The sequence below is a fragment of the Microbispora sp. NBRC 16548 genome, assembly GCF_030268985.1.
In the GTDB taxonomy this organism is placed as follows: Bacteria; Actinomycetota; Actinomycetes; order Streptosporangiales; family Streptosporangiaceae; genus Microbispora; species Microbispora catharanthi.
The window spans coordinates 227,353-684,944 of record NZ_BSSF01000001.1 but is presented as its reverse complement, the minus strand read 5'-3'; the positions used below and the strand labels follow the sequence as shown (position 1 = coordinate 684,944).

The window sequence follows — 457,592 nt, the reverse complement described above, 5'->3', positions numbered from 1 at the left end:
GAATCGGATCGCAGGACGCCTCAGGTCTCCGGGCCTCGCCTGCCGTCGTAGCCGAGCAGCCGCATCGCGACCTCGGGGTCCATGGCCGCCGCGAGCAACTGCGCCCGTTCGGCCGCCCGGTCTCTGGCCTCCTCGGCCCGCCGCCGCCCCTTCTGATGGGACCGGACCAGCAGGGCCGCGACCGCGATTCCGCCGATCACCGCGACCAGCGCGACGGCCAGCAGCACGGCCGTGCCGGCGGGCACGCCCCCGACGACGGCGGCGGCGGCGGCCCCGGCGCCGGCCGCGCCCCGCGGCGAGGCGAAGAGCAGCACCCCCAGCAGCGTGAGCAGCACCACCGCCACGACGACGCCGACAACCGCCCACAACGCGCCGTACGACGTGCGGGACGGCGCGCCGGGCGACCCCCCGAGCAGCGGGGCCGGGGAGACCGGTGGCTGCGTGCCGTTCCAGGGCACGAAGTCCGGCTGCGCCACGCCGGGCTGCACCGCCGGGGCGTGCCCGTTGCCGCCCGCCAGGCCGTTCGGCGGCGGGGCGACCAGCACAGGCGCGGCGCCGCCCGAGGACGCCGCCACGACCGACGCCTCGATCACCCGCGTCCGGGGCAGCGGAAGCTCGACGGGGACCTCGCTGTGCGCCTTGTGGGCCGCCGCCGCGGCCGTGTGGTATGCCTCGATCTCCTCGTAGAACTCGTCGGAGGTGTAGGCGCTGCCGTCGATCAGCGGGCCCATCCTGCCCTCGATGACCGCGACCACGTCGTCGCCGTTGAGCGTCTTGTGCTGTTCCAGCGCGTGCGCGACCGACAGCACCTCGCGGCGGTTCTCACGCAGCAGCTCGGCCGTCTTCTCCAGCAGCCGGCTGAGGTTGAACTCGATGCGCTCGGGGAGCATGTCGGGCACCATCTCGTCGCGCCCGCCCGCCGGAGTGCCGGTGAAGCCGGTGCCGCCGCCCCCGGGCTGCGGCTGGGCCGCCTTGCCCTCGCGCAGGCCGAGCTCCTGCAGCGCCGGCAGCGAGGCCACCCCGATGCCCATGCCCCAGTGGGCCTCCATCAGCCCGGTGATCGCGGTCGCGCTCTGCAGGTCGCCGGAGACGCCCGAGGAGTTGTCCTCGCCGAAGAACATCCGCTCCCCCGCCAGCGAGGCGAGGGACACCATGATGTCGGCCTCGTACTCCGACTTCCACCGAGTGAACTGGTCCTCCGGCTTGATGCTGGCCACCATGCCGAGGTAGTCGGCGCCCTTCTCGATCGTCGCCAGGTCGATCTCCAGGTGGTGACGGGTGCGGTAGGCGGCGACCGCGTGGCACGCCTCGTGCACCGCGACCGCGTGCCGCTCACGCTCGATGTACTCGACGTCCTCGGGCGGCCCGAGCTGCTTGAGCCGCTTGGCCCGCATGACGTCCGACCAGGTGATGGTCTCGCGGCCGTCCCGGATCGCGGTGATCAGCGACTCGTTGACCAGGTCCTTGATCGTCGCACCGGTGGCGTACGGAGTGATCGTGGCCAGCTTGTCGATCTGCTCGTCGGTGAGCTGGTGGCTGACCTTGTCGAAGTAGCCCTTGTACGTGCGGATCCGGCCCGCCTTCGAGGGATAGCCGACCTTGTAGATGCGGTCGATGCGGCCGGGCCGCAGCAGCGCATCGTCGAGGGCCTCGGGCAGGTTGGTGGCCATCATGATGAGGATGCGGTACTTCGGCGGCGGCTTGGGCCGCATGCCGAGCAGCCTGCGCACGTAGCGGTTGACGAAGCCGCGCGGCTTCTTCAGGCCGGAGATCTCGGTGAGCAGCGCCTCCAGTGTCCCCATGCCGCCACCGCCGCCGCCCATGCCCGCGCCGTACACCACGCGGTTGACGAAGGCGCCGGTGCGCGGCATCCGCGGGCGCGCGGCCTCGGCGGCCGGACCGGCGGCGTGACGGCCGAGCACGGTGCGGGTGTGCGGGTCGAGGTAGGCGAAGCCGTTGCAACCGGAGTCCTCGAACGGCGCCGGCACCGACCTGCCCCAGCCGCCGGGTCCGCCCTGCGCGAGGGCGCCGCGGCTGCCGAGCGAGTCGGCCTCGTCGAAGAAGACGATGACGCCGCCGTACCGCAGGGCCAGCTTGCGCAGCTTGCGGAACAGCGACTTGACCTTCAGGACGCCGACGCCGAAGAACATGTTGATGAACGCGCCCGGGTCGACGAACACGTACGGCTTGCCGGTGGAGCCCGCGACGGCCTCGGCCATCAGCGTTTTGCCGGTGCCGGGCGGGCCCCACAGCAGGATGCCGCTGGGCACGTAACCGCCCCTGGCCTCGATCTCGTCCGGCTTCTCCAGGAAGACGATGTTCTCCTTGACCCGCTCGACCACGTGGTCCTGGCCCCAGACGTCGGAGAAGCGCGTCTTGATGTCGTCGGGGTAGTAGACGTCGACGCCGCCCCGCGACAGGAACCAGAAGATCGCCACGAACTGCCCGACCGCGACCACCATGATCAGCACGAGCTGCAGGACCATGGGGAGGAAGCCCCACACGGTGGCCGGCACGCTGTACAGCGCTTCGAGCGGCGAGACCTGCTGCACCTTGCCCAGCACCAGCGCGATGACCGCGATCCAGACGACCCACTTGACGGCCCGCGCGATGCGGTAGCGGTTCCAGTCGTTGAACCTGCGGTGGGTCCAGCGGTTCCAGCCGCCGAAGACCTTCTGCGTCCAGAACCGGTGGTAGCCGGCCGAGCGCTCGCTGATGAGGAAGTGGATCTGCCGGACCACCTCGATGCCCGCAAGCCAGAGCACCCAGGACGCGTCCCGGACGGTCATCACCAAGGCGTCGTGGAGGGAGATGATGCCCTCGTACGTCGCGATCTGGTTCCAGAGCAGCACGCCGAACGCGACGGCGAGCAGGATCAGGAACTTGGTCCGGTCCCACAGCGGCAGGCGTTTCCTGGTGCGGGGGTCGCGGTCCACCGGACCCGACCCCGGCTCGCGAAGCCCCTCGTGGTGCTTCGGTGGGAGGGCCGTGCTCATATGAGGGGCTCCTTCACGGGTTGATGAGGTGCTTGACCTTGAAGGACTTGACGACGGCGGCGATCTCCGTGGCCCGCTTCCTGTAGCACGCGGGCGAGCAGCGGATCAGGAGGGTGGAGACCGTCGTCCCGTCGGCCGACAGATAGGCCGTCTTGTCGAACGTCTGCACCGGCCCGTTTCCCACCCGGTAGTTGTAGACGCTGTGGACGCCCCGGACGCCGTCCGTGACGGGCAGCACCTCGTCGGCCAGCAACTCGAAGCCCGAAAAGCCGCTCGCCTCGATCGCCTGCTGCTGCTCTTTCGTCACCGGCACCGGAATCGGTTGAGACAGGCGCAGAGCGTCGAGCGACACCGCGTTCTGGTCGTCCTCGCTGAGCTTCTGCACCTTCGCGAACACAAACGGCTTGTCCTCGGCGCCGGCCGAACCCTGAACCAGGTGCATGAGGGATGGCTCGTCATAAGCGTCGAACGCCGCCGTCCACAGCGCCTGCTTCGCGAGCTGGGCGCTGGCCGACTCCGTGTCGTCGCCGAAGACCTCCTTGTCGAGTGTCTTCTGGTCGATCTGCCGCCACGACGCGGGGACCTTGAAGTAGGTGCCGCCCGAATCGTCGCGTACGTAGGTGTATTCGGCGCCGGCACAGCCGGACAGCACAGAGGCGGCCACCGCCGCCCCCACGACCGTTCCCACCACCCCGGTCCTTACCCGCGGTCTTTCCACCAGGGCCCAACCTCCGCTTTGCGGGTCTACGAGGTAGTAGTGCCCGTTTTCCAACTATCTCTCAACGGTAAATCTGCGATGGGCCGGAAAACTAGACCAAATCTTTCTCGGATCTTGGTTGTTCCTGTTATACGGAGGCTGCTCGCAATGCCCGGCCGGCACCGGCATCCGCCCCCCGTGGCCCTCTGATGGCGATACCCAATGGACGACCGGCGAAAGCAGGGGAAGACCCGCGCGGTGAGATCGGCCGGTGTCGGATGAGCAGATCATGTAACGCCTGACTGCCTCGAACACGACAACTTGATGCATGCCGTCAGGAATCACCGTGGGAGGGCTGGCGTACATGAAGCAGGTCTACGAAGAAGACGGCACCGGCGAGGGGCCGGACGGCTTCTTCGGGGTGACGGCGGAGCGCATGTTCTCCGAGGTGTGGTCCCGGCAGGTCCTCACGGTCAGGGAACGGCGGTTGCTGCTGCTCGGCCTGCTCGTCGGCCAGGACATGGACGACATGCTTGAACTGCACCTCGACACCGCCCTGCGCTCGGGCGAGCTGACCCCGGCCGAACTGCGCGAGACGGTCGTGTTCCTCACCCTGTACGCCGGGTGGCCCCGTGCCGCCCGGCTCAGCGCGAAGGTGGAGGAGCTGATCAGCCGCGCCGCAGGGATGTGACCGCCGCTACGGGCCGGACGGGTGGACCCGTGCGGTGGGTACGCTGCCGTCATGCCCACCGCACTCATCACCGGCGCGACCGCCGGGATCGGCGCCGCCTTCGCGCGCCGCCTGGCCGCCGACGGATTCTCCCTGGTCCTGGTGGCCCGCGACGAGGAGCGGCTCGCCGCCTCCGCCGAGGCCCTGCACAAGCGGTACGGCGTGCGGGTCGAGCCGCTGCACGCCGACCTGACCACCGAGGAGGGGTTGGCGGCGGCCGAGGAGCGGCTGCGCTCCGGCATCGACCTGCTGGTCAACAACGCCGGATTCGGGCACCCCGGGGGCTTCCTCGACACCCCCGTGGAGGACGAGGTCCGGATGCTGCGGCTGCACTGCGAGGCGGTGCTGCGGCTGACCCGGGCGGCCCTGCCGTACATGATCTCCAAGAGGCGGGGCGGGGTGATCAACGTGGCCTCGGTCGCGGCGTTCCTCCCCGGCGGCACCTACAGCGCCACGAAGTCGTGGGTGGTGAACTACAGCGCCTCGGCGGCCAACATGGTCAACCGGCACGGCGTGCGGGTGATGGCGCTGTGCCCGGGGTTCGTGCGGACCGAGTTCCACGACCGGGCCAAGCTCGACATGTCGGGCCTGCCGCGCTTCGCGTGGCTGTCGGCCGACCGCGTCGCCGCCGACGCGATGCGCGACCTGGCCCGCGGGGCCTGGGTGAGCGTCCCGTCGGCCCGTTACAAGGCGGTCGCGGCGCTCGCCAGGCTCCTGCCGCTCAACCTGGTCGGCCGCATGGCGAGGCTGCGCTACCGCTGACTCACAGGCGCTCGACGTTCGGGCCGCGGCAGCGGCCCCGGGTGTCGAAGACGAACCGGCTCGCCCGCTGGACCAGGTCGTAGTCGTAACAGTCCTGCCCGCCGAGCACGACGACCGCGTCGGCCCTGGCCATCTCCGCGGCGTCCGGCTCGACCACCTCGACCCCGGCCGGCACGACGAAATCGTCGGCATGCGGATCCGCGGCCCGCACCCGGGCGCCGAGCCGGCACAGCGTCTTGGCGACCTCGACAGGCGACAGCCCGAGCAGCAGGATCCTGCTGCCCCTGATCGAGCGGCACCTCCGGTTCAGCGCGAGGCCGAGCCGGTCGACCACTTGGGCGGGCATGTGCGCGTTGACGTCGTTGGCCGCCTCGACCAGCCGGAATCCCCGCCCGACGCCGCGCCGGATCCCCCACGGCAGGTACGCCACGTCGAGCGGCAGGCAGGAGTCCTCGAGCCCGGGGCAGGGCGCCACGGCGGCGTGCCCGAAGGGCGTGGAGGCGGCGGCCTCGACCGCCTCCCACACGTCGACGCCGAGGTGCGCGGCGAAGATCGACAGCTCGTTCGCCAGGGCCGCGCCGACGTGTGCGCGGGCGCTTTCCAGCAGCGCGCACAGCTCCGACACCCGGGGCGAGGAGACCGGTACGGTCTCCCGCACCAGCCTGCCGTAGAAGTCCGTCACCGCCCGCAGCGAGGCCGCGTCGACGCCCGAGACGACCTTGGGCGTGTTGCCGAGCCGCCAGCGCGGATTGCCCGGCTCGGCCCGGTGCGGGCTGTGGCCGAGGTGGAAGTCGTCCCCCGCGCGCAGGCCCGACCCCTGTTCGAGCAGCGGCCGTACGAACTCCTCCGTGGTGCCGGGATAGGCGGTGCCCTCCAGCACCACGGTCGCCCCCGGCCGCAGGAACGGAGCGATCCGTCCGGCGGCCGAGCCGAGCGGGCCGAGGTCGGGCGCGCCGTTCCGCATTCGCACGGGCGAGGTGAGCACGCAGACGTCGAACCCGGAGGCGTCGGCCGCGTCGGCGCTCGCCGCGTACCGGCCGGAGGCGTGCGCGGCGGCCAGCGCGGCGGCGCCGACGCCCTCGGCGCACGGCTCCCCCGCGTTCAGCCGCTTGACCCGCCACTCGTCCTCGTCGAGGCCGACGACGCGGAATCCCGCCTCCACGGCGCGCATCGCCAGGGGCAGCCCGGCCGGGCCCTGGCCCACGACCACCAGCTTCTCCGCCACGCTACGAACTGTAGGAGCGACCCCGCCGCCGCCCCCGGGATTGGCGGACGGGACGGCTGTAAGGCTTGGGTACGGATAGGGAAAAGTCTCTTCCGGCGGCGTCCGGGCACCCCGTCGGCGGTGGGACCGCGGACTAGCTTCTCCGACATGATCAGGGAGGAGCCAGCATGAAACCGGACGACCGGATTCGTGTCATGGAGATAATCGCCCGGATGAACGTGAGCGGTCCCGCCACCCAGGTCACCGGGTTGTGCGAGCGGCTCAGCCCGGAGGAGTTCGACCACCGCCTGTACACCGGATACGTCGACGGCGGCGAGGGCGACCACCTGCAGCTTCGCGACGTGACGATCCCGGTCCACCGGGTGCCGGGCCTCGGCCGTGCGATCAAGCCGGCCGACGACTACCGGGCCCTGTTCCGGCTGACGAACGCGATGCGCGAGTTCAGGCCGCACATCGTGCACACCAGGACCACCAAGGCGGGCGCGCTCGGCCGCCTCGCGGTGCGGCTGTCGGGCGTCGGGGCGGCCCGGGTGCACAGCTACCACGGCCACCTCCTCGACGGACAGCTCTCCCGCCTGCGGCGGGCCGTCTACGTCCGCACCGAGCGCCGGCTGGCGAGGATGACCGACCGCCTCGTCACGGTCGGCGCCCGACTGCGCGACGACCTCCTCGCGGCCGGGATCGGCCGGCCCGAGCAGTACGTCGTCATCCCGCCCGGCGCCGGGCTCGCCCCGCTGCCCGAGCGTGCCCGGGCCCGCGCGGCGCTGGGCGTCCCACTGGACGCGCCGGTCGTGGCGTACGTCGGCCGGCTGAAGAAGGCCAAACGGCCCGACCGGCTCGCGGAGGTCGCGAGGGCGGTCCTGGCCCGGCTGCCCGGTGCCCGGTTCCTCGTCTGCGGCAGCGGCGAGCTGAAGGAGGAGGTGGAGCGGGCCGTCATGCCGATGTGGGAATCCTTCCGGCTGCTCGGCTGGCGGCGCGACGTCGAGACCGTGTACGCCGCGGCCGACGTCGTGCTGCTCACCTCCGACAGCGAGGGCACGCCGCTGGCGCTCGTGGAGGCCGGCATGGCGGGCCTGCCGGTGGTGGCCACGCGCGTCGGCAGCGTTCCCGAGGTCGTCATGGACCGCCGCACGGGGTTCCTGACCGAGCCGGACCCGGACGAGATGGCCGACCACGTCGTACGGCTGCTGGTGGACCCCGGCCTGGCGCGGCGGATGGGCGAGTCGGCCCGCGCGTGGACCGGGCGGGCGTTCTGCGTGGACCGGCTGGTGGCCGACACCGAGGCCCTCTACCGGGCGCTGCGCGGCGCGACGCGGTCGGAGGTGGGCAGCCGATGACGCCCCTCCCGGCGCTGGCGCCCGCGCTCGCGGGAGCGGTCGCCTGCCTGCTCGCCGCCGCGGGCCTGCGGCCGGTGCGGCGTGCGGTCCCCTATCTGGGCGGGGTGACGCTGGCGGCGGCCACGGCGGGCGCCGCGGTGACGGGCACGATGACGGCCGTGGGCCCGCTCGACCGGCGGGTGAGCGCGGTCCTGCTGGCCGCCGCCGCGGTGGCGCTGCTCGGGCTCATCGCGGACGTGGGCGCGCTGCCGCTCGTCACGCGGCTCATCGTGGAGTCGGTGGCGGCGGGCGGGGTCGTGCTGTGCGGCGTGCAGGTGACGCTGACGGGCGACTGGCTGGACGGCCCGGTCAGCGTGATGTGGATCGTCGCGATGACCAACGCGTACGGGCTGCTCGACCGGCTCGGCGGCGCGCTGGCCGCGGTCGCCGCCGTCACCGGTGCGTTCCTCGCCGGGACGGCGCTCGTGCTGGGCGACCCGTCCCTCGCGGCGCTCGCGGCGGCCCTGGCGGGGGCGTGCCTCGGCGCCCTCCCGTACGGCAGGGCGCGGGGCAGGGTCAGGCTCGGGCCGTCCGCCTCGCTGTTCACCGGCTTCGTCCTGACCTGCACGGCCGCCGGGCTGACGGCCGGACGCGGCACTGCCGTGGTCGCGGCCGGGCTGCTGCTGCCGGCGCTGGCCGCGATCGTGGGGGCCGGGGCGTACGCCGTCCGCCGTCCGCGGCGGACGGGCGGGCCGGCGGGACCGGCGCGGAAGGCGGCGCCCGCGCTGTGCGGTGTTTCGGCCGGCACCGGGACGGCCGGGCTCGCGGTCGCGCTCGGCTGGGTGCCCGCGAGCGCCGCGGCAACGGTCACCGCCGCGACCGCCACCGCGCTGCTCTGCTGTGCGCGCCTCCGGCACGACTTCATCTACGCGCGCCCGCGGCGGGCGTGGACGTCCTTGTGGATGCCGGCCGGTGACGACCGGCAGCGCGGGCGCGTGCCGCGCCCGCGCTCCGCCGGAAACCCCCCGCCGCCCGTAGTACGGCGGGGGTGACCCGGGTCAGCGGCCGATGTTGGCCTCGTGGCCGATGGACAGGCCCGAGTCGACGTCGAAGAAGTGCAGGTTGTGCGTGTCGACGACCAGCTCGATCTCCTGGCCGGGACGGACGTGGCTGCGGGCGTTGACACGCGCGGTCCACAGCGACTTGTCGCCGGTCAGCGGGAGCGTCGTCTCCTCGTCGTCGCCGTCGTGGGCGGCGGCCACGGTGTCCTTGTGCTCGACCGGCGGGGCGTCGATCGTGAACAGGACGTTGATCTCCGAGCCCAGCTCCTCGGTGACGTTGGCGCGGACCGGGATGCGCACCCACCCGGCGCCGTTGCCGCTGGCCGAACCGGCGTCCTCGAAGTCGGAGGGCCGGATGCCGAGGATGATCTTACGGCCGATGTAGCGGTCGAGGCCCGGCTTCTCGGCGAAGGTCGAGTCGGGGACGGGGAGGCGGTAGCCGGCGAAGGCCACGGCCGCGCCGCCGTTGTCGCGGATCAGCTCGGCGTAGGTGAAGTTCATGGCCGGGGAGCCCATGAAGCCGGCGACGAACAGGTTGACCGGGTTGTCGAACAGGTTCTGCGGGGTGTCCACCTGCTGGAGGACGCCGTCGCGCAGGACGCAGACACGGTCGCCGAGGGTCATGGCCTCGACCTGGTCGTGGGTGACGTACACGGTCGTGACGCCGAGGCGCTCGTGGAGCTGGTTCAGCGAGGCGCGCATGGAGACACGGAGCTTGGCGTCCAGGTTGGACAGCGGCTCGTCCATGAGGAAGGCCTGGGGCTCGCGGACGATGGCGCGGCCCATGGCGACACGCTGGCGCTGACCACCGGACAGGGCGGCCGGCTTGCGCTTGAGGTACTGCTCCAGGCCGAGCATGCGCGCGGCGTCGTTGACCCGCTTCTGGATCTCGGTCTTCGACATCTTGCGCAGCTTGAGGCCGAAGGCGAGGTTCTCCTCGACCGTCATGTGCGGGTACAGCGCGTAGTTCTGGAAGACCATGGCGATGTCGCGGTCCTTCGGAGGAAGGTGGTTCACGACACGGTCGCCGATGACGATCTCGCCGCCGCTGATGTCCTCCAGGCCGGCGATCATCCGCAGGGCGGTGGACTTGCCACAGCCCGACGGGCCGACCAGCACCATGAACTCGCCGTCCTTGATCTCCAGGTTGAGGCCGTTCACGGCCTTCACACCACCCGCGTAGATCTTGTCGACGTTGTTCAGAACGATAGAAGCCATGCCAGTCCTTCGCGCTTCCGAGACAACAAGAAGAAGTGGATACGTTTTCAAGACTGTCCCCTGAAATACCGCCTATTGTCAAGATTTCGGTGACACAAGCCATGGAATCATGATGGAATCGTTTCCATGAGCGGTCCAGTGCAGCGGCGGATAACGATCAAGGAAGTGGCGGAGGCGGCCGGGGTCGGGGTGGCCACCGTGTCCCGGGTCCTGTCGGGCGGCTCGGCGAGCGCCGGGACCCGCGAGAAGGTGCTCGCCGCGGCGGCGCGGCTCGACTACCGGCCGAGCGCGCTGGGACGCAACCTGAGGCGCCAGCGGACGGGCGGCATCGGCCTGCTGGTCCCCGACATCACCGACAGCTTCTACGCGCGGCTGACCGACGGCGTGCTGTCGTGCGCGCGCTCGTACGGCGAGCCCGTCACGGTGGGGGTCACCGGCGACGACCCCGAGCGGGAGGCCGAGCTGATCGGCACGCTCATCGAGCAGAGCATGGACCGGCTGATCGCGGTGCCGTCCGGGGACGGCGAGATGTGGGCTCCCGCGCTGCGCGCGGGGCTGAACGTGGTGTTCGCCGACCGGCGGGTGCGCGCGGACGTGCCCAGTGTGGTGCCCGACGACCGGGCGGGGGTGCTGACGGCCGTCGAGTACCTGGCCGGGCTGGGCCACCGCAAGATCGCCTATCTCGGCCGGCACGGACAGTCGCAGCGGGTCGCCGCGTTCGGCGCCGCGATCGCCTCGCTGGGCCTGCCCGCCGACCGGGATCTGGTCGTGCACGCCCGGTCGAGCCGCGACTCCGCCTACGCCGCGGCCGCGGGCCTGCTGCAGCACCGGCCGGACGTCACCGCGGTGATCGCGGGCGGCAACGTGCTCGGCGAGGCGGCCGTGCTGGCCGCCCGCGAGCTGGACGTGCGCATCCCCAGGGACGTGTCGCTCATCATGTTCGACGACGTGCCCTGGGCCGAGCTGTGCTCCCCGCCGCTGACCGTGATCGCCCAGCCGGCCCAGGACATCGGCTACCGCGCCGCCGAGCTGGTGCTGCGGCAGGGCAGGCGTCCTCCGACCGTCACGCTGCCCACCCAGCTCGTCGTACGGGCGAGCTGCGGGCCCAAGGTCTCGGTCCCTAGGCGATGACCTTCTCGATCGCCTCGGCGATCTCCGGGGCCTCGGGGACGACGCGGGGGCGGAACCGGGCGACCACCTGGCCGTCGGCGGCGACCAGGAACTTCTCGAAGTTCCACTGGATGTCGCCCGCCTCGCCCTCCGCGTCGGGGGTCTCGGTCAGCCCGGCATAGAGAGGATGCCGCCCCGGGCCGTTGACCTCAATCTTCTCCAGCAACGGGAAGTCCACGCCGTAGGTCGTGGAGCAGAACTCCTTGATCTCCTCCGCCGAGCCGGGCTCCTGGCCCATGAACTGGTTGCAGGGCACGCCGACGACGGTGAACCCCCGGCCGGCGTACGCCCGCTGGAGCGCGACCAGGCCCTCGTACTGCGGGGTCAGCCCGCACCTGGACGCCACGTTGACCACCAGGGCGGCCCCGCCGCCGAGCAGGTCGCCGAGGGTCGTGCCCTCGCCGTCGATCGTGGTCACCGGAATATCGAGAACGCTCATGTCCGCACCCTAAACGAGCGTCCCGTCCGTTCTCGCCGCAGGGCGCGCCGTGCACGGTAAGCCGCGCCTCCGGGAACGGTCGGCGTTGGGGGGCGGATCGGCAAAGAACCGTCCGCGACGTGCCGCGGATGCCGCCGGGGAGGCGGGCGGCCGTATTTCAATCCGCGTGAGGACCCGTCGCGGTGCCCGCCGGAAGCTCTTGGTGATCCGGTGCGGGCCGAGCGGACGGCGGCGCCCACGCCATGGGCGCGCGGCCGCGCGGCGGGCGCCACGCGCGCCCGCCTTCCGCACGCGACCCGACGACAAGGACCGATTTGGACAGCAGAAGCGTTCTACGCAACACAGTCGCCGCCGTCATCGCGGCCACCGTCACCGGTGGCGGAAGCGGAGTGGCGTGGGCCGACGAGTGGGCCGCCGCGGAGCGGACCGGGGAGAGCGTGCGGCCCGTCACCCACGTCGGAGTGTGGACGACGCGGGTGGCGGCGCAGCCGCCCCGGTACCGCCAGGCGCCGGCGAAGATCCGCAGCAAGGCGTACGCCTTCCGGCTCGTCACCCGCCACACCTGGTCGGGCGAGCAGTTCCAGTGCCTGGACAGCCTGTGGACCAGGGAGAGCAACTGGGACCACCGGGCCTACAACCAGGGCTCGGGCGCCTACGGCATCCCGCAGGCGCTGCCCGGGCGGAAGATGGGCTACGTCGCCAGCGACTGGCGGTTCAACCCGCAGACCCAGATCAGGTGGGGGCTGCGGTACATCAAGGGCCGCTACGGTTCGCCGTGCGGCGCCTGGGGCCACTTCCGGTCCCACAACTGGTACTGACCCGGGCGGAGGCGCCCGGCGGCCTACTGCCGGGCGCCTCCATGACCGGCCCGCTCGCCGCCCGCCGCGCCGGCCCCGCGGCCGGCCTGTGCGTCCGCCCGTGCGGCGGCTCGTACGGCCATCGCCTGGACCAGCAGTTCCAGGCCGAACTCGAACTCCTCGTCGTGGTCGCAGGAGTCCAGATGCGGCCGCAACTCGCTCACCACGGGGAACAGCGCGGGGTCCACCTCGGCGATGACCCCGTCGGCCCGTACGGGGGCGAACGTGGGGGTCACCCCCACCTCCCGCAGCAGCGAGCCGACGACGTACGCGATGAACATGCGCAGCATCCGGACGGCCTCCCGGCCGTCGAAGCCCGCCTCGCGCAGGGTCGCCAGGGCGCGCTCCACCGGGAGGAGGCCCGCGGTCGAGCTCAGCTGCCTGCTCACCACGACCATCGTGGAACGGGGATAGTGGTGGGCGATGCGCCGGAAGGCCCGCGCCTGGATGCGCACCCGCTCGGTCCAGTGGGCGGACGGGTCGTCGGTGAAGCCGATCCGCGACAGCACGTCCTCGGCGACGGCGTCGAGCAGCGCGGCCTTGCTGGGCACGTGGTTGTACAGCGACATGACGCCGACGCCGAGTTCCGCGGCGATCCTGCGCATCGAGACGGCGTCGGCGCCCTCTCTCTCGATGAGCTCCACGGCGGCGGTCACGATGCGGTTGCGGTTGAGCATGGCCGAATCCTCTCTCGCCGCGCACCGTCATTGACGTACGTACAGCGTACGTGACACTCTCGCAGGGATACGTACGGTGTACGTCAAGGGAGGTCCCCCGTGTCGACCCACGAGCTCTACACCATCCCCGCCGAGCTGTCCACGTGGGACGTGGAGATGACCGGAGCGGCCCGGTTCACCTGGGAGTACGACGACGGCCGGGATCGCATGCTCGCCCTCTACCAGAAGGGCAAGGACAAGCAGTGGGACTCCGTCAAGCGGATCGACTGGGACCTCGAGGTCGACCCCTACGACGTGCTCGGCATCCCCGACACCACCCTCGCCATCTACGGCTCTCCCCTGTGGGACCGCATGGACCGCCGGCAGCGCGACGAGGTGCGCAGGCACAACGCCTCCTGGCAGTTCTCCCAGTTCCTGCACGGCGAGCAGGGCGCGATGATCTGCTCGGCCCGGATCGTCGAGTCGGTGCCCGACCTCGACTCCAAGTTCTACGCCGCCACCCAGACGATGGACGAGGCGCGGCACGCCGAGACGTACGCGCGGTTCCTGCAGGAGAAGGTCGGGCTCGCCTACCCCATCAACGAGCACCTCAAGGCACTGCTGGACAGCACGCTGAACGACTCCCGGTGGGACATGCCCTACCTCGGCATGCAGGTGCTGATCGAGGGCCTGGCCCTGGCCGCGTTCGGGGTGATGCGCGACATCACCACAAAGCCGCTGCCCAAGCAGATCCTCGCGTACGTGATGCAGGACGAGGCCAGGCACGTGGCGTTCGGCCGGATGGCGCTGCGCGACTACTACCGGAACCTGTCCGACGCCGAGTTGCGCGAGCGCGAGGACTTCGTGATCGAGGGGTGCTACCTCATGCGCGACCGACTGCGCGGCGAGGAGATCTGGGAGACCGTCGGCCTGTCGCGGCAGGAATCCGCCGAGGCCATGGAGTGCGTGGACCGGTCGGAGTACCTGCGGCTGTTCCGTTCGCTGCTGTTCAGCCGGATCGTCCCCTGCGTGAAGGACATCGGCCTGTGGAGCCCCCGCCTGCAGAAGGCGTACGCCGACATGGGCGTGCTCGACATGGCCGGGCAGAGCCTCGACGCGCTGATGCGGCAGGACGAGGAGATCGCCGAGCGGCTCGACGCCGAGCGCTTCGCCCGCGAGGAGGAGGAACGGGCGGAGGAGGTCGCCGGGACCATCGCCGCCGCGGGCGACTGACCGCGGCTCACATCGTGACCGTCACGACCGTGGACGCCGGCCAATCAATCGGCGAGATTCGCGATCCTTGTCCCCATATATGGGGGATCCTTGCCATACTCCGTCTTCGTGACTGTGGAGTTGACGCGGAGTGGCCGCGGGTCTCGCCGGATCACGGTCGTGGCGATCGCCGCGGTCGTCTTCCTGCTCGCCGGCGTCGGCGCTTACGCCGTCGCCTCCGACGTTCGCAGGCAGGACACGAAATACTGCGGCCACGACTGCGTTCCCGGCCTCGAGATCGGCACCGTGGTGGAGGCGCTGCAGGGCCGGGGACACACCTGCGCCGACAAGAGGCAGTTCTGGTCCTGTGAGCTGAGAATCGGCAAGGTCCGGTTCGAAGCGGACCTCTTCCGCGCCGTCAACGTGGCGGACTTCTACGAATACATCAGCAAGGTCGAGGCCAGGATCATCAACCCGGACAGCACTACGGCGGCGGCCGGGTTGGACTACATGTCGTGGTTCGCGATGCTGCCCCACCGTGACGATCCCTCGACGGTCAAGAAGGTCGACGGCTGGCTGGCCGAGCAGATCGCGGGCGACGGGGATATGACCTTCATTCTCGACTGGGAGTACGCGCTGGAGCGGAACGCGAACACCCGATCCATCGAACTCACGATGAAGAGGAGACATTGATGGCGGCTCCACCCGGCTGGCCGTACTCTCCCGACGGCAGGTTCTGGTGGGACGGCGCCGCCTGGCAGCCGGTGCGGACGCCGCCGCCTCCCGGAACACCCGCCCAGCAGGGCCTCACCGTGCCGCCGCCTCCCTGGCCTGCGACCGGTCACCCGCCCGCGGCCTCGCCCGGGCCGCAGACACCCGGGCCGCAGGCGGCTCAGCCGTACGCCGTCCAGCAGACGCTCCCGTACGCGCCCCCCGGAACCGGGGTTCCCAATCCGGCCCCTTCCGACGCCGGCCCTCGGCCCCGCCGGGCGGGAACAGCGATGTTCGTGCTGGTCACGGCGGGTACGTTGATCGCGGCGCTGGCATTGGGCGGGGTCGCCGGCGGCGCCGTCGGCCTGGCGACCACCGAACCGGTGACGGATGCCCCCGCGCCTTCCTTCCCCGGGAGGTTCCCCACGGGAAAGCAGCGGTACCTGCCCAAGGTGACGCTCACCATGGTCGCGGTGAACTGGCTGCAGGCGGCCAACTCGTGGAGATGCGCGAGGTCCGCGGCGTCCGACCCGCTGACCGGCGCCAAGATGGGGATGATCTGCCGGCCCGGCGACGCCGCAAGGCTCCATATGTCCGTCTATATCTGGTACGACGGGCCGGACAAGGTGCTGTCCGTGAAAGCCCGCTGCGATCTCGGCGTCAGATCGAAGGCGTGCACGAGCCTCTTCTCGATGATGGCGGACACTCTGCTTTCTCCCGATCGGACCCAGCGCGGGCAGGCGGAGACGTGGGCGGGGAAGAACGCGGACAAGGCGGCGGTGACGGCCATCGGCGGCGTCCGGCTGGAGATCAGCCCGCGCCCGCACAGCATGGAAGCCGTGCCGGCGATCTGAAAGATCCTGCCGGCCACGATTCCCCTCGGTGACCCGCCATTTCGCGTGACGGCACGGAGGGGCGAGCGAGCCGCGCGGGAGCGACGTCCCTTCCGGCTCCGCCGGACCGGTGGGTTCACGCGGCCAGTACGAGCACCGCGACCAGCGCCGCGGCGACGACGGCCAGCGCGCCCGCCCAGGCGATGCGGGCGTCCAGCCGGTGGTCGAGCGGACGCCCGTGCCGGAGCGTCCGCTCCAGGGCGCGGTGCCGCCTCCCGGTGCGCAACAGCAGGACCGCCCCGGCCAGCGCGGCCGCCGCGAAGGGGACGGCGAGGCCGGGCAGGTCGTGACGGACCATGATCCCCGCCGCTCCGACGGCCGAGCCCGACATGGTCACGGCCGTGCGGACCCAGGCCATCCGGGTCCGCTCGCTGTGCAGGCCCGGCCTCGGCTCGCCGCTCACGCGCCGCTCACCGTGCCAGGAGGATGAGGAGCAGGGCCAGGACGGCCACCCCGGCCACGCCGTACCCGAACATGGGTGCCAGGGCGGGCGGCGGGAGCGCGCGGTCCTGCCGGAGCGCCCGGTCGATGTGCCGCCAGCGGGGATAGGCCGAGCCGGCCGCCACGGCGGACAGCAGCACGAGCACGACGGCGAGCAGCGTGCGCACCCACGGCACGAAGACGTCCTCGGGAACGACCGCGATGGCGATGCCGCCCGCGCTCAGCGCGAGGGAGGTGCTGATCCAGGTGAGGAACGTGCGCTCGTTGGCGAGGACGAAGCGAGGGTCGGGTTCGTTCTCTTCCATGCGAGAACGCTATTTCCGCCCCTTTTCCCCTAGATTTGCCGGGTTGCTACTTTCGCTCGCGGTCACGGGCGGGCGCCGGGATGGCGCCGGCGATCGCGTCCAGCACCTCGGCCGAGACGTTCCTGCCGTTGCCCTGCGCGCCTGAGCGGAGGGGGCGGTGCCGGGGGCCGGGTCAGAGGCAGGCCCGGCTGACCTCGCGCAGGTAGCTCGCGCCGTCGGTGGCGACCTTCTGCGCCGCGTCCACCGCCGCGTTGGCGTCGTCGACATCGAGCTTCTTGAGGCTGTCGGCGAGTCCCTGGAGGGCGTCCCTGAGCGTGGTGTCGGCGGCCTTGTTCGCCATGTCCTCCAGGTCGGCGGCGCCGTCCTCGATCTTCTTGCGCATGGCGGCGGGGTCGTCCACGACCTTGCCGATTTCGCTGATGGTCTGGGTGATCAGTCGCGTCGACTCGGCGCACGTCTGCGCCTTGTCCGCGCTCGCGCAGCCGGAGGCGAGCAGGACGGCGGCCGCGCAGGCGGCGGCGAACGGGAGGAGTCGCATGCCGATCACCCTACCCAACGGCGGCCCGCCCGCCGCGGAACCGAAGCCGGGGCGGCCTTCGGGCCCCTCCGCACTCACCCCGTCATCACCGCGTCATCACCGCGTCATCACCGCGTCATCACCTCGGTGACGACGCCGCGGAAATACCCCGCGACCTCGCGGGCGAAGGCGGTCCTGGACACTCCGGCCCGGCGCAGGGCGTCGCCGTGATCAAGGGAGACCACGGCCAGCACGCCCGCCAGCAGCGACCACCACAGGGCCGAGGCGATCGCCCGCGACAGCCGGGAGGACCTCCGGAAGGATCGCCGCAGCCGGTCACGGTGGAAGGGCACATGGCGCAGCTCGTCGGCGAGGATCCGGCCCGCGACCTCCGCGGCGAGCAGGTCCCGGACGCCGTCGCGCACCGCCCGGTAGTAGCCGAGCGCGACCACCTCGGCGAGCATCAGGACCATCAGCTCCGTACGCAGTCCGAGGAGCCGCCGCAGCCGGACGAAGGCGGCGTCGGTCCAGTGTCCGGAGATCGTCGCCGCGCCCGCCGCCTCCAGGAGCCGGCCCAGCAGGCGGGCGTGCTCGCACTCCTCGGCCACGAACAGGCGGACCGCCTCCGCGTAAACGGGGTCGCCCGCCTGACGGGCCTTGTCCATCAGGCGGCCGCCGTCGCCGTCCTCCCCCACCTGGAACCGCTGGAGGCTCCGTACGAGGGCGGGCTCCAGCCGTGCTCCCGCGCTCCAGTCGGGGTCGCCCCAGGTGCGCCGCAGCAGCGCCGCGCCCTCGAAGTCGCGTAACCAGGCGGTGAAGTCGCCCGTGTCGACCGTCGTCGTCATGGCCCACGAACCTACGGAAGCGATGTGCAGATCCCGAGGGGGAGTTTGTAGAGGTTCGGCGTACACGGCTCACGGGCGCGGGGGCGCGACGGGCACCCGATCGCGGGCCGTAGCATCTGCGGCATGGGGAATTGCGAACACCTGCTCGTGGCGGCCGACCCTGAGCCGCTCACGCCCGAAGGCTGCCAGGAGTGCCTGGAGCGCGGCATGCGATGGGTCCACCTGCGCAAGTGCCTGGAGTGCGGCCACATCGGCTGCTGCGACTCCTCTCCTGGCAAGCACGCCACCGCCCACTACAAGGAGACCGGCCACCCGGTGATCCGCTCGTTCGAGCCGGGAGAGAACTGGCGCTGGTGCTTCGTGGACCAGCGCCTGAGCCAATAGACCGCGCCCTGAGTTCACTCAGCCGCGTTCGAGCGTCGCCTCCTCGAAGTCGAGCTCCTGCATGACGCGGTGGAGTACCTCGTCGTCGATGCGCCGCTCGTCGCGCAGCCGCACGAACACCTCGCGTTCCGCGGCGAGCATCTCGCGGCGCAGCCGCCGGTAGAGCGAGGCGGGCGTCTCCTCGCCCTCGGGGCCGGTGCCGCCGCCGAGCCGCTCCCAGGCGTGCAGGGCCCGGCGCTCGGAGCGGGTGCGCAACTGGTCGACGACCTCTTCGTGGACGTCCAGCACGCCGTCGGAGGTGAGCTCCTCCAGCCGCGCCAGGGCCGCGGCCGCGGCGGCCTGCTGAGCGCCCGCCTCCGCGAGGTCGTCGCCGTACCGCTCCCGGGCCGTGGAGACGCCCAGCCGCCTGATCAGCCAGGGGAACGAGAGCCCGTGGACGATCAGCGTGCCCACGACGATCGCGAACGTCAGGAACAGCAGCAGGTTGCGCTGGGGGAAGTGCTCGGGCAGGGCGAAGGCCGCGGCCAGCGACACCACCCCGCGCATGCCCGCCCAGCTCGTCAGCATCACGTTCTGCCAGGACGGCGTCTTGGGCTCCCTGGCGCGCACCCGCTTCGACAGCATCCGCGGCAGGTAGGTGCTGGGCGGCACCCACGCGATCCGCACGAGCACGACCACCAGGAACAGCACGATCGCGTACGTCGCCAGCTCTCCCGGCCGCTCGCCGTTCAGCCCGGCGATGATCGGGCGCAGTTGCAGGCCGATCAGGGCGAACACGATCGACTCCAGCACCAGGTCGGCGACCTTCCACACCGCGCCCGACAGCAGCCGGGTGCCGTACGTCGTCCGGCTGAGCTCGTGGCCCAGGTAGATGCCGACGATCACGACGGCGATCACCCCGGAGGCGTGCACCGCCTCGGCCGCGAGATAGGCGGCGTACGGCACGAGCAGCGAGACGCCGTTGGCGATCAGCGCGTCGTCGAGCCGCCGCAGCACGAACCCGGCGAGGTAGGCGATGGCGAGGCCGATCGCCACGCCGAGGCCGGCGGCCAGGAGGAACTGCCCGCCGATGTCGAGCAGGTCGGCGGCGGCGCCGGTCACCGCGCCGACCGCGACCCGGTAGGCGGTCAGCGCCGTGGCGTCGTTGAACAGGCTCTCGCCCACGAGGATGGTCAGCGCGCGTCGCGGCAGGCCGAGCCTGCGTCCGATGGCGACCGCCGACACGGCGTCGGGAGGGGCGACGATCGCGCCGAGCGCGAAGGCCGCCGCGAGCGGGAGCTGGGGGACGATCGCGTGCGCGACGAAGCCGACCACCAGGGTGGTCGCCAGGACGAGCCCGACGGCCAGGAGGCCGACGGGCCTGGCGGCGTCGCGCAGCCGCAGGTATGAGCTGTCCAGCGCCGCCGAGTAGAGCATCGGCGGCAGGAAGACCACCAGGACGATATGGGGGTCGAGGCTGTAGTCGGGGATCCCGGGCACGTAGGAGGCGGCCAGGCCGGCCACCACCAGGAGCAGTGGGGCCGACCAGTTGCGCCATCTGGCCAGGGCGGCGACGCCGAGGGCGCCGGCCGGGAGCAGGAGGAACTGCAGTGCCGTTGATGTGTCCATCAAACGACGAGGTTACTTACAGCTGGAACTCCCGCGGACCGGGGCCCTCACCACCCCCGCGAGGTGTCCCAGCCCTCCCCGTCCTCGTCCGACCACGGGATCGGGGAGTCCGCGGGGGGCTGCCCGCCGCGCCGCCCCCCGCGGCGCTCGTGCTCGGCGTGCTGGTCCGGGGCCTGACCGGCCGGCCACTGGTCCGGCCGCAGGCGCTCGCCCGTGGTGTAGAGCGGCGGTTCGCTCGCGTAGTGCTCGTTCGCGTACGGCTCGTTGACGTAGGGCCGGACCGCGCCGAGGCCGAGGGGGTCGCTCGGGTCGACCGCCCCGGGCTGCTGCCCCGCGGGCTGCGGGACGTGAGGTTGCGGAGCCTGGGGGTAGGCCGGCTGCGGCCCGGTCTGGGCCGAGGACGCGACGAGGCGGTCCTGGGTGGGCGTGCCCCGGGCGACGAGCACGTCGTTGGGGCCGAGCGCGGCGGGCGCCGGGTAGGCCTCGGGGGCCGGGGCGGGCGGCGGCACCGGCGGACGGGCGTACTGCCCCGTCCCCGGATAATCGGGGCCGGGATAGTCCGGGTAGTTGTAGTCGGACGGGGCGGGCTGCTCGGGGAACCCGGCGTCGTGCGACCCGCGGCGGTCCCGGGCAACGTATCCGTTCTCGCCCTGGGCGTAGCCGTCGCGGGCCCTGCCGTACCCGTCCGGGGCCTGGCCGTAGCCGTCGGGCGCGGTGGCGTGGCCCTCGTCGGCGGCGTACCCGTCCCGGACCTGGCCGTACGGGATCTGGGACGCGTTGTGCGGCGCGTTCTGGGGCGCGCCGTAGGGGTCCTGCGCCGCGTATCCGTCACCGGGCTGCCCCGCGTACGCGTCGGGCACGGCGTAGGCGTCCTGGGCCCGCGTCGCGTACGCGTCCGGGGATTCGGCCGCGTACGGGTCGTGGACCTGCGTGGCGTACGGGTCGTGGACCTGGGTCGCGTAGGCGTCCTGCCCCTGGTCCTGCGGGTGCGCGGGGTACCCCTCCTGGGGGGCGTAGCCGTCCTGGCCCGCCGTTCCCTGCCGCGGGAACGGTCCCGTCCCGGCGTCCTGCTCCTCGCCACCCGCCTCGGCGAAACCCTCGTCGAGAGTGTCGATCAGCCGTCCCACGTCGTTCATGGGCATGCGGAAACTGGCCGTGCACATCTCGCCCCGCCACAGGCTCAGCACCAACGTGCCGTCGTGCCACGTGACCCGGAGCACACGGTCCTGGCCTCGTGCGTCGAAGAACACCTCGCCGAACGATGGCAGTGGGACAACTTCCGACATGGCAGACATAGTGCCTTTACCTGCCCTTTTCCGTCCACTCGATCTCGGGAACCCTCGCGAAACTTCCGTTTCGTCCCTTTTCGACCTCACTGGGTAGATCGCCGTTGACCTTGAGAGCACTGACATCTCAGTGTGCCACGCGTGCCGGGAGGGAGTTCCTGGAACGCCAGGATGTGGTGGGGCGGACACGCACAGGATGTCGGTGGCACCGGGTAGCGTTCTTCCGTGCCCAAGGACCGTCCCGAGCTCCCGCCCGTCGAAGAACTCCTCACCGCCGCGGTGACCGCACTGGGCGGCGTCGAGCGCCCGGGGCAGGTCAAGATGGCACAGGCGGTGCGCGACGCCGTCGAGAGCGAGGAGCACCTCGCGGTGCAGGCCGGCACCGGCACCGGCAAGTCGCTGGCCTACCTCGTGCCCGCGATCAGGCACGCGGCCGAGAAGGGCGAGGCCGTGGTGGTGTCCACCGCCACGATCGCGCTGCAACGCCAGCTGGTCGACCGCGACCTGCCCCGGCTGGCCGACGCGCTGGAGAGCCTGCTGCCGCACCGGCCCGAGTTCGCGATTCTGAAGGGCCGCCGCAACTACCTGTGCCGCCACAAGATGGCCGACGGGATGCCCGAGGACGAGGACGACCAGCTCTTCGACCCGCGTGAGGTCAGCGCCACCGGCCGGATGGTGCAGCGCATCCAGGAGTGGGCCAACGAGACCGAGACCGGCGACCGCGACGAGATCGTGCCCGGCGTGAGCGACCAGGCCTGGCGGCAGTTCTCCGTGACGGCCCGGGAGTGCCTGGGGGCCCAGCGGTGCCCCAGCGGCGCCGACTGCTTCGCCGAGCTCGCGCGGGAGCGCGCGGGCGAGGCCGACGTCGTGGTGACCAACCACGCGCTGCTGGCGATCGACGCCATGGAGGACTTCGCGGTCCTGCCCGAGCACGACGTGGTCGTGGTGGACGAGGCGCACGAGCTGGTCGACCGGGTGACGTCGGTGGTCACCGGAGAGCTGTCGGAGAGCACGGTGAGCCTCGCCGTGCGCCGGGCCGGACGGCTCATCGAGCAGGGGGTGGCCGACCGGCTCCAGGAGGCGGGTGAGGACCTGCGCTCCCTGCTGGCCGTCGCCCCGCCCGGCCGCGTCGACACGCTGCCGGGGTCACTCGGAATAACGCTCGCGCTGGTGCGCGACGCCGCCTTCGCCTGCATCACGGCCCTCGGACCGCGTAACAAGGACAAGGACGACCCGGAGAACGCCGGGCTGCGCAAGGCCGCCTTCACGGCGCTGGACGAGGTGCACGACACCGCCCAGCGGATGCTCGACGCCTTCGGCCCGGCGGCCGGCCGCGACGAGGCCGGAGACGACGCGGAGGACACGGGGGACTCACGGGACTCAGGAGGCTCACGGGATTCGGAGCGCGGCGCGAACGGCGGCCCAGGTGACGCGCGGTCCGAGGAGGTCCACCGGGCGGAGGTCGTCTGGCTGGAGGAGGGGCGCGGGCGCGTTCCTCCCACCCTGCGGGTGGCGCCGCTGTCGGTCGGCGGCATGCTGCGCGACAAGCTGTTCGGCGACCGCACCGTCGTCCTCACGAGCGCGACGCTCGCACTCGGCGGCTCGTTCGACAGCCTGTCCCGCCAGTGGGGCCTGCGAACCGGGGAGTGGACCGGCCTCGACGTCGGCTCGCCGTTCGATCACCCGCGCCGGGGCATCCTCTACGTCGCCACGCATCTCCCTCAACCCGGCCGCGACGGCCTGCCCGAGGCGTACGTCGACGAGATCGCCGAGCTCATCGAGGCGGCCGGCGGCCGGACGCTCGGCCTGTTCTCCTCCATGCGGGCCGCGAAGGCCGCCACGGAGGCGCTGCGCGAGCGGCTCGACGTGCCGCTGCTCTGCCAGGGCGACGACTCGACCTCGCAGCTCGTCAAGCAGTTCGCGGGCGACCCCGCCACCTGCCTGTTCGGCACGCTGTCCCTGTGGCAGGGCGTCGACGTGCCGGGCCCGTCGCTGACCCTGGTGATCATCGACAGGATCCCGTTCCCGCGTCCCGACGACCCGCTCGCCTCGGCCCGGCAGCGGCACGTGGCGGCCACGGGGGGCAACGGTTTCATGGCGGTGGCGGCCACCCACGCCGCGTTGCTGCTGGCGCAGGGCGCGGGCCGGCTGCTGCGGTCGATGGACGACCGGGGCGTCGTCGCCGTTCTCGATCCGAGGCTCGCCACCGCCCGTTACAGCGGGTTCCTGCTCAACTCGCTGCCGCCCTTCTGGCGCACCACCGATCCCGCGAAGGTCCGCGACGCCCTGCGCCGCCTCACCGCCGGCTCCTGAGCCGGGCCTCCGCGTGCGGGAGACCCGGCCGCTCCGGCTCCGGTCACATCTTCGTGGCCGCGCCGAACGTCTCCCCCGCGTTCAGGCGCCGGACGAGGTCGAGCACGGCGTGCGGCCCGCCGTTCGCGGTGACCCATCGGCTCACCCGGCACGCCGCCTTCGCGTAGGTGCGCCGGTCGGCGCCGGCCGCCCGCAGCCAGGCGTCCAGCGTCACCGGCAGCGCGGCGTCCGTGCTCACCAGGCAGCGGTCGGCCGCCGTCTCCGGCGCGAGATACCGCGGGTCGCCGGCGACCAGGACGGCAAGGCCCTCGTCGAACCACTGGGGCACCTCCGCACCACCGGAGTCGAGCCGGGCATGCAGTTCGACGTGCGACATCTCGTGTGAGGCGATGACCGGATCCACGCCCTCGGGCGACAGCATCACCGCGCGGTTCAGCACCGCGACGCCCCGCTCCCCTCCGCCGCCGATCCGGCGGTAACAGCGGCCGCTGAGGCAGGCGAGGATCCGCGGAGAGGCCTGCCTGCCGCCGTAGAAGTCGCGGACGCGCCGCTCCGCCTCCTCCACGGTGGAGACCACCTGCCGCCTCCGGTCCGGCGGCAGTCCCGATTCCGCGTAGACATCCGGGGCCAGCCGCTCCAGCCCGTAACAGCCGGGGCAGGTCGTGGCGGCGACCGACGGGAAGGCCACCGCCACGACGGCGGCCGCCGCGATCGGCAGGGCCGCGAGCACGACGAGCAGCCACACCCGTCCCCGCCGGGGCACGCGCCGTCGTTTCCACGCCATCGTCACTCCCCTTGCTCGACTCCGGCATCGGCGTCCCCTGCGCCGGTGGTCGTGAAGCAGGATCTTCGCGCGTTGTCCGCCCGTCGCACATCGGACCGTGGTAGGACCTCTTCCGGTCTGAGGCGGCGTTCGCGCCGGCCGGGCTGCGGGTGGCGCCGGTGCGGGGGCCGGACGGCGCCATCCGCGCCTCGGGCAGGGCGTGAGGCCCGCAACCGCGCGTAGAGTGCGGGGGCATGAGCGCTGACACCCCTGTCACGTCGGTGGGCCTCACCCGGGGCGGCCGACCGGCCTTCGTCGTGAACGTCGAGGTCTTCCTGGAGCGAGACGGCCGGTGGCTGCTCATCCGGCGCGGCAGGCGGGAGGCTCACGCACCCGGCACGCTCGCCGGCGTGGGCGGCAAGGTCGAGGTCGACGGCGCGGGACTCGACGTGCTCGAGGAGACGGCACGGCGTGAGGTCGCCGAGGAGATCGGAGTCGACATCACGGGAGCCGGGCTCTCCTATGTGGAGAGCGGGTTCTTCGTCACCGACGACGGCGACCCCGTCGTCAACGTGGTCTTCCGCGCGACGATGCCGCCCCACGCCCAGCCCGTGGCCGCCTCGCCGGAGGAGGTGGAGGAATTCCTCTGGCTCACCGCCGCGGAGGCCGAAGGCGATCCGGAGTGCCCACCCTGGACGTCACGGAGCCTGCGCCGCGCGACGGCGCGGGCCGGCACGCCGGCGTAGTCGTCTGCGGGGACGCGCCGGCACCGCGGCGCGGGCCACCGGGTCAGGGAGAGGGAGCAGGGGCAGGGAGCAGGGTTAGGTAGCAGGGGGCAGCGGACCGAGCTCGGGCCGCTTGGGGGCGAGGCCGTCGCCGGAGGACGTGCCGCGAAGGCGCCGCCCGATCCACGGGCCGAAGTGCTCCCTGAGCCACTGCACGTCCTCGCGGCGCTTGGCCCTCGGGTCCACCGTCTCCCGGGGCGGCCAGGTCTTGCGCCAGTCGTCCTCGCCGGGCACGCCCAGCACGTGCAGCACCCGGGCCGCGACCAGGCGGTGGCCCTCGGCGTTCATGTGCAGCCGGTCGCCGCTCCAGGCCCGCCAGTCCCGCAGCCCCTGCATCGACCACATGTCCACCAGGTGGCAGCCGTACAGGTCGGCGATCGAGCGCACGTGCATGAAGAAGATCGCGAACTTGCCGCGCAGCTGCCGCATGATCGGGGTGTCCCGAGGATCGGTCCCGGTGAACAGCACGACGTCGGCGCCGGTGGCCCGCAGGTCGCGTACGGCGCCGGCCAGCTTCTTGGCCATCTGGTCGGGGTCGGCGCCGGGGCGGATGAGGTCGTTGCCGCCCGCGCAGAAGCTGATGAGGTCGGGCCTCAACCCGACGGCCACGGGCACCTGGTCGGCGACGATCTGGTCGATCAGCTTGCCCCGCACCGCGAGGTTGGCGTAGCGGAAGTCCGGTTCGAGTAAGGCGAGCCGTTCGGCGACCCGGTCGGCCCAGCCCCGGTAACGGACCACCTCACCCGGCGCCGGAGGGGGCGCGTCCGGGAGGGGGTCGTTGAGTCCCTCGGTGAAGCTGTCTCCGACCGCCACGTACGACCGGTAGCCCATGATCCCTTCTTTCGTCACTCGCCCATGTCCGCGATCGCGCGCAGCGCGAGCTCGTACGACCGCATGCCGAACCCCGCGATCGTCCCGGTGGCCACCGCCGCCACGACCGAGGTGTGACGGAACTCCTCCCGCGCGTTCGGGTTGGAGATGTGCACCTCGACCAGCGGAGCCGTACGCTGCGCGATCGCGTCGCGCAGCGCGTACGAATAGTGGGTGAAGGCGGCGGGGTTGAGGACCACGGGGGTCCTGCTGTCGGCCGCCTCGTGGATCCAGCTCACCAGTTCGGCCTCGTCGTCGGTCTGCCTGACCTCCACCGACAGGCCCAGCTCGCGGCCGGTCTCGCGGCACAGGGCCGCCAGGTCGTCGAAGGTCTGCGCGCCGTAGACGTCGGGCTCCCGGCTGCCGAGACGGCCCAGGTTGGGCCCGTTAAGGACGAGCACCTGCCTCATCGGGCGACCTCCCGGTAGGCGGCTTCGAGCAGTTCCTCCGAGGGGTTCTCCAGGCGGGCGGGCCTGCCGATGTCGTCGAGCACGACGAACCGCAGCACCGCTCCCCTGGCCTTCTTGTCCACGCGCATGTGCTCGCGCAGCCGCGGCCAGGCGTCGGCGCGGTAGGAGGTGGGCAGCCCGACCGACTCGAGGATCGAGCGTGTGCGGTCCACGACGTCGCGGCCGACGCGACCGTCGAGCCGGGACAGCTCGGCGGCGTAGACCAGCCCGATGGCCACGGCCTCGCCGTGCCTGATGCGGTAGTCCTCGACCCGCTCGATCGCGTGGGCGAGGGTGTGGCCGTAGTTGAGGATCTCCCGGATGCCGCTTTCGCGCAGGTCCGCCCCGACGACGTCGGCCTTCACCCGGATCTTGCGCTCGACCAGCTCGCGGGTGTGCTCGCCCTCGGGGGTGCGGGCGGCGGCGGGGTCGTCCTCGATCAGCATGAGGATCGTGGGGTCGGCGATGAACCCGCCCTTGATGATCTCGGCGAGGCCGGCGACGTAGTCCTCGCGCGGCACGCTCGCCAGCGTGGCCAGGTCGCACAGCACGCCCTTCGGCGGGTGGAAGGACCCGACCAGGTTCTTGCCCTCGGGGGTGTTGATCCCGGTCTTGCCGCCGACGGCCGCGTCCACCATGGCCAGCAGCGTGGTCGGCACCTGCACGACCTGGACGCCGCGCAGCCACGTCGCGGCCACGAATCCGGCCAGGTCGGTGGTCGCCCCGCCGCCGACGCCGACGACCGCGTCGGAACGCGTGATGCCGTACCGGCCGAACGCCGACCACAGCTCGGCCGCGACGTGGACGGACTTGGCCTCCTCGCCGTCCGGCACGGGCAGGGCGACGACCTCGTGTCCGGCGCCCTCCAGAGTCTCGCGCACGGGCCTGGCGATCTCGGGCAGCCCGGCGGGGTGGATCACGGCGACCGTGCGCACCTTCGCGTCCAGCAGGCCCGGCAGCTCCGGCAGCACATCGGTGCCGACGACGACGTCGTACGGGCTCTCGCCGCGCACGGTGATGCGCGTCGCGGTCACAGCGCCCCCTCGATCTCGGTCACCACGTCCTCGGGCTCGCGGCCGTCGGTGGCGACGGTGATCGCGGCGAGGCCCTCGTAGAGAGGACGGCGCTGCTCCATCAGCTGCCTCAGCCGGCTGCGCGGGTTCAGCACCAGCAGCGGGCGGGCCGAGGCGAGGCCGACCCGCTTGACCGCCTGGTCGAGCCCGACCTGGAGGTACACGACCCGGTGGCCGGACAGCAGCTTCTGAGTGTGCTCGTGCAGGATCGCGCCGCCGCCGAGCGCGAGCACGCCCGGGTGCGTCTCCAGCGCGTCGCGCACGGCCTGCGCCTCCAGCTCGCGGAACCTCTCCTCGCCGTCCTCCACGAACACGTCGCTGACGGTCTTGCCCGCGACGGCCTCGACGTCGGCGTCGGTGTCGCGGAACGGCAGGCCGAGGCGGTCCGCGAGGAGCCGCCCGACCGTGGACTTGCCCGAGCCGGGCGGGCCGATGAGGACCGCGGCGGGGCCTTGGGACGCCGATTGCATGATCACAAACCCTATTACTTGATGACCAGGGACGACAGGTAACCCGACAGGTTGCGCGCGACCTCTTCGACGGAGTCGCCGCCGAACTTCTCGACGGCCGCGTCCGCGAGCACCAGCGCCACCATCGCCTCGGCGACGATCGCGGCGGCCGGGACCGCGCAGACGTCCGAGCGCTCGTGGTGCGCCTTGGCCGGTTCGCCGGTCAGCACGTCGACCGTGGCGAGCGCGCGGGGCACGGTGGAGATCGGCTTCATCGCGGCGCTCACCCGCAGCGGCTCGCCGTTGGTCATGCCGCCCTCGACGCCGCCGGCCCGGTTGGTCATCCGGCGCACGCCCTCGGGGGTGTTCTCGATCTCGTCGTGGGCCCGCGAGCCGGGGCGGCGGGCGGTCTCGAAGCCGTCCCCGACCGCGACCCCCTTGATCGCCTGGATGCCCATGAGCGCCCCGGCGAGGCGGGAGTCGAGACGGCGGTCCCAGTGGGTGTAGCTGCCGAGGCCCGGCGGCAGGCCGTAGGCGACGACCTCGACCACGCCGCCGAGGGTGTCGCCGTCCTTGTGCGCCTTGTCGATCTCGGCGACCATCGCCGCGCTCGCGGCCGGGTCGACGCAGCGCACCGGGTCGGCGTCCACCGCCTCCATGTCGCCGGGGCCGGGAAGCACCTCGCGGGGCGCGACGGCCTCGCCGATCGAGGTCACGTGGCTGACGATGTCGACGCCCAGGGCCTGCTTGAGGAAGGCGCGGGCGACCTGGCCGAGCGCCACCCGGGCGGCGGTCTCCCGGGCGCTGGCCCGGTCGAGCACCGGCCGCGCGTCGTCGAAGCCGTACTTCTGCATGCCGGCGAGGTCCGCGTGGCCGGGGCGGGGCCGCGACCGCGGCGCGTTGCGCGCCTGGCCCTCCAGCAGCGCCGGGTCCACCGGATCGGCGGCCATCACGGTCTCCCACTTCGGCCACTCGGTGTTGCCGATGCGGATCGCGACGGGCGAGCCGAGCGTGCGGCCGTGCCGTACGCCGCCGGAGATCGTCACCTCGTCCTGTTCGAACTTCATCCGCGCCCCGCGGCCGTATCCGAGACGGCGGCGGCGCAGCGCCTCGGCGAGGTCGGCGGTGGTCACCTCCACCCCGGCGGGCAGGCCTTCCAGGATCGCGAGAAGCTCGGGGCCGTGTGACTCCCCGGCGGTCAACCAGCGCAGCATGGTGACAAGTCTTCCATGTGCGCCCGACTGCGGCGTCCCCCTGACACCCCCATGACCGTACGCGGATGCCCCCTGACCCGGAAACCGCACGTGCTACCCGCCGGGGAAAGCCCCTGGGAAAGCCCCGGGAAAGGCCACTGCGACGAGCGCCCCCGCGAGCATGAACGGGCCGAACGGGAACTCGGTCGTGCGGGTGGCTCTGCGGGCCAGGAGCAGCCCCACGGCGTACAGCGCGCCGAGGACCTGGCCCGCCATCCCGGCGACGACCGTGGCCTGCACGCCGAGCGCGCCGGTGAGCAGGCCGATCAGCCCGGCCAGCTTGACGTCGCCGAGCCCGAGGCCCGTGGGGCGGGCGAACCACAGCACGGCGTAGACGGCGCCGAGCGCGCAACCCGACGCCACCGCGGGCAGCAGACGGCCGGACGGCGCGAGCAGGGCCAGCAGGATCGGGTACGACGGCAGCGTGATCGCGTCGGGCAGCCGCCAGGTCCTCCGGTCGATCTCCGCGAGCGCGGCCCCCGCCACCACGGCGTACAGCCACGCGGCGAGCACCCAGCCGTCGTGGACGCGCCAGGCCACCAGCGCCGCGGCCAGCGCGGTCGCGCCCTCGACCGCGTACGGCGGGCGGGGCAGCGGCACGGTGCGGGCCGCCGCCGCGAAAGCCTTCCGCGCCTCTCCGCGTCGGCTCTCGCGCCGGTCGTCCGGCTCCGCGCCGAATCCGCCGGAGGCCGCCCGCGCGTACGCGCCAGCGATCAGGCCGAGTACGGCGGCGGCGAGGACGACGAGGGGCACGCGGCCGACACTAACGCCCGCGCGCCGCCAAGGGCCGGGGTGCGGGCTCCCCTGTGGACGACCGCGTTCCTGTGGACGACGCGGCCGTGGCCGGCCGCGCGGCCCGTCTCGGCCCGCAGCGGGTCGAGCGTCACAGGAGGTCGGCCGGCGTCGGGCGGATGTTCGCGGGCTACGGCGGCGCAGGCGTGTCAGGCAGGAGGAGCCGGGCGGCGGTCGAGGCCGCTCAGGCGCGGCGGCGGCTCCACCAGCGGCCGCGGCGCTTGTCCTCCGCGGTCCCCAGACGGGCCACCGTGGCGCCCGGCACCTCGCGGGCGAGGCGGTCCACGGCGGAGGCGTCCCGCTTGGCCTCCTCCACCGTGGCGAGGGCCTGCAGCATGCCGCCCTCGATCACGAACGGGACCGGCCCGGCCACGTCCACCACCACGGCGGCGGCGCTCTCGTGCCGCGCCGCCTGGCAGACCTGCGGGGCCGTGGCCTGCACCGGCCGGGCGTCCGGGCGCCACCTGCGCATCGGCTCTGTCCCGGTGAAGGCGAGCACGGCCTCACGACCGTCCTTGCCGACCAGTTTCGGGAGGGCCATCTCGCTCTCCTTCTCCTGGCGCAGGCCGTGCTCCCCCACTTCCGACTCGGTGAGCAGCGCGACCACGGGCACCAGCAGCCTCGTCCCGGCGAGCGCCGCCAGGACGTCGGCCGCCGTCGCCGTGCCGGCCTGGAACGCCGACAGCGCCGACGCGACGGACGCGTCGGTGCCGCCGTCGTCGTCGGGGCGCAGGGGCTGCGGAATCGATGGCACGTCTCCCGACCCTACCCAAGGACCGCGCCGGAGGCGTCAGCCCAGGTCGGCGATGGCGATCACGGGGCCTCCGCCGGACGGGCCCTGATGGACCGCCGCCACGGAGACGAACACGGCCGGGTCGCCGCTCACGCTCGCCGCCACCCCGCCGACGGTCGCCTTGATCTGGCGATGCCAGTGGACGTCGGAGTCGTCGAGCATGATGTTGCGCCGCCCGCGTACGCGGCCCGACGGGTCGGCCTCGCACTTGATGAACAGGTTCACCAGCCGGTCGCCGAGGTCGTCCGGGTGCGGGCGCTCCGGCAGGTCGACGCCCGCGCCGCGGATGGCCTCCCAGATCCCGTCGGCGTCCAGGGCGTCCTTCATGACCGAGTGACCGGCGCGGTAGCGCCCGCCGATCCCGCGTACGTTGCCCACCACGACGATCTGGGCCCGGTCGAGCTCGACGCCGCTGGAGCAGGAGGCGACCGACGAGTAGAGCGACAGGTCCTTGTGGATCTGCTCCGCCGAAGGCGTCTCGATCTCCCCGAGCGCGACGGCGATGCCGAGCGCCGTGGTGGAGTTGGAGATGTCCATCGACTTCAGCGTGTCCTCGGTGACGACCGTCCGGCCGCGCTCCTTGGCGTCGGTGATCGTGGACAGCGTGAGCAGCGGCGTCTTGGTCTGCACGTAGTGGACGTCGGCCGGGTCGTCGATGCCAGCGATCTTCATCGCCTCGCGCACCCCGGCGGCCACCTTCTCGACCATGGCGGGCCTGCCGATGTCCTCGGGGAGGATCACCTCGCTCATCGCCACGCCGACGCTCACCCGCGGCTCGTCGGTCCGTACGGCCGTGGCCGGATCGACGGTCGCAAAGATCGTCGCGTGCGGGCTGAGCACGCCGTCGGTGCCGCCGGACCACACCAGGGGCACCTGCGCGACCTCCTCGGCCGTACGCGTGCCCTTGGTCACGAGCACCTCGCGGAAGGCCCGGTCGGCCAGGATCCGCGTGTAGTCGTTCACGCCGCCGTTGCCCTCGGTCTTGCCGATCACGGCCAGCACGCGGTCGGCCTCGATCACGCCGTCGTCGATCAGCCTCGCCAGCCCGGAGGCGTCGGTGACGCTCTCGATGGGGACCTTCCGTACCTCGATCGGATCCGGCACTATCTCTCCACCCCTCTGTACACCCTCGTACCGATATTTCCTGACAGCGCGGCACCGATGTGGTGCAGCGAGGTGATCACGGCCCGCCCCCCGGTCTCCTCGGCGAAGCACAGGGCGGCCTCGACCTTGGGTCCCATGCTGCCTCCGGCGAAGTGACCGGCCGCCTGCAACTCGCGCAGGGCGGCCACGTCGATCTCCCCGATCGGGCGGGCGCGGGGCGTGCCGAAGTCGACGGCGGCGTACGGCACGTCGGTCGCGATCACCAGGTCGGTGGCGCCGACGGCGACCGCCAGCGCGGCGGCGGCGAGATCCTTGTCGATCACGGCCTCGATTCCGGTCAGCGTGCCGTCCTCCCCGCGCACGACCGGCACTCCCCCGCCTCCCGCGGCGACGACGGTGAACCCGGCGTCGATGAGCGCGACGGCTGCGGGGGCGTCCAGGATCTCCACGGGCCGCGGCGAGGCGACCACCCGGCGCCATCCGCGGTCGAAGCGCCGCCACACCTGGCCGTGCCCCTCGAATCGGCGCGCCTCGTCCTCCCCGAAGTACCGCCCGATCGGCTTGACGGGGTCCTGGAACGCCGGGTCGGCCGGGTCCACGAGCGTGCGGGTGACGATCGCCGCCACCCGGGCGTGCCCCGCCTCGCGCTGCAGGGCGTTCATGATGAGCGTGCCGATCGTGCCCTGCGTCTGGGCTACACACCAGTCGAGCGGCACCGGCGGCACGACGTGGGCGGCGAGCTGGTTCTTCAGCAGGAGATTGCCGACCTGGGGGCCGTTGCCGTGGGTGAGCACCACCTCGTGCCCGGCCCTGCTCAGCGCCGCCACGTGGGCCATCGCCTCGCCGATCGCCCGCTGCTGGTCGGCCGGGGACGCGCTCCCGTCGGGAGCCGTCATGGCGTTGCCACCCAGTGCGATCAGTACGCGTCCGCCCACACCCGGAAACTATCCAGCCCCATCCGGGCCTTCATTGGCGAGTCTCGCCCACCCCTGTCGCATTCATGGGCAGATTTCACCAAGCTCGGCAAACACGCTCGGCACCGAGCGGCGAGGCCGTCTCCACCGGGGTCCGGGCGCATGGCCGTCCCGTCGCCGGCCGGCTCCGGTCCGAGGCGACTTCTGCCAGAATGCTCGCCACTGCCCCCCTTTCATGGAGATCCGCATGGCCACGCCTCAGGTGCGTCCCGGGCTCACGCACGAACGTGTCGGCGTCTTCGCCGACGCGATCTTCGCGATCGCCATCACGCTGCTCGCCCTGGAACTCCCCCGCCCTGAGGGCGAGGACTTCCAGCGGCTGGGCGCCTTCTTCGGCGACCACTTCGGCTCCTTCATGGCCTTCGCCATCGCCTTTCTCATGCTCTGGTTCGCCTGGCGGGCCCATCACACGCTGTTCGACCAGATCGAGCGGGTGTCCCAGTCGATGCTCCTGCTGCACATCCCGCTGCTGTTCTTCGTGGCCGTCCTGCCGTACACGACGTCGATCTTCGGCGAGACCAACGCCAGTCACCTGCCGGCCGAGGCGGACGGCAGGGCCCTGGCGACCGGCCTGTTCGCCGGCAACGAGGCCATCCTGCTGCTCGCCCAGGGCGCGCTGTTCACCCTGGTGCTGGCGCAGCGCGTGCACCGGCCGGACGCCGACCTGCGACGGCTGCGCGGCAACGCCTGCATCTACTGGGCCATCGGGATCTACTGGCTGCTGACCGCCGCGGCGAGCGCGTGGGCGGTCACCGCGGTGCCCTTCCTGTGGCTGGCGACCCCGCTCGTCGCCGCCGGCACGGTCCGTGTGCTCAGGATGAGACGGTGAAGCCGCGCAACACGTCTGCGATCTCGTCGACCTCGGTGAGCTTCCCCGACGCGACCGCGATCACGAAGTCGTAGGCGACGTCGTCGTCCCGCGGTTCGATCTCCACTCCGTTCTTCGCACAGAAGACATACGTCGTGAGCCATGCCGCTCGCTTGTTACCGTCCACGAACGGGTGGTTGGAGACGATCGAGTGCAGGATGGCCGCGGCCTTGGTCAGCAGGTCCGGGTAGGCGTCCCGCCCGAACAACGACGTCCGCGGACGCAGCAGCGCTGCCTCGAGAAGCCCGATGTCACGAACCTCGACCGTCGCTCCCGTCGCATGCCGGGCGATGCGCAGCGCCTGCTCAAGGCTGATGTAGCGGGTCACTCTCCCAGCCTGCGCAGGAGGTCCGCGAAACGCTGGGCCCCCTTCTCGGCCAACATGTCGGTGTACTCGTCGTCGGCGACGCGAGCAAGGTAGTCGTCGATCGCGCGCAGGGCGATCTGCTGCATGCTCCGGCCTTCCTTCTCGGCACGCCGCCGGAGGGCCTCGGTCTGCTCGTCGGTCAGGCGAAGCGTCATGGCCATGCCTCCATCCTACGGCGCGGTATCACGCTGATACCATCAACCGATAGCATAGGAGTGGTAACGCTTGGTAATCAAACCTGATCGCCGCCGAGGCGGCGCAGGCGGGCCACCGCCTCGTCGATGACCTCGTCCCGCTTGCAGAAGGCGAACCGCAGGAAGTGACGACCCCGTGCGGGGTGGTCGTAGAAGACCTGGGTCGGGATGGCCACCACCCCCGCCAGCTCGGGCAGCCGCCGGGCCAGCTCCAGACCGTCGTCGAAGCCGAGCGGCCGTATGTCGGTCTGCACGAAATAGGTGCCGGCCGGCCGGAGCACGTCGAAGCCGGCCTTCGCCAGGCCCGTCACGAGGCGGTCCCGCTTGGCCTGCAGGGCCGCCCGCTGGGCCGCGACCCACTCCATCTCCTCCCGCAGGGCGTACGCGACCGCGGCCTGCCAGGGGGCGTTCGCGGTGAAGGTGAGGAACTGCTTGACCGCCTGCACGGCGCCCGCGAGCGGCGCCGGAGCGCACACCCAGCCGGTCTTCCAGCCGGTCACGCTGAAGGTCTTGCCCGCTGAGGAGATCATGACCGTGCGCTCGCGCATGCCGGGCAGCGTGGCGAGCGGAACGTGCTCGACGCCGTCGAAGGCGAGGTGCTCGTACACCTCGTCGGTCACCGCGATCAGGTCGTGCTCCAGGCAGACCCGGGCGACGCACTCCAGCTCCTCGCGGGTGAACACGGTCCCGGTCGGGTTGTGCGGCGAGTTCACCAGGATCGCCCGGGTGCGGGGCGTGATCGCCGCCTCCAGCTCGGCCGGATCGAAGGTGAACCGCCCCGCGTCGACACGCAGCGTGACCGCCCTGCGCACGGCTCCCGCGAGCGCGACGGCCGCGGCGTAGGAGTCGTAGTAGGGCTCGAAGACGACCACCTCGTCGCCCGGTTCGCAGAGCGCGAGGATCGCCGCGGCGATGGCCTCGGTGGCGCCGACGGTGACGAGGACCTCCCCGTCTGGGTCGTAGGCGAGGCCGTACCACTGCTTGCGGTGCTCGGCGACCGCCTGCCTCAGCTCGGGGAGGCCCGGCCCGGGCGGGTACTGGTTGAGACCGCTCCGCACGGCCTCGACCGCCCGCTCCAGCATGCGCTCCGGCCCATCGGTGTCCGGGAAGCCCTGGCCCAGGTTGATCGAGCCCGTCTCCACGGCCAGCTTCGTCATCGTGGCGAACACGGTCGTGCCGAACTCCCGCATCCGCCGCACCAGCGGCTCGCTCACGGCCCTCACCCTATCCGGGGCCACGGAGGGCGCGGGGCTCGCCGAGGCCGCCGCCCGCCTTCCCCTGCCCGGAATTCCCGGCGGAAGTGACGCGCTGCCGGGTCTCCGTCCGTCCGCCCTGGGCCAGAGGCGCTGGAACCGCGATCGAACGACTTGCCATGATGGGGCACGAGCGGGCGCTGCGGGGCGTGGCCGCCGACGGGTGGACCCGCGCCTCGACGCGCGCTGACGAAGGGACTGGCGGGTGAGCGTGGCGGCAGGCAGGATCCGGCGGGTCGACGCGCTGCGTGGGTTCGCCGTGTGCGGGATCATGCTGGTCAACGCCTGGCAGCAGAGGGTGCAGCAGGGGCCGACCTCGCTGGACTGGGTGATGGAGAACCTGTTCCAGAGCCGCTTCTACCCGATGTTCGCGTTCCTGTTCGGTTTGTCCTTCGCGCTGTTCCTGCGCTCCGCACGGCTGCGCACGCGGCGCCCGCGCGTCGTCATGCTGCGGCGCCTGGCCGTGCTCGCGGCGCTGGGCGCGGCGCACATCCTGATCGACCCCGGCGAGGTGCTGTTGCCGTACGCGCTGCTGGGGGTGGTCGTCCTGCTGCCGGCGAGCTTCCTTCCCCGGGCGGCCGTGCTGCTGGTGGGCTGCGGCGTCCTGGTCGCCGCCGTGCTCGACCCCCATCCGTACGTGCTGATCACCGCGCTGTTCCTGCTCGGCCTGGCCGCCGCCCCGGAGGCGGAGCCGAGGAGGGGGGCCGGGCGCCTTGGAGGGGCTGACGGATTGGGCGGCGGGCCCTTCCTGGGCGTCGTGTGCGGGGCGGCGGCCCTGCTCGCGGCCGGGCTGGCCTGGTGGTGGAACCACGCGCCGCCCGGCGGCGGGGTCTACCAGGCGGCGGCGCTGTGCGCCGCGGTGGCGTACGCGACGGCGTTCCTGCTGCTCGCCCGTCATACGGCGGTGTTCGAGGCGCTGGGCCGGATGACGCTGACCAACTACGTGACGGGCACGACGGTGATCGTGGTGGCGATGCCGCTTCTGAAGGCCGACGGCACGGGAGCCGCCGTCGTGGTGCTCGCCGTCGTCACCGTCGCCGCGCAGGCGGTCTTCTGCAGGTGGTGGCTCGCCCGGCACCGGTACGGCCCGCTGGAGTGGGTGTGGCGCACGCTTACCTGGTGGGGCACCTCGCGGGGCACCTGGTGGGGTGTGGCGGCGACCGGGCAGACTGTGATCCGTGACCCGCGTAGCGCTGTGCCAGATCCCCGTCGACCACGACCCGGAGACCAACCTCTCGACCGTGCGTGACGCCCTCGCACGGGCGCGGGGGGCGGACCTCGCCGTGTTCCCCGAGGCGACGCTCGCCCGGTTCGGCCCGGGGATCCTCGAGACCGCCCAGCCGCTGGACGGCCCGTTCGTCACCGGCCTGGCCGAGGCCGCGCGCGAGCACGGTACGGCCGTCATCGCCGGCGTCTTCGAGCCCGCCGCGGACGGCAGGGTCTGGAACACGGCCGTCGCCCTGCGGGAGGACGGCTCGCTCGCCGCGGCCTACCGGAAGATCCACCTGTTCGACTCCTTCGGCGCGAAGGAATCGAAGCTGGTCGCGCCGGGGGACGCGCCGGCGGTCGTGGAGCTGGCCGGGCTCAGGATCGGCCTGATCACCTGCTACGACGTCCGCTTCCCCGAACTGGCCCGCGCGCTGGTCGACCAGGGCGCGGACACGTTCGCGGTGATCGCCGCCTGGGGCTCGGGGCCGCTGAAGGAGGACCACTGGACGACCCTCGTCAGGGCCAGGGCGATCGAGAACACCACCTTGACCATCGCGGTCGGTCAAGCGCCCAATCCCGCCATACCGGACGGGTTCGGTGTGGGCCGCAGCATGCTCGTCGATCCGATGGGCGTCGCCCGGCATGACCTGGGCACCGGCCCCGGCGTGCTGATCGCGGAGATCGACGCGGCGTGGACGGAGACCGCGCGCGCCACCCTCCCCTCGCTCGAACACCGCCGGCTCGGAGTCCACAGATCGTAAACTTGGCCCCATGAGCGAGCCGGGACGCAGGACGCGGATGCAGAAGGTGGTTCCGCCGCGGCTGCTCGTGCCGTACCTGTCGGGCCGTCGCACGATCATCTCCGGCTACGTGTACCGCGTGCAGGACTGCGACCGCCTCACCACCCCCGCCGCGCTCGTCGAGGCCCTCGACCTGTGCTTCGACGGATCGGAGCTGACGCCGGACGTGCCCGAGCTGTACATCATGCGCTGGGACGCGCGGGACATCGACACCTACGTCGTCCCGTACGGCCCGCACATGGGCGGTGATTGGAGCGATGCACCGCCCTTCACCGGGAACGGCTTCACCGCCTCGCGCGAGCAGGTGGTGCCGCAGTTCCACACGATGCCCATGCCGATCCCCGCGGGCGCGGAGATCGTCCACCTCACCGCGGCCGGTGAGCGTCCCTACGCCGGGTACGACGGCCTGACCTGGCGGCCGGCGCGATGAGCGAGATCGAGCCGGTCGGCCTGGGATTCGTCGCCCGCTACCGCGACCGGGACTACGCCGCCGCGGTCGGGCCCGGCGGCGACGACGTCGTGCTGTTCAGCGAGACGCCGCAGGAGGGGTTCACCTCCGCGGGCGGCTACTGGCGGCTGCGGGTGAGCCGCGGCGCGCTGGAGCGGCTGACCCTGCTGCGCACGGTCGGGGCGTTCGGCGGTGAGCCGTGCCTCGTGCTTGACGAGGACGACGGCGGCGACGGCGGGGAGGGCGGCCTGCACATCGCCTACACCGGCCACAACGGACTGAAGGCCGAGGCGCTCGGCTACTGGCTGGTGGACCATGGCGCCTACGAGGTGGTCGTGCCCCGCGACGAGGTCCACGCGATCCGGGTGGAGCGCGTGCCCGTGCCGCTCACTCCTGACCGGGCGGACGGTCACGAGAGTCCTTGAGGACCCGGATTCTCGGGAGCCCGGCGACCGGCGTCGGGGCCGGTGGGCGGGTGTGACGAGGCGGCCGGTTCAGGAGCCGAGCGACCGGTAGCGGGCGAAGCGGGCCGCCGTCCGCTCCCCCGCGGGGCGGTCCAGCAGGCCCGCGATCTCGTGTTCGAGCGTGCGGCCGACCCTGCGGCAGAACTCCTCCGGCTCGTACGCCGCGTCCGGCCGTTCCGGCACGATCCTGTCCACGATGCCGTCCCGCCGCAGGTCGGCGGCGCGTACGCCCTGTGCGGCGGCGATCTCCGGGGCGAAGTCGACGGTCCGGTACAGCAACGCCGACGCGCCCTCCGGCGGGAGCGGCGACAGCCAGGCGTGCTGCGCGCAGACGACCCGGTCGGCCGGGAGCAGGGCCAGCGCGGCGCCGCCCGCGCCCTCCCCCAGCAGCAGGCACACGGTCGGCGCGTCGAGCATGACGAGGTCGGCCAGGCAGCGGGCGATCTCGGCGGCCAGGCCGCCCTCCTCTGCCGCCTTCGACAGCTCCGCCCCGCCGGTGTCGACGACCGTCACCAGCGGCAGGCGCAGTTCGCCGGCCAGGCGCATGCCGCGCCTGGCCACCCGCAGCCCGGCCGGGCCGAGCGTGCTGCCCGCCCGCTGCCGCCGCCGGTCCTGGCCGAGGACGACGGCGGGCGCGGCGCCGAATCTGGCCAGCGCCAGCAGGAGGCCGGGGTCGCGCTCCCCCGTGCCGGTGCCGTGCAGCGGGGTCACGTCCCGCGCGCCGTATCTGAGCAGGTCGCGCACGCCGGGGCGGTCGTCGCGGCGCGAGCGGGTGATGGCCTCCCACGCCGGTGCCGGTTCGGCCGCCTCCTCGGGTTCCTGGCCGGGGTTCAGGCCCGCGCGCGGGGCGCAGAGCACGGCCAGCGCCCGGATGGCGATCTCCCGCGCGTCCTCGGCCGAGACCACGGCGTCGACCAGCCCATGGGCGTAGAGGTTCTCCGCGACCTGGACTCCCTGAGGGAACGGGTAGCCGTGCAGCGACTCGAACACCCGAGGCCCGAGGAAGCCGATGAGCGCGCCCGGCTCAGCGGCCGTCACATGCCCGAGCGAGCCCCACGAAGCGAACACCCCGCCCGTCGTGGGATGGCGCAGATAGACGACGTACGGCAGGCCGGCGGCGCGGTGGGCGGCGACCGCCGCGGTGATCTTCACCATCTGGGTGAAGGCCAGCGCGCCCTCCTGCATGCGGGTGCCGCCGCTGGCGGGGGCGGCGAGCAGCGGCAGGCGCTCGGCGGTGGCCCGTTCGACGGCCCGGACGAGCCGCTCGGCCGCCGCCACCCCGATCGAGCCGGCCAGGAAGGAGAACTCGCAGGCGACGACGACCACCCGGCGTCCGTCGAGCGTGCCCTCACCGGTGACGACCGACTCGTCGTACCCCGTCCCGGCCCGGACGCGGGCGAGTTCGGCGGCGTACTCCGACCCGGGCGCGGCCCGGTCCCGCGGAGGCTCGTCCCACGACTTCCACGAGTGCGCGTCGAGCACTCGCGCGATCAGCGTCCGCGCGTCCGGCCTGCCCACGTCGCCTTCGCTCATGGCGAGCGCCGCTCCCGTTCGGCCAGCCAGTCGAGCACGGCGTCGTTGTCCTGGCCCAGGCCCGGAGGCGCGGCATGCCCGTCATCCGAGGCTCGGCCGTCGAACCGCAGCGGCGGGCCGGGCAGCTCGATCGGGCCGAGCACGGGATGGTCGACGGTGACGAGCAGGCCCTGTGACCGCACCTGGTCCCAGGCGTACACCTCGTCGATCGACCGGATCGCGCCCGCGGGCACGCCGATCTCCCCCAGCGCCGCGAGCCAGTGCTCGCGGTCGTGCGCCGCCAGCGCCTTCTCCATCTCGGCGATCAGCTCTTCCCGATGGGCGAACCTATCCCTGTTCGTCGCATATTTCGGCATTTCGGGATCGATGTCCAGTAGCTGGGCGACCTTGCGCCACTGCCCGTCGTTGGCCACCGCGATCTGGATCATGCCGTCGGCGCAGCGGAAGGCGCCGTACGGGGCGATGGAGGCGTGGTGGTTGCCGCCCGCCTTCGGCACCGCGCCACCGACGGTCCAGGCGGTGCCGTGGTAGGAGTGCACACCCACGACCGACGCCAGCAGGGACGTCCTGACGACCGTCCCGCGACCGGTGCGCTCGCGCTCGTACAGTGCCGCGACCACGCCGTAAGCGCCGTGGATGCCCGCGAGCAGGTCGGCGATCGAGGCTCCGACCCGGTACGGCTCGTCCGGCGAAGGACCGGTCAGCGACATCAGCCCGGCCTCCCCCTGGGCGATCTGGTCGTAGCCCGGCCGGCCGCCCTCGGGACCGTCGTGGCCGAATCCGGTGATGGACAGGATCACCAGCCGGGGATTGAGCACGTGCAGGCGCTCGGCGGAGAACCCGAGGCGGTCGAGCACGCCGGTGCGGAAGTTCTCCACCAGCACGTCGCTCTGCCGTACGAGCCGCTCGATCAGGTCGCGGCCCTCCTCGGACTTCATGTCCACCGTGAGCGACCGCTTGTTGCGGTTGGCCGCGAGAAAGTACGTGGATATGTCGTGATCCGGGCCTACGAAGGGCGGGCCCCATCCGCGCGACTCGTCCCCCGACGGGTGCTCCACCTTGATCACGTCGGCGCCCAGGTCGCCGAGCATCTGCGCACAGTGCGGCCCGGCGAGGGCCCGGGACAGATCGAGGACGACGATGCCGCTGAGAGGTCCCTGCACGGCCAGCCTCCACGGGGGTCGCTAAGGAGAACGTCCTTCGGTCTCCACCGGAAAGCCTGCCAGGTCACCCCGCAGACGCGACAGCCCGGTCTGTGCTCCCGGCCGCCCGTACGGCCCGGCGCCCCCGGGCCGCCCCCCACCCCGGGCTGCGTCAGCGATGCGTGCGATGGCCGCGCCACTGGTCCATCAGCCGGCGCAGCCGCTGCTGGTTCTGCGGATCACGCGCCGCGGTCTTGGCCTTCTCGACGTTCTCCCGGCCCTTGGGGCTCTGCAGGTAGTCCCTGATGCGCTGGACGATAGATGCCATTTATAACTCACCATCCCGTTTGTGCCGTTACTGGACGGCTACCCACGGACACCGCCGCCAATCACCGGTGCCGGGGGCGCGCGGGACGGTACGGTGAAGACCGGGGACGACGTGCGGTGTCGGTACGCGACCTGGGGGCGAGACGTGGGATCGGATGCACCGGGCACGGGGCCGTTGTCTCCGGACTTCAGCGGCATATCCCCAGGGCCCATGGATCGTTTCGTCAAGGAACTGGAGCACGCCCGCGGGGTAATCGGGGAACGCGCCGAGGCCGTCCGGCGGGTGTTCGCCGCGAGGGGACTGCCCGCCGCGTCCCTGAGCCCCATCGGCGAGGTCGAACGGTGGATCGACGAACGGCTGCCCGACCTGCGCCGCCGCCACCGGATGGCCGTGAGCCTCTCCCACGCGCCCAGCTGGTCGCCGGGCTCGCTGGTGCCGTACGACGAGAAGAACCTCCTCGGGTCGGCCGAGGCCCGGCGGCTGGGCGGCGCACTCGCCGCGGCGTACAAGGACGTCGATCCGGACGCCCCGTTCGACTTCCACCTCGTGGACAAGTACCGCAAGCTCGTCGAGGACCTGGCCGCGCACGCCGACGACTCCGAGTTCGCCGCCGCCTTCTTCGCCGGCATCGGCGTACGCCGGACCGTCGAACTGCCCCGGCGGCTGCGCCAGGTGCTGCAGGAAAACGTGGACGAGGCCGTGCGGACCGCGAGCCGGGCGTTCGGCTCGGCGGTGAGCGGAAGGTCCGCGGTCCCCGGCTTCGCGGCCGTCGCCGCCGCCGTGCGCACCAGGGCGGACGACGAGGAGGACCGAAGGGACATCGGCGACCTGCTGTCGGCGGGGCGACTGCCCACCGAGTGGCTGGCCGAGGTGGTGGCCACACAGGTGTTCCTCCCCGGGGAGACGACACGCGGCGAGACGCTGACGCCGTACCTCGAGGCGCTGGCCGCCGATCCCGCGGCGGCGCGGCTCGCGATCGCGCTGGCGACCAGGAACAGTCCGCTGCCGAGGGACGCCGCCGCCCGCCTGCTCACGCGCCCGGGTCTCGGCTCGCGTGACCGGCGGCCCGACCTGGTGACGTTCCTGCGGGATCTGAACGAGCGCGCGGCCGTGGACGCCACGTCCGCCGACGCGTTCGGGCGGATGCTCGCCGCCGCGTCCGGCGCGTACGACGAGAAGGACGGAGCCCACAGTGACGTCGCGGCGCGGTTCGCCTTCGCCGTCGTCACCGGGACCTCGGGGTTCCGCTTCGCCCCGCCCACGCGCGTCCACCTCGCCGAGATCGCGGGCGCGTACGCCACCGAGATGACCGAGGGCGCGAACCTCGGCGACTCCAACCAGCTGCTGCCCAGCGCGTTCGGCCCGGTCGAGTCGCGCGTGCCGGGACTGTCACCGGCGTTCCGGCTGAGCCCGGAGGACACCTACCGGTTCCTGCTCACCTTCGCCGGCAGCGAGTCCGACCGCAGGCCCTTCGATCAGGGCATGGGGGATCTCGCCAAGCGCCTCGTCGGCGTGAACGTGCCGCCGATGCTCAAGGCGGCAGACCCCTCTCGCCTGGACGACCTCTTCGCCGCGCTGGGCAACGTCCGCGGCTTCGAACTCGCCGCCGCGGAAAAACACCTCAAGGCTCTCGACGACGTCGCGGAACGGAACGACATCGCGGACGACATGGCCTGGGACGTCAGCCAGCTGGTGCTCGGCAAGGCCCTGCCGCAGGGGGAACTGTTGTGGCTGATGCTCGACCAGAGCCGTGGCCTGCTGAACAACATCAGCCCCAGTGAGGAGACGAACGTCGAGCGACTGCGCGACAGCGACGACGCCGAAACCCTGGGCCGACAGCACACCGTGGCCGGGCTTCTCCTCGGCGCCGGGTTCCCCGCGGCCGTATCGCCCAAGGACTACCAGGCCACCTGCCCGCCCGGTGTCGCCATCGCGGACGGCGAGGGCAACCTCCGCCCCTTCGCCGCCATAGCTCAGTCAGGCAACCAGGGCCTGCGAGCCCTCGACCAATGGTTCATCGCCAACGGCCTCGGCGGCAGAGACGATCTTTCACTGGGCGAAGAGTCGAAGAAGTTGAGCGATATCTTCGAGGGACGAAAGAACAACGGCAGATCTCGCGCGGCAACACTTGGCTGATCTCACGCGGCAGGAAGACACCTGGTCTCTCCACTGACTGCGTAAATGCCATTGCCAGGCGCGTCAAGCACCAGTTGGGTTCGCGTCGAGTCATTCACGACATGAACCGGTTTGGACAGAGAACCGGCGTCAACCACCTTGTAGGTGGCTACTCGTTCCACAGCGCCGAGCAGCGCGGCTCGGATGTTCTCGGGGCTCGTTCTGGGTGCGATATCTTCCCCTGTCGCCGCGAAGGTTTGCTTGGCTTTGCCGTCGCCGCAGGGGATGTTCTTGCCGCCGGGGTCGGTGATGGTCACGTTCTGGGCGTTACGCTCCTTCAGTAGTTGAAGGACGTGCTTTTTTAGGGTTTGGCCTGCTTGCGCTGCTGTGGGGGAATCTTCTGATGTGCAGGCGGTTGAGGTGAGAAGCGCCAGCAGGAGCGCGGCAGCGATGGGGCGTAGCCGTACGGAAAAGGGCGCGCCGGGCATCGAGTCCGCCTCCGTGTCTCGCCGGAACCATATCCGGCCACATAATCTCAGGGAGTAGCACGCTACGACCACCTGTCTTTTCTGCCGCTGTAAACGGGAGCCCGAAACGTGCCCACGGACGACGACCTGGTGCCGAATCCGAAGTACGACGACCTGCGGGCCGCGCTCGAGACGGTTCGGGAGCACGTTCACGTCCTGGAGACGGCCCTGGACCGGGCCTGCGCCCAGTTCGGCGGTGAACCGGTATGGGTGGGCCCGGCGGCTCGCGCCTTCGCCGAAGAACTCAACGGCCGCCGGGCGCGGATGAGGAGCGCCGTTCAGCACGTGATCGCCGAGCTCGAGGCGGAGCTGCGCGCCACACCCGCCAGGGTCTCCCGTTCCGCCGCGATGAGCGGCTGAGGCCGGCGGCACGTCAGACGGTGTCCACCTCCGCGTGCGGAAGGCCGCCGGAGAGTTCGGGGTACCCCGGGCCGCGGTCGAAGAAGGCGGCGGGACGCGTCTCGCGCAGCCGCTCCCGCAGGCGCTCGGTCGCCTCCGCGTCCACGACGACCTCGTCGACGGCTCCGGCCTCGTGTAACACGGACAGCACGACGCCGTAGTCCTCGCGCGCGCCCTCGGGCGACACCTTCCCGTCGCGGACGTCGGCGGCCACCCTCTCCGCCGGCCGGTCGTAGGGCGAGCCCCAGCCGCCTCCGCCGGTCGTGCGGATGCGGATGACCTGCCCGGCGCGTACGGGGAAGTCGTCGACCAGGCCCTCCATCTCCACGCCGTCCACTGTGACCTGGAAGGGACGGCCCGCACGGCCGCCGTTGACCCCCCAGCACGACAGGATCGAGCGGTCGGCGATCGACATGAAGGAGGCGTCCCGCAGCATGCGGATGTGCTTGTCGTAGCCGAGGCCGCCGCGGAACTCCCCCGGCCCGCCGCTGTCCACGGCCAGGCCCAGCCGCTCGACCCGGAACGGCCAGCGTGCCTCGGCGAACTCCACCGGGATGTTGCGGCTGTCGGGCACCACGTGGATGGTGTCCTCCCCGTCGGCGTACCAGCGCCCGCCCGAGCCGCCGCCGAGCACCTCGCGCATGAGGTAGGGCCCGTCGTCCGACTCGCCGTACACGCCGGTGTAGCGGATGGTCTCCTGGTCGGCGGGCATGCGGCCGCCGGTCGCCTTGGCGAGCACGCCCGCCAGCACGCCGAGCAGGCGCAGGATCACGAACGTACGGGCGTTGGTGGGCGCGGGGAAGATCGGCGTCAGCAGGGTGCCCTTCTCCGGGAAGACCATCCTGATCAGCGGCACGACGCCCTCGTTGACGTCGAGCTCGGCCATCCGCTCAGGCGTGTCGGCGAGGTTGCGCAGGATCGGCGCCAGCCACTTCTTCAGGAAGACGCCGTCGGCGTAGTCGCCGGCGTGGTTGATCGGTCCCTTGGCCTGAGGCGAGGTGCCGGTGAAGTCGATGGTCAGCGGGGTGTCCGCCGCGTGGTCGACGGTGAGAGTGATCCGCTGGATGTGCAGGCGCGGCTCGTCCACGCCGTCGTGCTCGGCGTAGTCCTCCCAGATGTGCACACCCTCGGGGATCTTCGCGAGCAGCTCGCGGCGGAACGTCTCGGTCGTCTTGTCGATGATCGCGTCGAAGCACGCCTCGATCGCCTCCCGGCCGTACCGGTCGAACAGCTCGCCGAGCCGCCGGGCGCCCATGAGGCAGGCCGAGCACTCCGCGTCGAGGTCCCCCGCCAGCGAATCGGGCATCCGGGAGTTGCGCGTCATGATGGTGAGCGCGGCGCGGTTGGGCACGCCCTGGTCCCAGAGCTTGATGGGCGGGACCATCAGGCCCTCCTCGAACGCGCTGCGCGCGTGCGACGGCATCGATCCCGGCACCGCGCCGCCGATGTCGTCGTGGTGGCCGAACGCCTGGACGAACGCGACGACGTCGCCCCCGTGGAAGACCGGCACCGTCACGCACAGGTCGGGCAGGTGGCCGATGCCGCCCTCCGAGAGGTAGACGTCGTTGTGGAAGAAGACGTCGCCGGGCCGCATGGTGCCGATGGGGAAGTCGCGGACGATCGGCTGCACCAGCGCCGAATAGGAGCGGCCGGTCAGCTTGCGCAGCCGCGCGTCGTGGATGCCCGCGCGGAAGTCGTGGGCGTCGCGGATCATCGGCGAGCGGGCGGTGCGGGCGATCGCGGTCTCCACCTCCATCTCCACGGAGGCGAGCGTGCCCTCCACGATCTCCACGAGCACGGGGTCGACGTTCCTATCGGTCATCGCTCACCACCACGAGGTTGCCGTAGTCGTCCATGGTCGCCGTGAAGCCGGGGTGCACCGGCAGGGTCGAGCCGTACTCCTCGATCACGGCCGGGCCGCGCACGGCGGCTCCCGCGCCGAGGTCGGCCCGGCGGTAGATCACGGTCCGGCCCCACTGGTCGTAGTACACGTCGCGGGTCGCGACCGGGCTCGGCTCGTCCTCCTGATGGGGCCTGCGCGCGATCTTCGGCCGGTTGATCGGGCCGATGCCGGACACCCGGAGGTTGACCCACTCGACGGCGTGGCGGGGGTCGTCGCGGTAGCCGTACCCGTAGAGCCTCTCGTGCTCGGCGTGGAAGCGCTCGGCGATCACGGCGAGCCACGCCTCGTCCACCGGGCCGTCGGGGGCCGGCACCCGCACCTCGTACGCCTGGCCGTAGTAACGCAGGTCGGCGCTGCGCGCGTACACGTGCTGGGCGAATCCCTCGCGGTCGAGCGCGGCCGCCGCCTGGGCCTCCAGGTCGGCGAGGATCTCGCCGAGCGCATCCGGGGAGGGGTCGCGGGCGACGTGCGTGCGCACGTAGTCGTTCTTCACGTCGACCGTGAGCAGGCCGAACGCGGACACGTTCCCGGGGTCGGGCGGGACGATCGCGGCCCGCAGCCCGAGGATGTCGATGAGGCGGCAGGCCAGCAGCGGCCCGGAGCCGCCGAAGGCGACCATCGGGAAGTCCCGCACGTCGAGGCCGCGCTGGACCGTGATCTGCCTGATCGCGTTCGACTGGTTGAACGCGCTGATCTCCAGGATCCCGGTGGCGCAGCGTTCCGGGGTCAGCCCCAGACGGCCCGCCAGCGCCTCGACGCCCGCCCGCGCGGCGGCGACGTCGAGGGGGATCTCGCCGCCGAGCAGATGCGGGGGCACCCGCCCGAGGAAGACGTGCGCGTCGGTCACCGTCACCTCGGTGCCGCCCCTGCCGTAGCAGATCGGCCCGGGGTCCGCGCCCGCCGACCTCGGGCCGACCTTCAGCGTCCCCTCGGGGGAGATCCAGGCGATGGATCCGCCGCCCGCCCCGACCGTGACGATGTCGATCATCGGGATCTTGCACGGGTAGCGGCCGATGCTGCCCTCGGTCGTCAGCGACGGCTCTCCGTCCACCACGACGGCCACGTCGGTCGAGGTGCCGCCGCCGTCGAGGGTGATGGCGCTCGGGTGCCCGGCGGTCCCCGCGATCAGCGCCGCGCCGAGCGCCCCCGCAGCCGGGCCGGACAGCACGGTCGTGATCGGCTGGTGCACCACCTCGGCCGCCGACAGCACGCCGCCGTTGCTCTTCATGACGGAAAACGGCCGGCCGAGCCGCTCCGACAGGTTCTCGATGTACCGCCGCATGATCGGCTTGACCGCCGCGTCCACCAGGGTGGTCACCGACCGCTCGTACTCCCGGTACTCCCGCAGCACGTCGCTCGACAGCGACACGACCGCCTCGGGGTGCTCGCGCTCCAGCACCTCGCGCATCCGCCGTTCGTGCCCGGGGTCGGCGTAGGAGTGCAGGAAGCACACCCCGATCGCGGTGACGCCCCGCTCCCTGAACCACCGCGCGACGTCCGCGGCCTGCTCCTCGTCGAACGGCCGGACCTCACGGCCGAGGTGGTCGAGCCGTCCCCCGACGGTCCGCACCCGGTGGACGGGCACGATCCGCGGCGGCTTGACCCAGAAGTAGGAGTTGCCGTACCCGTCCGGCACGCTCTGCCGGGCGATCTCCAGGACGGACTCGAAGCCCTCCGTGGTGACGAAGCCCAGATGAGAGGTGCCGTCCGGGCGGTCCTCCAGCAACTGGTTGGTGGCGACGGTGGTGCCGTGGACGAGGGCGGACACGGCATCGAGGGCGCGGGACCCCGCGTGGGCCTCGAGCACCTTGTGAACGCCTGCCATGAACCCGTCGGCCGGGTTGGCAGGAGTCGAGGGAGTCTTGGTCGTGACGATCTGGCCGGACTCCTCGTCGACGAGCACGACGTCGGTGAAGGTGCCGCCTGTGTCGACCCCGATGCGGACGCTGGACATGCTCCGTGTCTACCGATCGCCGCCGATCGGAAGAACCGGCGCACTCTGCCGAAGAATCGCCGTCCTGTCGTCAGACCCTGCCCGGACGGGTGACTTACACCGCGCAGGTGCCGTCGTCGCAGTCCTCGCCGGCCGGCACGCGTACGGCCCTCTCCTCGGCCGTACGCGCCTCGACCTCCCGCAGGGCGGCCACGAGCGTCTCGACGGGCTGCGCGCCCGAGACGGCGAACTTCTCCTCGAACAGGAACAGCGGGACGGCGCGGACGCCGAGCGCACGGGCGCGGGCCAGCTCAGCGCGCACCTCGTCCGCCCCCTCGCCCGTGTCCTCGACTCCCGCCTCGGCGGCCAGGGCGGCCAGCGTGGCGGGGTCGCCGACGTCGAGGCCGTCGGTGAAGTGCGCCCGGAAGAGCCGGTCGGCCATGTCCGCGTCGCGCCCCGCGCGGCCGGCCAGCCGGATCAGCCGGTGCGCCTCGAACGTGTTGGCGGCGACCGCCCGGTCGAAATGGAGCTCCAGCCCGTCCTGCGCCGCCACGCCCGTGACGTGGCCGGTCATCTGCGCCACCCGGGCGGCACCGCCGAACTTGCGCTCCAGCGCGCGCAGCAGCGGCTCACCCCCGGAGACCCCGTCCGGGTCGAGCTGGAACGGACGGTGGGCGACCTCGACGTCCCCCTCGTAGAGGCGCACGGCCTCCCGGAGACGGTGGTGACCGATGTAGCACCAGGGACACACGACATCGGAGAAGATCTCGACTTTCACGACATGTCCCAACCAGCGCCTCCGGCGGCCGATTCCCCGCCGGCGGCGTTTACCGGGACTGGCAGGGGCGGCCACAGCCTCACGTCAACCGGCTGGGCGCGGCATTTCCCGGCCCGCACCAGGACCGGGAGCAGGCCCGCGCCGGCCGGTTGCGGCGGGGCCGGTGCGTCTAGTTCGCTGTGGCGCATGTCACCCCGCGGGAAACTCGTTGTCGCTCTGCTCTCGGCCGTCCTGGTCGCGTCGTGCGCCGGACCCGGAGAGGGGCGCCGTACGGTGCACGCGTCGTCGGACACCCCTCGGCCGCAGTCGCCGGCCCGGCGTACGCCCACGCCCGGACAGCCGGCCGCCCGGCCGGCGTCCCCGCTCCTGCCCGCCCCCACCATGGCGGGACCGTGGCGGCCGGTGCGCGTCCTGCCGGCGGCGGAACCTCGGACGTTCAGCGGCGTGGCGATGCGAGCGGACGGGAGCGCCTGGGCCGTCGGCGCGGGCGTCGACAACGAGGCCTGGGTGGGACGGTTCACCGTACGCGGCTGGAAGCGGGTGCCCCTGACCGGTGTGGAGGGCGCTGGGCGCGCCGTGGTGGTGGACCAGGAGGATCACCTGTGGGTCTTCACCGGCGCCCCCGATTACGCGCCGGACATGTCCCGATCCTCCGCCGCGCGGTGGGACGGCCGATCCTGGCGGATCACCGATCTCGGCGGCGGCCTCGGCATCACCCGGGCACGGGCGATCGGCCCGGAGGTGTGGTTCCTGGCGCGGAAGGCCGACGTGGGCCAGACTGACGCCACCGTCGTCGAGCGCCGGCGGCCCGATGGCCGCTGGACGGACACGCACATGCCGATCCGGGCCGAGTCGATCGACGGGCGCACCCCCTCGGACGTGTGGGCGGTGGGCCGGGACACGGCCACCCGTCAGCCCGCCGCGGCGAGGTGGAACGGCCGCGCCTGGACCAGGGTGGCCCTTCCCCACCTGCCGTTGGTGGAGGGGTTGAGCGCCCTCTTCTGGGACGTCCTCGCACGCGACACGAGGGACGTGTGGGCGGTCGGGGGCGTCTTCAACGACACCGGCGAGGAGCAGCCCGCACAATGGCTGATCGGCCACTGGGACGGCCGCGAGTGGTCCATGGACGTCATCCGCGACGACGAGCTCGACGGGACCGGTCTCACCGAGATCGTGGACGACGGGAGGCACGGCGCGTGGATCGAGGCGCAGTGGGGCACCCGGCTCCTCCACATGGACCGGCACGGCCGCATCACCCTTCGCCAGCGCCTGGAGGACGGCAAGTGCGAGGGGGGTGACGTCACGGCCCTGGTCTCCCGGCCCGGGACGCCGGGGCTGCGGGCGGTCGGGACCCGTTCCTCCTGCAAGGCCGGCGGGGTTCACAGAGCGACCGTCTACCGCGCCGCCGCCTGATCCGCGCGGCCCGCCCGCGGCGTACGCCGGGCCCCGGTCTTGCGGCCACGAACTCGCAGCCGTATATTCGTAGACGAATAAGCGAGCAGGAGGGTGATCGTCGATGGCGAAGCGGCGCAAGGTGGCGAACCTGCTGGCGTTGGCGGTGCTCTCCGCGCTCGCGCATCGGCCGATGCACCCCTACGAGATGGCGGCGGCCCTGCGCGGCTGGAACAAAGAGCACGACATGGGGATCAAGTGGGGGTCTCTCTACACGGTCGTCGGCAACCTGGCCAAGCATGGGCTGATCCAGGAACTGGAGAGCGGTCGCCAGGGGCGCCGCCCGGAGCGGACCGTCTACCGGATCACCGAGGCGGGCCGGGAGGAGCTGGTCGACTGGACCCGGGAGCTGCTCCGCGTCCCCCACACGGAGTTCCCGTGGTTTCGCGCCGGCCTGTCGGTCATGGCGGTGCTCCCCCCGGACGACGTGGCCGGGCTGCTCACCGATCGGCTCGCGGCGATCAGGAAGGGGATCGCCGGGCTGGAGGAGCTCTATGAACGTGACAGCGCGCAGGTGCCGCGTCTTTTCCTCATCGAGACGGAGTACGACCTGGCGATACTCAAGGCGGAAGAGGGCTGGATCGGCGCCCTGCTCGACGAGCTGACCGCGGGCACCTTCCCCGGCCTGCCGGAGTGGCGGGCCTTCCACGAGGCCGGCGGACTGCCGGCCGAGATGAAGGAACTCGCGGAAAAGAACATCACCGACATTTAGCCCTGGTGGCGGTGCTGCAACACCGCCACCAGGAGAACCTTCGAACCGGCATGTGGTGGCCCGAAGATGCAACGAATCGAGAATAACGGGTCTCCTCCCATGACGGTTCGGCGAGCACGTCAATCGACAGGAGGAGAAATGAAGAACGTCGCGATAATCGGCGGCGGCATCGCCGGCCCGGTCACCGCGCTGGCGCTGCGCAGGGCGGGCATCGACGCCACCATCTACGAGGCGTACCCGACCAGCGCCGACGGCGTCGGCGGATCGCTCGTCCTCGCCCCCAACGGCATGGCGGCGCTGGAAATCGTCGGTGCGGCCGACGCGGTGCGGGCGGCCGGGCAGCCCGGCACCCGCTCGGTGATGACGCTCGGCAGCCGCACACGCCTGGAGCTGCCCAGGCTGTCCCAGGTCGGACCGCTGCACATGGTCCGGCGCGCCGACCTCTACCGGGCGCTGCACGACGAGGCCGTGAAGCAGGGCGTCAACGTCGAGTACGGCAGACGGCTCACCGGGGTCGAGGGCACCACGGCGGTCTTCGACGACGGCAGCCGGGCCCGGTTCGACGTCCTGGTCGGCGCCGACGGCGTCCACTCCACCGTTCGCCGGCTCATCGATCCGGACGCGCCCGGCCCGAAGTGGACCGGGATGCTCGGCCTGGAAGGCGTGTCCTCCTACGAGGTGCCCGAAGACCCGGAGACGACGGTCTTCGCCTTCGGCAGGCGCGGCTACTACCTCTACTGGCTCAACGCGGCAGGCGGCAGCACCTGGGGCGTCAACCTGCCCTACCACCGCCCCCTGTCCCTCACCCAGGCCCGCGAGGTGCCGCGCGAGGAGTGGATGCGCATCCTGTGTGAGAAGTACGGCGAGGACGTGCCCGGCGGTGATCTGCTCCGTCACACCCCGGTGACATCGATGCAGGTGACGGGGGCCCTCTACATCATGCCCAGCGTCCCGCACTGGTATCGGGATCGGATGGTCCTGGTCGGCGACGCCGTCCACGCGCCGTCGAACAGCTCGGGGCAGGGCGCGTCGCTCTCCATCGAGAGCGCCGTCGAGCTCGCCCGCTGCCTGCGGGACATCGAGGACGTACCGCGGGCGTTCGCCACGTACGAGCGGCTCCGCCGCACCCGGGTGGAGAAGGTGGCGGCACGCACCTACAAGATCAACAGCGCTAAGACGCCGGGTCCGGTCATGCAGAAGCTGATGCCGCTTCTCATGCCGCTGATGTTGAAGACGTTCCTGAATCCGGACAAGACCGTGGGCCCGGAGCAGCGCTACCGCATCGACTGGGACACACCCGTCGGCGCCCTCTCCTAGAACCCGCAGCCGGAAGCCGGACCACGGACGGGCCGGTTCCGCCGCGGCGGAACCGGCCTGTCCGTGGAGTCACGGGACGTCGGTGGTCGCGACGCCTGCCGTACCCGCGGCGGCGCGTGTCCCACCTGCGCGGGCGTGTCCTGCCTGGGGCGGCGCGCGTCCTACCTGCGGCGGCCTTGGCGGCCGAGGAGCCAGCCGATGACGGCGCTGCCGAGCGCCACCCCGGCGCCGGCGCCGAACGCCGCGAGCATCGTCCAGGCCGGCACACCCTGGCGGGGCGCGGCCGGGACCTCTCGCGTGAACACCCGCGGCGCGGCCTCCCCGGTCACGGCCGCCGCCACCGCCGCACGCCCGTCGCCGGCCGCCGCCACCGGCACGACCTCGGCGACGGCGGGTTCCACGGATCCGGCGGGGACGGACAGCAGGTGCCGCTCGACGGCGGAGAAGAACTCCCCCGCGGTCTTCTTGGCGACCGAGGCGAGCATCCGCTGCCCCACGCCGCCGATCATGCCGCCGACGACGGCCTCGGCGTCGTAGTCGATCCGGGTGCCGCCTCCGGCGTCGCTGAGCCGTACGGCCACGGTCGCCTCGACCGTGCCGGGGGCGCCCTGGCCGCGTGCGCCGAGCGTGAACCGGTCCGGCTCCTCCTGGTCGCGCAGCGCCACCTCGCCCTGGTAGACGCCCTTGATCGAGGCGACCCCCGCGGTCACCGTCATCGCGTACACGTTCTCGCCGATCGTCTCCAGGCGCTCGCAGCCGGGGATCGTCCGAACCAGGACGCCGGGGTCCTGGAGGGCGTCCCAGACCCGCTTGCGCTCCGCCGCGACCAGCGCGCTGCCTGAGACCTTCATGGGCCACCTCCGATGCCGAGCACCCTAGAGAATCACCCGTACGGCGAGAACGGCAAGATCTGCCCCGGCACGGCGCCGCGGTCGTGCAGAGTTCACATGCCCCGGAGGCACGGCCGGCTACCGGAGCCGTGACGACAGCGCCTCGCCGGGCCGCCGCGCTCCAGCCCTCACCGATGCCCGCCGCTTGCAAATTGGTCGGCCAAGTTGTATCACTGGGACATTGGCCGACCAATTTTGCTGACCAAGTTGGCGGGCCATCCGTTGAGGAAAGGACACGACCATGCCGTTCACGCCCTTCGAGCTGGGTTCCCTCCGGCTGCCGAACCGTCTCGTCATGGCGCCCATGACGCGGTCACGCGCGTACCTGGCCGGAGTCCCCTCTCCGCTGACCGCGCTCTACTACGCCCAGCGCGCCTCGGCGGGCCTGATCGTCACCGAGGGCGTGCAGCCCAGCCCCGCGGGACAGGGCTACATGAACACGCCGGGGCTGCACACGGATGAACAGGTGGCGGGGTGGCGTGAGGTGACCGGCGCCGTCCACGCGGCGGGCGGCAGGATCGTTGCACAGATCATGCACGCGGGAGGGGTCGGCCATCCCGGCAACACCGGCAGGCCGCCGGTCGCCCCCTCCGCCGTACGGGTCGGCGAGCAGATCTTCACGCCGGCGGGCCTCCAGGACACGCCGGTCGCCGTGGAGCTGTCCACCGCTGAGGTGGAGGCCACGGTCCGCGACTTCGCCACCGCCGGGCGCCGCGCCATGGAGGCCGGGTTCGACGGGGTCGAGCTGCACGGGGCGAACGGCTACCTCATCCACCAGTTCCTGTCCCAGAACGCCAACCTGCGCGACGACCGGTACGGCGGGTCGGCGGCCAACCGGATCCGGTTCGCCGTGGAGACCGCCAGAGCCGTCGCGGAGGAGATCGGCCCCGACCGGGTGGGCATCCGGCTGTCCCCTCTGAACGGCGCCCAGGGACTGGTCGAGGAGGACGCGCACGAGCTCTATCCCGCGCTTGTGTCCGCGCTCGCCGAGCTCGACCTGGTCTACCTGCACCTCGTGGCGACCGGTGGCGACGAGCTCAACGCGCGGATCCGCGGCCTGTGGCCGAACGCCCTGATCGTCAACGATCCCGAGACGATCGACCCCGCGTCCGCCACGGAGAGACTGCTGGACTGGGGCGCCGACCTGGTCGCGCTGGGCAGGGCCTTCCTGGCCAACCCCGACCTGCCCCTGCGCCTGCGCGTCGGCGCGCCGCTGAACGAGGCCGACATGAGCACCGCGTTCGGCGGCGACCACCGCGGCTACACCGACTACCCCACGCTGGCACTCCACCCGGCCGCCGCGTAGGTGTGCCTCAGGCGCGGACGCGGGCGAACAGCCGGCCCCCGAGGTCGACCCCCACGACCGCGCCGCTGTCGTCCCTGGTGAAGAAGCCGCACCGGCCGCGCAGACCGCCCTGAGCGGCTCGGCGTCCCGGCCGGTCACCTGTGCGCCCAGCAAAGCCGGTCGGTCACCGAGGACGCGATTCCTCCCTCGGGGTTGTCGCCCCGCGAGCGCCGCCACAGTCGCGCGACGGCCGGCCTTCCGTCCTCGCCGGGGCTGTGCCCCACGGCGAACCGGCGGGGCATGAAGTCGTCGCGCGCGAAGAACGTGTGCGACAGTCCCAGCGGCTCGTGATCAGTCCCCAGCCCGGCCCCGCGGTGTGGTTGAGCAGGTCCATCACGGTGACCTCGGCCGCGGCGCGCTCGTCGGCGAGCCGGAGCTCGGGGACGTACCCGCGCACCGGCGCGTCCAGCTCGACCCGCCCCTCCTCCGCCAGGCGCACCAGCGCGCTCGCCGTGTAGGTCTTGGTGACCGAGCCCAGCGGTGCAAGCAGGCCTTCGGCTCCCATCCACCCGATCGGGAGCCCCGTACACCCATCCGCCGACCCGGCCTTCGCGCCGTCAACCGCGCGGCGTACGGGTGAATCAGCCGCGCGGCGGACGCGGCACTTGTCATCGTTCGTCCATTCTTGATCCCGTGCCTCCCCAGGAGGCGCTCCCGGCGGGACGGGACCCCTGTCCCTGGTGACCGGGACGGTCCGACCGCAATCGTCGGTACTGCAAGCAACGGGGATCCGGCACCGCGAACCGGGGTCCGGGCGGCGCGCCGCCCGGCTGTGACGAAGATCGCACCTCGCGGAGCCCTAATGCTCTACAGCTTGTAGTACTACTGGTTATAGAACTACGAGCTGTAGAGCTCCGGCGTGAGGGAGACATGGACGCGCTTGACCTGGCACGGTGGCAGTTCGGGGTGACCACCGTGTACCACTTTCTCTTCGTACCCCTGACGATCGGGCTGGGCGTCTACGTCGCCGGGCTCCAGACCGCCTGGCACCTGACGGGCAAGGAGCACTACCTCAGGCTCACGAAGTTCTTCGGCAAGCTCTTTCTGATCAACTTCGCGATGGGCGTGGTCACCGGCATCGTCCAGGAGTTCCAGTTCGGGATGAACTGGAGCGAGTACTCGACCTTCGTCGGCGACGTGTTCGGCGCGCCGCTGGCGCTGGAGGCGCTGCTCGCGTTCTTCCTGGAGTCGACGTTCCTCGGCCTGTGGATCTTCGGCTGGGACCGGCTGCCCAAGCGGATCCATCTCGCCTGTCTGTGGGCGGCCGTCATCGGCTCCAACCTGTCGGCGTACTTCATCCTCGCGGCCAACGCGTGGATGAAGCACCCGGTCGGCTACGAGGTCGTGGACGGCAGGGCCAGGATGACCGACCTGTGGGCGGTGCTGACCAACTCGACGGCCCTCGCCCAGGTGCCGCACGTCGTCGCCGCCTCGTTCGTCGTGGCGGGCGGGTTCGTCATCGCCGTCGCAGGCTACCGCATCCTGCGTGAGCGCGGGCTCGGCCTGCGGCCCGAGTGGTCTCGGAAGAACGGCCGCCCGGCCCGTACGGCCGCCGGGGACGCCACCACGCCGATGCGCCGCCTCCCGGACATGTGGCGGACCAGCCTGCGCGCCGCGCTCGTCATGACGGCGATCGCTGGGGCCGTCGTCGCCGGCAGCGGCGACCTGTCCGGCCAGTTGCTGCGCGAGCAGCAGCCGATGAAGCTCGCCGCGGCGGAAGGCCTGCGCCACGACACCGCCGGAGCGCCGTTCTCGATCGTGCCCGGCGTCGAGGTGCCCGGCCTGCTCAGCCTGCTCGCCGCGCACGACCCCGGCGCGACGGTCCAGGGCGTCGACGACATCCAGGCGCGGTACGAGAAGACCTTCGGACCGGCCGACTACACCCCGAACCTGCCGGTCGTCTTCTGGTCGTTCCGCGTGATGATCGGCTTCGGCATGGCCACGGTCGGCCTGTCCGCGCTCGGCCTGTGGCTGACCCGGCGGCCCCGGCGGCGGCACGGCGGCACGGCGAAGCCGGTGCCCGGCTGGTTCGCCCGCCTGTGCGTGCTGGCGCTCCCGCTGCCCGCCGTCGCGATCATCTCGGGGTGGCTGCTCAGCGAGATCGGCCGCCAGCCGTGGACCGTCCAGGGCGAGCTCATGACGGCCGCCAGCGTGTCGCCCGGCGTCTCGCTCGGCGAGGTCGCGATCACCCTGGCGATCTTCACGGTCCTGTACGGCGTGCTGGCGGTGGCCGAGGGCGTGCTGCTGGTGCGGCACGTCAAGGCGGGCCCGGAGCTGCCGCCGGTCGAGAACGTGCCCGCCGGCGCCGTTCCCGCCCGCCCCGACGAGGCGCGGCTCACGCCGACGCTCATGTACTGAGGAGCCACGAGATGACGACCTTCTGGTTCATCGTGATCGCGTTCCTCTGGACGGGTTACTTCGTCCTGGAGGGATTCGACTTCGGCGTGGGCGCGCTGCTGCCGCTGCTGTCGCGCTCGGAGGCCGACCGCAGGCAGGTGCTGGCCACCATCGGGCCGGTCTGGGACGGCAACGAGGTGTGGCTGATCACCGCGATCGGAGCTATGTTCGCCGCCTTCCCTGCCTGGTACTCCGGCCTGCTCAGCGGCTTCTACCTGGCGGTCTTCCTCGTCATCGCCGGCCTGGTCGTACGCGGCGTGGGCCTGGAGTGGCGGGGCAAGGTCCACTCCCGGCGCGAGGTCGCGCTGTGCGACGCCGGGATCGTCACCGGCAGCGTGCTCCCGGCGTTCCTGTGGGGCGCGATCTTCGGCAACCTGCTGTTCGGCACGGCGCTGGCGACCGTGCTCGGCGGGGCCCTGTCGCTGTCGGTGGCCGTGCTGCACGGCGCGGTGTTCGTGGCGCTCAAGACGACCGGCGGGGTCCGGGCCCGCGCCCGCCGCGCCGCGCTTCTCGCGGCCGTCGGGGCGGTGCCGGTGGCGATCGCCACGCTGCCGTCCGTGCCCGGCAAGGGGCCGATGTGGACGCTGGGCACGGCCCTGCTCGCCGCCGCGGCGCTGGCGGCCGGGGTGACGCTGGTGTGGGGCCGCCGGGAGGGCTGGGCCTTCACCGCGACCGCGACCGCGATCGCCGCGACGACCGCCACCGTCTTCGGCGTGCTGTGGAACGCTCCCCTGCCCGGGCTCACGCTGGCCGAGGCGGCCTCGGCGCCGTACACGCTGACCGTCCTCACCTGGATCGGCCTGATCGCCCTGCCCGGCGTCATCGCCTACCAGGCCTGGACCTACTGGGTCTTCCGCAAGCGCCTCACCGCCGAGGTGTCCTGACTCAGGAACGGGACGTGTACTCCGGCGCTCTGACGGTGGTCACCGTTCCAGGCGCAGGTGGTGGAGGTCGGAGGGGGAGACGGGCATCCGGGCGATCGTGATGCCCTCGGCGTCCTCGACCGCGGAGGCGATGACGGCCGAGACGGGGATGACCCCGGCCTCCCCCGCGCCCTTGATCCCCAGCGGGTTCAGCGGTGAGGGCGTCTCCAGGTGGGCCGTCTCGATGCGCGGCACCTCCGTGGCGTACGGCATCAGGAAGTCCATGAACGAGGCGTTCAGCAACTGGCCGTGCTCGTCGTAGACCATCTTCTCGTACAGCGCCCCGCCGACGCCCTGGGCGACCCCGCCGTGGATCTGCCCTTCGACGATCATCGGATTGATCAGCTTGCCGCAGTCGTGGACGACGGCGTAACGCAGGATCCTGATCTCCGCGGTGTCGGGGTCGGTCTCCACGATCGCAGCGTGCATGCCGGCGGCGAAGGTGGACCTGACCGGCGAGTAGTAGTCCCGGCCCTCCAGACCCGGCTCCTCCCCCTCCGCCACCGGCGGCCGGTCGTCGGAGGCGGGCCCGGCGAACTGGGTGGCCCGTTTGGCCTCCTCGTCGAAGGCGTACCGCAGCGGGTTGGACAGCACGGCGACGGTCGCCAGCGGGATCGACGCCGACGGCACGCCGGCGACGTGGACCATCCCGTCGGTGATCTCCAGGTCGCGCGGGTCGGCCTCCAGCGCCTCCGCCGCGATCCGCAGCGCCTTCTCCCTGACCTTCCGGCAGGCGAGCGCGATCGCGTTGCCGCTCATCACGGCCGCCCGTGAGGCGAAGGTGCCCACGGCGTACCCGAAGCGCCGGGTGTCGCCGGTGACGACCGACACCTTCTCGATCGGCACGCCGAGCTCGGTGGCCGCGATCTGGGCGAACACGGTCTCGTGCCCCTGCCCCTGGGAGGTCAGGCCGGTCGAGACGTGCACCCGGCCGTCGGAGGTGACCTGCACGTGCCCGCCCTCGTAGGGGCCGACGCCGGTGCCCTCGACGTAGCAGCCGACGCCGATGCCGATCCTGCGTCCCTCGGCCGCCGCGCGGGCCTTCGCCTCCGGGAAGGAGTCCCAGCCGATCAGCTCCTTGAGCATGCGCAGCGCCTCGGGGTAGTCGCCGCTGTCGTAGATCAGCGGACGCCCGTCCTGGAACGTCATGCCCTGGTCGTAGGGGAACTCGTGCGGCTGGATGAAGTTGGCCGCGCGGACCTCCGTACGGTCCCTGCCGAGATGGGCGGCGATGCGGTCCATCGTCCGCTCCATGCAGAACACGCCCTGCGGGCGGCCCGCGCCCCGGTAGGGCGTGACCTGCACCGTGTTGGTGTAGATCGAGGAGAACTCGACCCGGTAGGCCCCCACCTTGTACGGCCCGAGCAGCTGCGTCGAGGTGATGATCGGCACGATGATCCCGTACGGCGTGTAGGCGCCGTGGTCGTGCAGGATCTCGACCTCGAGGCCGAGCACGCGCCCGTCGTCGTCGAACCCGACCCGCACGTGCTGGACCTGGCCGCGCTCGTGTGACGACGAGACGAAGTGCTCGCGCCGGTCCTCGGTCCACTTCACCTCGCGGTTCAGCAGCCGGGCCGCCCACGGGACGAGGACCTCCTCGGGCCACGGATGCACGATCTTGACGCCGAACCCGCCGCCGACGTCGGGCGCGATGACCTCCACCTTGGGCAGCGGCAGCCCGAGCTTGGCCGCGATCGCCATCCGCACGCTCGTGGACGTCTGCGTGGAGGAGTAGACGCGCAGCGACCCGTCGTCGGCGTCCCAGCGGGCGTACACGCCCTTCCCCTCCAGGGGCGTGCACGCGCTGCGCTCGACGTCGAGGCGGAACTCCAGCGTGTGCGGAGCGGCGTCGATCGCCTCCCGCGCGGTCACGCCGCCCGGTCCCGGCACCTCCTGGACGAGGTGCGCGCCGACGTTGCCCGGCACGTCCTCGTGCACGAGATGAACGCCGCGCACGGCCTCCTCGATGCCCACGACGGGCTTGAGGATCTCGTAGTCGACCCGGATCAGGGCGCAGGCGTCCTCAGCGAGGTAGCGGTCGCGGGCGACGACCATCACGACCGGCTCGCCGACGTGCCGGACGATCTCCCTGGCCAGCGGGTACGCCGTGCGGCCGTGGGTGAGCGCGGGGTGCGGGATCAGCAGCGGCAGCGGCTCGGCCGGCGCGCCCGGCAGGTCCTCCCACGTGTAGATCGCGACGAGGCCCTCGACGTCGAGGGCGGCCGACACGTCGATGTCGAGGATCCGCGCGTGGGCGTGCGGCGACCTGACGAAGGCGGCGGCCAGCGCGCCTCCGCCCAGGTCGTCGAGGTAGCGCCCCTGACCGGTGATCAGCCGGGCATCCTCGCGCCGCCGGACCGGCTCGCCGAACAACTTGGTCGTCACCGGTCCTCCTCCGCCTGGATCTCCGCTGCTCGGTGGACCGCCTTGAGGATGTTCTGGTAGCCGGTGCACCGGCACAGGTTGCCCGCCACGGCCTCCAGCGCCTCCTCCTCGGTCGGTGCGGGGTTGTCCCGCAGGAACGCGGTGACCGTGCACAGGAACCCCGGCGTGCAGAACCCGCACTGCAGGGCGTGGCACTCGGTGAAGGCCCGCTGGACCGGCGACAGCTCGCCGTCGCGCGCCAGCCCCTCCACCGTCGTGATCTCGTGGCCGTCCACCGTGACGGCGAACGTCAGGCACGACCGCACCGGCTCGCCGTCCAGCAGCACCGTGCAGGCGCCGCAGACGCCGTGCTCGCAGCCCACGTGGGTGCCGGTGAGGCCGAGGTCGTGGCGCAGGCAGTCCGACAGCAGCCGCCGTCCGGGCACCGTCGCCTCCCGCACGACCCCGTTGACCGTCAGCCTCACGTGATGGCGTGTCTCGTTCACGATTCCTCCCCGCGGGCCGCGGAGGCGGCGTCCCGCAGCGCCCGTGCGGCGAGCACCCCGGTGAGGTGCCGCCGGTAGTCCGCCGTCGCGTGGATGTCGCCCTCCGGATCGATCCGGTCCCGTACGGCTTCCGCCACGGCCTCCCAGCCGGCCGAGGCGGCCGGGCGCGGGCCGCACGCCGCGGTCACGTCCACCACCACCGGGACCGGTCCCACGCTCACACAGGCGACGCGGGCGGCGGCGATCCGGAGGTCCTCGTCCAGCGTGACAGCGGCGGCCACCCCGGCCACCGCGTAGTCGCCGTGCCGCCGGGCCACCTCGTGGAAGGCCGTGCCCGACCGCCGGGGCAGCGCGGGGAAGAACGCCGACACGGCCAGTTCGCCGGGCCGCAGCGCCGACTCCATCGGGCCGGTGAAGAACTCCGCGGCCGGCACCTCCCGCTCCCCGCCCCGGCTCGCCAGCCGTACGGACCCGCCGAGCAGGGCGAGCACGGCGGGCATCTCGGCGGCGGGGTCGGCGTGCACGAGGCTGCCCACCACGGTGCCGCGGTTGCGGATCACGGGGTGGGCGACCAGCCGCAGCGCCTGCCGCAGCAGCGGCTGCGCGGCGGCGGCCTCCGGCGAGCGCTCCACGGCGGCGTGGCGGGCCAGGGCCCCGACGTGTACGCCGGACGGCCCGGCCTCGATCCCGTCCAGGCCGGGCACGCGGTTCACGTCGACGATGTGGGCGGGCGCGGCCAGCCGCATGTTGAGCAGCGGGATCAGGCTCTGGCCGCCCGCCAGCACCTTCCCGTCAGGCCCGGCCTCGGCGAGGACGTCGAGCGCCTCGCCGAGGGTGGCCGGGCCGTGGTAGCCGAACGGAGGCGGCTTCATCGCGTTCGCACCCGCGGCGCGGGCCGTTCAGACGGCCGGGTCGCGTTCGAGCCCGATCTCCCCACGCGTGACCTCCTTCGCTCGTCTGCCCGCGATGGCGCGGAGCAGGTGATAGCCGGCGAGCACCACGATCGTGCCGAGCGCGATCCCGGCGAGCGAGAAGTCGCCGGTGATCTGGTGGGTGACCGGCCCGATCGCGAGGATGATCCCCGCGCCGATCGGCACCATGTTGACCGGGTCGGCGAAGTCCACCCGGTTCTCCACCCAGATCTTGGCGCCGAGCAACCCGATCATGCCGTACAGGATGACCGTGACGCCGCCGAGCACGCCGCCGGGCGTGGCGGCGACCAGCGCACCGAACTTGGGGCACAGGCCGAACAGGATCGCGATGACCGCGGCGATGTAGTAGGCGGCCGTCGAGTAGACCCGCGTGGCCGCCATGACGCCGATGTTCTCGGCGTACGTCGTGGTGGGCGAGCCGCCGACGGCGGTGGCGACCACGGTGCCGACGCCGTCGGCGGTGATCGCCTTGCCCATCTGGGGGTCGACGTCGGCGCCGGTCATCTGGCCCACGGCCTTGACGTGGCCGACGTTCTCCGCGATCAGGGCGATCACCGCGGGCAGTACCACCAGCACGGCCGACGCCTGGAACGACGGGGCGTGGAAGTGCGGCAGCCCGATCCAGTCGGCGTCGGCGACCGCCTGGAAGCTCACCCGGGGGTGGGTGTCGACCTTCCCGGTGCCCGCGTTGTAGGCGGTGATGTTCCCGAAGACCTTGTCGGCGAGCCAGGACAGGACGAACCCGAAGACCAGCCCGAGCAGCACGCCGATCCGGCCGAGGAAGCCGCGGAACAGCACGATGAACACGAACGTCGCGGTCATCGTGATCAGCGCGATCCACGGGTCCTGCGGCCAGTACACGTCGGCCACGACGTACGCCAGGCCGAAGCCGATCAGCATGACCACCGCGCCGGTCACGACCGGGGGGAAGACGCGGTGGATGATCTGCACGCCGAGCACGTGGATCGCCACGCCGCACAGGGCGAGCACCAGGCCGGCGACGAGGATCGCGCCGGTCACGACCTGGTCGGCCGCCGGGGTGTCGCCGCCGAACGCCGCCCGCACCGCCACGACGCCGCCGACGAACGACGCCGACGTGCCCAGGTAGCTGGGGATCCGCCCCTGGGTGAAGAGCAGGAACAGGATCGTCGCGACGCCCGACATCATCACGGCCGTGTTCGGGTCCAGCCCCATGACGAGGGGGAACACGAAGGTCGCGCCGAACATGGCGATCACGTGCTGGGCGCCGATACCGACCATGCGCGGCCAGCTCAGCCTCTCGTTAGGTTTGACGACCTCCCCGGGGGCCAGCCCTCTCCCGTCGCCGTGCACTGTCCATCTGAAAGCCATTTACGCCCCTCTTGGTACTGGGCCGTGGGCCGGTCGGCCACCCCGCAGGCGTCCCTCCGCGGCGTTCTAGACCGTTTGGGGCACTTTAGGACTGGCGTGCGCGACAGACATGGGCATGATCTGCCAAACCGGCGAGCTCCGGAGCGTCACACCACGCGGATCGTGTACCCCTCGCCGGTGACGACCTGGCCTGCCCGGATTTTGCAGGCCTTGCGCAACTCCACGCGTCCGTCGACGCGCACCCGGCCCTCCGCGACGAGGTGCTTGGCCGCGCCGCCGCTGTCGGTGATCTGGCAGAACTTGAGGAGATCGCAGAGCGGGATGTAGTCGCCGTCCAGCTCGAAGGTGATCGCTGGGGCCTTCGCGTCGTTCACGCCGCCAGCTTAGATAGTCAGGGAGTGTCCCGCAGATCTCGCCGTAGCGAGGATCGGCCAGGTGGATGCATCGCAAGGCGGAGGAGGAGCCCATAGCGGAGGGCGCCGCCTGGGCGATCGGAGTAGGCAAGAGATCTAAGGGGCACGACCTAGATACCCCGCATGCGCAGGACGTGGAGGGCGAGGGTGAGGTTGAGCCGCAGGTGCGCGTCCTCGGTGAAGTTGCCCAGCATGCGCTCCAGCTTGCCGATCCGGTAGCGCAGGGTGTTGTAGTGGAAGTGCAGCCGGCGCGCGGTCTCGGCGACGTTGAGGTTGGTCTCCAGCAGCGCCTGCAGGGTGCGGCGCAGGTCGGCGTTCTCCGCGTCGGCGTCCCCCGCGAGCGGGCCCAGGGTCTCGCGGACGAAGGCGTGCAGCTCGTCGGTGTCGTTCACCAGCGACAGCAGCCGATAGACGCCCAGCTCGTCGAAGTGGGCGACCGCGCCCGCCCCGTGGAGCTGCCGGCCCACCCTGGCGGCCTTCAGCGCCTGGCCGTACGCGCCGGGCAGGGCGTCCACGCCGGAGGCGACCCGGCTGAGGCCGGTGGAGAACGTGCCGTCCGAGACGGCGGCGAGCGCGTCCCTGGCCACCTTCGCCGGATCGGCCGCCGCCCCGACGATCGCCACGACCTCGTGGGAGAAGCCGGCGACCGCGCCGCGCGGGTCGTGCTTGCGCACCGACGCCTGCCACGCCGCCAGCATGCGGTCCTGGACCGGCCGTTCCTCGGCGTCGGGGTCGATCTCGGCGACCAGCACGCTCACCGGGCGCTCCAGGTCCCAGCCGAACGCCTGGGCGCGCTCGGCCACCCGCAGCCCGCCCCTGCCGGTGAGCACATCGCGCAGGAAGTCGGCGCGGTACTTGCTCTCGACGGCGGTGACCGCCTCCTGCTTCGTGATCACCAGCGCCGCGACGGTCGCGGCGCGCTCCAGGATGCCGATGTCGCTTGAGGTCAGCGTGCCGTGGGCGCTGTAGGCCGCGATCCTCCCGTGGTGGTGCCCGCCCGCGACGACGGGCACCGCCGCGTAGTGCCCGTCGCCGCCCGCGGGCGGCGCCGCCGGCGTCCGCGCGAGGGCCGCGTTGATCTCCCGCAGCCGCGCCACCTGCGCGGACTCCCCGGCGGCTGCGAGGAGATGACCGGCGGCGTCGGTCGCCCCCACGGCCACCTGAAGCAGCCCGGCCACCTCCGCCGTGACCTCCCGCATCCCGCCCCCGGCCAGCACGATCTGCACGAGCGCCCGGTGCGCCTCCTCCGTACGGGCGAGGATCGCCGCCTGGCGGTTCAGGATGTCGGTGAGCACCTGGTTGAGGATGTCGTCGAAGCCCACGTCGTTGGGCAGCAGGATCAGCGGGAAGCCCAGCCGGTCGGCCTGCTCGACCATCTCCCCGGGGAGCTCGTCCAGGTAGCGGCCCAGCTTGATCGCCAGGGCGGCGAGGCCCCGCTCGTCCAGGTCGGCCACGAGCCGGTCGAGCGACTGCGGCGTGTTGCGCAGCGGGTAGCCCGTGGTGAGCAGCAGCTCGTGCGGCTTCACCCAGGCGAGGATGTCGGGCACCTCCATCACGTTGAGGCGCTGCACGATGCGGTCGAGGCCGGCCCGCCCGGCGATCAGGCGGGCGTCCGCCAGCGTCGAGACCCCGAGCACCTCGCCCACCGACACGCCGTGGAGGATCGTTCCAGTGCTCGCCAGGCGCATGGCGGGCGGGGCCGGGTCGTTCTGCAATGCCGTCTCCGAGAATGCCGTCACCGGGGGTCGCGACGTCCTCTGGTCATCGGTCGCTCACCCTCCTCGTTCGCTACGCGGGCCGCTCGTACCTCGCGGACCACTCCGCTCACTGCGTCGGGCTCGCTCCGGGACGTCTCAGGCCGATTGTGCCCGACCTCGGTCCTGTCAGGAAGAGCCAAGCATTCGGCCGACTGTTGGCATCTTTCTCCGTACGGAGGGGGGAGATCGGGCCTTAGCGTCGGCAACGACTGGCTTCGGGAGGTCCGGTGAGTGTTGGCACGCGCCCGAAAGGGCGGCGGGCGACGACGCCCGCGTCCCGCCCCCCGGCGCCCTCGGCCTACGTGAGCGGCGCCGCGAGCGTGGCCGTACGGCCCGCGATCGAGGCGCCCCGCCGCCCGGCCAGGGTGCTCGCGGCCTTTCCCCTCGCGCTCTACCTGGAGATCAGGAGCGAGGCCGAGCCGCACGTCGTCGCCGTGGTGACGGGCGAGGCCGTCCGCCTGCCCAACGCCGTGGTGCTCGCGGAGCGCCTCGACGGGGTGTCTGCGGGCGACGACGCCTGGGTCGGCGAGGGCTCCGTCGAGGTCGGCGGCGTGTCGATCTGCGTGCGCCGCTGGTGGGACCCCGCTCCCCCGCTCGGCCCCGCCGACCCCGCACGGCTCGCACCCGCCCTCGGCCTGCTCGGCCGTGCCCGCGCGGCCTCGCCCCGGCGACCGGGGCTGGACCCGGACGGCGCCCCGGCGCTGCTCGAGCGCGGCTGCCGGGCCGGTTCGCTGGTGGAGAGCATCACCGCGGCCGAGCGGCTGATCGGTCTCGGCCCGGGGCTGACGCCGAGCGGCGACGACATGCTCGCCGGCCTGCTGGTCGCGCTGCGGCACCTCGGCGCGGCGGCGGGAGTGCCGCGCGCCGTCTGGCTGGCCGACTGGCTCGCCGCGGCAGTCACCTACGACGCCCGCACCCGGACCACGCCCATCTCGGCCACTCTGTTGCACTGCGCCGCCAGGGGCGAGGCGAGCCCGGAGGTCACCGGGGTGCTGCGCGGCGTGGCCGGGCACCAGCCGCTGGAGCCGGCCGTGCACCGCCTGCTCCGCCTCGGCCACACCTCGGGCGCCGACCTGGCGTGGGGCGTGCAGATCGGCCTGTCCGCCGTCCTCGCCCATCGGGAGGGCCAGTGAACGACCTGGTCGAGGTGCGCCCCGGGGTCTACCGCGACTCCGTGACGCTGATGCGGGTGAGCCGGGCGCTCACCGGAATGCCCGGAGTGGCCGTCGCCGTCGTCGCGATGGCGACCGAGCTCAACCTGGGCCTCGCCCGCGATCTCGGCTTCGCGGTGCCGCCCGCGACGCCCGGCGACCTGCTGGTGGCGGTCCGGGCGGACTCGCCCGCGGAGCTGGAGGACGCCGCCGCCGAACTGGAGCGACAGCTCGCCGCACGGGCGCCGGCGAGCGAGACGCGGGGCGAGGCGCCGCCGCGTACGACCCGGTCGGCGGCGCGGGCCTTCGAGGCGAGCCTGGCGCTGGTGAGCGTGCCGGGCGAGCACGCCTTCGCCGAGGCGCTCGACGCCGTGGAGGCCGGGCTCTCGGTGATGATCTTCAGTGACAACATGCCGGTGGAGCAGGAGATCCTGCTCAAGGACCGGGCACGGGCCAGGGGCGTGCTCGTGATGGGGCCCGACTGCGGCACCGCGGTCGTGGGCGGGGCCGGCCTGGGCTTCGCCAACGTCCTGCGCCCCGGGCCCGTCGGCGTCGTGGCCGCCTCGGGGACCGGCGCCCAGCAGGTGACGAGCCTGCTCGACCTCGCCGGCGTCGGCGTGTCCCACGTGCTCGGCGTGGGCGGCAGGGACCTGTCCGCGGAGGTGGGCGGGCGCTCGGCCGTGCAGGCGCTGCGCGCGCTCGACGAGGACCCGGCGACCGAGCTGATCGTGCTGGTCTCCAAGCCCCCCGCCCCCGAGGTGGCCCGTGCCGTACGGGACCTCGACCTGGCGACGCCGGTCGTCGCCGCGCTGCTCGGGCCGGGGCAGGACGACCTGACCACCGCCGCGGAGAAGGTGCTGCGGGCCCTCGGCCGCGACGTCCCCGAGTGGCCCTCCTGGCCCGCGCCGCCGACCTCGGCCGGGCGCCGGGACGCGGCGGTCCTGCGGGGGCTCTACGCCGGCGGCACGCTGTGCGCGGAGGCGGCGCTCGTCGCGGGCACAGGCGAGTTCACCGACTTCGGCGACGACGCCTACACGCGGGGCCGGGCCCATCCCATGATCGACCCGGCACTGCGCCTGGAGGCGCTTCGCGGCGTCGCCTCCGGCGTCGTGCTGATGGACGTCGTGCTCGGGCACGGCGCCGACCCCGACCCGTCCTCCTGGCTGGCGCCCGCGATCCGCGACGCGGTGGCCGGGGGCGTGGACGTGGTCGTGGCCGTCGTCGGCACCGACGGCGACCCTCAGGGGCTGCGTGCCCAGGCCGCCCGGCTGAGCGAGGCCGGGGCGGCGGTCTTCACCTCCAACGCCGCGGCCGCCCGGCACGCCCGCCTCCTCGCGGGCGGGTGACGGGCGTGGCCGCGCCGACCCCGATCGGAGCTTGATGACCCTCTCCATGCTGTACGGCGAGCCGCGCGTCATCACGGTGGGCGCGCAGGTGCTGGGCGAGGCGCTGGACCGGCAGGCCGTGCCGCGGTGGGAGGTCGACTGGCGGCCGCCGCTGCGGGGCGCCTCCGCGGCCCTCGCACGGGTGCTGGCCGACCCCCGGCGCGAGAGCGCCAACGCCACCGCCGTCGGGCGGATGCTGTCGGCGCGCCCCATGCTGACCGGCGTACGCCCGGCGCGTGAGGTTCTCGGCCTGGGGGCCGGGGAGTTCTTCCACGCCGGTCCGCCGATCACCTGGGAACGGGCCTCCGGCCCGATGCGGGGGGCGCTCGCCGGGGCGATGCTGTTCGAGGGCCTGGCGGCCACCCCGGAGGAGGCGGAGGACCGCCTGGCCTCCGGCGCGGGGATCACCCTCGACTCCTGCCACCACCACCGCACGGTCGGGCCGATGGCGGGGGTGGTCAGCCCGTCCATGTGGATGCTGGAGGTCGCCGACGCCGAGCACGGCGGCACGGCCTACTGCTCCCTGAACGAGGGGCTGGGCAAGGTCCTGCGCTACGGCGCGTACGGGCCCGAGGTGATCGAGCGGCTGCGCTGGATGGGCGAGGTGCTCGGGCCGGTGCTCGCGGCGGCGCTGGAGCGGTGCGGCCCTCTCGACCTGCGCACGCTCATCGCGCAGGCGCTGCAGATGGGCGACGAGCTGCACAACCGGAACCGCGCGGCGACGTCCCTGCTGGTGCGCGAGATCGCGCCCGCGGTCGTGGAGGCGGCCCCGGACCACGCGGTCGAGGTGCTGCGATTCATCAATGGAAATGATCATTTCTTCCTGAACGCGGGAATGGCGGCGGCGAAAGTCAGCGCCGACGCAGCGCGCGGCGTGCCCGGGTCGAGCCTGGTCGTGGCGATGGCGCGCAATGGAACCGATTTCGGAATACAGGTGTCGGGCCTCGGCGACCGGTGGTTCACCGGCCCGGCCGGCGTGCCCGACGGCCTGTACCTCGGCGGCTACGGCCCGGACGACGCCAACCCCGACATCGGCGACTCCACCATCACCGAGACGGCGGGCCTGGGCGGCTTCGCCATGGCGGCGGCCCCCGCGATCGTCCGGTTCGTCGGCGGCGAGGTGTCCGACGCCGTGGCGGCCACGACCTCGATGTACGAGATCACCATGGCCGAGCACCCGGCGTACCAGATCCCGGGGCTGGGCTTCCGCGGCACGCCGGCCGGCATCGACGTCGCGCTCGTGGCCAGGACCGGTCTGCTGCCCGTCGTGAACACCGGCATCGCGGGCAGGATCGCCGGAACCGGGCAGGTGGGAGCGGGTCTGGTCAGCCCGCCGGCCGAGGCCTTCACGGCCGCCCTCGACGCGCTGGGCGAGGCATGAATTCCCTTTGACCGTCATCAGACCGTAATATCGTCGTCAACCTCAGATATCCGATGCAATTCGCACGGTCCGTTCGGGGGATCTTGCGGATCGAGCGTGAATTGGGGACCTTATCTATGACGACAGATCGCCTGCTCGGTATGGTCCCCCCTATGCCAGAGGGTCAGGGACCTGTGGGCCGCGTCCCCGCGGGGGGCGCCCCCGAAGGGCAGGGCCGTCTCGTCGGCCGGCGCTACCGGCTGCTGTCCCCGGTGGGCCGCGGCGGCATGGGGATGGTGTGGCACGCCCACGACGTGCTGCTGGACCGGGACGTCGCGGTCAAGGAACTGCTCCTGCCGTTCGGGCTCGACAACGCCGGCGCGCAGACCGCCCACCGGCGCATGCTGCGCGAGGCGCGCTCGGCCGCCCGGCTCAGCCATCCCGGCATCGTCACCGTCCACGACGTCGTCGAGGAGGACGGGCGGCCGTGGATCGTCATGGAGCTCGTCCGCGCCTGGTCCCTCGAGCAGGCCGTGCGGCAGAGCGGCCCGCTGCCGGTCGTGCAGGCCGCCGAGATCGGCATCCGGGTGCTCGACGCGCTGCGCCACGCCCACGCCGCCGGCATCCTCCACCGGGACGTGAAGCCCGGCAACGTGCTGCTCACCGCCGACCGCGTGGTGCTCACCGACTTCGGCATCGCCGCCATCGAGGGCGACGTCACGATCACCCAGACCGGGCTGCTCATGGGCTCGCCCGCCTACATCCCGCCGGAGCGCCTCCAGGGCCGCCCGATCACCCACGCCGCCGACCTGTGGTCCTTCGGCGCGACGCTGTACGCCGCCGTGGAGGGCCGCCCGCCGTACGAGGGGCCGGACGCGGTCGCCGTGCTCGGCGCGGTGCTCACGCAGGAGCCCAACCGGCCGCGCCGGGCGGGCGCGCTGCTGCCGGTCATCGAGGGCCTGCTCCGCAAGAACCCGGCCGACCGCCTTCCGGCCGCGCAGGTCGCGGAGATGCTGGAGCGGGTGCTGCACAGCCACGGCGCCGGGCTGCCGGGCCGCGCCGGCACGCCGACGTCGGTGCCCACCCCGCAGGACTCCACGCCCGCGGGGTTGCTGCCGCCGCTCGACATCCCCTCGGGGCCGCTGCCCTCGCGCATCATCGAGACGCCCTCGGGTCCGGTCCGCGTGCCGCTCACGGCGGAGAACCTGGCGCCGGGCGCGGCCACCCCGCCCGGCGCCGCGCCCCGTCCCATGGAGCCCCATGCCGGGGAGCCCCGGCCGGCCGACCCCGCGTACGAGCCTCCTGGCGCGTTCGGGCCCGTGAACGCCTTCGGGCAGACCCCCTCCTTCGACCCTGCCTTCGACACGGGCTTCGACACCGGCTTCGACCCGCTGTCGTCCCCCTCGGGGTCGACGCACGCGCCGGAGCGGGCGAAGGAGGCCATGTGGCCGACGCCCACGCCGGGCGACATGCCCGGCGACCTGGGCGGCACGCCGCGGGCGCCGCACCGGCCCGGGCAGCACGCGGCGCCCCAGCAGACGGGACCGCAGCACATGGCGCCGCAACACATGGCGCCGCAACACGCGGCACCGCAACAGGCCGCCGCGCAGGCCGTCTCGGCGCAGGCCGGCGACTCCGGGCCGGTCGCGGACGCCGCGGGCCCGCACGGGCCCCGGGTGGGACGCAGGCGCAAGGAGCGGGCCGACGAGGTCGCCGGCGGCGAGGGCCGGTCGAAGCTGCTGCTCGTCGTCGCCGCCGCGGCCGTGGTCGCGGTGATCGTCGCGATCGTGTTCGTGCTGCTGCCGAGCGGCCCGGACGAGGCCGTGGTCTCGCAGCAGGACGGCAGGTCGGGCGCCACCCTCGCGCCCACCGACGCCGCCACGCCGACCGCTCGCCCGCTGTCGGCCGTACGCGTGCCCGAGGGCTACCACCTGGTGACCGAGGGCGGGGTGGCGCTGGCGGTGCCGAAGGAGTGGACCTCCACGGTCGACGACGACGTCGTCAGGCTCACGGGCCCGAAGGACAGCGGGCAGAGCGTCACGATCAAGAGGATCCCCGACGGCAGCCTGGCGGCGCTGCGGTCCGCCGAGCAGAACCTGGACATCAAGGACTTCACCGACTACACGCAGGTCCAGCTGCGCCAGGTGGACTACCGCTACCCCGCGGCCGAATGGGAGTACACCTACACCAACGCCAGCGAGGTCACCGTCCACGCGGTCATCCGCTATCTGGAGGCGGGCGAACGCGCCTACGCCATCATGTTCGCCTCGCCCGACTTCGACTGGAACGAGTCCGCCGCACCGGTTCGGCAGGCCCTCTGGAGCACCTTCCGCCCCGCCTGACGCCCGGCCGGCGTCGGCGACGCAGCGGCGCGCGCCTCACCCCGGCGCCGTCGCGCGGCGACCTGTTCCCGCGCTCTTTGGAGAGAATGTCCTGATCGATCACGCGTGAATCCCGGATTCCAAGGAGTGCCGGTGCGGACCTTCGAGGCGCTGCGGGAGGACGATCCCCGGCAGGTGGGCCCCTTCCGGATCGAGGCACGCCTCGGCGAGGGCGGGATGGGCCGCGTGTATCTCGGGCGTTCCCGGAGCGGGCGGGCCGTCGCGGTGAAGGTGGTGCGGCCCGAGTTGGCCGGCGACGCCGATTTCCGCCTCAGGTTCGACCGCGAGGTCGCCACGGCCCGCAAGGTCAACGGCTTCTTCACCGCCGGAGTGGTCGACGCCGACCCACAGGGGTCTCCGCCGTGGCTCGCGACGGCGTACGTGCCCGGCGTGTCGTTGGAAGACGCCGTGGACGAGCACGGGCCGTGGCCGGAGGAGTCCGTCCTGGCCCTGGCCGCCGGGCTGGCCGAGGCGCTGGAATCGATCCACGCGGCCGGGGTCGTCCACCGGGACCTCAAGCCGTCGAACGTGCTGCTGGCCGGGGACGGCCCCCGCGTCATCGACTTCGGCATCTCCCTGGCCGCCGAGGGCGGCTCGCTGACGAAGACCGGCATCACCATGGGCACCCCAGGGTTCATGTCCCCGGAGCAGCTCAAGGGCACCCGGGTCGGACCGGCGAGCGACGTGTTCTGCCTGGGGCTCGTGCTGGCGTTCGCCGCGACGGGCACCGGGCCGTTCGGACAGGGGTCGTGGCAGGGGCTGTGGTATCGCATCGTCCACGAGGAGCCCGCCCTCGACGCGCTGCCGCCCACCGTGCGGACGCTGGTCGCGCGGTGCCTGGCCAAGGAACCCGAAGCACGGCCGGCCCTGTCGGCCGTGCTGAACGAACTGGCCGGCGGCGGCCGTGACTTCGCCTCGCCCACCCAGCAGGGCAGGTGGCTTCCCCCGACCGTGGCGCAGGCGGTGCGTACGCGCGTCGCCCCGACCCGCGCCTCAACCGCGTCTCCGGAGCCGCCGGGGGCGCCGTATCCGTACATGTCCGGTGCGCCGGGGCGCCCCCGGGCGGGCGGCGGACCAGGCCCGCAGGTGATCACACCCGGTCCGCGGCCGGCCTTCCCCGCGCCGAACCCTCCGTACGTTCCTCCCGCTCCCTACTCGGCGGGGCCCGCGCACCTCCTTGCGAGGCCGTACGCGCCGCCGGTGCGTCCCACGGCCGGGCGACGGCCCAGGCGGTACCCCGCCTGGCTGCGGCGGACCACGCGCGCCTGGGCGGTCCTCTGCGGGCTCCTCACGGCCGTCGCAGCCGTGTGCGAGGTCGGCATGGGCATCTCCGCCACGCCGAGGAGCGTTTCCCGCGACGGTTCTCCGTTGACCGTGGCGCTGAACCCCGCGCTGAAGCCGGCGATCTACGTCTCCGGCGCGTCACCCGATCCGCGCTGCAAGATCGAGACCGGCCGTGGGCGGAACGCCAGGCTCGCCCGGCCGGCGGCGAACTACCGGCCGTTCGCCATGGGCGACGCCAAGTGGCGGCTGCTCTACGAGATCCGCGCGCCGAAGACGGACACCTACAAGGTGACGTGCTCCGGCGACGACACCGTGTTCGGCGTCGGAGCGGCGCCCTCGGCCGACGTACGGAGCGTGGCCGGCGCCGCCGTGGCGCTCCTGGTGCTCCTTGCCGCCTTCGGAGTGCCGGCCCTGCTGCTGGCCGCCCTCGTCACCCGGAAGTCACGCCCGGCCCCCTGAGCCGGAGGTGTGCCCGCGGTCACTTGGCGTCGGCGTAGCAGGTGACGGCCACCGCCTCCATCGGGAAGCGGACCGTGGTGTCGCCGAACAGCAGCCGGGTCGCCTCGTGCGCCGCGCGGCCGACGGCCTCGCGGACCTCGCCCGCCACGTCGAGCGGGCAGTGCACCATCACCTCGTCGTGCTGGAAGAACACCAGCCGTGCCGGGTCCGGCAGCAGTCCGCGCAGCACGGCGAGCAGCGTCAGCGCCCACTCGGCCGCCGTGGCCTGCACGACGAAGTTGCGGGTGAACCTCCCCCTGTCCCTGGCCGCCCTGGCGCCCTCAGGACCGGCCACCAGGCGCCGCCACCGGTCCGACGGGGGCGGGCAGGTGCGGCCCAGCCACGAGCGGACCAGCCGCCCCTCCTCCCCCGCGCGTGCCGCGTCCTCCACGAACGCGTACGCCTTCGGAAACCGCTGCCGCATGACGGCCAGCAGCTTGGATGCGTCGCCGCTGGTCCCGCCGTACATCGCGGACAGCATGGCGATCTTGGCCGACTCGCGGACCCCGCCGAACGCCTGGGCCAGCGCGGCGTACAGGTCGATCTCCCCGGCCGCCCGCGCGAGCCCGCGGTCTCCGGACAGCGCGGCCAGCACCCGGGGTTCGAGCTGCGCGGCGTCTGCGACCACGAGCGTCCAGCCGTCGTCGGCCACCACGACCCTGCGCATGACCTTGGGGATCTGCAGCGCGCCGCCGCCGCTGGTGGCCCACCGGCCGCTCACCACCCCGCCCACGACGTACTCGGGCCTGAAGCGGTCGCCGCCGACCCATTGGTCGGCCCAGGTCCAGCCGTGGAAGCTGTACAGACGGGCCAGCTCCTTGTACGCCAGCAGCGGCTCGACGGCGGGGTGGTCGATCGTCTTCAGCACGCGGGAGCGGGTGGACGGGATCTCGATCCCCGCGGTCTTGAACGCCCGGACGATCTGCTGCGGGGAGTCGGGGTTGATCAGGTGGCCGAAGGCGGCCGACACCTCGTCGGCCAGGGCCTGGAGCTTCGCGGGCCGCATGCCGTGGGCGGGGCGGGGCCCGAGCAGGTCGGTCAGCAGCGCGTCGTGGACGTCCTCGCGCCAGGGCATGCCGTCGTGGCCCATCTCCGCCGCGATGAGCGCACCGGCCGACTCGGCGGCGACGAGCAGGCGGAACCGCCCGGGATCGGGCGTGCGCGCGACGCGGCGGCGCTGATCCTCGAACACCTCCGCGACCATGTCGGCCTCGGGCACGCCGTGCCCCGGCGGCGCCGGGTCGAACAGGCTCGCCTGCGTGCCGCCCGCCTGATGCGCGTCAGACGCCTCGTGCGGGTCGTCGGGCACCGGGAGGCCGCGCAGGCGCGCGTAGGCCGCCTGGGCCTGTCTGGGCTCTCCGTAGCGCCCGTCTGCCGCCAGCAGGAGGTTCTCGGTCAGCGCGACGTCGTGGCAGCGCGACAGCCGTACGCCGGCGGACAGGAGCGCCGGGTAGACGCGGCGCGCGTCGGCCCACACCCAGCGGGGCCGCTCGGCGGCCTCCAGCGAGCGCACGGCCGCCGCGAGATCGGAGACCCGGCTCGCCGGCCCGCCGAGGGGCTTCACGGTGCCGCCCCCCTCGGCGTCGGCCGCCACCACAACGTGCACCCCACCAGCCTGCCAGGCGGCGCCGACATTTCCCCGGCCGCGCCCGGCCGGTCAGAGCGGGATCTCGACCTCGTCCTCCAGCGGCGGCTCCTCCTCCTGCGGCAGGCAGCCCGTCGCCGCGAAGCAGCGCAGCCGGAGCGTGTCCCCCGTGACCGACATGTGGAGGAAGCTCTTGAAGAAGGGCGGGGTGTCCCAGTCGGACAGTTCGGAGATGTACCGGTGGAAAACCCGCCCCACCGGCAGGCGGAACGGCATCGGCCAGCCGCCGAGCAGCCGGGCCGCCCACTTCACCCGCGCGCCGATCGGCGCCCCCGGCGTCGGCCGGGGCGGGGTGTTGCCGATCTGCCGGGACATCAGGCCCAGCCCCTCCTCCGGCGTGATGTAGAGCCCGCGCAGCCGCAGCCTCCTGCTGTAGAGCAGGCTGTAGAAGGACAGCGAGTCGCCGCGCAGCGGATAGCACTTGAAGTCGTCCTCGTGGACGCCGCCCGCGTCCACCCGGGGAATCGTGTGGGTGGCGTGCATGAACGCCCCGCCGCCCCCGGACACGACGTACTGGATGAGCCGCCCCTCCGCCCGCACCGGGTAGCGCTGGTAGTTGTGCACGTCGCCGCCGATGGCCGCGACGTAGTTGTGCGCCGGGTCGCGGACCACGTCGTCCACCGTGCCGCCGCCCTCGATCTCGCAGGGGTGGTAGGCGTTGTTGACGTAGATCGGCTTGCCGGTGATCAGGATCTTGGGCCGGGGGTCGGCGGAGACCCGGCGCAGCCACTCGCCCTGCTCGCGGTCGAGGGTGCCCTTGATCCCGGTGTCGATGCCGACGAGCAGCAGGCGGCCGGTGTCGATCACCCAGTAGGGCCCCGGCAGCGCCGGGCCGGGGTTGGGCCGCATCTTCCTGGCCTCGGCGAGGGCGTCCTCGTCGATCGTCTCCGGCTTCTTCCACAGCAGTCCGCGCAGCCCGTCGGGCGACAGCCGGAACCCTCTCTGCTCGGCGGACAGGGGGTGGGCGTCGCAGAAGACCCGCATGAAGCCGCCGAGCCCGTCGTACCAGTCGTGGTTGCCGGGCACGGCGAAGATCGGGGCCGGGTAGTCCTTGTAGGGCCGGAAGAACTTGTCGCAGTACTCGTTGCCCGAGCCGGTCGGGTAGATCACGTCGCTGGCGACGACGGCGAACGCGGTGTCCGCGCCGAGCTTGAGCAGCCCGGGCACCACCGCGTACTGCGAGGCGTCGCCCTCGCCGGTGTCGCCGAGCACCAGGAACGAGAACTCCTCCCCCAGGTCGAGCCTGATACGGAAGTCCTCGTCCACGCCGCGGTCGTGCTGGGCCGCCACCCAGCGGCGGCGCACCTGCGGCGAGGGGTCGCCGAACAGCTGGGCGAGGATCTCGTTGCGGGACCGCCACAGGGTCGCGGGGTTCAGCCAGGTGAACGAGTTCCGGTTGGGCCGCAGCGCGTCGAACGTGCCGATCTGCGAGCAGTCCCAGCCCGCTCCGGCCTGCGACACCCGTGACGAGACCTGTTTCCCCCGCGCGGCGGCCGCGCCAACATCGACCATGGGAACAATCTTGGCAATTTCACGGGATCAGCACACCCGGGTTGAGGATCCCGGCGGGATCGAGCCGTTCTTTGATCCCCCTCAGGATCTCGCCGCCCAGGTCGCCGATCTCCGCGGCGTACGCCTCGCGGTGGTCGCGGCCGACGCCGTGGTGGTGCGAGATCGTGCCGCCCGCCTGCACGATCGCCTCGTTCGCCGCGCGCTTGGCGGCCGCCCACTGCCCGAGCGGGTCGCCGGTCTGCGCGGTCACCACGGTGAAGTACAGCGAGGCCCCCGTGGCGTAGACGTGGGAGATGTGGCACATGACCAGCGGGGAACCGAGCGCGCCGAGCAGGGCCAGCCGTACGGCGTCGTACAGGCGTGGCAGGTTCGACCAGAAGCAGGCGGTCTCCAGCGTCTCCACCGTCGCCCCCGCGGCCAGCAGGGAGTCGCGCAGGTAGGGGGCGGAGAACCGGCCCTGCGCCCACTTGTCCCCCGGCTCAGGCCCGAGGTGCACCCCGCCCGCCTCGACCAGCACGGCGGAGGCGCTGTCCCGCCGGTGGGCCACGTCGCCCGGGGAGCCCTCGAAGCCCGCCACCAGCAGGCAGCCGGAGTCGCGCCCGGCCGCGCCGAGGTCGGTGGGCTTCGCCAGCCCGACCATGGTCTCGGTCTCGTCCGACAGCCTCAGCACCGTGGGCGGCGGGCCCTCCTGCTGCGCGAGCCGCCGCATGGCGGCCGCGCCCTCGGCGAAGGTGGCGAAGCGCCAGCCCTCGTACGTCCTGACGTCCGGGGCCCGGCGGACGCGCAGCCGAAGCGAGGTGATCACCCCGAAGGCGCCCTCGGAGCCCAGGAACACCTGGCGCAGGTCCGGCCCGGCGGCCGACCTGGGCGCTCTGCCGATCTCCAGCGTGCCCCGGGGCGTCGCGACGGTCATGCCGGCGACCATGTCGTCGAACCTGCCGTACCCGGCCGAGGCCTGCCCGCTGGACCTGGCCGCCGCGAACCCGCCCAGCGTCGCGTACTCGTACGACTGGGGGAAGTGCCCGAGCGTCAGCCCGTGCGCGGCGAGGAGCTGCTCGGCCTGCGGCGCGCGCAGGCCCGGCTCCAGCTCGGCGATCATGGAGACGGGGTCGACGGAGACGAGCCGGTTGAGCCGGGTCAGGTCGAGCGCGACCACGCCCGTGAAGCCCCCCTCGGAGCCACACCGCGCCGCCACGAGGCCCCCGACCACCGAGGTGCCCCCGCCGAACGGCACCACGGCCACCCGCTGCTCCGCGCACAGGCGCAGCACGGCGGCCACCTCGTCGTGCGAGCCGGGAAGCACGACGGCGTCGGGCGCGTCCGAGGCGTCCCCCGCGCGCATGAGCAGCAGGTCGGGGGTGGACTTGCCCCGGGTGTGCCGGATGCGGGCGTCGTCGTCGGCCCGCACGTGCTCGTCCCCCACGATCGCGGCCAGCGCGGCCAGGACGGGCGGCGGCAGCGCCACCGGCGGCAGCCGCACCTCGCCGAACGTCGCCGCCGGTGTGGCGGGCGCCCGGACGCCGAGGAGTTCCGCCAGCAGGTCGCGCACCGGCGCGGGCAGCTCGGCGGCCTTGGCGGGATCGCCCCAGCCCGACCAGAGCATGGGTTCCGCCGCGGTGAGAGGGGTTTCCATAGCCGTCGCGCCTCCAGGTAGGTTACTAAAGAGTAATGCGGAAGTAGTGGAGGGGATATGAACTCCTCACTGAACGCGGCCAGGCGCCGGTGGGAGCTCGACGAGGCGGGCACGGACGTCGTGGACGTGCTCGTGGTCGGCCTGGGGGCGACGGGGGCGGGAGCCGCGCTCGACGCCGCCTCCCGCGGGCTGTCGGTGGCCGCCGTGGACGCCCACGACCTGGCGTTCGGCACCTCTCGGTGGAGCTCCAAGCTGATCCACGGCGGGCTGCGCTACCTCGCGAGCGGGCAGGTCGGCGTGGCGTGGGAGAGCGCGGTGGAGCGCGACGCCCTGCTGCGCTTCACGGCGCCCCATCTGGTCGCCGCCCACCCGTACCTGCTGCCGCTGACGCCGGCGGTCCCCCGTGCCCAGGCCGCGGCCCTCATGGCCGGCTACCGCCTGGGCGACGCGCTGCGGGCCGCCGCGGGCACGCCGCGGCGGCTGCTGCCCGGCCCCTCACGGCTCGCGTCCGGCCGGGCGCTCGCGCTCGCCCCGTCGCTGCGCGCGGACGGCCTGCGCGGGGCGCTGCTGTCCTGGGACGGCCGGGTGGTGGACGACGCCCGCCTGGTCGTCGCGCTGGCGCGTACGGCCGCCGCCCACGGCGCGCGGATCCTCACCCGGTGCCGGGCGCTGGCGCTCGCCGGGGACGGCGCCCGGGTGCGCGACGAGCTGACCGGCGACGAGTTCGACATCCGGGCCCGTGCGGTGATCAACGCGACCGGCGTGTGGGCCGGAGAGCTGACGCCGTCGGTGGCGCTGCGTCCCTCGCGGGGCACGCACCTCGTCCTGCGCCCCGGGGCCCTCGGCGCGCTGCGCGCGGGGCTGCACGTGCCGATCCCCGGCGAGCGCGCCCGCTTCGCGCTGGTGCTCCCCCAGGCCGACGGGCGGGTCTACGCCGGGCTGACCGACGAGCCGCTCGACGGCCCGGTCCCGGACGTCCCCGAGGCTCCCGAGAGCGACGTCGCGTTCCTGCTGGAGGTCATCGGGACAGCGCTGGACCGGCCGCTGTCCCGCGCGGACGTCGCCGGCGCATTCGCCGGGCTGCGGCCCCTGGTCGACGCGGCAGACACCGCGGGCGCACCGGACTCCGCCGACGGCCGGACGGCCGACCTGTCCCGCCGCCACGCCGTGCTGCGCTCGCCGGACGGCGTCGTGACGGTCGTGGGCGGGAAGCTCACGACGTATCGGCGGATGGCCGAGGACGCCGTCGACGCCGCCTGCCCCCACGCCCGCGCGAGCCGTACGGCGCGGCTGCCCCTCGTCGGGGCCGGGCCGGTGCGTCCTGGCGCGCCCGGGCGGCTGGCCCGCAGGTACGGCTCGGAGGCCTGGGCGGTGCGCGACCTGATGCGCGGGGACCCGGCCCTGGCCGAGCCGGTGGCACTGGGGATCACCCGGGCCGAACTGGTGTGGGCCGTGCGCCACGAGGGCGCCCTGGACGCCGGCGACCTGCTGGACCGGCGGACCAGGATCGGGCTGGTGCCCGAGGACCGCGCGGCGGCCCTCCCCGCCGCCGAGGCCGCCCTGGCCTACTCCTGATCGACGCCCACCCCCCTCGGCGCCGCCCCTACCTGTTCTCGATCGCCACCGTACGCACCGGCAGTATCCGGATATTTGTGGATTTAACGTGGATTTACGACCCCGCGCCCGCAACCCCTGACGCCGTTGGTTAAGGTTAGTCTTACCTAAGAAACACGAGTGAAGGACGGGACCGGATGGCCAACGGGTGCGAGCACCCCGCCGCCTGCCACACGGGGGAGGCGCCGATCCTCGCGAGCGCGACCAAGAAGGGCCGGTTCTGGCTGCTCATCGAGCATGCGGGGCCCTGGGCCGCGGAGTTGGAGGAGTGCCGGCTGCCGGATGACGTCCACCGGCTGATCTCCCGCGCCAGGGCTCTTGACATCCGGCCGCAACTGATCCGCCGGCCCGGCCGCCGCGAGGCCCTCACGGGCCCCCTGCACGTCTACGTCGCCGCGTCCGCGGTGGACGATCCGTGGCTCGCCGAGGGCTTCGTGGAGCACCCCGACGATCTTGACCTGGGCGCTCTCGTGCACGGAGTGGTTCCGGAGTCCTGCATACTGGTGAACGAGCCGATGTACCTGGTCTGCACGCACGGCAGGCACAACGCGTGCTGTGCGCGTCTGGGACTCCCGCTGGCGCGGTTCCTCGACGAGAACCTGCCCGGCGAAGTGTGGGAAACCACACATGTCGGCGGCGATCGATACGCCGCCAACCTCGTATGCTTGCCACACGGGCTTTACTACGGCAGCATGTCTCAGGCTGCTGCGATCGCGGCGGCAAACGCGTACCGGCACGGCGAGGTCGTCCTCGACCGTTTCCGGGGACGCGCGGGTATCCCTGAGCCACTGCAGGCCGCCGAGCACTTCGTCCGGGCGCATACCGGCGAGATCTCGGTCGGCGGGGTGGCCGTGGAATCCTCCCGGTCGGTTGACGACACCACGATCTGCGTCGTGCGGCGCACGACGGAGCGTGGGACGTCGCGATTCCGGGTCGTGGTCGAGCCCACGGTGTTCACCGCACCGTGCGGGTTGAACTGCGCCGACGGAATCCCGACCTACAGGTTGGCCGAACTGAGCGAGCTCACGCCGGTATTGACCTGAGGGCTCCGCCCCGGAGCCGGGAACACCACGGCCTATCCCGGCGTTGGCACAAGGGACGCCACAAGCGTCCAATGCGGCACAAACACTGAAATACCTCTCACCAAAGGTGGTTTCTCATGTCTCAGGTACGTCGGCAGCTCGCCCGCCCGCGCCCCAGCTGGGGTTGGCAGGATGATGCCGCGTGCCGGGGAGAGGACCTGGTGCTGTTCTTCGGTCCTGACGGCGAGCGTCAGCCCGAGCGCGACATCCGGGAGCGCAAGGCCAAGGCCATCTGCGCTCAGTGTCCTGTGCGAGCGGAGTGCCTCGACTACGCGCTCTCCCGTCCGGAGAAGTACGGCACCTGGGGCGGCCTCAACGAGGACGAGCGCGCGTCCGAGCGTCGCCGTCGTATGCGTCGCGCCGCCAGCGCCGGAATCAGCGCCGTCGCCTGAGCGTTTCCCCCTTCCCCGACACGCGTCACCGCTGGGCGCTTCGCGTCCCGTCCCCCGATGTGGGCGACGGCGCACGCGAGGCGCCCTTCAGGTCTCATCCGTCCCTCCGCTTCCCGCCGAGGCGAGCAGGCCCAGCACGTCGTCATCGGTGAGCTGGTCGAACCGCCGGTACCACTGGCCCACCGCGCGGAAGTTCTCCGGCGTGGCCGGCACGACGACCTCGTCGGCCTCGCTCCGCATCGCCTCCACCGTCTCCGGAGCGGCGACCGGCACCGCCAGCGTCACCCGGCCCCGCCCCGCCTGGATCGCCCGTACGGCCCGCAGCGCCGCGCGCGCCGTGCCTCCGGTCGCCAGGCCGTCGTCCACCACGATCACGTCACGGCCGCGCAGTTCCGGCAGCGGCCGGTCTCCCCGGTAGACCCGCACCCGCCTGGCGAGCTCACGCCGTTCCCGTCCGGCCACCTCCGCCACGTCCTCCGGTTCCAGGCCGAGCCGGTCGAGCATCTCGGAGTCGAACACGGGCCGCCCGCCCTCCGCGATCGCGCCGACCCCGAGCTCGGGCCGGGCCGGATGCCCGATCTTCCGGGTCACCAGCACGTCGAGCGGGGCGCGTAGCCGCTCCGCGATCGGCGCGGCCACCGCCACGCCGCCGCGCGGCAGGGCGAGCACCACCGGATCCCGTGGGTTCACGTTCCACAGGATCTCGGCGAGCAGCGCACCCGCCTCGGCGCGGTCGGCGTACGGCAGCCGCACCCGCATCGTCCTCACGCCCCGGTCATACCCGCCCAGAACGGGAGGCATCCGAGCCTACGGGCGGCTCATGCCCCGCATCTGCTTGTGGATGGTCTTCCACTTGCGGGTCTCCTCGGCGCGCAGCCGGGCGTCGGTGCGGCGGGCCATCCAGGCGGCCTCGCGCTGGAGCCTGTTCCAGCTCTCCAACCGCCGCTCGGGCAGCTCGCCCGACTCGACCGCCGCCAGCACCGCGCAGCCCGGTTCCTCCCGATGCCGGCAGTCGGAGAACCGGCAGCCCTCGGCCAGCTCCTCGATGTCGGAGAAGACCAGGTCGACGCCCTCGCTCATCTCGTACAGCCCGACGCGGCGGATGCCGGGGGTGTCGATGACGAGCCCGCCGCCGGGCAGCGGGATGAGCTGCCGGTGGACGGTGGTGTGCCTGCCCCGCCCGTCGGCGGCCCTGACCTGCTGGGTCTCCATGACCTCCGCGCCGGCGAGGGCGTTGACGAGAGTGGACTTGCCCGCGCCCGACGGGCCGAGGATCACCGCGGTCCCCGAGGGGCCGAGGTGGGCGCGCACCAGGTCCACGCCGTCGCCGGTGAGCGAGCAGACCGGGTGGACGTCGACGCCCGGCGCCGCCGCCTCGACGTCGGCGAGGAGATCGTCCAGCCCCTGATCGAAGAGGTCGGCCTTGGTGACGAGCACGACCGGCCGGGCGCCGCTCTCCCAGGCGAGCGCCACGAGGCGCTCGATCCTGCCGAGATCCGCGAAGTCCGTGGCGTGCATGGACGGCTCGGCCACGAAGACCACGTCGACGTTGGCGGCCAGGACCTGGCCCTGGCCGTCGCCCGACAGCCCTCCGCGCGAGTCGCGGCTCACGCCGCCCCGGACGAAGGCCGTACGGCGGGGCAGCACCTCGGCCAGTTCGTAGCGGCCCTCATCGAGCCGGGCGAGCGCGACCCAGTCCCCCACGCACGGGAGCTCGAGCGGATCGGCCGCCGCGGCCCTGCGTACGCGGGCGCCGAACCGCGCCTGATGGTTTCCGTCGGCGGCGATGACCTCGGCCGCGCCCCGGTCGACCCGCGCCACACGCGCGGGAACGGCGCCGCCGGGCAGGTCGGGCAGCTGCTCCGCGAGCCCGTCGTGCCAGCCGAGAAGAGAAAGATCGTTGAACACTGCTGGTGAACACCCTTCGGAAACCGGGTGTCCCAGCGAGAAGAGACTAGGCGGACACCCGGGAGTTGACGGACGGCATGGTCGTCAGAAAGACCCGCATAGTCCTCACCTCCCTGGTCCTGGCCGCTCGACGGCGGCGACGGGGGAACACTAGCAGCACCCGGACGGCCCCGCGCAACCGATTAAATCCACTCAGGGGCGATGCCGACGGGCGGCACGAGAACGGCTCCCCGCGACCTCGCCAGGTCGCGGGGAGCCGTTGCTCGTCGATCTGGGGTGATCAGGACAGGCCGGGCGCGGGGAACCGGCTCGTCAGCTCGGTGACCTCGCCGTGCACCCGTGCGATCACGTCCTCCGCGTCGCCCTTGGCCACGGCGGTGACGACCTCGTCCATCCACGCGCCGATCTGGCGCATCTCGGCCTCGCCCATCCCACGCGAGGTGACCGACGGCGTGCCGATGCGGATGCCGGACGGGTCGAACGGCTTGCGCGGGTCGAAGGGCACGGTGTTGTAGTTCGTCTCCAGGCCCGCCCGGTCGAGAGCCTGCGCGGCCGGCTTGCCCCCGACGCCCTTGGACGTGAGGTCCATCAGGATCAGGTGGTTGTCGGTGCCGCCGGAGACCAGGTCGAACCCGCGGGCGAGCAGCTCGTCGGCGAGCGCCTGGGCGTTCTTCACAATCTGCGCGGCGTACGCCTTGAAGTCCGGCTGGGCGGCCTCGTGCAGGGCGACGGCGATGGCGGCGGTGGTGTGGTTGTGCGGGCCGCCCTGCAGGCCGGGGAACACGGCCTTGTCGAGCGCCTTGGCGACCTCGTCGGTGTTCGCCATGAGCATCGCGCCGCGCGGGCCGCGCAGGGTCTTGTGGGTGGTCGTGGAGATCACGTCCGCGTGCCCGACCGGCGAGGGGTGGGCGCCGCCGGCGACGAGGCCCGCGATGTGGGCGATGTCGGCCGCGAGCACCGCGCCGACCTCCTTGGCGATCTCGGCGAAGGCCGGGAAGTCGATCGTGCGCGGGATCGCGGTGCCGCCGCAGAAGATCAGCTTGGGCCGGTGCTCGAGCGCCAGCGCGCGCACCTCGTCCATGTCGATCCGGCCGGTGTCGCGGCGCACGCCGTACTTGACCGAGTTGAACCACTTGCCGGTGGCGGACACCGACCAGCCGTGGGTGAGGTGGCCGCCGAACGGCAGGCCCATGCCGAGCACGGTGTCGCCCGGGTTCAGGAACGCCAGGTAGACGGCGAGGTTGGCGGGCGAGCCCGAGTAGGGCTGGACGTTGGCGTGGCTCACGCCGAAGACCGACTTGGCCCGCTCGATCGCCAGCGTCTCGATCTTGTCGATGACCTGCTGGCCCTCGTAGTAACGCTTGCCCGGGTAGCCCTCGGAGTACTTGTTGGTGAGAACGGTCCCGGTCGCCTCCAGGACGGCCCTGGACACGTAGTTCTCGGACGCGATCAGCTTGACGGTGTCGGCCTGCCGCCGCTCCTCCGCCCTGATCAGTTCGGCGATCTCGGGATCGACGACGTTCAGCGAGTTCCCAGCCATGGCGCCTTCCTTCTCCACGTCGACTCTTCGGCGGCGACCCAGGCGCACGGCCTCCGCGAATTCGCTCCCCGGTGGTGCCCCACCTAGCGACGCGCCACAGCAGCACGTCAGCGCCAGTCGCGATGCCTCCAACCCTATCCGAGCGCGCCTCGCCGGAGAGCCGAGTGCGGCTCAGCCGTCGGAAATCGCCACATCCCGGAAAACGCCCACACGGGGGATGTCGACGTCCACCGACTCCGCCTCCTCGGACACGGACGTGTAGACCCCGTAGAACCGCTCCTCCTCACCGGAGCCCACCCCTGTGACCCCGGAGCTGCACATGCACGTGCCGTCCTTCCAGACGGGATAGACGGGCTCCTTGGCCCCCGGCGTCGTCAGGCCGACCCGGGACACCGAGTAGTCGAGCGCGCCCCTGCCGAAGTCGTCCATGAAGATCCAGGCGTTCGGTCCCCGGTTCGTGAGCGCCCAGCTCAGCCGGACGTCGCCGTCGCGCAGCCGGACCACTTCGGTGATCTGGACCCGCATCGGGTTCTTATCGATCTCCACGTCACGGGTGGTCGCGGGCGTTCCGGGAAGGTTGCCCTTCGGCGCCCACGGCCGGACGATCACCAGCGCCGTCGCCGCGGCGGCCAGGGCGAGCACCGCCGCCGCGAGGTACGGCCACCGGCGCCGCCGGCGCGGGGTGGGCGGAACGGGAGCCTCGGGCGTGGCGGCCGGGGCGACGACCGGGGTCCAGGTGTCCCCGACCACCCGGGTGGCCGTCTCGATCCCGGCGCTCTCCCGGCCGAGCAGCGCGTCGAGGAGCCCCTGGGCTGTGGGGCGGCGGGCCGGGTCCTTGTCCAGCGCCCGCTCCACCAGCGGCCGCAGGCGCTCGTCGAGGCCGTCGAGCCGCGGCGGCCGGGACACCACGCGGTAGAGCACCTCCGCGGGAGTGCCGCCGCCGAAGGGCGGGCCGCCGGTGCCGGCGTAGGCGATCACGCACCCCCAGGCGAAGACGTCGGCCGCCGCGGTGATCGGTTCGCCGTTCGCCTGCTCCGGGGCCATGTACGCGGGGGTGCCCACGACGGAACCCGTCCGGGTGGCGTCGGCGTCGGCCAGCCGGGCGATGCCGAAATCGATCACTTTGGGCCCGAGCACGCCGAGCAGGATGTTCGACGGCTTCAGATCCCGGTGCACGACGCCGGCCCCGTGGATGGCGACCAGGGCGGCGGCCGTCGCGACGGCCAGGGCCTGCAGGCTTCCGCCGGCGAGCGGGCCCTGATCCCTGATCAGCGAGCCGAGGTCGGGCCCTTCGACGTACTCGGTGACCAGATATGCCTGGTCACCGTCCAGTCCGGAGTCGAGCACGGCCGCGGTGCAGAACGGGGCGACCCGTTGGGCGGCCTGCGCCTCCTGGGCGAACCTGCGCCGGAACTCCGGCCCGGCCGCCAGCTCCGGGCGCATGATCTTGACGGCCACCGGCCGGCCCGACGGATCACGCGCGAGGTGGACGATCCCCATCCCGCCCTCCCCGAGCCGCCGCAGCAGTGTGTAACCCCCGATCGAGGGCCGAGGCGGCGCCGGGGACGTCGACGCATCGTCAGTGGGAGGAATCGGCGTCGTCACCCGCCCCATGGTGGCGGATAGATCAGTCTTTCGCGACGGATTCCCGGACTGTACCGAAGACGTGGTCCGGTCAGCCGTCATAGACGGGAACGTCGGCGAAAAGCCCGAACCCGGGGACGTCGACCCCGATCGTCTCCAGGTCCTGCGGTACGCCGGTGTACGTGGCGTAGAGAGGGAGCACGTCACCCGGATGAAGCCACTGGGTCGGAAGGGCGCTGCACACGCAGCGGTCGTCCTTGCGCGCGGGCAGGAACTTCGACCCGCTGGGCGGGTCCACGAGGCCCGCGCCGGACAGTTCGTCGCCGAACAGGTCCCTCGGCCACCACGATCCTTCGCTGCCGGTCATCGTGATCGTCCACTGGACGGTCACCGAGGTCCCGCGCCGCTTCACGGCGTCCACCGTGACGTGGAGCGGATGCCCGTTGACCTTGATGTCCCTGGACGCCAGCGGGCCCTTCGGCGGCGTCGTCCCGCCACCGAAAGGATGGAGTGCGAAGATCAGGATCGCGGCGGCCACCGCGAGCGCCCCGCCGGCCACCGCGACCGGCACCCAGCGGCGGCCGCGCCGCCTGCCCACGCCGGCCGCCCCCGCGTCGCTCCGTTCTGTGCCGCCCAGTCCCGTCCTGTCGGGCCCGTCCGCGCCGTCCGGCGCCGCGCCCGCGCGGCGGGTCGTCTCGGCGGGGGCGGCCCAGATGTCGCTGACGATCCTCGTGGCGGCCTCGACCGCCACCTCCTCCCGGCCGAGCAGCCGGTCGAGAAGCCGCTGGGCGCTCGGCCGCCGGGCCGGGTCCTTGTCCAGCGCCTGCTCGACCAGGTTCCGCAGGCGCTCGTCCATCCCCGTCAGGTAGGGGACGTGGTGCGCGACCCGGTAGAGCACCTCCGGCATGGGGCCCGAGCCGAACGGCGGCCTGCCGGTGGCGGCGTACGCGACCACGCAGCCCCAGGCGAAGACGTCGGCCGCGGAGGTCACCGGCTCCCCCCGCGCCTGCTCGGGTGACATGTAACTGGGCGTCCCGATCACGGTGCCGGTCCGCTCGGCCAGCGTGTCGGCGAGGTGGGCGACACCGAAGTCGATCACCCGGGGGCCGAGGGGCGAGAGCAGGATGTTGGACGGCTTGAGGTCGCGGTGCACGATCCCCGCCCCGTGGATGGCGGCGAGGGCCGTCGCGACGCCGACGGCGAGCGCGTCGAGGTTCGAGCCGGACAACGGCCCCTGCGCGTCGATCACCGACGACAGGTCGGGACCGTCGACGTACTCGGTGACGAGATAGTGCCGGTCGCCGTCCCGCCCGGCGTCGAGGAGCGGCGCGGTGCAGAACCTGGCGACCCGCTTGGCGGCCTCCGCCTCCTTGCGGAACCGGACGCGGAACTCCTCCTGGGCGGCCAGCTCCGGCCGCATGACCTTGAGCGCCACCTGGCGGCCCCCCGGGTCGCGGGCGAGATAGACGATGCCCATGCCGCCCTCCCCCAGGCGGCGTACGGGGACGTAGGGGCCGATCGTGCGCCGGTGGGTGGCGGTGGGGTCACCGGTGGAAGGCTGTGCGTCCATCGACGCCATCCTTCCACCGCTACCGGGCTAGATCAGCCTTTATCGGACTTGCGGTGATGGTGCTCGTGTCTGGTGGCGCCGCCCAACGGCCACAACCGGTCCACCTCCGCGTTCAGCGTCGCCCCGATGAGCACGGCGAGCGCGGTGATGTAGAGCCACAGCAGCACGGCGATCGGCGCCGCGAGCGAACCGTAGATCGACAGCGGGGTGAACCAGGCCGCCAGCACCTCGCGGAGGAACGCGGCGCACACGATCCAGATCACCAGCGCCAGCACGGCCCCCGGGGTCTCGCGCCACCAGCGCGTCCGGTGCGGCACGCTCACGTGGTAGAGCAGCGTGAGCATCAGCACCGAGCCGATCACGACCACGGGCCAGTAGAGAACGGTCACGAGCGCGGCGTACCTGGGCAGGGCGGTGGACATCAGGGTGGGCCCGATGACCAGGACCGGCATGACGACCAGCCCGATCAGCAGCGCGGCGAGATACAGGACGAACGACAGGACCCGGGTGCGGATGATCCCCCGGGTCTCCCCCAGGCCGTACGCGATGGATATCAGGTCCACATAGACGAACAGGGCCCGCGAGCCCGACCACAGCGACAGCAGGAAGCCGACGGAGATCAGCGAGACCTGACCGCCGCTCAGCACGTCGGCGAGCAGCGGCTTGACGACCCGCTGGACGGTGTTGTCGGTGAACAGCAGCTCGGACTGGTCCACGACCCAGCGTCTGATCTCGGCGATGGCGGCCGGGCCGAGCAGCCCGCTCAGGTGGCCCATGACGCCGAGCAGCCCGAGCACGAACGGCGGCAGCGACAGCAGCGCGAAGAACGCCGCCTCGCCCGCGAGGCCGGTCACCCGGTAATTGACGCCCGCCATCGTGGTCGCCTTCACCAGGGCCCAGATGTTCCTCTCGCGCAGCCAGGTGAGACGCGCCCGGGCGAGCGCCATGCCCTTGCGCGTGATGTGCCGCGGCCTGCGCGACGGCGCGTCCGTGGAGGTCATGGCACCCAACCGGTCATGAGATATGGGCTCTACCCGCTGCCGCGGCGGTTAGTACGTGACCTGCGGGCGGATTGTCGCCGCCAAGAATAGGGGCCTGCGCCCCCTGCTCGCGAGAACCGTGTTCCCCACTTCACCATCGGGGCGGTCATATCCGCCGGTCGTGCCTTCGGAGCGCCTCTCCGGTTCGCTAGGTTCGCAGCATGGCGTTCACAATGGAGACATGATCTGCCAAGCGTGCAGGGAGCACCGGCACGAGGAGTGCCGCGGCGGGTCCTGGTGCGACTGCCAGCATCAGGAGCCGTCCGAGAGTCAGCACGAGGCCGAGCCGCCGGAGAACTGGGTCCGCAAGGGCTGACGCGCGTCACATTGCCGTCACAATCCCGCATCCTGGACACGAACTTGGACATCGAGGATCTCAGAGGTATCGTTTGGGACATGCCAGCGGACCCGTTGCTCGTCGTGCGACGCCACGTCGATCTCCTGCGTGTCCGTAGCGCGATCTGTATCGACGCCGGCTGACCGTCGCCCTCCGCTGATCCATCCCGGGCGCTCGGCCAGGCGTCGTTTTCGTATGCCCTCACACTCGACGGCGAGGTGAGAGGCCGCCTGCGCCGGTGTCCGCCGAAACCCGATCTCAGACCGAGCCTCGGAGAAGGACGTGTGCCCATGAGCACCCCGGCCCGCCCGGCGAACCGCCACCACAAGCGCCCGCGCGGCGAAGGTCAGTGGGCTCTCGGTTACCGTGAGCCGCTGAACAAGAACGAGGAGAACAAGAAGGCCGATGACGGGCTGAACGTCCGCCAGCGGATCATCGACATCTACTCCAAGCGCGGCTTCGACTCCATCGACCCCGCCGACCTGCGCGGCCGCTTCCGCTGGTACGGCCTGTACACGCAGCGCAAGCCGGGCATCGACGGCGGCAAGACGGCCGTCCTGGAGCCCGAGGAGCTCGACGACCGCTACTTCATGATCCGCATCCGGACCGACGGCGGCCAGCTCAGCCTCGAGCAGCTCCGGGTGATCGCCGACGTCTCCAACGACTACGCCAGGGGCACCGCCGACGTCACCGACCGGCAGAACATCCAGCTCCACTGGGTGGAGATCGAGTCGGTGCCGGACATGTGGACCCGACTGGAGGCCGTGGGCCTGTCCACCACCGAGGCGTGCGGTGACACGCCGCGTGGCATGCTCGGTTGCCCTCTGGCCGGGATCGACGCCGACGAGGTGATCGACGGACGGCCGCAGCTCCAGGAGATCCGCGAGCGGTACATCGGCGACCCGGCGTTCTCGAACCTGCCGCGCAAGTTCAAGACCGCGATCAGCGGCTGCGCCGCCCACTGCACGGTCCACGAGATCAACGACATCGCGTTCGTCGGCGTGGTGAACGAGCAGGGCGAGGCCGGCTTCGACCTGTGGGTGGGCGGCGGCCTGTCGACCAACCCGATGTTCGCCAAGCGGCTCGGCGTGTTCGTCCGGCCCGAGCAGGCCCACGAGGTGTGGGCCGGGGTCACCGGCATCTTCCGCGACTACGGCTACCGGCGGCTGCGCGGCAGGGCGCGGCTGAAGTTCCTGGTCAGCGACTGGGGCGCGGAGAAGTTCCGCGACGTGCTGCAGACCGAGTACCTCAAGTACGAGCTGCCCGACGGCCCGGCCCCCGCGGCGCCGCGAGGGGACCGGCGCGACCATGTCGGCGTCCACCTCCAGCGGGACGGCAACTACTACGTGGGCTTCGCGCCCCGCGTGGGCCGTCTCAGCGGCGACCTGCTGCACCGGATCGCCGACATCGCCGAGCGCCACGGGTCCACCCGGGTGGCGACCACGATCGAGCAGAAGATGGTCATCCTCGACGTCGCCCCCGACCAGGTGGAGTCGATCGTGGCCGAGCTGGAGGCGGCCGACCTGCGGGTCAACCCGTCCACCTTCCGCCGCCAGACGATGGCCTGCACCGGCATCGAGTACTGCAAGCTCGCGATCGTCGAGACCAAGAACGCCGCGTCGGAGCTGATCGACGAGCTGGAGCGGCGCCTGCCCGACTTCAACGAGCCGCTGACGATCAACCTCAACGGCTGCCCGAACTCCTGCGCCCGTATCCAGACGGCGGACATCGGGCTGAAGGGCCAGCTCGTCGTCAACGACAAGGGTGAGCAGGTCGGGGGCTACCAGGTCCACCTGGGCGGCTCGTTCGGGCTGAACCCGAGCTTCGGCCGGAAGGTCCGCGGCCTCAAGACCACTGCCGAGGACCTGCCCGACTACGTCGAGCGGGTCGTGCGCAACTACGAGAAGCAGAAGAACGACGGCGAGACCTTCGCCGAATGGGTCCAGCGCGCCGACGAGGCCGACCTCAAGTGAGGCCGGCGAGCGGAGCGAGCAGATGAGCACCGAGAGGGCCGCGCCGTTCTACTGCCCGTACTGCGGCGAGGAGGACCTGGAGCCCTACGTGACCGAGGAGGAGAGCCACGGATGGTACTGCAGGTCCTGCGCCCGTGCCTTCCGGGTGAAATTCCTCGGCCTCGGCGTGCGTTCGTGATCCCGAGGGCTTTCATCCAATCATCCGATGAACCAATGAACGACGTGTGAGGAGTAGCGATGTCGGTGGCGGAGATAGAGGCAGGGCTAGAGCGGCAGCGTGTGACGCTGGACCTCCAGGGCATCGTGGAGTCCGCGGCGCGCTTCCTTGAGGACGCGCCCGCCCGGGAGATCATCCGGTGGGCCGCGGCCACCTTCGGCGACCGCCTCTGTCTCACCTCGTCGATGAGCGACGCCCTGCTGATCGACCTGGTCAGCAGGGTCAAGCCCGGCGTCGACGTGCTGTTCATCGACACCGGCTACCACTTCGCCGAGACCATCGGCACGCGGGACGCGGTCGAGGCGGTCTACCAGGTCAACGTGATCAACGTGAAGCCGTCCAGGACCGTCGAGGAGCAGGACCGCGACCTGGGGCCGCGCCTGTACGGGCGCAACCCCGACCTGTGCTGCTACCTGCGCAAGGTCGAGCCGCTCAACCGGGCACTGGAGCCCTACCTCGCCTGGGTGTCGGGCATCCGCCGCGACGAGTCGCCCACCAGGGCGAACACCAAGGTCGTGGAGTGGGACGCCAAGCGGCAGATGGTGAAGGTCAACCCCATCGCCCGGTGGACGCAGGAGGACGTGGACAACTACATCGCCGACAACGGCGTCCTGATCAACCCGCTGCACTACGACGACTACCCCTCGATCGGCTGCGCCCCCTGCACCCGCCGGGTGGCGCCGGGCGAGGACCCGCGCAGTGGCCGCTGGGCCGGCCTCGGCAAGATCGAGTGCGGCATCCATCTGTGACGACCGTCCCGCACTCAGGCGCGCCGCTGATCGCGGTGGCGCACGGGTCCCGCGACCCGCGCGCCACCGCGACCGTGGAGGCGCTGCTCGACGGCGTACGGCGGGCGCGGCCCGGCCTGGACGTCCGCGCCGCCTATCTCGACCACGCCCCGCCGTCGCTGCCGCAGGCGCTGTCGGGGCTGGACGAGGCCGTCGTGCTCCCCCTGCTGCTCACCGCCGCCTACCACAGCCGGGTGGACATCCCGGCGGCGCTGCGGGAGGCGGCCGGCCGCACGCCGCGGCTGCGGGCCGTCTGCGGCCCCACGCTCGGACCGCACCCGCTGCTCGTCCGGGCCCTCGAACGCCGCCTCGCCGAGGCCGGTGTGGAGATCGGCGACCCGGACACCGCCGTTGTGCTCGTCTCGGCCGGCTCCAGCGACCGCCGGGCCAACGCCACGATCGCCGCCGTCGCCCGCGAATGGGCGCGCACCCGGCCCTGGTGGTCGGTCACCGCCGCCTACGCCTCGGCCGCCGCGCCCACACCCCGGGACGAGGTCGTACGGCTGACGCGCGCGGGCGCCCCGAAGGTCGTGGTGGCGCCCTATCTGCTGGCCCCCGGCTACTTCGCCGACGTGGTGGAGCGCGACACCCTGGAGGCCGGGGCGCACGCCGTGGCGGGCGTCCTCGGCCCCGCCCCCGAACTGGTCGCGCTCCTGCTCGAACGCCACGCCCAGGCCGTACGCGAGGCCCGCGAAGCGGCTTAGTGGTCGCGTCCGTGAACCCTTCGGGGGTTACGCGGCGACGTCGAGTGCGGCAGCCGGTGCTCGCAGTGGTCGTGCCGCATCACTCGGCCGCGGTCGTCCGCCGGGCGGTCCTGAGTGTCGTGAAGGCGGCCAGGCCGCCCAGCGCCGAGAGCACACTGAGGATCATCAGCGACAGGCCGTACCCGGCCGCGAGCGCCTCGGACCTGTCCACTGGGACCGGGCGGGCGAGCAGGGCCCCGGTGTGCGCGGCCGCCACGGACAGGAACACGGCGACGCCGAGGGCGACGCCGAGCTGGTAGGCGGTCTGCCGCAGGGCGGCGGCCATGCCCTGTTCGTCCGGCGCGACACCGGACGAGACCGCGACGGTGGTGGCGACCGCGGCGCCGGTGAAGGACGCGCCGACCACGACGAGCCAGGGGAGCAGGAACAGGTAGCCTCCCCCGCCGGGGAACGTGCTCAGGAAGGCGATCGCCACTGCGGACAACAGCGACGTCCCGGTGAGCACGGCTCGCACTCCCAGGCGAGTGATCAGCGGTCCTGCCACCTTCACGCCGATGAGCAGGCCGGCGAGGCCGGTGGGGACGAAGGCGAACCCCGCCTGCAGCGGGCTGTAGTGGCGCGTCTGCTGCAGAAACAGGGTGCACAGCAGGACGACGGCGCCGTTGAGCGCGCCGGTGACCATGGTCGCGACACCGGTGCCGGCGAACCACCGGGACCGCAGCATCGACAACCGGATCAGCGGATCACGGCGCCGGGTCTCGACGACGACGAACACACCGAGCAGGACGAGCGCCGCCACCACCGCGGCCGGGACGCCCACCGACGTCCAGCCATGCTCGGACCCGTAGGCGGGCGCCCAGACCGCCAGGGCGACGGCGGCGGTGACGAGGACCGCCCCGGTGACGTCCGGCACCCGGCGCTCGCCCTTCGGCGTGGTCGCGGCGATCACCCGCGCCGCCAGCACCGCGGCCAGCGCGGAGACCGGTACGTTGATGATGAAGATGCTGCGCCACCCGATGGTGTCGGCCAGCACGCCGCCGAGAATCTGCCCCGAGACGAACCCCAGGGAGGTGGCCGCGCCGAAGATCCCCAGCGCGCGGTTGCGTTCGGCGCCCTCGGTGAACGTGGTGGTCAGCAGCGCCAGCGCGGCCGGGGCGAGGACCGCCGCGCTGAGGCCCTGCGCGACCCGGGCGGCGACGAGCACCACGGGCGCGTTCGCCAGCCCGCAGGCCAGCGAGGTCAGCGCGAACGCGAGCAGGCCGGCGACGAAGATCCGGCGATATCCGAGCAGATCGGCCAGCCGGCCGCCGAGGACGAGCACGCCCCCGAAGGCCGTCGCGTAGGCGGTGATCACTCCCTCGACGCCGACCGGGGAGAACCGGAGCGCGTGCTGGATGGTCGGCAGGGCGACGTTGACGATGGACGAGTCCAGGATGACCATGAACTGGGCCGTCACCATCAGCGCCAGAACGAGCCCCCGGCGCCTCGGACTGCCGCCGTCGCCGCGGCTTGGGCCCGCGGCTTGGGGCCGGTGTCGCGTCGGTAGATCCTCGGGCATCTTCACCTTTGTGCCTCGTCCTCGCCGGGCACCTCGCCCCCTGTGGACCCCGTGCCGTAGGGACCCCCGCTCGCCACGGACCCTCGCCGTGGCGTATCGCGGGGATACTTCATGCTGCTGCCGAAGATCGCGTGGATCAACAGTGATCCACGCAACGATCGATCAGTCTGGCTGATCGAAGGAAGGCCCCGACATGGAACTCAGGGAGATCGAGACGTTCCTGGTCCTCGCCGACGAACTGCACTTCGGCCGTACGGCGCGACGGCTGAACCTCTCGCAGTCCAGGGTGAGCCAGCTCATTCGTGCCTTAGAGCGCCGGATCGGCGCCTCGCTGTTCGACCGGACGAGCCGCACAGTGACGCTGACCCCGATCGGCGCCCGGCTGCGCGACGGGCTCGGCCCTACGTACGCCCAGCTCAACGCCGTCGTCGAGGACGCCCGCCGGGAGGCGGAGCGGCGCACCCGGTTGCTGCGCATCGGCTGCGCCGGGGCGGCCGGGGGCGACTGGCTCACCGACGCCATCGAGTCCTTCCGGGCCGGCCGTCCCGGGTGCCGGGTGGTGCTGGCGGAAAACCCGCTGGTCGACCCGTACGGTCCGCTTCTGCGGGGTGAGGCCGACCTGCTGGTCGCCCGGCTGCCGGTCGAGGAGCGGCCGGAGCTGACCGTTGGTCCGGCCATCGCCCGGGAGGAGAGGCTGCTCGCGGTGCCCGCCGGTCATCCACTGGCCGAACGGGGCTCAGCGAGCGTGGAGGACCTGGCCGACCTGGGTGTGTTCGCGCTCAGATCGTCGCCAGAAGGTCTGTCCTGCCCGTTCGTCCCGCTCTACACGCCGGGCGGCAGGCTGATCCCGCGCCGCGGCGCGTTCTCCAGCTACTCCGAGATGCTCGAACTGGTCGCGCGACGCGAGGGCGTGCATCCACTGGCCGTCTCGCTGCTGAAGTTCCACCGGCACCCCGGCGTCGTCTTCGTGCCGATTCCCGACCTGCCCCCGGTCGAGGTCGCGCTGGTCTGGCCCACCGACGACCGGAACACGGATGTACGGGCGTTCACGGCCATCGTGAACGGAGCCCGCGCCGCCTGAGGACGAAGGCGGCAGTCCTCTCGTCCTCACCGATCCGATGGCTGAGGTGGGCACGGAGGAGAGCAGCCGTGCGGCGGTGAACAAGGCCGGCTTCGTCCACGAACGGGCCGTGCCGGATGTGATCGCGCTCCCGCCCAGAAGCGCGGCGGACCTGTGGCGGGGCCATGTGGTGAACCCGAACTACTTCGAAGTCGCGTCGCTCTCCTCGGAGGAAACGGCCGCCTTCGAGGCGCGCTACCTTGCTCGGGTCGCCGAGTTGCTGAACGAGCCGGACGCCTTCGATCTGCCGGTCATGTACGTCTACGCCCGTAAGCCCGGTTAGGCGGGCCGCCGGGAACCACGGCAGCTGGTCCAGGGTCGCCGCAGCCCGGGCGGAGCGGTCGCCGGCGAGCCACGCCTCGGGGGTTGAGCAGCAACCGAACGGCCGGTCACAGGATTTACGGACGCGATCACCTAGTCCACGGGCAGCGGGAAGCCGGTGGGCCGGTCGCAGGCCGAGGACAGGATCTCCTGCCCGTTCGGCTTGCGGATCACGATGTCCCTGTCACAGTTGATCGGCGTCGGCGCCGAGCGCAGCAGCCACGCCTCCCGGATCGTCACCCTGGCGCCGGTGCGGTACTCACCGGTCTCCGCGATGACGCGCTCGGCCTCCTGCTCGCCGAGCGCGGGAATCGGCGCCTCGGGTTCGCCGTCCGCCGCCACCCGCTGGACCGGCACCAGCGCCACAGCCACCTCGTTGCGTCCGGCGAGATCCCTGCCGGACTCGTCGATCCACGAGATCGGGTGGTCGACATGGTCGCTCTGGACGCCGCAGACGCCCTGGGCCTCCAGCCGGCCGTTCAGCCAGACGAACCCGTACGACGGCTCACGGCAGTCGACCCGCACGTTCACCGACTCGCTGATGCCCGTGTAGGGGAACCGCAGGACGCGTCCGCCCGTCTCGGTCTCCTTTTCGAGGAACACCCGTTGCCCCGCGAGGTACGACACCCCCGGAGTCAGCGAAGGGCCGGGCATGGCGGCGGCAGCGGCGGCCGGGCGGTCGCCGGGCGCGATCGTGACCGCACGCGGCGCCGTCGTCACCAGCACCGCGACGGCCAGGCCGGCGGCCAGCACCGCCCCGGCGGCGCCGCGACGGCGCCGGATACGCCGCACCCGCCGGTCGACGTCGGCCAGGGTGACGCCCGCGCCCTTCACGACGGAGGCGTCCCGGGCGAGCAGGTCACGCAGATCGTTGTCGGTCATCGTCATGTCAGCCCTCCAGGCTCATCGCGGAGCGGGCGGCGGAATCGACGCGCAGCCTGGCCAGGGCCCTGCTCGCCTGGCTCCGCACGGTGGCGACCGAGCAGCCGAGGATCTCCGCGATCTGGGCGTCAGCCAGGTCGGCGAAGTAACGCAGCACGATCACGGCACGCTGTTTCGGCGGCAGGCAGGTGAGGGCCTGCCGTACGGCCTCGCGGGAGCCGAGCAGGTCGGCGGAGTCGCCGACGCGCGGTTCCGGCAGCACGTCGGTCGGCTGCTCGCCCCGCCAGCGCCTGCGCCACCAGGAGGCGTGGGTGTTGGCCAGGATGCGGTAGACGTACGGGTCGGGGTTCTCGCCGACCCTGCGCCAGGCGAGCCACGCCTTGGCCAGCGCCGTCTGGAGCAGGTCCTCGGCGGTGGCCCAGTCGCGGCAGAGCAGGTAGGCCGTCCGCAGCAGTCGGTCCGAGCGCTGCTGCACGTAGCGCTCGAAGTCGGCCCGGTCGCGCATGTGCGGCCCCCAGGTTCTCGGTGATCCCTTGAACGGTCACCGATGACTACGCCCTGGGAGCGTCCCGCCGTTGCCTCGTACGGCCATCCGGCCGGCGGCGGATCAGTGCGGCCCGGATCAGGGCGGCACAGATCAGTGCAGGCCGTGGTGGCGGCGGTCGGGGATCTCGTATCCCCCGTGGCCCGGGCGCTGACGGCGCTCCTGCCACCATTCGCTCCAGGCGAACCAGCCGCGCTTGATCGGCTCGGCCCGGGAGTCGCCGATGATCTTCACGTCGCCCATCAGCACGTACGCCGTGACCTTGACGACGGGGGCGGACTGGCCGCGGGGCGCCTCGACCACCTGGACCTTCTTGTCCCCCATGATCGTGACGCCGGAGAGCTCGACGTCGACGCCGTCCGGCACGATGATCTTCACGTCGCCCATCACGCACGTGGCGACGATGTCCACCTCACGCCCGCGCACCTCGGCCTGGCGCAGGTCGAGGACCACGTCGCCCATCACGCAGACCGCGCCGATGCCGTTGTCGATCCGCCAGGTGCCGGTCCTCTTGGCGTCGCCCATCACCGCCACGATCCACTTGCGCATCCTGCCCTGCGGGGTGGCCGGTACGGCAGGCGCGGGAGCGGGAGCCGGAGCCCCGCCCGGCAGGTCGGCGGTGATCTGCGCGAGCTCGCCGTGGGTCTGCGCCAGATAGGCGGCCTCGGTCCGCTCGGTCAGCTCCGCGAGGGTCAGCCGCCCCTCCGCGGACGCCACGCGCAGTTGTTCCACCACGGACTCGCGTTCGGCGTCGGACGCCCGCATGCCACCCGGATCGTTCACGCCCTTCACCGTATCCCGCCCGGTCCCGCTCTCCCTCCTCCCTGGGAACGATCCTGCGAGCGATCCGCGGAGACGATCCCTGCGGACGAGGCCCGGAAGGGACTGTGTGAGCATGGAATCGTGACCCGCAGCAGGTTGCTGGAGGCGATAGCGGGAGGGGACGTCGCGCGGGTGGCGGCGATGCTGCACCCGGACACCGCCGTGAACCCCGCTCAGGGGACGACGCCGCTCTATCGGGCGGCCGTGGGCGGTCACCACGACATCGTCAGGCTGCTCCTGGAGTACGGCGCTGACCCGGACCAGCCGAGCGGGGGGCACGAGGAGGGCCTTCCGCTCTGTGCGGCGGCGTGCTGGGACCACGCCGAGACCGTGCAGGCGCTGCTCGACGGCGGCGCCGACCCCGACGCGGCGGAGGAGGGCGGCTGGACGGCCCTGCTGTGGGCCGCGGCCAACGGCAACCTGGAGTCGGCCGACATCCTGCTCGATGCCGGGGCCGATCCCGGCCGGGCCGACGACGACGGCGACACCCCGCTGACGCTGGCCGCGATCTTCGGGGCGTACGGGATCGTCTGGTCCCTGCTGGAGCACGGCGCCGACCCGTCCGCGCCCGGCTGGGACGGCGCGACCCCGCTGGAGATCGCCGCGCGGCTGGCGGCGGTGGATCTCGAAGCCGTGTTGCGCGAGGAGGTCTCCGCGAGGGTGGAGGGCGACTACACGGTGCTGGTGGCCCACGCCTCCGCTCCGGACGGCACCCGGCGGGTCACGGTCGAGGCGCGCGGCGCCGACGGCGGCTACGCGATCACCCGCCAGCACGGGCACGCCGCCGTCGCGACGGTCCTGGAGGCGGCTCTCGGCCTGCGGCCGCGCGCGGACGTGCTGCTCGGTCGCGCGCTGCCCTACCGCGACCTGGACGAGGACGACGAGACGTGGTGGGCGGCCGTCCACGCGCTCCAGTCCCGCCACGACGAGGAGACGTTCCTGGCGCTGGCCCGGCTGTGCGAGAGCGACGACCCGGTGGAGCGGGAGTTCGGCGTCGACGTGCTCGCCGAATTCGGCCAGGAGTCAGGCTTCGGCAAGCAGACGGGGCTCGGCGAGCCGGGGCTCGGCCGCGGCGCGGGGCACGACCCCTACCGGGACCGCACCCTGGAGATCCTGCGCGAACTGGCCCGGCAGGAGACCGAGCCCGCGGTCGTCGAGGCGCTGCTCCACGCGTTCGGCCACCAGGCCGACGAACGGGCGCTCCCCGAGGTGCTGGAGATCGTCAACAGCCCGGGCCGGGAGCCCACGGTCCACGACCCCATCGCGCTCGCCGCGGTCCTGCCTCCGGACGACGAGGACGGGCTGACCACGCTGATCCGGCTGAGCCGGTGCGCCGACGACGAGGTGCGCGACTGGGCCACGATGGGCATCGCGGGGCTGCCCGCCGACACCGCCTCCATCAGGGACGCCCTCGTCACCCGGCTGGCCGACCGCGATCTGACGACGGTGGCCGAGGCCGCGCGGGGCCTGGCCGGGCGTGGGGACCGGCGCGCGATCGAGGGCGTCCACCGGGTGCTGTGCGAGGCGGGCGCCGACCAGGACTACGCCCGCGACCTCGCCCTGGAGGCGGCCCAGGAGCTCGGCCTGGAGATTTCGGGGGCCTGACCGTTTGCCGCCCGGTGTTTGTCCCGGCCCTTCGAGATGTTGAGATGGAGTCCCGGCATGTTGGACGTCCCGGTATGGACGATTCCCGGCATCGACCACAGGAGGACCCAGTGACCCACGACGTGACCAACCAGGTGCCCCCGCTGACCGGCCACGACGTCTCGGCCGACCCGGCGCTGCTGGAGGGGCTCGCCAGGGAGGGGGCGGACTGGGCGACCGGGGAACTGCGCCAGCTCGGCCTGCTGGCCGGTTCTGCGAAGGCGCAGGAGTGGGGGCGGCTGGCCAACGAGCACCCGCCCGTGCTGCGCACCCACGACCGGTACGGCAACAGGATCGACGAAGTCGAGTTCCACCCGGCCTGGCACGAGCTCATGACGGTCGCGGTCGAGAGCGGCGCGCACGCCGCGCCCTGGACGTCGGCCCGGCCGGGTGCGCACGTCGCCAGGGCCGCCAAGTTCTTCACCTGGTCGCAGGTCGAGGCCGGGCACGGCTGCCCGATCTCCATGACGTACGCCGCCGTGGCCGCGCTGCGGCACTCGCCGTCGCTGCGGGCGGAGTGGGAACCGCTGCTGGCCTCCCGTACGTACGACTTCGGGCTGCGCCCGCCGCGGGACAAGCGCGGCGTGCTGGCCGGGATGGCCATGACCGAGAAGCAGGGCGGCTCCGACGTGCGGGCCAACAGCACCAGGGCCGAGCCGCTGGGCGACGGGAGCTTCGCGCTGACCGGCCACAAGTGGTTCAACTCCGCCCCGATGTGCGATGTGTTCCTGGTGCTCGCCCAGGCCCCGGGCGGGCTGTCGTGCTTCCTGCTCCCCCGCGTGCTGCCCGACGGCACCCGCAACGCGATACGCCTGATGCGGCTGAAGGACAAGCTCGGCAACCGGTCGAACGCCTCGGCCGAGGTCGAGTACGAGGGCGCCGTGGCCTACCTGGTCGGCGAGGAGGGCCGGGGCGTCCGGACGATCATCGAGATGGTGAACATGACCAGGCTCGACTGCGTGATCGGCTCGGCCTCCGGCATGCGGTACGGCCTGACGCAGGCGCTCCACCACACCCGCCACCGCAGGGCGTTCGGCCGGGCGCTCGCCGAGCAGCCGCTGATGCGCTCGGTGCTCGCCGACCTGGCGCTGGAGTCGGAGGCGGCGACCACGCTCATGACGCGCCTGGCCGGGGCGACCGACCGGGCGATCGGGGGTGACGCGGCCGAGGGCCTGTTCCGCCGGGCCGCCCTCGCCGCCGGCAAATACTGGGTGTGCAAGCGGGCGCCGGTCCACGCGGCCGAGGCGCTGGAGTGCCTCGGCGGCAACGGGTACGTCGAGGAGTCGCAGATGCCCCGGCTGTTCCGGGAGTCGCCGCTGAACGGCATCTGGGAGGGCTCGGGCAACGTGGCCGCCCTCGACCTGATGCGCGTGATGGCCAGGGAGCCGGAGGCGGTCGAGGCGTTCTTCGCCGAGGTGGCGCTGGCCCAGGACAGGAGGGTCGCCGACGCGGCCGAGCGGGTGCTGAAGAGGCTCGCCTCGGCGGGAGAGGCCGACGCGCGCCGGGTGGCCGAGGAGATGACGCTGGTCCTGCAGGCGTCCCTGCTCGTGCGGTACGCCCCCGCCGCGGTGGCCGACGCGTTCTGCGCGTCGCGCCTGTCCGGCGACTGGGGGCGCGCCTTCGGCACGCTGCCCTCCGGCCTCGACCTGGAGGCGATCCTCGACCGCGCGGCGCCGGCGTGAGCCGACCGGCCATGCCGGTGAGCCCATCGCGTCGGCGACGGCGTTAAGGTCGCTGCTGACGGATTAAGACTCGCTAAGTGAAGGGAAGTCGCCATGGCGACCACTCGTACCGCGACGACGCAGTGGAAGGGCGCGCTGCTCGACGGTTCGGGCACCGTTTCGCTCGACTCCTCCGGGGTCGGCACCTTCGACGTCTCCTGGCCCTCGCGGGCGGAGGAGGCCAACGGCAAGACGAGCCCGGAGGAGCTGATCGCCGCCGCCCACTCCTCGTGCTTCTCGATGGCCCTGTCCAACGGCCTGGCCAAGGCGGGCACGCCGCCGCAGTCGCTGGAGACCCGGGCGGATGTGACCTTCCAGCCGGGTGAGGGCATCACCGGCATCGTGATCTCCGTCCGCGGGCAGGTGCCCGGCATCTCGGCCGAGGACTTCCAGCAGGCCGCCGAGACGGCCAAGGCGAACTGCCCGGTGAGCAAGGCGCTCGCCGGCACGACGATCACCCTGAACGCCGAACTCGTCGGCTGAGCACCAGCGGGAGCCCCCGCCGGACTCGATCCGGTGGGGGCTCCCGCGTTCCCGGGCGAGAGCAGGGGTCGTCGCGGGTGCACGATTCGCCCCGGCAGTGGAGAATGAGGTTACATGCGCGAGGTTTGGCCTGGAGAGCCCTACCCGCTCGGCGCCACCTGGGATGGTGTGGGCACCAACTTCTCGGTGTTCTCGGAGGCGGCCGAGCGGGTCGAGCTGTGCCTGTACGACGACAGAGGCGGAGAGACCCGCGTCGACCTGCCCGAGGTCGACGGGTTCGTCTGGCATGGCTACGTGCCGGGGATCATGCCCGGCCAGCGGTACGGCTTCCGCGTGCACGGGCCCTACCGGCCCGACCACGGGCACCGGTGCAATCCGTCCAAGCTGCTGCTCGACCCCTACGCCAAGGCGATCGAGGGCTCGGTGCGGTGGAACGAGTCGCTGTTCTCCTACCACTTCGCCGACCCCGCGCGGCTCAACACCGAGGACTCCGCGCCGTACATGCCGAAGAACGTGGTCGTGAACCCGTTCTTCGAGTGGGGCAACGACCGGTCGCCCCGCACGCCCTATCACGAGACGGTGATCTACGAGGCGCACGTGCGCGGCCTGACCATGCGCCATCCCGCCGTCCCCGAGCGGCAGCGGGGCACCTACGCGGGGCTCTCGCACCCGGCGGTGCTCGACCACCTCCAGTCGATCGGCGTGACGGCGGTCGAGCTCATGCCCGTCCACCAGTTCGTGCCGGAGCACTTCCTGGTCGCCCGAGGGCTGACCAACTACTGGGGCTACAACACGATCGCCTACATGGCGCCGCACAACACGTACGCCAGCTCAGGGCAGCGCGGCGAGCAGGTCCAGGAGTTCAAGGCGATGGTGCGCGCCCTGCACGAGGCGGGCATCGAGGTGATCCTCGACGTCGTCTACAACCACACCGCCGAGGGTGACCACATGGGCCCCACGCTGGGCTTCCGGGGCATCGACAACGTCGCCTACTACCGCCTGCACGAGGAGGACCGCCGCTACTACCTCGACTACACCGGGTGCGGCAACTCGCTGAACGTCCGCTCGCCCCACGCGCTTCAGCTGATCATGGACTCGCTGCGCTACTGGGTGCTCGACATGCACGTGGACGGCTTCCGCTTCGACCTCGCCGCCGCGCTGGCCCGGGAGCTCCACGACGTCGACCGGCTGAGCGCGTTCTTCGACCTCATCCAGCAGGACCCGGTGATCTCGCAGGTCAAGCTGATCGCCGAACCGTGGGACGTCGGCCCCGGCGGCTACCAGGTCGGGAACTTCCCGCCGCTGTGGACCGAATGGAACGGAAAGTACCGCGACTCCGTGCGGGACTTCTGGCGCGGGGCCTCCCAGGCGCTGCCCGAGTTCGCCTCGCGCCTGGCCGGGTCGAGCGACCTGTACGCCAGCAGCGGCCGCCGCCCGGTCGCCTCGATCAACTTCGTGACCGCCCACGACGGGTTCACCCTCACCGATCTCGTGTCGTACGACCACAAGCACAACGAGGCCAACGGCGAGGGCAACCGCGACGGCACGGACGACAACCGCTCCTGGAACTGCGGCGCCGAGGGCCCGGTGGAGGATCCCGGCATCGTACGGCTGCGCCGCCGGCAGCGGCGCAACCTCCTCACCACGCTGTTCGTGTCCCAGGGCGTGCCGATGCTGCTGGCGGGCGACGAGTTCGGCCGCACCCAGCACGGCAACAACAACGCCTACTGCCAGGACAACGACACCTCCTGGATCGACTGGTCGCTGATCCGGCAGGAGGGCGACCTGCTCGACTTCGTCCGCCGCCTGGCCGCGTTACGGCGGGCGCATCCCGTCTTCCGGCGGCGCCGGTTCTTCCAGGGCCGCGCGGTCGGTGACGGCAGCAGGGACGTCATCTGGCTCACGCCGTCCGGCGCGGAGATGACCGACGGCGACTGGCACACGGGCTACGCGAAGTCGCTGGCGGTGTACGTCAACGGCGACGCGATCAGCGAGCCCGGCCCGCGCGGCGAGCGGATCAGCGACGAGACCTTCCTGCTGCTGATCAACGCGCACCACGAGAACCTGACGTTCGCCCTCCCCGGCCCGGAGTTGGGGGCCGCCTGGCGTCCCGTCCTCGACACCGCCGACGAGGACGTCCGCGACGACCCGTACGCCGAGGAGACCCTGCCCGCCGGGGCCAAGGTCTGCCTCGCCGACCGGTCCATGCGGGTCCTGGTCTGCGCCGGCGGCTGAGCCGTCCCCGCCGCCGCCCCGGGCCCGCCGGGAGGCCGGGTCGCGGCCGGGCACGACCCCGGCGGGCCTGCGTGCCGTAGGGGTCGGTGTCGCAAACTCGGCCGCTTACCCCCATAGGGGACATTCCTGCACACTTCGTTACTCTCGGGCGGGTGACCACGACACCAGTGCAGGCCGGCCTGCCGCCGAAGCCCCGGGCGGCGGTCGTGCGGGACGCTCTCGGGGTCGGCACGGCCGTGGGCCTGTCGGGCTTCGCGTTCGGCGTCACCTCGGCGGGTGCGGGGATGACCGTCGTCCAGACCTGCGTGCTGTCGCTGTTCGTGTTCACCGGAGCGTCCCAGTTCGCGCTGGTGGGCACGCTCGGCACCGGCGGGAACCCGCTCGCCGCCGCGGCCGGGGCGCTGCTGCTCGGCGCCCGGAACGCCTTCTACGGGCTGCGGCTGTCGCAGTTGCTCGGGCTCCCCAAATCGGTCCGCCCGCTCGCCGCGCAGTGGGTGATCGACGAGACCTCCGCCGTGGCCCTGGCCCAGCCCGGCCGGCGCCTCGCCCGGCTCGGGTTCACGATCACCGGGGTCAGCCTGTACGCCGGATGGAACATCACCACGTTCCTGGGCGCGCTGGGCGCCTCCGCGCTCGGCGATCCGGCGGCCTGGGGGCTCGACGCCGCCGGCCCGGCCGTCTTCCTCGCCCTGCTCCTCCCCATGCTCCGGGCCCGTTCCTCCTCCGCGCCCGCCACCGCTCCCCCTGCCGCTCCTGCGACTTCTCCGGAACCGGCCGATGACGCGGCCCGCCCGCAGGCGGCGCCGCCCGGCACACCGCCGGCCCGGGCCCCGCTCGTCCGGACGCTCGTCCGGGCGCTCGTCCGGCGCGAGGAGGCGGCGGTGGCGGTGCTGGCCGTCGTGCTCGCCCTCGCCTGCGTGCCGCTCGTGCCCGCGGGCGTGCCGGTGCTGGTGGCCGTGCTCGCCGCGCCCGCGGTGCTGGCCGCGTCACGGCTGCTCGCCCGCCGCTCGCCCCGAGGAGGACGCCGATGATCTGGGTCGCGATCGTCGTCACGGCGGCCGGATGCTACGCCGTGAAGCTGCTCGGTCTTTCGGTGCCGGCGGCGGTGCTGGAGCGGCCGCTCGTCCGCAAGCTGGCCGCCCTGGTGCCGATCGCGGCGCTGGCCGCGCTGATCGCCCTGCAGACCTTCGCCGACGGCCGCACGCTCGTCGTCGACGCCAGGGCCGCCGGGCTCGCCGCGGCGGCCGTCGCGTTGCTGCTGCGCGCGCCGTTCCTGGTGATCGTCGCGGTCGCCGTCGTCGTCACCGCCGCCGTCCGCGCGCTGGCCGGCTGACGGTCAGGCAGGCTGGCGGCCCGGCCGGTCAGCGGGCGAGGATCTTGTCGAGGTCGTAGCTCACCGGACGTTCGAGCTGTTCGTAGGTGCAGGACGCCGGGGTCCGGTCCGGGCGCCAGCGGCGGAACTGGGCCGTGTGACGGAACCGGTCGCCCTCCATGTGGTCGTAGGCCACCTCGACCACCTGCTCCGGCCGCAGCGGGATGAACGACAGATCCTTCTTGGCGTTCCACCGCGACACGGCGCCGGGCAGGCGCTGGCCCTCGGCGCCGCCCGCCGCGACCTCGGCCCAGTGTCCCCACGGATGCTCGCTCAGGTCCTCCACCCGGTAGGGCGCGAGCTCCTCGACGAGTTCCTCACGCCGCTTCATCGGGAACGACGCGGCGACGCCCACGTGGTGCAGGCGGCCGTCCGGCGAGTAGAGCCCGAGCAGCAGAGAGCCGACGACCGGCCCCGACTTGTGCTCGCGGTAGCCCGCCACCACGCAGTCGGCCGTCCGCTCGTGCTTGACCTTGAACATCACCCGCTTGTCCGGCGTGTACGGCTGGTCGCCCGGCTTGACGACGATGCCGTCCAGACCGGCGCCCTCGAACGCGTCGAACCACTCGGCGGCCCGGCTCTCGTCCTGCGTGACCGGCGTGAGCCGTACGGACCGGCCCGCGCCCGCCAGCACCTCCTCCAGCCGGGCCCTCCGCTCCGAGAACGGCGCCTCCATGAGGTCCTCCGTCCCGGTGGCGAGCAGGTCGAAGGCGACGAAGGACGCGGGCGTGTTCTCGGCCAGCAGCCGCACCCGGGACTGCGCGGGATGGATGCGCTGCTGCAACGCGTCGAAGTCGAGCGACTGTCCCCTGATCAGCACGATCTCGCCGTCCACGACGCACTTGGGCGGCAGCTCCCGCCTGACGGCCTCGACCAGCTCGGGGAAGTAGCGCGTGAAGGGCCGCTCGTTCCTGCTGCCCAGGAAGACCTCGTCGCCGTCGCGGAAGACGATGCAGCGGAAGCCGTCCCACTTCGGCTCGTAGTAGAGCGAGCCGTCCTGCTTCGGCAGCCCCTTGACGGCCTTGGCGAGCATCGGCGCGACCGGCGGCACGACCGGCAGGTCCAGGTCGGGGATCTGCGGCTCAACCGGAAGCTTCATCCTGCGCCTCCCTGATGTATCGGCAGAAGAGGAAGCCGTCCTCTTCGAGCACCTGGGCGAGGGTCAGCGGCGTGCGCGATGCGACGCCGTCCAGTATGCGCGCCGCGTCGCCGCCGGCCAGCAGCGGGCTCACGGTCAGCGCCAGCTCGTCGACGAGGCCGGCGGCGGCCAGCTGCGCGTTCACCCGGGGGCCGCCCTCGCACAGGACGCGGCCGAGGCCCCGGTCGCGCAGCTCGCTCACGGCCGTCGCGAGATCGACCCGCTCATCGCCCGCGACGATCAGATCGGCCCTCGCGGCCGCCTCCTCGCGGCGGTCCTTCGGCGCCGACTCCGTCGTGATCACGATCGTCCGGGCGTACGGCTCCGCCTCGGTGAACAGCGAGCTGCCGAGGTCGAGGTCGAGGCGGCGGGTGACGACGGCGATGGGCGGCGCCGGGGGCCTGCCCTCCCGCAGGGCCCGCCACGACTCGCGCGGGCGGGCCGGGCGGTATCCCTCGGTGCGGACGGTGGCGGCCCCGGCCAGCACCACGTCGGCCAGGCCGCGCAGCAGTCCGAAGATCCGCTTGTCGGCCGGGCCGGACAGGCCCTCCGAGTGGCCCTCGACCCAGGCCGCGCCGTCGGCGCTGGCCACCATGTTGAGGCGCAACCAGTGGTTTCGCGGGTAGGCGTAGGCGGCGGGGATGTCCGGCTCGTCCTCGGCGTAGGGGTGGATGCGGCGCACGCTTCCTACAGTGGCACACCGCACCGACAACACCGCCGCGACGCCCCCGCGACGCCCCCGTGCCGCCTTCTCCGCCGCGACGCCGCCCGCCTCGCCCGCCGCCGCGGCCCCACCACCGCACCGTTCCCTGCCGTCACCGTTCTCTGCCGCCACCGTTCTCTGCCGTCACCGTTCCCTGCCGCCACGGCCACGGCCGGCCCGTCTCATGGCCGACACGGCGCCAAATCCAGCACTCCGGCGGCTTCGCCGTTCTAATCTTTCCGCCGATCGGAACAGGCCACGGAATCCGGTGATATTCGGGGGGCGGATATATGGGCGGGCCGAGCAGGCGGGAGCTGCTGGCATCGGCGGTGTGGGGCACGGCGGCGATCGCGTTCGGGGTGCGCGGGACGGCGGCGCACGCGGACCCGGCCCTGCCACCGGCCCGCAGGCGGGTCCGCGACATGACCAAGGAGCAGTGGGAGGCGTTCGTCCGGGCGGTGCGCGCGCTGAAGGCGCGGGGGACCTACGACGCGCTGGTCAAGACCTACGCGGACGGCTTCGCGGCCACCCACGCCAACGGCTTCTTCCTGCCGTGGCAGCGCAGATATCTCCTGCACTTCGAGCGGGAGCTCCAGCGCATCGATCCGGCCGTGTCCGTGCCGTACTGGGACTGGCCCCGCGACGGCCGGGCGCCGGAGCGCTCGGCGGTGCTGTCGAAGGCGTATTTCGGGGGAAACGGCAGCACGAAGCACGATCAGGCCGTGCTCGACGGCGCGTTCGCCGGGTGGACCGCCAAAGTCCCGCGGGTTCATCCGCTCCGGCGTTCGTACGCCGACGGCGGGAAGATTCCCCCATGGGCCTCGCCCGATCTCATCGCGAACATGCTGAAAAATCCGGACTTCCAGGTGTTCAACATGCAGCTGGAGATCCACATCGGCGCGGTGCAGATGGGCATCGGAGGGGACCTGGCCCAGTCCGCCGCCCCGAACGACCCCCTGTACTGGGTCGTCGCCTGCTTCGGCGACCTGCTGTGGCACATGTGGCGCTCACGTCATCCCGAGGCTCCGGTCCGGTCGGCGTACGGAGACGTCACCGAGGAGAGCCGCCTGCCCCGATACGGCGACCCGGTCGCGAACGTCCTGGACGTCGAGAAGCTGGGCTACCGCTACGACGGCGTGTGGCCGCGTACGCGCTGACACCGGGCCCGTGGCCTACGGGCCGGGGATGAGGGTCCAGTACTCGTCGGGCAGCTGGACGGTCACATCGAAGAACTCCTTGGTCGTGACGGCCTCGCGCAGCGTGGCGAACACGGCGGCGGCGTGCTCCCTCGCCCGGTCGACGGGGACGCCCTCACGCTCCGCCACCCGGCGCAGGAACTCCTCCAGCGGCATCCGCTTGGCCGTACCGGTACGGTCGGCCGTACCCCGCCTCAGTGGCGGGTGCAGCCGGACCGGCAGTTCGCGGATGAGGTCTCGCACCTCGCCTGCGGCGATGCGCTCCGCCAGCGTCTCCAGCACGGCCGCGGTGGCGCGTTCGGCGCCCCCGGCGTCGAGCCCGGTCCGCCGCGCGACCCTGGTCAGGAACTCCGAAGCCGGCATGACCCGCACCTGCCGCCGCTGCGCCTCCGCCACCAGAGGATCGAAGTCCTCCGGCAGGTCGGCCGCGAGGTTTGCCACCTCCTTGGCGTCCAGGGCGGCGCCCAGGGCCCAGAAGACGGCTCGTGCGTGCCGTTCCGCCTCCTCGATGTCCTCCACCTGTTCCCGCTCGGCCACGTGCCGAAGGAACTCGTCGACGTCGAAGGCCTCGGAGCCCGCCTCCGTGTAGATCCACGGCTTCAGCTCAGCGGGCAACTGCCGGAGGAGATCCCGGCTCTCGCCCTTCGACAACCGTCGAGCGAGCGTCTCCAGCGTCGCCCGGATGGCGCGCTGGGCGCCCTCGGCGTCCAGGCCCGTCTGCCGGCTCACGATTTCGAGGAACTCTTCGTATTCCACGGGCGCGCCCTCGCGTCGACACCGCATGCTTTCGCCTCTCGTGGTCAGCTACCCGTCAACCGGGCCAGCCATCCGTCGCCGGCGGCGGCTCCTGGCCCTGCGCAGCGGGCGCCCGGCCAACCACCGACAGGGGGTTTTCCCAAAAATGGGCCTTCCGTAGCCGTGGACTGCTCCGCGGGGGTAGGAACCGCAGTCGGCCGAGCCGGTTGCGGGAGGACCTCATGACCATGCACGCACGCAGAGCATCGGTGCCGCGGCACATACCTGCCGGGGCCTCCACGAGCGGAGACGGCATCGTCGTGGGCGCGGGCCCGGTGACGATCGACGTCTACGTCGATTTCCTGTGCCCGTTCTGCCGGCGGTTCGAGGAGACCGCGGGACCGACGCTGCACGCCATGGTGGACGACGGGCTCGCCACCGTCGTCTACCATCCGATGGCCTTCCTCGACGAACTGTCGGCCAACGCCTACTCCTCGCGCGCGTCCGCTTCGTCCGGCTGCGCCTCGGACGGAGGGGCGTTCGTGGAGTACGCCGAGGCGTTGTTCGCCAACCAGCCGCCGGAGGGCGGGCCGGGCTTGACGGACGACGAGCTCGCCGAGATCGGCCGGCTGGTGGGGCTCGACGGCCCCGCCTTCGGCAGGTGCGTGCACGCCCACACCTACCTCGACTGGGCCGCGTACGTCACGGCAATGGCGATGGAGCGGGGGGTCAGCGGCACGCCGACCGTCCTCGTCGAGGACGTCCCGGTGCCGGCGAACCTCCGGACCATCACCTCCGCCGTGGCCGCCGCGGCGCGCTGACCTCGTCCGGGCGGCTGGGCGGAACCAGCCGGTCGGCCGGCTGTGCGCGTGAACGCCGATCACACGGCCGAGCGCGGCGTCGAGGAGATCCAAGGGATCGGGGCCGAGGTCCCCGCGCAGCACGCTCAATCCTCTGCACGCCGTCTCCCGGCCCGGGTGCGTAGGCCGGCTGGTAGTCGACCTGGGAGGTCGCCGTGCGTACAACCAAGCTTCCGTCCGGCGAGGAGGTCCCGGTCCTCGGCCAGGGAAACCTGGCGGATGCGCGGCCCACCTGCACGGGATGCTGGACGAGCTGATGTGACGGCCGCCGAGTCGCCCGGGGTTGACGCCCTCGGACGCGCCGAGGTGCGGCGTCTGCACGCTCGAACTGGTCGGCGGCGTTCCCGTCAAGGACGCGATCCTGCCTGGCGTTCATCCGAGAGTTCCGTCCGCCGGGTCATGGGTAGACAGGACATATGTGCCGCTGGCTGGCCTATACCGGTTCTCCGATCGCCATGGAGAAGCTGATCTACGAGCCGGAGCACTCACTGATCGACCAGAGCCTCCACGCCAGGTACGGCGCTGAGACGGTGAACGGCGACGGGTTCGGCGTCGGCTACTACGGTGACGACGGCGTGTTGCCCGCGGTGTTCAAGGACACCAAGCCCGCCTGGGGCGACCGCAACCTTCGCGAACTCGCCCGCCATGTCCGGTCACCGCTGTTCATGGCGCATGTGCGCGCGTCTTCTGGGACGGCGATACAGCAGACGAACTGCCACCCGTTCCGCTACGGCGCCTGGATGTGGATGCATAACGGCGTGATCTCCGAGTTCAGCCGCCTCAAACGGGACCTCGTCATGGCCATCGCCCCGGAGCTGTACCCGTCGATCGAGGGGTCCACCGACTCGGAGGTGATGTTCTTCCTGGCGCTCACGCTGGGGCTGCAGGAGGACCCGCCGGGAGCGGTGGAGCGGATGGCGGGTCTCGTGGAGCGGACGGGCTGGAGACACGATGTGGAACACCCGGTCCAGATGTCCCTGGCGTCATCCAACGGCGACCGGCTGTGGTCCTTCCGATACTCCACCGAGCGCCACTCGCGGTCGCTCTTTCACAGCACCAACACGCAGAGCCTCCGGAAGCTGCATCCGGAGGTGTTCGAACCCCTCGAGATCTCCGACGAGGCACGGGTCGTCGTGTCCGAACCCTTGCGCGACCTGCCCGGACTGTGGGTGGAGGTGCCGGAGTCGACGTACACCGTCGTCAAACCCGGCATGTTCGAAATGCACCCTTTCACCCCAAAGCCGCCTAAATAACAGAAGTGCCCATACTGCGTCTTTAGTCGCCTTCTGCCCGGCCTGTAGCCGCCGCCTGCCAGACTCACTCAGAGGACCGGCCGGAGGGGAGTATGGACGGGGTGACGTCACAGGAGAACAGGCGGGCCAGGCAACGGCCCGTATGGGTCAATCCGCTGTTCGGGGTGACCGACCCCGCCTCCGGAATCACGGCGGTGCCGCCGCGGCACCGGCTTCCCGAGGGGCCCATAGCGCCCTCCGCCGTGTCACGGCTCATCCGTGACGAGCTGATGCTGGACGGGAACCCGCGGCTGAACCTGGCCACCTTCGTCAGCACCTGGATGGAGCCGGAGGCGCACGCGCTGATGGGCGACACCGCCGACAGGAACCTCGTCGACAGGGACGAGTATCCCGCGACGGCCGAGCTGGAGCAGCGCTGCATCCCGATGCTCCGCCACCTGTGGAACGCCCCCGACCCCGACGCGTCACTCGGGACCTCCACCGTCGGATCCAGCGAGGCGTGCATGCTCGGCGGGATGGCGCTCAAACGCCGCTGGGTGCACCGCAACGCCGACCGCTACGCATCCGGGGCGCGTCCCAACCTGGTGATGGGCGTCAACATCCAGGTGTGCTGGAAGAAGTTCTGCAATTACTGGGAAGTGGAGCCCCGCCTGGTCCCGATGGAGGGCGACCGGTTCCACCTGGGTGCAGAAGAGGCCGCTGGGCACTGCGACGAGAACACCATCGGCGTCGTCACCGTCCTGGGCTCCACGATGGACGGAAGCTACGAGCCGGTCGCCGACATCTGCGCGGCACTCGACGCTCTCGAGGAACGTACGGGATGGTCCGTGCCCGTGCACGTGGACGCCGCGTCGGGAGGGATGATCGCCCCCTTCCTCGAGCCGGACCTGGTGTGGGACTTCCGCCTTCCAAGGGTCGCCTCCATCAACGTCTCGGGTCACAAGTACGGGATGGTCTACCCGGGACTCGGATGGGTCCTCTGGCGGGACCGGGAGGCGCTCCCCGAGGATCTGGTGGAGCACGTGAACTATCTCGGCGGTGACGTGGCGACGTTCACGCTCAACTTCTCCCGGCCCGGATCGCAGGTCGTCGCCCAGTACTACAACTTCCTGCGGCTCGGTCACGAGGGCTTCCGCCAGGTGCAGGGCGCCCTGCGGGAGGTGGCGACGCACCTCGCCCGGCAGATCGAGGGGCTCGGCTGCTTCCGGCTCCTCACATGTGGCGACCAGCTGCCGGTGTTCGCCTTCACCACCACCGACGACGTCACCCGGTTCAACGTCTACGACGTCTCGCGACGGCTCCGGGAGTGGGGCTGGCTGGTGCCGGCCTACACCTTCCCGCCCAACCGGCAGGATCTGCAGGTGCTGCGGGTGGTGTGCCGCAACGGGTTCTCGCTGGACCTGGCCGACCGGCTGGTCGACGACCTCCGGGACCTGTTGCCGTGGCTGCGCAAGCAGCCAGGGCCCATGTTCGGCCCAGAGGAGGGGACGAGCTTCCACCATTGACGCACCAGCCCCGGCCGTACGGCTTACTCCGCGGCCTGCTGGAACTCGGCGGGCAGCTGCGATATGGCATGGTCGAAGGTCTCGTCCGGAACAGCGTCCCGCAGCGTCAGCAGGACGGCCCGGATCCCTGCCCTCGTCTCCTCCGCGGTCAGCCCTGTGCGTTTGCTGATCCGCGAGACGAACTCGCGGAAACCGAACCGCTGGATCGGATCACCGACGTGGATCGACTCCCGGAGAGGCTCCGGAAGTTCGAGCGCGAGATGCTGAGCCTCCGTGGCGCTGAGCCGGTCTCCCAGGATCTCCAGTGTCGCGCGGCTCAGATCCGCCGCCTCCTCACGCGACAGGCCGCTGCGCTCGGCCACCCTGCCGAAGAAGTCCCTGTGCTCCACACTGGCTCCATTCCCCCTCGGCGTCCGCCCGACACGGAGCCGGCGGACACCCAGAAGCTTGGAGCGATGCACACCGAGGTTCCGGCACCCCTGGCTTTTGAGCGGGAATGACACCGAGGTCGGCCGTTCACAAGGGCGACGCGGGGAGGGACAGATGGCACACGAGGCACTCTCGCTGGCTGACGCGATAGACGTGATCCGAGGTGAGATCGGCAAGGCGCGCATCAGGGCTGAGGTCCTGGGCGAGGAGATGCGGTTCAGCGTCGGCACGGTCGAGGTGGAGATCCTGGTTCAGATCACCCGTAACAGCGAGGACGGCGAACCGGTGCTCGAAGTGGTCGAGGCAGGCGGTTCGAAGGGCGGTGACACCCACCGCATCACCTTCCCGATGACCCCCGTCTTCGAGCCTCACGGCTGAGAGCCCGGCCGGCGGGGATAGAGAAGCGCCAGGCCGGTGCGGCGACATCCATCCCTGCGACGGACGCTTCACCAGGCGACCGCGCGCCTTCCCGCAAGTGCGGTCCCACCCTCCAGAAAAGAGGGCGGGACCGCCGCAGGACGCACATTACGCCCTGGTAGTCGTGGTGCGGCTCCGGCCCGTCGCCGTACCGACGGTCTCCCTCTCCCGCTCCTGCCTCTCCTGCTGGCGAGCGGACCTGGAGAGGTCCTCCAGCTCGTGCGCGGTCTCCTCGAACTCCTGCGCGGCCTCCCGGCTCATCCTGCTCACGATCCTGCGGCCGCGGACGGCCATGTCCTCGTACACCTCGCCGGCCTTGGCGAGGGCGTACGGGCCGACGCCCGCGAGGGCGCAGAACGGCTTGGACATCGTGATCCTCTTGACCGGTGTCGTCACTTGGTCACTCTCCATACATATCGGTCTAGCGGCGGCTTCCAGCTGTTCCAGCCAGGGGAGAACGGCGCGGCGTCAGGAAGGCGGCGTGCCGAGGGCTTCCATCCCGGACCTGATGTTGTCGGCGGCCTGCGCCGGGCTGATGTCCGCAGCCCTGGAGGCCTTCCGCAGATCCGTCCAGGTGATGTGGTCGGGATTCCCGTGGTCGTCGTCAGGCTCGCCGCAGCCGCAGCTCAGGCACATCCGGATGTCTCCCCCCGCTCGGTCTTGTGCACAACGGCCCCGCCCTCTGCAGCGGTATGAGGGCGAGGCTCTTCGGGTGTTCCAGGTTCGTCCGTGCGCGGTCTTGCCCGGGGACGAGCGCCCGCTCCCCCGTCGGCGAGCGCTCGCCAGGACCATCCCCGCACCCGTCTCCAGGGACACCGGGCGGGAATGCAAGAGCCGATCAAGAGCAGAGACAGGCGGACAAAATCGTCACCCGGCCAGTCACGATCAGCTGGACGGCCTCGCCTTGCTGGGCTGGACGCGCCTCGGCTCGCCGGGCATCTTCGGGTAGTTCGGCGGGTACGGCATGTCGCCCCGGTCGTCGGCGTCGTACCACTCCAGCAGCGTGCCGATGTCGTGGGCCCGGTCGTCGATCGCCCGCTGCACGTCGCCCAGCCTGGCGAACCGCTCCGGCATCGTCGTGATGTCGAAGTCGCGCGGGTCGCAGCCGGCCAGTTCCTCCCAGGTCACGGGAGCGGAGACCCGGGCGTCCGGCCGGGCGCGGACCGAGTAGGCGGCCACCACCGTGCGGTCGCGGGCGTTCTGGTTGTAGTCGATGAAGACCTTCTCCCCCCGCTCCTCCTTCCACCAGGCGCTCGTCGCGAGGTCCGAGCGCCGCTCGACCTCGCGGGCGAGAGCGATCGCGGCGTACCGCACCTCGGTGAAGGTCCAGCGGGGCTCGATGCGCACGTTCACGTGGATGCCGCGACTGCCCGAGGTCTTGGGGAAGCCCGTCATGCCCAGCTCGTCGAGGATCTCCTTGACCGTGAAGGCCACCGTACGGGCCTGCTCGAACGAGGTGCCGGGCTGCGGGTCGATGTCGATGCGCAGTTCGTCGGGGTGGTCGAGGTCGGCGCGGCGGGCGTGCCACGGGTGGAAGTCGATCGTGCCGAGGTTGGCGCACCAGGCGATGGCCGCCACCTCGGTCGGGCAGAACGCGTCGGCCGTGCGCCCGCTCGGGAAGCGCACGGTGACGGTCTCGATCCAGTCGGGATGCCGGGGCATCCGCTTCTGGTAGATCGCCTCGGTGCCGACGCCGTCGGGGTGCCGCTTGAGGTAGGTCGGCCGCTCCCGCAGAGCGCGCAGCACGCCGTCCCCCACGGTCACGTAGTACTCCACCAGGTCGCGCTTGGTGGCGCCGATCTCCGGGAAGTAGACCTTGTCAGGATTGGTGACCTTGACCGTGCGGTCACCCACCTCTATCTCGATGTACGGCGAAGCCATGGAGGTGACCCTACCCGGATGAGGGGGTCCGTCCCGGGCTGCCGACGGCGGCCGGACCGGGCGCTCCCACGGCCGCGCCCTCCCGGCGCAGGCTCGTGGTCGCGTACGGCGCGCTCGCGTTCGGACGGCGCCGCACGCGACGGGACGGACCACGGCGGCCGCCCGCGGGCGGCCTCCTCTCACCGTCCGGCGGCGTCCAGCACGGGTCGGGTGCTTCGCCGCCCTGACGGCGGTGCGGGTGACCGCCCCCGCGCGGGTGACGGCGATCAACCCCCTCGTCTGTGAAGACGCCGGAAGACCCGGGAAAGGATGCCTCGACCCGCGAACACGTGCGGGGAAGATCCCGGGCCTCTCCGGAGTTCCTCAGTTCGTAATCCCCGCGAGGGGCCGCCGAAGGCAGGGTGGTGAGCATGGAGAAGGTCATCAAGAGCGACGCCGAGTGGCGCGCGCAGCTTTCCCCCGAGGAGTACCGGGTCCTCCGGCAGGCAGGGACCGAGCGCCCGTTCAGCGGCGAGTACGTCGACACCAAGACCGTCGGCGTCTACTCCTGCCGCGCCTGCGGGGCGGAGCTGTTCCGGTCGGAGGCCAAGTTCGAGTCGCACTGCGGCTGGCCGTCGTTCTACGAGCCGTCCGAGTCGGACACCGTGACCCTGCGCGAGGACGACTCGCTCGGCATGCGCCGGGTGGAGGTCCGCTGCGCCCGCTGCGACTCGCACCTCGGGCACGTGTTCCACGGCGAGGGCTACCCCACGCCGACCGACGACCGGTACTGCATCAACTCCGTCTGCCTGACCCTGCAGCCGGGCGGGTGAGGCCTACTTCGGCTTGGGGTAGGTGACCCGGCAGTCGTCGTCGCTCGGGCCGAGGACGTTGGCGAGGACGGGGTTGCCGTTCTCGCCGAACCTGGACTGGACGAACACCACGGGGTTCGCCTCCCCCCGCTCGGCCAGGTACTCCAGGCCGCGCTTGCACAGGGTGATCGCGGCCTTGGAGTTGTCGGCGTTCTCCGGGAGGTTCGTGTAGATGCGCAGGTAGCCGCCCTCGGTGCGGATGTCCTTGACCCGCTTGGCGGTCTTGTCCTTCCACCTGCTGCGGAAGTAGGCCTCCGCCTTGGTGTCGGTGTACCTCGACGGTCCCGACGCCTTCTCCTCGGCCGCCTTCTTGTCCCGCTTGGTGGTCGCCTTCTTCCCGGTGTCGACGCTGGCGACGGTCAGCTCGCCGGCCGGGGAGGCCTGCGGCGTGGGCGCGGCGACCACATGCCCGGGCGCCGCGTCGGAACGCGACAGCGGCCAGGCGATCGCGACGGCTCCGACGGCGAAGGCGGCCACCCCCAGGGACACCTCGACGACGTGCGAACGGGCCCGCCTCTTGCGACGGCGCCCCCTGGAACGTGCCAGCCCGCTTGCCACTCTGCCTCACATGGACGTCGATTCTTCGTCACAGTATGGCAAAGACTTCGAGCCGCCAAGACCGTTTCCGACGCTTCGCGCAAGATCCGCCACAATGTCCTTTCTGAACGGGTCCTGTTTCCCCGCCGTTCACAGGGAGGGTGCGTGCCGGCCGTCATGTCCTGGCTCGTGTTCGGGCTGGCCTGCGTCCTGGTCGCGGCCGGCGGTGCGCTGGGCGGCGCCGACCCGGTGGACGCGGCGGTCGCGCTCGGTTTCACCCCGCTCGGCGCCTATCTGGTGGCCCATCGCAGGGGCGGTGCCGTCGGTCCCTGCTGCCTCGTGACCGTCCTCGGCGCGGTCGCCTACTTCGCCGACTCCTACTCCCTCCGGCCCGGCCTTCCCGGCGCCCGGTGGGCCGCCTGGGCAGGCACGTGGACCTGGGCCCCCGCGCTGCTGACCGTGTGCGGCGTCCTGCTGCCGCTCGTGCCGGACGGCCGCCTGCCCGGGCGGGCCTGGCGGCCGGTGGCGGCGGCAGGAGTGGCCGCCACCGCGGCGTTCACGGTCGTGGCCGCACTGGTGCCGGAGGGCGCTGACCGGCCGTTCGCGGTCGAGGCCCTGGCTCCCGTGCGGGACGCGCTGCCGGTGGTCGTCGTCATCCTCGCCGCGACCTCGCTCGCCTGCGCGGCCGGGCTCGTCGTCCGCACGGCCAGGGCGCAGGGCGAGCAGCGCACCCAGCTGCTGTGGATCTGCCTCGGCGCTACCGCGTTCGTGGCGGGGGTCTTCCTGCCGGCCGTCACCCGGCTGCCCGCCGCCGGCGTGCCGTTCATCCTGGCCCTGCCGGCCTGTGTCGGCGTGGCGATGCTCCGCCACGACCTGTACGGGACCGGGCCGTGGCTGCGCCGCGTGCTGACCCTGGGGCTGCTGACCGGGGCGCTGGCCCTGCTGTACTTCACGGTGACCGGGCTCACCGGGGCGCACGTCGCCGCCGCGGCGGCCGTGGCGGTCGTCGTCGAGCCGCTGCACCGCTGGCTGCGCAGGGCCTCCGGCCGCATCATGTACGGCGGCGGGGCAGACCCCGAGGCCGTGCACGCCCGGCTGGGTGCCCGCCTGGCCGCGACCTCGGAGCCCGGGGAGATCCTCGCCGCCGTCGCCGACGCCGTGGCCGAGGCGACCCGGGCCCCCTACGTGCGGGCCGAGCTGGGCGCGCCCGGCGAGCCGCTGAAGGTCGTCGAGCGGGGAACGCCCGCCCCGCTCGGCGTGTCGGTGCCGCTGCGCTTCCAGGACGAGGTCCTCGGCACTCTCGGATCGTCGGGAGGCGACGCACGGGTGCTCGCCCCGCTCGCGTCGCACGCCGGTGCCGCGCTCGCCGCCGCCCACCGCGCCGCGGCGCTGCAACGCTCGCGGACGCTGCTGGTCACGGCCAGGGAGGAGGAGCGGCGGCGGATCAGCAGGGACCTGCACGACGGGCTGGGCGCCTTCCTCGCGGGCATCGGCTTCACGGTGGACGCCGCGGGCAACGCGGTGAAGGCCGACCCGGAGCGGGCGCGCGGCCTGCTGACCCAGATCAGGACCCAGGTGGCCGAGGCGGGGGCGGGGGTACGCCGCCTGGTGCGGGGGCTGCGGCCGCCCGAGCTGGCCCAGCTCGGCCTGGCCGGGGCCGTCGAGCACACCGCCGCCACGCTGGGCGACGGCGGGGTGGAGATCGAGATAACGGCCGCGGATGCGAGCGGCCTGCCTGCCGCCGTGGAGGTCACGGCCTATCTGGTGGCCCGCGAGGCGCTGACCAACGCGGTGCGCCACGGCGGGCCCCGCCGCTGCGCCGTACGGCTGGGCCGGGTCGCGGACGGGTTCGAGCTGAGCGTGAGCGACGACGGGCGGGGACTCGGGCCGGAGGCCGTCCCGGGAGTCGGGCTGACCTCGATGCGGGAGCGGGTGGAGGAACTGGACGGAAGGCTGACGATCGAAGCCGCCCGCGGCGGCGGAACGGTGGTGACCGCGTGGATTCCCCTGTGATCAGGCTGCTCGTCGTCGACGATCACCCGGTGGTCCGCGACGGGCTCGGGGCGCTGATGTCGACCGTGGAGGGCATCGAGGTCGTCGCGGTGGCCGAGGACGGCCTGCGGGCGCTCGCGGCCGTCCGCGAGCACTCCCCCGACGTCGTGCTGATGGACATCGCGATGCCGAACATGGACGGCATCGAGGCGACCCGGCGGCTGGCGGCGGGGCCACGGCCGCCGAGCGTGGTCATGCTCACGATGTCGGACGACGACCTGTCGCTGCTGGCGGCCGTCCGCGCGGGGGCCAGGGGCTACCTGCTCAAGAACGCCGCCCAGGAGGACGTGGTCGCCGCGGTGCGCGCGGCGGCCCGGGGCCAGGCCGTCTTCGGGACCGGCGCGGCCGAGTCCGTGATCAAGCTGCTGCACGCGCCGCCCCGCGTCTCCCCCCGGCCGTTCCCCGCGCTCACCGACCGGGAGTACGAGATCCTCGGACTCGTCGCGTCGGGCCTGGGCAACCAGGCGATCGCGGCGCGCCTGGGCCTCAGCGCGAAGACCGTGGCCAACACCGTCTCCGGCGTCCTGGTCAAGCTCGGCGTACGCGACCGGGCGGAGGCGGTCGCCGCCGCCCGCGCCGCGGGACTCGCCACGGGCTGAGCGCGTCCGGGCGTCCCGTGGGTGCGGGAGGCGTTCCCGGGCAGGCGGGAACATCGGCTCCTCCGGCCGGGATCGTCGCGGCACGAATCTGGACGGGCAACGACAGCACCCTCCGGAGGAGAAACTCATGGACGCCACCGCGTCGCCCGGCGCTCCCGCCGGCCACACCACCCCTGACGATCGGGCCGGGGGCACGGACGACCCGGCCGGCACGCGCGCCCCGGGTCGCCGGAATCCCGTCACCGCCGCGCCGGCCGTCGCCGCGGCGGCGGCGCTGACGCTCGGCGTGACGCAGATCCTGCACATGCAGACGGTGCCGTTCGCCTCGGTGGGCGACTACGTCTGCGAGGGCGCCTACGCCCTCTATCTGACGGCGGCGGTCGCGGCCGTCCTGGCCCTGCGCCGCGTCCACGGCCGGGCGCGGGGCTGGGGGCGGATCGGCGACGCCGGGGCCCTGCTGTACGGCCTCGGCCATGCGGTCGTCGCGATCCCGGTGACCGCCACCTTCGTCCTCGCCACGAACCCGCCGGACCCGCTCGGCGCGCTGTACGCCCCGGGGATCGTGCTGTGGCTGGCCGGCCTGGTCCCGCTGGCGGTCGCGGCCTTCCGCTCCGCGCTGGTTCCCCGCGCCGTCGCCGTCGCCCTCCCGGCGACGCTGCCGCTGACGATGGCGCTCGGCCAGGCCGGTCCCCTGGTCGAGGCCCTGACCTGGGCCGTCCTGGGCTGGTCGATGGCTAGGGCAGCGCGGCGACGAGCTCGCTGACCGGCTTGCGGGTGCCCGTGTAGAAGGGGATCTCGATCCTGGTGTGCCGCCTCGCCTCGGCTCCGCGCAGGTGGCGCATCAGGTCGACGATGCGGTGCAGCTCGTCGGCTTCGAAGGCCAGCATCCACTCGTAGTCGTTCAGCGCGAAGCAGGCGACCGTGTTGGACCGCACGTCGGGGTACTCGCGCGCCATCATGCCGTGCTCGGCGAGCATCCTGCGCCGCTCGGAGTCCTCCAGCAGGTACCACTCCAGGGACCGGACGAAGGGATAGACGCAGACGAAGCCCCTGGGCTCCTCCTCGGCGAGGAAGGCCGGGATGTGGGACTTGTTGAACTCGGCGGGACGGTGCAGGGCCATGGCCGACCAGACCGGCTCGCTCGCGCGTCCGAGGGCGGTGCGGCGGAAGCGGGTGTAGGTCTCCTGCAGGTCCTCGGGCGAGGAGGCGTGCCACCAGAACATGAAGTCGGCGTCGGCGCGGAACCCGGCCACGTCGTAGCAGCCTCGGGTCGTCACGTCCTTGCCCGCCGCCTGCGCGAGCAGTTCCTCGACCTCGTCGGCCACGCCCTCGCGGGCGGCGGGAAGCTGGTCGCGCAGCCGGAAGACCGACCACATCGTGTAGCGGATGACCAGGTTGAGATCGCGCGCCTTGGGCCGCGGGGCAGGCTCCGTCATGCCTCCCATTCTGCCGGTAGGGGGTGGTGGTCCGGCCGCCGGGTGCCGCCGATCAGGCGCGTCGGCGGCCGGCGCCCACGCGGCCGGTCAGGCTTCGGATGACGGTGCGCCGTGGGCGTCCCGCAGATGCTCGAGGACGAGCTTGGCGGCGGTGCGGGCGGTCGCGACGCAGGCCGGGATGCCGACTCCCTCGTACGCGGCGCCGCAGACGGCGAGGCCGGGCTGCCCGGCGATCGCGGCGCGCACGCGGGCGATCCGGTCGAGGTGGCCCACCTCGTACTGCGGGAGCGCGCCGCCCCAGCGGGTCACCCGGGTGTCCAGCGGCAGGCCCCGCACGCCCATGACCTCGGCCATCTCGTTCATCGCCAGGGCCGTCAGTTCGGCGTCGTCGCGCTGGAGCACGAGTTCCTCGCCCAAGCGGCCGACCGAGCATCGTACGATCATGACGTTGCGGTCGGCCTCGGCCAGATGGGGCCATTTGACGCTGCTGAACGTCGCGGCCTTGACCGGCCTGCCCTCGACCGGCGGCACGAGGTAGCCGCTGCCCTCCGGCGGCTCGGGGAAGGCCGTCCTGGGATAGGCGAGGGTGACGATCGCCATGCTGGCGTACTCGATCGCGGCCAGTTCCGCCGCCGCCTTCGGCACCTCGCGCCCGAGCAGGCGGGAGGCGGGCCGCGCGGGGACCGCCAGGACGACGGCGTCGGCGTCGATCACCTCCTCGTCCCTGGTGGGACCGGTGACCAGCCGCCAGCCGTCCGGCGTGCGGATCAGGTCGCGCACGGTGACGCCGGTGCGGATCTGCGCGCCCGACTCCTTGGCCACCGCGGCGGGCAGCGCGCCCAGGCCGTTCCTGAGCGTGGTGAAGACCGGCCCGGCGTCCGCGGGGGCCTCCGCGGTGATGCTCCTGGCCGCCTGCAGCAGCGACCGCTCGGTGCGGGCGACGGCGGCGATCCGCGGCATGGTCGCGTCCAGCGACAGCATGTCGGCCCGGCCCGCGTAGACGCCGCCGAGCAGCGGCTCGACCAGCCGGTCGACGACCTCGCTCCCCATCCGGGCCCGGATGTACGCCGCCACGGAGACGTCTCCGGTCACGAGCGTGGGCGGCAGGAACTGGTCGAGGGGCACCCGGGCGAGTCCGGCCGGCGACAGGACGCCCGAGCGCGCGAGGGCGACCACGTCCGAGGGGACGCCCATCACCTGCTGCCGGGGCAGCGGGCGCAGCGACCCGCGCGACAGGACGGAGGCCCGGGTCGTGCCGGGGTCCACCAGGTCGTCGCCGAGGCCGGCCAGCCGGGCCAGTTCCTTGCCCTCGGGCCGCCGCGCCAGCATCGACTCGGCGCCCGCGTCGACCTCCACCCCCGCCACCTGCGAGGCGTGCAGCTTGCCGCCGACTCTCGGCGCCGCCTCCAGCACCGTGACCCGCAGGCCGGCGTCGGCCCGGTTCAGGTGCAGCGCCGCGGCCAGACCCGCGACGCCCCCGCCGACGACGACCACATGACGACCCGCAATCCCGTCCATGGGGCAAAGCTACCGGCCCGTACGCCCGGGTCCCGCACCGGCGCGGGGCGTGTCCGCCGCGAGCCGGGGAACCTCGCTGCCACCGAGAGAGCACGGATAGTCACATATCGGAACTCCGACCGATAAAGCCGACAGGAACGCAAGATTCTCAGAAACTTTTCACCCGAAGGGTAAAAAGTAAGGCTTCGCTGTAATAAAGTTGTTGTAGTCAGAGCAGAAGTGCAGTCACTTCTGGCACGCACCCGATTCCCGACCCGAAGAGCGGCGTGAAGCGAATGACGGCTCGCCCCGAGAACCCGCACCAGGCGCGGATCCTGCGCCTCCTGCGTCAGGACGGCGCGCGTTCACGCGCCGAACTCGGCGAGGTGGCCCGTCTGTCACCGTCGAAGCTCGCACTCGAACTCGACCGGCTGACCAAGCTGAACCTCCTCGAATCCGGCGGGCTCGCGGCCTCGCGGGGCGGCCGGCGGTCGGGCATCGTACGGATCGCCTCGCACCTGCGTTTCGTCGGCATCGACATCGGCGCCACGTCCATCGACGTCGGGGTGACCAACGGCGAACTGGAGGTGCTCGGCCATCTGTCGAAGCCCGCGGACGTGCGGGACGGCCCCGAGGCCGTGCTGGAGCAGGCCCTCGAGCTCGTCGGCAAGCTGCGGACCGGCGAGACGACCGCGATCCACGGCGTCGGGATCGGCGTCCCCGGCCCGGTGAGCTTCCTCGACAGGACACCGGTCTCGCCCCCGATCATGCCGGGCTGGGACCGCTTCCCCGTGCGGGAGACGCTGAGCCGCGAGTTCGGCTGCCCGGTGCTCGTGGACAACGACGTGAACATCATGGCACTCGGCGAGCTGCACGCGGGCCTCGCCAGGGCCGTCGGCGACTTCCTGCTCGTGAAGATCGGCACCGGCGTCGGCTGCGGCATCGTCGTCGACGGCGAGATCTACCGCGGGGTCACCGGCAGCGCCGGTGACATCGGCCACATCCGGGTGTCCGACGACGGCCCGCTGTGCACGTGCGGCAACACGGGCTGCCTTGAGGCGTACTTCGGCGGCGCGGCGCTGGCCCGCGACGCCCAGGCCGCCGCGGAGGCGGGCGAGTCCCCCTTTCTCGCGGAACGGCTCGCACACGAGGAAACGCTGACGGCGGAGGACGTCGCCGCGGCGGCGGCCTCGGGTGACGCCGCCGCCGTACGGATGATCCGCGAGGGCGGCCGGCACGTGGGCATGGTGCTGGCCTCGCTCGTGAGCTTCTTCAACCCCGGCCTGGTGATCATCGGAGGCGGGGTGGCCGGCCTGGGCCACGCGCTGCTCGCGGAGATCCGCAGCGTCGTCTACCAGCGCTCGCTGCCGCTGGCGACCGGCAACCTGCCCATCGTCTTGTCCGAGCTCGGCGACACGGCCGGGATCATCGGCGCGACGCGGCTGATCAGCGACCACGTCTTCTCCGTCGAGTGAGCCCGCGGCCTCCGGACGCGGAACGGCCGCCGCCCCCCGGGGGGACGGCGGCCGTCTTCACAGGCTCAGCCCTTCAGTAGCTGCGTGAGCAGGCCCTTGACCTCGGTCGCGGCGTAGGCGTCCCTGTCGAAGGGGCCGAGCAGCACCGGCCCGTCCGCCGCCGCGTCGGGCAGGCGGCCGTGGCTGCCGCGCACCGGCTCCGGGTCGAGCGGCACCACCGACATCATGTAGCGCATGCCCAGCTTCTTGCGGGCCAGCGCCGTGCCGGCGCGCAGTTTCACGAGCGGGTCGTTCGGGTCCATGAACAGCTCCGCCGGGTCGTATCCGGGCTTGCGGTGGATCTCCACGAGCTTCGCGAAGTCGGGCGCCCGGTCGTCGGACAGCCAGTAGTAGTAGGTGAACCACGCGTCAGGCTCCGCCACGGCGACGAGGTCGCCGGCCCGCTCGTGGTCGAGGCCGTACTTCGCCTTGCCCTCCTGGCCCAGCACCTCGTCCACGCCCGGCAGCTCGGCCACGATGTCCCGTACGCGGGGCAGGTCGGCGGCGTCGTTCACGTAGACGTGGGCGACCTGGTGGTCGGCGACCGCGAAGGCCCGCGAGGCCCAGGGGTCGAGATACTCCATGCCGTCCTGGGTGTAGACCTCCAGCAGCCCGGCCCGGCGCAGCGCGCGGTTGACGTCGACGGGGCGGGACGCGTTGGTGATGCCGTACTCGGACAGCACGACCACGGTGGCGTCCTCCCGCAGCAGCGGCGCGAGCGCGGCGTCGACCTCCCGGGCCGCCGCGACGGCCTGGGGCGCGTCGGGCCCGAAGCGCTGCAGGTCGTAGTCGAGGTGCGGGATGTAGACCATGAGCAGGTCGGGCCGCTCCTTCGCGAGGATCCGGCGGGCTGCCGCGATGATCCACTTGGACGAGGTGATGCTCGCCGTCGGCCCCCAGTAGGTGAACAGCGGGAACTCGCCCAGCTCGCCGACCAGGTCGTCGTGCAGCGACGGCGGCCTGGTGTAGCAGTCGGGCTCCTTGCGCCCGTCGGCGTAGTAGATCGGGCGCGGAGTGACGATGAAGTCGCTGGAGCCGCCCATGGCGTACCACCAGCAGACGTTGGCGGTCCGGATCCCGGGCACCGCGTCCCACAGCTGCTCGCCCTGGATCAGCCGGTTGTGCTGCCGCCACAGGAAGATCTCGCCCAGGTCCCGGAAGTACCAGCCGTTGCCGACGATGCCGTGGTCACGCGGCATCGATCCGGTCAGCAGCGTGGCCTGGACGGAACAGGTCACGGCGGGCAGCACGGGCCGCAGCGACGCGGCGGTGCCGACCTTGGACACGTTCGGCATGTGCGCCAGCAGGCGCGGGGTCAGGCCGACGACGTTCACGACGACGACGGGCGCCATCAGATCTCCTTAAGTCCGAGGGCGGCGAGCCGCCGCCGGGTCCAGTCCAGCTCGGCCGCGATGCCCTCGGCGACGTCCACCGGGCCGGGCAGCACGCTCCAGGTGTAGGTCTCGACCTCGAGGTGCCGGGTGAGGGGCGCGGCGAGGTCCCCGTGCGGGGTCATGAGCCGCCCGAGCAGGTCCTCCAGGTACGGAGTGGTCGTGGTGAGCGGGGGCGGGGGCGCGGCGTGCAGCGGCATGTGGAAGTGCGTGCGCCACGGCAGGTCGGCCGGGAGCCCGCCGGCCAGCGCCTCCGGCAGGTCGTCGGCGTATCCGGCCGCGCAGCGCGTCTGGTGAAGATACCGCTCCTCCTCGTACGCCGCCAGGGCCCGCTGGCCGCCCGGCGGCGCCTCGACGGCGGACGAGACCTGGAGCTTGACGATCGGCAGCCCCAGGCCGGCCGCGTCGGCGGCCTCCTCGAAGCCGACGGCGAGGTGGCAGGCGTCCAGGCAGACGCCGAGGTGCGCGGGATCCGTGCCTGCGAGCAGCTCGACCGCCTGGGGGGTGGTCTCCACGATGCAGCCCGGCTCGGGCTCGAACCCGACGCGGATCGTCTTGCCGGTGCGCTCCGCCAGCGCCCGCAGGCCCCGGGTGAGCGCGTCCAGGTTGGCGGCGACGGCCGCGGCCTTGTCCGGCGTCCAGCCGGTGCGCCAGGCGAGGGGCAGGGTCGAGATCGAGCCCTCGCTCACGTCGTCCGGCAGCAGCGCGGTGAGGATCTCGGCCAGGTCGAGGGTGTAGGCGAGCCGCTCCGGCTCCGCCCAGTCGGGCCGGTACACCCGGAGTTTCACGACCTGGTCGTGGAAGCCCTGATAGGGGAAGCCGTTGAGGGTGACGACCTCCAGCCCCAGCTCGTCCAGCCGGGCGCGCAGCCGCGCCAGTTCGCCGGGGTCGGCCCGCAGCGCCCGCGCCGCGGCGGACGACAGCCACAGCCCGAGGCCGAGCACCGGCGCGCCGGTCAGCGCCCGCACCCGGGCGGCGACGCCGGACAGCTGCCCGTGGATCCCGGCGAGGTCCTCGGCGGGGTGGACGTTGGTGCAGTAGGCCAGGTGGACGACGGAGCCGGAGGGATGGAGCAGGCGCATGGTCAGCGCGTCCCGCGCAGGATCGTGTTGCCCTCGTAGTCGCCGCCCGACTCGACGTCGTCCAGCGACAGGCGGCCGCTCCGGCCGTAGAACGCGACGGGGTTGCGCCACAGCACCCGGTCGACGTCGTCGTCGGTGAACCCGGCGGCCAGCATGGCCTCGCCGACCTCGCGGGTCTTGAGCACGTCGCTGCGTCCCCAGTCGGCGGCGGAGTTCACGATCATCCGCTCCGTGCCGTACTCCTTGAGGATCGCCACCATCCGCTGGGGGTCCATCTTCGTGTCCGGGTAGATCGAGAAGCCCATCCAGCAGCCGGCCTCGTGGACCATGCCGACGGTCAGCTCGTTGAGGTGGTCGACCAGCACCGCGCCGGGGTCCATGCCCTTGACCACGTCGAGCGTGCGCCGGGTGCCGGCCGCCTTGTCGCGGTGCGGCGTGTGCACGAGCACCGGCAGGCCGTGCTCCTCGGCGAGCGCGAGCTGGGCCTCGAAGACGCGGTCCTCCTCCGGCGTCATCGAGTCGTAGCCCACCTCGCCGACCGCGACCACCGAGTCCTTCAGCAGGTAGCGGGGCAGCTCGTCCAGCACGCCCGCGCAGCGCGGGTCGTTGGCCTCCTTCGGGTTGAGCGCGAGCGTGCAGTGGTGGCGGATGCCGTACTGCGCGGCGCGGTAGGGCTCCCAGCCCAGCAGCGCGTCGAAGTAGTCGAGGAAGCTGCCGACGTTCGTGCGCGGCTGGCCGAGCCAGAAGGCGGGCTCCACGACGGCACGGACCCCGGCGGCGTACATGCGCTCGTAGTCGTCCGTCGTGCGGGACGTCATGTGGACGTGGGGATCGAAGATCCTCATCGGAATCAGAGCCTCTCGAGAACGTCGGGGGGAACGGGACGCCCGGCAGCGCGGCGCTCGGCGGCGAAGTCGGCGAGCATGCGCCGCAGCTCCTCGTCGAACCGGCGGCCGAGGCCCTCGACCGACGCGAGCGGGACGGACATGAAGACGCACTTGAGCACGCCCTGCCGGAAGGCGTGGTCGTCCAGCCAGGCCGAGCCGTACGGGCCGAGCGCGGCGGCGACCAGCCGGGTGTCGTTGGTCCGCAGGGCGTCGTGGACGAGCGGGAGAGCGGCCGGACCGAGGTCGAGCTGCGGAAGCGACTCCAGGATCTCCAGCCGCTCCCCCGCGTCGCCCTGCCAGTAGAGCTTCATGACGGCCGCCGCCGGGTCGGGCAGGGCCTTCGCCAGCGCGCCGAGCAGCTCGGCACGGGCGCCGGGGCCGCCCTCCCGCGCGGCCCGCGGGAACAGCGCGTAGACGGTCTCCGGGTCGCGCTCAACGTCGGCTACGGCCCGCGCCAGCCAGGTCATGTGCCCTCCTCAGGAATTCGATCGACCTTCTCGCCACCTCGGGCGCCGCGTGGCTGTGCCTGGCCAGTTCGACGGCGACCAGCCCGCCGAAGCCGTCGAGGGCGGCGAGTGCGGGCGGGAAGTCGATCTCGCCCTCGCCGAACTCGAGATGCTCGTGGACGCCCCGCCGCATGTCCTCGATCTGCACGTGCACCAGGTGCGACAGCGCCCGCTCGACGCACTCGGGCACGTCGTACGGCTCCAGGCAGCGGCAGTGCCCGATGTCGAGGGTGAGGCCGAACCTCGGGTGCCCGCCGAGCAGGTCGCGCAGCCGTTCGTATCCGGCGAGGTCCGCCACGAGCATGCCCGGCTCGGGCTCGAACCCGAGCGTGACGCCCGCCTCGTCCGCTTCGGAGAGCAGGCGCTCGCAGTGCCGTACGAGCCGGTCCCACGCCTCGGCCTCGGGCACCTCGGGCGGGCGGATGCCGCTCCACAGGTGCACCACGGGGGCGCCGAGGTCGGCCGCGATCCGCATGGCCCGGCACAGGAAGCGCACCCGCGCCTCGGCCTCGTCGTGCAGCAGCGTCGGGAAGTGCTTGCGCCGGGGGTCGAGCGTGTACCTGCCGCCCGTCTCCACGGCGAGGGCCAGGCCGAGCCGCCCGGCGAGCGCCGCGATGCGCCCGACCTCCGCCGGGGACGCGCCGGGCATGAGGTGCCCGTGGTCGAGCGTGACCGCGGCGCCGGTGTAGCCGAGGTCGGCGAGCACCTCCAGCGTCTGGTCGAGCGGATGGTCGCGGAAGCCGTTGGTGCAGTAGGCCCAGTTCATAGGCACGCTCACGACGTGGCCACCTTCGCCGACAGCCACCGGCCGGCCGGCAGCGCGGCCAGCAGCGCCGCCGCCTGGGCGAGCCTGCCCCGCCCGGCCACCGCGGCCGCCTGCAGCGGGATCAGGCCGAGGATGCTCATCCGCACCGCCTGCCGCACCTGCTCGGGGTCGGGGTCGGCGCGCAGCGCCGCCTGGGCCCTTCCGGCGGTGGCGAGGTAGCCGGCGATCATCACTGCGGCACCCAGCCGCCCCGTGGTCTCGCCGCCGCGGCAGGCGACGGCGGCCAGCGCCGCGGACGCGCCGGTCGCGGCCAGCGCCTGGGTGACGGTCGCGGGGGTGGCGCCGTCCACCTCGGCGCGGCCGAGCAGGGTGATCCCGTAGGTGTGGGCGCCGACGGCCAGCGCCATGGGGGCGGCCGCCCGCGTGTGCGGGCCCGCCCCGAGCAGGACGTCGAGCGCGCGGCAGGCCGCCATCGCGGCCGGGCCCGCGGCCGTGTGCTTGAGGCGCAGGTCGTAGGCCCAGGCGGCGCCGGCGAGCAGGCCCGCGAGCGCGAGCCCGCGCCGTCCGCCGAAGACCGCGGCGGTGGCCACCCCGGCGCCGGTCAGCGCGGCGGCGAGGCCGAGCGCCCCTTCCGGGCTGATCCGGCCGGAGGGGATGGGCCGTTCCGGCCGCTCCTTCGCGTCGATCTCCCGGTCGGACCAGTCGTTGAGCGCCATTCCGGCCCAGTAGAGCAGCACCGACGCGGCGGCGAGGCCGGGCCGGACCGATCGCCCGGCCGCCGCCGCGCCGGCGAGCGTGTCCCCGGGAACCGACAGCGCGGCGGGCGCGCGGACCAGCTCCAGCCAGGCCCTCACGACCGCCCCTCCGACAGGGCCTGCGCGAACGCCACCAGGCGGGCGTACTGGGTGGGCAGGTCGTGCCCCGCGCCGCCCAGCGGGTCCTTGAAGAAGTAGCCGAGCTCGGGGAGCACGCCGCTGTGCCCGGCCTCGTGGGCCCGCGCGACGAGCCGGACGAGGTCGAGGACGAGCGGGGCGGCGAGCGCCGAGTCGCAGCCCTGCCAGGTGAACTGCATGGTCATCCGGACGCCGAGGAATCCTTCGAACGTGATGTGGTCCCAGGCGGTCTTCCACTCGCCGAGGTCGGCCACGTAGTCGATGTGCGTCAGGCCCTCGACGTCCTCGCCCACGATCGCGGGGACGGCCCGCGCCTTGCTCGCCGACTTGCTCTCCCGGGCCGCCGGGTCGGCCAGTGTGGCACCGTCGCCGCCGCCGAGGAGGTTGAGCCCCGACCACGAGCGGACCCGCAGCGCGCGGCCGGCGAACATCGGCGCGAGCGCGCTCTTGACCAGCGTCTCCCCGGTCTTGCCGTCACGTCCCGCGTACGGCAGGCCGCCCCGCCGGGCCAGTTCGTCCAGCGCGGGCGGCGTCGGGCCCGCTGAGGGGGTGAACGCGACGTAGCCGCATCCGGCCGTGAAGGCCGCGTAGGCGTACAGGGAGCTGGCGGGCAGCGCGTCCCGGCCGGACGCGAGCGCCTCCTCCAGGTCGGCGAGCGTGGCGTACGGCACCTCGGCGGGGGGCTCGGTCGACGACACGTCCACCACGACGACGCGGGACAGGCCGTGCCGCTCCCGGAAGTCCGCGATGTCGCCGGCCAGTCGCCGCGCGGCCTCCGCCTGGCTCTCCTCGCCGGGGACGTAGCCGTGCCTGATCTCGGCCTCGGCGGCGTCGAGGTCGGCGGCGAGCAGGGTCGCCAGGACGGGAGGGAGCACGCCCGCCTGGGTGAGCAGCTCGGCCCTCTTGCGCAGCGGTGTGGCGACCACGTCGTGACCGCCGAACACCAGGTCGCCCAGGGGGGTGAAGTCCCCGGGGAAGTCCGCGGCCTCGATGACACAGCCGGTGGGCGGGGCCGCTCCCGCGCGAACCGCTGCCGCCCCGACCACCGCCGTGGTCGCGACGGACCCCCGGGCGCCGACCAGCCAGACACCGATGGGCACTGTAACTCTCCCGTCAACTCGGGTATGAAGGATGACCCCGGAACATTCGGATAGTAAGAGGGATCTTTCGTCACTGACAAGCAAAAGTTTCTCGCGGGGGTACAGAAAGTTCACCCACCAGCGCGACGAGACCCCGGGCGCCGACCCTCACGGCCGCGCCGCGGCGGGGACCGCGGCGGCAGCCGACGTGTGAGCCCTCACCGAACCTCGGACTTTGTCCTTTGGGAAGAGAAAGTTCAAAAGATCATGGAAAAACTTCTTCCCCGTTAAGTAAAAGTCGCGTAACTTGCTCGCCAAGTGCTCCGCACAGTCACAAGGGGCCGGAGTGAGGCGAAGGAGCGGAGTCACCCGCGGCACGCCCGCGTCATCGGGGGATCAAGGTTCTTCACGCAGATGGAGTTGGCAAGACGATGAGCGCGTACGAAGAAGAGATGGAGACGGCCGGCAACCTCGGACGCAGGCTGGGGCTGAACCGCCGCCAGTTCCTCGCGGCCACGACCGGCATGGCGGCGGCCGCCGCCGTGGCCGCGGCCGGCCCGATGAAGTCGGCCGCGCGTGCGGCGACCGCGGGCAACGGCGTGCTCGTGCCGCCCGGCAAGCGGGGAATCATCCTGTACACCGTCCGCGACGCCATCTCGCGTGACCCGGGGTCGACCACCCTCCCGTCCGGCTTCCGCGCTGTGCTGCAGGAGCTCAGCCGGATCGGCTACAAGCAGGTGGAGTTCGCCGGCTACGGCCAGCACGCCAACGCCGAGGGCGGCGCCAGCCTGGAGAGCGTCGAGGGCGCCCGCCTGCTGCGCACCTGGCTGGACGACAACGGTCTGGAGGCCGAGGGCAACCACGGCTTCATCCCCGGCTCCTGGCCGCTGAGCCAGGCCGACCTCGACCGCTTCAAGCTCCACCTGGAGATCGCCAACATCCTCGGCATGGGCCAGGTGGGCACCGGCAGCGACCCGACCGGCAGCGCCTACAAGGCCGACTGGGACGTGGCCGCCGAGAAGTGGAACGCGCTCGGCGAGATCGCCACCGCGGCCGGCCTCAAGCTGTACACCCACAACCACGACGTGGCCTACAGCTTCCTGCTCGACAGCGGCCCGCTCGACGACCGGGGCCGGCCCACCCGTTCCTCCGGCATCCGGCGCCTCGAGTACTTCCTGCAGCAGACCGACCCCGGCAAGGTCTGGCTGGAGATGGACATCTTCTGGGCGCACGTGGCCCAGTACAAGTACAAGACCTACACCGCGGCCGACGGCTCCACCCAGACGCAGGTCTTCAACCCGCTCGGCGTCGTGCAGGCCCAGACGATGCGGTTCCCGCTGTTCCACGCCAAGGACGGCAAGATCAACACCGGTACCTCCAACGGCTACGACATGGTTCCGTTCGGCACCGGCGACATCGACTACAAGAGCTTCTTCTCCGAGATGGGCGCCAAGGGCTACCACAACCCGATGTACGAGCAGGACAACGCCCCCGGCGGCACCGCCAACCCGGCGCAGTCGCTGCAGTACGCGGAGCTGAGCTACAACAACATCGCCAAGCTCCGCGGCTGAGGCCCGCCCGAGCAGTTCGGCTGGTCACCTGAGTATGGCGGACCGCCACGCGTTCGACCCGTTCCACCGGCACGCGGCGGCCCGCCTTTTCCTGCCACCCCCCTGAAAGAAGAGGCGCAGCAGACTTGAAGCGTACTCGCATACTGGTCGGCGGTCTCGCCGCCGCGTTGACGCTCCCGTTCGCGGCGACGCTCACCGCCGCTCCGGCCCAGGCGCACGAAGACGCGCTGCACTGGGAGAACTACGAGAAGGTCACCCTCACCAAGGACGTCGGCGAGCCGATCGACATGGCGATCCTGCCGGACAGCCGGGTGCTGCACACCGCCCGCAACGGCGACATCCGGATGACCGACCCCGCCACCGGCGTCACCAAGGTCGTCAACACGATCGACGTCTACAACAACTCCGAAGACGGCCTGCAGACGATCGGCCTCGACCCCGACTTCGCGAACAACAAGTGGGTCTACGTCTACTACGCCCCCAGGAAGATGACCGGGCCGTACCCGGAGACGACTCCGACCGGCTCCGCGCCCAACTCCCTGCCCGCGGGCGCCGACGAGTCGTACTGGGACCAGTGGAAGGGCTACAACCAGCTCTCCCGGTTCAAGTGGGACGGCGACAAGCTCGACCTGTCCACCGAGCAGGTCATCATCAAGGTCGGGACCAACCGCGGGCAGTGCTGCCACGTCGCGGGTGACTTCGACTGGGACGATGACGGCAACCTCTACCTGGCCACCGGTGACAACACCCCGGCCAGCACCCCCGGCGCCAACGGCATGGCACCCAACAACGACGCCCCCGGCATGAACCCCGGCTTCGACGACCGCCGCGGCGCGGGCAACACCAACGACCTGCGCGGCAAGATCCTGCGGATCAAGGTGGGCGCGGACGGCTCCTACACCGTCCCGGACGGCAACCTGTTCCCGAAGGGCACCGCCAAGACCAGGCCCGAGATCTTCGTGATGGGCGTGCGGAACCCGTTCCGCATGGACGTCGACGGGAAGACCGGCACGCTGTCGTGGGGCGACTACGGACCGGACGCCGGCGCCGCCGACCCCAACCGCGGCCCGATGGGGTACGTCGAGTGGAACGTCACCCCGCTGAACAAGCCGATGAACGGCGGCTGGCCGTACTGCACCGGCGACAACTTCAACTACAACCACTGGGACTACGCGAACTCCAAGCCGCGTGAGTTCTTCGACTGCGCGGGCGGTCCGACCAACAACTCCGTGTGGAACACCGGCCTGGAGAAGCTGCCCCCGGCGACCCCGGCCGACCTGTACTACGGCGACCGCGCGAGCGACCAGCCGGCCGAGTGGTCCGGGCTGACCGAGTTCGACCCGGTGCAGAACGGCCAGGCCCCGATGGGCGGCCCGGTCTACCACTACGACGCGGACAACCCCTCGACGACGAAGTTCCCCGCGTACTGGGACAACAAGTTCTTCTTCGGGGAGTTCTCCCAGGACTACCTGGCAGCGTTCACCGTGTCCGGCCCGGACGGCCCGGTGTCGAAGATCGAGCAGGTCCTGCCGAACGCCGAGCTGACCAAGATGGCGATGCCCATCACGGACAACCCGATGGACCTCGAGTTCGGCCCCGACGGGGCGCTGTACGTGCTCGAGTACGGCGACGGCTTCTTCCGCGCCAACCCCGACTCGGGCCTCTACCGCATCGACTACTCGCCCGGCAACAAGGCGCCGCAGGCGAAGATCACCGTCGACAAGACGTCGGGCAGCCAGGCGCCGCTCACCGTCCAGTTCAGCGGCGCCAAGTCCACCGACTCCGAGGCGGGCGACCTCACCTACGAGTGGGACTTCGACGGCAACGGCACCTTCGACGCCAAGGGCGTGACCGCGAGCCACACCTACGACAAGCTCGGGCAGTACACCGCCCGGCTCCGCGTCACCGACGCGGGCGGCAGGTTCGGCCTCGCCACGACCGAGATCACCGTCGGCAACACCGCGCCCACGGTCAGCATCGAGACCCCCGGCGACGGCGGCTTCATCGACTGGGGCAACGCGGTTCCGTTCAAGGTCAAGGTGACCGACCAGGAGGACGGCGACAACCCGACCTGCAGCAGGGTCGCGTGGACCTTCGGCCTCGGCCACGACACGCACGCCCACCCGATCACCACGGGCACCGGCTGCACCGTCACCTGGGCGACCCCGGCCGACGCGCCCGAGCACGGCGAGACCGAGAACATCTTCGGCGTCGTCGTGGTCAGCTACCGCGACAACGGCGCCAACGGCATCCCCGGCGCGAGCAGCGACGCGACGCTGATCCTCAACCCGAAGCTCATGCAGGCCGAGCACGGGGACGACAGCAAGGGCGTCACCAAGACCCAGGACGAGACGGCGTCCGGCCTCAACAAGGTCACCTCGTTCGACGCCGGCGACTACATCGGCTACGACCCGGTGAACTTCTCCGGCATCACCTCGGTGAAGACCGTTGCCACCGGAGCGGGCACCCTGTCGCTGCGCTGGAACTCGCCGACCGCGGCCCCGTTCGCGACCGTCGCAATCCCGGCCGGCGCCGGCTGGCAGACGGTGACGACCGACCTGAAGAACGCCCCCACGGGCAGCGGCAAGCTGTACGTCACCTCGACCGGCGGCGTGGACGTGGACGCGTTCACCTTCGCGGGCGACGGCGTCGCCGACAAGACCCCGCCGACCGTGACGGCCACGCTCAACCCGGCCCAGCCGAACGGTGAGAACGGCTGGTACACCGGCAACGTGACGATGACGGTCACCGCGACCGACAACGGCACGGTGTCGAGCCGGCAGTACTCGATCAACGGCGGCACCACCTGGTCGAACGCCAACAACCCGGTGACGTTCAGCACCGAGGGCGCCACGGAGGTCCGCTACCGCGCGACCGACAGCGGCGGCAACGTCTCGCAGATCGGCACCGTCACGGTGAAGATCGACAAGACCGCGCCCGCGCTGACCGTGAGCGGCGTCGAGTCCGGCGACCACGGCGACTCCACCTCCATCACGCCCGTCTTCTCCGCCACGGACGCGGCGTCCGGGGTGGCGAGCGTGACGGCGGCCGTCGGCGACCTGCAGGTCGAGTCGGGCGAGGCGCTGCCCCTGTGGAAGCTGCCGCTCGGCGAGAACGAGCTGGTCGTGACCGCCAAGGACAAGGCCGGGCAGACCACGAAGAAGTCCGTGACCTTCACCGTCACGACCTCCTTCGAGGACGTGAAGGCCCTCCTCACCGCCTTCCGGAGCGCCGGCACGCTGACCGAGGACGGCGACGTCCTGATCGCGCAGCTCGACCAGGCGGCCGGCCAGGCCGGCATGGGCAAGAAGGACAACGCGATCAAGGCCCTGGAGCGGTTCACCGGCTTCGCCGGCGACCCCAAGAGGGTGACCGACAAGGCCGCGAGCGACGCGCTCATCCGCGACGCGAAGGCGCTCATCGAGCGGCTGCGCGGCTAGCCAGACGTCCCGTGGGTCCGGCCCGGCCCGGCCGGACCCACGGGGCCCTACACCCCCCACAGCCTTCTCACCCCCCGAAAACAGAGGCGCCGGCGACCACGGCGGCATCGTGATGCCATCGTGATCGCCGGCGTCGAACTGTCCACATCGGCGAACCGATGTAAAGGACATGAGGCGAATCCGGTACGGCGCGGCGGCCCTGGCGGCCGTCGCCTTTCTGTTGACGGGGTGCGGCGGCTCGGGCGAATCCAGCAGCGACACGGCCGGCAGCGCCGCCGCTCCCATGGCGCCGGCCGGGGAGGCCGCCACGGCCGGGGCCACGGACCAGAGCGGGGGACGGGCGCCCGCCACGGGTGACGCGAGCGGCGGGCAGGAGAAGACCAGGATCGACCCGGCCGACCGGGCGATCATCTACCAGGCCGAGCTCACCGTCGAGGCCAAGGACGTCACGGCGGCGGCCGACCGCGCGAAGGCGATCGTGACGGGCGCGGGCGGGTACGTCGCCGAGGAGCGCAGCGAGTCCGTCTCCGGCGGCGACCGGTCGACGATCGCGTTCAAGGTGCCCCCGGCGCGCTACGCCGACGTGCTGGCCCAGCTCGGACGCGACCTCGGCACACGCACGTCGGTGCAGCAGAACGCGCAGGACGTCACCGAGGAGGTCGCCGACGTCGCCAGCCGGGTGAAGTCGGCCGAGGCCGCCCTCGGGCAGTTCCGTACGCTGCTGTCGAAGGCGAACAAGATCGGCGAGATCCTGGAGATCGAGCGGGAGATCTCCAGCCGCGAGGCCGATCTGGAGTCGCTGCAGGCCAGGCAGAAGGCCCTGGAGGCGCAGACCGGCATGGCCACCGTGACGCTCACCCTGGTGCTCCCGCCCAAGCCCTGGGCCCGGCCCGAGAAGAAGGAGGACGAGACCGGCTTCCTCGCCGGCCTGCGCGCCGGGTGGGACACCCTGACCGCGTCGACCGTGATGGCGCTGACCGTGCTGGGCGCGCTGCTGCCCTGGATCGTCGTGGCCGGGGTGGTGTGGCTGGCCGTCCGGGTCATCATGCGCCGGATGCGCCGCCGTGCCGCCCCGCCGGCCGGTCCCGTGCCCCCCGGTGCCGTACCCCCCGGGCCCGTTCCTCCCGGGCACGGGCCCGGCTTCCCGGCGGGTCCCGCGCCCACGGGCGGCCCCGCCGGGCAGCCGCACCTCGGCTCGCCCGAGCCGGCTCCCCGCGAGGACCGCGAGGACCGGGACGAGAACCAGGATCAGGGCCGGGAATCCGAGCGCACGCCGGGGTAGGGATCCAGCGCCTCAGCGGGCCGACGACTCGTGGACGAAGTCGGTGAGCCGGGCGAGCTGGTCGGGGTCGGTCGAGGGAAGCACGCCGTGGCCGAGGTTGAACACGTGCCCCTCGGCCACCCGGCCGCGTTCGAGCACGTCCCTGGCCCGCCTCTCGACGACCTCCCAGGGCGCGAGCAGGATCGCCGGGTCGAGGTTGCCCTGCAGGGCCTTGCCGGCGCCCACGCGCAGCGCGGCCTCGTCGAGGGGCACCCGCCAGTCGACGCCCACCACGTCGGCGCCGGCCTCGCCCATGAGGCCGAGCAGCTCGCCGGTGCCGACGCCGAAATGGATGCGCGGCACGCCGAGGTCCGCCAGGCCGGCGAAGATCCTGCCGGTGTGCGGCAGCACGTAGGTGCGGTAGTCCTGCGGCGCGACCGCGCCCACCCACGAGTCGAAGAGCTGGACGGCCGAGGCCCCCGCCGCCACCTGCACGCGCAGGAAGGCGAGCGTGATCGCGCCGAGCCGCTCCATCAGCTCGTGCCACAGCTCGGGCTCGCCGTACATCATGGCCTTGGTGCGGTCGTGGTTCTTGGAGGGGCCGCCCTCGATCAGGTACGACGCGAGCGTGAAGGGCCCTCCGGCGAAGCCGATCAGCGGGGTGCCGCCCAGCTCGCCGGTGAGCGCGCCGACCGCCTCCGTCACATAGGGGACGTCGTCCGGCTCCAGCGGCCGCAGGACCTCCATGCCCGCCTTGTCGCGGATGGGGGTTCCGACGACCGGGCCGACGCCCGGCTTGATGTCAAGGTCGACGCCGACGGCCTTGAGCGGGACCACGATGTCGCTGAAGAAGATCGCCGCGTCCGTGCCGTACCTGCGGACCGGCTGCATGGTGATCTCGACCACGAGGTCGGGCGTGGCGCAGGCGGTGAGCATCTCGACGCCCGCGCGCACCCTGCGGTACTCGGGCAGTGACCGCCCGGCCTGGCGCATGTACCACACGGGCGTGTACGGAACGGGCTCGCGCCGGCAGGCGCGAATGAAAACGGAATCGGCGAGCTGGGGTTTCACGGCACCAGCCTGCCATGTCCCCACGCCGCCCTGTGCCCGGACCCACGACCTGGGGCTCCAGAACGACGCGAGGATGGCCGTTGATCGCGTAAGGTGAACCCCATCCCCTCCTGTGAGTCATCTCACAGCTCGGCAATGTGTTCGCCAATCGGCCATCCGGCATCGATTCCAATACCACTTTCGAGACACGCCGAGTGCGATGCGGGGAAATGTCGCCGGGACGTGCCAACGTCGGATCAGTCCCGAGCGACCGCCACGACCGTGGATCCGACGAGAGGCCCCGGAGCGATGACTTCGATGTGGAGTTCCCCCGAACGCCGCACTGAGCACTGTGCCGGCAGCGACGCCGCGCGCCCCGCCCGCACGCGCGGACGCGCCCCGGCACGGACGGCCGACCGGGTGACGGCTCGACTGGCGGCGACGGTTTGACGACTTCCGATGCCCCCCACAGCCACCCCCCTGCTTCGCGCTCTCCCGAATCCGACCTACTCTTCCGTCATGACCCTCGGTGAACCGCCCGCGCCTCCCGCCGCCTTCCGGCGCGCGCTGGAGACGCTGCGCCCCGCCGAGGTACGGCCGGAGATCGAGCTGGAGGACATCCCCGCACCCCAGCGGCTCGCGCCGTATTCCGGTGCGGTCGGGGCCTCCGTGTACCGTGACGACGACGAACTCGCCGTCGGCCGCCTGATCATGCTGTTCGACCCCGAGGGCCAGCGCGGCTGGGAGGGGCCGTTCCGCCTCGTCGCCTACGTACGCGCCGACATGGAGCCGGAGATGACCACAGACCCGCTGCTGGGGCCGGTGGCCTGGAGCTGGCTGACCGAGGCGCTCGACGCCCACGGCGCGAGGTACGCCGCGGTGGGCGGCACGGTCACCCGCGCCGTCTCGGAGGGATTCGGCGGCAAGGCGGACGACCCCGTCACCACCGAGATCGAGCTGCGGGCCTCGTGGTCGCCGCTCGACGAGGACCTGTCGTCGCACGCGGCCGCCTGGTGCGACCTCATGTGCCTGGCCGCCGGCATCCCCCCGCTGCCGCCCGACGTCGCCACGCTGCATCGGCGCCCCGCCCGCCGAGATGATCCGAAAGTTCCTTAGCCCGTGACAGAACCCGTAGTCCAGCCTCTGTTGGAGCCGCGCGAGGGAATCCCGCCCGTCATCGAGGACTCCGCCGCGCTCGCGGCCGCCGTGGACGCCTTCGCCCGTGGGACGGGGCCGGTGGCCGTCGACGCCGAGCGTGCCTCCGGATACCGCTACAGCGGCCGCGCCTACCTGGTGCAGCTGCGCCGGGCCGGTGCGGGCACCGCGCTGATCGACCCCGTCAAGTGTCCCGACCTGTCGGCCCTGGACGAGGCCGTGCGCGACACCGAGATCGTCCTGCACGCCGCGAACCAGGATCTGCCGTGCCTGGCCGAGCTGGGCTTCCGCCCGCGGCGGCTGTTCGACACCGAGCTGGCCGGGCGGCTGCTCGGCTACGAGCGGGTCGGGCTGGGGACCATGGTCGAGCTCGTCCTCGGCCTGCGGCTGGAGAAGGGGCACTCCGCGGCCGACTGGTCGGCCCGCCCGCTGCCCGAGGACTGGCTGCGCTACGCGGCGCTCGACGTGGAGGTGCTGGTCGAGCTCCGCGACGTCCTGCACGACGAGCTGGCCGCCACCGGCAAGCTGGAGTGGGCGCTGGAGGAGTTCGCGTCGATCCTGGCCGCTCCCGCCCATCCCCCGCGTACCGACCCGTGGCGGCGCACCTCGGGCATCCACCGGGTGCGCACGCTGCGCGGGCTCGGCGTGGTGCGGGAGTTGTGGACGCTGCGCGACGAGATCGCGCGGGAGGCCGACCTCGCGCCGGGCCGTGTGCTGCCCGACTCGGCGATCGTGCAGGCCGCCCTCGACCAGCCGCGCACGACCAAGGCCCTCACCGAGATCACCCCGTTCGTCGGCCGCAGCGCCCGCCGCCACCTCAACGACTGGCTGGCGGCGGTGAACCGGGCCCGCACGATGCCGGAGGCGGCGCTGCCGCAGCCCGTGGGGCCCGGGGACGGCCCTCCCCCGGCCAACCGGTGGGCCGACCGCGACCCGGCCGCCGCCAAGCGGCTCGCGGCGGCGCGGGCCGTCGTCGCCGCGCTCGCCGACGAACACCGCATGCCGACCGAGAACCTGCTCCAGCCCGACGCCGTACGCAGGCTGACCTGGGAGCCGCCCGCGCCGATCAACGAGGAGACCGTGGCGGCGCGGCTGCGCTCACTGGGCGCGCGGGAGTGGCAGATCGGCCTGACCGTCCACCCGCTGGCCAAGGCACTGGAGCGGCTGGAGATCAAAGGAGAGGTGTGACATGCGGGGCTGCGGCCCGGACGTGGAGTCTTCCTTCGGCCACCGCCTGCACCACGTCCAGCTCGCCGTTCCGCCCGGGGCGGAGGACGACTGCCGCGCCTTCTACGTGGGCGTGCTCGGGATGACCGCGATCGGCGAGCCCCCCGTGCTCGCCGCGCGCGGGGGCCCGGCCACCGCCGCTTCTACGCCCACGACAACGTCGGCAACCGCCTGGAGTACCTCGAACCGGCGTGAACACGTGGCGGCTCCCGGACGCGCGGCCGTCGCCGGCGCGCCCCCGGGAGCCTGTTCGCTCAGCGCGCGTCGTCGTCGTTGACCACGAGCCGGGCGAAGCCGCGGCCGATCGTCGCGTTGACCGGCGCCGAGGCGACCACCTGGTAGGACTGCGGCGCGGACGCCACCGCGGTGTCGCCGTTGACGGGCACCCGGAAGGACGCCTCCAGGGACCTGGCCGGGATGACGACCTCCTGCGCCGCCGAGGCGATCACCGGGGCGGCCCCGGTCGCGATCGTCTGGATCTGGACCGTCACCGGCGTGGCGCTCTTCTCCGACAGCCGCACCGTCATCGTGGCCGTGCCCGGCCCGTCGCCCTCGTCCACCGTGGCGCCCTCCACCGACACCTGCGGCAGCCTGTCGGTGCGGGCCTCACCCGCGGCCGTCGCGGTGAACGCGAGATCCGCGAGGTAGACCGCGCCCTTCCGGCTCGCACCCGAGATCCGGATCTCGCTGATCTGCTGCGGCTTGACGCCGGTGAGCGAGCTCAGCGGGACGCGGACCGTGCGCAGCCAGGTCTTGGGCAGCGGCGAGGACGTGCCGGGGAACGCCGTGAGCGCGTCGCCGACCTCGGACACCTTGACCGTCCGGGACGCGCCGTGCCTGTCGACGATCTCGACCGCGAGGTCCACGTCGCCGGTCGCCGTCTCGTCCCTCGCCGCGCGGAAGGTGAGCGCGTCGTAGCGGGAGACGTTCTGGTCCGGCGTGTCCAGCGGCACCGTCACCGTGCCCGTGGGGTCGCTCCAGGAGAACCGCAGCACCGGTGTCGAGGCGACGTTGGTCGCGTACGTCGCGGGCGTCCAGGACGGCGCCTGCGCGGTGGTCAGCGTGGAGGCGCACGACGGCAGGCCGCTCTGCGGCGAGCGGTCGAGCATCCCGGCGCAGACGAACGCGGCGGCCGAGCCGGAGACCCGCGCGGACGGCGCGAGCGACGCGAAGGAGGCCACGTCGAGGCGCTTGCCCGCGGGCGCCTGGGCGACCGCGTGCACGACGGCCCGCCCGGCGGAGGCGGTGGTGCCGCCGCTGCCGTCGAACAGCGGCAGCAGGCCCTGCTCGCCGCCCTGGACCAGGCGGAAGAACCCCGCGATGTACGCGGTGCCGACCGCGTACTGCTCGGCGGCGGTCAGCCGCGACGGCGCGGTGCCGCCGCAGACGGGGTCGTTGCGGTTCGACCAGTCGTCGGACGCGGGCGCGTGCGCCACGCCCGGTGTCCACTCGGTGTTGAAGAAGTTGTGGTCGGCACCCATGACCATCAGCGAGGAGCGGAAGGCCGGGTCGCCGTCCACGGCGTACCGGGAGTCGTCGTAGAAGTGCTGGCCCTGCTGGTTGGAGACGTCCCCGTCGCAGTACGGCAGGATGACGGCCATCGGCGTGCCGGGCAGGGTCGCCCGCGCGAAGTCCGTCGGGGCGAGCGGGAGCACCGCCCTGATGCCGTAGGGCCTGGCCCTGCCCGCGTTCATCAGCGCGGCCTTGACGACGCCCTCGCCTCCGCGCGAGTGGCCCATCAGGCCGACGTCGGACATGTCGAGGCGGCCCTTGAACAGGCTCACCAGCTTCGCGTCGCCCACGCCCTCGTCGGCGTCGGCGAGCAGGTCGAGGTGCCGCATGACGACCTCGCCCCGGGCCAGCGCGCCCCGGTCCTCGCTGTAGGGGTTGTCGGCGGCGTTGACGCCGTTGGCGCTGACCGAGACGACGACGTATCCGTGGCCGGCGAGCACGTCGGCGGGGCCGTCGTAGCCCTGGTAGCTGGCGATGGGCCGCTGCCCCGCCGGGCAGGGCCACTGGGTGTTGGACGTCGTCCAGGCCGTGGGGTCGTAGCAGGCCGAGTGGCGGCCGTGCAGGAAGACGACCAGCGGGCGCCTGCCGCGGGCGCCTTCCGGCAGGTAGACCTTCGCCCGGATCTCGGCCTGACGGCCGCCGAGCCCCTCCAGGGTGATGGCGGTGTCGCCGAGGTCGTACTCGTCGTGGGTCACGGCGTACGGACCGGGCGCGGCGGGGTCGACGGGCACGGGAGCCGGCTTGCCGTGCGTCTTGGCGGGCGGGTCGGCGGGCGTGGGCGCGGCCTTGCCGGCGGCCGCCGCGGTGGCCTCGGGCACCTCGCCGTTCCAGGCCACGTCGACGGACGACGCCGTGGCGACGGCGGGGTCGGGGGTGACGACGGTCAGCGTCATGCCGTCGGGCGACTCCTCGGCCGGGCCGAGCGACCGGCCGTCCGCCGCGAGTTCGGGGACGGCGTCGCGGACCGGCAGCGGCTTGTTCAGGTGGAGGGTGACCCGGTGGCCGCCGCCGACGGGTTCGACAGTCCAGGTGCCGTCCTCGCCGGGCGAGCCGGGCGAGCCGGGCGGCGCGGCGTGCGCGGATCCCGTGAGGAGGGAGGTGGACAGGGTCGCGGCCGTGACGGCCGCGGCGAGCGCCTTGGCCCAGGCGCGCACAGGAGAGCGCATTGGTTCCTTTTCGAGTGCAATGCCCCAAGAAAGCCGCCCACGAGAGCTACAGGAGGGATTCTTGAGGTTTGAGGGGTTGCACCCCGAATGAGATCGCCACTGGCAACATGCGCTGATTCCTGCCGGTTTCCGACCGGTTAACGATCACTCACAGGCGCGGCGGACCCGCCGATCCCGGGACCGGTTACTGACCAGTAGCATAGGGGACCGGAAGCTACCGACAAGTAGGAGCGAACCCGTGCCTGCGTCCCGTGAAGTCGTCTTCGTCGACGGCGTTCGGACGCCTTTCGGCAAGTCGGGCCCGAAGGGCCTGTACGCCGAGACGCGTGCCGACGACCTGGTAGTCCGCGTCATCCGCGAGCTGATGCGGCGCAACCCCGGCCTCCCCCCGGAGCGGGTGGACGAGGTGGCCATCGCGGCCACCACCCAGATCGGCGACCAGGGCCTGACCATCGGCAGGTCCGCGGCGGTGCTCGCCGGCCTGCCGAAGTCCGTCCCCGGCTACGCCGTCGACCGCATGTGCGCCGGCGCGATGACCGCCGTCACCACGGTGGCGGGCGGCATCTCCTTCGGCGCGTACGACGTGGCCATCGCCGGCGGCGTCGAGCACATGGGCCGCCACCCCATGGGCGAGGGGGTGGACCCCAACCCCCGGTTCCTGTCCGAGCAGCTCGTGGACGGCTCGGCGCTGGTCATGGGCATGACCGCGGAGAACCTGCACGACCGCTACCCGTCCATCACCAAGGAGCGCGCCGACGCCTTCGCCGTCGCCTCCCAGGAGAAGGTCGCCAAGGCGTACGCCGACGGCAGGATCCAGCGCGACCTGGTGCCGGTGGCCGCCCGCAAGGCCGCCGAGGGCTGGGGCCTGGCCACCGTGGACGAGGCGCCGCGCCCCGGCACGACGCTGGAGGGCCTGCGCACGCTCAAGACGCCGTTCCGCGCGCACGGGCGGGTCACGGCGGGCAACGCCTCCGGCATCAACGACGGCGCGACCGGCTGCATCGTGGCCGCCGAGGACGTGGCCGGGGAACTGGGCCTGACCCCGCGCATGCGCCTGGTGTCCTATGCCTTCGCCGGTGTGGACCCCGAGGTGATGGGCATCGGCCCGATCCCCTCCACCGAGCGCGCGCTGCGCCTGGCCGGGCTGTCCATCGACGACATCGGCCTGTTCGAGATCAACGAGGCGTTCGCCGTACAGGTGCTGGCCTTCCTCGAGCACTTCGGCATCGCCGACGACGACCCGCGCGTCAACCCGTACGGCGGCGCGATCGCGTTCGGCCACCCGCTCGCGTCGTCGGGCGTCCGGCTGATGATCCAGCTCTCGCGCGCGTTCGCCGAGCGTCCCGACGTCCGCTACGGGATCACCACGATGTGCGTCGGCATGGGCATGGGCGGCACGGTCATCTGGGAGAACCTGGCATGAGCACGATCGAGACCTGGAAGGCCCTCCTGGAGGGCAAGAACGCCGACGAGGTCGTCACCAAGGCGCTCGTGCGCGACGTCGAGCTTCCGTACGGCGCGGGCACGATGGCCCTGATCACGCTCGACAACGGCCTCGACCACACCAAGCCCAACACCTTCGGCCCGCACGGCCTGCTCGCGCTGAACGACGCGCTCGACGCGATCGCCGCACGCTCCGGCCTCGCGGCCGTCGGCGTAGTCGGCAAGCCGTTCATCTTCGCCGTCGGGGCCGACCTCAAGGGCGCGGCGGCGGTGTCCTCCCGCGAGGAGGCGCTGGCCATCGGACAGCTCGGGCACCACGTGTTCCGCCGCCTCGGCGAGCTGGACGTGCCGTCGTTCGCGTTCGTCAACGGCGCGGCGATGGGCGGCGGGCTGGAGATCGCCCTGCACTGCACCTACCGCACCGTGTCGTCGGGCGTCCCGGCCGTCGCGACGCCCGAGTGCTTCCTCGGCCTGGTGCCCGGATGGGGCGGCACCCAGCTTCTCCCCCGCCTGATCGGTCCGGAGAAGGCACTGAAGCTGATCGTCGAGAACCCGCTGTCGCAGAACCGCATGATCAAGGGCCGCGACGCGTACGCCCTCGGGATCGCCGACGCGATGTTCGAGCCGGCCGACTTCGTCGAGGAGTCGCTGCGGTGGGCGGCCCAGGTGCTGCGCGGCGAGGTGACCGTCGAGCGGGCCGACCACACCGCCGCAGACTGGGCGCCGGTGATCGACCAGGCCAGGACCCTCGTGGACCTCAAGCTGCGCGGGGCCTCCCCCGCGCCCTACCGGGCGCTCGATCTCATGGCGCTGGCCCGTACGGCGTCGCGCGACGAGGGCTTCGCCGCGGAGGACGAGGCGCTGGCCGACCTGCTCATGAGCGACGAGCTGCGGGCCGGGCTGTACGCCTTCGACCTGGTGCAGCGCCGGGCCAAGCGACCGGCCGGCGCGCCGGACAGGTCACTCGCCCGCCCGGTCACCAAGGTCGGCGTCGTGGGCGCCGGGCTGATGGCCTCACAGCTCGCGCTGCTGTTCGCCCGCCGCCTGGAGGTCCCGGTCGTGCTGACCGACCTCGACCAGACCCGGCTCGACAAGGGCGTCGGCTACGTGCACGCCGAGGTCGACAAGCTGCTGGGCAAGGGCCGGATCTCCGCCGACCAGGCCAACCGGCTGAAGGGCCTGGTGACGGGGTCGCTGACCAAGGACGCCTTCGCCGACGCCGACTTCGTGATCGAGGCGGTGTTCGAGGACCTCGGCGTGAAGCAGAAGGTCTTCGCCGAGGTGGAGGAGGTCGTCTCCGAGACCTGCGTGCTCGCCACCAACACCTCCTCGCTGTCGGTCACCGACATGGCGGCCGGCCTGCGGCACCCGGAGCGGGTGGTGGGCTTCCACTTCTTCAACCCGGTCGCGGTGCTGCCGCTGCTGGAGATCGTCCGGGGCGCCGCCACCGACGACGCGACGCTGGCCACGGCCTTCGCGGTCGGCAAGACGCTGAAGAAGTCGTGCGTGCTGGTCAAGGACGCGCCCGCGTTCGTCGTCAACCGGCTGCTGACGAGGTTCATGGGCGAGGTCACGGCGGCGGCCGACGAGGGCACCCCGCTGGAGGTCGCCGACCACGCGCTCGACTCGCTCGGCCTGCCGATGACGCCGTTCGCGCTGCTCCAGCTCGTCGGCCCGGCCGTCGCGCTGCACGTCGCCGAGACGATGCACGCGGCGTTCCCGGACCGGTTCGGCGTCTCGGAGAACCTCGCCAAGCTGGTCGCGGCGGGCAAGCCGGGCCTCTACGGCCCGGACTTCCAGATCGACCCGGAGGTGCGGGCGCTGTTCGAGGGCGGCTCGTCTCCCTCGACGGCGGACGATGTGCGGCTGCGCGCGCTCCGGGCCCTCGCCCGAGAGATCAGGCTCATGCTCGACGAGGGCGTGGTCTCGGCCCCGCAGGACATCGACCTGTGCATGATCCTCGGTGCGGGCTGGCCGTTCCACACCGGCGGCATCACGCCCTACCTCGACCGGACGGGCATCTCCGAGGAGGTCACCGGCTCCCGCTTCCTGGAGCCCGGCGTCGCCTCCGTACCGGCCTGAGTTCTCCTACACGAGCCGCCCGGCCCGAGCTGACACGGCCCACGCCGGGCGGGCCCGCCCGATCCTTCCGCCACGGACCCGCGAACCACGAGACCGCGGACCCACCAGGCCCTCCATCCACAGGGCCGCGCGGAACAGCAGGGCTCCGCACCACAGGGGCCCCGACCCGAGCCGCCGCGCCGATCCGGCGCGGCGGCTCCCCATTACCGAAGCTGCGACCCGGGTGGGCTCTGAAGCCCTGGAACGCCGAGGATGTCACCCCTCCTCAGTATCTCTATGAGCAGGAAGGGAGCAGGACATGACAGCGCAGCCGCACGACTTCGTGCCCGGAGAGACGCCGTTGCCGGAGAAGAACCTGCGGGCCATACGCGCCGCGTTGACCATCCCCCAGGACCGTGAGGCGTTCGACGCGGGGCTGAAGGCAGCACTCGACGAGGTCAGGGTCAGCCTGGACCTGGGTGCACTGAACGCGTTCGTACACCGGTGGTGGATCTCCGCCTGCGACTCGCTACGCGATCCTGAAGGCCGCCGGCAGATGCACGAGCGGGCCGAACATGTCCTGGCCGGCGGACCCCGATCCGAGGGGAAGCCGTGGCGCGAGATTCTCGCCGCCCGCGGGATCGATGTGTAGGTGTACAAGCTCGTCATCGATCCGATAGCCGAAGAGCGAATCGCCGCGCTCCCTGAGGAAGCGCTGCGCCCGCTCGCGGAGTTGTTCACGCTTCTGGAGACCGTTCCGTGGAGCGGGGAACCGTACAACCGGGCCAAGCCGAGATCGAACTGCTCACCCACCCCTCCGGTGAACGAGGCCTAGCCACTAACGTCGTCCTGGAGGAGCAGCGTGAGAGCTACCTTGTTCGCCTCGAATGGCCATAGCTATCCGCCACCGAACTGATCACCCCGCCTCACCGGCAAGCGAGCCTCGATGTTCTCCTGGCGAGGTCCAGCGGCGACGAGGGCAGGGTCGACCTTGACCTGGGTGCGTTTCATGCCTTCGTGCATAGGTGGCGGATCTCCGAGCTGCCCGAGGAAACGCGGTGCCCGGCACCGCCCTGCTTCAGCACAGCAGACAACGCTCGACCGGCCGGGCCTGCCAGAGACCTTCCATGCCCCGGAAGCGACCGATGACGGCGGGGACGTCGTCGGGGTCCCTGAGCTTCAGGTGGTAGTAGGACACCCCGGCCGTGAAGTCGCTGTCGGTGCGGGCCCGCAGGTCCTTGGTGGCGTGCTCGGGATCCTCGAAGTAGAACGCCTCGACCTCCGGCGTGCCGCGGATGGCTTCGACGACCGCGTTCTGCTGTGCCGTGGTCAGGGGCTTACGGCAACCGGCTCCCTCCATCGGCTTACGCAGGCACAGGCGCAGCGTCACGTGCGCCTTGCCGTACCAGAAGCCGTCGCCCTGGGAGTAGACGCCGTCCACGCCTGGCAGCGCTTCGATCACGCGGGAGAATTCTTCGGACTTCGACCGGTCGAGCAGGACGCCGACGACGGTGTCGCTCATGTCTTCGCGGCCGAACTCGTGTCCGCCATCTCTGATCCAGGTGAGTTTGCCGGACTCCTGGTACTCCTTCCAGTCCTGCTCGGCCGAGCGGTACCTGACCTCGCGTACGTCGGAGCGGTCCTCGACCGCGGCGAGGACCGCCTTCTTCTCGGCCTCGGTCGCCGACGAACCGAAGCCCACCTCGAACGTGCCGGTCGTGGGCCAGGGGCCCGGTGGCGGCGGGAGAGGCCCCTGGGGCGGCCCGGCCGAGCCGGCCAGCAGGCGGGGCACCCCCCAGGCGGCGGCGATCAGCGTGGCGACGACAAGCGGACCCGCGATCCACAACAGTCGTGACCGGGAGGATCTCGGCTCGGTCCCATCAGACATGTCGGCGAATATGCCCAGTGATCCCCACGCGGTCAAGCAGCATCGGGGGCGGCCTCCGACCCTCCCGGCGAAGATCCTTGCTCTTACCCACCCCACGGATCACCAGACCGGAACACCGGGCCCCGAGGGCTGAGCCGCCGCGCCGGTTCTCGGCGCGGCGGCTCGCCGCGCTTCCGCACGCGGTCAGGCCGCGTGCCGGTAGGCGGGGTAGGTGAAGTAGCCGGAGTCGCCGCCCTGATACCAGGTGGACTCGTCCTGCGGCGCGATGGGAAGCCCCTGGCGCAGCCGCTCCACGAGGTCGGGATTGGCGATGAAGGCGCGGCCGAAGCTGATGAGGTCGGCGCCGAGCCCCAGCCAGTGATCGGCGGCCGCCTTGTCCGTCTGCCGGGGGCCCATCGGGAAGACCGGGTTGACGATGAGCGTGCCGGGCCAGGCCTTGCGCAGTTCGACGAGCACGTCCTCGTCGGTGGTGGCCTCGATGTGGACGTACGCCAGGTTCAGGGGGGCGAGTTCGGCGAGCAGCGCGCCGTACAGGTCGGGGACGTCGGTCTCCTCCGCGCCCCAAAAGCCCGCACCGGGCGAGAGCCGGATGCCCGTCCGGTCGCCTCCCACCGCCTCGGCGGTCGCCGACACCGCCTCCACGGCGAAACGGATCCGGTTGGCGATCGACCCGCCGTACGCGTCGGTGCGCAGGTTGGCGGTGCTCGACAGGAACTGGGCGATGAGGTATCCGTTCGCGCCGTGCAGTTCCACGCCGTCGAAGCCGGCGTCGACCGCCCGGACAGCGGCCTGCGCGTAGGACAGGGCCTGCTCGGGCACCTCGGCGGTCTCCAGTGCCCTCGGCACGGGCGCCGGCTTGGGCCCCGACGGGGTGAACACCTCGCCGGGAGCGGGGACGGCCGAGGGGCCCACCGGCCGCATCCCCGTGGTGTCGGGGTGGGAGACGCGGCCCCCGTGCATGATCTGGGCGAAGACGCGGCCGCCGTTGGTGTGGACCGCGTCGGTGACCGGCCGCCACGACGCGACCTGCTCGTCGGTGTACAACCCCGGAGTGCCCGGGTTGGACTGCCCGACGAGGCTCGGCTGCACTCCTTCTGTCACGATGAGCCCGGCGGTGGCGCGCTGGGCGTAGTAGGTCGCCATCGACGGTGTCGCGAGGCCGCCCGCGGCCGCGCGGACCCGGGTCATCGGGGCCATCACCACGCGGTTGGGCAGGGTCAGCGCGCCGAGCTCGTAGCGGTCGAAAAGGGTCGTCATTCCTGAGTGCCTTTCAGGGGGTTCCTGCGGAAGGACGCGTCCGCCGGCTGGACACGCGACTACGCTAAGACCTGACATTGACGTCAGAGGCAAGCGTTTGGGCCAAGGTTTTCCGACAGGAGGCGCGATGCGGATCGGCGAGTTGGCGTCGCAGGCGGGGGTGAGCGTCCGTTCGCTGCGCTACTACGAGGAGCAGGGCCTGCTCACCAGCACGCGCAGCCCCAGTGGCCAGCGCCACTACACCGACGGCGAGGTCGAGCGCGTACGGCTCATCCAGTGCCTGTACGCCGCCGGGCTCTCCAGCCGGACGATCGTCGAAGTGCTTCCGTGTGTCGACTCGCCGAGCGAGCGGAACTCCGACGAGGCGTTCGAACGGCTGATCCAGGAGCGGGACCGGATCAGCCGGCACATCGACGAGCTCCTGCGGGCCCGCGAGGCCCTCGACCTGCTCATCGACGTCAACCGCGCCCACCGCGCCCAGCTGACGCCTCGCTGACCCTGGACATGACGACGACGGCGCGGTCGCCCGTGCTGCCGGGCGACCGCGCCGCGGAAGCCGCCGGTCAGCGCTTGAACAGACGCGGCGCCAGGTCGATGAGGTTCTTCTGCCACACGTCCCAGCCGTGCGGGCCGGGGGTGACCCCGTCGAACTCGTAGCGGATACCGAGATCCTTCATCGTGGTCAGCGACGACATGAAGAACGGCTGCACGAAGTCGGTCTGGTCGCCGACGTACAGGCGCAACATCGTGGTCCCCTTGTTGATCGCCGCCACGTCGACGCCGGTACCGTCGCCGAACCAGGCGGAGAACGCCGCGACGTAGGCGAACTCCCCCGGGTACGCCTTGAGCACCCCGAGCGTCTGCACACCGCCCATCGAGAGGCCCGCGAGTGCCTGCCGCGACGGGTCGCTGGAGACGTTGTAGTGGGCGCGGGCCGCGGGAACGATGTTGTCCAACAGCTCCTTGTTGAAGTCGGACACGTTGCCGTTGCCCATCACGACCACCATCGGCACCAGCTTGCCGTCCAGGGACTCGTGGTCGAGGATCTGCTTGGCGCGGCCCATCTCGACCCAGTCCGTGTAGCTCTGACCGCTCCCGTGCTGGAGGTAGAGGACGGGATACGGCTCCGCGCGCTTCGCGTCGTATCCGGGCGGGGTCCACACCAAAGCGGTCCGGTCCGCATTCGCCACGGTGCTCCGGTAGGTCAGGCTCTCGACCTTTCCCCCCTGGCCGGCGGGAACGTCCGAGAGCAGGCGCGACCTCTCACCCGGGATGAAGAAGCTGCTCCAGTTCGGCTCGGAGGTCACCTTCGTCGGGTTCGACGCGTCCTTGACCGAGACCCGATCCACGATCCACTGGTAGTAGTAGAACCACGGGTCCAGCGGGCCCACGGTCACCCGCCACCGGTCGCCGTCACGGGACATCGGAACGCGGAGCCAGCTCCCGCCGGGAGCGTCGTTCGCCCACACCGTGACGTGCTTGGCGTCCTTGAAGTCCGTCGTGGTCTCGAAGGTGACGAAGCCGCCCTCGGACACGAACGGCGTCGGGGTGGTACCCGCCGGCGGCGGGGTGAACTCGCCCTTCAGTTGCCCGTGACCGGCGCTCGGACCGTGATTCGCCACCTTGTGGAACAGCCGGGGCACGAAATCGATCAGGTTCTCCTGCCAGGCGGTCCAGTTCGCCCCGGCGTCGGGGTTGACCCCGTCGAACTCGTACCTGACGCCGGCGTGCTTCAGCGCCTTCGTCAGGCGGACGGTCGCGTTGTAGGCGGGATCGGTCACGTTCCCGGTGTACAGACGCACCAGCTTGAGGTTGCGGTTGGTCGCGTTGGCCTTCACCCGGTCCACGCCGTTTGTCAGAAGACCCGAGAACGAGCCGGCGTAGGCGAACTGGCCCGGGCCGGTCAGCGCGGCGCGCAACGCCTGCGACCCACCCTCGGACACACCGGCGATCGCCTGATGCTCCCGGTCGCGATGGACGCGGTAGGCGTCCCCGACCGCCTTACGGAGGTCCTTGAGGTCCTTGTCGTCGTCCGGTCCGCGACCGTCGGTGATCACGACCACCATCGGCTCCATGGCGCCCTGAGCCGACAGGTTGTCGAGGATCTGCCTGGCACGGCCGAGGTCGAACCAGTCGGTGGCGCTCCTGTCCGTGCCTGACTGCAGGAACAGCACCGGATACGGCTTGCCGCCCCTGGCCGAATACCCAGCCGGGGTCCAGACCAGAGCCGACCGCTCCTCCTTCTTGGTCCGGTAGGTCAGGGTCTCGACCTTGCCGCCCTGCCCCTCAGGCACGTCCGCCAGCAGACGCGCCGAGTCGCCCGAAACGAGGAAGGTGCTCCACAGGGGCTTGGACGCCACGGTGGTGCCGTTCGTCGGATCCTTGAGACTCTTGGTGTCGTCGCCCGTGAGCTGATAGGAGTACAGCCCCGGCTTGAGCGGGCCGAGGGCCCCCGACCAGGTGTCGCCCCTGCGGGTCAGGCCGTACTCCGCCCAGGCGGAGGAGGGGCCGAAGTTGCCCTCGACCATCACCTGCGACACCTGGCCCATGTTGGCCTCGATATAGGCCGCCGGGACGGTGAACGACACGTAGCCGTCGTCCGAGACACTCAGCCACGGCGTGTCCGCCACCGCCGGCCGCGGCGCGACCAGAACCGACGCGAGCGCCATGACTCCGGCGACGATCACCGCCGAGAGCCGGCGCACGCCCTTGGGGCGCAGGCTGCCGTGATGGAACAACGTCATACCGAAACTCCCTTGATGGCCGACAGTGGTCGGTCCGACCTACCGACCTGACACATCGGTGGAATGCGGCCGTGAATTCCGCGTCCCGACCTCCGCCGTCACGGGCGCATTCACTCTCTTTTAGCCGCGAGCGCTATCAGTCCCGATTCCACCGAGTCAAGGTAATTGATACAGTTTGGAAACACAAGCCTCTGAAAGGACGCCGCCGAATCGCGCATGCCGACCAGGGCAGGGCGGCTCTGCCGGCGCCGGCTCGAGGGCACGTCACGTCCAGGGGAGCACGGCGAATATGGCGCCGGCCCCCCGGACGCAAGGGCGACCCCGTAAATGTCCGCTGCCCGGCGGCGATTGGCGCCGGACGGCCGGTTTTCTGCGAGCGACGCGTCCGGCGGTGAATCCTGTCCCCACCGGAAACGTAACCCGTAATGTTTACGGCGCAACCGTCGCCGGTGCTTGACCGGTCCTCATTACTGCCGTATCGCCGGGGGCCGCTGTTTTCCGGATCCCCGGCTGGTCAGCAGCAGCTGCCCACCGGGATGGGGGCCGGGACGATCGCCTCGACGTGATGGGCCGGAGCAACGACGCGGACCCCTGAAACCAGCCCAGCTCCGATCAACGCGGCGACCAGGAGGTGCTTCATGTGTCTGTTCATCTTTCCTCCCATTCGGACTGCCTTCCTTCGGGGAAATCAACGCCCTTCCTGACGGGAAAGTTCGGACGGCCCCGGAACGGTCAGCAGTGGCCGTGGATCTCGGCCTGCTCCGCGAGGGCGCGCCGCTCGTCATGCCTGTCGCCGCTCTCCCTGGCGATCCGTAACGACTCCGCGACGTGCCTCGCCGCCTCGCCGAGGTCGCCGAGCATCCGGGACGACCTGGCGAGCGCGACAAGGGCCTGAGAACGCTCCTGCGGCCCCTGCGCACAGGCGTCGAAGCTCGACAGCGAGTCCCGCAGATGCGCGCGGGCGGCGACGGCGTCCCCGGCCGCGAGGTACGCCTCCCCGAGACGCCGGAGCGTCATCGCCTCGTGCATCGCGTCACCCGCCTCCCGGGCGCGTCGCAGCGCCTGCCGCAGCGTTGCGACGGCCTCGGCGGGGGATCCGAGCACCAGACGCGCGTCGCCCGTCATCATCAGCGCATAGCGCTCGCCCACAGAGGACCCGACCCGGCGACTGATCGTCAACTGCCGCTCGGCGTACCGCAACGCCTCCTCCGGACGCTCCAGGAGGAGACAGGCGCTGGCGAGGTTGCCGAGCGCCCGCAGTTCTCCGAGGGGGTCTGCGAGCTCCCGGCACAGATCCAGCAGTTCGTTGAGGCACTTCAGTTCTTCCGCGTCGTGGTTGAGCAGGCGGTGCGCCATCGCCACCATCGCCAGCGCCTGTGCCTCGCTCCCCCGGTCCGCGAGCCGGCGCGCGGTCTGCAGCGACCTCGTGCCGAGCCAGAGCATCTCGTGACGGTATCCCTGCGCGGCGAGATGCCATTGCAGGCTGAGGGCCAGGCCGACGGCGAGACGGGCCGTCGCGGCATCCGCGTCCCAGGCCTGGCCGACGATAGTCATCAGGTTGGGCCGTTCCCGTTCCAGCCAGCGGGTCGCCTCTTCCCGATCGTGCAGCGGCTTGGGCGTCTGCGGCACCTCCGGCACGCCGGCATGCAGGCGGTGCGGGTCGATCACGCGCACGGCCGCGCTCGTGGTGGCGAGAAAGAAGCCGAGCACGCGGCGGAGCGCGGCCTTCCGCCGGTCCGGCGGTTCGGTGTCCAGTGCGCGCTCCTGCGCGTACAACCTGATGAGGTCGTGCATCGTGTAGCGGCCCGGAGTCGGGCTCTCCACCAGCCGCGCGTCGAACAGCCTCTCGATGACCTGCTCGGCGGCCCGCGGCGGCCGTTCGAGCAGCACGGCCACCGCCTCCAGGCCGAGATCGGGCACGCGCAGCAGCCCGACCATGCGGAAGGCCCAGGCGGCCTCGCGGTCGAGGGCCTGCCCGCAGTCGGCCAGGGCCGTGTAGCTGACCGCGATGCTGCTCCGCACGCCGGCATCCCCGGTGCGCAGCTCGTCCAGCCTGTTGCTCTCGTCCTCCAGGCGTTCGATGAGCATGTCGGCCGACCAGCCGGAGCGGCTCGCCAACCGGGCGCCGGCGACATGCAGAGCCAGGGGGAACCCGTCACAGAGGTCGGCCAGCCGTTCGACGGCTCGCTGCGAGAACCCGATGCCGCCGGCCTGGAACCGCCGGGCCAGCATGGCGACGGCCTCGCCCCGTGTCATGGGGCCGAGGTCGACGTGCGCGGCGGGAGCGGCCTGCGCCAGGTTCTGGCGGGACGTGAGCAGGACGGTGGAGCCGGGCGTCATCGGCAGGAGGGGACCGACCTGCTCGATCGAGGAGGCGTCGTCGAGAAGGAAGAGCACTCGCCTGTCGTGGAGGATCGTACGCAGGGCCGAGGCGGCCTCGTCGACGTCGGCGGGAACCTCCGACCCCGGCGTGCCGAACGTCCGCAGGAGCCGGCCGATCAGCTCGCCCGTGTTCAGCCGCCGCACCCCGGGCATCGCGCCGCGCAGGTTGACGTACACCTGGCCGTCGGGGAAGCGGGCCGCGGCCCGGTGCGCCACGTGAAGTGCCAGGGCGGACTTGCCCGCACCCGGCGGGCCGCAGATCGCCGCCACCGGCGTCGGCGGCGACCCGTCCGGCGGGTTCAGCCAGGTCTCGAGGCGGCTCAGCTCCCGCTCCCGGCCCACGAAGTGCGGCGCGTCCGAGGGAAGCTGCCTCGGCACCGCCGGAGGCCTCGCCGATGCCTCGCCGTCGGACGCCTTGGGGACGTCGCCCGCGGCATCCGGGGAGGGGGCGCCGAGGAGAAGTTCAGCGTTCCCGGCGAGGATTCGCTGGTGGAGCCGCTGGACGGGGTGACCCGGCTCCACACCGAGGTCCCCGACCAGGCGCGTTCTGAGCTCGTGGAAGGCCGCGAGCGCCTCCGCACGCCGGCCGTCACGCGCCAGGGCCAGCATCAGCTGGCCCCACGGGCGCTCACGCAAGGGGTTGTCGCGTACGCACTGCCGGAGCGGGCCGATCGCCTCCGTGTGCAGGCCGAGTTCGAGCCGCGCGTCGACCCAGTCTTCGAAGACCCCCAGCCGCTCCTCCCGCAGCCCTGCCGCGATCTCTTCAAGCGCGAGGGTGCGCGGCACGTCGTGGAAGGGGTCGTCGCGCCACAGCAGGAGGGCCCGCCGGAGCGTGGCCTCCCCCCGCCGTACGTCACCTGCCTGCAGCGTGCGACGCCCCTGCCGAGCAAGGTCCCTGAACGTGAGGAGGTCGAGCTCGCCGGGTCGTACGTCGAGGCGGTAGCCGTCTCCCACCGTCTCGATCGGTGCGGCCCCCGGATCCGCAGGCGACAGCAGCCGGCGCAGGGCCGAGATGTAGGTCTTGAGGTTGCCCCGGGCAGAACGGGGCGCGGCGCCGTCCCACAGATGCCTCACGAGCTGATCGGCCGTGACGGCCCTGTTGGCGCTCACGAGCAGGGCGACGACGGCCTGACGATGTTTGGGGCGGACGAGCGGGATCTCCCGGCCGTCCGCGTCGCGGACCCGGACGGAACCGAGGAGCCGGTAATCCACGCCGCCTCCACCCTGAGTCGCAGGACGCCTAGATCCTAGGCATCGCCCTGACTCAGAGCAAGATCACGGTGTGGGTCCTCACTCGATCGGGCTTCCCGGGTCACCTACCGCGCCCGGATCAACCACCTGTCACCAGCATCGGACCGTAGCGGCCGGTGAAATCCTCGGCTACTTCACGGGCATCGGGATCATCGCTGCCGGCGGCGTTCTGGACCAGGACCCGCAGGATCTGCCAGGCTTCGATGCTGCCGAGCAGTTCGGCCATCCTGCGAAGGTCCTCCGCATCCGCCGTGGGAAGTCGTTCGACCACCATGTCCCGCAGTCTGGGCAGCACGAGATCCCTCCTCCCCCGGGCGATCGCCCTCCTGGCGTCCAGGGCCCACGCCTGCGACAGGGCCAACTCCACGAGCGGGCGCAGGAGAGCCGGGACGTCGGAGGGAAACGTCTGCAGGAATGTGAGCGCCGCTCCGCGATCCCAGGTGGAACCCCTCAGCGCGGCCGAGAGCGTCTCCGCCCTCGACGCCGCGTGGCGGTAGAAGTCGGCGCGCAGCCGGGCGGACTGCTGCTCGGCTGCGATGATCGCCTCCCACATACGCCGATCGGTGGCCTGCTGACCCATTCATCCTCCGCTGTGCGTGTGGCTCGTGGGCCGTGTCAGTGGACGCTGCCGACTACCGGAACGGGCCCTAGAGCTTAACGCCGATGTTCTGCCAGTCCATGCTCTTGATGAGTCCGACGAAGTCGTCGAAGGGCATGCTCTCCGTCGGATAGATGGTGTGATGCCCCTCTGGCATGGGCCCGCCCACTCCGGCACCGTCCGAGACGACGCCCAGACCTTCCGCCAGCGGCTTGGTCGGCTGACGCACCTGACCGCTCAACCCGATAGCGCGGAGATTCTCCACGGTGTCGTACGTCGACAGACCCTCCACGCTGAGGTTCTCCAGGTCCTCCGCGCTCGGCGGATGCACCATGCCCTGATCGTCGACGGTGATGTCGCCCCTGCCCGTGGCCGGGTCGCGGGGGCGTACGCGAGGTCCGCCGGCGGTGTGCAGGCCAGGGGGGCAGTTGTGGACCAGGACCGGAGCCGGGCCGGCCTGGACGTAGAAGGTGTGGGTGTCGGCGACGGTGAGGTCGTAGACGGTGGGGTGGGCCGGGACGGCGGTGGTGCCGACGACCTGGACGGTGGCGCCCGACGGGGTCCGGAGACGGTCGGCCGGCGTCAGCCGGTCGGCGCGGACCCACGCCTTGTCCTGGCTGTCCCAGAACAGGTGGTGCTCGGTGGCGATGACGACGCCGGTGTCGTGGCCCTTCTCGCCGTCGGTGTCGACGGTGATCTGGACGAGGCCCAGATAGCCGACGCCGGAGAAGGCCGCGACGACGAGCTTGGGCGCCGTCCTGCCGGTCGACGGGTCGGTGGCGAGGACCCTGTCGCCGGGCTTGACCTTCTCGATGGCCTTGGTGGCGCCGTCGGCGAGCTTGACCAGAGTGCCGGCGACGAAGCTGTTACAGCCCCGAGGGGCTCCGGACGAGGCGCGCGGCTTCCCGCGGGCCGCGCTCCTGCCGGCCGATCGCGCGGCCGCACCTTCTCCCGCCGCGGCCGCGTCCTCGGCGGCGCCGCCCACCTTGCCCAGTGCCGATCTCGCCCTGCTGGCGGCCTTGCCGACGACCCCGGCGACGGCCTTGCCCGCCGCCGTGGTGGCCAGCTTGCCGAGCGCCGCCCCGGCCGCCTTGCCGAGCACCCCGCCGGCCGCCCCGGCGACGGCTCCGGCCGCCGCGGACTTGAACGCGCCGCCCATGCTCCACTGGTCACGCGGCGTCGAGACGAGGTATCCGGCGAGATTGCCGGCGGCTCCTCCCGCCGCGGCGCAGCCGACGCTGCCGACGCCTCCCGTGGCCACCTCGCAGCCGATGGTCACGGTCACCGAGACGGCGACGTTGACGATGGTGGCCTTGTGCTCGTGCCAGAGGTTCTTGGCCTTGCAGCCGAAGTTCCAGCGCCCGCAGTGCGGCGGGCTGCTCGGCGGAGGCGGTGGGTTGTACGTCGGGTGACCGCCGCCACCGCCGTCACGGTCACCGCCGTGACCACCGGAAGGCGGATTGCACGGATTCGACGGGATGACGCCGCACTGGCCGCCGCCGTCGAGCATCAGCCCCGTCGGGTCCGACCCGTTCACCGGGTTGTTGTCGGCGTAGGCGTAACCGTTCCAGCTCTGGGGGTCCGATGCGTCGAACACCGGGTCGACGGAGATGAAGCGGCCGGTCTCGGCGTCGTACTCGCGGGCGCCAAGGTGGGTGAGGGAGGTGGCCTCGTCTATGACACCGCCGACGAAGCCCCGTTGACCCGGCCAGAACGACGGCGGCGTGCCGCGCTGCTGCCCGAACGGGGTGAAGCGGCGGCGGACGGGTGTCTGCGCGTCGTCGTCGGTCACCGAGACGTCGGTGGTGCCGTGATGGTCGGCGGCGAGCCAGGTGAGGGCCTTGCCTGTGGTGCGGGCGGCGACGACCTGGCCGCCGTGTGAGTAGTAGCGGGTGGCGGTCTTGGCCCCGGTGGTCTTGTCCAGCCGGATCTCCATGCCCGCGACGTAGAGGGTCGTCGAGGTGGGATCGCGGCGGATCAGGCGCTCGCCGCCGGCGTCGTAGACGAAGGTGCTGACGCCGGACGGATCGGTGGACTTGGCGAGGTGCCCTTCGACGTCCCACTCCAGCGCCCGGCCCGAGCCGCGCTCGGTGGTGTTGCCGGCGGCGTCGTAGGTGTAGCCGTCGATCTGCCCGTCGCGGTCGCCGCCCTGGTAGGCGACCGAGGTCAGCGTGTGCGGCTGCGGCTTGCCGGCCCCGGCGTACGCGTAGGTCTTGGTGACGTCGCCGCTCGCCTGGTGGTCGACCTCCTTCGTACGGTTGCCGACCTTGTCGTAGCCGAAGGACTGCCAGTAGGGCGCGGCTCCGCCGATCACGGCGGCCGAGGGCCCCGAAGCGCAGCCGTCGGTGGCGGTCCAGGCCTCGGTCAGGCGCTGCAGATGGTCCTGCCGGAAGCACTGCACGTCGGGCGTCTGGCCGGATGGCGTGTCCGCGATCCTGGTGATGTTGCCCGACGGGTCGTACGAGTAGTTGGTGTCCGCGATCGAGATCGGGGAGGTCTCCCGTTCGAAGAGCGATCGGGTGAGCCGGCCCGTCCCCTCCTCGTAGAAGTTGGTCTCCTTCACCCGCTTCAGGCCGGTGCTCATGGTCATGTCGAGCACCTGGCCGAGCTTGGAGTAGGTGGTGGAGGTGACGTAGTTGGTCAGGCCGCGCGTCGTGGTCGGGTGGCCGAGCTCGTCGTAGCCGTACAGCATCGTCTCGGCGAGCAGACCACCGGCCGCGGGCAGCACCGTGCGGTGGACGGTGCCGTCGAGGTTGTAGTCGGTGCTGATCTTGTAGGTGCCGGCCAGCGCGCCCTCGGAGGCCGGGATGACGGTCTGGGCGCCGAGTGTCCGGTAGGCGTCGTCGAAGCCGGTGACGGCCGTGGTGTAGGCGTCCATGGCGCCGGTCGTGGCGTTCCTGACGTACCGGATGGAGGCGGTCGGCTGGCCCTTGACCACTGTGCCGTCGAGCAGGGTGTCGTACTTCCATTCGGCGAGCTTGGTGCCGCTCGCCGAGGTGCCCTCGTACTCGGCGGTCTTGCGGCCGAGCCCGTCGTAGGTGAAGAAGACGCTCCTGCCGCGGGCGTCGGTGGTCGTCAGCAGCCGGTCGGTCGTGTCGTCGTAGGTCAGCTTCGCGGTGCCCTTGTCGGGGTCGTCGAGCTGGACGATGCGGCCGCGCAGGTCGTAGTGGTAGGCCCACGCGTTGCCGTCGGCGTCCTTGATGCTCTCGGGCTGCCCGGTGGGCGTGTACGTGTAGGTGGTGGCGTCGTAGTCCCCTGCCGGGCCGTCGCTCCCGTACTCCCGGAACTCGACGAGCTCGCCCCGCGCGTTGGTGATGCTGGTGGTCGGAGTGCCTCCGGCCGGCGGGTCGACGCTGATGCGATCGCCGCCGTACGTGGCGGTGGTCCGCCACTGTTCGCTGCCGCGTTTGCGGAAGATCTGCGCGGTGGGCCACTCCATGCCGTTGTAGAGGGTGACGCTCTGCCCGGGGACGTCGTCGTCGCTGGCGGGGGTCCACAGCGTGGCGCCGGGGGCCCCCTCGACGTAGTAGTCCTGGTTGGTCTTGTAGACCAGGCCGCGCGTGTCGTACAGCGTGTCGTTCACCACGCGGCCGCCGCCGGGGGCGGGTTGCTGGGTCTGCCGGTGACGTAGGAGGCCGTCGTAGAGGGCGTAGCCGGTGGTGTAGGTCGCCCCGTCGTTGCGGAGCGTCGAGGTGGTCACCGTGGTCGGCCCGTCGGTGCGGATCCCGTATCCGAACTTCATGTTCGGCGTCGAGGCGTACGTCGCCTTGGCACGCCCCGGCAGCCACACGCCGGCCAGCCGGCCCAGCGGGTCGTACGACAGGTCGGTGCGCTTGCCGTTGACGTCGATCGTGGCGGTGGGGAGCCCCCAGGCCGGCTCGACCTCGGTCTTGTCCACATGCCCGAGCGCGTTGGTCACCGTGGTGCCGGTGACCAGGCCGGTCGCCGGGGTGTAGGCCGTTGTGGTCTTGCCGCCCGAGGCGTCGGTCACCACCAGCGGCCGGCCGTACGCGTCGAACGCGGTGGTGCCGACGGTGACGTACTGCGGGCCGCCGTTCCACGAGCCGAGCTTCTCGGTCCTGGTGACGTCGCCCTTGGACGGCGCGGCGCCGAACGCCTTTCCGTCGTAGTACTTGCGCACGTCGGAGGCCACGTCGTCCGGCCGCTTCGGAGTGAGGTCGCACGCCTTGGTGACGGTCTCCACTCGGGAGACATAGGAGATCATCCAGCGGGATTCGTCCCGCGCGTACTCCGTGCGGATGCACTGGTCGTCGCTCGCGGTCGACTCGTCGCCGAGGTCGTCGACCTGGGTGGGCAGGCCGTCGGCGTTGTAGTCGGTGTCGGTCAGGGTGCGGCGCCAGCCCCCGGAGGCCAGTGCGGTGCGGGCGCGCTCGGTGTCCTCGCGCACCATGCTCGCGGTGGTCGTGCCCCAGGACCGCACTCGCTTGGCCGTCCGCTTCACCCAGTAACCGGTGATGGTGCCGGTCAACGCCGCGCCATCGGGACCGTCGAAGTGGATCTCCTCGCGGACCCGTCCCTGCAGGGCGTCGGCGTCGTCCACCGCGGCGCCCGCCGAGTCGGTGACCTTCACGTTCCGCGTGCCCCCGCCGGGCAGCTCGTCGCCATCCATGCCGCGGAAGTAGAGGTACTCCGACCGAGAGCGCTGCTCGGGCGCCTCGCCGTGGGTGACCCGCACCCTGCCGTAGCCGCGCCACTGCGACCAGGTCTTGTACTTCTCCTTGGTCAGCCCGTCGTCGTCATCGTGGTGCCACGCGCCGCCGCCGAGGTACTCGTAGCTCGTCACCTCGTCGGGCGCGCCGCCCGTACGGTCGATCTCCCGCACCTGGGTGACGACGTACTTGTGGAACCAGTCGAGCTTGGGCGAGGTCGCGCCCTCCGGCGACCAGTACTGCGGGTAGCACCGCCGGGTGTTGGTCCCGATGTCCGGCTTGTCGCCGGCCGTGCAGTCCTCGCCGGAGTACGCGACGGACAGGGAGCCGCCGGTCTCGTTGTCGATCGCCGAGATCCGCCACTTGGTCAGCGGCGGGCGTCCTTCGAGGGCGTCGACGCGGTTGGCCTTCTGGACGCCCGCGAACCTCACCGACGGCAGCGACGCCGTGCCGCCGACCTTGCCGGTGTGGGTGATCCCCGCCAGCCAGAGCGTGGCGGCCGTGCCGTCGCCGGGGGCGCGCATCTGCTGGTCCAGAGTCCAGGTGTCGACGTCCTTGTATGTACCGCCCGACAGCATCTGGGTGGTGACGGCGGCCAGCCGCTTGCGGGTCCAGAACGTCGGGGAGTACTTGTCGATGCACTTCTCACCGGAGTCGCAGTTCTGGTCGTACGGCACGTCGGGCCAGTACTTGGCGTTGTCCTTGGTGAACTTGCTCTCCGCGCAGTCGAAACTCGACGTCGGGATGCACCGCTCCCTCACGTCGAAGGAGACCCGTGCCGGGGCGGACGAGGTGAAGATCGCGTCCGAACGCTGGCCGTAGTCGATGCGCTTGAGGTAACCGCCCCGGTCGTACGAGGTCGGGGTGCCGTTGGGGACGCCGTCGGTCAGCGTGGTGACGTCACGGCGGTAGTAGTTGGTCTCCTTGCCGTACCAGAAGGTGCTGACCGTGCCGTGCGGGTCGACGACGTAGTCGAGGTTCCACCGCCAGGCACGCCGGCACCAGGAGTCGGAGAAGGCGCTCTTGTGGCATGGCTCCCCCTCGTCGTCGCCGAAGACCGGCACCGTCCAGGTGGAGTTCGTCTCCGCCCTGCCGTCGGCCCAGCCGGGCAGGTGGTTGCGGCCGAAGTAGTACTGGGTGCCGTCGGGGCTGGTGACGCGCCAGTAGTCGCCGTCGAAGTCGCCGTTGCCGGCGCCGGACAGCTTCTCGATCTTCGCGCCGTCGTCGTCCTTCGGCTGCCAGGTGCCGGTCGCGTCGTCCAGCACCAGCTCGGTGGCCTGCCCGTTCAGCGACAGCGTCGCGTTCGAGTTGCCCCAGCACTGGTCGTTGCGCTTGGGCGTGACGCCGTCGTCGGCGCATGCCTTGTATCTGCGCTCGATGAACCCGGGCCAGTAGTCGAAGCCCTCGCCGATCCAGGAGGCCTGGTTGTTGGTGGCGACCGTGCGGCCGTCCACGCTGCCGGAGGAGTAGGCGAACCCGACGTTCGGCGTCGGACCGCCGGGCACCGGCGGCAGCCGGAGCGGATACGCCCAGGAGAACGCGCCGGTCTGGTTGCTCACGCTCCACGTCGCGGACGGCGACAGCGAGGTCGCCTCGTAGCTGCCCGCCGACCCCGAGGGCGCGGCCTCCGCCGCCAGCGTCATCGTCGTCGCGGCGGCGAGATCCACGTCGGCGGTCAGCCGGCCGGTCGTGACATCGTTACGCGTGGGCAGCGGCGTACGCGTCTGGCAGCCGGGCCGATCGGGGGTGGCGGCCGCGCAGTCCGGCAGGCGTACCAGGCGCAGCCGGGACGCCCAGTCGCCGCCGTAGGCGTACCGGAATCCGGAATAGTCCACCTCGACCGCGACCCGCCGTGCCGCGCCTCCCGCCTGCGGGGTCAGCTGCAGGCCCAGGCCGGTGACGTGCGACCGCTCAGCCGTGGGTCTGTCGAGCACCCGCACCTGTACGGCCGCCGCCGAGGCGCCGGAGGACGGCGTCGCCGTGCCGGGTTTCGCCGCGCCCGCCGGGCCGATCCACACCGGCAGCAGGCCGGCCCGCGCCATGCCCGCCCCCGCGCCCGCGGGCGCCGTGGCGGCCGCCTTGTCCCCGGCCGGGGAGCCGAGGGAGACCACCGCGGCGCCGGCCTGCGGCCAGGTCACCGCGGGGGCGCCCCTGAGGTCGAACCGGGCCCCGGGGTCCGGCACGGCGGCCCGCGTGCGGCTCTCGTGGCCGGGCACGGGACGCTGGTCCTGCGCCTCGTGCCAGCCCGGGTCGCCCGACGCCCGCGCCTCCGTGACGGGTACGGCCAGAGCGGCCGGCACCACGACCGCCAGCATTCCGGCGACCCCGGCCCAGCCTCGCCATGAAGCGAGCACGACTACCTCCGGTTGAACGTGGATGAGAGGGGGGGACGAGGCGGCGGTCAGCCGTCCAGGGGGAGGTTCATCGCGATGTTGACGACCTGGCGGTCGGTCAGGATGCCGGTGTAGGCGCGGACGTCGTCGATGTCACCGCTGAAGTAGTCCACGGCCGCGCTGCGGTATTTGGCGCGGCCGATCTGCAGCGCCCCTGCCGCCCATCCGCCGGTGACGGGACGCTGGTCGTTGAGCTGGCCGTTGACGTAGAGGCGGATCTGCTTGGACTGCTCGTCGTACACACCCGCCAGGTGGGTCCAGGTGTTGAGCGCCGAGCAGTCGACGGGGTCGGCCGAGATGGCGTGCGTCAGGGTGCCGCTGGCGGCGTCAGGCGTCGTCGAGAACGACCAGTGCGGCACCGCGACGCCGTTCTCGGCGATGAGCCGGTAGCCGAGGTAGAAGGAGCTGTAGGTGGCTCCGTCCTGGGCCAGGACGGTGATCGCGTGGCTCGGCAGCACGCAGGTGTCGTCGCCTGACAGGCGCACCCAGGCCGTCACCGCGTAGCTGTGGTCGGTGCGCAGCGGCGCCGACGGGGTGGTCGCGTAGCCGGTGGTGCCGTTGAGGCTGAGCGCGCCGCCGCCGTCGAAGCCGTCGCCGGACCAGCCGGCGCCGCCGCCGAGCGCCGCGGGCCAGCGGCTGTCGGTGGAGTTGGCCGCGGTGGTGCCCGTGCCTTCGTCGAATGTCCACAAGCCGCGCTGGATGGGCGGCTGTTTGGCCATGGCGGCGATCTCGTTGCCGAGCGCCGGGTCGTTGACGGTGCGCGGGTCGTCCGACAGCTCCCGCTTCCAGATCTTCACGTCGTCGATGTCGCCGGCGAAGTTCTCGATGTACGCGCCGTGCGACCGCACCCGGCCGATCTGCAGCGGGCCGGTCGCGTCCCAGGGCGCGTAGGGGAAGGGACCCGTCGTGGACTGGAGAATGCCGTTGACGTACAGGCGCAGTTGCCTGTGGGGAGCGTCCCACACGCCGGTCAGGTGGGTCCAGATGCCGGTCGTCGGCTCGGCGTCGCTGATCGCCCGGATGATGGTCTTGTCGTCGACGTCGGCGTCGAACTTGCTGAAGACCCACCGCTTGGAGCCGGAGGAGTAGTAGAGCTGGAATCCCGTGCCGCGTACGGCGTCCTGGCTGACCACGGTGGAGTTCTTGCTCTTGTCGTTCAGCAGCGCCCAGGCCGAGACGCTCATGCTCCTGTCGGTGTGCACCACCGGGCCGTCCGTGCTGCCGTACCCGGTGCCGCCGTCCAGGCGCAGACCCCCGGCCACGCGGCCACCGGACCAGGTGGCGCCGCCCGCGATCGTCGCCGGATGTGTCGTCGCCCCGGAGTCGGCCGCCGTGGTGCCCGAGGTCTCGTCCAGCCGCCAGTGCCCCTCCGGGCCGAACCCGGCGTTGACGTAGAAGCTGTAGACGGCGGGGGTCTTGCCGACGTTGCCCGCCCGGTCGACCGGGAAGACGAACAGGGCGTTCAGCCAGTCATGGCGCGGGGCGAGGCGCACGTTGACGGACGTCTGCCCGGCGGGGATCTGCACCTGGGTGGCGGCGGTGGCCAGGGCGGGGTCGTCCAGCGCCCATCGGAAGGCCGTCACGTCGCTCTCGCCGTCGCCGGGGGCCAGCGTGAACCCGCCCGCCCAGCCCACGCTGCCCTTCCAGTCGTCGGGGGTGTCTGCCGGATAGTCGGCGGAGGTCACCTTGGGGAAGGTGGTCGGGTCGATCGTGTCCACGGTGAACTCGCACCACTTGCTCCACGCGCTGGAGTCGGTGCCGTCGTAGGCCCTTACCTTGTAGCCATAGCTGTGACCGGTGACGAGCCCGGCCAGCTTGACCGAGTGGTCGGTGGCCGAGGTGGTGTACTTGTAGGCGGTCTTGCCGCCGCCTGGCATGGTCGAGGTGATGTCGTCCCACACGCCGGTGGCCGCGTTGTAGTGGTGCAGGACGAACTCGGCCCGTACGCCGTCGTTGGCCTTGTCCGGGTCGTAGATGCGGGCCTTGAGCTGGAGCGGGTTGGCCGCGTCACCGGCGTTCACGGCCGGGCGGGAGGCTCCGGTGACGCAGGGGGTCGCCGGGTAGGTGCCGATGCCCGACGGGGCCGCCGGCGGGGTGTTGTAGTCGATGACGAGCTTCGGCGAGCTGCTGAAGCCCTTCCAGCCCCACTCGCTGCCGCTGGTGTCGTTGTAGTCCTTCAGCCCGAACGTCGTGTTCGACCAGCCCGACTTGGCGGCCTTGACGATCGCGCCGGTCACGTCGAACTCGATGCCCTTGTCCGGGCAGGAGGAGCTGTATCCCGCGTCGGAGGCGACGCTGTCCAGATGGCTGCTCCAGGACGGCTGACGGTTCCAGGTCGTCGAGGACGATATGCCACCGGTCAGCCAGAGCTGCACGGCCTGCGGATCGGAGGTGCAGCCCCACGACTTGACCTGCGTGATGCGGAACGTCGCCTTCAGGATGTGCTTGCCGTTGACGTTGTCGGAGTCCATCCGGAAGAACGACCGTTTGACGCCGCCGCCATAGGAGCCCGCCTCCGGCATGTGGCTGGAGTTCCAGTACTCCTGCGACGGGTAGGCCTTGTCCACGTACGTCCAGGCCAGCTTCGACCCCGACCACTGGGGGTCGATGTAGACCGGATAGGTGGTGTCGGCTGCGGTCAGCAGGTTCTTGTCCGGGGTGAGCGCGAGACGGTCCGGGCCGACGTCCACGCCCATGACGGCCTGCCTGCCCGCGCCCGCCGGCCCCGCCTTCAGCGTGGCGGCGGCGGCAGGCACTCCCGAGGAGTCCCACATGCGCGGCGCGGGCGCGTGGAACACCTCGGCCCCCGACTCGGTGACCGCGCTCAGGCCGCCGGTCGCCGTCTTGCGCACGCTCAGCCCGTTCGCGCGCAGGCCCAAGGTGAGCCGGTTCAGCGCGGGGTTGGCGGCGGCCTGCCTGGACTTGACCACGAGCACCTCGGAAAAGCCGAGCACCGACGCGGTCACCTTCAGGTCCACCCCCGGCAGCACCTCGGCATACGTCGCGGTGTCCCCCTCAAGGGACGGCTTGGGCAGACTTTCCAGCCAGGTCATCGCCACCGAACGCCCGCCCTCGCCGATCGCGGCCAGAGGGGCCGTCCCGCCTCCGGAGAAGGTCAGCTCCAGCGGGGTCGCCACCGTGTGCACGGTCCCGTCCGCGCCGAAGACCAGAGTCGGGTCGACGTCGGCCCAGCCGGTGCCACGCCGTACCCGCTCGGGCAGCGCCGAGGTCTCCGAGGTGAGGCTGCCGTCGGCGTTGGCGAACACCTGGCGGTTCTCCGTACGCAGCGACAGCGCCTCCACCCGCTGCCGCGACGTCCGCGCGAGCTCGACCGCCTCCCTCTCCGTCGGGGCGACGGCCGGAGCCGGCGTCGGGCCGGAGGTGCGCTCGGCCGTCGCGGGCAGGGCGGGTCCGAGGTGTACGGCACCGGCCGTCAGCAGGACGGCGGCGGCCAGGGCGATGCCGCGCGGGCGAAAGCGCATCGGGTCTCCAACAAGCGGGGGGTACGCACAGAACCGCGATGGTTCGCCGCAAGGAGATCAGGACCGGGTCCACCGCCGGTTCATTCGGCGTGAACCGGGGTCAACCGGCACAACCGGCCCAGCAACCGGCCGTGGTCGCCCGCGGGGTGACCACGCCTCGAATCGGGGCGGCGACGGGCCGCGACCGCGCCGGCGCGGTGGTTCGCCCGGGGTGATCTCGCCCGCCGCGTACTCGCGCTGATCGACCGGCGATAGCCTCTCGTGCGGACGAAACGGGAGGTTACCGGCGTGACGGAACTGCTGATGGGGCTCAGCCTCGGCCTGGGCGCGGGGGTCACGCCCGGTGCGCTGCTGACGCTCGTCATCACGGCGAGCCTGCGCGGCGGGTTCCGCTCGGGGGTGCGCCTGGCCTGCGTGCCGCTGCTGTCCGACCTGCCCGTGGTGCTGCTCGCCGTGACGGCCGTCGGGGCGCTGCCGCAGGTGCTCCTGCGCGTGCTGTCGGTCGGAGGCGGGCTCTACGTCGTGTATCTGGGGGTGGAGACGCTGCGCGAGGCCCGTACGGCCCTGCCGCCCCGCCCCGGCGAGGACGCGCCCTCCTCGGCAGGGGAGGTCCTGCGCGGTGTGGTGGTGAACCTGCTCAACCCCCACCCCTGGCTGTTCTGGATCGCGGTCGGCTCACCGATCTTCGTCTCGGCCTGGGACCGGGCCCCCGCGTACGCGCTGGCCTTCGTGGGCGGGTTCTACCTGGTCCTGGTGGGTTCCAAGGTTGCCCTTGCGGGAGCCGTGGGGGCCGGCCGGCACCGGCTGACCCCCCGCGGCTACCGCCTGCTGCTGGGCGCGAGCGGCGCGCTGCTCGCCGCCGTCGGCGCCGTGCTCACCGTTCGAGGACTGCTTCCCCAGGGGTGGTAGCCGCCACCCTGCTGCGGCGGCGGCCGTACAGGAAGTAGACGCCGGTGCCCACGACCATCCAGGCGAAGAACCGGATCCAGGTCTCCACGGGCAGGTTGAGCATCAGGTAGACCGAGGCCAGCACCGACAGGATCGGCACCACCGGCACGAACGGCGTGCGGAAGGAGCGGGGCAGGTCGGGGCGGGTCCTGCGCAGGACCACCACCGCCACCGCGACGATGACGAACGCGAACAGCGTGCCGATGTTCACCAGCTCCGCGATGGCGCTCAGCGGGATCAGCGCCGCGAGCAGCGCGGTGACCGCGCCGATGACGATCGTGATCCGGTACGGCGTGCGGAACGTCGGGTGGACCTTGGCGAGGGACCGGGGCAGCAGACTGTCGCGGCACATGGCGAACAGCACCCGGCTCTGGCCCAGCATGAGGATCATCACGACGGTGGTGAGCCCGGCGATGGCTCCGACGCTGATCAGCGTCGCCATCCAGGGCTGGCCCACCGACCGGAACGCGTCGGCGAGCGGGGCCGACGCGCTGAGCTCCGAGTAGTGCTGCATGCCGACGACCACGAGCGAGACCGCCACATAGAGGATCGTGCAGACGACCAGCGAGGCGATGATCCCGATCGGCAGGTCGCGCTGCGGGCGACGGGTCTCCTCGGCCGCGGTCGCCACGACGTCGAAACCGATGTAGGCGAAGAACACCAGGGCGGCGGCCGTGAAGACGCCGAAGACGCCGTACGCGACCGGCTGCACGCCGAACAGCACCTGGATGAGCGGGGCCTTCATGCCCTCTCCGGCGGCCATGTGGTGGGCCGGCGGGATGAACGGCTGGTAGTTGGCCCCCTTGATGAAGAACAACCCGGCGATGATCACGAGCAGCACGACGGCCAGCTTGACCGCCACCATGGCGCCGTTGAACCGGGCCGACATCTTGATCCCGGCCACCAGCACCCCGGTCAGCAGGATCACGATCACCGCCGCCGGGATGTTGAAGACGGCGTCGTCGCCGGCGATGGACGACGGCAGGTAGATCCCGAAGTTCTTCAGCAGCGAGGCGAAGTAGCCCGACCAGCCCGAGGCGACCACCGCCGCACCCAGTGCCAGCTCCAGCATCAGATCCCAGCCGATGACCCAGGCCGGGAACTCGCCGATCGTCGCGTACGCGTAGGTGTAGGCCGAGCCGGCGACCGGGACCGTGGCGGCGAACTCGGCGTAGCACAGGGCCGCGAGCGCGCACACGATCCCGGCGACCACGAAGGAGATTGCGACGGCCGGACCGGCCGTGTTGCGCGCCGCCACGCCGGTCAGCACGAAGATGCCGGTGCCCACGATGACGCCGATGCCGAAGACGGTGAGGTCGAGAGCGCTCAGGCTGCGCCTGAGCCGATGCTCGCCGCCCTCGGCATCCTCAATCGACTGTTCTACCGGCTTCGTCCGGAAAAGGCTCATCCGCAGGCTCCTCATCACGTCGATGACCTGCAGACTTCCCGGTCACACCGGTATTACTCCTGGTTATCAATCGGTGGGCTGCACAAGCCGCGCCGGATGGCTCTCCATCACCTGCGACCGGCGCGCCACGGCCTCGGTGATCTGACGGGCGAGGTCCTGCCCGGTCAGGCCGATCTCGGAGAGGATCTTGGCCCGCTTGGCGTGGTCGAGGAAGCGCTGGGGGATGCCGTAGGTCCGCACCGGCACGTCCACGTCGGCGTCGCGCAGCAGGCGCGCCACGGCGTCGCCCACGCCGCCGACCCGGCCGCTGTCCTCCACCACGACGACCAGCTTGTGCGCGGCGGCGGCCAGCACCAGGGCCCGGTCCAGCGGCTTCACCCAGCGGGGGTCCACCACGGTGGCCGAGATGCCCTGTGCGTCCAGGAGGTTCGCGGCCTCCATGCAGATCTCGGCCATCGGGCCGACCGCGACCAGCAGCACGTCGGCGTCGCCGGCGCGGAGCACGTCCATCTCGCCGAGCTTGCCGACGGCCTCCACGTCCTTGGGCAGGGCGCCCTTGGGGTAGCGGACCACCGACGGGCCGTCGTCGATCCCAACCGCCTCGGCCAGCAGCTCGCGCAGCCGCGCGCCGTCGCGCGGGACGGCGATCGACAGCCCGGGGATCACCTGCAGGATCGACAGGTCCCACATGCCGTTGTGGCTGGGGCCGTCGTCCCCCGTCACACCCGAGCGGTCGAGCACGACGGTGACCGGCAGGCGGTGCAGCGCCACGTCCATCAGGAGCTGGTCGAAGGCGCGGTTGAGGAATGTCGCGTAGAGGGCCACGACCGGGTGGAGGCCGCCGATGGCGAGCCCGGCGGCGCTGGTCAGGCCGTGCTGCTCGGCGATGCCCACGTCGTAGATCCGGTCCGGGTACGCCTCGGCGAACGCCGCCAGGCCGACCGGGTGGAGCATCGCCGCGGTGATCGCGACGACGTCGTCCCTCTCGCCGCCGATCTTCACGATCTCCTCGCTGAACACGTTGGTCCAGCTGTGCGGCTTGGGCCGCTCCTCGCCCGTCAGCGGGTCGAACGGGCCGGGACCGTGGAAGCAGTCCTCGTCGTGGTTCTCCGCGTGCGTGTAGCCGTTGCCCTTGCGGGTGAGCACGTGGACGATGACGGGCCCGCGGAAGGCCCTGGCGCGGCGCAGCGCGGCCTCCACCGCCCCCTCGTCGTGGCCGTCGATCGGGCCGACGTACTTCAGCCCGAGGTCCTCGAACATGACCTGCGGGGTCAGGATGTCCTTCAGGCCCTTCTTGATGCCGTGCAGCGTGTCGTACAGCGGCGCGCCGACGACGGGCACCCGGCCGAGGTTGTTCTTCACCAGTTCGAGCACGTGCTCGTAGCCCTGGGTCATCCGCAGGGACGACAGGTGGGAGGCGAGACCGCCGATCGTCGGCGAGTAGGAGCGGCCGTTGTCGTTGACCACGATGATCAGCGGCAGGTCCTTGCGCCCGGCGATGTTGTTCAGCGCCTCCCAGGCCATGCCGCCGGTCAGCGCGCCGTCGCCGATCACGGCCACCACCGTGCGGCCGGCCTCCCCGCGCAGCGTGATCGCCTTGGCCAGCCCGTCGGCGTACGACAGGGCGGTGGAGGCGTGCGAGTTCTCGATGACGTCGTGCTCGGACTCGGCCTGGCTGGGATATCCCGACAGGCCGCCCTCCTGGCGCAGCGTGCCGAACTGCCCGGCCCGCCCGGTCAGCATCTTGTGCACGTACGCCTGGTGGCCGGTGTCGAACAAGATCGGGTCGCGCGGCGAGTCGAAGACCCTGTGGAGGGCGATGGTCAGCTCGACGACGCCGAGATTGGGCCCGAGGTGGCCGCCGGTCTTCGCGACGGAGGAGACCAGCAGGTCGCGGATCTCCGCCGCCAGCACGGTCAGCTCCCCCTCTTCCAGGCGCTTCACGTCGAGCGGGTCCTTGATCGTCTCCAGAATCCCCACCGCTCATCCTTCCCGCTCGCCATCGAACGGATCGAGTCTAGTTCGAGGAAGGTGCGGGGGTATCAGGGGTTGCACCGAACCTCCACGAGACCTTCCCGGTGCCGACGTCGATCCCGCTTTACCCGTCGCCGCCTCCTGCCCTACCCTCATGATCCACCGGAAAGAAAGTCCGCATTACCGGATCTTCGGGCGATTCGCCACATTCCTGACTAGCTCTCTGTCCGCTTGGGATGCCCACTGATGATTCGCATAAGCCTCCGCGTGGCCGCCGTCGCGGTCACGGCGGTGGCGGGAGCCCTGTCCCTCACCGGCACGGCGGGCGCCTCCGGCGCCTCGGCGCGGCCCATGCCCACCGGCCCGGGAGCGCTGACGAGGAACCCGCTCTACGCCACGGGCGCGTTCGAATCCTCGGAGTGCGCCGAGCCGGGCCGACGGGCCGACGACCTCGACTCCTACCGGGCCTACCTGGACGACCTGCTCGGCTGCCTCGACCGGACCTGGAGCGAGAGGTTCCGGCAGGCCGGACTGCGGTTCTCCCCGCCCAGGGTGCGTTACATCACGAAGAGCGTGTACACGGGCTGCGGCCAGTACGTGGCGAGCTACGCCGCGGCCCTGTACTGCCCCAGGAACAAGACGATGTGGATCATGCTGTCCAAGGAGGAGCTGTCGGACCCCATGGGGTTCGAACTCTTCACGATCGTCACCCACGAGTACGGCCACTACGCGCAGGACCGCGCCGGCATCCTGGCCGAGTTCGAGCGGCAGTCCCACAAGCTGAGCGGGAAGCGGGCCTACGACCTCAACCGCCGCGTCGAGCTGCAGGCCGAGTGCTTCTCCGGAGCCTTCGTCCGCAGCGTCTGGCCCTCGCTCGGCCGCGACCGGCACGACTGGGACGAGCAGCTCGCGGAGGTCGAAGGCGACATGTGGCACGGCAAGACGCGCAACATCCGCTACTGGCTCACGCGCGGCTGGTCGGGTCGCGGCCCGAAGGTGTGCGACACCTTCTCCGCCCCCGCGTCCAGGACCGCCTGACGCCGGACCGTGAGGACGATCTTGCCGGTCGAGGAGCGGGCCGGGGACCCCGCGGCCGACGGCTGGACGGCGGCGCTGGCCGACCCGGCCGTCATGGCGGCACTCACCGCCGTTCACACCGCTCCCGACCGGCAGTGGACGGTCGCCGAGCTGGGCGCGCGGGCGGGGCTGTCCCGCGCGGCCTTCGCCGGCCGGTTCACCACGCTGGTCGGGCGGCCACCCCTGACGTACCTCACCTGGTGGCGCATGACGATCGCGGCCCGGCTGCTACGCGAGTCCGACCTGCCGCTGCGCACGGTGGCGCGGCGGACGGGCTACTCGTCGGACATCGCGTTCGCCGCCGCGTTCAAACGCGAGTACGGCATCACGCCCGGCCGCTACCGGGCCACGTACCCGCATCCCGAGCCGCCTGACGAGGAGGAGGGCCCGTACCCGGGCATGGGTGCTGAAGCACCTGGACCGGCCGGTGACGCTGCCCGGCGAGGGCCGGCGCCGCACGGGCGGGTCACCCGGGGGTGACGCCGACGGCGCCGGACGCCTCGTACGAGTGGAGGCATCCGGCTGTGGCTCAGATCACTCCCTCGGTCTCCCGCGCGACGCCGGATTGTGGCCGAGACCATCGCCGAGAGCTGTCGTGGCGGTGCGGCCAAGACGCTGGAGCGGCAGTTCAGGGCGGTCGTCATTGCCGCGTAGCGTCTTCGGCGGCGTGCGAGGTGGCGGCAGAACATGTTTTCCCGCAAGGGGCGGCTGGAGCCGGGTCTCGGACTCGCTTTCGTGATCTCACTCACGTCTCGACGCTGCATGTCACACCGAGCCGGTCAAGCGTCTCTCGCGGGTTCAGGAGGTGCTGCCGGGGCTCTGGCGCCGCCCGCCGCGCCACCCGGCGCCGCCTCTTAGGGAGCGACCCGGGACAGCGCTTCGAGGGGGTCGGCGAGCACCTGGGCGAACGCCAGTTCAGCCGCCCCCATCAGCGTCGCGTCGTCGCCCAGGGCCGAGGTGCGCAGCCGCACCTGCTCCCGCGTCGCGCGCAGGGTGCCGGTGGCGATCCGGCTGCGCACCTGGGCGGCCGAGCCCAGGTAGATCTCCCGCAGGATGCCGCCGAAGACGACCATCTCGGGGTTGAAGATGTTCACCAGGCTGGCCACGCCGAGCCCGAGCCAGTTGCCCACGTGGGCGAGGGCCTCCTGGGCCATCACGTCGCCCCGGTCGGCGGCGTCGACGACGGCGCGGACCGCGTCCCTGCCGATCATCTCGCCGTACCGGCCGGCGTGCTCCATCAGAGCCGGCTCCCCCACCTCGGCTTCAAGGCAGCCGCGCGAGCCGCAGGCGCACCGGCGGCCGTCGGGGTTGACCATCATGTGGCCCACCTCTCCGCCGTACCCGCCGTACCCCCCGAGGAGCTGGCCGTTCACGATGATGCCGCCGCCGATGCCCACGTCGCCGTGCAGGTAGATCAGGTCGCGGCAGCCGGCGCCGATCCCGCGGGTGTGCTCGGCGAGCGCGCCGAGGTTGGCCTCGTTGCCCATCGCCACGGGCAGCCCGAGCGCGAGCCGCTTGGTCAGCTCCTCCCCCAGCGGCACCTCGAACGCGCCGATGTTCGGCCCGATCCTGACCACGCCGTCGGAGGCGCGGACCACTCCGGAGACCGCCGCCGCCGCGCCGACGCAGATCGTGTCCTCGCGCGTCTTGCGCCGCATCTGCCGGGCGAAGCCCGCCAGCGTCCCCACGACCTGGGCCATGTCGAACGGCTCGCGCGCCCGCACCGCCTCGCGGCGGTCGAGGATCACGCCGCCGAGGCCGATGCGCGCGGCCGCCAGCCGGTCGACCCCGACCTCGAAGGCGAGCACGTAGACGCGGGCCGTCTCCGGGCGGACGACCAGCGACGGCCGTCCCGCCCGGCCGGTGTCCTTGGGCAGCTCCTCCCTGACGAGGCCGGCCGCCGTCAGGTCCGCCGTGAGCGCCATGATGGTGCTCCGGTTCAGCCCCATCAGCGAGGTCAGCTCGGCCCGCGAGGTCGGCCCTCCGAGGTGGACGTGCCGTAGCAGCGTCCCGAGATTGTGCTTGCGGATCTCCTCCTGTGAGGGACCGGCGCGCATCATCGGGGCAGCCTCGGATTCCGTGGGGTCGGGGGGAACCTGAGCAGGTCAGGGGTCGGAGATCACCTTATCGGGCCCGATCACGTCATCTTCTGCCGGTCGCCGCCGCGCGCTTCCTCGACAGCGCGTCCACGCCCGCGGCGAGCAGGAGCACCGAGCCGGTCACGACGAACTTGACGCCGGCGCTGTAGCCCATGAGGCCCATGCCGTTCTCGATGACCGCGACGACCGCGCCGCCGAGCAGCGCGTCGAGCGCCCGGCCCTTGCCGCCGAAGAGGCTGGTGCCGCCGATGACGGCCGCGCCCACCGCGAACAGCAGCACGTTGCTGCCGCCGGTGTTGGGGTCGACCGAGTTGGCCCGCGACGCCGCGATGATGCCGCCGAGCGAGGCCATGAAGGAGCAGATGACGAAGGCGGAGATGCGGATGCGGTCCACGTTGATGCCGGCCCGGCGGGCGGCCTCGGCGTTGCCGCCGACCGCGTAGATGTGCCGGCCGTACGCCGTGCGCCGCAGCACGAAGGTCCAGACGATCAGCAGGATCACGATCAGCGGGACGACGATCGGCACGCCCTTGAGCGACACGAGCGCCGCGTTGCGGCTGCGCTCCAGGTTGAGCACGTACACCGCGATACCGGCGACCACGGCGAGCGTCGCGACCCGGGCGGCGATGACCGCGACGGGGGTGGCGACCAGGCCGCGGGACGCGCGGCGGCGCGCCTGCACGAACTGGATGGCGGCGTACGCGGCGACGCCCACGACCAGCGCCGCCCAGCCGGCGACCGGCGGGACGTTCTTGTTCGCGATCGCGAGGATCGTCTCGTCGCGGATCGAGATGTTGGTGCCGTCCTTCACCAGCAGCAGCACGACGCCCTGGAAGGCCAGGAACGCCGCCAGCGTGACCACGAAGGACGGGATACCGAGCTTGGCCACCAGCGACCCGAGCACCAGGCCGATGACCGCGCCGGTGACCATCGCGGCCAGGACCGCGAGATACCAGGGCCAGCCCTGCAGGGTCAGCAGCACGGCGAGCACCGCCGCGCAGACGCCGCTCGCGAAACCGGCGGACAGGTCGATCTCGCCGAGGAGGAGCACGAAGATCAGGCCCATGGCGATGACGGCGACCGCCGCGCCCTGGGTGAACAGGTTGGCGAAGTTGACCGCCGACAGGAAGGCCGGGCGCAGGACCGAGAAGACCACGCACAGGATGACGAGGCCGAAGACCGCGGGAAGCGCCCCCAGCTCACCGCCCTTGACCCGCTCGAGGTAGCCCTTGACGTGCCCGCCGAGCGCGGACTCGGCGTTCTCCTGCTTGGGGAGCGTTTCGGTTGTCATGATGCCGCTCCGTTGCCGTTCTTGAGGCCGAGCTCCCCGCTGCGCCCGGAGGTGATCAGTTCCACGATCTGCGCGTGAGTCACTTCGGATGCCTTGACCTCGGCCGCCATCCGGCCCAGGTACAGCGCCGCGATCCGGTCGGACACGGCGAAGACGTCGTTCATGTTGTGGGAGATGAGCACCACCGCGAGACCTCTGTCGGCCAGGCGGCGGACCAGCTCGAGCACCTGGGCGGTCTGCGCGACGCCGAGGGCGGCGGTCGGCTCGTCGAGGATGACGACCTTGCTGTTCCACAGCACGGCCTTGGCGATCGCCACGGTCTGCCGCTGACCGCCGGACAGGCTGGAGACGTGCTGGCGCAGCGACTTGACGGTGCGGACCGACAGGCCGGCCAGGGTCTTGGCCGCCATCTCCTCCATCGTGTCCTCGTCCAGGACCAGACCGCTGCGGCGCTCGCGGCCGAGGAACATGTTCTGCACGATGTCGAGATTGTCGCAGAGGGCGAGGTCCTGGTAGACGATCTCGACGCCCAGCGCCGCCGCGTCCCTGGGCCCGCTCACGTGGACCCGCTCGCCATCGAAGAAGTACTCGCCCGAGTCGATCGGGTGGATGCCGCCGATGCACTTGACCAGCGTCGACTTGCCGGCGCCGTTGTCGCCGACGAGTGCTGTCACCTCGCCCGGATAGGCCGAGAAGGCGACGTCGTGAAGGACCTGCACGGGGCCGAAGCTCTTGTTGATGCCGCGCAGTTCCAGGATCGGTCCCTGGGACACGATGGGCTACTCCGTAGATCGATGGGGCCGGTACGGCGCCGTTCTCCGGGCCGCCTCTCGTCGCTCCGGGCGGTGCGGGGCGCCCTGTGCCTGGTCAGAACGGTGCCAGGTCAGGACGGGGCGCCCCGCACGGTGCTCGTCGCGGCTCAGCACGTCACCCGCTCAGGGGGTCCGCGTCGCCGTACGCACCCGGTGGATGGATGTGCTTAGCTGACGCCGGCCTCGGTGCACTTGTCGGCGAAGTCGCCGGTGCACAGCTCGTCCTTGGTCACGAAGCCGTCGGCCACGACGTCCTTGACGTTGTCGAAGAAGATGGCCTGGGGCTCCAGCAGCACGGAGGGGACGTCACGGTTGCCCTCGGTGTCCTTGACCGTGCCGCTCGCCTGCGGCTGCTCGCCCTTGGCCAGCGAGACGGCGAGCTGCGCGGCGGCGTCGGCCTCCTTCTTGATGGCCTTGTAGACCGTCATGCACTGGTCGCCGGCGAGGATGTTCTGCAGGCCCTGCACGGTGGCGTCCTGGCCGGTGACCGGGACCTTGCCGTTCAGCTTCTGCTTCTTCAGCACGGAGATCGCGGCGTTGCCGAGGCCGTCGTTGGCCGCGAGGACACCGGCGATCTTCGGCTCCTGGGTCAGCATCTGCTCGAAGATCGTGCCGGCCTGGGTGTTGTCCCAGTCGGGAACCGACTGGTCCGGGCCCTTCTTGTAGTCGCCGGAGTCGTACTTCGGCTGCAGCACGCCGTCGTAGCCCTGCTTGAACAGCGTCGCGTTGTTGTCGGTCGGCGAGCCGTTCAGCTCGGCGATGATCGGCTTGTCGGCCTTCTTGTCGGTCAGGCACTTGACCAGGCCCTCGCCCTGCAGCTTGCCGACCGCCGTGTTGTCGAACGACACGTAGTAGGAGGCGCTGCCGCCGAGCGTGAGGCGGTCGTAGTCGATCGTCGCGACGCCCTGCGACTTGGCCTTGTCCAGCACGGCCTTGCCGGTGCCGCTGTCGAGGTTGACGATCATCAGGACGGTCGCGCCGTTGGTGATCATCTGGTCCGCGATCGTCTGGAAGGCGGTCTTGTCGCCCTGGGCGTTCTGGATGTCGTACTGGACGCCCGCCGTCTTGAACGCCTCCTCCAGGTACTTGCGGTCGGCGGTCTCCCACCGGGCGGAGGACTTGCTGTCCGGCAGGATGACGCCGATCTTGCCGGGCTTGGCGTCACCGGCGGCGGCCGAGGGGGCGCCGCTGGTCTGCGCGGAGGTGTCACCGCTCTCGCCCCCGCAGGCGGTGAGACCGAGGGTGAGCGCCGCGGCGGCGGCGCCGATGCTGAGGATCCCCTTGCGCATGATGCGTGGGTCCTTTCTTTGGCTGGGGGTCTATGAGGGGGTGCGGCCGAGCCGGTGCCCCTTCCCGCCGTCTGGGCAGATCTTGTGGGCTGTAGGCACCTTGGCCACCCGGTACGGCAGGGGCCGGGTCACGGCGTTCACCGCTCCAGGGAATGTTGTTTGAGACAACGTAAGCCCAAAGCGCAGGTGGTGAAAGACACAGGACGGTAACGTTTGTTGTTCGCGGTAACAATGAAGAAACGCCCGATCAACATCGGACGGCGTTACGTCCCGCCTGGTTCGACGGGTGATTGTGACACGTTCGTGACCCCGGGACTCCTACCGTCGGCAGGGACGCCCCCCGTGCGTGGCGGCGGGGCCGGCGACGCGGAGGCCGGTGATGCCCCAGCCCGTCCTGTCCTGCCAGTCGCCGAGCTGCCGCGCCGGCGGCCGTGAGGTCGTGCACGACCTGTCATCGGACATCGCGCCGGGCGAGCGCGTCGCCCTCGCCGACCCCTCGGGCTCGGGCGGACGGTCTACGAGTGGGGACTGCCCCCGGCCCGCCGTACGGGGACGTGCGAGCTGCGCGTCGAGTCGACACCCACCGGCACCGCCGACTTCGAGCATCCGCCGGGCGATCTGGGCGTCATGAGGCTGGACGTGCGGCGGGACGGCCATCTGAAGGCCGTGGACGCCGGGCGACCGGAAGCTGCCCGGCCTGGACGACCGCTTCGCCTCCGTTTACGCCCCGGCCGTGCTCGCCGCCGCGGCGACCGCCGAACTGCTCCTGCGCGGCGTCCGTGTCGAGCGCCTGCGGGAGTCGTCCGCCTGACCCGATTCCGCGGCCTGCCGCCGTACGGCTATCCGCCGTGGCCCGGCGGCGGCCCGTAAGGCCGCTGCGGCGACTGAACGGGCTGCACCGGCTGGATCGGCTGCGCTGGCGGCCCTGGCTGCGCCATGCCGTAACCGGGAGGCGGCCCGTAAGGCTGCTGCGGCGGACCGTATGCGGGCTGCTGAATCGCCTGAGCGTGCTGCGCCCTGATCCGCTCGTGCCGCAACCCCAGCCGCACGGCCCAGTAGATGACGAAGAACATCACCGTCGCCGAAACGGCGAGCGAGATGAGCACCCCCAGGACGCTGCTGATCATCGCTCCCCCTACGTGTGAGGAAACAAGACTGCCGATCTTGAGAGGGACTGTCCAGTCCTCGGATCTCCGACAGGCGCGCTCAGTGGGCGAGGCTCTGCCCGAGCAGCGCGCAGGCGGAGACGGCGGCCACCGCCAGGACGGCCGTACGGACCCGCCCGCCGTCGAGGTAGCGGCGCAGCGGCCCCGAGGCCGCGAAACCGAGCAGGACGAAGGGGACCAGCGCCGCTCCCGCGGCCAGGGCGCGCCCCGGAAGCCTGCCGAGGACGGCGAGGATGACGAGCGACTGGGCGGCGCTCACGCAGAAGTACATCGCCAGCGTCGCCCGGATCTGCGGGCCGCGGGCGCTCTGGTAGACGAGGGCGATCGGCGGGCCGCCGATCCCGGTGGCCGTGCCGGTGATCCCCGAGAGGAACCCGGCGGCCGTCAGCGTCGCGCCGTTGCGCGCCACGGACACGGCGCGGGCCGTCAGCACGACCGCGACCAGCACCATGACGCCGACCAGCACGCCGAGCGTCGCCGCGCTCACGTAGACGACCACGAGGGCGCCGATCGCGCTGCCCGGCAGCCGGCCCAGCAGGGCCCACCCCGCTCCCCGCCACTCAGCCCTGCGCCACTCCCTGGCCAGGGTGAGCAGCGGCATCGCCATGTTGACTACCTGGACCGCCCCCGGCATGACCGAGGGATCGAGCAGCGTGATCAGGGGTGCGGCCACCAGGCCCAGCCCGAAGCCCACCCCGCCCTGCACGACGGCGCCGATGAAGACGGCCACGCCTGCGATGAGCAGCAACGTCACGTCGTGATCCATGCGCCGGACCCTAGCGGTGCCCCCACGCCGCACGGCAACCGGTTATCCGGGCCCAGGAACTCGGACAATCACCGTCAGTAATTGAAATATGTTGCGAGAGTAATCAGAACCTTCGTAGACTCCCACGTGGCGACATCGCCATAGCGCTTTTTGTAGACAGGATCGTAGCCTCGCGGTATGGGGAGCGAGCAACGCCACACGACGATCCGGGTCAGCACTCTCACTCGCGACAAACTCGCGGCGATCGCCAAGCAGGAAGGCAGACCCATGACAGCAGTGATCGACGACGCCGTCGCCGAATACGAACACAAGAAGTTCTGGGAGGAGATGCGAGCAGCGGTCGAGCGGACCCGGCGAGAGGACCCCGAGGGCTGGGCCGACTACCTGGCGGAGACCGCCGTCTTCGACCGCGCCGCTCCAGACGGTCTCGAGCCGGAGGACTGGTCCTCCCACCTGCCCCCGAAGGAGCATGATGCGGATAACGCGCGGTGACCTCTGGCTGGCCGACTACGGTCAACCGACGGGCCGAGAGCAGGGCGGGCCGAGGCCCATGGTGGTCATGAGCGGCCGCGCGGTCAACGACGTGCGGATGGGCCTGGTGTTCACCGTGCCGCTGACCACCACTGAGCGTGGCTGGCCCAGCCATGTCGAGATCGCCCCCGGCACGGGTTTGGAGAAGCAGAGCTGGGCGATGGTAGAGCAGTTCCGCGCCGTCTCCGTGCAGCGGCTGACCAGGAGGATCGGCTGGGTGGAGGAGCCGGCGCTCGCGAAGATGCGCGTCGTCCTGAGCCATCTCATCAGGGCGTAGTCGAGTCGCTTGGAGCGCCTTCCGTCCTCGGAGGACGGAAGCGCAAGGTCCTCGTGCCGCATGGCAAGGGCTCGGGCCTTCTACGGGCGACGCCGGCCCGGCGCAGGGCCGGGCCGGCGGCCCGGTGGTCGACCGGGCCGCCGGTTCGCGGCAGACGCGATGTCAGCGCGTTGCGAGCCGTGTCAGCTCTTGGCGAGGAGGGAGCGCAGGACGTACTGCATGATGCCGCCGTGGCGGTAGTAGTCCGCCTCGCCGGGCGTGTCGATCCGCACCACGGCCTGGAACTCGACGTTCCCGGCCCGCACGGTGACGGTGGCGGGGGTCGAGCCGGTGTTGAGCTCCTCGACGCCCACGATGTCGAAGGTCTCCTCGCCGGTCAGGCCCAGCGAGTCGGCGCTCTCGCCCTCGGGGAACTGCAGCGGCAGCACGCCCATGCCGATCAGGTTCGACCGGTGGATGCGCTCGTACGACTCCGCGATGACGGCGCGCACGCCGAGCAGCGCGGTGCCCTTGGCCGCCCAGTCACGCGACGACCCCGAGCCGTACTCCTTGCCGGCCAGGACGACCAGCGGGATGCCGTCGGCCTGGTAGTTCTGCGACGCGTCGTAGATGAACGCCTGCTCCCCGCCCTTGGTGTAGTCGCGGGTGTAGCCGCCCTCGACGCCGTCGAGCAGCAGGTTGCGCAGCCGGATGTTGGCGAACGTGCCGCGGATCATCACCTCGTGGTTGCCGCGGCGGGAGCCGTAGGAGTTGAAGTCCCTGACCTCGACGCCGTGCTCCCGCAGGTAGCGGCCCGCCGGGGTGTCGGCCTTGATCGCGCCCGCGGGCGAGATGTGGTCGGTGGTGACCGAGTCGCCCAGCTTGGCGAGAACCCGGGCGCCCCGGATGTCCGTGACCGGCTCGGGCTTGGCGGGCATGCCGTCGAAGTACGGCGCCTTGCGGACGTACGTCGACTCCGGGTCCCACTCGAAGGTGTCGCCGGTCGGGATCGGCAGCGACTGCCAGTGCTCGTCACCCTTGAACACGTCCGCGTAGTCACGCTGGAACATGTCCTGGCTGATCGACTCCGACACCACCGCCGCGACCTCCTCGGGCGCGGGCCAGATGTCCTTGAGGAAGACCGGCTGCCCGTCGGAGCCGACGCCGAGCGGCTCGTTGTTCAGGTCGATGTCCATGGTCCCGGCCAGCGCGTACGCCACCACGAGCGGCGGCGAGGCCAGGTAGTTCATCTTGACGTCGGGGTTGATCCGGCCCTCGAAGTTGCGGTTGCCCGACAGCACGGCGGTGACCGCGAGGTCGTTCTCCTGGATCGCCGTGGAGATCTCCGGCTCCAGCGGGCCGGAGTTGCCGATGCAGGTGGTGCAGCCGTAGCCGACGAGGTTGAAGCCCAGCTTGTCCAGGTAGGGCTGGAGGCCGGACCGCTCGAAGTAGCCGGTGACGACCTGGCTGCCCGGGGCGAGCGACGTCTTCACCCACGGCTGGCGCGACAGGCCCTTGTCCACCGCGTTCTTCGCCAGCAGGGCCGCGCCGAGCATGACGTACGGGTTGGAGGTGTTCGTGCAGGACGTGATCGCGGCGATCGTGACGACACCGTGGTCGATCTCGAACGAGGTGCCGTCCGACAGCGTGACCGGGGTCGGCCGGTGCGGCCGCTCGCCGTTACGCCGCACGGTGTGCGGCACATCGCCCGCCCCACTGTGGGAGATCGCCGGAGAGTCCGACGCCGGGAACGACTCGGCCGACGCCTCGTCGGCGGGGCCCTCGATGCTGTCGTCCGTGACGTACGTGCGGACCGCGGCGCGCCAGGCCGACTTGGCGTCCGCCAGCGGGATGCGGTCCTGCGGGCGCTTGGGCCCGGCGATCGACGGGACGACGGTCGACAGGTCGAGCTCGATGTACTCGCTGAAGGCGGGCTCGGGCGCCGCGGGGTCGAGCCACAGGCCCTGCTCCTTGGCGTACGCCTCGACCAGCGCGACCTGCTCCGGCGAGCGGCCGGTGAGCTTGAGGTAGTCGATGGTCTGGCCGTCGATCGGGAAGATGGCGCAGGTGGAGCCGAACTCGGGGCTCATGTTGCCGATCGTGGCGCGGTTGGCCAGCGGCACGCTGGAGACGCCCTCACCGTAGAACTCCACGAACTTGCCGACCACGCCGTGCTTGCGCAGCATCTCGGTGATCGTGAGCACGAGGTCGGTCGCGGTGGCGCCGGCCGGCAGCTTGCCGGTCAGCTTGAAGCCGACCACCCGCGGGATCAGCATCGAGATCGGCTGGCCGAGCATCGCCGCCTCGGCCTCGATGCCGCCGACGCCCCAGCCGAGCACGCCGATGCCGTTCTCCATCGTGGTGTGGGAGTCGGTGCCCACACAGGTGTCCGGGTACGCCTTGCCGTCGCGGGTCATGACCACGCGGGCCAGGTGCTCGATGTTGACCTGGTGGACGATGCCGGTGCCGGGCGGGACGACCTTGAACTCGTCGAACGCCGTCTGGCCCCAGCGCAGGAACTGGTAGCGCTCGCGGTTGCGCTCGTACTCCCGCTCGACGTTGCGGACGAAGGAGTCGGGGTGGCCGAAGAAGTCGACGATGACCGAGTGGTCGATGACCATCTCGGCCGGCGCGAGCGGGTTGATCTTCGCCGGGTCGCCGCCCAGGTCGCGTACGGCCTCGCGCATCGTGGCGAGGTCGACGACGCAGGGCACGCCGGTGAAGTCCTGCATGATCACGCGGGCGGGGGTGAACTGGATCTCCACGCTCGGCTGGGCGTTCGGGTCCCAGCCCGCGATGGCGCGAATGTGGTCGGCGGTGATGTTCGCGCCGTCCTCGGTGCGGAGCAGGTTCTCCAGCAGGATCTTGAGACTGTACGGGAGGCGCGCCGACCCCTCGACGGCGTCCAGCCGGTAGATCTCGTATGACGCGTCACCGACGCGCAGCGTGTCACGGCTGCCGAAGCTGTTCGCGGACACGAAGTTCGCCTCCCCAGGGTTCCGGGCTTGTCTCAGGTTTCGTGTGCATCCTCCCGCACGCACGGGACACTCCTGACAATTAGGTTGCCCTAACCTGTGCGGGTCGACGGATGTCTCGACATCAAGATATCCCTCAAGATATCTCGACATCAAGTTACTTGCAGGTAGGCCGTCGGCCAAAGCGCTGACATCGGCAAACAGCCGGATTTTTCAGCATTCGGGAAGTTCCTGCGGACGCGCCGGGCGCGTCCCCGCTCAGGCGGGCATCAGCCGCAGGCAGAACAGCGCGATCACGACGATCGACAGGGCGGGGCCGAGGAACTGCTTCTCGAACGCCTTGCCGGTCTTGATGCCGATGTCCCACGGCAGGAGCCAGCGCCCCTTGATCGGCCATAAGACGGGACAGCCGCGCTCGGTCAGGCAGTCGCCGATCACGTGCACCAGGCAGCCGACGCCGATGGCCAGCCCCAGCCAGGAGTAGGTGACCCCGAGCGTCATGAAGGTCAGGAACAGCCCCGCGGTGAGTCCCACGTTCACGATCGCGGAGGTGAGCGTTTTGCCGGGCACGCCGATGCCGACGGCGCGGATCGCCAGGCCGATCATCAGCACGACCAGGATGTCGCGGCCGATGGCGTAGCGGTCGCCGAGCAGGTGCGCGCCCACTCCCGCCAGGACGCTGAACAGCAGCGAGTGGGTGGCGTGCCGGTGCCCGCCGCTCACGAAGTTGACACCTCTGCTGAGCAGCCAGGTCACCGGTCCGAACGTCTGGGCGATCGTGGCACTGGGGTGGTCGAGATCGGGCAGCATGGCCGCACCCGCGCACACCACGGCGCCTGCGACGAGCTCGGGCGGGGTCAGGATCGGCCCCGTCAACGTCGCCAGCTCCGGATGTCCCAGCGCGTCCGGCAGCGCCACCAGGGCCGGCGCGACCGCCAGCCACACCGCCGCCCCGCTGAGGGCGTGCGAGTGCCCCATCATGACAAGATCACGCTTTGAGACTGTACGGCAAAGCACCGACAAATTCCGCGAAGCGCCCACCCGCCGGGCCCGTGTCGCACCCCAGGGGCTCGGCGACGGCAGGAACGTGCCACGTGACGGCGGCCGAAAACACAAAGACGGGATCGTCCCGCTCCAAGAGCACCCCCCAGCCCTCTCAGAGCAGAACGATCCCGTCTTCGTGAGAGATAACGCTACGGTCTCGGGGCCTGTTCCCCCTACTCGAAAAACTTCCTCGTGAGCTATGTCACTCTTACCCGGGGATTGTCGCGAGAACGATCGCGATATATCGTTGAGCCATCGAGAACGGATCGTGAACCAGACGAATCGTGAACCAGAAGGGGGCACTGCGATGAGTTCGGCACACGCGGTCGGCGGGCCCTGGGCCCGCCCGGAGTTCGGACACCGATTCCGACACGAGTTCAGGCATGAGATGCGGCGCGCGCTGCGCGAGGCGTTGACGAAGGGGGCAGTCATGTGGCACCAGGAACATCACGAGGGCGGGGGCCCTCACGAGCACCGGCACAGGGGCGGCATGCGGGGGCGCGGCCCCTGGGGCGGCTTCGGGCCCGGCCCGTTCGGGCCGCCGTGGGCGGGCGGCAACTTCCCGTTCGGCCCCCGGGGCTTCGGGCGGCCCAGGAAGGCCAAGCGGGGTGACGTACGGGCGGCGATCCTCGCCCTGCTCTCCGAGGAGCCGCGCAACGGCTACCAGATCATCCAGGAGATCGCCGAGCGCAGCCAGGGCGGATGGAAGCCCAGCCCGGGCGCGGTCTACCCGGCGCTGCAGCAGCTCACCGACGAGGGCCTGGTGCGCGCGGAGGAGACCGACGGGCGCAAGACGTTCCAGCTCACCGAGGCCGGCCGCGCCTACGTCGAGGAGCACGGGGACGAGGTCCGGGCGCCATGGGAGGAGATGACGCCGGACATCGGGGACAACGTCCACGAGCTGTTCGACCTGTCCAGGCAGGCGGCGTCCGCGCTGTTCCAGATCGCCCACTCGGGCACCGAGGGGCAGGTCAGGCAGGCGAGGCAGGTCCTGACCGAGACCAGGCGGCAGCTGTACCGCATCCTCGCCGACGGCGACCCTGTGGAGGAATGACGATGGTCTCCCCCGACGAGCCCGCCGCCACAGGCGGCGCACACGCCTCCCGCGGCGGCGAGGCGCCGAGCGCAGGGTCAGCGGGCCACGCCCCGCCGAGCGGTTCGGCGCACGGCGGGCTGCGGATCGGCGACCGGGAGCGCGACGAGGTGACGCGGCTCCTGCACGACGCGTTCGCGCAGGGCCGCATCACCCGCGAGGAACTCGACGAGCGCCTCGACGCGACGCTCTCGGCGCGCACGGCCGAGGACCTGCGGCGGGTGACCGCCGACCTGCCCGGCGCGTGGCCGGACGACGCCCGGACGGGGGGCGCGCCGGGCGGCGGCCGCCGGGCCGGCGACGCGCGGGCCGGGGGCCCGTGGCACCCGGGCTTCCCGCCCGCCGGCTTGCCAGGTTTCCCCGGTTCCCCCATGGGCGCGCGCCCCGGGCCGTACGGCCCGTACGGCCCCTCCCGGCCCGGCGGCCCGCACTGGGCATATGGCAACTGGGCATATGGCAACTGGGGACACGGCATGGCCCCGCGGCGGCACGGCCGCAATCGGCATCCGGCGATGTTCCTCATCCCGGTGGCCGCGATCGTCGTCCTGGCGGCCGGTCCGATGTGGCCGCCGTTCCTGGTGCTCAAGCTCCTGTTCGTCGCCCTGCTGGTGAAGGTGGTGCTCGGCCTGGCCCACCACCGCCGTCACGACCGGTACCACACCCGGCACTGACCTCCGGGTCTTGCGTAATGGAGCTCCAGGTGATGACTTCTCGGTAGGAGCGCGTCAGCCGTCTGCCGAGGAGGAACCGGGACACGTGCTGTTGCCACGGGTCAAGCGGAAGCACGAGCCGCACCGCTTCGATGACGGAACGGTGCGCATCGGAGGCGAGATCTACGGGCTGGCCACCGAGATCAGCGATCCGACGGGCGGCGCGTGGGCCGCGCTCACCCTGATGGACGGCACCCGGTCTCCCGCCGACGTCGCGGAGGCCGTGTGCCGGCGGCTGCCCGGCGTTTCCGCGCCCCAGGCCTCGCGGATCGTCGCCGCCCTCATCGCGTCGGGACATGTGGAGGACGCCTCGGCCCCGATACCGGGGGAGCTCAGCGAACGGGAGCGCGAGCGGTACGACAGGAGCCAGGCGTTCTTCCATCAGGTCGACCTCGCGCCGGGACGGCAAGGGTGGGACGCGCAGATGCGGCTGCGGGCCGCCCGGGTCGTGGTGCTGGGCCTCGGCGGCACGGGGAGCCACGCCGCATGGGCGCTCGCCGCCTCCGGCGTCGGTCGCCTGCACTGCGTCGACGCCGACGTGGTGGAACTGTCGAACCTGAACCGGCAGGTCCTCTACACGGAGGACGACCTCGGCCGCGCCAAGGTGGACGCGGCCGTCGGCAGGTTGCGCCGGCTCAACTCCGACATCGAGGTCACCGGCGAGCGGCGGGCGATCGGCAGCGAGGGGGACCTGCTGTCCGTGGTGGCGGGCGCCGACGTCCTCGCGCTGTGCGCCGACGAGCCGAGGGAGCCCGGCATCCGGATCTGGGCCAACCGGATCTGTGCGCGGGCCGGCGTGCCGTGGGCCGGCGGAGGCTACAACGGTCCCCTCGTGACCGTGGGCGCCTTCGCCCCCGGGCGGGGCGCCTGCTACGAGTGCCTGGCCGCGGGCGAGGCGCGCCGCCGCAGACCGGGTCTTCCGGTGGACCTCGGAGGACCGGGCGTGGTCGCCGCCTCGGCCGGCGTCTCGGGCCACCTGGTCGCCCACTCGGTGATCTCGCTGATCACCGGAGTGCCCGAGCCCGCCACCGGAACGGTCGTCGGATTGAACCTCATCGCACCGGACCAGCACGTCTGGGTGCGGCATCCGCCTCGTCCGGACTGCCCGGTCTGTGGAAGTCAGCGGAAATCGACCGAGTCACAAAATAGGACTTGACCGATCATGTGCGCTATCCGAACATTTAGATGTTTTCTCGCGCGAGGTCCGCACCAACAATCCACAGCGGAAGGTGCTCGATGACCCCTCAAGAGCAAAACCAGACCCAGCCGGAGGAATCCGCCGAACCTGCCGCGGCCGAGATCGCGATCCGCAGACTGGACAAGATCGAGACGACGGCCTTCAGCCAGGGGAACTCCACCTGAGGCCGGCCCGCGAGTGCCTGACACATGCTGCCCGCCAGGAGCGGGGATCCAGGTGGACGCATCGCGAGGCGGAGGAGGCCGTAGCGGAGCCGCGGGCGCCTTTCCCGGGTTCCGCGGAAAGCCCGAGCCTACGGGGAATTCTCGCGAGTGGGGTTTCGGGCCCCGCAGGAATTCCGAGCATGCGGGGAATTTCCACGGGCGGGGTGACGATTTCGGGCCCCGTGAAAAGTCCGTGCCTTCGAGAAGCTCCCCATGGGTGATGCGCGGCGAGGCGCCGCCCTGGCCGCGCGCAGCGGGGCGTGATCTGCCGGGCACCGGGACCGGGGCGGGCCGTACGCCCGCCCCGGTGCGCCCCACGGGCCACTCGTCATGACACCGACCCGGGTCACCCTGCACGACCTCGGCGTACGCCGGGATCGCGAGGAGTGGATCGTCGGGCGGGTGGAGACGGGCGACGTCATCGCCGTGCCCGCGCAGGGCATGCGGGTCATCCGCCTGTTCCAGGAGGGGGCGACGGTCCCCGAGGTGGAGCGGCGGCTCGGCGCGGAGACCGGCACCCGGGTGAACGTGGGCGGATTCGTCGACGGCCTGGTCCGTGCGGGATTGGTGGCGGCGGTCGACGGATGCCCCGTTCCCGCGTCCGCTCCCCCGCCGCCCACCTTTCCCCGGCTGCTGCCCCGCCACGTGCGGTGGACGCTCAACCCGTTCCTGCACGCCGCCCTGGCGGCCGTGATCCTCGCCGGGGCGGCGGTGGCACTGCTGCGGCCCGGCGTCGTACCCGGCTGGCGGGACCTGCTCTGGAGCGACCGCGGGACGCTGGTCCTGCTCGCGCAGACGGCGGCCGGATGGCTGCTGATCCTCCTGCACGAGCTGGCCCATCTGTGCACGGCTCGCGCCGCCGGCGTGCCGGGGCGCATCAGGTTCGGCACCCGTCTGCAGTTCCTCACGGCGCAGACCGAGGTGTCGGGCATCTGGCTGGCGGAGCGCCGGGTCCGGCTGACGGTCTACCTCGCCGGCATGGCGCTGGACGCCGCCGTGTGCGCGGTCTGCCTCCTGCTGACCGTGCCGGCCGGTCCGCAACCGGCCCTGTCCGTCGTCGCGATGACGGCGCTGCTCATGCTGTCGACCCAGTTCCTGGTGTTCATGCGCACCGATCTCTACTTCGTCCTGCAGGACGTGACGGGCTGCCGGAACCTGTACGGCGACTCCGCCGCGTACGCCGCGCACGTGTGCCGCCGGGCCTTGCTGCGCCGGTCGGCCGATCCGCTCGCCCGGCTGCCGCGGACCGAGGGCCGCTGGGTCCGGGCGTACACCGCGCTGCTCCTCGCCGGGACCGCGCTGTGCCTCTGCCTCGCCGTCGCGGTGACGATTCCCGCGGCCCTGGGCCTGCTCGCCGGTTCCGTGCGCGCGCTGCTCGACCCGCCCGGCTGGGTCGCCGCGGCGGACGGCGTGGTCACGGTGCTGGTCGTCACCGGGTTCCACGTCCTCTGGGCCACAACGTGGTGGCGCAGGCACGGCCCGAAGGCGCGCCGTGCCGCCGGACTGCTGAGGAGGAACCGTGATCCCGAGCGATGTGTTCGATGACGTCAGGGCCGCCGACGGCGAGTTCCTGGGATTGGACGCCTACCAGGCCGAGTTCGACGAGGTCTACCGCGACGCGGCGGGGGTGGTGTGGAAGCTGGAGCGCGCCCAGCACTTCCACGAGCCGGCCGTGCCGAGCTGGCGGGCCGCCGACGCGGGCGACTGGGCGCTGGCCGTCGAGCTCATCGAGGAGATGCGGGCCCCGCTGACCGCGATGTACCGCGAGCGGGCCCCGTTCCGGCGGCTGCGCGTCGTCGAGCTGCCCCTGACCCCATACCTGCAGTGGGAGGCGCAGATCTTCGCCGTACGGGTGGCGGCGGGCGAGGAGATCAGGGTGATCGGGGCTGCGGCGGTCGCACCGCTGGAGACCCGGGCGCCGCTGCCCGAACTGGTGGTCTTCGGCCCGGGCCTGCTGTACGAGGTCCGCTACGACGAGATCGGGGCCGCCGTCGGCGCCCGCCGGATCACCGATCCCGGCGTCGTCTCACCCTGCCTGTCCGCCCTGGTCTCCCTGTACGGCGAGGGCGAGGACCTGCTGCCGTTCTTCGAGCGTGAGGTGGCCCCGCTGCCGCCTCCGCCCGGCCTGTCGGACAAGCCCGCCCAGATTGGGCCTTGACCCCGGATCGGGAGCGGCCAACGATCGACATGGCGCCCTCGGGGGAGAGTTTGCGGCCACGCCGACGAACGGAGGGTGAGATGAAGCCGGCCGAGCCAGAACCCGAGGTGGTGCAGGAGACCGAAGGAACGGCGGGGACGAGGCAGATCAGGATCAGGCTGCTGGACGCGACGGAGACGGCCGTGTGCAGCAACTCGACGGGGAACTGATCCACCGGACGCCCGCGGAAGACCCACGCGCGCCACGTTTCCAGATCCGGGCCGGAACCTGGCGCGCTCCGACCAGCGATTCGGCTTCGGCCGAAGGAGACTTCATGCCCGGAGAAGCGTTCGAGCACGTCAGAAAGGCCGCGGGACAGGTTCTTCCCGCGGCGGAGTACCGGACCGAGCTCTACGACCACCTGCGCCGGATCGAGGGCGTGGTATGGAAGCTGGAACGCGCCCAGCACTTCCACGAACCCGACACCCCGAGCTGGGTCGCCATGATGAGCGGAAACTGGGACCGGTCGCTCGCGCTGATGGACGAGATGCGCTTCGCCGACGACCTGCCGCCCCGGGCGGAGCTGCGCCGGCTGCGGATCGTCGAGATGCCGCCGACGCCCTACCTGCAGTGGGAGATCGTCCTGCTCGCGGCGCGCACGCGGGCGGGCGAGCGGGCACGGGCGCTGCACGCCCGGTCCGTACGCCACCTGGAGAGCCGCGCGCCGCTGCCCGAGCTGCTGATCCTCGACCGGGACCTGATGTACGAGGTCCTCTACGACGAGATCGGCGCCCACGTGGGCGGACGACGGATCACCGACACCCGGGTCGTCGAGGGCTGCGCCCGAGCCGTCGCCGAACTGTACGCCGACGCCGAGGACATGGTGGCCTTCCACGACCGCGAGGTGGCGCACCTGCCGCCGCCGGTCGCCCGGCGGATCCTGTCCCGCCCCGGCCACCCCTGAGACGCGCCCGCGCCCAGCCGGCGGGACAGGGCTCAGGCCCCGTCCCGCCGGTGCTCCTCCAGCACCGCGCGCAGGGCGGCGAGCGTCGCGGCGGTGCGGGTGAGGTCGGCGGCCGGGACGGTGGCGGTGCGGGCGGCCAGCTCGGCCTCGAAGGTCGGGCGGGCCGCGGCCAGGAGCCGGGAACCCTCCGGGGTGAGGCTGAGCACCGAGGACCGCCGGTCCTCCGGATGCGCCACGCGCACGCACAGGCCCGCGCTCTCGAGCCGGTCGACGGCCTTGCTCACGGCTCCGACGGTGATCCCCACCTCGCGCACGATGTCGAGCACCCGGCACCCGGGGCGGCCGTCGATGATCTCCAGGAACTCGAACTGACCCAGGCCGATGCCGTGCTCGGCGCGCAGCCGGTCGCTCACCGCGTTGTACAGCCGGGTCTCGACGCGGACGAGATCGGTGAACAGGCGAGTGATGTCCGTCACATCCACCGATTCGGTTGATTCCAGGGAATCATCTTCTGCGGAATCGGATTGAGGGTCATATGTGCATTCCACGGAATGCATCCTCTCACCCCCGACATCATGGAGGTCCAGATGACCCGCCGGCAGCGCGAGGCCGTCGACGCCCTGCACCGCAACGCCCCCGTCCACCCGAACCCGACGCTTGCGGAGCGGCGCGCCGGATTCGCCCAGGCACTCTCCCGGCCCCTGCCCGGCGACGTCGCGGCGCACGAGACGGTGCTCGCCGGCCGTCCCGCGCTCGACCTGACCCCGGCCGGTGCCACCGGCCGCGGGCGGCTGCTCCATTTCCACGGCGGCGGCTACGTCCTGGGGTCGCCCGGCACGCACGCGGGAGTCACCGCCCAGCTGGCGCGCCGTGCCCGGCTTCGGGCGACGTCCGTGGACTACCGACTGGCCCCCGAGCATCCCTTCCCCGCCGCGGTGGACGACGGCCTCGCCGCCTACCGGGCACTGCTCGACGGGGGTGTGCGACCGGAGGAACTGGTGCTCGCCGGGGACTCCGCGGGCGGCGGGCTGGTCGTCGCCACCCTGGTCGCGGCCCGCGACGCCGGCCTGCCGCAGCCGGCGGGCGCCGTCGTCTTCTCCCCGTGGGTCGACCTGACACTCGGCGGGCAGAGCATGCGCACGAAGAAGGACGCCGACCCGATCTTCACCCGGGAGGCGATCCAGGCGTTCGCCACCCCCTACCTGGCCGGTCAGGATCCCGCCCAGCCGCTGGCGAGCCCCGTGTTCGCCGACTTGCGGGGCCTGCCCCCGCTCCTGGTGCAGGCCGGCTCGAACGAGATCCTGCTGGACGACGCCGTCCGGCTCGCCGGGCGCGCGGCCGCCGACGAGGTGGAGGTCACGCTGCGGGTCTGGCCGCAGGTGCCGCACGTCTTCCAGAACCACTTCGGCCACCTCGACGAGGCCGACGAGGCGCTCGACGAGGCCGCCCGCTTCCTGTCCGCGCGGGCGCGCGCCGGGCACGAGGCACAGGCGGACCGGCGCCTGGACCCTGAGGACCCTGAGGAGCCCAGTGCGGGCCGCCCCTGACCGCCGCGGTCGATCCCGTCAGGAACGCGACGGGCGCAGGCGGGCCATCTCGGCCGCGATGTCCTCCAGCCTCCAGTGGGCGTTCAGCCCACTGGGGTTGGGCAGCACCCACAGCGCCGTCCCGCCGATCGCGTCCTCCTGCGGGCCGATCCGGGCCGCAGGGCGCGCGAAGGCGACCCGATAGGCCGACACCCCCGCTATCGCCAGGACGCGGGGACGGACCTCGGCCACCAGCCGCGCGAGCCGCTCACCGCCCACGCGGAGCTCCTCCGGGGCCAGCTCGTCGGCCCGGGCGGTCGCCCGGGCCACGATGTTGGTGATACCCAGCCCGTACGCCGGGAGCAGGTGCTGCTCGGACGGCGCGAGCCTGTGCGGCACGAGACCGGAAAGGTGCAGGGCGGGCCAGAACCGGTTGCCCGGCCGCGCGAAGTGGTGACCGGTCGCGGCCGAGTAGAGGCTGGGGTTGATCCCGCAGAACAGCACGTCGAGCCCGGGGCCGAGCACGTCCTCGATCGTCGCGTTCCTGGCCGCCTCGAGGTCGGCCTTGGTGGGGGCCATGCCGCGATGCTAGTGCCGCCCGCTCCTGGTCGCGTTCCAGACGGCGCTGGTGCGCAGGTGGTTGTCGTAGAGCTCCTGAACCTCCAGGAGGGACTCCGGGGGTTGCTTGCCGTAGGCGATGCGCTCCAGCTGACGGAAGTATTCGAAGCGCTCCACGCCCGGTGTGACGACGATGAGGATGTCGGCGTCGTGGCCGGGGGCGGCGGCGAACGCGTGGGCGAGCCCGGGCGGGACGATGACGAGGTCGCCGCGTTCGGCGGTGACGACCTCGTCCCCGGTCAGAAGCTGGGCGCAGCCGTCGAGCAGGTAGAACAGCTCGGCGGAGCCGGCGTGGTGATGGGGATCGGCGCCGTCCGCCCCGCCGTTGAGGGTGATGCGCTGGGCGGACAGGGCGCCGCCCGTGGCGCTGCTGTCGGCCAGCAGCCGCATGGTGATGGGGGCCCGGCCGATGACCTCGGCGTCGGCGGAGCGCACGATCACGGATTCGGCGAAATTGGGGACGGTCAGCGACATTTGGGAGTCCTTCCACAAAGTGGTGCGACGGGTGCGGGGGGTCAGACGGCGAAGAGCAGGGCGGCACTGATGAGCACGATCACGGCGGTCGCGAAGTGGATGCCGAAGGCGACCGCCCGGGTGCCGCCGTTGCGCAGCACGATCAGGGTGTCACCCAGGGGCAGCAGGGCGACGATCAGCATGTACCAGGCCTCGGCGCGGGCGCCGGCGAAGGCCAGCAGGGCCAGGCCCAGCAGACCATAGCCCCCGTCACGCAGGCCCTTGATCGTCAGGTAGGCGACGTCGCCGTCCTTCTTGGCCGGGACGCCGTAGCCGGCTGCCGCCGCCTGGGGCACGAGCAGGAAACGGGCTCCGATGAACAGGACGAACAGGTTGAGGACGACGGCGAGGCCGTACGCGATGGGGGTGAGCATGTCTCTCTCCGAGAACTAGCAGCGCTAGGAACGAGAATGACGCTAGCAGAGCATTGCCATAAAGGCTAGCGCTGCTAGAGTTCCAAGCATGTCTATCCAGTCACGCAGGGAGCGCGAGCGCGCCGAGCGCGAGAAGCTGATCATCACGGCGGCCCGTGAGCTGGCCGAGGCCGAGGGCTGGGAGGCGGTGACGACCCGGCGGCTGGCCGAGCGGGTCGAGTACAGCCAGCCGGTGCTCTACAGCCACTTCAAGGGCAAGGACGCGATCATGGCGGCCGTCGCCGTAGAGGGCTGCGCCGACCTGGCCGTGGAGCTGCGCGTGGCCAGGACCGCGGCGCCGGACGCCCGCCGCGCCATCGCCGGCGTCAGCGCGGCCTACGTGGCCTTCGCCGACCGGCACCCGGCCCTCTACGACGTGATGTTCAGCCAGATCGTCCCGCTGCCGTTCGCCACCCCCGAGGCCCCGCCCGCCCTGCAGGCGGCCTTCGGCGAGCTGGCCGAGGCCGTCCGCCCCCACGCGGGCGGCGACAACCTGGGCGCGCTGACCGAGACCTTCTGGGCCGCCCTGCACGGCCTGGTGACCCTCATGCGCGGCGGCCGGCTCCCGCGCGAGCACCACGAGCTCAGGCTCGGGCTGCTCCTGGCCCGCTTCACGGGCTGAGCCCCACCACCGAGCTCCGGAGGCCCAAACCGGGCGCCCACACGGGGGCCCAGACGGGGCCGGCGGAAGGGCCGGAGGCTCAGCGAAAAGGCCGCGCCACCTCGTCGAGGGCCTGCTCCATGATCTGGGAGAGCGGGCGGGCCTCCTGCTCCTCGATCCAGACGTGCGTCGCGATGCGCAACGCGACGAGGAAGGCGGCGGCCATGATCCGGCACTTCAGGTCGGCGGCCGGCTCTCCCGCCCCGTCGCGGTCGGAGATCGCTTGGACCAGCTCCCGTTCCAGTGCGGCGTGGTTGGCGAGCTGCCGGGCGAGCAGGGACGGGTGGCGCTTGGTGAGCGAGGTGCGCACCGCCCACTCGCGGTCGAGCTCGCCCATGTCCTCCAGCTCGTCGCGCACGGCCCCGCGCAGCGCCTGCCAGCCCGACTCCCCCGCCGGCCGTTCACGGACCGCCCGCACCAGGGACCGGACCCGCTCCTCCTCGCCGTACAGGAGGGCGTCCTCTTTGCTGCCGAAGTAGTTGGAGAAGGTCCGGCGCGAGATGTTGGCGGCCTCCACGATGTCGTCGACGGTGACGTGGTCCAGCCCGCGTTCCACGGCGAGCCGCAGGGCGGCCTTGTGGATGGCCTGCCGCGTCTCGGCCTTCTTACGCTCGCGCAATCCCGCCGTCGTCTCCATGGTGGGCTCAGCTTAGCCGCTCAAACATTGCCCACTGCGCAAAGTTGCCCAGTGGGCATGTAATCTGAGGGCAGTTGTCCTCACCCATCCGATTGGAGGCTGCGCGTGAGCGCACCCACGCTGCCGGAGGCCGGCCCGAAAAGCCACCGGCAGGTACTCGAAGCGCTGAGCGGCCTGCTCCTCGTCCTGTTCATCGCGATGATCAGCAGCACGATCGTGTCGGTCGCGCTCCCCCAGATCATCGGTGCGCTGAACGGCACCCAGTCGCAGTACACCTGGGTGGTCACCGCGGCGCTGCTCACCACGACCGCCTCGACCCCCATCTGGGGCAAGCTCGCCGACCTGTTCAGCAAGAAGCTGCTGATCGAGGTCGCCATCGGCATCTTCCTGGTCGCCTCGTTCGCCTGTGGTTTCGCCCAGAACACCCCGATGCTGATCGCCTTCCGCGCGGTCCAGGGCCTGGGCATGGGCGCCCTGCAGATCCTGGTCCAGGTCGTCATCGCCGCGATGATCCCGCCGAAGGAGCGCGGCAAGTACAACGGCTACCTCGGCGCGGTCATCGCCGTGGCCACGGTCGGCGGCCCGCTGCTCGGCGGTCTGATCACCGACACCTCCTGGCTCGGCTGGCGGTGGTGCTTCTTCCTGCCGATCCCGTTCGCCCTCATCGCCCTGGTCGTCCTGCACCGCACACTCGACGTGGCGTCCATCCGCCGTCCGGAGACCTCGGTGGACTACGTGGGCGCCCTCCTGATCGCGATCGGCGTGAGCGTCCTGCTGATCTGGGTGACGTTCGTCAACAACTCCTTCGACTGGATCTCCTGGCAGACCTTCGCCATGGTCGGCGCCGCGATCGTGCTGCTGGTCCTGGCCGTGTGGGTCGAGACCGTGGTCCGGGAGCCCGTCGTCCCCCTGCACGTCGTGCGGCGGCGCGTGCCCGCCCTCGCCATCCTGGCCAGCCTGGCCGTGGGCATGGCGATGTTCGGCGGCGCGGTCTTCCTGGGCCAGTACTTCCAGATCGGCCGCGGCTACAGCCCCACCGAGGCGGGCCTGCTCACCATCCCGATGATGTTCGGCGTCCTCGTGTCGTCCACGATCTCGGGGCGGATGGTGTCCCGCAGCGGGCGGGTCAAGCCGTACATCCTCGTCGGCTCGATCGTGCTCACGCTCGGCTTCCTGGCCCTGTCCACGATCGACCACCAGACCTCGCTGGTCCTCGTCGGCGCGGGGATGCTGGTGGTCGGCGTCGGCGTCGGCATGTCCATGCAGAACCTCGTCCTGGCCGTGCAGAACACCGTCCCGCTGCGCGAACTGGGCGCGGCAAGCGGCGCCGTCACGTTCTTCCGCTCACTGGGCGGCACGATCGGCGTCTCGATCCTCGGCGCCGTGCTGGCGAACCGGGTCACCGAGAACATCGTCGCGGGCCTCGCGAAGGCCGGCATCCGGCCGACCGGGTCGCAGGGCGGCGGCACCCTCAACATCAAGGCGATGCCCGAGCCGATCCGCACCATCGTGCGGGCCGCCTACGGCGACGCCACCGGCCACATCTTCCTGATCTCGGCCTGCATCGCGGTCGTCGGCATCCTCGCCGTGCTGTTCCTCCCGCAGGTGCGGCTGCGCGACAGCATGGACCTGGCCGAGCCGGCCGCCGCCGGAGCGCACGCGCCCGCCGCGGCCGAGTCCCGCTGAGCCCTGCCCCGCTGAGCCCTGTCCCCTGAACCCGGCTCCCTGACCACGGCCCCCGGGTACGGCTCCCGTCGCGTGAGCGGGAGGCCGTACCGGGGGCCGTACCGGGGGGCCGTCCGGTCTCAAAGACGGGGGTCGACCGGCTCGGACTCCAGCGCGAGGACGGCGAAGACCGCCTCGTGGATCCGCCACAGCGGCTCACCCCCGGCCAGGCGCGTCAGCGCCTCCAGGCCGAGCGCGTGCTCCCGCAGCGCCAGCGACCGCTTCCTGCCGGTGAACCTGCGCCGCAGCACGTCGAGCGACTCGGTGTAGTCGGGGCCGTAGATGATCCGCAGGTACTCACGGCCCCGCACCTTCACGCCCGGCTGCACCCGTCCCTCCTGATGCGCGGCCGGTTTGACCACCATGCCCTCACCCCCGGCCTCGGTCAGCGCCGTCCACCATGCGACGGCCGCCTCCCGCTCCTCCAGCGAGTCGAGGGAGACGAAGACATGGCGGGTCGGAGTGAGGAGCGGCGAGTCCATCAGGCCGAGCGTCTTCAGGTGCCACTCGTGCGGTTCCTCCACCGCCGTCGCCCTGCCCTCGCAGGCGAGGATCTGGAACGGCGCGAGCCGTACGCCGTCGAGGCCCGAGACCGGCCAGCAGTAGCGGGCATAGGCGTCGCGGAACCGGGCAGCGTTGTGGGCACGGCGGCGGGTGCGGTCGAGCAGAGCGCCTACATCCAGGCCACGTCCCGCCGCCGACTCCAACGCGGCGACCGCCTCGGGCAGCGCCACCCGGGCGGCCGCCCCCACCGAGGCGTACTGGTCGCGGATCAGTCCCTCCGCCTTGGCCGACCACGGCAGCAGCTCGCAGTCGAGCACCACCCAGTCGGTCTCCAGCGCCTCCCACAGCGGCGCGGCCGCCTCACGCAGCCGGTCCACCAGTTCCGGCACGCGCTCGTCGAAGAAGGGCCGCCCGGTGCGGGTGTAGACGCTGCCCGTCGTGCCGTCGGCGACGCCGAAGCGGCGGGCCGCGGCCTCCGGCGTCCGCGCCAGCACGGCGATCGCCCGCGAGCCCATGTGCTTCTCCTCGCACACCACCCGGGTCACCCCCGCCCGGGCGAACTCGTCGAACGCCTCGGCCGGGTGCTCCAGGTAGCCCTCCAGCGCGGAGGTCTCCGGCGGGGCCATGGTCGGCGGAAGGTAGACCAGCCAGCGGGGGTCCACGGCGAACCGGCTCATGATCTCCAGCGCGGCGCGGGAGTTCTCCTCCGCGATCCTGATCCGGCCGCCGAATCGCGTCTCCACGAAGCGGGTGCCGTCCACGTCGCCGATGTCCAGCACGCCGGGATCGCGGGCGGGGGTGGCCGCGGCCAGCGGCCGCACCGGCTCATACCAGACGTTCTCGGCCGGAACCGAGACGAGCTCGCGCTCGGGGTAGCGCAGGGCGGTCAGCCGCCCGCCGAAGACCACGCCGGTGTCGAGGCAGATCGTGTTGTTGACCCACTCCGGCTCGGGCACCGGGGTGTGCCCGTAGACGACCATGGCACGCCCCCGGTAGTCGTTCGCCCAGGGGTAGCGCACCGGCAGGCCGTACTCGTCGGTCTCCCCGGTCGTGTCGCCGTACAGGGCGAACGCCCGCACCCGCCCGGAGGCCCGCCCGTGGTAGGCCTCCTTGAGCCCGGCGTGCGCGACCACCAGCCTGCCGCCGTCGAGGCGGTAGTGGCTGATGAGACCGTCCATGAACGTCCTGGCGTCCGCGCGGAACTCCTCCGGCTCGGCGGCGAGCTGCTCCAGCGACCGCTCAAGGCCGTGGGCGACCCGCACCTTGCGGCCGTCGAGGGCCCGCACCAGCTTCTGCTCGTGGTTGCCGGACACGCACAGCGCGGTCCCGGCCTCGACCATGCTCATGACCAGCCGCAGCACGCCCGGCGTGTCCGGCCACGGTCGACCAGGTCGCCGACGAAGACCGCGGTACGCCCCTCGGGGTGGACGGCGCCGTCCGGCCCGACCTCCCAGCCGAGCTTCACCAGCAGGGACTCCAGCTCGGCCCGGCAGCCGTGCACGTCGCCGATGATGTCGAACGGCCCTGTGAGGTGGGTCTTGTCGGTCCACGCCTTCTCGTACGTGACGGTCACGTCGTCGATCTCGTCGCCGCGCAGCACGTGGACCCGGCGGAAGCCGTCCTTGGAGATCTTGCCGAGCGACCGGCGCAGCTCCTTGCGCTGCCGGGTGATCACGTGGGGGCCGAAGGCCCGGTCGGGGCGGGCCGCGTTGCGGGCGCGCGCCACCTCCTCCGGCGCGTCGAGCACGATCGCGTCGGCGAGCACGTCGTGAGATCTGGCCAGCTCGATGAGCTTCTTGCGGGCTTCCCACTGCACGTTGGTCGCGTCCACCACCGTGAGGAGGCCCCGCCTCAGGCGGATGCCCACGATGTGGTGGAGCAGGTCGAACGCCTCGGGCGTGGCCGTCTGGTCGTTCTCGTCGTCGGCGACCAGGCCCCGGCAGAAGTCGGACGAGACGACCTGCGTGGGCGCGAAGTGCCGGGCCGCGAACGTCGACTTGCCGCTCCCGGAGATGCCGACGAGCACCACCAGCGACAGCTCCGGCACGCTGATCTCGGTCACGGCCGCTCCTCCCTCCTGCTGAAGACCGCCATCTGGGTGGGCGGGCCCACCTCGGGGTCGTCCTCGCCGACCGGCCGCGATTCGGCCGCGTAGCCGTACGTCTCGCACACGCCCGCCACCCACCGGGCGAACTCCGCCCGGCTCCACTCGAATCGGTGGTCGGGGTGCCGGCGCGCCCCCTCGAGCAGCTCGTACCTGACGTTGTGCTCCACGTTGGGCGTGGTGACGATCACGTGTGCGGGCCGCGCCGTGCCGAAGACCACGCGTTCGAGCGCGGGAAGGCGTGGCGGGTCCACGTGCTCGACGACCTCCATCAGCACCGCGGCGTCGTACCCGGCCAGGCGCGCGTCGGTATAGGTCAGCGAGCCCTGGAACAGCTCCAGCCTGGCCCGCTTGGCGTCCGGCATCCGGTCGGCGCGCAGGCGGCGCTTGGCCATCGCGAGCGCGCGGGCCGACACGTCCATGCCGGCCACCTTGGCGAAGGCCGGCTTGGCGAGCAGCGCCGACAGCAGCTGCCCCGAGCCGCAGCCGAGGTCGAGCACGGTGCGGGCGCCGACCTCCTCCAGCACCGCCACGACGGCCTCCCGGCGCAGCGTGTTCAGCGGCACCCGCTCCTCAGGGGCGGCGTCGGGCGTGCGGCCGGGCTCGGCGACCTGGGGGTCGGCGATATCGGGGTCGACGATGTCGGGCTCCGCCTGCCCGGCTCCGCTGACCGGTGCGGCGGAGCCGGGGGCCTCGGCGCCCGGCTCCTCCTCCACCGGCGGGTCCAGGCTCTCCTCCACGTCGTCGCCCAGCTCGGCGAGACGGGCGAAGGCGGTGCGGGTGAGCGCCCACCGCCGGCCGAGATAGCGACGGGTGATCAGCCCCTTGTCCGGATGACCGGCCAGCCAGCCCTCTCCCGCGCGGACGAGCTTGTCGACCTCGTCGCCCGCCAGCCAGTAGTGCTTGGCGTCGTCCAGCACCGGGAGCAGGACGTACAGGTGGTTGAGCGCGTCGGCCAGGCGCACGTTGCCGCGCAGCGCGAGCCGTACGTACCGGGACTCGCCCCACTCGGGGAAGCCGGGGTCCAGCGGCACGGCCTCGGCGCCGACCTCCCAGCCCAGCGGCCCGAACAGCCGGTGCGCGAGATCGGCCCCTCCCCGGCACGGCAGGGCCGGCAGGCCGATCTCCAGGGGGATCGGCCCGTCCGCGAGGTCCTGCCGGGAGGCGCACCGGCCGGTCCGCGCCGTGCGGAACACGTCGGCGAGCGCCGACGCCAGCAGGGAGGACGCGGCGTACGGCCGGTCGTTGACGTACTGCCCCAGGGAGAAGTCGGGCGAGGACGAGCCCCGCGAACGGGCCAGCCGCACCGGGTCGACCTCCAGCAGCAGCGCCGCGGTGCACCGGTCCTCGCCCGCCTCCGGGTAGAAGACCCGCGCCATGCCGAACGACTGCTCGAACTCCTGCACCCGGTCGGGGTGCTTGTGCAGGAGGAAGCCGAGGTCCGTGGCGGGCCGGAGAGTCGTCGAGATCGTGAGGAGCACCCGGCAAAGTGTGCCGGATGCCCCCTTCGACCGGCTATGGCTTTTCAGACGTGCGGCACTATCACATGTGCGGCAGCGCGCCTTTCACACGTACGGCAGCACCCTTTTCACACGTGCGGCAGCACCTCGGCCGCGATCAGCTCCAGATGCTCCAGGTCGTGCAGGTCGAGGACCTGCAGATAGAGACGCTCGGCGCCCATCTCGGCGAACCGGCCGATCTTGTCCACGATCTCCTGCGGCGTGCCCGCCAGCCCGTTGACGCGCAGCTCGCCGACCTCGCGGCCGATGTTGGCGGCCCGCCGGGCGATCTCCGCCTCGTCCCGTCCGGCGCAGACGACCTGCGCCGCCGACAGCAGGACGGTCTCCCGGCTCACGGCGTCGCACGCCTGCCTGACCCGGTCGAAGGCCGCGGCGGTGTCCTCGGGGAGGTGGAACGGCACGTTGTACTCGTCGGCGAACCGCGCGACCAGCCGCGGCGTCCGCTTGGCGCCCCCGCCGCCGATGATGACGGGCGGCCGGGGCCGCTGCGCCGGCTTGGGCAGCCCCGGTGAGTCGGCCAGCCGGTAGTGCGCGCCCTCGAAGGAGAACGGCTTGGCCGCCGCCCACAGCCCGGTCACGATCTCGAGCTGCTCCTCCAGGCGCTCGAACCGCTCGCCCAGGGAGGGGAACGGGATCCCGTACGCCGTGTGCTCCTCCTCGAACCAGCCGGTGCCGAGACCCAGCTCCACACGGCCGCCGCTCATCTGGTCGACCTGGGCGACGCTGATCGCCAGCGGCCCGGGCAACCGGAACGTCGCGGCGCTCACCAGCGTGCCCAGCCTGATGCGCGAGGTCTCCCGCGCGAGACCGGCCAGGGTGATCCACGCGTCGGTCGGGCCCGGGGCGGGGTCGCCGTCGCCCATCCGCAGGTAATGGTCGGACCGGAAGAACGCGTCGAACCCGAGCCGCTCGGCCGCCTGCGCCACCCTGAGCAGGTCGTCGTAGCTCGCCCCCTGCTGGGGTTCGGTGAAGATCCTCAATTTCATCCGTCCATTATCCCCGCCCCCGCGTCCACGACTTGCTAGAGTGCGAGCCGCCTGTGCGCAACGTGGTCGTATCGCAACTCAGGGTGGTGAGCGTGGACTCCGCACGTCATTCCCGCGAAGCGGGCCGCCCCCCGCGATCCCTCGTCCTCCTGGCGTCGGCCGCGCTCGTCGCGGGCACCGGCGCGGCGCTGTGGGCGCTGCCCGCCACCCCGCCCGGCGGCTGGGACGCGACGCCCGGGGGCCCCGGAGGCAGGCCCGAAAGCAGGCCGGGTGCCACGGCCACGCCCACCGGTGCGCGGAGTCCGGCCTCCCCGGTGCCGGAGACGCTGGTCGCCGCGCGCCAGACGGTCGCCTCGCCGGCCCCGCCCGCCGCCGCTCCCCCCGCCGACGAGCCCGCGGCCCGTTATCGGGGGTTCCTCGACGCCGCCGGGGAGCCGCACCCGGAACTGCTGCGGGTGGGGGTGCGCTCGTTCGCCATCGGTCACATCGTCGCAGGCCCGGGCGGCTGCGCTCCTCACTGGACTGGGGCGCAACCGCGGGGCGGGGACTCCGTCGCCGCGCGAATCGAGCGGCTGAGGGCCGACGGCGGCGAGGTGTGGCCGGCGTTCGGCGGGCCGTACGGGCAGGAGCTGGCGGTCACCTGTGAGAACCCGGCCCGGCTGCTCGCGGCCTACCGCCACGTCGTGACGGCGCTCGACCCTCCCGGCGTCGACTTCGAGGCCGGTGGGTCGGCCGGGCACGCCGCCGTCCGCCGCCGCGCCGCCGCCGTCGCCCGGTTGCAGCGCGAGGCGCGGGCGCGCGGCCGCCCGCTGCGGGTCACGTTCACGCTCCCCGCCTCCCGGCGCGGCCTGGAGCCCGCCGACCAGGAGATGCTGCGGGCGGCTCGCGAGGAGGGGACGGAGATCGAGTCCGTCGGCCTGCTCGTGCCGATCGCCTCCGGCGTCTCGAACCTCCACGACCTGGCCGTCGCCGCGCGGGCGGCGCGCCTCCAGATCGCCGCGGCGCTGGACGTGCCGCCCGACCGGGCGTGGCGGCGGATGGGCCTCGCGCCGGTCCTCGCCGGCCCCGGCGACCTCGGCCCCGGCGAGGCCGGGCGGCTGGCGGCGTTCCGGGCCCGCAACGGCCTGGGCTGGCTGTCCTTGCGAGGCGCCGCACCGGCCGACGACGTCGTACGGATCCTGGCCCGGCCGTCACGCCCCGACGCGGGCGTCGCCCGCCCCGAGGTCACGCCCGGCGCCCCTCCCGTCCGCCCCTGGTAACCGCTTCTCACCGGCGCTGCGCTCTTCCTGTGGGCGGCTCGACCCGTGTGCGCGGGTGCGGGGCGGAGCCGCCATCGGTTCCGGAAGCTCGGCCCGCGAGCGACCCGACGGGACGCCACCGCCGTGCCGTCACATCGAGACGCCTCCATCGTGCTCGCCGTGAGCGGGGGGAGCCGCGAGGACGACCTTGCCCTGCCGTGGCCCTCGCGCGGCGGCCGCGTGCGCCTCGGCCGCCCGGTCCATGGGGAACACCGCCCGCACGGGAACGCGGAAGCGCCCCTCCGCCGACAGTGCGGCCGCGAGGGCGAGACCATGGCGCCCGTCCGGCTCGCCGCCGAGCTCACCGCGGGAGAGGCCGACTCCGAGTTCCGGGCCGGCGAAGTCCGCGATGGTGAGGACCGATGCCGGCGTACCGGTGATCGCGATGAGTTCGCGAAGCGAGCCGGCGCCGGCGACGTCCAGCGCGAGGTCGATCCCTTCGGGCGCGAGAGCGTGGACGCGCTCGGCGAGCCCGGGCCCGTAGGCGACCGGGACCGCGCCGAGCCCGGCGATGAAGGCGTGGTTCTCCGGGCGGCCCGTGCCGATCACGCGGGCGCCGCGGGCGACCGCCAGTTGGACGGCGACGCTGCCGACGCCGCCGGAGGCGCCGTCGATCAGGAGCGTCGTTCCCGTGCGTACGCCGAGCCTGTCGAGCGCCCGGGTGGCGGTCTCGACGCTCGTGCCGGCGGCGCCGGCCTCCTCCCACGACATCGAGGGCGGCTTCGCGGCCCAGAACGCCAGCACGGCGAACTCGGCGGCGGCGCCGCCCAGCCGCGAGACGTCGACGGCGCCGAAGACCTCGTCCCCGGCGGCGAACCCGGTGACGTCCGCGCCGACCTCGTCGATCACCCCGGCGGCGTCGACGCCGGGGATGTGCGGCAGGGGGAGTCGTGCGCTCGACGGCGACGCGCCGGCGCGCAGCGCGAGGTCGACCGGTGCGACCCCGGCGGCCCTGACTCTGACGCGCACCTCGCCGGGACCCGCGTGAGGCTCGGGGAATCCCCCGACGGCGAGGACCTCGGGGGGACCGAACCGCTCGAACCGCACCGCAAACATTTCCACATCCGGGAACATAATCACCCATCCGGCTGTTCCGACTGGCCGCCGACCACGGTAGGCGGACGAACGGGAGCGGCTGCCTCGGATCGCCGCAAGTGAGAGGGGCGCGGACGACATTGACTCGGAAACCCCGGATGGACGCGGAGCACAACCGGCGGCACGTCGTGGCGGTCGCCCATGCCGCGTTCGCCGCGGACGGGCTCGACCTGCCGGTGCACGAGATCGCCCGGCGTGCCGGCCTGGGCGTCGCGACCGTCTATCGGCACTTCCCGTCACGACAGGACCTCGTCGGCGCGGTGCTCGCCGAGCAGGTGGCCGTGTGCCGCGCGCAGATGCGTGCCGCCCTGGACGACCCCGACCCCTGGCGCGCGCTGCGCGGAACCGTCCACCGATTCGCCGAGGGCCAGGTGCGGCACCGCGGGTTGAACGGAGCGCTGCTCGGCTCCCACCCCGCGGGCGCCGCGTTCGCCGGGCAGCGCCGCGCACAGGCCCGAAGGCTCGAGCAGCTCGTCGAGCGGGCCCGGAGCGCGGGCGGCGTCCGTCCCGAGCTGTCGGTCGAGGACGTGAGGATCGGCCTGAGGGCCATCGCCTCCTTCCGCGCCGGTCCGCCCGAAACCGCGGCGGCGGCGGTCCGGAGGCTGGCCGACCTCCTGGTCGCCGGCATGGCCCGGCCCCACCCGTGAGGCGGCGCCGGGCTCAGTCCCTGACGAGCAGCGCGACGCACTCCACGTGGTGGGTCATCGGGTACTGGTCGAAGGCCCGCAGGTCCTCCAGCCGGTAGCCGTGCCCGGCGAACCAGGCGACGTCCCTGGCCAGGGTTGCCGGGTCGCACGAGACGTACACCACGCGCGAGGCCTCCAGGCCGGCGACGCGCTCGACCACCGGACGGCCGAGACCCGCGCGGGGCGGGTCGGCCACCACCAGGTCGGCCCGTTCGATCCGCAGCCGGTCGAGCGCCTCCTCGACCCTGCCCCGCTCGACCTGCGCCTGCGGCAGGTCACGCAGGTTGAACCGGGCGTCCTGCGCCGCCTGCGGCTCGGACTCGATGCCGAGCACCGCGCCCTCGGGGCCGACGGCCTCGGCGAGCCCGGCGGCGAACAGGCCGGCGCCGCAGTAGAGGTCGAGCGCCCACTCCCCCGGCTCGGGCCGGCCGAAGTCGAGCACCGCGCCGAGCAGCGTGGCCGCCGCGCCCGGGTGGACCTGCCAGAATCCGCTCGCGGTGACCCGGAAGTCCCGCTCGCCCACCCGCTCGGTCAGCGAGGCCCGGCCGCGCAGCGCCCGCGTGCCCCGCCTGCCCTCGTCGAGCAGGACCGCGGCGTCCACGTCCGGGATATCCGCCCGGCGGCGCGGGACGGGTTCGACGATCACGGCGCGGTCACCGCCGGAGGCCGCCACCACCTCGACCGAGGCGGCCCCCGGCCAGGCCAGGCGTTCGGCGCCGACCTCCTCGACGGCGGGGTGCGCGATGAGGCACTCGGTGACGTGCTCGATCTCGTGCGACCGGTGGCGCCGCAGCCCCGCCGTGCCGTCCCGCTCCACGGCGAACCGCACGCGGGTGCGCCATCCGAGGCCGTCCTCCGCCCCCGGCACCTCCTCGACCACGACCTTGAGGTCGAGGCCCGCCAGGCGCCGGAACTGCTCGGCGACCACGTCGGCCTTGAGCCGGCGCTGCGCCTCCAGCGACGCGTGCTGCCAGTCGCAGCCGCCGCAGCGGCCGGGGCCGGCGAACGGACAGGGCGGCGTGACCCGGTCGGGTGAGGGCTCCAGGATCTCGACCGCGTCTGCCCGCAGGAACCGCGCGGTCTCCTCGGTGACCTCGGCGACCACCCGCTCGCCTGGCAGGGCGTGCCGGACGAAGACCACCCGGCCCTCGTGCCTGGCCACGCACCAGCCGCCGTTGGCGACGGCGTCCACCGTCAGTTCGAGCCGTTCGCCGCCCATGTCGGCCTCTTTCGTGTCGGTCATGCCTTGACCTGCGTGTCCTTCGGTGGGGGCTGGTAGGAGCGGCGGGAGGCGCCGGGAGCGGACGGCTCCCTGCGGCCCTTGAGGCGGTCGGAGGAGGCGAGCTGGAACGGCACGCTCGTGACCATGACCCCGGGCTTGAACAGCAGCCGCCCCTTGAGCCGCAGCGCGCTCTGGTTGTGCAGGAGGTGCTCCCACCAGCGGCCGACCACGTACTCGGGGATGTAGACCGTCACGACGTCGCGCGGCGAGCGCCGCCGCAGCGATTTCACGTACTCGAGCACCGGGCCGGTGATCTCCCGGTACGGCGAGTCGAGGATCTTGAGCGGCACCTCGATGCCGCGCCGGTCCCACTCCTCCCTGAGCCGGTTCGCCTCGTCGGCGTCCACGCTGACGGTCACGGCCTCCAGGCTCGACGGGCGGGTCGCCCTGGCGTACGCGAGCGCGCGGAGCGTCGGCTTGTGGATCTTCGAGACGAGCACGATCGCGTGGTTGCGGGCGGGCAGCAGCGACTCGTCGGCCTCGTGCCCCTCCGGCGCGGCGAGCTCCTCGGCGACCCGGTCGTAGTGCCGCCTGATGCCCTTCATCATGAGGAAGAGCACCGGCATCGCGATGCAGACGATGTACGCGCCGTGCGTGAACTTGGTGGCGAGCACGACGACGAGCACGAGCCCGGTCATGACCGCGCCGAAGCCGTTGATCACCCGCGAGCGCATCATGTGGAAGCGCGCCCTCGCGTCGGTCTCGGTCCTCAGGTGACGGGTCCAGTGCCGGACCATGCCGATCTGGCTGAGGGTGAACGAGACGAACACGCCGACGATGTAGAGGTTGAGCAGCTTGCTCACGTCCGCGTCGAACGCCCAGATCAGCAGGCAGGCCCCGGCCGCGAGGATGACGATGCCGTTGCTGAACGCGAGGCGGTCGCCCCGGGTGTGGAGCTGACGCGGCAGGAAACGGTCCTGGGCGAGGATCGAGCCGAGCACCGGGAAACCGTTGAACGCGGTGTTGGCCGCCAGGAACAGGATGAGGGCGGTCACCGCGGCGATCACGACGAACAGGAACGAGCCGTGGCCGAAGACGGCCGAGGCGACCTGCGCGATGATCGGCTGCTGGTAGTAGCCGGGCCCGGCCGGGTGGCCGTCGATGATGATGTTCCTGGCCACGAACGCCGGGTCGGTCAGCTTCACGCCTGACTGGAGGCCGAGGAAGATGATCCCGCTGAACATCGTGACCGCGATCAGGCCCATCATGAGCAGCGTCGTCGCGGCGTTCTTGCTCTTGGGCTTGCGGAAGGCCGGCACGCCGTTGCTGATCGCCTCGACGCCGGTGAGCGCGGCGCACCCCGACGAGAAGGCGCGCAGCACCAGGAACGCCATCGCGAATCCGGCGAGATCGGCCTGCTGCCCGATGATGCGGTAGTCGGCGGTGGGGGCGCGCAGGTCGTCGCCGAGCACGATCAGCCGGAACAGGCCCCACGCGACCATGCCGATGACCGCGATCATGAAGGCGTAGGTGGGCACGGCGAACGCGACACCCGATTCCCTGAGGCCGCGCAGATTCATGATCGTCAAGAGTGCGACGATGGCTATCGCGACCAGTGGACGGTGTTCGGCGACGAAGGGGATCGTCGCACCCACATAGTCGGCTCCGTTGGCGACCGACACCGCCACGGTCAGCACGTAGTCGACGAGCAGGGCGCTCGCGACGGTCAGGCCCGCGGTCGGTCCCAGGTTCGTCGTCGCCACCTCGTAGTCGCCGCCGCCACTGGGATAGGCGTGCACGTTCTGCCGGTAGGAGGCGACCACCGTGAGCATGACGAGGACGACGCCCGCCGCGACCCATGGGCTGACGCTGTAGAGGCCGACCCCGCCGATCGACAGGATGACCAGGATCTCCTGCGGCGCGTACGCCACCGAGGACAGCGCGTCACTGGCGAAGACCGGCAGTGCCACGCGCTTGGGCAGCAGCTGATGGTGGAGCGCGGTGCTCCGCAGAGCCCGCCCCACGAGGAGCCGCTTGACAAGATCTGGCACCTTCGACACGTCTGTTGAGCCTAGTCCCCCGGCGCCGTGCCCGGGTCATGCGGTGTCCGGCAGGGGCGACATACTGTCTGCATTAGGAGACCGCCACAACCCACGGCGGGGGAGCATGCATATTGTGATCATGGGATGCGGACGGGTCGGCTCGACTCTGGCGCACATCCTTGAGGACAACGGGCACTCGGTCGCCGTGATCGACCGCGACCCGCAGGCCTTCCGGCGGCTGCGGGCCGGCTTCCGGGGCCGCAGGGTCACCGGCATCGGCTTCGACCGCGACGTGCTCGAAGAGGCCGGCATCGCCTCGGCCGCCGCCTTCGTCGCCGTGAGCAGCGGAGACAACTCCAACATCATCTCCGCCCGGGTCGCGCGGGAGATGTTCGGCGTGGACAACGTGGTCGCCCGCATCTACGACCCCCGCCGGGCCGAGGTCTACCAGCGGCTCGGCATCCCCACCGTGGCGACGGTCCGCTGGACCGCCGACCAGATCCTGCGCCGGGTGCTGCCCGAGGGCGCCGAGCCCCTCTGGCGGGACCCGACCGGCACGGTCGTCCTCTCCGAGGTGGCCTTCCACCAGGGCTGGATCGGCACCCGGGCCAGGGTGATCGAGGACGTCACCGGCGCGCGCGTGGCCTTCGTCAACCGTATGGGCGAGGCGCTCGTGCCGAAGGACGCGACCGTCCTCCAGGAGGGCGATCTCCTCCACCTGGTCGCCGCCGAGAACGACATGGACCGCATCAACAAGGTGCTGTCCGCCCCGCCGTCCGACGAGGAGCACTGATGCGCGTCACCATCGCCGGCGCCGGAGCCGTCGGCCGCTCCATCGCGGCGGAGCTCCTGGAGAACGGGCACGAGGTCCTGCTCATCGACATCGACCCCCGCGCCATCAAGATCGACAGCGTGCCGCGGGCCGAGTGGCTGCTCGCCGACGCCTGCGAGATCTCCTCGCTGGACGAGGCCGGGCTGAACAGCTGCCAGGTCGTGATCGCCGCCTCCGGCGACGACAAGGTCAACCTCGTGGTCTCGCTGCTCGCCAAGACCGAGTACGGCGTGCCGCGGGTGGTCGCCCGGGTCAACCACCCCAAGAACGAGTGGCTGTTCAACGAGTCGTGGGGCGTGGACGTCGCCGTCTCCACCCCGCGCCTGCTGTCGGCCCTGGTCGAGGAGGCGGTCAGCGTCGGCGACCTGGTGCGCCTGATGACCTTCCGGCAGGGCCAGGCCAATCTGGTGGAGCTCACGCTGGCCGAGGACGCCCCGGTGGTGGGCCAGCGGGCGGGGTCGGTGCCGTGGCCGGTGGACGCCGCCCTCGTGGCGATCCTGCGCGAGGGCCGGGTGCTGGTCCCCTCGGCCGACGACCCGCTGGAGGCCGGCGACGAGCTGCTGTTCGTGGCCAGCCAGGAGGTCGAGCAGGAGCTCACCGAGCTGCTGTCGGCCCACGAGCGTTCCTGACCCGCACACGACTCAGGCCCCGGGCGCGTGCCCGGGGCCTGAGTCGTCTCTGCCTGAGTGTCAGACGGACGGCTGCGCCGGCGGCTCGAGCGGGGTGCGGCCCCGGGCGAGCACCCACACCATCGCGGCGAGCCCCGCGACCTGCAGCGGCCAGCCCAGGGCGATCTTGGCCACGCCGAGGGCGGTCACCTGGTCCGCCCAGTAGAGCGGCAGCTGGACCACCACCCGCAGCAGGCAGGGCAGCATGAGCAGCCACGTGAGCCGCGAGCACAGCCGGACCAGCGCGGCGTCGCTGTGCCAGGCCGTCGGGTCGCCGGTCACCGAGCCGATCAGGAAGCCCACGATCGGCCAGCGGACCACGATCGACAGCAGCATGCCGGCGGCGTAGGCCCCGTTGTAGAGGATCCCCGGCAGGAACACGTCCTTGGCGTCGCCGGTGCGGGCCGCGAAGAACGCGCCGATCCCGATGCCGACGAGGCTGTTGAGCACGAACTGCGGCGTCGTGCGCTGTGCGAGCCGCACCAGCAGGAGCACCACCGCCGAGGCGACGCCGACGATCAGCGAGGCCTTCAGCTCGTTGGTGCCCATCCACGTGCCGGTGAAGGCGATTGTGGGCACCGCCGCCTCGACGATCCCGCGCCTGCCGCCCAGCGCCTTGCTCATCTGGGCGCGAACCGCCGCCTCGACGGTGGCGTGCGCCGCGGGGGCCGTCATGTCCGCTGTGCTCATACGGTCTCCTGAGAGATCAAGGGCCACCGGCCGGGCGTAGCTCGTAGCGGGGGTTGAACATGACCTTGCGGCCGTCCTGGACGCTGACCAGCCCTTCGGCCCGCACCACCCGGCCCGGCTCGATGCCGGCGATCTTCCGGCGGCCGAGCCAGACCAGGTCGATCACGTCCGAACCGTCGTACAGCTCCGCCTCGAGGGCGGGCGCGCCGCCGCGCGGGCGGAGGGTCACGGTGCGCAGCGTACCCGCCACGCACGTCCGCTGGCGCTCACCGCACCGCGCGATGGGAGTGGCCCCCTGCTGCTCCAGGTCCTCCTGGAGCTCGGCGGCCTCCAGTTCGGCCTGGCTGGTGGTCAGCCTTCGGAAGAAGCCCCGCAGTCCGCCGCGTCTGGCAGGCTCCGGCGTGCCCATCGGTCACTCACCCAGCTTCCTCGTTCGCGATCCCCTTCGGAGGGATTCGTCGTCCTGGCTCCAGCCTAGGCCGGTCGTTTCCCACCGCAGCATACGTGAGCCGCTTACGGGCCAGAAGGACGGTCAGGATGGGCTTGCCCCCCGATTCGGTCAACCGGCGCATCCCGGACGGGCGTCAGCGGATCTCACTGATCTCCGGACCGCGCTCGAAGGGCCGGAACTCCTCCCGTCCGGATCCCTGCTGCTCCTCCATGGCCTGCCTGGCCTCGGCGGGCAGACGGAGCTGGATCGCCTCCCTGGGCGGCATCGGCTCGTCACCGCGCACGACGACGATGCCGCGCACGACGTCCTCCAGGATCCGCGCCGCCTCCGGGTCGACCGCCGCCCTGCCGCTGATCACGGCGCGGAGGAACCAGCGCGGCCCGTCGACGCCGACGTAGCGCACCGGCTGCCGTCCCTGTGCCTGACCCTGCACGGGCACCTCGGCCGCGATCTCGGGGCCGAACGGGCCGTCCCGGTCCTCGGCCGAGCCGCCGGCGGCCACCACCTCACGGGCGAGTTCGGCGCGCACCTCGTCCCAGATCCCGCTGCGCTTGGGCGCGGCGAAGGCGTTCACCTGCAGGGCGCTCTCCTCGACCAGGACGATCACACCGTCGACCTGGTCGCCCGCCATGCTGAGCTGGATCTCGAATCCGGGGCCGACGGGCAGGCGCAGGCCCCCCAGGTCCACGCGCTCGGCCTCCGGGTAGTCGTCATCGGCGTCCCAGGGGCCCGTCGTCCGCGCCGGGGCGGGGCTCTCCCCCCGCACGACGGCTTGTGCGGTCTCCTCCTCCGCGCGTTGCCGGCGTCGCACCACTTCTCTCACTCTCCTCGCATCGTGGCCCGGTTCCCGGGCCCCGCGGTGTCAGCTCCCCGTCGAGCCGAACCCGTTCGTGCCCCGTACGGAGCCGGGCAACCGGTCGACCTCGTAGAACGCCGCCCGTTCCACCCGCTGGACGACGAGCTGGGCGACGCGGTCACCGCGCCGGAGCCGTACCGGGTCCTTGGCGTCGGTGTTGATCATCGTCACCCTGATCTCGCCCCGGTAGCCGGCGTCGATCGTGCCCGGCGCGTTGACCAGCGTGACGCCGTGCCGGGCCGCCAGGCCCGAACGCGGATGGACGAAGGCGGCGTACCCGTCCGGCAGCGCGATGGCGACGCCGGTCCGCACAACCGCCCGCTCGCCGGGCAGCAACTCGACGTCCTCCGCCGCGTACAGGTCGGCCCCGGCGTCGCCCGGATGCGCGTACGACGGGAGCGGAAGGTCCGGGTCGAGCCGGTGGATCAGGATCTCGACGCTCACCGGGCGGCCTCGACGTGTTCCCTGATGCGGTCGCTCATGAGGCAAGACCCTACCCGTTGCGCTGGGGGGACACCGCCTCTCCCACTCCGGAGGACGGGCGTGCCGTCTCCGGCTCCTGTTCGCCCTCTCCGCCCTGCTCGCTGTGCCCGGAGGCGGCGGGCTGGGACGCGTGAGAGTGCGCGAGCTCCTCGGCGCCGGCCTCCGGGTGCGGGGGCGCGTCCCCGGCTCCGGCCTCCGCGGCGCCGGGCGGGCCGCCTTCGGCCGGTGGCTCGATGGCGGGCTGGCCGCGGCGCAGTTCGGGCAGCGCGCGGTAGATGACCGCCGTGAGCGGCACGGCCACCACGGCGCCCGCGATGCCGCCGAGCACGCCGCCCACCGCGAGGACGAGGATGATCGCCAGGGGATGGAACTCCAGGGCCCGGCCCACGATGAGCGGCTGGAGCACGTGGTTCTCCAGCTGCTGCTCGACCACGAGGATGCCCACGAAGATCAGCGCCAGGAACCAGCCCCGGGAGCCGAAGGTCACCAGCGTCGCGATGGTGCCCGCGAACAGGATGCCGACGATCGGGATGAAGCTGGCCACGAAGACCAGCACCGCGAGGGGCGCCCAAAGTGGCACCTGCATCCCCGCGAGCACCACTCCGATCACGAGTCCGTGGATGGCCGCGACCGCGACCGTGCCGTGCACGTAGTGGGAGATCGTCGCCCAGGCGGCACGGCCCGCCCGGTCCACGCGCGGGGCGGCGCGGCCGAAGGAGCGCAGGAACCAGGTCCAGATCCGGTCGCCGTCCTTCAGCAGGAAGAAGGTCACGAACAGGATCAGCACGATGGAGGTGAGCACCTCGACGACCGCGGTGGCGCCGCTCAGCAGCGTGCTGGTGATCTGGCTGCGGTATTGGGTCACCTGGCTGCTGAGCTGGTCCACGAAGTCGGCGATCTGCGCCTCCTTCAGATGGAGGGGCCCATGCAGCAGCCAGTCCTGCACGTTGCGCACGGTCACCTGGATCTGCAGGACCAGCCGGGGGAACTCCTCGTTCGCTCGCACGCCGATCAGGAACCCGATGCCGACGATCAGCGCGAGGCCGAGCAGCATCGTGATCCACGTCGCGTAGATCGGCCGGAGCCCGGTGGCGCGCAGCCGCCGGGTCAGCGGTTGAAGCAGGGCCGCGAGCAGCAGCGCGACCACCACCGGCATGACGACGAAGCTGATTCTCTCGATGATCAGCCACAGAACGTAGACCATCCCGCCGAGCAGCAGCAGCCGCCAGCTCCACGCGGCCATCGTGGCCAGCGTCGGCGGAACCCTCTCCGTGGTACTGCGGTTAGACGGGATCACGGATCCAGCCTGGCATGTCGGCGGGCGGGACGCGCAGTCGTTTTACCCGCGTATGGCGGTCGTTTCGCCGCCAACCCTCCGCGGACCCCCGGCCGCGCGCCGAAACGCCCGAGAACGTCCTGGAACGCCCCTAAGCGTCGCCGGCCACCGCCGTCACCCCGCGGGCGCGGCGGTGGCCGGCGGTGGCCTCACGCGGTCAGCTCGGCGACCGCGTCGAGCGGGCCGTCACCGGGTTCGAGGACGAACTCCTCGACGTTGCCGGCCGCGCACAGGTCGTCCTGGGCCGCCCGGACGAGGTCCGCCTGGTCCCCCGACACGGTCAGCCGGGCGACCTCGGCCCGCATCGACAGCCGCGCCTCGGACTTGGCCCGCCGCACCCGGCGGAGCACCTCCGCCACGGCGTCCAGCACCGCGGGATCGCCGTGCCTTGCCTCGGGCAGCTCGTCCGGGGACGGCCAGGCGACGCGGTGCACCGAGCCCTCACGCCACCACGACCAGACCTCCTCGGTCACGAACGGCAGGAACGGCGCGAACAGCCGCAGCAGCACGCCGAGCGCCCGCCGCAGGGCGGCGACGGCCGACGCGTCCCCGTCGTACGCGCGGGCCTTGACCAGCTCCACGTAGTCGTCGCAGAAGGACCAGAAGAAGCGTTCGGTCCGTTCCAGCGCCCTGGTGTAGTCGTACGACTCGAACGCCTCGGTGGCCTCGGCGACGGCCGCTCCCAGCGCGGCGAGCATGGACAGGTCGACCGGCTCGGTGACCTCGCCGCCGCCCTCGGACCGGAAGCCGAGCACGAACTTCGACGCGTTGAGGATCTTGATGGCCAGCCGGCGGCCGATCTTGATCTGCCCGGTGTCGAACGCCGTGTCGGTGCCGGGACGCCCGTTCGCCGCCCAATAGCGGACCGCGTCGGAGCCGTACTCCTCCAGCAGGCCCATGGGCGTGACCACGTTGCCCTTGGACTTCGACATCTTCTTGCGGTCGGGGTCGAGGATCCACCCGGAGATCGCCGCGTGCCGCCAGGGCAGCCCGCCGTGCTCCAGGTGCGACCGCACGATCGTGGAGAACAGCCAGGTGCGGATGATCTCGTGGGCCTGGGGCCGCAGGTCCATCGGGAACACGCGGCGGAACAGGTCGTCGTCGCGCTCCCACCCGGCCGCGATCTGCGGGCTCAGCGAGGAGGTCGCCCAGGTGTCCATGACGTCGGGGTCGGCGGTGAAGCCGAGCGGCTTGCCCCGCTGGTCCTCCGAGAAGCCGGGCGGGACGTCGCTGGACGGGTCCACCGGCAGCGCCGACTCCGGCGGGACGACCGGCGCCTCGTAGATCGGCTCGCCGTCGGCGTCGAGCGGATACCAGACCGGGATCGGCACGCCGAAGAACCGCTGACGGGAGATCAGCCAGTCGCCCGCCAGGCCCTCCACCCAGTTGTCGTACCTGACCCGCATGTGCGGCGGGTGCCACTCCAGCTCCCGGCCGCGCTCCAGGAGCTCGGCGCGCAGCTTGGCGTCCCTGCCGCCGTTGCGGATGTACCACTGCCGGGTGGTGACGATCTCGAGGGGCCGGTCGCCCTTCTCGTAGAACTTCACCGGCCGCTGGATCTTGCGCGGCTCGCCGTCCAGGTGGCCGGACTCGCGCAGCATCTCCACGATGCGCTCGCGCGCGCTGTGCACGGTCTTGCCGGCCAGCTCGGCGTACGGCTCGGCCGGCACGCCCTGCGGCGGCTCGGGGAGCAGGCGGCCGTCCCAGCCGATGACCGGCCGGGTGGGCAGGTCGAGCTCGCGCCACCAGGTCACGTCGGTGACGTCGCCGAACGTGCAGATCATCGCGATGCCCGAGCCCTTGTCGGGCTCGGCGAGGTGGTGGGCCACGACCGGCACCTCGACCCCGAAGACCGGGGTGCGGACGGTGGTGCCGAACAACGGCCGGTAGCGCTCGTCGTCGGGGTGGGCGACCAGCGCCACGCAGGCCGGGATCAGCTCGGGCCGGGTCGTCTCGATCCACACCATGCCGTCGGCGCCGTCGCCGTCCGGACGCTCGAACCCGATGCGGTGGAAGGCGCCGGGCCACTCCCGGTCCTCCAGCTCGGCCTGGGCCACCGCCGTGCGGAACGTCACGTCCCACAGAGTCGGGGCCTCGGCAACGTACGCCTCGCCGCGGGCGAGGTTGCGCAGGAACGCGCGCTGGGATGCCGCCCGGGCATCGGCGTCGATGGTCGCATAGGTCATCGACCAGTCCACCGACAGGCCGAGACGGCGCCACAGCTCCTCGAACGCCTTCTCGTCCTCGGCGGTCAGCCGCTCGCACAGCTCGATGAAGTTGCGGCGCGAGATCGGCACCTGCCGCTTGGCGTCCGGCTTCTCCGGCGGCGTGAAGTCCGGGTCGTACGGCATGGAGGGATCGCAGCGCACGCCGAAGTGGTTCTGCACGCGGCGCTCGGTGGGCAGGCCGTTATCGTCCCACCCCATCGGGTAGAAGACCTCGCGCCCCCGCATCCGCTGGTAGCGGGCGATCGTGTCCGTGTGCGTGTAGGAGAAGACGTGCCCCACGTGAAGGGACCCGGACACGGTGGGCGGCGGGGTGTCGATGGAGTAGACCTCGTCCCTGCTCCGGGACCGGTCGAACCGGTAGGTGCCCTCGGCCTCCCAGCGCGCTACCCATACCGCCTCCAAGCCGTCGAGTGTTGGTTTCTCGGGCATGGCTGCGGGGAGTCGCTGTTCGGTCATGCCACCACATGGTATGGCGTGGACCGTCACCCCGCGGGGAGACACTAAGGTCGTTATCGAGGAGGAATCATGGCGGACATGGCTCGGGAGGCCAAGCGCGAACTCGGCGCGACGGACAAGCCCGACATGCAGTGGCGGATCGTCGGCGGCCTGCTCGGCCTGGCGGTGGGCTTCTGCTCGCGCAAGGTGCTGTCGTTCGCGTGGGAGAAGGCGACCGGCAAGAAGCCGCCGGCGAGCGCCGACTCCCCCGACATCGGGCTCGGCGAGGCGATCGCGTACGCCGTGGTGATGGGCCTGGGCATGGAGATCACGCGGATCGTCGTCACGCGGTCGGCGGCGAAGAAGTGGCGCTCCTGGAAGGACGCCGCCCGGGACCTCACTCCCTAGGAGCGGCCGGCTCCCCGGACTCCAGGGCCGTGAGGAAGTCGCTGGCCCACCTGTCCACGTTGTAGGTCGCGACCCTGCGCCTGAGCGAGCGCATCCGGCGCGCCAGCTCGTGCGGGGTCGCCCGCATCGCCGCCAGCATCGTCCGCTTCATGCCGGCGATGTCGTACGGGTTGACCATGTAGGCCTGGCGCAGCTCGTCGGCCGCCCCGGCGAACTCGCTCAGCACGAGCGCCCCGCGCAGGTCGTGGCGGCAGGCGACGTACTCCTTGGCGACGAGGTTCATGCCGTCGCGCAGCGGCGTGACGACCATGACGTCGGCCGCGCAGTAGAGCGCCGCAAGCTCCTCCTTGTTGTACGACTGGTGGAGGTAGGAGATCGGCATGCGGCCGAGCACGCCGTGCTCGCCGTTGATGCGGCCCACCCTCAGCTCGATGTCGTTGCGCAGCCGGATGTACTCGGCGACCCGCTCGCGGGTGGGCGTGGCGACCTGTACGAAGACCGCCTCGTCCGGCTTGATCGAGCCGTCGTCGAGCAGCTCGCCGAACGCCTTGAGCCGCTGGCCGATGCCCTTGGTGTAGTCGAGCCGGTCGACACCGAGCAGCACGTGCTCGGGATCACCCAGCTCGGCGCGGATCTCCTTGGCCCGCTGCTGGATGCGCGGCTCCCGGACGAGCTGGTCCAGCTCGCCGAAGTCGACCGAGATCGGGAACGACTCGGCACGCACCGTCCGGTCCTCGAGCTGGATCTCGTTGCGGAGGTACTGCACCCCGAGCAGGCGGCGGCACAGGCGCAGGAAGTTGGCGGCGCCGCCCGGCCGCTGGAAGCCCACGAGATCGGCCCCGAGCAGTCCTTCGAGGATCTCGTTGCGCCAGGGCAGCTGGTAGAACAGCTCGCCCGGCGGGAACGGGATGTGGAGGAAGAAACCGATCTTCAGGTCGGGCCGCAGCTTCCGCAGCATCGCGGGCACGAGCTGGAGCTGGTAGTCCTGCACCCACACGACCGCGCCGGGCGCGGCGGCGTCCGCGGCCGCGCGGGCGAACCGGTCGTTGACCGCCCGGTACGCGTCCCAGAGCACACGCGAGTAGACGGGCGTGGCGACCACGTCGTGGTAGAGCGGCCACAGTGTGGCGTTGGAGAAGCCTTCGTAGTACAGCTCGACCTCGAGCTGCGACAGCGGGACGGGGATCAGGTGCATCCCGTCGTGGTCGAAAGGCTTCAGCTCCTCTCCCGCCGCCCCGGTCCAGCCGAGCCAGGCCCCGTCACGGCGTTGCATGACGGGCGCGATGGCGGTCACGAGCCCGCCCGGGCTGCGCCGCCACTCGTTCTCGCCCACGCGATCGACCGGCAGCCGGTTCGCGACGATCAGAAATGAGCTGGTGCCACGCATGAATCCCCTCCAGGTGGTCGCCTGTGACCACCATACGGAAAGTCACCAGTGACCCCCATACCCGTAAGAACGTGCACAATCCACGCCTGTGATTGTGAGAATGATCTCACGCAGCTCATATGGGGTCGGCAAGAGGTTTAGACCAATCGGTGACACTTCTCTATCTGGAAGATCAGGACGGCCGGAGAGTGCCGATTGGGACGGGCACCGGGGCCGCGGCGCGTCACCAGAGGGACGGAGACCGGACGGGAAGGGGCCCGGACCGCGGAACGGGGACCGGCACGGGAGGGGAGATCGGCCCGGAGGGAGGGGGTCAGCCGAGCGGCGGTGCGTCAGCCTGGCGGCAGGGCGTCAGCCGGGCGGCAGGGCGCGCTGGCGGCGCAGATCCGCGCGCACGGCGGCGGCGAGTTTCCTGGTGGCGACCCGGTTCAGCGCGCCGCCGGCCACGGCGCCGGTGAGGAAGGGGCCGAGCGTGGTGAGGTGACGGCCGAGCGTGCGCATCAGGCGGTTGCGCAGGGCGGTCTTGGCGGCGGCTCCGAGTGCGAGCGTGGCCGAGCCGGGGGCGAGGGGGTTGACGCCCCGCTGCTTCGACCAGGCGAGCGCGAACGCGGCCGCCCTCTGGGTGCCGTTGCCGGGGACCTTCACGCCGTACACCTCGTGCAGTTCGGCGAGGAGCTTCACTTCGATGGCCGCGACGACCAGCGTCTCGGCCACGATCTGGGCGGGTGCGGAAAGCAGGAGCGGCGGGGCGGCGAACTCGGCCGCGGCGAGCGCTCCGCCGACCGCGCCGACCGCCGTCGTCGCCTTCGCGGCGGTGCGGACGAGATCGTCGGCGAGCTGCTCGCCGGTGAGCCCGTAGTGGTGTTCCCGCAGCGTCTCGTAGTCCCTGACCGGTAACCGCGGGGCGATGTTCATGAATACGTCGGCCAGCCATCGCCCCCGGCCGACTCCCCGTTCACGTGCCTTCCTGGCGGACCTTGCCAAGGCCCCGCTGAGGCGGCCGAGCAGCCGACGCCGCTCGGCCCCGTCCGTCTCCTCAGGGGCGACGAGTTTGCCGACCAGGTCGGCCACCTCGTTGTTTGGTTCATCCGCTGCTGAAGTCACGGACCCTCCCAAGGGTCTCCTAGGCGGCGCACTCGCGGCAGACCTGCTGGCCGTTCTTCTCCGAGGCCAGCTGGCTGCGGTGGTGCACCAGGAAGCACCGCGAGCAGGTGAATTCATCGGCCTGCCGAGGAATCACCCGCAGCGAGAGCTCCTCGTTCGACAGATCCGCCCCCGGCAGCTCCAACGACTCGGCCAGATCGGTCTCGTCGATGTCGATGCTGCCCGACGACTTGTCGCTCCTGCGCGCCTGGAGTTCCTGGAGGCTGTCCTCGTTGAGATCGTCGTCGGTCTTACGCGGGCTGTCGTAGTCGGTAGCCATCTGCTACTCCATCCCCCTCATCTATCTGCCTGCGCCTGATGTCGCGCGTGGATAACGCTCGGAAGGCCGGTGTTGTGCCCGCGGGGGCCGGTAAATTGTGCATTCGGTACCCGCTTGAACGAACACTGAACCTTCCGACACGCGAGGGTCATCCCACCGGGGGCTGCGGTTAGCCAAATATGGCGAAAACCACAGTATCGGCGGTATCCCCACCGCGTTCGACGGCACATCCAACCACATGTGCGGCGTGCACGCTCCATCAGCGCGCCGACTGCGGCGTCCCCGGAGATGCCCCGGCTCCGGAGAGACGCACCGTCACCACGAGACCACCCCCGTCGCGGGGGACGGCGGCGACCGTTCCGCCGTGCGCGCGAACGATCGCGCGCACGATGGACAGGCCGAGACCCGCGCCCTTGGCGGACTGAACCCGGTCGGCATTCAAGCGCCGGAACGGCTCGAACAGGCTCTCCACCTCGTACGCGGGAACGTGCGGTCCCGTGTTCGCGACCTGAACAACCGCACCCCCGTCGACAATTCCCGACCGGACCCATACTTTTCCGGACTCGCCGAGATTGTGCTTGATGCCGTTCTCGACGAGGTTGGAGACACAACGTTCTATGAGAACGGGGTCGCCCGTCGTGGCCGCCGGGTGGAGGTCGTGCTCGACCGTCACGCCCTCTTCCCCGGCGAAGGGGGCCAGTTGCTCCACCGCCGTCCTGGCGACCTCCTGGACGTCCACGGGCTTTCGCACCGACAGCTCGCGCTCGCTGCGGGCGAGCAGCAGCAGGCCCTCGATCAGCCGCTCGTTGCGTGCGGTGGTGCCGAGGAGCGTGCGCCCCAGCACCTTGAGGTCGTCCGACGCCTCGGGGTCGGACAGGGCCACCTCCAGCACCGTACGGTTGATCGCCAGCGGCGTCCGCAGCTCGTGCGAGGCGTTGTCCACGAACCTCCGCTGCGCGTCGAAGGCCGTGTTGAGCCGGGTGAGCATCGCGTCGAAGGTGTCGGCCAGCTCCTTCAGCTCGTCGTCGGGGCCCTGGAGGTCGATGCGCTCGTGGGCGAGCGAGGTCTCCGACAGCTTCCGCGCGGTCGCCGTCATCTTGATGACGGGCCGCAACGCCCGGTCCGCCACGAGGTATCCCAGCATCAGCGCCAGGATGCCCACGCCCAGCAGCGCCAGCAGCGCCCGCTTCAACAGCTCGGCCCGCGCCACCGCGGTGACCTCCGCCTGCGACTGGGCGAACTGGTGGTTGGCCTCGTCGATCCACTCCTGCGGCACGCTCCCCCGCGGGAATATGATCTGTGGCACACTCTGCCAGCCGATGTCGATCGCCTGGCCGATCAGCACGTACATGACCATCACCAGCAGCGCACCGGCCACGAAGACCAGCGCGGCGTACGTGAGGGTCAGGCGCCAGCGGATGCTGATGCGGTTCTGCAGCGACTTGATCTCGTTGAGCAGGTTCCCCCGGTGCACGGGGTGGGCGACCAGGGGCGGCGGGCCGTCCCAGGCGGGCGGGCCGCTAGGCGGCGGCGGCACCTGGCTGCGGTAGGGACCGGTGCCCATCGGGTTCGACATCCGCCGGGTGCGACCGGCCGGGGCCTGCCCGCCGGCCGGAGCCACCACGTCCGGCGAGGTCGTGGCGGCGTCCGATTCTCCGGGCGGCGGGAGAATCCGGGGCGTCCTCCCCTCGGAGGCGTCACGCGGTTCGCTCACAGGGCCCCCTCCCCCGGGACATAGTGGTGGCGCGGGTCGTCACAGCCGGTACCCGACACCGGGCACGGTCTCGATGACCGGCGGATCGCCCAGCTTCTTGCGCAGCGTCATCATGGTCACCCTGACCACGTTGGTGAACGGGTCGATGTTCTCGTCCCACGCCTTGTCGAGCAGGTCCTCCTGGCTGACGACGGCGCCCTCGGCCCGCATCAGCTCCTCCAGCACCGCGAACTCCTTCTTGGTGAGGTTGACCTCGACCCCGTCCCTCGTCACCTGGCGTTTGCCGGGGTCGAGCCGGATGCCGGCGCGTTCGAGCACGGGCGGCAGCGGCGGCGCGGACCTGCGGCCGAGCGCGCGCACCCGGGCCACGAGCTCCATGAACACGAACGGCTTGGCCAGATAGTCGTCGGCGCCCAGCTCCAGCCCCTCGACCTTGTCGTCCACGTCGCCCGCGGCCGTCAGCATGATGATCCGCGAGGCCGACCGCTGGGCGACCAGGCGGCGGGCCACCTCGTCGCCGTGCACCTTGGGCAGGTCGCGGTCGAGCACGATCACGTCGTAGTCGATGTAGCCGGTCTTCTCCAAGGCGGCGGCGCCGTCGTAGGCGACGTCCACGGCCATCGCCTCCCGGCGGAGGCCGGTGGCGATCGCGTCCGCGAGCACCCGCTCGTCCTCCACCACAAGCACGCGCATCAAGTCCTCCTAGCTGGTACGACGCCCCTCATTGTGGCCATATTCGACGTAAGCCGCCGGTAAGCGGTTCCGGCGCTCTACGTGACGTAGAGCACAGAAATTCACAGGTTTACGCCCGACCCGGACATGGGTAGGCCCGTGACACCCTCCATTGTCGTGTGCCGGGGAAGGGCGCGCCTCTCCGCAGGACTCGTGCCGTAGCCCCCGTGACACGTTTCGCCCCCTGAGAAAGAAGGTGAGATGGGCGAGTTCACGACCACGATCGAAACCAGGCTCGACCAGGCCTACAAGGGTCTTGAAGAGGCCACCACGAGCGGGGACGACTTCCTCGCCGACACCCTCACCGCCGAGATCGAGGACCTTCACCGCCTCGCCGAGGATCACGGCATCGACATCCAGCGCTGACCCGAACCGACACTGACGAGGGGGCCCGCCGTACGGCGGGCCCCCTCGCCTGTGCGCAGGGTGAAGTCAACGCGAAGTCAGCGCGAACGCGGCGCGAATTCACGGCGGCGCCGAGACCGACGTGCGGGTGATCGGCCGCCGCTCGCGCCCGGGTCCGTCGACAGCCGCAGTGACCGGGCGCGACTCATGAGCAGGGCGCGGCGCGATTGAAAGCGCACCGGACCATGGCGCCGGCCGGTCAACCCGGCCGGCACCGTGCGGACGCTCTCATCTCCCGGATTCCCGGTCGCGTCCGGGGTCCTCACGTGCCCCGGGGTCCTCATGTGCCCTCATGTGCCCGGAGGCCTCAGTCGCGCTCGGGGTCCTCAGTCGCGCTCGGGGTCGAGGGGAACGAGCAGGTCGTGCAGTTCCTCGAAGAGCCCAGGGGCCGCGCACAGCACCATCTCGGGACTGACCGGCCTGCCGTTCAGGCCGCCGAGGCGGGCTCCGGCCTCCACGGCGATCAGGCCGGCCGCCGCGTGGTCCCAGTAGTTGGCGCCGCGCTCGTAGTAGGCGTCGACGCGGCCCGCGGCGACCGAGCAGAGATCGACCGCGCACGAGCCGCCGCGCCGGATGTCCCTGACCTGAGGCACCACCTGCGCCAGCACCTCGGCCTGCACCCGGCGCCGCCCCGCCGCGTAGCCGAACCCGGTGGCGACGAGGGCCTTGGCCAGCGGGACACCGGTATTGCAGCGCAGCCGCTCGCCCCTCAGCCAGGCGCCGCCCCCCTTCGACGCGGTGAACAACTCGCCGCGCGGCACGTTGTGCACCACTCCGGCGACGATCTCGCCGTCCACCTCGACGCCGATGCTGACCGCCCAGTCCGGCAGGCCGTACAGGAAGTTGACCGTGCCGTCGATGGGGTCGACGACCCACCGGACGCCTCCCTCACCGGGGGTGTCGCCGCCCTCCTCGCCGAGGATCGCGTCGCGTGGCCTGGCCTCGGCGACCCTGCCGCGGATCAGTTCCTCCGCGGCCCGGTCGAGCGCGGTGACGACGTCGGTGGGGCTCGACTTGGTGGCGAGCACCTCGGGCCGCGCGGGCCGCTTGGCGAGGAGCATCTGGCCGGCCTCCTCCGCTATGCCGGTCGCCAGCTCCAGCAGCTCCTCCGCCCGCGCGCGGTCATGCCGGTACTCCCGCTCGTCCATCCTGGCCTGCCCCCTCCTCGTACGTGCTCACATCGAAGCGGCCGACGCCCGGCTCGGGCGTCGGCCGCCTGGATGACATCCTCCCAAATCAGGGTGTACCGCCATTCAACGGTCAGCTCAGGGACGGCGGCCGGGTCCACCCCTCGTCCAGGACGTGCTGCGCGAGGAAGGCCAGAACGGTCTCATACCAGGCGATCGCGTTGCCGGGCTTGAGCACCCAGTGGTTCTCGTCGGGGAAGTAGAGGAACTTCGACTCGACCCCCGAGCGCTGGAGGTCCCACCACAGCCGCAGGCCCTCGCCGATCGGCACGCGGTAGTCCTTGTCGCCGTGGATCACCAGCATGGGCGTCCTGATCTCGCCGAGCCACCGGTGGGGCGACAACCGGGCGTAGCGGGCGGACCCGAGGGCGCCGAACTCCCGCTGCCAGTAGTTCGCGCCGTCGGTGGTGCCCGCGAACTGGTCCAGGTTCCACAGTGAGGCGTGCGTCACGATCGCCCGGAACCTGTCGGTGTGCCCGGCGACCCAGTTGGCCATGTAGCCGCCGAACGAGCCGCCCATCGCCGCCGTCCGCTGCTCGTCGATCTCCGGCCGCTTGAGGCACTCGTCCGTGATCGCCATGAGGTCCGCGTGGGTCACCGGCCCCCAGTCGCCCCAGCCCCGCTTGATCATGTCCTGGCCGTACCCGGTGGACAGGCAGGGGTCGGGCAGCAGCACGGCGTAGCCGTGCCTGGCCATGAGCCAGGGGTTCCAGCGCCAGCTCCAGTCGTTCCAGCTCGACAGCGGACCGCCGTGGATCCACAGCAGGAACGGCGCAGGGTCCTCGGCGGTCGCCTCCGCGGGGACGACCAGCCAGCCGCGGATCTCGGTCCCGTCCTCGGCCGTCGCGGTCACCTCGGTCAGCGTGCCGGGCAGGTCCAGCGGCGGCACTGGCGAGGGCAGGGTCGTCACGGACCCGTCGGCCGCGATCCGCACCGGCCGCGGCGGCGAGTCGATCGCGCCGCGCAGGGCGTAGACCGAGCCGTCCGGCGCCGGGCACAGCTCGGCGTAGGCGCCGTCGTCCGAGGTCAGCCGCGTGGGCTCGCCCTCTGTGCCGACCTCTGCGCCAACCCGGAAGACCGGCCTGCGGCCCCGGTGGTCGGCGGCGAAGAAGAGCTCCCGCGAGGAGGGCGCCCACGCGACCGACGCGGGGAAGATCTCCCGGGCGACCGCGCGCCCTTCACCGGTGGCCAGGTCGATCACCCACAGGTCGAGCGCGACCTGCGTCTCCTCGGCGCCGTGCCGCTCCCGCACGCAGGCGACCCGCCGCCCGTCCGGCGACACCGTGACCGGCCCGGCGAAGTCGTGCCCCTCGGACGTCGCGAGCGTGCGCCGCGACCCGTCCGCGACGTCGATCGCGACCAGGTCCCAGCGGACGTCGCCGTTCGGGAGCGGCACCCGCCAGGTCGCGACCACGGTCCGCCCGTCCGGGGTGAGGTCGAACGACAGGTGCTCGTTCAGCGCGCCGCCGGGTGCGGGGGTGAGATCGCGCACGTCCTCCAGGCCCTCGCGTACGGCGCGGCCGGCGAACAGCCGGGTCTCGGCCGGGCCGAGGTCGTGGTCCCAGTAGCGCACCGGGTAGCCCTCGTGCAGGATCGCGCTGACCCCGGCCTCCTCGCGGGCCTTGCGCCGCTCCTCCTCGGTGGCGGCGTCGCCGGGCAGCACCTCGGAGGTGTAGACGACCGCGCCGCCCGCCGCCCGCACGCCGCCGATCCCGCCGGGGCGGGTGGCGACGCGCACCGGCTCGCCGCGCTCGGGCAGCAGCCACAGGGCGGCCGTGTCGCCGCCGCTCTCCTTCGCCGTCTCGTCGGGCCGCCGTGAGACGAAGAACAGGGTCCCGTCGGGGGCGAACTCGGCTCCCGCCTCTCCCTTCGCCGACCGGGTCAGCCGGCGGGGCTCGCCTCCGGGGTCCTGGGGGATCTCCCACAGCGCGGCGCCGTACGACTTGCCGTCGGGGTTGAGCGACTGGACCACGGACACGAGCCGGGTCCCGTCGGGCGACAGCCGCAGGGCGTTCACGCGCGCCAGGGCCATGTATTCCTGGATGTCCGGAAATTGGCTCACCGCTCGAACCTACTCGCTGACGCACGCACCACCCAAGCGATACAGGCGCGGGCGGAACCGTCGTACCGTCCGCGTAAGGTGTGGCGCATGGGGAGCACCAACGGATACGACGCCCTGCTGGTCGTCTCCTTCGGAGGGCCGGAGAAACCCGAGGACGTCATGCCGTTCCTGGAGAACGTCGTGCGCGGCCGGGGCGTGCCGCGCGAGCGGCTGCTGGAGGTCGAGGCGCACTACCAGAGGTTCGGGGGGGTCAGCCCGATCAACCGGCAGTGCCGCGACCTGATCGCCGCGCTCGACGTGGACCTGCCCGTCTACTGGGGCAATCGCAACTGGCACCCGTTCCTCGAGGACACGGTCCGGCGGATGAAGGAGGACGGCGTCCGCAAGGCGGCGGCCTTCGTCACCGCGGCCTACAGCTCCTACTCCAGTTGCCGGCAGTACCTCGACGACATCGCCCGCGCCCGCGCCGCCGTCCCCGGCGCCCCCGAGATCGTCAAGCTCCGCCACTACTACGACCATCCCGGATTCATCGCGGCGATGGCCGACCACACCCGCGAGGCCCTCGACCGGCTGCCCGCCGACACCCGTGAACAGGCCCGTCTCGTGTTCACCGCGCACAGCATCCCCGTCTCCATGGCCCGCACGGCCGGGCCCGCAGGGGGCGCGTACGAGGCCCAGCTCAGGCGGGCCGCCGAACTGGTGACCGCGCACGTCGACGAGGGGCGGGCCTGGGACCTGGTCTGGCAGAGCCGCAGCGGCCCGCCGCAGGTGCCCTGGCTGGAGCCCGACGTCTGCGACCATCTGGAGGCGCTGCACGCCGAGGGCGTCAGGTCGGCCGTCCTGGTGCCCATCGGGTTCGTCTCCGACCACATGGAGGTCGTCTACGACCTCGACGTGGAGGCCGCGGCCACGGCCGAGAAGCTCGGCATGGCCCTCACCAGGGCCTCGACCGCCGGCACCCACCCGCGGTTCGTGTCGATGGTGGGCGAACTACTCGCCGAGCCCGAGCCCACGCCGTGCGCGGCGACCTGCTGCCCCGCGCCCGTTCGGCCCGCCCAACGGCCGGACCGTTAGCGGCGCCGGAGCGGGACGGCAGAACCCGCCGTCGCGGGTCCCTCCCGCACGTCAGGAGGCGTACGTGCGGGCGTACGCCTCCGCGAGCGACAGCACCTTGTTCACGTAGTCCCAGGAGTGGTTGTAGAACCACACGGCCTTCCTGAGCTTGTCGCCGCCTGCGCTGGCCCCGTTGGCGCACAGGTATTTGGCGGCCGACGGCACCGCGTCGTAGGGACTCCAGATGTCCGCCTCACCGTCACCGTCGCCGTCCACGCCGTACGCCTTCCAGGTCGCGGGCATGAACTGCATCGGCCCGAGCGCCCCCGCGGACGAGGGGCCGTTGTTGCGGCCGTGGCTGCTCTCGACCTGGCCGATGGCGGCGAGGACGGTCCACGAGAGGCCGGGGCAGACGGTGGCGGACCGCTGGTAGAGGTCCAGGTAGCTCGTGGGCCGTCCCACCAGGGCCTGCCCCGGGGTGGCCGTGGCCCGCGGCCGGACGGCGGCCGCGCCGACCCTCACGACCTGCGCGCCCTTGCCGAGCAGGCGCGCGACCGCCTTGTCGCTCACCTTGCCAGGGTCGCCGTGGACCAGCACCACGACGCCGCCGGGGAAGCCGAGCCTGCGGCCCAGGTCCTGGCTGACCAGGCCGTCGACGCCGGGCAGCCCGAGCGAGGCCGAGGCGGCGACGCGCAGCCGGGGACCCCGGTCGATCTGGTACTCCGCGCCGAGCAGCATGCCGAGACGTTTGACCGTGGCCGCGTCGGCGACCATCTCGCCCCGCGCGAGCGCGCTCCACACCTCCGGGTGATCGGCCACGTTCTTCGGCGTCCACGACCGGAACGTGGCCGGGTCGACCGCGAGCAGCCGCAGGGCCGTGCCGGACACGTGCACCGCGCCGCCGTCGGCGACCGTCACCTTCTGCACGTGCCGCAGCTTGGCGATCTTCAACAGAGTGCTCTGCGGCACCCGCTTCGGGGAGATCGCCAGGAGGTGCGGCAGCGTGACCTGCACGCCGGGCCCGCCGACGACGGGCGCGCTCGACGGCAGCGTACGGTCGGGCATGAGGCTTCCCGCCGTCGCCCGCGCGGCCGGAAGGGGGTTGTCGGCCCGCGTACGGTCCGTCTCCGCCCGGCCGCCGCCGGCCGCCAGCGCGCCGTCACCGGGCCAGGTGACCAGGAAGGCGGTGCCCGCGGCGATGACGCTCAGGATCACGACCGCGAGACCGGTCACGATCGGGCGGAGCCGCATGGAGGCGGAATGAGTGGACGACCTCACCTCAGCCCCTCCACCCCCGACGCGGAAAAATCACTTGCCTCATGATATGCGGGTAGGCGATGGTCAAAACGGAGACAAACGCCGTCCGCGTGTCCCGGGACCGTCCGGGGCCGCCGCCGCTGTCGAACGGCAGGCCCGGACGCACACGCACCACAGTGCCGAAGGGGAACACACCATGGTCGGGCCGTATCGCGGGCTGTTCGGCACGCCCGGAGTCAAGGGCTTCGTCATCGCGGGGTTCGTCGGGCGGGCGCCCATGTCGATGCTCGGCATCGGCGTCATCCTGCTGATCACCGCCATCACCGGTTCGTACGCGAAGGCGGGGGCCGTGGCGGCGACCTTCTCGATCGCGGTCGCCGTGGCCGGGCCCCTCACCGGGCGGCTGGTGGACCGGTTCGGCCAGGCGCGGGTGCTGCTCCCGTTGGTGCTGCTGCACGGCTGCTCGCTCACCACCCTGATGCTGTGCGCACACGCCGGGGCCCCCGAATGGACCCTGTACGCCGCCGGCGCGGCGGCCGGGGCCACCGGGATCTCACTCGGCTCGATGGTCCGGGCCCGCTGGTCGCACGTGCTCGGCGACCCCGCCAAGCTGCACACCGCGTTCTCGTTCGAGTCCGTGGCCGACGAGGTGATCTTCGTCGGCGGCCCCGCCTTCGTGACCGCCCTCACGATCGCGATCAACCCCTACGCGGGCCTGATCGCCGCGATCGTGCTGACCGTGTCGGGCACGGTGGCGTTCGCCTCGCTCCGCGCCACCGAACCGCCTGCCGTACGCCACCGGGGGGCGGCCGGGTCCCCGATCGCGATCCCGGGCGTGGCGCTGCTGTCGGCGGTGTTCCTGGCCATGGGCGCGGTGTTCGGTTCCGTCGACATCACCACCGTGGCCTTCGCGGAGGAGCACGGCAGCAAGGGCGCGGCCGGTCTGCTGCTCGCGTCGATCGCGTGCGGCAGCGCGGTCTCCGGCCTGTGGTACGGCTCGCGGCAGTGGAAGATCAGCCTGCGCGCCCGGTTCGTCCGCGGGCTGTCGCTGTTCGCCGCCGGGCTCACCCCGGTGCTGCTCATGCACGACGTGCGGGTCATGGCGCTGGCGCTCTTCGTCGCCGGCCTGTCCATCTCACCCACCATCATCACCGGGTTCTCGCTGGTGGAGCGCCTGGTCCCGGCGGCCCAGCTCAACGAGGGCATGGCGTGGATCACCACCTCGATCAACCTCGGCGTGGCGGTGGGCTCCTGGGCCGGCGGACGGCTGACCGACGTGTTCGGGGCGTCCAACGCGTACGGCTTCTCCTACGCCTGCGCGCTGCTCGCGGCCGTCGTGGGCCTCGCCGGCTCGGCGCTGGTCCGGGTGCGTCACCAGCACACGAACTGAGACCGAGGCCGGCCCCGTAGGCAGCGGGGCGATTCATGAGTAGTGTTCATGTTCACCCCGGGGCCAGGTGCCGGGGCGAGGAGGAGCATGGACGCCTTCGTCAACTGGGCGCGCAACCAGTCGGTCACCCCCGCGGAGGTCCGCGCCCCCGCGTCGGCGGCCGAGGTCGCCGACGCCGTACGGGACGCCGCGAAGACGGGCCGGCGGGTGCGCATGACCGGCACGGGGCACTCGTTCACCGGGGTCGCGCTCACCGACGGCATCCTGCTGCGCCCCGGCGCGCTGACCGGTGTCCTCGACGCGGGCGACGGGTGGGTCAAGGTCGCCGCGGGCACCCCGCTCCACGCGCTCAACGAGGAACTCCACCGGCGTGGGATGGCGCTGGCCAACATGGGCGACATCACGGCCCAGACCGCCGCCGGGGCGATCCAGACCGGAACCCACGGCACCGGCAGGCACGTCGGCGGCCTCGCCGACCAGGTCGTCGAGCTGGAGTTGGTGCTCGCCGACGGCTCCGTGACAACCGTGCGCGAGGGCGACCTGTTCGACGCGGCCCGGGTGGGCCTCGGCGCGCTCGGCGTCCTGACCGCCGTCACGTTCCGGGTCGAACCCGCGTTCCTGCTGCGCAACCGCCGCGAGCCGATGGCGTTCAGCCGGATCCTCGACACGCTGGACGACCTGACGGAGGCCGACGACCACCTCGACTTCTTCTGGCTCCCGCACACCGACACCTGCCTGGTCAAGCGCAACAACCGCCACCCCGGCCCCGCCCGGCCGCCGGCCGCGTTCAAGCGCTGGCTCGACAACGTCTTCCTGGAGAACACGCTGTTCGGCGCGGCCTGCGCTCTCGGGGCCCGCCTCCCCGGCGCGGTGCCCGCGATCAACGGGATCTCCGCGCGCATGCTCGGCTCGTCGGAGTGCGTCGACACCTCTTACAAGATCTTCACCTCCGTGCGCGAGGTCCGCTTCCTGGAGATGGAGTACGCCGTCCCGCGCCACCACCTCGCCCAGGCCCTGCGGGAGACGCGGGACCTCGTGGAGCGGTCGGGCTGGCCGATCACCTTCCCGGTCGAGGTGCGGATCACGCCGCCCTCGGACGCCTGGCTGTCCACCGCGTACGGCAGGCCCTCGGCGTACGTCGCCTGCCACGTCTACCGCCAGGCGCCCAACCCCGCGTACTTCGAGGGCGTGGAGGAAATCATGGTCAGGCTGGGGGGCCGGCCCCACTGGGGCAAGCTGCACACCCGCGACGCTGACTACCTGCGTGGCGTGTATCCGAGGTTCGGCGACTTCCTCGCGCTGCGCCGCGCGATGGACCCGGACGGGCTGTTCTCCAACGATTACCTCGACCGGGTGCTCGGCGCGTCGCGGGAAGGCTGACCCCATGGCCGCGTAAAGTCCCTCTCCACGGTCCGGCGTCTTCCGCGTGTCGCGTTGCCCGCGCCGGCCCTCGGGCAGGCACATTGCGGAGCACGGGCACACCAGAGCCCGGCGCGCCACTCGAACCGAGGGAGCAAGCAGGAATGAGACCCTCCCGCAGGTCCGGCCGCACGGCGTACGTCACGGTCACGCCGCCGTGCGCCGCGCCCGCGCCGTACGGACGGGCGGTGGGCGCGCACCACCTGAGGAGACACGACCCTCGCTCTCGCCTTCTGGGCCGGATCGGCGGCGCGGCCGCCGACTACGGGCTGCCGCTCCCGGACGACCGACAGGTTGCGGAAAGGTGAACGCGAAAAATGTGACCGGGGTCACAACATCTGCCTCGCCCCCTGGCGAGGCGATGTTCGGACATGCCGGGTACGGTGCTGGAAGGCAACCGGCTCACGCGAGAGACTCAAGGGTCCGGGGGAAGACAGAGCACGACGACGAAGGGACTCGCATGCAGGAGCTCCGTCTCGTCGCGGTAAGTGAAGACGGAACGTACCTCGTCCTGGCGACGGCCGGGCGGGGCACGCGCTTCACGCTGCCCGTCGACGACCGGCTCCGCGCTGCGGTTCGCGGCAACTTCTCCCGTCTCGGCCAGTACGAGATCGAAGTGGAGAGCCCGTTGCGTCCCAAGGAGATCCAGGCGCGCATCCGTGCCGGCGAGACGGCCGAGGAGATCGCGGCCACCGCCGGCATTCCGGTGGAGAGAGTCCGCTGGTTCGAGGGACCGGTTCTCCAGGAGCGCGAGTACATGGCCCAGCAGGCCCAGCGCGTCTCGGTCCGGATGCCGGGCGAGACGACCCCCGGGCCCACGCTCGGCGAGCTGGTCGCCGAGCGGCTGACCCGGCGCGGCGTGCCCGCCGACGAGATCGACTGGGACTCCGCCAAGCGCGACGACAACCTGTGGCGGGTGCGGCTCGGCTTCGTCTGGAACGGTCACACCCGCCACGCCGAGTGGCTCTTCGACCCGCGCCGCCGCCACATCACCCCGAACGACGACGAGGCCATGCGCCTGTCGGCGGCCGAGTACGTCGAGCCCGAGCGGGACAACGCAACCGTGCGTCCCTTCGTGCCCCGCCTCGCGTCCAAGCTGGCCCCGGTGCCGCCGCTGCCCGAGGAGACTGCTCACCGTCGCGACGAGCCGGGTCTCAGCGTGCCCGCCGTACGTTCCGAGCCCGCCGCGCTCCCCGAGCCCGTGGCGCCGCCGCGGCTGAGCCCGCCGCTGCGCGCCGAGACCGGCAGGCCCGAGCGGCCCGAGCCGTACGCGGACGAGCCGGCGGCCTACCGGCCCGAGCTGACCCCGGTGCCCTTCCGGCTACCGCAGTCGCTCATCGCCACCCCCGATGCCGTGCTCCCGCCGCCGCCCGCCGCCGAAACCAGGGTGGAGCCCACGCCGCAGACCGGATCCGCCGCGCAGGCCGCTCTTCCGCGTACGCCCGCCGGCCCCGCCCCGGCCACCGGCGGCGTTCCGTACGCTCCGGGCTCGGATGCCGCCGGAGACGGCGCGGTCCGCGTGGACGGTCAGGACGCCGCGGGACCGCAGGCCGCGTCCCAGCCGCCCGCGGATGCCGTCGCGCCCGCGCCCGCGGCGGACGCCGCCGCATCGGTCCCTGTGACCGGCGGGGACAGTGCCGTCGGCGAGACCGCGGTCGCCGGACCGGCGCCCCGCCCGCAGGAGCCCGCCGTCCCGAATGTGGCGCCCGACGTCTCCACCGGCGTGACGTCATCCGGTGGAGCGGCGGACACACAGGAGGCCGTGCGTCCGGCGACGCCCGTGGAGCGGGCGGCCGCCGAGGACTCCACGACGCCCACGGCCACCACGACCACCACGGCGACCCCGGATTCCACTGCGGACTCCGCCGCGCACTCCACTCCGGGCTCCACTGCGGGCTCCACTGCGGACTCCGCGACGACAGACTCCGGGGCGACGGACGTCGTGGCCGCTGCGGCGTCCTCTCAGGACGCCGAGGGCGGCGCCTCCGGCCCCGAGAGCGCGGAGGCCGCCGTGGAGACCACCGCAGCCGCTGAGACCGCGATTCCGGCCGGGCGATCGGCCGAGGCGTCCGCGTCGCAGCCGGCTCCCGACGCGGCCACGGACACGGCGGCGGCCACGGACACGAACACGGACACAGCGGTGGCCACGGACACGACAGCGGACACGGCCGCGGGCGGCGCGACGGACGAGGCGTCGCCGGCGGCCGCTGTTCCCGTCGCCGTCCCCGCGCCCGCTCCACCGGCGGAGTCCGCGAAGGAACCCGCTGCGGACGTCACCGCGGACGCCACGGCGGTGAGCGTGCCCGCGCCGAGCGCGCCCCCAGAGAGCACCGCGGCACCCACCCCAGCACCCACCTCCGTGCCCACCCCGAAGCCCACCGCGACGCCTTCCGCTCCGGCCGCACCGGCGACTCCTGCCGCTCCGGCGGCAGAGACCACCACGCCAGAGGCCCCGGCGGCACAGGCCACGCCCGCGGCTCCGGCAGCACCGGCCACGCCGCCCGCGCAGCCCGCGGCCGAGGCCGCACCCGCGGCGCAGGCACCCGCGCGGCAGGAACCCGCGGCCCAGGCGCCCGCTGCCGCCCCGGCGCCCCGGACCGGGAACGCCGGGAAGAGCCAGCACCCGGGCGACGGGTCCAAGGACGGGGCGAAGGAGGCGCAGAAGGAGGCTCCGAAGGACTCCAAGCCCGAGACGCCCGCCCCGCCCGTGCCGAAGCCGGCTCCCCCGCGGCCCCGCAAGTCGCGCGGACGCCGGGCGTCGGTGCCGACCTGGGACGAGATCATGTTCGGCGCGCGCAAGCAGGACTGACCGCACAGGACCCGGCGTCTTCGGGCGCCGCGGGCGGAGCCGTCCACGGAGCCGGCGTCGTCACGACCGGCGGGAGAAGGCCGGCCGGCGAGTTCGTGAACTCGCCGGCCGGCCTTCCGCCGTCTGTCCGGGCCGTGCCCGCGAACTCCCCGTCGCCTCAGGACGCGGCCCGGGACGCCCGATTCGCGGCGTGACCAGACGCGCTTCTCCCGGCATCCCACCCAAGCAGGGCCGTATGGGACCGTGCGGAACAGTTCCGCACGATCATGAACCTTGTCCTCGGTCCCGTAGATCAAGGATCTTCCGTGATGCACCCCTCTCCCGGCACCCGGCCGGGGCTCGGGGCCTTCCGCACGGAGGTTCTCCTTGCATCGACGATCACGGTGGAAACGCGTACGCGTGATCGCGGCGGCCGCTGTCGTGACCGCCGGCACGCTGGTCGCGCTCCCCCAGGCGGCGCACGCGGCGGTCACGGGGCCACCGCCGCAGGCCTCCGCCTTCGATCACGTGCTCTACTGGAACAGCGTCTTCCTCGACACCATCCGCACCCTTCCCCGCGACGGCGTCGACCCGCAGTACAGCCACGACGGGGACCCGACCCGGCTCGCGCGGGCCGGCGCCATGCTGCACATCGCACTCCACGACGCGAACTGGCCGGCCGCGCCGGTCACGTACCTGCCGAAGATCACCCAGCAGAACCCGAACGACTCGATAGAGGCCACGATGGACGCGGCGGCGCACCGCGTGCTCGAAAACCTCTATCCGTACATCGACTTCGACGCCAACCTGACCTACGCGCTCGCACAGATCCCCTCGTCGGTGCCGTCCTCCTACGTCCAGGGCGGCCGGGCCGACGGCGAGAGGATCGGCGACCTGATGATCGCCGAAAGGTCGGGGGACGGGCCGGCGTTCGACCTCTCGTACACGGAGGGCACCGTCCCCGGCGCGTGGCGGCAGACGGGCTCCGGACCGGCGGTGGCGCCGAACTGGTGGAAGCTCAAGCCGTTCGCTATGACGTCCCCCACGCAGTTCCGGCCGCCGCCGCCCGGCGGCTTCACCTCCTACGACCAGCTCGTCCGCAGCTCCCAGTACGCGCAGCAGGTCAACGAGGTCAAGGCGTACGGCGGGGCGAAGAACCCCACCTCGCGGTCCGCCGACCAGACGCAGGCGGCATTCTTCTGGGCCAACGACGGCAAGGGCACCTATCGGCCGGTGGGGCAGCTGTTCGCCATCACCCAGACGGTCGCCAGGCAGAAGGGGCTGAGGCAGAACGAGACAGCCGAGCTGTTCAACCTCGTGTCCATGGCGCTGGCCGACGCGTCGATCGTCGCCTGGGGAGCGAAGTTCGACTCGCCGATCGACCTGTGGCGGCCGGAGAGCGCGATCAAGCTGGCCGACACGAGCCTCAACGCCGCCATCACACCCGATCCCTCCTGGGAGCCGCTGTCGGTGAACGCCGCCGGGCAGCACTTCTCGCCGCCCTTCCCCGCGTACACATCGGGGCACGCCACGTTCGCGGGGGCGTGGGCGGGCGTGATGCAGAGGTGGTTCGGACACGACCTGACCTTCACCGCGCCCACCGACGATCCGAACGCCAACCCGAAGACCAGGACCTTCACGAGTTTCGAGCAGGCCGCGGAGGAGGACGCCCTCAGCCGGCTCTGGCTCGGCGTCCACTACCGCTGGGACGCCGACCGCGGCCTCGACGCGGGATTCAACCTGGGTGACTTCGTCTACGTGACCAAGCGCGACCAGGGATAGGAACACGAGCACGACCTCCAGGCCCTCCGGGCGGCGCAATCCGCTGACCCGGGGGGCTGCCTCGCGTCGACGATCTTTGTTAGTGTTTCGCCCGGATCGACGCCGAAGCGTGGCTTGGGAGGATCGTCGTGTCAGGGCCGTTCAGCGTGCCTCCCCAGCCCGACGGCGTGACCACCGCGGCCGAATTCGTCGCCGCGCTGGGCCGTCTCCGCCAGTGGTCCGGGCTGACCTACCGGCAGCTCACGGCCGCCGCGAAGACATCGGGAGACGTGCTGCCCACCAGCACGATCGCGGGGGCCCTCGGGCGCACGACCCTTCCCAGGGAGGAGTTCGTGGCGGCCTTCGTACGAGCCTGCGGGCTCGGCGAGGCCGAGACGGCGCGCTGGGTGGCGCACAGGAAACGGCTGGCCGCCGGCATGACGCCTGCGGCCGATCCCCACGACGCGGCCGCCGATCCGGACCGATCGCCCGGACCGCCGGAGCGGCCCGGCCCGGATGACAGGCCCGATCAGGCCGAACGCTTCGAGCCCGGCGGTCTCGACGGGCGCGAACAGGCCGCTCCCGCGGATCCCGCCGTGCCGGGCGACCCGCCAGGACCGGGCGGAGACGCCGTACGGCCGAAGACCCGGGCGCTGCGGCGGTTCGTCGTGGCCGGGGCCGGCGTCCTGGTCCTGCTCCTCGCCACGGGCGCGGTCCTGGCGCAACTGCCTGTCTCCTGGGCCGGCGGCGACGCACGGCCCTCGACCTCCCCGCCCGCCGCGACGGCCGGGAGCGGCCGCACCCCGCCCTCCGCCTCCCCCGCCGCTCCGACGGCCGGAAGCGGCCGCACCCCGCCCGACGGGTGGTATCACGTCGTCCCGTCGCACGTCGCCGATCGCGACCTGTGCGTCGGGGAGGGACGCGAGCGCAACAGGCGGACCGACCGGCCGCTGGCCGTGCAGCGGCCCTGCCGGGGGGTCGTCCCCGACACCTACCTGCAGTCGGTCGGCGGCGGCGCCTACGAGATCCGGTGGCACCATCCCAAGGAGGGCGTCGGCTGCCTCACGGTCGACGAGGCGCTGAGCGGCCCGGGCGCGCTGGTCGCTCCCGAGAACTGCTCCGGGGCGGCGCACCAGCGGTTCCTGCTGCAGCCCGCAGGGGCGGGGTTCGCCCTGCGTCCGCTGCACAGCGGGCTGTGCCTGGGAGCGCTGTACGGCGAGCCCGACGTGGCCCCCGGCGCCGAGCTCGCCCAGGAGTCCTGCACCGGACGGCGCGACCAGGTGTTCCTCTTCCGCCCCGTGCCCGTCCCGGCCTGGACGCGCGCCCACCGCACCCGCCCGGCCCACGCCTGATACCGGTCGGCGGTCCCCGGCCCCCCGCCCGTACTGGCGTCCCCGCCGCGGCTTCCACGAGTCGCGGTGCAGGTCGGCCCACGTATCCCGGCCACGCCGACGGCACCGTGATGTCACCGTCGTGCGCCCGTCGCCCTCGTCCTCCTGCCCGCGCATGACCCTTCGTCCGGCTTCCTCGCCGTACGGCGGGTGAGGCGCGCCCATACCTCCTATGATCGTCAACGCATGGATTCATCACCCGGAGCACCGAATCGCGCGGAAGGCGACGAATGACGGAGACAGGACGCGTTCCGGAGGGTGTTGATCCGAAAGTCCCGAGCGTGGCGCGCATCTACGACTACTTCCTCGGCGGCAAGGACAACTTCGCCTCCGACCGCGAGGCCGCCGACCAGGTCATCCGGCTCGGGCGCGAGCAGGGGTACGACATCCCCGCGCTGGCCCGCGCCAACCGCGCCTTCCTGGTGCGGGTGATCAGGGAATTGGCCGAGGCCGGCGTGCGTCAGTTCCTCGACATCGGGACCGGGCTGCCCACGCAGCAGAACGTGCACCAGGTCGCCGCGATGTTCGGTCCCGGTTCCCAGACCGTCTACGTGGACAACGATCCGACGGTTCTCGTGCACGCACGCGCCATCCTCGCCGACACACCTGACACCGTCGTGGTGGAGGGGGATCTGCGGCGGCCGGGCGAGATCCTCGCCGACGAGCGGGTCCGCGCGCACCTGGACTTCAACCGGCCGGTGGCGATCCTCGCGCTGGCGGTCCTGCACTTCTTCACCGACGACGCGGAGGTGAGCCGGATCGTCTCGAGTCTGCAGGACGGGCTGCCCTCCGGCGGCTACCTCGCCATCTCCCACACCTATGTCCGGCGCTCCGACCAGAACAAGGTGGAGCAGGCGCAGTCGGTCTACGGCAAGACCTCCGCGGGGGGCTTCGTGCACCGTGGCCCCGAGGAACTCGCCGCCATGCTGGACGGCATGGAGGTTCTGGAGCCCGGCGTCGTGCCCGTCGAGCTCTGGCGTCCCCGCCACGACCAGTACCCGGGCGACCCGAGCAACAGCGGTTACATCGGAGTCTTGGCCCGCCGCCCCTGAGGCCTCGCCGGCTCTCTTCGCCTTCTCAGCCGCGCCGTCAGCGATATGTCAGCGGCTGACGGCCGCCCTCAGGGCCGTGTCAGCGCCGCTCCGCAGAGTGGAGGCGCACACGACCGGAGGAGACGCCATGGGCTGTGCGATCCAGGCCGAGGGCCTGGCGAAACGGTACGGCGAGACGAGAGCCTTTGACGGGGTGGACCTCGAGGTGCCGCAGGGCCGCCTCCTGGGCGTCCTGGGCCCCAACGGGGCGGGGAAGACCACGGCTGTGCGGATCCTGGCGACGCTCGTGCGGCCGGACGGGGTGGGGCGCACGTGGCCGGGTTCGACGTGGTCCGGCAGGCGCACCAGGTGCGTTCACTCATCGGGCTGACCGGGCAGTACGCGGCCGTCCACGAGACCCTGACCGGAGTCGAGAACCTCGTGATGATCGGCCGCCTGCCGGGCCTGACGAGGCCGGACGCACGGCGCCGGGCCGACGGCCTCCTCGACCGCTTCCAGCTCACCGACGCGGGCGGAAGGGCGGTCAAGACCTACTCGGGCGGCATGCGCCGCCGGCTCGACCTCGCCGCGAGCCTCGTGGGCCGCCCCCAGGTGTTGTTCCTGGAGGAGCCCACGACCGGCCTCGAACCGCGCAGCCGCACCGAGCTGTGGGGCGTCGTCCGCGGCCTCCGGGACGAGGGCGTGACCGTCCTGCTCACCACGCAGTACCTGGAGGAGGCCGACCAGCTCGCGGACGACATCGTGGTGTTCGACCACGGGAAGGTGATCGCGAGCGGCACGCCGGACGGCCTGAAGGCGGCGACCGGGGGTCAGGTCCTGGAGGTGCGGCCCATCGAGGCCGCCCACCTCGATCTCGTCCGCCGCGTGGTGGCCGACGTGCTCGGCGTCACGCCGGAGGTCTCCCATGGCCAGGTCACGGCCCCGGTGCGCGACCCGGCGGCCGTCCCCGCGATCGTACGGCGCCTCGACGACCTCGACGTGGTCGTGGCGTCCTCCCGGCCGGGCGCGGGGGCGGCCCTGCGCCACACGATGACGCTCGCCTGGCGGAGCCTGGTGCAGATCAAGCACAACCCGATGGAGCTGCTCGACCTCAGCGTGCAGCCGATCATGTTCCTGCTGCTGTTCACCTACGTGTTCGGCGGCGCGCTCGCGCTGCTGCTGGCGTTCGCGCTCGCGATGTCGTGGATGGCGGTGCTGGTCGGGGTCACGGCGGCGAGCATGGAGAAGGTACAGATCCTGATGTTCTCGCTGATGATGCCGATCACCTTCACCAGCAACGCCTTCGTCGCCACCGACACCATGCCGTCCTGGCTGCAGAAGTGGATGGAGGTCAACCCGGTCAGCCACCTGGCGGACGCCGTGCGCGGACTGCTGGGCGGCGGGCCGGTCGCGTCGGACGCCACGATCTCGCTGCTGTGGGCCGCGGGCATCATCGTCGTCTTCGCCCCGTTCGCCGTCCGCACCTTCCGCAACCGCGCCTGAAAGGCCCTCCGCTGGATGGGGGTGCCTGGATGTGATGAACCCTCCAGGCCGGCGACGCGTCCCTTAGGCATGAAGGGATCGCGTTTGACCGTCATCGCGGTGCTTGCGTCGTTGTGCGCCTGCGGCCAGTCTGGTGCTGGTCCGGTAACCGCTGTGGCCGGGACCGAGACGATCGTGTTGCCACGGGCCGATCAGCCCAAAGCGCATCGGCCCACCCTGGAGCGGCTCAAGCGAGAGGCGGCGGCGTCGGGCCGGCCCCTGGAGGAGGTCGTCAAGCGCTACGCGACCCGGATGGCTGCCACCTCGTCGCCCAAGCCGACGGACTTCGAGGGATACGACCCCGCGGTGACCGACCCGGACGTGGCGATCGACGGCATTCCCTACGCCGAGCTGGTCGACCTCGGGGCCGTCGCCAAATCGGAGGGCATCTCCTACGAGGAGGCCATCGACCGCTTCGGCTCACAGTCGTCCGACAGCCAGGTGATCGACAAACTCAATGCGGAGTTCCCCGACGAGATCTCCGGCGTCAGATACGTCGACAACCAGCGGGGGCTGCGCGTCGGCTTCAAGGGTCCCATCCCGACTCGCGCGATCGAGCTGGCCAGGACCCTCCCCATGGAGGTCACCCTGATCGGCGGCAAGGGATTCTCGGCCGCGGAGCTCCGGCGGGCCCAGGACACGGTCGTCTCCTGGCTCCGATCCCGTCCTGAGGTGGCCACGATGACGGCGCACCCAGACGACGAGACCGGCCAAGTCGAGGTCACAGTTCAGCCGAAGGTGATGCCGGACGATGCGGAGGAGTTCAAGCGTGGGCTTCAGCTCCCCCAGCTGGACAATCCGCACATCACCGTCGAGGTCACACTCTCCGCCGAATCGATCGCCGTTCGCCCGCAGTGAGGGGCACCGAAGCCTCCGGCGCGCACACGGCTGGGCCCGAACTCACCGACCCGGCAGACCTCGCCGCCCAGCGCGCCGGACTCCAGCACCTGGTCGATGCCCAGCGCACCCGCCAGGTCGGCAACCGGCCCGCTGGACTGTAGGCGCACGATCGGCATCTTCATCCTGGCCGCCACGGGAGCCGCGCCGGCCCCGCGGGGACGTTGGCGGCGGCGGCTTTCTACGCCCGGAAACATCTAGCCGGCCCTGCTCGATCGCCACCGTACGGACGCGAAGGCCAGCACCTCGTCGCGCCTCATGGCGCGCCCGCGCTCGCGGCATCGGGAGAACTCCGCGGACCCGAGCACGGCTCGCACGGCGTCGGCCACCCTCCGGTGGTCGATGCTCAGGTCGTGGACGAACCCGCGGACGGCCTCCGCCCCGCCGAGGACGACGGGGGCCCGCGCGTGGTCGCCGTCGCGGGCGGCGAGCGCCGCGTGCCCGGCGAGCACGTGCCCGATGACCGGGGCGTCGTTGGACTTCACCGCGAGGGCCAGCGCCCTGTCGTGCAGGACGCGTGCCGCCGCCGCGTCTCCCTCCTGCTCGGCCAGCATGCCGAGCGAGGTCGTCAGCGTCGCCTCGAACTGCGAAATGGCCGGCGTGGATCTCAGCAGCCGGACGGCCTCGTCGTAGTGGCGCCGCGCCGTCTCGAGGCCGCCGTCGGCCCTGGCGAAGTCGCCCCGCACGTGCCGCACCCCGGCCAGCCCGATGGGGTCACCCGTGGCGCCGCACAGCCGCCCGCCAGGGTCAGCGCCTCCTCCAACCGCTGGGCGCCCTCCAGCCGGTGGCCGGACAGCCACCAGTACCACCCGAGCCCGCCGACCAGACGCAGCGCGAAGTCCGTCTCGGCCGCCTCGCAGGCCCACCTGAGGGCCGCCGACAGGTTGTCGTGTTCCGCCGACAGCCGGGCCAGCCACTCGAGCTGCTCCCTACTGCGCAGGTGCGGCTCGGCGGCCTCGGCGAGGCGGGCGAAGAACTCGGCGTGGGCGAGCCGCACCTGCCGCTCGGCGCCCGACTCGGCCAGGCGTTCCGCGGCGTACGCCTTGATCGTCTCCAGCATGCGGTAGCGGCCGCCGTCGAACACGACCAACGACTTGTCCACGAGCCTGCCGAGCACGTCGAGGTCGCCCTCGCAGACCTGCTCGGCGGCCTCCAGCGTGGCCCCGCCCGCGAACACCGCCAGCCGCGCCGCGAGCGCGCGCTCGCCGGCGTCGAGCAGGTCCCAGCTCCACTCCACGACCGCGCGGAGCGTCTGGTGGCGGGGCATCGCCGTACGGCTTCCGCCGGTGAGCAGCCGGAACCGGTCGCCGAGCCGCTCGGCGATCTGCCCGGCCGACAGCGTGCGGAGCCGGGCGGCCGCCAGCTCGATGGCGAGCGGCATGCCGTCGAGCTCGCGGCAGATGCGCGCCGAGCAGTGTGACCAGGCGGTCGGCGGCGAGGAGCCCGCCGATCCTGCCGACGTCGTCGTCCCGGCCGACGAAGCCGGTCAGCCGGGCCCTCAGGTTGCCCCGGCGCGGAGCGCGCGGCTGCGGCCGGTCCAGCCGGGCGAGCCCCTGCTCCACCCGGGCGAGCGCCTGCTCCTTCCGGGCAAGCACCCGCTCGCTCCGGGCAAGCACCCGCTCGCTCCGGGCAAGCCCGGTGGGCGTCACCGCCGGTGACGGCCGGGTTCCCTCCTCGGAGAGCTCGCCCCTCAGCATCGCGAGATGGAGTTCGGCCAGCGCGGGCGAGGGGTCGGCCCCGAGCCGGTCGGCGAACACGGATCGGGCCTCCTCGTAGGCGGCCAGCGCCTCGACCCTGCGGCCCGCCACGTAGAGAGCGCGCATGAGCTGCCCGTGCGGCCGTTCCCGCAGCGGATGGGCGGTGACGAGCAGCCGCAGCTCCGAGATCAGATCGGCGTGCCGGCCCAGGGCCAGCTCCGCCAGCGTCAGCAGGGCCCGCAGCCGCTGCCCGCCGACCTCGACCGGCCGCCCGTCGCGCCGTACGTCGAGGGGGCCCAGAACGGCGAAGCTCATGCCCGCTCCCGGCGTGTCCCCCTGCATGCCTCGATTGTGGCGGATAAGGGCGTCCGGGGCCTCACACCCCCACATACCGGTTCTCCGCACGTACCGATCGATTCGGGAGAACACGGAGGTCAACGGCTCGCACGGGCCCGGTCATCGGTACGGATCACCGCGATCCGGTCGGGGCACCTGTCCAATCCGCGTAGCATCATCGGGCATGGGGTCGCCGAGAAAATCAGCGGTCACGCGAGCCGCCGTCACGGTGACGGCGCTCACGCTGGCCGCGACGGGCTGCGGAATCCTGGGCGGGGGATCGCCGAGGAACCTCGACGTCATCAGCGTGTCGAGCCCGCAGTTCCGCGACGGCGCCCCCCTGCCGGACGACTACTCCTGTAAGGGGGGGCAGGGCAACCCGCCTCTCCGCTGGTCGGGCACGTCGGGCGCCAAGTCGGTGGCCCTCGTGGTCGACGACAACAATCCCCGCAGCGGCCCGGAGGTGCACTGGGTGGTGTTCGACATCGACCCCGCGACGACCGAGCTGGGCATGGACGACGTCCCCCGGGGCGCCCGGCAGGGCATGACGTCGAGCGGGAAGGTGGGCTATGCGCCCCCATGCCAGGCCGACGGCAGCTACCGTTTCACTGTCTACGCGCTGAACACGAAGCTCGACCTGAAGCAGGGCGCCGACCTCGCGGAGACCCTGGAGGGCATCGCGAGTCACACCATCGCCCGTGGGCGCCTCACGGCGAACACGATCGAGTGACATGCTGGGCACCGGAGGTAGTCGTGCTACACCAATCTTCACCTAGGGTGTGACAACGGTCATTGTGGTCGAGCAGAATCGGATCCAATTGCTGAGCGCAGGTGGTCAAAGGGGGCAGGTCGCGTCGATGGCCGCGCGATCTCACCGGCGCCGCAGAAAGGCCATGGCCTTGAGGGTGGTGCTATGACTGCGGTCATTGTGGGTCTTGTCGCCGTCGTGCTTCTCGTGCTGCTGGTCGTGGCGCTGGGCATGCGGTCGATGAACCGCAGGGAGAGCGCTCTCTCCGCCGAGCGCATCAAGGCGATGGCCGAGAACAAGGGCCCCAAGCCCCGGCGGCCCGCCGAGGAGACGTTCTTCGAGAGCTTCCCCAAGGGGTTCGACGCCTTCGAGGAGCCTGAAAAGCAGCGCCCGGCGCCCCGCCCTGCCCCCCGCCCCGGCGGGCGGCAGGCGGCACGGCCCGCGCAGCGCGGCGGCAAACAGCCCGCCGCCGCCCGTGGCAAGCGCGGCGTGGACGAGTGGGGCGGGGCCGACGACTACGACGACGACTACTGGTCGCGCGTACGCGCCGACGACGGCGGCTTCGGGGGGACGATCGCCGCGAGGATGGCCACCCCCCGGCCGGTGGACGAGACCGCGGGCGCGGCCGGCGCCGCGGCCCAGGCGGCCGACCCCGACGCCGCGACCGTGCAGGCCCCCCTGCCCGCCCGCCCGGGCCGCGCCCGGCGCGCCGACGCCGACGAGCCTGTGCTTCCCGCCGCCCCCGTCTCCGCCTCGGCTCTCGCCGACCAGAAGACCGTCACCTTCTCCGCGCCGACGCCCGACCTGCTCGACGTCCCCGCCGCTCCGGCCGGCTCCCCCTCGACCGGTCCCTTCGACGCGAGCCGCACGACCGGCCCGTTCGACTCCCCCGCGGTGAGCGGCGCCCCCGCGTCCCCGGCCGGCGACCCCTTCGCGACCGCCGCCGGAACCCAGTCGGGCGCGCCGGGCGCGTCCACCCGCAGGCCGAGCAGGTCCGGCCGCTCGTCGCGGGCCGCTGCCCGCCGCGCCGCCGCGGCGGCCGCTGCGAGCGAGGCCGGGCAGGCCGGCGGCTCCTACGACAGCCAGCGCGCCACGGGCCCGTTCCCGTCGTCCGCGAGCGCAGCCTCGTACGGGACGCAGCCGGGCGCCGACCCTCTGGGGATGGCGGCGAGCACCGGCCCGTTCGGGGCCCCCGCCTACGACACGCCCGCGGGCACCGGGCCGTTCGCCTCGCAGGGCGGCACGGGCTCCCACGACGGACGCTACGACACGGCGCCGTCCTCCCCCATCCCGGCCACCGGGTCCTTCGCCGCCGGCGCGTACGACCCGGCCCGCACGAGCGGCGCGTTCGAGGCCGCGGCGCCCACCGCCTCGTCGGCCGACTCCCTCGCCGACCCCGCGTCCCGCTCGACCGGCGGTTCCTTCGACGCGTGGGCGGCGAGCTACGACACGCCCCGATCCGACGCCTACGATTCGTCCCGCGCCGCGACGGGCCCGTTCCGCGCGGCCGACGCCTCGCCGTCGTACCCGCCCAACCCGGCGGGCTCCGGCGCGGCGGTGACCGGCCCTGACGCCGGCGGCGCCACCGACCCCGGCTGGCCGGTCGCGGGCAGCTACCCGCCGGTCCCCGCCTCCGCCCCCACGACGGGCTCCTCCTCCTGGCCGGGCGCCCGCGACGTGCTCGACGACCCGGAACCGCCGCACAGCGCGTCCTCCTGGCCCAACGCGGAGACCTACCAGACCCCGGCCTACGACGGCTACTCGTCCACCTACCCGGCGGAGGGCGGCTACCCGGCCGCCTCGGCGCCGTCACCCGCCGCGCCCGCCACCCCGTCGTACGAGGTGAGCACGGGCTGGGCGACGATCGACGCCTCGGACACGGTGACCGGCTCGGCCCCGGGAACCGCCTCGCCGTACGAGTCGGCGGGCTACGACGCGCCGTCGGGGCAGAGCCAGTACGGCTACGACCGGCAGCAACAGCAGGGATACGGCGGCGCCCAGCCGTCGTGGCCCGAGCAGAACGCCGGTGGAAGCTGGCCCTCCTACGACGAGGTCCCCGGCGACACCCCCACCTCGGCGGGCGGGCGGCGGCGGGGCAGCCGCCACCGCGACCCGGAGAGCGACTATCCCGACTACTACCGGTGATTTTCCCGTTCCCTGCCTGGTGACGGCCTCCGCGGCTGACATATTGTCAGCCCATGACAATCAGTGACGACACGATCTCGCCACGTAACTGGAAGTCCGTGCTCCGGCACGACGCGCCGGCATCGCTGGTGGTCTTCCTGGTGGCGGTGCCGCTGTCGCTCGGCATCGCGGTCGCGTCCGGCGCACCGGTGGCGGCCGGACTCGTCGCCGCCGTGGTCGGCGGCGTGGTGGCCGGCGCCCTCGGCGGGTCCGTCGTCCAGGTGAGCGGTCCGGCCGCAGGGCTGTCCCTGGTGGTCGCCGAGCTCGTCCACACCTACGGCTGGCGCGCCACGTGCGCCATCACCGTCATGGCCGGCCTGCTCCAGTTGGTCCTCGGCGGGCTCAAGGTGGCGCGGGCGGCGCTCGGGGTCTCCCCCGCGGTCGTCCACGGCATGCTCGCCGGGGTCGGCGTGGTGATCGCGCTGTCCCAGCTGCACATCGTGCTCGGCGGTTCGCCGCAGCGCTCCGCGCTGGAGAACGTCCTCGAACTCCCCGCCCAGATCCTCGACAACCACACGCACGCCGTCATGATCGGCGTGCTGACGATCGGGGTCCTGCTCGTATGGGGCCGGATCCCCCGGCTGCGCGCCGTACCCGCCCCGCTCGCCGCGCTGACGGTCGCCACGCTGACGGCCGCGGCGACGGGCTGGGACCTGACGAAGGTGGACCTGAAGGGCGGGTTCTCCTCGGTCCAGGGACCTCTGATGCCACAGGGCGACTGGCACGCGATCGCCGGGGCCGTCCTGCTCGTCGCCCTCCTCGCCGGAGTGGAGTCGCTGCTGACCTGCGTGGCGTCCAACCGCCTGCACGACGGTCCCCGCGCCGACCTCGACCGTGAACTGACCGCGCAGGGCGTGGCGAACGCGGTGTCCGGCGCGCTGGGCGGCCTTCCCGTGGCGGGCGTCGTCGTGCGCACGACCACCAACGCGCGGGCGGGCGCCCGCAGCCGCTGGTCCACGGTGCTCCACGGGGTGTGGGTGCTGCTGTTCACCACGGCCTTCGCCTGGATGATCGCGCTGATCCCCCTGGAGGCGCTCGCGGCGCTGCTGCTGTTCATCGGCGTGCAGATGGTCAACCTCGGGCACGTCCGCAACCTGCGCAGCCACCGCGAGATGCCGGTCTACTTCGTGACGATGGCCGGAGTCGTGCTGATCGGCCTGGCCGAGGGCGTGGCGATCGGCCTCGGGCTGGCCGCCCTGCTCGCCCTGCGCCGCCTGGCCTGGGTCTCGGTCGACGCACGGCAGGTGGGCGAGCGGCGCTGGCGGGTCGTCGTCACCGGGTCGCTGACGTTTCTCGGCGTGCCCCGGCTGACCGAGGCGCTGCGCGGCATCCCCGCGGGGGCCGCGGTCGAGCTCGACCTGCACCTCGACTTCATGGACAACGCCGCCTTCGAGGCGCTGCACGCCTGGCGGCTTGAGCACGAACGCACCGGCGGTGTCATCGACGTGGACGAGCCGCACGGCGAGTGGTACTCCGCCGCGATCAACGGCGTCCGCCTGTTCCCGGCCAGGATTCCGCCCCGGCACGACCGCTGGTGGCTGCCCTGGGCCTACCGGCGCCACTCCCGTCCCGTTCACGCCGGCGCCGGGAACGCGGGGTCCTACGCGGTGATCGGCGCGGACGGCGGGAGCCACGACGACGTCCCCGTGCTCTGCGAGCCGCAGGGCGTGCCCGACCTGCTGGAGGGGACGCGGGAGTTCCAGCGCAGGACCGCGCCGATGGTCCGCCCGGTGCTCCACCGCATGGCCCGCAAGCAGTCGCCGTCGCACCTGTTCATCACCTGCGCGGACTCCCGCATCGTGCCGAACATCATCACCGCGAGCGGTCCCGGCGACCTGTTCACGCTGCGCAACATCGGCAACCTCGTGCCGCGCGGCGGCGCCGTCCCCGCCGACGACTCGGTCGCGGCCACGATCGAGTACGCCGTGAAGGTGCTCGACGTGCGCACGATCACGGTCTGCGGGCACTCGGGATGCGGCGCGATGGCCGCCCTGCTGGGCGAGGTGCCCGACCTGCCCGCGCTGCGCAACTGGCTGCGGCACGGGCGGCAGAGCCTGGCCAGGTTCGTGGCCGCCGAGCCGTGTGACGACGACGCCGGGCCGCTCGACCGGCTCTGCCGGACCAACGTGATCCAGCAGCTCGACAATCTGCGCACCCACCCGTTCGTGGACACCCTCGTACGGGCCGGGAAGCTGGAGCTCACGGGCCTGTACTTCGACATCGGCGTGGCGCGGGTGCATCTGCTGGATCAGGAGCGCTTCACGCCGGTCCCCGAGCTGCGCACCGGCTGAGCGCCGCACGGCCGAGCCGGCGGGAACGGCCGTGCGGCGGCGCGCCCGGGGGGGGCGTCCCGGCGCCCGCCTTCCGCTGTCAGCAGATCATGTCCGCCGACCGTGAAACGGGGCAGACGTGTGACGCGGGCGGGCCAAGGATGACCGTTATGAAGATTCTGGTCATCGGCGGTTCGGTGTTTCTCGGACGCGCCATAGTGGACGAGGCGCTGCGGCGCGGTCATGAGGTCACGACGTTCAACCGGGGCAGGAGCGGAACGGACCTGCCCGGCGTGGAGGCGGTGCGCGGCGACCGCGAGAGCACCGACGACCTGCGGCGGCTCGCCGACGGCAGGCAGTGGGACGCGGTGATCGACGTGTGCGGGTTCGTCCCCCGCGTCGTCCTGGAGTCGGCGCGCACGCTGTCGGGGCACGCTCCGCACTACACGTTCATCTCCAGCATCTCCGCCTATCGCGACTGGCCGGACAAGTCCGGCGTCGACGAGACCTTCCCCCTGTACGAGTGCCCGCCGGACGCGGACGCCGAGTTCGGCGACTACGGCGTGCTGAAGGCCGGTTGCGAGCGGGCGGTCGAGCAGCACTTCGACGGCGGCGCCCTGGTCATCCAGCCCGGCCTGATCCTCGGCCCGCACGAGAACGTGGGCCGGCTGCCCTGGTGGCTCACCCGCGTCTCCAGGGGCGGCCGGGTGCTCGCCCCCGGTGACCCGGCGCGGCCGATCCAGCTCATCGACGCCCGCGACATCGCGGCGTTCACCCTCGACCAGGCGGCCAGGGGCACGACCGGCCGCTACATGACGGGCGGGGTGCAGGGCAATGCCACCTTCGGCGGCTGGCTGAACGACTGCGTGGAGGTCACCGGCTCCGACGCGGAGTTCGTCTGGGCCGACGACGCGTTCCTGGTCGACCAGGGCGTGGAGCAGTGGACCGAGCTTCCCCTGTGGTCCGCCTCCGGGGAGAGCGAGGGCGTGTGGACGCACTCCTCGGCGAAGGCCATCGCCGCGGGTCTCACCTGCCGGCCGGTGCGGGAGACCGTCCGGGACACCTGGGAGTGGCTGAAGGACATCCCCGAGGAGCGGCGCAGCTTCGGCGGCCGGATGCACCACGGCATCGCCCCGGAGAAGGAGGCGGGCATCCTCGCCGCCTGGGACGCCCGCCCCTGACCGCGACCGGCCTGCCCGCCCGCGTGCCGGCGCGCGCGGGCGTGCGGGCGCGCGGGCGCCGGGCGGGCGGACTCGCCTGCCGGAGCCGAGCGGGCGGGCAGGGCGGCGGCGGAACCGAGCGCGCCGGACGGGGGTGGACTCCCCTACCTGAGCTGTCCGCGGGGAGCCGTAGGCTGTCGGCCATGATCTGGGTGGTTGTGATCGTGGCCGTGCTGGTCGTTTTCGGGGCGCTCGGGGCGACCGGGCGCCTGCCGGGGACCTCGCGCCGGCGGTCCGCGCCGCGCCCCTCGTCGGGCGGCCGCCCGTCAGGCCACGCCGGCCGGACCGCGCGGCCCGGTGAGCGTGCCCCGGCCGGGACCGCGCGGCCGGGCACCAGGCCCGGTGGCGGCACCGCTCCCGACACGAGGCGCGGCACCACCTCCGGGGCCGGGGCCCGAAGTGGAGGCCAGGGCGGAGGCCGGGCTGCGGGCCGGACGACGGGCGGCGAAGCGGGCGCGCGCGGCGGTGCGGCGACGCAGGCCGGTCCGCGTCCGGGTGAGATCTGGTGGGCCGACGTGCCCTACGAGGACGGGCCGGGCCACAAGGTGCGCCCCTGCGTGGTGCTCAGGACACACCGGGGCGGCGCCGAGGTCCTGAAGATCACAAGCCAGGACCGCAGCGACCGCTCCGACCACGTGGAGATCCCCACCCGCACCTGGGACCCGGACGCCGACCACAACAGCTTCCTCGACCTCACCGGCCCGGTCCGCGTGCCCGTCGCCGATTTCCAGGACAGGGCGGGCACGCTCGACGCGCACGTCTGGCGGCAGGTCTGCCGCCTCCACGAGATCACCCCGAACTGAGCCGTACCCCTCCGAGACCGGGCCCGCCTCCGAGACCGGCCGTCGGCGTCACCGTGACGACGCGGGCCCTTCCGAGCCGCCGCGCGGCGGCAGACCCGCGGCGATGCCGTCGAGCAGCCGGTCGAGGCCGTACGCGAAGCGGTCGTCGGTGCCCATGTACTCCCGCCCGCCCTCCTTCGTCATCCGCTCCAGCATGGGATAGTTCCCCGTCGCGATGAGCGACTGGATGTAGGACAGGTGCTGCGCCAGCCGCTGCGCCAGCGTGAGCCCCGACCGCCGGAGCGCCTCGGCCTCGGCCAGTTCGCTCTGGATATAGCCGTTCACGTACGCGAAGACCGCGCCCACGAGGGTCAGCATCTCGTCGACGCTCAGGCCGAGAGCGTCGAGCATGCCGAGGGCGGTCTCCGTCAGGCGCGCGCTGTTCGGGCCGGCCTGCGGGCGGCCGGCCGCCAGCGGCGCGAGCCACGGGTGGCGCAGCATGGTGCGCCGGGCCTGCCAGGCGAGCAGGCGGAGTCCTTCGACCCAGTCGTCCGGCGGCCGCCGGTCCTCCGGCAGGTACTCCCCCACCACGGTGTCGACCATGAGGTCGAACACCTCGTCCTTGCTCGTCACGTAGCGGTACAGGGACATCGTGCCCGCTCCGAGATCGGCGGCGAGCCGCCGCATGGAGATCGCCTCCAGCCCCTCGGCGTCGGCGATGCGGATCGCCGCCTGCGCGAGGGCGGCGCGGCTGAAACTCGGCCGCGGCCCGCGGGCAGGGCGCTCGGGTCGCATCCACAGGTTCTCGTGGCCCGTCATCGTTGATCGTCCCAGGTCGTCGCGCTATTGCGTACACGGTACCGGGTATGTAGGCTCTCATCGATAAAGTGAGTACGGCGTACTCAGTTTTTGGACGGCCGGACGAGGGGATTCCCCATGCCCGCAAGCCTCGCCGGGGACGACTTCACGGCCCCCGGTCTCGAACTGTTCGACTTTCCGCCGCTGTGGCCGGGCGCGCCACACTGGCTGAACAAGCCCGTGCTGCTGGCCGCGGTCGGCGTGATCCTGCTGTGCGTGCTCGCCTGGGGGGCGTTCGCGCGGCCGTCCCTCGTCCCGCGCGGCCTGCAGCACCTCGGCGAGTACGGCTACCTGTTCGTCCGCGACCAGGTGGCCCGGCCGTTCCTCGGCGCGGACGCCGAGCGGTGGATGCCGTTCCTACTCAGCCTCTTCTCACTGATCCTGCTGTGGAACCTGTTCGGCGTGATCCCGGGAGTGCAGTTCCCGGTGAACTCCCACATCGAGTTCCCGGTGGTGTTCGCCGTGGTCGTATACGTGATCAAGCTCTATCTCGGCTTCCGGCACCACGGGGTGAGCGGATATCTCAAGAGCCTGATGTTCCCGCCCGGCCTGCCGAAGCCGCTCGCCCTCGCGTTCTACGCACCCATCGAACTGCTGCACACGTTCGTCTTCGCGCCGTTCACGCATGCCGTACGGCTGTTCGCGAACATGTTCGCGGGGCACCTGCTGCTGGCGTTCTTCAGCGCGGTGGGATTCTGGTTCCTCGTCGAGCACCCCACGGTGCCCGGGTTCTCGGTGGGCCTCCTCGGCGTGGCCATGGCCGTCGCGATGACCGGGCTGGAGATCTTCATCCAGTTCCTGCAGGCGTTCCTGTTCACCATGCTGGCGGCGATGTACATCGGCAACGCCCTGAACCCGGACCACTGAAGCGGGGGTTCGTACTCACCGGTAACTGAGTATCGGCGCTCATGTCCCGGCAGGCGTACGCCGCGGACGATGGCACCATGGCGAAACCGGTGAAACCCTCGACGACGACGGCCTTCTACATCCAGGCCGTCATCTCGTTCGCGATCTCTCTCGTGGGCCTGGCGGCCGGCATCCTCTACCTCCCGGTGACGACCTGGGTGCGCTCCTTCCTCGCCCTCGGGCTGATGTACGTGGTGACCTCGACGTTCACGCTCGCCAAGTGCGTACGGGACCGGCAGGAGGAGGCGACCGTCGTCAGCCGGGTGGACCAGGCCCGGCTCGACAAGCTCCTCGCCGAGCACGACCCCTTCCGGGCCGAATGATCTTCGAGGGCTGCGGGGGCACGATGCCTTGACACCGCCGCCCATCCGAACGTCCCTTAGGCGGACGGGAAAGAGGCGGCCTCGGCCCGTCGCCGGACCGAGGCCGCCTGCGGCTGAAGGAACTCAGTCGTCCTTGCAGCCCTTGCCCTTGCCCGGCTTCGTGCAGTCAGAGCCCGGTCCGGCGCCGACGACGCTGAACTTCGCCGTGCCCACGTTGGACGTGTTGCCGGCCTTGTCGGTGGCCCGGTAGCTCACGGTGTGCGCCCCCGGCTGGCCCACCGCCACCGGCTTGGAGTACAGCGCGAACGGCTGCCCGTCCAGGGAGTACTCCACCGTGGCCACGCCCGACTCGCCGTCGGTCGCCGAGATGGTGAGCGTGGCGGAGCCGACGTAGTTCCAGGCCCAGTCCATGCTGCCGCTGAGCTGGGCCGACACCTGCGGGGCCGTGGTGTCCTTCTGCTCCGGTGCGACGACCTTGAACGACACCGACCCGGCCGGCGAGGTGTTGCCCGCCTTGTCGGTCGCCCGATACTGCACCGTGTGCGACCCGGTCTTGTTCACCGAGACCGGGGCCGTGTAGGCCGCGAACGCCGCGCCGTCCAGCGCGTACTCGACCTTGTCGACGCCCGACTCGGTGTCGGTCGCCGAGACCGTCACGGTGGCCGAACCGACGTAGTTGCCGTCGGCGTCCTTCGTGCCCGACAGACCGGCCGACACCTGCGGAGCCGTGGTGTCCTTGGCCGGCGGAACCACCACGGTGAACGTCACCGACGCCACCGCCGAGGTGTTGCCCGCCTTGTCGGAGGCCCGGTAGCTCACCCGGTGCGCCCCCGGCTGGTCGACCGTCAGCGCCTTCGAGTAGAGCGCGAACGGCTGCGAGTCGAGAGAGTACTCAACCGTGTCGACCCCCGACTCGCTGTCGCTCGCCGAGATCGTGACGGTGGCCGACCCCACATAGTTGCCGTTGGTGTCCTTGTCACCGGCCACCTGCGCCGACACCTGCGGCGCGGTCGTGTCCTTCGCCGGCGGAGCCACCACCTTGAACGACACCGACCCGGCCGGCGAGGTGTTGCCCGCCTTGTCCGTGGCCCGATACTGCACCGTGTGCGACCCGGCCGTGTTCACCGACACCGGAGCCGAGTACGTGGTGAACGCGCCGTTGTCCAGCGCGTACTCCACCCTGTCCACACCCGACTCGGTGTCACTCGCCGAGACCGTCACCGTCGCCGAACCGACGTAGTTGCCGTCCGCGTCCTTCTCGCCAGACACGTTGGCGGACACCTGCGGAGGCGTGGTGTCCTTCTGCTCTGGTGCGACGACCTTGAACGACACCGACCCGACGTCGGAGGCGTTCCCGGCCTTGTCGGTGGCCCGGTAGCTCACGGTGTGCGCGCCCGCCTGCTTGACCGCCACCGGCGCGGAGTACAGGCCGAACGGCTGCCCGTCGAGGGAGTACTCGACCTTGTCGACGCCCGACTCGGTGTCAGTGGCCGAGACGGTCACCGTCGCGAGACCGACGTAGTTGCCGTCCGCGTCCTTGTCACCGGCCACCTGCGCCGACACCTGCGGCGCGGTCGTGTCCTTCGCCGGCGGCGCGACGACCTTGAAGGTCACCGACCCGACCGGCGAGGTGTTGCCCGCCTTGTCCGTGGCCCGATACTGCACCGTGTGCGACCCGGTCTTGTTCACCGAGACCGGGGCCGTGTAGGCCGCGAACGCCGCGCCGTCCAGCGCGTACTCGACCTTGTCGACGCCCGACTCGGTGTCAGTGGCCGAGACGGTCACCGTCGCGAGACCGACGTAGTTGCCGTCCGCGTCCTTGTCGCCGGACACCTGCGCCGACACCTGCGGAGCCGTGGTGTCCTTGGCCGGCGGAACCACGACCGTGAACGTCACCGACGCCACCGCCGAGGTGTTGCCCGCCTTGTCTGTGGCCCGGTAGCTCACCCGGTGCGCCCCCGGCTGGTCGACCGTCAGCGCCTTCGAGTAGAGCGCGAACGGCTGCGAGTCGAGGGAGTACTCAACCGTGTCGACCCCCGACTCGCTGTCGCTCGCCGAGATCGTGACGGTGGCCGACCCCACGTAGTTGCCGTTGGTGTCCTTGTCACCGGCCACCTGCGCCGACACCTGCGGCGCGGTCGTGTCCTTCGCCGGCGGAGCCACCACCTTGAACGACACCGACCCGGCCGGCGAGACGTTGCCCGCCTTGTCGGTCGCCCGGTATTGCACGGTGTGGGAGCCCACCTGGTTCACCGACACCGGAGCCGAGTACGTGGTGAACGCCCCGTTGTCCAGCGCGTACTCCACCCTGTCCACACCCGACTCGGTGTCACTCGCCGAGACCGTCACCGTCGCCGAACCGACGTAGTTGCCGTCCGCGTCCTTCTCGCCAGACACGTTGGCGGACACCTGCGGCGCGGTCGTGTCGGTGGGGCCACCAGAGGTGACCACGAGTTCGCCGACCATCTGGTGGCCGGGGATCGCGCAGAAGAAGCGGTATTTGCCGGGAGTGAGGTTCACCTGGACCTCGTGCCGGCCGCCGTCCGCGTCGTACGGGCTCGCGATGATGTTGACGGTGACGTCGTGGTTGTACCCGGGCGTCGACGTGTCGAAGGTCAGCGTGTGCGTCATCCCGAACGTGCTGCCGGTCGCCATGCTGTTCTCGAAGACGATCGTCGTGGGTCCCGCGACCGCCGTGGTCGGCGCGTCCTTGTACGCGGTCATGCTGTTGTCGGCGGTCCAGGTGAGCACCTGCGCCGCCGCCTGGCTGACCTGTTGCCGCGCCTCGGGCTGCGGCGCGGCGGCCTCGGCCGGCGACAGCCACAGCGCCGGAAGCGCCACGCACAACAGCAACACGGCCACGGCGGCGCGTAGCGCCCCGCGTAGCCTTCCTGTCAATAACTGCATCTGAGGTCGCACCTCACAGAACGTGCATGTGGGCGGACGAACGGCGTCCGTCCGCCTGAGGTCATGGGGTGGGGGCCGGGCGGGGGGACTCCCCCCGCCCGGCTACCGGGTCAGAGCTCCCGCACGCGTACGTTGCGGAATTCCGCCAGGTCGGTGTTGCTGTGGTTCTGCAGCCCGATGAACCCGCTGACGAACTGACGCAGGTCCGTGGCCGGGTCGCCGCCGCGGGACGACGACTTGCCCGGGGTGTTGTCGAACTCGTTGATCACGACGCCGTTGCGGATGATCGTGTAGTGCTGCCCGACCACCCGGACCTCGTAGTCGTTCCACTGGCCCTTCGGGGTCGCCCCGGCCTTGTCCATGGTGTTCGACTGGAAGTTGTAGATCGAGCCCGTCTTCTGCGGCTCGCCCGTGTCGCCGTCGTAGATCTGGATCTCGTGGCCGCAGTAGACCGCGACCCACGCCTCCGACGTACGGGCCGATCCGACCGTGCCGCAGCTCCCGGCCGGACGTTGGTCCAGCGGGGTCCGCGGGTCGGGGAACCGGACGAACACGCCGGTGTTGGCCCGAGCCGTGCCGGGCGCGACGTCACGGAACTGCAGCCGCACCGAGAAGTCGGCGTACGCCTTGGCGGAGTACCACAGCATGCCCATACCGCCGGAGGTGCGGAGGGTGCCGTCCTGCTGCAGGATGAACTGGCCGGTCGGAGCCTGCGACCACCCCTGCAGGGACTGCGCGGTCCCGTCGAAGATGGTCTCGTAGCCGTTCGTCTTGCCGATCTCGGACTGCGCCGCCGCCTTGCTCAGCGTGGTGGCCTCGCGGTTGTCGATGACGCCGGCCTTGCGGAACTCGTTCACCTGGTCGTTGACGTGGCTGACGAACTCGCCGTGGTTCGACCACGAGCGCTCGTCGTCGATCAGGTCGTTGATCGTGCAGCCGCCGGCGACGACGCGGTTGGCCACGCCGGTGTCGGTGTCGAGCAGCCGGACCGTCGGCCGGGCGTCGGGCGCCGGGCAGCCGATCTCGACGGTGACCTCGCCGGTCGCCACCTCACCGTCGGCGTAGGTGACCTTCAGCTTGGCCTTGTAGGTGCCGAAGTCCTTGTAGGTGTGCGTCGGGTCGGCCTCGGTCGACGGCTTGCTGCCGTCACCGAAGTCCCACTCCCACTTCACGCCACCGGCCCTGGTGTGGGAGAACACCACCGTCTTCGGCGTGCTCTGCCGCTCCGGCCGCACCGTGGCCAGACTCGGGTTCGGCGTCGCGGGACCACCCTGGTAGGTGATGCGGATCAGCTTCTGGTTGGGGTGCAGGCTGAAGAAGCCACCGGCGTAGTCCAGCATGTACAGCGCGCCGTCCTTGCCGAACTTGGCGTCCATCCACGACTGCAGCTGGGTGGCGGCGCCGCCGGGCTGGATGATGGAGCGCAGGTCCTCGGCGAAGACGGGCGGCTTCGCGTCCTTGACGCCCTTCGGGTCGACGGTGACCGCGACCCGGTTGTTCGCGTTGGACTCGTCACCGATGAACCACTTGTCGTCCCAGTACGCCGGCCACGCGACACCGCTGTCGGTGTCGACCTCGGAGCGGTGGTAGGTCGGCCCGGACATGACCGCCTGGCCGCCGCCGGAGAGATAGGGCTGGGTGAAGGTCTCGTCGCCCAGCTTGTAGGTCGGCAGGCCGCTGCCGTCGGTCCGCTTCGGGTAGACCGGGCCGCCGCCCTGCGGCGAGTACCAGATCATGTTGTCGCGGGCCGGCGGGATGTCGACCAGGCCGGTGTTGCGCGGCGAGGTGTTCTTCAGGTTGTCGCAGTTGTACCAGTCGGCGGGCTGGTTGGCGTCGACGTTGCTGCGGTCGCGGTAGGGCTGCTTGTTGCCCATGCAGTAGGGCCAGCCCTGGTTGCCCGCGGACGTGAGGATCGTCGCGGTCTCGTACTTCGCCGGACCCCAGATCTCGCTCGGGCCGCCCGCGTCCGGACCGACCCATCCGGCGGTCAGCCAGTCGTTCACGTTGTCCCACTGGAGCCGCGCGATGTTGCGAACACCCATCACGTAGATCTCCGGGCGGGCCTTGCCGCCGCCCTCTTCCTTACCCGTGAACAGGTTGCCCTTCGGGACCGTGTACGTCCCGTCGGCCTCCGGGTGGATACGGATGATCTTGCCGTTCAGGTCGTTGGTGTTGCCGGCGGTGCGGCGGGCGTCCTGGAACGAGGTGCCCTTGTAGTCCTGCGTCCAGTTGTTCCCGGAGTAACCGCTCGAGCCGCCGGAGGAGTTGCTGTCACCGGAACCGACGTAGAGGTTCCCCTCCTTGTCGAAGGCCATGCCGCCACCCGCGTGGCAGCAGCTGTGGATCTGGGTGTCCCACTGCAGCAGGTCCTTGCGGGTCTTCTGGTCGATCGTCTGGGTGGCGGAGTCGTAGGTGAACCGGGAGATCGTCCGCTTGCCGATCCGCTTGTCCCTGTCGATCGACTCGTGCGGCATCCAGTAGACGTACAGCCAGCCGTTCTCCTGGAACTTGGGGTCGGGCACGATGCCGAGGAGACCCTCCTCGTTCTTCACCAGCTCGTCGCCGCTGCCGCGGTTGCCCATGACGGCGAGGGTGGTGAGGAGCTTGACCTGCTTGGTCTTCGGGTCCCACTGGTGGATCGTGCCGCAGCCGAGGCCGACCTTCGGGTTGTTCCAGTCGGCGATCGGGCCGCTGGGGCAGGCCGCCTTGCCGACGTAGAAGACCTTGCCGTCGGGGGCGACGGTGAGGCCGTGCGGCTCGCCGATCTGGTCGAGCTGGCCCGACTGGTTCTGCGCGGTCAGCCGCTCGGTCTTGTAGTTCGACGCGATGGTCGCCTGGCAGTCGCCGCGGACCAGGCCGGCCGCCCACTTGATCGCGCCGCCGAGGTGGCTCTTGAACTGCTCGTCCTTGGTGTAGCTGTCCTCGGTGCCGCCCATGCCGGTGTAGAACGACCGGCCGCCGTCGTAGTCGCGGCACCACGAGATCGGGTGGAAGGCGCCGTTGCCGTTCAGGCCCGCCTTGTAGGTCCACTCCTCGACCTGCGCGACCGTCTGGACCTTGCCCAGCGGGCTCGGGCTCCAGTTCATCCACTTGTCGGACCGCGTCGCGTTGAACGGCAGGCCCTTGTTCGCCGGGTGCTGCCTGTCGGTGAAGTCCACCGTGGCCTTCTGCACCTGGCTGTCCGGCGGAGGCCCGGCGTCGGGACCGAACAGCCGCAGCTCGGCCAGCTGGATGAGGGGCTCACCGCTGTTCGCCGTGATGTTCAGCCGGTAGTACGCGTACGCCGTGCCGTTGGTGAACTTGTATTCCTTGGTCTGGAACCGCGAGGGGAAGGTCTCCCCGGTCCGCTTGTCCAGGTCCGTCCAGCTCTTCCCGTCCTGGGAGCCCTGCAGCGTCCAGTCCTTGGGGTCGCGGCCGGGGAAGTCGTTGGCCGAGGTCAGCGCATAGTGGGCGATCGCCTTCGGCTGCTCCAGCTTCAGCGAGACCCAGCCGGTCGGGTTGAACGTCAGCCACTTGCTGTTGTTGTTCCCGTCGACCAGCTTCTCTTTGGTCTCGTTCGGCGGGTTGTCCCCGTTCGCCGTGATCTCCACGACCTTCTCGGCCGGGGGCAGGCTGCCGGCGGGGCGGGTGCCGACCAGGTCGGTGAACCAGGACGAGTCGGGCTGCGCGCGTACGGCGTCGTGGACGCCGACGAACCCGCCGCCGTCCCGGATGTACGCCTGGAAGGCGGCCTCCTGGGCGGCGTTCAGCGTCACGCCCTTGGCGGACAGGAACACCACGCCGCGATAGCGCGCCAGGTTGCTGGAGGTGAACACCGCCGGGTCCTCGGACACCTCGACGGAGAAACCGTTGTCCTTGCCCAGGTCCTTGATCGAGTCCGCGGCCTTCTCGACCGGGTCGCTCTGTTCCTTGGCGGGGCCGTGGAACACCAGCACACCGACCGACTTGCCATCTGTATCAGGCTTATCGGGCTTGTCGGCGTCTGGTTCGGGAGGGTTGGGCTTGGCCTGGGCCTGCAGTTGCGCGGCGGGGAGGGCCGGTGCGGCCTGCGCCTGCGCGGCGGGGACCGTCGCCAGTCCCAGCGTCAGGGCGGCGCTCGACGCCGTGATCAGAGCGCGGCGCCAGGCGGGTGGCCGAGGGTGTACGAGCAGGTCTCTGCGACCCATCGTTCGCTCCTTCAGGTTCGGGGGGTTGGATCAGCACCTTGCGGAGGTCGTTCGGTCGGCCATGGCGGCGACCGGGCACGCAGATGCCGGGAGGCACGAGGGTTTTGCCGGTCTCCTTCTCCTCTCGCTCGCCGGTTGATCCCTGATCCCGGCATCGCGGTGAAGCGGTCAGGGCGGTTCGGGTCGTCGCGGGCGTGCGGCATCGCCGTTCGTCGCGCTGTTCTGCGGGCGATCGCCGCGGAGCCCGTCGTCGCGGGCGCCGGGGACGGATCGCGTGCAGCGGTAGCCGGCCGTCCCGTCGGGACGGCGACCGAAACGAAGGGCGTCTTCCCGGTCTCAGACCGGGGCGCCGCCAAGCCGGCGACGCCCGGCGGCGCCGCCGGGGCGTGGTCCGGCATGTCTGAGCCGCAGGTCCGCCGGGGTGTGAGAGGGCGGGCCATGCCGGGCGGATGTCGGCCGTGGGGGGTGTCGCCGAAGCACCGCTGAGCCTTTCCGAGAGTCGCGGATGGTTGCGTAGGCGGGTGGACGAGGGCCAGGTGATGCCCAGGAGACGGAGCGGACTGCGACAGTCCGGTTGCGTCAAGTGGGCGGTTTGGGCTCAACGTAGCAGCCTCACCGCACTTCATCCAGTCCTGTGACAAAGTTCTCTTGCTTACACACTGACTTCTTGACTTTTTGGCAGAACTATCGCCTACTTCCATCAAAAGCTTTATCAACGGCGTCGAAAGCCTCGCTGACGGTCCCCTCGGTCGCTCACCGGCCGGAACGCGCCCCACTACGGGGCCGCATCGAGGCGTCACGCCGCCCAGGCCGGTCCCCCGGGCCGGCGCCACGAACAGATGCCGTTCGCCTCACGGCAGTGAGGCGTCATGACCGGATTGGGGAACCATGACCGAGGTAGGCAGGGGTACGACGCGAGGCCTGTTCTCCCGGCGCGCCTTCACCACGGCCGCGACGGCCGCCGCGTTCGCACCGCTGGTCGGGGCGGGCGAGGCCAACGCGGCGCCGTCCGACAAGGTCACGGGCAAGCCCGGCAAAGACGACGTCCGCCGCATGACCCTCTACGCGGAGAAGTTGCCGAACAATCTGCTCGGATACGGCCTGGAGCCCGGCAAGGCCACGATCCCCGGCCCGCTCATCGAGATGGTCGAAGGCGAGACCCTCGAGATCGAACTGGTCAACAACACCGACGTCACCGCCAGCCTGCACGTGCACGGAGTGGACTACGAGTTCACCAGCGACGGCACGAGGATGAGCGACAGCGTGGTGGAGCCGGGAGGCCGGCGCACCTACGTCTGGCGCACCCACGCGCCGGGCCGCCGCCCCGGCGGCACCATCGAGCCCGGCAGCGCCGGCTACTGGCACTACCACGACCACGTCGTCGGGACCGACCACGGCACCGGCGGCATCAGCAGAGGGCTCTACGGCGCGCTGGTGGTCCGCCGGAAGGGCGACATCCTCCCGGACAAGCAGGCCGTCGTCTTCTTCAACGACATGACGGTCAACAACGCCAAGGCCGGCGAGGCCCCGCACTTCATGGCGAAGATCGGCGAGCGCGTGGAGTTCATCGTGGTCACCCACGGGAACTTCTTCCACACCTGGCACCTGCACGGGCACCGCTGGGCGGACAACCGCACCGGTCTGCTGGACAACCCGCTGGACCAGACCCGGATCATCGACACCAAGATCACCGGACCGGCCGAGTCGTTCGGCTTCCAGGTGATCGCCGGAGAGCGCGTCGGGCCCGGGGCCTGGATGTACCACTGCCACGTCCAGAGCCACTCGGACATGGGGATGGCCGGAGTGTTCATGGTGGCCGACGAGAACGGCAACGTACCCGGCCACGACATGGGCGGCATGAGCTCCGGCAGCGGCTCGGACATGAGCTCCATGTCGCACAACTGATCCCGCCCCGCTCCCCCGCGTACGCCGGGCGGGCCACCCACGATCAAAGTCAGTAGGGTGCGCCCATGACCAGCGACATGCGCGGGCGCGGGCGGGCGGCGGTCACCGCCGAGTCCGAATCGCAGGCGGCTCTCGACTACTACCTGATCACCTCGGCTGCGGGCACGGAGGGCGCCCCGGCCGAGGGAATCGTCGTCGAGGAGTTCGCGCTCACCGGCGACTTCAGGACCGTCGGCCTGGACACCGCCGGATGGACCGCCGCCGACGGCGTCTGGTGGAGTTCCGCGGCCTTCGGACGTGCGATGCGCGAGGACCCCGGCCTGCGCTCCCGGGCCCGCGCGGTGAGCCGCCTCGATGCCGAGGCCGCGTACCGCGGTCTCGGCGGGGGCGAACTGCCCGGCGAGACGCGGCTACGGGCGCTGTTCCACGACCACCAGCCTCTGCCGGACTCGCCTCCCCTGCGTCTCAGCCCGCCCCGGGTCCCCGACGGGTTCCACGACACGCGGGTCTACCGCGTCCTGTTCGCCGGTGAGCCCCGCCTTTCCCGCCTCGCGGACGTGGTGACGCTCGCCGGGGAGACCGGCGACCCGCGGACCCGGGTCGTCGGCTCGGGCGAACTGCGAACGGACCCGGACGTCTTCACCTGGGAGGTGCGCCGGATCGGGCCCGGTGTGGCCTGCTGCCTCGACCTCACCGCCCACCTGGGGACCGCGTCCGGCCAGGCCCTCGGGCCGCTGCTGCGGCGGTTGACGACGGCGATGCGCCACGCGGGACCGGTCCCCGTGACCGTCGAGCGATTCTCCTGACCCGGCTCCGGCTCTTCGCGTGCGCGCGATTCAGCGGCGCGCGGCCGCCGCGCCGGCGTCGGTGGAGAAGGCGAGGTCCCGCCCCGCCTCCAGTTCCGCGAGCCGATCGGTGAGTGCCCTGTGGATGTGGGCGTAGGAGTCGCTGCCCAGGGCGACCCGTACGGGCGCGGGGTCCAGGTCCGCGCAGCCGACAATCGCCACGGCCGTCTTCGCGAGGTCGCCGACGGACGGCAGCGCGGGGTTGCGGATGCCTCGGGTCAGCGCGGCCGGGCTGGCGTCGTAGGCGCTCATCGGCGTGGCGAGCCTTGAGCTCCCGTCGCGGAATCGCGTACGGGCGCTGCCCGGCTCGACGATGGTCACGCCGATGCCGAACGGGGCGACGTCCTTGGCCGTCGACTCCATGAACCCCTCGATGCCCCACTTGCTCGCGTGATACGCGGACGCGCCCGCGTTGGTGGCCTGACCGCCGTACGTGGAGAGCTGGATGAGGCGGCCGCCGCCCTGGCGGCGCAGGTGAGGCAGCGCGGCCCGGACCACCCGGATCGAGCCGAGCAGGTTCGTGTCGATCTGGTGGACGATCTGCTCGTCGGTGAGCTCCTCGGCCGCGCCGAACAGGCCGTACCCGGCGTTGTTGACGACTACGTCGATCCTGCCGAGGTCGGCGAACGCCCGGCCCACGACCTCCTCAACGGCGGGGCCGTCGGTCAGGTCGAGGCGGGCGAGCCACAGCCGGTCGCCGTACTCCGCCTTCAGGTCGTCCATCGCCTCCATCCGCCGAACCGTCCCGGTGACGCGGTCTCCGCGCCGGAGAAGCTGTTCCGTCATCTCCCGGCCGAAGCCGCTGCTCACCCCGGTGATCAGCCAGGTCCGTGCGTCCATCGCCATATCCCTTCCTGCTGGCTAACTCGTTAGTTAGCGTACTCCACGTCCTAACCGGTTAGTCAACGCTAGGATGGCGCCGTGGCAACAGGTAACGCCGAGGCGACCAAGGCACGCATCCTCGAAGCGGCGAGGGACGAGTTCTCCGCTCACGGCATCGCCGGGGCGCGCGTCGACCGCATCGCCAAGGCCGCCGGCTGCAACAAGAACCTGCTCTACATCTACTTCCACAGCAAGGAGACCCTGTTCGCCACCGTCCTGGAGCAGAACCTGCGACGGGTCTACGACGAGTTGCCGTTCACGCCCGACGACCTGCCCGGGTACGCGGCGCGGGTCTTCGACTTCGCGATGGCCCAGCCCGGCCTGATGCGGCTCATGGCGTGGGCGGGCCTGGAGCAGGAGACCGGCGAGGTCGCCCTGCGCAACGCGGCGCAGAGCGCGAAGGTGTCGGCGATGGAGGCGGCGGCGCGGGACGCGGACGGCCCGGGTGCGCGCTTCGCGCCGGAGTTCCTGCTGACGGCCATCCTGGCGCTCGCCACCGCCTGGTCGGCGGCGAGCCCCTTCGGACCGAGACTCAGCCCCGGGCTGGCCGCCGATCCCGCCACGCTGCGGACGCAGATCGCCGACGCCGTGGCGGCGATCGCCGCCGCGCGGACCGGCCCATGATCGTACGACGCGATCCCCGGGAGGCGGCAGGATTTCGGCGGGGGTCGTCGCGCGACTCCGTTCCATCATCGGTCAGCGACTCTTTGTAACGCCGGGGCGCGTCGCCACGACATCCGGATGAGCGTCCACATCGGGTACCTCCCGACAAGCGGCCACGGGGACGGACACATGGAACTGCGCCATTTCCGGTACTTCGTGGCAGTCGCCGAGTACGGCGGCTTCACCCGGGCCGCCGCCCGCCTGCACGTGTCGCAGCCGACGCTCAGCCAGCAAATCCGGGACCTGGAACGCCACGTGGGCACCCCACTGCTGGTCCGCGACCCGTCCGGGACCCGGCTCACCCCCGCCGGGGCCGCCTTCTACGAGCGGATTCGCGGCGTGCTGCACGCCGTGGACGAGGCGGCCTCGACCGCCCGCTACGTGGCCGGCCTGCGGGAGGGCACGCTGCGGGTAGGCGTGGCGCTGCCGATGCCGCGTGAGATCCACCTCACCGTGCTCACCGCGTTCGCCGAGGCCTACGCGGAGGTGCAGGTGAGCCCCCGGCAGCTCGGCCTGGTCGACTTCGACCGGCCGCTGATCCACGGTGAGATCGACGTGGCGCTGATGTTCATGCCGGTGGACCCGGAACGCCTCGCCTGGGAGCCGGTGCTCGACGAACCGCGGGGGCTCGCCGTGTCCACTGGGCACGACCTGTGGGACGTGGACGCCGTCCACTTCACCGACGTGCTCGGCCAGGCCTTCGCCCCGGTGCACGCCGAGGTCCCGGCCCGCGCGGTGCGCTGGTGGACCATGGACGAGCAGCGCAACGACGAGCCGCCCCGATACCGCGGCGCGCCCGGCGCCACCCCCGAGGAAGTGCTGCTCAGCGTGCGCCTGAACCGGGTGGTGTGCCCGGCCCCGTACAACTACAGGGACACCGCACTGCCGACGGGCCTGCGGATGATCGAGCTCACCGGCCTGCCGCCGGCGACGGTCGTCGCGGCCCGCCGGCGCGAGGACCGGGGCGGACTCGCCGAGGCGTTCTGCTCGCTCGCGGCCCGGACCGTCCGCGGGCTGGCCCGCTCCGCCCCGGGTAGGGTGCCCGCCTCCTCCGAACTGGGTGACCTGCGGGCATAGCCGTCGCCTATACCCCATAGGCAGTCCGTCTTCGACTACGCCACCACCCCGGCCGATCCTGGCTCATGAGCCGGGGCTCGGAAGGCCCGGCGATCACGCTCTGTCTGGGGGAGTGCAATGGATGCGCTCGCGCTGGCCGCGGCCTCCGCGTTGGTAAGTGTGCTGGCGACCGAGGGGTGGCAGGACGGCCGCAGGGCCGTCGTCGCGCTGTGGCGGCGTGCCCGCCCGGAGCAGGCACCGGCGGTCGAGGCCGACCTCGCGGAGGCCCGTACGGAACTGCTGGCCGCCCGGGAGGCGGGCGACGAGCAGGCCGAACAGGACCTGGTGGTGGAGTGGCGGCAACGCCTGCGCCGGCTGGCGGCCGCCGACCCCGAGGCCGCCCGGGAACTGCGTCGGATCGTGGACGAGGAGCTCACCCCGCTGCTGCCCCCGGCCGGACGGCAGATCGCCGTCAACCAGAACGCCACGGTCTCCGGGTTCGGCCGGGTGAACCAGGCGGGCCGCGACATCCGGATCGGCCGGGGGTGAGCCAGGAGACGGACACCGGCCCTGACGAGGTGCGGCAGGAGGCGCGCGTTTTCGGCCTGGGCTGGATCCTCCAGGCCGGCCGCGACCTGATCATCCATCTGGCGGTCGACTTCAAACCCCTGGTCCTCGCCGTCGCCGCGGCCGCCCTCATCGCCGGCGGCGGCTGGGCGACGGTGAACTGGCTGATCCCCGCCCTGTCCCCCGCGTACAAGACCCAGTTCCTCATCGACACCAGCGCGGACGCCACCGACATCGCAGGAGCGCTGGGGACCGCCGTGGGCAACTCCGGAGACGACGACGCGCTGGGCCTGCGCAGCTTCGGCGGCGAGTGCGGCCGGGACGGCAGCACCACCCGGCTGGTGGACTTCGGCACCGGCAACCGGAGCCGGATCACCGACGCGGCGCGCCGGGTGCCCGCGGGCGGCAGGCCGACGCTGGTGAAGGGCATCGTCGAGGCGGCCGGTGACTTCTCCGGGTTCTGGCCCCTGCGCGCCACCCAGGTCAACCGGGTCGTCGTCGTCACCCGGCACGGTGCGGACGCCTGCGACGCCGAGTACGCCGAGGACGAGATCCGGCAGCGGATCGCCTCGGCCGGCCTGAAGATCCAGTTCCGGCTGGTCGGCTACCGGGTGCCGGACGACCAGCGGGACCGGCTCAGCCGGATCGCCTCGGCCGCCGGCGCGCCGGAGCCTGTCTTCACCGAGACCCCGGAGCAGCTGCGGGTGGCCCTCGACTGGCTCACCAACACCGAACCGGTGCGGACGAACGCCTACGAGGTGATCCGCATCCTCGACCCCACCGCGAAGCGGGTCGACGCCGCGGTGGCCGCGATCGGCGCAGGCCGGCTCGACGTGGCCGAGCGCGAGCTCGACCGGGCCGGGACGGGCGACGCCGACGCGCAGCTCAAGGTGCTCGCCGACCGGGCGAGGACCCCTGCCACCCGGGACATCTACCGCAGGGCCATCGGCCTGCGTGACCTGCAGAAGGAACTGGTCCCCGCCGCCAGGGACCTGCTCGGCGCCGCCCGGTCGAAGGGCGTCGCGCGCACGGACTACAACGCGATCGCCGACCGCTACAACCACGAGGTGGACGCCATGAACAGGGCACTCGCCGCGCTCCGGCTCACTCTGCCGAAGGCCCCGCGGTGACCGGGCCGCGCAGGAGGGGCCGTCGTGTGGTGGCGGTGCTGCTCGCCGTCGCCGCTGTGGTCGCGGGCGCGGGCGCCTACGTCTGGTTCGTGCTGGTTCCCGACTACCGCACCGCGTTCCTGGTGGACGCCTCCGCCGGCCCGGCCGGCCGGTTCGGCGCGATCGCCGCCGCCGTGGGCTCCGCGGCCCGCAACTCCGGAGACGGCGACGCGCTCTCCATGCGCCGGTTCGGCGGCACCTGCGGCGCCACCGGCACCACCGCCGAGGTCGTACCCACCGGCCGGGGCCAAGGCGACCGGATCGCCACCGCGGCGCGCACCCTCACCCCGTCCGGCGCGGCGACCCTGGGGGACGGCGTCCTCGCGGCCATCGACGACTTCTCCGGCCTGTATCCGTTCCGCGGCAAGAAGGTCAACCGGATCGTCGTGGTGACCGGCCACGGCGAGGACGCGTGCACCGAGGACCAGGTCGCACTGCGGAAAGCCATCCGGGACAGGATCGCCGCCGCCGGGCTGACCCTGGAGTTCCGGTTCGTCGGCTACCAGGTGCCCAAGAGCCGGCAGGACGGTCTGAGGCAGCTGGCCGCCGCCACCGGAGCACCCAAACCTCAGTTCGCCAGGTCCGCCGAGGATCTCACCACAGTGCTGCACAAGCTGACCATCCCCGGCCCGGGCGGTGCCAGCCACGTGACGGTCCCGGGTGACACCCCGGCCCCCGAGCCGAGCACGGAGAGGAAGCAGTACGACTTCTCCGTCGTGATGCTCACCGGGTGGGGTGTGAAGGTGTCGGGCGCTCCGGTGACCTGCGCAGCGGAGACCAACGAGACCTCCACGGATGGACGGCAGTGCCGGTTCAAGCTGGCCGAGGGGCAGCGGATCCGGCTCACCGCCAAGATCCACGGCCCGGATCCCAACCCGATGCGGGCCCAGAACAATCCCAACTACCGGCCGATGAACACCCCCTACTGGTACGGCTGCGACGAGGGACCGAAGTCGCGGACCTGCACCGTGACCATGGACGCCGAGCGCGTGTCCCGGCCGGTCGACACCTCCGCGAAGACCCCCACCACGTCCCGGGTGGCCTGCGTGGCCACCGAGGATCCGGCGGGGGGCGGGGTCGGCATGGTCACCTGCGCGATGCTCACCGGCGCGTCGCCGCCCCCGATGCCGGAAATCACCTATGCGGACGGCTCGGTGGACTCTGGGTCGGGCTGAGGCCCCTGAGCCGGGCTGTGAAGCCCGGCTACGCCTCCCCGTAGGCCGCGCCGGCCACTGTTCCTGGGAGGAGGCCGATCCAGGCGTGGGTGCTGTTCCACCAGCACGGTGCGCACGCGCGAGACAACCGTGTGCCGCTGTACGGTTGCGCGATTCCGGCGAGGACGACTGGTCAGGCCAGTGGGAGCCGGACGACGAAGGCCGCACCGCCGGCCGATGTCCGCTCCACGTGCACCTCGCCCTCGTGGCCGTACGCGATGTTCCGCACGATGGCCAGGCCGAGGCCGGTCCCGCCGCGGTCGCGGGAGCGGGCGGCGTCGAGGCGGGTGAATCGATCGAAGATCCGTTCCCGATCCTCCTCCCCGATTCCGTCGCCGTCGTCGGCCACCACGAGCTCCGCCACATCGGCCGTACGCCGGACCTGGACGAACACGACCGTCTTGGCGTGCCGCTGCGCGTTGTCGAGCAGCTCGGACAGCATTCGCCTGAGCCGCGCGTCCAGACCGCGCACCAGAACCCCGGGGACGACCTGCACCTTCACGTCGAGCCTGTCGGAGCGCCGGGCCAGTTCGCTCTGCACGAGATCCCCGAGGTCCAGCAGGGACGGCTCGGCCGGCTGCGCGGCGGCCTGAAGCTGAGCCAGGAGGTAGAGGTCGTCGACCAGCGTCTGCAGCCGTTCCACGTCGTTGAGCGCCCGTTCGAGCAGGTCGTCCACGTCGATCTCGCTGGGATGCAGCCGGGCCTCCTCCAGCTGTGCCCGCAGCCCCGCGATCGGGGTGCGCAGTTCGTGCGACACGTCGGCCTCGAACCGCCGCTGCCAGTCGATGGCCCGATACAGCTTGCCGCACATGCTGTCGATGCCGTGCTTGATGCTGCGCTCCAGCTCATCGAGTTCGCCAAGACATTCACGGAGGTAGCGGAGCGATGTCACGTCTCCCAGATTCCCTGACCCATCCACGACGATTCCCATGGACAGCTAAAATCAGCATCTACGACTTGTTTCCGGCCAGAAATAGGGTCCGTACGGCAGGGCCTGGACATGCCGGAAGACGTCGGTAAACGCAATGCGATGTGGTTCTGCGATACCTGCGGGACCCCCGGGCCCGTCATCGGGCTCGGGATGATCTGAACGACGGTGGGATTGATCACCTTCGTGATGCTCGCTACCTGCACGGATCTGCTCGGAACCACAATGGGCCCGCGATAACGCTTCCGTTCGTCGCCGTCCCTCCCATCGTCTGCCGAAGCCATGTACGGTCCGGAGCTCCCCTGGAAACAGGATTGACCAGTCGGGACTGGTGACGAAGGATTATTGGTATGACGCTTCCCCAGCGCCAAACTCGGCGCTCTCCGCACGCGCTGGTGAAGCTGGTCGTGGTAACTCTCCTGCTGGGCGCCGCGATCGGAGCAGGCGTTTTCTTCGCGCTGGCGCTGATGTGGCATTCGCTGTGGGGCGAGGGGCCGATGTTCTTCCCGGGCGAGCCGTAGACGGTCAGATCGTCTCACGGGGACGACGTTCGAACTCCCCGACGTCCTGCTCGAGAACGGGAGCCAGTGGCGGGGTGAAGGCTCCTCGACGAATTTTCGGCCGTGTCACTATCGGTAGACCCTCCCATCCTCTTCCCCTCTTGCTTCTCGAGAAGAGATGGCTCTCACTGCTGAATCCAACGGTCGCGCTTGCTCGGGGCCCCTTGCTCAAGCTTCTCGATCGGCCCTCTCGAGCAACGGGTGGTAGTCATATCCGAGCATGTCAAGGCGGGTCCGGATCCACTGGGCATACGGGCCGTCCATTCGTTGCAGGAGGAATCTCAAGCTCTCAATGGCCCTTCGCTCCCGTTGCCGCTTGCTGCGGGATCGAAGATCTACGGGCAGGTTGTGGCACATGTCGGCGATCACTCGTATCTGCTCGTGGTAATCATCCGGGCCGTCAGGCCATTCCATCGGTTCACGGCGATACCCCATGGTGCGAATCTCCACGAACGCCAAGCTCATCAGGCCTATGACAGCCTCTTGGGCCGACATCCGCATTTGAACCACCGAATCCCTCCGTTCTCGTGCGGACACGCACAGCATCCGCTGGACTGATCCCTCGTCCGCCGGCGGGCGATTCACAGGACAGTGGGCCGGTGAGGGATGGTCAACCCCGGGCTTGCGGCGGATGGGGCGCCACCTAGTAGGTCGACGATGCGATCGACGCCTCGACCCGGGTGTAGCACTCTGGCAGGTCGGCTCGTCCCCGTGCGCGAGACGCCTCATAAGTGGGCCAGCAGCCCGTCCAGCGGTCGCGGCACGCGATCGGGCTCCAGCGCCGCGACGAGCGGGCCCGCGTAGCGGATCTTGCGGCCGCTGCCTGCTCCCATGAACCGGCGCAGCTGGTCGTGGGTGCTGCGCTCGCGCCATGTGGGTTGCTTCTGGAGTGTGCGAAACGAGCTGAGCTCGCCCTCGGCATCGACGACGCATTCGACCGTGGCGGTGCCGAGGGCGCGGATCAGCTCGTCTTCCAGGTCTGCCACGCACACGAAGAATCCGAGCGCCTCCAGATCGCTTCTGGTGAGATCGGATCCGAAGCCGGCGCGCTCGAGACCCCTCCGGAAGGCTCCTTCCTCGCCGACGTCACACAGACCGGCCAGCCGGAGATCGCGACCGAGAGGGCCGAACTTGCCGATGTACGCCCCGATGTTCGTGGCGCCGCCCATCGCCACAACGGAGATGCCTTCGGCCGCGAGGTTCCGGCCCCGGCGCTCGGCCAACGCCTTGATGGCCGACCTGTCACTGATTCCCTCGACAAGGACCACGGTGTGCGTATGGTTCACGCGCTCAGCCTTGCACCCAATCCGGCGACGTTTGTACCCATTTTCCCGTGTTGAAGGGACGTACGATCGGCGGGAGCAACGGCGCGGACCTGGACGCCGCGTCAGCGCTATCGCGGGGTCAGCACACAGAACTCGTGGCCGTCGGGATCGGCCATGACCACCCAGCTGACCTCGCCCTGACCGATGTCGATGCGCGTCGCCCCGAGGGAGATGAGACGGTCGACCTCCGCTTGCTGATCACCGTCGGCGGGTGGAGCGAGGTCGAAATGCAGCCGCTCCTTCCCGGTCTTCGGCATGAGTGGCGGACCGCCCCAGGTGATCTTCGGACCGCCGTGCGGCGAGCGAATGGCGGTCTCCTGGTCCTGATCCCAGACCAACGGCCAGCCCAGCGCTTTGCTCCAGAAGTACCCGACCTCCTGCGAACCGTCGCACGCCAGCGCGCCGATGAATCCGCAGTCGGCGAGGAATTCGTTGTCCGGCCCGATGACGCAGAACTCGTTGCCTTCGGGGTCTGCGAGCACGACATGATCCTCGTCCGGGCGTTGACCGATGTCGATGTGCCGGGCGCCGAGCCCGATCGCCTTCTCCACCGTCTGCTGCTGGTCCTCAAGGGACGTGCTCGTCAGATCGAAGTGCATCTGGTTCTGGCCGGTCTTCTGCTCCTGACTAGGAAGGAATCGGATCCGGAACCCGGTGTCATCGCTCGGCAGGAGCGTGATGCCGTCCTGGGGGTCCTCGGTCATCTCCCAGCCAAGGACGCCGGACCAGAAGCGCGCGAGACGGAGCGGGTCGTGCGCATCGAAGCAGAGCGCGACAAGGTGACACGTCATTCCGCTCCGCACCTCCATTCGCTGATACAAGGCCGCAGACAGGGCATGTCCTCCGCGCCCATGGGGGAATCAACGCTAGGCACTCGGGGACCCGTCACGCCAACCAATTTCGGCAGGCTTGTCGGCAAGCGTGAAAGGGCCGACGCCCGCGGCATCCCCATGACGAGCCGATGGGCCGGCTGGGCTACCACGGCCAGCCTCCGAGCGGGCTCGCGCGGGTGCCGGAAACCCGAGCACACGGCCGCCGCACCGCCCGCCCACCAAGCGCACGCCGGGCTCGTAGCACCACGGGCATAATGTGCTGATGCTCCAAATCGATCGTGGCTACACGATCCAGGATTCGACGTGCGAATGCTGCGGCGAGCAGCGCCGGCAGTCCCGCGGTTTCGTACACAAGCAGGGAGTCGGCAAGTACGCGGTCTTCTTCGCGACCTGCTACCACCATCACGGCATCCATGAAGCGTGGATAGACGTAATCTTCGATGATCAGTGGGGCGCCGAGCACCTGGAAGTGCCCTGTGACCGGCGGGTCACCTTCGGCTGCAGAGTCGGGCCGGTCGAAAACAGCCCGCTCCCGGCCTGCACTCTCGTCAATGCAGCCGCCGTGGCTCCCGACGAACCCCTCTATGGGCACAAGCTGTCGCGAGACGAAGCTCTTTCACACCCGATGCTGAAGGAGTACTGGGAGGTGGTCGACCATATCCTCGAAGCGGAACAAATGCTCCGTAGTCATATTTACGGTCCGCAACCCTGATGCAGTGGGCACAGTGATGGACCGCACGCTGCTTTCCCGTCGGGCAATGACAGCACGCGTCTCAACTGGTTCTGGAGGGCTCACCTGTAGGGGTGGCTTGTCCACGGGCCGTCCAGGTGTGCCCTCAACGGATGCATCACGCTACCGATTGACCTTGGTGCTTCGTGCGTTGCCTGTTGAAATCGTCCGCCATGGCCCATGGGTGTTCAGCGGTGTTCGCTGTCGTTGTCACGCAGTCAGTCACGCAGGGCCAGCCCAGCCCTCGGTGACCGTAGCGCCGCTAGCCGACTTCAGTCGGCTCCGTACCCGCCCTCCGTGCACCGTGGATCCACACAACAGGGAAGCTCTGACCGTTCACAACGCGAGCAGGGTATCGACCTACCCCGACCGAAGCGCCTTGGAATGCCGTCGGGCCAATGGTCCGGAGCCATGTGAAGCTCCCTGATGTACGCTCACGATCTCGGCTCAATTGCGACCCTGATGTCCATGGGGACTTGGGAGGATTCCATTGGTCCGCAGCATCAAGCTCCTGCCCTGCACCTTCAGTTCCGCTCTGTGACCAAGGAGAAGGAGCGAGACGACCCCGACGACTTCTCGGGGATCAGCCTCGGCGGCGCGGCCTTCATGTTGACCGTCATGGCCCTGAGACACCCTTGGCAGTCGCTCAAGGAACTGCTCGCGGTGGTCCGTCGACTGGGCCGCCGGGCGCTCAGGCTCGCGATGGCCCCTGCCGGATTGATGGCCGCAATCGTGTTGTCGCGCCGAAGGGATCGACGCCCCACCTTCGAGGACTACCTGCATGGCCGCGACGAGGAATGAGACATACGACAATCGGTGAACGCACTCGGCGACCGAGAACCCACTTCAATCCGTCTATAACGATCGGCTTGCTGGCAGGAGTGATCCGGGAGCCGGCCCAGATCAGGGATGTGAAGGTGGACGAGCCGGCCTGTAGGCCGGGTTCTGTGATCAGCCGTGAGGGCTGACCGGCGGCCATCCATCTAGGACCGCCGTTGCCGGCGGCCTCAAGCGGTCTACCCGCGCGGCTCGGGCGGGCAGCCCTCGAACGTCGCGCGCGGGACGTTCCGGAGAACGTCCCTTCTTGACCTTGCTCCGGGTGGGGTTTACCGAGCCGCCCACGTCACCGTGGGCGCTGGTGGTCTCTTACACCACCGTTTCACCCTTACCCCCGCGAAGGGGGCGGTCTGTTTTCTGTGGCACTGTCCCGCGGGTCACCCCGGGTCGGCGTTACCGACCACCCTGCCCTGTGGAGCCCGGACCTTCCTCGGCAGGGCCGTGAGGCCCTGACGCGGCCGCCCGGCCGGCTCGTCCACCGTAGAGGTAAGCCTAGCGGCTTCGGAATCCTTCCCCGGACCGGCCGGGGATCATGTGAAGACTCTCTGAGTTCTCCCGCCGGGCGGGAGCGTGGGACGACACCGGCGCAGGTCGGGGGCCGACCGCTCACAGGAACCGCACAGATCCTCTCAGAGGTCACGCAGACCGGTGGGCGAGGCTGCGTCCCATGATTGAGTTGCGGCAGCTGACCAAGAGGTACGGCGAGGTCGCCGTCGTGGACGGCCTCAGCTTCGACGTACGGCCGGGCGTCGTCACCGGCTTCCTCGGGCCGAACGGCGCGGGCAAGACGAGCACGATGCGGATGATCCTCGGGCTCGACAGGCCGACGAGCGGAAGCGCGACGATCGGCGGGCGGCGCTACGCCGACCTGCCCGTACCCCTGCGGGAGGTGGGGGCGCTGCTCGACGCGCAGGCCGTGCACCCGCGCAGGACCGCGTTCGACCACCTGCTCTCCCTGGCGTACGGCAACGGCATCGGACGGCGCCGGGTCGAGGAGGTGCTCGGGCTCGTGGGCCTGGCCGACGTGGCGGGCCGGCGTCCCGGCGGGTTCTCCCTGGGGATGAAACAGCGGCTCGGCATCGCGGTGGCGCTGCTCGGTGATCCCCCGGTGGTCCTGCTCGATGAACCCGTCAACGGACTGGACCCCGAGGGCATCCGCTGGATCCGCACGCTGACGCGGAGCCTGGCCGCCGAGGGCAGAACCGTCCTGCTGTCCAGCCACCTGATGAGCGAGATGGCCCTCACCGCCGACCACCTCGTCGTCATCGGCCGGGGGCGGTTGATCGCCGACACCGGGCTGGAGACGTTCGTCCAGTCGGCCGCGCGGCAGGGGGTGCTCGTGCGCACTCCCGACGCGCGGCGGCTCGCCTCACTGCTCCGGGAGTCCGGCGCCACCGTGCGGCCGGGCGTCGACGGCGGCCTGATGGTGACCGGAATGACCGCTGCCGAGGTCGGCGGTCTCGCCGGTGCGCACGGAATCGTCCTGCACGAACTCACGCCCCGGCGGGCCTCCCTCGAGGACGCCTATCTGGAGCTGACCGGCGACAGCGTCGAGTTCGCCACGAGTGCCCCCGGGGTCGTCTCATGACCGCGTACGGCGTGCTGCGCTCGGAGTGGGTGAAGTTCCGCAGCGTCCGGGCCATGCTCGGCTGCCTGGCCGGGGCTGTGGTGGCGGCCGGGTCGTACGGCTATCTGTTCGGCACGGCGGCCGCACGCGAGTACCTCGGCGCGTCTGCCGCGGACCGGGCGGCCTTCGACTCCACCGAGACGGCCTTCCGCGCTCTCGTGCTGGTGGGGGTGCTCGTCAGCGCGGTCGGCGTGCTGGCCGTGACCAGCGAGTACGCCGCGGGAACGATGCCGGTCAGCATCACCGCCGTGCCGAGACGCGGACGCCTCCTCCTCGGCAAGGGGGCCGTCGTCGCGCTGACCACGCTCCTCGTCGGGCCGCCGCTGGCGCTCCTGTCGTTCACGCTCAGCCAGGCGGCGCTGGCGGCGCAGGGCGTGCCGAGCGTGGGACCCGGTGATCCCGGCGTGCCCGCGGCACTGCTGGGCGCGGGCCTGTTCACCGGCCTGATCGGGCTGTACGGCATGGCGCTCGGGTTCCTGCTGCGCAGGTCGGCGGGGGCCATCTCGCTCGGGACGTTCCTTCTGATCCTGCCCGGCATGGCGAGTCTGTTCCCGAAGCCGGTGGCCAGGTGGATCGTCACCTGGTGGCCGAGCGCGGCGGGCGCTCGGATCTTCGCGGTCCATCCCGGCACCGAGTTGCTCGCGCCGCTCGCGGGCGCGGGTGTGCTGGCCGCCACCGTGCTCGTCCTGCTCTGCGCCGCCGTCGCCGTCTTCCGCAGACGGGACGCGTGACGCGCCGGCCTGTACGGCGGGCTTAGCCCCGCGTACCTATTCTTCCGGTGATCGGCGGAGGGAGGCCGGAGTGGACGGGCGGCACCTGCTGGTGGTCGACGACGAACCCGTGGTGCGGGAACTGCTGGCGGCCACCCTGCGCTTCGCGGGATACGAGGTGACCTCGGCCGCGTCGGGGTCGCAGGCCCTGGAGACCGCGCAGACCACGCCGCCGGACCTCGTGCTCCTCGACGTCATGCTGCCCGACATGGATGGTTTCGAGGTCATCCGCCGTCTCCGGGAGCTTCCCCGGCCACTGTGCGGCGGCCGTCCCGGTCAGGTGCCGGTGCTGTTCCTGACCGCGCGCGACACCACGCAGGACAAGATCAACGGTCTGCGTCTGGGCGGCGACGACTACGTCACCAAGCCGTTCGACCTGGAGGAACTGCTCGCCCGGATCGAGGCCGTGCTCAGGCGGGCCGGGGCCGCTCCCGAGGACCGCACGCTGCGGGTGGCCGACCTCGAACTCGACCCGGAAGGCCATCAGGTGATTCGGGCGGGCACCCCCGTGCGGCTGTCGCCGACCGAGTTCCGGCTGCTCCACTACCTGGTGCTCAACGCCGGGAGGGTGGTGTCCAAGGCCCAGATCCTGGAGCACGTCTGGCGGTACGACTTCGCCGGCGACTCCAGCATCGTGGACACGTACGTGAGCTATGTACGCCGCAAGATCGACAGGGCCAGGCCCAAGCTGATCCACACCATGCACGGCGTGGGTTATGTCCTGCGCGGGCCACGGCCGTGACCAGGACGCCCTCCGGGTCCTGGAAGCGTCCGGAGTCATGGAAGCGGCCGGGATCACGGCCGCCGGCGATGGGCCTGTCGCTGCGTGGGCGGCTCCTGCTCACCACCATGGCCCTGCTCGCGGCGGGCCTGACCGTAAGCGGCGCGGTCGCGGTCGCCACGCTGCGGGCCCACCTCATCGGACGCGTGGACCAGCAGCTCACGCCGATGGCGGCGGTGTTGTCGCGGATCCCGGCCCAGCTGATCGCCGTACCGTCCGAGCGGCAGAGCCCGCAACCGCTGAGCCCGCAACCATTGAGCACGGTGCCCGGCATGGACCTGATCGACCAGGTGTACGTGGCCTATCTGAGCGAGGACGGCGGCGTCGAACAGGAGAGCGTCCGGTGGCTGCGGGACGGGCCGCGGGGTCGGGGCCCGGCGCTGCCCCGGCTCGACACCGCCGCGGTCGAGCGGCTGGGCGGGCGGCCGTTCGACGCGACCGGCTCCGACGGCGGATGGCGGGTCGTCGCCGTCCCCCGGCCCACCCCCACGACGGGGCCCGCCCCCGCGACGGCACTCACGGCCACGCCCGCGACAAGCCGGGGCAGCGTCGTCGTGGCGGCGTCGCTCGGCGGGGTCAGGTCGACCGTCGGCCGCCTGACGATGGTCTGCGCGGCGACCGCGGCGGCGCTCATGACGTCGCTCGCCGTCATCGGGTGGTTCGCCGTCCGGCGGGGGTTGCGGCCACTGCGGACGATCGAGGAGACCGCGGCGGCCATCGCCGGAGGCGACCTGTCCCGGCGCGTCCCCGCGCTGGCCGCGCCCCAGACCGAGGTCGGGCGGCTGGCGGCCGCCCTGAACGTCATGCTCGGCCAGTTGGAGGGGGCCTTCGCCGCGCGGGAACGGGCGCAGGCCCGGATGCGGCGCTTCGTCGCGGACGTCAGCCACGAGCTGCGCACCCCGCTCTTCGGTATCAAGGGGTTCGCGGAGCTGCACCGGATGGGCGGGCTGCCCGACGTCGACCTCACGCTCGACCGTATCGAGAGCGAGGCGGGACGCCTGGTCCGGCTCGTGGAGGACCTGCTCCTGCTGGCCCGCCTGGACGAGGGCGAGGACGCCCTGCCCATGGATCTCGCGCCCATGGACCTGCGGACGCTCGCCGCCGACGCCCACAACGACCTGCGTACGCTGGACCCCCGGCGGGAGGTCACGCTGACCGGGCCGGACGGCGGGCCGCCGGGCGAGGCACCGGTTCTCGGCGACGAGGCGCGGCTGCGACAGGTGATCTCCAACCTCGTGGGCAACGCCGTCGCCCACACCCCGCCGGGCACGCCGGTGCGGATCGGCGTCGGCACGGCCGGCGGGGACGGCGTCCTCGTGATCGCCGACGAGGGGCCGGGGATGCCCGCGGAAGAGGCCGCCCGGGTGTTCGACCGCTTCTATCGGGTGGACGGCTCACGCAGCCGCAGCGGCGCCGGAGGCGCCGGGCTGGGGCTGGCCATCGTCCGGTCGATCGTCACCGCGCACGGGGGCAGGGTGGAGCTGCGGACACGGCCCGGCGCCGGGGCCGCCTTCCGCGTCGTCCTGCCCCGCGAGGGACTCCCGCCAGGCGGCCGGACAGGGCCGGGCGGGGCCTAGCTCCGCGTGACGTCCTTGACGAACACGATCCCGTCGTATGCGTCGAGGTGGGCCGGGTCCAGCGCGGAGTAGCCGAACCAGGGGGACTCGCGGGGAGCGGGCCGCGCGTCGCCGAGGGCGGCGGCCAGGCGGCGGGCGTCGACGACGTAGCGGTCCTCGGGGAGCGCGTACAGGAGCCCTTCGAGCGTGTCCGGGGGCGGGGCGTCCACTCCCTGGTGCCGGATCGTGCCGACAGCCGTGGCCAGGAAGGTGTATCCCTCACCCAGGTGGGCGCTCGCGATCGCGCCGGAGCTCCACCATTCGAACGGCAGGTCGCCCATCCGCATCGTGCTCTTGTCCCGCTGGAAATGCGCGTTGTGGGCGTGGACCAGCGCCGGGCCCCGCTCGGCGACGGCGAGGAGGTTGGCGGCGATCATCGAACTGCGCAGGCCCAGCAGCCGCGGCATGCGGCCCGGTGACGTGTCGGCCATCCAGTGGTGGTAGCGCAGCAGGCCGGTGGCGGCGCGCCCGTACAGGTGCGCCCGGCCCCAGTCGTCCGGGGAGGACACCGCGGTCAGGTGCGGCGTCTCCGCGTCGAGCAGCGCCACGAGATCGTCGGCGAGCAGCCGCAGCTTCCTGGCCTCGGCCGACTGCCCAACGGATTGGGACGGGTCCATCATCGTGGCGGGATTGGCCCAGCGGTCGTCGGGGCCGAGCAGGCGGTCGAGTGTCTCCGCGTCACAGGGGAGCAGGTCCGCGTCGACCCGGGCCGCGAGGTAGCCGTGGAGAGCGGTGAGGGCCTGCCGGGGGCTCGCGGCGTGGCTGATCTCCAGCGGGCCGTCGAGACCGGCGAAGCGCAGCCGCTCGGCAGCGGGCCGGCCCTCGTTGTACGCGCGCATCCAGCGCACGAGCTCCCGGTTGGCCGCGGACGCGCCCCAGCCGTGGCTGAAGCCGCGCTCCATGACCTCGTCGAGGCTGCCCGTGCCCGAGGTGACGTGGTCGTCCACGACCAGGCCCATCAGGCAGTCGCTCTCGATCGCGATCGTCCGGTAGCCCTCCTGCTCGACGAGCTGCCGGAAGAGCTCGTTGCGCACCTCGAGCAGCAGGTCTTCGCCGTGGGTGGGCTCGCCCAGGGCGAGCAGCCGTGGCCGGGCCGGGAGCAGCCTCATGACGGAGGCGGCCTCGACGGGATGGGCGGTGTCCACGATGCCGGTATCCATACCTTCAACGGTATCGTTGAACTTTCAAGTGGAGACTTGTCCGTCGAATCGCCACAACCATAGGGGGAAACCCTCAACTGGCGACTTCAAGCACCCTGGCGTGCGGGCACGGCTTGTCCGGGTGGGAAAACGCCGACGCCGCGGGGGCACGGCTGAGCGTGCGGTCCCGCGGCGCGTCGTCCCCTGCGGGGACGGTGTCAGGAAAGGTGCGCGGTGTCGTTGAGCGCCCGTACGACGGCGGGCCCGTCGGCGTAGTAGTCGATCGCCGACAGGCAGGCCAGGTCGAGGTGCATCCGATAGAGGGCCTCCGGCGGAGCGCCCAGCGCGAAGCGGACGAGCATCTTGATAGGGGTCACATGGGAGACCACGACGACGCTGCGGCCTTCGTTGGCCTTCACGACGCGGTCCCTCGCCTGCTCGACCCTCCGGGCGGTCGACGCGAAACTCTCCCCGCCGGGCGGCGCGACGTCGGGGTCGGCCAGCCAGGCCGCCAGTTCGCGGGGCCAGCGCTGCTGGATCTCCGCGAACGTGTGTCCCTCCCACTCGCCGAAGTCGGTCTCGCGCAGGTCGTCGTCGACCAGCACCGCCAGGCCCGTCCGGGCGGCCACCGCCTCCGCCGTCTGCCGGGCGCGCGCGAGCGGGGAGGTGACGATCACCTCGACCTCGTACGGCTGCCGCGACAGGCGCAGGGCGGCCGCCTCGGCCTGCGCGAGCCCGGTGGAGGTGAGCGACGGGTCGCCCAGCCCGGAGAACCGCTTCTCCACCGACAGCGGCGTCTGCCCATGCCTGAGCAGGAGCAGGGACGTGGCGACGCGCGTGGCCCGGGGCATCCACCCGTGCCCGCGCCTGTCGTGGGACGTGGCCGTTCCCGCCGCCGTGCCCGCACCTCCGGCGGCGGTCCCCGCACCGGTCGCGCCGGGAGTCCCCGTGCGACCGGCGGCGGCCGGAGTCTGGGCGACGGGAGCAGGGGCGCCGGAAGCGTCGTCGAACAGCGAGGGCGCGTCGGTGTTGGGCGGCTCGGCGCCGGGCTCGACGGCGGGAGCGGACTCCGGCGCGGAGGTGATCGCGCTCGCCTGCCAGGTCTCCCCCCGGGCCGCCGCGTCCATCGCCTCGTTGGCGAGCCGGTCGGCGTGACTGTTGCGCTCGCGCGGAATCCACGTCCAGGTGATCCGGAACCGCCGCGCCAGGCCCGCCGCCTCCAGGGCGAGCGGCCGCAGGCCCTCGTGCTTGACCTTCCACCGGCCGGCCATCTGCTCGATGACCAGCTTGGAGTCCATCCGCACCTCGACCTGCCCGCCCTCCACGCCGAGCGCGAGCAGCGCACGGAGCCCGGCGATCAGGCCGCGGTATTCGGCCACGTTGTTGGTCGCGGTGCCGATCGACTCGGCGGCCTCGGCGAGCACCCGCCCGGCGTCGTCCTTGACCACCGCGCCGTACCCGGCCGGGCCCGGGTTGCCCCGGGACCCGCCGTCGGCCTCGACGATGAACTCCACGGCGACCGTCACAGACCCGACTCGGCCGTACGGACCAGGATGCGGCGGCACTCCTCGCAGCGGACCACCTCGTCGTGGGCCGCGGCCCGGATCCGGTTGAGGTCGGCGATCGACAGGCTCGTGCGGCAGCCGAGGCACCGGCCGCCGTGCAGCATGGCGGCGCCGACCCCGGTCTGCTCGCGCATCTTCTCGTACAGCCCGAGCAGGTCGGCGGGGACGTCGGCGGTGATCGCGGACCGGCCGGAGGTCAGCTCGCCGGCCCCCTTGTCGATCTCCGCGAACGCCGCGTCCCTGCGGTCCTCGGCGGCGCGCAGCGAGCCGGTCACCTCTTCGCGCTCCGACTTGAGCGTGGCGACCCGGGCGTCGGCCGCCTCCCGGCGCTCCATGATCTCCAGCACGACCTCTTCCAGGTCCGACTGCCTGCGCCGCAGGGAGACGATCTCGGACTGGAGGCTCGCCAGGTCCTTGGGCGAGGAGACCTGCCCGGAGTCGAGGCGCTTCTGGTCGCGCTCGACCCGGGCGCGTACGGCGTCCACGTCCGACTCGGCCTTGGCCTGGTCGCGGGCGAGGTCGCCGGCCTCGGTCTCGGCGGCGATGATCTGCGTGGAGACCTGGGCCAGCCTCTTGGACAGCTCGTCGATCTCGGCGAGCTCCGGCAGGCTGCGGCGGCGGTGCCGCAGCCGGTCGAGACCGGTGTCGAGCTCAGCGAGATCGAGCAGACGCTTCTGTGCTTCCGGTGCGGCCTTCATCCCAAATCCCTCAAGATGCTCGGGGGTCCAAGTCGGTGGTCGTCGCCGTCCAGGCGTCCGTGACGGCGACCGAGACGCGCGCCTCAACAGTAATGCCCCTGGCCGCCAACGCTGACGTCAGACGCCCGGCGGCGTCCGCCAGCCACGGCCACTCGGTGGCCCAGTGGGAGGCGTCGACCAGCGCCGGCCCGTCCGCCTCCATGTGCTCGCTCGCCGGATGGTGCCGCAGATCGGCCGTGAGGAAGACGTCCACGCCCGCGGCCCTGGCCGTGCCCAGCAGGGAGTCGCCCGCGCCGCCGCAGACGGCGACGGTCCGAACCGGCCGGCCGGGGTCGCCCGCGACCCGCAGCGGCCCCGCCGTACGGGGCAGGCCCGAGGCGGCCAGCGCCGCGAACTCCCGCAGCGGCATCGGGGCGGTCAGGTCCCCGATCCGGCCGAGCCCGCGGCGCGGGTCGTCGGCGGAGGGCTGGAGGGGCCGCAGGTCCCCCGTCAGGCCGACCGCCCGCGCGAGCGCGTCGGAGACCCCGGGGTCGGCGACGTCGGCGTTGGTGTGCGCGGCGTAGAGCGCGGTGCCGCCGCGGATGAGCCGGTGCACGACCCGGCCCTTGAAGGTGGTGGCGGCGACGCTCGTGGTGCCGCGCAGGTAGAGCGGGTGGTGGGTGACGACGAGGTCGGCCCCCCAGCCGAGGGCCTCGTCCACGACCACGGCGACCGGGTCGACCGCGAACAGGACCTTCCGTACGGCCTGCTCCGGGTCGCCGCAGACGAGGCCCACCGCGTCCCAGGACTCGGCCCACGAGGGGTCGTACAGCGCCTCCAGGCGCTCGACCACCTCGGCGAGGGTGCAGGAGATCGATTCCACCCGCGCACACTACAGCCTGCTGGCGGAACGACCCGGGAAGAGTAACGTCCCCATTGACCCCGCCGTCAGGAAGGATCCCCAGCGTGCCCGTCGACACCGTGCCCGTTGATCAGCAGAGCCTGCACGTCAGGTCCGTGGTCGCCGACACCCACAACGACCTGCTCATGGCCGTCTCCGCCCGGCCGCCCGCGATATGGGCCTCGTTCTTCCGCGAGCGGTGGCTCCCCCAGCTCGTCGAGGGCGGGGTCGACGTGCAGGTGCTGCCCGTGTTCGTGGAGAGCCGGTTCCGCCCTGAGGGCGCGCTGCGCCAGACCCTGCGGATGATCGAGTGCGCCCACGTGCTGGCCGAGGGCAACCCCGACGCGGTGGCGCTGTGTCACGACGGACAGCAGATCGACGAGGCCCTCGCCCTCGGAAAGATCGCCCTGGTGCCGGCCCTGGAGAGCATGCCGGGGATCGACGAGAGCGTCGAGCTGATCCCGACCCTGCACCGCCTCGGGGTCCGCGTCGCCTCTATCGCCCACTGGGGCCGTACGGCTCTCGCCGACGGCAGCGGCCAGGACGGCACCGGCTCCAGGCTCACCAGCCACGGGGTCGAGGCGCTGCGCGAGATGGAGCGGCTCGGCATGCTCTTCGACATCTCGCACCTGGGCGCCACGGGGGTCGCGCACGTGCTGGAGATCGCGACCCGGCCCGTCATCGCGACCCACTCCTCCGCGCGCGCCCTGCGCGACCACCACAGGAACCTCACCGACGAGCAGCTCAGAGGCGTCGCCGCGGGCGGCGGCGTCGTCTGCGTGAACTTCCTCGCCGCCTTCCTCACCGAGGACGCCCGCTCGGCCACGATCGACCACCTCGTGGACCACATCGAGCACGTCGCGGGCGTCGCCGGCATCGACCACGTGGGCCTCGGCCCCGACTTCATGCGTGAGGTGAACGAGGACCTCACCCCGCCGTGCTGCGAGGGCTTCAGCTACTCCGGGATCGACTCCAACGCCGCCATCCCGGGACTGGAGGGCCCGCTCGGCCTGCCGCTGGTGACCGACGCACTGGTCAAGCGGGGTTTCTCCGACGAGGAGATCCAGAAGATCCTGGGTGCCAACGTGATGCGCCTGTTCCGCGCGGAGCTGGGCCGCCCGGCTCACGACCGGGCCCGGGAACGGCCCGAGCCGGGACGGCCGCGGCCGTGAACCTTGAGGCCATGCTGGCCGACCTCGAGGAACTGGTGCTCTGCGAGTCGTACTCCACCGACCACGAGGCGGTGGCGCGCAGCGCCCGCGTCGTGGGGGCGCTGGGCCGCAGGCTGCTGGGGGCCGAGCCGGAGACCCTGGTGATCGACGGGGTCACCCATCTGCGCTGGTCGTTCGGGCCGCCGCGGGTCCTGCTGCTGGGCCACCACGACACGGTCTGGCCGGTCGGCACGCTGCGCGAGCATCCCTGGTCGGTGCGGGACGGGGTCGCGCGGGGGCCTGGCGTGTTCGACATGAAGGCCGGTCTTGTGCAGCTCTTCCACGCGGTCGCCTCGCTGCCGTCCCCCGACGGGCTGACCGTGCTCGTCGTCGGGGACGAGGAACTCGGCTCGCCGACCTCCCGCCCGCTGATCGAGTCGATCGCGTCGCGGTGCGCCGCCGCGTTCGTGCTGGAGGCCAGCGCGGACGGCGGCGCGCTGAAGACGGCGCGCAAGGGCATCTCGCGGTACGAGCTGACCGTGCACGGCCGGGCCGCGCACGCCGGCCTCGAACCCGAGCTGGGGGCCAACGCCGGGGTCGAGCTGGCCCACCAGGTGCTGGCCATCGCGGGCATCGCGGCCCAGATCGAGTCGTCGTCCAGGGCGGGGTCGACGTCGGTGACCCCCACCATGCTGACCGCGGGGACGAGCACCAACACGGTGCCGGCCCGGGGCCGGGTGGCGGTCGACGTACGCGTGCCCGACCGGGCGGCGCAGCGCCGGGTGGACGAGCTGATGCGCGCGCTGGCCCCGCGCACCCCGGGCGTCCGGCTGGAGCTGCGCGGCGGGCCGAACCGCCCGCCCCTCGACCCCGCCGCCTCCGCCGGGCTCTTCGATGTCGCCGTACGGCTCGCCGCCGAGCTGGGCATGGCGCCGCTGCGCGGGGTGCCGGTCGGCGGCGGCTCGGACGGCAACTTCACCGCGGGCGTCGGCTGCCCGACGCTCGACGGCCTGGGCGCGGTGGGAGGCGGCGCGCACGCCGCCGAGGAGCACGTCCTGGTCGCCGAGATGCCGGTCCGCGCCCATCTGGTCGCGGCGCTGGCCGCGTACGTGCTGTCGGGCGGGCCGATCAGCGGCGGCGCCGATCCCGCGCCCCGGGACATGAGGCAGACCGCCGGGGAGACCGCGTGAACCCGTGCGGCCCCGCCGCCGCCCGGGATCAGGCGGCCGCGGCCGCCGCGCGGCGCGGCCTGCGGATCGCCGAGCTGCGCACGGTCGCCGAGTTCGAGCGGGTGGTCCGGCTGTTCGACGGCATCTGGCGTCCGGAGCCGTGGAACCCTCCGATCACGGCGGAGCTCATGCGGGCGCTGACCCACGCCGGCGGGTACGTCGCCGGGGCGTTCGACGGCCCGGAACTCGTCGGGGCCGCCGTCGCCTTCCTCGCGGCGCCCGCGGGGCAGGCGCTGCACTCGCACGTGACCGGCGCCGTGCGGCCCGGCGCCGGATTCGCGCTCAAGCTGCACCAGCGGGCCTGGGCCCTGGAGCGCGGGCTGAGCCGGATCACCTGGACCTTCGATCCCCTCGTGCGCCGCAACGCCCACTTCAACCTGGCCAAGCTGGCCGCTCTGCCGGAGGAGTACCTGCCCGACTTCTACGGCCCGATGGGCGACGCGGTCAACGCCGGAGACGAGTCCGACCGCGTCCTCGCGGTGTGGCGGCTGGGCGACCCGCGGGTGGCGCGGGCGTGCGACGGCCTGCCGCACCGGCCCGCCGGGGCGGACGGCGCGGTGGCCGTGCTCGCCGAGCGGGACGGGTGCCCGGAGTTCCTGCCCGCGGACGGCCCGGCCGTGCTCGTCGCCGTGCCCGCGGACGTGGAGACCCTGCGCCGCGCCGCCCCGGAGACGGCCAAGGCCTGGCGGCACGCCGTACGCGAGGTGCTGGGCGGGCTGATGGCGCAGGGCCGGCCGGTGACGGGCTTCGCCGGCGGCTGCTACGTCGTCGAACGGCGCTCCCCCGCCCCTCGTTGATACAGGCGGCGTGAGACGGGCGGCGTGACCGGGCGCTGGGTAGGGGGCCGGAATGGGTAGGGACCGGACAGCGGCGTCCCGGCCACGGCGGCGATCACCGGCAGAGGTAACGTGCCAGGTGAGCCGGGTGGGGACACCCGACGGCGGCCACGAGGCCTTATTGATCATCTGATTACCGGGGGGAATCAGATGAGCGGGTGGCGGGGATCCTCGGTGCGGATCCGCTTGACGGTGCTGGCGAGCGCGGTGATGGTGCTGCTGTGCGCCGTCGCCGTGCTGCTGGTCCTCGGCGTGCTGCACGGCACCGCCCAGCGGTACAAGACCGACGAGATCACCACCACCGCCGTACGCCTCGCCTACCAGGCCAAGCGCGACCGGCTGCCTCCGGTGCTGCTGGACCCGGGCGTGGCCGGCGTGCAGGTGATCGACAACAGCGGCCGGATCGTCTCCGTCAGCGACACCCTGACCGGCCGCCCGCGCATGGCCGCGTTCCGGCCGGAGCTGACGACCCCGGAGACGAGCAAGGTGCTGTGCGCCTCCCCTGCGTTCCCGGACCGGTGCATGGTCGTCGTCGCGTTCCGCTTCCACAACACCGGCGGGCTGTGGACGATCTACGCGGCCGACGACACCGTGCCGTGGTACGTCAGCGGCCCGCTGCTGGCGGCGCTCATCGGCGGCTCGCTCCTGCTGGTCGCGCTCACCGCGCTCGGCACCTACCAGACGGTGCGCAAGGCGCTCGGCCCGGTCGAGGCGATCACGTGCAACCTGGCCAGGATCACCGCGACCGACCTGAGCCAGCGCGTGCCGGTGCCGAAGTACCACGACGAGATCCGGCGGCTCGCCGAGACCGCCAACCAGACCCTGGACCGGGCGGAGACGGCCGTCGAGCGGCAGCGGCGTTTCGCCTCCGACGCCTCTCACGACCTGCGCAGCCCGCTGACCGCGATGCGTACGGAGATCGAGGAGGCGTTGCTGCACAGCGAGGACGCCGACTGGCCGGCCACCGGGCGCGCCCTGCTGGGCAGTTGCGACCGCCTGCAGGCGCTCGTGACCGACATGCTCCAGCTCGCCCGGCTCGACTCCGGCGCGCCGCCCCGGCGTGAGCCCGCCGACCTCGGCGGCCTCGTCGCGCGTGAGCTCGACCGCAGGTCGCGCAAGGTGGAGGTGGTGCGGCACCTGACGCCCGGTGTGGTCGTCGTCGGCGACCGGCTGGCCCTGGGCCGCCTGCTCAACAACCTCCTCGACAACGGCGAGCGGCACGCGGTGTCCATGCTCTCGGTGACCGTGCGGCGGGAGGGCGGCAAGGGCGTGCTGGAGGTGCTCGACGACGGCGCGGGAATCCCGCCGGACAAGCGGGAGCTGGTCTTCCAGCGCTTCACCCGGCTCGACGCCGCCCGGTCGAAGGACGCCGGCGGCACCGGGCTCGGACTGTCCATCGCCCGCCAGATCGCCCAGGCGCACGGGGGGACGCTCACGATCGAGGACAGCGACCAGGGTGCCCGCTTCGTGCTGCGGCTCCCGCTCGCGCCGGCCCGCTGACGGGTCACTCCTCCTCGGGTACGACGATCACGGTGGGCACCGGGGTGCGCAGGGCCTCGGCGACCGCCTCCTCCAGCTCCCCCGGCGTCTTGACGGCACGGCCCCGCGCGCCGTACGCGGCGGCGAGTGCGGGGAAGTCCGGCGCGTGCAGGTCCACGGCGACCGGCCGCATGCCCCGCTCCCGCATCTCCTCGCGGATCTCCCCGAAGCCGCCGTTCGCGAAGACGACGATCGGCAGGCTCAGCTGCAGCTCCACCGCCATGGCCAGCTCCTGCAGGCTGAACTGGAACGCCCCGTCGCCCGCCAGCGCCACCACGGGGACGCCGGGCCGGCCGAGCTTGGCGCCGATGGCGGCCGGCAGGGCGAAGCCGAGTGTGCCGAACCCGGTCGGGAACAGGAACCGGCCGGGCGGGTCCATCGGCATGCCGACGAGCGCGCCGTGGTAGACACACATCGAGTTGTCCCCCACCACGACGCTCTCCCGCGGCAGGGCCCGGCGCAGCGCCGCGAGCTGGCCCGACCATCTGCGGGTGAGCTCTTCGAGCTCCGCCTCGTGGCCGGCGCCGGCATCCCGCTCCCGGCGCGGACGCGGCACGACGCCCTGCCGGTCGAGCCGTTCGGCCAGCCCGCGCAGGGCGAGCTCCGCGTCCGCGACGATCGCCACGTCGGCCACGTGATCGCCGTGCATCTGCCCCGGGTCGATGTCGACGCGCACGAGGCGGCCGGAGAGGGTGAAGGCGTCGTCCCACAGGTCGGCCGGGCCCAGCTCGGTGCCGACGGCCAGCACGACGTCGCACGCGGCGAGCCACCGGCGGACGGCCGCCAGGTGCAGCGTGGTGCCGAGCGCCAGCGGGTGGCTCTCCGGCACCACGCCCTTGCCGTTGACCGTGGTCACGACCCGCGCGCCGAGCCGTTCCGCCAGGCGCATCGTCAGGCGCCCCACCGGGGGCTCGTCCTCGCCCGGGGGCCTCTCACCCGGACACTGGGCGCCGCCGCCGAGCACGAAACCCGGGCGGCGCGCCGTGCGCAGCAGCCCGGCCGCCGCGTCGAGGGCCACCGGATCGGGCTCGCGGCGGGTGATCCGGTACGGCGGGACGATCTTGACCGGGCCCCTCAGGTCGAGCAGGTCGAAGGGGATCTCGATGTGGACCGGCCGGGGGCGTCCCTCGGCGAAGCGGCCGAAAGCCCGGGCGACGGCGGCGGGGATCTCCCGCACGGTCGTCACACGGTGGCTCCAGGCGCACAGCGCGTCGATCGCCCGCGACTGGTCCCTGCTCTCGTGCAGGTAGCCGCGGCCGTCGCGGGGATGGCCGGTGGGAACGCCCGGGGAGACGAGCAGGATCGGGGAGGAGTCGGAGTACGCCTGCCCGAGGGCCGTGGCCGCGTTGACCACGCCGGGCCCGGTGGTGGTGACGACGACGCCGGGCCTGCCGGTCACCCTGGCGTACCCGTCGGCGGCGTATCCCGCGCCCTGCTCGTGCCGGGGCGTCACGCAGCGCACGTCCGCCCGGTCGAGCTCCTCGTAGATCGCGAGGTTGTGGGTGCCCGGAATGCCGAAGATCGTGTCGACGCCGTGCAGCCTCAGTGCCTCGACCAGGGCGCGCGCCCCCGTGGGCGTCGTGATCGTCCCCGCAGGGGGGATCGGGTCATGGCCGTCCACGTATCACTTCCCGGGAGAGCGGAGGGGTTTCCCTTGGGTTTCCCAAAATGGTTTCCCCTTCCAGGCGCCGCCCTACCGTTCCGCGTGCCGGATTTTTCAGAAACGGGGACGGGGACGCGTTCCCACCTCGTGTTCGTCCGATCCGTACGTCAGCACATTTTCAATGGACTGCACGGCCTGGCGCACCATCCGGTGCATCGCCTCTGCGGTGTGGGAGGCGATGTGCCCGGTGACCAGGAGGCGGTCGGGAAAATCCCGCCGCAATTCGCCGGCCTCCTCGCATTCCCGGCCATAGAAACCGTCGAAGACCGCCATGCTGACGCGGCCTTTCTCCAGACCGGCGTAAAGGGCGCCGGGACTGACGATGGCCGGGCGGGCGGTGTTGACGAGGATCGCGCCCTCCGGCATCCGGCTGATCACCGACGAGTCGATCATCGATCTGGTCTCGCCGGTCTCCGGCACCATGACCACGAGGATGTCGCTGCCCGCGGCCAGGTCGAGCAGGGGCAGGTAGGAGATGCCGAGGTCCCGCTCGGCGTCCGGCTTGCGGGTGCGGCTGTAGTAGGACACGCGGACCCCGAAGCCCCGGCGCAGGATCTCCGCGATCCGCCGGCCGTTCGCGCCCATGCCGATGATGCCCACGCTGCGGGCGGCGAGTTCGTGCGGCAGTTCGTCGGAGCCCTGCCAGCCGGGGACCCGCTCGCCCAGATGCCGGGGGATGCCCAGGTTGGCGTTGACGATCTGCGCGACCGTGAACGTGGCGACCGCGTCGGTGGCCGCCCCCGGCGTGTTCGTGACGGCGATGCCCAGCCGGTCGGCCGCCGCCACGTCGACGAAGTTCTCGTATCCCACGCCGAGGAAGGCCACGACCTTCAGCGTCTTCGCCTTGCGCAGCGCCCGCGCGGTCGCCCGCTCCTCGCCTCCGTGCAGGTAGGCGACCGCCCCTCGCAGCTCGCGCGCCAGCAGGTCCTCGGTCAGCGGCGACGCGGGCCGCCGCACCGTGAGCCCCTGCCTGGCGAGCGGCTCCAGCAGCGCCCCGTCGATGCCGGCGCCGGTCACCAGGACCGTCCCATCCCTGCGCGCCGCTCCGGCCGCCGGCCGCGGCCGCGCGGGACGATAGTCCGTTATATCCCTTGGAGCCGCAGTTTGGGACATTTCAAATATCTCTCAGACTTAGGACATATATGTCTGTTTTTCTCTGTGGTATCTCTCCAATCACGACAACCAGGCGGTGCTTGAAATACCACGGATGGTCCAGGCGACGGAGCAGGAATCCAATGGTATAAGGGTTGTGGTGGTTCCGTCTCCACCTGAATCGGAAAAGGAAACCCCTGGGGAGGGTCTGGGGACCCCGGCCTCGGTCCCGCCCGGCCACACGAGCATGCCTTTCTCCTTGACGGCAGCACGGAGAGGGCACGCAGGACGGCACAGTCGCAGAGAGGGCCGCGAATGAAACTCCAGCCGCGACAGCAGCTTCTGGAGCTGTGGGAGGCGGCCGCGCGCGCCTCCTACCGGGACCGCGTCTGGACGTGGGGCGGCCGGGACGGGTCGAACTCCATCTCCGACGCGGAGCAGCTTCTGTGCTTCATGTACCCGGCCTCGGAACTGCCGGGCTTCCGCCTGGACACGCCGGACGAGACGGCCGACGACGTGCTGGCCGCGCTCGCGGTCCTGGGCGACTCGGTGGAGATCCCCAAGCTGCTGCTGCGGGTGATGGGCCAGTATCTGCGCACCTACACCGCCGAGGACGGGCGGCCCCTGTTCTCCGGCGGCAGCTACTTCCGGCCGTTGGACGACGAGGCGAAGGTCACTCCCGAGCAGCTCCAGCTGGACGTGGTCGACTCCTTCTCGATGTCGGTCACGCTCGCGCTCGGCACACTCGGCTTCCTGAAGGTCTTCCGCCAGAGCGTGCGGCGCGAGTCGATCCGCCGCGAGATCCGCGAGCTGGAGGACCTGGCCAGCAAACGGCTGTCGGCCGCGATGGCGGGCCTGCTGCGCAGCTTCACGGTCAACGCGTTCGACCCCGGCTCCACGGCGGGCCGCGCGCTGCTGCGCACCGTGAACCAGACCGGCGCGCCCACCCGCCGCGTGCTCGACGACCTGCGGCGCGAGCTGCGGCCCGTACGGGCCGGCCTGCGCGACCTGACGATCGGCTCGGGCAGCCAGGTGGACCTGGACAACGAGAACCTGCTGTTCGAGTGCGGCTGGACGTGGGGCATCGTGAAGGACGCCCCCGACATCGTCACGCCGCTCGACATCGGCCCCCAGCCCAAGGGCGTGGCCGCCGACACGCCGTTCCTGTACTTCACCGTCAACGCCCTCGTCGGCATCGCCGACCTGTTCTCCGCCCGCACCCGCGTCCTGAGCCTGCTCAACGACGACCAGATCACCCTCGCCCAGGCCATCCAGCGCCGCTGGGACCTCACCCAGTCCTACTGGCGCACCATCGCGACGTACGGACGGGGCACCTGGCCGCTGGAGGACATCCCGTGGCGGACGGTCGACGAGAAGGAGTCGGACTACTACAGTCTCGGCGTCACCGCCATGGTCGTGCAGAGCCTGGTCAACAACCGGGCGGCCGACGTCGACCTCGGCCGGGTCGCCGCCGTGCTGGAGGAGCTGGCCGTCCGCGCCAGGATCATCCGCAGGGCGGTGCCGGGCGACCCGCCCGTGCTCATGCACTCCCCCGGCGTCCCGATCAACCTGCACGGCAGCGACGCGCTCGGCCCCCACCTGCTCTGGGTCGTCTCCGACTTCGCCATCACGCTGCTGAAACGGACCATCTGGGCCGCCTCCATCGCGCAGAACACGCGGATGCGCGAGCGGCTGGTCGCCCTCGCCGACCAGATCTGGCGGCACATCATGCTGCGCCGCCACGCGGACGGCTCGGCCGCCGGACTGTGGGACCAGCCGGGCAACGTCTTCACCGACATCGAGGTGCGCGACGAGGAGCCGTCCTGGTACTTCAGCGAGCGGGTCGTCGAGTTCCTCGTCTCCGCCGCGACGTCCAGCGGGGAACCGCCGCTGCGCAGCCCCCAGCTCGTCGAACTCGCCCTCCAGATGCTCGGGGAGGCCGAGCACCTGCTGGACCAGGAGCTGGTCACCCGGCCCCTGGTGGGCGGGCAGACGATCCAGCCCAAGCTGCGCTCGATCCAGGCGTCGCTGCAGCGGGCCAGGGCGATCGTCAGCGACCGGCCGGCCACCGCCCAGGCGCTGATCAACGACGCCCTGCTCGGCCTCGAACGGCTGTCCGCCGCCCGCGACAGCGCGTCGGAGGCGATCTAGATGCTGGTCTTCGCGATCTCCGACAAGGGAGGGACCGGGCGCTCGGTCACCGGCACCAACATCGTGTACCGCCACGCCCTGCAGGGCAACGACGTCTGCTACCTGGACTTCGACTTCGGCTCGCCGACCGCGGGGGCCATCTTCAGCGTCAGCGCGGTGGCCCGCGGCACCCGGGAGAACGGCCTGCACCACTACCTGCGGGGCGAGTGCCCGCAGCCGCGGCGGGTGGACGTGTGGGCCGAGTCCGACCGCGAGGGGCTGCGCGCCCGCCCGCCCGGCGCGGGGCGGCTCGTGCTGTTGCCGGGCAGCGAGGGCGGCGGCGAGCTGTCGGCCCTCACCGACGAGGTCGTCGGCCGCTGCGTCCAGCTGCTCGGGCGGCTGGACGAGGAGTTCGACCTCTGCGTGGTCGACGTCAGCGCCGGCCGGTCGTTCACCGCCGAGCTGGTCCTGGCGGCGACCGTGCGGATGCCCGCGATCCCGTTCCGCTGGCTGGTCTTCCACCGCTGGACGCGCCAGCACATCATCGCGGCCGACGGGCTCGTCACCGGCGCCGACGGGCTGCTCGACGTCGGCACCAGGTTCGGCCACGACCCTGAGGACCTGCGCGACCGCATCCGCTTCGTGCGCACGGCCGTGCTCGAACCGGACGCGGCGGAGCTCGTGGGGCTGCGCGACGAGCAGCGGGCCTGGCTGAGCGCGTGCGACAGCGAGCTGCGCGAGCTGGCGGGCCGCCACGGCGTCGGCCGTACGGCCATGCTCGGCAAGATCCCGCTTGACCCCGTCCTCCAGTGGCGCGAGCAGCTCATCACCGACGAGGACGTGCTGGCCAGCAAGATCGCCAACGCGGAGACCGCCGCCGCGTTCGAGGATCTCGCCAAGAAGATCGTCGACGACAGCGCGTGGGAGGGCTTGTGACGCCGGTGCACGCGACGTTCGGCGAGGTGGCGGCCGAGCGCAGGATCGCCTCCGTCCCCCTCTCCCATGTGTCCGTCGAACTCGGGCACCTGTACATGGAGGACTACGAGGCGGGGCCCGACCGGCTGCGCGAGCAGTTCCGCAGGGTCGCGCCGTGGCTCGCCACGGTCCGCTCCTTATGGCGGGAGCGGGTGCCCGGGGGCCGGGCCCGGGTGAGCACCTGCTTCCTGGTGGACGACTACTTCAGCCGCTTCAGCACCCCCGCCGAGCTGGTGCCGATGGTCCTCGAGGCGGCGGCCGAGCACGACCTGACCATCGACTACCTGGCCCGGGAGTCGGCCTGTGCCCAGTTCGAGGATGCACAGTCGGGCGGTGTCGAGCTGGCCCGGCTGGTGGAGGACCGGCTCGTGGACGACCCGCCGCCGGAGACCGACGGGTCCCGCCCGCCGGTGAAGGAGACGGGCTGGCTGTGCAACGGCTCCCGCTCGCCCCGCACCACGCCGATGCAGGCGATGGGGAAGACCCGGCCGTGGGAGCCTCCCGCGCAGAACGCCAAGCGCGGCCACTCGATCTTCGTGGACGTCGAGCTGTGGGACGAGAAGGGACCGCGGCGCACCTGGTCGTGCCCCTTCCTCGCGGCCGTCTGGCAGCTCCTGCGGCTGGGGCTGCTGCGCAGCGACGGACACGTGCCGCTCCCGCCGGTCGCCCTTGACGGCGACTGGCCCCGCGACTGGGACGGGCTGCCCGCGGTCGTCCGGCTCAACCCCCAGGCCGCACCGTTCAGCGCGTACACCACGCTGTCCGTCCTCTCCCCCCGGTTCCTGCCCGTCGAGCTGGCCGTACGGACGATCCTGAGCCAGGTCGCGGTGGACGACGAGGTCCTGCGGCAGGTCGTCACCCGGAGCGAGAGCGAGGGAGTCCGGCTCGAAGAGGAGCTCGTCGACCGCATCTCCTACGTCTTCGTCTGAGGGGCCCGATGCTGGTGATGGGGGAAGTCCACACCGGGCTGCTGCAGAACTCCGGGGAGATCTCCGAGTCGACGTGCCGTCAGGTGCTCGGGCTCATGACCGGGGAGACCGTGCGGGTCTCCCGCCGTCCCATCGCCCACGCCCTGTCCCCGGAGCGGCTGACCGGGGTGGACTGCGCGCTGCCCGCCGCCTCCCGCTCCCGGATCAGGGGCGTCGGCACGGTCGTGTCCCGCTGCGCGGTGACCGGGGGCCGGGTGGCCCAGGGCTCGTCGTACGTCCGGGTGGTGCGCTCGGAGGCCGACCGCAGGCTGTCCTGGTCGCACTACCTGGCCCGGCCGGGCGTCGTGGAGGTCCTGGGGAAGGCGAAGGCGGCCGACCTGGCCGACGGGTTCACCGGCGACCCCTCGCCCGGCTGCCTCGATCTGGCGGCCATCAGCGGGCGCTTCCTCGACCTCGTCCAGGCGTCCCCGCTGCTGGACCGGCGGGCCCCCTTCAAGATCCCGCGTACGAGCCTGCGGTGGGTGGCGGAGACCGGCGAGCCGTCGATCAGGTTCACCCTGCACACCGAGCAGGAGCGGACGCTGCGCCTGACGCATCCCGGCCCGTTCACCCCCGCCGTGGTCGACCTGTGCGAGGACCTGGCGACGCACGACTGGCTGCTGACGTCGCTGCTGGTCATCGTCGAGCGGGCGAGGATCGGCGCGACGCCGGGAGCCCAGGCCGTGGCCCGCCTGGCCCCCGCCATCGACCACCTCCTGCACCTGTGGATGCCCGCCGCCCGTGTCGAGGAGTGGCTGACGCCGTTCTGGGAGAGCCTGGAGCGGCGGCCGGGCTTCACGCGACAGTGGCGTTCCCTGGTCGACCGGGTCCGCGACCAGGTCGCGGTGAACACCCTGACCCTGCTCAGCGCGACCGCAGAAGCCGGACGGAGGTGACCGTGACCGGAGCAGCACCCGAGCCGTCCCCGACGCTCGTCCCGAGGATCGTGCGCAAGGTCCTCGTGACGGTGCTCGTGGGCGGGGTGAGCTACCTCGTGAGCAACGCGCTCATCCACAGCGAGAACGAGAACCTGTGGAGCCTGCTGCTCGCGACGTTCATCAGCGGCGTCGTCTTCGTCGTGCAGTTCCTCGCGGACGTGGACGACCAGCTCGAGACCGTGCTGCAGGAGCAGCGCAGGCAGCACACGAAGACCCACAATCTGGTGGCCGACAGCTTCGCCAAGATCAACGAGGCGAGCAAGCTGTTCGGCGTCGTGGAGATGTCCGCGCTGGAGACCAGGGGTGTGGCCGAGCTGGTGCAGAACGCCGCCAAGATCCGCGACGACATGCCCGACCTCGTCAAGAGCCTGGTGCACCACGAGGTCACCCGGATGGCGAAGTTCCTCGGTGAGCTGTCCGACGGCAGGTACGCGCTGTACGAGGGCGAGGACCGCGACTGGCTGCTCGCGCTCGCGCGCAACGCCCGGGTCAGCCTCGACGCGATCAGCCTGACCAGCGTGGACGCCCGCGACACAGAGTTCGAGGGCGGCTTCTGGCACACCGACCTCGGGCAGCGCTACGTCAAGCTCCAGCGCGACCTCGTCCAGCGTGGGGCGCGGGTGCGCCGGGTGTTCGTGGTGGATCGTTCCGAGCGGCTCGACTCCGAGGCGTTCCGCCGGGTGTGGAAGTGGCAGACCACGGTCGGGATCGAGGTGCGCACGCTCCTCCTCGCCGACGCGCCGCCCCTGCTGCGCGGCTCGCTGTCCGACTTCATCCTGTTCGACGGGGTCGTCTACTACGAGTCCAACCCCGCCCCGCAGGTCGGCGACGGCATCGCCCCGGTGATCCACAGCACGATCCTCGTACGGGATCAGGAGAGGGTGCGGGAGCGGACCGAACGGTTCACCGAACTGTGGGAGGCGGCGACACCGGCGGCGTAGGCGGGACCGGCGGCGCGGGCGAGGCCGGTGCGGGCGGGAAGGGGCGGTCGGGCCGGCAGACGGCGAGCAGTTCGCTCTCCCGGGCGCCGGCGGTCCCGCCGACCAGCGCCGCCACCAGCTCCGCCGTGACGGGGGCGAGCGTGACGCCGAGGCCGCTGTGGCCGGTCGCCGCCACGACCCGGCCGTGGTCGTCCACGTGGCCGAGGATGGGCATGTGGTCGGCGCTGCCCGGCCGCAGTCCGGCCCAGCGCCGGCCGATGGGCCAGGTGGCCGCCCTGGGCATGAGGGCGGCGACGCCCCGCCGGATCTCCTCGATCGCCGCGGCGGTCACCGTCACGTCCCCCACGTTCTCCTCGTAGGTGACGCCGACGGCCACCCTGCCGTCGTGCCGGGGGACGAGATAGGGGAAGTACTCCCGGCCGTCCTGTTTGATCTCCGCGAAGATGTGGTGGCGCAGCGGGTAGGTGACGGCCCCGGGCGGGCGGACGTCGAAGGCCACGCCCTTGATGGGGAACAGGTGGGCGCGGTGGCGGGGCAGGAAGACCCCGCTCAGGTGCCCGGCCGCGACGACGGCCTGCTCCGCCGACACCAGGCGGCCGTCGTGGAGGTCCACCTCGACACCGCGGGGCCCGGCCCGCAGGCCGGTGGCGCGCACCGCGCTCAGCACCCGGATCGGCGTGCGCCCCGACAGCACGGCCGTCGTCAGGGCGGCCATGAGCACCCGCGGGTCGAGCGCGAGCTCCTCCGGCAGCAGGAAACCGCCGACGACGCGCTCGCTCAGCAGCGGTTCGAGATTTCTGGCGTCGGCCGCCGTCAGCCGCTCGACGGCGAACGGCGAGTTCTTCCACTGCGGCAGCACCTTGGACTCCAGGCGCTCCATCTCGGCCTCGTCCAGCGCGACCTGGATGTCGCCGCCGTCCAGCACCGGGACCTCGACGCCGGAGGCGGCGCGGATCTCCTCCAGCCACTGCGGGTAGACGTCGCGGCTGCGCTTGATGACGCTGCTCAGCGGGCCGAGGCAGGAGGGCTCCGTCTGGGTCAGGATGCCGCCCATCGCGCCGTCGGAGGCGCCGAGCCCGAGACGCTGCCCCGCGTCCACGAGCACCACGCTCGTGCCGCGCGCGGCGAGCCTGTGCGCGATCGCGCAGCCGATCACGCCACCACCGATGATCACGACGTCGCAGGTCTCAGGCACGCGGGCTCCAATTCGCCGTCCCCTCGCTTCGACAGTAGGCGAGGGAGGGCCGTTCAAGAAGGTCACACACGGGTGACCTCGCCGAACTGTACCGCGCGGGAATCTTGCCGGCCGGGAATTCCGCCGAGTCGTGTCACGGCGACCCCTTCCCCAGTTATTGGATGGGTCGTACAATTGCGGCGCCGGAAGGGAGGGCCGCATGTCCGCCGCGCCGAAGACCACCGCGACCAGGGAAAAGGACGAGCACGTCGCCGACCGGAGCGCGTACGAGGCCGTCATCGAACGCCTGTCGAAGGCCTCGGTCGACAAGCACTGGGAGCCGTACGTCGACATCCCCTGGGACGACCCCGAGTTCCACGTGGACCAGACCGATCCACGCTGGGAGCTGCCGCCGGCCGACAGGCTGGGCGGCCATTCCTGGTATCGGGGCCGGCCGCCTGAGGTCAGGGCGCGCATCGGCCTCTGGCGGGTCGCGACCGCCATGAAGATCGGGTTGCAGTTCGAGAACCTGCTCAAGCGCGGGCTGCTCAACTACGCCTACCGGCTGCCGAACGGCTCTCCCGAGTTCCGGTACGTCTACCACGAGATGATCGAAGAAGGTCATCACGGGATGATGTTCCAGGAGTTCGTGAACCGCACGAAGCTCCCGATTCGCGGCATACCCGGGCCACTCAGCCTGCTCGCCCAGGCGGTGCCGTGGATTCCGCTGATCTCCACCGAGCTGTTCTTCGTCTTCGTGCTGGGCGGCGAGGATCCGATCGACCACGTGCAGCGCACGACGCTCAAGAGCGGGCGCATCCGGCATCCGCTCGAGGAGACCATCATGCGCATCCACGTGGCGGAGGAGGCGCGGCACATCTCCTTCGCCCGCCACTACCTGCGCCGGCGGGTGCCGCGCATGCCGCGTTACCGGCGCTTCGCGCTGAGCCTGCTCACGCCGCTGATCATCGGCCTGATGGCGCGGATCATGCTGTCCCCGCCCGGCTCCATGATCAGGGCGTTCCGTATCCCGGACGACGTCGTGCGCGAGGTCTACCTCGACAACCCCGAGACGGCCGCGCAGACCCGCGACTCGGTGGCCAGAACGAGAGAGCTTTGCGCCGATCTGGGCATGATGAACCCAATCAGCCGCCGTTTGTGGCGGGCGATGGGTATCTGGGACGAGCCGAAGGCTCAAGCGAGGGGACACGCGTGAGGAAGACCGCCGTCGTCACGGGCGGAGCGTCGGGAATCGGGCGGGCCGTCGCCGCCGAGCTCGTACGGCGCGGCGCCCACGTCACGATCGCCGACGTCCGGGGGGCCGAGGACGCCGCCAAGGATCTCGGCTGCGCGGGCGTCGTGTGCGACGTCTCCGACGCGCAGGCCGTGCGGGAACTGGTCACCGGCGTGGCGGCCGAGCACGGGCGGCTCGACTTCCTGTTCAACAACGCCGGGATCGCGGTGGGCGGCCGTGCCGAGGAGTTCACGCTCGACCACTGGAACCGGACGATCGACGTGAACCTGCGCGGGGTGGTCCACGGCGTGCACGCGGCGTACCCGCTCATGATCGAGCAGGGCTACGGGCACATCGTCAACACCGCGTCGCTGGCCGGGCTGACCCCCGCGCCCATGATGCTGCCCTACACGACGACCAAGCACGCCGTCGTCGGGCTGTCGCTCGCGCTGCGGGCCGAGGCGGCGGCGCACGGCGTGAAGGTCAGCGTGGTCTGTCCCGGGTTCACCGACACCCCGCTGCTGGACAACGCCAACCCCGGGCTGCCGCAGACCGAGATCGGCCTGCGCGCCCGCACGACGGCCGTGCGGGCCCAGGGCCGCCTGTATCCCGTGGAGTCGCTCGCCCGCGACGTGCTGCGCGGCGTGGCCAGGAACCAGGCGCTCATCGTCGCGCCCGCGTCCGCCCGCGCCACCTGGCGGGCCGTACGGCTCTCGCCCGCCCTGGCGGTGCGGGCGGCCGGCTCCGCCTTCCGCCGAATCATGCGCTGAGTCTGGGCCGGATCACGGGCCGAGCGGCAGGTACTCGAACCAGTCGAACGCGGCGACGTTGGAGCTCGGGCGGCCGTTGGAGCTGGCGTACATGCCGATGTAGGCGCCGGTGAAGCCGCCGGCCACGGCGCTGCTGAGGATCCTGCCGTCCACCGGGTCGCCGAGGTCGGTCCACTCCCCCGGCGCCACGGCGTACCTGGCCTGGTAGGCCTGCCCGCGCGCCTCCACTCCGAGGTAGAGCCGCCGCTGGCCGGGCACCCGTACGGAGGCGAGCAGGTCGTCGCCGCCCGCCTTCCTGCGGACGAGTTCGAGGCCGCGCGCGGTCCGCACGAGCAGCACGTGGTGGTCGTCGTCCTGCACCAGCGCGAGACCCGCGCACTCACCGGCCGCGGGTGTGAAGTCGAGCGCGGCGTGGACGGCGAAGTCCATGTGCTGCTGCCTGCGGGCGACCAGGCTCGGGTTGACCCGCTGGGCCAGCGTCTCCGGCCGCAGCCGCAGCCGCAGGCGGCTGTCGCCCAGGCTCCAGTAGGGCGTGCGCGGGGTGCGCAGGTGGTTCCAGACGGGCGAGAGCCGGTCGGCGTCGAAGTGGTCGCAGGCGGGGACGGCGGGCCAGCGGTGCTCGGGCAGCGCCGGTCCCGCGGCCACGGGCGCGACCTGCGCGGCGACCGGCCAGCCGTCCTCCCAGGAGACCCGGGTGAGGAAGGTCTCCCTGCCCAGGTTGTCGCCTCTCAGGTTGCCGGCGCCCAGGTCGCCGGGAGTGCCGTACGGGCGCGTGGCCAGCAGCACCATCCACCACTCGCCGTCCGGGGTCTCCACCAGGTCGGCGTGGCCCGTGCAGGCGATGGGGTGGCCGAGGCCGAGATGCCGGTGGGTGAGGATCGGGTTGCGCGGATTCGGCTCGTACGGCCCCGTGACGTCGTCGGCCCTGGCGACCACGACCGCGTGGTCGTACGACGTGCCGCCCTCCGACGTCAGCAGGTAGTACCTGCCGCCGATCCTGTACAGATGCGGGCCCTCGGCCCACACGGCGCCCCGCTGGGCGGCCTCCCAGACGACCCGCTCCTCACCGCGCGGCTCCAGCGTGGCCGGGTCGAGCTCCAGGAGGTAGACCTCGGTCTCGCCGGGGTAGCGGCCCGCCTCCCTCTCCCTGGTGCCGGTGAACCAGACGCGGCCGTCGTCGTCGAACAGCAGCGAGGGATCCATGCCGCGGGTGTCCGGCAGCCATCGGGGCTCGCTCCAGGGGCCCGCGGGGTCGGCGGCGGTGACGATGAAGTTGCCCGGCCCGTCCACCAGCGTGGTGATGACGTAGAAGACGCCGTCGTGATGGCGGATGGTGGCGGCGTAGACGCCGCCCGAGGGCCGCATGCCGTCCAGGTCGAGCTGGGACGGGCGGTCGAGCACGTGCCCGAGCTGCCGCCAGTTGACCAGGTCGCGGCTGTGGAAGATCGGCACGCCTGGGAACCACTCGAAGCTGGAGGTCACCAGGTAGTAGTCCTCGCCCACCCGGCATACCGAGGGGTCGGGGTGGAATCCGGGGATGACGGGGTTCCGGTACTCCCACCCGTCGGCTTCGTCGATCATTCGTCCCTTCCTCGAACGTGACCGGCCCGGTCCCCCATGCGGGGAACCGGGCCGTCCGGCACCGGCACGGTGCGCCAGAGCCTTTCAGCGCGGGGCCTCCCTGCGCCAGGCCCCGTCTGCCAGGCTCCGGTGCCCGATCCCGTGCCGGAGCTCAGTGTGTGAACCCAGTACGTGAGCCCAGTGTGTGAGCCCGGTGTGTGAGCTCAGCGCCGCAGTTGCAGCACGCCCCAGTGGCTGGTGTCCCGGTATCCCTGCCCGGTGGCTTCGTTCCAGGTCGCCGCGCTGGTCCTGGCGGCGCCCGTGGCGTCGTTGACCTGGACGTCGAAGCCGAGCAGCGTGCCGTCCCGCAGCGTGATCGTGGGCAGCTTCACGGCGGCCTCGATCACGTAGCCGCCGGGGACGGCCTTGGCGGCGGCCTTCAGGTTGCCCGCGATGGCGGCGGGGTCGAGCGGACCTCCGACCGACGTCCTCCCGGAGAAGCTGATCCGATACTGGCCGTCGTCGTCGCCGTAGCCCCTGGTCTTGCCGTTGCCGGGGTCCACGAAGAACTCGACGGAGTCCTGCTCCCACGGGTTGGCCGACTCCTCGCTGAGCGTGGGGTCGGCGACCTGCGCCAGCAGGTACAGCGTGTCGCCGCTCCACAGGGCCCGGGCCCGCGCGGTCGCCCCCGACGTGCCCTGGATCCAGGTGGCGGTGCGGATCTCCGGCGCCGCCGCCCAGGCCGGGTCGACGGCGCCGTCGACCACCGGCCGGCGGCCCGGCGCGGTGGTCAGCTTCACCGCGGGCGTGGCCGTGAGCTTTCCGGTCCAGGAGGTCTGCGAGCCGCCGGAGGCGTCCGTGACCGCCACGGCGACGTCGGTTCCGATCGGCAGCCGCGCCTCCACCCGGTAGCCGCCGGTCGTCTTCTTCACGGCCGCGTCGACGCCGTGCGGGTGGCCGCCGTCGCGCCGGACGGCGTACGGCGTGCCGCCCACGGTGAACGTGACCCGGTCGCTCCGGTCGTCGCTCGGGTCGCGCACCTCGGCCAGGACGTACAGCCACTTGGCCGACGAGCGGGCCTGGAACCCGGCCGACACGTCACCGACGCGGGCGATCGACGTGTCGGGCAGCAGGTCCCATTCGAGGTCGCGCCCGCCGTCCACCTTGGGCGTCGCGGCGGGGGCCTCAAGCCTGCGCACCAGCGGCGGCAGCTTCGCCGGGTCCACGACGCCCCAGTAGGCCGGCTTGGCCTGGAGCTCGTCGTCGAAGAGCAGCGGGGCGTTGAGCCGGGTGATCGGGAAGGTCGACAGCCACGTGGCGTCGTCGGCCAGGCCCCACACGGTGACCGAGCTGAGTTGCGTCTTGTGCCTGCGGAAGACGTCGAACAGCTCCTTGTAGCGGTAGCCCTGCTCGGCGAGCACCTCGGCCGGCACCTCGTCGTAGGTGGAGACGAAGTCGGGGTAGACGCTCACGTCCAGCTCGGTGATCTGCTGGTCCACCCCGAGCGTGGCGAACGTCGAGATCGTGTCCTCGACGTCCGAAGCCGGCGGCTGCTCGATGTTGAGGTGGAGCTGGTGGCCGACGCCGTCGATCGGCACGCCCTCGGCCTTCAGCCTCTTCACCAGGTCGTACAGCGCCTGCCGCTTGCGCGGGAACTCGGTGTTGTAGTCGTTGATGAACAGCTTGGCGGCCGGGTCGGTCTCGCGCGCGACGCGGAAGGCCGTGCGGATGAAGTCGAGGCCGGTGATCTGGAACCACTTCGACCGGCGCAGGCCGTCGGGCTGGTTCTCGTCCACCACCTCGTTGACCACGTCCCAGACCGCGATCCTGCCCTTGTAGCGGCCGACCAGCGTCTTCACGTGGTTCTCCAGCCGCTTCAGCAGCAGCGCCTTGTCCTCCGGCGAGGAGGTGAGGTCGCGGTCGCCGTCCTTGAACACCCAGTCGGGCGTCTGGCTGTGCCAGGCGAGCGTGTGCCCGCGGAAGGTCAGCCCGTGCTGGACGGCGTAGTTCACCAGGTAGTCGCCCTCGGCGAAGGTGAACTCGCCCTCGCGCGGCTCGGTCGCGTCCCACTTCAGGTCGTTGCCGGGGGTGACCCCGCCGAAGTGCTTGAGCAGCAGGTCGCCGTGCTCGCCGAGCGTCTGGGCGCGGGCGACGGCCGCCCCGAGGGTGAACGGCACCTCGTCCTTGAGCGCGGGGATGTCCGTCTGGATCGGTTTGGGCTCGACGTACGTCAGCGTGAAGTCGTCCAGGTAGAAGGGGAACGTGCCGGCGTCGGACTCCACGTAGACGCCGAGGAAGTCCACGTCGTAGGCGAGCGTGTAGGTGCCGGTGAGCTGCACCCACTGTCCCTCGGGGACGGCCTTCGGCGCGGCCACCCGCTCGTAGCTGGGGGTGCCGTTCGTCCGGCGCTCGATCGACAGGCCGAGGTTGCCCGAGGTCGTGTCCGGGCCGAGCCGCACCCAGGCCGACAGGGTGTACTTCGACCCCTTGGCCATCTTGCCGAGCACGCTGATCGCCGGGCCGTCCCAGGAGGCCGAGCGGCCGGTCACCGCGAGGCTGCGGGCGCCGCCGTGCGCGGCGTCGGTCGTGGCCGCCAGGGACGCCGAGGCGCGCGGCGACCAGCCCTGGGCGGTGCCGGTCTCGAAGTCGGTGCTCAGGCCCGAACGCGCGGGGTCGGTGTCCGAGGTGATGACGATGTCGTCGATGTAGTACTTCGCGGTGGCCTCGGAGCTCTCGGCGTAGAGCTGCAGGCCGGAGGAGTCGGCGCCGAAGGAGTAGGTGCCCGACAGCTCGGCCCAGCCGCCGTCGGTCACGGTGGCGGCGGCCACCCGTTCGTAGGTGGTGTCGCCGCCGTCGGGTGTGCGCTGCACGGTCAGCGCGATCGTGCTCGACGGCTCCCCGCTCACCATCCGGGCGTACGCCGTGACCTGGTACGTGACGCCCTTCTGGAAGGGCGGGCCGATGGACGCCCCGTGCCAGGTGGCGGTGCGGCCGGAGGTGAGCAGGGAGCGCGACCCCGAGTGCGCGGCGTCGGAGGTCGCGCCGACCTCGACCCCGTCGCCTCTGGGCCCCCATCCCTGGGTTGTGCCGTCTTCGAAGTCGTACTTCGCGACCTGCACGGCCGCGGCGGCGGCGGGAGTCGCACTCGCCGCGACCGCCGGCAGTCCCATGGCCAAGCACAGGACGGCCGCGGCCGCCCGGTGAAGGAGGCTGCGCATCGGGGGGTCTCCTCGTGCCGCGCTAGCGCGCGGCCAGGTTGTCGGCGAGAAGCCGGATCAGGGGCTCGCGCCGCGTGCAGGTGGACAGTGCGAAGGAGTCGGCGAGCGCGAGCAGCTCGTCGTCGTCCAGCCCGCGGAACAGCTCGGCGTACTCGGGCAGCAGCGCCTGGGCGATGAGGATGTGCCGGATGAGGTCGTCGGTCTGGTAGCGGGCGCCCCACGGGTAAGGGTCCCAGGAAGGGAACTCCGTGTCGATCAGCCGGTGCAGCGGCGCGAGCTCGCTCGCCGTCTCCTCCATCGTCGAGCCCCACCGGTCGGCGCCGAGCCGCTTCTTCTTCGCCATGAACGGCCCGAACCGCTCCATGTAGGACCCGCCCGCGCAGACCAGGCCCTGCAGGCCGACGTCCTTGTAGGTCCAGATGGACCAGCCGGCCTCGTACGCGTCGAAGATCTCCAGCTGGTCGCGCAGGATCTGGTAGCGCTGCTCGTCCACGGAGGGGTCGCCGGTGTAGACGGGCCCGAACTCGCCGACCCAGATCGGCGTGCCGGTCTCCCGCTGGAAGGCGGTGCGGCGGGCGAAGGCGCGCTCCAGCTCGTCGCGGTCGCACCACTCACCCCTCGTGAAGCCCGGGTAGGGGCCGCCGTGGGCGAACCCGGCCAGCGCGTAGTCGTGGCAGACGAACACCGTGTTCTCGTAGACCTCGTGGAAGACCGAGAAGTCGGTGGAGTAGGTGTTGCCGTCGAGGAACAGCACGTGGGCGGGGTCCACCGCGCGCAGCGCCTTGACCAGACGGTCGTAGAAGGGCCCGACCACCCGGCCGCCGGGGTCGCCCGGCTCGTTGATCGGGTTGTAGCCCGCCACCCACGGGTTGTCCTTGTAGTGGTCGGCCAGCGCCTCCCACAGGTGAACCGCCCGGTCCTGGAAGTGCCGGTGCTCCCAGAAGGAGGCGACGTGGGTGGGGTTGTCGGAGTGCCAGTGCTGGTTCTGCGCCCCCGGGAGCGCGTGAAGGTCGATGACGCTGTAGACGCCGCGCTCACCCAGCATGTCGACGACCCGGTCGAGGTGGTGGAAGCCGCGCTCGACGATCTCCATCGGCCGGTCGTCCGCCTCGAAGTGGTGGTAGTTCACCGGGATCCGCACGCAGTTGACGCCCATGTCCCGCAGGAGGTCGGCGTCGGCCTCGGTGAAGAACGAGGTCAGAAAGCGGTCGAAGAACATCTCGTGACGTTCCTCGCCGAGCACCTCCCGCACCGCCGCGCGCATCGAGGACTCGTTGGCGGGGTAACCGGTGATGAAGTTCTCCATGTTGAGCCAGCCGCCCAGGCCGACACCCCGCAGCCTCACCGGGTCGCCCGCCTCGTCAACCAGCCGGGATCCGGACACGCGCAGCAGCGTCATAGATTCTCCTCAATCCTCGAAACCGGCGGCGTGGCCGGAGAGCGACGGCCCTCGCCTTCTCCTCCGCTACCCGCTGTCGACAGTCGCGCTGAAAGTTTCGGTTAACATCCGAATGTTTCGTGGTCCGGAGAATAAGTAAAGCTAAGGTTGAGCGTCAAGGGCACTCAGAGCATGATCACGGCGGTCACGCGTCTCATCAGGGGGAACCGGTTCAGGTCGCCCGAAACTTTCGGCTACGATCTGCTTCATGCCAGTGAAGAGGCGGGTGACCATCGCCCAGATAGCGGAGGAGGCCGGAGTCTCCGTTCCGACCGTGTCCAAGGTGATCAACGGCCGTCCCGAGGTCGCGCCGGAGACCCGTCAGCGGGTGGAGCGCCTCCTCCAGAAGCACGGATACCAGCGCAGGACGGGGCAGGGCGACGGCCCGGTCGGTTTACTGGACCTGGTGTTCGCCGAGATCGAGAGCCCGTGGGCCATGGAACTGGTGCGCGGGGCCGAGCAGGCGGCACACGAGGCCGCCGCGAGCGTGGTGATCTCCGTGCTGCACACGCACGCCGGCCCCGGCCGTGACTGGCTGGAGCGCATCGCGGCGCGGCGCACGGACGGTGTGATCATCGTCAGCTCCCGGCTCTCGGTGCGCCAGCAGGGCCAGCTCAGCGCCCGTTCGATCCCGTTCGTCGTCGTCGACCCCGAGGGCGAGCCGCCGCCCGGCGTGGCGTCGGTCGGCGCGACCAACTGGCACGGCGGCCTCGCGGCCACGCGCCACCTTCTCGACCTCGGTCACACCCGGATCGGCATGATCGGCGGTCCGCCGGACATGCTGTGCAGCCGGGCCAGGATCGACGGCTACCGTGCCGCGCTGGAGACCGCCGGGGTGTCCATCGACCCCGAGCTCATCCGCTACGGCGACTTCCTGGTCAACTCCGGCCACGACGCCGGTCACGCGCTGCTCTCGCTGGACAACCCCCCGACCGCCATCTTCGCCGGCAGCGACATGCAGGCGTTCGGCGTGTTCGAGGCGGCCCGGCAGCGGGGCCTGCGGGTGCCCGAGGACCTCAGCGTGGTCGGCTTCGACGACCTGCCGCTGTCCCGGTCCGCGTGGCCGCCGCTGACCACCGTGCGCCAGCCCCTGGAGGAGATGGCCGCGCTGGCCGCGCGGATGGTGCTGGCCATGGGCCGGGGCGAGAACACCGAGGCGCGCCGCGTCGAGCTGTCCACCGATCTGGTGGTCCGGGAGAGCACCGCACGGCCCCGGTGAAACCGGGGCTCGCCCATGATCGTCCAAAATGGGAGCGCTTGGACGAATGGGGGCGGGATGACCGACGAACACGCTAAGGTTTCTGCGGATATCGCCGGGTTCGCGGGACGGGGCTGACGGTTGCGGAGTTCGCGTGGAGCGGCCGTCACGGCATTCGCCGCGGCGCTCATGCTTCTGGGAGGTTCCGGGTCGGCGGCCCTCGCGGCGCCGGTCCGCCATGACGCCGGGACGGTGCGGGCCGGGACGGTGCGGGGCGCGGAGCACGCGGCGGCCGCCCCGGTGTCGGCGGTTCCCGGCAGGCGGGCGGCGGGGGCGGCGGAAGGGCCGTCCGTCGAGGAGCATCCCTGTCCGGTCGCCGTGCCGTCCGGCACGACCTGCGGTTACCTCCTGGCCCCCGAGCGGCGTGACGTCCCCAACAGCAGGACCATCAAGGTCGGCTACGCGGTGCACCGGGCGTCACAGGCCTCAGGACAGGCGGCCGACCCGGTCGTCTACATGAGCGGCGGGCCGGGATCCGCCTCGCTCCAGCTCACCGGGTTCCTCTCCCAGATGTTCCCCGGCCGCGACGTGGTCGTCCTCGAACAGCGCGGCGGGCGCTACTCCGAGCCCAGACTGAGCTGCCCCGAGATCGTCCGCGGGGTCGTGGACACCCTGCGCACGTCCGGGCCCGCGTCGGCCGAGACCGCCCCGCTCGCCCGGCAGGCGCTGGCCTGCCAGTCGCGCCTTGAGGGCGAGCACGTCGACCTGCGCGGCTACCGGACGGCCGAGCTCGCGGCCGACGTCGTGGACCTGCGTGCCGCACTCGGCTACCCGCGCTGGTATCTGTTCGGCGTCAGCTACTCCACCCGCCCGATGCTGCTGGCGGCGGCGCGCGACCCGCAGGGCACCCGAGGGGTCGTGCTGGACTCGCTGCTTCCCGCGGGCGCCCGCTGGTACGACGAGTCGTCCGCCGCGCTCTCGGCGACGATGACCAAGCTGGGGATCGCCGCCCGGTTCGACGCCATGGTGAAAGCGCTCAACGCGCACCCCGCGACGTACGAGACCCGGGACCCGCTCACCCGCAAGCGGCTGACGGTGCAACTCAACGGGGACGACGTCGCGACGATCCTCGGCGAGGCGCTGCACGAGACCGACGTGATCCCGATCGTGCCGGCCCTCGTGGACGGGCTGGCCTCCGGGCGCACAGAACTGCTGCAACCCCTGGTCGACGCCGCCGGCGACGGGCTGACCTCGCACGACTGGGGCCTGTACTATGCCGTCCAGTGCCAGGACGAGACGCCGTACAACTCCTTCCCCGCCTCGCGGGGCCCCCGGCTGTTCACCGGGGTCGTCGACGCGGCGGTCTGCGACGCCTGGGCTCTGCCGGCCGCGCGGACCGACGCCGACCTGCTGACCCCGCACGCGCCGGTCACCCCGGCCTCGTCGGACGGCACGTCGATCGAGGGGGCGTCGTCCGAGGGGGCGGCGCCGCCGGTCCTGGTCCTCGGCGGCGAGTACGACCCCACCACCCCGCCGGAGGCCGCGCGGCAGGCGGTGTCGGCCGTGCCGGGCGCGCGGTTCGCCGAGTTCGCCGGGGTCGGGCACGCCGTCTTCCTGGCGAGCGCCTGCGGCCGTCAGGTGATCGCCGCGTTCCTCGACGACCCGGCCGCGACGGCCCGCGCGTGCGACCCCGGCGCCGCGCCGTACCCCATCGTGCGTCCTGGCGGCCTGCTCCTCACCTCGTCGGTCTACCGGCTGTCCCGGTCGCCGATCCCACTGGGCGTCCCCGCGGCCTTCCTGCTCGTCTCGGCCGTCCAGCTCGTCGCGGGGCTCGTCTCCCTGCTGCGCAGGCGCGGCGGCGGGCTGAGCGCGCTCGCGGGCCTGGCGGGCGTCGCGCTGTGCGCGCTGTCGGCACTCAGCCTGTCGGCGATCCAGGACTGGACCACGCTCGCGATCGGGGTGCCGCACGCCCTGGCCTGGTATGGCCTGCTGGCCCTCGTCTCCACCGGGCTGTCGATCGTCGAGGCGTTCCGGCTGAACGCCGCCGCCGCCCGGATCGTCCCCGTCCTGACCGGCCTCGCGTTCCTCGCCTGGCTGTACGGCTGGCTACTGCCTTGATCAAGCTCGCCTTAAGGGCTCATTAAAAGGAAAGTTTCTTAATAGAAAGCGTTGACGCGGCTGTTCCGGCGGCTTACGTTCCGATCAACCCCTGGGGGGCGGGGTGTGGAGGATCGGCACTTCGCCTGTCGGAGGTATGGCTGTGCGCCTGTTGAGATCATCGTTAGTGCGGACCGCTTCGGCGGTCTGCGTCGCGTTCGCCGCCGGGGCGGCGGCACTCGCCGCGACCGGCGGGACCGCCGGGGCGGCCGCCGCCGACGAGGCGTGCCGGCCCGACGGGCTCTACCGGACGCCCGGCGTGGAGGTCCCCTACTGCCTGGCCTACGACACCGACGGCCGCGAGAAGATGGGCGGGGACCACCCCCGCCGCATCATCGGCTACTTCACCGGCTGGCGCGACGGCTCCAACGGGCAGACCCGCTATCTGGTCAAGGACATCCCGTGGGGCAAGGTCACCCACATCAACTACGCGTTCGCCCACGTGGGGCCGGACAACAAGATCTCCGTCGGGTCGGACACCGCGAAGAATCCCGCCGTCGGCATGACCTGGCCCGGCGTCGCCGGCGCCGAGATGGACCCGGCGTACTCCTACAAGGGCCACTTCAACCTGCTCGGCAAGTTCAAGAAGCAGTTTCCGGACACCAAGACCCTGATAAGCGTGGGCGGCTGGGCCGAGACCGGCGGCTACTTCGACGACGCGGGCAAGCGGCAGGCGAGCGGCGGCTTCTACACGATGACGTCGACCCAGGCGGGCATCGACACGTTCGCGGACTCCGTCGTGTCGTTCCTGCGCACGTACGGCTTCAACGGCGTGGACATCGACTACGAGTACCCGACGTCGAACAACGACGCGGGCAACCCGCTCGACTGGCCGATCGCCAACTCCAAGCGCGCGACGCTGATGAAGGGCTACGCCGCGCTGATGAAGACGCTTCGCGAGAAGCTGGACCGCGCCTCCGCCGCCGACGGGAAGTACTACATGCTGACCGTCGCCGCGCCCGCGTCCGGCTGGCTGCTGCGCGGCATGGAGACCTACCAGGTCACGCAGTACCTCGACTACGTCGACATCATGTCGTACGACCTGCACGGCGCGTGGAACAAGTACGTCGGCCCCAACGCGTACCTCTTCGACGACGGCAAGGACGGCGAGCTCGCCGCCGCCGGCGTGTACGGGGCCGGGCAGTACGGCGGCATCGGCTACCTCAACACCGACTGGGCCTACCACTACTTCCGCGGGGCCATGCAGCCGGGCCGGATCAACATCGGCCTGCCGTACTACACCCGGGGGTTCAAGAACGTGCAGGGCGGCACGAACGGGCTGTGGGGCACCGCCCCCGCCACCACCTGCCCGGCCGGCTCCGGCCTCACCACCTGCGGCGACGGCGCGGTCGGCATCGACAACCTGTGGCACGACCTCGACGACGACGGCAAGGAGTCCCCGGCGGGCTCCAACCCGATGTGGCACGCCAAGAACCTCGAGAAGGGCATCCTCGGCGACTACCTGGCCTCCTACGGCGTCACGGACACGTCCCTGACCGGCGCCTACGCCCGTTACTACGACTCGACGCTCACCGCTCCCTGGCTGTGGAACTCCACCAAGAAGGTGTTCCTGTCCACCGAGGACGACCAGTCGGTGGCGGCCAAGGCCGACTACGTGATCTCCAGGGGCATCGGCGGCACGATGATCTGGGAGCTGGCCGGCGACTACGGCTGGAACTCGGCCAAGGGCCAGTACGAGCCCGGCGCCACGCTGACCACGCTGATGTACGACAAGTTCAAGGCCGCCACGCCGTACGGGAACGTGCGGGCGACCACCCCGATCCCGGCGCAGAAGCTGGACATCTCGGTGGAGTTCCGGGACTTCGCCCTGGGCGACAACAACTACCCGATCAACCCGAAGATCCACATCACCAACAACTCGGGCGTGACGCTACCGGGCGGCACGGAGTTCCAGTTCGACTACGCGAACTCGGCTCCGGGCAACGCGGCCGACCAGTCGGGCTTCGGCTCCACCGTCATCCGCAGGGACCACACCGCGCCCGACAACGTCGGCGGCCTGAGGGGCGACTACAACCGGGTGTCGCTGAAGCTGCCGAGCTGGCAGGCCCTCGCGCCGGGCGCCTCGGTGGACGTCGCCTTCGTCTACTATCTGCCCACCTCGACCCCCTCCAACTGGACGGTCTCCTTCGGCGGCGCGACGTACGGCATCACGCAGGACCTCGCCAGGGGCGGCGTGACGGCCTCGCCCTCCGCTTCCCCGTCCGGCTCCCCGTCGGCGTCTCCCAGCGCGTCGCCGTCGGCCGGGACGTGCACGGCTCCCGCGTGGTCGTCCACGACCGTCTACACGGGCGGCAACCTCGTCTCGTACGCCGGTCACACGTGGAAGGCGCAGTGGTGGACCCAGGGCGAGACGCCCGGAAAGGCGCAGGTGTGGCTGGACCAGGGGCCCTGCGCGTCCGCCTCGCCCTCTGCCTCCCCCTCTGCCTCCCCCAGTGCCTCGCCCAGTGCCTCGCCCAGTGCCTCGCCCAGCCCGTCTCCGAGCGCCTCGCCGTCCGCGTCGCCGTCCGCCTCGCCTTCCGCGTCGCCTTCGGTTTCGCCGTCGGCGAGCCCCGGCGGCTACCCCGGCTGGGCGGCCGGCACGGCGTACGCGACGGGTGACCGGGTGACCTACGGCGGCGTGGCCTACCAGTGCCGTCAGCCGCACACCGCCCTGGCGGGCTGGGAGCCGCCGAACGTCCCCGCCCTCTGGACCAAGATCTGACCCACGCCCCTGCCCGTACGTCCCGCGGCGACTCGCCGGGACGTACGGCACAGCCTCCGGGCCGTCCCGGACCGGTGACACCGGTACGGCCCGGAGCCGATGCCCGGCGGTCTCAGCCGATCACAAGTCGAGAGACCGCCGGGCGTCGCGCCGTCCGGGGACCTTCTCATCCCTCCGCGCTCAGACCCCGGGCGCGGCGGGCGACGTTCCTGCTCACCAGCAGCATCCCGCCGACCGAGGCCAGCATCCCGGCGGCGATGACCGGCACGACGGCCCCGAACCCGGAGGCCCCGGCGACGAGGCCGAACAGCGGGGGGCCGAGGAGCGCGCCCACGCTGCCCATCTGGGCCACCATCCCGGTGCCCACATCGGCGTGGTCGAGACGCTCCAGCACGAAGGGAAGGGCGGCGAAGGCCAAGGCGCCCAGCACCCCGTTCTCCAGGGAGACGATCCCCGCGCCGGTCGCCGCGGCGGCCAGCGGACCGTCGGCGCCGTAGACCAGCCAGGCGGCCGGCACGACCAGCAGCCCGGACACGGCGAGCGCGGCGAGCGGCACGCCCCGCCGGAGCAGGACGCCCACGGACAGCCCGCCGAGAACGCCGACGAACGAGATCGCCGAGGTCAGGGCCCCGGCGGCGCCGGCGGAGCTCGCGTGCTCGTCGACCAGGAGCGTGGGCAGCAGCACGACCACCGGCATCGTCACCAGCACCATCAGGCAGAAACACACGGTGAGCAGCGCGGGCCACGCCAGCGCCCGCGCACCGGGCACGGACCCGGCGGCGGCGCCGGAGGCGGACGTCCGAGGCAGCCGCACCCGGACGGCCACCGTCATCAGCAGCGTCAGCCCCGCGATCAGCAGCACCCAGCCGCGCCAGCCGAGGACCTCGCCGGCGGCGCCGCCCACGAGGGTGCTCACGCCGATGCCCACCGGGACGAACGTCGCCCAGACGGACAGGGCGACCCCCCGGTCCCGTTCCTCGGCGAGGTGGAGGACCAGCGCCGGGCAGGCGATGGTGACCACGAGATAGCCGGCGCCCTCGGCGACGCGGGCGGCCAGCAACCAGGCGAAGCTCCCCGCGGCCGCGCTCAGCGCGCTCGCCGCCACCATCAGCGCCAGGGCGGCGACGAGCGACCTGCCCGCACCGAACCGGCGGACCAGATAGCCCGCGGGCAGCCCGGCGACGGCGCCCACCCCGACCACCGCCGAGATCGCCCAGCCCAGTTGCGACAGCGACAGCCCGAGCTCGTCGGCCATCGACGGCCCGACCGCGGCGAACTTGCCGTAGCTCATCGCCGCCACGACGCCGGCGAGGTAGATGACGACGATCGTCAGCCACGGCGAGCGCCGCACCGGCGCCTCGCTCCGCTCGGATCCGCCTACGGTCGGCTGGGGGGTCAATGAGCCCTCCTTCGCGCGGTGTCGTCAGGCCGGATTCCACTCAACCAGGAGAATGCGTACGCCGTCCGGCACATCACCGTAACCGATCACTACGCCACGGTCCGCAGCCGCCGCCGGTCCGCCGCGCGGCATGCACGGGCCGCGATCAGTGGGACCATGGCTGGGTCGGCGCCGGCAAAAGGAAGGCAAGGCAGGTGGACCAGGTCGCCCGGATGTGCAACGACGCCCCGAACACGCGCGGCGGTCGGCGAAGGACCGGACGGACCGCACCGCCCCCGGCGGCCGCGCACGCCGTCCCGCCGCGTAACCGGCCGCGTAACCGGCCGCGGGTGCTCGCCGTGCCGCGTGGACGGCTGCGGGCGCTCGCCGTGCCGCTGCTGGCTCTGCTCTCGGTGATGCTGATCGCGACGCCCGCGCGGGCCCACGACGTGCTCGTCGCCAGCGACCCCAAGGACGGCGCGGTCCTCGGCGCCATGCCCGCCTCGGTGACGCTCACCTTCGACCAGGCCGTACGCCGCGACTTCGCGCGGCTCGCCGTCACCGGGCCGGACGGCGCCCACCACGAGCAGGGCGAGATCACGGTGGACGGCAGGAACGTCTCCATCGGTGTGCGGACGGGCACCCCCGCGGGGGCGTACGCGATCGGCTACCGCATCGTGTCGAACGACGGCCACCCCGTCACCGGCGCCGTGAAGTTCACCGTGACCGGCGGGGGCGCGGCCCCCGGGGCGGTCACCGCGCCGACGGCCACCCCCGCGCCCGGCACGGCCAACCCCGTCACCGCGAACCCCGGCGCTCCGACGACCGGCGTGGGGACGGCCGGTCAGGGCGGCGGAAGCTGGGTATGGGGGCTGCTGGCCGTCACCGCCGCGCTGCTGGCGCTGTGCGCCCGCGTGCTCGTGCGGCACGACCGGCGCCTGCGCGACGGGACTATCCCGGCTCCCCCCGCGGCGGGGATGCCACGGGCGGCCTCTCCGGGCGACCCGGAGCCGTCGGACACACCCGCGTCGGAGACAGAGGCGGCAGGGACAGAGGCGGCGGGGGAACCGGCGGCGGATTCCGGCGCGGAAGGCCCGGCCGCCGGACGCTCCACCGCCGCCGGGACCGGTGCGGGAAGCTCCCCGGCCTCGGGCGGCGCCGCGTGACCACGACCTCGGAACCACACGTCTCGGCGGACCGGTCCGGCTCCGGAACCGAGCACGCCCGCGCCCGGGTCCCGGCGGCGGGGCTGACCGCCGGCGCCCTGCTCGCGGTCGTGATCGCGACCTGGCTCACCCTGCCGGGAACGGTGCCCGGGCTCCCCATGCCGGGCACGATCGTGGAGTACGGACTGCCGGTCGTCCGGCTCGTGCTCGACCTGGCCGCCACCGCGACCATCGGACTCAGCCTGCTCCCCAAGCTCCTCGGCTTCGACGACCCGGACCGGACCGAGCCGCTCGCCGCCAGGGCCCGGCACTGGGCCGTGCTGTTCTCGCTGGTCTGGTGCGCGGCGGCGCTGGTGTCGGCCGTCCTCAGCGCCGCCGAGGTCACCCCGGGCGCGTTTCCCGACGTGGCGGCGTACGTCGACGGCATCGGCGCGGGGCAGGGCATGATCGTGAGCGCGTCGTGCGCCCTGGCCAGCGCCGCCGTGGGAATGCTGGCGGTGCGGTTCGGCGAGAAGGTGCCGGCCGAGTTGCGGGTGCTCGTCGCCGGGTTCGGGCTGCTCCCGCTCCCGGTCACCGGCCACGCCTCGAACTGGTACTGGCACGACCTCAGCATGGTCTCGATGGAGCTGCACGTCATCGGGGCGTGTGCCTGGGTGGGCGGCCTGGTCGCGCTCGCCGTCCTGCTGCCGCGTCATCGCGACCTGCTCGCCCGCACGCTGCCCCGGTTCTCCCGGCTGGCGACGTACGCGCTGGTCGTCGTGGGGCTGTCCGGGCTCTTCAACGGCCTGGTGGAGCTTCTGCTCACGCCCGGCGAGAGCTTCCCCGCGTCGCTGGTCACGACGGGGTACGGCCGGCTCGTGGTCGCCAAGGCGGTGTTCACCGGAGTGATCGCACTGCTGGGGGGCAACATCCGCTGGCGGCTGCTGCCGGCGGTCACGCGTCAGGCCCCGGCCGCGTTCGCCGCCTGGGCGGCCTTGGAACTCACCGTGATGGGCCTCGCGTACGGCGTCGCGGTCGCGCTGACCAAGACCCCGGTCGTCTGACCCAGGGCCCAGCCCGGCCCGCCTCCGAGACGCCGAGAGCCGCCCCCGGCGAGGGAGCGGCTCAGGAAAGGCGGGTGCACGCGGGTGCGGCCCGTCAGGCCGTCGGCTCCGACACGGTGGCGGGCGCGGGGGTCGCCTCGGACGCCGGCTCGGACGCCGTCTCCGGCTTGGCAACGCGCGGCGGGCCGGGCTCGGCCGTGACCACCGTATGCGCGGGCCGCGTCTCTCTGGCGATCCTGTCCTCCGCGGCGGCGGCCGTCAGCCCCTTGCGGCCGGCGAACCACTCCACCGCGTACCACAGGACGGCCAGCGCGGCGAGCGCCACCGGCCAGGCCCGCGGCGCGTACGGCGGGGCTTCGAGCACCCGGTCCTGCGCCAGCAGCCCTCCGTACACCGCGGCGGTGGCGAGCACCGCGCCCACGAGCGGCCGCAGATGCCTGATCGGCACCAGGAAGGCCAGGTCGACGGCGAGTCCGGCGAGCAGGAAGAAGAACGGGACGGTCGACGGCGGGAACCCGCCACCGACGAGCAGCGGCCAGATCAGGCACCGGTAGGCCACGTACACCCCGGCGATCGCGGTGGCCGTGTAGCGGCGGCCGACCATGACGCGGGCGAAGACCAGGATCGCGACGCCCACCACCCCCGCGTACAGGGCGTAGACGACGTCGGGGATCGGCAGCGAGAACTTGAGCACCATGGCCCGGTCCACGGCCCGCCCCATCTGGTTGGCCGCGAATTCGAGCAGCGTCGGCTCGGCGTACGGCTGCCCCCGGTCCCAGGAGGCCAGCTCCAGCACGCCGTATTCCTGCTGCAGCTCGGGGAAGTGCGCGTTCTCCAGGAAGAACGCGAACAGGCCGCCCAGCACCAGCGCGCGCCGGCCGCGGGTGATCTCGGCGTACCTGCCCGAGCCGATATACCAGCCGCGGATCGCTCCGGCGAGCATCAGCGCGGTGCCGATGTACAGCAGCGCGTGGGAGGGGCTCCACGCGGTGATGTCGAGCCCGTTGACCCGGTGGTTGATGAGATCGAGCGGGATGGCGATGAGGAAGACCCCGGTGCCCCACACGATCAGGCGGGAGGACGTGCGGTCCACCCCGTAGCCGGTGTACCAGTGCACGATGGTCAGCGCCACGGCGATCACCGTGCCGACCGTGTTGAGCAGGTGCGGCGGGGCCAGGTCGTCGCGCAGCCACCTGAAGTGCCACGACACGTCCCAGCTCGACCCGAGCACCTTGAGGACGAACGCCGCGAGCCAGCCCAGGTAGAGCACCCGGAAAAGGTCCTGCGGCGTCTGCCTGCCCGCCTCCCCCCGCGTCCAGTACGGAAGAGCCCACTCGATCGCGCGAGCGGGGATCTGCTTGAGCGGCGTTCCATTCACGCGCGAAATGATGCCGTTCCCTATGGTGAGGCGCAATCAGGGTTTACCCCGATGCATCATCACGATTCGTGCGCGGACCGGGTCGGCGCCCACCGACGCGACGGTTATCCACAGGCGCGGCGGCTCCTCAGCGGTCTCTCAGCAGACACAAGTAGCATCGCGATATGGCGTTTCCGGGTGGGCGGCGTGCCCTCGCGATCGTGGTCACGCTGGTCATCCTGATGGCCGGAGGCGTGGCGTGGGCTCTATGGCCCTCCGGCCCCGTGGTGAAGGGACGTGACCTGGTCATCCCCGTCGTGGACGGACCGGCCGGCGACCAGCACGTCGATCTCGACGCCACCTTCTATCCCCCGGCCTCCGGCGGCAGGGCTCCGGCCGTGCTGCTCGCCCACGGCTTCGGCGGCAGCAAGGAGAGCATGCGCGAGCAGGCGGGACGGCTCGCGGAGCAGGGCTACGCCGTGCTGACCTGGTCGGCTCGCGGGTTCGGCCGCTCGACCGGGCAGATCGCGCTCAACTCCCCCGACTACGAGGTCAAGGACGTGCGGGGGCTGATCGACTGGCTGGCCAAACGCCCCGAAGTGCGTCTCGACGCCCCGGGCGACCCGCGCGTCGGGATCGCCGGCGGCTCGTACGGCGGGGCGATCGCGCTGATGGCCGCTGCCTACGACAGCCGCGTCGACGCGATCGTCCCCCAGATCACCTGGTACGACCTCGCCGACGCGCTCTTCCCCGACGCCTCGGGCAAGGGTCCGCTCAACGGCGTCTTCAAGAAGATGTGGGCCGGCATCTTCTTCAGCGCCGCCGCCGACCGGCTGGCCCCGGACGGCGGCCTCGGCGCGGGCGGTCTGGCCGGCCTCACCGGCCCGGCCGCGGGCTCCGGAGGCGACGCGTCCGGGGGCGACGCGTCCGGGGGCCGGGTGACCGGGCGAACGCCCGGGATCGAGCAGGTCCAGTGCGGGCGGTTCCTGCCGCAGATCTGCGACATGTACCAGAAGGTGGCCGAGACCGGCAGGGCCACCAAGGAGGCCGTCGATCTCCTGCGGCGGTCGAGCCCGATCTCGGTGCCCGGCCGGATCAAGGTGCCGACGCTGCTGGTCCAGGGCCAGCGCGACTCGCTGTTCCCGCTCTCGCACGCCGACGCCAACGCCCGGGCCATCGCCGCCACAGGCGCTCCGGTCGAGGTCGCCTGGTTCAACGGCGGCCACGACGGCGGCGACGGCGAGGCGGACTGGCTGTCCGACCGTACGACCGGCTGGTTCGACCGCTATCTCAAGGGAACCGGTTCCTCCGCCGGCGACGACTCGGCCGTGTTCACCGTGACCAGGGACGGCGGCCGGGACCCGGGCACGCGCCGCCCCGTGCTCCTGCACGCCACCGCCGACCGCTACCCGGGCCTGCCGGGCGTGCAGCGGACCACGGTCGCGCTCAACGGCCCCCAGCAGCCGATCGCCAACCCGGCGGGCGGGTCGCCGTCGTCGATCTCGGCGGTCCCCGGCCTCGGCGGGCTGCTCGGCGGAAACGGCGGCGGCGCGTCGATCGCGCTGGACATGCCCGGCCAGGCGGCCGCCTTCGAGTCCGCCCCACTGTCCACGCCCGCACAGGTCACCGGCAGCCCCACCGTAACGATCAGGGTGTACGGCACGGGTGAGGCCACGCTGTTCGCCAAGCTCTACGACGTCTCCGGAGGGTCGCTTCCGGTGCTCCCGTCGAGCCTGGTCTCGCCCCTGCGGGTCACCGCGAGCGAGGCCGGCACACCGGTCACGGTGACGCTTCCGGCCATCGACAGGCGATTCGATGCCGGGCACAGGATGCGGATGGTCGTGTCGACCACCGACCTGGGCTACGCGACGCCCGCCGCCCCCGCCGTCTATCGGATCGCGCTGGACTCCCCCACGCTGGAACTGCCCGGGGACGCGGCGCTGCGGACGCCCGCCACCGGCCCGGCGTGGTGGACGTGGGCCATGCCGCTCGCCGCGATCGCGGTCGCGGCCGTGCTCCTGCTGACCGGCAGGGCCAGGCGCGGCGGGGACGCGGGCGACGACCCGGCGGTGGACGCCGAGTCGGCCGATGTGCCCTTGGTGATCAGCGGGCTGGGCAAGCGCTACCGCAACGGCGAGCGGGCGGTCGACGGCCTGTCGTTCCGGGTCGAGAAGGGCCAGGTGCTCGGCCTGCTCGGGCCGAACGGCGCGGGCAAGACCACCACCATGCGCATGCTGATGGGTCTCATCCACCCGGACGAGGGCGAGATCCGGATCTTCGGCACCCGTGTGCGGCCGGGGGCTCCGGTGTTGTCACGGCTGGGGTCGTTCGTCGAGGGGCCGGGGTTCCTGCCGCACCTGTCCGGCCGGGCCAACCTGGAGCTGTACTGGCAGGCCACGGGACGACCACCGCAGGACGCCCGCATGGAAGAAGCGCTGGAGATCGCCGGGCTCGGCGCGGCCCTGGAGCGCGCGGTGCGCACCTATTCCCAGGGCATGCGCCAGCGCCTCGCCATCGCGCAGGCCATGCTCGGCCTCCCCGACCTGCTCGTGCTGGACGAGCCGACCAACGGCCTCGACCCGCCGCAGATCGCTGAGATGCGCCGGGTGCTCAAGGCGTACGCCGAGCAGGGGCGCACCGTCATCGTCTCCAGCCACCTGCTCGCCGAGGTCGAGCAGACCTGCACCCACGTGGTCGTCATGCACCGCGGGCGGCTGGTGTCGGCCGGGCCGGTCGGCGACCTGCTCGGCACCGCGCCGGCCGCCAACGGCGTCGGCCCCCGCCTGGAGGACGTGTTCCTCGACCTGATCGGAGAGAGCCGTTGAGCCCGGCGAAGCGACCGGCCCCGGACCTGACCGGACGCAACCACGACGGCGGGCGGGCCACTCCGGTCACCCAGGACGGGCCGGACACGCGCGGGAGTGACGCGGGAGGCCGGGCTCCCGGCTACGCTCCGGGACGCACGCTGCCGCTGCGGGTGGAGTTCGTGCGGCAGCTGCGGCGGCGCCGGACCATGGCGATGTTCGCCGTACTGCTCGCCCTGCCGTGGGTGCTCGTGGTGGCGTTCCAGTTCGGGCCGGCCGGGCGGGGCCAGGGCAGCCTGCGGCTGTCGGATCTGGCCACGGCGGGCGGGCTCAACTTCGCCGCGTTCGCCCTGTCGGTGTCGGCCAACTTCCTGCTGGTCGTCGCCGTGGCGCTGTTCTGCGGTGACACGGTGGCGAGCGAGGCGAGCTGGTCGTCGCTGCGCTACCTGCTGGCGGCGCCGGTTCCCCGCGACCGGCTGCTGCGCCATAAGCTGGTGGTGGCGCTGGCGTACTCGGCCGCCGCGGTGACCGTGCTTCCGCTGATGGCCCTGCTCGCCGGCACACTGGCCTTCGGTTGGAACGACATCACCGTGCCGGGGACCGGCGAGGTGATCCCCGCCGCCGACGTACTGCCCAAGTTCGCCGTCGTCATCGGCTATGCCCTGGTCAGCCAGCTCGTGGTCGCCGCGGTCGCCTTCCTGCTGTCGGTCGGCACCGACTCCCCGCTCGGCGCGGTCGGCGGCGCGGTCGGCCTGGTGATCGTCAGCAGCATCCTGCAGGCGGTCGAGGCGCTGGGCTCGCTGCGCGAGTTCCTTCCCACGTTCTGGAACTCCGCGTGGCTCGACGCGCTCGCGCCGGAACCCGACTACAGCGGCATGGTGAAGGGCGTGGCGGTCTCCGTGACCTACTCGGCGGTCCTCGTCGCCCTGGCCTTCCGCCGCTTCCGGCGCCGGGACGTCGTCTCCTGACGGGACCCCGCGCCGTCCCCGGGCCTTCCAGCTAGCCGGAAGGCCCGGGGACGGCTGGCGGTGGGACCGGAATGGAGGCTGCCAGCGAAGACGGGCCCCCGCCGGCGGAGACAAGCTGATATCGGAACCGATCAGGACATCCGGGTCGGCGCCCCTCACGCCCGGCCGAGCAGTCTCTGATCGGTCACAGCCGTCCGGCCCGCCGGACGCGCGAGACCGCTGCTCAACAAGCGACCGTAGCCGGAGGTGACCGGGTGCCGATGACCTACCCGAGACGAGTGGCGCCCTGGCCCTGCCGGGCGCCCTCGCCGTGGCCGCTCGCGCCAGCCGCCGGGCACCGCCGCACGCCGCCTCCCGCTGCAAGCAGGCCTGTGGGGGCCGCGACACCGACGGCAGCATTGCGATGAGCGTCATGTGCAACCACGACTCCGTCCCGACCGGCGATCCGAACATCCTCGTCCCCGCCCCTCTCGGCGAGGACGAGGCCGCCCTGCCGGTGCACGCCGAGAGGCTGCTGGAGCGGCTCGCCGACGCCGGAAGGCGCTTGGACCGGAAGGCCGAGCGCCAGCGCCGGTTCCTGGTCGACGCCTCCCATGAGCTGCTCACCCCGCTCGCCGGGGTGCGGGCGCAGTTGGAGGAGGCCCGGCTGCACCCCGCCGAGACGGACCTCGCCGAACTCGTCGACTGCTCACTGAGAGACGTGGACCGTCTGCAGGCGGTCGTCTGCGACCTGCTGCTGCTCCTGAAGGCGGGGACGAAGCCGCCCCTCGGGAGAAGAGCGGCCGACCTGGCCGAGCTGGTGCGGACGGAGGTCTCCAGCCGGGCACACCGGTCGCCGGTGCTGCTCCGGCTCATCCCCGGCCTGGCGGTCCACGCCGTCGAGCACGAGATCTACCTCCTGCTGGGCAACCTCCTGGACAACGCCCAGCGGCACGCCAGGAGCAGGGTGCTGGTGGAGATCCGGCAGGAGGGCGCCCACGCGGAGCTCGCCGTCTCCGACGACGGCGGCGGCATCGCCGAGGTTGACCGGGAAAGGGTGTTCGAGCCGTTCACCCGGCTGGAGAAGTCCCGCGCCCGGGGCGGCTCGGGCCTGGGCCTGACCATCGCGCGGGAGATCGTGCGGGCACACGGCGGGACCATCGGCGTGGAGGACGGGGCGGAGGGCGGCGCCCGGTTCGTCGTCCGGCTGCCGCTCGCCGATCCTCCGTAGGCCGTCGGTCGTGACCGCTCCGTCAGCCGTCGCCGACCGGAATCACGGCTGTCAGCGTAGTGCCATGGCCGATCGGGCTGGTGACCTCGATCGCACCGCCGAGCGCCTGGACCCGGTCGATGAGACCGATCAGCCCCGAACCCCTGCCGGGGTCGGCGCCTCCTTTCCCATTGTCGCGGACCCCGACCCTCGCCGTGTCGCCCGCCGCCTCGACCTCGACGTACACCATCGTGGCCTGCGCGTGCTTGGCCACGTTCGTCAGGCACTCGGAGACGATGTAGTAGACCGCCACCTCGACCCGCTCCGGCAGGCGCCCGTCGACCCGTACGTCCAGCTCGACGGGGACGGCCGAGCGGCGCGCGAGCATCTTCAGCGCGGGCCCGAGGCCTCCTTTGGAGAGGATCGCCGGGTGGATGCCGCGCGACAGCTCCCGCAGGTCCTCCAGCACCAGCGTCAGGCCCTCGGCCGTGTGGGACAGCTGCTCCTTGAGCTTGGGCAGATCCGGTGGCACGGCGGTCTCCGCCATGCGCAACTGCAGCCCCAGGGAGACGAGGCGCTGCTGGGCCCCGTCGTGCAGGTCGCGTTCGATCCGGTGCCGGGTCTCGTCCGAGGCGGCGACCACGCGGGCCCGCGAGGCGGCGAGCTCGTCGCGGGCCTCGGCGTTGGAGATCGCGGTGGCGACCAGCTCGGTGAAGTCCCGCATGCGTTCCTCGACGTCGTCCGGCTGCGGCTCGGGAGCGCGGAAGAAGGCGATCATCACGCCCCACAGGCGGGCCTCGACGACGATGGGACTGGCGACTGCGGAGACGACCTGCTCGTCCCCGGCCCACCCGTCCAGTTCCCCTGCCTCGCCCTCCTTTGCCGTCATCCTGTCCGGCTGTCCCGTCCGCAGGACGAGGGCGGACAGGCCGCTCTCCCTGATCGGGCGGCGCGAGCCCACCGGCGGCGGAGACCCCTGGTCCGACGCGCTCCACGAGCCCGCCAGGACGACCGTACGGTCGGGCTCGTAGCGCTCGATCGCGGTGTGGTCCGCGTTCACGATCAGGCCCATCTCACGGGCGACCGCGCCGAAGATCTCCGTCGGCGAGACCCCGCGCGCGACCAGGGTGGCGACCCGTCGCAGGGCGGCCTGCTCCTCGGCGATCCTGGCCAGCTCGTCCCGGCTCGCCGCCAGGGCGGTGCTGATGGCCTCGCGGTCGCGCGCCGCCACCAGCACCGCTTCCAGCGAGGGCACCACGCGCTCACGCAGGCGGCGCATCATGGCCGCCGGCAGGCCGGCGGGCACGACGAGCGTGCCGATCCCGGCGCCGTCGTCCGTCAGCGGCAGCACGGTGTGGCGCGGGTCGTCGCCGACCGGCCCGAGTTCGATGGCCAGGAACGGCAGGCCGAGTCCCTGCGCCAGGCGCCGGGCCACGACCGGCAGCGCCGCGCGCAGGTGTTCGGCGCGCAGGAGGAGACGGGCCGTCCTGGCGTCGAGATCGGCTTCGCGGCGGCGTTCCTCCGCCTCCACGACCAGGGACCGCATCAGCGAGGCGGCGGCGCTCACCAGCAACCCGACGGTCAGGAAGACCAGCAGCGGCACCCACGTCCAGGAGCTGAAGATGGTGAACTGGTGGAGGGGCTGGACCTGGAAGAAGTCGTAGACCACGGCGCTGGCCACGGCGACGATCACACCGAGGCCCATGCCCCAGAGGTAGGCGACCACGAGAACGCCGAGCAGGTAAACTACGTCCAGGGCGTTGCTGGGCGCCACCTGCGCCAGCGCAAAGGCTATGAACGTCTCGGCTGCCACGCATGCGGCGCCCGTCAGGATGCCCCACAGGAGAGGCGGGCGGCTCGCGCGTAGCAGCAACGACAGCAACCGCGCGTGCACAAGGCCACACTACTCTCGCAGGACGGCTAGAGGTACGGGCGAAATCCCAGGTCAACGCCGTCGCCCGCCGCGCCGGACCGGCACGCGACGAAGGCGGCAGAGCGATGGACGAGACCCCGACGCGAGTGGTGCTGGCGGACGACGACGTCCTGCTGCGCGAGGGGCTGGCGAGCCTGCTGGGGCGATCGGGGTTCGAGGTCCTCGGCCAGGCGGGGAACGCGGCCGAACTGCTCGCCCTCGTACGGGAGCACCACCCGGATCTCGCCGTCGTCGACATCCGGATGCCTCCGGCGCACGCGACGGAGGGCGTCGAGGCGGCCAAGGTGATCCGCGCGGAGTTCCCCGAGGTGGGCATCCTGCTGCTGTCGGCGCACGTCGAGGTCGAGCAGGCGATGGAGCTGCTCGCCACCGGGCACCGGATCGGCTACCTGCTCAAGAGCAGGGTGACCGCGGTGTCCGACTTCGTCGAGACGCTCCAGCGCATCGTCCACGGCGGCTCGGTCGTCGACCCCAGCCTCGTGGCCGAGCTCTTCAACGCGCGCCGCCGGCATGATCCACTGGAGGAGCTCACGCAGCGCGAGCGCGAGGTGCTCTCCCTCATGGCGGAGGGCCGGTCGAACGCGGGGATCGCGCACAAACTGTGGATCACCGAGGGCACGGTCGAAAAGCACGTCCGCAGCATCATGTCGAGGCTGCGGCTGCCGGAGGCGGAGGACGACCACCGCCGCGTGCTCGCGGTGCTCGCGTTCCTCGACGCCCGCTGAGGCCGTACCGGTGTCGCCGGTCCGGCCCGTTCAGGCGTCCGCGCCCCGCAGGATCTCGTCGATGGCCCGGCCCGACAGGCGTGGCTTGGACAGGAAGGCGAGGGCGGGGCTGGTCGCGATCATCTCGGCGAAGTCCTGCTCGTCGTACGTCGAGATCAGGATGATCCGCGGCGGGTCGCCGTCGCCCGCGTCGTGCAGACGCCGGGCCAGATCGAACCCGTTCTCCTCGCCCAGGTCGATGTCGACCAGCACGACGTCCGGCCGGAGCTCGCCGAAGCGGCCGAGCGCTTCGGCGGTCGTGGACGCGACGCCCACGACAGCGACGCCGTCCGCCTCCAGCAACAGGCGGGCGGCCTCCTTGAAGTGATCGCTGTCGTCGACGATGAGACACCTGAGGGGCACATCTCAAGAGTGGCATTCGGAGCGCGTCCGCGTCATTGCAGCTAGCCACCATCCCGCGGTGCCGTGGGCACGCCCGTCGGATGGGGGCTGCCAGCGCAGACGGCGGGGCCTCCCAGAGGCCATCGTGGGAGCTGTCAGCGAGCGACCGCGCGGCAGGTGAGATCACTCGAGGGCACGGAAGGAGGCGGCGATGCCGACCGACCGCCACGAAGCGTGGGCCGGCGAGGCCACCGGCCGGGGTCCGGCCGCGCCGACGCCGGTCGGGCACAGCGAGGCGATCGCGTGCGCCCTGCCCTCGGCCCGCCTCGTGGTGCTGCCGTCCGGCCACAACCTCATGCTCGAACGGCCTCTCGGCGTCAACGCCGCACTCGGCCGCCTGCTGCGCCTGGTCACCCGGCCCGAACCGGCTCTTCGTGAACTGTCCGCCGCCTGCTGAAGGATCGAGGTGACACGCATGTGCCCGCACACCCCGCCGTGTCCGCCCGCGTACGCCCCCGACCACGACGCCGCCCGTCTCGTGGCCTTCCACCCCGAGCAGGGGTGGGGACTGCTCTGCAACGGTGTCGTGGTGTTCGAGGACACCGGCGAACTGCTGCCCGACGGCCGGAGCCTTCTCCCGCACCGGGCCTGCTGTGCGCGGGCCGCGTGAGTTCACGGGCGTGGCAGGGGTGGCCACGCTCGTCCCCATGGCCCGGCGGCCGCACGGCGCCTTCCCGGGGGAACGGCTCCCAGCCGCGCCGGACGACGCGGCCGACGACGGCGTGCCGAACGTGCGCCGGGCCTCCTGGGCCCTCCCCGCGGTCCCGTCCTCCACGAGCCGGGCGCGCCGGCTCGTCCGCGCCGCGCTGCGGGACTGGGCGGGCAGCGCGGAGGGCGAGGCGTCCGAGGTGGCCGAACTGCTCGTCAGCGAGCTGGTCGCCAACGTCCTGCGGCACGGGCGGGGGGAACCTGTCCTCACGCTCCTGCTGCGGGACGGCGTCCTGCGGTGCGAGGTCGAGGACGAGGCCCGCGTTCCGCTGCGGGTTCGCGACGGGTCATCGGACGAGGACGAGGGCGGCCGGGGGCTGCTGATCGTCGAGTCCCTGTCCCGCGCCTGGGGCGTGCGCCCGACGAGCAGGGGGAAGGCCGTCTGGTTCGAGCTGGCGGTGCGGTCCTAGCTCCAGTGAGGCGGGCGTTCCTCCAGCAGGTGGGAGACGTCGGAGTCGGAGCGCCAATCGCCCCACCCGAGGTCGGTGTCGTCGCTCGTCTGGTCAGGCAGCACCGGCAGCCCCTCGTCGAAGAGGTCCACCGGACGCATGTCATCCGGATGCTGCACACTCACGCGGCCAATGCTACTGGCTCCGCCCCGGAGCCGCGAAGCCGCGAGAGGCGGAGAGCCCCGAGAGGCGGGGAGCCGCGCGGCCAGGGGGCCGGTGAGTCCCGGGCGGCCGTGGAACCGGGCCCACGGCCGGGCGGCGCTGGGACTCCTTCCCCTGGGGCGAGATCAGGCCGCCTCATCGCCGGGCAAACGTCACGCCCGTACCACCGGACAGCCAACCGCACGCAAAGGTACGATGCGGGAGCAGGGAGCACGCCGGACGAACCCCCCGTGAGGCGGCATGGCAACGCCAGCAGGATGGCGGCAAGAGGGCAACCTGCCCGTGGAGCTGACCAGCTTCGTCGGGCGGACGCGGTTGCTCGCATCGCTGCGACAGAGGCTGCAGGAGTACCGGCTGATCACCGTGACGGGCATCGGCGGGGTCGGCAAGTCGCGCACCGCGCTGCGTCTCGCGCACCAGGTGCGACGGCAGTTCAGGGACGGCGTCTGGTACGTCGACCTGGCCCGGCTGCAGGACCCCGCGATGGTCTACCACACGATCACGGCCGCGCTCGGCATCGCCGACCAGTCGCCGCGCGGAGGGGCGGACACCCTCGCCGAATGGCTGGCCGAACGGGAGCTCCTGCTCATCCTGGACACCTGTGAGCACCTGGTCGACGCGTGCGCCCAGCTCACCCAGGAACTGCTCAACACGGCGCCGCACCTGCGCATCCTCGCGACCAGCCGGCGGTCGCTCAACGCGCCGGGCGAGTACACGGCCGCCGTGCCGCCGCTGACCGTGCCCGGCGACAACCCCTCGGACAACGCGTTCACCAACGAGGCCGTCGAGCTGTTCGGCGCGCGGGCCTCCGCCGTCGTGCCCGACTTCGGGGTGGACGAGGACAACATCACGGCCGTCGCCGAGCTGTGCCGCCGCCTCGACGGGATCCCGCTGGCCATCGAACTGGCCGCCGTGCGCCTGCGCACGCTGTCGGTCGAGCAGATCCTCGCGCTGCTCGCCGACCGGTTCAGCCTGCTCGCCGGAGCCAGCCGTACGGCGCTGCCGCGCCACCAGACGCTGCGCGCGGCGATCGGCTGGAGCCACGAGCTGTGCGAACCGGCCGAGCGGCTGTTATGGGCGCGGCTGTCGGTGTTCGCCGGCGACTTCGAGCTGGAGGCGGCCCGGCACGTCTGCGCCGGCGACGCCCTGCCCGCCGAGCGGATCCTCGACGTGATCGGCGGCCTGGTCGACAAGTCGGTCCTGCTGAGCTTCCCCACTCCGGCCGGTCAGCGCTACCGGCTGATCGACACGCTGCGGCAGTACGGCGGCGAGTGGCTGGACAAGCTCGGCGAGACGCAGGACCTGCGTCGCCGCCACCGCGACTACTACCTCCAGCTCGCCGAGCGCAGCGAACACTCGTGGTCGGGACCGCGCCAGGTCCACTGGTACACGCGGATGCGCCAGGAGCACGACAACATCCGCGTCGCCCTCGACTACTGCCTGTCCACCCCCGGCGAGGAGCGCATCGGCCTCGAGCTGCTGTCGGCGCTGTGGTTCCTGTGGGTCTCCTGCGGCTTCGCCCGTGAGGGCGTGATCTACCTGGAGCGCGCGCTCAAGGCCAGCTCCTCGCCCAGCAAGGAACGCTGCAAGGCCCTGTGGGTGCTGGCCTACATCCGCAGCGCCCAGGGCGACATGGCCGGCGCGCTCGCCGCGGCCGAGCAGTGCAGCACCGACGCGGTGCGCGTGGGCGACTCGGGCGCGGTGCTGCTCGCGACCAAGATGCAGGGCACCGCGGCCATGCTGCAGGGCGACGCGAAGAAGGCGACCGCGCTGCTCGGCGTCGCGATCGAGTTCCACCGCGGCGGCCGGGAGCTGAACCCGGGCCTGCTGCCGGCGATCGTCGAGCTGTCCATGGTGCTGCTCGCGCAGGGCGAGTTCGAGGAGGCGGAGACGCTGCTCGTCGACTGCCTGCAGGTCTGCCAGGAGCGCGGCGAGCTGTGGCTGCGGTCCTACGCCTGGTACGTCTCCTCCCTCGTCCACCGGGCGACCGGCAGGCGCGACGAGGCGCTGGTGGCGTGCAAGGAGGCGCTGCGCATCAAGCGGCACTTCCACGACGTGCTCGGGATCGTCCTGTGCGTGGACAACCTCGCGACCCTGAACCTCGAGGCCGGTGAGCCGGAACGGACGGCGACCCTCCTCGGGGCGGCCCAGGCCAACTGGCGGACCTTCGGGCTGCCCCAGTTCGGGTCGCCGTTCTTCACGACCGAGCACGAGCAGTGCGTCAAGGAGTGCAAGAAGCTGATCGGCGACGCCGCCTACGACGAGGCGTACGCCGTCGGGACCCGGTTCAGCCTGGGCGACCTCGTCGAGTACGCGCTGGACGACCTCGACGACTTCCACCTGGACTGACCGGGTTCGACGTCACTGCCAGGCGCCGACGTACCGGGAGCTGGTCAGCGAGTAGTCCACGCTGCCGCTGATCCAGTACTGCAGGCCGTTCACGTACGCGTCGACGGCGGGCGAGCCGAGCGCCTCGGTGGCCGGGGTGAGCGCCGCCATCGCGGCGACCGCCTCGTCGCGCATCGCTCCGATCCGGTCCATCGCCTCCTGGACCGTGCAGCCGGTGTGCCCGACCAGCACGCTGACGAGGTTGTTGCGGATGTTCGCCTCGCCTCGCTCCTTGGCGTACGAGATGAGGTCGTTGTCCCAGACGACCACGTCGTTGGCGTGCTCGGTCATCTCGTGCACCACCGGATGGCGCCACTCGTCCATCGTGAGGCAGACCTCCGCGGCCACGTCGATCAGCGCGAAGACGGTGAGCATCGCGCCGGTCCTGCGGCGCATGAAGATGTAGTCGTCGATCGTGGGAACGACGTCGTCCTCCCGGTTGGCGGCCTCCCAGACCTGGGCGAACAGATAGTCCTTGGTCGTCGCGCGCCACCGGTCGAGCTGGTCGGCGGTGCCGTGTTTCCAGATCCGCGTCTTGATGTCGAGGAGCGCGCGGGCGAAGACGTTCTCGACCGGTTCGTCCCCCTCGTTGTCCTCGACCACGCTGTAGAGCTGGGGCAGGGCCCGGGCGATCTCGGCCGCCCGCCGGTCCGACTCGCAGTAGGCGTCGTCGAACGCGAACAGCCACACGCACCAGTCCGTGACGAGCTGGCACAGTTCCCGGGACGCGTACGGGTAGGTCCGGGCGCCGAGCCATCCGTAACGAGCGAGCCGGAAACGCTCGAGCTGGTCGTCGTCGGCGATCATGCCGGAGGCGGCCAGCCAGGCCAGCGTGTCTCGGTTCACCTCGTCGACGTGCGGGTTCACCGCACTCGGGAAGGGGCAGGTGAGCGAGGGAAGGCGGAGGGGGCGCCCACTGAGGGAATCCGCTTTCGCAGTAGCCATCCGACAAGCATGGTCCTACCAGATGATCGGCGCCAGCCTTACCATAATTACGGACACATCGGCCGGACAGATCTGCTCAGCCGGATGATTCCTCGATGAGGGTGACGATCTCCGCGTCCCCGAACATGCGGGCGGCGTCGACGGCCGACGGCATCCCGGCGTAGCGATCGGCTCCCAGCTCCAGCAACGCCCGCACGACCTCGGGCTCCTCTTGAACACCGCACCGGCGAGCGGGGTCTGCCCGCGGTCGTTGGCGAGGTCGGGGTCCGCGCCCCGCTCGCCCAGGGCGCGCACCGTGGCGGCGTGCCCGTGGTAGGCCGCCAGCATGAGCAGGGTGTCGCCCTTCTGGTTGCGCAGGTCGACGGGCACGCCCGCGTCGACGTACGCGCACAGCGCCTCGGTCCGCCCCGACCTCGCGAGATCGAAGAGCCTGGTGGCGAACTCCTCCAGCTCAGGGTCCGGCTCCATGTTCCCCATAGTCCAACGGTAAGGTCGCCGCTACCCCTCCGGAATCGAGCACGGAACAAGCACGGAATCGACCGGGGGTCCCGTAGGTTCACTAGGTAAAGACTTCGTGAGAAAGGCTGGGACACGTGTCCGACCCCACGGATCTCTATCGGCTCGACGGGGACCTGCCCGAGCTGACCGATCCGGTGCTGCTCTACCACTTCGAGGGGTTCGTCGACGCCGGCGCCGCCGGGCGGCTGGCCCTGGGGCACCTCCTCGCCGAACTGGAGCACCGGGTCATCGCGACCTTCGACGTGGACCGGCTGCTCGACTACCGGTCCCGCCGCCCGGCGATGACCTTCGACACCGATCACTGGAGCGACTACGACACTCCTGAGCTGGCGGTCTACCTGACCAAGGACGTCACAGGCACGCCGTTCCTCATCCTGAACGGCCCGGAGCCGGACCGGGAGTGGGAGCTGTTCACCGAGGCCGTCGGCATGCTGGTGACCCGGCTCAACATCAGCAGGCTGGTGACCGTCCACGGCATCCCGATGGGCGTCCCGCACACCCGGCCGCTCGGCATGACGGCCCACGCCACGCGCCCCGACCTCGTCCACGGGCAGACCAGCCCCTTCGGCAAGGTCCGCGTGCCGGGGAGCCTCGCCGCGCTCATCGAGTTCCGGCTCGGGGCGAAGGGTCACGACGCGCTCGGCTACGCCGTCCACGTGCCCCACTATCTCGCCCAGGCGGAGTACCCGCAGGCCGCCGTGACGGCGCTGGAGGCCGTCACCCGCGGCACCGGGCTGGTCTTCCCCACGGACGCGCTCAGGGACGCGGCCGACAAGACCAACACCGAGATCGAGGAGCAGATCGCGGCGTCCGAGGAGCTCGCCGGCGCCATCCACGGCCTGGAGCAGCAGTACGACGCGTTCCAGTCGGGCGCCGAACGGGAGAGCCTGCTGGCAGAGGAGGCGCAGATGCCCACGGGCGACGAGCTCGCCGCCCAGTTCGAGGCGTTCCTCGCCGAACGGGACGACCGCGACACCTGAGCCACCGCGGAACCCCCGCCCCGACCCATCCGAAGGACGCCTCGCCCCTCATGCCGCCCTCAGATTCCCCCGGAATTCGCGTCGGATTGGCTGGTTTCGGTCCGGCCGGATCTTTTTTCCACGCGCCGCTGATCGCCGCCACGCCAGGACTGCGCCTCACCGCCGTCGTCACCCGCGACCCCGCCAGGGCCGAGCGCGTCCGCGCCGAGCACCCCGGCGCGGACGTCGTGCCCGCCGCGGACGACCTGTGGGACCGCTGCGATCTCGTGGTGATCGCGACGCCGAACCGCACGCACGTGCCCCTGGCGACCGAGGCGCTCAAGGCCGGGCTTCCCGTGGTCGTCGACAAGCCGCTGGCCGGCGCCGCCGCGGAGGCCCGCGACCTCGTACGGCTCGCGCGCGACCGTGGGCTGATGCTGACGGTCTTCCAGAACCGGCGCTGGGACGGCGATTTCCTCACGCTGCGCCGGCTGCTGCCCGAGCTGGGCGAGGTCCACCGGTTCGAGTCGCGGTTCGAGCGGTGGCGGCCGCTGGCCAAGGGCGGCTGGCGCGAGTCGGGCGGCCCGGAGGAGATCGGCGGCACTCTCTACGACCTCGGCAGCCATCTGGTGGACCAGGCCCTGCGGTTGTTCGGCCCGGTCTCCCAGGTGTACGCGGAGACCGACGTCAGGCGGGCCGGGGTGCGCAACGACGACGACGCGTTCGTCGCGCTGACCCACCGGAGCGGGACCCGCTCGCACCTGTGGATGAGCGCGGTGGCCGCGAACCTCGGCCCGAGGTTCCGGGTGCTCGGCTCCCGCGCGTCGTACGTCAAGTGGGGGCTGGACCCCCAGGAGGAACGCCTGCGGGCGGGCGAACGCCCGGACGCCGCCGACTTCGGCCCGGGCAGGAGTTCCGGTGCGGGCACCGGATGGGGCGCGGAGGCCTCGGGAGGCTGGGGCACACTCGGGGTCGAGGGCGACGCCCGCCCGGTCCCCACCGAGCCCGGGGCGTACCAGCGGTTCTACGAGGGCGTCGTGGCCTGCCTGCGGGACGGCGCGCCGCCCCCGGTCGAGCCTGACGACGCCGCAGAGGCCATCGCCGTCCTGGAGGCCGCCGCCCTCTCGGCCGCCCGCGGCCAGGTGGTCACCCTTCCCGATCGGGAGGAATAGCGCCGGCTCACTCCGGGGCCCGCGCCGCCGGGACGCCCGGGGCGGTGGCAAGCCTGCGGGCGACTTCCATCACCGTCTCGCGACGGCGGGCCAGGGCGGCCTGCTCAGTCTCCTCGTCCAGAACGAGGCGGCACATCCCGGGCACCGCGAAGTTCCAGGAGATCAGCCCCATGATGGTGAACAGCAGGTCCTGACAGGCGCGGACCCGCGCGTTCTCGGGAAGGTGGTTGACCGCGCCCGCGTCCACGAGTTGGTCGACCTTCTCGCGGAAAGCGTCACGCCGCTCCCGCTCACTCTCGCCGGGTTCGTCGCACGCCTCCAGCGCCTCCCACAGCAGCAGCCTGATCAGCTCCGGGTGTTCCCGGTACCAGTCGAACATCTGCCCGACCGACTGGGCCACCGCGTCGGGATCGATGGAGACGGAGACGCGGACCTCCTCCAGCTTCGCCCGCAGGACGGCGGCGAACAGCTTCTCCTTGCTGCCGTAATACAGGTAGATGGCCTGCTTGTTGGCCTTGGCGGCCGTCGCGATGCGGTCCACCCTGGCCCCGGCCAGGCCGTGCTCGGCGAACTCGGCGGCGGCGGCGTCGAAGATCCGCCGTCTGGTGTCCTCCGCGTCGTAGGCCATGAACGAATTAAACCATCCGGTTGACTCCTCTCCGTCCAGGCGGCAGTATCGGATCAGCAATAAAACAACCAGATGGTTTATTTCACTGAAAGGCTCTCTCATGAGCACTGCGACACCCATTCCCGTCCGGCCGTCGCTGCCGAGCGCCCTCTCCGGCACGACCGCCGTCCTCATCGGCGGAAGCTCCGGCATCGGGCTGGCGGCGGGCGTCCTGCTGCGTTCGGTCGGCGCCCGCGTCGTGCTGGTCGGCCGCGACCCCGACCGGCTGAAGGCCGCCGTCTCCCGGGTGCGCGGTGTTTCCCGGGTGCACGGTGCGGGCTCGGCCGAAGACTCCGACGACGCCGTGCTGGGCGTTCCCGGCGACGGTGGAGACGAGCAGACCCTCGCCGAGGCCTTCGACAGGGCGGGTCACGTCGACCACGTGTACGTCACCGCCGGCGGCCTCAGCGGCATCGGCCCCCTGACCGCGCTGTCGGCCGACGACATCCGCACGACCCTCGGCTCGGGCCCCCTCCAGACGGTCTTCGCCGTCGCCCGCGCGGCGGCGGCCCGGCTTCCCGCGGGAGGCTCGCTCACGTTCAGCTCGGGCATCCTCGTGGTCCGCCCTTATCCCGGGATGACCGTCCCGCTGTCCCTCGCCGGCGCCGTGGAGACCCTCACCAGGGCCCTCGCCGTGGAGCTCGCCCCCGCACGGGTGCGCGTGAACACCGTCCGCTACGGCCGGATCGACACCCCGCTCCTGCGCTCACGGCCGGGGCTGGACTCCGACGACGCGGTCGCCGCCGCCGGAACGTCCGCCCCTCTCGGCCGCTTCGGCACCGCCGAGGAGGCCGCCGCCGCGGCTGTCTTCCTCATGGCCAACAACTACGTGACCGGCCAGGTCATCACCGTCGACGGCGGCGAAACCCTCACCTGACCCCGCTTCCGGCGGCGGCGGGGGTCAGTCGCGGAGGCGGGCGCGCAGCGCGTCGGTGTCGGCGTCGGTCCAGCCGTGGGTGTGCAGCCAGCCGAGGGGGCCGTCGAACCGGTCGTCCAGCGTCGACAGGAACTTGTCCATGTACTCGGGCCGCGGCAGGTGGCTGTCGGCCGGCTTCGAGTCGAGATCCTCACGATAGGTGCGGCTGGCGCGCAGCCGGGCGAGGATGCCCTCCAGCCGTTGGCCGGTGGCGACGTAGTCCTCGACGATCGCCTCCCGGGTGGCGCCCGCGACGGCGAGCGCCAGGGCGCAGACCACTCCGGTGCGGTCCTTGCCCGCCGCGCAGTGGACCACGGCCATGCCGTCGTCACGGGCGAGCACCCGCAGGGCGGCCACCACCGAGTCGGGCCGGTCGCGCAGATATCCGTAGTAGTAGCCGGTCACGCGGAGTTCGGCCAGGTCCTCCTCGTCCCGCTCGCCCTGCCACGGCAGGGCCCTGTCGTCGATGGTGTCGGCCTCGACGTCGGTGAGGTGCCCGCCCTCCGCGAACAGGCTGTGGTGGTGGATGCCGACCTCCGGGAGGAGGGTCAGCGGACCGGGCCCCTCCAGGCGTACCTCGGTCTCCGACCGCAGGTCGACCACGTGCCGCAGCTTGAGGTCGCCCACGAGCAGTGTCACGTCACCCTCGGTCAGGCCCTGCAGGTTGTCGGCCCGCAGGATCCGGCCGGGCACCGTGGTCCCGCCGTCCGCGGTGGGCAGCCCGCCGAGGTCCCGTACGTTCGCCGCGCCTTCCAGAACGATCCAACGCTCGTATGCATTCATCATGCCGAGCCTATCCGTCCCTCTATGACGGAAGAATGAGTGCAGAGTGAAGATCTGCACCCCCTGTCGCATCGATCCCGCTACCCGCCTCAACGTCCCTTCCTGGAAGAACGAGGCGCGTGATGTGCGAGACCGCAGGATCAGGACGGGGTGACGCGGTCAAGCAGGGTCCGGGCGCGCGAGACGCCCGCCTCGTTGCCGAGGCTGCGGTAGATCTCCAGGGCCTCGGCGACGGGCTCGTACGCCTCGTCTCCGCGGCCCGCCTCCAGCAGCACCTCGCCGAGCGTGCGGAGCCCGCGGGCCTGCCACCAGCGGTCGCCCAGCTCCGCGAACTCCCCTACGGCCTCGCGCAGCGCGGCGACCGCCTCGCCCGCACGCCCCAGCCGGGCCAGCGCCGCGCCCTCCGACAACCGGGTCCTGGCCACGCCCCAGGGGTCCCCGAGCTTCTCGAGTGTCTCCTTCGCCAGGCGCACCCCGGCGTACTCGCGCAGGCCGCCCTGCGGGTCGCCGATCTCTCCGGCGGCGCGCAGGCAGCGGGCCTCCTCCCACTCTTCACCGCGTTCGTGGAACGCCCGGACGGCGAAGCGGAGGGCGTTGCCCGCCAGGACGAACCTGCGCTCCGCCGCCGAGGCGTCCCCGGCCCTGAGCAGCTCGCGCGCCTCGGCGGCCAGCACCTCTCCGAGCACCCGCTGGGTCTGCGCCTCCGAATAGCGGTTGCCCCCGCTCTCGAAGACCGCGAGAGAGTCCTCGAGGAGCCCCCTCGCCTCGGCGAGCCTGCCCTGGGCCAGGCGCAGCTCGGCCAGGTTGCGCTGGGTGCGCGCCTGCCACCAGCGGTCGTCCTCGGCCCTGAACGCGCTGATCGCACCGGTGAGGTACCCCTGCCCGCGGTCGAGGTTGCCCTCGCCGAACAGCGTCATCCCGACCGTCCGCATGGCCCGCGCCGCCCACCACGACTCCCCCAGGCCGGTGAAGAGCTCCAGCGCCCGCTCGGCGTCCGCCCTCGCCGCGGCGGACCGTCCGCTGCCGCCCACGACCGCCGCCCGTTCCATCAGCGCGATTCCCACGGCCCTGAGGTCGCCGGTCCGTTCGGCGGCCTCGCAGACCAGGTCGGCGACCTCCCGCCAGTCGGACCAGTACGCGCGCAGCGAGTGGCACAGCGAGCAGAAGGCCCGCCCGGTCGCCCAGGCCAGGTCCCACAGCTCCTGCGACCTGGCCATGTGGACGGCCGACAGCAGGGCGAGCCGCTCGGCCGTGAACCAGGCGGCCGAGGAGATCTCGCCGCTGTCGCCGCTCTCGCCGCCGGCGCGTACGCCGCGCCGCCGCCAGTCCTGGGGCCAGCGCTCGGTGGCGGCGCTCTCGGCGCGGCGGCGGTAGCCGTACAGGACCCGCTCGACGGCCGCGCGGCGGCGCTCCTCCGGCTCCTCCCGTACGGCGACCTCGCGGGCGAACAGCCGGACGAGGTCGTGCAGGCGGTAGCGCATCCGGCCCGTGACGTCGCGGCCCGAGCACTCGGCGAGCTGCGCGTCCACCAGCGCCTCCAGCTGGTCGGCGCCGTCGAGCTCCGAGGCGCCCAGCAGGTCGCCCGCCACCCACGCCTGCATGTCGGGCGCCGGCAGCAGGCCGAGCAGGCGCAGCAACCGGCGCTGGATGCCGGTGCAGTCGTCGTAGCTGAGCTGCAGCGAGGCCCGCACGCTGCGGTCGATCTGCGCGCCGACCTCGAGCTGGCCGAGCCTGCGCCGCTCGTCGGCGAGCCGGTCGGCCAGCTCCCGCAGTGACCACCTATCCCTGGTCGCCAGGCGCCCGCCGCAGATGCTGATGGCGAGCGGCAGCCGATCGCACAGCCGGACGATCGCGAGGGCGGAGTCGAGGTCGGCGGCGACGCGCTCGTCTCCGGCGAGCCGGGCGAGCAGCTCGACCCCCTGCGCCTCGGTGAAGACGGCGAGCTGCCGGTCGTAGCGGTTGCGCAGGAACAGCGGCTGCCGGGAGGTGACGATCACGGCGCAGCCCGGCTCCGGCGGGATCAGGACCCTGACCTGCTCGGCGCTCTGCGCGTTGTCGAGGAATATCAGGACGCGCAGATCCTTGGTCCACGTCCACCAGAGCTTCTGCAGCTCGGCGAGGCCGCCGGGGTCGGTGGTCAGCCGGACGCCGAGGGCCCGCAGGAACGCGGCGAGCACCTCCTCGGGCCGCACCGCGCCGTCCGCGCCCCGCAGATCGAAGTAGAGCTGGCCGTCCGGGAACTCGCCGATGACCTCGTGGGCGAACCGCGCGGCCAGCGCGGACTTGCCGACGCCTGCCCGCCCGTAGAGCGACACGACCAGTGGGGCGTCCCGGTCGCCCGCGGAAGGACGGCCTCCTACGGCGAACTGCTCGTGCAGCTCCGCCAGCACCTCACGCCGGCCGGTGAAGTGCGCGATGACCGGCGGCAGCTCGGCGGGCGGCGGCGTCCCTCTCGCCGCCCGCGGGCCGGACACCGCCGACGAGGGCGCGAGCGTGGCCCAGGTCAGGGCGCCGACGAGCGCCGCCGCCACCACGGTGATCACCACGCGGGCGGGCACCGGCAGCGTCCATATGTCGAGGGAGGTGCCGAGCGCGCTCGCCACGGCCGCCGCGACACCCGCGAGGGCGGGCGCGGCCAGCGATGAACCACGCCGGCGAGCGGGCGGCCGTACGCCGGGGACGTCGTCGTCGCGCGTGGACGGGAGCATCCGTCAGGTCCTCCAGGGCGTGCGGTCGACGTCGGACGGCTCGGAGAACGGGCAAGGCTACAGTCGCGATTCAACCAGAATGGGAGCGACTGTTACGCCTGACGGTCAAGTTCTTCCCCAGTGTTCGCCAAACAGCCGTAATGTATGGCGTCGCGGACGCTTCTCGATCAGCGGTCTCGGCGGAGTGATCGGAAGCGGGGCCGCCACGGACCCGCACCAGGCAGCCACACCCCAATGGAGGACCCGGATGGCACGGCCGGCTCACCGGTTGACCATGGCCGCTCTCGCCCTCGCCGTCAGCGGCGGGACCGCGGCGCTTCCCACGGCGCCGGTCCACGCGGAGTCCCTCACGGCCGCGAGCACCGCGGCCGCTTCGTCCTCCGCCGCTTCGTCCTCCGCCGCCCGGGGACTCGCGGCGGCCTCGGCGACCCGCAGGCACCGCGCGGCCGCGCCGAAGCCCGATGGCGACTCGCCCGTGCAGCACCGCCTGGTCGGCGCGTGGACCACCTCGACCGACCGGATCACGGCGGCCCTCGGCGGGCAGACCGTGCGGATGGTCGTGCGCGCCAGCGTCGGCGGCGCCGGCATGCGCCTGCGCCTGTCCAACGTCTTCGGGGCGGCGCCGGTGACGTTCGCGAACGTGCACGTGGGCGTCCAGGCGTACGGCGCCGAGATCCTCGCGGGGACCAACCGGCCGGTGACCTTCCGCAAGGGCGCCTCGGTGAGGGTGCCACCGGGCCAGGCCGTCTGGAGCGACCCGATCCCGGGCCGTATCGCCGGCGGCTCCGCCCTGGTCGTCAGCCTCCACCTGCCCGGGACGGTCAGGGGTGTGACCGGGCACGAACGCGCCTACAGCACCACCTACCTGTCGGACCCGGGGGACCACACGGCGGAGGAGAGCGGCGCGGGGTTCACCTACACCAGCACGCAGTGGTATTTCCTCGACCGGATCGCGGTCGAGGCGGGCGGGGCCACGGTCGGTTCGTTGGTCGCGTTCGGCGACTCGATCACCGACGGCGCGGGCCAGGCCGTCGACGCCAACCGCCGCTGGACCGACTACCTGCGGCAGAGGCTGGCCCATCAGTCGCCATCGCGGCGGTTGGGGGTGCTCAACGCCGGCATCGCCGGGAACCGGCTGCTGCGCCCCAACGTCGGCCCGAGCGGTCTCAGCCGGTTCTACCGCGACGCGCTGTCCCAGCCGGGGGTGCGCACCGTGGTGGTCTACGAGGGGATCAACGACATCGCCCGGGGCGACTACACCTCGATCAAGCCGCTCGCCTACGGATACAAGAGGTTGATCCGCGAGGCGCACGCCCGCAATGTCAAGGTGCTGGGCGCCACGCTCACCCCCTTCTACGGCTGGAGCACCTGGACTCCGGAGCGCGAGGAGATCAGGCAGCGGCTGAACACCTGGATCCGCACGAGCGGGGTGTTCGACGCCGTCCTCGACTTCGACCGGGCCGTACGCGACCCCGAGTTCCCCGAGCAGCTGGCCGTCTCGTACGACTCGGGCGATCACCTGCACCTGAGCGACGCCGGGCGGCTCGCGCTCGCCGAGGCGGTGAACCCCCGCCTGCTCTGATCCCGGAACGGCCGCGGGATCGCTACCGTGTGACCATGGTCGCCCCCCTTGAGCCCGACGACCCGCGCACGCTCGGCGGGTTCCGTATCAGCGGACGTCTCGGCGAGGGCGGCCAAGGCGTCGTCTACCTGGGTTATGCGCCCGACGGCGCTCCGGTCGCGGTGAAGGTGCTCAAGACCGGGCTCGACCCCGTCGTCCGGGCACGGCTGGCGCGCGAACTCGACGTCCTGCGCGGCGTCGCTCCCTTCTGCACCGCCAGGGTGATCACGGCGATGGTGGACGGGCGCGAGCCGTACGTCGTGAGCGAGTTCGTCGACGGCCCCTCGCTGCAGCAGCGGGTGACCGCGTCGGGGCCGCTGCGCGGAGGCGAGCTGGAACGACTCGCGGTGGGGACGGCGACCGCACTGGCGGCGATCCACGGCGCGGGCATCGTGCACCGCGACTTGAAGCCGGGCAACGTGCTGCTGGGGCCTGACGGTCCCCGTGTGGTCGACTTCGGCATCGCGCGCCAGGGCGAGAGCGAGACGATGACCGCGGGCCCGGTGGGCACCCCGGCCTACCTGGCGCCCGAGCAGATCGCGGGGCATCCGGCCACCCCCGCCTCCGACGTGTTCGCGTGGGGAGCGACGATCGTCTTCGCCGCCAGCGGCCGGGCGGCGTTCGGCGCCGGCAACGTCGCCGCCGTGCTGCACCGGATCATGACGACCTTCCCCGACCTGACGCCGGTGCCCCCGCCCCTGCGCGCGCTGGTCGAACGCTGCCTCGCCAAGGACCCCGCCGCCCGCCCCGCCGCCCGCGACCTGCTGCTCGAACTGGTCGGCTCCGCGCCCGGCCCGGTGCGTACGGGCGCGACGGCGAACGGCGTCGCTCCCGGCGGGCCCGCGCAGCCGTACGATCCGTCTCCGTGGACGGCGGCCTCGCCGTCGGCGGGTCCCGTCGGGCACCACGGTGCCAACCGGGAGCACGGTACGGCCGGGGCGCACGGGGCGGCCGGGGAGCACGGTACGGCCGGGGTGCACGGAGCGGCCGACACCGTTCCCGGTGGCCGCCGGGGCGGATCGCGCACCCGGGTCCTGGCCGGGGCCGGCGCCGCCGTCGCGGCTCTCGGGATCACCGCCGCGCTGCTGGTCCCGCGCCTGGCCGCGGTGTCCGGCGGCCCGTCCCCCACGCCCCTGACGAGCGCCCCCGCCCAGAGCACGTACGCGGCGGGCCCGACGCCGACCACCCCCGAGCCCGGCGGCACCGGTGGGACGGACCCGGCGACCGCCTCCGCACCCGCGGGCATTCCGCAGGCGTTCGAGGGGAAGTGGCGGGGACACATCGCGCCCACCGCCGGCCTCCTCACGAGCGAGTACGACATCGAGATCGAGTTGAAGCACGGCAAGCCGTCCGGCAGGTGGAAGGAGCCCGCGAACTCGTGCGACGGCACGCTGCGGCTGACCGCGGCGTCCGGCTCGGCGCTCACGTTCCGGCTGGAGGACGTCCCGCAGTGCGTCCCGGGCGACGTCGTGCTCACCCGCAAGGGTGACGCCCTCGCCTACCGCCACACCGACGACCTCGGGCTGTTCGCCTACGAGGGGACCCTCACCAGGGACTCCTGATCTTCGGGTTCCGGCGGGGCGGGGCCGTGCTGCCGCGAACCACGAGGGTGGTGCCGAGCTCGACGAGCGTCTCGGACGGTCTTTCCCCGTCGGCCAGCGCCAGCACGATTCGCGCGGCGGTGGCGCCGATCTCGAAGAACGGCTGGCGCACCGTGGTCAACGGCGGCGCCACCCAGGCGCAGTGCTCGATGTCGTCGAACCCGACGACGCTGAGGTCGTCGGGGATACGCAGACCGGCGAGCCGGGCGGCCTCGTAGACGCCGAACGCCTGCAGGTCGTTGCCGCACACGATGGCCGTCGGAGGGTCGGGCAGGGTCAGCAGCTCCGCGCCGAGGTCCCGGCCGTGCTCGAAAAGGAACGGCCCGTCGCGCATGAGCCGTTCGTCGAACGGGACGCCGGCGGTGTCCAGAGCGGCGCGGAACCCGTCCAGCCGCGCCCGCGAGGCCAGGAAGCCGGCCGGCCCGGTGATCACGCCGATCCGCCGGTGCCCCAGCTCCAGCAGGTGCCGCGCGGCCGCGAGCGCACCGCTCCAGCCGGTCGACCCCACCGACGGCGTGGGATTCACGTCCCCGGTCGGGTCCAGCGCCACGAGGGGGACGCCACCGGCCTCGAACAAGTCGCGGTGCTCGGTGGTGACCCCGGAGACGACGGCGACCACCCCCACAGGCCGCCGCAGCAACAACGGCTCCACCCAGGGCAGGCCCGCCGTCACGCGCGAGCGCACGTCGGTGAAGCCGACGACCAGATGACGGGAGGTCGCGACCTGCTCGACGCCCCGCATGATCTCGAGCGCGATGGAGCCCAGCATGTGGCTGAACACCACCTCCAGGCCGAGGCCGTGCGCCGGCCCGGTGGGCACCGGCCTGCGATACCCGTGCTCGCGCAGGAGCGCCTCCACCCGCAGACGGGTGCTCTCCCCCACGCCGGCCTGGCCGTGCAGCACCTTCGAGACCGTCGGCGGTGAGACCCCGGCGAGCTGGGCGATCGCAGCGACGCTGAGGTCGCCGCGCCGAGGTTCTCGGCGCCTTCGCGACCGGTCTCCCTCGATCATGAGCCGAGTCTACGGGACGGGATTCGCCGTCATCCGCGATCGAGCGCCTGCGAAACTCTCATCTCGGCGCCCCCGTCCGAGGCCCCCCGTGTCCCGTCCGTCTCGCCCCCGCCGCCGGGCGGCGGTCGCCTGGTCCTGAGACCTACGTCTGGAAGGGCGGCGACGCCCCTGACGGGCTACCGCGGAGATCCGGCCGGGAACGGTGTGAGCACGGTGACGCCGGGTAGTGCGAGCGCGTCCACGCACAGGAGGAAACCCATGGCAACCGACGTCATCAGCCTGATCAAAGAAGATCACCGCGACGTGGAGTCGCTGTTCGAGCGGCTCCGGAGGATGCCGGAGAACCGGCCGGCCCTCCTCGCGGAGCTGGCGGCGAAGTTCATCGCCCACAGCGAGGGCGAGGAGGACGAGGTCTACCCCGTGCTCGCCAAGCGGCAGCCCGAGGAGAAGGAGGAGGTCCACCACGGCACGGAGGAGCACCACGAGGCCGAGGAGATGATCTCCCAGCTCCTGGAGACCGCCCCGGAGAGCCCCGAGTTCGACACGCTGCTGCACGAGCTGATCGAGGCGGTGACGCACCACGTCGAGGAGGAGGAGAACGACATCCTCCCGGTCCTGGAGAAGGCCGTCCCCTTCGAGGAGCGGGTGCAGCTCGGCAAGGCCTTCAGCAAGCGGAAGGCCGAGGTGCTGGCCGCTCCGATCAAGCCGCGCTCGCGGACGAAGGACGAGCTGTTGCACCAGGCCAGGGAACTGGGCGTCGAGGGTGCGTCGGGGATGAGCAAGGACGAGCTGGCCGCCGCCGTCAAGCAGAAGAAGCAGGCGCGGGGCTGAGCGCGCCCGCGTCGCGGCGCTGTCCGCCCCGGCGGACCGTCAAAGGCGCGGCGCTTTCCGCCCCGGCCCACCGTCAGAGGCAGGCGTACAGCGCCGCGACCATGGGCTTCCACCTCGGGTCGGGGCCGGCCGCGCTGACGACGAGGCGGCTCGGCGTGTAGGCCAGGGCGACCCCCGCGTCAGGGTCGGCGAAGGCGAGCGCCCCGCCCGAGCCGCTGTGCCCGAAGGCGCGCGGGTTCGGCGCGAACGGCCGGATCTCGCAGGGCAGCATGTAGCCGAGCGCGAACCTGGTCTGCGCCAGCAGGACCTCGTCGCGCCCCTCGCTCCGGGGCGCGACGGCCCGGCCGAGCACGTCGGGGCCGAGGAGCGCGCCCGCGCGACCGCCGGCGCGCCTCCGGCACGACACGAGCCTGCCGTACAGCGTGGCGAGAGCCCTGGCGGTGGCGTGCCCGTTGGACGCGGGGATCTCGGCGGCCCGCCAGCGCGCGGTGTTGACCAGACCGGGCGTGAGCTGCTCGGCCGGGTTGCAGAAGGCCAGCATCGTGATCGAGCCGGGCTCGGACATGGCGCCGGTCAACGATGACGGTGTGGCGTCCGGCCCGGCCTGGGGCGGGGCGAGGTAGGCGGCGCGTCCCGCCTCCGAGGTAGGCAGGCCGATCCACAGGTCGGGGACGCCCAGCTCGTCGCGGACCAGGTCGCGCAGCGGCCGCCCGCCCACCCGGCGCAGCACCTCGCCGACGAGCCAGCCGAAGGTCACCGCGTGATACCCGTGCCGCTCCCCCGGCGTCCACCACGGGCTCTCGGCCGCGAGCGCGGCCGTCATCGCGTCCCAGTCGAACAGGGAGCCCGGCGGCAGCTCCCGGCGGACGGCGGGCAGCCCCGACCGGTGCGCGAGCAGGTCGGCGATGGTGGTGGCGGTGGCGAACCCGGGCCAGTATCGGGCCACGGGGGCGTCCAGATCGAGCAGCCCGCGCTGGACGTACAGGTGCGCGAGTGTCGCCAGGACCCCCTTGGACACCGAGAAGACGTTGACGACCGTGTCCCGCTCCCAGCGCCGTAGGCCGTCCGGGTCGGCCGTGCCCTGCCAGAGGTCCACGACCATGCGCCCGCCCGCGTACACGGCGAGGGCCGCGCCGCCTTCTCCGCCGCCCGTCTCCCTGAACGCGTCGGCGACGGGCGCGAAGGCCGGATCACACCACATGAGTGCTCCTCCAAAATACTCAACCTCAGTTGCGAAACCATGGTTGAGTATTGGAGCATCCGAGGGTGGTGTCAAGCGATCTGACCCTGCTGTTCACGGCCCTCGCCGCGGCCTGCGACGCCGAGGTGCGCGCCCTGATGGCCGCCTCCGGGCACGACCAGGTGCGCACCGTGCACGGCTACGTGTTCCAGCACCTGCTCACCGGCCCCGTACGGGTGTCCGACCTGGCCGGGCTGCTCGGCATGACCCCTCAGGGCGCCTCAAAGGTGGCGGCCGAGATGGAGCGCATCGGCTACGTGGCACGCCGGGCCGACCCCGGCGACCAGCGGGCACGAATGATCGAGCTGACGCCGCACGGCAGGGCCGCGGTCGAGGCGGGCCGCACCGCCCGCGAGGCCGTGTCCGCCCGGATGCTCGGCCTTCTCGACCAGCCGGAGGAGTTCCTGGCGTCGCTCAACCGCCTCGGTGACGAGACCGGCGCGCTGCGCGAACTCCTCGCCCGCCGACTGCGCCCCTGATCAGCCGCGCGACCTGCGGCGGTTCAGCCGAGCGTGGGGACCAGGTGGACGAGGTCGGCGAGGCCGTCGGCGACGAGGTCGGCCCGGGCGGCGTCCGGGCGCTCGGAGTGCAGGTAGCCCCAGGGCCCCCGGCGCAGCAGGGCCGTACGCATCCCGGCCCGCGCGGCCGGCAGGACGTCGTTGTCGAGGCGGTCGCCGACGTACAGGATCTGCCCCGGCTCATGGCCGCAGACCGCCGCGACCTTGGCGAAGAACGCGGGATCGGGCTTCTCCACTCCCCATCCCGCCGAGGTGTGGATCCCGTCCACCGGCAGGTCCATCGCGACCAGCGCGTCGTACGCCTGGGGCGGCTGGTTGCCCGCCACCACCAGGTCGTAGCCGGCCTCCCGCAGGGCCGCGAGGCCGGGCCGCACGTCCGGGTAGAGGTCGTCGGCGTCGAAGTTCTCGCGCAGCCCGCCGGTGTCCTCGCGCCGCCACGCCTCCATCTCGGCGTCGAGGTCGATCCCCGGCCTGATCAGCTCGAACGCCTCCCGGTGGCTCCGGTCGAGCGCGGCCATGCCGCCGAGCACCCCCATGAAGGTCAAGCGCGGCACGCCCAGCCGGTCGGCCCACCGGGACCAGATCCGGGTCTCGTCGATGAGCGTCTCTCCCACGTCGAACACGAGCGCCCGGACCATGACCGCCTCTCCCCTTCGTCCTGTTACGGCAGCCACTCTATGGTGTGCCGTAACATCGCCGAACGTGAGCGAGACTCGGTATGCCCTGAACGGCATGGTGTGCACGGTCGATCATCTGGCCTCGGCGGCGGGCGTCGCCATGCTCGACAAAGGCGGCAACGCCGTGGACGCGGCCATCGCCGCCAACGCCGTGCTGGCGGTCACCGCCCCGCACATGTGCGGTCTCGGCGGCGACCTGTTCGCCCTCGTCCACGACGGAACCGTGAGCGCGCTCAACGCCTCGGGGCGGGCGGGCTCTGGCGCCGATCCCGGCCGGCTGCGGGCGGAGGGCCTCGGCCGGATGCCCCACCTGTACGACATCCGCTCGGTCCCGGTGCCCGGCTGCGCCGACGGGTGGCTGGCGCTGCATGAGCGGTACGCCCGCCTGCCGCTCGCCGACCTGCTGGCCCCCGCGATCCGCCTCGCGTCGGAGGGCTTCCCCGCCTCGCCGCTGCTCGCCCCGGGCGGGGAATTCATCGGCTCGCTGCCCGGAGCCGGGGACTTCGCGGCCGCCCGCCGCGCCGGGGACGTGATCCGCAGGCCCGGCGTCGCCAGGGCCCTCACCTCGCTCGGCGAGGGCGGCCGTGCGGCGTTCTACCAGGGCGAGTTCGGCAAGGGCCTGCTGGAGCTGGGCGGCGGCGAGTACACCGAGGAGGACCTGGCCCGGCCGAACGCCGACTGGGTGGAGCCGCTGAGCGTCGAGGTGTTCGGGCACCGGATCTGGACCGTTCCGCCGAACTCCCAGGGCTACCTGCTCCTGCTGGCCCTGGAGATCCTCGCCGAGCTCGGCCCGCCCGCCGACCCGGCCGACCCGCGCTGGGCCCACCTGCTGGTGGAGTCGGCGAGGGCGGCCGGGCACGACCGGCTCGACGTCCTCCACGAGGCCGCCGCCGCGCCGCTCGGCACGGCCGCCGCCCGCCACGCGCTGGTCGACCCCGAGCGGCGCTCCCCCCTGCCCGACGCTCCCGCCGGGCCTGGCGACACGACGTACCTGTGCGTGGTCGACGGGGACGGCATGGGCGTCTCGCTCATCCAGTCGAACGCGTCGGGCTTCGGCAGCCTGCTCTTCGAGCCCAGCACCGGAATCAACCTGCACAACCGCGGCATCGGCTTCTCGCTCACGCCCGGCCATCCCGCGGAGTACGGCCCGGGCCGCCGTCCGCCCCACACGCTGTGCCCGGCGCTGGTCACCCGGCCGGACGGGACGCTGCGCACGGTCCTCGGCACGATGGGCGGGGACGCGCAGCCGCAGATCCTGTTGCAGCTGGTCACCCGCCTGCTCGCGCACGGCCAGACGCCCGGCGAGGCGATCGCCGCGCCGCGCTGGGCGCTCGGCAGCGGCACCGGCTTCGACACCTGGCGGTCCGCCCCCGTCGTGGAGGTCGAGGAGGGCGCGCCGTGGGCGGACGGCCTGCGCGAGCGCGGGCACGCCGTCGAGACGGTGGAGTGGGGCTCCAACTTCGGCCACGCCCACCTGATCGACCTACTCCCGTCGGGCGTGCTCGCCGGGGCGGCCGACCCCCGCGCGCTGATCGGCGCCGCCCTGGGTCGCTGAACGGAGACCCGGCCGCACAGACCAGCCGCCCAGGTCAAAGGCTCAGATCAGCCGGCCCGGGCGGCGGACTCGACCTGCTGCATGGCCTTGCGGATGCGCTTCTCCGAGACCGGGGTGGGCGTGCCGAGCTGCTGGGCGAAGAAGCTCACCCGCAGCTCCTCGATCATCCACCGGACGTCCCGTACGGCCTTGGCGTCCCGCTCGGCGGGCTTCAGCCGGTCGAGCAGGTCACGGTACTCGTCCTCGACGTCGTGCACGCGGTGCATCCACTCACGGTCGCGGTGGGGGTCGTCCGGGAGCTTGTCGAGCCGGCGCTCGACCGCCCGCAGATAACGGTGCACGTCCGGCAGCCGGTCGTAGCCCGTCTCGGTGACGAACCCGTCGTGCACCAGCCCGTCGAGCTGGTCGGCGATGTCGGCCCTGAGATCGGCCACGCCGCCGCCCAGCGCGCCGAGCCGGTTCTGCGCGGCGTGCCAGGCCGCCAGGACGCGCTCCACGCGCGAGACGACCTCCTCGGTCGTCTCGAACAGCGAGGCGCGCACGTGGTCGCGCAGCCGCTCGAACCCGGCCTCGTCCCAGACGGGCCCGCCCGCCCCCGCCATCAGCGTGTCGGCGGCGCACGCCGTGCAGTCGTCGAACAGGGCGGCGGCCCCGCCGTGCGGGCTGCGGCTGAGCGCGAGCTTCTGCGCGGTGGTCAGGGTCCGCAGGATGGCCTTGGCCGGATTGACCACGTTGAGCAGCAGCAGCCTCCTGGTGCCCGCCCACATGGCCCTGTCGCGCTCGCGCTCGGTCTCGAACATCCGGACCGCGACGCTCGTGCCCTCGTCCACCAGGGCCGGGTAGGCCCGCATCCTGCCCTGCTCGAACACCTTCGGCAGCGTGCCGATCGTCCAGCCGTGCAGGCCGTCGCGTTCGAGGTCGTCGGCGGCCTTCGACAGCGTGGCGCGCAGCTTCGGCGCGAGCCGCCGCTTGAGCGCCTCCAGGTCCTTGTCCTCGTCCACCGTGCGCTTGCGGTCGTCGATCACCCGGTAGGTGATCCGCAGGTGGGCGGGGAGCTGGTCGAGGGCCCACGCGTCGCGCGGCACCTCCACCCCGGTCAGCGCCCGCAGCTCGCGCTCCAGCGCGCCGAGGATCGGCTCGCCGCCGGGCCGTACGCGTTCCAGCACGGCCTTGGCGTAGTTGGGGGCGGGCACGAAGTTGCGGCGCAGGTTCTTCGGCAGCGACCGGATGAGCGCGGTGACGAGGTCCTCGCGCAGGCCGGGGATCTGCCAGTCGAAGCCGGTCGGGTCGACCTGGTTGAGCACGGCCAGCGGGATGTGGACGGTCACGCCGTCGGCCTCGCCGGTCTCCACCGCGCCGGGCTCGAAGCGGTAGGTCAGGCGCATCCGCTGGCCGTTCTGCCGCCAGGCGTCGGGGTAGTCCCTGGCGCTGACCCCGGCGCTGTCGTTGACCAGCATCTCCGGCGAGAACGTCAGCAGCTCGGGCGTCTCCCGCGACGCCTGCTTCCACCAGCTGTCGAAGTGCCTGCCCGAGACCACGTCGGCCGGGATCCGCTGGTCGTAGAAGTCGAACAGCGTCTCGTCGTCCACGAGGATGTCGCGGCGGCGGGCCTTCTCCTCCAGCTGCTCGACCTCCTCGAGCAGCTTGCGGTTCTCGTGGAAGAACTTGTGGTGGGTGCGCCAGTCGCCGTCGACCAGCGCGTGCCGGATGAACAGCTCCCGGCTCAGCTCGGGGTCGATGCGGCCGTAGTTGACCTTCCGCTCGGTCACGATCGGCACGCCGTACAGCGTGACCTTCTCCAGCGCGACGACGGCGGCCTGGTCCTTCTCCCAGTGCGGCTCGCTGTAGGTGCGCTTGACCAGGTGCTGCGCGAGGGGCTCGATCCAGCCGGGCTCGATCTTGGCGTTGACCCGGGCCCACAGCCGGGAGGTCTCCACCAGCTCGGCCGACATCACCCACTGCGGCTGGGCCTTGGCCAGGGCCGAGCCGGGGAAGATCGCGAAGCGGGCGTTGCGGGCGCCGATGTACTCCGTGATCGGCCTGCGGCCGTCCTGCCTGCGCTTCTCGACGACGTCCTTGACCCCGATGTGCGACAGCAGGCCGGCCAGCAGCGACTGGTGGATCCGCTGGGGGTCGGCGGGCACGCTGTTGGGCACGATGCCCAGCGTCTTGGCCACCTGGCGGAGCTGGCTGTCGATGTCCTGCCACTCGCGCACACGCAGGTAGTTGAGGTATTCGGCCTTGCACAGCCGCCGGAACGCGCTCGACGACAGCTCCTTCTGCCTGTCGCGGAGGTGGTTCCAGAGGTTGAGGTAGGTCAGGAAGTCCGATTCCTTGTCGGCGAAGCGTCGGTGCTTCTCGTCGGCCGCCTGCTGCTTGTCGGCCGGCCGCTCGCGCGGGTCCTGGATCGACAGCGCGGCCGCGACGATCATCACTTCACGGGCGCAGCCGTTCTTGTCCGCCTCCAGCACCATCCGGGCGAGGCGGGGGTCGACCGGAAGCTGGGCCAGCTTGCGCCCGAGCGGCGTGAGCTGGGTGCCCTTCCCCGCCTCCCGGCCCGCGACCTTGTCCGCGAGGGCGCCGAGCTCGAGCAGCAGGTTGACGCCGTCCCTGACCTGACGGCTGTCCGGCGGTTCGACGAACGGGAACGCCGCGATGTCGCCCAGGCCCAGCGAGGTCATCTGCAGGATGACGCTCGCCAGGTTCGTACGGAGGATCTCGGGGTCGGTGAACTCCGGCCGGGAGAGGAAGTCCTCCTCGGAGTAGAGCCTGATGCACACGCCGTCCGACGTACGGCCGCAGCGGCCCTTGCGCTGGTTGGCCGACGCCTGGGAGATCGGCTCGATCGGCAGCCGCTGGACCTTCAGCCGGTGGCTGTAGCGGGAGATCCGCGCCGTGCCCGGATCGACCACGTACTTGATGCCGGGAACGGTCAGCGAGGTCTCGGCGACGTTGGTGGCCAGCACGATCCGCCGGCCCCGGTGGGACTGGAAGACCCGGTGCTGCTCGGCGGCCGACAGCCGCGCGTACAGCGGGAGGACCTCCTCGGGACGGCCCTTGAGCGCGTCGGCGGTGTCGCGGATCTCCCGCTCGCCGCTGAGGAAGACCAGGATGTCGCCCGGCCCCTCGGCGCACAGCTCGTCCACGGCGTCGACGATGGCCTGGGTCTGGTCGTCGTCCTCGTCGACGGGGCGGTAGCGCACCTCCACGGGATAGGTGCGTCCGGACACCTCGATCACGGGCGCCGGCTCCCCGCCCGGTCGGGCGAAGTGCCGGGCGAACCGCTCGGGGTCGATGGTCGCGGAGGTGATGACCACCTTGAGGTCGGGCCGCTTGGGGAGGAGCTGCTTGAGATAGCCGAGGATGAAGTCGATGTTGAGGCTGCGCTCGTGCGCCTCGTCGATGATCAGCGTGTCGTACTGCAGCAGCAGCGGGTCGGTCTGCATCTCGGCGAGCAGGATGCCGTCGGTCATCAGCTTGACCAGCGTCCCGTCGCTGGAGTGGTCGGTGAAGCGGACCTTGTAGCCGACCGCCTCCCCCAGCTCGATCGACAGCTCCTCGGCGATGCGCTCGGCGACCGTGCGGGCGGCGATGCGGCGCGGCTGGGTGTGGCCGATGAGGCCATGGACCCCCCGGCCGAGCTCCAGGCAGATCTTGGGGATCTGGGTGGTCTTCCCCGAGCCGGTCTCACCGGCCACGATCACGACCTGATGGTCTCTGATCGCTGTGAGCAGGTCGTCCTTGTGCCGGCTGACCGGCAGCTCGGGAGGGTAGCTGAGGGCGGGAAGGGCCGCGCGGCGCGCGGCCACGCGGCGTTCCGCGGCCTCCACGTCCCCCGCGATCTCCTGGACGACGGACTGGCGGGCGGCGCGGTCGCGGACCCGGCGCATGCCGTCGAGACGGCGGCGCAGCCTGCGCTGGTCGCGCAGCATCAGGTCGGGGAGGCGGGCCTGGAGATCGGCGAGCGTGTTCATTCCATGCTCAAGGATAGGCAACACCCCCCGCCGATCTGCCAGCCGTTTTTCCGGCGGCCCTTTCCTGGCGGTGTCAGCGGCGGCGCGACGGCTGATACTTGTACCCCACGTTGCGCACCGTCACGATCCGGCCCGCGTGCCGGCCCAGCTTGCGGCGCAGCCGCAGGACGTGCACGTCGACCGTACGGCCGCCCTCGTCGTCGTACCGGTCCCAGACGGCGGCCATGAGCTGGCGGCGGTTGTAGACCCGGCCGGGGGCCGAGCTGAGGTAGTCGAGCAGCTCGAACTCGCGGAAGGTCAGCTCGATCTCCTCGCCGTCGGCCCGGGCCACCCGCGCGGCCCGGTCCAGGACCAGCTCCTCCTCGCCGGGGGCCGCCCGCCGCTGCAGGGCGGCGGCCGGCGGCTCCGGCGCGTCCGCCGCGACCGCGGCGGGCACCAGGTAGCCCACGATCATCAGCACGGCGCCGGTCTCCGGCACCGGCAGCACGCCGAGCACGGACCCCTGTCCGAGGTCGGGGGGCTCGTGGCCCTGCTCGCGCCTGCGCTCCACAAAGTCGATCACGTTCTGGTGGGACATGCCCCTCTCCTTGCCTCGTGGCGTACCGGACGGTGGTGACCGCGGTCGTCAACAGGCGGCGGCGCAGACGCGCAGCAGGTCGATGTGCCGGCGCTGGGTCAACCTCCCCGAGGAACTCATGGGATCATCATGGCAGCGATATTACCCGCTGTCCAGGTAGGAATAAGGGACTTCTATCGCTCAAGGGATGCGCGCGGCCCCCGCGGCGGCCATCGCCGCGCCGATGATCCCGGCCTCGTTCCGCAACACGGCGGGCACCACCGGGGTGTCCCCGAGATCGACGTACGGCAGGAACCTGTCGGCCTTCTTGCTCACGCCCCCGCCGACGACGATCAGGGTGGGCGACAGCAGGTCGCGCATGTGCCTGAGGTACTCCTCCACGCGCCGGGCCCACTTGTCCCAGCCCAGGTCCTCCTCCTCGCGCACCCGATCGGAGGCGCGGTGCTCGGCCTCCTTGCCGCGGATCTCGATGTGGCCGAACTCGGTGTTGGGCACCAGCGTGCCGTCCACGAAGAGCGCGCTGCCGATCCCGGTGCCGAAGGTCAGCATGAGCACGACCCCGTGCCGGTCCCGGCCCGCGCCGAAGGTCATCTCGGCGACGCCGGCCGCGTCCGCGTCGTTGAGCACGACCGTCTGCTCGCCGAACAGGTCGGCGCCCTTCACGCCGATCCACGACTTGTCCACGTTGGCCGCCGTCCTGACGACCCCGTCGAGGACCACTCCGGGGAAGGTGACGCCCATCGGGCCGGTCCAGGAGAAGTGCTCCGCGATCTCGCGTACGGCCTGGGCGACGGCCCCCGGCGCGGCGGGCCGCGGCGTCGGGATGCGCAGGCGCTCCCGGGTGAGCACGCCGGCGGCCGTGTCCACCGTGGCGCCCTTGATCCCGGAACCGCCGACGTCGATGCCCAGAACTTCCATGACTACCCTCCTGGTCCGGCTGGACGGCTACCCAGCCGTCCCCGCCTCATGCGCGGTCGCGAGTATCGCACGGCGTCGTGGGACCGGCCGGGTTACGTGCGGACAGGCCGGGTACGCCCCGAATCGGGGCAAATCACCACAAGGGGGACACGCATGATCAGGACACTCCACAAGATGGGACTGCGCTCCAATCACATGTACAGCGCCGCTCTGGGGTCGATCGGCATGTCGATCGCCTCATGGATCGTCTCGAACAAGTACGAGGCGGCCGGCATCGAACGCGCCGATCGCTGGGCGTTGTTCGTCGGCGAGTGGGCGCCGACCTTCTTCGCGATGGGGGTCGCCCTGCGGATGGAGGAGATGGCCCAGGAGAAGGGGCAGGAGACCCCCGAGTGGCAGGAGCAGAGCAGCGACATCCGCCGCCCCACCCGCGCCGGCGTGTAGCGAGGGCGGGCAAGGGCTTCCACGAGCGGCCCGGAGGGACCGGACGGCCCCTCCGGGCCGCTGCGCGACCACCCCCGGCCGTCCCGGGAGGCGTCAGGCCACGGCCCGCAGGCGCTCGTGCGCCCAGTCCTCGAAGGTAGTGAGCGGGATGCCGAGGGCCCGCGCGTACTCCGGGCGGGCGGACTGACCGACCACGTTGAGGAATTCGTGTGCGGCGACGCCGTAGCCCGGCATCCCCGCGGCGACCGCCTCCTCCGCGGTCATGTCGGGCGCGGTCAGCTCGGTGCGCAGAGCCCGGGAGAGGACCGCGGCGATCTCTTTCATCGGCCGGTGATCACTGGCCAGTTCCAGTTCGACGCCGTGGAACCGCTCCGGTGCCGCGAAGGCAGCGGCGGCCGCCGCGCCGATGTCGTGGACCGCGACGAGGGAGAGCCGGGTCCCGGGCTTCAGCACGGTCACGATGCCCCCCTCGACGCCGCGGGGAAGCAGGTACGCCGCGGACGGGAGGAAGTTCTCCATGAAGAAGCCCGGCTTGATGATCGTCCAGTGTGTGAAGCCCGCCTCACGCACGCGATCCTGGGCGGCGGCCTTGGCGGCGAGGGCGGGCTCCAGCGACGCCCAGCGGCCTTCGGCCCAGCCGGGGGCCTCGGTGTGCTGCCCCGCGCCGGTGACTGACGTGTGCACGAACTGCGGCACGCCCGCGGCCAGCGCGCCCTCGACCAGGTTGACGGCCTGGACCAGCTCGCCCTCGAAGTCGAAGGCGCCTGCCCGCAACGGCGGCATCTGCACCGAGAAGACGGCCCGGGCTCCTCGCGCGGCCCTGATCACGGAGTCACGGTCGCGGAGGTCGCCGGTGACCAGCTCGGCGCCGAGTGCTTCGACCGCCCTCGCTCGTTCGGTCGCGGGGTCGCGGACCAGTGCCCGGACAGGGACGCCGTTCGCCAGCAGGGCACGGGCGGTGGCGCCCCCCTGCTGGCCGGTGGCGCCGGTGACCAGAACGGGTGCGGAATCGATTGCCATGAGGCCCTCCTAGGGCGAGCATAGAAACGGCGGGGCCCGCCGTTTATGCTTCGGTACAATACGGCGGACCCCGCCACTTAGCAATCGATGAGGTGACACCATGCCCGTCCAGCGTGCGGACGCCCGGCGCAACTACGCGCGCCTGCTCGCCGTGGCAAAGGAGGCGATCGCCGCGGAGGGCCCCGACGCGTCCCTGGAGCAGATCGCCCGCACCGCGGGAGTCGGATCGGCCACGGTGCGCCGGCACTTCCCCAATCGGCAGTCGCTGCTGGAGGCGGTCTTCCGCGAGCGGGTCGAAACCCTGTGCGCGCACGCCCGCGAGCTGACCGGCAGGGCCGACACCCGGGCCGCGCTGCTGGAATGGCTGAGCGCCGTCCTCGCGGACGCCGCGACCATCCGTGGGCTGGCCACCGCGCTGACCCGCGACCGGGCGGCCGGCCCCGACGCGGCGCAGGAGCACTGCTGCTCGGCGCAGCTCACTGAGGCGGGCGGCCCGCTGGTGCGCCGCGCCGCGGATGACGGCGCGGTGGCACCGGGCGTGACCACCGGCGACCTGCTCGCCCTGATCACCGGCATCGCCCTGGCCACGGAACACCACCCGGATCCCGCCGCCGACGCGCAGCGACTGCTCGGCCTGTCCATGGCGGGACTCAGCCCTCGTCAGGGGTGATGGAGGTCGGCACGCCGGTGCTCCATTAGGCTCGGCGCGCGTGACCCCCGATCCCGCCGCCGTCGCGCGCTGGCTGCGCACGCGGCCCGCCCGCGGGGCCGGCATCCGCGTCCTGGCCGTCGAGGGACGCTCGGGTGCGGGCAAGTCGACGCTGGCCGCCGCCGTGGCCGCGGCGCTCACCGCGCCGGTCGTCCGCATGGACGACCTGTACGACGGCTGGGACGGCCTGCAGGCCGGGGTGGACGCCCTGCTGGAGTGGGTGCTGCGTCCCCTGGGCCGCGGGGGCCGGGCACGCTGGCGGCGCTACGACTGGACGCGGGGCCGGTACGCCGAATGGCACGAGATCGCCGGGGCGGACGCCGTCGTGATCGAGGGCGTGGGCTGCGGCGCCCGCGAGGCGGGGCCGTACCTCAGCGGGCTGGTGTGGCTGGAGGCCGGTGAGGAGGTCCGCCGCGCGCGGGCGCTCGCCCGCGACGGCGAGCTGTACGCGCCCCACTGGCGGCGCTGGGCCGAGCAGGAGGAGCGGTACTACGCCCGCCATCACGTGCGCTCCCGGGCCGACCTCGTCATCGTCACCGACTGAGGCGCGTCAGGAACGGACCCGCACGCCGACCTCCCTGAGGGGACCCTCGGGGCCGGGCCGACGGCCGCCGAAGCCGCCCGGCCGCCGCTCAGCCCAGGCCGGCGCGGTACTCCTCGTCGGTCACCGGCCCGTGCCAGTGCGTCTTGCCGCTCGCCGTGACGGCGATGTGCACCAGCGTGTCGTCGTCGGCGGCGCCGTGCCAGTGCTTCTCGCCCGGCTGCACGTGGACCCAGTCGCCCGGCCCGATGAGCGTGCCCTTGGTCTCGCCCCAGCGCGTCACCACCCCGCGTCCCGACAGCACGTACAGCGCCTGCTCCCCGTCGTGGGTGTGCCAGCCCGAGCGGGCCTGCGGGTCGTAGGAGAAACGCTGGGCGCGCAGGCCGTCCGGCTCCACCTCCTTCAGCGCCTCCGCCTCCCACACCCCGTCGGTGAACCTGTCCGGTCCCGGCCGGGTGGCCTTGATCTCGCCTTCTCGTACGAACCTCATCACGCGCTCCTTTCGCCCCGGGCCGGTCGCGTCATGCCGGCACCGCCCGCACCCATCCACGATCCCCGCCGGGGAAGCCCTCCATCGAGAGCCCGGCCTCGCGCAGCAACTCCTCGAACCGGTCGTCCGTGCGGCGCCTGCTGACGAACGTGTGCGTCCATCGCCGGTCCCCCACGACGTACTCCATCGTCGCGTCGAGCAGATCCGGCTCGGGCCGGCTCACGTCCGTCATCCGGATCACCCGTCCGTCGCCGCGCGTCTCCGACGGCCCCACCGTGTCGTACCACTCGGGCGGCTGGCGCTGGAGGATCACGCACCCGTCCGGGGCGACGTGGCGGCGGCAGGTCCGCAGGAACGCCCGGCACAGGTCGTCGTCGGCGGTGTCGATCACGTACGACATCAGCAGGACCACGTCGAACGTCCGGGGCAGCGACAGGTCCTGGATGCGGGACAGGACCGTCTCCGCCCCGTGGATGTGCGCGAGCATCTCGGGCGACTCGTCCACGGCGACCACCTCGTGGCCGAGCGCGAGGAGGGCGTGGGTGATCCGGCCCGCCCCCGCGCCGAGTTCGAGGATCGCCGCACCCTCCGGTATCGCGGCGTGGACGATCTCGGGTTCGCCGGCCGGCGTGAGCGTCGCGTAGTAGTCGACCGCGCACCCGTCCGGAGTGATCGGGCCGGGGCCGGTGCCCTGATGAAGCCGTTCTGGCAGCATGATCACCATCCTGCATCACGAACCGGACAGCGGCCCAGCCGTGGCGATTTGTCTGATTTCTGTCGGGTACTTCTCTCATGATGAGTCTTGCCGGACGGAGGTGACAGGCATGAGCGTTCCGATGAGACGGGAGTCCAGAGGTCTCGTTCCCGACCTGTTCGACCTGCTGGAGGCGCCGATGGCCGCGCTCCGGCCGATGGCCGGGCAGCAGATGCGGCTTGAGGACTACGTGAAGGACGACCGGTACGTGCTGCGCGCCGAACTGCCCGGGATCGACCCGGACAAGGACGTGGAGATCAGCGTGTCGAACGGTGTGCTGACCATCCACGCCGAACGGCGCCACGAGGAGCGGCAGGCGCACCGCACCGAGTTCCGGTACGGAGCCTTCACCCGGTCGGTCGTGCTGCCGCCGAACGTGGACGAGAACGACGTGAAGGCGACCTATGACAAGGGACTCCTCGAGGTGAGCGTGCGGCTCGCCGAGGAGCGGGAGGAGCGCAAGCGAATCCCGATCGAGAAGCCGGGAGCCGGGCAGCAGCAGAGCTGAAGCGCCCACGCCGGGCCCGTCCGCACCGCGCGGACGGGCCCGAGCTCGCTCGGCTCAGGGCCGGCGTAGGGCCCGCCGGCTCAGGGCAGGCTCGGGGCAGGCTCAGGGCGCCGACGGGGACCGTACGACGGCGACCGGGCACTCGGCGTGGTGCAGCACTCCCCGGCTGACCGAGCCGAGCATCGCCGAGCCCAGCGCGCCCCGGCCATGGGAGCCGACCACGAGCAGGTCGGCACCACGTGACGCCTGGACGAGCGCGTCGACCGGATGCCCGTAGGCGATCTCCTCGCGCACCGGCACCTCGGGATAGCGCCTCCGCGGGTCCGCCAGCTTCTCCCGCGTCACGCGCTGACGGGCCTCGCGCACCTCCTCCACGTCATAGGTGATCTCGGGCGCGAGCGGATGGGCGGGCAACTGCCAGGCGTGCACGGCGCGCAGCGCGTCGCCGTGCGCCCTGGCCTGCTCGAAGGCGTACGCCAGGGCGGGCTCGCATTCGGGCGAGTCGTCCACGCCCACGGCGACCTCCCCCCTCTCGCCGCTCCACCCGGGCCGTACGACGACGACCGGGCAGGGGGCGTGCCCGGCGACGTGGGTGCTGACCGAACCGACGACGATGCCGGCGAAGCCGCCGAGTCCCCTGCTGCCGAGCACGATCTCGACGGCCTCCTTGGCCTTGTCCCGCAGGACGCGGGAGGGGATGCCCTCGATGATCTCCGTACTGATCTCCACGTCCGGCTGCCGCTCGCGGGCCACTGCCTCCGCGGCGGAAAGCGCCCGCTCGGCGTGCGCGGTGAGCGGGTCGCCGCCCGAGGCGGGGAACTTCGGGATGCCGTACGCCCAGTGGTCCACGACGGAGACGAAGCGCAGCGGGCAGCCGCGGCGGGCGGCGTCGTCCGCGGCCCACCGCACGGCGGCCGTCGCGGCGGGCGAACCGTCGGTGCCGACGATGATCGGGCCGGGCATGGGCGCTCCTTCCTTCCGCACTGGCCTTTCCGACCTGGAACCTTCTCCATGTCACCACCGGCGGCCGCGCCCCTCCAGGGTCGTAGGTCCTCGGCCCGGGGCCGGTGCCGGGGCCGCGCGGCCGGGGGGGATGCTGGAGTCCTGGAGGTGGTCCGACATGGAATCGAAGCGCTGGACCGTCGAGATCTTCGTGAACGAGGACGACAACGACGACGTCACCACCGCGACCGCCGTGCTCTACACGCCCGCGGGACGACGCCACGAGAGCGTCGGCCGAGCCCGCCGCAACCCGTCCGACCGGCCCGTGCCCGAGATCGGCGACGAACTGGCGGCCGGACGGGCCCTCGCCGACCTGGGGGCGAAACTCATCGGGGATGGCGCGGAGGACGTGGCCCAGCTCGCCGGCCCCGCCTACGAGTCGTACTGAGACCCCGGCCCGTTCCCCGGGGGCTCCGCCCGAGCCCCCGGGAGTCCGCGCGGCACGTCCTCATTCCACGGCGTCCTCATACCGCGGCGTCCTCATTCCACGGGGTCCTCATTCCGCGGGGTCCTCATTCCGCGGGGTCGGCCGGGTCGTCGCCGAGGAGCCCCGCGGCCCGCATCTCCTCCGTCAGCCAGGCCATGGCGGCCTGCTCGCCTCCGGCCGGGCCGGTCCCGGCCGTCGGCGTGCCGTTCGCCGTACGGGGACCTGCCGGGACGTCGCCCGCGGCGCCGCCGGGCGTCCGGCCCACGCCGGGCCCGGTGACGTACGGCCGGGCCGCGCGCGTTCCCCCTCGCTTGCCCCGTGTCCCCGCCCCGCCGGGCGCTCCGCCCTGGTCGGCCGGCGGGACGCCGCCGCCGGTCGCCGTGGCGCGCCCGCGCGGGCCGCCGGTGACGAGACCGCCGGGCACCGGCCCGTTGGCCGTCGTGCCCGCGCCGCACGCCGCCTGCGCGGCCATGCCGGGATGGGCCCCCGGGCCCGCCTGGCCGCCATGGCCCGGATGCCCGGCGTCGCCGCCCGGTCCCCAGGCCGCCGACGCGAGCAGTCCCGCGCCGGTCATCTCGGCGGTGAGCTGCCCGAGCAGCGTGTCGGCCTCGACCGGCTCGGGCGTGATCTGCGCGAGGGCGGGCGCGAGAGCGCGCAGCGCGTTCGGCATCCCCGCGCCGGTGCGGTGGAGGTCGCCGAGGTTCAGCGGGACGCAACTCGATTTGATGATGTGGAAGAGGTGATCGACCCGCCGCGCGTCCCGTCCGCTGAAGGGGCCCCGGAAGTCGCCGTGGTGGGCGAGCACCAGGGCCGCGAGGCCGGCGACGTGCGGCGCGGCCATGGAGGTGCCGTCCAGTGCGGCGTACCCGTCCGGAGGGACGGCCGACAGGACGGCCACGCCCGGGGCGCACACGTCGATCTCGGGGCCGTGACAGGTGAAGCGCGGCGAGAAGTAGCCGTCGCCGGTCAGCGGCCCGTGGATCTCGGCCTCGTGGGCGGTGCCGGGCGGGAACGCGTCGGCCTTGCCGACGGCCGCGACGGTCAGCACTCCGGGCAGGACGCCGGGGAAGCCGACCGGTCCTCCGTCGTTGCCGCCGGCCACCACGCACGCCACCCCCGCCTCGCGCGCCTGCTCGATCTTCGCGGCGACGAGCGGGGAGTGGTGCCTGCTGGCCAGGCTCAGGTTGACGACGTCGATCCGCTGCTCGATGCAGTAATCGAGCGCCTCGATGAGCTCGCTGAACCGCCCGCCCGGGAAGATCTTGCAGGCGTGCACCTCGGCCTCGACCGCGAAACCGACGACACCGCGGCCGTCGTCGGCGCCCGAGACGACGGCCGCGCAGTGGGAGCCGTGGTAGGCGGCGTCGACGGACCATCCGTCCGGCTCGCCGCCGACGAGGTCGACGCCGGCGCGGACGCGGTCACGGAGGTCGGGGTGCCGTATGTCGGCCCCGGAGTCGATGATGGCGATCCTGACCCCCGCGCCGCGCAGCGTGGGCGGCAGGCGGTCGAGGTTCATCGCCTGCTGGCCCCAGCCGAATACCTGCTTGCCGGGGAAACCGCTGAAGGTCTCCGACAGGGGCATCGGCTCGATCAGGTTGTCCCGGGTCGTGGACAGGGCGGGGCGGTCGATGTGGACGCTCCAGTAGCCGGAGCGGGGCCGGACCGTCACCCCGGTGATCGACTCCGGGGTCTCCCCCACCATCGTCACCACCGCGCGGCCGTCCGCCCCGGTGGACGTCTGGGCCGGCCAGCCGTGCCCGGTCACCAGGACGCTCGCGCCGGGCAGCGGCGTGCCGTCCGCGTCCCTGACCAGGAAGGCGAACGTGCTCTCCACGCCCGGCGGCACCACCGCCGGTGCGGGCCGCCGCCTGCGCGGCGGCTGGGGCACGTCGCTGTAGCTGAGCAGCCGGTCGCGCTCGAAGTAGAGCTGCGGATACTGCCGCCGCAGCGCCTCGACGTGCTCGGCGGTCGTCTCCGCCACGACCACAGCGGGGAACCCGGGTGCCTGAGCCCCCGGGTTCCCCGTCGTCCCCCGCAGGCGGCGCAGCACGCGCACCTCGGGGTCGTCCTCCAGCAGCCTGCGCACCGTGTCGCCGTCGAGAGCCGGCGCGGCTGCTCCCGGCGCCGCCGGGTGCGGCTGGGGCATCGCGGCCACCATGTAGCGCCGCGGCCGGGACTCCACCGGCTGCGGCGCCTGGCGGGACGCCTGCCGCCCCCGCGGGGACGCCGGGCGCGGCTCCTCGCTTCCGTCCTTGGGCTTGTCGTTATTGGTCACAACGTCTCCGACTCTCCCCAGCTCAGGCTGGTGTGGCCGGCCGCGCCCCGTACGGCGCGGCGGGCAGTTCAGGCTCTGTCATCACATTTCGCCGGTCTCGGGACGGCGGGGGCCCGGACCGGCCGCCGACCGGTCCGGGCCACCGAGGTGATCACGTCACAGCAGTGGAACCGTGGGCCGTCCAGGGGTGACGGCGCCGAGCGCGAACTGGATCTGCGCCAGGCACGCGTCGTACCGCCCGGCCCGGTACAGCTGTACCGCCTGCACCAGCAGCGGGACGATCCCCGCGACCTGGGGCGCCTGCGGGAGTGACGCCTGCAGCCAGCCGTACAGCCGCTGGAGCGTCACGGCACAGTGCGCCTGCAGCGGCGCGACCGGCGCCGGATGCCCCGTCGCGACTCCCACGGCCAGGGGCGTCACCGGACCCATCCCGGGACCCATCGACTCCACGGTGTTCCTCCGATCAGAGTGCGGCACCGGTCGGCACCGGGACCTGCTGAGCGGCCTGCTGGTGCAGCTGGCCGTACGGCTGGCCGTAGGCCTGGCCGTAGACCTGCGACAGCGGCTGCATGGTCAGCGGAACCTGCTGCCCGTACGCCCCGTGGATGGAGGGGGCGCCGAACTGAAGGGCCTGCTGGCCGGGGTGCTGGGCGTACGCCTGGGTGGCGTACGGCTGGCCGTAAACCTGCGGGATCTGCTGGGCCTGGGCCTGGATGGCCTGCAGGGCCTGCAGAACCTGCGGCGGAAGCATCTGCTGCTGAACCTGCTGCTGGATCTGCTCCCGGACCTGGTGCTGGTAGAGCACGCCCTCCAGCATCTGGCGGGCCGCGGGAGCGCCGTAACGCACGCTGCACCGCGCGACCTTGGTCCAGAAGGTCACCGGGCTCACCAGGTGCTCCTGCGGGAGGATGTGCTCCTCCTGCTGGATCATCGCCAGCGGCGACAGCTGCTGCTGCATCGCCGGGATCTGCTGACCGAGCTGCTGCAGGGGCGAGATCTGGTGCTGAGCGCCGTACCCCAGCGTGGTCGCCATGGACGTGGGGTTCATAGCTGTGAACGTCATATTCACTCCTTCGGAGCCAGTAGGTCCGGCCCATCGCCGATGTGATTACATCGCGTGACAGATCGGTCGCACAACGTTATAGGCGTAATGAGTGGATAAGGCCGACTTGGCACTCGGGCTCGGTGACGCAACGGACCGCGCCGGTCATACTCCCGCTTGGAGGTGTCGGCATGACGCAGAGTGCTGAGCGGCGTACCTGGTTACATGGATCGTTCCTCGACCTGCTCCCGGTGCGGGCGGGTGAGGAACTCCTCCGCCTCGGCTCCCTGCTGACGTATCCGAGCCGACATATGCTGATCCGGGAGGGCGACCCCGGCCATGCGGTCTACCTGCTGGTCGACGCGCTGGTAAAGGTCACGGCGTCCACGGAGAACGGCTCCAGGACGCTTTTGTCGATCCGGGCGAGCGGCGACATCGTGGGCGAGATGGCCCCTCTGACCGACCACCCGCGAACGGCCACGGTGACCACCTGCAAACGATCTCTCGTCTGTGTTCTGAAGGGTCCCGTCTTCACGGCTCATCTCGCCCGCACTCCCGAAGTCGCCGCCGTCCTCAGCCAGGTCACGATCGATCGTTTGCGCTTCGCCAACCGGCGGCGCCTCGACTTCGCGGGATACGAGGCCGACATCTGTCTGGCCCGGATCCTGGTCGATCTCGCCGTACGGCACGGGCGGCCCCGCCGCGAGGGCATCGACATCGGAGTGCCCGTCACTCAGGCCGAACTGGGCGAGCTCATCGGAATCAAGGAACGTACAGTCCAGAAGGCGATGCACGACCTCTCCGTACGCGGTCTCGTGCTGCAACGGCACCGGGGCGTAATCATCACGGACCTCGACGGCCTGACCGACTTCGCCGACCTGCGACTCCAATCGCCCGGCTGAAAGCCGCATCAATGCGGGCTGCGAAAAGCCCGCCGGAGTCATCGTGGTGCGGCCGACACAGACCAGCCAGGAGGCACGATGACTCACCCTCCCATGCCCACCTCTCACGCGATGATCGCGGTGGACATCGAGAAGTACAGTGGGCGCAACGACCAGCAGCAACTTCACCTTCAGGAAGCCCTCATCCGGGTGCTGGACACCGCCGCGGCCGAGGCCGGTCTCGACAGGTCGACGTGGACCGAGCGTCAGCCCCAAGGGGACGGCGAGTTCTCCTGGCTCCCGCCCCACGCGCACCTCGGCGTGCTCGTCGGCGGCTTCGTCCGTGAATTGGACGGGCAACTCGGCCTGTACAACCGGCGCCACGCCGGTCCGTTCTGGACGCGCATGCGCCTGCGCATGGCCGTCCACTTCGGCCCCGTCCATCTGGGCGCCGCCAACGGGGTCGCCGGCCGCCACGCCGTACAACAGGCCCGGCTCCTCGACTCCGCCCCAGTGAGGCGGGCCCTCGACGCCTGCCCGGCCGCGGACCTGGCCCTCATCGTCTCCGATCGCGTGTACGACGACTACATCAGCCAGGGACTGGGCGAGCCGCACGCCTACCGGCCCGTCCAGGTGCGGGTCAAGGAGCACTCCTGCACGGCGTACCTGCACGTGCCGGGACATGACATCGGCACGCTCAGCGTCCTGGATTCCTTCGTCCCTGAAGCGCCCGGCACATCGCAAGTGCCTCGCCCGGCGACGGAGACCAGCCATGGCGAGGAGGATCGGCGCACCCCCTTCATCGTCCACGGTGACCAGATCGGCGGGGCCTCGCACCGGGCCGACGGCCACGGGATTGTGAACGCCCCCGGCCGGGACCAGATCATAGGTAACTGGCGCGAGGGGCACTGATGGCGGAGCAAGAAGCCCCGGCCATCGAACCGACACGCGGCGAGAAGGAGCGCGGACCGGACGGTGGCGCGGAGCAGAACACCCAGCGTGACCTGCATGAGGAGCTCAGCGAGCAGAAGCGGCAGAGTCGCATCTCCGCGCAGAACCTCGACGCGCTTTACGCCGACACCGTTATCGGCGGCGACGACATCGGAGGTGCCTCGCACCGGGCGACCGACGGCGGAACGGTCAACGCGGCAGGACGCGACCAGTACTTCTTCGGCGTGACCGCGGAGGACAGGGCCGTGTTCACTGTGGCCGTGTCGGCACGCGAGGTCGGCGTCATCCGGCGCTGTCACGTCCCGACCAAGTCGTACGGCGAACTGCTCGCGCGTCTCGACAGCGAGCATGTGCTGCTGCTGCGCGGTGAGCCACGGGCCGGTCAGCCGACCACCGCCCTGGCCGCCCTCGCACGCTGGAGCGGTGACGACGGCCGTCTCGCCTGGCTGCAGATGAGCGGGAACCCTCTCCACCTCGCTCCGGGCGACCTGCGCGAGGCGACTGGGTATCTTCTCCAGGTCGGCGACGATGCGACCTGGAACGGTCGCCCCGACCAGATGCTTGGGCACCTCCGGAGGACGGCCGAACGAGCCCGCGCCCGCGTCGTCGTCCTGGCCAGCCCCGAGTTCCCCGAGCATGACTGGGCCGTCGACCACGAGCCGCCACCGATGGATCAGATTTTCGTCAACTGGCTGGCTCACGAGTTACACGAGGGCGGCGAGGCCCATCCCCAGGAGTGGGCCGGCAAGACGGCGGCCGACGAACTGGTCCGGGAGACGCTGGCGGGCTACCGGTGCCCCCGCAAGGCGCGAGAGCTCGCCCTGCGGGTGGCCAGAGGGTTGCTGGAAGACCGATCGCTCGACGAGATTTTGGACAGCCTGCCCGAGCAGCGGCGCCGGAAAGCGCAGGACCTCCTCGCGGTGGAGACTCCCCGCAGGGCACGCTGCTTCATGATCGCCAGTGCGGTGTTGCGTGGAGCGCCAGCAGCCGTCGTGGCCGCCCAGACCGTGAAGCTGGCCACGCTGATCGAGGAGGAGCTGGCTCGGCAGACGACGATTGAGCAACCGCCCCAGCCGCACGTCTGGGAGCAGCTCAGCGACTGGCTCGGCTTTGCGGAGATCACTCTGCTGTCACCCAGACGAGGCGGAGATGGGCAGGTTGTCGACTTCCCCGATCCGAGCATGGCCGGAACCGTCCTCCGCGTGGTCTGGGAGGAACAGCCCACGATTCACGAGCCCCTGCTCACCTGGCTAGGCCAGCTGACGGAGGACAAGGATCCTGGCGTCCAGATGCGGGCGGCCCAAGCAATCGGTCTGCTGGCGACCTACGACTTCCCTGCCATCCAGCGACGTTTTCTGAGCACATGGTGCCAGAGCGAGCGGTACCTGACCCACGAGCTGGCGGCCTGGACCTTGGGCTCGGCGGCCAAGGACCCCGATCTGACCGCGCGTGTCTTCGAGTGCCTAGGACGCTGGGCCCGAGGCAGCCGCAAAGAACAGTCCGTCGTCATCCGGGCCCTCGGGTCGTGGCTGGGCGCCTACTGGGTCGATGAGGCGCTCCGGGCCCTCGCCACCATCGCGAAGACCAATGCGCGGGCTTTTCCACAGCGTGTCGCCCTCTCTATCGCGCAAATCCACCAACTCGGGAGCAACAGAACGTCCCATCGGAGCGGTGTCGGCGACGTCCCCGACAACACCAGGAGGATCATCGCCGCCCTCGCCCAATGGTCGGCCCAAAGCGATCTACCTGGCCTCACAAGCGCCGCGGCTCTCGCGTTCGTGCGGATGCTCGCCCCTCCCGAAGGGGCCAAGGTCCTCGATCTCGCAGCGGATCCCGGCGCGGCCGTCGACCTAGTCGCTCTCTGGCGACACATCCTGGACCTGGCCGTCACCAAGGACACCGGGGCCGCTCTCACACCGGAGGCGTGGAGCGTGCTGGGCGACTGGCTCGCGACGTGGGAGACGGACGCCGGGGTCCGCGGCGTCCTCTCCGAGGTCCTCACCAGGCCGCCCGTCGACGTCCGGGCACCCCTGTTGTTTCACCTCCGGCTCTGGCACCGGACCGGAGAGATCGACGCCGAGCTCGCGGGCCTGCTCGCCGAGCTCGTCGAAGGGAGTTGAGCATCATGTGGCTCATCCGTTACAGCATGCCCACAACTGGTGAGGAGACGGCGGAGGATGTGAACGAGCTCTCGTTCACCGCCCCGGCGCGAGGAGACGTCTTCGACTTCGACGTCACGGTCTCCCTCGCGTGGTCCGCTGTGGGCCGGCGCTGGCAGGCAGGTCCCGACGCGGCCGAGCGCGACCACGTCCAGGGACGCGTTCGCGCCGAGACTCGTGCGATCGCGCGGAGGCACTCGCCGTACCAATCCGAGGACGCCGAACGTGAGGTGAACAGCGTCCTCGACGATTTCCTCAGCCGGCTGTCGCGACATGACAGGCGTGTGATCCTGCGGTGGACGGCACGGGCCGAGGTAAGGCCCTGTGAAGAGGTGCGCCAGTTGCTCCGAGACCGCGCACGCCGCCTCTATCAGGTCGACTGCGAGGTCGCGGAGGCGAAGCGCCGCGCGGAGACCGCCGAGGAGGTGCGCCTCGCCTGGGAGCGTTTCCTGGCCGGGGCCCGCAGGAGCGACCTGACGAGGTACGCCGTGAGACTGGCCGAGCAGCCCCAAGCCAAGGCGGCGATCATTGCGGAGATGCTCGACAAGGGCGAGGACACCGCCGCCCACTTCATCGACAAACTCGACAAGCTGGTGAGCTCTCATCGGCAGGGCGACGTTTACGAACTCATCGTCGGCAGTGAGAGCGCTCTGCGGAGCGCGATGACCGCGCTCGGATTGGCGGTGCCGCCCCTCGACCCAGACCCGCTGCTGCCGAGCGGCTTCGGTCAGCCGTAGAGCGCTCCCAGCGCAAGCCACAGCAGGGTGGAGACGAGCATGAGGGCCGTCCACGGCAGCGCTCGTCCCACTCTGCGGTGCTTCTCACGGCTCAGTTCGGCCAGCGTGCTCACAAGGAGCCATGCCTCCCGTTCCTGCTGCACGACGCTCACCCGCGACGATCCACTTCGAGGACCGGCCAGGCCGAACCTGTTCGGCCCGCCAGGTCCGCCCAGGCGAGGACGCAGGCCCTGGACGAGGTGATAGCCGGCGACGAGGAACCCCGCGACATAGAGCGTGACCAGAACAACGGCGACCACGCCCAGTGCGATAGGCGCTTCCGGTGCTCGCAGGCCGGCCAGCGCCCCCATCTGTGTGGCCGCCACGGCCGCTGCCCCGAGGTGCACGGTGGTGACGGTAGCGACCTTGGCGTCGGCATGCTGCACGTAACCCTGAAAGGTGCCGACCGTGGTGAGCGCCACGGTCAGCGCCTCGACGGCAGTCATTTCGTTCCTGTGCCTGCCCATACGAACCCTCCTGATTCGCCTACTTCGAGTGAATCGCCGATGCGGAGGTGAAGGACCGCACCAGTGCGGGTTCAACACCGACATCTCTCTTTGCCTTGACAAAATAGTTTGTCGGAGGCCATCCTTGAGGCATGAAAGACGTGGCGGTGATCGAGGATCCGGCGGCGGCGGAGGCCTCCCTGGATCCGATGCGGGCGCGGTTGCTCGCCGAGCTCACGGAGCCCAGCTCGGCGACCATGCTGGCGGCCAAGGTGGGGCTGCCGAGGCAGAAGGTGAACTACCATCTCAAGACCCTGGAGCGGCACGGCCTCGTGGAGCTGGTCGAGGAGCGCCGCAAGGGCAACGTCAACGAGCGGGTCATGCGGGCGACGGCGGCCTCGTTCGTGATCTCTCCCGCCGCGCTGGCGTCGGTCGCGCCCGATCCGTCACGCGCACCCGACCGGCTGTCGGCGCGGTGGCTGCTGGCGCTCGCCGCCCAGCTCGTACGCGACGTGGGCACGCTGATCGTCGGAGCGTCCCAGGCACGCAAGAAGCTCGCGACGTTCGCCATCGACGGCCGGGTGCGCTTCGCCTCGGCCGCCGACCGGGCCGCGTTCGCCGAGGAGCTGTCGGCCGCCGTGGCCGCGCTCGTGAGCAAATACCACGACGATTCGGCCGAAGGCGGGCGCGAGCACCGTCTGGTCGTCGCCGTCCATCCCGCCGTCCCCCGGACGGCCGACATACAGGAGCGCTGAAGCGTGCCCCACGAGTTCGAACTGCGCAAGGAAATCGAGCTGGACGCGACCCCCGAGCAGGTCTGGGACGCGATCGCCACCGGCCCCGGCATCGACTCCTGGTTCATGGGACGCACCGAGATCGAGCCCGTCGAGGGCGGCCGCGGCCGGTTCACCATGTTCGGCAACAGCGAGGGCACCACCGTGACCGGGTACGAGCCCGGCAAACGGTTCGCGTACCGCGGTGACGAGAACCCCGACGGCACGTTCATGGCGTTCGAGTACCTCATCGAGGGACGCGACCACGGCAGCACGGTCCTGCGCCTGGTCCAGCACGGCTTCCTCGGCGACGACTGGGAGACCGAGTTCGAGGCGATGGGCGTCGGCTGGGACATGTACCTGCACAAGCTCGCGCAGTACCTCACGTACTTCCGCGGGCGCCCGGCCACGGTCGTGTCCGCCGTACGCCCCCAGGCGGCCGAGAACGCGCCGGCCTGGGCAGCGATCAAGGACGCGCTGGGCCTGCCGGCCACGGTTCGGCTGGGCGACCCCGTGCGGCTCGCGGTGGACGGGCTGGCGCCGGAGGACGGGGTGGTCGACTACACCGGCTTCCCGACCTTCCTCGGCGTGCGGACCGCCGACGGGCTCTACCGGTTCATCCACTCCGGGCCGGAGCGGGGCAACGTGGTGGTCCTCGGGCACCACGTCTTCGCCGAGGACGCCGACCAGGAGCACGTCGAGGCCGCGTGGCGGTCCTGGCTCTCCCGGCTCTTCCCCTGACCCTCCCCGCGAGAACGCACGTCCGAACTCCTGACCACGAAGGGCCTGACGATGACGAACACCCCCGACCTCGAATACACCATCACCCGCGTCCTCGACGCTCCCCGCGAGGCCGTCTTCGAGGCGTGGACCGAGCCGGAGCGCTTCAGTGAGTGGTTCGGCCCGCGCGGCTTCACCACTCCGGTCTCGCTGATCACCATGGACCTGCGGCCCGGCGGCGAGTGGAGCGCGTGCCTCGTGTCGCCGGAGGGCGCCAAGGCCCCTCTCGGCGGGGTCTACCGGGAGATCGCGGCGCCCGAGCGGCTGGTGTTCACCACCGGCGACCCGGACAACCAGGAGGGCGCCGTGGCCTCGGTCGCGACCGTCACGCTCACCGACCTCGGGGACCGCACGGAGATGAGCTTCAGGCAGGAGGGCTACAACACCGACGAGGCGCACGCCGAGGCCGCGAAGGCGGGCTGGCTCCAGTTCTTCGACCGGCTCGCCGAGCACCTCGCCTGAAATCTCCCCGGCCGTACGCCGCACCCCCGGGACGCGGCGTACGGCCTTGGCCGTGCGGGCTCCGGGTGGCACGGCCGTCAGGCCCAGATGGCGCAAGGGATGCCGTCGGAGAAGACCTCGGGAGGATCGGGCAGGGGGCGCGCCTCCCCGGACACCACCCGCAGGGCCGTCCAGGCGGCGGCGCCCGCGTCGAGCACGTCGTCCACCCCCGCCATCGCCCCGGCCCTGCCGAGGTCGCCCGCGAGCACGACGCCCGCCGCCGCCAGCAGTTCACGCCGCCGCTCCGCGCCCGCCCACGTCGTCTTCGGGTGCGGCAGAGGCGCCCCGGCGAGCCGGGCGAAGCTCAGCTCGGGGTGGACCTCCACGACGCGCCTGCCGGCCTCCCGCACCCAGCGCTCGACCTCCAGCAGCTTCTCCTTGAGCCCGAACGCCTGGCGAGAGACGCCCTCGCCGGCCAGGCGGCGGTTGACGGCCACGGCCGAGGCGTAGTCGTCCGCCTCCAGCGCGGCGCGCACCGGGGTCATGAACACCGACCGCCACCGGGGGCCGAGCTCCGCGCGCGCCAGCACGTCGGCCCGGCGGCGGGTCCGGCCCTGAGGGTCGTCGGAGTCGGGGTATGGATCGGGCAGGCCGATCGGCATGTCCACCGCCACGACGGCGACCTCGCCGTCCGCGTCCGCCAGGGCGACCAGGTCCGCGACGCGGGGTGCGAAGTAGGCGCGCGCCGCACCCCCGTCCCCGGGGCCGGCGGACGGGACCACCCCGATCCAGCCCGCCCTGCAGGCGTCGACACCGAGCACACGAGCATCCTTCACAGGACCATGCTCAGCCCTGGCGGGGGACGACGTGGCCGAAGCGGAACAGGTTCGCCGGGTCGTAGAGCTCGCGCAGCTTCGCCAGCCGCCGCAGCGTCTCCTCCGGCCAGGCCCGGGAGATCTGCTCGGGGGCCAGGGCGCCGCCCTGGAAGTTGATCAGCGCGCCGCCGGTCGACCAGGGCGCGAGGGTGTCGATCACGGCCCGTACGGCCGCGGGGACGGCCGTGTCCATCAGCTCGGGCACCGGCGCGCCGATGGCGAGCAGCGTGAAGGCGGCGTCGCGCCCGCCCACGGCGTTGGGCTCCTTGGGCTGACGGGCGAGCGCGCCGCCGAGCTGACGGAGCTCGACCACGGCCAGCGGAACCCGCGCGGCCGGGCCGGCGACCGCGAGCAGCGCCTCGACGGTCTCCGCCGTCAGCTCACGCAGCAGCGCGCCCCGCTCCGCCACCGGCATGGGCTGGGTCGGGTCCTGGTGGATGGAGTCGATCGCCGCGTACGGCAGGGGCCCGACGGCGTCGAGCACCGGCTCGGCCACGGCCCGCATGGGGGCCAGCAGCGCCTCGGCCTCCTGCCCGTCCCCCACGTGGGCGACCCGCAGGTGGACAACGAACCTGCCGCTGAGCTGCGGCGGCAGCTCGGGCAGCGGGGGCAGGCGCAGCAGCGCGACCGAGGTGGTGGTGGTCTCCGGCAGCGTGCCGGCCCAGCTCCGGTAGGCGTGCAGGACCCGCCCGGCGTCCTCGGCGGCGTAGAACAGGCCGCCGCCGTACAGGCCGGTGAGCGGCAGCAGGTCCACGGTGATCGAGGTGACGACGCCGAATCCGGCCTTGCCGCCGCGCAGCGCCCAGAACAGGTCGGGCTCGCGGACCGCGTCGGCGCTGCGCACCACGCCGTCCCCGGTGACGACGGTGAGCTCCCGCACGTGGTCGGCCGCGAACCCGAAGGTCCGCGCGATCGGCCCGATGCCGCCGCCGAGCGTGAAGCCGACCACGCCGACGCCGGTCGCCGAGCCGCACAGCGGGGCCAGGCCGTACGGCGCCGCGGCGGTGACGACCTCACCCCACGTGCAGCCGGCCGCGATCGTGGCGGTGCGGGCGGAGGGGTCCACCACGACCTCCCGCATCGCACGGGTGCTGACCAGAACCGCGCCGTCGGCCGCCTGCACGGCGCCATGGCCGGTCGACTGCACGGCCACGGGCAGCCCGTGCGCGGCGGCGAGCCGTACGGCCGCGGCCACGTCACCGGCGTCCCGCGCCGCGACGATCACGGCGGGCCGGTGGCGCACGGCGAGGTTGAACCCGGCGGCCTCCTCCTCGAACCCGTCCTGTCCCGGAAGCAGGACCCGGCCGGCGACCTGTCCCCGCAGCGCGTCTTCGATGGTGCTGTGCATGTCCGTCCTTCGGATGTCGTCGTCTGTGACGGGGACAGTTGTCGCAGCCGGGTCTTGGTGTTCTCTTGCACCTTCCGGGCCGGGGTTCGGCGGGGCGTTTAAAAGGGTTCCTAGAGACGTACTAGGAGTGTCCAAGACAGCCCGCGCACGCTGGGGCGATGTCGTCGCCGTCGAAGAAGCGCCGGCCGCGGTACGCCGCGTCGCCGGGAACGTCACCGGGAACACTGCTGCTGCGCGAGGTGCCGGCGCACGCGGGCGCGCCGGGAGCCCGGATCATCGGACCGGCGCTGGAACACGTCCTGCGCGAGGCGCCGGCCGCCCGGTGCCGGCTCTACGTGCTGACCGACCTCGGCCGGCCCGCCGGCGCCGCCCCGCTCGCCGCCGCGCTGCTGGAGACCGGGGCGCCCCGGCACGTCCCGGAGTGGGCCCTGCTGCACGCGCTCACCGTGGCCGTGCCGCACCGCGGCCGGGGGCTGGGCCGCCGCCTGCTCGACGACCTGCTGATGGAGTTGCGCGCGGACGGCGTACGGGCCGTGTGGTTCCTTCCCGGGGCGGGGGACGACGGCCTGCGCGCCCTACTGGAGAACGCCGGTTTCAGGGACGACACGGAGCGCGGTCTCTCCCGCGAGAACGAGCGGACATACGGGTATGATGAGCCAGAAATCCGGCCCTGGGCCGCCTGGCTCTCTCGGGAGTTGTGATGCGCACGAGCATCGACGGCGCGCGGCTACCGGCGCCACGCCCGGGCCTGGACGGCCGCCAGGGCCCCGCTCTGGACTTCCGCCTCCTCGGCACGCTGGAGGTCGCCGACGGCACGGGGACGATCCTCGACCTCGGGCCTCGCAAGCAGCGGGCCGTGCTGGCGCTGCTGTTGCTGAACGCGCCCCATGTCGTGCCGCTCGACCAGCTCATCGACCGGCTGTGGCGGGACGAGCCGCCCTCCAGCGCCACGGGAACGCTCCAGGCGTACATCTCCCATCTGCGCAGGACGCTCGAACCCCGGCGCAGCCCGCGCTCCCCGGCCCGGGTCCTGCGTACGCGGGAGCCCGGCTACCTGCTGGACATCGAGCCGGACCAGGTCGACGCCGAGCGGTTCGGCCGGGCGACCGAGGCCGCGCACGCCGCGTTGGCCGCGGGCCGTCCTGAGGAGGCCGAGCGGATCCTGGGCCCGGCGCTGGCGCTGTGGCGGGGCGAGCCGCTGGCCGACCTGGCCGACGAGCCGTTCGCCCGGTCGACCGTCGCCCGCCTGAGCGAGACCCGCCTGCACGCGCTGACCGTACGCGCCGAGGCGTTGCTCGCGCTCGGACGGGCGGCCGAGGTGACGGTCGAGGTCGAGCGCCTGCTCGAACAGGACCCCTACCGCGAGGGCCTGTGGGCGCTGCTCATGCGGGCCCTCTACCGGGAGCGCAGGCAGGCCGAGGCGCTGGCCGCCTACCAGCGTTGCCGCACGCTGCTCGGCGACGAACTGGGCCTCGACCCGAGTCCCGAACTGCGGCGGCTGGAGCAGGCCATCCTCGCCCAGGACGAGTCCCTGGCGGGCATGTGGGCTCCCGTGGCCGCCGTGCCGCCGGAGCCGGCCCCAGGCGCGCGGGAAGGCACGGGCGCGGGCGTGCGGGGCGGCGCAGCGGACGAGAACACCGGGGACGGGAACGCCGGGAACGAGAACGCCGGGGACGCGGCCGTGCCGGGACTGGTGGGGCGGGAGCCGCACCTGCGCCGGATCGCCGAGCGGCTCGACGACCTGCACCGGGGCGTGGGCGGGGTGTTTCTGGTGAGCGGGGAGTCCGGCATCGGCAAGACCCGCCTGGCGGAGGCCGCCGCGAGCATGGCGGCCGAGCGCGGGGCGGCGGTCGCCTGGAGCAGGTGCGTCGAGGGCAGCGGCGCCCCCGCGTTCTGGCCCTGGATCCAGGCGCTCAACGCCCTGGGCGCGGCCCCTGCGCCGGGAACACAGGCTCCGGGAACGGCCCAGGCTCTCGCTGTGGACAGGGCTCCGGCGACCGGCCGGGCTCCGGGAACCGGCGAGGCCGGGGAGGCGGGCGGCGACCTCGCCAGGCTCGCCCACCGCCTCTCGGACGGCGACCGTACGGACACGGCCGACCCCGACACCGCCCGGTTCCTGCTGCACGACAGCGTGGCGCGGGCGCTCACGCGGCGGGCCTGCGCCGCCCCGGTGCTGATCGTGGTGGAGGACCTGCACTGGGCCGACGCCGCCTCGCTGAAGCTGCTCACCTTCCTCGGCGCCGACCTGCACCGCGTCCCGCTCCTGGTCCTGGCCACCGTACGGCCCGAGCCGGCGGTGGACAGGCAGGCGCTGACCGAGGCGCTCGGCGAGCTGACCCGCCAGCGCGGCACCGAACGGATGACCGTCGCTCCGCTCACCCCCGAGCAGATCGCCGACTACCTGCGCGAGGCGGGATGGGCCGGCCCCGGGCCGGTGCTCGCCTCCGCGCTGCACGACAGGACCGGCGGCAATCCGTTCTTCCTGGGCGAACTGCTGCGCCTGCTGACCAGCACCCATCCCGACGGCCGGGTGGGCGTGGCGGACGTGCTCGCCCTGGCGGTGCCCGACGGCGTGCGCGACGTGATCAACCAGCGGGTGTCGCGGCTGCCGGAGGACTCCCAGACCCTGCTGCGGGCGGCCGCCGTGATCGGCAGGGACGTGGACGCCGACGTGCTGGAGACCGCGACCGGGGTCGGCGGCGCCCGGGTGATGATGCTGCTCGAACCGGCCGTCGCGACCGGGCTGCTGGTCGAGGTGGACGGCGGCTGGGACTACCGCTTCTCCCACGCACTGGTGCAGGAGGCGCTGTACTCCGGGCTAAGCCGCAGGCAGCGAGCCCAGCTCCACGGCCGGGTGGGCGAGGCCATCGAGACCCTGCGGTGGGGTGAGGCCGCGTCGCGACTGCCCGCGCTGGCCCACCACTTCGGGCTCGCCGCCCGGGTCGGCTACGCGGACAAGGCCGTCTCGTACGCCATGGAGGCGGCCGGGCAGGCGACGGCCCGGCTCGCCTACGACGAGGCCGTCCTCTATTGGGAGCAGGCCCTCGACGCGTGCGCCGCCGGGCCCGCGGCCACCCGCTGCGCCCTGCTGATCGGCCTCGGCAAGGCCCGTCGGGTGACCGGCGATGTGGAGGGGGCGCGCGGCGCGCTGGACGAGGCAGTGACGCTCGCGACCGGCATCGGCGACCACGCCGCCGTCATCGAGGCGGCCACCGTCTTCGGCGGCGTCACCCTGTGGAACTGGCGCTCGTACGGCGTGGTGGACCAGCGCATGGTGACCGTGCTGGAGGACCAGCTCTCCCGGCTCGGCCCGGACGCCGTGCGCACCCGTGCGGAGCTGCTCGGCACGCTCGGCGTCGAGCTGTACTACGGCGACCGGCGCGAGGAGGGCCGCCGCCACGCCCTGGAGGCCGTGGAACTGGCCCGGCGCACCGGCGACCCCCTGCTGCTGGCCCGCACGCTGAACAACTTCGTCATCGCGGCCTGGACGCCCGAGCACGAGGAGGAGCGTTACCGGGCGGCCGAGGAGATGCTGGGACTCCCCGGCCTGCCCAGGGCCACCGAGATCGTCGCCCGCCTGCACCGCATGCCCAAGTTCCTGAAGGCGGGCATGCTCGCCGACTACGACGCCGAGCTGGCCCGCTGCCTGCGGCTCACCGCCGAAGTGCGGATGCCGGAGATCGAGACGCAGGTCGCGTACGCCGCGGCCGGGCGGGCGATGCTGGCGGGCGACTGGGCGGAGATGGACCGGCAGGCGGTCATCGGCACCGGCAGCTTCCGCCGCACCAGTCTGTGGGGGCCGGACGTCCTCAAGCTGATCTACGCGTTCTACGCCGACTGGTGCCAGGGACGGCCCAGCCCACTGCTGACGGACCTGGTCGAGGCCGCGGCCGACGATTCCAATATGATCGCGCGGCCCACGGCCGTCCTCGCCGCGCTGAAGGCGGGCGACCGCGAGCTGGCCCATCGACTGATCGACCGCTGGGGCGCCGTGCGGCCACGCGACTGGACGTGGCAGTTCGTCGCCTGGCAGTGGGCCCTGGTCGCCGCCGAACTCGGCCGGCCCGACCCGCACGAGCTGCTCGGCGAGCTGCGGCCGATCGCCGGCGAGCTCATGACCATGGGCACGGGCTGCCTGTCGTGGGGAACGCTTCACGACGTGGTCGCCCGGCTCCTGCACCGGGCCGGCGACGTTCCGGCCGCCCTGGCGCACGCGGAGGCCGGGCGGGACGCGCACCGGCGGCTCGGCCTGCCCCATCTCGTGAGCGGCAGCGAGGCGCTCCTGCGCGAGATCCGTGCGGTCGCGGGGGACGCCGGCCGCACCGGCGACGCGCCGGCCTGACGCCGGAGCGCCCGCAGGCGGGTTGCCGGTGAACGGGGCAGGTGCGGGGCGTTCGCAACTGCGCCGCGACTGCTCTTGTCGAGATGCTGCGGCGGATTTTCCACGGCATCGTGGGTGCCATGAGGCAGCGACAGGCCGCCCACGGGCACGGCCACGGGCACGGCCACGGGCACGGCCACGGGCACGGCCACGGGCACGGCCACGGGCACGGCCACGGGCACGGCCACGGGCACGGCCACGGGCACGGGCACGGGCATGAACGCGGTGTGACGACGTTCCGCGCGCGGGTGGCGCACCTGCTGCGCCCGCACTCGCACGAGCCCGCCGACAAGGTCGACCCGGCGATGGAGTCGTCCACCCGGGGGATGCGCGCGCTGTGGGTGTCGCTCGCCGGTCTCGGCGCGACCACGCTGGTCCAGGCGGCGGTGGTGGCCCTGTCGGGGTCGGTGGCGCTGCTGGGCGACACCCTGCACAACGCGGCCGACGCCCTGACCGCCGTGCCGCTCGGGATCGCCTTCCTGCTCGGCCGCCGTCCGCCCAACCGCCGCTACACCTACGGCTACGGACGGGCCGAGGACCTGGCCGGCGTGGTCATCGTCGTGACGATCGCCGCATCCTCGATCGCCGCGGCGTACGCCGCGATCGGGCGGCTCCTGGAGCCCCGAGAGGTCTCCCACCTGGGGGCCGTCGCGGCGGCGGCGCTCGCAGGCTTCGCCGGGAACGAGCTGGTCGCCCGCCATCGCATCCGCGTCGGGCGTGAGATCGGCTCGGCGGCCCTCGTCGCCGACGGGCTGCACGCCCGCGCCGACGGTTTCACCTCACTGGCCGTGCTGGCCGGAGCCGGAGGGGCGGCCCTGGGCTGGACCTGGGCCGACCCCGCCGTCGGCCTGCTCATCACGGTCGCGATCCTGATGGTGCTGCGGCAGGCGGCGCGGGAGGTGTACCGGCGGCTGATGGACGCCGTCGATCCCGCTCTCGTGGACCGTGCCGAGGCGACGCTGCGGGGCACCCCCGGCGTGCTCGGCCTGGGCCAGGTGCGGCTGCGCTGGATCGGCCACCGGCTCAGGGCCGAGTGCGAGGTCGTCGTCGACCCGGCGGCCACGGTCGTCGAGGCCCATCGGGTCGCGGCCGAGGCCGAGCACAACCTGATCCACGCCATCCCCCGGCTGACGGCCGCCATCGTGCACGCCGACCCGCTGCCCCACGACGGCGTGGACCACCACGCCGTCCTCGACGGCCACCGGCACGACCATCCTCCGGCCGGCCGTTCTTCGCCCGGTCTCGTCCGGCACAGCCACGGCTGACTCCGCACGAGGCCCGCGGCGCCGCGGACCGACGGCGTTCACAGCACGGCCGTTCGAGAGCGTGGCGGCTCAGGGGCGGGGCATGGCCATCGCGTTGGGGAAGGGCACCCCTCCCCCGTCGATGATCCGGGTGACGAGCGGGCGCAGGAGGTGCGCGAGCCGGGCCGTGCCCGCCTCGCCCAGGGCGTCCATCGGCGCCCGGGCGAGATGTTCGGTGGCGGCCTCGACGGCGTCGCGCTCGCGCCGGCCCTTCTCGGTCACGGCTCCCTCGCGGTCGAGGACGCCGCGCTCGCGCAGCCGGTCGGCCGCGGCCCGCCACTCCTCCTCGGTCCACCCCCGGTAGGCCCGCTGCTCGGGCGGCACGAGCCCGAGCGCCGACGCGACGACGTTGGCCTCGCAGCCGTCCACCCCCGCGGTGACCAGGGCGGCCACGTGCCCGTCGCCGCGGAACTCGCGCAACGCGGTGAGCGCGTGCCACAGCGCCGCGAGCGGCTCGCCGGGCGTCGGCACGGCGGCGTGCGCCGCGAACAGCACCCGCCCGGCGGCGGGGCACGCATCCATCGCGGCCCCGGCCAGGCCCGCCGCCTCCCGCACGTCCGGGTGATCGGCGAGGTCGCCGAGCAGACGGCGCAGACACAGGCCGGCCACCTCCAGACGGGCCGCCAGCACCTCCTCCGGTGGGCAGAACCGCCAGGCGTCGGGGATCGCCCGGGCGACCATCGACGGGGCGAAGTTGTAGAACGCGGCAGTCACGACCTGCGGGGAGACCGGGCCGAGCGCGGCGGACCTGGAGGCGAAATACCCCATCCAGAAGCCCTTGAGGCCCGCGTCGGCGTAGACCTCCTTCGCCTCGGGCGCGAAGTAGACCGGTGCGTGGCAGCACTCGGCCAGCCGCCAGAACTCGTCCATGCCCGCCAGGCTAGATCACCGCGTACCGTGAACCGTGAAGGTCTCAGGCTGGCCGCACCGAGACCGGGTCGAGCCAGCCGAACGGCGTCAGCCTTGGCGCCGCGATCCTGCGCGAATACCCGGACGTGTCCCGGTAGAACCACAGCGGGATCGCCGGCATGTCCCGGACCAGCATCGCCTCGGCCCTGCGGTAGAGCCCGATCGCCTTGGCCCGCGACACCTCCCGGTCGGCCGCGCGGAGCAGCGCGTCGAACCGTGAATTGCGGTACAGCCCGTAGTTGAACGTCGCGCCGGAGGCGAACTGCGGGCCGAGCACGTTCTGGATGTGGGGGGTAGTCGAGCTGCCGGCCCATCCGGAACATCCCCTGGAGGGTGCCCTTGTCGACCGCTCGCTGGAAGGCGTCGTTCGTCTTCACCGTCTTGGGGACGATCTTCACCTCGCCTCTGAAGACCTTGTCGACGCTCGCGGCGACCGCCTTGACCCAGTCCCCATGCGCGCTGTCGGCGTTGTAGTAGAGCGAGATGCTCGCCGGTGTGCGGAACCCCTTCGCCTTCGCCCGGGCGAGGTAGACGCGTGCGCGGGCGGGGTCGTAGCGGCAGAAGGTGCCGCAGGCGCCGGGCTTCGCGCCCTCGGCCGTGGACGGGACGAGTCCGGACTTGTCCCGATCGAGGTCAGAACCAGCCGCGGTGCCGGGCCATCGCGGCGAGGCCGTCGCGCAGCGCCTGCTCCACCCTGCCGGGGTTGTCGCCGTACCCGACGCGGAAGCGGTTGTAGACGTCGTGGCTGGAGGTGAGGAAGCCGCCCCGCTTGTCCGCCTCCAGGATCACGTCCATCGAGTGCGGTCCCGCGATGAAGGTCAGCTCCAGCTCGTTGAAGTGGCGCCGCCACTCCGGACCGGCGTGATACTCGATCTCCTGGAAGAACGGCATGGTCGAGCCCCGGAGCGTGCCGCGCTCCAGATCGGCCCGCTTGAAGTGGAAGCCCATGTGGACGAGCGCCCCCAGCAGGTGGTCCTGCGCGGGCAGGGGGTTGACGTACAGCGAGTCGAGGTCGCCCTTGTCGAGCGCGCCCGCGAGCGCCAGCTCGGTGGCCACGCCGAGCCGCATGCCGGGCAGCGGGCGCCCGCCGACCGCGCTGACCGGCGTCTCCCACGGCACCGGGATCGCGAACGGCAGCGTGCGGGCCTCCCCCGCGCGCAGGTCGAACGGCCCGGACACCGGCGCCCGCAGGAAACTGTAGGTCGCGTGGTGTTCCTGGTCGCCGTGCTCGACCTCCACGACGGCGGTGAAGTCGACGGTGATCCCGTCCACCTTGTGGTCGGACGATCCGCCCCTGAAGCGGACCTCGCCGTACAGGGTCTCCCCCGGGCGGACGTGCGGGTCGCGCAGCACCGTGTCGACCTCGACGCCGGCCCCGAGCGCGGCCATCAGCTTGCGGAACACCGATCACTCCCTTGGTCGCGGGTCGTTCACCGCTGCCAACGACCCGTCCCGCCGCCCGGTTCCCCGTACAGAGGTGTCCATTCCGGCCGTCCCCGTTCGTCGTACGGACATGATGGGATACCGGCCTGAGGGAGGACGCATGAAGTACGTGCTGCTGATCTGCGGCGACGAGTCGGCGGCGGAGCACGCCGACGACGGGTGCGGCGGGTGGTCGGAGAAGATGGCGGAGCGCGGCGTGCTCCGGGGAGGCGCCGGGCTGCGCCCGCCGAGCGACGCCACCACGCTGCGGGTGCGCGAGGGCGAGGTGCTGCTGTCGGACGGGCCGTTCGCCGAGACCAAGGAGCAACTCGGCGGATTCTGTCTGATCGAGTGCGCCGACCTGGACGAGGCCATCGAGATCGCCGCCGCCCATCCCGCCGCGGCGTACGGCACGATCGAGATCCGGCCGCTCATAGATCTATGACGCCCTCGGTCGAAACCGCCGTCGACCGGGCCTTCCGGGAGGAGTGGGGGCAGGTCGTGGCCACCCTCATCCGCTGGACCGGCGACTGGGACCTGGCCGAGGAGTGCGCGCAGGACGCCTTCGCCCAGGCCCTACGGACCTGGCGGCGCGACGGCGTGCCGCGCCGGCCCGGGGCGTGGCTGACCACCGCCGCACGCAACCGGGCCGTGGACCTGCTGCGCCGCGAGGCCACAGGCGCCGCCAAGCTACGGGAGGTGGCGGGCGTGCTCAGGATGGATGACGACGACGCCGGCGACGAGCCAGGCGTGCCGGACGACCGGTTGCGGCTGATTTTCACCTGCTGCCATCCGGCGCTCGCGATGGAGGCCAGGGTGGCGCTGACCCTGCGCACCCTCGCCGGGCTCACCACGGCCGAGATCGCGCGCGCGTTCCTGGTCGGCGAGCAGGCGATGGCCAAGCGGCTGACCCGGGCCAAGCAGAAGATCAGGCACGCGGGCATCCCCTACCGCGTGCCGCCCCCTCACCTGCTGCCCGAGCGCCTCCCCGCGGTGCTCGCCGTGCTGTACCTGCTGTTCAACGAGGGCTACTCGGCGACGGCCGGCGCCGACCTCGTACGGCACGACCTCGCGTCCGAGGCGATCCGGCTGGCCCGGGTGCTGGTGCGGCTGATGCCGGACGAGCCGGAGGCGGCGGGCCTGCTCTCGCTGATGCTGCTGCACCACGCGCGCCGCGCCGCCCGCCTCGACGGGGCCGGCGACCTGGTGGTGCTGGAGGACCAGGACCGCGGCCGGTGGGACGCCGGCCGGATCGCCGAGGGCGTGGCCCTGCTCGACGGCACGCTGCGGCGGGGGCGGCCCGGCCCCTACCAGGTGCAGGCCGCCATCGCCGCCTGCCACGCCACCGCCGCCCGCCCGGAGGACACCGACTGGGCGCAGATCGCCGTACTGTACGCGCGACTCGCCCGGCTGGTCCCCTCGCCCGTCGTGGAGCTGAACCGCGCGGTGGCGGTCGGCATGGCGCACGGCCCGGCCGCGGGCCTGGCGCTGGTCGACGCCCTGCGGGAGACGGGCGCCCTGGCCGGCTATCACCTGCTGCCCGCCGCCCGCGCCGACCTGCTGCGCCGCCTGGGCCGTACGGCCGAGGCCGCCGACGCCTACCGGGAGGCGGCCGGCCTGGCCGCCACCGACGCGGAGCGCCGCTACCTCGCCCGTCGGCTCGCCGCCCTCGGCTGACGCTTCGGCGTCAGGTCCGGTAGCGATCGCCCCGGCTTCCCCTGTGCTCTTCCCTGCTGACGCGGAGGGTGTCCATCCGGGCCGCGTCCGTTCGTCGGGTGGGCGTACGGACGGACACGACCGGAGGGGCGACGAACGAATGGACACCGATATCCGGCAGCAGATCGCGGCGGAACGCCGCGAACTGGCGGACCTGCTGAGCGAGCTGCCGCCGCACTCGTGGGACGCGCCCTCGCTGTGCGCGGGGTGGCGGGTGCGGGAGGTGGTGGCCCACATGACGATGCCCTACCGGCACTCCGGGCTGAGCGTGCTGGCCGGTCTCGTCAGGGCCCGGGGAAACTTCGACCGGCTGGCCGACCGGCTCGCCCGCCGGGACGCGGCGGCGCTCGGCCCGCGAGAGCTGACCGCGTGCCTGCGGGACAACGCCGAGCATCCCTGGCGCCCTCCGGGCGGCGGCTACGCGGGGGCGCTGTCGCACGACGTGATCCACGGCATGGACATCACCGTGGCGCTCGGGATCGACCGGCGGGTTCCCGGCGACCGGCTGCGCGTCCTGCTCGGCAACGCGCTGTCCCCACGGAGCCGCAAGTATTTCGGCGTCGACCTGGACGGCGTCGAACTGCGCGCCGACGACGTCGACTGGTCGCTCGGAACGGGCACCCCGCTGTCCGGCGCCGCGCAGGATCTGGTGCTGGTCCTGTGCGGCCGCCGGCTGCCCGAGGGACGGCTGCGCGGCGAGCCCGCCGCCCGCTTCATCCACTGAACGCGCTACTTCAGCCGTTGATCGCATCGATGGAGAGGTCTGTGTGCTTTCGAGTGTCAAGAGCGTTAACGTGCTCGGGATCACAGACCTCTCCGGCGGGGGCGAGGAGGCTCCCGGAGGGGACTTCTCCGCTTTGAGCATCCCTGGAGGCCGCTCGATGTCGTCCCACCCTGCTTCCAGCTCCGGCGCCGTCGACCCCGACCCGCTGATCAGGAAGCACCGCACCGCCGGCGCCACGCTCACCGTGACCGCGAACGGCGCGCCCCTCGCCGATCAGGAGGTGGTCGTCGCGCAGCGCAGGCACAAGTTCCTGTTCGGCTGCATCGGGTTCGATTTCATCCCGCTGGCCAACGGCGAGACCGCGACCGACACCGGCGAGCGGCGGTCGCTCGGCGAGGCTCCCGCGGCCGGGTCCCAGCAGGTCGCCGACCTGTGGTTCGACCTGTTCAACTTCGCCACGCTGCCCTTCTACTGGGGGCAGTTCGAGCCGGTCCGGGGCCGCCCGGACACCGAGCGGCTGCTCACCACGGCGCGGTGGTTCGCCGACCGGGGCGTCCCGGTCAAGGGGCACCCGCTCGCCTGGCACACCGAGACCGCCGACTGGCTGATGGACCTGTCGAACGCCGAGATCGCCAAGGCCCAGGTGGACCGCATCCGGCGCGACATGACCGACTTCGCGGGCGTGATCGACATGTGGGACGTCATCAACGAGGCCGTGATCATGCCGATCTTCGACAAGTACGACAACGGCATCACCCGGATCTGCCGGGAGATGGGCCGGATCCCGATGGTCCGGATGGTCTTCGACGCGGCCCGCGAGGCCAATCCCCACGCCACGCTGCTGCTCAACGACTTCGACATGTCCGCGGCGTACGAGTGCCTGATCGAGGGTGTGCTGGAGGCGGGCATAAAGATCGACGTGCTCGGCCTGCAGAGCCACATGCACCAGGGTTACTGGGGCGAGGAGAAGACGCTCGCCACGATCGACCGCTTCGCGCGGTACGGCCTGCCCATCCACTTCACCGAGACGACGATCGTCTCCGGCCACATCATGCCGGAGGAGATCGTCGACCTGAACGACTACCAGATCCCCGAGTGGCCGACCACGCCCGAGGGCGAGGCCCGCCAGGCCGACGAGGTCGTGCGCCACTACAAGACCCTGCTGTCCCACCCTGCCGTGGAGGCCATGACGTACTGGGGCCTGTCGGACGGCGGCTGGCTCGGCGCGCCGGGCGGCTTCGTCCGTGCCGACGGCACCCCCAAGCCGTCGTACGACGCGCTGCGCTCGCTCGTCAAGGGCGAGTGGTGGCTGCCTCCGACGACGATGGTCACCGACGCGGACGGCCGCGTCCGCTTCGACGGCTTCCTCGGCGAGTACGAGATCACGGCCGGCGGCCGGTCCGTCACGTTCACACTGGACGAGCCCGGAGACGCCGAGGTGACCGTGTCCCTCTGAGTCGTGTCCCTGAAATCGGCTGGAGGAAATCTCTGAGATTTCTCCGGCAGGATGTCGAGAATCGGGGAGCCGGCTTCTACCCAGGGGTGAGCGCGCCCACGAGGGGCGGGCGGCAGGAGGAGCGCGACATGAAGTACATGCTGCTGATGCAGTTCGGCCCGCTGAGCGGCATCTCCTCGATGGACACCTGGTCGCCGGAGGACATCAAGGCGCACATCGAGTTCATGCACGACGTGAACCGCGGGCTCGTCGAGGCCGGCGAGTTCGTGGACGCCCAGGGGCTGGCGATGCCCGACCAGGCGCGGATCGTGCGGGCCGGCGAGGGCGGCGTCCCCGTCGTCACCGACGGCCCGTTCCCCGAGACGAAGGAGTTCCTGGTCGGTTACTGGATCATCGACTGCGAGGGGCCCGAGCGTGCGTACGAGCTGGCGGGCCACATCTCGGCGGCGCCCGGCCTGAACGGCGAGCCGCTCAACATGCCCATCGAGGTGCGTCAGGTGATGGCGGCTCCGCCTCAGGAACTGTGAACGCTCCGCACCCGCACGCCGACGACCTGCTGCGCCCGCTGGCGCCGCAGGTCGTCGGCGTGCTCACCCGCAGGTTCGGCGACTTCGACGCGGCCGAGGACGCGGTCCAGGAGGCGCTGCTCGACGCCCTCGCCCAGTGGCCCGCCGAGGGCGTGCCGGACAACCCGAAGGGCTGGCTGGTCCAGGTCGCCCACCGGCGGATGATCGAGCAGGTGCGGGGCGAGCAGGCACGCCGCCGCCGCGAGGAACTGGTGGCCGCGCGGGCTCCCGCCGACCATTGGACCTCCCCGGCAGCCGACCTGGCGCACGAGGCGGACGGGGACGACACGCTCGTCATGCTGTTCCTGAGCTGTCACCCCGCGCTGACGCCGGCGTCCGCCATCGCCCTGACGCTGCGCGCCGTCGGCGGGCTGACCACGGCCGAGATCGGCAGAGCCTTCATGGTGCCCGAGGCGACGATGGCGCAGCGGATCAGCCGGGCGAAGCAGCGCATCAGGGCGTCGGGGGTGCCGTTCCGCATGCCGGAGCCGGAGGAGCGCTCCGCGCGGCTCGCCGCCGTGCTACACGTGCTCTACCTCATCTTCAACGAGGGGTACGCCGCCAGCGGCGGCCTCGGCCTGCACCGCGTCGAGTTGTCCCGCGAGGCGATCCGGCTGGCCAGGACGCTGCACCGCCTGCTGCACGGTTTCCCGCACGGTGACTGTGAGGCGGCCGGGCTGCTCGCGCTGATGCTGCTGACCGACGCCCGGCGGCCCGCCAGGACCGGTCCGGGCGGCGTCCCCGTCCCGCTGGCGGAGCAGGACCGCGGCCTGTGGGACCGCGAGGCGATCGCCGAGGGCACGGCGCTGCTCACGGCCGCCCTGCACCGGGGCGCCGCCGGGCCTTACCAGATCCAGGCGGCGATCGCCGCGGTGCACGACGAGGCGGCGACCGCCGAGGAGACCGACTGGCCGCAGATCCTCGCGTTGTACGGCCTGCTGGAGCGCATGTCGCCCAACCCGATGGTCTCCCTCAACCGCGCCGTCGCCGCCGCCATGGTGCACGGCCCCGCCGCCGGGCTGGCCCTGCTCGAACCGCTGGCCGGCGGCCCGCTGACGGGGCACCACCGCCTGCACGCGGCACGCGCGCACCTGCTGGAGATGGCCGGCGACCTCACGGCGGCCGTCGAGGACTACCGCGCGGCGGCGAGCCTCACGGCCAGCCTGCCCGAGCGCGGCTACCTGACCGCCCGCGCCGCCCGTCTCGGCGTGAAGTCCCGCTGACCCGCCGTCTCAGCACGCGGATCGCGGCGGTGTGCCGGTGCCCGCACCCGTGGAGGATGGCGTCAGGGACGGCGGGGATCCGATCCCGGCGCGAGGCGGCGGGCGAGGAACTCGAGCGCGGCGACGACCTCGGCGACCTGCGCCGGGTCGTCGGTGCCCAGGGCCGCCGCGAGGGGCCCCTCGACACCGGCCGCCCGCACGGCCTCCACGCGCGCGGACTGCCCGGCCTGCCTGATCACGACCCGGCGGCGGTCGGCCGGATCGGGGGCCGTCACGACCGCCCCGGCCTCCTTCAGCCGGGCGACGGCTCCCGACACCGCGCTCTGCGGCAACCCCGTGCGGGCCGCGATCTCCCCGACCGAGGTCTCCGGATGGGCGCGCAGGTCGGCGACGACCACCAGCACGGTCCGGACACTGGCGGCCTGCGTCGTTCTCGACGGCTTGACGTCCCCGACCGGCATGGCCTCTTCGCCGATCTTCATAAGAGTCCTGCCGAGCAGGAAGAGATCTACTCCGTTCACCGCTCCACAATACATCAGACTTGATGCATCAAACTTGATGAGTTATCGTCCTGATCACCTGATCCGAGAGGACGACCTCATGAACGGCATGCTCCGCACGAACGGCGCCACCATCTACTACGAGGTGCACGGCACCGGGCCCGCGCTCCTCATCTCGCAGAGCGGGGAAGGCGACGCGGACCGCACCACCGACCTGGTCCGTCACCTCGCCGGCGACCACACCGTCATCACCTACGACCGGCGCGGCCTGTCCCGCAGCGCCCTTGACGACTCCGGCGGCGGCGCGACCATGGCCGACCATGTCGACGACGTCCACCGCCTGCTCGCCGCCGTGACCGACCGGCCGGCGCACATGCTCGGATGCAGCTTCGGCGCGGCCATCGGGCTGCACCTGGCCGTCGAGCATCCGGAACAGCTCCACACCCTGATCGCGCACGAGCCGGTCGCCCCCGGTCTCCTGCCCGCCTCCGAACGTGCCCATCACGTGCGGGAGCTGGAGGAGTTGCAGCACCTCTACCGTGAGCGCGGCCTCGCCGACGCGTTCGTCAAGATCGCCGAAACGCTCGGCATCGACCCCGTCGCCCAGGACACCGAGCCCGGACTTACCCCGCACCCGTTGAACGACCGGCGGCGGGCCGGCTTCGACTTCTTCATCCGCAACGACTTCACCGCGATCGCCCGCGACACGCTGGACGTCGCCGCGCTCGGGGACACCCCGGTCCGCGTCGTCCCGGCCGTCGGCCGCACCACGCCCCGGCACGTCTTCGACTACCGGTGCGCGCAGGAGCTCGCCGTACTCCTCGGCGTCGAGGCGCAGGAGTTTCCCGGCGGGCACAACGGCAGCACGACCCACCCCCGGGGGTACGCCGCGCGCATCCGCGATCTCGTGGCCGACTGAACGACGAAACACGCTCGCGAACGCTCGTTCTCCTTCATCGAACGCAGCAGCTGCGACCCGACCGGCCCGATTGTCGGCGGCGGCCGTATGGGGCCCCACCCCAGGCCCGAGTGCGGGGCCTGGGAACGGATCAACGCATCCATGAGCGTGGAGGGCGGCGAGGTCGTCGGCCCGTACCGCGTGCGCAACATCGGCACGTGGGGCCGGGGTCCGCACGGCCGGTCTCCAGATGGTGGCGAGACGGCTCTAGACGGCGCCACCGGCAGGTGGGCCGGCGCCTGAGGTGTCCAGTGGCGGGCGCTCTTGACGTGAAACGACGCCACGCCCTAGGTTGCTGCCGAAACCGACAATTTTCACAAACCTCCCGAAAATTTCGGGTCGGCCGATACCCGCCGGACCGGGTGCGGCACGGCCCGTCGCCGCCACATGATTCGGAGTCCGTGTGAAGGTCCTCTACATCGGCGGCACCGGAACGATCAGCTCGGCCTGCGTGGCCGAGTCGGTGCGCCGGGGCCTTGACGTCCACGTGCTCAACCGGGGCCACACCGCCCGGCGCCGTCCCCTGCCCGAGGGGGTCACGACGCTCACCGCCGACGTGCGGGACCGCGACGCGCTGCGCCGGGCCCTGGCCGGGAGTGCCTACGACTGCGTCGTCGACTTCCTCGGCTACACGGCCGAGGACGCCGCCGCGGCGGTGGACCTGCTGGACGGCCACACCGCCCAGTACGTCTACATCAGCAGCGCCTCCGTCTACCACAAGCCGGTGCGCCGGGCGCCGTTCACCGAGTCGACCGCCCGGCGCAACCCCTACCTCGCGTACGCACGAGACAAGATCGCGGCCGAGGACGTCCTGCGCCGCGCCTACGAGGAGCGCGACTTCCCCGTCACGATCGTGCGCCCCTCGCACACCTACGACGACGCGCACCCGCCTCTGCCCGGCGACTGGACGGCGTGGGACCGGGTCGCACGCGGCGACGAGATCGTGGTGCCCGGCGACGGCACCAGCCTGTGGACCCTGACGCACGCGGACGACTTCGCCGTCGGCCTCGTCGGCCTGATCGGCACCTGGCAGGCGCTCGGCGAGGACTTCCACATCACCTCCGACGAGGCGCTGACCTGGAACGAGATCTACGAGGTCGTCGGGCGGGCGGCCGCGGCACCGGCCCGGCTCCTCCACCTGCCCGCGGAGTTCCTGCCGCTCGTCGCGCCGGACTGGTTCTGGTCCGACCTGATCGTCGGCGATCTCCAGCACACCGCCGTGTTCGACACCACGAAGATCAGGCGATTCGTCCCGTCGTTCCGGCCGGTCGTCACCTGGCCGGAAGGGGCCAGGCGGCTGCACGCCTGGCGGTCCGCCCATCCGGAGGAGACCCGGCCCGACGCCGCGACCGATGCGGTGCTGGCCCGGCTGGCCGAAGGACACCGGCTCGCCTCGGCGGCCGTGGCCCGGCCGGCACCCGGTGCGGGCGACGGCCTGTGACGGAAGGACGCCCCCTGATGCCCCTCGATCCCCCCGACGACCTGCCGGTCCCGGACCCGGCGCTGCGCCGGCCGTTCGGGCGCACCGGCCTGGCGGTGACACCGATCTGCGTCGGGACCAGTCCCCTGGCGAGCATGCCGGGCCTGTACGGGTACGAGGTCGGCGAGCAGCGCGCGCGGGCCACGGTGGAAGCCGTCTTCGACGGGCCGTTCAACTTCCTCGACACCTCGAACAACTACGGCGGCGGCAGCGCGGAACGGCGCATCGGCGCCGTGGTCCGCCACCGTGGCGGCGTCCCCGCCGGGTTCGTCCTGGCCACCAAGGTCGACGCGGACCCGCACACCGGTGACTTCTCCGGCGAGCGCGTGCGCCGTTCGGCCGAGGAGAGCCTGGAGCGGCTCGGCGTCGGCCACGTGCCGCTGCTGTACCTGCACGACCCCGAATTCCACATCACGTTCGAGGAGGCCATGGGCCCGGGCGGGGCGGTGGAGGCGCTGGTGGCGCTGCGCGACGCCGGCGTCGCCGGGCATCTCGGCATCGCGGGCGGCCCGGTCGGCCTGTTGCGCAGATTCGTCGCGACCGGCGTGTTCGACGCCGTGATCAGCCACAACCGCTGGACGCTGGTGAACCGCGAGGCCGGCCCGCTGCTCGACGAGGCTCGCGATCGCGGCGTCGCCTTCGTCAACGGCGCGCCGTACGGTGGCGGGATGCTGGTCAAGGGACCCGACGCCCAGCCCCGCTACGCCTACCGGGACACCGGCGAGTCCGTCCGGGACGCGGTCCGCGCCATGCGACGGGTCTGCGACGCGCACGGCGTGCTGCTCGCCGCCGCCGCGCTGCAGTTCTCGCTGCGCGACCCCAGGGTGGCGTCCACCATTGTCGGCGTCTCGGAACCCGAGCGGATCGAGGAGACGCTGCGCCTCGCCACCACCGCGATCCCGCCGGGTCTGTGGGACGAGCTCGACCTGCACCTGCCCTCCCCCGCCGTCTCGCTGGACTGATCGCCTGCTCGGCTTCCCGGTTGTCGTCCCCGCGACGGCCGCGCACTCGGCCGCCACCCGACGCCGGTGCCGTCGCGGGCCATCGCAGCCGGACCGGCGGGCGCGGACGCGGTCAAGTAGTGCGCTCACAGGAGACCGGCGTCGCGCACCTTCATCGCCACCTGGACGCGGTTGTCGGTGCCGAGCTTGGCGAAGATCCTGGTGATGTTCGCCTTCACGGTGGCGACGCTCATGTAGAGACGTTCGGCGATCTCGGCGTTCGACCTGCCCTGCGCCACCTCGACCGCGACCTCGAGTTCGCGCTCGGTGAGCCTGCCCAGCTCCTCCCGCGCCCGGGGAAGGGCCGGTCCGGACCCGCCGGTCGCCGCGGCGATCACCTGCCGGGCGACGCTCGGCGACAGCACGGGCTCGCCCTTCGCCACGGCACGGACCGCCTCGATCATCCGAGGCGGCGGGGTGTCCTTCAGCAGGAAGCCGTCGGCGCCGAGGCGGAGGGCCCGCAGCACCATGTCGTCGGCGTCGAACGTGGTGAGCACGAGGATCCGCGGCGGGCCGGACCGCGCCCGCAGCAGTTCGGTTGTGGTCAGCCCGTCCTGGTTGGGCATCCGGATGTCCAGCAGCACCACGTCGGGGCGCAGGTCGCGGATCACGTCCATGGCGCGCAACCCGTCTTCGGCCTCGCCGACGATGTCGAAGTCGGGTTCGCCGCCGAGGATGAGACGCAGCCCGGTCCGCACCATAGCGTCGTCATCGACTATCACCAACCGGGTCACGATCCGCAGCCTCCCATGGCAATCGGACATCAAGGATGAATCGCCCGCCCTGGATCGTATGGCTCAGGGTGCCGCCGCCCATCCTCGTCCGCTCCGCCAGGCCCACCAGGCCCAGCCTGCCGCCCGGGCCGGGGGCCCAGCCGGAGCGCGTGGGATTCGTCACCCGGATCCGCAGGCCCTCCCCCGGCCGTCCGCCGAGTTCGGCGGTGACCCTGGCGCCCGGCGCGTGCTTGCGCGCGTTGGTCAACGCCTCCTGCACGATCCGGTAGGCGTGCCGGCCCGTCTGCGCGGGCAGCGACTCCCGGCCGTCGATGCTGTCGTCCACCTCGACCTGCTGGCCGGCGGCGCGGACCTCGCCGAACAACGCGTCCAGATGGGTCAGGTTGGGCTGCGGCGCCTCCACGGCGCCGTCGTCGCGGAGCGTGCGCAGCACCGTGCGCAACTCGTTGAGCGACTGGTGCGCGTTCTCCTGGATGGCGAGCGCGGCCTCGCGCGTCTGCTCCGGGCCGAGGTCAGTCCGGTAGGCCAGGCCGCCGGCCAGCATCGCCAGCAGGGAGATCCGGTGCGCGAGCACGTCGTGCATCTCCTGGGCGATCTTGACCCGTTCCGCCAGCCGCGCCTGGTCGATCCGCTGCCGCTGCTCCCGCTCGGCGGCCCGCGCCCGCTCGCGCAGGGACAGCTCCAGGTCGCGGCGTCCGCGCAGGTAGAGGCCGAAGACGGTCAGCCCGCCGAGAATCGTCAGCCCCGACGCCGAGGAGACGACCGTGGCCTGGTCTATGCCGCCCCAAGCCCCGCTGACCAGCAGGCACGCCACGGACACGACCGCGACCGGGACCGTCCGGCTCCATCGGCGATGGGTCACCAGGGACACGTACGCGACCTGCGCGGGACCGGTCGCCGTGGCCGAGAACGTGGTCAGCAGGGCGGTCGCCAGGGCGATCTGCCACGGCCGGCGGCGCCGCCACCGCATCAGGACCAGGCCGATCAGGCCGAGCGTCGCGTCGATCAGCGCCTGCGGGAGACGGCCGCCGTCGTGCAGGACCAGCCAGGCGAGCACCGTGCCGTGGAAGAGCATCGGCACCACTGCGCACAGGTAACGCAGCGCGACACCCTGCCTGTCCAGGGGTGGCTGGTAGTCCGGTCGGCCGTGCACAGCCCCACAGCTTAGGGACCACGCCGAACAGGTTTTAGCGACCTGGGTCGACCTGTGGACAACCGTGGGTATCGCCCGCGGCCGAGCGGCCGGGCCCCGCGTCGAGACGCGGCGGACTCCGGTCCGATGCGGCGGCGTCCGCCCTCGCGGTGGACTGGGCAGCGTGATCGAGTTCAGACACGTCAGCAAGATCTATGGGAAGGTGAAGGCGCTCGACGACGTGACCTTCACCGTCGGGGCCGGGAGCGTCACCGGCTTCCTCGGGCCCAACGGCGCCGGGAAGTCGACGGCCCTGCGCATCCTGGTGGGGCTCGCCCGCCCCTCCTCCGGTTCGGCGACCGTGCTCGGCCTGCCGTACGCCGAGATGGCCTGCCCGGGCCTGCGGGTCGGCACCCTCCTCGACGCCGGGGCCCAGCATCCCGGCCGCACCTGCAGGGAGGTCCTGACGCTCGGCGCGATGACGCTCGGACTGCCGCGCACCCGGGTCGGCGAGGTGCTCGACCTGGTGGGGCTGACCGAGCGGGAGAGCCGGCGGACGATCGGCGGCTACTCACTCGGAATGCGCCAGCGGCTCGGCATCGCGCACGCCCTGCTCGGCTCTCCCGAGGTTCTCGTCCTCGACGAGCCCGCCAACGGCCTGGATCCCCAGGGCATCCACTGGATGCGCCGGCTGCTGCGCGACCTCGCCGAGGCCGGGTGCGCCGTGCTGCTCAGTTCGCACCTGCTGCACGAGGTGGAACAGGTGGCGGACCACATCGTGATGATCGGCCGGGGACGTGTGCTCGCCCAGGGCACGGCCGACGAACTCGGCCGGGGCCGTGGCCTCGAAGAGACCTTCCTTGAACTGACCGCGCACACGGACCGGAGCCCGGGCGCCACCGCGTCCCAGGGAACCGGCGCCGGCCGGGGCAGCGCATGACCCGCGCCGGCCACCACCTGAACGACATCGCGGGGGACGCGCCCGACCCCGTTACGAAGGACCACCGGGCCCCGTCACGAAGGACGACACGATGAACGCCGACGCGCCGATCCCGTTCCGCAGGCTGCTCGCGGTCGAAGCCCGCAAGCTCGTCGACACCCGAAGCGGCAAGATCATCTCATTGATCACGGTCGGGCTGGTGGTCGCGTCCGTCGTCGCGCGCGGCGCCGTCGTCGGGCCGAAGCTGCAGACCCTGGTGGGCACGGCGGGGATCGCCCTCGGCACCCTGCTCCCGGCGCTCGGCATCCTCACGGTGACCGGCGAGTGGGCGCATCGCACGGCGCTGACCACCTTCGTGCTCGAACCGCGCCGCCATCGCGTCCTCGCCGCCAAATGCCTGCCACCCCTGCTCGCGGCGGCGGCGCTCTCGCTGTTCGCCATGGTGGTCGCGGTGCCGGCCACGGCCGTCGTGTCCGAGGTCCGGAACATGGCCGCCGTCTGGGAGGTCCAGCCGCTAGGGCTGCTCGGCTGGGCCGGGGGGAACGTCCTCGTGGCCGCGGCGGGCCTCGCCCTCGGCGCGCTGCTTCTCAACGCGCCCGCCGCGATCGTGATCAACTTCTCGACTCCGGTCCTGTGGGCCGTCGTCGGCAGGCTCGGCTCGGTCGGCGCGACCCTCGCCGAATGGCTCGACCTCAACACCACCGCCACTCCGCTGATGAGCGGCGACATGACCTGGAGCGGGGGAGCCCGCCTCGCGACGTCGGTCGTCTTCTGGATCGTCATCCCCATGGCCGTCGGCCTGGTCCGCGTGCTCCGCAAGGAGTTGACTTCCTCCCGGCCCTAAGGGACCGGGCTTCCCGCCCTCGCGGGCTGGGCTTCCTGCTTCACCGCCGACCGCCGAAGGGAGGACCCTTGCGGACTCACGTCAGCTCCACAGGCAGACACCGCTCGACCAGCGGCCAGGATGTTCTTGGCGGCGTTGACGTCCCGGTCGTGCCGGGTGCCGCAGCCCGGGCACGTCCAATGCCGGGTGGACAAGGACAGCGTCGCGAGCAGGTGCCCGCACGCGCTGCACGTCTTCGAACTGGGAAACCAGCGGTCAATGACGACCAGGCGCCGCCCGGCACGCGCGGTTTTGTACCCCAGTTGGCGGCGGAACTCCCCCCACCCGCAGTCGGAGATCACCCGCGCCAGGGACCGGTTGCGGACCATGCCCGTGACGTTGAGATCTTCGATCACGATCAGGTCGTGGTCGCGGACCAGCCGGGTGGAGGTGCGGTGCAGGAAGTCGGCGCGGGCGTCCCGCACCTTGGTGTGGGCGCGGGCGACCCTCGCCTTCGCCTTGGCCCGGTTGCTGCTGCCCCGCTGTTTGCGGGTCATCCTGCGCTGGTAGCGGGCCAGATTGCGGGCTTTGCGCTCCAGGTGGCGCGGGTTGGGGATCTTCTCACCGGTGGACAGAACGGCGAAATCGCTAACGCCGAGGTCGACCCCTACGTCAACATCGGTGACGGGCAGCGGCTCGGGTCCGGTTTCGGCCTCCACCGCCAGGGAGACGTACCAGCGGCCGTCGCTGTCGCGGGAGACGGTCACCGTGGCCGGATTGATCGTGGCAGGGTCGACCTCGGGCCAGGACCACACGAACGCGATCGGTTCGTCCATCTTCGCGAGGAACAGCCGCCCGTCGCGCCAGCGGAACGCCGAGCGGGTGTAGGTGGCCGACTGGCGGCCGTGACGGGATTTATATCGCGGGTATCTGGCGCGTCCGGCGAAGAAGTTCGCGAACGCTGTGTGCTGGTGCCGCAGCGCTTGTTGCAAGGGGACGCTGGAGACCTCGTACAGGAAGTCGTGGCCGCCGTCGCGTTTCAGCTCGGTCAGATACCGGTCGGTCTGCGCATAGGAGGTCCTCACGCCCTCAGCGCGGTAGCGGGCCTGCCGCCACGCCAGGACCGTATTCCAGACCAGGCGTACGCAGCCGAACGTGCGATTCAGCACCGCTGCTTGTTCGGCAGTGGGGTAGACCCGCACCTTGTAAGCCGTACGCATGTTCGCACTTTACAAGCGCTTTGCCTGACCGTCAGCGAAAGGAGCAAATCAAGGGCGCTTGGCGCTCTGGGCTGTCCCGGCTCCGCCGGGCCAATCCTTACGGGGTCTGGATTCCTCCCGGCCCTGAAGGACCGGGCTTCCTCCGGAGGATCCAGTGACCTGACCGGCCGCAGCCCCAACGGTGGGTTACAGCCGGTCGAGGAGCATGGCGATTCGGTCGGTCTCCTCGGCCAGGAGGTGCTCCGGCACCGGTTCGAAGAGCTCCACGACCGGACGCCCCTCCTTGGCCTCCCACACACCCGCCACCCGGCCCCGATGGATCACCACGGGCGAGATCCACCCCGCCGCCCGGCTCACCTTGGGCCGTACGGCCTTCGGCAGGAGCGGCTCCAGGTCACGCGGCGCGCCCAGGATGAACTGGTCGAAGCCGGGCAGCAGATGCACGTCCTCCGACGGCGGGCAGGCCAGCAGGTCGTCGAGAAGCTCCGCCGGCAGCACGGCGGGCATGCCCTCCACCTCGACCTGCGCGAGTTCACCCTCCAGCTCCCCGAACCAGCCGCGCAGGACGGCCTTCGGCGTGACGCCGCGAAACAGCCAGGCGTCGAACATCCGGGGGGTGGCCGGGCCGTGGGCGCCGAGGAACGCCCGGAGCACGCGCACTCCCCCTTCCTCCGGCGAGAGCACCTCCCCCAGGCCGCCCGGAAGCCAGTCGGCCGGCGTGGTGAAGGTGACCCTGCGGTCACGCGGCGGGCCGTAGCACAGCTCGCCCAGGAAGCTGAGCGGCTTGAGCAGCGCGCCCCACCCGGACGTGAGGGCCTCCCTCAGGTGGGCGTCCCCGGTCACCTCGATGACCGCCTCGACCAGCTCCTCGCGCGTCAGCACCCGACCGGACAACGCGCGCGGAACGGCGTCCACGACGGCCTCGATCTCCCGGGCGGACACCCCGTGACCGCGCTGCCAGGAGGCTCTCTCCCAGAATCGGAGCGCCCCGAGGGCGGCGCGGTAGGCGGGGAACTCGTCGGCGGGGAGGAGATGGAGCGTGCTGCGCATCGTCCAGGTCTTGACCAGCGTGCGGTCGCGCCACAGGGCGTCCTCGATCTCTCCCGGGCGCGGGCTCGCATGCCGCACGGCCACGGCCAGCGCCGCCGACGAGGCGACCTGCGCCTGCACACCGCACAGCCGCCGGGCGATCGCCACCGCGTCGCCGCCGCCCGCGGGCCCGACGAACTGCCGTCTCAGCCTCCAGGCGAGCACCTGCGCCCAGGTCGTCTCAGCAACCACGCCACACTTCTACACCTCGGGTACGACAAGTCGCGCGTCCCCGGTGATTCGTCGTCAGCAGGGTGGAGCGCCCGGAGACGCCCAAGCGCAATACGGCGAGCCAGGGGGCCCCGCACCGCCGAATCGGCGTAACGCCTGCCCCGACGCAGGCGACTGATCAGCGCTTGAGGGCTCGATACCGTTTGAGCAGAGCGGTGATCTTCTCGTGGTTCGCGCCGCCGTTCGGTTCGTCCAGCAGTTCGTCGGGGACAGCTCGTAGAGATCTCCCCACCATCGGCGGGCTTTGTTGTCCCAGATCCGGTAGCCGCCCGGCACCCCTCTTGCCACATACCGCCTCCTAGTCACTGCGCGACTCCGCCCGCCCCGCCCGCAGGGCGAGTTCGATCCGCCGCCGGGTGACATCGACGCGCAAGCGGTTCCTCCGGGTGTCAGCCGAGCCGGCGCAGGAGGTGCTCGCGGGCCGCACGGTCGCCGGGGCCGCCCCGCTCCGCGAGGCGTTCCGCGACGTACCGGCGGTGGGCCTCGTCCGCGTTCCCGCCGTACTTGAACTTGCCGTTGACCTTCTGAACGGCCAGCCGGAGACCGCGGATGCCCGGCAGGCGCCGGTGATGCTCGGCGGGGTCGGCGAGGCCGTGGTCCAGGCGGGCGAGCTGGGCACGCAGGATGCCGAGCTTCCCGTCCGGGTCGTCGACGATCTCCGCGTGACAGACCAGCTGGACGGCCGAGTAGTACGTCGTGGGGACGCCGAGCCGGGGATCCTCGTCGGCGCCGGGCAGCGCCTTCCACGCCCCCTCGACGTACGCCCAGTCGCCGGCCACGGCCATGACCACGGCGGGGTTCTCCTCGATCGCCGACCAGACGGGGTTCGGCCGGGCGAGGTGCAGCAGGATCGTGGACGCGTCGGCGAGGAGGAACTGTGTCGGCACGACCACCGGCACGTCGCGGTCGCGTCCGGACGCGATGAGGTGACCGAACTCGTTCGCGCGGACGAAGGCCAGCGCCTCCTCGTCGGCGGCGGAGTCCCAGGGATGGATCAGCACCTCCTCACTGTACGCACTCGCCGCGGTGACATACCGCGGCGGTTCCCGGTGCTCTTCACCACTGAACGTCCATGACAATTCGCAGCCGCTCCGGCTGAAGCACCGGTATGACCTGGTGTTCTCCGGACCCCTATCGCCCGCCGAGGCCGGCGTCCCTGGCCCGCGCCACCGCCGCGGCACGATCGGAGACGCCGAGCTTGGCGAAGATGTTCGACACGTGGTTGCGTACGGTCTTCTCGCTCAGATACAGGCGCCGTGCGATGGCGTGATTGGTGAGACCGGCGGCGACGAGGTCCAACACCTCCAGTTCGCGTTCCGTCAGCTCGGGCACCGGCCGGGGCCGTACGGCCGACGCGGTGAGAGCGGCCAGCACCCGGCTTCCGGTCGCCGCGCCGAACACGACCTGTCCCGAGGCCACCGCCTCCAGCGAGCGCACGATGTCGGCGGGCGTCGCCTCTTTGAGCAGGTAGCCGCGGGCGCCGGCCCGTACGGCGGCGAGGATCGACGCGTCGTCGGACAGCATGGTCAGGGCCAGCACGGCCACGCCGGGATGCCGGGCCGTGATGCGGGACGTCGCCTCGATCCCGCTCATGCCCGGCAGATGCAGATCCATCAGGATGACGTCGGGAGCGACCTGGTCCACCAGCTCGACGGCCGCCTCGCCGGTGCTCGCCACCCCCGCGACCTCCACCTCGGGCAGATCGCGGAAGAGCGCGACCAGCCCTTCGGCGAACACCGGGTGGTCCTCCACCACCATGACGCGGATCATCGGACCGCCAGCGGGAGCCGTACGACCAGGTGCGTGCCCGCCCCGGCCTGGTCGAGCAGTTCGAAGGTGCCGTTGAGCTCCTCGGACCGGCGCCGCATGGAGGCGAGGCCGAACCCGTGGCGGGCGGGAGCCCCCACCCCGACGCCGTCGTCGTCGACCCGCAGCTCCAGAACGCCCGGCGCGTCGCTCGCCCGCAGGCTGACCGTGCATCGGGACGCCATGGCGTGCCGTACGGCGTTCGTCATGGCCTCGGCCGCGATCCGGTAGGCGGCCAGCTCGACCGGCGGCGGAAGGGCGGGCAGGTCGGGCGGGGCCTCCACCTCGACCGCGAGGTCACCCGCGAAGCCCCTGCCGAGCTCGGCCAGCGCGCCCGTGAGCCCCAGCGTGTCCAGGGGCGGCGGGCGCAGGTCGTTGACGATCGCACGGACGTTCTCGACCGTGCCGCGGATGCGGCCGGACAGCTCGTCCATCACCCGTTTGGCTCCCTCGGGGTCGGTGTCGACCAGGCGCCTGCCCCGGTCCACCTGCAGCGCGAGGGCCGCCAGCGTGGGGCCGAGCCCGTCGTGGAGTTCGTAGAGCAGCCGGTCGCGCTCCTCCTGCCGGGCCGCCAGCAGCCGCCCGTGCGAACGCTCGAGATCGGCCCCGAGGCGGTGCGCCCGCACGGCCACCGCGACGTGCGGCGCGAGCTGCGCCAGCAGGGCACGGTCCTTGGGGCGCAGCCGCTCCCCCAGCACCAGCGTGCCGACCCGCTCGCCCTGGTAGAGGAGCGGAACGCTCTCACTTGTGTCGGCGCCGCTCGGGCGTCCCCAGGAGGCCACGACCGCACCCGGCTCCTCGACGGCCACGTAGTGGATGCGCAGGACCCGCCCGACCTCCGCGGCCATCCGCTCCAGGAGGTCACCCGGGGCACCCGCGTCCGAGAGCCGCACACCGAGGCGACGCAGCGCGCGCGCCGGGTCGTCGCGATCGCCGTACACGAGGCGGTTCGCGGCGGCGGACACCCGCAGATAGAGAGGGTGCACCGCGAGCGCCACGATCAGCGCGGACGCGCCGGAGCCGATCGCGTTCCCGAGCGTGGCCGCGACCAGGGCGTACGCGGCCAGCAGTGCGACGCTGACGGCACCGAACGCGAGCGCGCGCGACAGCAGGAGATCGAGGTCCCAGAGGCGGTGCGCGACGACGGCCACCGACACCGCCACCGGCAGCGGGACGGCGGCGAGCGCCACGATGACCGGCCCCCACGGCACGAACAGGGCGACGCCGAGCAGGCCCACCGTCAGCAGCGCGGCGGCCAGCACCCATTGGAGCCGCCGTCGCACCTCATCGTCCGCCGACCGGTAACGGCCGACGAGCGAGCCGACCGCGGCGAGCACCGCGCCGACCGTGCACACCGTGCCCGCGGTCCTGAGGGCGTCCGGAACCCCGGTGAGTCCGGCCAGCACGCCGGCGTACCCCTTGGGGAAGAGCCCGGGGACCTGCTCGTAGGTCACCGGGCGGAGCATCCAGTCGAGCGTGTTCACCCCGATGCCGGCGTACGCCGCAGCCGACGCGGGCCACCAGCGGCGCGAAGGGAGGCGGCCGTCCGGGAAGATCAGCAAGAAGATCGTCGGAACCAGGAGGTAGGCGGGGATCCACACCCAGTTGGACACCCACATCGCCCACTCGTCCCCCGGCAGGCCGGTGCCGTCGTTGATGCCGAGCAGGCCGTACGCGCCGAGGGCGAGCCCGAGCCCCTGGGCCGTCCCCACGACCACCATCACCCAGCCGACCCGGCTCCCCGGCCGCTGCGCCACCACGAAGAGGCCGGGCACGCCGAACGACAGCGCCGCGACCGCGCGGAAGGCGTCGAACCGTTCGACGATCCCCGTCACGCCCAGCTGCCGCAGCCTGGGCTCGACGACCAGCGTCCCGAGGACCAGGACGAGCAGTGCGCCCGCCGCCACGGCGGCGCGCCGGGCCGATCTGTCCGTCATGAGGGGGATGTTGCCATCCGCGTGTCCCGTCGTCACGGGACGAGATGTCCCGTCCCGCTCAGGACCGGCGGCTCATGCCGGCCGGACGTCCCCCGCCGGACCCTCGAATCCGTAACCATTCACCGCGTTCTTCGAGGAGAGGACATGTCCGCACCCACCGCCACACCCACTGCCACACCCGCCGCCCGCCCGCTCTCGTCCGCGCTTGTCGCCGGCGTGGGCCTGCTGCTCGCCATGGACGTCGCCGGCGCGATCATCTCCCTGTCCGCGGGCCTCAGCCCGACCCTGCTCGACGCCCTCGGGCCGCAGGCGCGGCTGTCGGCGCCGATTCCGATGATGATCGCGCAGGTCCTGCTGGTCGTCGGCGCGACCCGGCGTCGCCGCGGCGTCGCCGTTCCCGCCTCGGCCCTCCTGGTCGTCGCCGGGGTGCTCGCCTTCCTGTCCGGCTTCTACGACGGCGGCTACGCCGCCGACCTCACGGCGGGCCAGCGGGTCTTCCAGATCGCCCTCGTCACGGCCCATCTCGGAGTCGGCGTCCTCGCGGGGTTCCGCCTGGTAGGGCTGCTGCGCCGCTGACCGCGGGGGGTCACATGCGGCGGAGGAGCAGGGTGACGAAACCGAGTGCACCCCGGTAGCCGCCGAGCCACATGTCGCGATGCTCCCTCATCACGGCGAGGGCCTGCTCACCGTCGGGGCCGGGGTGGTCCGCGGCCCAACGCGCCAGCGTGCCGGTCCACGACCACTCGTACTCGTCCCATTCCGCCAGATCGCTCACGTGGGCGTAGACGGTCAGCCAGCCCTTGGACTCGGCGGCCTCCACCGTGCCCGCGAGATCCGGATATTCGCCGATCGCTTCCGCGACCTCGGGAGCGGGAGGGCGTTCCCAGTACCCCTCCCCCACGAGTGCGAGGCCGCCGGGCCGTACGAACCGGGCGAGAGCCTCCATCGTCTCCGTCAGCCCGCCGAAGGCGTGCGTCGAGCCCACGCACAATCCCAGGTCGTACGGCTGGGCGGCGGTGAAGGCGTCGGCCGGCGACGTGTGCAGCGTCAGCCGGTCGGCCAGCCCTCGCCTGACGGCCGCCTCGTTCGCGGCCGCCACGGCGTGCGGCGAGATGTCCACGCCGTCGGCGCGGGCGGACGGGACGAGTTCGAGCGCCCGGAGCGACCACTCGCCCTCGCCGCATCCCAGGTCGAGGATGCGTGCTCCCTCCGGCAGCGCGGCGCGGCGCAGCAGCCGATCGAGGTTGGCGGCCGAGACGGGCGCGGCGATGGGGTGATCACGATGGGCGATGGCGCTGAGCAGTTGTCGATCCACCTCGCCATCCTGCCGAGCTGGATCAAGCGCCCGCATCTGCATTTATCGGGCGACGAGGATCTCGCTAACGATCCGATCTCTCCCTCCAGCGAGGGGTAACCCAACCGGAGACGCCGTCCGTCCCAACTCCGTCAAGGTTTCGAACACCCCCCGGAGTTCCCGACGATGGCGTACCAGCAAGGTCCTCCCGGTCAGCCCCCGTACGGCCCGCCCCCTGGGTACGGCTACCCGCATCAGCCGGGCTACCCGCCGCAGCCGCCCCCGAAGAAGTCCAACGTGGGTCTGATCCTGGCCGTCATCGGCGTGCTTCTCCTGCTGCTCCTCGGTGGGTGCTTCGCGGTGGTGGTGGTCGCGGCGAACAAGGGGGCGGAGGAGGTCAACAAGGCCATCTCCCAGCTCACCCCGTTCCCCAGCTTCCCGGTGGACGCGGACGGGCCCAAGCACGAGGTCGTGTTCGAGGCCGAGGGGGACGGCGGGGCCGATTCGGCGAGCAACATCACCTACACCTCGGGCTTCGACCTGAAGCAGGAGGCCGGCGTTTCCCTGCCCTTCACCAAGTCCCGGCAATTGGCGGAAGGCACTCCGATAGTCAGCCTGTGGGTGCAGAACGCCGCCGACCAGGGCACGGTGACGTGCCGGATAAAGGTGGACGGGAAGACCGTACGGCAGGCGAAATCCACCGGCCCTTACGGAGTGTGCCGCGTCCAGGTGAACTCCCTAGGCGAGTGAGTCGGCCGGCCCCACGCGGGCGGGACGCGGCGGGCGGCGGTTCAGCCGGTCCAGGAGCTGTTGAGGAAGGACATCATCATCGGCACCATGAGCGGCCCGATCACCGCGGCATAGAGGATGATCACCGACCGGTGGCGGGCGCCCGCCCGGCCGATGAGCACCCACAGCGGCCACCACAGCAACGCCGACCGGGGGATCGACATGTAGAACGTGGAGGTGACCAGCGCGCCCACCTGCAGCCCGACGTAGACGAACTCCGCCCAGCGGCGGGTGACGAGCAGCCAGACGAGCAGCAGCACCCCCACGATCGCCGCCGCGATCTCGAGACGGAACATCGGCGCGAACCCGCCGTCCCCGCCGGTCGAGTCCCACGTCGTGCGGAACGCCTCCCAGGGCCAGACCGGTTTCCGCCCCCATCCGGTCTGCTGCGCGTTGTTCCAGGCCAGCCAGTCACCCGTACGGGAGTACTGGTAGGCGGCGTACGCGAGGATCGGCGCGAACGGCAGCGCCAGCCAGGCCCCCCGCCACCAGCCCGCCCAGCCGTCCCTCCGGATGCGGCTCACGACGAACTCGACGATCAGCGCGACGGCCAGGAACAGTCCGGTGATCCGTACGCAGGACGCTCCGGCGGCCAGGGCGCAGGCCAGCGGCCAGGTGCGGCGGCGGGCCGCCAGCCATGCGGGCAGCGCGAAGGCGAGGAAGAGCGCCTCAGTGTAGCCGGCGAACAGGAAGACGGCGGGGGGACACAGCAGCAGCGCCAGGACGGCCCAGCGCCCCGCCCCGGCGGGCCCCTCGAAGTCGGCGAGCCGGGCCAGCGTCACCACGGCCACCGCGCCGGCCACGAACGAGATGATCAGCCCGGCCAGCGTCCAGTCGTCCACCACCAGGTGGACCAGCCGCAGCGCCAGCGGCAGGCCGGGGAAGAACGCCGGCAGCCCCGGATCGGGCTCCAGCTTCGGGTCGCCGTCGTAGCCGAACTCCGCGATCTTCCGGAACAGGTCGACGTCCCAGAACTTCCACCGCTCCAGCAGCGGGGCGTGGTTCTGACCGGAGACGATCAGGATTCCGTAGACCGCCACGAGGAGCATGCCCGCCCTGGTGCCCACCCACAGCAGCAGGGCGTCCCGGACGGTGGCGCTGCGCCGCAGCGGTTCTGCGGCGCCCCCGCCGGCGGGGAGGCCCGAGTGCCCGGCGGCCTCCGTGTCCGGCCCGGTTCGCTCCCCGCGCTCGGGGTCGTGCTCAGCTTCCTGGACGAAAGCCGTCACGTGCCGTCTCCTCTCGCACCTGCCGGTCCTCGCCGCGCGGTGTCCTACCGCTTCAAAGCACGGTGTCCTTCCCGCCTCGAAGCGGGGTCCATCCCCCGGACCACTGCTGCTCCCCTGGGCCGTACGCGGCGAGCGGCGGCCGCGCCCATGATCGGCAATGATGTCAACCACCCGAGGTCCCGCGCCAGGGCGACTCAGGCGCCGTCTGCGGGAGCCGCCGATGACCTCGGGTTTCCGGCGAAACGAGCCGGGGCGGCCGGCGCCTCGGATGAAAGTTGCAGCGCCCGGGGAACTGAGCGCCCGGTGAGCTGGGTAATCCGAGGACTCATGCCGTGTGGACAACCACCGGCAGGTACACCTTGATCCGCACGCAGGGAAGTCGGGACAATCTCCCCGATATTCGCATCAAATCGCATCCATCCCTTTCACCGCCGCCCGTACGGCGACGCGTGGCATGCCGCCGTTCCAACCACCGCGACCCACGAGTGAGCGGAGGACGGCGGCGACCGCAGGGTCGGCCAACCCGACGACCCGCCCGACAGAAAGGATCGTGATGAGTCACTCAGCGCAACGCCTGGGCGTGGTCGCCGAATCGGCGCCGGGCGAGACACGCGTGGCGGCCACCCCGGCCACCGTCGCGCAGTTGGTCTCGCTCGGCTACGAGGTGATCGTCGAATCGGGCGCCGGAAGACGGTCGGGCTTCACGGACGACGCGTACGCCGGGACCGGGGCGCGGATCGCCGGCCGTGAGGAGACCTGGGACGCCGACGTCGTGCTGAAGGTGAACGCGCCGTCGGCGGACGAGAGCGCGGCGTTGCGCGAGGGAGCCACGCTCGTCTCCCTGATCGGCCCGGCGGCGAACGCCGATCTGGTGGACGCGCTCGCGCGACGGCCGATCACCGTGCTCGCGATGGATGCCGTGCCGCGCGTCTCCCGTGCGCAGTCGCTCGACGTGCTGAGCTCGATGGCGAACATCGCCGGTTATCGCGCCGTCATCGAGGCGGCGCACGCGTTCGGGCGGCTCTTCACCGGTCAGGTGACCGCGGCGGGGAAGGTCCCCCCGGCCAAGGTCCTGGTGGCGGGCGCGGGCGTGGCGGGGCTGGCGGCCATCGCCACGGCGACCAGCCTGGGCGCGATCGTACGCGCGACCGACCCCCGTCCCGAGGTCGCCGAGCAGGTGCGCTCGCTGGGCGCGGAGTTCCTCGACGTCGGGGTCGCCCAGGAGACGAGCACGGACGGGTACGCCCGGGAGACCTCGCGGGACTACGACCGCCGCGCCGCCGAGATGTACGCCGAGCAGGCCGCCGACGTGGACATCGTCATCACCACCGCCCTGATCCCCGGACGTCCCGCCCCCCGGCTGCTCACGGCCGAGCACGTGGCGCGCATGCGCCCGGGCAGCGTCGTCGTCGACATGGCCGCCGCGCAGGGCGGGAACGTCGAGGGCACCCGTCCCGGGGAGGCGGTCGTGACCGAGAACGGCGTGACCATCATCGGCTACACCGACCTCGCGGGGCGGCTGCCGGCGCAGGCCTCGCAGCTCTACGGCACCAACGTCGTCAACCTGATGAAGCTGCTCACCCCCGGCAAGGACGGCCGGCTCGTGCTGGACTTCGACGACGTCGTGCAGCGCGCGATGACCGTCGTCCGCGACGGCGAGAAGACCTGGCCGCCGCCGCCCGTGCCGGTGAGCGCGGCCCCCGCCGCCCCCGCCGCACCGGCCGCCCCGGTGCGGGGAACGGCGGCTGCTCCCGCCGGGAGACCGCCGTCGCCGCCTGGACGGCGACGCCATCTTGTCACCGCCGCCGTCGCCGCCGCGCTGTTCCTCCTGACCGCCTTCTCGCCGAACACGCTGATCGAGCACGTCACCGTCTTCGTCCTGTCGATCGTGATCGGCTACTACGTCATCGGCAACGTCCACCACGCGCTGCACACGCCGCTGATGTCGATCACCAACGCCATCTCCGGGATCATCGTGGTCGGCGCGCTGCTCCAGATCGGCCAGGGCGACACGGTCGTCGCCGTCCTGTCGTTCGTCGCCATCCTGCTGGCGAGCATCAACATCGTCGGCGGCTTCGCCGTGACCCGGCGCATGCTCGGCATGTTCACGAGGAGCTGACCGTGACCCTCGCCACGGCCGCACAGGCCGCCTACATCGTCGCCGCCCTTCTGTTCATCCTCAGCCTCGCCGGCCTGTCCAAGCACGAGACCGCACGCTCCGGCGTCGTGCTGGGCATCTCCGGCATGGTCATCGCGCTCGCCGCCACGGTCGTCCTCGCCGCGGACGGCGGCGAGACCCTCGCGGTGGTCCTGCTCCTGGCCGCGATGGCGATCGGCGCCGCCGTCGGGCTCTGGCGGGCCCGGATCGTCGAGATGACCGCCATGCCGGAACTCATCGCCATCCTGCACAGCTTCGTCGGCCTCGCCGCCGTCATGGTCGGCTGGAACGGCTTCCTGGAGGTCGAGAACGGGGGCGGGGCGCAGGCGGAGGTCCCCGGCTCGCTGCTGGGCGTCCACCACGCCGAGGTGTCCATCGGCGTGTTCATCGGGGCGCTCACGTTCACCGGGTCGGTCGTCGCGTTCCTCAAGCTGTCGGCCCGGATCGACTCCCGCCCGATGATGCTGCCGGGCAAGAACCACCTGAACCTGGGCGCGCTCGCGGCGTTCGCGGTCCTGACCGTGCTCTTCGTGATCTCCCCGAACCTCGGGCTGCTCGTCGCGCTGACCGCCGTGGCGCTGCTGCTCGGCTGGCACCTGGTCGCCTCCATCGGCGGCGGCGACATGCCCGTCGTCGTCTCGATGCTGAACAGCTATTCGGGGTGGGCGGCCGCGGCGTCCGGGTTCCTGCTCGACAACAACCTGCTGATCGTCACCGGCGCTCTCGTGGGCTCGTCCGGCGCCTACCTGTCGTACGTGATGTGCCAGGCGATGAACCGATCGTTCATCTCCGTGATCGCCGGGGGTTTCGGCATCGAGGCGGGCCCCGCCGGCGACCACGACTACGGCGAGCACAAGGAGATCACCGCCGCCGAGACCGCCGACCTGCTCAAGGAGGCCAAGTCCGTCGTCATCACCCCCGGGTACGGCATGGCGGTCGCGCAGGCGCAGTATCCGGTCGCCGACCTCACCCGCAAACTGCGGGAACGCGGCGTCGAGGTGCGCTTCGGCATCCACCCGGTCGCCGGCCGCCTGCCCGGTCACATGAACGTCCTGCTCGCCGAGGCCAAGGTGCCGTACGACATCGTGCTCGAAATGGACGAGATCAACGACGATTTCGCCACCACGTCGGTCGTCCTCGTCATCGGCGCCAACGACACCGTCAATCCGGGGGCCGTCGAGGACCCGGACAGCCCCATCGCCGGGATGCCCGTCCTGCGCGTGTGGGAGGCCGAGAACGTGGTCGTCTTCAAGCGGTCGATGGCCACGGGCTACGCCGGGGTGCAGAACCCCCTGTTCTTCCGGCACAACAGCAGGATGCTCTTCGGCGACGCCAGGCAACGCGTCGAGGAGATCGTCTCCGCGCTCTGACGGTGTGACCAGCCTGCCGACGAACGCCGATCCGGGCCGGGAGGACGACGCCTCCCGGCCGCGGTCACCCGTGCTCGATCTTCGTCAGCCCGAAGCCGAGCTGGCTGTAGAGCTCCAACTGGTCGAAGTATTCGCGGTGCGTGACGATCCTGCTGTCCCTGACGAAGGTCGAGCAGGTGGCGCGGAGAGTGATGTGACGGTCCGTTCCCTCTATCTCGCGCCCGTCCGGCAACAGGAAAGGCCCCTTGTGGGTGCCGGTATAGGTCCATTCCGTGACGGCGGGGTTGTCACAGTCGCCGAGCTCGAACCAGGCCGTCGCGTGGAAGTCCGGAAAGGCCCTGAAGAACTGCTCGTACATCCAGGCGATCTGGTCGTGGCCTTCCGCCACGCCTGACGGCGTGACATACACGGCGCCGGGGCTGTAGCAGCAGAGGATCCCCGGTATGTCGTGAGTGTTGATCGCGTCGGCCAACCAGTGCTTGAGGTCCCAGAAAGTAGCCATAGGGCGCCCTCGATGCGTCGAATATCGGCTTCTCAATTTACGCAAAGCACGGTTTTCCCATGGTCCCCGAAGTGCCTCGCCTTAGTAAAAGACGGCTCGCGGTCGTCCCCGTCGGCTACGCGACTCCAGCTCCGTGTGGGCGTCACGCGGCGATCTATCCAGATGCACAAGAGTTGTTGCACAACACCTCTTGTGCATCTAGGGTGGGCGGGTGAGTGATCGTCCAACACGTGAAGTACGCGACTCGAAGGTGCTCGCCGCGATGTCCCACCCGCTGCGCCGGCGGCTGCTCGACATCCTGCGGGTGGACGGGCCCTCGACGGCGTCGGTGCTCGCCGACAGGACCGGTCAGGCCGTCGGCAACATCAGCCATCATCTGAAGGTCCTCGCCGCGAGCGAACTCGTCGAGGAGGTGCCGGAGCTCGCGCGTGACCGCCGGGAGCGCTGGTGGCGCAGATCGCCGGACGTCCTCAGCTGGTCGGCGTCGGACTTCCCCGACGATCCCGTGGCCGCGGCGGCGGAATCGCTCGTCCTCGACCGGCAGACCTCGCTCGTACGGCAGTGGTTCGCCGAGCGCGACGGCTACCCGGAGCCGTGGCGGCGAGCGGCGTTCACCACCGACCACTGGGCGAGGCTGTCGGTCGCCGAGCTCGCCGAGTTGGAAGAGCAGATCTTCGCCCTGTTCGCCTCGTTGGCCGACCGGGAGGTTCCCGACGACGGGGAAGAACGCAAGCTGGTCTTCCTCACCGTCCGCGCCGTGCCGGGCCGGCCGTGACCACGACGCCGGTCGTACGCGGCGGACTGCTGGGGACTCGCGACTTCCGGTTGTTGTGGATCGGCGAGACGACGAGCACGCTCGGCAGTTCCGTCGGCGGCGTGGCGCTTCCGCTGGTCGCCGTGATGACACTGCACGCGAGCCCGCTGACCGTCGGGCTGCTGACCGCGGCCGCCTGGCTGCCGTGGCTGCTGGTCGGACTGCCCGCAGGCGCATGGGTGGACCGGATGCCGAAACGGCCGGTGATGCTGGTGTGCAACAGCGTGTCCATGGCGGTGTTCGCGAGCGTGCCGATCGTGGCATGGCTCGGCGCGCTGACGACGGCGCACCTGCTCGTGGCGGCCACGACGGGCGGTGCGGCGAGGGTGCTCTTCACCCTCGCCTACCGGGCCTACCTCCCCGTGTTGGTCGAGAGCGAGCGGCTGCTGGAAGCCAACGCCAAGCTCCAGGGCAGCGAATCGGCCGCGCAGATCGCCGGTCCCGGGCTGGCAGGGCTGCTCGCGCAATGGTTCGGCGCGGTCAGCGGCGTACTGGCCGACGCGATCAGCTTCGCGATCGCCGTGCTGTGCCTGCGTTCCGTGGGCACGCGCGAGACCCGCCGGGAGGGTGCCCCGAAACGGCGGCTGCGCGCAGAGATCCGCGACGGGCTGCGGTTCGTCGTCCGCGACCCCTACCTGCGCACACTCACCGCCTTCGGCGCGATGTCCAACATCGCCTTGATGGGTTACTCGTCGATCCAGGTCGTGTTCCTCACCCGGGATCTCGGCGCCGGGGCAGGACAGGTGGGTGTCGTGCTGGCGGTGGCGAGCTCGGGCGGCCTGTTCGGCGCCGCGCTGTCCGGCCGGACGGCCACGCGATTCGGAACGGCACGGGGATTCCTGCTGTGCGAGGCGCTCGCCGCACCGATGGCTCTGCTCGGGCCGATCGGCAGCGGCGGCACGGGACTGGTTCTCTTCACCGCCGCCGGCTTCGGCACCGGCCTGGGCATCGTCGCCTCGAACATCCTGACGAGCACCTTCCGCCAGCACTACTGCCCGGCCGAACTGTTCGGACGGATCACCGCGAGCGCCTCGGCTCTGAACTACGGCGCGATCCCCCTCGGCGGGCTGCTCGGCGGTGTGCTGGGCGAGGCGGTCGGCGTACGCGAGACCCTGATGCTGATGGCCGTCATCCAGCTCCTCTCACTCGCCGTCCTGCTGCTCAGCCCGTTCCGCCCCCTGCGCGACTTCCCCGCCCCCCACGTCTTGTCGGCCATGTCGGAACAACTGCATACTGCAGACCGATCGTGATATGTCGCCGAGATGATCAGAAGTGGGACAGCGCTGGGCGCCCTGGGCTCGTTGCCGGACATCCGTCATTGCGCGTTGCGCAGTTTGAGGAGGTATGTCGCAGTAAGCGCAACGGCACGGTCTTCGTCGTCCGCCAGATCTGCGAGGGCCCGCGACGTCGTGATCCCCGGGATGTCCGCGAGCGCCTGTGTCAGCCGTCGACGTGCAGACGCCTCGATGCCGCTCTGGGCGAGGCGGCCAACGAGCCTGGTAGCGATCTGATCCGTCAACGCGGGGTCACTCGCCAGCGCACTCAGCGCATCGGCCGCATCGACGTCGTTCGTCCCCTCGACGATCATGTCGATGAGCGTCGGGACCGCGTCGGCTGCTCCACGTGCCCCGAGTGCCAGAGCCGCACACCTGCGAACCACGACGTCGGAGCTCGTGAGGGCGTGCTGCAGCAGTGCGGTGGCCGCACCGCTCGGAATCTCTGCGATGGACTGGACGGCACGTTTGCGCACCTCGGCTACTGGTGAGTCGAGGCCCTCCGCCAGCAGCGGCACTCCGCTGTCGCCCGATCGCGCCAGAGCCCATCGAAGGGCTCCGGCGACGTTCGGGTCCGTCTCGCTCAGCGCTGCCTCGACCAGAGCTTCCACCGGCGCCGAAACCTCTTCGACTGAGGACAGGGCCGCACGCTGGCGCTTCCCGGCGCTCTCCGACCCCAAGGCCTGGAGGAGTGCCACGATCCGGAGGACGTCCTCCCAGCCGGCGGGTTCCGCGGCACCGATCCGACGCAGTCGCGTGAGCAGTTCCGTCTCGGCCGCGATGCGTTCTCTCGTCTGGCGGATGAGGTCGTCGACGAGTTCCGAGGGCGTGAAGCCGGGATCATCCAGCGCACGCCCGACCTCGCGCAGCGACAGCCCCAATGACCGCAGGCTCTCGATATGGAAGATCCGCTGGATGTCCTCGCTGGAGTACTCCCGATAACCGGCCTCGCTACGACCCGTTGGCCGCACCAGGCCGAGCGATTCGTAATGCCTGAGCATGCGGGCGCTGACCCCGGACCGTCGTGCCACATCGCCGATCAACACCGCCTGTCACCCCTCCTGGCCGACCGTGCCGAGGACTGCGACGCGCTTCGCCTCCTCGATCGCGAACTCGAATCCGGCATCCGGGTTGCGCAACAGCCGTTCCGTGGCGATCGCGTGCTGACGCACACGAGGGTCGCGATTCGTCATCGCGGCGTCCAGGGGCGGTGTGATCACCTTACCGAGCGCGATCAGCGCCCGGCTGAGGCTCACCTGCGTCTCACGCTCACCGCGTCCCAGCTGTGTCGCCAACACCCCGGCCAGTTCGGATTCTTCACCTTCGGGCACGAGTACGACCGCTGCCCGCCAGGCGCTCCGCGCCACCTCGTCGTCGGCGTCGGTCAGCAGCGCCCGTGTGATCGCCGGCCACGCCCGCCGATCCCCGATCTTGGACAGCGTGTGCAACGCCTGGCTTCGCGCCTGCGCACGCTCCGAGCGAAGTTCGTCGACGAGCTTCGGAACCGTCATCGATGACGAGTGGCGGGTGAGCGCCCACGTGAGCATGTCGCGCACGTAGAAATCGGGCTCGATCGCGCATCGTTCGACGAGCTTGTCGACGAACCGCGGGTCCGGGGTCGTGCCGGCCGCCAGCACCGCCTGCAGCCGCACCGACGAGCTGCTGCTCTCCAGCGCTTGAAGAGCTCGCAACGTGTTCGTGTCGTCTTCCGGCGTGGTCATCGGAACCACCACCTCCTCGGCCACAGCCAAGACCTTGTCACTGTGTCAAGGTCAAGTGGAGCCGCGCGTGAGATGGCCGACCACGTTGAAGGTCATGATCAATCAGGTTGAGCACCCGGCCGGATATCGGACCATCCGGTCAACCGGCGCAGTGGTTGTCGGCGAGGGATTTGTTCGCATCGGGGTTGCCGAGGGACACCGCCGCGTTCCAGTCGGCGCAGGCGGCACCGGTGTCGCCCAGCCGGGATTCGGCCACTCCACGCTGGTAATAGGCGTCGGCGTATTGGGGGATCAGTCCGATCGCCGTGTTCAGATCGGATATCGCCCCGCGCGGGTTACCCAGCCCGATCCCGGCCGCTCCCCGGGAGTAGTAGGCCTCTGCCAGCTGCGGGTCATAGGCGATGGCCGTGGAAAGGTCCGCGTACGCGCCCGAGTAATCACGCAGAGCGATTTTGACCTTACCGCGCTCGTTGTAGGCGGCTGCGAAGGTCGGAAGCCGCGACACCTCATAGTCGAGCTCGCCGAGTGCCCCGGTGTAGTCGCGGTCGCGATATTTGATCATGCCGAGGTAGTGGTGCGCCAGGACGAAGTCCGGGTCGAGTTCGACGGTGCGCTCGAAATCCGATGTGGCGTCGGTGTAGTTTCCGTCGCGGAATCTGGCGATGCCCCGGCTGTTGTACGTCAACGCGACGCCGGGCTCTTTGGCGATGGCGTCGCTCATGATGGTTTCCGTATTCCGCCAGGCCGTGTTCCGGATGATGGTCAGCGTGGCGAAGAGGATCACGAACCCCGCGGTCGCCCCGATCGCGCCGGCACGCAGCCTGCGATTACGGTGCCGGAGCGCCGTGTCCGTGAAATATCCGGCGATGAGGAAGATGCCGAGATACGGCAGGTACGCATATCTGTTCGCGTGGTAGCCGTCGATGAGAAGCACGGCCTGGGTCGGCGCGATGGTGACCGCGAAGAATCCGAGCCCGAAGACGACGATTCTGCGAGCCGGCCTCACCAGCCACAAAGCGGCGGCCCCGGCCGCGAGCACCAACGGGAAAAGGTAGAGGTACCAGGGGAAGGGCTTGTGGGGGTACTCGTAGGCGAGGGACAGATGGAACGGGTAGACCGACTGCACCAGATGGTTCACCAACGCCGAGCAGGCCAGGAGGAACCGGTCGACAACGGTGTACCCGTGCTGCGGGACCACATCCTGCCGTACGTTCAGCGCGACGAGAACCGTGATCGCGGCGATGCCGAGAAACGGGATCTTCTCCAGGAACAGACGCCGGCTCGGCCTGCGGCCTTGCAAGTGGTCCACGAGGAACAACACCAGGGGAAGCGCGACGGCGGTCGACTTGGAAAGCGCGGCCAGCCCGAACAGGACCACGGACCAGGCCAACGGCTGCCAGCGCTGTGACCTGACGTAACGCAGGTAGACCAGGAGCGCGGCCAGTGAGAGGAGCGTGGCCAGCAGGTTGCTGCGGGCGGAGATCCAGGCGACCGTGTCGACGTTCACGGGATGGATCGCGAACGCCACCGCGACGAAGCAGGCCAGGAAAGCGCGCTCGGTGAGCCGGCGGAACAACAGGAACACCAACACCACATTGGCCAGGTGCAGTATCAGGTTCGTGAAGTGGTACATGCCGATCGCGCCGTGGCCGAACAGATAGTCGATCGCGTACGACACGTACACCAGCGGCGTATACATGAACTGCAGCGGCGTGGTGAACCAGTGGCCGATGTTGGTCCCGCTGAACTCCCGGATGGAGACGTTGTCCACCACGCCCTCGGGATCGTCGAAATAGATGAAGCCGTTGCCGAGGCCGTTGGCGTGCACGGCGAAGGCTCCCGCGACGATCAGTACCAGAATCTGCCATTGCAGGGAGGGGTCCTGCGTTCTGGTCGTGCTTGTGCGCGCGGCGGCATAACGAGCACCGCGGCGAACGGCCGGGCGAGCGGGCGTCATCACACGCCTCCAGTGAGCGTCGTCGCTGTCGGGCGTCCCGGTCCCGCCGGCGCTCTTCGCCGACTTTGGACCGTCTCGGACTGTACGCCGCACTGATCGAACCCGGTACCGGCTGCGGCCCGCTTCGTCCGGCGGAGGGGTCTGATCAGGCGAGCGTGTCCAAGGCGGCGAGGTCGTCGTCTGAAAGGATCAGATCGGCGGCCGCCATGTTCTCCTCCGGGTGGGCCGTGAGGCTGGGCGTATGGCCCGCTGACTGGTGCGGGGCATGCCCCTCTTTCCCTCCCATGCCCCCCCCTTTATGGTCCGCGAAGGATTCCCGTCGATTCGGCTCCATAACGATTGAGTAGGCCAGAAATACTCGAATTCATCGACGATTCTGGAGCACTGTGTTCGGTGTCGGCGTCATCGAGATTTTTACGGTTATCATCGGCCTTGCTGTGCAGTTCGCGGTGGTCTATCTCGCGGTGAGGCTAGCGCTTCGGCACGATCGGAAGCGGCGCGAGCAGTAGTGCGCTCATAGCGGTCGAGCAGCAGCGGCGCGGACCGCACAACCACGCTTGATCCACGTCGCGTGCCTACTCCCTCGGGTTCAGCAGACACCCGACGCGCCGATGCCGCAGCAGGTGTTCGCGACCTTCCGCATCGGGTGCCCCTGTCCGCGTCGATCTCACCCCCGGTGTATACAAGGCGAACATGACAGCGGATACCTTTACGGATTCGACAGCATTCCTCGCCTCCAAGGGCGCCGCCGAGATCCCTCACCCCGGCGGCACGCTCCTGGAGCACCTGCACCGCGTCGCCGCCCAGCTCAAGGACTGGGACGCGCCTGAAGAGGTGCAACTCGCCGGTCTGTGTCACGCGACCTACGGCACAGACGGCTTCGACCACCCGCTCCTCGACCTCGCCGATCGCGCCGCGCTGGCCGAGGTGATCGGGTCCCCGGCCGAGGCGCTGGTGTATCTCTACGCCTCCTGCGACCGCGCAGCCACCTATCCCGCCCTGCGCTTCGTAGACCGCTTCACAGGCCGACCAGTTGACCCCTCCGTCGCCGAACTCCGAGCGTTCATCCTGATCACAGCCGCGAACGAGATCGACGTCGCCCGGCACAACGCGGACATTCGCGCCGAACACGGGGCCGCGCTTCACGCGTTCTTCGCCCGTAACCGGGTTCTCCTGCCACCGGTCGCCTGGGAGGCCGTCAAGGAGACCTTCGCCGTCCGCATTGCGAGCCTGGATCACCTGGTCCTGACCGTGGCCGACATCTCCCGGACGATCGATTTCTATCGGGACGCCCTCGGAATGGAGCCGGTGACCTTCAGCGGTGGCCGTCACGCGCTCGCCTTCGGTTCCAGCAAGATCAACCTGCACCAGGCCGGGCACGAGATCCGGCCACACGCCCTCCGCCCCGTGCCGGGCAGCGCCGACCTCTGCCTGATCACCCATTCGCCCCTGGACCAGGTGGCCGCACATCTGACCGCCGCGGGCGTACCCATCGAAGAGGGTCCGGTTCCCAGGACCGGCGCGCTCGGCCCGATCACCAGCCTGTATATCCGTGACCCGGACCACAACCTCATCGAGATCTCCACCTACGACTGAGGACATATCCCTGGCCCAAGCGTGGACAGCCGTACCGCGAAGTGCCGGCTCAGGTGGCGAGGGTCCACGGCATTAGGACCTCATGCCGCACGTACCGGTTCCTTCGCGGTGCCGGCGAGGAGAAGTCGATAGGGCGACCAGTCCTCACCGTGGCCCGGGTGTTCGAGCTGGCCGGCCTGGTGGCCGGTACGGCTGCGCGCGTTGATCCTGCTCACTGCCTTCGCGAGCCTGCGCTGGGGCGAGGTCGCGATGCGGCGGATGGACCTGGACCTGAACGCCGGAACGGTCAGCGTTCGGCAACAGCACGTCGAGTCGGACATGGGCGAACCGGTCGTCGGGCCACACGGGGCTTGTTCAGGAGGGCGAGTGCTCGGTGTTCGGTACGAACAGGCGCCGCCTCCACGCCAGGGCGAAAGATCATCCCCGGGTGCCAGCGGCCACCTGCCCGACCATCGCCGGGGTATGGTCCGGCCTTCCCCGCAAGGCGAAGACGCCGATGGCGAACAGCGCCGCGAAGAAGACGCCGTCGGGCACCAGGAACCAGGCCCCGGGCAGCCCGAGGGCGCCGAGGAGGCACGAGACGATCAGCGCGACCCCGATCCACCACGGCAGCGTCCGCGCCCTCAGCACAGCGATGCCGAGGCAGATCGAGCCGACGACCAGCGCCAGGAGCGCGACACCCTCGAAGACCGCGAAACCCGGCGGTTCCTGTGCGGGGATGCCGCCGTGGCCGACCAGATACGGCTTGACGAACGCCTCAGTGGTGCCCTCGCCGACATTGAGCATCACCAGCGCGGCGAATATGCCGGCGTAGCCGACGATGTGCAGCTTCGGCGCACGCCCGGCGAAGGTCAGGATCACCGGCAGCCCCAGCGCGATGATGACGTCCCCGACCAGCGCGATCCCCTCGAACAGCGGCCAGTTCTGGTAGCGGAACACCTCGTCGCCGCTGCCCGGCGCGAGCAGGTTGGCGGCGAGGTAGCCCGCCCCCGCGACGATCGTGCCGACGATGAGCGCCCACCCGGCGAGGCGTCTCACGTTCACGGTCATGGTCTCCTCCATGGTTCGCAGCGCCAGGCGCTGTACGCGATGCCGTCCGTCGGCGGCGCGTCCTCAGCGTCGGCCCTGCGCACCCGCGGCGTCGTCGTACCGGGGTCGGCACCGGTTGATACCCCGGTCGCGAACCACGCTGCCGGAAATGCGACCTGCGAACGACGCCACGCGAGCGCGCCCGTAGGTACCTTGCGGGTGTGATGGACGTGACAAACCCGGCCCGGGCCCGGGTGGAGTCGCCGGCGCGTGCGTGGCTGCGGCACAGGCCGGCCGGGCTGCTCCCGGACGCGCTGCTCGCCCTTGCGATCACCGGCTTCGCCCAGGCCGACCTTGCGTTCCATCTCGACAACTCGACGCCGTACGGCCCGCTGCCGGTCGTGGTCGCCTCCACGCTGGTGGCGACATCGATCCTGGCGTTGCGCCGGGTGACGCCGCTCGCCACTGCCGTGATCCTCGCGGTCGCGATCGCCGGGCCGATGCTGGTGACGCCGCTGACGGTCACTCTGTGGGGCGATCTCCTGCCCATCCTGGTCGCCACCTACTCGGTGGCCCGGCACAGCGTGTCGGCACGGGCCTTCATCGGCGTGGCGGCCGTCGGCGCCGGCTTGGTCGTGGTGTTCCTGCGCAACCCGGAGTCCGGCACCGTCGGCAACATCCCGTTCGTCGCGGTGCCGCTGGCGGTGTGCTTCGTCGCCGGCCGGGTGCTGCGTACCCGCGCCCGCAGCCACTCCGACGACCGCGCCCGGGCCCGGCAACTGGAGGCCGAGCGCGAGGAAGCGATCCGCGTCGCGCTAGCCGACGAACGCGCCCGCATCGCGCGCGAGTTGCACGACATCGTGGCCCACTGCGTCAGCGTCATGGTGGTCCAAGCGGGCGCCGCCGAGGACCTGCTCGACCGCGACCCGCAGAAGGCGCGAGCACCGCTGCGCTCGGTCCAGGAAACCGGGCGGCAGGCCGTCGGCGAACTCGGGCGCATGCTCGGCCTGCTGCGCGGGGAACGGGCTCAGCTTGCGCTCAAGCCGCAGCCGGGCACGGCCGACCTGGCCGAACTCATCGACCACATGGCCGCGATCGGCCTGCCGGTCGAGCTCACCGTGGAGGGTTCGGGCCGCCCGCTCCCACCCGGCGTGGACCTGACCGTCTATCGGATCGTGCAGGAGGCGCTCACCAACGTGCTGAAACACGCCGCGCCGACCACCGCGCACGTCAGGTTGCACTACGACGATCAGTCCGTACGGGTAAGCATCCGCGACACCGGGCGAACAGGCGGGTCAGGCGGAGCCGACACCAACCGCGTCGGGCACGGCCTGATCGGGATGCGCGAACGGGTCGGGCTCTACGGCGGCTCGCTTGAGACAGCGGGCACGCCCGGCGGTGGCTTTACCGTTACGGCACAGTTGCCGCTGGAGGCGGGTCAGCGATGATCAAGGTCCTGCTCGTCGACGACCAAGCCCTCGTACGCGGCGGCTTCCGCTCGATCTTGGAGGGTCAGGACGATATCGAGGTGGTCGGCGAGGCGGTCGACGGCGTCGAGGCCGTTGACCGGGGCTCCCTGCTGCAGCCCGACGTCATCCTCATGGACATCCGCATGCCGCGCCTGGACGGCATCGAGGCGACGCGCCACCTGCTGAACGGCGGCACCTGCCGGGCGCGCATCCTCATACTCACGACGTTCGATGAGGATGAGTACGTTTACCAGGCGCTGCGGGCCGGGGCGAGCGGCTTCCTGCTCAAGAGCGCACCGCCGCGCGAGCTGGCCGGGGCCGTCCGTACGGTCGCCGCGGGCGAGGCACTACTGGCACCAGAGATCACCCGGCGAATGATCGAGGATTACGTCCGCCGCCCACGGCCGGGCTCTGACCGCCCAGCCGGGCTCGAGACGCTGACCCCGCGCGAACTCGAGGTACTGAGGCTCATCGCCCGAGGCCGCTCCAACGCAGAGATCGCCGCGGAACTGTACCTCAGCGGGCCAACGGTCAAAACCCACGTCACCCGCATCCTCTCCAAGCTGGGTCTCCGCGACCGAGTCCAGGCTGTGGTCTTCGCCTACGAATGCGGCCTCGTCCACCCCGGCCACTGACCACGGCCGTGCACCGGACCCGCCACTGCGCCGAAGAGGATCAACCCGCGAGGTATCCGCGAACATCCAGCCGATCCTGTCCGCGTCGACCGGCGACGTCCGCTGCGGCGGCCGAGTGGTGGCGGCGTAGCCGGTCGGCGCACCCGAAAGCGGCGCGATGACGGCGGCGTCCACCAGCCCGAGAGGAAGATCGACGTACCTCTCGACGGGTGCCGCCATCCGAGGAAGATCCCCGTACTCCAGCTCGGCTACATGAAGCCGCTGCCGCCGAACGACTTCAGGAACGCGACTTCGGCTTGTGGACCAACACGCGACTCCAGGAGATAGCCGACTTCTCCCATGACCGGCGACGGCACGAGCAGTGGTCCCTCCGCCTGGCGGAGCAGCTTGAGACATGCCTCGTGGTGCGTCTCCTTGGCATTGCCGACGGCGAGAAGGACCCCGGTATCCCCAGGAGCACGTCAGCGGCCCATCTCAGAGCGCAGAATCTCCTCATGACGTTCGGCGAGGTCCGGCTCAGCCTCAAACAACGCGAAGAACGGAAGGTCACGCTCCGCCGGGGCAGGCTCGTCCAGACGGCCGCTTGCTCAACAGTATCGATGTGGCCGCATCATCCAGGCGATGACTGTGTAAGCCAGCAGGCGGTTCGGAAGATACGGGAGGCAACGATGGAGACGGATGACTTGGCGCGTTTCGACGAGTTCGTTCGGGCCGTGAGGGAAGGCCGCGAACTGAACCCCTCCGAACTGCATCAAGCGGGAAGGCTCCTACGCGAGATGATCGAGGCCGCCGTCACCGTAGCCGCCCATGTGCGTACCGAGGTCAAAGCACTGCCGACTAGATATGTCTTGTGTGACAAAACCGGCGACCCGGACCCGGGGGCCCGGCTCGCTGAAGTTCTCCACCGCACCCAATTGATCGAAGATCTCCTGCGGAAGGCCCAGTTCCAGGCCGGACGTTCCCACGCCACCCTCGGGCGCATCGGCGTGCAGACGAACCCCGACGTGAATGAAAGCCCTGCCATTCCATAATCACTCGATGTGTTGAGACGCACCCGTGAGGACAGGATCGGGCTCGACGATCGAATACATCTACCGCTCGACCCCGCGCTCCGCCGGCAGTTGGCGCCATGTCTTGTCGCCCAGAGGAATCGGTTTGCCGGCGTCGACCAGTTCCTGGACGTGTCGTCCATGGCCCGATCTTCCCGTCTGCCTCGACCCACCGCGAAGCGGCAGCGGGCCGGCGACGGAAGGCCGAGCCTGTCCTCGCGTTTACCTCAACCGGCCGCCGTTCCTCGATCACCAGATGCCAACGGTCACGGACGGGCTTGAACTGGAGGAGTCGGGCTGCTGGGCTCTGCCTGGGTCGGGGCAGGCGGGACTATCAGGCCCACCTCAGCCACTACGGACCCGGCTCGTACTCGTCGCGATCACCCCGGAGCTGAGGCCCCCGCCGGAGGCGCAATGAACTGGCCACAGGTCAAGGGATCGTCCTGCAGAGAACGATGTTTCGCATCTTGATCGCCCCATGCCTGGTCAGCTCTATTCTCCTGTGGATGTCGAATGGCCGGTTCCACTCTCCGCTGCGTTTAGGGTCCCATTCTTCGTTACGCGCGTCAGGGTGACATACGGCTTCGTATTCCGGGCTCGACACCCAGGAGACGGAGGGTGCGGATGCCGCGGTGACCATCAGGGTCAACAGAGCTACGGGGGCAGTGAGGATGCGTCCACTCGATCTGGTCATGATGGTCAGCCCTCCAAGATCCCGGCTATCAGATCATGTCGGAGCGGCTGAGTGGCAAATCAGGCGGTGGCGTGCCGGCGGTCGGCGCAGTGCCTTGGTGCGGCGCGGCGGGCGCGCGGCGGTCCGCGCGTCCCCGCACGAGAACGGCTCCCAGGCCCCACGCGCAGCGCGGGGAGAACGGCGTGGGAGTGCGGCGGCGCGGTGCGCCACCGCCTTGATCCTGCTCGCCACCTTCGCGAGTCTGCGGTGGGGCGAGGTCGCGGCACTGCGGCGGATGGACCTGGACCTGAAGGCCGGGACCGTCAGCGTTCGGCAACAGCATGTCGAGTTGGACACAGGCGAACTCCTCGTCGGGCCGCCCAAGTCCCATGGCGGTCTGCGAACGGTGGCGATCCCGGAGGCGATCATTCCGGCGCTACGTCAGCGCCTCGACCCGTTCACCGAGCCAGCACCGGTCGCGCTCGTCTTCACCGGGGCGAACGGCGGCATCCTGCGGCGCAGCAACTTCCGCCGGGCGGTCAAGTGGAGTGAGACGACCAAGAAGATCGGCGTCCCCGGGCTCCCCTTCCACGATCTTGGCCACACCGGGAACACGATCGCGGCCAGTGCCGGCGCTTCCCTCCACGACCTGATGGCCCGCATGGGCCATGAACAGCGTACGCGCCACGATGATCTACCAGCCTCACGGCGGAGGCGGACAAGGGCATCTCCGACGCGATGAATCGCAAGATCAAAAGGGCCAAGATCCAAAGCTGATGGCACGTTAATGGCACGAGCCCCGTCTTCCCTGATGGGAGACGGGGCTCTTTTCGCTGGTGGGCGGTACTGGGTTCGGACCAGTGACCCCTCGCTTGTAAGTCAACCCGAGAAGGGGCGGGACCAGCACCGGCACGCGCCCTGACCTGGGCGTACGGTCCCCTGTTGTCCACCGCCGTCCAGGCTCGTCCACGGCGGTTGTCACCCAGCGCGGCCATTCCTGAAAGCAGCCGGACGGTTAGATCCACTGCACGCGAACGATGTACACCTCGCGCTGGGGCTCCAATACGAGATAAGTCACCAGCCCACGCTCCCCAAACGGCATGACCCGCATGTTGCCGTCGGGCTTGCTTGGCGACTGCGGTCCACCGGCCCAGGGCTCAAGCTCAATCAGGTCCAGCACCCCGGCCAGATACCGCAAGGCATCGTCCGGCAGGGCCGCGATCTGTTCTTGAGCGACAGGATCGGGCTCGACAATCGAGTACACCTACCGCTCGACCCCGCGCTCCGCCAGCAGCTGGCGCCAGGTCTTGCCACCTCGAGGAATCGATCTGCCGCCGTCTGCCAGTTCCTGTACGTGGGCAGCCCGCTCGTAGACGTCTCTGCGGCCCTGCGGATCGTTGACCGAATCGCACGCGATCAGCCACCAGGTGTGGATGAACTCGCTCAACCGACCGAGGTCCAGACTCGCCCGGACCTCAGCCAGGACGACGTCAAGACCTGCGTCGAACCCGTCTCGGTCCTGCGGCACGACCAGCGCTCTACGAATTGCGCGCAGATTCTTCTCCGGAAGAGGACCTTCGGGAGTGAACTCATGTGGTTGCGCGCTCATGCCGCCAGTGTACGTACGGGTGCCCAGCGCGGCCCAGCCAATCGCCAATGACTCCCAAGCGTGGTTCGCCCTCCGGACCCAGCTCTACCGTCCTCGGCACCAGCGGGTACGGCCGGAGCCGAGCCTTTGATGGCCAAGTAGCTTCAGGCAGATGCGCCGTGCAGGCCGAGTTCGCGCATCAGCCGGGCAACCGTGCAGCCGCCACCTCGATCCCTTCACGGTGCAGCTGCCGCCAGGCGAGTGGCCGCCTGCCTCGGCGGCCTTTGCGCAGCCGGGTCGCGGACCTGGTCGGCGCGTTCCGGAATGGTGGTGCCGACGCCATGCTGGCGGGACTCATGTGATCGCGAGCGCGCCATAAACGCCGTTATATCCCCTCGCCCAGGGCGTTCTCGCGAGCGGTCCTCGCTTCCTCGCCCACCAGGTAATGCACGGTCGTGCCCGGCAGAGTGGGCAGCTCGGCCCAGTGAGTGATCGGATCGTCACACTCCTGCGGGTCGTCACGGTCCCGGCCGTAGGGCAGGCGGACGACACCGTCAGAGTCGACGAAGCAGTCGCGGTGCTCACGCCCGTCCTCATCGAAGTGACGGGTGGTGAAGTACATCGGCCTCACCAGCCAGAAATCCTGCCCGGCGTTCAGATCGAGCTCGTCCGCATCGTCGGACACGAAACGGCCCGTGATCGCGGCGGCCACGGGCATTCCGTCCCCCGGCAGCCTCTCCCGTGAGTCCACCCACTCCACCTCTGCGCGCATGTCCATCCCGGCTCCGATCTCCTGTCAGGTACGGCCATTTTCGCAGTCCTGCCCTTGTCCCGTCCGCTCAGCGCCGGCGAGCGGAACGTGCAGCCCTGGGCGTCCCCGGCGCGATCGATACCCGCGCTGCGCCACCCGTCGGAGAGCGGAGGAGAAGCGCCTCGAAGACGGACCCGGCGGGCACGGCTAAGCCGTCATCGCCAACGCGCTCCCGAGCCAAGGAACACCGGGAACACGATCGCGGCCAGTGCCGGCGCTTCCCTCCGGACCTGATGGCCCGCATGGGCCATGAACAGCGTACGCGCCACGATGATCTACCAGCCTCACGGCGGAGGCGGACAAGGGCATCTCCGACGCGATGAATCGCAAGATCAAAACAGCCAAGATCCAAAGCTAATGGCACGTTGATGGCACGAGCCCCGTTTTCCCTGATGGGAGACGGGGCTCTTTTCACTGGTGGGCGGTACTGGGTTCGAACCAGTGACCCCTCGCTTGTAAGTCAACCCAGGAAAGGGCGGGACCAGCACCAGCACCCGCCCTGACCTGGGCGTACGGTCCATCGTCGTCCACTGCTGTCCGGGCTCGTCCACAGCGGTTGTCACCCAGATAGTCACTCAGTATGGCTACGGACCCGCCCGGTCGGGACGTACCACCCAGCCGCTCGCAGCGCCCAACGTAAAGCCTCATTGCTCACGATAGTAGCCGCGTGACTCCAGTTCAGCTTCGAGCTGGCCAACGGCCGCCAGAATTTGATCGGCCAGACGGTCGCAACTTCTATCAAGCATGCGAAGGGTGCTTCGGTCCCCGGCGTCCTGGGAAAGTCGAACGCCTTGTTTGAGGACTTTCCGGAAGTAGTCATAGGAGCTGCTGAGCCGCTGGCGCCCGTCGATAGCTGCTGCCAGATGGTGCACCCGGCGCGAGTCGCGAAGCACGGTCCGCGCCCCTCCCATCCGAGGTCGGATCAGCACACGCAGCCAATGAGGGGTCTTGGTCAACCCGGGTCGTCTCCTCTGGACAGTCGGATCAGATCGTCAGAGCTTCATCCAAATCTCCCTCGACGGGGTTGTCGAGGGCTGGAGGGCCAAAGAACCGCGACATGGTCGTTCCATACGGAGTAAGCCATGCGATCACACCACAACTAGGCAGGCCGTCTTTAGCATGGATGCGTGGCCACGATAGGCGAACGTATCCGCAGCGTCCGGAAGCGCCGGGGCCTGACTCAGCAGGGCCTCGCCGACCTTGCCGGCGTGTCTGCCTCGCTCATCCGGAAGCTTGAGCAGGACGCACGGAGAGACGTGCGGCTGGAAACGCTGCGCAAGATCGCGGTTGCCCTCAAGGTGCCGACGACCTCGCTGATAATCCGGCACGACGCGGAGCCAGCCGACGAGAAAACGCTCGACATGTGGAGGCCGGTACGGCGAGCACTGTACGGACTCGATGGTTCTCCTGCAGCAGCGCCAACCCGAGAAGGACTGGGCTCTGCTTTGGAAGCGTCGATGCCGTTGTGGAAGCAGGATCGCTATTCGCAGATCACGGCCATGCTGCCGGTGATGCTTCGGGACGCCGATGCGCTGGTAGAGGCGGACCCGTCGGCGCGCCACATACGAGGCAGGCTGCTGCACCTTGTCGGCTGGCTGATGACCCAGACCCGCCAGTTCGACGAGGCCGAGTTCGCGCTGTCGCGGGCCATGGACGACATGAACGATCCCCTGGACGCAGCGGCGACGGTCAGCACCCATTGCTGGCTGCTCCTACGCCAGGGGCAACTCAACGAAGCTCGCCAGATGGCGACACAGTGGGCCGACGACGTTGAGCCGCGCATCTCTCGTGCGACACCGCATCAGCTATCCGCCTGGGGCTGGCTACTGCTTCGCTCCTCGGCAGCCGCCATCCGCGACAACCGGCCGGGCGAGGCGGACGACACGATCCGTCTTGCCCGAACCGCAGCCGTCGCCATGGGACGCGACTTGACGCCGGATGAAGACTTCTTGCGCACCTTCGGCCCGATCACCGTCGCGATGAAGCGCGTGGAGAACGCCATGATCGAGGACCGGCCGGACAAGGTCCTCCAGCTCTCGCAGACGATTCCGGTTACGGACCTGCGGCCCACATCCAACAACCGGAACCGTCATCTCCTCGACGTGGCCGAGGCACACCGCCGGATGCACCGGCACAGCGAGGCCTTCGACATCTTGCAAGACGTTCGACGTGACGCCCCGGAGTGGATGACCAACCAGCGATACGCCCGAGACATCCTCAAGGGGATTATCGGCAGGCGACGCGCGCTCACCAGCGAAATGCGCGATCTCGCGGACTTTGTGCGGCTTGATTACTGAGTGGTGACACCGCTCGTGGCACTTCCGTTTGCGGGCATCGGGAAGTGACACGAAATCGCACTTCCAGGCTATTGTGGCCGCTCATAGCGTTGCAGCATGCATCCGGCCACGACGGGATTCCATCCCATTGACGCAAGAAGGAAAACGCCCACAACGCCATCGCTAGCCGCTGAGCGATTGAGCGATGAATTGGCGGCACTCGGCATACGGACTGATGTCCACGAGGGATACGGGCTCGCCCTGGTTTCTGTGTGGGTCGAACTGGTTGTTTGGACGGATGGCCGCTGCTACCGCTGGTGGTCGGGACGCAAGTCCGCCCGCACGCAGCGGTGGATATACGCGTTCGGTCCAGTCGACGACCCGGTAACCACCGCTCGCCGAATCGCCGTCCGCTACAAGGATCTCCGCCAGCATCATCCGCTATCCGCCCTGCTGACAAACAGCACACTGTGATCGCTTCTGACGAGTGTCTGGCTCCGCATGTGCCCTTGGCTCAGCGAGGGCACATCAAGTTGGCTTGGCATGAACCGTTCTGTGGGAGCGGGCGCGCCCGCATCTTGGCTTGGACCTGCGACTGCCGCGCGACGATCTATGAGCTATGTCAGGCCGGCGGCCAAGCCTTCATCCGCAGCACTCTCCAGTCCGAGCCCGAGTATGAGATGAAGGAAACCTACCGCTGGCCACTCCGCGAGGCGCGTGACGTGTGGGCTGCCCTGCTCTCCGGTGAGGCACGGTAGGCCGGGTTGCACGTGCGGCACTCCTGCAGGAGACAAAAGCCCCCGCCTGCACGGCGGGGGCTTTGCCCCATCCTCAACGGATGAAGTGGTCGCGAAAGATCTCGTAGGCGAATCGAGCCACAGAGGCAATCGCCGTCAAGGTCCCGGGCAGCCACCACCACTTGCCGCCCTTACCTCCATTGGGTACTCGCTGCTGATTCACTTTACTTTCTCCCGTCTGCCACACGACGTGGCCTCCCACCCGGCGACCGACGGAAGAGCGAATCCCCTCAATAGTACACGGCGTAGCAATATGTTGGTCAGATTCCGGGCCTAACGCTGCGGCTAGTCGCCGCTCACCATCACCTGCCAGCCACTGACAGCAGACGGGAGCTCAAGTCGCCCGGACTCATGCAAGGGCTGAGCGGCGCTCGCTCAGCCAGGACGGCAACAAGGTCGGCTACTCGTCGGCACCGAAGTTTCGCTCGCTTGAGGCCCCGGAGGGTTGCGGCTGCTCGCCGCGGGTCGGAACCGCCCGGAGCGCCTTGATACGGCCAATAATCAAATAGATAGTGCCACGCTTCCGGCTAATCAAGACCGTGGAGCATCCGGGCCTCATTGTGCACATCATAAGCGAGCCGATGAAGTTCACGACCGCGCTCGCGGACGTCTTCGTCACCCTGACTCAAGAACAGCTCTGAAATGCTGATTAGATAAGCGCTGCCAAGACATGCGGCATCCAAAGTCAACCCTAGCATCTCTGGGGTGATATCGTTGGAGCGAAGCGTTCCGTCTCGATAACTCGTCATGTGGAGATTGCCGATAGGCGTACTGTGCGCAACCTGACTGAGGAGCGAGTAGGCAATGTTGAGCCAGCCGGGCTCAGGGAAAGGGCTTCCCAGGCCGAGCAACATTTCCTCTATCGAAGGTAGCGGCTTGCGCCCCTTGGAGATCTGCTCATGCGGTGTCTTAATCTCCACATGCGCCGGCAACTCGAGTAGTTTACTGGCACTCGCCATGCCGCTGCCAGTGAACAGACCAACGACTTTCTTTCTCCGTGCACGATAATCCTCAAAGAACTGCTGGAACCGCTGCTTGATCTCATCCTCAGACTTACCATCGATCATCCAGTGGAAGCGAGCAGCTTCCTCCAGTAACATCCGCGCAGCGAAAACAGCAATGACGGCACTCCCCTCTCTGTCATAGGTCGACATGACAGCAGTCAGTGAAGAGTTCGCGCCAGCATAGGTAAGGATATTGGCAAGCTTAACCGGCTCCCCTGCCTGCCATGGGTCGATCGCGAAGCTTTGCACATAGTCGTAATATTTTTCAGCCGCCGCTATGACGCGATCCGCTTTATTTACATCAGGAAGAATTTCGGAGTGATCAAGTATGACTTGAGGGCGGAGCAAAGCGGGCGGCGCGGACTGAATTTTGGATGCTTTACCAGCAGGCTGGGTTGCCTGGGAGGGGCCAAGTCCGTGAACAACGGTCGCCGATGCGACGACCTCCTCCGTCAGACGCAACGTTTGCCGCAAGAACTCCTCGTGCTCAACTTCTGCGGGCCAGCTTTCAGGGACGGCAGCAGATACACCGAACAAAGTCAATGTGACGCCTACTGCAGCCATATGCATATAGAGTGCTTCATGGTCAGGTCGCAGGTCATGACCGACGGCGCCGTTCTCCGTGAGACAACTCTGCAGGCCCAGCAAGTTTCCGTGCCCCGCGTGAGAAAGAATCATTACCGCCCCACGTAGGCCGGCTATATTCAGCATGCGTTGGGCCGCACTTAGAAGGTCATTCGAGCCCGCAGTCGCAGGATGGTCGCCCGTAAGGAATATATTGAGCAGATCGGTTTCATGAGGCAAGGCTGGTGCTTGCAGCCAAGTTTTTGACGATCCGGTCAGATCTGTCACGCCTACTAAGGGCGCAAACCAGCGGGGCAAGATGGGGCAGCTAGCGTCGTAACGTTCCAAGGCCAAACATATCCGATTGCGCTCCTCGAGCATGCTCCCCAACAAGCAGATTCGACGACTCTTCGGCGCTTGGCCGATCCATAACCAGCGCAGTCCATCAACGAACAGGCTACGGGCAAGCGAGCCAAGCACAGCGCCGCCAAATCCAGCGCCGATCATCGACTCGGCACAGTCATATCGCTGCCGCGCGAACGGGAACGCCGCCTCAGCAAGAAATTGGTCACCTGCGCCGTCATAGTGAAAGACAACCGGAAGTTCGTCGAGGTGAAGCCGCAAGGCACGCGTCGCGGCACGCAGGCGCAAAGTCTCCCGACTGGATCGACGCCCATCTGGCCGGCCCGCGTCACTGACGTCTGTGTCCTTCACGACTCTTCTCCCCCTTCAGCACTACGTCCTTCTAGCTCCGGCCCATAACACCCGTGATCAACTAGAGTGTTATCCCATACTTTGATAGCAATCGCCCGATTTATCCAAGCATGTCTACTGAGAGTGGCGCAGGCGGCGCTTGGATAGGTACTGATGATACCGTCTGCGCCATGATGGCCCAATAGATGCTCGCTCCTACAGGATCAAGGGCCGTTAGAGACTGGGCGCCGCAGCCGCACGGCTGCGCTGATCATTATGCGAGAAACAAGCATGCATCATGACGAGGTGGTTATCCCAATGTTCTCCTGGAATGAATGGGCGCAACGTGTCTACCTGACCGCGCTTGGCCGTGAGCTGCGCCATGCGCTGTTCAGCCTTCAAGAAATCCGTCATCGGGTTGCAAGTGACCCAAAGGATCCTCTTATTTGGTTCGCGGTTGAAGGGTTATTGAACCATGCAGGGAAGGTATCAATGCTACTCAATCCAGTCAAAGGAGAATCGGGTCGCGAAAAACGCGGCGAATATCTGCGAGTGTTACTTGAGGTACCGGACGACTCGCCTGTCTTCGACCGTAGGGTTCGCAACGCTAATGCTCATTATGATGAGCGACTCGACACCTGGGTAGCCCAGCAACCACGACTTACAGCGGAGCAACTTGAAAGAGAGGGGTGGCCAGCTCTCCCACCACCTCCCATAAGACGCATCGACGAGGCAACCTGGAGTGTGACAGTGGCAGGCGAAACTCTCGACCTTACGATGCTTGAAGAGGAACTTCGACGTCTGCTTCGTAGATCAGCCGAGCTAGAGCCGTTGAATACGCTGGAACACCCAGAGATTCCTACCCTGCTCGCCGGGTTACCGGCGATACCTCCCGAACTTAGATTCGATGCCCCCACCCGGAGACCGGATGAGAAAGTAACTACGATGCCCTCGCAGAATGAGCATCCCGAATGACAAACAGCCACTTCCGAAACGCCCGATAGCCAGCATGAACGCCTCAGATCAGTATGGTTCTAGGCGCTGCGATGATTTATGCAATACCCTGATTAGTCCAGGGGACCGGATCAACATCGCCGTACCATCGCTCACGCTTCAGCACATTGTGATACGAGCCTCTGTATCCCACTTCATGTAGCAGTAGCAATGTTAGGTACTGGTATAGGAGTAGCCATGCTTCCTGGACCAGGCCACGAGTTCCGTAAATCGTATCGCGCGAATTTTTGGGATGCACAATCTCATTTCGTATTCGAGCTACCGCAGTCGGCCCGTCATGCACCCCATCAACCCCCGGAGCATCCGCCATGAATGTGCTCAATTTGGGCAGCTCTTCTTCGTTGATCTCGGGAGATATAGCCGCCCGGCTAAGCACTTCTCTTAGCCGACCGGACGCGCCTAGCCCATCGTAAGCCTTCTTACTCATCCCGCCTCTCACCTTGAGGATGACCCAAGTGAGATGTTCTATTGCCGAGAAGGCGGTAGTGATCCTTTGCTCAACGAACCCCGCGAAATTCGCGAGAACTGCAGACGTCATCAAAAACCTAAGCGTGAATCGGTCATCCGGATCCATAAATCGTTGAATTACATTCCGCAGATAATCCTCCGTGTCGCCCCCTTCACGCCACCACCAAGCTAGGCCGCTATCGCGCCCAGGACTGCAATGTAGGGGACCCCATTCTCGCCAAAGAACGTTACCGCTTGCATCAAGGCCGACAGGAAGAGCCGGTGCCACCCAGCGCCCTGCAGCAAAAGATAGTGAGAACTGTAGTGCGGCAATCACAGGCTTGACTTCTGCCGCCGTAAAATCACTTCCACCTTCGCGGCGCACTTCCATCACATGGGTCATGGCGATCGTCTGCATCTCCCGCAGGAGGTGCCAGACATCCGAATAATCGGGCCTCCTATCTATAATTATCCGCCAGCCGTTTATGACCGCGCTCCATCGCCCCGTGAACCACTCAAATTTTTCTTCACCGGTGATACGAATAGGAGCACGCATAGCCGGCAAGTTCATCCAATGGACCACAACTCGCTCTAGAGGAGCATCATCATTGCCTATACCTGATCCATCGAACCACCCCTTGAAGAAATCGCCGCGATGCCCTAAAAGCGTCTGGTCACCCATGGGAAGCCTAAGAGTGATGTTCACGTCGCCAATATCAAGAGAACTCCCACTGAAAAGGCGCGCCGCGTCCTGGTCTATTTGCCAGGAGATGTCGAGCTTAGATATGCAGTTCAGGTGGACGGCACCCTCAACGTCCACTCCACTTATGAATCCTCCCATCGGCCCTCGATAAAGCATGACTGGTTCACCAGGCGAATTGAAAGGGTAAATGGGCTGTAGCGCCTGGTACACCTCTTCATCGCCGTGGGGAGCGCGGCTAGCAACCATGGTGACACCCTAAATTCAGACCTACCTCTACGCTGGCCAACGGACACGTGGCAAGTGTCAGTTCAGGAGCGTGGTACCAAGTAGCCCGACGGCAAACGGACCCGGAGCGCAGGGCCGCTAGGCCCGAGCACCGGAGGCCGTGCGGCAGCCGATCGCCCCGACCGCCTACTGAGAGAACCGAAGTGAGCGATCGTCACGGCCTGAACTGGCGACTGCTGCTGGCCTTCGCGCGGGCGGCGCCGGCCGGGACCGGCCGGAGAGCCGCATGCCCGGCCGGCTGGCCGCCCGGCGCGCGAGCGGGCCGCCGTAGGCGGCTCGCCCTTGAACCAGTAAAGAAACTCTGAGCCACCCAGAAGGCAGCTTCTAGATCACGAGGTCGATGCCGTTGTCGCTGAGTTCCTGTGGCGTGAGGTCAGCGTCAGGATCGTCGGCAAGCTCGGTGTGGTAGCCGATCTCGTAGCGGTTGGCGGGAGCCTTGACCTCGGTGACCTCGATGGGACGGCCGTTGGCGTGGGCCATGGTGCGCCGGATGATCAGCAGTGCCTCGGCGTAGTCCAGCCCCAGCAAGGCGCGCTCATCCTCGTACGCGATGCGGGCCGTCGTCAGGGTCATCCACCTGACCGGGCCATGCTCACCAACCAGCGACTGGTAGAAGAAGCCGGGACGCTCACGAAACTGGTGGTACCGCTTCGGGTCGTCCCACTCCGGCAGCATGTCAGCGTTCGTGTAGGAGTTGATCTCCAGCCGGGCCGACGCGCCATGGATACGGGCGGTGTGGCCTCGGTGCCACATGCTGCGGCGATGGATCACCGGGTGTCCAGGCCGGACGCCGAGCATGATGGCGATGTCTCGGTTCGCGCTGATTTTCTCGTCGGTGAACAGCGGGGCCTCGGGCTCGACGTCCTTCATGGCCAGGTCCCAGCCGAACTCCTGCACGTCGGGATGGTTGCCGGGCGCGGCCAGGTCCGGCCGGTTCCGGTCCGTGATGATGATGGCGCGCCGCTCGGGCATGGGACGCACGAACGAGCCGCGCCCCCGCATGACGTAGGCCAGGCCCTCGGAGACCAGAGTGTCGATGGCCTTGCGGACCGTGGGGCGGGAGACCTCGTACTTTCTGACCAGCTCCGGCTCGCTCGGCAGCGCACCGCCCGGCGGGTAACGGCCATCGAGGATGGCGGCGCGTAGGTCGGTGGCGATGACGCGCCAGCGCGGGTCCTTCTCCTCGGTCTCCATGCGATCCCTCCCACTTATCTCAACACAACTTGTACTACAGGTTGACGAGCATCAGCAACGCACGTCAACATGTACTACAAGTAGTCCTACGGCAGGAGGGAGGTACCGATCATGAGCGCGAATGACGAACACGATTGGATGACCGACCTCGTTCGGGTCATCAACGCACCCGGCTATGACCGGTGGCGCTCGATGGTGGCCGCCACGGGCGGCTGTGCCCATCCGATCCACCTGGCTGGCGAGTCGGCCATCGTGGACGCGGGTACCGGCGAGGTCCTGCACAGCTACACGACAGCCGACGAACCGGGCGGTCGCCAGCTCACCGCTTGCGGCAACCGACGTGCCTCGGTGTGCCCGGCCTGCTCGGAGGTCTACCGGGCCGACACCTTCCACCTGATCCGCGCTGGCCTGTCGGGTGGCAAGGGCGTCCCGGAGACGGTCAGCTCCCATCCGCGGGCCTTCGTCACGCTGACCGCGCCGTCCTTCGGCCCGGTCCACTCCCACCGGGACGGACGTGCCTGCCGTCCCCGGAAGCGCGACAAGGTGTGCGAGCACGGGCGGCCGGTCGGTTGCCATGTCCGGCACGAGCCACGAGATGACCGGCTCGGACAGCCCATCTGCCCGGACTGCTACGACTACATCGGGGCCGTTCTCTGGCAGGCACACGCGGGCGCGTTGTGGCACCGCTTCACCCTTGCCATGCGGCAAGAGCTGGCCGCCCAATTGGGGATGAGCCGCCGTGCCTTCGGCAAGGAGGTGCGCGTCTCGTTCGCCAAGGTTGCCGAGTATCAGCGGCGCGGCCTGGTCCACTTCCACGCGGTCATTCGTCTCGACGGCCCGGCAGGGGCCCACGAACCCCCTCCCCCATGGGCCGACCACGACCTACTTGTACGGGCGGTCCCACCTGCGGTCGCCCGCGTCGGTCTCTCCTCACCCGAGAGCGAGCTCGGACAGTGGGAGCTGACCTGGGGCGACCAGCTCGACATTCGGCCCATCCTCCTCGACGAAAGAGCGGAAGGAGTCAGCGAACGGGCGGTGGCCGGCTACATCGCCAAGTACGCCACCAAGGGTGCGGAAGCCTCCGGCACCGTCGATCACCGCGTGTCGTGCCCGGCCTGCGGCGGTCGTGGGCGGCTCACCCTGACCGCTACCTGCGGGCGCTGCCACGGCACCGGGCTCAAAACCGGGCTCCACCTGGACGCACTGCCAGTGACCGAGCACGCCCGGCGCATGATCCGCACCTGCTGGGACCTCGGCGGACGCCCGGAGTTCGCCGCGCTGCGCCTGCGGCCATGGGCTCACATGCTTGGCTTCCGGGGCCACTTCTCCAGCAAGAGCCGCGCCTACTCCCTCAAGCTCGGCGACCTGCGCGGCGCCCGAGCCCAGCACCGAGCCGCCGAAGCACGCGAACGCCACGGGCTGCCCGCCCTCGGCGACGCGACCACGCTCGTCCTCGGCCACTGGCGCCTGGCCGGGATCGGCCACACGCCCGGTGAGGCAATCATGGCCGAGCACATCCGCCAGCGCGTCCAGACCGCCCGCGCCATCAGGGCAGAGCACGAGGACGGATGACCCCACCCCCACCCGCCGATCGGCGGCTCTACCGCATCCCCGACGCAATGCGCCTGCTCAGCCTCAGTCGCAGCGTCATCTACGAACTCATCCGTTCGGGGCGGCTCCGCTCCGTCCACCAGGGCCGTACCCGGCTCATCCCGGCCTCGGCCATCGACGACTACATCTGTCTACTCGAAAAGGAGGCAAGGAAGGCATCATGACCGCCCGACGCAGCAAAGGAGACGGCGGCCTGCACTGGGACGAACAGCGGCAACGCTGGATCGCCTCGGTGACCCTGGGCTACTCCCCTGCGGGGAAACGCATCGTGAAGAAGGCCAGCGGCAAGACCAAGACCGAAGCCAAGGCCAAGCTCAAAGAGATCATCCGCGACCACGAAGACGGCCTGGCCATCGCCCCTAGCAACTACACCGTGAGCGACGCCGTGACCTACTGGCTCGCTCACGGCCTGGGCGGCCGGTCCCCCAGCACGGTCCGGATGTACACCACGTTCGCGGAGACCCACGTTCTCCCGGCACTCGGCGCGCGCAAACTGCGTGACCTGTCCGTGGAGGACGTGGACTCATGGCTGGCCGGCAAGAAGGGAGAACTCAGCACACGCTCGCTCAAGCTGATCCACGGCATCCTGAACCGCGCGGTCAAGAGCGCCATGCGACGCGACAAGGTGAAACGAAACGTCGTCGACCTCTGCGAGATCCCCGAGGGACGCGCGGGCCGCCCTTCCAAGGCACTCACGCTGGCGCAGGCTCAGGCCATCCTCGACGAGGCGGCCAAGGCCACCCCGCGCATGCGGGCATACATCGTGCTCTCGCTGCTGATCGGCGCTCGGACCGAAGAGCTTCGCGCGCTCACCTGGTCGCATGTCGTCGCGTACGACGAAGAGCGGCAGGCATGGCTCCCCGTCGCCGAGGCCGGCTGGGACCACGAGGAGTTCGCGATCCACGTCTGGCGCTCCGTGCGACAGAAGGGCGACACCAAGACCGTCAAGTCCCGCCGATCCCTCAAGCTGCCCCGCCTCTGCGTCGACGCCCTTCACGCCCTGGCCGACAAGCAGACCTCCACTGACTCCGATCTCGTCTTCTACACCAAGAACGGAACGGCGCTCACCGCGCACAACGTACGACGCGACTTCCGCAAGATCCTCGACAACGCCGATCTCACCGGCAAGGACTGGTCACCGCGCGAGATGCGGCACAGCTTCGTGTCGCTGCTGTCGGACTCCGGCGTCCCGATCGAGGACATCTCCCGCCTCGTCGGCCACCGGAACACCGTGGTCACCGAGACCGTCTACCGCAAGCAGATCCGCCCGGTGCTCATGCAGGGCGCGGAGAAGATGGACAGCCTCTTCGAGGCATAGTCACTCAGATAGTCACTCGGTCCGCGAAAACAAGATCGGCAACACGCCGTTTCACCAGGTGGGCGGTACTGGGTTCGAACCAGTGACCCCTCGCTTGTAAGGCGAGTGCTCTACCGCTGAGCTAACCGCCCGGACCGGACTACACCTTACGACACCGACCCGCCTCTCAGCACATCGAGCGACCAGTCCGCGCCCGCGTCGTTGTCTCCCGCCGCCTGCCAGCCGAGGAGGGCCGCACCCAGCATGCCCGCCCGGGGGCCCAGGGCGGCCGGGCGTACGGGCGGGGGCTCCCGGAAGGTCAACCGGCCGGCCAGCCGTTCCCGCAACGGCTCGAACAGGGCCGCACCGGCCTCCGCCAGGCCGCCGCCGATGACGATCAGGGCCGGGTCGAGCACGAGCACGTACGACGCGAGGGCGATGGCCAGGGCCTCGATCGCCTCGCCGAACACCTCGGCGGCCACCGGGTCTCCCGCGACCGCGAGCTCGACGACCTCCTTCGCGGTCGCCGTGCGGCCGGAGCGCGCCGTGAAGCGGCGGGCCACGGCCGAGGCGGAGGCGTAGGTCTCCAGGCAGCCGATCTGCCCGCAGGCGCACTTCTCCCCCGCCGGCCAGACGGACGCGTGCCCGATCTCGCCGCCCCAGCCGTGCGCGCCGCCGTACGGCTCGCCGCGGAGCACCACCGCTCCCGCGATGCCGGTGCCGATGGGCAGGAAGAGGAAGTCGGCGACGTCGCGGCCCGCACCGAAGACGCTCTCGGCCAGTCCGCCCGTGCGGACGTCGTGGCCGAGCCGCGCCGGGACGCCGGGCGGCGTGAACGCCTCGGCGGGCACGTCGCGCCAGCCGATGTTGGCCGAGTAGACGGCGCTGGACGCGGTGACGATGCCCGGGACGGCCAGGCCCACCCCGGCGGGCTCGACGCCGTACCGGGAGCGGCCGAGGTCGGCGATCTCGCCGACGTAGGCACGCACGGCTTCCACCACCGCGTCCGGACCGTGTTCGCGGCCCGTGGGGCGCCCGGCGAGGACGGTGACTTCGCCGCCGCGGGTGACGAGGCCGCCCTTCATGGAGGTGCCCCCCACATCCAGGGCGACGACGTACGTCACGAGCGGCCCAGGACGCGGTCGAGGGCCGCCTCCACCTCCGCGGCGAGGCCGGGCATGCGACCGGAACCCGGCGAGCCGGCCGTGACGAGCGGCTCATCGGCACGGGCGAGCCGCACCTCGCCGCAGGAGCGGCACTCGATCTCCCCCAGGCGGCAGATCAGCGCGATCGAGCCGCACGAGGCGCACGTGTCGAGATCGAGGTCGTGCACACGCTGGCAGTCCGGGCAGACGAGGACCTGCGCCTCGCGGCGCACCGCGCGCTTCCATGGGCTGGCGCCGCGGACGGGATCGGTCTGCCGGGCCCCGCACCTGTAGCAGGGCATCGTGGCCTCCAATGGGGCGAGTCGGAGTCGGAGTCGAAATATGTCAGTGCCCGGGGGCGGGCAATGAAACGATCAGATTTCCGCGAGCGCCTTCCGGTACTCGTCGAGATCGCGTGCGGAACCGATCGGGTTGACGACCTTCCAGCGCACGACGCCTTCGCCGTCGATGATGAACGTGCCCCGGAGCGCGAGTCCCCTGTCCTCATCGAGGACACCGTACGCCCGGGCGACCTCACCATGGGGCCAGAAATCCGACAACAGAGGAAAAGAGAAGCCCTCCTGGTCGGCCCAGGCGCGCTGGCTGAACATCGAGTCGACCGACACCGCCAGCACCTGGACATGCGGAGACAGGGAGTCGGCGAGCTCGTCGCGGATGGCCGCGAGCTCGCCGTGGCAGACGGGGCTGAAGGACAGGGGATAGAAGACGAGCATGACCGTCTTGCCCCGCAGGTCGGAGAGGCGCACGGGAACGCCATGCTGGTCCTTGAGTGCGAAATCCGGAGCCTGCTGCCCGACCTCTATCGCCATGAGCAGTCCCTCCCCAGGTGTCCGCCCATCATCCTGCCGTACGGCATCCCCGGGCCGTACGGCAGGGCAATACTCAGCGGCGAGCCTTCGGGGCGACGAGCCTCGTGCCCGACCAGTCCCTGGCGGCGCTCACGCTGCTCGTCTGCGACAGCCCGGCGGTCGCCGCGTCCTCACCGATGTCGCTGGGCTCCACGTGGCCCTCGCGCCCCGCCTTGGGGGTCAGCAGCCAGATCTGGCCTCCGTCGGCGAGTGCGGTCATCGCGTCGCTCAGCGCGTCGAAGAGGTCACCGTCGCCGTCACGCCACCAGAGCAGCACCACGTCGACGACGTCCTCGTAGTCCTCGTCCACCAGCTCGTTGCCGGTCAGCTCCTCGATGGACTGGCGCAGCGCCTCGTCGCAGTCCTCGTCCCAGCCGACCTCCTGCACCACCTGACCGGCTTTGAGGCCGAGTCGTTCGGCCAGGCCGCGTTCGTCCTGCGCCTGACCCGCGGTCGCGCTCACGTTTATCCCTCCTGCTTGGGGTGACCCCGCCCATGTCTTGCGGTTGTCCCGGCTCGTTGAGAGCCATGCTTCGGCACAGTCCACACGCTGCGACCCGCCGTCGTCAACGGTCGCCACGGCGGGTGACCCGCACCGTTATCTCTTAATCGGTCAAAAACGACAAACGAACACGCCTGTCAGGGTTGTCGACGTTGAGGTCGATCAGGGCGACCGACTGCCAGGTCCCCAGCGCCAGCCTGCCCTTGAGGACGGGAACGGTCGCGTACGGCGGAATGAAGGCGGGCATGACATGCGACCTTCCGTGCCCACGGGAGCCGTGCGCATGCCGCCACCGGTCGTCCGCCGGCAGCAGGTCCCCCAGAGCGGCCAGCAGGTCCTCGTCACTGCCGGAGCCGAGCTCCAGCAGCGCCACGCCCGCCGTCGCGTGCGGGACGAAGACGTGCAGCAGCCCGTCTCCCCCGCACTCGCGCGCAAAATCGGCGCACTCCTTCGTTATGTCGTGCACGCGCTCGCGCCCGCCGGTCCGCACCTCGATCACCGTCGATTTCACATCCGCGATATTACGATTCGCGCTGAGCTGGAAGGACGACAGCGTCCGGACCGGGGAAGACGAGCGCTTCGTGCCCGTCCTCGTACCTCACCAGGAACGGCGGGCCGCCCTCTGGACCGCGGACCTCGACGATCACACCGTGCTTCTCGTGGTCGCCCACGACGGCACCGTGCACCACCAGCCGGTCCCCTACCGTTGCGTGCATCTCGATCCCCCTCTCTCCAGAGCCTGGTACGGCTATCGCCACCTGGAAAGAGGAGAAACCCCCCTCTCCTCAGAGGAAGGGACAACTCATACCAAAACGTTACGTGGCCGGCACGCCGCCCCCGGCCCCGTCCGCGCACCCCCGGAAACGTGCCGGAGACACGGAGACAGGCGAGGCGGAGGGTCCCCAAGACAATGGCGGGACGGCTACGACCGCGACTGCGCGGCGACTTCGCCCGATGTTCCGGGTAGGGCGCGGTCAGGCCGGGTACGGAGGTCCCGACCAGGCACGATGTGACGCAGGCGACCTTGCGGCGCCCCCGGCGGCGGCCGGGAATGGATGGTAGGTAAAAATCGTCCTACCATCGGTGGTCTAGGCCAACACCTGCCCCGCAGCCAGCGCGGACGGTTCGGTTACCGGGAAGTAGAGATGCACTTTCCGGTGGGACGAGACAGGATGGAAGAAGACCCGCAACGCCGCGATCAAGCGCTGACCGCATCGCAGCAGGCAACACAGACGTAACAGATCCGACGAGACAAAGTCCATTCTCGGAAGGCGAGACCCAGTGGCTTCCGGACGCCAGCGTTTTTCGATCATCAGTGACGGCCTACCCAGCCAGTTGCCTGATGTCGATCCGAGCGAGACCAACGAATGGCTCGAATCGCTCGACAACGTCATCAAGACCGAGGGCCGAACCCGGGCCCGCTACCTGATGCTCCGGCTGCTCGAGCGCGCCCGCGAACACCAGGTCGGTGTGCCCGGCCTGCGCAGCACGGACTACATCAACACCATCCCCCCGGAGCGCGAGCCCTGGTTCCCGGGAGACGAGTACGTCGAGCGCCGCATCCGGGCCTACATCCGCTGGAACGCGGCGGTGATGGTGACCCGTGCCAACGCGCGGACCAACGTCGGCGGCCACATCGCCACCTACGCGTCCGCGGCCTCGCTGTACGAGGTGGGCTTCAACCACTTCTTCCGCGGCAAGGACCACGGCGAGTCGGGTGACCAGATCTTCATCCAGGGCCACGCGGCGCCGGGCATCTACGCCCGGGCCTTCCTGGAGGGCCGCCTCGACGCGCCCCAGCTCGACGCGTTCCGTCAGGAGCTGTCCCACGGGATCAAGGGCCTGCCCTCCTACCCGCACCCCCGGCTGATGTCGGACTTCTGGGAGTTCCCCACGGTCTCCATGGGCCTCGGCCCGATCGGCGCGATCTACCAGGCGCGGTTCAACCGCTACCTGCTCAGCCGCAAGATCAAGGACACCAGCCGCAGTCACGTCTGGTGCTTCCTGGGCGACGGCGAGATGGACGAGCCCGAGTCGCTCGGCGCGATCGGCGTCGCGGCCCGCGAGGAGCTCGACAACCTCACCTTCGTGATCAACTGCAACCTGCAGCGGCTCGACGGCCCGGTGCGCGGCAACGGCAAGATCATCCAGGAGCTGGAGTCGTACTTCCGCGGCGCCGGCTGGAACGTGATCAAGGTCGTCTGGGGCCGTGACTGGGACCCGCTGCTCGCGGCCGACGTCGACGGCGTGCTGGTCAACCAGATGAACACCACGCCTGACGGACAGTTCCAGACCTACTCGGTCGAGTCGGGCGCGTACATCCGGGAGAACTTCTTCGGCGGCGACCCGCGCCTGCGCAAGATGGTCGAGCACATGTCGGACGACGACATCCGCAAGCTGTCGCGCGGCGGCCACGACTACCGCAAGGTGTACGCCGCGTTCAAGGCGGCCCGCGAGCACGTCGGCCAGCCGACCGTCATCCTGGCCCAGACGATCAAGGGCTGGACGCTCGGCAAGGACTTCGAGGCGCGCAACGCCACGCACCAGATGAAGAAGATGAGCAAGGCCGAGCTCAAGGAGTTCCGCGACCGGCTCTACCTGCCCATCCCGGACAAGGACCTCGAGGCCGACCTCCCGCCGTACTTCCACCCCGGCGAGGACAACGACGAGATCGCCTACATGAAGGAGCGCCGGGCGGCGCTCGGCGGCTACCTGCCCAAGCGGGTAGTACGCGCCAAGCCGCTCAAGCTCCCCGGCGACCCCGTCTACTCGGGCCTGCGCAAGGGCTCCGGCAAGCAGAACGTCGCCACCACCATGGCGTTCGTCCGCCTGCTCAAGGACCTCATGCGGGACAAGGAGATCGGCGCCAGGTTCGTGCCGATCATCCCGGACGAGGCCCGCACGTTCGGTGTGGACGCGATGTTCCCGACCGCCAAGATCTACTCGCCTCACGGGCAGACGTACGAGGCGGTCGACCGCGAGCTGCTGCTGTCGTACAAGGAGTCGACCGAGGGTCAGATCCTGCACGAGGGCATCAGCGAGGCCGGCTCGATGGGCTCGGTGCTCGCGGTCGGCACCTCGTATGCCACCCACGGCGAGCACATGATCCCGGTCTACATCTTCTACTCGATGTTCGGGTTCCAGCGGACCGCCGACCAGATGTGGCAGCTCGGCGACCAGATGGGCCGGGGCTTCCTGCTCGGCGCGACGGCCGGCCGCACCACGCTGAACGGCGAGGGCCTGCAGCACGAGGACGGCCACACCCCGCTGATCGCCTCGACCAACCCCGCCGCCGTTTCGTACGACCCGGCGTGGGCGTTCGAGATCGCGCACATCGTCAAGGACGGCCTGCGGAGGATGTACGGGGAGCAGCCCGAGGACGTCTTCTACTACCTGACCGTCTACAACGAGCCCTACCCGCAGCCGGCCGAGCCGGAGAACGTGGACGTGGAGGGCATCCTCAAGGGCCTCTACCTCTACGCCCCGGCGACGGGCGACGGGCCGAAGGCGAACATCCTGGTGTCCGGCGTCGCCGGCCCGTGGGCGCTGGAGGCGCAGCGGATGCTGGCGGAGGACTGGGGCGTGTCGGCCTCGGTCTGGTCGGCCACCTCCTGGAGCGAGCTGCGCAGGAACGCCCTGGACGTCGAGGAGCACAACCTGCTCAACCCCGACGCCGAGCAGCGCGTGCCGTACGTGACCAGCAAGCTGACGAGTGTGCCGGGGCCCTTCGTGGGCGTCAGCGACTACATGCGCGCCGTCCCGGACCAGATCGCCCAGTGGGTGCCCGGTGACTGGACCTCGCTCGGCACCGACGGCTTCGGCCTGTCCGACACGCGTTCGGCGCTGCGCCGCCACTTCCACGTGGACGCGGCCTCGATCACGCTGGCGGTGCTGACCCAGCTCGTGCGGCGCGGCGAGGTCAAAGCCGAGACGCTGCAGGAGGCCGTCGCCCGTTACCACCTCAAGAACGGGGTGACCGAGGTGTCGGCTCAGCAGACCCCGGAGACCAACGACACCCAGTCGATGGGCGTCTGATCCGCGGATCGTCCGGCGGCCCCCGTTCCGGCGGGGGCCGCCGTCGTCTCCGGCGCCCGCACCGCGCCTGAGCGGCGCGAACGCGGTCTTGCAGTGCGGTACCGTCCGGTCCCAAGCCACCTCCAAGCAAGAAACAAGACCGTTCCATCACGCTTGCTGCCGTGGATGGAAATTTCAGGAAATACTTCGGCAGACTGACCGGGGGGATGGCCGCGATGGCGGCCTTCGCCCTGCTCGTCGTGGCCGCGCCCGCTTCGGCGGACACCGGGGACGAGGTCCCCGTCGGCACCCGGCTGGCCGCTCGCACCCACCCGGCCGTGCAGCTCACGAGCATCACGTACTCGGGCGAGGTCGTCGTCCCGAGCAGCCAGGCCAAGCAGGCGGCCTGGGACCAGCTGACCACCGAGGCCACCCAGGCCGTGCTCGCCGGCAAGATCCCCTCCGACGAGCGGAGCATCGCCAAGTTCCTCTTCCAGCGTGTGGCGGCCGACGTCGACCGGTACCTCCAGCCCGTCGGCCCGGAGCGCACGGTCAAGGCCCAGGTCGGCGGCATGTGCACGGGCTGGTGGGTGACCCCCGACGGCTACATGGTCACCGGCGCGCACTGCGTGCAGATGAGCGACGAGGAGCTGTCGCAGACCTTCGCGCAGCAGGCGCTGGAGAAGTTCAACAAGCAGGACGCGAAGGACATGATCAACGCCCTGCGGAACTTCGAGGCCGACAAGGAGATGATCGAGCTCGTCCAGCAGATCTACGTCACCTTCAACAGCACCCACCTGGAGATCCGCGGCCTGCAGAAGAGCCTGTCGGTCCTGCAGAGCCTGCCCGGCGGCGGCGTCGACAAGACGGCCAAGGAGGTCCCGGCCGAGCTGGTGTCGGTCGGTGAGAGCTACCCGGGCAAGGACTTCGCGCTGCTCAAGGTCAACGGCCAGCAGAACCTGCCGACCGTGCCGCTCGGCGACGACGCCGACGTGCAGACCGGCGACACGCTCTACATCAGCGGCTTCCCCGGCCTGGTGACCAACACGCCGTGGTTCAGCGTCGAGTCCAAGCTCGACCCCGCGCTCACCGAGGGGCCGTACAACGCCAAGCGCACGACGCAGGAAGGCGTGCCGTACATCCAGACTCAGGCGCCCTCCTACCACGGCAACTCCGGCGGTCCGGTCTTCAGCCGTGCGGGCAAGGTCGTCGGGATGCTGATCGCCGGCACCGTGAGCGAGAACGGCGAGGCGTCGGAGAACGAGAGCTTCGTGCTCCCGGTCTCGATCATCAAGGAGAAGCTCAACGAGAAGAACGTCAAGCCCGCCGCGTCGCTGACGACGACGAAGTACAACGAGGCGCTCGACGACTTCTTCCAGCGGCACTACAAGGACGCGCTGCCGAAGTTCCGCGAGGTGCAGGCGCTGTTCCCGAGCCACCCGTACGTCGCGAAGTACATCACCGACTCCCAGCAGGCCATCTCGTCCGGCAAGGACGAGACCCCGCAGCCGATGTGGCTGTGGATCGCCATCGGCGCCGGTGTCCTGATCGTGGTCGGCGGTGGTCTCCTGCTGCTGGTCCTCATGCGCAGGCGCAAGAAGGCCCCCTCGTCCCCGCAGGACCAGTCGCCCTCGCCGGCGTACGGCGGGCCCTACCCCGGGATCAACGGCGGCGGCTACCCGGCGCAGGTCGGCGGCGGCTATGACCGGCAGCCGGTGAACGGCCAGGTGCTGCCGCAGGGCTGGCAGCCGCAGAGCCTGCCGCCGGCCAACGGCCACCAGCCCGGGCGGACGGCCGGAGGCTACGAGGCTCCGCACCCGCGCGACTACGATCCCCAGCGGCCGGGCGGGGGCTACGATCCCCAGCGGCCCGACGGCGCGACGCAGTACGTGCGTCCCGCTCCCTCGCCCTACGGACAGCAGCGGCCGCAGGCCACCCCGGGCCAGGGCCCGGCCGACTCCAACGCCCCGGACGTCGCCGACCTGGAGCGGGAGATCGCCGAACTGCGCCGCCAGTTGCAGCACCGCCCGCCGGAGGCGTGACGAGACCCCGCCGCCGGCCGCCCGACACCGCCGTGGCACGCGTGGTGTCGCGCGTCCGGCCGCCTGACACCGCCACCGCACAGGAGGCGACGCACCGCCGGCCACCTGGCAGGCACCGCCACCGCATGCGTGGCGACGCGCCGCCGCCGGCCGCCCGTATCGGCACCTCGAACGGGCGGCCGGCGGACCCCACCCGACCGGCGGGGGCGGGGAACGGCCGTCCGAGCGCCCTGACGGCCCGGAGGGGAAGGGCCCGGGGGAAAGGCGCCGCAGGGGAAGCACGGGGGATCCCGGCGGGCGTTCGGACGGCCTGGGTACGCTCCGGCCGGTCAGGCACCGGCCGGAGCGAAGACGCCGAAGAGGTTGCCGGACGGGTCGTGGAGGTAGGCGAAGTCGGGACCGCTCTCGTTGCCCACGACCTGGCTGAGCACCTTGCCGCCCAGTGCCTCCACCTTCCGGCAGGTCTCGGCCACATCCCGCACCAGCACGGTGAAGACGGCGTGGCCGGGCATGTCGCCACGGGTGCCGAACACGCCGCCGCGCATCTCCTCGTCACCGGCGTAGCTGATGAGCCGGTAGTCGATACCCATGGCGGCCGAGTCCTCGTCGGTCCGGAACCGCCAGCCGAACAGGTCGCCGTAGAAGCGCTGGACCCCCTCGGGGTCGTCGCTCGCGATCTCGAACCAGGCGACCGTGTTGACGGCGGGGGCGGCGGGAGTGGTCATCGTCGGCCTCTTTCTCTGTTGCCTTGTATGTAGGCGCTCGCTCTCCTACGCGACGGCACCGGCAGACGGCGTGGCGAGCGGGGAAGGTGCTCGGTGGACCATGGCCGGTCCGTCGTGTGCGTAGAGCCTCCCGCCCTTCGGCGACACCCCCCTGTCGGCGTTTCCAGAAACTCGCGAACATTCTTTCGAATCAACGGTCAGTCGAGCACCGGCGTGCGTGCGATCATGTCCGGCACGCCGGCGTCGAACGCCTCCAGTGGCCGGCCGGGCACCGGATCCTCGGTGAGGACGGCCTCGGCGATCCGGTCGAGCCGGAAGACGCGGACGGCGTCGCGCAGCCGGCACCAGGCCACCAGATACCACCACCCGCTCCGCCCGCCGACGAACGCCCCGGGCTCCACCTCCCTTGTCGTCAGCACACCCTGCGCGTCGCTGTAGTGGATGCGTAGGACGACCCCCTTGAGCAGGGCCTCCTCGATGACCCTGCCGATCGACCCGGTGTATCGGGACTCCGGCTTGTCGTCGGTGAGGATCTGCACACGGGCCGCCAGTTGCCGGGCCCGCTCCCCCTCGGGGCCGGGCATGGCGGCGACGAGCTTGCGCAGCGCGCTGCGCGCCTCGTCGGCGAAGGGCTGCTGTTCTGTGCGGCTGAGGGCGATCGCCACCGCCACGGCCTCGGCGGGGGTGAAGTTGAGCGGGGGAAGGGACATGCTCTTGTCCAGCGCGTACCCTCCCCTGCGCCCGACCTCCGCGTAGATGGGCACGCCGGCCTGCTGGAGCGCGGAGATGTCCCGCTCGATGGTCCGCGAGCTCACCTCGAAGCGCAGGGCGAGCTCACGCGCGGACCGGCAGCGCGGGGAGATCGCCCGCAGGTCCTCGACGATCGCATAGAGCCGGTCGGTACGGTTCACGCCGCAGAGGGTAGGCCACCCCACCGACATTTCTCGCTGACGCGTTCGACTCCTGCGCATCGACGCACGTCAGAACGGGCACCCGAGCGACACCCGTCCACCCGGCTCACGGATTCGCGGGTCCTCACGACTCCGCCGCACCAGCCGCGCCCGGCCCCGGGCCGTGCCGCCCACGTCTCCGGTCGTACCCGCGCCGCCTTCCAGCGCCGCGGGGCGGCTGCTCAGCCGCCGACGGCCTCGGCGAGCTCGGCCAGGCGGTCGCGGCCCGGCTCGGGGAAGCGCTCGTCCATGACCTCGGCCCAGGAGATGCGGTCGAGCCGGAAGACGCGCACGTCGTCGCGTAACCGGCACCAGGCCACCAGGTACCAGTGCCCACCCCGGCCACCCAGGCAGATGCTGGGCTCGACGTCCCTGACGGTGGGCACGCCCTTGCTGTTCACATACTCCAGGCGCAGCACGTGCCGCCCGTGCAGCGCCCTGTCGATGGCGCGTTTCACGGACTCGGGGCCCGCGAGCGCGTACCCGCCCTGGTCGAGCCGGATCGGGACACCGGCCTCCCGGAGCTTCGCGACGTCGCGCACGACGGTGCTCTTGCTGACCCCGAGGCGCGAGGCGAGCTCGCGGGCCGACAGGCATCCGGCGGATTCCAGCTCCTTCACCAGCGCGTCGCGGCGTTTCATGATTCGACGCTACGTCGATCAGTCCGGCGAAACCCGCCCAACACACCTCACTCGGACGCCACAGCACTATCACCCCAAGTCCGCAGCAGTCCCCCAGGGTCGGGTGTTGCGGATGCGCTGGGGCGGTATCCCGCACAGGGCCGCGCGCTCGCACCCGAACCGCTGCCAGTCGAGCTGGCCGGGTGCGTGGGCGTCGGAGTCGATCGCGAACTCGCAGCCCATCTCGTACGCCAGCCGCATCAGGCGCTTGGGCGGGTCGAGCCGGTCAGGTCTTGAGTTGATCTCCACCGCGACCCCGAACCTCCGGCACGCCTCGAAGACGATCTCGGCGTCGAACTGGGACTCCGGCCGGCCTCGTCCGCGCACGACCCGGCCGGTGCAGTGCCCGAGAACGTCCACGTGGGGGTCGGCCACCGCCGTGACCATCCGCCGGGTCATGTCCGCGGCCTCCATCCGCAGCAGCGAGTGGACGCTCGCCACCACGACGTCGAGCCGTTCGAGCAGCTCCGGCTCCTGGTCGAGCGAGCCGTCGGTGGTGATGTCCACCTCGATGCCGGTCAGGATCCGGAACGGCGGGCCGCCGTCCCCCGCGTACCGCTCGTTGAGTTCGGCGACCACGTCGAGCTGCCGCCGCAACCGGTCGGCGGACAGGCCGTGGGCGACGGTCAGCCGGGGCGAGTGGTCGGTCAGCGCGAGGTACTCGTGACCGAGCGCGCGGGCGGCGTCGGCCATCTCCTCGATGGGCGATCCGCCGTCCGACCAGTCGGAGTGGCTGTGGAAGTCGCCGCGCAGCGCCGACCGCAGCGCCTGCGCGGCCTCGTCGAGGTCGACGTCCTTGGTGTCCTCGAGCCGCCGCAGGTAGGTCGGCACGGCGCCGTCCAGCGCCTCGGTGACGGCCAGGGCCGTGACCTTGCCGATGCCCCGCATGTCGGTCAGGCCGCCGGTGCGCGCGAGCCGTACCAGCTCCTCCCGGGGCAGGTCCTCGATCGCGGCGGCGGCGCCCCGGAAGGCGCGCACGCGGTAGGTCGGCTCGCCGGCCCGTTCCAGCAGGAAGGCGATGCGCTTCAGTGCCTCGACGGGATCCACACCCGGGACGCTACCCGGCGTACGGCATCTCAGCCGGGCGGACATAACAGACCGATCAGGAACCCCGCGCCTGCCTGTCCCGTTCGTCCAGCGAGACGATAATGTGTGCCGATCTCGACAGCAGGAGCCCGATTGGCAGAGCCCGGGGAGAGCCCCCCACCGAAGACGACGCCACCCGGTGGCTCCTCCATGCCCACCCATCCCATGGCGATGGGCACGCCGCGGCCGGAGGCGCCGCCGCCGTCGAGCGGCATCAAGTCCTCCACGGCGATCAAACTCGGCACCCTGGGCGTGCTGTCCGTCCTCGTCGTCGGCTTCTGCGCGGCGCAGGACGACTACGAGGAGGTCGGCGCCGACTGCGTGGACACCTCGACGCTCAATCCGGACGGGTCGTACGTGGTCGTCGACGACGACTACTGCGACGACGACGGCGGCGGTGGCAGCCACTACTACGGCTCGCACGGCGCGTACCGCTGGTACTACGGCGGCAGCCACGTGGGCGGCCGGGTCTACCGCGGCACGACGGTCCGGCCGGCCGACGCCCAGATCACGACCCGGTCGGGGCGGGTCGTGCAGCGGGGCGGCTTCGGCTTCCACTTCGGCGGCGGCGGCTGAGCGGGGCCGGCACGTGCGCAGGCTGACCTCGGCGCCCAGGGAGAACTGGGCCGCCCTCATCGAGTCGCAGGGGCTCGCGTTCCATCGCTCGGCCCACCCCGAGGGCCTCACCCGGCCCTATTGGGACGAGAGCGTCCACTACGTCTTCACCATGGACGAGGTCCTCGCCCTGGAGGAGCAGGTCGAGGAGCTGCACCGGATGTGCCTGGCCGCGGCCGACCACATCGTGGCCTCCGGCAGGTTCGCCGACCTCGGCATCCCACCGCACTGCCGCGCGGCCGTCGCGGAGTCGTGGCGGCGGCGCGACCCGCACGTCTTCGGCAGGTTCGACCTGCGTTACGACGGCACGGGACCGGCCAAGCTGCTGGAGTACAACGCCGACACACCGACCAGCCTGGTCGAGAGCTCCGTCGTGCAGTGGTTCTGGCTGAAGGACGTGTATCCAGAAGACGACCAGTGGAACTCGATCCACGAGCGCCTTGTCGACCGCTGGAAGTCCCTCACGCTCCAGACGGGCCCGGCCCACTTCGCGTGGACCAGCGCCGACGAGACGGGCGAGGAGGCGATGACCATCGGCTACCTCCAGGAGACCGCGGAGCAGGCCGGGCTGGTCACGGCGGCGATCGCCATGGAGGACATCGGCTGGGACGCGCTCAACCACCGGTTCGTCGACATGGAGCACCGGGTCGTCCGCACGCTGTGCAAGCTGTATCCCTGGGAGTGGATCGTCGCGGAGCCGTTCGCGCCGCACGCGCTCGCGCAGCAGATCTCGATGACGTGGATCGAGCCGCTGTGGAAGATGCTGCTGTCCAACAAGGCTCTGCTGGCGATCCTGTGGGAGCTGTACCCGGGCCACCCGAACCTGCTGCCCGCCTACCTCGACGGTCCCCGCGAACTGGCCGGCGGCCCCGGATACGTGCGCAAGCCGCTGCTCGGCCGCGAGGGCGCCTCGATGCGGATCGCCGCGCCGGGCGTCGAGGTGGAGACCGAGGGCGACTACGGCAGGGAGGGCTTCGTCTACCAGGAGTTCCTGCCGTTGCCGGACTTCGACGGCTGGCGTCCGGTGCTCGGGGCGTGGGTGGTCGACGAGGAGTCGGCCGGGCTCGGCATCCGGGAGACCTCCGGCCTCGTCACCGACGACACGTCCTCTTTCGTCCCCCACCGCATCCACGGCTGAAAGCGAAGGCCCCCCGTGAACACCACAACCTCCATCGCCGACGTGCTCACGCACGGCGCCCTGGCGATCCTCGCGTACGCCATCCTGGGCGTGCTGCTGCTCGTCGCCGGGTTCTACGTCATCGACCTGGCGACGCCCGGACGGCTCAGCAAGATCATCCGTACCGACCGCAATCCCAACGCCACGGTGCTGGCCGCCTCCAGCGTCGCCGGCGTCGGACTCGTCGTGGCGGCCTCCATCTGGTCGTCCGGCGGCGCGCTGCGCGAGGGCCTGCTCGCGACGCTCGTGTTCGGCCTGGTGGGCATCGCCGTGCAGACGCTCGGCATGGTGGCCTTCGACAAGGTCGCCGGCATCTCGGTGCGTGAGCTGGTCCGGGAGGCCACGCTGCAGCCCGCCGCCGTCCTCCTCGGCGTGACGCACTTCTTCATCGGCCTCATCACGGCCGTCGCCGTCATCTGACCCGCCGACACCGGGGGACGCCCCGGGACGACGCCCGTGAAAGATTCATGGGCGCGCGTGAAGAGGCCCAGGTGGGAGCGTCATACGTCCCATCGAGGCGTTTCCGGGGATACGCCCGTATAGACCGTTCCCGCCCGGAGGGCCTACTCTCCTCCTCGTGATCACGGGGACCGCGACGTCCGGGCAACCGGCGGAGGAGCCGCCCCGGAGAGGCAGCGACCCCGACGACACCCTGGAGGCAGCCGCCGTGGACGGAACGGCCGTCGCGGAGCCCGGAGACACCGCAGGCACCCGGGCAGCCGGCGAGGCGGAGCCTGGAGACACCGCCGGCGCCACGGCCGCCGTCGAACCGGAGGAACGGCCGGACGGCGCGGCGGCCCCGCACCCCGCCGCGCGGTTCCTGAGGTCCAACCGGCACCTGATCGCGGTGTCCGTGCTCTGCGCGCTGTCGTCGGCCCTGAACTGGACCCTCTCGCTGCTCAGGTTCGCCCACTTCCAGGTGGCCACCTACGACCTGGTCATCTTCGACCAGGCGGTGCGCGGATACTCGCACTTCTCCCTGCCCACGGTGCCGCTGCGCGGGGTCACCGGCGGCTTCGGCATGGACTACATCCAGCTCGCCGACCACTTCTCGCCGATCCTGGCCGTGCTGGCGCCCCTCTACTGGCTGCACGACGGGCCCGAGACGCTGCTCGTGGCGCAGGCCGTGCTGTTCGCCCTGGCCATCCCGTTCGTGTGGATGTTCACCCGCCGCGTGCTGGGCACGCCACACGCCTACCTCGTCTCCGTGGCGTACGCCATCTCCTGGCCGATCGCGCAGGCGACGGCGGTGGAGTTCCACGAGGTGGCCTTCGTGCCGCTGCTGAGCGCGATCGCCATCGAGCGGCTGCACGCCGGGCGGCGCCTGCCCGGCCTGCTCGCGGTGCTCGGCCTGCTGCTCACCAAGGAGGACCTGGGCCTCATGGTGGCGGGCATCGGCGTCTGGCTGTTCTTCACCGGGCAGCGCAGGCTCGGCGCCGGGCTGGCGTTCACCGGGGTGGCCGTGTTCGAGGTGGTGCGCAAGTTCGTGATCCCCCTGGCGGGCGGCAACCCGGCGTACTACACGCGCTACTCGAAGCTCGGCGAGGACCTGCCCCAGATGCTGTGGAGCGCCGTCACGCGGCCGCACGCGTTCGTGGCCATGCTCTTCGACGACCACTCGAAGTGGGACACCTGGGGCCTGCTGCTGTGGCCGGCGCTGTTCCTGTGCCTGCTGTCCCCGCTGGTCCTGGCGGCGCTGCCGCTCATCCTGGAGCGGCTGCTGGCCGACTCCGACAACTGGTGGTCGACCGGCTGGCACTACGACGCGTTCGTGGTGGTGATCCTGCTGATGGCCGGCGTGGACGGCGCGGCCCGGCTCATCCGGTGGCTGGAGCGGCGCGGGGTGCCGCGCCCCGGGCACGGCCTGCGGCTGGCCTACGCCGCCGCGGTCTTCGCGGTCGCTGTCACCACGGTCCCATACCGGCCGTTCGACAACCTGATGAGCCCGGACTTCTACCACCCCGATCCGCGTACGGAGGCCAGGGAGCAGGCCATGAGCATGGTCCCCGACGGCGTGGTGGTGGAGGCGACCGACGACTTCGGCGCGCGGCTGTCCGGCCGGACGACCGTGCTGTGGTGGGACTACCAGAAGCGGGGCACGCCCTGGATCGTGGCCTCGGTCAACAACGACCTGCGCGGCGTGGTGAACAGCTACCTGACCGAGGGCTACGAGCTTCGCCTCGACCGGGAGGACATCGTCGTCCTTCACCGCATCGGCGCCTGAGGCCGCGGGCCGCCGTTCCGACCTGCGGCGACACCGTCAACACCCCCGTACGGCACGATCACCGCGATGACCTGGCACGCTAGAGGGCGTGAGCGAGCGGGGCGCGTGGAACGGCGGACAGGTGCGTACGGACGGGCAGAGCGACGACGTCGTCCGGATGGCCGGAGACGGTGTGCCGATGAGCGACAAGATCCGGGAGGACGACAGGATCCGGGAGGACACGGCGCGGCGGCTCGACCGGGCCATGGGCAGTCTCGGGACGGCCGCGATGGCCCGGATGGAGGAGCGGCTGGCCTGGTATCGCGCGCTGTCGGCGGAGGACAGGTCGTGGGTCGGCCTGGTGGCACAGGCCGGCATCGCGGCGTTCGTCGAGTGGTTCGGCCACGCGGGCGAGGGGCGGCCGACGCCGAGCATCGAGTTCTTCGGCACCGCGCCGCGCGAGCTCAAGCGCAGCGTGTCGCTCCAGCAGACGGTCGACCTCGTCCGCATCGTCGTCGAGGTCGTCGAGGCCCAGGTCGAGGAGCTGGCCGCGCCCGGCGGCGCGGAGTTGCTGCGGCACGCGATGCTGCGCTACACGCGTGACGTCGCCTTCGCCGCCGCCCAGGTGTACGCCAGGGAGGCCGAGGCGCGCGGCTCGTGGGACGCGCGGCTTGAGGCGCTGATCGTGGACGCGCTGGTGCGCGGCCAGGTCGACGACGGGCTGCACTCGTGGGCCGCCGCGCTCGGCTGGACCTCCGCGCCCGTCGTCGTCTTCGCGGGGTACGCCCCCGACGAGGACCCGCAGAGCGTCATCGACGGGCTGCGCGACAAGGGGCGGCGCCTCGGCCACGAGCTGCTCGCCGGGGTGCAGGGCGACCGGCTCATCGTCATCGTGGGCGGCGCGGACGGCGTCAAGGACGCGGCCCGCGGCGTGGTGGCGCGCTTCGGCACCGGGCCCGTCGTGATCGGGCCGGAGGTGCCCGACCTGCACGCGGCGGCCAGCTCGGCCCGCGCCGCCATCGCCGGTCTGCGCGCCGCGGCCGGCTGGCCCGACGCCCCGCGTCCGGTCCTCGCCGAGGACCTGCTCGCCGAGCGCGCGCTGGACGGTGACGAGGACGCCAGGGCCCAGCTGGTGGAGAACGTCTACAAGCCGCTCGCCGGGACCCCGCTGCTCGACACGCTCGCGACGTACCTGGAGCAGGGAACCTCCCTTGAGGCGACGGCCCGGCTGCTGTTCGTCCATCCCAACACCGTGCGGTACCGTCTACGTAAGATCACGGAACTGACCGGGTACCAGCCCACGGAGGGGCGGTCCGCATTCACCCTTCAGGTGGGTCTCATACTCGGGCGCCTGTCCGTAACCTGAGCCGGGTGCCTTAATCTTCTCGACACCGAAACTGTAGGTACCCCACAACGCGGCGGCCACAAAGTTCGTTCGGATCTCCATCAGTGTGGTGAACCTCTACAGGGCAGGGTTGAGTACGTGCTCGTCATCGTCGCTCCGGGCCAAGGCGCCCAAACCCCAGGATTCCTCAGTCCGTGGCTCGAGATACCCGAGTTCCGCGACCGAATCTCCGCGTGGTCGGAGATCGTGGAGCTCGATCTCGTGACGTACGGGACGACGGCCGGCGCCGACGAGATCCGCGACACCGCCGTGGCCCAGCCCCTGCTCGTGGCGGCCGCCCTGGCGTCGTTCGAGACGCTCGGGGTCCGGCCGGACATGGTCGCGGGGCACAGCGTGGGCGAGCTCGCCGCCGCCGCGATGGCCGGGGTGCTGACCCCCGAGCAGGCCCTCGCCCTGGTGCGCGAGCGCGGCCGGGCGATGGCCAAGGCCGCCGCCGTCACCGAGACCGGCATGAGCGCCGTGCTCGGCGGCGCGGAGGAGGACGTCCTCGCCGCGATCTCCAAGCACGGGCTGACCCCCGCCAACATGAACGGCGCGGGCCAGATCGTCGCGGGCGGCACGCGGGCGCAGTTGGAGGCCTTCGCGGCCGAGCCGCCGGAGAAGGCGCGGGTGCGCTCCCTGGCGGTCGCCGGAGCCTTCCACACCGTCCACATGGCCCCCGCCGTCGACCATCTGCGCGCCGAGGCCGCGGCTCTCACCCCCGCGGACCCGTCGGTCACGCTGCTGTCCAACTCCGACGGCGCGGCCGTCGCAGGAGGAGGCGAGTTCCTCGACCGGCTGGTCAATCAGGTCGCCAACCCGGTCCGGTGGGACGCCTGCATGGCGACGATGGCCGAGCGCGGCGTCACCGCCGTGATCGAGCTGCTGCCCGGCGGCACGCTGACGGGCCTGGCCCGTCGGGCCCTCCCCGGGGTGAAGACAGTGGCGCTCAAGACCCCTGCCGACCTGGACACCGCACGGGAGGTGCTGAAGTGAGGCTCGGTCAAGGCGCCCCCGCGGCGAGGATTCTCGCGTTCGGCGGCTATCAGCCCGCCCAGGTCGTGACCAACGACGACCTCGCCGCCCGGCTCGACACCAACGACGAGTGGATCCAGAGCCGCGTCGGCATCAAGGAACGCCGTGTGGCGGGCCCGCAGGAGTCGGAGATCGACCTCGCGGTGCAGGCCGGCGGCAAGGCCCTGGCGGCCAGCGGCCTGTCCAGCGACGACATCGACCTGGTGATCGTGGCGACCTGCACGATCGAGGCCCCGATTCCCAACGCCGCCGGCCGCGTCGCCCACCGGCTCGGCATCACCGCCCCCGGCGCCTTCGACCTCAACGCCGCGTGCGCGGGGTTCTGCTACGCGCTGGCCGCCGCGTCCGACGCGGTGCGGTCGGGCTCGGCGACCAACGTGCTGGTCGTCGGCAGCGAGAAGCTCACCCAGTGGGTCGACGGCGAAGACCGGTCGACCGCCGTGATCTTCGCCGACGGCGCGGGCGCCGCGGTCGTGGGCCCCTCCGACCGGCCCGGCATCGGCCCGGTGGCCTGGGGCAGCGCCGGCGACAAGGCCGAGGCGATCATGATCAAGGACCGTCAGTCCTTCCTCTACCAGGAAGGCCAGACGGTGTTCCGCTGGGCCACCACCGCGCTTCACCCGGTGGCCAAGCTCGCCTGCGAGCGTGCGGGCGTGGACCCCGCCGACCTGGCCGCCTTCGTTCCCCACCAGGCGAACCTGCGGATCGTCGAGGCCATCGCGCGCAAGCTGGGCGCCGACAACGCCGTCGTCGCCAGGGACATCGTGCTCGCCGGCAACACCTCCGCCGCGTCGATCCCGCTCGCGCTCTCGCGCATGATCGAGCGCGGCGAGGTCCAGTCGGGCGGCCTGGCCCTGCTGCTGGGCTTCGGCGCCGGCCTCACCTACGCCTCCCAGGTGATCGAGATCCCCTGAGGAACTTGTACGGCCTGCCGTACAGAGCTGGGGCAACCCAGGAAACCCGGAAGACAGTAAATCCAAGGAGTAGTCGCGACATGGCACTGACCGAGCAGGAGATCCTCGCGGGCCTCGGCAAGATCATCAACGAGATCACCGGCATTTCGGCCGACGAGGTCACCCCGGAGAAGAGCTTCGTGGACGACCTGGACATCGACTCGCTCTCCATGGTCGAGATCGCCGTCGCGGCCCAGGACGAGTTCGGCGTCGAGATCCCCGACGACCAGCTCAAGCACCTGAAGACCGTCAAGGACGTCATCAACTTCATCCAGGCCTGACCTTCGCCGTACGACGGCCGCGCGGACGTGCCCGCCCCCGCCTCCGGCGAGGCGACAGGGCGCGTCCGGCCCCCTTTCACGCCCTGATACCAAGAGGAGTGCAGACAAGTGAGTAAGGACCGGGTACGTGTCGTAGTCACCGGGCTCGGCGCGACGACGCCCCTCGGTGGAGACGTCGCATCGACCTGGTCGGCGCTCCTCGAGGGGCGGTCGGGCATCCGCACGCTCACCGAGGACTGGGTCGACACCGTGCCGGTGAAGTTCGCCGGTGTGGCGGCCGTCGACCCCGGCGAGGTGCTTCCCCGGCCCGAGGCCAGGAGGCTCGACCGCGCCGAGCAGTTCGCCCTGATCGCCGCCAGGCAGGCCTGGCAGGACGCGGGCGCCCCCGAGGTGGACGGGGACCGTCTGGGCGTGGTGGTCGGCAGCGGCATCGGCGGAATCGGAACGATCCTTTCCGCCTACGACCTCTACCGGGAGAAGGGCTGGAACCGGCTGTCGCCGTTCACCGTGCCCATGCTCATGCCCAACGGTTCGGCCGGTTGGATCAGCATCGAGCTGGGCGCCAAGGCCGGCGCGCACGCTACGGTCAGCGCCTGCGCCACCGGTGCCGAGTCCATCGGCTACGGCATCGACATGATCCGCTCCGGCCGGGCCGACATGGTGGTCGCCGGTGGCACCGAGGCGGCGATCCACGGTCTGAACGTGGCGTCGTTCGCCGCGGCGCGGGCCATGTCGACCCGCAACGACGAGCCCGAGCGCGCCTCCCGCCCGTTCGACAAGGGGCGCGACGGCTTCGTGCTCGGCGAGGGCGCGGGCATCGTGGTGCTGGAGTCGGAGGAGCACGCCCTGGCCCGCGGCGCCCGCATCTACGCCGTGGCCGCCGGAGCCGGTTACACCAGCGACGCCTTCCACATCACCGGGCTGGACCCGGACGGCAAGGGCGGCACGGAGGCCATGCTCCGGGCCCTCAGGAACGCGGACCTCGCCCCGTCGGACATCGTCCACGTCAACGCCCACGCCACGTCGACCCCGCTCGGCGACGAGATCGAGGCCCGTGCGATCAAGGAGGCCATCGGCGACCACGCGATCGTCACCGCCACCAAGTCGATGACCGGCCACCTCCTCGGCGGCGCCGGCGGCATCGAGTCGATCTTCACCATTCTCGCCCTGCACGAGCGGCTCGTGCCGGCCATCGCGAACCTGGACGACCCGGCCGACGGCATCGAAGTCGACCTCGTACGCGGCGAACCCCGCAAGCTCGAGGGCGACCAGCTCGCCGCGATCAACAACTCCTTCGGGTTCGGCGGACACAACGTCGCCGTGGCCTTCACGACGGTTTGACAAGGGAGTCTCGAATGACAGTGCTGGACAGCAGGACGGTGGCCGATGCCGCCGGAGCGGCCGCCGTCGACCATCGTGACCCCCTGGTGCGCCTCGGCCACCTGCTGGACGAGGGCTCGATCCGGCCGATCACCCCCGAGGACAAGAGCGGCGTGCGTGCGGTGACCGGGCGCATCGAAGGTGTGCCGGTCGTGGCGTTCTGCAGCGATGCCCAGGTCCAGGGCGGCGCGATGGGCGCGGAGGGCTGTGAGCACATCGTCCACGCCTACGACGTGGCCGTGCGCGAGCGAGTGCCGATCATCGGCCTCTGGCACTGCGGCGGCGCCCGCCTGGCCGAGGGCGTGGAGTCGCTGCACGCCGTGGGCCGCGTGTTCGCCGCCATGACCAAGGCGTCGGGCCTGGTCCCGCAGATCTCCGTCGTCGTCGGCCCGGCGGCCGGCGGCGCCGCGTACGGCCCGGCCCTGACCGACATCGTGATCCTGGCCGACCAGGGCCGCATCTTCGTCACCGGCCCCGACGTCGTCCGCAGCGTCACCGGCGAGCAGATCGACATGGCCGCCCTCGGCGGTCCCGAGCCGCACAGCAAGCGCAGCGGCGTCGTCCACGTCGTCACCAAGGACGAGCCCGAGGCGATGCTGCGGGCCCGCCAGCTCGCCTGCCTGCTCGGCCACCAGGGCCGGGTGCGCGGCGAGGTGGACGAGGTCGACTTCAGCGACCTGCTCCCCGACAACCCCCGCCGCGCCTACGACGTGCATCCGCTGGTGAACGGGCTGCTCGACGAGCCCGGCGTGGAGCTGCACCCGAAGTGGGCGCCGAACATCGTCACCACCCTGGGCCGCTTCGGCGGCCGCACGGTCGGCGTCATCGCCAACAACCCGATGCGGCTCGGCGGCTGCCTCGACTCCGCCTCGGCCGAGAAGGCCGCCCGGTTCGTCCGGATGTGCGATGCCTTCGGGGTGCCGCTGGTGGTGCTCGTGGACGTGCCGGGCTACCTCCCCGGCGTCGGCCAGGAGCACGACGGGGTCGTCCGGCGCGGCGCGAAGCTACTGCACGCGTTCGCCGAGGCGTCCGTGCCCCGCATCACGCTGATCACCCGCAAGGCGTACGGCGGGGCGTACATCGCGATGAACTCCCGCTCGCTCGGCGCGACCCGGGTGTTCGCCTGGCCGTCCATCGAGGTGGCGGTCATGGGCGCGGTCGCCGCGGTGCGCATCCTCAAGCGGCGCGAGCTCGCCGCCGCCCCGGAGGAGGAGCGCTCCGCGCTCGAGACCCGGCTGGCCGAGGAGCACGAGAAGACGGCGGGCGGTCTCCAGCGCGCCCTCGACCTCGGCGTGATCGACGAGGTGATCGAGCCGGCCAAGACGCGCGGCGCGATCGCCCGGGTGCTCGCCCAGGCCACCCCGGCCCGGGGCGCCCACGGCAACATCCCGCTCTGACGACGCACGGAAGGCGCCGGTCCCCGCATCCGGGGGCCGGCGCTTTCGCGTTCCCCCAGAGCGGACACTCGAATACTTGACGCTCGACGACAAGTACTTGATGCTTGTCGTCAAGTAGAAGGGAGGCGGGCATGGACGAGCGCCGCGAACTGGCCGAGGACCTGTGCCGGATCGTCGGCGGCAGGGTGCTCGACGCGCTGGAGATCCTGTTCGAGCCGGACGAGCTGTCCGGCGAGGACACGCGACTGCGCGAGCTTCTGGCGGCGAAGAGCCGGGCCTGGGCCGACGTGCTGTGCGGCGAGGACGACCGCGCGGCCGCCTTCCTCGCGATCCGGCTGGTGAGCGCGCTGTATCCGGGTGACGCGCCGTTCGATCCGCCCGCCGCGTGGTGGGGCACGCCGCTGGGCCGGGCGGTCGCCCGGCGGGCGGGGCACCCGGCCGCGACCGCGGTGCCGGTCTCGGTCGCCGCGGCGATGCTCGGCATCACCCGTCAGGGCGTCCACGACCTGGTGCGCCGGCACAAGCTCGACCGCGATCCCGAGGGTGCGATCACCACGGCGTCGATCCAGGCCCGCCTCTCCCGCAGCCGCGGCGACCAGACCGCGGCCGGCACGAGGAGATCTGTATGACCGTTTCCATCGGCGACGTCCTTCGGCTCGCGGACGACCTGGCCGTCCGGCGGCTGGGGTACGGCGCGATGCAGCTGCCGGGTCCGGGCGTGTGGGGCCCGCCGCGGGACCACGCCACCGCACTCGCCGTGCTGCGCCGGGCGGTGGAGCTGGGCGTCACCCACATCGACACCAGCGACTTCTACGGCCCGCACGTCGCCAACGACCTGATCAGGCAGGCCCTGCACCCCTATCCTGACGATTTGGTCATCGCCACCAAGGTCGGCGTGGTCCGCGACGAGTGGCACGGTTTCGAGGCCGCCGCGGAGCCGGAGCGGCTGCGCGAACAGGTCGAGGAGAACCTGGTCCGGCTCGGCCGGGCCCGGCTCGACCTCGTCCACCTGCGCGTGGGCGGCGACGGACTGCTGTTTCCCAGCGCAGTGCCCTTCGCCGAGTCCTTCGGGGCGCTGGCCGAGCTTCACGAACGCGGGCTGATCCGGGCGCTCGGGCTCAGCGGCGTGACCGTGGACCAACTGGCCGAGGCACGCGCGATCGCCCCCGTGGCGGCGGTGCAGAATCGGTTCCATCTGTTCGACCGGTCGGGCGCGGACGTCCTGGCCGCGTGCGAGGCCGCCGGCATCGCGTTCACCGCCTATTTCCCGCTCGCCGCCGGCATGCTCCGGCACGACGTGGACCTGTCGCAGGCCCCGCCCGGCATGGCCCCCTCGGCCGAGCGGCTGGCCGTGCTCGACGAGGTCGCCGGGCGGCACGGCGCGACCCGTGCCCAGGTGGCGATCGCCTGGCTGCTCGGCCGTTCCCCGGTCACCCTGGCCATTCCCGGCACCTCCTCGCTCGCTCACCTGGAGGAGAACATGGCCGCGGCCCGGCTGTGCCTGTCTCCCGAGGACATCGCCGTGCTGGACGGGCTCGCCTGAGCCGTCGCCCGCCCGGCCTCCACGGGTGGGGGCCGGGCGGACGCGGAGTAGGTCAGGACGTGAGCTGGGGAAGCTCCAGGTAGGACTTGCCGCGGACGAACCACTGGAAGTCGGCCGCGTTCTTGCCGCTTGGCGAGGGCAGCCCGGCCCGCAGGTTCACGGCCGTGTTGACCAGGCCCCAGTTGAGGCCGCAGCCCGACGCCTTCGGCACGGCGAACGTCGTGTCCTTGGCCGCGACCTTGAAGACCGGCGTCCCGTCGATGGACGTCAGGTCCAGCGAGGTGACCTCGGGGTTCAGCACGATCGGAGCGGCGTCGCTCCCGATGTAGCACTTCTTGCCGAGCAGCGAGTGAATCATGCGGATCTTGATACCGACGTTTGTCGGGAAGATCGGGCCGGCCTCGACCTTCCCGGTGCCCTGGGTCTCCACGTACACGTCGGTGAGCTTGGGCACCTCGAACGGCTTGCCGATGAGGCCGCCGGGCACCTTCATCCGGCCGCCGGCGACGCTGCCGAATGCCGCCGCCGTGCTGCCATCGGCGAGCTTGCCCTGTGCGACGGTGATCCGCAGGGGCTCGCTGATGTCCTGGGTGATCGAGCCGAGCTTGATCGAGCCGCCCACGGTGATGATGAAGATGCAACTCCAGGTGTCGGGCGTGGCACCGGCCGGAAGCCGTGGACAGTCGGCCCAGTCGGCGTCGCTCGGGTGGTAGTCGTAGGCGGCGGCCGCGTGGGCGGGCGCCGCCGAGCCGGCCAGCAGCGCCGCCGCCGCCACGCCGATCGCCAGGCGCCGGGCAAGAACGCTCATGGACTCCTCCTCGGGTCCGCGTCGGGGGGTGCGGACGTGGATGAGTCCCGGTATATCTGCGAAAAAGACGACTTTCTATGTCGCTTTCACAAGGCGCAAGGGCGGATTGTTATCACCATCCGCATAAAAAGGCGTCAGACGGCCGCGTGCAGCCAGCGCACCGGCGCACCCTCGCCCGCGTACCGGAACGACTCCAGCTCCTCGTCCCACTGCTTGCCCAGCAGACGGTCGAGCTCCTCCTCGAGGACGACCCGGCCCTGGGCAGCCATCAGCATCACGTTGCGTAGCCGGTCCTCGGGGATCAGGATGTCCCCGTTCGCGCCGACGACCGCCGTGAAGGCGCCCAGCGTCGGTGTGTAGGCGTGCCGGGAGCCGTCCACGCCCGGTGAGGCGTCCTCGGTTATCTCGAAGCGGATGCGCTGCCAGCCCATGAGTGAGGACGTGATCGCCGCCGCCGTGCCGGGACGCCCCTCCCACTCCGCCTGGGCCCGCAGGGTCCCGGGCGCGGCGGGCTGGGCGGTCCACGTCAGGTCGACGGGAACGCCAAGAACGCCTGCGACGGCCCACTCGATGTGCGGGCACAGCGCAGGCTGAGCCGAGTGGACGTACAGGACGCCACGAGCAGCAGCCACCGGACCTCCCAATTCGCATGAGGTGCGCCTTCCCCAACGGCCTCACACTTGGAATGATCACGGTTGGATGACTGTAGGAGAGACTACCGTCCGTCGCAGCCTGGCACCAGAGGGGGGTCATACCGATTGGCGCTTGGCGACCAACTGAATCGGGAAGGACGCGTTCCGTAACCATCACGGAAAGGCTCCCCGATGCGCAGCCGGCTCGTCGAACCCCTCCCGGGACGGCCCGTTCTCATCCGGCCGGACGAACTCCTGACCTCCTCCCCCGCCGCCGTCGCCCGGTGGGCCCTGGCCTCCGAGGCCCTTCCGGGTGCCGGCCGCGTCCATCGCGTACGGCTGCCGCCGGGCACCGACGTGATCGACCTGACGGCCACGCTCCGCGACCGCGGGCACGCCGCTTCCCCCAACCACGTCCTGTCCGGCCAGCCGCTGTTCTTCGGCGGGCCCGGTGGGCCGCCCCTGCCCGCGGCGGCGCCGCCGTACGAGCCGGGTGAGCCGGGCGAGGTCACCGTGGCGGTCCTCGACACCGGCCTGGCGCCGCACCCCTGGCTGGCGCGGTGGTACAGCGACGACATCGCCGAGACACCCGACGCGGACGGCGACGGCGCGCGCGACCGGCAGGCGGGGCACGGCACCTTCGTGGCCGGGCTGATCCTGCGGCACGCGCCCGGCGTCCGGCTGCGCGTCCTGCGCTTTCTCGACAGCGACGGCGTGAGCGACGAGGCGGCGCTGCTGCGCGCGCTCGCCGCGCTGCGCGTCGGCCGGGCCGACGTGGTGAACCTCTCCTTCGGCGGGCACACCTTCGACGACGCGCCGCCCCTCGGGCTGGCCGAAGCGCTCGCGGGCTTCCCCGCCGTCGTCGCGTGCGCGGGCAACACCGCCTCGTCGCGTCCCTTCTGGCCCGCGGCCCTGCCCGGTGTGGTCGCGGTCGGCGCGCTCGACGGCGACGCCAGGGCCGGTTTCTCCGCGCACGGCCCCTGGGTGGACGTCTGGGCCCCGGGCGTCGGCCTCACCAGCAGCTTCCTCGATTACGGCGACTTCCACGGCTACGCCACCTGGAGCGGCACCTCGTTCGCCGCCGCCGTCGTCACCGGCGCACTCGCCCGCCTGTGCCGGGAGGTCCCGCCGGGCCGGGCCGTACGGCACCTGCTCGACGGCGGCCGGCGGATCGCGGATCTCGGGGTGGTCGTGACGAGCGGAGATCGATAGGGTTCCTGTCACCATAAGCTTCTCCTCGATCGCGCAGAGTGACAGATGTCGACAGACAACCCCATCGCCATCATCGACCAGGCCGCCTGGGAGGACCTGGTCGCCCGATTCGACGGCAGGATGTGGGCGGTCGCCCGGGCGTTCGGGCTGAGCGCCG

Annotated in this window: 407 protein-coding genes, 1 tRNA gene, 1 other RNA gene, 6 pseudogenes and 1 riboswitch (1 of these 416 running past the window's edge); of the genes and pseudogenes, 214 read left to right on the top strand and 201 right to left on the bottom strand. The window is 71.6% G+C overall.

The genetic code is table 11. From position 1 onward, the window contains the following. Positions 1-20: 20 nt before the first annotated feature. Positions 21-2,996: an AAA family ATPase gene (locus tag QSK36_RS03090; RefSeq protein ID WP_285781251.1), complete on the bottom strand. Its 2,976-nt coding sequence runs from the start codon at positions 2,994-2,996 to the stop codon at positions 21-23. A gap of 13 nt (positions 2,997-3,009) precedes the next feature. Then, on the bottom strand, positions 3,010-3,684 hold the full coding sequence (locus tag QSK36_RS03085) for a hypothetical protein (protein WP_285781250.1): 675 nt from the start codon (positions 3,682-3,684) through the stop codon (positions 3,010-3,012). A 337-nt stretch (positions 3,685-4,021) separates the two neighbouring features. On the opposite strand from QSK36_RS03085, the gene QSK36_RS03080 reads away from it, so the two are divergent. Continuing rightward, positions 4,022-4,384, top strand: a complete 363-nt coding sequence (locus QSK36_RS03080) for a carboxymuconolactone decarboxylase family protein (protein WP_285781249.1) — start codon at positions 4,022-4,024, stop codon at positions 4,382-4,384. Positions 4,385-4,435: 51 nt separating this feature from the next. Further along, a complete protein-coding gene (locus QSK36_RS03075; protein WP_183536491.1) occupies positions 4,436-5,185 on the top strand; it encodes an SDR family NAD(P)-dependent oxidoreductase in 750 nt (249 codons plus the stop codon). 1 nt (position 5,186) lies between these two features. Here the strand turns inward: QSK36_RS03075 and QSK36_RS03070 are convergent, their stop codons facing one another. Next, positions 5,187-6,410 (bottom strand): nucleotide sugar dehydrogenase, encoded by a 1,224-nt coding sequence (locus QSK36_RS03070; protein WP_285781248.1) that lies wholly within the window; start codon positions 6,408-6,410, stop codon positions 5,187-5,189. Between the two features lie 167 nt (positions 6,411-6,577). Between QSK36_RS03070 and QSK36_RS03065 the strand changes: the two genes are divergently transcribed. Beyond that, on the top strand, positions 6,578-7,747 hold the full coding sequence (locus QSK36_RS03065; protein ID WP_183536489.1) for a glycosyltransferase: 1,170 nt from the start codon (positions 6,578-6,580) through the stop codon (positions 7,745-7,747). After that, on the top strand, positions 7,744-8,778 hold the full coding sequence (locus QSK36_RS03060) for an MraY family glycosyltransferase (protein WP_285781247.1): 1,035 nt from the start codon (positions 7,744-7,746) through the stop codon (positions 8,776-8,778). The genes QSK36_RS03065 and QSK36_RS03060 overlap by 4 nt, the downstream gene beginning before the upstream one ends. Positions 8,779-8,784: 6 nt before the next feature. Here the strand turns inward: QSK36_RS03060 and QSK36_RS03055 are convergent, their stop codons facing one another. After that, positions 8,785-10,005 (bottom strand): ABC transporter ATP-binding protein, encoded by a 1,221-nt coding sequence (locus QSK36_RS03055; RefSeq protein WP_139574818.1) that lies wholly within the window; start codon positions 10,003-10,005, stop codon positions 8,785-8,787. 126 nt (positions 10,006-10,131) lie between these two features. Here QSK36_RS03055 and QSK36_RS03050 point away from each other — a divergent pair, with 126 nt between their 5' ends. Continuing rightward, positions 10,132-11,136 (top strand): LacI family DNA-binding transcriptional regulator, encoded by a 1,005-nt coding sequence (locus QSK36_RS03050; protein WP_183536485.1) that lies wholly within the window; start codon positions 10,132-10,134, stop codon positions 11,134-11,136. Here the strand turns inward: QSK36_RS03050 and QSK36_RS03045 are convergent. Continuing rightward, positions 11,126-11,614 carry a glutathione peroxidase gene (locus QSK36_RS03045; protein WP_183536483.1) on the bottom strand — a complete coding sequence of 163 codons (489 nt, stop codon included), beginning with the start codon at positions 11,612-11,614 and terminating at the stop codon, positions 11,126-11,128. The genes QSK36_RS03050 and QSK36_RS03045 overlap by 11 nt on opposite strands. 314 nt (positions 11,615-11,928) lie before the next feature. Here QSK36_RS03045 and QSK36_RS03040 point away from each other — a divergent pair, with 314 nt between their 5' ends. Then, positions 11,929-12,432: an aggregation-promoting factor C-terminal-like domain-containing protein gene (locus QSK36_RS03040; RefSeq protein ID WP_183536481.1), complete on the top strand. Its 504-nt coding sequence runs from the start codon at positions 11,929-11,931 to the stop codon at positions 12,430-12,432. Between the two features lie 23 nt (positions 12,433-12,455). On the opposite strand, the gene QSK36_RS03035 is transcribed toward QSK36_RS03040, so the two are convergent. After that, positions 12,456-13,148: a TetR/AcrR family transcriptional regulator gene (locus tag QSK36_RS03035; protein ID WP_285781246.1), complete on the bottom strand. Its 693-nt coding sequence runs from the start codon at positions 13,146-13,148 to the stop codon at positions 12,456-12,458. Between the two features lie 99 nt (positions 13,149-13,247). Between QSK36_RS03035 and QSK36_RS03030 the strand changes: the two genes are divergently transcribed. From QSK36_RS03030 to QSK36_RS03020, 3 genes are all read left to right on the top strand, one after another. Beyond that, positions 13,248-14,360, top strand: a complete 1,113-nt coding sequence (locus QSK36_RS03030; protein WP_183536479.1) for a ferritin-like domain-containing protein — start codon at positions 13,248-13,250, stop codon at positions 14,358-14,360. A gap of 108 nt (positions 14,361-14,468) precedes the next feature. Beyond that, complete coding sequence (locus QSK36_RS03025; protein ID WP_285781245.1) at positions 14,469-15,032, top strand: hypothetical protein; 564 nt, start codon at positions 14,469-14,471, stop codon at positions 15,030-15,032. Further along, positions 15,032-15,904 (top strand): hypothetical protein, encoded by an 873-nt coding sequence (locus QSK36_RS03020; protein ID WP_285781244.1) that lies wholly within the window; start codon positions 15,032-15,034, stop codon positions 15,902-15,904. The genes QSK36_RS03025 and QSK36_RS03020 overlap by 1 nt, the downstream gene beginning before the upstream one ends. A 115-nt stretch (positions 15,905-16,019) precedes the next feature. Here QSK36_RS03020 and QSK36_RS03015 read toward each other — a convergent pair whose 3' ends face one another. The 4 genes from QSK36_RS03015 to QSK36_RS03000 all read right to left on the bottom strand — a co-directional run bounded on the left by QSK36_RS03015 (position 16,020) and on the right by QSK36_RS03000 (position 18,051). Next, positions 16,020-16,346 (bottom strand): DUF202 domain-containing protein, encoded by a 327-nt coding sequence (locus QSK36_RS03015; protein ID WP_285781243.1) that lies wholly within the window; start codon positions 16,344-16,346, stop codon positions 16,020-16,022. A 7-nt stretch (positions 16,347-16,353) separates the two neighbouring features. Continuing rightward, on the bottom strand, positions 16,354-16,689 hold the full coding sequence (locus QSK36_RS03010) for a YidH family protein (RefSeq protein ID WP_142562835.1): 336 nt from the start codon (positions 16,687-16,689) through the stop codon (positions 16,354-16,356). A 172-nt stretch (positions 16,690-16,861) separates the two neighbouring features. Beyond that, positions 16,862-17,227 (bottom strand): DUF8711 family protein, encoded by a 366-nt coding sequence (locus tag QSK36_RS03005; protein ID WP_139574802.1) that lies wholly within the window; start codon positions 17,225-17,227, stop codon positions 16,862-16,864. Between the two features lie 107 nt (positions 17,228-17,334). Further along, positions 17,335-18,051: a ferritin-like domain-containing protein gene (locus tag QSK36_RS03000; RefSeq protein WP_285781242.1), complete on the bottom strand. Its 717-nt coding sequence runs from the start codon at positions 18,049-18,051 to the stop codon at positions 17,335-17,337. Positions 18,052-18,174: 123 nt separating this feature from the next. Here QSK36_RS03000 and QSK36_RS02995 point away from each other — a divergent pair, with 123 nt between their 5' ends. Then, a complete protein-coding gene (locus tag QSK36_RS02995) occupies positions 18,175-18,435 on the top strand; it encodes a ubiquitin carboxyl-terminal hydrolase 14 (protein ID WP_142562839.1) in 261 nt (86 codons plus the stop codon). A gap of 18 nt (positions 18,436-18,453) precedes the next feature. On the opposite strand, the gene QSK36_RS02990 is transcribed toward QSK36_RS02995, so the two are convergent. Both QSK36_RS02990 and QSK36_RS02985 read right to left on the bottom strand, forming a co-directional pair. Continuing rightward, complete coding sequence (locus QSK36_RS02990; RefSeq protein WP_285781241.1) at positions 18,454-20,043, bottom strand: Na+/H+ antiporter; 1,590 nt, start codon at positions 20,041-20,043, stop codon at positions 18,454-18,456. A gap of 47 nt (positions 20,044-20,090) precedes the next feature. Beyond that, positions 20,091-21,329 (bottom strand): hypothetical protein, encoded by a 1,239-nt coding sequence (locus tag QSK36_RS02985; protein ID WP_285781240.1) that lies wholly within the window; start codon positions 21,327-21,329, stop codon positions 20,091-20,093. 225 nt (positions 21,330-21,554) lie between these two features. On the opposite strand from QSK36_RS02985, the gene QSK36_RS02980 reads away from it, so the two are divergent. After that, the gene (locus tag QSK36_RS02980; RefSeq protein WP_352239568.1) at positions 21,555-23,642 is read left to right on the top strand and encodes an ATP-dependent DNA helicase; all 2,088 of its coding nucleotides are present in this window, start codon (positions 21,555-21,557) and stop codon (positions 23,640-23,642) included. Between the two features lie 43 nt (positions 23,643-23,685). Here the strand turns inward: QSK36_RS02980 and QSK36_RS02975 are convergent, their stop codons facing one another. Beyond that, positions 23,686-24,426 carry a hypothetical protein gene (locus tag QSK36_RS02975; RefSeq protein WP_285781239.1) on the bottom strand — a complete coding sequence of 247 codons (741 nt, stop codon included), beginning with the start codon at positions 24,424-24,426 and terminating at the stop codon, positions 23,686-23,688. A gap of 233 nt (positions 24,427-24,659) precedes the next feature. Between QSK36_RS02975 and QSK36_RS02970 the strand changes: the two genes are divergently transcribed. Continuing rightward, positions 24,660-25,151, top strand: a complete 492-nt coding sequence (locus QSK36_RS02970) for an NUDIX hydrolase (protein ID WP_285781238.1) — start codon at positions 24,660-24,662, stop codon at positions 25,149-25,151. Between the two features lie 75 nt (positions 25,152-25,226). Here the strand turns inward: QSK36_RS02970 and QSK36_RS02965 are convergent, their stop codons facing one another. The 9 genes from QSK36_RS02965 to QSK36_RS02925 all read right to left on the bottom strand — a co-directional run bounded on the left by QSK36_RS02965 (position 25,227) and on the right by QSK36_RS02925 (position 32,908). Continuing rightward, entirely contained in the window at positions 25,227-26,021 is a 795-nt protein-coding gene (locus tag QSK36_RS02965; RefSeq protein WP_285781445.1) for an SGNH/GDSL hydrolase family protein, read from the bottom strand. Positions 26,022-26,035: 14 nt separating this feature from the next. Beyond that, positions 26,036-26,470 carry a type II 3-dehydroquinate dehydratase gene (gene aroQ / locus QSK36_RS02960; RefSeq protein WP_079314096.1) on the bottom strand — a complete coding sequence of 145 codons (435 nt, stop codon included), beginning with the start codon at positions 26,468-26,470 and terminating at the stop codon, positions 26,036-26,038. After that, positions 26,467-27,543, bottom strand: a complete 1,077-nt coding sequence (gene aroB, locus QSK36_RS02955) for a 3-dehydroquinate synthase (protein WP_183536465.1) — start codon at positions 27,541-27,543, stop codon at positions 26,467-26,469. The genes aroQ and aroB overlap by 4 nt, the downstream gene beginning before the upstream one ends. Next, a complete protein-coding gene (locus QSK36_RS02950; RefSeq protein ID WP_183536463.1) occupies positions 27,540-28,052 on the bottom strand; it encodes a shikimate kinase in 513 nt (170 codons plus the stop codon). The genes aroB and QSK36_RS02950 overlap by 4 nt, the downstream gene beginning before the upstream one ends. A 14-nt stretch (positions 28,053-28,066) precedes the next feature. After that, a complete protein-coding gene (aroC, locus tag QSK36_RS02945) occupies positions 28,067-29,245 on the bottom strand; it encodes a chorismate synthase (RefSeq protein WP_285781237.1) in 1,179 nt (392 codons plus the stop codon). Positions 29,246-29,338: 93 nt separating this feature from the next. After that, positions 29,339-30,037 carry a prepilin peptidase gene (locus QSK36_RS02940; protein WP_285781236.1) on the bottom strand — a complete coding sequence of 233 codons (699 nt, stop codon included), beginning with the start codon at positions 30,035-30,037 and terminating at the stop codon, positions 29,339-29,341. Positions 30,038-30,260: 223 nt separating this feature from the next. Further along, complete coding sequence (locus QSK36_RS02935) at positions 30,261-30,830, bottom strand: SseB family protein (RefSeq protein WP_139574783.1); 570 nt, start codon at positions 30,828-30,830, stop codon at positions 30,261-30,263. 36 nt (positions 30,831-30,866) lie between these two features. Next, positions 30,867-31,973 (bottom strand): barbiturase, encoded by a 1,107-nt coding sequence (gene bar / locus QSK36_RS02930; protein WP_285781235.1) that lies wholly within the window; start codon positions 31,971-31,973, stop codon positions 30,867-30,869. Beyond that, the gene (locus tag QSK36_RS02925) at positions 31,973-32,908 is read right to left on the bottom strand and encodes a carbamate kinase (RefSeq protein ID WP_285781234.1); all 936 of its coding nucleotides are present in this window, start codon (positions 32,906-32,908) and stop codon (positions 31,973-31,975) included. The genes bar and QSK36_RS02925 overlap by 1 nt, the downstream gene beginning before the upstream one ends. A 226-nt stretch (positions 32,909-33,134) precedes the next feature. Between QSK36_RS02925 and QSK36_RS02920 the strand changes: the two genes are divergently transcribed. After that, a complete protein-coding gene (locus QSK36_RS02920) occupies positions 33,135-33,776 on the top strand; it encodes a TMEM175 family protein (RefSeq protein ID WP_183536456.1) in 642 nt (213 codons plus the stop codon). Here the strand turns inward: QSK36_RS02920 and QSK36_RS02915 are convergent. The 3 genes from QSK36_RS02915 to QSK36_RS02905 all read right to left on the bottom strand — a co-directional run bounded on the left by QSK36_RS02915 (position 33,760) and on the right by QSK36_RS02905 (position 35,590). After that, positions 33,760-34,143, bottom strand: a complete 384-nt coding sequence (locus QSK36_RS02915) for a type II toxin-antitoxin system death-on-curing family toxin (RefSeq protein ID WP_183536454.1) — start codon at positions 34,141-34,143, stop codon at positions 33,760-33,762. The genes QSK36_RS02920 and QSK36_RS02915 overlap by 17 nt on opposite strands. Next, positions 34,140-34,343 (bottom strand): type II toxin-antitoxin system TacA family antitoxin, encoded by a 204-nt coding sequence (locus QSK36_RS02910; RefSeq protein ID WP_225898027.1) that lies wholly within the window; start codon positions 34,341-34,343, stop codon positions 34,140-34,142. The genes QSK36_RS02915 and QSK36_RS02910 overlap by 4 nt, the downstream gene beginning before the upstream one ends. Before the next feature lie 71 nt (positions 34,344-34,414). Then, a complete protein-coding gene (locus QSK36_RS02905; protein ID WP_285781233.1) occupies positions 34,415-35,590 on the bottom strand; it encodes a pyridoxal phosphate-dependent aminotransferase in 1,176 nt (391 codons plus the stop codon). A 244-nt stretch (positions 35,591-35,834) separates the two neighbouring features. On the opposite strand from QSK36_RS02905, the gene QSK36_RS02900 reads away from it, so the two are divergent. From QSK36_RS02900 to QSK36_RS02885, 4 genes are read left to right on the top strand one after another with little or no spacing between them, the layout of a single operon-like run. Continuing rightward, positions 35,835-36,878 (top strand): DUF418 domain-containing protein, encoded by a 1,044-nt coding sequence (locus tag QSK36_RS02900; protein WP_285781232.1) that lies wholly within the window; start codon positions 35,835-35,837, stop codon positions 36,876-36,878. Further along, positions 36,808-37,599: a carbon-nitrogen hydrolase family protein gene (locus QSK36_RS02895; protein WP_285781231.1), complete on the top strand. Its 792-nt coding sequence runs from the start codon at positions 36,808-36,810 to the stop codon at positions 37,597-37,599. The genes QSK36_RS02900 and QSK36_RS02895 overlap by 71 nt, the downstream gene beginning before the upstream one ends. A gap of 10 nt (positions 37,600-37,609) precedes the next feature. Next, complete coding sequence (locus tag QSK36_RS02890) at positions 37,610-38,068, top strand: hypothetical protein (RefSeq protein WP_285781230.1); 459 nt, start codon at positions 37,610-37,612, stop codon at positions 38,066-38,068. Next, positions 38,065-38,511 (top strand): hypothetical protein, encoded by a 447-nt coding sequence (locus QSK36_RS02885; protein WP_285781229.1) that lies wholly within the window; start codon positions 38,065-38,067, stop codon positions 38,509-38,511. Before QSK36_RS02890 ends, QSK36_RS02885 begins: the two co-directional genes overlap by 4 nt. A 69-nt stretch (positions 38,512-38,580) precedes the next feature. Here QSK36_RS02885 and QSK36_RS02880 read toward each other — a convergent pair whose 3' ends face one another. The 3 genes from QSK36_RS02880 to QSK36_RS02870 form a co-directional block, all read right to left on the bottom strand. Continuing rightward, positions 38,581-40,083: a carboxyl transferase domain-containing protein gene (locus QSK36_RS02880; protein ID WP_285781228.1), complete on the bottom strand. Its 1,503-nt coding sequence runs from the start codon at positions 40,081-40,083 to the stop codon at positions 38,581-38,583. Next, complete coding sequence (locus tag QSK36_RS02875) at positions 40,080-41,246, bottom strand: CaiB/BaiF CoA transferase family protein (RefSeq protein ID WP_285781227.1); 1,167 nt, start codon at positions 41,244-41,246, stop codon at positions 40,080-40,082. The genes QSK36_RS02880 and QSK36_RS02875 overlap by 4 nt, the downstream gene beginning before the upstream one ends. Positions 41,247-41,397: 151 nt before the next feature. Continuing rightward, positions 41,398-41,553, bottom strand: coding sequence for a hypothetical protein (locus QSK36_RS02870; protein ID WP_161628001.1), 156 nt, complete (start codon positions 41,551-41,553; stop codon positions 41,398-41,400). A 210-nt stretch (positions 41,554-41,763) separates the two neighbouring features. Between QSK36_RS02870 and QSK36_RS02865 the strand changes: the two genes are divergently transcribed. Further along, complete coding sequence (locus QSK36_RS02865; RefSeq protein ID WP_285781226.1) at positions 41,764-43,689, top strand: hypothetical protein; 1,926 nt, start codon at positions 41,764-41,766, stop codon at positions 43,687-43,689. Between the two features lie 2 nt (positions 43,690-43,691). On the opposite strand, the gene QSK36_RS02860 is transcribed toward QSK36_RS02865, so the two are convergent. Further along, complete coding sequence (locus tag QSK36_RS02860; protein WP_285781225.1) at positions 43,692-44,156, bottom strand: hypothetical protein; 465 nt, start codon at positions 44,154-44,156, stop codon at positions 43,692-43,694. 108 nt (positions 44,157-44,264) lie between these two features. Here QSK36_RS02860 and QSK36_RS02855 point away from each other — a divergent pair, with 108 nt between their 5' ends. Then, positions 44,265-44,555, top strand: coding sequence for a hypothetical protein (locus QSK36_RS02855; RefSeq protein WP_183536440.1), 291 nt, complete (start codon positions 44,265-44,267; stop codon positions 44,553-44,555). Between the two features lie 13 nt (positions 44,556-44,568). On the opposite strand, the gene QSK36_RS02850 is transcribed toward QSK36_RS02855, so the two are convergent. From QSK36_RS02850 to QSK36_RS02840, 3 genes are all read right to left on the bottom strand, one after another. Beyond that, the gene (locus tag QSK36_RS02850) at positions 44,569-46,416 is read right to left on the bottom strand and encodes a hydantoinase B/oxoprolinase family protein (protein WP_285781224.1); all 1,848 of its coding nucleotides are present in this window, start codon (positions 46,414-46,416) and stop codon (positions 44,569-44,571) included. Then, positions 46,406-48,451, bottom strand: a complete 2,046-nt coding sequence (locus QSK36_RS02845) for a hydantoinase/oxoprolinase family protein (protein WP_285781223.1) — start codon at positions 48,449-48,451, stop codon at positions 46,406-46,408. The genes QSK36_RS02850 and QSK36_RS02845 overlap by 11 nt, the downstream gene beginning before the upstream one ends. Before the next feature lie 94 nt (positions 48,452-48,545). After that, positions 48,546-49,208, bottom strand: a complete 663-nt coding sequence (locus QSK36_RS02840) for a DsbA family oxidoreductase (protein WP_182903189.1) — start codon at positions 49,206-49,208, stop codon at positions 48,546-48,548. Positions 49,209-49,394: 186 nt separating this feature from the next. On the opposite strand from QSK36_RS02840, the gene QSK36_RS02835 reads away from it, so the two are divergent. From QSK36_RS02835 to QSK36_RS02825, 3 genes are all read left to right on the top strand, one after another. Continuing rightward, the gene (locus QSK36_RS02835) at positions 49,395-50,621 is read left to right on the top strand and encodes a hypothetical protein (protein WP_285781222.1); all 1,227 of its coding nucleotides are present in this window, start codon (positions 49,395-49,397) and stop codon (positions 50,619-50,621) included. A 103-nt stretch (positions 50,622-50,724) separates the two neighbouring features. Next, the gene (locus QSK36_RS02830; RefSeq protein ID WP_139574751.1) at positions 50,725-51,372 is read left to right on the top strand and encodes a PadR family transcriptional regulator; all 648 of its coding nucleotides are present in this window, start codon (positions 50,725-50,727) and stop codon (positions 51,370-51,372) included. A gap of 138 nt (positions 51,373-51,510) precedes the next feature. Beyond that, complete coding sequence (locus tag QSK36_RS02825) at positions 51,511-52,689, top strand: FAD-dependent oxidoreductase (RefSeq protein WP_285781221.1); 1,179 nt, start codon at positions 51,511-51,513, stop codon at positions 52,687-52,689. A gap of 161 nt (positions 52,690-52,850) precedes the next feature. Here the strand turns inward: QSK36_RS02825 and QSK36_RS02820 are convergent, their stop codons facing one another. Further along, positions 52,851-53,540 carry an SRPBCC family protein gene (locus QSK36_RS02820; RefSeq protein WP_285781220.1) on the bottom strand — a complete coding sequence of 230 codons (690 nt, stop codon included), beginning with the start codon at positions 53,538-53,540 and terminating at the stop codon, positions 52,851-52,853. Between the two features lie 280 nt (positions 53,541-53,820). Between QSK36_RS02820 and QSK36_RS02815 the strand changes: the two genes are divergently transcribed. Beyond that, positions 53,821-54,885 carry an alkene reductase gene (locus QSK36_RS02815; protein WP_285781219.1) on the top strand — a complete coding sequence of 355 codons (1,065 nt, stop codon included), beginning with the start codon at positions 53,821-53,823 and terminating at the stop codon, positions 54,883-54,885. Between the two features lie 163 nt (positions 54,886-55,048). Here QSK36_RS02815 and QSK36_RS02810 read toward each other — a convergent pair whose 3' ends face one another. Continuing rightward, complete coding sequence (locus QSK36_RS02810; protein WP_285781218.1) at positions 55,049-55,429, bottom strand: serine hydrolase; 381 nt, start codon at positions 55,427-55,429, stop codon at positions 55,049-55,051. A gap of 365 nt (positions 55,430-55,794) precedes the next feature. Here QSK36_RS02810 and QSK36_RS02805 point away from each other — a divergent pair, with 365 nt between their 5' ends. Continuing rightward, positions 55,795-57,282: a cytochrome ubiquinol oxidase subunit I gene (locus QSK36_RS02805; RefSeq protein ID WP_285781217.1), complete on the top strand. Its 1,488-nt coding sequence runs from the start codon at positions 55,795-55,797 to the stop codon at positions 57,280-57,282. Positions 57,283-57,293: 11 nt separating this feature from the next. Beyond that, the gene (cydB, locus tag QSK36_RS02800) at positions 57,294-58,205 is read left to right on the top strand and encodes a cytochrome d ubiquinol oxidase subunit II (protein ID WP_285781216.1); all 912 of its coding nucleotides are present in this window, start codon (positions 57,294-57,296) and stop codon (positions 58,203-58,205) included. Positions 58,206-58,244: 39 nt separating this feature from the next. Here the strand turns inward: cydB and cutA are convergent, their stop codons facing one another. The 6 genes from cutA to QSK36_RS02770 all read right to left on the bottom strand — a co-directional run bounded on the left by cutA (position 58,245) and on the right by QSK36_RS02770 (position 65,497). Beyond that, a complete protein-coding gene (cutA, locus tag QSK36_RS02795; RefSeq protein WP_285781215.1) occupies positions 58,245-60,629 on the bottom strand; it encodes an aerobic carbon-monoxide dehydrogenase large subunit in 2,385 nt (794 codons plus the stop codon). Next, the gene (locus QSK36_RS02790; protein WP_182903181.1) at positions 60,626-61,114 is read right to left on the bottom strand and encodes a (2Fe-2S)-binding protein; all 489 of its coding nucleotides are present in this window, start codon (positions 61,112-61,114) and stop codon (positions 60,626-60,628) included. The genes cutA and QSK36_RS02790 overlap by 4 nt, the downstream gene beginning before the upstream one ends. Then, complete coding sequence (locus QSK36_RS02785; protein ID WP_285781214.1) at positions 61,111-61,986, bottom strand: FAD binding domain-containing protein; 876 nt, start codon at positions 61,984-61,986, stop codon at positions 61,111-61,113. The genes QSK36_RS02790 and QSK36_RS02785 overlap by 4 nt, the downstream gene beginning before the upstream one ends. Positions 61,987-62,013: 27 nt before the next feature. Beyond that, complete coding sequence (locus QSK36_RS02780) at positions 62,014-63,396, bottom strand: uracil-xanthine permease family protein (protein WP_285781213.1); 1,383 nt, start codon at positions 63,394-63,396, stop codon at positions 62,014-62,016. Between the two features lie 146 nt (positions 63,397-63,542). Then, a complete protein-coding gene (locus QSK36_RS02775; RefSeq protein ID WP_167538717.1) occupies positions 63,543-63,770 on the bottom strand; it encodes an RNA-binding S4 domain-containing protein in 228 nt (75 codons plus the stop codon). 149 nt (positions 63,771-63,919) lie between these two features. Next, positions 63,920-65,497 carry a PucR family transcriptional regulator gene (locus QSK36_RS02770; protein ID WP_285781444.1) on the bottom strand — a complete coding sequence of 526 codons (1,578 nt, stop codon included), beginning with the start codon at positions 65,495-65,497 and terminating at the stop codon, positions 63,920-63,922. Positions 65,498-65,793: 296 nt separating this feature from the next. On the opposite strand from QSK36_RS02770, the gene QSK36_RS02765 reads away from it, so the two are divergent. The 5 genes from QSK36_RS02765 to QSK36_RS02745 all read left to right on the top strand — a co-directional run bounded on the left by QSK36_RS02765 (position 65,794) and on the right by QSK36_RS02745 (position 73,586). Further along, the gene (locus QSK36_RS02765; RefSeq protein WP_285781212.1) at positions 65,794-66,699 is read left to right on the top strand and encodes an oxamate carbamoyltransferase subunit AllH family protein; all 906 of its coding nucleotides are present in this window, start codon (positions 65,794-65,796) and stop codon (positions 66,697-66,699) included. Continuing rightward, positions 66,696-68,063, top strand: a complete 1,368-nt coding sequence (locus tag QSK36_RS02760) for an AllF/FdrA family protein (protein ID WP_285781211.1) — start codon at positions 66,696-66,698, stop codon at positions 68,061-68,063. The genes QSK36_RS02765 and QSK36_RS02760 overlap by 4 nt, the downstream gene beginning before the upstream one ends. Before the next feature lie 34 nt (positions 68,064-68,097). Beyond that, entirely contained in the window at positions 68,098-69,483 is a 1,386-nt protein-coding gene (locus tag QSK36_RS02755; RefSeq protein WP_285781210.1) for a YlbE family protein, read from the top strand. A 152-nt stretch (positions 69,484-69,635) separates the two neighbouring features. After that, positions 69,636-71,804, top strand: coding sequence for a serine/threonine-protein kinase (locus tag QSK36_RS02750; protein WP_285781209.1), 2,169 nt, complete (start codon positions 69,636-69,638; stop codon positions 71,802-71,804). A 132-nt stretch (positions 71,805-71,936) separates the two neighbouring features. Further along, positions 71,937-73,586 carry a serine/threonine-protein kinase gene (locus QSK36_RS02745; protein ID WP_285781208.1) on the top strand — a complete coding sequence of 550 codons (1,650 nt, stop codon included), beginning with the start codon at positions 71,937-71,939 and terminating at the stop codon, positions 73,584-73,586. A 19-nt stretch (positions 73,587-73,605) separates the two neighbouring features. On the opposite strand, the gene QSK36_RS02740 is transcribed toward QSK36_RS02745, so the two are convergent. The 3 genes from QSK36_RS02740 to QSK36_RS02730 are packed head-to-tail and all read right to left on the bottom strand — an operon-like array spanning position 73,606 to position 78,415. Continuing rightward, positions 73,606-75,231 carry a bifunctional 3'-5' exonuclease/DNA polymerase gene (locus QSK36_RS02740; RefSeq protein WP_285781207.1) on the bottom strand — a complete coding sequence of 542 codons (1,626 nt, stop codon included), beginning with the start codon at positions 75,229-75,231 and terminating at the stop codon, positions 73,606-73,608. Positions 75,232-75,282: 51 nt separating this feature from the next. Next, positions 75,283-76,782 (bottom strand): metallophosphoesterase family protein, encoded by a 1,500-nt coding sequence (locus tag QSK36_RS02735; protein ID WP_285781206.1) that lies wholly within the window; start codon positions 76,780-76,782, stop codon positions 75,283-75,285. 19 nt (positions 76,783-76,801) lie between these two features. Then, positions 76,802-78,415 (bottom strand): FAD-binding oxidoreductase, encoded by a 1,614-nt coding sequence (locus QSK36_RS02730; RefSeq protein ID WP_285781205.1) that lies wholly within the window; start codon positions 78,413-78,415, stop codon positions 76,802-76,804. Positions 78,416-78,472: 57 nt separating this feature from the next. Here QSK36_RS02730 and QSK36_RS02725 point away from each other — a divergent pair, with 57 nt between their 5' ends. The 3 genes from QSK36_RS02725 (at position 78,473) to QSK36_RS02715 (ending at position 81,503) form a co-directional block, all read left to right on the top strand. Beyond that, complete coding sequence (locus tag QSK36_RS02725) at positions 78,473-79,990, top strand: glycerol-3-phosphate dehydrogenase/oxidase (RefSeq protein ID WP_285781204.1); 1,518 nt, start codon at positions 78,473-78,475, stop codon at positions 79,988-79,990. A gap of 176 nt (positions 79,991-80,166) precedes the next feature. Beyond that, on the top strand, positions 80,167-81,072 hold the full coding sequence (locus QSK36_RS02720) for a ferredoxin family protein (protein WP_285781203.1): 906 nt from the start codon (positions 80,167-80,169) through the stop codon (positions 81,070-81,072). A gap of 116 nt (positions 81,073-81,188) precedes the next feature. After that, the gene (locus QSK36_RS02715) at positions 81,189-81,503 is read left to right on the top strand and encodes a WhiB family transcriptional regulator (protein ID WP_076434697.1); all 315 of its coding nucleotides are present in this window, start codon (positions 81,189-81,191) and stop codon (positions 81,501-81,503) included. 87 nt (positions 81,504-81,590) lie between these two features. Here the strand turns inward: QSK36_RS02715 and QSK36_RS02710 are convergent, their stop codons facing one another. The 6 genes from QSK36_RS02710 to QSK36_RS02685 all read right to left on the bottom strand — a co-directional run bounded on the left by QSK36_RS02710 (position 81,591) and on the right by QSK36_RS02685 (position 89,106). Next, entirely contained in the window at positions 81,591-82,262 is a 672-nt protein-coding gene (locus QSK36_RS02710; protein ID WP_285781443.1) for a phosphoribosyltransferase, read from the bottom strand. A gap of 48 nt (positions 82,263-82,310) precedes the next feature. Next, positions 82,311-83,411 carry a ribosome small subunit-dependent GTPase A gene (gene rsgA, locus QSK36_RS02705; protein ID WP_182903173.1) on the bottom strand — a complete coding sequence of 367 codons (1,101 nt, stop codon included), beginning with the start codon at positions 83,409-83,411 and terminating at the stop codon, positions 82,311-82,313. Between the two features lie 280 nt (positions 83,412-83,691). Then, positions 83,692-84,969, bottom strand: a complete 1,278-nt coding sequence (glyA, locus tag QSK36_RS02700) for a serine hydroxymethyltransferase (RefSeq protein ID WP_476703415.1) — start codon at positions 84,967-84,969, stop codon at positions 83,692-83,694. A gap of 11 nt (positions 84,970-84,980) precedes the next feature. Further along, a riboswitch (ZMP/ZTP riboswitch) is annotated at positions 84,981-85,082 on the bottom strand. Positions 85,083-85,122: 40 nt separating this feature from the next. Further along, entirely contained in the window at positions 85,123-86,565 is a 1,443-nt protein-coding gene (locus QSK36_RS02695; protein ID WP_502883275.1) for a serine/threonine-protein kinase, read from the bottom strand. Positions 86,566-86,626: 61 nt separating this feature from the next. Then, entirely contained in the window at positions 86,627-88,105 is a 1,479-nt protein-coding gene (locus QSK36_RS02690; RefSeq protein WP_285781202.1) for a serine/threonine-protein kinase, read from the bottom strand. A gap of 32 nt (positions 88,106-88,137) precedes the next feature. Then, positions 88,138-89,106 carry a YihY/virulence factor BrkB family protein gene (locus QSK36_RS02685; RefSeq protein ID WP_285781201.1) on the bottom strand — a complete coding sequence of 323 codons (969 nt, stop codon included), beginning with the start codon at positions 89,104-89,106 and terminating at the stop codon, positions 88,138-88,140. 220 nt (positions 89,107-89,326) lie between these two features. Here QSK36_RS02685 and QSK36_RS02680 point away from each other — a divergent pair, with 220 nt between their 5' ends. From QSK36_RS02680 to QSK36_RS02660, 5 genes are all read left to right on the top strand, one after another. Then, positions 89,327-89,461 (top strand): hypothetical protein, encoded by a 135-nt coding sequence (locus tag QSK36_RS02680; protein WP_285781200.1) that lies wholly within the window; start codon positions 89,327-89,329, stop codon positions 89,459-89,461. A 311-nt stretch (positions 89,462-89,772) separates the two neighbouring features. Next, positions 89,773-91,455, top strand: coding sequence for a nitrite/sulfite reductase (locus QSK36_RS02675; protein WP_182903172.1), 1,683 nt, complete (start codon positions 89,773-89,775; stop codon positions 91,453-91,455). Between the two features lie 22 nt (positions 91,456-91,477). After that, positions 91,478-91,633, top strand: coding sequence for an Insertion element protein (locus QSK36_RS02670; RefSeq protein WP_142563833.1), 156 nt, complete (start codon positions 91,478-91,480; stop codon positions 91,631-91,633). Between the two features lie 59 nt (positions 91,634-91,692). Then, positions 91,693-92,421, top strand: coding sequence for a phosphoadenylyl-sulfate reductase (locus QSK36_RS02665; RefSeq protein WP_030505395.1), 729 nt, complete (start codon positions 91,693-91,695; stop codon positions 92,419-92,421). Then, positions 92,418-93,164 carry a sirohydrochlorin chelatase gene (locus QSK36_RS02660; RefSeq protein ID WP_285781199.1) on the top strand — a complete coding sequence of 249 codons (747 nt, stop codon included), beginning with the start codon at positions 92,418-92,420 and terminating at the stop codon, positions 93,162-93,164. Before QSK36_RS02665 ends, QSK36_RS02660 begins: the two co-directional genes overlap by 4 nt. Positions 93,165-93,243: 79 nt before the next feature. Here the strand turns inward: QSK36_RS02660 and QSK36_RS02655 are convergent, their stop codons facing one another. Further along, entirely contained in the window at positions 93,244-94,623 is a 1,380-nt protein-coding gene (locus tag QSK36_RS02655) for an MFS transporter (protein WP_285781198.1), read from the bottom strand. 292 nt (positions 94,624-94,915) lie between these two features. Between QSK36_RS02655 and QSK36_RS02650 the strand changes: the two genes are divergently transcribed. Both QSK36_RS02650 and QSK36_RS02645 read left to right on the top strand, forming a co-directional pair. Continuing rightward, positions 94,916-95,803, top strand: a complete 888-nt coding sequence (locus QSK36_RS02650; protein ID WP_285781197.1) for a LysR family transcriptional regulator — start codon at positions 94,916-94,918, stop codon at positions 95,801-95,803. A 37-nt stretch (positions 95,804-95,840) separates the two neighbouring features. After that, positions 95,841-96,125 (top strand): hypothetical protein, encoded by a 285-nt coding sequence (locus tag QSK36_RS02645; RefSeq protein WP_285781196.1) that lies wholly within the window; start codon positions 95,841-95,843, stop codon positions 96,123-96,125. 131 nt (positions 96,126-96,256) lie between these two features. Here the strand turns inward: QSK36_RS02645 and QSK36_RS02640 are convergent, their stop codons facing one another. The 3 genes from QSK36_RS02640 to QSK36_RS02630 form a co-directional block, all read right to left on the bottom strand. Beyond that, a complete protein-coding gene (locus tag QSK36_RS02640) occupies positions 96,257-97,051 on the bottom strand; it encodes a hypothetical protein (protein ID WP_285781195.1) in 795 nt (264 codons plus the stop codon). Between the two features lies 1 nt (position 97,052). Beyond that, positions 97,053-97,550: a SigE family RNA polymerase sigma factor gene (locus QSK36_RS02635; RefSeq protein ID WP_183536385.1), complete on the bottom strand. Its 498-nt coding sequence runs from the start codon at positions 97,548-97,550 to the stop codon at positions 97,053-97,055. Positions 97,551-97,682: 132 nt separating this feature from the next. Further along, positions 97,683-98,372, bottom strand: a complete 690-nt coding sequence (locus QSK36_RS02630) for a DUF1707 SHOCT-like domain-containing protein (protein ID WP_285781194.1) — start codon at positions 98,370-98,372, stop codon at positions 97,683-97,685. A 120-nt stretch (positions 98,373-98,492) separates the two neighbouring features. Here QSK36_RS02630 and QSK36_RS02625 point away from each other — a divergent pair, with 120 nt between their 5' ends. The 6 genes from QSK36_RS02625 to QSK36_RS02600 all read left to right on the top strand — a co-directional run bounded on the left by QSK36_RS02625 (position 98,493) and on the right by QSK36_RS02600 (position 105,827). Continuing rightward, entirely contained in the window at positions 98,493-100,016 is a 1,524-nt protein-coding gene (locus QSK36_RS02625) for an ankyrin repeat domain-containing protein (RefSeq protein WP_285781193.1), read from the top strand. A gap of 74 nt (positions 100,017-100,090) precedes the next feature. Then, entirely contained in the window at positions 100,091-101,737 is a 1,647-nt protein-coding gene (locus QSK36_RS02620; RefSeq protein WP_183536381.1) for an isovaleryl-CoA dehydrogenase, read from the top strand. A gap of 93 nt (positions 101,738-101,830) precedes the next feature. Then, a complete protein-coding gene (locus tag QSK36_RS02615) occupies positions 101,831-102,259 on the top strand; it encodes an OsmC family protein (protein ID WP_079314144.1) in 429 nt (142 codons plus the stop codon). Between the two features lie 114 nt (positions 102,260-102,373). Next, entirely contained in the window at positions 102,374-104,494 is a 2,121-nt protein-coding gene (gene glgX / locus QSK36_RS02610) for a glycogen debranching protein GlgX (RefSeq protein WP_285781192.1), read from the top strand. Positions 104,495-104,646: 152 nt separating this feature from the next. Continuing rightward, positions 104,647-105,525: an AzlC family ABC transporter permease gene (locus QSK36_RS02605; protein ID WP_285781191.1), complete on the top strand. Its 879-nt coding sequence runs from the start codon at positions 104,647-104,649 to the stop codon at positions 105,523-105,525. Further along, positions 105,522-105,827: an AzlD domain-containing protein gene (locus tag QSK36_RS02600; RefSeq protein WP_139574704.1), complete on the top strand. Its 306-nt coding sequence runs from the start codon at positions 105,522-105,524 to the stop codon at positions 105,825-105,827. Before QSK36_RS02605 ends, QSK36_RS02600 begins: the two co-directional genes overlap by 4 nt. 28 nt (positions 105,828-105,855) lie before the next feature. Here QSK36_RS02600 and QSK36_RS02595 read toward each other — a convergent pair whose 3' ends face one another. Further along, on the bottom strand, positions 105,856-106,965 hold the full coding sequence (locus QSK36_RS02595) for an ATP-dependent DNA ligase (RefSeq protein ID WP_285781190.1): 1,110 nt from the start codon (positions 106,963-106,965) through the stop codon (positions 105,856-105,858). Next, positions 106,949-107,686, bottom strand: coding sequence for a pyrimidine reductase family protein (locus tag QSK36_RS02590; protein WP_285781189.1), 738 nt, complete (start codon positions 107,684-107,686; stop codon positions 106,949-106,951). Before QSK36_RS02590 ends, QSK36_RS02595 begins: the two co-directional genes overlap by 17 nt. Before the next feature lie 311 nt (positions 107,687-107,997). Between QSK36_RS02590 and QSK36_RS02585 the strand changes: the two genes are divergently transcribed. Continuing rightward, positions 107,998-108,864: a tyrosinase family protein gene (locus QSK36_RS02585; protein ID WP_285781188.1), complete on the top strand. Its 867-nt coding sequence runs from the start codon at positions 107,998-108,000 to the stop codon at positions 108,862-108,864. 15 nt (positions 108,865-108,879) lie between these two features. Here QSK36_RS02585 and QSK36_RS02580 read toward each other — a convergent pair whose 3' ends face one another. After that, positions 108,880-109,659 (bottom strand): DUF2267 domain-containing protein, encoded by a 780-nt coding sequence (locus tag QSK36_RS02580; RefSeq protein WP_285781187.1) that lies wholly within the window; start codon positions 109,657-109,659, stop codon positions 108,880-108,882. 221 nt (positions 109,660-109,880) lie between these two features. On the opposite strand from QSK36_RS02580, the gene QSK36_RS02575 reads away from it, so the two are divergent. The 3 genes from QSK36_RS02575 to gad all read left to right on the top strand — a co-directional run bounded on the left by QSK36_RS02575 (position 109,881) and on the right by gad (position 113,256). Further along, entirely contained in the window at positions 109,881-110,459 is a 579-nt protein-coding gene (locus QSK36_RS02575) for a DsbA family protein (RefSeq protein ID WP_183536369.1), read from the top strand. 455 nt (positions 110,460-110,914) lie between these two features. Next, the gene (locus QSK36_RS02570) at positions 110,915-111,751 is read left to right on the top strand and encodes a class II glutamine amidotransferase (protein WP_183536367.1); all 837 of its coding nucleotides are present in this window, start codon (positions 110,915-110,917) and stop codon (positions 111,749-111,751) included. A gap of 92 nt (positions 111,752-111,843) precedes the next feature. After that, entirely contained in the window at positions 111,844-113,256 is a 1,413-nt protein-coding gene (gene gad / locus QSK36_RS02565; protein ID WP_183536365.1) for a glutamate decarboxylase, read from the top strand. 23 nt (positions 113,257-113,279) lie between these two features. Here gad and QSK36_RS02560 read toward each other — a convergent pair whose 3' ends face one another. Then, a complete protein-coding gene (locus QSK36_RS02560) occupies positions 113,280-113,645 on the bottom strand; it encodes a DUF2267 domain-containing protein (RefSeq protein WP_183536363.1) in 366 nt (121 codons plus the stop codon). Between the two features lie 154 nt (positions 113,646-113,799). On the opposite strand from QSK36_RS02560, the gene QSK36_RS02555 reads away from it, so the two are divergent. Beyond that, positions 113,800-114,063, top strand: coding sequence for a trypco2 family protein (locus QSK36_RS02555; RefSeq protein WP_183536361.1), 264 nt, complete (start codon positions 113,800-113,802; stop codon positions 114,061-114,063). Positions 114,064-114,210: 147 nt separating this feature from the next. Here the strand turns inward: QSK36_RS02555 and QSK36_RS02550 are convergent, their stop codons facing one another. Beyond that, entirely contained in the window at positions 114,211-114,498 is a 288-nt protein-coding gene (locus QSK36_RS02550; protein ID WP_183536359.1) for a hypothetical protein, read from the bottom strand. 489 nt (positions 114,499-114,987) lie between these two features. After that, entirely contained in the window at positions 114,988-115,983 is a 996-nt protein-coding gene (gene ligD / locus QSK36_RS02545; protein ID WP_285781186.1) for a non-homologous end-joining DNA ligase, read from the bottom strand. 410 nt (positions 115,984-116,393) lie between these two features. Here ligD and msrB point away from each other — a divergent pair, with 410 nt between their 5' ends. Continuing rightward, on the top strand, positions 116,394-116,795 hold the full coding sequence (gene msrB, locus QSK36_RS02540) for a peptide-methionine (R)-S-oxide reductase MsrB (RefSeq protein ID WP_183536355.1): 402 nt from the start codon (positions 116,394-116,396) through the stop codon (positions 116,793-116,795). A 3-nt stretch (positions 116,796-116,798) separates the two neighbouring features. On the opposite strand, the gene QSK36_RS02535 is transcribed toward msrB, so the two are convergent. Then, the gene (locus QSK36_RS02535) at positions 116,799-117,392 is read right to left on the bottom strand and encodes a hypothetical protein (RefSeq protein ID WP_285781185.1); all 594 of its coding nucleotides are present in this window, start codon (positions 117,390-117,392) and stop codon (positions 116,799-116,801) included. A gap of 144 nt (positions 117,393-117,536) precedes the next feature. Between QSK36_RS02535 and QSK36_RS02530 the strand changes: the two genes are divergently transcribed. From QSK36_RS02530 to QSK36_RS02520, 3 genes are all read left to right on the top strand, one after another. Continuing rightward, on the top strand, positions 117,537-119,384 hold the full coding sequence (locus tag QSK36_RS02530; RefSeq protein WP_285781184.1) for a sensor histidine kinase: 1,848 nt from the start codon (positions 117,537-117,539) through the stop codon (positions 119,382-119,384). Then, a complete protein-coding gene (locus tag QSK36_RS02525; protein WP_285781183.1) occupies positions 119,369-120,022 on the top strand; it encodes a response regulator transcription factor in 654 nt (217 codons plus the stop codon). The genes QSK36_RS02530 and QSK36_RS02525 overlap by 16 nt, the downstream gene beginning before the upstream one ends. Positions 120,023-120,149: 127 nt before the next feature. After that, positions 120,150-120,785, top strand: a complete 636-nt coding sequence (locus QSK36_RS02520; RefSeq protein WP_285781182.1) for a hypothetical protein — start codon at positions 120,150-120,152, stop codon at positions 120,783-120,785. On the opposite strand, the gene hemQ is transcribed toward QSK36_RS02520, so the two are convergent. Together hemQ and hemG are read right to left on the bottom strand one after the other, a co-directional pair. Beyond that, positions 120,757-121,467 (bottom strand): hydrogen peroxide-dependent heme synthase, encoded by a 711-nt coding sequence (gene hemQ, locus QSK36_RS02515; RefSeq protein WP_167538716.1) that lies wholly within the window; start codon positions 121,465-121,467, stop codon positions 120,757-120,759. The two genes, QSK36_RS02520 and hemQ, sit on opposite strands and share 29 nt — an antisense overlap. A gap of 78 nt (positions 121,468-121,545) precedes the next feature. Next, entirely contained in the window at positions 121,546-122,976 is a 1,431-nt protein-coding gene (gene hemG, locus QSK36_RS02510) for a protoporphyrinogen oxidase (protein ID WP_285781181.1), read from the bottom strand. Positions 122,977-123,251: 275 nt separating this feature from the next. On the opposite strand from hemG, the gene QSK36_RS02505 reads away from it, so the two are divergent. Beyond that, on the top strand, positions 123,252-124,430 hold the full coding sequence (locus tag QSK36_RS02505) for an ROK family transcriptional regulator (protein WP_183537442.1): 1,179 nt from the start codon (positions 123,252-123,254) through the stop codon (positions 124,428-124,430). Positions 124,431-124,495: 65 nt separating this feature from the next. On the opposite strand, the gene QSK36_RS02500 is transcribed toward QSK36_RS02505, so the two are convergent. The 7 genes from QSK36_RS02500 to QSK36_RS02470 are packed head-to-tail and all read right to left on the bottom strand — an operon-like array spanning position 124,496 to position 131,094. After that, entirely contained in the window at positions 124,496-125,821 is a 1,326-nt protein-coding gene (locus QSK36_RS02500) for an alkaline phosphatase family protein (RefSeq protein WP_183536345.1), read from the bottom strand. Then, positions 125,821-126,942, bottom strand: a complete 1,122-nt coding sequence (eboE, locus tag QSK36_RS02495; protein WP_183536343.1) for a metabolite traffic protein EboE — start codon at positions 126,940-126,942, stop codon at positions 125,821-125,823. Before eboE ends, QSK36_RS02500 begins: the two co-directional genes overlap by 1 nt. 2 nt (positions 126,943-126,944) lie before the next feature. Next, on the bottom strand, positions 126,945-127,787 hold the full coding sequence (locus QSK36_RS02490) for a TatD family hydrolase (RefSeq protein WP_183536341.1): 843 nt from the start codon (positions 127,785-127,787) through the stop codon (positions 126,945-126,947). 5 nt (positions 127,788-127,792) lie between these two features. After that, positions 127,793-128,296, bottom strand: a complete 504-nt coding sequence (locus tag QSK36_RS02485; protein WP_139574690.1) for an EboA domain-containing protein — start codon at positions 128,294-128,296, stop codon at positions 127,793-127,795. Next, positions 128,262-129,113, bottom strand: a complete 852-nt coding sequence (locus tag QSK36_RS02480) for a sugar phosphate isomerase/epimerase family protein (protein ID WP_285781180.1) — start codon at positions 129,111-129,113, stop codon at positions 128,262-128,264. The genes QSK36_RS02485 and QSK36_RS02480 overlap by 35 nt, the downstream gene beginning before the upstream one ends. Next, complete coding sequence (locus QSK36_RS02475) at positions 129,110-129,955, bottom strand: SCO3242 family prenyltransferase (protein WP_285781179.1); 846 nt, start codon at positions 129,953-129,955, stop codon at positions 129,110-129,112. The genes QSK36_RS02480 and QSK36_RS02475 overlap by 4 nt, the downstream gene beginning before the upstream one ends. Further along, on the bottom strand, positions 129,952-131,094 hold the full coding sequence (locus tag QSK36_RS02470) for an inositol-3-phosphate synthase (protein ID WP_285781178.1): 1,143 nt from the start codon (positions 131,092-131,094) through the stop codon (positions 129,952-129,954). Before QSK36_RS02470 ends, QSK36_RS02475 begins: the two co-directional genes overlap by 4 nt. 410 nt (positions 131,095-131,504) lie before the next feature. Between QSK36_RS02470 and QSK36_RS02465 the strand changes: the two genes are divergently transcribed. From QSK36_RS02465 to QSK36_RS02455, 3 genes are all read left to right on the top strand, one after another. After that, entirely contained in the window at positions 131,505-132,644 is a 1,140-nt protein-coding gene (locus QSK36_RS02465; RefSeq protein WP_183536335.1) for a sugar phosphate isomerase/epimerase family protein, read from the top strand. A gap of 125 nt (positions 132,645-132,769) precedes the next feature. Beyond that, entirely contained in the window at positions 132,770-136,084 is a 3,315-nt protein-coding gene (locus QSK36_RS02460) for a PQQ-dependent sugar dehydrogenase (RefSeq protein ID WP_285781177.1), read from the top strand. A 169-nt stretch (positions 136,085-136,253) separates the two neighbouring features. Then, on the top strand, positions 136,254-137,366 hold the full coding sequence (locus QSK36_RS02455; protein ID WP_285781176.1) for a DUF4349 domain-containing protein: 1,113 nt from the start codon (positions 136,254-136,256) through the stop codon (positions 137,364-137,366). Between the two features lie 12 nt (positions 137,367-137,378). On the opposite strand, the gene hemE is transcribed toward QSK36_RS02455, so the two are convergent. Beyond that, a complete protein-coding gene (gene hemE, locus QSK36_RS02450) occupies positions 137,379-138,416 on the bottom strand; it encodes a uroporphyrinogen decarboxylase (RefSeq protein WP_139574685.1) in 1,038 nt (345 codons plus the stop codon). Between the two features lie 498 nt (positions 138,417-138,914). Between hemE and QSK36_RS02445 the strand changes: the two genes are divergently transcribed. Beyond that, entirely contained in the window at positions 138,915-139,511 is a 597-nt protein-coding gene (locus QSK36_RS02445; protein ID WP_139574684.1) for a DUF3000 domain-containing protein, read from the top strand. Positions 139,512-139,514: 3 nt separating this feature from the next. Then, positions 139,515-140,738 (top strand): HRDC domain-containing protein, encoded by a 1,224-nt coding sequence (locus QSK36_RS02440; protein ID WP_183536331.1) that lies wholly within the window; start codon positions 139,515-139,517, stop codon positions 140,736-140,738. Between the two features lie 293 nt (positions 140,739-141,031). Here the strand turns inward: QSK36_RS02440 and QSK36_RS02435 are convergent, their stop codons facing one another. After that, positions 141,032-143,455 carry an alpha/beta hydrolase gene (locus QSK36_RS02435; RefSeq protein ID WP_285781175.1) on the bottom strand — a complete coding sequence of 808 codons (2,424 nt, stop codon included), beginning with the start codon at positions 143,453-143,455 and terminating at the stop codon, positions 141,032-141,034. Between the two features lie 238 nt (positions 143,456-143,693). Here QSK36_RS02435 and QSK36_RS02430 point away from each other — a divergent pair, with 238 nt between their 5' ends. The 4 genes from QSK36_RS02430 to QSK36_RS02415 all read left to right on the top strand — a co-directional run bounded on the left by QSK36_RS02430 (position 143,694) and on the right by QSK36_RS02415 (position 147,794). After that, a complete protein-coding gene (locus tag QSK36_RS02430; RefSeq protein ID WP_183536327.1) occupies positions 143,694-144,878 on the top strand; it encodes a thiolase family protein in 1,185 nt (394 codons plus the stop codon). After that, complete coding sequence (locus QSK36_RS02425) at positions 144,875-146,980, top strand: 3-hydroxyacyl-CoA dehydrogenase NAD-binding domain-containing protein (protein WP_285781174.1); 2,106 nt, start codon at positions 144,875-144,877, stop codon at positions 146,978-146,980. The genes QSK36_RS02430 and QSK36_RS02425 overlap by 4 nt, the downstream gene beginning before the upstream one ends. Before the next feature lie 298 nt (positions 146,981-147,278). Further along, positions 147,279-147,611, top strand: coding sequence for a DUF6247 family protein (locus QSK36_RS02420; protein ID WP_183536323.1), 333 nt, complete (start codon positions 147,279-147,281; stop codon positions 147,609-147,611). Continuing rightward, the gene (locus QSK36_RS02415) at positions 147,612-147,794 is read left to right on the top strand and encodes a hypothetical protein (protein WP_285781173.1); all 183 of its coding nucleotides are present in this window, start codon (positions 147,612-147,614) and stop codon (positions 147,792-147,794) included. A gap of 243 nt (positions 147,795-148,037) precedes the next feature. Here the strand turns inward: QSK36_RS02415 and QSK36_RS02410 are convergent, their stop codons facing one another. Together QSK36_RS02410 and QSK36_RS02405 are read right to left on the bottom strand one after the other, a co-directional pair. Further along, positions 148,038-148,847 carry a permease-like cell division protein FtsX gene (locus tag QSK36_RS02410; RefSeq protein WP_285781172.1) on the bottom strand — a complete coding sequence of 270 codons (810 nt, stop codon included), beginning with the start codon at positions 148,845-148,847 and terminating at the stop codon, positions 148,038-148,040. A gap of 183 nt (positions 148,848-149,030) precedes the next feature. Beyond that, complete coding sequence (locus QSK36_RS02405) at positions 149,031-150,104, bottom strand: alkene reductase (protein WP_285781171.1); 1,074 nt, start codon at positions 150,102-150,104, stop codon at positions 149,031-149,033. A 127-nt stretch (positions 150,105-150,231) separates the two neighbouring features. Here QSK36_RS02405 and QSK36_RS02400 point away from each other — a divergent pair, with 127 nt between their 5' ends. Beyond that, positions 150,232-150,600: a MerR family transcriptional regulator gene (locus QSK36_RS02400; RefSeq protein ID WP_183536316.1), complete on the top strand. Its 369-nt coding sequence runs from the start codon at positions 150,232-150,234 to the stop codon at positions 150,598-150,600. A 67-nt stretch (positions 150,601-150,667) separates the two neighbouring features. Here QSK36_RS02400 and QSK36_RS02395 read toward each other — a convergent pair whose 3' ends face one another. The 5 genes from QSK36_RS02395 to QSK36_RS02375 form a co-directional block, all read right to left on the bottom strand. Further along, positions 150,668-152,848: an alpha/beta hydrolase gene (locus QSK36_RS02395; protein ID WP_285781170.1), complete on the bottom strand. Its 2,181-nt coding sequence runs from the start codon at positions 152,846-152,848 to the stop codon at positions 150,668-150,670. 732 nt (positions 152,849-153,580) lie between these two features. After that, positions 153,581-156,442 (bottom strand): AfsR/SARP family transcriptional regulator, encoded by a 2,862-nt coding sequence (locus tag QSK36_RS02390; RefSeq protein WP_285781169.1) that lies wholly within the window; start codon positions 156,440-156,442, stop codon positions 153,581-153,583. A 118-nt stretch (positions 156,443-156,560) separates the two neighbouring features. Then, the gene (locus QSK36_RS02385) at positions 156,561-157,061 is read right to left on the bottom strand and encodes a hypothetical protein (RefSeq protein WP_285781168.1); all 501 of its coding nucleotides are present in this window, start codon (positions 157,059-157,061) and stop codon (positions 156,561-156,563) included. 67 nt (positions 157,062-157,128) lie between these two features. Continuing rightward, a complete protein-coding gene (locus tag QSK36_RS02380) occupies positions 157,129-164,103 on the bottom strand; it encodes a polymorphic toxin-type HINT domain-containing protein (RefSeq protein WP_285781167.1) in 6,975 nt (2,324 codons plus the stop codon). A gap of 47 nt (positions 164,104-164,150) precedes the next feature. Next, positions 164,151-167,624 (bottom strand): LamG-like jellyroll fold domain-containing protein, encoded by a 3,474-nt coding sequence (locus tag QSK36_RS02375; protein ID WP_285781166.1) that lies wholly within the window; start codon positions 167,622-167,624, stop codon positions 164,151-164,153. A 288-nt stretch (positions 167,625-167,912) separates the two neighbouring features. Between QSK36_RS02375 and QSK36_RS02370 the strand changes: the two genes are divergently transcribed. Then, positions 167,913-168,533, top strand: coding sequence for a LysE family translocator (locus QSK36_RS02370; RefSeq protein WP_183536303.1), 621 nt, complete (start codon positions 167,913-167,915; stop codon positions 168,531-168,533). Here QSK36_RS02370 and QSK36_RS02365 read toward each other — a convergent pair. Both QSK36_RS02365 and dxs read right to left on the bottom strand, forming a co-directional pair. After that, positions 168,499-169,980, bottom strand: a complete 1,482-nt coding sequence (locus tag QSK36_RS02365; RefSeq protein ID WP_285781165.1) for an amino acid permease — start codon at positions 169,978-169,980, stop codon at positions 168,499-168,501. The genes QSK36_RS02370 and QSK36_RS02365 overlap by 35 nt on opposite strands. A 66-nt stretch (positions 169,981-170,046) precedes the next feature. After that, a complete protein-coding gene (gene dxs / locus QSK36_RS02360) occupies positions 170,047-171,960 on the bottom strand; it encodes a 1-deoxy-D-xylulose-5-phosphate synthase (protein WP_285781164.1) in 1,914 nt (637 codons plus the stop codon). A 240-nt stretch (positions 171,961-172,200) separates the two neighbouring features. Between dxs and QSK36_RS02355 the strand changes: the two genes are divergently transcribed. Together QSK36_RS02355 and QSK36_RS02350 are read left to right on the top strand one after the other, a co-directional pair. Beyond that, positions 172,201-172,992, top strand: coding sequence for a neutral zinc metallopeptidase (locus QSK36_RS02355; protein WP_285781163.1), 792 nt, complete (start codon positions 172,201-172,203; stop codon positions 172,990-172,992). A gap of 51 nt (positions 172,993-173,043) precedes the next feature. Next, positions 173,044-173,376, top strand: a pseudogene (locus QSK36_RS02350) (helix-turn-helix transcriptional regulator); the annotation flags it as partial. A 509-nt stretch (positions 173,377-173,885) separates the two neighbouring features. Here QSK36_RS02350 and QSK36_RS02345 read toward each other — a convergent pair. From QSK36_RS02345 to QSK36_RS02320, 6 genes are all read right to left on the bottom strand, one after another. Further along, a complete protein-coding gene (locus QSK36_RS02345) occupies positions 173,886-175,091 on the bottom strand; it encodes an ROK family transcriptional regulator (RefSeq protein WP_225898021.1) in 1,206 nt (401 codons plus the stop codon). 82 nt (positions 175,092-175,173) lie between these two features. Further along, the gene (locus tag QSK36_RS02340; protein ID WP_139574664.1) at positions 175,174-176,421 is read right to left on the bottom strand and encodes a sugar ABC transporter permease; all 1,248 of its coding nucleotides are present in this window, start codon (positions 176,419-176,421) and stop codon (positions 175,174-175,176) included. Beyond that, positions 176,418-177,194 (bottom strand): ATP-binding cassette domain-containing protein, encoded by a 777-nt coding sequence (locus QSK36_RS02335; RefSeq protein ID WP_139574663.1) that lies wholly within the window; start codon positions 177,192-177,194, stop codon positions 176,418-176,420. The genes QSK36_RS02340 and QSK36_RS02335 overlap by 4 nt, the downstream gene beginning before the upstream one ends. 206 nt (positions 177,195-177,400) lie before the next feature. Continuing rightward, positions 177,401-178,522, bottom strand: coding sequence for a sugar ABC transporter substrate-binding protein (locus tag QSK36_RS02330; RefSeq protein ID WP_183536298.1), 1,122 nt, complete (start codon positions 178,520-178,522; stop codon positions 177,401-177,403). 839 nt (positions 178,523-179,361) lie between these two features. Further along, a complete protein-coding gene (locus QSK36_RS02325) occupies positions 179,362-179,649 on the bottom strand; it encodes a hypothetical protein (protein WP_285781162.1) in 288 nt (95 codons plus the stop codon). Positions 179,650-179,728: 79 nt separating this feature from the next. Then, complete coding sequence (locus tag QSK36_RS02320) at positions 179,729-180,454, bottom strand: sulfite exporter TauE/SafE family protein (RefSeq protein ID WP_285781161.1); 726 nt, start codon at positions 180,452-180,454, stop codon at positions 179,729-179,731. A 177-nt stretch (positions 180,455-180,631) separates the two neighbouring features. Here QSK36_RS02320 and QSK36_RS02315 point away from each other — a divergent pair, with 177 nt between their 5' ends. Both QSK36_RS02315 and QSK36_RS02310 read left to right on the top strand, forming a co-directional pair. Continuing rightward, the gene (locus QSK36_RS02315) at positions 180,632-180,946 is read left to right on the top strand and encodes a hypothetical protein (RefSeq protein WP_183536294.1); all 315 of its coding nucleotides are present in this window, start codon (positions 180,632-180,634) and stop codon (positions 180,944-180,946) included. Then, the gene (locus tag QSK36_RS02310) at positions 180,924-181,262 is read left to right on the top strand and encodes a type II toxin-antitoxin system PemK/MazF family toxin (protein ID WP_285781160.1); all 339 of its coding nucleotides are present in this window, start codon (positions 180,924-180,926) and stop codon (positions 181,260-181,262) included. The genes QSK36_RS02315 and QSK36_RS02310 overlap by 23 nt, the downstream gene beginning before the upstream one ends. Before the next feature lie 182 nt (positions 181,263-181,444). On the opposite strand, the gene QSK36_RS02305 is transcribed toward QSK36_RS02310, so the two are convergent. Together QSK36_RS02305 and QSK36_RS02300 are read right to left on the bottom strand one after the other, a co-directional pair. Beyond that, positions 181,445-184,219, bottom strand: a complete 2,775-nt coding sequence (locus tag QSK36_RS02305) for an aconitate hydratase (protein WP_285781159.1) — start codon at positions 184,217-184,219, stop codon at positions 181,445-181,447. Between the two features lie 255 nt (positions 184,220-184,474). Then, positions 184,475-185,197, bottom strand: a complete 723-nt coding sequence (locus QSK36_RS02300) for a metal-dependent hydrolase (RefSeq protein ID WP_183536289.1) — start codon at positions 185,195-185,197, stop codon at positions 184,475-184,477. A gap of 493 nt (positions 185,198-185,690) precedes the next feature. Here QSK36_RS02300 and QSK36_RS02295 point away from each other — a divergent pair, with 493 nt between their 5' ends. The 8 genes from QSK36_RS02295 to QSK36_RS02260 all read left to right on the top strand — a co-directional run bounded on the left by QSK36_RS02295 (position 185,691) and on the right by QSK36_RS02260 (position 191,565). Beyond that, positions 185,691-186,314 carry a PadR family transcriptional regulator gene (locus QSK36_RS02295; RefSeq protein ID WP_285781158.1) on the top strand — a complete coding sequence of 208 codons (624 nt, stop codon included), beginning with the start codon at positions 185,691-185,693 and terminating at the stop codon, positions 186,312-186,314. After that, positions 186,311-187,024: a DUF1707 SHOCT-like domain-containing protein gene (locus QSK36_RS02290; RefSeq protein ID WP_285781157.1), complete on the top strand. Its 714-nt coding sequence runs from the start codon at positions 186,311-186,313 to the stop codon at positions 187,022-187,024. Before QSK36_RS02295 ends, QSK36_RS02290 begins: the two co-directional genes overlap by 4 nt. An 85-nt stretch (positions 187,025-187,109) precedes the next feature. Further along, on the top strand, positions 187,110-188,219 hold the full coding sequence (locus QSK36_RS02285) for a HesA/MoeB/ThiF family protein (protein WP_285781156.1): 1,110 nt from the start codon (positions 187,110-187,112) through the stop codon (positions 188,217-188,219). An 80-nt stretch (positions 188,220-188,299) separates the two neighbouring features. After that, the gene (locus tag QSK36_RS02280) at positions 188,300-188,425 is read left to right on the top strand and encodes a hypothetical protein (RefSeq protein ID WP_285781155.1); all 126 of its coding nucleotides are present in this window, start codon (positions 188,300-188,302) and stop codon (positions 188,423-188,425) included. A gap of 369 nt (positions 188,426-188,794) precedes the next feature. Then, positions 188,795-190,009 carry a hypothetical protein gene (locus QSK36_RS02275; protein ID WP_285781154.1) on the top strand — a complete coding sequence of 405 codons (1,215 nt, stop codon included), beginning with the start codon at positions 188,795-188,797 and terminating at the stop codon, positions 190,007-190,009. Beyond that, positions 189,984-190,622, top strand: coding sequence for a DUF6879 family protein (locus QSK36_RS02270; protein WP_182901382.1), 639 nt, complete (start codon positions 189,984-189,986; stop codon positions 190,620-190,622). Before QSK36_RS02275 ends, QSK36_RS02270 begins: the two co-directional genes overlap by 26 nt. Before the next feature lie 80 nt (positions 190,623-190,702). Beyond that, entirely contained in the window at positions 190,703-190,831 is a 129-nt protein-coding gene (locus QSK36_RS02265; RefSeq protein ID WP_259405417.1) for a hypothetical protein, read from the top strand. A gap of 104 nt (positions 190,832-190,935) precedes the next feature. Beyond that, positions 190,936-191,565 carry a DUF6879 family protein gene (locus QSK36_RS02260; protein WP_183536277.1) on the top strand — a complete coding sequence of 210 codons (630 nt, stop codon included), beginning with the start codon at positions 190,936-190,938 and terminating at the stop codon, positions 191,563-191,565. 32 nt (positions 191,566-191,597) lie between these two features. Here QSK36_RS02260 and QSK36_RS02255 read toward each other — a convergent pair whose 3' ends face one another. Next, positions 191,598-192,041 carry a MarR family winged helix-turn-helix transcriptional regulator gene (locus tag QSK36_RS02255; RefSeq protein ID WP_183536275.1) on the bottom strand — a complete coding sequence of 148 codons (444 nt, stop codon included), beginning with the start codon at positions 192,039-192,041 and terminating at the stop codon, positions 191,598-191,600. Positions 192,042-192,116: 75 nt separating this feature from the next. Here QSK36_RS02255 and QSK36_RS02250 point away from each other — a divergent pair, with 75 nt between their 5' ends. Beyond that, complete coding sequence (locus QSK36_RS02250; protein ID WP_225898019.1) at positions 192,117-193,112, top strand: alpha/beta hydrolase; 996 nt, start codon at positions 192,117-192,119, stop codon at positions 193,110-193,112. An 18-nt stretch (positions 193,113-193,130) separates the two neighbouring features. Here QSK36_RS02250 and mug read toward each other — a convergent pair whose 3' ends face one another. Genes mug through QSK36_RS02235 form a run of 3 tightly spaced genes read right to left on the bottom strand, consistent with a single transcriptional unit; the run spans position 193,131 to position 194,596 of the window. Then, a complete protein-coding gene (mug, locus tag QSK36_RS02245) occupies positions 193,131-193,670 on the bottom strand; it encodes a G/U mismatch-specific DNA glycosylase (protein WP_285781153.1) in 540 nt (179 codons plus the stop codon). 9 nt (positions 193,671-193,679) lie between these two features. Next, complete coding sequence (locus QSK36_RS02240) at positions 193,680-194,183, bottom strand: cupin domain-containing protein (protein ID WP_285781152.1); 504 nt, start codon at positions 194,181-194,183, stop codon at positions 193,680-193,682. Between the two features lie 41 nt (positions 194,184-194,224). Beyond that, positions 194,225-194,596, bottom strand: coding sequence for a DUF4267 domain-containing protein (locus tag QSK36_RS02235; RefSeq protein ID WP_285781151.1), 372 nt, complete (start codon positions 194,594-194,596; stop codon positions 194,225-194,227). Positions 194,597-194,684: 88 nt separating this feature from the next. Between QSK36_RS02235 and QSK36_RS02230 the strand changes: the two genes are divergently transcribed. Further along, on the top strand, positions 194,685-195,257 hold the full coding sequence (locus QSK36_RS02230; RefSeq protein WP_183536269.1) for a TetR/AcrR family transcriptional regulator: 573 nt from the start codon (positions 194,685-194,687) through the stop codon (positions 195,255-195,257). Between the two features lie 79 nt (positions 195,258-195,336). Here QSK36_RS02230 and QSK36_RS02225 read toward each other — a convergent pair whose 3' ends face one another. Next, positions 195,337-195,933: a TetR/AcrR family transcriptional regulator gene (locus QSK36_RS02225; RefSeq protein WP_285781150.1), complete on the bottom strand. Its 597-nt coding sequence runs from the start codon at positions 195,931-195,933 to the stop codon at positions 195,337-195,339. 105 nt (positions 195,934-196,038) lie between these two features. Between QSK36_RS02225 and QSK36_RS02220 the strand changes: the two genes are divergently transcribed. Further along, on the top strand, positions 196,039-197,619 hold the full coding sequence (locus QSK36_RS02220; RefSeq protein WP_285781149.1) for an MDR family MFS transporter: 1,581 nt from the start codon (positions 196,039-196,041) through the stop codon (positions 197,617-197,619). 119 nt (positions 197,620-197,738) lie between these two features. Here QSK36_RS02220 and QSK36_RS02215 read toward each other — a convergent pair. The 3 genes and pseudogenes from QSK36_RS02215 to QSK36_RS02205 form a co-directional block, all read right to left on the bottom strand. Continuing rightward, a pseudogene (locus QSK36_RS02215) lies at positions 197,739-200,224 on the bottom strand (polynucleotide kinase-phosphatase). Then, positions 200,221-201,747 (bottom strand): 3' terminal RNA ribose 2'-O-methyltransferase Hen1, encoded by a 1,527-nt coding sequence (locus QSK36_RS02210; RefSeq protein WP_285781148.1) that lies wholly within the window; start codon positions 201,745-201,747, stop codon positions 200,221-200,223. The pseudogene QSK36_RS02215 and the gene QSK36_RS02210 overlap by 4 nt, the downstream one beginning before the upstream one ends. A 107-nt stretch (positions 201,748-201,854) precedes the next feature. Beyond that, positions 201,855-202,772, bottom strand: coding sequence for an LLM class F420-dependent oxidoreductase (locus tag QSK36_RS02205; protein ID WP_183536261.1), 918 nt, complete (start codon positions 202,770-202,772; stop codon positions 201,855-201,857). Positions 202,773-202,864: 92 nt separating this feature from the next. Here QSK36_RS02205 and QSK36_RS02200 point away from each other — a divergent pair, with 92 nt between their 5' ends. Beyond that, positions 202,865-204,031 (top strand): glycoside hydrolase family 18 protein, encoded by a 1,167-nt coding sequence (locus tag QSK36_RS02200; RefSeq protein ID WP_285781147.1) that lies wholly within the window; start codon positions 202,865-202,867, stop codon positions 204,029-204,031. Positions 204,032-204,160: 129 nt separating this feature from the next. Here the strand turns inward: QSK36_RS02200 and QSK36_RS02195 are convergent, their stop codons facing one another. Then, the gene (locus tag QSK36_RS02195) at positions 204,161-205,126 is read right to left on the bottom strand and encodes an NADP-dependent oxidoreductase (protein ID WP_285781441.1); all 966 of its coding nucleotides are present in this window, start codon (positions 205,124-205,126) and stop codon (positions 204,161-204,163) included. A 137-nt stretch (positions 205,127-205,263) separates the two neighbouring features. On the opposite strand from QSK36_RS02195, the gene QSK36_RS02190 reads away from it, so the two are divergent. Further along, positions 205,264-205,812, top strand: coding sequence for a TetR/AcrR family transcriptional regulator (locus tag QSK36_RS02190; RefSeq protein WP_285781146.1), 549 nt, complete (start codon positions 205,264-205,266; stop codon positions 205,810-205,812). Between the two features lie 13 nt (positions 205,813-205,825). Here the strand turns inward: QSK36_RS02190 and QSK36_RS02185 are convergent, their stop codons facing one another. Next, positions 205,826-207,094, bottom strand: coding sequence for a class I SAM-dependent RNA methyltransferase (locus QSK36_RS02185; protein WP_259405419.1), 1,269 nt, complete (start codon positions 207,092-207,094; stop codon positions 205,826-205,828). Then, the gene (locus QSK36_RS02180; protein WP_183536254.1) at positions 207,091-209,133 is read right to left on the bottom strand and encodes an APC family permease; all 2,043 of its coding nucleotides are present in this window, start codon (positions 209,131-209,133) and stop codon (positions 207,091-207,093) included. The genes QSK36_RS02185 and QSK36_RS02180 overlap by 4 nt, the downstream gene beginning before the upstream one ends. A 106-nt stretch (positions 209,134-209,239) precedes the next feature. Between QSK36_RS02180 and QSK36_RS02175 the strand changes: the two genes are divergently transcribed. After that, a complete protein-coding gene (locus tag QSK36_RS02175; protein ID WP_183536252.1) occupies positions 209,240-209,908 on the top strand; it encodes a potassium channel family protein in 669 nt (222 codons plus the stop codon). Further along, a complete protein-coding gene (locus QSK36_RS02170) occupies positions 209,908-210,576 on the top strand; it encodes a potassium channel family protein (RefSeq protein WP_183536250.1) in 669 nt (222 codons plus the stop codon). Before QSK36_RS02175 ends, QSK36_RS02170 begins: the two co-directional genes overlap by 1 nt. A 60-nt stretch (positions 210,577-210,636) precedes the next feature. Here QSK36_RS02170 and QSK36_RS02165 read toward each other — a convergent pair whose 3' ends face one another. The 6 genes from QSK36_RS02165 to valS form a co-directional block, all read right to left on the bottom strand. After that, complete coding sequence (locus QSK36_RS02165) at positions 210,637-211,305, bottom strand: DUF3159 domain-containing protein (protein ID WP_183536248.1); 669 nt, start codon at positions 211,303-211,305, stop codon at positions 210,637-210,639. A 16-nt stretch (positions 211,306-211,321) separates the two neighbouring features. After that, positions 211,322-211,714 (bottom strand): OB-fold nucleic acid binding domain-containing protein, encoded by a 393-nt coding sequence (locus QSK36_RS02160; protein ID WP_030505482.1) that lies wholly within the window; start codon positions 211,712-211,714, stop codon positions 211,322-211,324. Between the two features lie 175 nt (positions 211,715-211,889). Beyond that, positions 211,890-212,570, bottom strand: a complete 681-nt coding sequence (locus QSK36_RS02155) for a DUF3710 domain-containing protein (RefSeq protein WP_183536246.1) — start codon at positions 212,568-212,570, stop codon at positions 211,890-211,892. A gap of 48 nt (positions 212,571-212,618) precedes the next feature. Continuing rightward, complete coding sequence (dut, locus tag QSK36_RS02150) at positions 212,619-213,056, bottom strand: dUTP diphosphatase (RefSeq protein WP_285781145.1); 438 nt, start codon at positions 213,054-213,056, stop codon at positions 212,619-212,621. Positions 213,057-213,105: 49 nt separating this feature from the next. Then, entirely contained in the window at positions 213,106-214,338 is a 1,233-nt protein-coding gene (locus tag QSK36_RS02145) for an AI-2E family transporter (protein ID WP_285781144.1), read from the bottom strand. A 242-nt stretch (positions 214,339-214,580) separates the two neighbouring features. Next, the gene (gene valS / locus QSK36_RS02140) at positions 214,581-217,115 is read right to left on the bottom strand and encodes a valine--tRNA ligase (RefSeq protein ID WP_285781143.1); all 2,535 of its coding nucleotides are present in this window, start codon (positions 217,113-217,115) and stop codon (positions 214,581-214,583) included. 69 nt (positions 217,116-217,184) lie between these two features. Here valS and QSK36_RS02135 point away from each other — a divergent pair, with 69 nt between their 5' ends. Beyond that, positions 217,185-217,502 carry a DUF4235 domain-containing protein gene (locus QSK36_RS02135; protein ID WP_225898017.1) on the top strand — a complete coding sequence of 106 codons (318 nt, stop codon included), beginning with the start codon at positions 217,185-217,187 and terminating at the stop codon, positions 217,500-217,502. On the opposite strand, the gene QSK36_RS02130 is transcribed toward QSK36_RS02135, so the two are convergent. From QSK36_RS02130 to QSK36_RS02110, 5 genes are all read right to left on the bottom strand, one after another. Continuing rightward, positions 217,492-218,889, bottom strand: a complete 1,398-nt coding sequence (locus QSK36_RS02130) for an alpha,alpha-trehalose-phosphate synthase (UDP-forming) (protein WP_183536238.1) — start codon at positions 218,887-218,889, stop codon at positions 217,492-217,494. The two genes, QSK36_RS02135 and QSK36_RS02130, sit on opposite strands and share 11 nt — an antisense overlap. A 351-nt stretch (positions 218,890-219,240) precedes the next feature. Further along, positions 219,241-219,993, bottom strand: coding sequence for a hypothetical protein (locus tag QSK36_RS02125; protein ID WP_285781142.1), 753 nt, complete (start codon positions 219,991-219,993; stop codon positions 219,241-219,243). Between the two features lie 19 nt (positions 219,994-220,012). Then, positions 220,013-220,312 carry a DUF4193 domain-containing protein gene (locus tag QSK36_RS02120; RefSeq protein WP_030505490.1) on the bottom strand — a complete coding sequence of 100 codons (300 nt, stop codon included), beginning with the start codon at positions 220,310-220,312 and terminating at the stop codon, positions 220,013-220,015. Between the two features lie 259 nt (positions 220,313-220,571). After that, complete coding sequence (locus QSK36_RS02115) at positions 220,572-222,026, bottom strand: sensor histidine kinase (protein ID WP_285781141.1); 1,455 nt, start codon at positions 222,024-222,026, stop codon at positions 220,572-220,574. Positions 222,027-222,065: 39 nt separating this feature from the next. After that, positions 222,066-222,719 carry a response regulator transcription factor gene (locus QSK36_RS02110; RefSeq protein ID WP_182901404.1) on the bottom strand — a complete coding sequence of 218 codons (654 nt, stop codon included), beginning with the start codon at positions 222,717-222,719 and terminating at the stop codon, positions 222,066-222,068. Positions 222,720-222,959: 240 nt separating this feature from the next. Here QSK36_RS02110 and QSK36_RS02105 point away from each other — a divergent pair, with 240 nt between their 5' ends. Beyond that, entirely contained in the window at positions 222,960-223,124 is a 165-nt protein-coding gene (locus tag QSK36_RS02105; RefSeq protein WP_167530612.1) for a hypothetical protein, read from the top strand. 365 nt (positions 223,125-223,489) lie between these two features. Here QSK36_RS02105 and QSK36_RS02100 read toward each other — a convergent pair whose 3' ends face one another. After that, positions 223,490-224,311, bottom strand: a complete 822-nt coding sequence (locus QSK36_RS02100; RefSeq protein ID WP_183536236.1) for an inositol monophosphatase family protein — start codon at positions 224,309-224,311, stop codon at positions 223,490-223,492. A gap of 112 nt (positions 224,312-224,423) precedes the next feature. Further along, positions 224,424-226,382 (bottom strand): S9 family peptidase, encoded by a 1,959-nt coding sequence (locus QSK36_RS02095; RefSeq protein ID WP_285781440.1) that lies wholly within the window; start codon positions 226,380-226,382, stop codon positions 224,424-224,426. A 117-nt stretch (positions 226,383-226,499) separates the two neighbouring features. On the opposite strand from QSK36_RS02095, the gene QSK36_RS02090 reads away from it, so the two are divergent. Beyond that, positions 226,500-227,486 carry a ferrochelatase gene (locus tag QSK36_RS02090; protein ID WP_285781140.1) on the top strand — a complete coding sequence of 329 codons (987 nt, stop codon included), beginning with the start codon at positions 226,500-226,502 and terminating at the stop codon, positions 227,484-227,486. A 51-nt stretch (positions 227,487-227,537) separates the two neighbouring features. Here QSK36_RS02090 and QSK36_RS02085 read toward each other — a convergent pair whose 3' ends face one another. Continuing rightward, positions 227,538-228,743 (bottom strand): lytic transglycosylase domain-containing protein, encoded by a 1,206-nt coding sequence (locus QSK36_RS02085; protein WP_285781139.1) that lies wholly within the window; start codon positions 228,741-228,743, stop codon positions 227,538-227,540. A 175-nt stretch (positions 228,744-228,918) separates the two neighbouring features. Between QSK36_RS02085 and QSK36_RS02080 the strand changes: the two genes are divergently transcribed. From QSK36_RS02080 to QSK36_RS02030, 11 genes and pseudogenes are all read left to right on the top strand, one after another. Continuing rightward, entirely contained in the window at positions 228,919-230,112 is a 1,194-nt protein-coding gene (locus tag QSK36_RS02080) for an MFS transporter (RefSeq protein WP_183536234.1), read from the top strand. Positions 230,113-230,199: 87 nt separating this feature from the next. Then, positions 230,200-231,492 carry a D-arabinono-1,4-lactone oxidase gene (locus QSK36_RS02075; RefSeq protein WP_285781138.1) on the top strand — a complete coding sequence of 431 codons (1,293 nt, stop codon included), beginning with the start codon at positions 230,200-230,202 and terminating at the stop codon, positions 231,490-231,492. Between the two features lie 143 nt (positions 231,493-231,635). Continuing rightward, complete coding sequence (locus QSK36_RS02070; RefSeq protein ID WP_285781137.1) at positions 231,636-231,839, top strand: hypothetical protein; 204 nt, start codon at positions 231,636-231,638, stop codon at positions 231,837-231,839. Between the two features lie 152 nt (positions 231,840-231,991). Further along, complete coding sequence (gene sepH, locus QSK36_RS02065) at positions 231,992-234,340, top strand: septation protein SepH (RefSeq protein WP_285781136.1); 2,349 nt, start codon at positions 231,992-231,994, stop codon at positions 234,338-234,340. Between the two features lie 366 nt (positions 234,341-234,706). Then, on the top strand, positions 234,707-236,101 hold the full coding sequence (locus tag QSK36_RS02060; RefSeq protein WP_285781135.1) for a vanadium-dependent haloperoxidase: 1,395 nt from the start codon (positions 234,707-234,709) through the stop codon (positions 236,099-236,101). A gap of 128 nt (positions 236,102-236,229) precedes the next feature. Further along, positions 236,230-237,432 carry an XRE family transcriptional regulator gene (locus QSK36_RS02055; RefSeq protein ID WP_285781134.1) on the top strand — a complete coding sequence of 401 codons (1,203 nt, stop codon included), beginning with the start codon at positions 236,230-236,232 and terminating at the stop codon, positions 237,430-237,432. A 269-nt stretch (positions 237,433-237,701) separates the two neighbouring features. Further along, positions 237,702-238,523: an SAM-dependent methyltransferase gene (locus tag QSK36_RS02050; protein ID WP_183536228.1), complete on the top strand. Its 822-nt coding sequence runs from the start codon at positions 237,702-237,704 to the stop codon at positions 238,521-238,523. A 127-nt stretch (positions 238,524-238,650) separates the two neighbouring features. Then, positions 238,651-239,513 (top strand): annotated as a pseudogene (locus QSK36_RS02045) (ATP-binding cassette domain-containing protein); the annotation flags it as partial. Between the two features lie 39 nt (positions 239,514-239,552). Continuing rightward, a complete protein-coding gene (locus QSK36_RS02040) occupies positions 239,553-240,005 on the top strand; it encodes an ABC transporter permease (RefSeq protein WP_352239654.1) in 453 nt (150 codons plus the stop codon). Between the two features lie 153 nt (positions 240,006-240,158). After that, the gene (locus QSK36_RS02035; RefSeq protein ID WP_285781133.1) at positions 240,159-240,902 is read left to right on the top strand and encodes a hypothetical protein; all 744 of its coding nucleotides are present in this window, start codon (positions 240,159-240,161) and stop codon (positions 240,900-240,902) included. Next, positions 240,899-241,045 carry a hypothetical protein gene (locus tag QSK36_RS02030; RefSeq protein ID WP_285781132.1) on the top strand — a complete coding sequence of 49 codons (147 nt, stop codon included), beginning with the start codon at positions 240,899-240,901 and terminating at the stop codon, positions 241,043-241,045. Before QSK36_RS02035 ends, QSK36_RS02030 begins: the two co-directional genes overlap by 4 nt. A 93-nt stretch (positions 241,046-241,138) precedes the next feature. On the opposite strand, the gene QSK36_RS02025 is transcribed toward QSK36_RS02030, so the two are convergent. Together QSK36_RS02025 and QSK36_RS02020 are read right to left on the bottom strand one after the other, a co-directional pair. Further along, positions 241,139-241,627 carry a hypothetical protein gene (locus tag QSK36_RS02025; RefSeq protein WP_285781131.1) on the bottom strand — a complete coding sequence of 163 codons (489 nt, stop codon included), beginning with the start codon at positions 241,625-241,627 and terminating at the stop codon, positions 241,139-241,141. Next, positions 241,549-242,322, bottom strand: a complete 774-nt coding sequence (locus QSK36_RS02020) for an ATP-binding protein (RefSeq protein WP_285781130.1) — start codon at positions 242,320-242,322, stop codon at positions 241,549-241,551. The genes QSK36_RS02025 and QSK36_RS02020 overlap by 79 nt, the downstream gene beginning before the upstream one ends. Here QSK36_RS02020 and QSK36_RS02015 point away from each other — a divergent pair. After that, positions 242,321-242,599: a hypothetical protein gene (locus tag QSK36_RS02015; protein WP_285781129.1), complete on the top strand. Its 279-nt coding sequence runs from the start codon at positions 242,321-242,323 to the stop codon at positions 242,597-242,599. The two genes, QSK36_RS02020 and QSK36_RS02015, sit on opposite strands and share 2 nt — an antisense overlap. 48 nt (positions 242,600-242,647) lie before the next feature. Here the strand turns inward: QSK36_RS02015 and QSK36_RS02010 are convergent. Then, a pseudogene (locus QSK36_RS02010) lies at positions 242,648-242,953 on the bottom strand (BTAD domain-containing putative transcriptional regulator); the annotation flags it as partial. A 205-nt stretch (positions 242,954-243,158) separates the two neighbouring features. Between QSK36_RS02010 and QSK36_RS02005 the strand changes: the two are divergent. The 5 genes from QSK36_RS02005 to QSK36_RS01985 all read left to right on the top strand — a co-directional run bounded on the left by QSK36_RS02005 (position 243,159) and on the right by QSK36_RS01985 (position 250,199). Continuing rightward, positions 243,159-243,704, top strand: coding sequence for a YbhB/YbcL family Raf kinase inhibitor-like protein (locus QSK36_RS02005; protein WP_139574618.1), 546 nt, complete (start codon positions 243,159-243,161; stop codon positions 243,702-243,704). Positions 243,705-243,887: 183 nt separating this feature from the next. Further along, positions 243,888-245,867, top strand: a complete 1,980-nt coding sequence (locus QSK36_RS02000; RefSeq protein WP_285781128.1) for a hypothetical protein — start codon at positions 243,888-243,890, stop codon at positions 245,865-245,867. A gap of 53 nt (positions 245,868-245,920) precedes the next feature. Beyond that, complete coding sequence (locus tag QSK36_RS01995; RefSeq protein WP_285781127.1) at positions 245,921-248,197, top strand: SulP family inorganic anion transporter; 2,277 nt, start codon at positions 245,921-245,923, stop codon at positions 248,195-248,197. A gap of 149 nt (positions 248,198-248,346) precedes the next feature. Further along, positions 248,347-249,357 (top strand): NAD-dependent epimerase/dehydratase family protein, encoded by a 1,011-nt coding sequence (locus QSK36_RS01990; RefSeq protein WP_285781126.1) that lies wholly within the window; start codon positions 248,347-248,349, stop codon positions 249,355-249,357. A gap of 182 nt (positions 249,358-249,539) precedes the next feature. Next, positions 249,540-250,199 carry a type II toxin-antitoxin system PemK/MazF family toxin gene (locus QSK36_RS01985; protein WP_285781125.1) on the top strand — a complete coding sequence of 220 codons (660 nt, stop codon included), beginning with the start codon at positions 249,540-249,542 and terminating at the stop codon, positions 250,197-250,199. A gap of 48 nt (positions 250,200-250,247) precedes the next feature. Here QSK36_RS01985 and QSK36_RS01980 read toward each other — a convergent pair whose 3' ends face one another. Next, the gene (locus QSK36_RS01980; protein WP_183536214.1) at positions 250,248-250,997 is read right to left on the bottom strand and encodes a TetR/AcrR family transcriptional regulator; all 750 of its coding nucleotides are present in this window, start codon (positions 250,995-250,997) and stop codon (positions 250,248-250,250) included. Between the two features lie 117 nt (positions 250,998-251,114). Between QSK36_RS01980 and atpB the strand changes: the two genes are divergently transcribed. Further along, positions 251,115-251,903 (top strand): F0F1 ATP synthase subunit A, encoded by a 789-nt coding sequence (atpB, locus tag QSK36_RS01975; RefSeq protein WP_183536212.1) that lies wholly within the window; start codon positions 251,115-251,117, stop codon positions 251,901-251,903. Positions 251,904-251,980: 77 nt separating this feature from the next. Then, positions 251,981-252,265 (top strand): YiaA/YiaB family inner membrane protein, encoded by a 285-nt coding sequence (locus QSK36_RS01970; RefSeq protein ID WP_183536210.1) that lies wholly within the window; start codon positions 251,981-251,983, stop codon positions 252,263-252,265. Positions 252,266-252,388: 123 nt separating this feature from the next. On the opposite strand, the gene QSK36_RS01965 is transcribed toward QSK36_RS01970, so the two are convergent. Together QSK36_RS01965 and QSK36_RS01960 are read right to left on the bottom strand one after the other, a co-directional pair. Further along, entirely contained in the window at positions 252,389-255,172 is a 2,784-nt protein-coding gene (locus tag QSK36_RS01965; protein WP_285781124.1) for an OmpL47-type beta-barrel domain-containing protein, read from the bottom strand. 110 nt (positions 255,173-255,282) lie between these two features. Then, positions 255,283-259,338, bottom strand: a complete 4,056-nt coding sequence (locus tag QSK36_RS01960; RefSeq protein ID WP_285781123.1) for a ThuA domain-containing protein — start codon at positions 259,336-259,338, stop codon at positions 255,283-255,285. Positions 259,339-260,226: 888 nt separating this feature from the next. Here QSK36_RS01960 and QSK36_RS01955 point away from each other — a divergent pair. Together QSK36_RS01955 and QSK36_RS01950 are read left to right on the top strand one after the other, a co-directional pair. Next, positions 260,227-261,243, top strand: coding sequence for a multicopper oxidase domain-containing protein (locus QSK36_RS01955; protein ID WP_183536204.1), 1,017 nt, complete (start codon positions 260,227-260,229; stop codon positions 261,241-261,243). Positions 261,244-261,308: 65 nt separating this feature from the next. Continuing rightward, entirely contained in the window at positions 261,309-262,049 is a 741-nt protein-coding gene (locus tag QSK36_RS01950) for a hypothetical protein (protein ID WP_285781122.1), read from the top strand. 30 nt (positions 262,050-262,079) lie between these two features. Here the strand turns inward: QSK36_RS01950 and QSK36_RS01945 are convergent, their stop codons facing one another. Next, complete coding sequence (locus QSK36_RS01945) at positions 262,080-262,928, bottom strand: SDR family oxidoreductase (protein WP_285781121.1); 849 nt, start codon at positions 262,926-262,928, stop codon at positions 262,080-262,082. Between the two features lie 81 nt (positions 262,929-263,009). Here QSK36_RS01945 and QSK36_RS01940 point away from each other — a divergent pair, with 81 nt between their 5' ends. The 5 genes from QSK36_RS01940 to QSK36_RS01920 all read left to right on the top strand — a co-directional run bounded on the left by QSK36_RS01940 (position 263,010) and on the right by QSK36_RS01920 (position 267,600). Beyond that, a complete protein-coding gene (locus tag QSK36_RS01940; RefSeq protein WP_183536198.1) occupies positions 263,010-263,594 on the top strand; it encodes a TetR/AcrR family transcriptional regulator in 585 nt (194 codons plus the stop codon). Positions 263,595-263,762: 168 nt separating this feature from the next. Next, positions 263,763-264,710 carry a LysR family transcriptional regulator gene (locus QSK36_RS01935; protein WP_183536196.1) on the top strand — a complete coding sequence of 316 codons (948 nt, stop codon included), beginning with the start codon at positions 263,763-263,765 and terminating at the stop codon, positions 264,708-264,710. 117 nt (positions 264,711-264,827) lie between these two features. Next, on the top strand, positions 264,828-265,238 hold the full coding sequence (locus QSK36_RS01930; RefSeq protein ID WP_183536194.1) for a hypothetical protein: 411 nt from the start codon (positions 264,828-264,830) through the stop codon (positions 265,236-265,238). Then, positions 265,235-266,386, top strand: coding sequence for a hypothetical protein (locus QSK36_RS01925; RefSeq protein ID WP_285781120.1), 1,152 nt, complete (start codon positions 265,235-265,237; stop codon positions 266,384-266,386). Before QSK36_RS01930 ends, QSK36_RS01925 begins: the two co-directional genes overlap by 4 nt. Before the next feature lie 26 nt (positions 266,387-266,412). Continuing rightward, positions 266,413-267,600 carry a vWA domain-containing protein gene (locus tag QSK36_RS01920; protein ID WP_285781119.1) on the top strand — a complete coding sequence of 396 codons (1,188 nt, stop codon included), beginning with the start codon at positions 266,413-266,415 and terminating at the stop codon, positions 267,598-267,600. A 172-nt stretch (positions 267,601-267,772) separates the two neighbouring features. On the opposite strand, the gene QSK36_RS01915 is transcribed toward QSK36_RS01920, so the two are convergent. After that, positions 267,773-268,531 carry a sensor histidine kinase gene (locus QSK36_RS01915; RefSeq protein WP_285781118.1) on the bottom strand — a complete coding sequence of 253 codons (759 nt, stop codon included), beginning with the start codon at positions 268,529-268,531 and terminating at the stop codon, positions 267,773-267,775. A gap of 386 nt (positions 268,532-268,917) precedes the next feature. Here QSK36_RS01915 and QSK36_RS01910 point away from each other — a divergent pair, with 386 nt between their 5' ends. Then, positions 268,918-269,088, top strand: coding sequence for a hypothetical protein (locus QSK36_RS01910; RefSeq protein WP_285781117.1), 171 nt, complete (start codon positions 268,918-268,920; stop codon positions 269,086-269,088). 207 nt (positions 269,089-269,295) lie between these two features. Here the strand turns inward: QSK36_RS01910 and QSK36_RS01905 are convergent, their stop codons facing one another. The 3 genes from QSK36_RS01905 to QSK36_RS01895 all read right to left on the bottom strand — a co-directional run bounded on the left by QSK36_RS01905 (position 269,296) and on the right by QSK36_RS01895 (position 271,261). After that, entirely contained in the window at positions 269,296-269,592 is a 297-nt protein-coding gene (locus QSK36_RS01905) for a hypothetical protein (RefSeq protein WP_285781116.1), read from the bottom strand. Positions 269,593-269,852: 260 nt separating this feature from the next. Then, positions 269,853-270,395, bottom strand: coding sequence for a TOPRIM nucleotidyl transferase/hydrolase domain-containing protein (locus tag QSK36_RS01900; RefSeq protein WP_285781115.1), 543 nt, complete (start codon positions 270,393-270,395; stop codon positions 269,853-269,855). A 125-nt stretch (positions 270,396-270,520) separates the two neighbouring features. Continuing rightward, positions 270,521-271,261 (bottom strand): VOC family protein, encoded by a 741-nt coding sequence (locus QSK36_RS01895; protein ID WP_285781114.1) that lies wholly within the window; start codon positions 271,259-271,261, stop codon positions 270,521-270,523. A 286-nt stretch (positions 271,262-271,547) separates the two neighbouring features. On the opposite strand from QSK36_RS01895, the gene QSK36_RS01890 reads away from it, so the two are divergent. Together QSK36_RS01890 and QSK36_RS01885 are read left to right on the top strand one after the other, a co-directional pair. Beyond that, a complete protein-coding gene (locus tag QSK36_RS01890; RefSeq protein WP_183536180.1) occupies positions 271,548-271,997 on the top strand; it encodes a hypothetical protein in 450 nt (149 codons plus the stop codon). A 555-nt stretch (positions 271,998-272,552) separates the two neighbouring features. Further along, positions 272,553-272,816, top strand: coding sequence for a hypothetical protein (locus QSK36_RS01885; RefSeq protein ID WP_285781113.1), 264 nt, complete (start codon positions 272,553-272,555; stop codon positions 272,814-272,816). A gap of 117 nt (positions 272,817-272,933) precedes the next feature. Here the strand turns inward: QSK36_RS01885 and rnpB are convergent. Further along, positions 272,934-273,326, bottom strand: an RNA gene (gene rnpB / locus QSK36_RS01880) — RNase P RNA component class A. 193 nt (positions 273,327-273,519) lie between these two features. Between rnpB and QSK36_RS01875 the strand changes: the two genes are divergently transcribed. The 4 genes from QSK36_RS01875 (at position 273,520) to QSK36_RS01860 (ending at position 277,607) form a co-directional block, all read left to right on the top strand. Beyond that, complete coding sequence (locus tag QSK36_RS01875; protein ID WP_285781112.1) at positions 273,520-274,440, top strand: ATP-binding cassette domain-containing protein; 921 nt, start codon at positions 273,520-273,522, stop codon at positions 274,438-274,440. After that, positions 274,437-275,210, top strand: coding sequence for a hypothetical protein (locus tag QSK36_RS01870; protein ID WP_285781111.1), 774 nt, complete (start codon positions 274,437-274,439; stop codon positions 275,208-275,210). Before QSK36_RS01875 ends, QSK36_RS01870 begins: the two co-directional genes overlap by 4 nt. 70 nt (positions 275,211-275,280) lie before the next feature. Next, positions 275,281-275,991 (top strand): response regulator transcription factor, encoded by a 711-nt coding sequence (locus QSK36_RS01865; protein WP_285781110.1) that lies wholly within the window; start codon positions 275,281-275,283, stop codon positions 275,989-275,991. Between the two features lie 68 nt (positions 275,992-276,059). Further along, positions 276,060-277,607: a sensor histidine kinase gene (locus tag QSK36_RS01860; RefSeq protein WP_285781109.1), complete on the top strand. Its 1,548-nt coding sequence runs from the start codon at positions 276,060-276,062 to the stop codon at positions 277,605-277,607. Here QSK36_RS01860 and QSK36_RS01855 read toward each other — a convergent pair. The 4 genes from QSK36_RS01855 to QSK36_RS01840 form a co-directional block, all read right to left on the bottom strand. Beyond that, on the bottom strand, positions 277,604-278,806 hold the full coding sequence (locus tag QSK36_RS01855) for an erythromycin esterase family protein (protein WP_285781108.1): 1,203 nt from the start codon (positions 278,804-278,806) through the stop codon (positions 277,604-277,606). The two genes, QSK36_RS01860 and QSK36_RS01855, sit on opposite strands and share 4 nt — an antisense overlap. Positions 278,807-279,003: 197 nt before the next feature. After that, entirely contained in the window at positions 279,004-280,311 is a 1,308-nt protein-coding gene (locus QSK36_RS01850; RefSeq protein ID WP_285781107.1) for a bifunctional RNase H/acid phosphatase, read from the bottom strand. Next, positions 280,308-281,048, bottom strand: coding sequence for a zinc ribbon domain-containing protein (locus tag QSK36_RS01845; protein ID WP_285781106.1), 741 nt, complete (start codon positions 281,046-281,048; stop codon positions 280,308-280,310). The genes QSK36_RS01850 and QSK36_RS01845 overlap by 4 nt, the downstream gene beginning before the upstream one ends. 10 nt (positions 281,049-281,058) lie before the next feature. Then, complete coding sequence (locus QSK36_RS01840) at positions 281,059-281,910, bottom strand: Nif3-like dinuclear metal center hexameric protein (protein ID WP_183536167.1); 852 nt, start codon at positions 281,908-281,910, stop codon at positions 281,059-281,061. Positions 281,911-281,993: 83 nt separating this feature from the next. Here QSK36_RS01840 and QSK36_RS01835 point away from each other — a divergent pair, with 83 nt between their 5' ends. The 4 genes from QSK36_RS01835 to QSK36_RS01820 all read left to right on the top strand — a co-directional run bounded on the left by QSK36_RS01835 (position 281,994) and on the right by QSK36_RS01820 (position 286,644). Continuing rightward, positions 281,994-283,100, top strand: a complete 1,107-nt coding sequence (locus tag QSK36_RS01835) for a dipeptidase (protein WP_285781105.1) — start codon at positions 281,994-281,996, stop codon at positions 283,098-283,100. 11 nt (positions 283,101-283,111) lie between these two features. Further along, positions 283,112-284,269: a M20/M25/M40 family metallo-hydrolase gene (locus tag QSK36_RS01830; protein WP_285781104.1), complete on the top strand. Its 1,158-nt coding sequence runs from the start codon at positions 283,112-283,114 to the stop codon at positions 284,267-284,269. Continuing rightward, entirely contained in the window at positions 284,266-285,105 is an 840-nt protein-coding gene (locus QSK36_RS01825) for a GNAT family N-acetyltransferase (protein WP_285781103.1), read from the top strand. Before QSK36_RS01830 ends, QSK36_RS01825 begins: the two co-directional genes overlap by 4 nt. A 213-nt stretch (positions 285,106-285,318) precedes the next feature. Further along, positions 285,319-286,644: a sensor histidine kinase gene (locus QSK36_RS01820; RefSeq protein WP_285781102.1), complete on the top strand. Its 1,326-nt coding sequence runs from the start codon at positions 285,319-285,321 to the stop codon at positions 286,642-286,644. Positions 286,645-286,648: 4 nt separating this feature from the next. Here the strand turns inward: QSK36_RS01820 and QSK36_RS01815 are convergent, their stop codons facing one another. Then, the gene (locus QSK36_RS01815; protein WP_285781101.1) at positions 286,649-288,304 is read right to left on the bottom strand and encodes a thiamine pyrophosphate-binding protein; all 1,656 of its coding nucleotides are present in this window, start codon (positions 288,302-288,304) and stop codon (positions 286,649-286,651) included. A gap of 96 nt (positions 288,305-288,400) precedes the next feature. Continuing rightward, positions 288,401-289,363, bottom strand: a complete 963-nt coding sequence (locus QSK36_RS01810; protein WP_182901450.1) for a 2-hydroxyacid dehydrogenase — start codon at positions 289,361-289,363, stop codon at positions 288,401-288,403. 390 nt (positions 289,364-289,753) lie between these two features. Here QSK36_RS01810 and QSK36_RS01805 point away from each other — a divergent pair, with 390 nt between their 5' ends. Genes QSK36_RS01805 through QSK36_RS01785 form a run of 5 tightly spaced genes read left to right on the top strand, consistent with a single transcriptional unit; the run spans position 289,754 to position 295,390 of the window. After that, positions 289,754-291,589, top strand: a complete 1,836-nt coding sequence (locus tag QSK36_RS01805; RefSeq protein WP_182901451.1) for an SCO2524 family protein — start codon at positions 289,754-289,756, stop codon at positions 291,587-291,589. Then, complete coding sequence (locus QSK36_RS01800) at positions 291,590-292,504, top strand: SCO2523 family variant P-loop protein (protein WP_183536159.1); 915 nt, start codon at positions 291,590-291,592, stop codon at positions 292,502-292,504. Next, a complete protein-coding gene (locus QSK36_RS01795; RefSeq protein WP_285781100.1) occupies positions 292,501-293,472 on the top strand; it encodes an SCO2522 family protein in 972 nt (323 codons plus the stop codon). The genes QSK36_RS01800 and QSK36_RS01795 overlap by 4 nt, the downstream gene beginning before the upstream one ends. A gap of 8 nt (positions 293,473-293,480) precedes the next feature. Continuing rightward, positions 293,481-294,407: an SCO2521 family protein gene (locus QSK36_RS01790; RefSeq protein WP_285781099.1), complete on the top strand. Its 927-nt coding sequence runs from the start codon at positions 293,481-293,483 to the stop codon at positions 294,405-294,407. Between the two features lie 2 nt (positions 294,408-294,409). Next, on the top strand, positions 294,410-295,390 hold the full coding sequence (locus QSK36_RS01785) for a phosphatidylserine/phosphatidylglycerophosphate/cardiolipin synthase family protein (protein WP_183536153.1): 981 nt from the start codon (positions 294,410-294,412) through the stop codon (positions 295,388-295,390). Here QSK36_RS01785 and QSK36_RS01780 read toward each other — a convergent pair. Next, on the bottom strand, positions 295,353-296,585 hold the full coding sequence (locus QSK36_RS01780; RefSeq protein ID WP_285781098.1) for an NAD(P)/FAD-dependent oxidoreductase: 1,233 nt from the start codon (positions 296,583-296,585) through the stop codon (positions 295,353-295,355). The genes QSK36_RS01785 and QSK36_RS01780 overlap by 38 nt on opposite strands. A gap of 199 nt (positions 296,586-296,784) precedes the next feature. Between QSK36_RS01780 and QSK36_RS01775 the strand changes: the two genes are divergently transcribed. Together QSK36_RS01775 and QSK36_RS01770 are read left to right on the top strand one after the other, a co-directional pair. Then, a complete protein-coding gene (locus tag QSK36_RS01775) occupies positions 296,785-297,780 on the top strand; it encodes an AurF N-oxygenase family protein (protein ID WP_285781097.1) in 996 nt (331 codons plus the stop codon). Next, entirely contained in the window at positions 297,777-298,568 is a 792-nt protein-coding gene (locus tag QSK36_RS01770; RefSeq protein WP_183536148.1) for an SDR family NAD(P)-dependent oxidoreductase, read from the top strand. Before QSK36_RS01775 ends, QSK36_RS01770 begins: the two co-directional genes overlap by 4 nt. A 12-nt stretch (positions 298,569-298,580) precedes the next feature. On the opposite strand, the gene QSK36_RS01765 is transcribed toward QSK36_RS01770, so the two are convergent. The 3 genes from QSK36_RS01765 to QSK36_RS01755 all read right to left on the bottom strand — a co-directional run bounded on the left by QSK36_RS01765 (position 298,581) and on the right by QSK36_RS01755 (position 304,745). Next, a complete protein-coding gene (locus QSK36_RS01765; RefSeq protein WP_285781096.1) occupies positions 298,581-300,149 on the bottom strand; it encodes a glycoside hydrolase family 43 protein in 1,569 nt (522 codons plus the stop codon). Between the two features lie 203 nt (positions 300,150-300,352). Next, entirely contained in the window at positions 300,353-303,346 is a 2,994-nt protein-coding gene (locus QSK36_RS01760; RefSeq protein ID WP_285781095.1) for an endo-1,4-beta-xylanase, read from the bottom strand. 22 nt (positions 303,347-303,368) lie between these two features. Continuing rightward, positions 303,369-304,745: a glycoside hydrolase family 5 protein gene (locus QSK36_RS01755; protein WP_182901461.1), complete on the bottom strand. Its 1,377-nt coding sequence runs from the start codon at positions 304,743-304,745 to the stop codon at positions 303,369-303,371. A gap of 247 nt (positions 304,746-304,992) precedes the next feature. Here QSK36_RS01755 and QSK36_RS01750 point away from each other — a divergent pair, with 247 nt between their 5' ends. The 3 genes from QSK36_RS01750 to QSK36_RS01740 all read left to right on the top strand — a co-directional run bounded on the left by QSK36_RS01750 (position 304,993) and on the right by QSK36_RS01740 (position 310,861). Further along, positions 304,993-306,003 (top strand): LacI family DNA-binding transcriptional regulator, encoded by a 1,011-nt coding sequence (locus tag QSK36_RS01750; RefSeq protein WP_079316791.1) that lies wholly within the window; start codon positions 304,993-304,995, stop codon positions 306,001-306,003. A 168-nt stretch (positions 306,004-306,171) separates the two neighbouring features. After that, positions 306,172-308,100, top strand: a complete 1,929-nt coding sequence (locus QSK36_RS01745) for an alpha/beta hydrolase (RefSeq protein ID WP_285781094.1) — start codon at positions 306,172-306,174, stop codon at positions 308,098-308,100. 166 nt (positions 308,101-308,266) lie between these two features. Further along, complete coding sequence (locus QSK36_RS01740) at positions 308,267-310,861, top strand: chitinase C-terminal domain-containing protein (protein WP_285781093.1); 2,595 nt, start codon at positions 308,267-308,269, stop codon at positions 310,859-310,861. A gap of 166 nt (positions 310,862-311,027) precedes the next feature. On the opposite strand, the gene QSK36_RS01735 is transcribed toward QSK36_RS01740, so the two are convergent. Next, positions 311,028-312,260, bottom strand: a complete 1,233-nt coding sequence (locus tag QSK36_RS01735; RefSeq protein ID WP_285781092.1) for an MFS transporter — start codon at positions 312,258-312,260, stop codon at positions 311,028-311,030. Between the two features lie 194 nt (positions 312,261-312,454). Between QSK36_RS01735 and QSK36_RS01730 the strand changes: the two genes are divergently transcribed. Together QSK36_RS01730 and QSK36_RS01725 are read left to right on the top strand one after the other, a co-directional pair. Then, positions 312,455-313,405, top strand: coding sequence for a copper resistance CopC family protein (locus QSK36_RS01730; RefSeq protein ID WP_285781091.1), 951 nt, complete (start codon positions 312,455-312,457; stop codon positions 313,403-313,405). Further along, positions 313,402-314,448, top strand: coding sequence for a CopD family protein (locus QSK36_RS01725; protein WP_285781090.1), 1,047 nt, complete (start codon positions 313,402-313,404; stop codon positions 314,446-314,448). Before QSK36_RS01730 ends, QSK36_RS01725 begins: the two co-directional genes overlap by 4 nt. A 94-nt stretch (positions 314,449-314,542) precedes the next feature. Here QSK36_RS01725 and QSK36_RS01720 read toward each other — a convergent pair whose 3' ends face one another. Continuing rightward, positions 314,543-315,826 carry a hypothetical protein gene (locus QSK36_RS01720; RefSeq protein WP_285781089.1) on the bottom strand — a complete coding sequence of 428 codons (1,284 nt, stop codon included), beginning with the start codon at positions 315,824-315,826 and terminating at the stop codon, positions 314,543-314,545. Positions 315,827-315,990: 164 nt separating this feature from the next. Here QSK36_RS01720 and QSK36_RS01715 point away from each other — a divergent pair, with 164 nt between their 5' ends. The 4 genes and pseudogenes from QSK36_RS01715 (at position 315,991) to QSK36_RS43665 (ending at position 320,787) form a co-directional block, all read left to right on the top strand. Further along, positions 315,991-318,630 (top strand): alpha/beta fold hydrolase, encoded by a 2,640-nt coding sequence (locus QSK36_RS01715; RefSeq protein WP_285781088.1) that lies wholly within the window; start codon positions 315,991-315,993, stop codon positions 318,628-318,630. Beyond that, positions 318,627-319,577, top strand: a complete 951-nt coding sequence (locus QSK36_RS01710; protein ID WP_352239497.1) for an ABC transporter permease — start codon at positions 318,627-318,629, stop codon at positions 319,575-319,577. Before QSK36_RS01715 ends, QSK36_RS01710 begins: the two co-directional genes overlap by 4 nt. A 403-nt stretch (positions 319,578-319,980) precedes the next feature. Further along, positions 319,981-320,316: pseudogene (locus QSK36_RS43670) on the top strand (histidine kinase dimerization/phospho-acceptor domain-containing protein); the annotation flags it as partial. Positions 320,317-320,376: 60 nt separating this feature from the next. After that, positions 320,377-320,787, top strand: coding sequence for a sensor histidine kinase (locus QSK36_RS43665; RefSeq protein WP_406540410.1), 411 nt, complete (start codon positions 320,377-320,379; stop codon positions 320,785-320,787). Positions 320,788-320,809: 22 nt separating this feature from the next. Here QSK36_RS43665 and QSK36_RS01700 read toward each other — a convergent pair whose 3' ends face one another. Next, positions 320,810-322,660: a sensor histidine kinase gene (locus QSK36_RS01700; protein ID WP_285781087.1), complete on the bottom strand. Its 1,851-nt coding sequence runs from the start codon at positions 322,658-322,660 to the stop codon at positions 320,810-320,812. Between the two features lie 104 nt (positions 322,661-322,764). On the opposite strand from QSK36_RS01700, the gene QSK36_RS01695 reads away from it, so the two are divergent. Continuing rightward, the gene (locus tag QSK36_RS01695) at positions 322,765-323,424 is read left to right on the top strand and encodes a response regulator (protein WP_183536129.1); all 660 of its coding nucleotides are present in this window, start codon (positions 322,765-322,767) and stop codon (positions 323,422-323,424) included. 30 nt (positions 323,425-323,454) lie between these two features. Here the strand turns inward: QSK36_RS01695 and QSK36_RS01690 are convergent, their stop codons facing one another. Continuing rightward, positions 323,455-323,826 carry a response regulator transcription factor gene (locus QSK36_RS01690; RefSeq protein WP_183536127.1) on the bottom strand — a complete coding sequence of 124 codons (372 nt, stop codon included), beginning with the start codon at positions 323,824-323,826 and terminating at the stop codon, positions 323,455-323,457. 190 nt (positions 323,827-324,016) lie between these two features. Here QSK36_RS01690 and QSK36_RS01685 point away from each other — a divergent pair, with 190 nt between their 5' ends. From QSK36_RS01685 to QSK36_RS01675, 3 genes are read left to right on the top strand one after another with little or no spacing between them, the layout of a single operon-like run. Further along, entirely contained in the window at positions 324,017-324,262 is a 246-nt protein-coding gene (locus QSK36_RS01685; protein ID WP_183536125.1) for an alpha/beta fold hydrolase, read from the top strand. Positions 324,263-324,280: 18 nt separating this feature from the next. Further along, positions 324,281-324,475, top strand: coding sequence for a DUF5999 family protein (locus QSK36_RS01680; protein ID WP_285781437.1), 195 nt, complete (start codon positions 324,281-324,283; stop codon positions 324,473-324,475). Beyond that, positions 324,459-324,983: an ATP-binding protein gene (locus tag QSK36_RS01675; protein ID WP_285781086.1), complete on the top strand. Its 525-nt coding sequence runs from the start codon at positions 324,459-324,461 to the stop codon at positions 324,981-324,983. Before QSK36_RS01680 ends, QSK36_RS01675 begins: the two co-directional genes overlap by 17 nt. On the opposite strand, the gene QSK36_RS01670 is transcribed toward QSK36_RS01675, so the two are convergent. Beyond that, positions 324,980-325,147, bottom strand: a complete 168-nt coding sequence (locus tag QSK36_RS01670) for a hypothetical protein (protein ID WP_285781455.1) — start codon at positions 325,145-325,147, stop codon at positions 324,980-324,982. The two genes, QSK36_RS01675 and QSK36_RS01670, sit on opposite strands and share 4 nt — an antisense overlap. Positions 325,148-325,424: 277 nt before the next feature. On the opposite strand from QSK36_RS01670, the gene QSK36_RS01665 reads away from it, so the two are divergent. Beyond that, the gene (locus QSK36_RS01665; protein ID WP_285781085.1) at positions 325,425-327,533 is read left to right on the top strand and encodes an ATP-binding protein; all 2,109 of its coding nucleotides are present in this window, start codon (positions 325,425-325,427) and stop codon (positions 327,531-327,533) included. A gap of 12 nt (positions 327,534-327,545) precedes the next feature. On the opposite strand, the gene QSK36_RS01660 is transcribed toward QSK36_RS01665, so the two are convergent. Further along, complete coding sequence (locus QSK36_RS01660; RefSeq protein ID WP_182901474.1) at positions 327,546-328,418, bottom strand: 4-epi-cubebol synthase; 873 nt, start codon at positions 328,416-328,418, stop codon at positions 327,546-327,548. A 114-nt stretch (positions 328,419-328,532) separates the two neighbouring features. Continuing rightward, on the bottom strand, positions 328,533-328,994 hold the full coding sequence (locus QSK36_RS01655) for an ankyrin repeat domain-containing protein (RefSeq protein ID WP_502883273.1): 462 nt from the start codon (positions 328,992-328,994) through the stop codon (positions 328,533-328,535). 116 nt (positions 328,995-329,110) lie between these two features. Here QSK36_RS01655 and QSK36_RS01650 point away from each other — a divergent pair, with 116 nt between their 5' ends. After that, the gene (locus QSK36_RS01650; RefSeq protein ID WP_182901476.1) at positions 329,111-330,016 is read left to right on the top strand and encodes a proteasome assembly chaperone family protein; all 906 of its coding nucleotides are present in this window, start codon (positions 329,111-329,113) and stop codon (positions 330,014-330,016) included. A gap of 50 nt (positions 330,017-330,066) precedes the next feature. Then, the gene (locus tag QSK36_RS01645) at positions 330,067-331,167 is read left to right on the top strand and encodes a Gfo/Idh/MocA family oxidoreductase (RefSeq protein WP_183536120.1); all 1,101 of its coding nucleotides are present in this window, start codon (positions 330,067-330,069) and stop codon (positions 331,165-331,167) included. A 7-nt stretch (positions 331,168-331,174) separates the two neighbouring features. Here QSK36_RS01645 and QSK36_RS01640 read toward each other — a convergent pair whose 3' ends face one another. Then, positions 331,175-331,795 (bottom strand): TetR/AcrR family transcriptional regulator, encoded by a 621-nt coding sequence (locus QSK36_RS01640; protein WP_183536118.1) that lies wholly within the window; start codon positions 331,793-331,795, stop codon positions 331,175-331,177. Between the two features lie 100 nt (positions 331,796-331,895). Between QSK36_RS01640 and QSK36_RS01635 the strand changes: the two genes are divergently transcribed. Further along, a complete protein-coding gene (locus tag QSK36_RS01635; RefSeq protein WP_285781084.1) occupies positions 331,896-332,711 on the top strand; it encodes an SDR family oxidoreductase in 816 nt (271 codons plus the stop codon). A gap of 24 nt (positions 332,712-332,735) precedes the next feature. Here QSK36_RS01635 and QSK36_RS01630 read toward each other — a convergent pair whose 3' ends face one another. Together QSK36_RS01630 and QSK36_RS01625 are read right to left on the bottom strand one after the other, a co-directional pair. Beyond that, positions 332,736-333,533 carry a tyrosine-protein phosphatase gene (locus QSK36_RS01630; protein ID WP_285781083.1) on the bottom strand — a complete coding sequence of 266 codons (798 nt, stop codon included), beginning with the start codon at positions 333,531-333,533 and terminating at the stop codon, positions 332,736-332,738. Between the two features lie 140 nt (positions 333,534-333,673). After that, a complete protein-coding gene (locus QSK36_RS01625; protein WP_285781082.1) occupies positions 333,674-336,241 on the bottom strand; it encodes an ATP-binding protein in 2,568 nt (855 codons plus the stop codon). A gap of 247 nt (positions 336,242-336,488) precedes the next feature. Between QSK36_RS01625 and QSK36_RS01620 the strand changes: the two genes are divergently transcribed. Both QSK36_RS01620 and QSK36_RS01615 read left to right on the top strand, forming a co-directional pair. Then, positions 336,489-337,823: an SGNH/GDSL hydrolase family protein gene (locus QSK36_RS01620; protein ID WP_285781081.1), complete on the top strand. Its 1,335-nt coding sequence runs from the start codon at positions 336,489-336,491 to the stop codon at positions 337,821-337,823. 35 nt (positions 337,824-337,858) lie between these two features. Continuing rightward, positions 337,859-339,424, top strand: coding sequence for a serine/threonine-protein kinase (locus QSK36_RS01615; protein WP_285781080.1), 1,566 nt, complete (start codon positions 337,859-337,861; stop codon positions 339,422-339,424). Here the strand turns inward: QSK36_RS01615 and QSK36_RS01610 are convergent. Further along, positions 339,408-340,475 carry a LacI family DNA-binding transcriptional regulator gene (locus QSK36_RS01610; RefSeq protein WP_285781079.1) on the bottom strand — a complete coding sequence of 356 codons (1,068 nt, stop codon included), beginning with the start codon at positions 340,473-340,475 and terminating at the stop codon, positions 339,408-339,410. The genes QSK36_RS01615 and QSK36_RS01610 overlap by 17 nt on opposite strands. A gap of 258 nt (positions 340,476-340,733) precedes the next feature. Here QSK36_RS01610 and QSK36_RS01605 point away from each other — a divergent pair, with 258 nt between their 5' ends. Next, positions 340,734-341,306 carry a hemerythrin domain-containing protein gene (locus QSK36_RS01605; protein ID WP_285781078.1) on the top strand — a complete coding sequence of 191 codons (573 nt, stop codon included), beginning with the start codon at positions 340,734-340,736 and terminating at the stop codon, positions 341,304-341,306. A 73-nt stretch (positions 341,307-341,379) separates the two neighbouring features. Here QSK36_RS01605 and QSK36_RS01600 read toward each other — a convergent pair whose 3' ends face one another. Further along, positions 341,380-342,507 (bottom strand): serine hydrolase domain-containing protein, encoded by a 1,128-nt coding sequence (locus QSK36_RS01600; protein ID WP_285781077.1) that lies wholly within the window; start codon positions 342,505-342,507, stop codon positions 341,380-341,382. Positions 342,508-342,572: 65 nt separating this feature from the next. On the opposite strand from QSK36_RS01600, the gene QSK36_RS01595 reads away from it, so the two are divergent. Further along, positions 342,573-343,025, top strand: a complete 453-nt coding sequence (locus QSK36_RS01595; RefSeq protein WP_285781076.1) for a MarR family winged helix-turn-helix transcriptional regulator — start codon at positions 342,573-342,575, stop codon at positions 343,023-343,025. Between the two features lie 23 nt (positions 343,026-343,048). Here QSK36_RS01595 and QSK36_RS01590 read toward each other — a convergent pair whose 3' ends face one another. Continuing rightward, complete coding sequence (locus QSK36_RS01590) at positions 343,049-343,702, bottom strand: HAD family hydrolase (RefSeq protein WP_285781075.1); 654 nt, start codon at positions 343,700-343,702, stop codon at positions 343,049-343,051. 64 nt (positions 343,703-343,766) lie between these two features. On the opposite strand from QSK36_RS01590, the gene QSK36_RS01585 reads away from it, so the two are divergent. Then, positions 343,767-345,296 (top strand): gamma-glutamyltransferase family protein, encoded by a 1,530-nt coding sequence (locus tag QSK36_RS01585; RefSeq protein ID WP_285781074.1) that lies wholly within the window; start codon positions 343,767-343,769, stop codon positions 345,294-345,296. A 47-nt stretch (positions 345,297-345,343) separates the two neighbouring features. On the opposite strand, the gene hrpA is transcribed toward QSK36_RS01585, so the two are convergent. From hrpA to ppgK, 3 genes are all read right to left on the bottom strand, one after another. After that, positions 345,344-349,270 (bottom strand): ATP-dependent RNA helicase HrpA, encoded by a 3,927-nt coding sequence (gene hrpA, locus QSK36_RS01580; protein WP_285781073.1) that lies wholly within the window; start codon positions 349,268-349,270, stop codon positions 345,344-345,346. 73 nt (positions 349,271-349,343) lie between these two features. After that, on the bottom strand, positions 349,344-349,847 hold the full coding sequence (locus QSK36_RS01575) for a winged helix-turn-helix domain-containing protein (protein WP_183536093.1): 504 nt from the start codon (positions 349,845-349,847) through the stop codon (positions 349,344-349,346). A gap of 180 nt (positions 349,848-350,027) precedes the next feature. Next, positions 350,028-350,765, bottom strand: coding sequence for a polyphosphate--glucose phosphotransferase (ppgK, locus tag QSK36_RS01570; RefSeq protein ID WP_182901489.1), 738 nt, complete (start codon positions 350,763-350,765; stop codon positions 350,028-350,030). A gap of 153 nt (positions 350,766-350,918) precedes the next feature. Here ppgK and QSK36_RS01565 point away from each other — a divergent pair, with 153 nt between their 5' ends. Next, positions 350,919-351,209: a hypothetical protein gene (locus QSK36_RS01565; RefSeq protein ID WP_182901490.1), complete on the top strand. Its 291-nt coding sequence runs from the start codon at positions 350,919-350,921 to the stop codon at positions 351,207-351,209. A gap of 93 nt (positions 351,210-351,302) precedes the next feature. Here QSK36_RS01565 and QSK36_RS01560 read toward each other — a convergent pair whose 3' ends face one another. Continuing rightward, complete coding sequence (locus QSK36_RS01560; protein ID WP_183536091.1) at positions 351,303-352,229, bottom strand: NmrA family NAD(P)-binding protein; 927 nt, start codon at positions 352,227-352,229, stop codon at positions 351,303-351,305. A 100-nt stretch (positions 352,230-352,329) separates the two neighbouring features. On the opposite strand from QSK36_RS01560, the gene QSK36_RS01555 reads away from it, so the two are divergent. Beyond that, the gene (locus QSK36_RS01555; RefSeq protein ID WP_285781072.1) at positions 352,330-352,899 is read left to right on the top strand and encodes a TetR/AcrR family transcriptional regulator; all 570 of its coding nucleotides are present in this window, start codon (positions 352,330-352,332) and stop codon (positions 352,897-352,899) included. Positions 352,900-352,939: 40 nt separating this feature from the next. Next, positions 352,940-353,482, top strand: a complete 543-nt coding sequence (locus QSK36_RS01550) for a nucleoside/nucleotide kinase family protein (protein ID WP_285781071.1) — start codon at positions 352,940-352,942, stop codon at positions 353,480-353,482. Positions 353,483-353,570: 88 nt separating this feature from the next. Here QSK36_RS01550 and QSK36_RS01545 read toward each other — a convergent pair whose 3' ends face one another. Beyond that, a complete protein-coding gene (locus QSK36_RS01545; protein ID WP_285781070.1) occupies positions 353,571-353,969 on the bottom strand; it encodes a cupin domain-containing protein in 399 nt (132 codons plus the stop codon). A 31-nt stretch (positions 353,970-354,000) separates the two neighbouring features. After that, positions 354,001-354,684 carry a class I SAM-dependent methyltransferase gene (locus QSK36_RS01540; protein WP_285781069.1) on the bottom strand — a complete coding sequence of 228 codons (684 nt, stop codon included), beginning with the start codon at positions 354,682-354,684 and terminating at the stop codon, positions 354,001-354,003. Between the two features lie 109 nt (positions 354,685-354,793). Here QSK36_RS01540 and QSK36_RS01535 point away from each other — a divergent pair, with 109 nt between their 5' ends. Beyond that, entirely contained in the window at positions 354,794-355,231 is a 438-nt protein-coding gene (locus QSK36_RS01535) for an Hsp20/alpha crystallin family protein (RefSeq protein ID WP_183536084.1), read from the top strand. Positions 355,232-355,333: 102 nt separating this feature from the next. Here QSK36_RS01535 and QSK36_RS01530 read toward each other — a convergent pair whose 3' ends face one another. Continuing rightward, complete coding sequence (locus QSK36_RS01530; RefSeq protein WP_285781068.1) at positions 355,334-356,194, bottom strand: universal stress protein; 861 nt, start codon at positions 356,192-356,194, stop codon at positions 355,334-355,336. A gap of 157 nt (positions 356,195-356,351) precedes the next feature. Between QSK36_RS01530 and QSK36_RS01525 the strand changes: the two genes are divergently transcribed. Further along, positions 356,352-356,621 carry a DUF1876 domain-containing protein gene (locus tag QSK36_RS01525; protein ID WP_139580661.1) on the top strand — a complete coding sequence of 90 codons (270 nt, stop codon included), beginning with the start codon at positions 356,352-356,354 and terminating at the stop codon, positions 356,619-356,621. Positions 356,622-356,745: 124 nt separating this feature from the next. Here QSK36_RS01525 and QSK36_RS01520 read toward each other — a convergent pair whose 3' ends face one another. The 3 genes from QSK36_RS01520 to QSK36_RS01510 all read right to left on the bottom strand — a co-directional run bounded on the left by QSK36_RS01520 (position 356,746) and on the right by QSK36_RS01510 (position 360,001). Continuing rightward, the gene (locus QSK36_RS01520; RefSeq protein WP_285781067.1) at positions 356,746-358,938 is read right to left on the bottom strand and encodes a S8 family serine peptidase; all 2,193 of its coding nucleotides are present in this window, start codon (positions 358,936-358,938) and stop codon (positions 356,746-356,748) included. 156 nt (positions 358,939-359,094) lie between these two features. Continuing rightward, positions 359,095-359,379 carry a hypothetical protein gene (locus tag QSK36_RS01515; protein WP_183536078.1) on the bottom strand — a complete coding sequence of 95 codons (285 nt, stop codon included), beginning with the start codon at positions 359,377-359,379 and terminating at the stop codon, positions 359,095-359,097. Positions 359,380-359,401: 22 nt separating this feature from the next. Next, positions 359,402-360,001 (bottom strand): hypothetical protein, encoded by a 600-nt coding sequence (locus QSK36_RS01510; RefSeq protein WP_285781066.1) that lies wholly within the window; start codon positions 359,999-360,001, stop codon positions 359,402-359,404. Between the two features lie 170 nt (positions 360,002-360,171). Between QSK36_RS01510 and QSK36_RS01505 the strand changes: the two genes are divergently transcribed. The 4 genes from QSK36_RS01505 to QSK36_RS01490 all read left to right on the top strand — a co-directional run bounded on the left by QSK36_RS01505 (position 360,172) and on the right by QSK36_RS01490 (position 364,708). Further along, a complete protein-coding gene (locus QSK36_RS01505) occupies positions 360,172-360,882 on the top strand; it encodes a Crp/Fnr family transcriptional regulator (RefSeq protein ID WP_285781065.1) in 711 nt (236 codons plus the stop codon). Between the two features lie 78 nt (positions 360,883-360,960). Beyond that, positions 360,961-361,773, top strand: coding sequence for a hypothetical protein (locus tag QSK36_RS01500; protein WP_285781064.1), 813 nt, complete (start codon positions 360,961-360,963; stop codon positions 361,771-361,773). Continuing rightward, positions 361,773-363,932, top strand: a complete 2,160-nt coding sequence (locus tag QSK36_RS01495) for a hypothetical protein (RefSeq protein ID WP_285781063.1) — start codon at positions 361,773-361,775, stop codon at positions 363,930-363,932. The genes QSK36_RS01500 and QSK36_RS01495 overlap by 1 nt, the downstream gene beginning before the upstream one ends. A 5-nt stretch (positions 363,933-363,937) precedes the next feature. Next, complete coding sequence (locus QSK36_RS01490) at positions 363,938-364,708, top strand: hypothetical protein (protein WP_285781062.1); 771 nt, start codon at positions 363,938-363,940, stop codon at positions 364,706-364,708. On the opposite strand, the gene QSK36_RS01485 is transcribed toward QSK36_RS01490, so the two are convergent. Next, entirely contained in the window at positions 364,699-365,193 is a 495-nt protein-coding gene (locus QSK36_RS01485) for a Pycsar system effector family protein (protein ID WP_285781061.1), read from the bottom strand. The genes QSK36_RS01490 and QSK36_RS01485 overlap by 10 nt on opposite strands. Before the next feature lie 152 nt (positions 365,194-365,345). Between QSK36_RS01485 and QSK36_RS01480 the strand changes: the two genes are divergently transcribed. The 3 genes from QSK36_RS01480 to QSK36_RS01470 are packed head-to-tail and all read left to right on the top strand — an operon-like array spanning position 365,346 to position 367,208. Then, positions 365,346-365,948, top strand: a complete 603-nt coding sequence (locus QSK36_RS01480; protein WP_182901503.1) for an ArsR/SmtB family transcription factor — start codon at positions 365,346-365,348, stop codon at positions 365,946-365,948. A gap of 3 nt (positions 365,949-365,951) precedes the next feature. Next, positions 365,952-366,707: an SRPBCC family protein gene (locus QSK36_RS01475; RefSeq protein ID WP_285781060.1), complete on the top strand. Its 756-nt coding sequence runs from the start codon at positions 365,952-365,954 to the stop codon at positions 366,705-366,707. Between the two features lie 51 nt (positions 366,708-366,758). After that, a complete protein-coding gene (locus tag QSK36_RS01470) occupies positions 366,759-367,208 on the top strand; it encodes an SRPBCC family protein (RefSeq protein WP_183536072.1) in 450 nt (149 codons plus the stop codon). A gap of 77 nt (positions 367,209-367,285) precedes the next feature. Here QSK36_RS01470 and QSK36_RS01465 read toward each other — a convergent pair whose 3' ends face one another. Together QSK36_RS01465 and QSK36_RS01460 are read right to left on the bottom strand one after the other, a co-directional pair. After that, positions 367,286-368,023 (bottom strand): DUF429 domain-containing protein, encoded by a 738-nt coding sequence (locus QSK36_RS01465; RefSeq protein WP_285781059.1) that lies wholly within the window; start codon positions 368,021-368,023, stop codon positions 367,286-367,288. Positions 368,024-368,033: 10 nt separating this feature from the next. Further along, on the bottom strand, positions 368,034-369,410 hold the full coding sequence (locus QSK36_RS01460) for an FAD-binding oxidoreductase (RefSeq protein ID WP_285781058.1): 1,377 nt from the start codon (positions 369,408-369,410) through the stop codon (positions 368,034-368,036). Positions 369,411-369,568: 158 nt separating this feature from the next. Between QSK36_RS01460 and QSK36_RS01455 the strand changes: the two genes are divergently transcribed. The 3 genes from QSK36_RS01455 to QSK36_RS01445 all read left to right on the top strand — a co-directional run bounded on the left by QSK36_RS01455 (position 369,569) and on the right by QSK36_RS01445 (position 375,056). Then, positions 369,569-370,111 (top strand): GNAT family N-acetyltransferase, encoded by a 543-nt coding sequence (locus QSK36_RS01455; protein WP_285781057.1) that lies wholly within the window; start codon positions 369,569-369,571, stop codon positions 370,109-370,111. Then, positions 370,111-373,752, top strand: coding sequence for an ATP-binding protein (locus QSK36_RS01450; RefSeq protein WP_285781056.1), 3,642 nt, complete (start codon positions 370,111-370,113; stop codon positions 373,750-373,752). Before QSK36_RS01455 ends, QSK36_RS01450 begins: the two co-directional genes overlap by 1 nt. Before the next feature lie 119 nt (positions 373,753-373,871). Continuing rightward, positions 373,872-375,056, top strand: a complete 1,185-nt coding sequence (locus QSK36_RS01445; RefSeq protein ID WP_285781055.1) for a cation diffusion facilitator family transporter — start codon at positions 373,872-373,874, stop codon at positions 375,054-375,056. A gap of 69 nt (positions 375,057-375,125) precedes the next feature. Here QSK36_RS01445 and QSK36_RS01440 read toward each other — a convergent pair whose 3' ends face one another. The 3 genes from QSK36_RS01440 to QSK36_RS01430 form a co-directional block, all read right to left on the bottom strand. Beyond that, complete coding sequence (locus tag QSK36_RS01440) at positions 375,126-375,965, bottom strand: SCO6745 family protein (RefSeq protein WP_285781054.1); 840 nt, start codon at positions 375,963-375,965, stop codon at positions 375,126-375,128. 43 nt (positions 375,966-376,008) lie between these two features. Further along, positions 376,009-376,281 (bottom strand): hypothetical protein, encoded by a 273-nt coding sequence (locus QSK36_RS01435; protein ID WP_285781053.1) that lies wholly within the window; start codon positions 376,279-376,281, stop codon positions 376,009-376,011. 356 nt (positions 376,282-376,637) lie between these two features. After that, a complete protein-coding gene (locus tag QSK36_RS01430; protein ID WP_285781052.1) occupies positions 376,638-377,408 on the bottom strand; it encodes a sporulation protein in 771 nt (256 codons plus the stop codon). A 139-nt stretch (positions 377,409-377,547) separates the two neighbouring features. On the opposite strand from QSK36_RS01430, the gene QSK36_RS01425 reads away from it, so the two are divergent. The 6 genes from QSK36_RS01425 (at position 377,548) to QSK36_RS01400 (ending at position 383,111) form a co-directional block, all read left to right on the top strand. Next, positions 377,548-377,871: a YciI family protein gene (locus tag QSK36_RS01425; RefSeq protein WP_183536061.1), complete on the top strand. Its 324-nt coding sequence runs from the start codon at positions 377,548-377,550 to the stop codon at positions 377,869-377,871. Beyond that, positions 377,868-379,103 carry an RNA polymerase sigma factor gene (locus QSK36_RS01420; protein ID WP_285781051.1) on the top strand — a complete coding sequence of 412 codons (1,236 nt, stop codon included), beginning with the start codon at positions 377,868-377,870 and terminating at the stop codon, positions 379,101-379,103. The genes QSK36_RS01425 and QSK36_RS01420 overlap by 4 nt, the downstream gene beginning before the upstream one ends. Before the next feature lie 139 nt (positions 379,104-379,242). Further along, positions 379,243-379,866, top strand: a complete 624-nt coding sequence (locus QSK36_RS01415) for a maleylpyruvate isomerase family mycothiol-dependent enzyme (protein ID WP_285781050.1) — start codon at positions 379,243-379,245, stop codon at positions 379,864-379,866. A 70-nt stretch (positions 379,867-379,936) separates the two neighbouring features. Then, positions 379,937-381,322 (top strand): endo-1,4-beta-xylanase, encoded by a 1,386-nt coding sequence (locus QSK36_RS01410; RefSeq protein ID WP_285781049.1) that lies wholly within the window; start codon positions 379,937-379,939, stop codon positions 381,320-381,322. Between the two features lie 128 nt (positions 381,323-381,450). Continuing rightward, complete coding sequence (locus QSK36_RS01405) at positions 381,451-381,849, top strand: YciI family protein (protein ID WP_183536056.1); 399 nt, start codon at positions 381,451-381,453, stop codon at positions 381,847-381,849. Continuing rightward, the gene (locus QSK36_RS01400) at positions 381,846-383,111 is read left to right on the top strand and encodes an RNA polymerase sigma factor (protein WP_285781048.1); all 1,266 of its coding nucleotides are present in this window, start codon (positions 381,846-381,848) and stop codon (positions 383,109-383,111) included. Before QSK36_RS01405 ends, QSK36_RS01400 begins: the two co-directional genes overlap by 4 nt. A 62-nt stretch (positions 383,112-383,173) precedes the next feature. Here QSK36_RS01400 and QSK36_RS01395 read toward each other — a convergent pair whose 3' ends face one another. Beyond that, complete coding sequence (locus tag QSK36_RS01395) at positions 383,174-383,632, bottom strand: MarR family winged helix-turn-helix transcriptional regulator (protein WP_183536052.1); 459 nt, start codon at positions 383,630-383,632, stop codon at positions 383,174-383,176. A 79-nt stretch (positions 383,633-383,711) separates the two neighbouring features. On the opposite strand from QSK36_RS01395, the gene QSK36_RS01390 reads away from it, so the two are divergent. The 4 genes from QSK36_RS01390 (at position 383,712) to QSK36_RS01375 (ending at position 387,011) form a co-directional block, all read left to right on the top strand. Then, positions 383,712-384,530 carry an alpha/beta fold hydrolase gene (locus QSK36_RS01390; protein ID WP_285781047.1) on the top strand — a complete coding sequence of 273 codons (819 nt, stop codon included), beginning with the start codon at positions 383,712-383,714 and terminating at the stop codon, positions 384,528-384,530. Positions 384,531-384,671: 141 nt separating this feature from the next. Further along, positions 384,672-384,812: a hypothetical protein gene (locus QSK36_RS01385; protein WP_285781046.1), complete on the top strand. Its 141-nt coding sequence runs from the start codon at positions 384,672-384,674 to the stop codon at positions 384,810-384,812. 160 nt (positions 384,813-384,972) lie between these two features. Next, positions 384,973-386,010 carry an NAD-dependent epimerase/dehydratase family protein gene (locus tag QSK36_RS01380; RefSeq protein WP_285781045.1) on the top strand — a complete coding sequence of 346 codons (1,038 nt, stop codon included), beginning with the start codon at positions 384,973-384,975 and terminating at the stop codon, positions 386,008-386,010. Positions 386,011-386,027: 17 nt separating this feature from the next. Next, entirely contained in the window at positions 386,028-387,011 is a 984-nt protein-coding gene (locus QSK36_RS01375) for an aldo/keto reductase (protein WP_285781044.1), read from the top strand. A gap of 125 nt (positions 387,012-387,136) precedes the next feature. Here the strand turns inward: QSK36_RS01375 and QSK36_RS01370 are convergent, their stop codons facing one another. Further along, positions 387,137-387,784 (bottom strand): response regulator, encoded by a 648-nt coding sequence (locus QSK36_RS01370; protein WP_285781043.1) that lies wholly within the window; start codon positions 387,782-387,784, stop codon positions 387,137-387,139. Beyond that, positions 387,759-388,859, bottom strand: a complete 1,101-nt coding sequence (locus tag QSK36_RS01365) for a sensor histidine kinase (RefSeq protein WP_502883278.1) — start codon at positions 388,857-388,859, stop codon at positions 387,759-387,761. The genes QSK36_RS01370 and QSK36_RS01365 overlap by 26 nt, the downstream gene beginning before the upstream one ends. A gap of 241 nt (positions 388,860-389,100) precedes the next feature. On the opposite strand from QSK36_RS01365, the gene QSK36_RS01360 reads away from it, so the two are divergent. After that, positions 389,101-389,856, top strand: coding sequence for an ABC transporter ATP-binding protein (locus QSK36_RS01360; protein ID WP_285781041.1), 756 nt, complete (start codon positions 389,101-389,103; stop codon positions 389,854-389,856). Between the two features lie 91 nt (positions 389,857-389,947). Further along, positions 389,948-390,700: an ABC transporter permease gene (locus QSK36_RS01355; RefSeq protein ID WP_285781040.1), complete on the top strand. Its 753-nt coding sequence runs from the start codon at positions 389,948-389,950 to the stop codon at positions 390,698-390,700. On the opposite strand, the gene QSK36_RS01350 is transcribed toward QSK36_RS01355, so the two are convergent. The 5 genes from QSK36_RS01350 to QSK36_RS01330 form a co-directional block, all read right to left on the bottom strand. Beyond that, a complete protein-coding gene (locus QSK36_RS01350; RefSeq protein WP_285781039.1) occupies positions 390,697-391,899 on the bottom strand; it encodes an RNA-guided endonuclease InsQ/TnpB family protein in 1,203 nt (400 codons plus the stop codon). The two genes, QSK36_RS01355 and QSK36_RS01350, sit on opposite strands and share 4 nt — an antisense overlap. A gap of 186 nt (positions 391,900-392,085) precedes the next feature. Further along, positions 392,086-393,180: a winged helix DNA-binding domain-containing protein gene (locus QSK36_RS01345; RefSeq protein ID WP_285781038.1), complete on the bottom strand. Its 1,095-nt coding sequence runs from the start codon at positions 393,178-393,180 to the stop codon at positions 392,086-392,088. A 428-nt stretch (positions 393,181-393,608) separates the two neighbouring features. Then, positions 393,609-394,220, bottom strand: a complete 612-nt coding sequence (locus QSK36_RS01340) for an FMN-binding negative transcriptional regulator (RefSeq protein ID WP_285781037.1) — start codon at positions 394,218-394,220, stop codon at positions 393,609-393,611. A 130-nt stretch (positions 394,221-394,350) separates the two neighbouring features. Then, the gene (locus tag QSK36_RS01335) at positions 394,351-394,989 is read right to left on the bottom strand and encodes a response regulator (protein ID WP_183536030.1); all 639 of its coding nucleotides are present in this window, start codon (positions 394,987-394,989) and stop codon (positions 394,351-394,353) included. Continuing rightward, entirely contained in the window at positions 394,986-396,962 is a 1,977-nt protein-coding gene (locus QSK36_RS01330) for a GAF domain-containing sensor histidine kinase (RefSeq protein WP_285781036.1), read from the bottom strand. Before QSK36_RS01330 ends, QSK36_RS01335 begins: the two co-directional genes overlap by 4 nt. 144 nt (positions 396,963-397,106) lie before the next feature. Between QSK36_RS01330 and QSK36_RS01325 the strand changes: the two genes are divergently transcribed. After that, positions 397,107-397,538 carry a hypothetical protein gene (locus tag QSK36_RS01325; protein ID WP_285781035.1) on the top strand — a complete coding sequence of 144 codons (432 nt, stop codon included), beginning with the start codon at positions 397,107-397,109 and terminating at the stop codon, positions 397,536-397,538. Between the two features lie 10 nt (positions 397,539-397,548). Here QSK36_RS01325 and QSK36_RS01320 read toward each other — a convergent pair whose 3' ends face one another. After that, positions 397,549-398,277 (bottom strand): SAM-dependent methyltransferase, encoded by a 729-nt coding sequence (locus tag QSK36_RS01320; RefSeq protein ID WP_183536023.1) that lies wholly within the window; start codon positions 398,275-398,277, stop codon positions 397,549-397,551. A 165-nt stretch (positions 398,278-398,442) separates the two neighbouring features. Between QSK36_RS01320 and QSK36_RS01315 the strand changes: the two genes are divergently transcribed. Then, positions 398,443-399,006: a hypothetical protein gene (locus QSK36_RS01315; RefSeq protein ID WP_285781034.1), complete on the top strand. Its 564-nt coding sequence runs from the start codon at positions 398,443-398,445 to the stop codon at positions 399,004-399,006. A 41-nt stretch (positions 399,007-399,047) separates the two neighbouring features. Here the strand turns inward: QSK36_RS01315 and QSK36_RS01310 are convergent, their stop codons facing one another. Continuing rightward, entirely contained in the window at positions 399,048-400,271 is a 1,224-nt protein-coding gene (locus QSK36_RS01310; protein ID WP_285781033.1) for a putative hexosyltransferase, read from the bottom strand. A 553-nt stretch (positions 400,272-400,824) separates the two neighbouring features. On the opposite strand from QSK36_RS01310, the gene QSK36_RS01305 reads away from it, so the two are divergent. Beyond that, positions 400,825-402,390, top strand: coding sequence for a Re/Si-specific NAD(P)(+) transhydrogenase subunit alpha (locus tag QSK36_RS01305; protein WP_285781032.1), 1,566 nt, complete (start codon positions 400,825-400,827; stop codon positions 402,388-402,390). A gap of 2 nt (positions 402,391-402,392) precedes the next feature. Further along, positions 402,393-403,799, top strand: coding sequence for a Re/Si-specific NAD(P)(+) transhydrogenase subunit beta (gene pntB, locus QSK36_RS01300; protein ID WP_183536019.1), 1,407 nt, complete (start codon positions 402,393-402,395; stop codon positions 403,797-403,799). A 64-nt stretch (positions 403,800-403,863) separates the two neighbouring features. On the opposite strand, the gene QSK36_RS01295 is transcribed toward pntB, so the two are convergent. Beyond that, the gene (locus QSK36_RS01295) at positions 403,864-404,301 is read right to left on the bottom strand and encodes an ester cyclase (protein ID WP_285781031.1); all 438 of its coding nucleotides are present in this window, start codon (positions 404,299-404,301) and stop codon (positions 403,864-403,866) included. A 211-nt stretch (positions 404,302-404,512) separates the two neighbouring features. Between QSK36_RS01295 and QSK36_RS01290 the strand changes: the two genes are divergently transcribed. Both QSK36_RS01290 and QSK36_RS01285 read left to right on the top strand, forming a co-directional pair. After that, a complete protein-coding gene (locus QSK36_RS01290) occupies positions 404,513-405,076 on the top strand; it encodes a winged helix-turn-helix domain-containing protein (RefSeq protein WP_285781030.1) in 564 nt (187 codons plus the stop codon). Beyond that, positions 405,073-406,365, top strand: coding sequence for an MFS transporter (locus QSK36_RS01285; protein ID WP_285781029.1), 1,293 nt, complete (start codon positions 405,073-405,075; stop codon positions 406,363-406,365). Before QSK36_RS01290 ends, QSK36_RS01285 begins: the two co-directional genes overlap by 4 nt. 65 nt (positions 406,366-406,430) lie before the next feature. Here QSK36_RS01285 and QSK36_RS01280 read toward each other — a convergent pair whose 3' ends face one another. From QSK36_RS01280 to QSK36_RS01265, 4 genes are all read right to left on the bottom strand, one after another. After that, on the bottom strand, positions 406,431-407,435 hold the full coding sequence (locus tag QSK36_RS01280; protein ID WP_285781028.1) for a HEAT repeat domain-containing protein: 1,005 nt from the start codon (positions 407,433-407,435) through the stop codon (positions 406,431-406,433). A gap of 6 nt (positions 407,436-407,441) precedes the next feature. Further along, positions 407,442-408,134: a HEAT repeat domain-containing protein gene (locus QSK36_RS01275; protein ID WP_285781027.1), complete on the bottom strand. Its 693-nt coding sequence runs from the start codon at positions 408,132-408,134 to the stop codon at positions 407,442-407,444. Between the two features lie 115 nt (positions 408,135-408,249). Further along, a complete protein-coding gene (locus QSK36_RS01270) occupies positions 408,250-410,067 on the bottom strand; it encodes a glycosyltransferase family 39 protein (RefSeq protein ID WP_285781026.1) in 1,818 nt (605 codons plus the stop codon). A gap of 145 nt (positions 410,068-410,212) precedes the next feature. Continuing rightward, complete coding sequence (locus QSK36_RS01265; RefSeq protein ID WP_183536011.1) at positions 410,213-410,353, bottom strand: hypothetical protein; 141 nt, start codon at positions 410,351-410,353, stop codon at positions 410,213-410,215. Positions 410,354-410,760: 407 nt separating this feature from the next. Here QSK36_RS01265 and QSK36_RS01260 point away from each other — a divergent pair, with 407 nt between their 5' ends. Further along, positions 410,761-411,663 carry a VOC family protein gene (locus tag QSK36_RS01260; protein WP_285781025.1) on the top strand — a complete coding sequence of 301 codons (903 nt, stop codon included), beginning with the start codon at positions 410,761-410,763 and terminating at the stop codon, positions 411,661-411,663. A gap of 417 nt (positions 411,664-412,080) precedes the next feature. On the opposite strand, the gene QSK36_RS01255 is transcribed toward QSK36_RS01260, so the two are convergent. After that, complete coding sequence (locus tag QSK36_RS01255) at positions 412,081-412,713, bottom strand: hypothetical protein (RefSeq protein WP_285781024.1); 633 nt, start codon at positions 412,711-412,713, stop codon at positions 412,081-412,083. 203 nt (positions 412,714-412,916) lie between these two features. Between QSK36_RS01255 and QSK36_RS01250 the strand changes: the two genes are divergently transcribed. Continuing rightward, on the top strand, positions 412,917-414,140 hold the full coding sequence (locus QSK36_RS01250) for a sensor histidine kinase (protein ID WP_285781436.1): 1,224 nt from the start codon (positions 412,917-412,919) through the stop codon (positions 414,138-414,140). After that, a complete protein-coding gene (locus tag QSK36_RS01245; protein ID WP_285781023.1) occupies positions 414,137-414,796 on the top strand; it encodes a response regulator in 660 nt (219 codons plus the stop codon). Before QSK36_RS01250 ends, QSK36_RS01245 begins: the two co-directional genes overlap by 4 nt. Before the next feature lie 248 nt (positions 414,797-415,044). Here QSK36_RS01245 and QSK36_RS43410 read toward each other — a convergent pair. Next, positions 415,045-415,185, bottom strand: a pseudogene (locus QSK36_RS43410) (hypothetical protein); the annotation flags it as partial. A 1,568-nt stretch (positions 415,186-416,753) separates the two neighbouring features. On the opposite strand from QSK36_RS43410, the gene QSK36_RS01235 reads away from it, so the two are divergent. Beyond that, positions 416,754-417,260: a site-specific integrase gene (locus QSK36_RS01235; RefSeq protein WP_285781021.1), complete on the top strand. Its 507-nt coding sequence runs from the start codon at positions 416,754-416,756 to the stop codon at positions 417,258-417,260. 273 nt (positions 417,261-417,533) lie between these two features. Here QSK36_RS01235 and QSK36_RS01230 read toward each other — a convergent pair whose 3' ends face one another. The 4 genes from QSK36_RS01230 to QSK36_RS01215 all read right to left on the bottom strand — a co-directional run bounded on the left by QSK36_RS01230 (position 417,534) and on the right by QSK36_RS01215 (position 419,873). Continuing rightward, complete coding sequence (locus QSK36_RS01230; protein WP_169979892.1) at positions 417,534-417,782, bottom strand: hypothetical protein; 249 nt, start codon at positions 417,780-417,782, stop codon at positions 417,534-417,536. After that, positions 417,783-418,127, bottom strand: a complete 345-nt coding sequence (locus tag QSK36_RS01225) for a DUF6247 family protein (RefSeq protein ID WP_285781020.1) — start codon at positions 418,125-418,127, stop codon at positions 417,783-417,785. It lies immediately after the preceding gene. Positions 418,128-418,491: 364 nt separating this feature from the next. Further along, positions 418,492-418,884, bottom strand: a complete 393-nt coding sequence (locus QSK36_RS01220) for an AQJ64_40280 family protein (RefSeq protein WP_183535997.1) — start codon at positions 418,882-418,884, stop codon at positions 418,492-418,494. Positions 418,885-419,561: 677 nt separating this feature from the next. Continuing rightward, positions 419,562-419,873: a hypothetical protein gene (locus QSK36_RS01215; RefSeq protein ID WP_285781019.1), complete on the bottom strand. Its 312-nt coding sequence runs from the start codon at positions 419,871-419,873 to the stop codon at positions 419,562-419,564. A gap of 171 nt (positions 419,874-420,044) precedes the next feature. Between QSK36_RS01215 and QSK36_RS01210 the strand changes: the two genes are divergently transcribed. Then, positions 420,045-421,214, top strand: a complete 1,170-nt coding sequence (locus QSK36_RS01210) for a helix-turn-helix domain-containing protein (protein ID WP_285781018.1) — start codon at positions 420,045-420,047, stop codon at positions 421,212-421,214. Between the two features lie 96 nt (positions 421,215-421,310). Next, on the top strand, positions 421,311-421,667 hold the full coding sequence (locus tag QSK36_RS01205; RefSeq protein ID WP_285781017.1) for a hypothetical protein: 357 nt from the start codon (positions 421,311-421,313) through the stop codon (positions 421,665-421,667). Positions 421,668-422,517: 850 nt separating this feature from the next. Here QSK36_RS01205 and QSK36_RS01200 read toward each other — a convergent pair. After that, positions 422,518-424,272, bottom strand: coding sequence for a hypothetical protein (locus QSK36_RS01200; protein WP_285781016.1), 1,755 nt, complete (start codon positions 424,270-424,272; stop codon positions 422,518-422,520). Positions 424,273-424,542: 270 nt separating this feature from the next. Here QSK36_RS01200 and QSK36_RS01195 point away from each other — a divergent pair, with 270 nt between their 5' ends. After that, a complete protein-coding gene (locus QSK36_RS01195) occupies positions 424,543-425,226 on the top strand; it encodes a hypothetical protein (RefSeq protein WP_285781015.1) in 684 nt (227 codons plus the stop codon). A gap of 76 nt (positions 425,227-425,302) precedes the next feature. On the opposite strand, the gene QSK36_RS01190 is transcribed toward QSK36_RS01195, so the two are convergent. Next, positions 425,303-426,661 (bottom strand): YopA family protein, encoded by a 1,359-nt coding sequence (locus tag QSK36_RS01190; RefSeq protein ID WP_285781014.1) that lies wholly within the window; start codon positions 426,659-426,661, stop codon positions 425,303-425,305. A gap of 363 nt (positions 426,662-427,024) precedes the next feature. Further along, positions 427,025-427,894 carry a GntR family transcriptional regulator gene (locus QSK36_RS01185; protein ID WP_285781013.1) on the bottom strand — a complete coding sequence of 290 codons (870 nt, stop codon included), beginning with the start codon at positions 427,892-427,894 and terminating at the stop codon, positions 427,025-427,027. A gap of 111 nt (positions 427,895-428,005) precedes the next feature. Here QSK36_RS01185 and QSK36_RS01180 point away from each other — a divergent pair, with 111 nt between their 5' ends. From QSK36_RS01180 to QSK36_RS01170, 3 genes are read left to right on the top strand one after another with little or no spacing between them, the layout of a single operon-like run. Continuing rightward, on the top strand, positions 428,006-429,466 hold the full coding sequence (locus QSK36_RS01180) for a replication initiator (RefSeq protein ID WP_285781012.1): 1,461 nt from the start codon (positions 428,006-428,008) through the stop codon (positions 429,464-429,466). After that, positions 429,463-429,669: a helix-turn-helix domain-containing protein gene (locus tag QSK36_RS01175; protein ID WP_285781011.1), complete on the top strand. Its 207-nt coding sequence runs from the start codon at positions 429,463-429,465 to the stop codon at positions 429,667-429,669. The genes QSK36_RS01180 and QSK36_RS01175 overlap by 4 nt, the downstream gene beginning before the upstream one ends. Beyond that, positions 429,666-430,823, top strand: coding sequence for a tyrosine-type recombinase/integrase (locus tag QSK36_RS01170; RefSeq protein ID WP_285781010.1), 1,158 nt, complete (start codon positions 429,666-429,668; stop codon positions 430,821-430,823). Before QSK36_RS01175 ends, QSK36_RS01170 begins: the two co-directional genes overlap by 4 nt. A 59-nt stretch (positions 430,824-430,882) precedes the next feature. On the opposite strand, the gene QSK36_RS01165 is transcribed toward QSK36_RS01170, so the two are convergent. The 7 genes from QSK36_RS01165 to QSK36_RS01135 form a co-directional block, all read right to left on the bottom strand. Next, positions 430,883-430,954: transfer RNA gene (locus tag QSK36_RS01165), tRNA-Val, on the bottom strand. Between the two features lie 15 nt (positions 430,955-430,969). Further along, the gene (locus QSK36_RS01160) at positions 430,970-431,926 is read right to left on the bottom strand and encodes an ROK family protein (protein WP_183535995.1); all 957 of its coding nucleotides are present in this window, start codon (positions 431,924-431,926) and stop codon (positions 430,970-430,972) included. Continuing rightward, positions 431,923-432,249 (bottom strand): hypothetical protein, encoded by a 327-nt coding sequence (locus QSK36_RS01155; protein ID WP_285781009.1) that lies wholly within the window; start codon positions 432,247-432,249, stop codon positions 431,923-431,925. Before QSK36_RS01155 ends, QSK36_RS01160 begins: the two co-directional genes overlap by 4 nt. 72 nt (positions 432,250-432,321) lie before the next feature. Beyond that, the gene (locus QSK36_RS01150) at positions 432,322-432,777 is read right to left on the bottom strand and encodes a peroxiredoxin (RefSeq protein WP_182901559.1); all 456 of its coding nucleotides are present in this window, start codon (positions 432,775-432,777) and stop codon (positions 432,322-432,324) included. A gap of 73 nt (positions 432,778-432,850) precedes the next feature. After that, positions 432,851-433,279: a DUF3052 domain-containing protein gene (locus tag QSK36_RS01145; RefSeq protein ID WP_030505660.1), complete on the bottom strand. Its 429-nt coding sequence runs from the start codon at positions 433,277-433,279 to the stop codon at positions 432,851-432,853. Between the two features lie 142 nt (positions 433,280-433,421). Beyond that, the gene (locus QSK36_RS01140; RefSeq protein ID WP_285781008.1) at positions 433,422-433,829 is read right to left on the bottom strand and encodes a YjbQ family protein; all 408 of its coding nucleotides are present in this window, start codon (positions 433,827-433,829) and stop codon (positions 433,422-433,424) included. A 10-nt stretch (positions 433,830-433,839) separates the two neighbouring features. Beyond that, the gene (locus QSK36_RS01135; RefSeq protein ID WP_139576418.1) at positions 433,840-434,034 is read right to left on the bottom strand and encodes a DUF1918 domain-containing protein; all 195 of its coding nucleotides are present in this window, start codon (positions 434,032-434,034) and stop codon (positions 433,840-433,842) included. A gap of 565 nt (positions 434,035-434,599) precedes the next feature. Here QSK36_RS01135 and aceE point away from each other — a divergent pair. Continuing rightward, complete coding sequence (aceE, locus tag QSK36_RS01130; RefSeq protein WP_352239461.1) at positions 434,600-437,353, top strand: pyruvate dehydrogenase (acetyl-transferring), homodimeric type; 2,754 nt, start codon at positions 434,600-434,602, stop codon at positions 437,351-437,353. A 161-nt stretch (positions 437,354-437,514) separates the two neighbouring features. Then, a complete protein-coding gene (locus QSK36_RS01125) occupies positions 437,515-439,374 on the top strand; it encodes a trypsin-like peptidase domain-containing protein (RefSeq protein WP_285781007.1) in 1,860 nt (619 codons plus the stop codon). A gap of 329 nt (positions 439,375-439,703) precedes the next feature. On the opposite strand, the gene QSK36_RS01120 is transcribed toward QSK36_RS01125, so the two are convergent. The 4 genes from QSK36_RS01120 to QSK36_RS01105 all read right to left on the bottom strand — a co-directional run bounded on the left by QSK36_RS01120 (position 439,704) and on the right by QSK36_RS01105 (position 442,776). After that, entirely contained in the window at positions 439,704-440,099 is a 396-nt protein-coding gene (locus tag QSK36_RS01120; protein WP_139576416.1) for a VOC family protein, read from the bottom strand. A gap of 197 nt (positions 440,100-440,296) precedes the next feature. Beyond that, positions 440,297-441,010 (bottom strand): helix-turn-helix transcriptional regulator, encoded by a 714-nt coding sequence (locus QSK36_RS01115; protein ID WP_139576415.1) that lies wholly within the window; start codon positions 441,008-441,010, stop codon positions 440,297-440,299. Between the two features lie 221 nt (positions 441,011-441,231). Then, a complete protein-coding gene (locus QSK36_RS01110) occupies positions 441,232-441,690 on the bottom strand; it encodes a helix-turn-helix transcriptional regulator (protein ID WP_285781006.1) in 459 nt (152 codons plus the stop codon). Positions 441,691-441,759: 69 nt separating this feature from the next. Beyond that, entirely contained in the window at positions 441,760-442,776 is a 1,017-nt protein-coding gene (locus tag QSK36_RS01105) for a PHP domain-containing protein (RefSeq protein ID WP_285781005.1), read from the bottom strand. Between the two features lie 189 nt (positions 442,777-442,965). Between QSK36_RS01105 and QSK36_RS01100 the strand changes: the two genes are divergently transcribed. The 12 genes from QSK36_RS01100 (at position 442,966) to QSK36_RS01045 (ending at position 454,783) form a co-directional block, all read left to right on the top strand. Continuing rightward, positions 442,966-443,391, top strand: coding sequence for a hypothetical protein (locus tag QSK36_RS01100; RefSeq protein WP_285781004.1), 426 nt, complete (start codon positions 442,966-442,968; stop codon positions 443,389-443,391). Between the two features lie 13 nt (positions 443,392-443,404). Beyond that, on the top strand, positions 443,405-444,568 hold the full coding sequence (locus tag QSK36_RS01095) for a glutathionylspermidine synthase family protein (RefSeq protein ID WP_139576412.1): 1,164 nt from the start codon (positions 443,405-443,407) through the stop codon (positions 444,566-444,568). Between the two features lie 15 nt (positions 444,569-444,583). Beyond that, positions 444,584-445,027: a DUF350 domain-containing protein gene (locus QSK36_RS01090; protein ID WP_183543931.1), complete on the top strand. Its 444-nt coding sequence runs from the start codon at positions 444,584-444,586 to the stop codon at positions 445,025-445,027. Between the two features lie 157 nt (positions 445,028-445,184). Next, a complete protein-coding gene (locus QSK36_RS01085; protein ID WP_183543933.1) occupies positions 445,185-446,831 on the top strand; it encodes a DUF2079 domain-containing protein in 1,647 nt (548 codons plus the stop codon). Between the two features lie 157 nt (positions 446,832-446,988). After that, complete coding sequence (locus tag QSK36_RS01080) at positions 446,989-448,176, top strand: PucR family transcriptional regulator (RefSeq protein WP_285781434.1); 1,188 nt, start codon at positions 446,989-446,991, stop codon at positions 448,174-448,176. A 117-nt stretch (positions 448,177-448,293) separates the two neighbouring features. Then, positions 448,294-449,190 (top strand): ACP S-malonyltransferase, encoded by an 897-nt coding sequence (locus QSK36_RS01075; protein ID WP_285781003.1) that lies wholly within the window; start codon positions 448,294-448,296, stop codon positions 449,188-449,190. Further along, entirely contained in the window at positions 449,187-450,143 is a 957-nt protein-coding gene (locus tag QSK36_RS01070) for a beta-ketoacyl-ACP synthase III (RefSeq protein ID WP_139576408.1), read from the top strand. The genes QSK36_RS01075 and QSK36_RS01070 overlap by 4 nt, the downstream gene beginning before the upstream one ends. 80 nt (positions 450,144-450,223) lie before the next feature. Next, positions 450,224-450,463, top strand: a complete 240-nt coding sequence (locus QSK36_RS01065) for an acyl carrier protein (protein ID WP_079320816.1) — start codon at positions 450,224-450,226, stop codon at positions 450,461-450,463. A 108-nt stretch (positions 450,464-450,571) separates the two neighbouring features. Beyond that, positions 450,572-451,804: a beta-ketoacyl-ACP synthase II gene (fabF, locus tag QSK36_RS01060; RefSeq protein WP_183543938.1), complete on the top strand. Its 1,233-nt coding sequence runs from the start codon at positions 450,572-450,574 to the stop codon at positions 451,802-451,804. A gap of 14 nt (positions 451,805-451,818) precedes the next feature. Further along, entirely contained in the window at positions 451,819-453,240 is a 1,422-nt protein-coding gene (locus tag QSK36_RS01055; RefSeq protein WP_183543940.1) for an acyl-CoA carboxylase subunit beta, read from the top strand. Between the two features lie 131 nt (positions 453,241-453,371). Further along, the gene (locus QSK36_RS01050; RefSeq protein WP_183543942.1) at positions 453,372-453,869 is read left to right on the top strand and encodes a hypothetical protein; all 498 of its coding nucleotides are present in this window, start codon (positions 453,372-453,374) and stop codon (positions 453,867-453,869) included. After that, positions 453,866-454,783: an aldo/keto reductase gene (locus tag QSK36_RS01045; RefSeq protein ID WP_285781002.1), complete on the top strand. Its 918-nt coding sequence runs from the start codon at positions 453,866-453,868 to the stop codon at positions 454,781-454,783. Before QSK36_RS01050 ends, QSK36_RS01045 begins: the two co-directional genes overlap by 4 nt. A 52-nt stretch (positions 454,784-454,835) precedes the next feature. On the opposite strand, the gene QSK36_RS01040 is transcribed toward QSK36_RS01045, so the two are convergent. Further along, the gene (locus tag QSK36_RS01040; RefSeq protein ID WP_139576402.1) at positions 454,836-455,591 is read right to left on the bottom strand and encodes a hypothetical protein; all 756 of its coding nucleotides are present in this window, start codon (positions 455,589-455,591) and stop codon (positions 454,836-454,838) included. Between the two features lie 134 nt (positions 455,592-455,725). Further along, positions 455,726-456,223: a DUF3145 domain-containing protein gene (locus tag QSK36_RS01035; protein WP_179155579.1), complete on the bottom strand. Its 498-nt coding sequence runs from the start codon at positions 456,221-456,223 to the stop codon at positions 455,726-455,728. A gap of 192 nt (positions 456,224-456,415) precedes the next feature. Between QSK36_RS01035 and QSK36_RS01030 the strand changes: the two genes are divergently transcribed. Then, positions 456,416-457,435: a S8 family peptidase gene (locus QSK36_RS01030; protein ID WP_285781001.1), complete on the top strand. Its 1,020-nt coding sequence runs from the start codon at positions 456,416-456,418 to the stop codon at positions 457,433-457,435. A gap of 45 nt (positions 457,436-457,480) precedes the next feature. Then, positions 457,481-457,592 carry the 5' end (the start) of an RNA polymerase sigma factor gene (locus tag QSK36_RS01025; RefSeq protein WP_285781000.1) on the top strand. It continues 413 nt past the right edge of the window, so the window shows 112 of its 525 coding nt (coding positions 1-112); it begins with the start codon at positions 457,481-457,483; the stop codon falls past the right edge of the window.

Coding starts and splice junctions, on each gene's coding strand:
- QSK36_RS01100 (WP_285781004.1), top strand. CDS start 442,966: ATGCCCACCCATCCCATGGCGATGGGCACGCCGCGGCCGGAGGCGCCG.
- QSK36_RS02465 (WP_183536335.1), top strand. CDS start 131,505: ATGAGCGCGTACGAAGAAGAGATGGAGACGGCCGGCAACCTCGGACGC.
- QSK36_RS01495 (WP_285781063.1), top strand. CDS start 361,773: ATGGCGGAGCAAGAAGCCCCGGCCATCGAACCGACACGCGGCGAGAAG.
- QSK36_RS02485 (WP_139574690.1), bottom strand. CDS start 128,296: ATGACCTGGCTGGCGCGGGCCGTAGCCGACGTTGAGCGCGACCCGGAG.
- QSK36_RS01045 (WP_285781002.1), top strand. CDS start 453,866: ATGACCGTTTCCATCGGCGACGTCCTTCGGCTCGCGGACGACCTGGCC.
- QSK36_RS02490 (WP_183536341.1), bottom strand. CDS start 127,787: ATGAGGATCTTCGATCCCCACGTCCACATGACGTCCCGCACGACGGAC.
- QSK36_RS02815 (WP_285781219.1), top strand. CDS start 53,821: ATGCCGTTCACGCCCTTCGAGCTGGGTTCCCTCCGGCTGCCGAACCGT.
- QSK36_RS02680 (WP_285781200.1), top strand. CDS start 89,327: ATGATCTGCCAAGCGTGCAGGGAGCACCGGCACGAGGAGTGCCGCGGC.
- QSK36_RS01610 (WP_285781079.1), bottom strand. CDS start 340,475: ATGATCGAGGGAGACCGGTCGCGAAGGCGCCGAGAACCTCGGCGCGGC.
- QSK36_RS01510 (WP_285781066.1), bottom strand. CDS start 360,001: ATGACGTTCACAGCTATGAACCCCACGTCCATGGCGACCACGCTGGGG.
- QSK36_RS02250 (WP_225898019.1), top strand. CDS start 192,117: ATGCATCCTCTCACCCCCGACATCATGGAGGTCCAGATGACCCGCCGG.
- QSK36_RS02275 (WP_285781154.1), top strand. CDS start 188,795: ATGACACCGACCCGGGTCACCCTGCACGACCTCGGCGTACGCCGGGAT.
- QSK36_RS02260 (WP_183536277.1), top strand. CDS start 190,936: ATGCCCGGAGAAGCGTTCGAGCACGTCAGAAAGGCCGCGGGACAGGTT.
- QSK36_RS02695 (WP_502883275.1), bottom strand. CDS start 86,565: ATGGGGCGGGTGACGACGCCGATTCCTCCCACTGACGATGCGTCGACG.
- QSK36_RS01460 (WP_285781058.1), bottom strand. CDS start 369,410: ATGCACAGCACCATCGAAGACGCGCTGCGGGGACAGGTCGCCGGCCGG.
- QSK36_RS01565 (WP_182901490.1), top strand. CDS start 350,919: ATGATCAGGACACTCCACAAGATGGGACTGCGCTCCAATCACATGTAC.
- QSK36_RS02595 (WP_285781190.1), bottom strand. CDS start 106,965: ATGAAGCTTCCGGTTGAGCCGCAGATCCCCGACCTGGACCTGCCGGTC.
- QSK36_RS01120 (WP_139576416.1), bottom strand. CDS start 440,099: ATGACCACTCCCGCCGCCCCCGCCGTCAACACGGTCGCCTGGTTCGAG.
- QSK36_RS01295 (WP_285781031.1), bottom strand. CDS start 404,301: ATGGCTACTTTCTGGGACCTCAAGCACTGGTTGGCCGACGCGATCAAC.
- QSK36_RS02730 (WP_285781205.1), bottom strand. CDS start 78,415: ATGGAAACCCCTCTCACCGCGGCGGAACCCATGCTCTGGTCGGGCTGG.
- QSK36_RS01750 (WP_079316791.1), top strand. CDS start 304,993: ATGCCAGTGAAGAGGCGGGTGACCATCGCCCAGATAGCGGAGGAGGCC.
- QSK36_RS02865 (WP_285781226.1), top strand. CDS start 41,764: ATGGATCGTTTCGTCAAGGAACTGGAGCACGCCCGCGGGGTAATCGGG.
- QSK36_RS01080 (WP_285781434.1), top strand. CDS start 446,989: ATGGCCGGAGACGGTGTGCCGATGAGCGACAAGATCCGGGAGGACGAC.
- QSK36_RS01685 (WP_183536125.1), top strand. CDS start 324,017: ATGCCGACCGACCGCCACGAAGCGTGGGCCGGCGAGGCCACCGGCCGG.
- QSK36_RS02160 (WP_030505482.1), bottom strand. CDS start 211,714: ATGGGCACGCCGGAGCCTGCCAGACGCGGCGGACTGCGGGGCTTCTTC.
- QSK36_RS02620 (WP_183536381.1), top strand. CDS start 100,091: ATGGACGATTCCCGGCATCGACCACAGGAGGACCCAGTGACCCACGAC.
- QSK36_RS01525 (WP_139580661.1), top strand. CDS start 356,352: ATGGAATCGAAGCGCTGGACCGTCGAGATCTTCGTGAACGAGGACGAC.
- hemQ (WP_167538716.1), bottom strand. CDS start 121,467: ATGGGAGGCATGACGGAGCCTGCCCCGCGGCCCAAGGCGCGCGATCTC.
- QSK36_RS02555 (WP_183536361.1), top strand. CDS start 113,800: ATGGCACACGAGGCACTCTCGCTGGCTGACGCGATAGACGTGATCCGA.
- QSK36_RS01180 (WP_285781012.1), top strand. CDS start 428,006: ATGAGCGCGAATGACGAACACGATTGGATGACCGACCTCGTTCGGGTC.
- QSK36_RS02755 (WP_285781210.1), top strand. CDS start 68,098: ATGACCCTCTCCATGCTGTACGGCGAGCCGCGCGTCATCACGGTGGGC.
- QSK36_RS02345 (WP_225898021.1), bottom strand. CDS start 175,091: ATGATGCGCGCCGGTCCCTCACAGGAGGAGATCCGCAAGCACAATCTC.
- QSK36_RS01625 (WP_285781082.1), bottom strand. CDS start 336,241: ATGCTCCCGTCCACGCGCGACGACGACGTCCCCGGCGTACGGCCGCCC.
- QSK36_RS02770 (WP_285781444.1), bottom strand. CDS start 65,497: ATGCGCCTGGCGAGCACTGGAACGATCCTCCACGGCGTGTCGGTGGGC.
- QSK36_RS02885 (WP_285781229.1), top strand. CDS start 38,065: ATGAGCGAGATCGAGCCGGTCGGCCTGGGATTCGTCGCCCGCTACCGC.
- QSK36_RS02715 (WP_076434697.1), top strand. CDS start 81,189: ATGTCTCAGGTACGTCGGCAGCTCGCCCGCCCGCGCCCCAGCTGGGGT.
- eboE (WP_183536343.1), bottom strand. CDS start 126,942: ATGCGCCTGCTCCATCCCTCCGGCTCCGTCGTCCACCTGGCCTACTGC.
- QSK36_RS03090 (WP_285781251.1), bottom strand. CDS start 2,996: ATGAGCACGGCCCTCCCACCGAAGCACCACGAGGGGCTTCGCGAGCCG.
- QSK36_RS01635 (WP_285781084.1), top strand. CDS start 331,896: ATGAGCACTGCGACACCCATTCCCGTCCGGCCGTCGCTGCCGAGCGCC.
- QSK36_RS03020 (WP_285781244.1), top strand. CDS start 15,032: ATGGCGGCTCCACCCGGCTGGCCGTACTCTCCCGACGGCAGGTTCTGG.
- QSK36_RS02690 (WP_285781202.1), bottom strand. CDS start 88,105: ATGGACGCACAGCCTTCCACCGGTGACCCCACCGCCACCCACCGGCGC.
- QSK36_RS02135 (WP_225898017.1), top strand. CDS start 217,185: ATGGCGGACATGGCTCGGGAGGCCAAGCGCGAACTCGGCGCGACGGAC.
- QSK36_RS02175 (WP_183536252.1), top strand. CDS start 209,240: ATGCATATTGTGATCATGGGATGCGGACGGGTCGGCTCGACTCTGGCG.
- QSK36_RS01745 (WP_285781094.1), top strand. CDS start 306,172: ATGCTTCTGGGAGGTTCCGGGTCGGCGGCCCTCGCGGCGCCGGTCCGC.
- QSK36_RS01945 (WP_285781121.1), bottom strand. CDS start 262,928: ATGGACGCACGGACCTGGCTGATCACCGGGGTGAGCAGCGGCTTCGGC.
- QSK36_RS01355 (WP_285781040.1), top strand. CDS start 389,948: ATGAACGCCGACGCGCCGATCCCGTTCCGCAGGCTGCTCGCGGTCGAA.
- msrB (WP_183536355.1), top strand. CDS start 116,394: ATGGAGAAGGTCATCAAGAGCGACGCCGAGTGGCGCGCGCAGCTTTCC.
- QSK36_RS01050 (WP_183543942.1), top strand. CDS start 453,372: ATGGACGAGCGCCGCGAACTGGCCGAGGACCTGTGCCGGATCGTCGGC.
- QSK36_RS01910 (WP_285781117.1), top strand. CDS start 268,918: ATGACGCTTCCCCAGCGCCAAACTCGGCGCTCTCCGCACGCGCTGGTG.
- QSK36_RS01935 (WP_183536196.1), top strand. CDS start 263,763: ATGGAACTGCGCCATTTCCGGTACTTCGTGGCAGTCGCCGAGTACGGC.
- QSK36_RS02005 (WP_139574618.1), top strand. CDS start 243,159: ATGGGGTCGCCGAGAAAATCAGCGGTCACGCGAGCCGCCGTCACGGTG.
- QSK36_RS01500 (WP_285781064.1), top strand. CDS start 360,961: ATGACTCACCCTCCCATGCCCACCTCTCACGCGATGATCGCGGTGGAC.
- QSK36_RS02820 (WP_285781220.1), bottom strand. CDS start 53,540: ATGAAGGTCTCAGGCAGCGCGCTGGTCGCGGCGGAGCGCAAGCGGGTC.
- QSK36_RS02265 (WP_259405417.1), top strand. CDS start 190,703: ATGAAGCCGGCCGAGCCAGAACCCGAGGTGGTGCAGGAGACCGAAGGA.
- QSK36_RS02870 (WP_161628001.1), bottom strand. CDS start 41,553: ATGGCATCTATCGTCCAGCGCATCAGGGACTACCTGCAGAGCCCCAAG.
- QSK36_RS02880 (WP_285781228.1), bottom strand. CDS start 40,083: ATGAGCGAAGGCGACGTGGGCAGGCCGGACGCGCGGACGCTGATCGCG.
- QSK36_RS02080 (WP_183536234.1), top strand. CDS start 228,919: ATGGTCGGGCCGTATCGCGGGCTGTTCGGCACGCCCGGAGTCAAGGGC.
- QSK36_RS02845 (WP_285781223.1), bottom strand. CDS start 48,451: ATGTCCAGCGTCCGCATCGGGGTCGACACAGGCGGCACCTTCACCGAC.
- QSK36_RS01855 (WP_285781108.1), bottom strand. CDS start 278,806: ATGGATACCGGCATCGTGGACACCGCCCATCCCGTCGAGGCCGCCTCC.
- QSK36_RS01365 (WP_502883278.1), bottom strand. CDS start 388,859: ATGCTCTTCCACGGCACGGTGCTCGCCTGGCTGGTCCTGCACGACGGC.
- QSK36_RS01350 (WP_285781039.1), bottom strand. CDS start 391,899: ATGCGTACGGCTTACAAGGTGCGGGTCTACCCCACTGCCGAACAAGCA.
- QSK36_RS02315 (WP_183536294.1), top strand. CDS start 180,632: ATGGGGAGCGAGCAACGCCACACGACGATCCGGGTCAGCACTCTCACT.
- QSK36_RS01530 (WP_285781068.1), bottom strand. CDS start 356,194: ATGCCCGGCCCGATCATCGTCGGCACCGACGGTTCGCCCGCCGCGACG.
- sepH (WP_285781136.1), top strand. CDS start 231,992: ATGCAGGAGCTCCGTCTCGTCGCGGTAAGTGAAGACGGAACGTACCTC.
- QSK36_RS01440 (WP_285781054.1), bottom strand. CDS start 375,965: ATGGACGAGTTCTGGCGGCTGGCCGAGTGCTGCCACGCACCGGTCTAC.
- QSK36_RS01445 (WP_285781055.1), top strand. CDS start 373,872: ATGAGGCAGCGACAGGCCGCCCACGGGCACGGCCACGGGCACGGCCAC.
- QSK36_RS02185 (WP_259405419.1), bottom strand. CDS start 207,094: ATGACCGACACGAAAGAGGCCGACATGGGCGGCGAACGGCTCGAACTG.
- QSK36_RS02015 (WP_285781129.1), top strand. CDS start 242,321: ATGCCGTCGAGCTCGCGGCAGATGCGCGCCGAGCAGTGTGACCAGGCG.
- QSK36_RS01970 (WP_183536210.1), top strand. CDS start 251,981: ATGGCGAAACCGGTGAAACCCTCGACGACGACGGCCTTCTACATCCAG.
- QSK36_RS02425 (WP_285781174.1), top strand. CDS start 144,875: ATGAGCACGATCGAGACCTGGAAGGCCCTCCTGGAGGGCAAGAACGCC.
- QSK36_RS02190 (WP_285781146.1), top strand. CDS start 205,264: ATGGACGCGGAGCACAACCGGCGGCACGTCGTGGCGGTCGCCCATGCC.
- QSK36_RS01665 (WP_285781085.1), top strand. CDS start 325,425: ATGGCAACGCCAGCAGGATGGCGGCAAGAGGGCAACCTGCCCGTGGAG.
- QSK36_RS01640 (WP_183536118.1), bottom strand. CDS start 331,795: ATGGCCTACGACGCGGAGGACACCAGACGGCGGATCTTCGACGCCGCC.
- QSK36_RS01985 (WP_285781125.1), top strand. CDS start 249,540: ATGATCTGGGTGGTTGTGATCGTGGCCGTGCTGGTCGTTTTCGGGGCG.
- QSK36_RS01175 (WP_285781011.1), top strand. CDS start 429,463: ATGACCCCACCCCCACCCGCCGATCGGCGGCTCTACCGCATCCCCGAC.
- QSK36_RS01110 (WP_285781006.1), bottom strand. CDS start 441,690: ATGAAACGCCGCGACGCGCTGGTGAAGGAGCTGGAATCCGCCGGATGC.
- QSK36_RS01615 (WP_285781080.1), top strand. CDS start 337,859: ATGGTCGCCCCCCTTGAGCCCGACGACCCGCGCACGCTCGGCGGGTTC.
- QSK36_RS03080 (WP_285781249.1), top strand. CDS start 4,022: ATGCCGTCAGGAATCACCGTGGGAGGGCTGGCGTACATGAAGCAGGTC.
- QSK36_RS01540 (WP_285781069.1), bottom strand. CDS start 354,684: ATGCTGCCAGAACGGCTTCATCAGGGCACCGGCCCCGGCCCGATCACT.
- QSK36_RS02375 (WP_285781166.1), bottom strand. CDS start 167,624: ATGCGCTTTCGCCCGCGCGGCATCGCCCTGGCCGCCGCCGTCCTGCTG.
- QSK36_RS02710 (WP_285781443.1), bottom strand. CDS start 82,262: ATGCGGGTGCGGCTGCCGTACGCCGACCGCGCCGAGGCGGGTGCGCTG.
- QSK36_RS01150 (WP_182901559.1), bottom strand. CDS start 432,777: ATGGCGATAGAGGTCGGGCAGCAGGCTCCGGATTTCGCACTCAAGGAC.
- QSK36_RS01560 (WP_183536091.1), bottom strand. CDS start 352,229: ATGGCAATCGATTCCGCACCCGTTCTGGTCACCGGCGCCACCGGCCAG.
- QSK36_RS01695 (WP_183536129.1), top strand. CDS start 322,765: ATGGACGAGACCCCGACGCGAGTGGTGCTGGCGGACGACGACGTCCTG.
- QSK36_RS01965 (WP_285781124.1), bottom strand. CDS start 255,172: ATGCAGTTATTGACAGGAAGGCTACGCGGGGCGCTACGCGCCGCCGTG.
- QSK36_RS01895 (WP_285781114.1), bottom strand. CDS start 271,261: ATGGAGGTGCGGAGCGGAATGACGTGTCACCTTGTCGCGCTCTGCTTC.
- QSK36_RS01325 (WP_285781035.1), top strand. CDS start 397,107: ATGTCCGCACCCACCGCCACACCCACTGCCACACCCGCCGCCCGCCCG.
- QSK36_RS01330 (WP_285781036.1), bottom strand. CDS start 396,962: ATGACGGACAGATCGGCCCGGCGCGCCGCCGTGGCGGCGGGCGCACTG.
- QSK36_RS02970 (WP_285781238.1), top strand. CDS start 24,660: ATGAGCGCTGACACCCCTGTCACGTCGGTGGGCCTCACCCGGGGCGGC.
- QSK36_RS01480 (WP_182901503.1), top strand. CDS start 365,346: ATGAAAGACGTGGCGGTGATCGAGGATCCGGCGGCGGCGGAGGCCTCC.
- QSK36_RS01220 (WP_183535997.1), bottom strand. CDS start 418,884: ATGGACATGCGCGCAGAGGTGGAGTGGGTGGACTCACGGGAGAGGCTG.
- QSK36_RS02835 (WP_285781222.1), top strand. CDS start 49,395: ATGTCACCCCGCGGGAAACTCGTTGTCGCTCTGCTCTCGGCCGTCCTG.
- QSK36_RS01335 (WP_183536030.1), bottom strand. CDS start 394,989: ATGATCCGCGTCATGGTGGTGGAGGACCACCCGGTGTTCGCCGAAGGG.
- QSK36_RS03075 (WP_183536491.1), top strand. CDS start 4,436: ATGCCCACCGCACTCATCACCGGCGCGACCGCCGGGATCGGCGCCGCC.
- QSK36_RS01420 (WP_285781051.1), top strand. CDS start 377,868: ATGACGCCCTCGGTCGAAACCGCCGTCGACCGGGCCTTCCGGGAGGAG.
- QSK36_RS01630 (WP_285781083.1), bottom strand. CDS start 333,533: ATGAATGCATACGAGCGTTGGATCGTTCTGGAAGGCGCGGCGAACGTA.
- QSK36_RS01195 (WP_285781015.1), top strand. CDS start 424,543: ATGCATCATGACGAGGTGGTTATCCCAATGTTCTCCTGGAATGAATGG.
- QSK36_RS02320 (WP_285781161.1), bottom strand. CDS start 180,454: ATGGATCACGACGTGACGTTGCTGCTCATCGCAGGCGTGGCCGTCTTC.
- QSK36_RS03060 (WP_285781247.1), top strand. CDS start 7,744: ATGACGCCCCTCCCGGCGCTGGCGCCCGCGCTCGCGGGAGCGGTCGCC.
- QSK36_RS02995 (WP_142562839.1), top strand. CDS start 18,175: ATGGGGAATTGCGAACACCTGCTCGTGGCGGCCGACCCTGAGCCGCTC.
- QSK36_RS03065 (WP_183536489.1), top strand. CDS start 6,578: ATGAAACCGGACGACCGGATTCGTGTCATGGAGATAATCGCCCGGATG.
- QSK36_RS01930 (WP_183536194.1), top strand. CDS start 264,828: ATGGATGCGCTCGCGCTGGCCGCGGCCTCCGCGTTGGTAAGTGTGCTG.
- QSK36_RS02295 (WP_285781158.1), top strand. CDS start 185,691: ATGTGGCACCAGGAACATCACGAGGGCGGGGGCCCTCACGAGCACCGG.
- QSK36_RS02070 (WP_285781137.1), top strand. CDS start 231,636: ATGAGACCCTCCCGCAGGTCCGGCCGCACGGCGTACGTCACGGTCACG.
- QSK36_RS01405 (WP_183536056.1), top strand. CDS start 381,451: ATGAAGTACATGCTGCTGATGCAGTTCGGCCCGCTGAGCGGCATCTCC.
- QSK36_RS02120 (WP_030505490.1), bottom strand. CDS start 220,312: ATGGCTACCGACTACGACAGCCCGCGTAAGACCGACGACGATCTCAAC.
- QSK36_RS01485 (WP_285781061.1), bottom strand. CDS start 365,193: ATGACTGCCGTCGAGGCGCTGACCGTGGCGCTCACCACGGTCGGCACC.
- QSK36_RS02365 (WP_285781165.1), bottom strand. CDS start 169,980: ATGAGCCTTTTCCGGACGAAGCCGGTAGAACAGTCGATTGAGGATGCC.
- QSK36_RS01055 (WP_183543940.1), top strand. CDS start 451,819: ATGACAGTGCTGGACAGCAGGACGGTGGCCGATGCCGCCGGAGCGGCC.
- QSK36_RS02420 (WP_183536323.1), top strand. CDS start 147,279: ATGACAGCGCAGCCGCACGACTTCGTGCCCGGAGAGACGCCGTTGCCG.
- QSK36_RS02785 (WP_285781214.1), bottom strand. CDS start 61,986: ATGAAGCCGCCTCCGTTCGGCTACCACGGCCCGGCCACCCTCGGCGAG.
- QSK36_RS01995 (WP_285781127.1), top strand. CDS start 245,921: ATGACAATCAGTGACGACACGATCTCGCCACGTAACTGGAAGTCCGTG.
- QSK36_RS01800 (WP_183536159.1), top strand. CDS start 291,590: ATGCTGGTCTTCGCGATCTCCGACAAGGGAGGGACCGGGCGCTCGGTC.
- QSK36_RS02640 (WP_285781195.1), bottom strand. CDS start 97,051: ATGACGATGACCGACAACGATCTGCGTGACCTGCTCGCCCGGGACGCC.
- QSK36_RS02110 (WP_182901404.1), bottom strand. CDS start 222,719: ATGCGCGTGCTTGTGGTGGAGGACGAGCGGGTGCTCGCGGACGCGATC.
- QSK36_RS02195 (WP_285781441.1), bottom strand. CDS start 205,126: ATGTTTGCGGTGCGGTTCGAGCGGTTCGGTCCCCCCGAGGTCCTCGCC.
- QSK36_RS01760 (WP_285781095.1), bottom strand. CDS start 303,346: ATGCGCAGCCTCCTTCACCGGGCGGCCGCGGCCGTCCTGTGCTTGGCC.
- QSK36_RS01270 (WP_285781026.1), bottom strand. CDS start 410,067: ATGACGCCCGCTCGCCCGGCCGTTCGCCGCGGTGCTCGTTATGCCGCC.
- QSK36_RS02435 (WP_285781175.1), bottom strand. CDS start 143,455: ATGCGCTCTCCTGTGCGCGCCTGGGCCAAGGCGCTCGCCGCGGCCGTC.
- QSK36_RS02675 (WP_182903172.1), top strand. CDS start 89,773: ATGAGCACCCCGGCCCGCCCGGCGAACCGCCACCACAAGCGCCCGCGC.
- QSK36_RS01135 (WP_139576418.1), bottom strand. CDS start 434,034: ATGCACGCAACGGTAGGGGACCGGCTGGTGGTGCACGGTGCCGTCGTG.
- QSK36_RS02235 (WP_285781151.1), bottom strand. CDS start 194,596: ATGCTCACCCCCATCGCGTACGGCCTCGCCGTCGTCCTCAACCTGTTC.
- QSK36_RS02405 (WP_285781171.1), bottom strand. CDS start 150,104: ATGACGACCCTTTTCGACCGCTACGAGCTCGGCGCGCTGACCCTGCCC.
- QSK36_RS01600 (WP_285781077.1), bottom strand. CDS start 342,507: ATGTGGTGTGATCCGGCCTTCGCGCCCGTCGCCGACGCGTTCAGGGAG.
- QSK36_RS02725 (WP_285781204.1), top strand. CDS start 78,473: ATGAACTCCTCACTGAACGCGGCCAGGCGCCGGTGGGAGCTCGACGAG.
- QSK36_RS02950 (WP_183536463.1), bottom strand. CDS start 28,052: ATGCAATCGGCGTCCCAAGGCCCCGCCGCGGTCCTCATCGGCCCGCCC.
- QSK36_RS01315 (WP_285781034.1), top strand. CDS start 398,443: ATGGCGTACCAGCAAGGTCCTCCCGGTCAGCCCCCGTACGGCCCGCCC.
- QSK36_RS02670 (WP_142563833.1), top strand. CDS start 91,478: ATGAGCACCGAGAGGGCCGCGCCGTTCTACTGCCCGTACTGCGGCGAG.
- QSK36_RS03050 (WP_183536485.1), top strand. CDS start 10,132: ATGAGCGGTCCAGTGCAGCGGCGGATAACGATCAAGGAAGTGGCGGAG.
- QSK36_RS02600 (WP_139574704.1), top strand. CDS start 105,522: ATGATCTGGGTCGCGATCGTCGTCACGGCGGCCGGATGCTACGCCGTG.
- QSK36_RS01385 (WP_285781046.1), top strand. CDS start 384,672: ATGAGCGTGGAGGGCGGCGAGGTCGTCGGCCCGTACCGCGTGCGCAAC.
- QSK36_RS01515 (WP_183536078.1), bottom strand. CDS start 359,379: ATGGGTCCCGGGATGGGTCCGGTGACGCCCCTGGCCGTGGGAGTCGCG.
- QSK36_RS01790 (WP_285781099.1), top strand. CDS start 293,481: ATGCTGGTGATGGGGGAAGTCCACACCGGGCTGCTGCAGAACTCCGGG.
- QSK36_RS01225 (WP_285781020.1), bottom strand. CDS start 418,127: ATGAGCGCGCAACCACATGAGTTCACTCCCGAAGGTCCTCTTCCGGAG.
- QSK36_RS01680 (WP_285781437.1), top strand. CDS start 324,281: ATGTGCCCGCACACCCCGCCGTGTCCGCCCGCGTACGCCCCCGACCAC.
- QSK36_RS02645 (WP_285781196.1), top strand. CDS start 95,841: ATGGCTGAGGTGGGCACGGAGGAGAGCAGCCGTGCGGCGGTGAACAAG.
- QSK36_RS01185 (WP_285781013.1), bottom strand. CDS start 427,894: ATGGAGACCGAGGAGAAGGACCCGCGCTGGCGCGTCATCGCCACCGAC.
- QSK36_RS02830 (WP_139574751.1), top strand. CDS start 50,725: ATGGCGAAGCGGCGCAAGGTGGCGAACCTGCTGGCGTTGGCGGTGCTC.
- QSK36_RS02105 (WP_167530612.1), top strand. CDS start 222,960: ATGGGCGAGTTCACGACCACGATCGAAACCAGGCTCGACCAGGCCTAC.
- hemG (WP_285781181.1), bottom strand. CDS start 122,976: ATGGACGGGATTGCGGGTCGTCATGTGGTCGTCGTCGGCGGGGGCGTC.
- QSK36_RS01905 (WP_285781116.1), bottom strand. CDS start 269,592: ATGAGCTTGGCGTTCGTGGAGATTCGCACCATGGGGTATCGCCGTGAA.
- QSK36_RS02075 (WP_285781138.1), top strand. CDS start 230,200: ATGGACGCCTTCGTCAACTGGGCGCGCAACCAGTCGGTCACCCCCGCG.
- QSK36_RS01190 (WP_285781014.1), bottom strand. CDS start 426,661: ATGGTTGCTAGCCGCGCTCCCCACGGCGATGAAGAGGTGTACCAGGCG.
- QSK36_RS01715 (WP_285781088.1), top strand. CDS start 315,991: ATGGCGTTTCCGGGTGGGCGGCGTGCCCTCGCGATCGTGGTCACGCTG.
- QSK36_RS01470 (WP_183536072.1), top strand. CDS start 366,759: ATGACGAACACCCCCGACCTCGAATACACCATCACCCGCGTCCTCGAC.
- QSK36_RS01265 (WP_183536011.1), bottom strand. CDS start 410,353: ATGGGAGGGAAAGAGGGGCATGCCCCGCACCAGTCAGCGGGCCATACG.
- QSK36_RS02975 (WP_285781239.1), bottom strand. CDS start 24,426: ATGGCGTGGAAACGACGGCGCGTGCCCCGGCGGGGACGGGTGTGGCTG.
- QSK36_RS02400 (WP_183536316.1), top strand. CDS start 150,232: ATGCGGATCGGCGAGTTGGCGTCGCAGGCGGGGGTGAGCGTCCGTTCG.
- QSK36_RS03005 (WP_139574802.1), bottom strand. CDS start 17,227: ATGCGACTCCTCCCGTTCGCCGCCGCCTGCGCGGCCGCCGTCCTGCTC.
- QSK36_RS01575 (WP_183536093.1), bottom strand. CDS start 349,847: ATGTCCCACCAGAACGTGATCGACTTTGTGGAGCGCAGGCGCGAGCAG.
- QSK36_RS02455 (WP_285781176.1), top strand. CDS start 136,254: ATGAGGCGAATCCGGTACGGCGCGGCGGCCCTGGCGGCCGTCGCCTTT.
- QSK36_RS02850 (WP_285781224.1), bottom strand. CDS start 46,416: ATGACCGATAGGAACGTCGACCCCGTGCTCGTGGAGATCGTGGAGGGC.
- QSK36_RS01170 (WP_285781010.1), top strand. CDS start 429,666: ATGACCGCCCGACGCAGCAAAGGAGACGGCGGCCTGCACTGGGACGAA.
- QSK36_RS03035 (WP_285781246.1), bottom strand. CDS start 13,148: ATGCTCAACCGCAACCGCATCGTGACCGCCGCCGTGGAGCTCATCGAG.
- QSK36_RS01545 (WP_285781070.1), bottom strand. CDS start 353,969: ATGAGGTTCGTACGAGAAGGCGAGATCAAGGCCACCCGGCCGGGACCG.
- QSK36_RS01505 (WP_285781065.1), top strand. CDS start 360,172: ATGACGCAGAGTGCTGAGCGGCGTACCTGGTTACATGGATCGTTCCTC.
- QSK36_RS02985 (WP_285781240.1), bottom strand. CDS start 21,329: ATGTCGGAAGTTGTCCCACTGCCATCGTTCGGCGAGGTGTTCTTCGAC.
- QSK36_RS02240 (WP_285781152.1), bottom strand. CDS start 194,183: ATGTCGCTGACCGTCCCCAATTTCGCCGAATCCGTGATCGTGCGCTCC.
- QSK36_RS01450 (WP_285781056.1), top strand. CDS start 370,111: ATGCGCACGAGCATCGACGGCGCGCGGCTACCGGCGCCACGCCCGGGC.
- QSK36_RS02890 (WP_285781230.1), top strand. CDS start 37,610: ATGAGCGAGCCGGGACGCAGGACGCGGATGCAGAAGGTGGTTCCGCCG.
- QSK36_RS02395 (WP_285781170.1), bottom strand. CDS start 152,848: ATGACGTTGTTCCATCACGGCAGCCTGCGCCCCAAGGGCGTGCGCCGG.
- QSK36_RS01870 (WP_285781111.1), top strand. CDS start 274,437: ATGACCGCGTACGGCGTGCTGCGCTCGGAGTGGGTGAAGTTCCGCAGC.
- QSK36_RS01755 (WP_182901461.1), bottom strand. CDS start 304,745: ATGACGCTGCTGCGCGTGTCCGGATCCCGGCTGGTTGACGAGGCGGGC.
- QSK36_RS01845 (WP_285781106.1), bottom strand. CDS start 281,048: ATGAAGGCCGCACCGGAAGCACAGAAGCGTCTGCTCGATCTCGCTGAG.
- QSK36_RS01860 (WP_285781109.1), top strand. CDS start 276,060: ATGGGCCTGTCGCTGCGTGGGCGGCTCCTGCTCACCACCATGGCCCTG.
- QSK36_RS02205 (WP_183536261.1), bottom strand. CDS start 202,772: ATGAAATTGAGGATCTTCACCGAACCCCAGCAGGGGGCGAGCTACGAC.
- QSK36_RS01205 (WP_285781017.1), top strand. CDS start 421,311: ATGCATCCGGCCACGACGGGATTCCATCCCATTGACGCAAGAAGGAAA.
- QSK36_RS01590 (WP_285781075.1), bottom strand. CDS start 343,702: ATGGTCCGGGCGCTCGTGTTCGACGTGGGAGAGACGCTCATCGACGAG.
- hrpA (WP_285781073.1), bottom strand. CDS start 349,270: ATGAACACGCTCGCCGATCTCCAGGCCCGCCTCCCCGACCTGATGCTG.
- QSK36_RS01455 (WP_285781057.1), top strand. CDS start 369,569: ATGTCGTCGCCGTCGAAGAAGCGCCGGCCGCGGTACGCCGCGTCGCCG.
- QSK36_RS02505 (WP_183537442.1), top strand. CDS start 123,252: ATGACGGCTCGCCCCGAGAACCCGCACCAGGCGCGGATCCTGCGCCTC.
- QSK36_RS02910 (WP_225898027.1), bottom strand. CDS start 34,343: ATGGCCATGACGCTTCGCCTGACCGACGAGCAGACCGAGGCCCTCCGG.
- QSK36_RS02805 (WP_285781217.1), top strand. CDS start 55,795: ATGGACGCGCTTGACCTGGCACGGTGGCAGTTCGGGGTGACCACCGTG.
- QSK36_RS02170 (WP_183536250.1), top strand. CDS start 209,908: ATGCGCGTCACCATCGCCGGCGCCGGAGCCGTCGGCCGCTCCATCGCG.
- QSK36_RS01250 (WP_285781436.1), top strand. CDS start 412,917: ATGGACGTGACAAACCCGGCCCGGGCCCGGGTGGAGTCGCCGGCGCGT.
- QSK36_RS01765 (WP_285781096.1), bottom strand. CDS start 300,149: ATGATCGACGAAGCCGACGGGTGGGAGTACCGGAACCCCGTCATCCCC.
- QSK36_RS02750 (WP_285781209.1), top strand. CDS start 69,636: ATGCCAGAGGGTCAGGGACCTGTGGGCCGCGTCCCCGCGGGGGGCGCC.
- QSK36_RS01620 (WP_285781081.1), top strand. CDS start 336,489: ATGGCACGGCCGGCTCACCGGTTGACCATGGCCGCTCTCGCCCTCGCC.
- QSK36_RS01030 (WP_285781001.1), top strand. CDS start 456,416: ATGCGCAGCCGGCTCGTCGAACCCCTCCCGGGACGGCCCGTTCTCATC.
- QSK36_RS02570 (WP_183536367.1), top strand. CDS start 110,915: ATGTGCCGCTGGCTGGCCTATACCGGTTCTCCGATCGCCATGGAGAAG.
- QSK36_RS02445 (WP_139574684.1), top strand. CDS start 138,915: ATGACCCTCGGTGAACCGCCCGCGCCTCCCGCCGCCTTCCGGCGCGCG.
- QSK36_RS02920 (WP_183536456.1), top strand. CDS start 33,135: ATGGCCACGCCTCAGGTGCGTCCCGGGCTCACGCACGAACGTGTCGGC.
- QSK36_RS02000 (WP_285781128.1), top strand. CDS start 243,888: ATGACTGCGGTCATTGTGGGTCTTGTCGCCGTCGTGCTTCTCGTGCTG.
- QSK36_RS01890 (WP_183536180.1), top strand. CDS start 271,548: ATGCTCCAAATCGATCGTGGCTACACGATCCAGGATTCGACGTGCGAA.
- ligD (WP_285781186.1), bottom strand. CDS start 115,983: ATGGCTTCGCCGTACATCGAGATAGAGGTGGGTGACCGCACGGTCAAG.
- QSK36_RS02165 (WP_183536248.1), bottom strand. CDS start 211,305: ATGAGCACAGCGGACATGACGGCCCCCGCGGCGCACGCCACCGTCGAG.
- QSK36_RS01490 (WP_285781062.1), top strand. CDS start 363,938: ATGTGGCTCATCCGTTACAGCATGCCCACAACTGGTGAGGAGACGGCG.
- QSK36_RS02665 (WP_030505395.1), top strand. CDS start 91,693: ATGTCGGTGGCGGAGATAGAGGCAGGGCTAGAGCGGCAGCGTGTGACG.
- QSK36_RS01875 (WP_285781112.1), top strand. CDS start 273,520: ATGATTGAGTTGCGGCAGCTGACCAAGAGGTACGGCGAGGTCGCCGTC.
- QSK36_RS01255 (WP_285781024.1), bottom strand. CDS start 412,713: ATGACCGTGAACGTGAGACGCCTCGCCGGGTGGGCGCTCATCGTCGGC.
- QSK36_RS02385 (WP_285781168.1), bottom strand. CDS start 157,061: ATGGGTCAGCAGGCCACCGATCGGCGTATGTGGGAGGCGATCATCGCA.
- QSK36_RS01535 (WP_183536084.1), top strand. CDS start 354,794: ATGAGCGTTCCGATGAGACGGGAGTCCAGAGGTCTCGTTCCCGACCTG.
- QSK36_RS02635 (WP_183536385.1), bottom strand. CDS start 97,550: ATGCGCGACCGGGCCGACTTCGAGCGCTACGTGCAGCAGCGCTCGGAC.
- QSK36_RS01950 (WP_285781122.1), top strand. CDS start 261,309: ATGACCAGCGACATGCGCGGGCGCGGGCGGGCGGCGGTCACCGCCGAG.
- QSK36_RS01305 (WP_285781032.1), top strand. CDS start 400,825: ATGAGTCACTCAGCGCAACGCCTGGGCGTGGTCGCCGAATCGGCGCCG.
- QSK36_RS02860 (WP_285781225.1), bottom strand. CDS start 44,156: ATGCCCGGCGCGCCCTTTTCCGTACGGCTACGCCCCATCGCTGCCGCG.
- QSK36_RS02720 (WP_285781203.1), top strand. CDS start 80,167: ATGGCCAACGGGTGCGAGCACCCCGCCGCCTGCCACACGGGGGAGGCG.
- QSK36_RS02615 (WP_079314144.1), top strand. CDS start 101,831: ATGGCGACCACTCGTACCGCGACGACGCAGTGGAAGGGCGCGCTGCTC.
- QSK36_RS01955 (WP_183536204.1), top strand. CDS start 260,227: ATGACCGAGGTAGGCAGGGGTACGACGCGAGGCCTGTTCTCCCGGCGC.
- QSK36_RS01605 (WP_285781078.1), top strand. CDS start 340,734: ATGGCAACCGACGTCATCAGCCTGATCAAAGAAGATCACCGCGACGTG.
- QSK36_RS02575 (WP_183536369.1), top strand. CDS start 109,881: ATGACCATGCACGCACGCAGAGCATCGGTGCCGCGGCACATACCTGCC.
- QSK36_RS02300 (WP_183536289.1), bottom strand. CDS start 185,197: ATGATGGGGCACTCGCACGCCCTCAGCGGGGCGGCGGTGTGGCTGGCG.
- QSK36_RS01960 (WP_285781123.1), bottom strand. CDS start 259,338: ATGGGTCGCAGAGACCTGCTCGTACACCCTCGGCCACCCGCCTGGCGC.
- mug (WP_285781153.1), bottom strand. CDS start 193,670: ATGGCCCCCACCAAGGCCGACCTCGAGGCGGCCAGGAACGCGACGATC.
- atpB (WP_183536212.1), top strand. CDS start 251,115: ATGCCCGCAAGCCTCGCCGGGGACGACTTCACGGCCCCCGGTCTCGAA.
- QSK36_RS01655 (WP_502883273.1), bottom strand. CDS start 328,994: ATGGGGAACATGGAGCCGGACCCTGAGCTGGAGGAGTTCGCCACCAGG.
- QSK36_RS02825 (WP_285781221.1), top strand. CDS start 51,511: ATGAAGAACGTCGCGATAATCGGCGGCGGCATCGCCGGCCCGGTCACC.
- cydB (WP_285781216.1), top strand. CDS start 57,294: ATGACGACCTTCTGGTTCATCGTGATCGCGTTCCTCTGGACGGGTTAC.
- valS (WP_285781143.1), bottom strand. CDS start 217,115: ATGACCGAACAGCGACTCCCCGCAGCCATGCCCGAGAAACCAACACTC.
- QSK36_RS01805 (WP_182901451.1), top strand. CDS start 289,754: ATGAAACTCCAGCCGCGACAGCAGCTTCTGGAGCTGTGGGAGGCGGCC.
- QSK36_RS02145 (WP_285781144.1), bottom strand. CDS start 214,338: ATGGCCGCGTGGAGCTGGCGGCTGCTGCTGCTCGGCGGGATGGTCTAC.
- QSK36_RS01555 (WP_285781072.1), top strand. CDS start 352,330: ATGCCCGTCCAGCGTGCGGACGCCCGGCGCAACTACGCGCGCCTGCTC.
- QSK36_RS02500 (WP_183536345.1), bottom strand. CDS start 125,821: ATGGCGCCCGTCGTCGTCGTGAACGTCGTCGGCCTGACCCCGCGCCTG.
- QSK36_RS02230 (WP_183536269.1), top strand. CDS start 194,685: ATGTCTATCCAGTCACGCAGGGAGCGCGAGCGCGCCGAGCGCGAGAAG.
- QSK36_RS01425 (WP_183536061.1), top strand. CDS start 377,548: ATGAAGTACGTGCTGCTGATCTGCGGCGACGAGTCGGCGGCGGAGCAC.
- QSK36_RS02325 (WP_285781162.1), bottom strand. CDS start 179,649: ATGATCAGCAGCGTCCTGGGGGTGCTCATCTCGCTCGCCGTTTCGGCG.
- QSK36_RS01980 (WP_183536214.1), bottom strand. CDS start 250,997: ATGACGGGCCACGAGAACCTGTGGATGCGACCCGAGCGCCCTGCCCGC.
- QSK36_RS02090 (WP_285781140.1), top strand. CDS start 226,500: ATGGGGAGCACCAACGGATACGACGCCCTGCTGGTCGTCTCCTTCGGA.
- QSK36_RS02130 (WP_183536238.1), bottom strand. CDS start 218,889: ATGCGTGGCACCAGCTCATTTCTGATCGTCGCGAACCGGCTGCCGGTC.
- QSK36_RS01245 (WP_285781023.1), top strand. CDS start 414,137: ATGATCAAGGTCCTGCTCGTCGACGACCAAGCCCTCGTACGCGGCGGC.
- QSK36_RS02585 (WP_285781188.1), top strand. CDS start 107,998: ATGGGCGGGCCGAGCAGGCGGGAGCTGCTGGCATCGGCGGTGTGGGGC.
- QSK36_RS03010 (WP_142562835.1), bottom strand. CDS start 16,689: ATGGAAGAGAACGAACCCGACCCTCGCTTCGTCCTCGCCAACGAGCGC.
- QSK36_RS01775 (WP_285781097.1), top strand. CDS start 296,785: ATGTCCGCCGCGCCGAAGACCACCGCGACCAGGGAAAAGGACGAGCAC.
- QSK36_RS02780 (WP_285781213.1), bottom strand. CDS start 63,396: ATGGCTTTCAGATGGACAGTGCACGGCGACGGGAGAGGGCTGGCCCCC.
- QSK36_RS01040 (WP_139576402.1), bottom strand. CDS start 455,591: ATGAGCGTTCTTGCCCGGCGCCTGGCGATCGGCGTGGCGGCGGCGGCG.
- QSK36_RS02225 (WP_285781150.1), bottom strand. CDS start 195,933: ATGGAGACGACGGCGGGATTGCGCGAGCGTAAGAAGGCCGAGACGCGG.
- QSK36_RS01155 (WP_285781009.1), bottom strand. CDS start 432,249: ATGCCCTGCTACAGGTGCGGGGCCCGGCAGACCGATCCCGTCCGCGGC.
- QSK36_RS01390 (WP_285781047.1), top strand. CDS start 383,712: ATGAACGGCATGCTCCGCACGAACGGCGCCACCATCTACTACGAGGTG.
- QSK36_RS02735 (WP_285781206.1), bottom strand. CDS start 76,782: ATGGTCGATGTTGGCGCGGCCGCCGCGCGGGGGAAACAGGTCTCGTCA.
- QSK36_RS02330 (WP_183536298.1), bottom strand. CDS start 178,522: ATGCGCAAGGGGATCCTCAGCATCGGCGCCGCCGCCGCGGCGCTCACC.
- QSK36_RS02100 (WP_183536236.1), bottom strand. CDS start 224,311: ATGGACGAGCGGGAGTACCGGCATGACCGCGCGCGGGCGGAGGAGCTG.
- QSK36_RS02020 (WP_285781130.1), bottom strand. CDS start 242,322: ATGCCGCTCGCCATCGAGCTGGCGGCCGCCCGGCTCCGCACGCTGTCG.
- QSK36_RS02965 (WP_285781445.1), bottom strand. CDS start 26,021: ATGGGCTACCGGTCGTACGTGGCGGTCGGAGACAGCTTCACCGAGGGA.
- QSK36_RS02050 (WP_183536228.1), top strand. CDS start 237,702: ATGACGGAGACAGGACGCGTTCCGGAGGGTGTTGATCCGAAAGTCCCG.
- QSK36_RS03000 (WP_285781242.1), bottom strand. CDS start 18,051: ATGACGACGACGGTCGACACGGGCGACTTCACCGCCTGGTTACGCGAC.
- QSK36_RS02040 (WP_352239654.1), top strand. CDS start 239,553: ATGACGCTCGCCTGGCGGAGCCTGGTGCAGATCAAGCACAACCCGATG.
- glgX (WP_285781192.1), top strand. CDS start 102,374: ATGCGCGAGGTTTGGCCTGGAGAGCCCTACCCGCTCGGCGCCACCTGG.
- QSK36_RS02280 (WP_285781155.1), top strand. CDS start 188,300: ATGACCCCTCAAGAGCAAAACCAGACCCAGCCGGAGGAATCCGCCGAA.
- QSK36_RS01375 (WP_285781044.1), top strand. CDS start 386,028: ATGCCCCTCGATCCCCCCGACGACCTGCCGGTCCCGGACCCGGCGCTG.
- QSK36_RS02520 (WP_285781182.1), top strand. CDS start 120,150: ATGGACGCCACCGCGTCGCCCGGCGCTCCCGCCGGCCACACCACCCCT.
- QSK36_RS02095 (WP_285781440.1), bottom strand. CDS start 226,382: ATGGCCCTGGCGCGCGTGAACGCCCTGCGGCTGTCGCCCGACGGGACC.
- ppgK (WP_182901489.1), bottom strand. CDS start 350,765: ATGGAAGTTCTGGGCATCGACGTCGGCGGTTCCGGGATCAAGGGCGCC.
- QSK36_RS02355 (WP_285781163.1), top strand. CDS start 172,201: ATGATTCGCATAAGCCTCCGCGTGGCCGCCGTCGCGGTCACGGCGGTG.
- QSK36_RS02310 (WP_285781160.1), top strand. CDS start 180,924: ATGATGCGGATAACGCGCGGTGACCTCTGGCTGGCCGACTACGGTCAA.
- QSK36_RS03045 (WP_183536483.1), bottom strand. CDS start 11,614: ATGAGCGTTCTCGATATTCCGGTGACCACGATCGACGGCGAGGGCACG.
- QSK36_RS01990 (WP_285781126.1), top strand. CDS start 248,347: ATGAAGATTCTGGTCATCGGCGGTTCGGTGTTTCTCGGACGCGCCATA.
- QSK36_RS01645 (WP_183536120.1), top strand. CDS start 330,067: ATGCCGCCCTCAGATTCCCCCGGAATTCGCGTCGGATTGGCTGGTTTC.
- QSK36_RS02340 (WP_139574664.1), bottom strand. CDS start 176,421: ATGACAACCGAAACGCTCCCCAAGCAGGAGAACGCCGAGTCCGCGCTC.
- aroQ (WP_079314096.1), bottom strand. CDS start 26,470: ATGAGGCAGGTGCTCGTCCTTAACGGGCCCAACCTGGGCCGTCTCGGC.
- QSK36_RS02655 (WP_285781198.1), bottom strand. CDS start 94,623: ATGGTGACGGCCCAGTTCATGGTCATCCTGGACTCGTCCATCGTCAAC.
- aroC (WP_285781237.1), bottom strand. CDS start 29,245: ATGCTGCGCTGGTTGACCGCCGGGGAGTCACACGGCCCCGAGCTTCTC.
- QSK36_RS01415 (WP_285781050.1), top strand. CDS start 379,243: ATGGACACCGATATCCGGCAGCAGATCGCGGCGGAACGCCGCGAACTG.
- QSK36_RS03055 (WP_139574818.1), bottom strand. CDS start 10,005: ATGGCTTCTATCGTTCTGAACAACGTCGACAAGATCTACGCGGGTGGT.
- QSK36_RS01065 (WP_079320816.1), top strand. CDS start 450,224: ATGGCACTGACCGAGCAGGAGATCCTCGCGGGCCTCGGCAAGATCATC.
- QSK36_RS01260 (WP_285781025.1), top strand. CDS start 410,761: ATGACAGCGGATACCTTTACGGATTCGACAGCATTCCTCGCCTCCAAG.
- QSK36_RS02990 (WP_285781241.1), bottom strand. CDS start 20,043: ATGGACACATCAACGGCACTGCAGTTCCTCCTGCTCCCGGCCGGCGCC.
- QSK36_RS02410 (WP_285781172.1), bottom strand. CDS start 148,847: ATGTCTGATGGGACCGAGCCGAGATCCTCCCGGTCACGACTGTTGTGG.
- QSK36_RS02810 (WP_285781218.1), bottom strand. CDS start 55,429: ATGGGAGCCGAAGGCCTGCTTGCACCGCTGGGCTCGGTCACCAAGACC.
- QSK36_RS01830 (WP_285781104.1), top strand. CDS start 283,112: ATGCTGGCCGACCTCGAGGAACTGGTGCTCTGCGAGTCGTACTCCACC.
- gad (WP_183536365.1), top strand. CDS start 111,844: ATGGACGGGGTGACGTCACAGGAGAACAGGCGGGCCAGGCAACGGCCC.
- QSK36_RS02650 (WP_285781197.1), top strand. CDS start 94,916: ATGGAACTCAGGGAGATCGAGACGTTCCTGGTCCTCGCCGACGAACTG.
- QSK36_RS02290 (WP_285781157.1), top strand. CDS start 186,311: ATGACGATGGTCTCCCCCGACGAGCCCGCCGCCACAGGCGGCGCACAC.
- QSK36_RS02685 (WP_285781201.1), bottom strand. CDS start 89,106: ATGACCTCCACGGACGCGCCGTCGCGCAGGCCGCGGCACATCACGCGC.